We start from the raw sequence: 459,832 nt of genomic DNA, 5'->3' as shown, positions 1-459,832 counted from the left end.
GCCAGCTCCGAAAGGCGCTGAAGTGTCCATCGTTACGCCTGCGGACGGAGCCACTGTTCCAAAAACCTTCGTCGTCAAATTCGCTGTTGAAAACATTGCGTTGGCGCCGGCGGGCGACACCACCAAGAATACCGGCCATCACCATCTGCTGATCGATGTCGACAAAATGCCGGAGGCGGGCCAGCCGATTCCGGCGGACGCCCATCACGTGCACTTCGGCAAGGCGCAGACCCAGGCTGAAGTGACGCTCACTCCAGGCAAGCACACGTTGCAGCTGGAATTGGGGGACTCAGGCCACATACCTTTCGATCCACCGATCGTCTCGAAGAAAATCACGGTTAACGTCGCGGAGTAATGCGGCGGCCTTAATGAAAAAGGGAGCCCGAAGGCTCCCTTTTTTTTCGCTCAAGTCGCGATCAGAACAACACGCGGCTACGGATGGTGCCGTTGACGTGTTGCAGCTTCTCTTGCGCCAGCTCCGAGTATTCGGCGTCTACGTCGATAACCACGTAGCCGACTTTCTCGTTGGTCTGCAGGAACTGACCGGAAATGTTGATGCCGTTTTCGGCGAAGACCTTGTTGATCTCGCTCATCACACCCGGGATGTTCTCGTGGATGTGCAGCAGGCGGTGCTTGCCAGGGTGAGCCGGCAGGGCCACTTCCGGGAAGTTCACGGACGATACCGAAGTACCGTTGTCGCTGTACTTGACCAGCTTCTCGGCCACTTCCAGACCGATGTTGGCCTGCGCCTCGGCGGTGGAACCACCGATGTGCGGGGTCAGGATCACGTTGTCCAGGCCACGCAGTGGGCTTTCGAACTCTTCGTCGTTGGAGCGAGGCTCCACCGGGAATACGTCGATGGCGGCGCCGATCAGGTGCTTGTCCTTGATGGCGGCGGCCAGGTGATCCAGCTCGACCACGGTGCCGCGTGCGGCGTTGATCAGGATGCCGCCTTTCTTGATGGCACGGATTTCCTTCTCACCGATCATCCACTGGGTAGCAGCGGTTTCCGGAACGTGCAGGGTCACGATGTCGGACATGCCCAGCAGTTCGTGCAGGTTGCCGACCTGGGTGGCGTTACCCAGTGGCAGCTTGGTCACGGTGTCGTAGAAGTAAACCTGCATGCCCAGGCCTTCGGCCAGTACCGACAGTTGAGTACCGATCGAGCCGTAACCGACGATGCCCAGCTTCTTGCCGCGGATTTCGAAGGAGTTGGCCGCGCTCTTGATCCAGCCGCCACGGTGGCAGGAAGCGTTCTTCTCAGGGATGCCGCGCAGCAACAGGATCGCTTCGGCCAGCACCAGCTCGGCAACGGAACGGGTGTTGGAGTACGGGGCGTTGAACACGGCGATACCGCGCTCGCGTGCTGCGTCCAGATCGACCTGGTTGGTGCCGATGCAGAAACAGCCAACAGCAACGAGCTTCTTCGCGTGATCGAAGATCTCTTCGGTCAGTTGAGTGCGGGAGCGAATGCCGATGAAGTGCGCATCAGCGATCTTTTCCTTGAGCTGGGCTTCCGGCAGAGAACCTGTGAGGTACTCGATGCTGGTGTAGCCCGCCGCCTTGAGGACGTCGACAGCTGATTGGTGGACGCCTTCGAGAAGAAGGAACTTGATCTTGCTCTTATCGAGAGAAGTCTTGCTCATCTGCGTAAACCTGTATCCCGGAGAAAAATGGCAGGAAATGGTCAACAGATGCTGACCCGGACGGCAACAAAACCGTCGCCGCAGTACAGCCGTTGGGCACTATGCTGCGGGGTCGGTATGCTAGCATATGCGCCCCGCTAAACACTCATTCCTGCGACGTGAAGCGTTCTCAGGATGACCATGAATTGTTCGAGAGTTCTGTCGATGACCAATCCTGCCCTGATTGATGAGCTGAAGACCCTGGTTGAGCCTGGCAAGGTGCTGACCGATGCCGACTCCCTGAATGCTTACGGTAAGGATTGGACCAAGCATTTCGCCCCGGCCCCGACCGCCATTGTGTTCCCCAAGACCACCGAGCAGGTCCAGGCCATCGTCCTGTGGGCCAATAAACACAAGGTGGCGCTGGTGCCGTCCGGTGGTCGTACCGGTCTTTCCGCGGCCGCCGTGGCCGCCAATGGCGAAGTAGTCGTGTCCTTCGACTACATGAACCAGATCCTCGATGTGAACCTGACCGACCGTACTGCCGTTTGTCAGCCAGGCGTGGTCACCGAGCATTTGCAGAACGTGGCCGAGGAAAAGGGCCTGTACTACCCGGTGGACTTCGCTTCGGCAGGTTCGAGCCAGATTGGCGGCAACATCGGCACCAATGCCGGCGGAATCAAGGTGATTCGCTACGGCATGACCCGTAACTGGGTCGCCGGCATGAAAGTGGTCACCGGCAAAGGTGACGTGCTGGAACTGAACCGCGACCTGATCAAGAACGCCACCGGCTACGACATGCGCCAGCTGTTCATCGGTGCTGAAGGCACCCTGGGTTTCGTGGTCGAAGCGACCATGCGCCTGGACCGCGCACCGAAAAACCTGACGGCGATGGTACTCGGCACCACCGATTTCGACGCGATCATGCCGGTATTGCACGCATTCCAGAGCAAACTCGACCTGACGGCCTTCGAATTCTTCTCCGACAAAGCCCTGGCCAAGGTCATGGCCCGTGGTGACGTGCCGGCGCCGTTCGAAACGGATTGCCCTTTCTACGCGCTGCTGGAATTCGAAGCGACCACCGAAGAAGTGGCTAACCACGCGCTGGAAACCTTCGAGCACTGCGTGGAGCAGGGCTGGGTGCTGGACGGCGTGATGAGCCAGAGCGAAACCCAGTTGCAGAACCTGTGGAAGCTGCGCGAATACATTTCCGAAACCATTTCCCACTGGACGCCGTACAAAAACGACATTTCGGTGACCGTGTCGAAAGTACCGGCGTTCCTCAAGGAAATTGACGCGATCGTCGGCGAACATTACCCGGACTTTGAAATTGTCTGGTTCGGCCACATCGGCGACGGCAACCTGCACCTGAACATCCTCAAGCCGGATAACCTGAGCAAGGACGAGTTCTTCGCCAAGTGCGCCACCGTCAACAAGTGGGTGTTCGAAACCGTCGAGAAGTACAACGGTTCGATCTCCGCCGAACACGGAGTGGGCATGACCAAGCGCGATTACTTGACCTACAGCCGTTCCCCGGTTGAGATCGAGTACATGAAAGCGGTCAAGGCGGTGTTCGACCCGAATGGCATCATGAATCCGGGCAAGATTTTCGCTGTTTGACTTTCGAATCTAAGCGCTACGAACCAGGAGTCGGTCAATGAGCTATCAGCACCAGTATGTCGACGGCACGCGTATTCACTTCCCGCTGGGGAAAGTGGTGTGCATCGGCCGTAACTACGCCGAACACGCCAAGGAACTGGACAATCCTGTACCTACCGAGCCGCTGCTGTTCATCAAGCCGGGCAGTTGCGTCGTACCGCTGGAAGGTGGTTTCAGCATTCCGACCGAACGTGGCTCGGTGCATTACGAAGCGGAAATCGCGGTGTTGATCGGCAAGCCATTGTCGACCAAGCCAAGCCGTGAAGAAGTGCTTGATGCCATCTCCGGTTTCGCGCCGGCACTGGACCTGACCCTGCGTGACAAGCAGGCCGAGTTGAAAGCCAAGGGCCTGCCCTGGGAGATTGCCAAGTCCTTCGATGGCGCGGCAGTGATTGCTCCGTTCGTGTCCGGCAGCACCTTTGCCGACCTGACCGACATCGGCATTCGCCTGACCATCAATGGCGAAGTTCGCCAGGACGGCAACAGTAGCGTGATGCTCAACCCGATCGTGCCGATGATCCAGCACATGGCCGGCTGCTTCTCGCTGCAGGCCGGTGATGTGATTCTGACCGGTACGCCGGTGGGCGTTGGGCCTCTGAATGTCGGGGATGAGATCGTCCTGGAGTTGCCGGGCGCCAGCAGCTTCACCAGCAGCGTTCGCTGACCGAAACACCGCAAAATCTGCAGGAGCATGGCTTGCCCGCGATGGCGGTGTGCCTGACACACCGAGTCATCGTTCATCGCAAGCAAGCTTTGCTCCTACGGGTCACGGGTTGCCCGCAGAGGGCTTTCCTGCTGTTTGCCGTTTTTTTCACATCCCCTCCGGATAATTCCGGATTTTCAATTGTGCTATTACCCCTAGCCTGAATTCCTGGACGAATAACCCCATGGCCACCCAACCGTTACCTTCGCTCAAACCCGCCCGCCGCTCGCGCTTCGCCCTGCGTTGGTATGTCTGGCTTTTACTGGTAGCAGTGGTTGTCTATGGCGTGGCCTTCGCCATGCACTGGGATGATCGTGGCGTGCTGTGGGTGAAGGAACACTTTGAAAGCACCGCCGAAAAGCAGGAGAGCGTCTGGTTGCCGGACTATCACGCGGTGATCGACGCCAAACCGCTGCCAGGCATGGAAAAGGATGAGGCTTCGGACCTGGCCTACGATCCCCAGAGCAAAACCCTGTTTTCGGTGATGGGCAAAAATCCGTTTCTGGTGGAGTTGACCTTGCAGGGTGATGTGCTGCGCAAGATGCCGCTGGTGGGCTGGAGCAACCCCGAAGGTGTCACTGTGTTGGGCAACGGTCTGCTGGCGATCGTCGATGAGCGCGACCACCTGATCAGCATCGTCAAGGTCGATGCCGATACCCGCGAGCTGAACATCGCCAATTTCCCCAAATACGATCTCGGCCCTTCGAAGGACCAGAACAAGGCGTTCGAAGCCGTTACCTGGGATTCGAGCAACCAACAGCTGTTGCTGGGTGAGGAACGCCCACCGGCACTGTTTGCCTGGAAGGGTGACGGCAAAGTCCTCAGCGGTGACAAGATCAAGCTTGCCAGTCATGCGCTGGACGTTCGCAACCTGTCAGCCCTCGCCATCGACCCGCGTACCGGGCACATGCTGGTGCTGTCCGCCGACTCGCACCTGCTGCTGGAATTGGACAAGAAGGGCGAGCAGGTCAGCTTCATGACTCTGCTGCACGGCTTCAACGGTCTGGAAAACACCATTCCACGCGCCGAAGGCGTGACCATGGACGAGGCCGGTACGATTTACATCGTGAGCGAGCCAAACCTGTTCTACCGCTTCGAAAAACAGAAGTAATCTCCGCAATCCTTGTAGGAGCTGCCGCAGGCTGCGATCTTTTGACCTTGTTTTTATAAAGATCAAAAGATCGCAGCCTGCGGCAGCTCCTACAGGATTCTCCGGGGCTTATGGCCATTTAAGCTTTAATTCAGACAGGCGTGATATCTCATCCGCCTGTTCTGATTCCGAGCCTGCTGCCAATGCGCCGATTTGCCCGCCCCAAGCCCCTGATCATCATCTTGTCGACGATCGCGCTGATCGTGCTGGTCGCCATCGGCCAATACCTGAGGCTGTTCGAGCGTGCCTGGTTTAACGTGTACACGCTTTGGCAGCCGATGAATGCTCAATCCATTGGTCTGGACCAGTATCGGGTGGTATTGGAGGGGCAGGTCATTGACGGGCTGGAGAGTGATGCTTCAGCGCTGACCTTCGACCCGGTGCGCAAAAGTCTGTTTACCGTCACCAACAAGAATTCCGAACTGATCGAACTGTCCCTCGATGGCAAAATTCTGCGGCGCATTAAGCTGGTCGGTTTTGGCGATTCAGAAGCTGTGGAATTCATCAGCACCGATACTTACGTAATTACCGATGAGCGCGAACAGCGGCTGATCAAGGTTCATCTGGAACCGGGTACCACCTTTCTCGATTCCGCCGATGCGGAACAGATAGCCCTGGGGGTGCACCTGCCTGGCAACAAAGGTTTCGAGGGGCTGGCTTACGATTCGGTGGGCAAGCGTCTGTTTGTCGCCAAGGAGCGCGACCCGATGCTGATTTACGAAATACACGGATTTCCGCACTTGAATCCGGAGAAATCCTACTCAGTGCACGTCATTAACAACCCCAAGCGTGACGCAGGAATGTTCGTGCGCGACCTGTCGAGCCTGCTGTACGACGAGCGCAGCGGTCATTTGCTGGCGCTGTCGGATGAATCGCGGCTGATTTTGGAGCTGGATGTGGACGGGCGGCCGCTGAGCACGATGGCCTTGCGCAAGGGAAGCCAAGGGCTGCAAAAAACCGTGCCGCAAGCGGAGGGGATCACCATGGACGGCGACAGTACGATTTACCTGGTGAGCGAGCCGAATCTGTTTTACGTCTTCAAGAAGCCAGCGCAGCCCTGACCGACATTGCCGATCACTGTAGGAGCAGAGCTTGCTCGCGTTAGCGGTACGCCTGGCACACCGCGTTATCGTTCATCGCGAGCAAGCATTGCTCCTACGGGTCAGGCTTTAAGGGTTTTCACGCCTTCAGGGGTCCCCAGCAACAGCAAGTCCGCAGGACGTGCCGCAAACAAGCCATTGGTGACCACGCCCACGATCGCGTTGATCTGCGTCTCCAGCTCCACCGGGTTGGTGATCTGCAGGTTGAACACATCAAGAATGATGTTGCCGTTATCGGTCACGACGCCTTCACGGTAGACCGGGTCGCCGCCCAGCTTCACCAGTTGGCGAGCCACATGGCTGCGGGCCATCGGGATCACTTCCACCGGCAACGGGAAGTTGCCGAGGACGGGCACCAATTTGCTGGCGTCGGCGATGCAGATGAAGGTCTGGGCCACGGCAGCGACAATCTTTTCACGGGTCAGGGCCGCGCCACCGCCCTTGATCAGGTTCAGGTGCTCGTCGCTTTCATCGGCGCCGTCAACGTAGAACTCCAGATTGCTCACAGTGTTCAGTTCATACACCGGAATCCCGTGGCCTTTCAGGCGTGCGGCGGTGGCTTCGGAGCTGGCGACCGCGCCATCGAATGCACCCTTGTGCTTGGCCAGGGCATCGATGAAGCAGTTGGCGGTGGAGCCGGTGCCGACCCCGACGATGCTCTTGTCGTCGAGTTTCGGAAGGATGAAATCGACGGCGGCCTGAGCCACTGCCTGTTTGAGTTGATCCTGGGTCATGCGGGCTCCGGAAGCGGGCAATGTGAACGGAAAGGCCGGCATTATAGGCTTCGGGGATGGGAAGGTCATTGCCCGATTGGCGGGTCAAATGCGCACACCGTGCGAGTCCGATAATTGTAGGAGCGATGCTTGCTCGCGATGATCGTGAACGATAATGCGAAAAACCAGGCACCCAGCGGCGCTCTTGGGTTTTTCGCGAGCAAGCTTCGCTCCTACAGGTAAAGAATCTTTTCGGTGGTTTTAAAGCCACCGGTTTAGTGTGGTCGTGCGGACAAAAGCCGGGTTAGACTCCGTGGTCCTGCCCAACCTGCTCAGTGATGCTTTCCGATGCTTGAACAGTACGTCAAAAAGATCCTCACCTCGCGCGTTTATGACGTCGCCGTAGAAACCCCGTTGCAGACTGCCCGCCAGCTTTCCGAGCGGCTGGGCAATGAGATCTGGCTCAAGCGTGAAGACTTGCAGCCGGTGTTCTCGTTCAAGATTCGCGGCGCGTACAACAAACTCACGCAACTGAGCGACGAAGAGCGCGCCCGTGGCGTGGTCACCGCTTCGGCGGGCAACCATGCCCAAGGCCTGGCCCTGGCGGCGAAAGTATTGGGCGTCAAAGCAACCATCGTCATGCCCAAGACCACTCCCGAGATCAAGGTCGAAGGTGTGCGCTCGCGCGGCGGTAAAGTAGTGCTGCACGGCGATTCGTTTCCGGAAGCCCTGGCCTACTCGCTGAAACTGGTCGACGAAAAAGGCTACGTCTACATTCACCCCTATGACGATCCCCACACCATTGCCGGGCAGGGCACGGTGGCCATGGAGATTCTGCGTCAGCATCCGGGGCGTCTGGATGCGATTTTCGTCCCGGTGGGTGGCGGCGGGCTGATCGCCGGTATCGCGGCGTACGTCAAATACCTGCGCCCGGACATCAAGATCATCGGTGTCGAGCCGGACGACTCCAACTGCCTGCAAGCCGCCATGGCGGCGGGGGAGCGCGTGGTACTGCCGACCGTGGGTATCTTCGCCGACGGAGTGGCGGTGGCGCAGATTGGCCAGCATACGTTCGATATCTGCAAAGACCATGTCGATGAAGTGATCACCGTGAGCACCGACGAGATCTGTGCAGCCATCAAGGATATCTACGACGATACCCGCTCGATCACCGAACCTGCTGGCGCATTGGGCGTGGCGGGGATCAAGAAATACGTTGAGCAACGCGGTGTCACCGGCCACACCTTCGTCGCCATCGACTCCGGTGCCAACGTCAACTTCGACCGCTTGCGCCATGTGGCCGAGCGCGCAGAACTGGGCGAGGGTCGCGAAGCCATCATCGCCGTGACCATCCCCGAGAAGCCGGGCAGCTTCAAAGCGTTTTGCGAAGCTATTGGCAAGCGCCAAATCACCGAATTCAACTACCGCTACAACACCGGCAGTGAAGCGCACATCTTCGTCGGCGTGCAGACGCACCCGGACACCGACCCGCGCAGTGCATTGATTGCCAGCCTCGGCGAGCAAGGTTTCCCGGTGGTCGACCTGACCGACAACGAGTTGGCCAAGCTGCATATCCGCCACATGGTCGGCGGGCGCGCGGCGCATGTGGTCGATGAAGTGATCCTGCGCTTCGAGTTCCCGGAGCGTCCTGGGGCCTTGTTCAACTTTCTCAACAAGCTCGGCGGGCGCTGGAATATCTCGATGTTCCACTACCGCAACCATGGCGCGGCGGATGGTCGTGTGGTCGCGGGCCTGCAAGTGCCGCACGATGAGCGTCATCTGGTGCCAGCGGCGCTGGAAGAAATTGGCTACCCGTACTGGGATGAAAGCGACAACCCGGCCTATCAGCTGTTTCTTGGCTGAACGGCTACGCTGATGGGCAAGGCATAAGGAAATCGAACCATGGAAACGTTAACGGCCCTGAAAACGGCTCACATGGTGGCGACGGCTGTGTTGCTGCTTTGCGCGATAGGTCTGGGAATCTGGGTCTGGTGGACTCGGCGTAAGGGGGATGCAACTGCAGCCAGTCGTACCCTGCAAGGGCCGCGTGTGTTCGTCTGGCTGTTGATGGGCCTGGCACTGCTGAGCATGCCGTTCACCGGGTGGTGGATGGTGCATCTGGTGGGCTGGCCGCTGGGGCAAACCTGGCTGCTGGGGTCGAGCGTGCTTTACACCGTGGCCGCGCTGGCGTGGTTCTGGTTGCTGGTGCGGCTGAACAAGCTGCGCAAGGCGCCGGGTGGAATGGGCAAGTTTACCTTTGCCTTGGCGCTGTTCAGTTTTGTCTGTTTCATCGCCATTGCCGGGTTAATGGGCGCCAAGCCGGTTTAACCGTGTCGTATTCTTCGCGGGCAAGCCTCGCTCCTACAGGATCGATATGAATCCGTAGGAGCGAGGCTTGCCCGCGAAGGCGATTTCAGCCGCGCAGGCTAATTACTGGCCAGCCACGCTTCTGGGCTTCAGCCCGCAGATTCGGATCCGGATCAACCGCCACCGGATTCGCCACCTGCTCCAGCAACGGCAAGTCATTCATCGAGTCGCTGTAGAAGTAACTGTCCTCCAGGTTGTGCCCGGTCTCTTCCAGCCAGCGGTTCAGACGCGTCACCTTGCCTTCGCGGAAGCACGGCACGTCGGTACTACGCCCGGTATAACGGCCATCCTGCATTTCGCATTCGGTGGCGATCAGGGTGTCGACACCCAGGCGCTCGGCAATGGGGCCTGTGACGAAGCGGTTGGTGGCGGTGATGATCACCAACTTGTCGCCAGCGTCGCGGTGCTTGGCCAGCAGTTCAAAAGCCTTGGGCAACATGAGCTGATCAATGCAGTCGCGCATGAAATCGTTGTGCCACTGGTCTAGTGTGGCCATCTCGGTACGACCAAGCACTTCCAGGCAGAAGTTCAGGTAGGCATCGTTATCCAGTTTGCCCGCCAGGTAGTCCTGATAGAACTCGTCGTTGCGCGCCTTATAGGCAACGGCGTCGAGCAAGCCGCGCTCACACAGGTAATCGCCCCAGGCGTGATCGCTGTCGCCGCCCAGAAGCGTGTTGTCCAAGTCGAATAAAGCCAAGCGCATTGCAGTTACTCGCTGAAAAGTCTGTCGAAAGGCGTCCAGAATACGGACTTTTCACAAGAGTGCACATAAGGTAGACCGGCGCGTTGCTGCCTTCACAACCTTTGTGGAACAATGCGGCGACATGCGTTTGCGAGGTTGTTGCCGTGATCGACCCCGATGGTTTCCGTCCTAATGTCGGGATCATTCTTACGAATGATGCCGGCCAGGTGCTATGGGCTCGCCGTATCAATCAAGATGCCTGGCAGTTTCCTCAAGGTGGGATCAACCCTCAGGAGACGCCGGAAGACGCCTTGTACCGCGAGCTGAACGAAGAAGTGGGGCTGGAGCGCGAAGATGTTGAAATACTCGCCTGCACCCGGGGCTGGTTGCGCTATCGTTTGCCGCAACGTCTGGTCAGGACGCACAGCCAACCGCTGTGCATCGGCCAGAAGCAGAAGTGGTTTCTCCTGCGCCTGATCTCCAACGAGCAGCGGGTGCGGATGGATTTGACCGGTAAACCGGAGTTCGATGGCTGGCGCTGGGTCAGCTATTGGTATCCGTTGGGCCAGGTGGTGACATTCAAGCGCGAGGTGTATCGACGCGCTCTCAAAGAGCTTGCCCCGCGCCTTTTAGCGCGCGACTGACGACGGAGTTCGACCCCGAGCCATGCTCAATACGCTGCGCAAGATCGTCCAGGAAGTTAACTCCGCCAAGGATCTCAAGGCGGCGTTGGGGATTATTGTGTTGCGCGTCAAAGAGGCCATGGGCAGCCAGGTCTGCTCGGTCTACCTGCTTGACCCCGAAACCAACCGTTTCGTGCTGATGGCCACCGAGGGCTTGAACAAGCGCTCGATCGGCAAAGTCAGCATGGCGCCCAATGAAGGTCTGGTCGGCCTGGTCGGCACGCGTGAAGAACCCCTGAACCTCGAAAATGCCGCGGATCACCCGCGTTATCGCTACTTCGCCGAGACCGGTGAAGAGCGCTATGCCTCGTTCCTCGGGGCGCCGATCATCCACCACCGCCGCGTCGTCGGCGTGTTGGTCATTCAACAGAAAGAACGTCGTCAGTTCGATGAAGGTGAAGAAGCCTTCCTCGTGACGATGAGCGCACAGCTTGCCGGCGTTATCGCCCATGCCGAGGCCACCGGATCGATTCGCGGCCTGGGCCGTCAGGGCAAGGGTATCCAGGAAGCCAAGTTCGTCGGCGTGCCGGGTTCGCCAGGTGCGGCGGTCGGCACCGCGGTGGTCATGCTGCCACCGGCCGATCTGGACGTGGTGCCCGACAAGACCATCACTGACATCGATGCCGAGCTGGGGTTGTTCAAGACCGCCATCGAAGGCGTGCGCGCCGACATGCGTGCCTTGTCCGCCAAGCTCGCCACCCAGTTGCGCCCGGAAGAGCGCGCCTTGTTCGACGTCTACCTGATGATGCTCGACGATGCGGCGCTGGGCAACGAAGTGACCACCGTGATCAAGACCGGGCAATGGGCCCAGGGTGCCTTGCGTCAGGTGGTGACCGATCACGTCAACCGTTTCGAATTGATGGACGATGAATACCTGCGTGAGCGGGCGTCGGACGTCAAGGACCTCGGTCGCCGGTTGCTCGCCTACTTGCAGGAGGAGCGCCAGCAGAATCTCGTCTACCCGGAAAAAACCATCCTGGTCAGCGAAGAGCTGACGCCGGCCATGCTCGGCGAGGTGCCGGAAGGCACGTTGGTCGGTCTGGTGTCGGTACTCGGCTCCGGTAACTCCCACGTGGCGATCCTGGCGCGAGCCATGGGCATTCCGACGGTCATGGGCCTGGTCGACCTGCCATACGCCAAGGTCGACGGCATCGAACTGATCGTCGACGGCAACCGTGGCGAGGTCTACACCAACCCTGGTGAAGTGTTGCGCAAGCAATTCGCCGAAGTGGTGGAAGAAGAGAAACAACTGGCCCTGGGCCTGGATTCCCTGCGCGACCTGCCCTGCGTGACCACCGACGGCCACCGCATGCCGTTGTGGGTCAACACCGGTTTGCTGGCGGATGTGGCCCGTGCACAGAAGCGCGGCGCCGAAGGTGTCGGCCTGTACCGCACCGAAGTGCCGTTCATGATCAACCAGCGTTTCCCGAGCGAAAAGGAACAGCTGGCGATCTACCGCGAGCAGCTCGCCGCGTTCCACCCGCAACCGGTCACCATGCGTACGCTGGATATCGGTGGCGACAAGGCGCTCTCGTACTTCCCGATCAAGGAAGACAACCCGTTCCTCGGCTGGCGCGGCATTCGCGTGACCCTCGACCACCCGGAAATCTTCCTGGTGCAGACCCGGGCCATGCTCAAGGCCAGCGAAGGCCTGAACAATCTGCGCATCCTGCTGCCGATGATCTCCGGCACCCATGAACTGGAAGAAGCCCTGCACTTGATCCACCGTGCCTGGGGCGAGGTGCGCGACGAAGGCTGTGACGTACCGATGCCGCCTGTGGGCGTGATGATCGAGATTCCGGCGGCGGTCTACCAGACCAAGGAACTGGCGCGGCAGGTGGACTTCCTGTCGGTCGGTTCCAACGACCTGACCCAGTACCTGCTGGCCGTGGACCGCAACAACCCGCGGGTGGCCGACCTTTACGACTACCTGCACCCGGCGGTGCTGCAAGCCCTGCAAACCGTAGTGCGCGACGCCCATGCCGAAGGCAAGCCCGTCAGTATCTGCGGCGAGATGGCGGGTGATCCGGCGGCGGCGGTGCTGTTGATGGCGATGGGGTTCGATAGCTTGTCGATGAACGCCACCAACTTGCCGAAGGTGAAATGGATGCTGCGCCAGATCAATCTGAGCAAGTCCAAAGAGTTGTTGGCCGAGCTGATGACCATCGACAACCCGCAGGTGATTCACAGCTCGCTGCAATTGGCGCTGAAGAACCTTGGGTTGGCGCGGATGGTCAGCCCGGCTGCGGTCAAAACCGTCTGAATTTGCGGCGCTCCCTTCGCGGGCAAGCCTCGCTCCTACAGGATCGATGTGAATCTGTAGGAGCGAGGCTTGCCCGCGAAGGCGTCCGTCAGTCACTACAACTCTAAAACCTGATTTCCACTTCCCCGAGATGCCCGCCATACGGCCCGAAACTTCTCTCGACCATATGCCGCGTGCCATCCGCCTGCACAATCAACGCCGTACTCGCCCGGGTTCCATAGCTCTGGCTGGCGATGAAGACACTCGACAGCAATGTCTCGGTCGCCAACCCGACCCCGGTGTCCGGCAGGTCGGCAAACGGTGCTTGTTGCGCATCGCTCAGCAAGGCCAGTAGCGCCTGGGGTTGCGGATCGTCCATTACCTCGCTCAACGCGGCCTTGGCCTTGAGCAGTTTCGGCCACGGTGTATCCAGCCCGGCATTCGACAATCCATACACGCCCGGTGGCAGCATCACCGCTTCCGATTCCCTGGCATTGAAATGCCAGAGCTCATGATGATTACCGATCAGCAGGTTAAATCCGCCATACTCCGGCGAACGTGCGACAACATCGGTTAAATAGTCATCAATCGGCAATTCTCCGGTAAGAAAACGCGCCACCAGTTCACCCCGGGACTTGCGCCCCGGTGGCCGATAAGGATCGCGGATGTTGGTCAACGCGGCGAATCGTCCGTTGGTACCGACCCCGAGCCAGGTACCGCCGGCCTCCAGATCGCGACCGGCGTATACCTGCGGTGCTTCGGGCCATGGCGCCAGCGGGAGGCTGGGGCGGGCATAGAACTCGTCACGGTTGGCCGCCACGATCAGCGGTTGGGTGTGACCCGGTCGCCAGGCGAAAACAATCAGGCACATAAGGTGATCCTTGTGTGTTTTTTGCCCACTCTACGCAGACATCGTGCGGGTATCCATCGCCATTGAGTGGAGCCCGAGGCCACGCTTCCGTTACCATGCCGCTCCGGTTTTGGGGTTGGGTGGGGACACAGCATGGAATTTCTGCTCTATCTGGCGCTCGGCGCCTGTGCCGGTGTGCTGGCCGGGTTGTTCGGCGTGGGTGGCGGAATCATCATCGTCCCCGTGCTGGTGTTCAGTTTCAAGGCGCAAGGTTTCGATCCATCGATCCTGACCCACCTTGCCATCGGCACCTCGCTGGCGACGATTATCTTCACGTCGGTCAACGCGGTACGCGAGCACCATCGCCGTGGCGCCGTGCGCTGGCCGATCTTTGTGTGGATGACCGTCGGTATCCTGATCGGTGCCGGTTTCGGCGCGCTGACGGCTGAAGCGATCTCCGGACCCAACCTGCAAAAAATCATCGGTGTGTTTGCCCTGGTGATCGCCGCACAGCTGGCGTTGGACCTCAAGCCCAAGGCCAGCCGAACGGTACCGGGCAAAGCCGGTCTGACCGTGGCAGGCAGCGTGATTGGCTGGGCCTCGGCGATTTTCGGAATTGGCGGCGGCTCGCTGACCGTGCCGTTTTTGACCTGGCGCAGTGTGCCGATGCAGCAAGCGGTGGCCACTTCATCGGCCTGCGGCCTGCCGATCGCTTTGGCAAGTGCATTAAGTTTCATGATTCTGGGCTGGCACGATCCATTGTTGCCGGCCCATAGTCTGGGTTTTGTTTATTTGCCGGCACTGTTGGGCATTGCCCTGACCAGCATGGTTTTCGCCCGCTTCGGTGCGCGGCTGGCGCACAACCTGTCGCCAAAGTTGCTGAAAAGACTGTTTGCCGCTTTGCTGTTCTGCGTTGGTCTGAACTTTCTAGTCTGAAGCATCTGCTCTGACGCGCAGCGCAATACTGGCTTAATCCTGAGGTGACAGCGTCGCCCGGGAATTTAGAGATTTGAACGTTAATAAGGAGTCGCAATGCTGCCTTACCCGCAGATCGACCCGGTGGCCCTGGCCATCGGTCCGCTGAAAATCCACTGGTACGGTTTGATGTACCTGATCGGCATCGGCGGCGCCTGGTTGCTGGCGTCGCGCCGGTTGAACCGTTTCGACCCGACCTGGACCAAGGAGAAACTCTCCGACATGGTGTTCTGGATGTCGATGGGGGTGATCGTCGGCGGACGCCTGGGTTATGTGCTGTTTTACGATCTGCATGCCTACCTGGCCAACCCGACGCTGATTTTCGAAGTGTGGAAGGGCGGCATGTCGTTCCACGGCGGCTTTATCGGTGTGATGTTGGCGGCGCTGTGGTTCGGTAAAAAGAACAACAAGTCGTTCTTCCAACTGATGGACTTCGTCGCACCGATGGTACCGATCGGCCTGGGGGCCGGACGCATCGGCAACTTCATCAACGCCGAGTTGTGGGGCAAGCCGACCGACGTGCCATGGGCGATGATCTTCCCGCCGTTCAGCGACCCGGCGCAGTTGCCGCGTCACCCGTCGCAGCTGTATCAGTTTGCGCTTGAAGGCGTGGCGTTGTTCCTGATCCTGTGGCTGTTCTCGCGCAAGCCACGGCCGACCATGGCAGTGTCCGGCATGTTCGCGCTGTTCTATGGCATCTTCCGTTTCATCGTCGAATTCGTCCGCGTGCCGGATGCACAACTGGGCTATCTGGCCTGGAACTGGCTGACCATGGGGCAGGTGCTGTGCGTGCCGATGATCCTCGGTGGTCTGTTGCTGATCTGGCTGGCGTATCGCCGCGCCCCGGCGTCTCCAGCGCCAGCCGTATAAATTCGAACCCCGCAGCGACGGCTGCGGGTTCAAGGACACAGGTAACTCATGAAGCAATATCTCGAACTGGTCGCCCATGTCATCAAGAATGGCACCAAACAAGCCAACCGCACTGGCGTGAACACCATCAGCTTTCCCGGCGCGATGCTGCGTTATGACCTGCAGGAAGGTTTTCCGGCGATCACCACGCGCAAGATGGCGTTCAAATCGGCCATCGGCGAGATGTGCGGTTTTCTGCGTGGCGTGAACAATGCCGCCGAATTTCGCGCATTGGGCTGCAAGGTCTGGGATCAGAACGCCAACGAAAACGCCCAGTGGCTGGCCAACCCGTTCCGTCAGGGCGAAGACGACCTCGGCGAAATCTACGGCGTGCAATGGCGCAAATGGCCGGCGTACAAGCAGATCCCGCTCAGCAACCCGGCCGCCATCGAACAGACCTTGAGCCAAGGCTATCGCCAGATCGCCGAAGGCGAGGAAGACGGCCAGGCCTATGTCGTGCTCTACAAAGCCATCGATCAGGTTCGCCAATGTGTCGATACCATCATCAAGGACCCGGGCAGCCGCCGCATCCTGTTCCACGGTTGGAACTGCGCCCAGCTTGATGAAATGGCCCTGCCGCCGTGCCACTTGCTGTACCAGTTCCACCCGAATGTCGAGACCAAGGAGATTTCCCTGACGCTCTACATTCGCTCCAATGACCTGGGTCTGGGCACGCCGTTCAACCTCACCGAGGGTGCCGCGTTGCTGAGCCTGATCGGACGCCTGACCGGCTACACGCCGCGCTGGTTCACCTATTTCATCGGTGACGCCCATGTCTACGAAAACCACCTGGACATGCTCAACGAACAGCTCAAGCGCGAGCCGTTCCCGATGCCGAAGCTGAAGATCTCCGACCGTGTGCCGGAGTTTTCCAAGACCGGTGTGTATCAGCCGGAGTGGCTGGAGCTGGTCGAACCGAGCGATTTTTCGCTGGAAGGCTACGAACACCATGCGCCGATGACGGCGCCGATGGCGGTCTGAGCGCCAGTCATAATTTCTGTAGGAGCCGAGCTTGCTCGCGATGGCGGCGACACATTCAACATTGATGTGTCTGACAAACCGCTATCGCGAGCAAGCTCAGCTCCTACAGGGTTTTGTGGTGTTTTTAGTGGCCGTGACTGCGGCCTACATGGGAATGCTCAACTTCCGTCGCAACAACCCCGCCACTGACTTCCAATCGCTGCAAGATCCCGCACTGATCGATACCCGGCCCTTCGCCACAACGTTGGCGCAGGTCGAGCAGTTGCGCCTGTAAAGCCAGCAATCCATCGATCCGCGCCTTGACGTGGTGAATGTGCTCGTCGATCAGCGCGTTGACGCTTTCGCACTGGTCCTGCGGACTGTCGCGAAAAGCCAGCAGGCTGCGGATCTCTTCGAGGGTCATGTCGAGGGTGCGGCAGTTGCGGATGAAGGTCAGGCGTTCGGCGTGGGCCTGGGTATAGACACGGTAATTACCGTCGCTGCGGGCCGGTTCCGGCAGCAGGCTTTCGCGCTCGTAGTAACGGATGGTTTCCACCGCGCAATCCGTCAGTTTCGCCAGTTCTCCGATCTTCATGACAGCGATCTCCAAAAATGGGTGCTTGACCCTATAGTGGCTACAGGGTCTTTACTTGGCAACAGGCACTCTTATGGACTCAACCAATGAGCGATTCCCTGCATATTCACAAACCCGGCGATGGACATGACCACAGTCACAAGCTGCAGCCTGTGCACAAACATTCCCACGGCGGTGATTCCTGCTGTTCCTCGAAGGCGGCATCCCCTGCGTTGATCCGGTTGAGCGAAGCGCCAAGTGCCGATGCACGACGCAGCCATTTCCGGATCGAAGCCATGGATTGCCCGACTGAACAAACACTGATTTCGAACAAGCTAGGAAAACTGACCGGCGTACAGCAGCTGGAGTTCAATTTGATCAATCGGGTGTTGGGCGTTACCCATAACTTGGCCAGTACCGCGCCGATCATCGACGCCATCAAGTCCCTCGGCATGCAAGCCGAGCCCTTGGAACAGGGCGCCGAAGCGCCATCACCCACACCCGAGAAAAAGCCCTGGTGGCCATTGGCGTTGTCCGGGGTCGGGGCCTTGCTGGCCGAAGTGATCCATTTCACCAGCGCCGCGCCGAACTGGGTGGTGGCGGTCATTGCTCTGATTTCGATCCTCAGCGGCGGTCTTGGCACCTATAAAAAGGGCTGGATCGCTCTGAAGAACCTCAATCTGAACATCAACGCGCTGATGAGCATCGCGGTGACGGGTGCGATTCTTATCGGGCAGTGGCCGGAAGCGGCGATGGTGATGTTCCTCTTTACCGTGGCGGAGTTGATCGAAGCCAAATCCCTGGATCGCGCACGCAATGCCATCAGCGGCCTGATGCAGATGGCTCCCGAGCAAGCGACGGTGTTGCAGGCCGACGGCAGTTGGCTCGCGCAGGACGTGAAAAGCATCGAGCCTGGGGCTCGGGTGCGGGTGCGCCCCGGCGAGCGCATTGGTCTGGACGGCGAGGTGCTGGCGGGCAACTCGACCATCGACCAGGCACCGATTACCGGCGAAAGCCTGCCGGTGGAGAAAACTGTCGGCAACAAGGTGTTCGCCGGCACCATCAATCAGGCTGGATCCCTGGAATATGCCGTGACAGCGGCGGCGAACAACTCGACCCTGGCGCGGATCATCCACGCGGTCGAGCAGGCGCAGGGTGCGCGGGCGCCGACCCAGCGGTTTGTTGATCAATTTTCGAAAATCTACACGCCTGCCGTATTCATCCTCGCACTGGCCGTGGCGGTGATTGCGCCGCTTTTCATGGGCCAATCGTGGTTCGACTGGATCTACCGCGCCTTGGTGCTCCTGGTCGTTGCCTGTCCCTGCGCCCTGGTGATCTCGACCCCGGTGACCATCGTCAGCGGCCTCGCGGCAGCCGCGCGCAAGGGCATTCTGGTGAAGGGCGGTGTTTATCTGGAGGGGGGCTACAAGCTCGACTACCTGGCCTTGGACAAGACTGGCACGCTCACCCATGGCAAACCGGTGCAAACCGATTACCTGTCGCTCGACCCAACGGCCGACGCCACGGCCCCGGCGATTGCGGCGGCGCTGGCCGGTCGTTCGGATCACCCGGTTTCGCGCGCCATTGCCAACGCAGCTGTGGATAAACAACAGGCGTCGCTGGCTGTGGATAACTTTGAAGCCCTGGGCGGGCGGGGCGTGCGCGGCGAGATCGATGGTCAGCTCTACCACTTGGGCAACCATCGACTGGTAGAGGACCTGGGTCTGTGCTCGCCTGCGCTGGAAGAGAAACTGTTTGCCCTGGAGAAACAGGGCAAGTCCGTCGTGCTGTTGCTCGATCAATCCGGTCCGTTGGCACTGTTTGCGGTCGCCGATACGGTGAAGGATTCCAGCCGCGAAGCGATCCAGCAGCTGCACGAACTGGGTATCAAAACCCTGATGCTGACCGGTGACAACGTGCACACCGCCCAGGCGATTGCCGCACAGGTTGGCATCGATCAGGCCCAGGGCGACCTGTTGCCGACCGACAAGCTGCAAGCCATCGAAGCCCTTTATGCACAAGGTCACCGCGTCGGCATGGTCGGCGACGGCATCAACGATGCGCCGGCACTGGCGCGTTCGGAGATTGGTTTCGCCATGGCCGCCGCAGGCACTGATACCGCCATCGAAACCGCCGATGTCGCCTTGATGGACGACGATTTGCGTAAAATCCCGGCCTTTATCCGCCTGTCACGGCAGACGTCCAGTGTCCTCAAACAGAACATCGCCCTGGCTTTGATCATCAAGGCGATCTTTCTTGGGGTAACCTTCGCCGGGCTCGCTACCATGTGGATGGCGGTGTTTGCCGACATGGGCGTGAGCCTGTTGGTGGTGTTCAACGGTTTGCGTCTGCTGCGCAAATAAATGAAGAGGGATGGTTGTGCTGAGTGCCGAGCTGAAGGCGTTTTACATGGTTGCCCGCCTGGGCAGCATTACCTTGGCAGCGAAAAAACTCGGCCTGAGCCAGCCCACGGTGACGACCCAGATTCGCAATCTGGAAAGCCAGTACTCGGTGGAACTGTTCTACCGTGGCGGGCGTCGCCTGAGTGTCAGCGATGAGGGCGCGCGTCTGCTGCCGATGGTCAAGACGCTGATGCAACAGGAAGCCGACATCGAGTTTTTCCTGCGCAACAGCGGGCAGGTCCAGGGCACGCTGCGCATCGCCGCCACGGCGCCGTATTACATCCTCGACCTGGTGAAAACCTTTCGCGAGCGTCTGCCTCAGGTGGAAGTGTCGGTGGAGATCGGCAATTCCCAGCAGGTGCTCGAAGCGCTGGAGGAATACCGGGTCGATGTCGCGGCGTCTTCGCAGTTGCTGGAAGATGCGCGATTGATTCGGCGGGTGCTCGGCAGCGATCCGCTGGTGCTGGCAGTACATCGCAGTCATCCGTTAGCCATCCACGACCACGTGCCGCTCAGCGCACTGGCAGGACATACGTTGTTGATGCGCGAGCCGGGCTCGACCACACGGCGCATGACCGAAGAGTTGCTGGCCGGCGCCGGGGTGAGCCTGGGACCATTGTTGGAGATCGGCAGTCGCGAATCCATCCGCGAGGCGGTGTTGCGCAACATCGGCATCAGCCTCATCGCCCGTCAGGAAGTGCCCCATGACCCGCAACTGCGGGTGCTGACCATCGAGAATGCGCCGTTGTTGCCGGAATATCTGTATTGCCTCAAGGAACGCAAAAACGCACGGTTGCCAGCGGCGTTTCTCGGAGTGGCGCAGGAAATGTCTCCGGCCTAGAAGATCAAAAGATCGCAGCCTTCGGCAGCTCCTACAGGATGTACGCGTGCCCCTGTAGGAGCTGCCGAAGGCTGCGATCTTTTTGGGGCCAACCCAAATCCGCGAATACCACTATCGGCCGTTTTTGCCTTACTGCCATATGACGGACGCATTACAACTCTAGGATGGCCTGCATCTGTTAGATGAGGTCCGTCCATGAACAACTCGATCGCCACTGCCCTGACCAATCCCGGCGCGCCCATGAACGTACGCGGCGTGCACAAGCGTTTCGGTGCCTTCACCGCGCTGGATAACGTGTCCCTCGACGTGGCGGCCGGTGAGCTGGTGTGCCTGCTCGGGCCTTCCGGGTGCGGCAAGACCACTTTGCTGCGCTGCATCGCCGGTCTGGAAAAGCAGGACAGCGGTGAGTTGTACCTGGGCGATCGCGACGTTTCCCACCTCGCGCCTCAAGCTCGGGACTACGGCATTCTGTTCCAGTCCTACGCGTTGTTTCCCAATCTCACTGTCGAAGCCAACATCGCCTACGGCCTCGCTAACGCCAGCCGCGACGAAGTGCGCCAGCGTGTCGCGCAGATGCTCGAACTGGTTGGCTTGAGTGGAAGCGAGAAAAAGTACCCAGGCCAATTGTCTGGCGGTCAGCAACAACGGGTCGCACTGGCTCGGGCCTTGGCGCCGTCACCGTCGCTGCTGTTGCTGGACGAACCGATGTCGGCCCTCGACGCCCGCGTCCGCGAGCACCTGTGCACCGAGCTGCGCCAGCTGCAACGGGAGCTGGGCATCACCACCCTGATGGTCACCCACAACCAGGACGAGGCCATGCTGATGGCCGACCGTATCGCTGTGATGAACAACGGCAAGGTCGAGCAATACGCCACCCCGCAGGAAATCTACAACCGCCCGGCGACGCCCTTCGTGGCGGAGTTCGTCGGACAAGGCAACTGGTTGCCGTTCGACAGCAGCAGTGACAACCACGCGCGTGTCGGCGGGATGAACATGCGCCTGGCTGACGGCAGCGCCAAGTCGACCTCGGGCCGTCTGTTCTGCCGTCCGGAAGCGATCAACGTCAATCCGCTGGTGCACGAGGAAAACCTGTTCCCGGCCAAGGTCCGAGAAATCACCTTCCTCGGCAATCGCTGCCGCATGAGTTTTGAACTCGACCATCTGCCGGGCCACGCCTTGCTGGCGGAACTGGCGCCGGAAGCCATGCCGCGTCTCGGCGCACAGCAGATCATGGTCGCCTTGCCACCGCGCAGCCTGCAGGTATTCGCCTGATGAGCGCGAACATCGCGCTGCCGCTACCGCGCAAGCAGGTGCGGGCAGTCTCTCGTGCCGAGATTGGCGACCGGCTTTTCGTGGTCGGCGGCACGGTTTTGTTGCTGGTGCTGCTCGGCGTCGCCGTGCTGATGCCGCTGCTCGCCATCTTCTGGCGCGGCTTCAGCTCCGAAGCCGGGCAGGGAGGTGGTTGGGTCGCAGCGAAGGAACTGGTGACCAGTGCGAACTTTCACTGGTTGCTGGGCAATAGTCTTAAGGTGTCCCTCAGTGTCGCAGCCATCGTCGTACCGCTGGCCTACCTGTTTGCCTATGCCCTGCAACGCACTTTGATTCCGGGCAAAGGCATCTGGCGCGGCATATCGCTGCTGCCACTGATGGCGCCGTCGATGCTGCCCGGTATTGCGCTGGTTTATCTGTTCGGCAATCAGGGCATGTTGCGCGGATTGCTCTCGGACAATATCTACGGTTTTTGGGGCATTGTGCTGGGTGAGGTGATCTACACCTTCCCACACGCCTTGATGATTCTGCTGTCGGCCCTGTCCCTGGCCGATGCGCGATTGTTCGATGCCGCGTCCAGCATGGGCGCAAGTCCGGCAAAAGCTTTCCGCAGCATCACCTGGCCGGCCACCCGTCAGGCGGTGTTCGCCGCGTTTTGCCTGGTGTTCACCTTGACCATCACCGACTTCGGTGTGCCCGTGGTGGTCGGTGGCGACTATCAAGTGCTGGCGCTGGAAGCGTACAAGGCCGTGGTCGGCCAGCAGCAGTTCGGTCGCGGTGCCTTGATCGGCATGGTGTTGCTGCTTCCGGCGCTGTTCAGCTTCGGGGTCGATGCCTGGTTGCGTCGGCGTCATGGCGACTCCATGAGCGGTCGGGCGCAGGTCTTCAAACCGGAGCCGTCGAAGCTGCGTGACGGTTACTACCTGGCCATCGTGTTGCTGATCTGCGCGGCGTTGCTGCTGGTGTTCGGCATGGCGGTGTTCTCGTCGCTGGTGAAGTTCTGGCCCTATAACCTGTCGCTGTCGCTCAACCATTACCAGTTCAACGACACAGCCGGTGGTGGATGGCTGGCCTACGGCAACAGCGTGAAGATGGCCTTGTACACGGCACTGATCGGTAGTGCGCTGATTTTCACCGGCGCCTACCTGATGGAAAAAACCAGGGGCCAGCGCGGCTTGAACCTGACCCTGCGCATGCTCAGTTTCGTACCGATGGCAGTGCCGGGGTTGGTGCTCGGCCTGGGTTACGTCTTCTTCTTCAACCTCACCGGCAACCCGCTGCACGTGCTCTACGGGACCATGACGTTGCTGGTGGTCTGCACCATTGCTCACTATTTGACCACCGCGCAGATGACTGCGACCACGGCACTGCGCCAACTCGATGCCGAGTTCGAAGCCGCCGCGCTGTCGCTCAAGGCACCGCTGTACCGGCACTACCTGCGGGTCACCGTGCCGATCTGCCTGCCAGCGTTGCTGGACATCGTGCGCTACCTGTTCGTTTCGGCCATGACCACCGTCTCGGCGGCGATCTTCCTCTACAGCCCCGACACCATCCTCGCGGCAGTGGCGGTGCTGAACATGGACGACGCCGGCAATGTCGGCGGCGCGGCGGCGATGTCGACCCTGATTCTGATTACCTCGGCGGGCGTGTCCCTGCTGCTGGCCTGGGCTTCGCGCGGTTTGCTGCGTCGCTCCCAGGCCTGGCGACAGACCGCGCCCGGTCATTGATTCGCAGCTCTTAGAAAACCAAAGCCCCTCAACTCAAAAACAGGAAAAGATCATGTTCAAGCCTATGGCCCTGGCCGCTGCTGTCCTCACCGCTTTCAGCCTGAACGCATACGCTGCGAAAACCGAGTTGACGGTGTACACCGCCCTCGAAGCCGAACAGCTGAAGTCCTATAAAGAAGCCTTCGAAAAGGCCAACCCGGACGTCGAGATCAAGTGGGTGCGCGACTCCACCGGCATCATCACGGCCAAGTTGCTGGCGGAAAAAGAGCGCCCGCAGGCTGACGCGGTGTGGGGCCTGGCGGCTTCAAGCCTGGCGATACTCGATCAGCAAGGCATGCTGCAAAGCTACGCTCCGAAGGACCTGGGCAAGATCGGCGGCAACTACCGCGACGCCGCCAACCCGCCAGCCTGGGTTGGCATGGATGTGTGGGCTGCGACCATCTGCTACAACACCGTCGAAGCCGAGAAGCAAGGCCTGACCAAGCCGGTGAGCTGGCAGGACCTGACCAAGCCTGAATACAAAGGCAAGATCGTCATGCCGAACCCGGCCTCGTCCGGTACCGGTTTCCTCGATGTCAGCGCCTGGTTGCAAACGTTCGGCGAGAAGCAGGGCTGGCAGTACATGGACGACCTGCACCAGAACATCGGCCAGTACGTTCACTCCGGCTCCAAGCCGTGCAAGTTGGCTGCCGCCGGCGAGTTCCCGATTGGTATTTCTTTTGAATACCCGGCTGTTCAGTTGAAACGTCAGGGCGCTCCGCTGGACATCATCCTGCCGAAGGAAGGCCTGGGCTGGGAGATCGAAGCCACCGCCGTGATCAAAGGTACCGCGCACGAAGACGCGGCGAAGAAACTCGCCGACTTCTCGGCCAGTCCGCAGGCGATGGAGCTGTATAAAGAGAACTTCGCGGTGCTGGCTCAACCGGGCATCGCCAAGCCGCAGACCGAATTGCCAGCCGACTATGAGCAGCGTTTGATCAAGAACGACTTCGCCTGGGCCTCGAAGAATCGCGACGAGATCCTGACCGAGTGGCGCAAGCGCTATGACGGCAAGTCCGAGAAAGTGGCGGCCAAGTAAGGTTTTCGTCGTCTGAATGGGCCCCATCGCGGGCAAGCCTTGCTCCTACAGGTTACGTGTTGATCGCAGAATTTACGTACGACACATAACTTGTAGGAGCAAGGCTTGCCCGCGATGACGGTCTACCCTTCAACGCAAATCCCACGTCATCGAGAGACTTCTGATGAACCCCAACGAACGAACCGTCGCCAAGGTCTTCGCCCTGTACGAGCGCTTCGGCGCCGCCGATTACATTGGCGAGCCGGTATCGCAGATCGAGCATATGTCCCAGGCCGCGCAGTGTGCGATGGCCGAAGGCTTCGATGATGAGGTTGTGCTCGCCGCGTTCTTCCACGACATCGGGCACATCTGCGCTGAGGACGCTGAGAACATGGGCGGCTTTGGCGTGGTCAGCCACGAGCGACTGGGCGCCGATTACCTGCGCAGCGCAGGTTTCAGCGAGCGTATGGCGCGGTTGGTGGAGTACCACGTTCAAGCCAAGCGTTACTTGACGCTCAGGGAGCCGGGGTACTACGAGCGCTTGAGCGAAGCCAGTCGCCGGACCCTGGAGTATCAAGGCGGGGTGATGACCGACGCCGAAGCGGATGCCTTCGAGCAGGATCCGTTGTGCGAAGTGAGTTTGCGCATGCGCCAGTGGGATGAATTGGCCAAGGAGATGCATGTGCCGGTGATTGACCTTGGCATCTTGAAGGAAAAAGCAGTGCGACTATTGGCTGCATAATTCTGCTAAATCGAGGTGCGTCCTTCGCGAGCAGGCTCGCTCCCACAGGGGAATGCGATCAAAACTGTGGGAGCGAGCCTGCTCGCGAAGGGGCCGGTCGGGTCATTAAAGCTGCTGCGCCAGTGCTTCGATTTGTTCCTGCCGCTCCGCCTGATTCAACTTTGCATGCGGATTGAGCGACGACCACTGCGGATGCGCCCGCGCCTTGCCCAGGGCTTCCGGCAGTTTGCCTTCGCGCCAGGATTTTTCTTGGGGCGTATCCACCTGAATGCTGTCCATCGCCGCATGCCCTCGGGCCTCCAGCGCTTGCAGCAATTGCCGCTGCCGTAGCGCAAGCAGGCGCAGCACATTGTCATCCACCGTCAGCTCACGCTGGCCCTTGATCTTGCCCAGCAACCGGCTGCCGTAACTGCGCGCGGTTTGCAGGGCGCCACCGGCAATGGCGCCGGCCAGTGCGGCGGCGCCGAGGGTAATGCCACCCACCAGCAAGTCGACCCCGGCCCCGGCTGCCGCCCCTGCCGCGATCCCTCCACCGACCCGTACGCCCAATTGCTTGAGGGTTTCCGGGTTGAACAGGTCATCGCCCCAGCGACCGTCAAGCAGCGGCAAGTCGCTGGCCGCCGCGTCCTGTGGGCGAAAAGCATAGAGCTTGAGCAATGATTCGACGCAGCGCTGTTCCCGTTGGCGAACGGCTTTGCGCAGTTCGCTGATGGCTTGCTGTTCCTGCTCGGCATCGCTGACCACACTGCGGCGGCAGGCCGCGCAATCGATCAATAATTCGGCGATCAGCCGCGCTGCACTTTGCTGTCGCGCCTGACGTTGCGCCTGCTGATCGGCAATCAACCTTTCTAGTTGTGGGCGTGCATGCTCCAGCAACAGTGCGAGGCTTTCATAGAGTCGACGCTCGCCATCCTCCGGCGGTGCGACGCTGTCAAAGCGCACCAGCGCATGCAAGCCCAAACGAGCCAGTGCTTCACGCCAGGCTGGCTCGCGGTGGTTGTCGCTGCTGACAAAATTCAGCACCGGCAGCAACGGTTTGCCGCAGCCGGCCAGCACTTCCAGTTCGTCTCGGTACTTGGCCAGTACGGGTTCGCGGGCATCGATTACATAGAGGCCGGCATCGCAGGTCAGCAGCTGGCGCAGCACCTTGGCTTCCTGTTCGAAACGTTGCCGCGCTTCGCTGCCCTCAAGGAATCTCGACAGCCGCGCCGGGCCGTCGAGACGTTCGCCGGGACGCTCCAGGCGTTCGAGGTAATCGAGAAGGGCGATGGCGTCTTCAAGGCCAGGGGTATCGAACAGGTCCAGTAAAGGCTCGCCGTCCACGGATAATCGAGCGCCCTCAACATGCCGCGTGGTACTGGGGCGGTGGGAGACTTCGCCAAATCCCACGTCGCGGGTCAGGGTGCGCAACAACGAGGTTTTGCCGACGTTGGTATGGCCGACCACGGCGAGCTTCAGCGGTTTAATCATGGCCTGTCTCCAGCCAATTCAACGGCGCGCAATCGGCGAAGGGTAGCTCCAGCTGTTGCAGCGCCACATGCCAATCGCCGAGGCGGTCGGCGTCCAGCGCTTCGCCCGTCGGTGCCTGTAACAGCCACACGCGGGTGGCGCTGGCATTGCGGGCCAGCTCGGCGATCAGCGCCAGGCTGCCACGATCCGGCGAGCGTCGCGGATCGCAGGCGATGGCCAGGCGAGCCGGGGGAAAACGGCTCAACTGTTCGAGCAGTTTGTGCCGCGATTCGCGACTGTCGAGGATACCGGCGTTGCTGACGTTTTTCGGCAGTTGTGGTGGCCATGGGCGTTGATCGTCCAGTTCGATGGCGACCAGCAACGCCCCATCTGACTGCGCTTCGCTGACCCCGCTTTCGACCCGATGCAGTTGCTCGGGCGCCGCATCGCTGATGCCCAGGCGTTCGCTGGTGGGCATCAGGCGCTCGCGCAGTTGCGCGTAGCCGGGCAGGTTCAGGTCCAGGTGCAAGGCTGCTTTGCCCGATTTCCAGCGCCACAGGCAAAACAGCGCCAGCAGCAGGCGCGGCAAGACGCCATAGACCAGCAACACGCCCACCAACCACGCGGCCCACGCCTGACGGGCGCTCTCGATGTTCAGCGCGGCATCGCCGCTGGCACGGATCATCTCCACGGTCGGCACGCTAAAGCCGAGCAGGGCGGGCAGGGCACCGAGGGCTTGAGTCACAGTGATAAAGGTATCGGCGCCGAGGATGGTGGTTTCCCAGACAAAGCCGTAACGCCGGGTCGCCATCAGCGTCAGCAGAATGACCAACGCACTGAGCATTGCCAGCAGCCACATGCTATTGACCAGCACGCCGATGGCCCAGCGATTGAGTTTTTGTCGTTGCAATAACAAGAGCAGGGCGGGCGCCAGTTGCGCGGCCTTGGCGTCGCGGGCGAGTTTTTCGCTGAGCCACAGCCACAGGCGTCCGAGGCTGGCGCCGTGTTCGCCGGCAAACACCAGGCCCAACGCCCAGCTCAACAGCAGAATCAGGTTGAGCCCGAGCAGACTGCCCAAGGCCCAGAACACGTTCACCGGCGTCTGGCCGTCACCCAGCGCGGCAAACGCCAGGCCGGCGCCGCTGACCACGGCCAGCACCGTCAACACGATCAGCGCCAGCCGCGCCCCTTGCAGCCAGTGCTTGAGCGCGTCGCTCAAGCCATCCCGTTCGGCCAGCCACAGGGCACGGCGTTGAATGCGTGTCGGCAAGTCGCCACCCGCGCTGCGGGCCAGGCGGTTGGCTTCCAGATCTTCCAAGGGGCCTGCGTGCTCTTCGCGCAGGCGGATGGTTTCTGTCAGCCAGAGGTTATTCAGTTCAGTCACGCGGCATCCCGTCGCTCAATTGAGCTGTGAGCATAACCGCTGTGGCGCTTATCGGCGAAAGCAAGGCTCTGGTATCCTCGCCGGCATGACTAAAACACTCCCCTTAAGCCTGATCGCAGCCCTCGGTGAAAACCGTGTGATCGGCGTCGACAACAGCATGCCCTGGCACCTGCCGGGGGACTTCAAATACTTCAAGGCCACCACCCTGGGCAAGCCGATCATCATGGGTCGCAAGACCTGGGATTCCCTCGGTCGTCCGCTGCCCGGCCGATTGAACATCGTGGTCAGCCGTCAGGCGGATCTGGTGCTGGAAGGCGCCGAGGTCTACCCGTCGCTGGAAGCCGCCGTGGTTCGCGCCGAAGAATGGGCGAAGGAACAGGGTGTCGATGAGCTGATGCTGATTGGCGGGGCGCAGTTGTATGCGCAAGGGTTGGCGCAGGCTGATCGGTTGTATTTGACGCGTGTGGCGTTGAACCCGGAAGGGGATGCGTGGTTTCCGGAGTTTGATCAGCAGCAGTGGAAACTGGTGTCCAATGTTCCGAATCCGGCGGAAGGCGACAAACCAGCGTACAGCTTCGAAGTCTGGGAAAAGGCCTAAGAGCATCGCGGGCAAGCCTTGCTCCTACAGGTCAATGCGTGCTCGCGATTGACGAAACTCTGTAGGAGCGAGGCTTGCCCGCGAAGAGGCCAGATCAGGCGCTGAAGAATTTAAGCATGCGCCAACGCCGCATGTTCATCCGCATCCAGCACGTCTTTATCCGTCTGCTGCATCACCTGGCTGGTAATCGCCCCGGCCGTGATCGACCCACTCACGTTCAACGCCGTACGCCCCATATCGATCAACGGCTCGACCGAAATCAGCAACGCCACCAGTGACACCGGCAAACCCATCGCTGGCAGCACGATCAGCGCGGCAAAGGTCGCCCCGCCACCCACCCCGGCCACACCGGCCGAGCTCAGCGTCACAATCGCCACCAGCGTCGCGATCCACAGCGGGTCCAGCGGATTGATGCCCACAGTCGGCGCTACCATCACCGCGAGCATCGCCGGGTACAGACCGGCGCAACCGTTCTGGCCAATGGTCGCACCGAACGAAGCGGCGAAGCTGGCCACGGACTGTGGAATGCCCAGGCGGTTGGTTTGCGCTTCGATGCTCAACGGAATGGTCGCGGCGCTGGAGCGGCTGGTGAAGGCGAACGTCAGCACTGGCCAGATCTTGCGGAAGAAACGCAGCGGGTTGATCCCTGCAACGGACACCAGCAGGCCATGGACGACGAACATCAGACCCAGGCCGATGTAGGACACCACCACGAAACTGCCGAGTTTGATGATGTCCTGCAGGTTGGAGCCAGCGACAACCTTGGTCATCAGCGCCAGTACACCGTAAGGGGTCAGTTTCATGACCAGGCGCACCAGGCGCGTCACCCAGGCTTGCAGGGTGTCGATGGCATTGATCACTTTCTGACCTTTTTCCACGTCATCCTTGAGCAGTTGTAGCGCGGCGACCCCCAGGAAGGCGGCGAAGATCACCACGCTGATGATCGACGTCGGCTTGGCCCGCGCCAGATCGGCGAATGGGTTTTGCGGGATGAATGACAGCAATAGCTGCGGCACATTCAGGTCGGCGACCTTGCCCGCGTAATCGGACTGGATGATTTGCTGACGGGCCAGTTCCTGGGTACCGGCGACGAGGCCTTCAGCCGTCAGGCCGAACAGATTGGTCAGGCCGATGCCGATAAGCGCAGCAATCGCGGTGGTGAACAGCAGCATGCCGATGGTCAGGAAGCTGATCTTGCCCAGCGACGAAGCATTGTGCAGGCGGGCCACGGCGCTGAGGATCGAGGCGAATACCAGTGGAATCACGATCATTTGCAGCAGTTGCACGTAACCGTTGCCCACCAGATCGAACCAGCCGATCGAAGTTTTCAGTACCGGATTGCCGGTGCCGTACACCGTGTGCAGCGCGACACCGAATACCACGCCCAATACCAGTGCGAGCAGGACTTTTTTGGCCAGGCTAAACGTAGTGTGGCGGGTTTGTGCCAGGCCCAGCAGCAGGGCGAGGAACACCAGCAGGTTGAGAATCAGCGGCAGATTCATTGGAACTCCCATTAGACATGTGCCAACTGCCTTCCGGGGCAGCTGCGAACCGACAAGCCTAACAGCTTGATTTACAATGAATTAATACCGAAAACGTCTGGTCACCGTCGTTTTCGGAATAAGTGCGTGTCGCTTTCAGGATGCTACTGGCGCGAAAGGCACGCTGGTGGTCGCTGACAGACGAGGACTGTCACACTGATTTGTTAGCTTCGATCTCTTTAAATCAGGGAGATTTGTCGATGAAGTTCGCACCGAAATTACTGGCTGCCGCACTCTGCCTGGGCCTCGCTGGCCAGGTACTGGCAACGGATTTGAAACACTGGCCGGCCGATCAGGCCAAGGCGCTGGACGCGATGATCGCCGCCAACGCCAACAAGGGTAACTACGCGGTGTTCGACATGGACAACACCAGTTACCGCTACGACCTCGAAGAGTCGTTGCTGCCGTTCATGGAGAACAAGGGCCTGATCACTCGCGACAAGCTCGACCCCTCCCTGAAGCTGATGCCGTTCAAGGACACCGCCGACCACAAGGAAAGCTTGTTCAGCTACTACTATCGCCTCTGCGAAGTCGACGACATGGTCTGCTACCCATGGGTCGCCCAAGTGTTCTCGGGCTTTACGCTCAAGGAGCTCAAGGGTTACGTCGATGAAATGATGGCCTCCGGCAAACCGGTGCCGGCGACTTACTACGAAGGCGACGAGGTCAAGAAACTCGACGTCAATCCGCCGAAACTCTTCACCGGCCAGCAAGAGCTCTACAACAAACTGATGGAGAACGGCATCGAGGTCTACGTGATGACCGCCGCCTCGGAAGAGCTGGTGCGCATGGTCGCGTCCGATCCGAAGTACGGCTACAACGTCAAACCGCAGAACGTGATCGGCGTGTCCCTGCTGCTCAAGGATCAAAAGTCTGGCGAGCTGACCACCGCGCGCAAGCAGATCACTGCCGGCAAATATGACGAGAAGGCCAACCTCGGCCTTGAACTGACCCCGTACCTGTGGACCCCGGCAACCTGGATGGCCGGCAAGCAGGCAGCGATCCTGACCTACATCGATGAATGGAAAAAACCGGTGCTGGTCGGCGGCGACACCCCGAGCAGCGACGGCTACATGCTGTTCCACAGCGTCGACGTGGCCAAGGGCGGCATCCACCTGTGGGTCAACCGCAAGGACAAGTACATGACCCAGATCAACGGCATGATGGCCAAGCACGCCGCGGCCCAGGCCAAGGAAGGATTGGCAGTGACGGCGGACAAGAACTGGGTGATCGTCAAGCCTGAAGAGATCCAGTAACCCAACGCCGACCTGCCGTTGGAGCCGGCTTGCTGGCGATAGCGGACTTGTGACACACCGCTATCGCCAGCAAGCCGGCTCCTACAGGGATTTGCATACAACGCAGATGGAGCGAATGGCAAAAAAATACCCCGCAAACGCGGGGTATTTTTTGTGCGACGGTTAAGGCTTACAGCCCGTCCAGCATCGCCTTGTTACGCACCGCACCCTTGTCGGCACTGGTGGCCAGCAGGGCGTAGGCTTTCAGGGCGGTGGTCACTTTACGTGGACGCACTTCCACAGGCTTCCAGCCTTTCTTGTCCTGCTCGACCCGGCGCGCAGCCAGTTCTTCGTCGCTGATCAACAGGTTGATCGAGCGGTTCGGAATGTCGATCAGCACTTTGTCGCCGTCCTGTACCAGACCAATCGCGCCACCGGCAGCCGCTTCTGGCGAAGCGTGGCCGATGGACAGGCCCGAGGTGCCGCCGGAGAAACGGCCGTCGGTGAGCAGGGCGCAGGCTTTGCCCAGGCCTTTGGATTTCAGGTAGGAAGTCGGGTAGAGCATTTCCTGCATGCCCGGGCCGCCTTTCGGACCTTCGTAGCGAATGATGACGATGTCGCCTTCCTTCACTTCGTCGGCGAGGATGCCACGCACGGCGCTGTCCTGGCTTTCGAAGATCTTGGCGTTGCCTTCGAACACGTGGATCGACTCGTCGACGCCGGCAGTTTTCACCACGCAACCGTCCAGGGCGATGTTGCCATACAGCACGGCCAGGCCGCCTTCTTTCGAGTAGGCGTGCTCGACGCTGCGGATGCAGCCGTTTTCACGGTCGTCGTCCAGGGTTTCCCAACGGGTCGACTGGCTGAAGGCGGTTTGCGTCGGGATGCCGGCCGGGCCAGCCTTGAAGAAGTGATGCACCGCTTCGTCGTTGGTCTGGGTGATGTCCCACTTGGCGATGGCTTCTTCCATGCTGCGGCTGTGCACGGTCGGCAGCTGGGTGTGCAGCAGGCCGCCACGGGCCAGCGAGCCGAGGATGCTGAAGATCCCGCCGGCACGGTGCACGTCTTCCATGTGGTACTTCTGGATGTTCGGCGCGACTTTGCACAGTTGCGGCACGTTGCGCGAAAGACGGTCGATGTCGCGCAGGTCGAAATCGATCTCGGCTTCCTGGGCGGCGGCCAGCAGGTGCAGGATGGTGTTGGTGGAACCGCCCATGGCGATGTCCAGGGTCATGGCGTTTTCGAACGCCTGGAAGTTGGCGATGTTGCGCGGCAGTACCGACTGGTCGTTCTCGCCGTAGTAACGCTTGCACAGCTCGACGATGGTGCGGCCTGCCTGCAGGAACAGCTGCTCGCGGTCGCTGTGGGTGGCCAGGGTCGAGCCGTTGCCCGGCAGGGCCAGGCCCAGGGCTTCGACCAGGCAGTTCATCGAGTTGGCGGTGAACATGCCGGAGCACGAACCGCAAGTCGGGCAGGCGCTGCGCTCGTACTCGGCAACCTTCTCGTCAGAAGCGCTGGAGTCGGCGGCGATCACCATGGCGTCGACCAGGTCGAGACCGTGGCTAGCCAGTTTGGTCTTGCCGGCTTCCATCGGGCCGCCGGACACGAAGATCACCGGAATATTCAGGCGCAAGGACGCCATCAGCATGCCAGGGGTGATCTTGTCGCAGTTGGAGATGCAGACAATGGCGTCGGCACAGTGGGCGTTGACCATGTACTCCACGGAGTCGGCGATGATCTCGCGGCTCGGCAGCGAATAGAGCATGCCGTCGTGGCCCATGGCGATGCCATCATCGACCGCAATGGTGTTGAATTCTTTTGCCACGCCGCCAGCGCGTTCAATCTCGCGGGCGACCAGTTGGCCCAGGTCTTTGAGGTGCACGTGGCCCGGTACGAACTGGGTGAAGGAGTTGGCAATGGCGATGATCGGCTTTTTAAAGTCGTCATCTTTCATCCCCGTGGCGCGCCACAGGGCGCGGGCGCCGGCCATGTTGCGGCCGTGGGTGGATGTTTTCGAGCGGTAATCAGGCATGAAGCACTCCGGGCGGCTAATCAGGTATCAAAAGGGAAGTGAGCTTCTATTGACGTCTGGAGTACTCGGAAATGGCCGTGTGTCCAAAGGTTGCCGATAACTTTGCGGGATCGCCGCGCGCTTCAGCTTGAGCTCATAAACCCGCCGGGGATGACTGGCGATGAATGTTCGCGATTCTACACGGCTGGCGGCTGGAGGGAATGCCTGCGCGCGTGCACAAGACGCACGGACCGCCTTCTGTAGGAGCGAGCATGCTCGCGATGAACTCAAGGACGCCGCGGGGTGTCAGGCAATCAGCGTTATCGTTGACGACTATCGCGAGCGAGCTCGCTTCTACAAGGGCGGCGGTTGACCTGCGCGTTCAGACCTAGAGCGGTGGTGCTTAACAGCAGGAATGCCAATGCCAAGGTCGAATGAAGATCACTTGCGCTCAAGTTGATGAGGGCACTGATCAGACCGCCAAAGATAAACACCAGCGTATTGCCCGCCGAGGCGCTAATGCCTGCGTTATTGGGGAACACATCCATTGCTTTGGATGTGGCGATAGGACGGGCGATGGTCGTGCCGGCGGTACATATAATCATCGGGACTAATACTGTCAGGGCTGAAAGCCCCAGCGATATTGAGAGTAAAAGCATCAGCAGCCCTGAGAGGAAAATCAGGTTTAGGCCGACAACGATTTGCGTGTTGGGCGCTATCCGATTGGCAAGCACCTGGGCGGCGATCCCGCCGATTATGTAAGCCGCACCGTAGATTAACAAAGTCAGGGAGAACTCATAGGTCGACATTTGCAAGTGATCCATGAAGATCAGCGGTGAGACTACGATGAAGGAAAAATGGCAGGTGAAAGCGATGGCCGCGATGAGCCAATAGCCCATGAAACTCAAGTCAGCACACACACGTCGGTACGAATGAATGATGTTCTGGCGTGAGGCCCCGGCGGGACGCTGATCCTCCAGAAAGAAATACGCCTTGAGAAATACGGTCACAGCCAATGCAATGAACAGGTAAAAACTACCCGGCCAATCCAGCGCCTGCTGCAGCACGCTTCCCATAAATGGCGAAACGGAAATGAAAATTCCGCTGGCCGTGACCATCAGAATTCGCAGTCGATCTCGCTCTGGGCCTCCGAACAAATCCTGAACCAGCGCCTGTGACAGCACGAAGCAGCCGCAACCAACTGCCTGGACTACCCGGAACATCAAAAACCAGGTGTATTCGGTCGACAGGACACATCCTGTTGAGCCAATGATTGAGACCGCCATTCCAGCAAGGAGTAGACCCTTGCGCCCAATTGCATCCGAAAGTGGCCCGATCAGCAGTTGAGATACGGAGATACCTATAGCAAACATGCTGATTGAAAATGCAATGTCGGCAGGTGAGGTTTGGAAGTGATTGGCCAAGGCCGGGACTGATGGTAGCAAGACATCGAGAGGGAAGACTCCGAGCAGCACCATCGTCATTAAGAGAACGACCGCTGACCGACGTTTTTTTGCAGATATGGCATATTTTTCATTGCTCATCGAAAAGTCCTGCCTTGGAGAAAATTTGCCGATTGGCAGGCAGATCGAAGAGTCCGGCTTTTTTCAATGCTTGCAGAGTCGCACCTGCACCTGACCGTACGCGGAGAAGATGAGCGTTATCACTCGTCATATCGGTCAGTATTTCCGCGACAGTTGCTTCTTCCAGGCATGCACTGCGAAGGCTTTCGCCAAGCCAGCGTTCATCAATTTCAAAGAAAATATGCAGTATTTCCAAGAGCAACTTGGCGACAAAAGTACTCTGTTCGCAGCTCAGGTGCACCCATAGATAATGGAACACCTCGCTAAAGTAACGACTGTGCAGCGCCTCATCCGCGAGATGGTCTCTGAGCATTTCTTGAACGCTGCACACTAACGTTTGGCGGCATACGTCCAGCAGTTCCTTGGCGATAATCGTCTCCGACACAAAGCCAACAAGAAACCATGCCAGTGTTTTGTGCCTGTCCGGTGTGCCGTCGATCAGGGCGTTCAGTCTTATTATTCGCTGGGGCATTACTGGCCGATCAGTCATGCCATAAAAGTCAGCAATTTGCTCGGCGAGATTATTGGAGAATAGGGCGTGATAACCTTCATCGGTATAGAGCTGCAGCGCGGCCGTTTTCATTCGTTTAGGAATGGAGATACCGAGGTCGCTGTGGACAATGGTTTCGACTGATCGATTGACAATGCGGTGTTCAAGCAGTGTTGTGTAATCAAGAAAATGCACCAAATGATTTGCGGATAGGCGATGAACGACAGCTCTACCTGCTGTTTTTATCGACGAGTGATTCAGGTAAGGGAGGAATGCCGGGGGAAACCAATATCGAGTTTCTAGTTGTTTTTCTATGTCCGTTGCTAATAGATAGCAGTGCTCGCTAGTTCGTACCGACGCCCGGGCGTTCCATTCGCCTAGGGTGAAGCGCTGGGGCCACAAAGCGGAGTCGGAGGACGGGTCTATAAGTGGTGAAGTCATTACTCTTACTCCCTGCCGCTTAGCAATAATGTCATTTCCTCGCACATCACTTGCCCATTGCTCTTACCGCAACCAACAAAGAACAATGGTTGCTCTGGGCTGTCCGCAAGCCTCAACAGCGTCTCGACTTGATCGTCCGTCAATGCACCGGTCAACCAAGTGTTCAATCCCAGCGAAGTAGCTACCAATTGAAAGGTCTGGGAGATGTGACCTGCTTCGACATAGGCCATTCGGTAGGCTCGCGAATGCTCATATTTCCACCATAGTTTGTCGAATCGACTGGTGATAAATAGTCCGACTGGCAGGTTATTAATGAAATGTTGCCCGCATAGTAGGTGCCCCAAAGGCTCAAAAGGTAAGGAATTGATGAAACTCAGCGCGTGCTCTGTGGGGTGATAGGCGTAGAGACCGGGTTTCAAACCGGCAACGTTTTGAACCTGAAGAAAACCTTCACAAGCATTTAGTCCGCCGCCGGATGGGCTACTTCGCCGAGCTTGGAGGCCTTCGGCAACACTTTCGTCGATGTCATTCGTGCGTTCATGCAAATAACCGAGTGACAGGTAAAGCAGCGTACTGATCGCTTCTAGGGAAATGTCTTCTCCGGTAAAGGTGCGGCAGGTTTTTCGGTTGATTAGGACATTTGTCAGGGAGACTTCCGGCAGGCAGGAAGGCTTTGGAAGGACAATCAGTTCACGAGCCACAAATTCCGAGAATCTGTCTTGAGGGGTGGGGGTGTTGAGTACCGCTGTACAATGGTCGAGATATTGTCTTGTCCATTCATGAATATCTTGGGGGACGTGATCGAAGGGGATGTTTTTAGTGCCTATATGGAATATTTTTGAGAGGTCATCCCAGCCCCATTCAATATTTTCGACTGTGGTATTAGTAAGAATTCCTGAACTTAGAAGATGAGTGTCGATGGTGTTTGTTGCGCTAAAGATTTTTGGATTCTCAATTAGCTCGGATAGTCGGGTTGAGTATTCAAGGTTTAGTTCAAACTGTTTGTGGTTTTTATAGTCCCAAACTATCTGGTGGGGTGGGCGCGGAATTATGAATAGGTGAGGGTTGATTTGCATTTTGGTAGTTCTCTGAAAGGGATCTCAGAGAACGCTGGGTAGCCGGCACTCCCCAGCGCCTCATTTACTTAACGGGCTTTTGAGGAAACCAAAAAAGCCAGATTGGCGATGGTGGAAGCTTCCAGAGTAATTGTTTTCATGGTTGGAACTCCTTTTTTGTTTTTAAGTAGTGTCACCTCGTGGTGACAACTTGATCATAGGTATTAATTTATTTTTTTCAATGAAATGTTATGTAAGGATTTTCTGGCAATTATGTCGGAGCAATCCTACGTTTAGGTGTGTTTCTAAATTAGGTCCGAAAAATTGCCCAGGAATGTAAAGATGGCGTCTGGCTAGAACTGATATGTTTGGAGAACTGAGGGGAGTTAAAAAGCAGAAGGGAGCCGATTGGCTCCCTTTTTAAGCGGGACAAATCAGCTATTCGGCAACAACCGGCAAGTAATGCTCTTGATGTAGCGCGTTTCAGGGATGGCAGGATGCACCGGATGATCCGGACCCTGGCCACCACGCTCCAGCATCTGGATGTTGCGGTCCAGGTGGCGGGCGCTGGTCAGCAGGATGTTTTGCAGGTCGTCTTCCGGCAGGTGCATCGAGCAGGAGGCGCTGACGAGGATGCCGTCCTTGGTCAGCAGGCGCATGGCTTGCTCGTTCAGGCGGCGGTAGGCGCCTTCGCCGTTTTTCATGTCTTTCTTGCGTTTGATGAACGCCGGCGGGTCGGCCACGATCACGTCGAAGCGTTCTTCGCTGGCTTTGAGTTCCTTCAGGGCTTCGAAGACGTCGCCTTCGATGCAGGTCATCTTGTCGGCGAAGCCGTTCAGGGCGGCGTTGCGTTCGACGCCGTCGAGGGCGAAGCCCGATGCGTCGACGCAGAACACTTCGCTGGCGCCGAAGGCGGCCGCTTGCACGCCCCAGCCGCCGATGTAGCTGTACAGGTCCAGCACGCGCTTGCCCTTGGCGTAAGGTGCCAGGCGTGCGCGGTTCATACGGTGGTCGTAGAACCAGCCGGTTTTCTGGCCCTGGATCACCGGGGCTTCGAATTTCACGCCGTTCTCTTCCAGCGCCACCCACTCCGGCACCAGGCCGAACACGGTTTCGACGTAGCGGGTGAGGCCTTCGGCGTCACGGGCGGCGGAGTCGTTCTTGAACAGAATGCCGCTTGGCTTGAGGACCTGGGTCAGCGCCGCGATCACGTCGTCCTTGTGGGCTTCCATGGTGGCCGAGGCGATCTGCACCACCAGGATGTCGCCGAAACGGTCGACCACCAGGCCCGGCAGCAGGTCGGAGTCGCCGTAGACCAGGCGGTAGAACGGCTTGTCGAACAGGCGATCGCGGATCGACAGGGCCACGTTCAGGCGATGCACCAGCAGCGACTTGTCCAGTGGCAGCTTGATGTCGCGCGACAGGACGCGGGCGCAGATCAGGTTGTTCGGGCTCATGGCGACGATGCCCAATGGCTTGCCGCCGGCGGCTTCGAGGATCGCCTGGTCGCCGGCCTTGAAACCGTGCAGAGGGGTGGCGGCTACATCGATTTCGTTGCTGTAGACCCACAAATGACCGTTGCGCAGACGACGGTCGGCGTTGGCTTTGAGGCGCAGGCTAGGCAGGGACATGACGTCGCTCCGGAAAAAAGAGCGGGAGTATAGCGCGTTGCAGGGCAGGCAGGTTCGGCGGTAGACATGTGGTGAGGAGGAAGATGACCGAGATTTGGTATGTCGGATCCAATGTTTAGAAGCTAGAATCTGCGCCTGGCCCAGAGTGTGTACTTATGTCCCAAGAGCTGACTCCCGAACAGATCCATCAATCCCTACAAGGCATCAGTGTGCCGGCCCAGCCGCAGATCATGGTGGATCTGCAGATGGAGCAGTACATGCCCGACCCGGATCTGGATGTGATCGCGAAGCTGATTTCCCAGGATCCTGGGCTCTCCGGTTCCCTGCTGAAAATCGTTAACTCGCCGTACTACGGCTTGACCAACAAGATCGCCTCGATCAAGCGCGCGGTGAATCTGCTGGGCAGTCGCTCGATCATCAACCTGATCAATGCACAATCGATCAAGGGCGAAATGAATGACGAGACCATCGTCACCTTGAACCGTTTCTGGGACACCGCCCAAGACGTGGCGATGACCTGTCTGACCCTGGCCAAGCGTATCGGCGCCCAGGCCGGCGACGAAGCCTATGCCCTGGGTCTGTTCCACGACTGTGGCGTGCCGCTGATGCTCCAGCGTTTCCCCGACTACATGTCGGTGCTGGAACAGGCCTACGCCAATGCCGGTCCCGAATGTCGGGTGGTGGACACTGAAAACCAGACCTTCAATACCAACCACGCCGTGGTCGGTTATTACACGGCCAAGTCCTGGCGCCTGCCGGACCATGTCTCGGCCGCGATCGCCAATCACCACAATGCCCTGGCGATCTTCAGCGATGAGTCGTCGCGCAACAGTTCACTTAAGAACCTGCTGGCAATCCTGAAGATGGCCGAACACATTTGTGCGTCCTACCGTGTACTGGGCAACCAGACTGAAGACCATGAGTGGAACAGCATCGGACATCTGGTGCTCGATTACGTCGGCCTCTCGGACTACGACTTCGAAACCCTCAAGCAGACGATCCGCGACCTCGGCACTCATCGCTAAGTAGCGTACCTTCTACTGTTTCGAAAGCCTGATTCGAGAGCCGTCATGCCTGAGCTGCCAGAAGTCGAAACCACCCGTCGTGGCATTGCCCCGTACCTGGAGGGCCAACGCGTCAGTCGGGTGATCGTGCGCGATCGTCGTCTGCGCTGGCCGATTCCGGAGGATCTGGATGTGCGTTTGTCCGGTCAGCGCATCGTGCTGGTGGAGCGGCGCGCCAAGTACCTGCTGATCAACGCCGAAGTCGGCACCCTGATCAGTCATTTGGGCATGTCGGGGAATTTGCGGCTGGTGGAGGTTGGCTTGCCGGCAGCCAAGCATGAGCACGTGGACATCGAACTGGAGTCGGGCCTGGCCCTGCGCTACACCGACCCACGGCGGTTTGGCGCGATGCTCTGGAGCCTCGACCCGCTCAATCACGAACTGTTGATCCGCCTGGGGCCGGAGCCGCTCACTGACCTGTTCGACGGCGAGCGTCTGTTTCAGCTGTCCCGCGGGCGTTCAATGGCGATCAAACCGTTCATCATGGACAACGCGGTGGTGGTGGGCGTCGGCAACATCTATGCGACCGAAGCGCTATTCGCCGCCGGCATCGACCCCCGTCGCGAAGCCAAGGGCATTTCCCGTGCGCGCTATCTGAAGCTGGCGATTGAAATCAAACGCATCCTGGCCGCCGCCATCGAACGTGGTGGCACTACGCTGCGGGACTTTATCGGGGGCGATGGCCAGCCGGGTTACTTCCAGCAGGAACTGTTCGTGTACGGCCGGGGTGCCGAGCACTGCAAGGTTTGCGGCACCCAGTTGCGGGAAGTGAAGCTTGGGCAGCGCGCCAGCGTCTTCTGCCCACGCTGCCAGACTTGAATGGCTGACTTGTAGGAGCCGGCTTGCTGGCGAAGGCGGCGTGTCAGGCGACATTGATGTTGCGTGTGCCGGCCTCTTCGCCGCCAGTGACGGCAGCGGCGATCCGCTTTACACCATCCATAGTCCACCGGCATACGCCATGATTGGCGACCTGCTGATCGCCCGGTCGTTGCTGGTGGTGGCGACGGTGATCGATGCGGGGCAGGCATTGGTCGTGGACCCGGCGAAAGCGGCGTTCGTGCGTTGCCTAGGGGTTTGAGCAGGCGGAGTAGGCCGTCCAAAAGCTTCGCGGGCAAGCCTCGCTCCTACAGGTAATAATCTTGTAGGAGCGAGGCTTGCCCGCGAAAACGCCCTTACAGACGCAAGATGTATTAAGCCTTTCCGGTAATCTTCCGGTACTTCTCCATCAACTCGTCTTGAGTCTCCGGATGGGCTTCGTCCAGCGGAATGCAATCGACCGGGCAGACTTGCTGACACTGCGGTTCGTCGTAGTGGCCAACACACTGGGTGCACAGGTTCGGGTCGATCACGTAGATCTCTTCGCCTTGGGAAATGGCGGCGTTCGGGCACTCAGGTTCGCAGACGTCGCAGTTGATGCAATCGTCGGTGATGATCAGGGACATGCTAACTCCAGCCGGGGCGGCGGGCCCGGCGCAATAAATCAATGCGCGTAATTGTGCCGCATTGGCGCCCGGACTGCACGTAGCTATGACGTACTGTAGGAGCCGGCTTGCTGGCGAAGCGGTGTTTAAAGTGCACCGCGTTGGGATCGCCAGCAAGCCGGCTCCTACAGTCTGTGGGTTACTTCTTGAAGCGCTCGGTCAGGGCGTCTGCCACCACAGGGTGTACGAACTTGGTGATATCGCCGCCCAGGGCTGCGATTTCACGGACCAGCGTCGAGGAAATGAACGAATAACGCTCGGACGGCGTTAGAAACAAGCTTTCCACATCCGGAGCCAGTTGCCGGTTCATGTTCGCCAGCTGGAATTCGTATTCGAAGTCCGACACTGCGCGCAATCCCCGCAGGAACACGTTGGCATTCTGCTCTTTGGCGAAATGCGCCAGCAGGGTCGAAAAACCGACGACTTCAACGTTCGGCAAATGCTTGGTGACCTCACGGGCCAGTTCAACACGCTGTTCCAGAGGGAACAACGGGTTTTTCTTCGGGCTTGCGGCGACAGCAATGATCACGTGATCGAACAGGCGCGAGGCGCGTTCGACCAGATCGCCATGGCCCTTGGTAATAGGGTCGAAGGTACCTGGGTACAACACTCGGTTCATCGCGGCGTCCTGGCGGGAGTGCGTTGGGGAGTCGGATGGTATCGCAGCCTTACCGGTCGGGAAAGTCGACTGTTGGGTAAGAAAGCACTATAGACGATGGGAATGTTCGTCGTTTTCATGGGTTTTTCAGGCGTTCGGCCAGGGAAGTCGCCAGTTGCGCGGTCAGTCCATAGACCGACAATTGCGGGTTGGCGCCAATGCTGGTGGGGAACAGTGAGCCGTCATGAATCGACAGATTGCCCAGTTGATGATGCCGGCCGAGGCTGTCGGTCACCGCATTTTTCGGGTCTTCGCCCATCGCACACCCCCCCATCACATGGGCGCTGCCCAGCCGTGTGCGGTACAACTCAAGGCGGAGTCCGTCGATCAGGCTGCGCGCTTCGCCCAGGGTTTTCACATAGCGCGCATCAGCGTGCATCGGCATTACGGCCCTGGCGCCACCGGCAAACTGGATCTCGGCCATGCTGTGGAAGGCCCGGCGCAAACCGTCCCGGACATAAGAGGAAACCTGGTAATCGAGTACCGGCGAGCCGTCGCCGCGCAGCTCGACGTTGCCACCGGTGCTGTCCGGATGAAATCCGTCGCGCAGCAACGCGAGCATGGCGTGGGTGTGCGGCAGGTTGGCCATGTGTTGCGCATTTTCCTGGCCGAACCCGCCAAGCAACGTGGTAGCCAGCGCCGGGTGCAGCGGTGGCACCTCCAGTTTGTAGCCGATCTTGCCCGTGGTGCCGTCCTGCCATTGGAAATGGTCGGAGTAGATCGACTGCGGCGCGCCATAGAACGGGTTGATCACCTCGTCGAACTGCCCGGCGGACATGTTCACCAGATGCAGAAAGGTCCGTTTGCCCAGCCGCTTGTGTGGGTCCGGTGCGTCGGAACGCAGCAGCAGCGCCGGGCTGTTGATCCCGCCACCGGCCAGCACGTAATGCCGCGCCTTCACCGTGATGCGTCGGCCCGTGGGCTCGACGCAGCGCGCATCCATCGCCACGCATTGCAGTCCGATGACCTTGTCGCCGGCGATCTGCAGTTTTTCGGCGCGGGCCAGATAAAGCAGTTCGCCGCCCTTTTCCAAGGTGGCGGGAATGGTGGTGACCATCATCGATTGCTTGGCGTTGGTCGGGCAGCCCATGCCGCAGTAGCCGAGGTTCCAGCAACCGCGCACGTTGCGCGGGATGACGTGCCAGCTGTAGCCGAGCTGTTCGCAACCCTTGCGGATTACGTCGTTGTTGGCGTTGGGCGGCACCATCCACGGTGCGACGCCCAGGCGTTGCTCCATTTTTTCGAACCACGGCGCCATGTCCGTCGGGCTGTGGCCCTTGACGTTGTGCTCCTTGGCCCAGTGTTCCAGGGTCGGCTCGGGCGTGCGGAAACTGGACGTCCAGTTGATCAGCGTGGTGCCGCCCACGGCCCGGCCCTGAAGGATGGTGATGGCGCCGTCCTTGCTCATGCGGCCGATACCTTCCTGATAGAGGCTGCTGTAGGCCTGGTCTTCGAGCAGTTTGAAATCGCTGCTGGTCTTGAGCGGGCCTTCCTCGATCAGCAGTACCTTGTAACCGGCGGCGCTGAGGATTTCCGCCGTGGTCCCGCCGCCGGCACCACTGCCGATGATCGCCACATCCGCTTCGAGGGTCAGGTCCTGGGTCAATTGCGAGCCGTCATGGGTTTTCCAGCCACGGGCCATGCCTTCGCGGAACGGGTCGGGTACGGGCATCTTCAGGTTCTCTTATTGTTTTTGGATTTTGTGGTGAGGCAACCGACGCCTTCGCGGGCAAGCCCGCTCCCACAGGATTTGAGTCGTTCACAAAAGATTGGGCCAGCCCGAAACCTGTAGGAGCGAGCTTGCTCGCGATTGGGGCGACTCGGTTTCAAACGGTCGGAGGCCCGGGATACCCGCAATGCGCCCACGACTCCTTGCGCCCGTACCAGGCCATCATCACCAGTTGCACCAATGAGCTGTGGCCCATACGCAGCAGGCTCAACGAACTGTTTTCCCAGCGCTCGAGAAAATGCCGGATATCGTCAGCGCTGGCGTTCTCCCAGCTGCCCCAAATACCGGTCAGCGGCCCCCGTGTCACGGCCATGCCCAGCACATCGAATAACTGACGAGTCAGCTTAAGCATTTCCGGCGACAGGTGATCGAGGTTGTAGTCCAGGCTTTTCAAAGTGCCTTCGACGGCGCTGGATAGCCGTTCGACGGCCACGGCACCGTCGAGCATCACCGGGACCAGTGCTCGCAGAAACAGCAGGTCACCGCTTCGCAGCGCAGCGAAGCCATTGGCGGCTATGTTCGACGAACAGCCACTGAGGCTGGCGCCCAACCCGGCGGTGGCGAGAAAGGCGCTGGCACCGAGGCTGAATTTGAGCAGTCCGCGCCGTGACAGCGCGGGAGTATCGGACAGGCTTGGGCTCATTATTGTTATTACCCGATGGCGTTGAGCGTTAGCGGATGAACAGCTTCTGGATCAGTTTCTGGATGGATTTACCGTACGGCGGGTAGATCAGTTTCGCCGCGTTGAAACGCTGTTTGATCAGCACACCCTTGGCCTTGCTGAAGGTCAGGAAACCCTCGTGACCGTGGTAATGGCCCATGCCCGAAGCACCGATGCCACCGAACGGCATGTCGTCCTGGGCGACATGCAGCAGCGTGTCATTCAGGCACACACCGCCGGAATGGGTTTCATGCAACACACGGTGTTGCTCGCGCTTGTCATAGCCGAAGTAATACAGCGCCAGTGGCCGAGGGCGCTGGTTGATGTAGGCAAATGCCTGATCCAGATCCTTGTACGGCACGATCGGCAGCAGCGGGCCGAAGATTTCGTCCTGCATCACCGTCATCTCATCGCTGACATTGAGCAGAAGGCTATGCCCCATGCGACGTCCTTGACCCTGTTCGAACAGCGGGATCAGCCGCGCGCCTTTACCGGTGGCGTCGCTGATGTAGCCGTTGAGTCGTGCCAGTTGGCGGTCATTGATGATCGCGGTGTAGTCCGGGTTGTCAGCCAGCGTCGGATAAAACCCGCGAACCGTTTGGCGATAAACCTCGACGAACGAGTCGACGCGGTCTTCCGGCACGAGGACATAGTCCGGGGCTACGCAGGTTTGGCCCGCGTTGAGGGTCTTACCGAAAGCGATGCGTTCGGCGGCATCCTTGAGCGGCACGTCACGGGACACGATGGCTGGGGACTTGCCGCCCAGTTCCAGCGTGACTGGCGTCAGGTTTTCCGCCGCCGCGCGCATCACGTGTTTGCCTATGCTGGTGGCGCCGGTGAACAACAAATGATCGAAACGCAGCTTCGAAAAAGCCACACCAATGTCGGCCTCGCCCAGCACCACGCAAACCAAATCTTCGGGAAAGATTCGCCCCAGCAATTCCTTGAGCAGCAAACCGGTGGCGGGGGTCGATTCGCTGAGTTTGAGCATCACCCGGTTGCCTGCCGACAACGCACCGACCAAGGGGCCCATGGCCAGATACAGCGGATAATTCCAGGGCACGATCACACCGACCACGCCCAGTGGCTGGTAGACCACTTTGGCCGAGGCCGGCTGAAAGGCGGCGCCCACCTTGCGCCGCGACGGACGCATCCAGCCCTTGAGGTGGCGGCTGGCGTAATGAATGCCGTGCAGGCTGGGCATCAGTTCGGCGAGTAAGGTTTCATCGGCGCTGCGGTGGCTGAAATCCTGGCTGATCGCATCGATCAGGGGCTGGCGTTCTTTGTTCAGCAAGTCGCGTAATGCCTTGAGCCATTGCTGGCGCTGGGCCGCCGGTGGCATGGGGTTGGCGGCGTACGCAGCGCGCTGTGCATCAAACAGGGTTTGAAGTTCTTCCAGAGGCTGCTGCAGATCTTGAAGGTAGGAAATTTCAGCAGTCATGGTCGGCTCCGGATTTATTGTAATTAGGCAATTTTTAGAGTCTGTGCTCTAGAATGTCAAATGACATCCTGGTGCAGCTTTGTTTTATCCCTTCCGGATAGGTCGTAAGATGCCCCTCAACGCACTCTGAATCTAAGCTCAAGCCATGGCCCCACGGATAAAAACCAGCGAGCGCATCGTGCAAAACAGCCTGGAGCTGTTTAACCAGCAGGGCGAGCGCAGCATCAGCACCAACCACATTGCTGCCCACATGGAAATTTCCCCGGGCAACCTGTACTACCACTTCCCTAACAAGCAGGCGATTATCGCCGTGCTGTTCAGCGAGTACGAATGCCTGGTGGACAGCTTCCTGCGCCCACCCCAGGGGCGGGCGGCAACGGTGGAGGACAAGCGCTACTACCTCAAGGAACTGCTGTCAGCCATGTGGCGCTACCGGTTTCTGCATCGCGACCTTGAGCACTTGCTCGACAGCGATCCGGACCTGGCCGGGCGCTACCGACGTTTTTCCCAGCGTTGCCTGATCCAGGGCACTCACATTTACGAAGGCTTCGTCGAGGCCGGCATCCTCAAGATGGATCGGGTGCAGATAGAGTCCCTGACCCTCAACGCCTGGATCATCCTCACCTCTTGGGTGCGTTTTCTGTGCACCACCCGGGAAAACTCCAGCCACCTCAGCGAACAGGCGATCAAGCGCGGGGTTTATCAGGTGTTGGTGCTGGAGGCCGGGTTCGTCACGGACCAGGCACGCGATGCGGTCAATGCGTTGTTCGAAGAGTTTTACGTGCCACTGGCCCAGGCACTCGAAGAAGTGGCGAGCTAGCCGACGTGGATAGAAAAGTGCAGTAGGATCGACCCCGGTTTAATCACAGGAGCCCGTTATGCCCATTGCGCAACTGATCAGCCCGCAAGCGTTGGACCTGAAAAAGGAGCAGCCGGGGCTGGTGATTCTGGATTGTCGTTTTGCCCTCGAAGACCCCGATTACGGTCAGCGCAGCTACGCCGAGGGCCACATCGCCGGGTCGGGTTTTGCCGATCTTGAGCGTGACTTGAGTGGCAAGGTGGTCAAGGGCGTGACCGGGCGTCATCCGTTACCCGAGCCTGCCGAGTTGATCGAGCGTCTGCAGGCCTGGGGCATCAGCAACGACAGTGAAGTGGTTTTGTATGACGATGGTCCGGGCGCCTTCGCGGCGCGGGCCTGGTGGCTGCTGGCTTGGTTGGGCAAGCGCGATGGCGTGTTCATCCTCGATGGCGGGCTTAAGGCCTGGCACGCGGCGGGTTTGCCCTTGAGTCTCGATGCACCGCATAGAGAGCGGGGTAACTTTTCCGGGGCGCCGGACAATGGATTGCTCCTCAGCGCCGAAAAACTGCAAAAGCGTCTTGGTCAACCTGAGCTGACCTTGCTGGATGCCCGCGCCTTGCCGCGCTTCAAGGGCGAAGTGGAGCCGATTGATCCGATTGCCGGACACATTCCCGGCGCGCAATGCGCGGCGTTCACCGACAACCTGGGCAGTGACGGTAGATTCTTGCCGGCCGATCAGCTCAAGCAGCGGTTTGCCGCGAAACTGGGCAACCGCTCGCCGGACGATCTGGTGGCGTACTGCGGTTCCGGCGTGACGGCTTGCCATAACCTGTTTGCCTTGTGTCTGGCGGGTTATCCGTTGGGTTCGCTGTATGCGGGGTCGTGGAGTGAGTGGATCAATGATCCGGCTCGCGGTATCGCCACGGGGGAATAAAGATCAAAAGATCGCAGCCTGCGGCAGCTCCTACATGGGAATGCAAAACCCTGTAGGAGCTGCCGCAGGCTGCGATCTTTTCGCTTCTAAAGCCGGGCACTGCGATACGCCCCCGGCCCAACGCCATACACCTGCTTGAACTGCCGGCTCAGATGGCTCTGGTCGGCAAATCCCAACTGCGTGGCCACCTCCAGCGGCAAGCATCCGCCCTGCAACAACGCCCGCGCCCGGGCGATGCGCTGTTGCATCAGCCAGGTGTGCGGCGGCACGCCGGTGGCGCGGCGGAACACCCGGGCGAAATGGAACGGCGACAGGTTCACCGCCGCCGCCAGTTCTTCAAGCGAAGGCGGCGCCGCCAGTTGTGCGTGCAGCAGTTCCTTGGCGAGCGTCACCGCCCGGTGTTCCTTGCCCGGTTTGCCGGCATCGGCAACGGCCGCATGACGCTGCAGCAGCGACAGCATCAGTTCGCGCCAAGCGGTCTGTTGTTGCAGCGCGGTGGCAGGGCTTTCCAGCAAGCGATGCAATTGGCAGAAACCGTTCACCAGGTCGGGATCGCGGTACAACGTGGCGCCGAACGCCGGCAGGTGGTGGGTTGGCAGTTCGAGTTCGGCCAGCAATGAAAGGATCTGCCCGCTGTCTGGATAGAACGCCCGATACAGCCAGCCATCCTCCGTGCCCTTGTGCCCGGTGTGCAATTCGTCGGGATTGATCAGCACCAGTGTGCCGCTGCCAGCCAGGTGTTCGGCGCCGCGATAGCGGTAACGCTGGGCGCCAGCCATGATCATGCCAATGACGTAGCCGTCATGTACGTGGGGGGCGAAGCGATGGTCGATGTAGCGTGCCGACAACAGTTCGACACCGGCCAACGGTGCCGTTTGCCAGAAGTGGATCGACTCGCCCTGATCAATGCTCATGGTTTGGTCGAGCCCCACGAAGCCTGGCCCATGGAGGTCAGCCACTGGGGAATGCGCCGTTCCAGGTAGTAACCCGGTTGCCTGACCGATCCGTCGACAAATCCCACGTGTCCACCCCTGGCTTGCAACTCGAACTGCGTGCAGGAGGAAAGCTCGTCAGCCAGCGGCAGGCTATGGGGAAACACGAAGGGGTCGTCAGCGGCCTGGATGATCAGGGTCGGCGTGCGAATGTCTCCAAGGAAATAGCGGCTCGAAGCGCGGCGGTAGTAATCCTCGGCATCGGTGAAACCGTTCAGTGGTGCGGTGACCCGGCCATCGAAATCCCAAAAAGTACGCATGTTTTCCAGTGAGCCCAGCGCCGCCAGTGTGGCCAGGCCTTCCTCACGTCCGTCATGCTGGAATTGGCGTTGCTTGTTTTTGATGTAGGCCAGCATCTCGCGCATGAAGTGCGCCTGATAGACCTTTGAAAAGCCCTGGCCAATCCGGTCGGCGCACTGGTCCAGGCGAAACGGCACCGACACCGCCACCGCACCGTGTACGCCGCTATCGCTGCCGGTTTCGCCCAAATGCTTGAGCAGCACATTACCGCCCAGGGAATAGCCGACTGCATACAGTGGCGCCAGCGGGCGCTTGGCCCGCAGGTGCCTGATGGTTTCGGCCAGGTCTTCGCTGGCGCCGGAGTGGTAACTGCGCGGCAACAGATTCGGCTCGCCCGAACAGCCACGCCAGTTCAGCGCGACACTGGCCCAACCCCGATCACCCAGGGCTTTTTGCATCCCAGCCACGTAAGGGGAGTTCGATGAACCGGTCAGGCCGTGCAGCACCAGCACCAACGGTGCATTGACGCTGTGGGGGCCGTGCCAGTCCAGATCAAGGAAATCGCCGTCCTCCAGCCACAAACGCTCACGCTCGCGCTGGATGTGGGTGGTCTTGCGCCAGAGCGGTCCCCACAAGGTTTGCAAGTGTGGGTTGCCGAGGCCGAAGGCAGGGATGAAGCGTTCTGACGGAGGGTGCACGATTGTTCTCGGAGCAGTGGTGCGCGCCTGTGGGGCGCGCGCCTTGTTCAGGCCGGTCGATCAGCCGGCGATCTCTGCCATACGTTGCCACAAGGAATAATAGACCCGCCCGGATTTTTGTTCCCGGTGCAGGCGCCAGTTGCCCGGCAGGCCAAGGGTCGAGGGTGCGGTTTCGCTCTCGGTGTAGACCCAGGCATCTTCTGCCAGCCATTGGCGCTCTTCGAGCAGCTTGCACACGGCGGGCAGCAGGTTCTGGTTGAACGGCGGATCGAGGAACACCAGGTCGTAAGCCGTTGCCGCCTGGGTTTCCAGATAGCGCAGGGCGTCGGCGGTCTGGACCTGGCCGGTGGTGCAACGCAGTGTGCCCAGGTGTTCCTTGAGGCTGGACACGGCCAGGCTGCTGGCATCCAGCGCCTGACCCATGGCCGCGCCACGGGACAAGGCTTCAAGAAACAACGCGCCGCTACCCGTGAACGGGTCGAGCACTTTGGCGCCGGGAACGTAGGGCGCAAGCCAGTTGAACAGGGTTTCACGCACCCGATCCGGCGTCGGGCGCAGGCCCGGGGCATCGGGGAAGCTCAGTTTGCGGCTACGCCATTCGCCGCCGATGATGCGCAGCTGGTTCACGCCGTTGTGCACGGGCTTTTTCGATTTCGATTGAGTGGCCATTAATGCTCCGGAACCCCGAGCGGTTGCTCGGCAGGTTTATCAGTAGGGGCCGGTAACGGCTTTTGCGGCACGGTCGGGCCAGCGCTGACGATGACCATTTTGTCCGTGCTCAGGTGTTTGTTCATGGCGGCTTTGACTTGCTCAACGGTCAGATTCTGGGACTGTTGCATGAAATCTTCCAGATGACTCAATGGCAGATTGTAGAAGCCAATCGCACCCAATTGACCGACGATATCGGCGTTGCTGGCCGTGGACAGCGGGAAGCTGCCGGCCAATTCACGCTTGGCGTCGTCGAGTTCCTTTTCGGTCGGACCGGTCTTGAGGTAGTCGGCGAGGACGTCCTGCACCAGTTTCAGGGTGCCCTCGCTCATTTCGGCGCGGGTCTGCAGATTGATCATGAACGGGCCGCGCGCCTGCATCGGGCTGAAGCCCGAGTACACGCCATACGCCAGGCCACGCTTCTCGCGCACTTCACTCATCAAGCGTGTGCCGAACCCGCCACCGCCAAGGATCTGGTTTCCCATGGACAGTGCCGCGTAATCCGGGTCGTCACGGTCGATGCCCAGTTGCGCGAGCATCACGTTGGTCTGCTTGGATGGAAACTCGATATGGCCGACGCTGGCCTTGGGCTCGCTCGGTTGCGCAATTTTCGGCAGGGCCGGGCCTTTGGGCAGGGCGCCGGAGACTTGCGCGGCAATGGCTTCGGCTTCGACGCGAGACAAATCGCCAACCAGCGCGATCACGACGTTGCCGGCCGCATAGGCTTTCTCGTGGAACGTGCGCAGTTGTGCCAGCGTGATCGCCGGAATGGTTTTTGCCGTGCCATCGCTGGCATGCGCGTACGGATGATCGCCATACAGGCGGTTCATCAATTCAAGGCTGGCCAGTTTGCCGGGGTTTTGCTTTTGGTATTCGAAGCCGGCGAGCATCTGGTTCTTGATGCGGGTAAGCGAGTCGGCGGGGAAGGTGGGTTTGCCAACGACTTCAGCGAACAGCTTCAACGCCGGTTCGCGTTTGTCCACGGCGCTGAGGCTGCGCAGGGAGGCAATGGCCATGTCCTTGTAGGCACCGTTGCCGAAATCGGCACCCAGGCCTTCGAAACCCTGGGCGATAGCGCTGACGTCCTTGCCGGCCACGCCTTCGTTGAGCATGGCGTTGGTCAGCAATGCCAGGCCAGGCGCGTTGCCGTCCTGGCTGCTGCCGGCGGCAAAGATCAGGCGCATGTCGAACATCGGCAGCTCACGGGCTTCGACGAACAATACTTTGGCGCCTTCGGCGGTATTCCAGGTTTGCACGTCGAGCTTGCGGTGGCTCGGCGCCTTGCCGTTGAGTTCGGACAGCGATTGCAGCTTGTGGCTGGCCTTGGCCTTGTCCAGGGCTTCGCTGGCATTGGATTCACCGGTCTTGGTGAAATAGAACGCAGCCGATCCGATCAGGGCGACAGCGATCAGGCCGAACACGGCCAAGCGCGGTTTTTTATGTTCACTCATGAGTCGTCTCCTCCGGCAGTACATGGGCGACGCTGAGACGTTCGCGGGTGAAATACAGCTTGGCGGCTTTCTGGATATCTTCCGGTGTCACGCTTTCCAGTTCGGCAAGCTCGGTGTCCATCAGCTTCCAGGACAGGCCAACCGTCTCCAGTTGGCCAATGGCGGTGGCCTGGCTGGTGATCGAGTCGCGCTCATATACCAGCCCGGCGATGACCTGCGCGCGCACCCGCTCCAGTTCTTCAGCCGACGGGGCGGTGGTTTTCAACTGTTCCAGCAGTTTCCACAAACCGGCCTCGGCCTGTTCAATGGTTTTCTTTTTTTGGCTGTTGGGCGTTGCCGACAGGGTGAACAGGCTGTCGCCACGGGTGTAGGCGTCATAACTCGATGAGCCGCCGGACACCAGTTCTTCGCCGCGCTCCAGTTGCGTCGGGATGCGTGCGCTGTAGCCGCCGTCGAGCAGGGCCGCGATCAGGCGCAAGGCGTTGACCGAGCGTTTGTCTTCGGCGGTGGCGATGCTTGGCACGTTGAACGCCAGCATCAGGCTAGGCAGTTGGGTCTTCACGTGCAGGGTGATCTTGCGCTCGCCGGGTTCGGCCAGTTCCAGCGGAACCTTCGCCGATGGCACGTCGCGTTTGGCGATGGGGCCGAAGTAGCGCTGGGCCAGGGTTTTGACTTCATCCGGAGTCACGTCGCCGACCACCACCAGGGTGGCGTTGTTCGGCACGTACCAAGACTCGTACCAGTGGCGCAGTTCTTCGACTTTCATGCGGTCCAGGTCCGCCATCCAGCCGATGGTCGGCGTGTGATAGCCGCTGGCGGGGTAGGCCATGGCCTTGAAGCGCTCGTAGGCCTTGGACATCGGCTTGTCGTCGGTGCGCAGGCGCCGTTCTTCTTTAATGACTTCGATTTCCCGGGCGAACTCGTCGGGCGGCAGCCGCAGGCTGGCCATGCGGTCGGCTTCCAGTTCGAAGGCGACGCCCAGGCGGTCGCGGGCCAGCACTTGGTAATAGGCGGTGAAGTCATCGCTGGTGAAGGCGTTCTCTTCGGCGCCGAGGTCGCGCAGGATCAGCGACGCTTCGCCGGGGCCGACTTTCTCGCTGCCCTTGAACATCATGTGCTCCAGGGCGTGGGACAAGCCGGTCTGACCCGGCGTCTCGTAGCTGGAGCCAACCTTGTACCAGACCTGGGAGACCACCACAGGCGCACGATGGTCTTCGCGCACAACGACCTTCAAGCCGTTGTCGAGGGTGAACTCGTGGGTGGGTTGTGGATCGGCCGCCAGGGCCGAGAGAGGCAGACAAACTGTGCTGAGCAGCAGGCCTGCGGCGCGGCGGGCTAGAGCATTCATTCGTTTTTAAACCTGTTGGGCTGCCCGCTTGGTCTTAGCGTCTGCGGGCGAGGAGGTGCTAGGATACTGATCCGTTTTAGCGGCGGCCACGCCTATCAGGCCTTTATGCTTGATCAGGTTGAAAGGGTTTTCGACGAAAGGTGGGTTTTTATCAACCAAGCTTCGCGTTTTCGCCGATTTTGCTGCTTTAGTCCTATGAGAAATCGATTCTTTGAGGCGCCGATGAGCCCCTCGACAAAATGTTGCGCGTGAACAAGCTGTGTTAAACGCAGTCTGTTCTGCATCGAATATTTATTTGCCGGGGCGCCCGTTGGCGCGTCGCTACCGTGAGATAGCCGTCCTCCATGTTTGGTTCCAACGACGACAAAAAGACCCCAGCTGCGGCTGGCGAAAAGAAAAGCCTGTTCGGATGGCTGCGCAAAAAGCCGCAGGAACCCGTCGTCGAACAGCCACAGCCACAGCCTGAGCCAACCCCCGCGCCGGTCATCGAAGCCGAACCTGCGCCGGTGGTCTTGCCAAATGCCGAGCCGGTGTTGCAGCCGACTGCCGAGCCTATCAACAACGTCGCGGCCGAGCTGCCGCTGGCCCCGGTCGCCGAGCCTTGGCTGACCTTGCCGGTGGCGGAAGAGCCGGTGGCGTTGGTCGAAGATGAGCAGGCGCCGCATGTCACACCGCCGATTCCTGCGCCGACTGCCTTTACGCCTGCGCCCGTTCAGGTGCCTAGGGTTGAGCCGATGGTCGCACCGGTAGTGGTGGCTGAGCCTGCACCGGTTGTTCCAGAGCCGGTGATTGCTGTGCCAGTTGCTCCGGTCGTTCAAACACCAGCACCAGCACCGGCACCGGTTGTAGCTGCCCCCATCGTTCCCGTTGAAGCGCCGATCGAAAAACCGGTCGAGCCTCCGCGTGCCGAAGAAACCAAGGCCGGTTTCTTCGCCCGTCTCAAGCAAGGCTTGTCCAAAACCAGCGCCAGCATCGGCGAGGGCATGGCCAGCCTGTTCTTGGGCAAGAAGGCCATCGATGACGAGCTACTGGATGATCTCGAAACCCGACTGCTGACTGCCGACGTCGGCGTCGAAGCGACTTCGGTGATCATCCAGCGCCTGACCCAGAAGGTTGCGCGCAAGGAGCTGGCCGATTCCGATGCGCTGTACAAGTCCTTGCAGGGCGAATTGGCGGCGATGCTCAAACCTGTCGAGCAACCGCTGAAAATTGCCTCGCAGAACAAGCCATTCGTGATTCTGGTGGTCGGCGTCAACGGCGCCGGCAAGACCACCACCATCGGCAAGCTGGCGAAGAAGCTGCAACTGGAAGGCAAGAAAGTCATGCTCGCCGCCGGCGACACCTTCCGTGCCGCCGCGGTCGAGCAATTGCAGGTCTGGGGCGAGCGCAACAAGATCCCGGTCATTGCCCAGCACACCGGTGCCGATTCGGCTTCGGTGATCTTCGACGCCGTGCAGGCCGCCAAGGCCCGTAACATCGATGTGCTGATCGCCGACACCGCTGGCCGACTGCACACCAAAGACAACCTGATGGAAGAGCTGAAAAAGGTTCGCCGGGTGATCGGCAAGCTCGACGCCGATGCACCGCACGAAGTGCTGCTGGTGCTTGACGCCGGCACTGGCCAGAACGCCATCAACCAGGCCAAGCAATTCAACCAGACCGTCGAATTGACCGGCCTGGCACTGACCAAGCTCGATGGCACCGCCAAGGGTGGGGTGATTTTCGCCCTGGCCAAGCAGTTTGGCTTGCCTATCCGCTATATCGGCGTCGGTGAAGGCATCGATGATTTGCGTACTTTTGAAGCTGAACCCTTTGTCCAGGCACTCTTTGCCGAGCGGGAGCGTTCATGATTCGTTTCGAACAGGTCGGTAAACGCTATCCGAACGGACACGTCGGCTTGCATGAGCTGAGCTTTCGAGTCCGTCGGGGCGAGTTCTTGTTTGTGACCGGCCACTCCGGTGCCGGTAAAAGCACCTTGTTGCGCCTATTGCTGGCCATGGAGCGCCCGACCAGCGGCAAGCTGCTGTTGGCTGGGCAGGACCTGAGCACCATCAGTAATGCGCAGATTCCGTTCCTGCGCCGACAGATTGGCGTGGTGTTCCAGAACCACCAGTTGCTGTTCGATCGCACCGTCTTCAACAACGTCGCACTGCCATTGCAGATCCTTGGCTTGTCCAAGGCCGAAGTCGCCAAGCGCGTGGATTCGGCTCTGGAGCGCGTGGCGTTGTCGGATAAAACCGATTTGTATCCCGGCGATCTATCCACCGGCCAGCAACAGCGCGTCGGCATCGCCCGCGCCATCGTTCACCGTCCGGCCTTGCTGTTGGCGGACGAACCGACCGGTAACCTCGACCCGCGTCTGGCGGCGGAAATCATGGGTGTGTTCGAAGACATCAATCGTCTGGGCACCAGCGTATTGATCGCCAGTCACGACCTGGCCCTGATTGCCCGCATGCGTCACCGCATGCTGACCTTGCAACGCGGCCGATTGATTGGCGACGGGGAGGCTGGCGTATGAGTGCGACACGCAGTCCAAAGGTTTCCGAGCGCGTGGCCCCGAAAGCCGCCGATCCGCAACCGACCAAGAAAAAACGCGACGACGATGACGGTCCGGACTTCGCCACGCTGTTCCGCGCCTGGGTCGAAAGTCATCGCGCCAGCCTGCTGGACAGTCTGCGTCGGCTGGGTAAACAACCTATCGGCAGCTTTTTCACCTGCATGGTGATGGCGGTGGCACTGAGTTTGCCCATGGGGCTGTCACTTTTGCTAAGTAACGTCGAGCGCCTCGGCGGTTCCTGGCAGCGTGCGGCGCAGATCTCTCTGTACCTGCAACTCGAAGCCAGCCCGACAGAAGGCGAAGCGCTGCGTGAGCAGATCAAAGGCATGCCCGGTGTGGCGGATGCCGAGTACGTTGGCCGCGATCAGGCATTGGAAGAGTTTCAGCAGCAGTCCGGCCTGGGCGAGGCACTCAAGGAACTCCCGGAAAACCCACTGCCTGGTGTAGTGCTGGTTACGCCGAAGGAAGTCGACAAGCCGGCGTTGGAAGCATTAAGACAAAAACTTTCCGAATTGCCCAAGGTACAACAAGCGCAGCTTGATCTAGTCTGGGTCGAGCGTCTGGCAGCGATCCTGAAACTGGGTGAGCGTTTTGTCTTCGGTCTGACTGTGCTTCTGGTTTCTGCATTACTTTTGGTGATAGGCAATACCATTCGTCTTCATATTGAAAACCGCCGCACAGAGATAGAAGTGATTAAACTGGTCGGCGGCACTGACAGCTATGTGCGCAGGCCCTTCCTTTATATGGGTGCGCTTTATGGCTTTGGTGCGGGGATTCTTTCCTGGGGCGTATTGGCATTCGGCCTGAACTGGCTGAATGACGCGGTGGTGGGGTTGGCTGGTTTGTACGGCAGCGATTTCGCATTGGCCGGCGTGCCAGTAGCCGATGGTCTATCTCTCTTGCTTGGCGCGGTGCTGTTAGGGTATATCGGTGCATGGATTGCAGTCGCTCGCCACCTGCGGGAGCTTGCGCCAAAGTAATATCATTTTGCTCGTATTGACCTTTCAGTCTTTGTGGGAACTTGTTTAGCGGTTTCCGGTCAATTTTCGCAGTGCGTAACTGCACGAGTTTGTAAGTCGGAGGTTTTTTCGTATGACCAATTCTTTGCAGCCTGCATATGCTCTGGTCCCGGGTGCGAACCTGGAGGCCTATGTGCACACGGTGAACAGCATTCCATTGCTGACACCGGAGCAGGAGCGTGAACTGGCCGAGAGTCTCTATTATGAGCAGGATCTTGAGGCGGCTCGGCAGATGGTGCTCGCCCACCTGCGTTTTGTCGTACATATCGCCCGTAGCTATTCCGGCTACGGTCTGGCTCAGTCTGACCTGATCCAGGAAGGTAACGTCGGTCTGATGAAGGCTGTAAAACGCTTCAACCCGGAAATGGGTGTGCGCCTGGTTTCCTTTGCCGTGCACTGGATCAAGGCGGAAATCCACGAATTCATCCTGCGCAACTGGCGGATCGTGAAAGTCGCGACCACCAAGGCCCAGCGCAAGCTGTTCTTCAACCTGCGCAGCCAGAAAAAACGTCTGGCCTGGCTGAACAACGAGGAAGTCCACCGCGTGGCGGAAAGCCTTGGCGTGGAGCCGCGGGAAGTGCGCGAGATGGAAAGTCGCCTGACCGGCCATGACATGGCCTTCGATCCGGCTGCCGAAGCCGACGACGACAGCGCTTTCCAATCGCCGGCCAACTATCTGGAAGACCACCGGTACGATCCGGCCCGTCAACTGGAAGATGCCGACTGGAGCGATAACTCCAACCACAACCTGCACGAAGCGCTGGAAGTGCTGGACGACCGTAGCCGTGACATTCTCTACCAACGTTGGTTGGCAGAAGAAAAAGCCACGCTGCACGACCTGGCGCAAAAGTACAACGTGTCGGCCGAGCGTATTCGTCAGCTTGAAAAGAGCGCGATGAACAAGCTCAAGTTGTCGATCGCCGCGTAATTTGCGATACGGCCATAAAAAACGCCCCGATCATTGATCGGGGCGTTTTTGTTTAAAGATCAAAAGATCGCAGCCTTCGGCAGCTCCTACAGGGTGTACCTCATTCCATTGTAGGAGCTGCCGAAGGCTGCGATCTTTTGCTGTCAGGTATCACTGCGCCCAAGGCGCCCGACGCGAATCGTTGAGCTCCACCAGATAGCTATCGCCGCCCAGCTGGCTCATCTGCCGTCGTATCCACCCAGCGCGCCGCGCTACGTAAGAGGTCGGATGACTGGCGCTCCATACTCGAGGGTTAGGCAATACAGCCGCCAGCAAGCTCGATTGCTGACGGCTGAGACCTTTGGCACTTGTGCCGAAGTGATGTCGTGCTGCCGCTTCCGCACCAAACACCCCGTCATCCCACTCGGCGCTGTTGAGATAAACCTCAAGAATCCGCTGCTTGGGCCAGAACACTTCGATCAGTGCGGTAAACCAGGCTTCCAGACCTTTACGCAGCCAGCTGCGGCCGGACCACAGGAACAGGTTTTTCGAGACTTGCTGGCTTAAGGTGCTGGCGCCGCGAACCGAGCCACCGAGCTCGTTGTGAGCCAATGCAGCGCGGATCGCGCCGATATCAAAGCCCCAGTGCTCAGGAAATTTCTGGTCCTCGCCGGCGATCACCGCGACTTTCAGGTCGTCGGAGATTTCTTCCCAGGGCTTCCAGGTGCGTTGCAGGTCGATGGGCTCGCCGTCGATCCAGGATTCAATCTTGCGCTCGACCATCAATGCCGTGCCCGGTGGCGGCACCACGCGAAAAATCAGCACCAGCAACACGCTGCCGCCCATGAACCAGAGCGCGGCCTTGGTAAAACGACGGAAATAGATACGCAGCATAGAGATGGCTTGGCCGAACCCGTTGAGCGGGCCATTATACAGACCCTGTTGATCGAGTCTGACTGGAGTTCTTCATGCTGCGTGGCTTTCTGATGCTGGCCGCTTTTTTCGGCTTCACCGGTGTCGGCCTTGGGGCCTTTGCTGCCCACGGTCTGAAAAACCGTCTGACGCCCGAGTATCTGGCGATTTTTCATACTGGTGTCACCTACCAATTGGTGCACACCCTGGCGCTGTTGGGCGTCGCGTTGCTGGCCACGCAGATCCCCGGTCGTTTGGTCACTTGGGCCGGCGCATCCTTTGCCATCGGCATCCTGCTGTTCTCCGGCAGCCTGTACGTGCTGACGCTAACCGGTATCAGCAAGCTCGGCATCGTCACCCCATTTGGCGGCCTGGCCTTCCTCGCGGGCTGGCTGTGCCTGGGTCTCGCCGCCTGGCGTTTGCCGCTGACCGCTTGACGCTTATTGCTGACCTTTAGGTCACGATCGGGCTAGAATGCCAGCCCTTTAAAATGATGGCGGCATTGCGCATGCGCATTCAGTTGAACGGCGAATCCTTTGAACTGCCCGACGGTGAAACCGTTGCGGCCCTGCTGACCCGTCTGGACCTGACCGGACGCCGGGTAGCGGTCGAACTCAATCTGGATATCGTCCCGCGCAGCCAGCATGCAGACACCACGCTCAATGACGGCGATAACGTCGAAGTGGTGCACGCCATCGGCGGCGGCTAGCCGTCTGGCCTGCATGGGCCGAGAATTCTGCAAGACCCTCACTCCTACAGAGGATTTCCCATGAGCATCGTTCGTAGCGACAAGCCTTTCGTTCTGGCCGGTCGTACTTACCAGTCGCGTTTGCTGGTCGGTACCGGTAAATACCGTGACATGGAAGAAACCCGTCTGGCCATCGAAGCCTCGGGTGCCGAGATCGTCACGTTTGCCGTGCGCCGTACCAACCTCGGTCAGATCGAGGGCGAGCCGAACCTGCTCGAAGTGCTGTCGCCGGATCGCTACACCTTCCTGCCGAACACCGCCGGCTGCTACGACGCTGTCGAGGCCGTGCGCACTTGTCGCCTGGCCCGTGAGCTGCTCGACGGCCACAACCTGGTGAAACTGGAAGTGCTGGCGGACCAGAAAACCCTGTTCCCCAACGTGATCGAAACCCTCAAGGCCGCCGAAGTGCTGGTCAAGGAAGGCTTCGACGTGATGGTCTACACCAGCGATGACCCGATCATTGCCCGGCAACTGGCGGAAATCGGCTGCATCGCGGTCATGCCGCTGGCCGGTCTGATCGGTTCGGGCCTGGGGATCTGCAACCCGTACAACCTGCAGATCATCCTTGAAGAAGCAAAAATCCCGGTGCTGGTGGATGCCGGTGTCGGCACCGCTTCCGACGCCACCATCTCCATGGAGCTGGGCTGTGACGCGGTGCTGATGAACTCGGCCATCGCCCATGCCCAGCAGCCGATCATGATGGCCGAAGCCATGAAGCACGCCATCGTTGCCGGTCGCCTGGCTTACCTCGCCGGCCGCATGCCGAAAAAACTCTATGCCAGCGCCTCCTCGCCGCTGGATGGTCTGATCAAGTAAGAGCCATTGATGACTGAATCAAACGACACGCCTATCCAGACGGAAGAAGGCGACGAGCGCCAACACCGCCGCATCAAGAGTTTCGTGATGCGCGCCGGGCGCATGACCGAAGGCCAGCAACGTGGCCTGGAGCAGGGCGCGCCGCTGTACGTGCTGCCCCTGGCTGACGCGCCGGTGGATTATGACCAGGTGTTCGGCCGCTCGGCGCCGCGCTCGCTGGAAATCGGTTTCGGCATGGGCCATTCGCTGCTGGAAATGGCCGCCGCTGCGCCGGAGCAGGATTTCATCGGTGTCGAAGTACACCGTCCGGGTGTCGGCGCGTTGCTCAATGGCGTGTTGACCCAGGGTCTGACCAACCTGCGGGTCTACGATTGCGATGCGATCGAAGTGCTCAACCGCTGCGTTGCCGACAACAGCCTCGATCGCCTGATGCTGTTTTTCCCGGACCCATGGCACAAAAGCCGCCACCACAAGCGTCGTATCGTTCAGGCGTCGTTCGCTGAGCTGGTGCGCAGCAAGTTGAAAGTCGGCGGCATCCTGCACATGGCCACCGACTGGGAGCCGTACGCCGAATACATGCTGGAAGTGATGAATGTCGCGCCGGGTTATCGCAACCTGGCCGAAGACGGCAAGTGCGTACCTCGCCCGGCCGAACGCCCGATCACCAAGTTCGAACGCCGTGGCGAACGTCTTGGACATGGGGTGTGGGATCTGAAGTTCGAAAAACTGGCATAACCAGAGTCTGTAGGAGCCGGCTTGCTGGCGATTGGGGTGACGCGGTCTATCAAACAGTCCGCGTCGTTCGAATCGCCAGCAAGCCGGCTCCTACGGTTTTTACGATCAGCGGCGGTCGGCGACGACACCAATGAGCACCAACACCACCAACAACACCGGCGCCAGGCTGTAGTTGTTGAACTGGCTCAACCCCCGAACAACCCAAGGCGTGGCGTAGATCAGCGCGGCGCCGCTGCCGATCATGCACAGCAGGGCCATCAGCGGGACGCGCAAGGCGCCGGCGATGCTGCCCAGGCGTTGCTCGACCCAGCCTTTGAAATCCGCACCGAACAGCACCAGCAGGCAACCCACCAATGCCAGGGCGATTTCCGAGAGATTGCTGCGGCTCCAGCGAGACACGGTGGCGAGCAGGTCGAGTACCAAATCCATTCGATTTCCTTATGTCAGAAATTTCTGCAGCAAGTCATTGAGGAAGAGTTGTCCGCGCTCGGTGGCTGCCAGACGTGACGGTTCGACCTGCAACAGGCCGCTTTGTTCTGCTTCACGGCGGGCTTCGTCCAGGCTTTCCAGGGGAAGGCCGGTGCGTTCCGGATACAGTCGCGCCTCGACACCGGCGGTCAGGCGTAGCGCGTTCATCAGGAACTCAAAAGGCATTTCTTCATTGGTCAGCGCTTTCTCGCCGGCCTGAAAGCGTTTTGCCGGGTTCAGGTAATCCTTCGGCAGGCGGGTCTTCCAGGTGCGGATGATGCGCCCGTCCGGATGACTGAGCTTGCCGTGGGCGCCGGCACCGATACCGATGAAGTCGCCAAAGCTCCAATAATTGAGGTTATGCCGCGCCGGACGGCCGGGTTGGGCATAGGCCGAGACTTCGTATTGCACGTAGCCGTGTTCGGCCAGCAGCGCCTGGCCAGCCTCCTGAATGTCCCACAGCGTGTCGTCTTCCGGCAGCGTCGGCGGCTGGTTCCAGAACACGGTGTTCGGCTCCAGGGTCAACTGATACCAGGACAAATGGGTCGGTTTCAGGGCGATGGCTGTGCGCAGATCGCTCAGGGCGTCATCCAGGGACTGATCGGGCAAGCCGTGCATCAGGTCCAGGTTGAAGTTATCAAACCCGGCCTGGAGGGCCATGCCGGCTGCTCGCACGGCTTCGTCGCCGTTATGAATCCGTCCCAGTGCCTTGAGCTTTTCCTGCTGAAAGCTCTGGATGCCGATCGACAGGCGATTGATGCCCAGTGCCCGATAGGCCACGAATTTCTCTTGTTCGAACGTCCCCGGATTGGCTTCCAGAGTGATTTCGATGTCGTGGGCAAACGGGATGCGTTGTTCGACGCCTTTAAGCAAGCGGCCCAATGCTTGGGCGCTGAACAGGCTTGGCGTGCCTCCACCGAAGAAGATCGAGCTCAGCTCGCGGCCATAGACGGCGTGCAGATCCTCATCGAGGTCAGCCAGCAGCGCGTCGACATACTCTTCTTCCGGAAGCACGGGGCTGGCGGTGTGGGAGTTGAAGTCGCAATAAGGGCATTTGCGTACGCACCACGGGATGTGGATGTACAGCGCCAGGGGCGGCAGCACAGGCAGGGCCGCCCGAGGCGATTGGGCGTCGCCGCCGAAGATCAGTGGCGACGCGGATGATTCACGGGTCATTTCAAGCCCAGACGCTGGCGCAGCAGATCCATTGCACGGGCGCGGTGACTGATCTGGTTCTTGTCGCCCGGGCTCAACTCGGCACTGGAACAGTCGCGTTCCGGTACCCAGAACAGCGGGTCATAGCCAAAACCGTGTTCGCCGCTGGCCTGGGTCAGGATGCGGCCGTGCCACAGACCTTCGCATAGAATCGGCAGCGGATCATCTGCATGGCGCACCAGCGCCAGCACGCAGACGAACTGCGCGCCGCGCTCGGCTTCGGGAACGTCCTTCAAGGCGTCGAGCAGTTTGGCGTTGTTCGCCGCATCACCCTTGCCGTCGGCGTAGCGCGCTGAGTAGATACCCGGCGCGCCGCCGAGGAAGTCCACCGCCAGTCCCGAATCGTCGGCCAGTGCCGGCAGGCCGGAAATGCGCGCGGCATTGCGGGCCTTGAGGATGGCGTTCTCGACGAACGACAGACCGGTTTCTTCGGGCTCCACGCTGCTGAACTCGCCGATCGAGCGCAGTTGCACCGACTCGCCGAGCATGGCCTGGAGTTCCTTGAGTTTGCCGGCGTTATGGCTGGCGAGTACGAGTTGCGTCAAATTGATCATTCGCCGGGAAAGAGCTCTTGGTTGAAGTTGATAGTGTTGATTTTGTCACCGGTCTGCACCTTGATCTCGAAGGTGCGGGTTTCCTGCTGAGGTACCGGGTATTGGGCGATGTAGTAGATCGCACCTTGCTCGGTGATCTGTTTGAAGGTCAGGTTCACGCTTTGGCTGGTCAGGTCTTTGACCGTGCCGCTGACCTGAGCCATCTGCGGTTTGCCATCTTTGAGCACCGAGATATTGATCACGCCCTGGTTCTTGCTGCGGGTGAGCTCCGCGGCCTTGGCGATGTCCGGTGTCAGGAACGTGGAGTTGAACGTGTTGTAGTGCACCGTCGTGTCACCAAAGACTTCCTTGCGTTCACCTTTGATTGCATCTGCGGCCAAGGCCGAGACGCTCAGGCAGGCGGTGAGTAGAACTAGCGCTAGACGACCCATGATCATTCTCCTCGAAATTAGGTGTTCAGACCGCGACCTTGTGGTCTGCAAGCCCCGGGCTGCTGACACGGTAAATGCCGATCTCACCTAACAGATTAGGCCATAGCTTACTGGCCCACCCGTGCCGATGCTGTTGATCCACGGCCAGCCGATCAATGACCTTCGCTTCACGTTCGCGGCACAAGGCTTCAAAGTCGGCGAAGGTGCAGAAGTGGATGTTCGGCGTGTTGTACCAGGTGTACGGCAGAAACTCGGAAACCGGCATCCGGCCCTTGCTCGCCAGGTACCAGCGGCAGCGCCAGTGACCGAAATTAGGGAAGGTGATGATGCACTGACGGCCGACCCGCAGCATTTCGTCGAGGATCTTGTCCGGATAGTGCACCGCTTGCAGCGCCTGGGTCATGACCACGATATCGAAGCTGTTGCTGGCGAAGTTGCCCAGGCCCTTGTCCAGGTCCTGCTCGATGACGTTGATGCCCTTGGCCACGCACTGGGCGATGTTGTCCGCATCGTTTTCCAGGCCATAACCGGTGACCTGCTTGTTATCGCGCAGCCAAGTCAGCAATTCGCCGTCGCCGCAACCGAGGTCGAGCACGCGGCTGCCAGCGGGGATCCATTCCTGGATGATTTCCAGATCAGCTCTCATGGCTATCTCACAACGTAATGCGGTTCATGTAATTGCCGAACGCCTGCAAGTAGCGCGGGATCGGAATCAGGAAGGCGTCGTGGCCTTGCGGCGCATCGATTTCCAGGTAGCAGACGTCCTTGCGCGCCGCCATCAGCGCGTCCACCAGTTCCCGTGAACGGGCCGGGGAGAAGCGCCAGTCGGTGGTGAACGACATCACGCAGAACTTGGCGGTGGCGTTGGCGAAGGTTTTTGCCAGGTCATCGTCGAAAGCGGCCGCTGGGTCGAAATAGTCCAGGGCCTTGGTCATCAGCAGGTAGGTATTGGCGTCGAAACGCCCGGAGAACTCTTCACCCTGATAACGCAGGTAGCTTTCGACCTGGAATTCGACACTGTGGAAGTCGTAATTGAGCTTCTCGCTTTTCAGGCCTCGGCCGAATTTCTCACCCATGGAATCGTCGGACAGGTAAGTGATATGCCCGACCATCCGCGCCAGCATCAGGCCGCGCTTGGGGATCACGCCCTGTTCCTGGAACGAGCCGCCGTGAAACTCCGGATCGGTGAGGATCGCCTGGCGTGCCACTTCGTTGAAGGCGATGTTCTGTGCCGAAAGCTTGGGCGCCGAGGCAATGGCCAGGCAGTGGCGGATGCGGTCAGGGTACGTGATGCTCCATTGCATCGCCTGCATGCCACCAAGGCTGCCGCCAATCACAGCGGCAAATTGCGCGATGCCGAGTTGATCGGCCAGACGCGCCTGGCTGTGCACCCAGTCTTCCACGGTCAGCACCGGGAAATCGGCACCGAACGGCTTGCTGGTTTCCGGATTGATGCTGCTTGGGCCGGTGGAGCCGTTGCAGCCGCCGAGGTTGTTCAGGCTGACCACGAAAAATTTATTGGTATCGATCGGCTTGCCGGGGCCAATGCAGCTGTCCCACCAACCGGGCTTGCGGTCATCGGGGCTGTGGTAGCCGGCCGCGTGGTGATGGCCGGACAGGGCATGGCAAATCAGCACGGCATTACTCGCCGTGGCGTTCAGCGTGCCGTAGGTTTCGTAAATCAGGTCATAGGCCGGGAGCGAGCGACCGCAGGCCAAGGCCAGGGGTTCGCTGAAGTGCGCCACTTGCGGCGTCACCAGACCAACAGAATCGGGGGGAAAGGCAGCTGGCATCGACCCTGCTCTCGTTGAAATGAGGCGTAAGTCTAAAGACCGCTGGGGTTAGCGGCAAGCAAAGGCCGGGCCTGATTTTATCCCGCTCGATCGAGGCGCACCCATCGCGGGCAAGCCTCGCTCCTACGGGGATCACATAACCCTGTAGGAGCGAGGCTTGCCCGCGAAGAACGATGACGCGGTGTAGCGGATCAGATCAGCCCGAACAGCTCACGCGGCATCAGTGCGTAGTAAGCCAGGCGCGGAATCAGCCAGCTTTGCAGCAGCTGAAGCGCAATAAAGGCGAAGATCGGCGAGATGTCGAGGCCGCCCAGGTTCGGAATGATCCGGCGGAACGGCGCCAGGACCGGCTCGGTGATCTGCTGGACCAGTTCGGCGCCCGGGTTATGACTGCCCGGTGCGACCCAAGACAGGATCACGCTGATGATCATCGCCCAGAACAGGATCTTCAAAAACAGTGCAAAGATGCCGATCAGTGCCCATGGCGCCAGGAACAGCACGTTAACCTCATAGCCGCTGAGCAACAGGATCACCGCAAACAGCGCCATCTGCACCAGCAGCGCCAGGACCAGCGACGACATGTCCAGGCCGAACATGCTCGGGATGACCCGGCGCAGTGGCTTGAGCAGCGGCTGAGTGGCCTTTACGGCGAACTGGCACAGCGGGTTGTAGAAGTTCGCCCGCACCAGTTGCAGGATGAAGCGCAACAGCACGATCAGCAGATACAGGCTGCCCAGGGTTTGAATCACAAAAATGGCAGCGTCATTGAGTCCGAGCATTATTGATTCCTTTTTAAGTGCTGATTAGCGGCCAAGTTGCTCAGCCATTTCGGCCGAGCGGTGTGCGGCGGCGCCCAGTGCTTTTTCGACCAGAGCTTCGAAGCCATCGGCCTGGAACGACTTGATGGCCGCTTCCGTGGTGCCCGCCGGCGAGGTGACACGACGACGCAGTTCAGCGGCATCGACGTCGCTGGCCACGGCCATGTGCGCGGCACCCAGTGCGGTCTGTACGGTCAGTTGCGCGGCAACGTCCGCTGGCAGGCCGAGCTTCACGCCGGCGGCGGTCATGGCTTCGATCAGCAGGAAGAAGTAGGCAGGGCCGGAGCCGGAGACGGCGGTGACCGCGTCCAGTTGTTGCTCTTTGTCCAGCCACAACGCAATACCGACTGCCGACAGTAGTTCCTGGGCTTGCTGACGCTGTTCGGCGCTGACCTGGGCGGTGGCGAACAAACCGCTCACGCCCTGGCGCAGCAGCGCCGGGGTGTTGGGCATGCAACGCACGATCGGTTGATTGCCGAGCCAATTGTTCATGCTGGCGCAGGTAATACCGGCAGCAATCGACACCACCAGTTGGCCGGGCTTGAGGCTCGGGCGGATGGCTTCGCAGACGGTTTTCATCGCCTGGGGCTTGACCGCCAACACCACGACATCGGCGCCTTCAATGGCCTGGGCATTGTCGGCAAACACTTCGATTCCGTGTTCGGCGCTCACACGGGCGCGGGTTTCTTCACCCGGATCGCTGGCGCGAATCTGCGCGGCGTCCAGTCCCTTGGCCCGCAAGCCGCCGATCAAACTGGCGGCCATGTTGCCGGCACCGATAAAGGCAATACGCGTCTTGCTCATGTCAGGTCCTTATAAAGAAAGTGTTCAAGGCTGGCTGTAGTCGCGGGCACCAAACAGCGCGGTACCGATCCGCACCCAAGTGGCGCCTTGAGCGATGGCCGACTCAAGGTCGTGGCTCATGCCCATGGAAAGTGTGTCGAGTGGCAGGTTCAGACTGCTTTGCAGGCTTTGTACGGCAGCGAAAGCCGCATCCTGAGCCGCGCGATCGTCGGTTGGCTCGGGAATGGCCATCAAGCCGCGCAATTTCAGGCGTGGCAGGGTGCTGATGGCATTGGCCAGTGCCGGCAGATCGGCCGGGGTGCAGCCGGACTTGCTGGCTTCACCGCTGACGTTGACCTGGATACAGATGTTCAGTGGCGGTAGATCGGCAGGGCGTTGTTCGGACAGGCGTTGTGCGATTTTCAGACGATCCACGGAATGCACCCAGTCGAAATGCTCGGCGATAGCGCGAGTCTTGTTCGATTGAATGGGGCCGATGAAGTGCCAGATCAAGGGCAGGTCGGCCAATTCGAGCTGCTTGCCCAAGGCCTCTTGCAGATAGTTTTCGCCAAAGTCGCGCAGGCCGGCGGCATAGGCTTCGCGCAGGTCCTGCGAGGGTTTGGTCTTGCTCACGGCCAGCAGCTGGACGCTGTGTTCGTCACGGTTGGCGGCGAGGGCAGCGGCCCGGATGCGCGAACTAACCAGTTCAATGTTGTCTGCTATGGTGGACATTCAAGAGGCGCCAGCGGGTCTGAGGTTGGCCGCATTCTACTGGAATTGAGGAGTGCTATGGATATCACTGAGCTACTGGCGTTCAGCGCCAAACAGGGAGCTTCCGACCTGCACTTGTCCGCGGGCCTGCCGCCGATGATCCGTGTCGACGGCGATGTGCGGCGCATCAACCTGCCGCCCCTGGATCACGAGGAGGTGCAGGCGCTGATCTACGACATCATGAACGATACCCAGCGGGTGGACTTCGAAAAGCATCTGGAAACCGACTTCTCTTTCGATGTGCCTGGCGTTGCGCGGTTTCGGGTCAACGCATTCAACCAGAATCGTGGTGCTGGCGCGGTGTTTCGCACCATCCCGTCCAGGGTGCTGAGCATGGATGAACTGGGCATGGGCGAGGTGTTCCGCAAGATGACCGACGCCCCCCGTGGGCTGGTGCTGGTGACCGGGCCGACCGGTTCCGGCAAATCCACCACGCTGGCGGCGATGATCGACTACCTGAACAACCATCGCCATCACCATATCCTCACCATCGAAGACCCCATCGAGTTCGTCCACGAGTCGCGTAAATGCCTGATCAACCAGCGTGAAGTCCATCGCGATACCCGCAGCTTCGCTACAGCTTTGCGTTCAGCCCTGCGCGAGGACCCGGACGTGATTCTGGTGGGGGAAATGCGTGACCTGGAGACTATTCGCCTGGCGCTAACCGCTGCAGAAACGGGTCACCTGGTGTTTGGCACGTTGCACACGACATCGGCGGCGAAAACCATCGACCGCATCGTCGATGTGTTTCCCGGGGACGAAAAATCCATGGTGCGCTCGATGCTCTCCGAATCGCTACTGGCGGTGGTGTCCCAGACGCTGGTCAAGAAAATCGGCGGCGGGCGCATTGCCGCCCACGAGATCATGCTCGGCACATCGGCCATCCGTAACCTGATCCGTGAGGACAAGGTGGCGCAGATGTATTCATCGATTCAGGCGGGCGGATCGCTGGGTATGCAGACGCTGGATATGGGCTTGAAGAATTTGGTGACCCGGGGATTGGTCAGTCGCGATCAGGCGCGGGAGAAGGCGCGGTCGCCGGATAACTTTTGAAGAATTCAGAAGCGCCATCGCGGGCAAGCCCTGCTCCTACAGGGATCGTGTAAATCCTGTAGGAGCAAGGCTTGCCCGCGATGAGGTCATCATGTGCGAAGAAGGTGACGGGCGTTGCGATCAGCGCTGAACAACCCGCATCGCGTTCTGTTCTTTTGGCAGAACCCGCTTGGCAACCACGTAGTTCTTTTCCCAATACGGTTTCTTCAGCGTATCGATGGTCACCGACTTGCCACGGCGAGGTGCGTGGATGAAGCGGTCATTGCCCAGGTAGATGGCAACGTGGTTGACTCGACGGCTCTTGATGTTGAAGAAGATCAGGTCGCCGGGCTTGAGGTCGGCGCGATCGACTTTCTCGCCATGACCGCTGGCCATGGCATTGGACGTGCGTGGCAGGTCGAAGGTGGCGTCGTTGAACGCGTATTTCACCAGACCGCTGCAGTCGAAGCCCTTGCTCGGGCTGCTGCCGCCCCAACGGTACGGCGTACCGAGGACGTTGACGGCGCGGCTCAGCACATTGCTGCTTTCCTTGTTCGCCATTGGCGGAACCAGGCTGCTGTTGCTGCTCAGCTCACGAGCGTTTTTAAGCGATTTCTTGCTTTTGTTCGACGGAGCAGAAGCATGGGATTTTGGGGTGTAACCATTAACGTTCGGAAGACGTTGCTCACGATTGGTGGCGTGGGCGGCCAAGGGCAATAATAGGCAAATGGTTAGCCATGTCTTTAAAAATGGACGCATTAGGCAAGGCTCGTATGGGTTAGCGCGAAACTTTATAACAGCTTTTTTTGGCATTCCGAGGCCGTTGGTCGATTCCAACGAGGTCTAAGGGAACTCAATCACGCGGCAAATTGACCCAATTGTCGGACAGAACTCAGGCGCTACAAGGGTTTGACGGGACACAAGGCAGCAGTTGCCATCCGTCGGGCACTCATAAAAAAGTCACAAAGATTTAAAGAATATTTATCTATCGTGTGAATCGAGGTCATCCATGAACACCTATCAACCGCCCGTCCCGCATCAAGACACCCACAGCAAAGTGATCGGTTACTTGCTGTGGATTTTCGGTTTTACCGGCGCCCACCGCTTTTATTACGGCAAGCCGGTCACCGGGACGATTTGGTTCTTCACCTTCGGTTTGCTGGGGATCGGCTGGTTGATCGACCTGTTCCTGATCCCATCCATGGACCGTGAAGCGGACCTGCGGTTCACTGCCGGGCCGATCGAATTCAACGTGGCGTGGATCCTGCTGACGTTCCTGGGTGTTTTCGGCGTGCACCGGATGTATCAGGGGAAGTGGATCAGTGGCTTGATCTACCTGCTGACGGGTGGGTTGTTCTTCGTGGGGGTGCTGTATGACTTCTGGACGTTGAATGACCAGGTTTCGCTGCGTAACGCCCAGCGGCGCTAAATGCATCGCCAGCAAGCCGGCTCCTACGGATGGTATACACCCCGTAGGAGCCGGCTTGCTGGCGACCCACTCAACGCGATTTTACGCCTGGTGGCTGATACGCCCATCCACCAAGGTATAACGCACCACGCCCGGCAGGCTGTGGCCAATGAACGGGCAGTTCTCGCCCTTGGACAACCAGGTCTCACCGGCCACGGTCGAGGCCGCCGGGTCGAGCAGCACGATATCCGCCGCGCCCCCTACCGCCAGTTTGCCCGCCGGCAGGCGCAATGCCTCGGCAGGGCCAGTGCTGAGGCGCGCCAACAGGGTCGGCAGGTCCAGCAAGCCGTCTTCCACCAATGTCATTGCCAGCGGCAGCAGCAGCTCGACGCTACTGATACCCAGTTCGGTAGCACCGAACGGCGCCAGCTTGGCGTCCCGCTCGTGGGGTTGGTGATGGCTGGAAATGGCCGAGACCACACCGGACTTCACCGCTTCACGCAGGCCATCGCGGTCGGCGCGGGTGCGCAGCGGCGGCTGGACGTGATACAGGCTGCTGAAGTCGATCAGCGCTTCGTCGGTCAGGATCAGTTGGTACAAGGCGACATCCGCCGTGACCTTCAAGCCACGGGCCTGGGCCTGGGCGATCAGGGCCACGCCGCGAGCGCTGGTGAGTTGGCTGAAGTGCGCGCGCACGCCAGTTTGCTCAACCAGCAGCAGATCCCGGGCCAGGGCCACGGTTTCAGCAGTTTCCGGGATACCCGGCAAGCCGAGGAAGCTCGCGGTCGGGCCTTCATGGGCCAGTCCGCCTTCAGCGAGGTCGTGATCCTGAGAGTTGAAAATCACCGTCAGGTCGAAGGTGGCTGCGTATTCCAGTGCCCGGCACAGGGTGCGGGTGTTGCGGAAACTCTCCAGGCCGTTGCCGAAGGCCACGCAACCGGCATCGCGCAGGGCGACCAGTTCGGCCAGCTGTTCGCCGTCCAGGCCTTTGCTCAGCGCGCCGATCGGGTACACCTTGGTGTTGCCGGCCTCACGAGCGCGGTCCAGGATCAGTTCGGCCACCGCCGAGGTGTCCAGCACCGGCTTGGTTTTCGGTGGGCAGCACAGGCTGGTCACGCCACCGGCAGCAGCGGCGCGGGTTTCGCTGGTAATCGAACCTTTGCGGCTGTAGCCCGGTTCGCGCAGGGCGACGTTGAGGTCCACTAGGCCAGGGGCGGCCACCAGGCCTTTGGCATCAATGGTGTCGACGGCGACAAAACCGGCGGGCGCGGCGCCCATGGCGACGATCTTGCAGGCTTCAATATGGATATCGGTGACTTGATCCAGGCCGCTGGCCGGATCGATGACGCGGGCGCCGAGAATGCTGAGCTTCACTGAACGTTCTCCTGCTCGAATTGGCGTTGCGCTGTCTGACCGCTCATGGCCATGGACAAAACGGCCATGCGAATCGCGATGCCGTAGGTCACCTGATTGAGAATCACCGAATGCGGACCGTCGGCCACCGCCGACTCGATCTCCACGCCACGGTTGATCGGTCCGGGGTGCATGACGATGGCATCGGGTTTGGCACCGGCCAGACGTGCGGTGGTCAGGCCGAACAGGCGGTAGAACTCGCCTTCGCTGGGCAGCAGGCCGCCGGCCATACGCTCACGCTGCAGGCGCAGCATGATCACCACGTCGACATCTTTCAGGCCTTCGGTCATGTCGGTGTAGACCTTCACGCCGTATTGCTCGATGCCGATCGGCAACAGGGTTTTCGGCGCGATCACGCGGATGTCCGGGCAACCGAGGGTTTTCAGGGCCAGCATGTTCGAGCGCGCCACCCGCGAGTGCAGAATGTCGCCGACGATAGCCACCGAAAGGTTTTCGAAGCCGCCCTTGTGCCGACGGATGGTGAGCATGTCGAGCATGCCCTGGGTCGGGTGGGCGTGACGGCCGTCACCGCCGTTGATGATCGCCACTTGCGGGCACACATGCTCGGCGATGAAATGTGCGGCACCGGAATCACCGTGGCGCACGACGAACATGTCGGCGGCCATGGCTTCCAGGTTGCGCAGGGTATCGAGCAGGGTTTCCCCCTTGCTCGCCGACGATGTCGACACGTTCAGTGTGATCACGTCCGCCGACAGGCGCTGGGCTGCCAGTTCGAAGGTGGTGCGGGTACGGGTGGAGTTCTCGAAGAACACGTTGCATACGGTCTTGCCGCGCAGCAACGGGACCTTCTTCACCGCGCGGGCGCCGACTTCCAGGAAGGAGTCGGCGGTGTCGAGGATTTCCGTCAGCAACTCGCGGCGCAAACCGTCGAGCGAGAGGAAGTGGCGCAGCTGGCCCTGATCATTGAGCTGCAGCGGGCGCTTGGTTTCTATAGGCGTCATCGCGAGGGGGACTCTCAATAGGGCGAATTAAAGGGCGAGGTCTTGCACTTCGAGCGCAAGCTCGGGGCCGGACAGCTTCACCCGTTCGTGGGCTGCCAGCGACAGAGTCGCGCCCAGCACGTTCGGGCGGATTGGCAGCTCGCCGGCGTCCAGATCCAGCAGGCACACCAGGGTCACGCTGGCCGGGCGGCCATAGTCGAAGAGTTCGTTCATGGCGGCGCGGATGGTCCGGCCGCTCATCAGCACGTCATCGATCAGCACCAAGTGCTGGCCTTCGATCTCGAACGGCAGGGCCGAAGGGCGCACTTGGGGGTGCAGGCCGTTCTGGCTGAAGTCGTCGCGGTAGAAGGATACGTCCAGCGTGCCCAAAGGGGCATCGCTGCCCAGTTCCTTGAGCAAGGCTTGAGCGACCCAAACGCCGCCGGTACGGATACCGATGTAACGCGGTTCGCTGATGCCACGGTGTTCCAGGTGTGCCTTGAGACGGATCGCCATCTGGCTGATCAGTTCGGCGGGATTGGGCAGACTCATGGTTGCTCCTTACTTGGGCCCGAGCGAGCGTGTGCTTGAGGTGGCTCGGGTTGTCGCTAAAAGAGCCGCTAGGCGGCTCTTCTGGGTTAAGTGCATCAGGATTCGAACAGCGCGCCGTTTTCATCGAGCCAGCCTTGCAGCAGCAGGGCGGCGGCGATGGCATCGACCGGGTTGTCGCGGTAGCTGCCTTTTTGTCCGCCACGGGCCATGCGTTCGCCCTTGGCTTCGAAGGTGGTCAGGCGTTCATCATGGGTATAGAAGGGCAGATTGAAGCGGCCATTGAGACGGCGGGCGAATTTCTCCGCACGGGCGCACATGTCGCTCGGCGTGCCATCCATGTTCAGCGGCAAGCCGACCACCACGGCGTCGGGTTTCCACTCCTTGATCAGTGCATCGACCTTATCCCAGTCGGGAATGCCGTTTTGCGCTTTCAAGGTGCACAGCTCGCGGGCCTGGCCGGTAACGACCTGGCCGACTGCAACGCCGATCGATTTGGTGCCGTAGTCAAAACCCAGAATCAGCCGCAGGGCCATCAGGCGTGCCCCGCCTGACTGGTGAGCAGGCTTAAGTTGATGCCCAGGTGTTTGGCGGCCGCTTCCAGGCGCAGTTCGCTGCTGGTGTTGAACAGGATGTCGGCGTTGTACGGGCAGGTCAGCCAGGCGTTCTGGGCCAGCTCGGCTTCCAGTTGGCCGGCTTCCCAACCGGCGTAACCCAGGGCGATCAGGCTTTTCTCCGGACCGAGGCCATCGGCGATGGCAAACAGCACGTCCTGGGAGGTCGACAAGGACAAGTCGCCTTCCAGATCAACGGTCGCCTGGAAGGTCTTGCCTGACGGATGCAGGACAAAGCCGCGATCGGTCTGGACCGGCCCACCGATGAAGATCGGTACATGCTGGCAGAGGGCAGGCGGCTCGATATCGGGGCGCAATTGCTCGAGGATCTCGGCCAGGTTCAGGTCTTGCGGGCGGTTAATCACCAGCCCCATGGCACCATTGGCCGTGTGCTCGACGATGTAGGTCAAGGTGTGCGCAAAGTTCGGGTCGACCATGTGTGGCATGGCGATCAGGAAGTGATGCTTGAGGTAACTGGGGCTGACGTTTTTCATGACCGCTAGTGTGGCGTTCGAGGGGCGAACTGACAAGCTGGGGATGCCGCAATTTGCCATGCAACGCCGATCAAATGTGGGAGCTAGTCTTTGTGGCGAGGGGATTTATCCCCGTTGGGTCGCGAAGCGGCCCCAAGCCAGTGTCGCGGTTGTGTCTGACTCACCGCATGCGATGGTTTACGACTGCTTCGCAGCCGAACGGGGATAAATCCCCTCGCCACACAAGCCCGCTCCCACAGGATCAATTGCTGGAAAGGCGATCCCCGCGGGCAAACTTCCAGGTGCGGATGATCTCCAGCCGGTCGATGTCCGACAGGTCGCCGGTAAATGGCGCAAACGGTGCCGCCAGACGCACGATGCGTTGGGCCGCCTGGTCCAGCAATGGCTGCCCGGACGACTCCAGTACCAGCACTTCATACAGCGAACCGTCGCGGTTAATCGAGACCATCAGGCGCAGGTTTCCGTAGATCTGCTTGCGTCGGGCTTCGTCGGGGTAATTGAGGTTGCCGATGCGCTCGACCTTCTTGCGCCATTCGTCTTTATACCAGGCACCCTTGTCGCGCATGGTCGAGGCAGCGCTCAGGCGGTGGATGCGCGGGCGCTTGGCGTACAACTGTTGTTCGTTGGCCAGTTCCGCTTCCAGGCTGGCGATGTCGCTGGACAGCTGTTCGCTGTCGAAAGTCGGTGCGGCCACCGCTGGCTTGGTGACAGGCTTGGGTTCTTCGGTCTTGGTGGCGGCTTTTTTCGGTTTCGGCGCGACGGTGGTCACGGCAGCCTTGGGCGCCGTTTCCTGCACTTCAGGCTTGGCGGCGGGCGGTGGCGTGACTTTCTGCACCTTGTTGTCCTGGAATGGCACGACCTCAGTGGTCTTGGGGATGGCCTTTTTATCCAGGGTGCCGCTGCCTTGCTGATTCTCCTGGGCGAGGAAGTCGGCTTTTTCCGGCTTCTTTTCGCTTTTGAAGGTGGCGAGGGTGATTTCCAGGGTTTTGCTGATCTGCTTGGGTTCGACCATCGTGAAGCCGACACCCAGTAGCAGCGCCAGATGCACCAATGCTGCCAGAAACAGAGTAAAACCGAGGCGATCGGCCGGGCGCACGCCACGTTGGGCGAGTTCTGCAGGCAGATCGGATGGGAGGGTCATGGCAAAAAAACCAACATCGCGTTTTTCACAGGCCGGGCATGATAACGCAATGTTGGTTTTAAGCTTCAAGCTTCAACGGGTAAGCGACAAACTGTTTGTCACGCCTTTCTGGCTTGCAACTTCTTGTCGATCGCGTCCATGAGCATGCCGCCAATGTCGGTGCCGAAGGCGTTGTCGATCTCGCGGATGCAGGTCGGGCTGGTGACGTTGATTTCGGTCAGGTGCTCGCCAATCACGTCCAGACCCACGAACAACAGGCCTTTTTCACGCAGGGTCGGGCCGACTTGCGCGGCGATCCAACGGTCTTTGTCGGTCAGCGGACGCGCTTCGCCACGGCCACCGGCGGCGAGGTTGCCACGGGTTTCGCCTGCGGCCGGAATGCGCGCCAGGCAGTAATCCACAGGCTCGCCGTCGATCATCAGGATGCGCTTGTCGCCATCCTTGATCGCGGGCAGGTAGGCCTGGCCCATGATCTGCTGGGCGCCAAGGGCAGTCAGGGTTTCCAGGATGACCGACAGGTTTGGATCACCGGCACGGTGACGGAAAATCGAGGTGCCGCCCATACCGTCCAACGGCTTGAGGATCACATCGCCGTGCTTGGCGGCAAATTCACGCAGCACGTCGGCGCGGCGGCTGACCACTGTCGGTGGCGTGCACTGCGGGAACAGCGTGGCGAACAGTTTTTCGTTGCAGTCGCGCAGGCTCTGCGGCTTGTTGACCACCAGCACGCCAGCGCTTTCGGCTTGTTCGAGCAAATAGGTGGAATACACAAATTCCATGTCGAACGGTGGATCCTTGCGCATCAGGATCACATCCAGATCGCTGAGCAGCGTGTCTTGCTCGGCGTCCAGTTCGAACCATTTTTCCGGGTTGGCGAACACTTTCAGCGGACGCATCCGCGCCCGGGCCTGGCCTTCGGCCTGGTAGAGGTCACGCTGTTCCATATAGAACAGTTCCCAGCCACGCTTCTGCGCGGCCAGCAGCATGGCCAGCGAGCTATCCTTTTTATAGGAGATGCTGGCGATAGGGTCCATGACAATCCCGACGCGAACGCTCATGGGGTCTTTCCTCGAAATTTGGGGGGGCTTTGTTGACCCCCTGGAGGAGCGAGCACGCTCGCGATGGACTTAAGGACGCCGCGGTTTTTCTACCTGCCTGCGTCATCGTTGAAGACCATCGCGAGCCTGCTCGTTCCTACAGAGAACCAGGCAATAAAAGTGGCGTCAGAGTGGCGCTGAGTGTGTTCCCGGTCAAGGAAAAACCAACGCCATGGCCGGTCGATAGATTGGAGTTGGAGACTGTGCTAAAAAGACTGCCAAATCGTGCTGGCCCTTGAACATCAAGGGTTTCGAGCCTTTCGGTTACCGCAAATGGACAATTTGATTCGCAAAGGCGACGGCAGAGCATTTATGGAACAGCATTCCAGCGCCTTGAAGGTCATGGTGATCGACGATTCGAAGACGATTCGCCGCACCGCCGAAACGCTGCTCAAGAACGTGGGTTGTGAGGTCATTACGGCCATCGACGGTTTCGATGCCCTGGCCAAGATTGCCGACAATCATCCCGGCATCATCTTCGTCGACATCATGATGCCGCGTCTGGATGGCTACCAGACCTGCGCTTTAATCAAGAACAACAGTGCCTTCAAGTCCACGCCAGTGATTATGCTGTCGTCCAAGGACGGGCTGTTCGACAAGGCCAAGGGGCGCATTGTCGGTTCCGACCAGTTTTTGACCAAGCCTTTCAGCAAGGAAGAACTGCTGAACGCGATCCAGGCCCATGTTCCGGGCTTCGCCGCCGTTTTGCCGCAGTAAGACACTTAAAGTGACGCTCGGCCAACGGGCCTGGCGTCGACAAGAATGGGGAAGACCATGGCACGTATTCTGATCGTCGATGATTCGCCGACTGAAATGTACAAACTGACTGGCATGCTGGAAAAGCACGGTCATGAAGTGTTGAAAGCCGAAAACGGTGCCGACGGCGTGGCGCTGGCCCGCCTGGAAAAACCCGATGCGGTGCTGATGGACATCGTCATGCCGGGCCTCAACGGATTCCAGGCGACCCGTCAGTTGACCAAAGACCCGGAAACCGGGCACATCCCGGTGATCATCATCACCACCAAAGATCAAGAAACCGACAAGGTCTGGGGCACGCGCCAGGGGGCCAGGGACTACCTGACCAAACCGGTCGACGAAGAGACCCTGCTCAAGACCCTGAACAACGTCCTCAACGGTTGATCGTGCGGTCATGACCGAGTCGCTGACGGCCTTCGAACTGCTGTTGCAGATCGACCAACGCTGCCGCCTGCTGGCGGCGGACTTGCCGTCCCAACCGATCCGCCAGGACAACTGGAGCGGCATTGGCTTTCGCCTGGGCGAACACTGGTATGTCGCGCCGATGAGCGAAGTCAGTGAAGTGCTGCACGAGCCGCGCTTTACCCAGGTTCCGGGGGTGAAAGCCTGGGTCAAGGGTGTGGCCAACCTGCGTGGGCGTTTGTTGCCGATCATGGACTTGGGGGCTTTCTTTGCGGGTAAAGAGCCTGGGCATGAGCTTTCGGCACCGCGCAAGCAGCGGCGGGTGTTGGTTGTCGAGCATCAGGAAGTGTTTGCCGGGCTGATGGTCGATGAGGTCTTCGGCCTCCAGCATTTCGCCCAGGACAGCCAGCAACCAGCCGGCATGCTGGAGGGGCCGATGGCGCCGTTCATTCAAGGCCGGTTCGAGCGCGAGCAAAGCTGGCAGGTGTTCAGTCCGTTTGCACTGGCGCAGTCGCAGGGTTTTATGAACATCGCTATATAACCCGTAGGAGCGAGGCTTGCCCGCGAAGAACGATAACGCGGTCTTGCAGGCATACCGCGTTATCGTTCTTCGCGGGCAAGCCTCGCTCCTACAGATGGAATTCGGTGAAATGGGCAGTACAGGCGAAGACCGATGACAAAAGCAAAAACAGGCAAGCCAATGGAAGGGTCGCGCAGTCGTTCGCAGATCATCGCGCTGTTCATTGCGCTGATCATCTTCATCATGCTGTTGTTCGCCAACTTCGCGTACCTCAACACCCAGGCCACGTACGATAAGCAGTACATCGGCCACGCCGGTGAACTGCGCGTCTTGTCCCAGCGCATTGCCAAAAACGCCACCGAGGCCGCCGCCGGCAAGGCTGCAGCGTTCAAATTGCTCAGTGATGCGCGCAACGACTTTGCCCAGCGCTGGAGTTATCTGAAAAAAGGTGACCCTGCCACCGGCCTGCCGCCGGCACCGTCCGATGTACGCCCAGAAATGCGCGCCGTGCAGCTCGATTGGGAGCGTTTGTTGAAGAACACGGATGCGATTCTCTCCAGCGAGCAGACCGTGTTGTCGCTGCACCAGGTCGCCGCGACCCTGGCCGAAACCGTGCCGCAATTGCAGGTCGAATACGAAAAAGTGGTTGAAATCCTTCTGCAACGCGGTGCTCCGGCTGCCCAGGTGGTCATGGCTCAGCGGCAATCGCTGCTGGCCGAGCGCATTCTCGGCGCGGTGAACACGGTGTTGTCCGGCGATGAAAGTTCGCAACAGGCGGCCGATGCCTTTGGCCGAGACGCGGCGCGCTTCGGGCAGGTACTCAACGGCATGCTCCAAGGCAATGTGGCATTGCGGGTCAGCCAGGTCGAAGACCGCGATGCGCGGGCCCGGTTGATGGAAATTTCCGAGTTGTTCGAGTTTGTCTCCGGGTCCGTCGATGAAATTCTCGAAACCTCGCCGGAGCTGTTCAAGGTCAGGGAGTCGGCCACCAACATTTTCAGCCTGTCGCAAACCTTGCTCGAGGAAGCCTCGCACCTGGCCAGCGGTTTCGAAAACCTCGTCGGCGGACGCAAGACCGACACCATCGGCGGCTATGTACTGGGCCTGGCGGCACTGGCGTCGATCATCCTCATCGGACTGGTGATGGTGCGCGAAACCAATCGCCAGTTGCGCGAAACCGCCGAGAAGAACGAACGCAACCAGAACGCGATCATGCGCTTGCTTGATGAAATCGAAGATTTGGCCGACGGCGACCTGACCGTGACCGCCTCGGTGACCGAAGACTTCACCGGCACCATCGCCGACTCGATCAACTATTCCGTGGACCAGCTACGCGACCTCGTGGCCACCATCAACCTGACCGCCGGACAAGTCGCCGCCGCCGTGCAGGAAACCCAGGCCACCGCCATGCACCTGGCGCAGGCCTCGGAACATCAGGCGCAGCAGATTTCCGAAGCCTCCACGGCGATCAACGACATGGCCGAATCCATCGACCAGGTGTCGGCCAACGCCGCCGAGTCCTCCGCAGTGGCCGAGCGCTCGGTGGAAATCGCCAACAAGGGCAACGAAGTGGTGCACAACACCATCCACGGCATGGACAACATTCGCGAACAGATTCAGGACACCGCCAAGCGGATCAAGCGCCTTGGTGAGTCCTCCCAGGAAATCGGCGACATTGTCAGCTTGATCGATGATATTGCCGACCAAACCAATATCCTTGCCCTCAACGCGGCGATCCAGGCCTCCATGGCCGGTGATGCCGGGCGCGGTTTCGCGGTGGTGGCCGACGAGGTTCAACGGCTGGCAGAACGATCTTCGGCCGCCACGCGGCAGATCGAGACGCTGGTGCGGGCGATCCAGACCGACACCAACGAAGCGGTGATTTCCATGGAGCAGACCACCACCGAAGTGGTACGCGGCGCGCGTCTGGCGCAGGATGCCGGTGTGGCCCTGGAAGAAATCGAAGGCGTTTCCAAAACCCTCGCGGCGCTGATCCAGAGCATTTCCAACGCCGCACAGCAACAGACGTCGTCTGCCGGCCAGATTTCCCTGACGATGAACGTGATCCAGCAGATCACCACGCAGACCTCGTCCGGTTCCACCGCCACTGCCGAGAGCATCGGCAACCTGGCGAAAATGGCCAGCCAGCTGCGGCGCTCGGTGTCCGGTTTCACCTTGCCGACCACCAAGGCCCAGACGACGGACAACGCTTGAACCGCCCGCGGGCGTATGCAATTTGACTGATGCAACGTGACTGAAGCGAAAACTGGAGTGGTTATGGGTGATCGGCACGACTATGTGGCCCTCGAATGGGTCAAAGGCGAGATTGCCGAAACGCTGAAGCAGGCTCATCACGCGATCGAAACCCAGCTTGATGATCCGCAGGCGACGCACGCCCTGAGTGAATGCCTGGCGTACATCCATCAGGTTCACGGCAGTCTGCAGATGGTCGAGTTCTACGGCGCGGCCTTGCTGGCCGAAGAAATGGAGCAACTGGTCGGCGCCTTGCTGGACAATCGCGTCAGCCATCGGGATGAAGCGTTGCACCTGATGCTGCAAGCCCTGGGGCAATTGCCGATCTACCTTGACCGGGTACAGGGCGCCCGTCGCGACTTGCCGCTGGTGGTGCTGCCGCTGATCAACGACCTGCGCAGCGCCCGTGGCGAAAGCCTGTTGTCGGAAACCAGTCTGTTCAGTCCGCAATTGCCTGACCTGCCGCCACTGGATGCCGAATCCCTGGCGCTGCTCGCACCGGCGGATCTGCCGAATGTGCTGCGCAAGTGGCGGCAGATGTTGCAGATGGCCTTGGTCGGCTTGCTGCGCGAGCAGGATGACGACACTCATCTCGGCTATTTGGCCAAAGTTTTTTCCCGGCTCGAAAGCCTGTGCGGCAACGCACCCCTGAGTCCCTTGTGGCAAATCGCTTCGGCGCTGGTCGAAGGCATGCGTGGCGGGGCGATTGCCAACAGTCCGGCTTTGCGTAGCCTGTTCAAGGACGCCGACAAAGAACTCAAGCGCCTGCTCGAACAGGGCATCGGCGCCATCAATCAACCGGCGCCGCCGGAGTTGCTCAAGAGCTTGCTGTTCTACATAGCCAAGGCCGAACACCCCACCGGGCAGATGCTGACCATGAAAGATCGCTACGGACTGGACGACGCGCTGCCTGACAGTGCGATGGTCGATGAAGAACGCGCCCGGCTCGCCGGCCCTGACCGCGACGCCATGCGTTCGGTGCTGGCGGCGCTGTGCGAAGAGCTGGTGCGGGTCAAGGAGCGCCTGGACTTGTTCGTGCGCAGCGACCGGCAACACGTGTCGGACCTCGAAAGCCTGCTCGCGCCTCTGCGGCAAATCGCCGATACCCTGGCGGTACTGGGGTTTGGCCAGCCACGCAAAGTCATCATCGACCAATTGGCGGTAGTGCTCAGTCTCGCTCAGGGCCATCGTGCGCCCGATGACGCGATTCTCATGGACGTCGCCGGCGCCTTGCTTTACGTCGAAGCGACCCTGTCCGGGATGGTGGGCACCGTCGAGCCCGAGAGCCGGGAAGAGGGTAGTCTGCCGACCACTGACCTGACGCAGATCCATCAGATCGTGATCAAGGAAGCGCGCATCTGCCTGCAACAGGCCAAGGACATGATCGTCGACTACATCGACGCCGACTGGGACCGCCAGCACTTGCAGCCGCTTCCGGCCTTGCTGACCCAGGTGCGCGGTGCGCTGGCGATGATTCCGCTGAGCCGCGCCGCGAGTCTGGTCGAAACCTGCAATCACTTCATCCGCGAACACTTGATGCTCGATCCGGGACAGCCCGGCTGGCAGGAGCTGGACAGCCTGGCCGACGTCATCGCCAGCCTTGAGTATTACCTTGAGCGCCTCAACGATGATCCGGACGCGCCGGGCGAGCAGTTGCTCGACATTGCGCAAAAGAGCCTGGCCTCGCTCGGCTTCTTCCCTAACAAACAGCCCAGTGAACAACAGGTGCCGGTGCTTGAGGATGTGCTGAGCCCCAGTGAAGCGCAGTTGCTGCAAATACGGCAGGAGCAGGATGCACAGGCGGTCGCTCAGACCCTGGCCGACGTGCTGGCCAGTCCCGTGTCCGCGCTCAATCCACCGGCCCAGACCACACCGGGAAGCCTGTTGCCGCCGCCCGCCGGTGAAGAACCGGTGGACGATGAACTGCGCGAAGTGTTCCTTGAAGAAGCCGACGAGGTGCTGGAAATCCTCCGCGAATACTTGCCGCGCTGGTCGATCAATCCCGACAACCGCTCCGCGTTGAGTGAGCTGCGCCGCGCCTTCCATACCCTCAAGGGCAGTGGCCGGATGGTCCGCGCGCTGGTCCTGGGCGAATTAGCCTGGGCGGTGGAAAACCTGCTCAATCGCGTCCTTGAAAACAGCGTCGAACCGGGCGCCACGGTGCAGCAACTGATCGGCGATGTTCTGCAGTTGCTGCCCGAACTGGTGGCCGAATATGCCGCCAACGCCCAGCGCCAGCGTCACGATGTCGATCTGCTGGCCGCCCGTGCCCATGCCCTGGCCAAGGGGGATGAGCCGTTATCCGACGAGGACACTCGGGACGTCGCGGCACTCGATCCTCTGTTGCTGGAGATCTTCCGCAAAGAAGCGCAAACCCATCTGGACAGCCTCAACCGCTTCCTCGAACAGGCCGCCGAACACGTGCCGTTGCAAGCCAGTGACGAATTGCTGCGCGCCTTGCACACCCTCAAGGGCAGCGCTTCGATGGCCGGGGTTTTGCCGATCGTCGAGCTGGCCACTCCGCTGGATCAATTGGCCCGGGAATACAAAGCGCACCAGATCGCCCTGGACCTGGACGAGGTCGAATTGCTGCTGGAAGCCGAGGGTTTGTTCCGTCTTGGCTTGCGTCAGCTCAGGACCGATCCGCTAGGCGAAATCCCTGGCGCCCGCTCACGGGTCGAACGGGCCCAGGCGTTGCTGGCCGAGCGGCTGCAAAGCCTTTTGAATGCGCCGAGCAGCGGCGTGCGGATCAAGCGTGATCCGCAATTGATCAACAACTTCCTGGCCCAGGGCATGGACATCCTGCTGGACGCCGAAAGCCTGTTGCAGCGCTGGCAGCAACACCCCGGTGAACGTCAGGAACTCAGTGCGCTGCTGGACGAATTGACCACCCTCGGCGAAGGCGCGCACCTGGCCGATTTGCAACCGGTGGACGAACTTTGCGAAGCCTTGCTTGATCTTTACGGTGCCGTGGAAGAAAGCAGCCTGGCCGTCAGCGAGGGGTTTTTCCACGAAGCGCAAAGTGCCCATGAAGCGCTGATCAACATGCTCGACGAACTGGCCGCGGGCCAGGAAGTCAGCCCGCGCCCGGACCGGGTTCGCGCCTTGCGTGGCCTGCTCGATCAAGGCCTCGACCCGTCGGCCATGGGGCTGATTCGCAGCGACGGCAGCCGCAGTCTGAGCATCCGTGAACTCGGTGATGCCACCGCGGAACTCGAAAACACCCTTCCTCCCGCGGCAACTGAAAACACTCTCTCCCCTGTAGGAGCGAGCCTGCTCGCGATGGACGTCAACGATGACGCGCCGTCCCTGAATAAACGCGGTGCCGGTGAGTCCATCGCGAGCATGCTCGCTCCTACAGAAGAGCGGGATCGTGAGCTCGATGACGAGATCGTTTCGATCTTCCTCGAAGAGGCGATGGACATCCTCGACAGCGCCGATCAGGCCTTGCAACGGTGGCTGGGCGAGCCGCAAAACGCGGCACCGCTATCGTCCCTGCAACGGGACTTGCACACCCTCAGGGGCGGTGCGCGGATGGCCGAAGTCCAGCCGGTGGGTGACTTGGCCCATGAACTGGAAAGCCTGTACGAAGGCTTGGTGGACCGCCGTTACAGCCACAGTGAACCGCTGGCGCAATTACTCCGGCACAGCCATGACCGTTTGGCGCAGTTGCTTGAGCAGTTGCAAAACCACCGTCCCTTGGGCGACCCGAGTGAGCTGATCGAAGCGGTTCGGGCATTCCGCCAGGGGCATGCGGGGCACACCGAAGCGACCAAGCCGCCGACCGGCAACGACTCGTCCCATCATGACAACGAACTGCTGGATATTTTCCTCGAGGAAGGCTTCGACATCATCGAGAGCTCTGGTGCGGCGCTGGTGCGTTGGCAGGCCGAGCCTTCGAGTCGTCAAGAAGTGGAAACCCTGCTGCGCGACCTGCACACCCTCAAGGGCGGTGCGCGCATGGTGGAAATTACCCCTATCGGCGACCTGGCCCATGAACTGGAATTTCTCTACGAAGGCTTGTCCACCGGCCTGCTGAAACCCACCGGTGCGCTGTTTGAATTGCTGCAACGCAGCCATGACCGGCTGGCGCAGATGCTCGACGCGGCCCGCGCCGGGGAGCCACTACCGCCAGCTGACCGGTTGCTCGATGCGATCAGGAATTTCAGCCATCCCTCAGTCCCTGAAATACCGACAGCGGTTGTGCCGTCCGTCACGGTTAAAACCGAAACGCCGTTGCAGCCGGCGGATCTCGGTGCGGACATGGTCAAGGTCTCGGCGGAACTGCTCGACGACCTGGTCAACCTGGCCGGCGAAACGTCGATCTTCCGTGGGCGAATCGAACAGCAGGTCAGCGATGCCCAGATTGCCCTGAACGAGATGGAGACCACCATCGAGCGCATGCGCGACCAATTGCGCCGCCTCGATACCGAAACCCAGGGCCGGATTCTCAGCCGTCAACAAGTCGATGGCGAGCGCTTGGGTTACGAGGAATTCGATCCGCTGGAAATGGACCGCCATTCGCAGTTGCAGCAACTGTCGCGGGCCTTGTTCGAATCCGCCTCCGACCTGCTCGACCTCAAGGAAACCCTGGACCGACGCAACCAAGACGCGGAAAACCTGTTGCAGCAACAGGGCCGCATCAACACCGAATTGCAGGAAGGCCTGATGCGCACCCGCATGGTGCCGTTCGAACGGATGCTGCCGCGCCTCAAGCGTATCGTTCGCCAGGTGTCCGAGGAGTTGGGTAAAGACGTGGAGTTCATTGTTGGCAACGCCGAAGGCGAGATGGATCGCAACGTGCTCGAACGCATGGCAGCACCGTTGGAACACATGCTGCGCAACGCCGTCGATCATGGCCTTGAATCTGCCGAGGCGCGGGTCGCGGCGGGTAAACCGGCTCAGGGGCGGATCACCCTTGACCTGTTGCGCGAAGGTGGCGACATCATTTTCGACATCCGCGACGACGGTGCCGGTGTACCGCTGGATGCCGTGCGGCGCAAGGCAATCAAGCGTGGCTTGCTCGATCCGAGTAACGAAATCAGCGACCGCGACGTGTTGCAGTTCATCCTGCAGCCGGGGTTTTCCACTGCCGAGAAAATCACCCAGATCTCGGGGCGCGGCGTCGGCATGGACGTGGTGCACGAAGAAGTGCGGCAACTGGGTGGCACCATGAGCATCGACTCGGTGCGGGGGCAGGGCGTGCACTTCCGCATCCGCCTGCCGTTCACCGTGTCGGTCAACCGGGCGCTGATGGTGCAATGCGGGGAGGATCAGTACGCGATCCCGCTGAACACCATCGACGGCATCGTTCGTGTGTTGCCCAACGAGCTGGAAGGACATTTCCGCCTCGATCCGCCAGCCTATGAATACGCCGGGCAGCGTTATGAGCTGTGCTACCTGGGCGAGCTTCTGAAAACCAGTCCCCGACCCAAACTGTTGGGCCAGAGCCTGCCGCTGCCGGTGTTGCTGGTGCAATGCGCCGAGCGCCATATCGCCGTGCAAGTCGACGCCATGGCCGGCACCCGTGAGATCGTGGTCAAGAGCCTCGGTCCGCAGTTTGCGGCGGTGCAGGGCGTGTCCGGCGCGACGATTCTAGGAGATGGCCGGGTGGTGCTGATTCTCGATTTGCTGGCGTCAATCCGCGGCCAGGCCTATGTGCCGCAGCGTACGCCGAATCACGACAGCGACTTTGAGCCGCAGAAACCGTTGCTGGTGATGGTGGTCGACGACTCGGTCACGGTGCGCAAGGTCACCAGCCGTTTGCTCGAGCGTCACGGCATGAACGTGCTGACGGCCAAGGACGGCGTCGATGCCATGCTGCTGCTCGAAGAGCACCTGCCGGACATCCTGTTGCTGGACATCGAAATGCCGCGCATGGACGGCTTCGAAGTGGCGACCCGAGTGCGCAACGATGAACGTTTACAGCACCTGCCCATCATCATGATCACCTCCCGCACTGGCCAGAAACACCGCGACCGGGCCATGGCCATCGGCGTCAACGACTACCTCGGCAAGCCGTATCAGGAATCGGTCCTGCTCGAAAGCATTGCCCTATGGAGCAAAGTCCATGCTTGAGCGGACCCTCAACCCGCGCAGCATCAACCTCACCGGGTTGCTGTTGCCCCTGGCCGACCGCAACCTGATCCTGCCCAACGTCGCCGTCGCCGAGCTGATCGATTACCAGCCGGCGGCGTTCGATCTCGATACGCCGCCGTGGTATCTGGGGCGAGTCACCTGGCGCAACCGGCAGATTCCCTTGCTCAGTTTCGAGTCGGCGTGCGGCAATAAAATCGTCATTGGCGAGCGTGCGCGCATCGTCATCCTCAATGCACTGGGCGGTCGGCCGGAGCTGAAATTCATTGCGATGCTGGTCCAGGGCATTCCGCGCTCGTACAAGCTCGACAGCCAGTTGAGCTATGTGGACGTGCCGTTGTGTTCGCTGGAAAAGGCGGCGGTGCAGGTAGCGGATCAGGTGGCGAAGGTGCCGGACTTGCTGGCCCTTGAAGAGTTGTTGGTGAATGCCGCGCTAGTCTGACGGGCCCCATCGCGGGCAAGCCTTGCTCCTACAGGTATCGGTCGTTAGCGAATGCCCTGTACGACGCTGAACCTGTAGGAGCGAGGCTTGCCCGCGAAGGCGGCCTTCAATTCAATGCAGACCTGACGGCTAAGCCTTGGATTGTTGAACATTCCCAAAAAGGGACCTATCGTTCCCTTTTTGGGACTTATTGGTCACTGCCGTGAATAAACTGTCACTGAGCGAAGCGTTGTTCACCGCCACCCAGCAAAAAGTGCTGGGTCTGTTGTTTGGTAAACCCGACCAAAGCTTTTACGCCAACGAGATCGCCCGTTGGGCGCAAGTAGGCAAGGGCAGCCTCATGCGCGAACTGGATCGCCTGCAACGGGCGGGAGTTCTGACCATGACCCGATTGGGTAATCAGACCCACTATCAGGCCAATCCCGACTGCCCGATCTATGCCGAGTTACTGGGCATCACCCGCAAGACCTTCGGTATCGCCGAACCCTTGATCGACGCACTGCAACCCTTCGCCGAACAGCTGATTTGGGCCTTTGTTTACGGGTCGATTGCCAAGGACCAAGCGAACGCATCCAGTGACATTGACCTCATGCTGATCGGTTCCGGCCTGCACTACAGTGAAGTGATGGAGCGGCTCCTGCCTCTGGAAGAGCACCTGGGCCGCGCCATCAATCCGACCCTCTACACCCCTGAAGACTGGGCCGCAAAACTGGCGGCCGAGAACAGTTTCGTCATGCGGGTAGTGCAGCAGGACAAGATCAACCTGATGGGTGAGAACCCTTTGGAGTCCAAGGATGGGCAGCAACGAGAACCTGGAGAACCTGTTACGTAGTGGTGGATTGAAGGCCGAGCCACCGGACCGCAAGGAATGCGAGGGCTTGATGCGTTCGGCAACGGATCGCCTGAAGGATGCGCAAACCCCGTCACTTTCCTTCGCCAGTCGATTCGATCTGGCTTACAACGCGGCCCATGGTATTGCGCTGACCGCTTTGCGGTTGAGCGGTTACCGATCCGACAAGCGCTACCTGGTGTTCCAGTGTCTGGTTCATACCGCTGATATCGGTAAAGTTCAGGTTCGGTTGTTCGCCCTCTGCCACGAGCGGCGAAACCTGGCGGAGTACGAAGGGTATATGGATGAAGATGAGGCGTTGTTGGCGCAGTTGCTGGAAAGCGCTGTGCAGCTTCAGATTCAAGTTCAGAAAATGATGGCCGAGCTTTGATATTCCATACCTCAAAGTATCGGAGTTTTTACTGGCCCCATCGATGGCAAGCCAGCTCCCACAGTAACCGTGGCTGCCACAAATTTGGTGTACGACACAAACCCTGTGGGAGCTGGCTTGCCAGCGATAGCGTTAGTTCAAGCAATCATTAACCTGAGCGTAACAATCCATCACTGCGCTTGATTGATGCCCCCACCCAACCCTCCTACTGTGGCCCCCACGACAGCGAACCCGTGGAGTGGTCATGACAACAACAATATCCCCCGACTCGCGATGGACGCGGCGGCGCAGCGAGAAGCAGCGGCGTCTTGAGTTGGTCAAGGGCCTTGCCGATGGTGTGGTGTTGCCCACCGACAAGATCGTGGCGGCACTGGAGGCATTGATCCTGCCCGGCGACCGTGTGGTGCTCGAAGGCAACAACCAGAAGCAGGCGGATTTCCTTTCCCGCTCGCTGGTGAAGGCCGATCCAACCAAGCTGCACGACCTGCACATGATCATGCCCAGCGTCGGTCGCGCTGAACACCTGGACCTGTTCGAACGCGGTATCGCCCGCAAGCTCGATTTCTCTTTTGCCGGCACCCAAAGCCTGCGCATCAGCCAGTTACTCGAAGACGGCCTGCTGGAAATCGGTGCCATCCACACCTACATCGAACTCTATGCACGGCTGGTGGTGGACCTGATCCCCAACGTCGTGCTCTCGGCCGGCTTCATGGCCGACCGCGCCGGCAACATCTACACCGGGCCCAGCACCGAAGACACCCCGGCATTGATCGAGCCGGCAGCCTTCAGCGACGGCATCGTCATCGTCCAGGTCAACCAGTTGGTGGACGATGTCAGCGACCTGCCTCGGGTTGATATCCCGGCGTCCTGGGTCGATTTCGTGGTGGTGGCTGACAAGCCGTTCTATATCGAGCCGTTGTTCACCCGCGATCCCCGGCACATCAAGCCGGTGCACGTGCTGATGGCGATGATGGCGATTCGCGGGATCTACGAAAAACACAACGTCCAGTCCCTGAACCATGGCATCGGTTTCAACACCGCCGCCATCGAACTGATCCTGCCCACCTACGGCGAATCCCTGGGCCTGAAAGGCAAGATCTGCCGCAACTGGACCCTCAATCCACACCCAACCCTGATCCCGGCGATTGAAAGCGGTTGGGTCGAAAGCGTGCACTGCTTCGGCACCGAGCTGGGGATGGAAAACTACATCGCCGCCCGTCCCGATGTGTTCTTCACCGGGCGCGACGGCTCCCTGCGTTCGAACCGGATGTTCAGCCAGCTGGCCGGGCAATACGCGGTAGACCTGTTCATCGGCGCTACCTTGCAAGTCGATGGCGATGGCCATTCCTCCACCGTGACCCGCGGGCGCCTGGCCGGTTTCGGTGGGGCGCCGAACATGGGCCATGACCCGCGTGGTCGTCGTCATGGCACACCGGCCTGGCTCGACATGCGCCACACCGACGTCGCCGAACCGATGCTCGAGCGCGGCAAAAAGCTTGTGGTGCAGATGGTTGAGACCTTCCAGGAAGGCGGCAAACCGACCTTCGTTGAAACCCTCGATGCCATCGACGTGGCGAAGAAAAGCGGCATGCCGTTGGCGCCGATCATGGTCTACGGCGACGACGTCACCCACCTGTTGACCGAAGAAGGCATCGCCTACTTGTACAAGGCGCGGTCGCTGGAAGAGCGCCAGGCGATGATCGCCGCTGTCGCGGGGGTGACCGCCATCGGCCTGCGCCACAACCCGAAAGACACCGCGCGCATGCGCCGCGAAGGCCTGATCGCCTTGCCTGAAGACTTAGGGATTCGCCGCACCGATGCCACCCGCGAACTGCTCGCCGCGAAAAGCGTGGCTGATCTGGTGGAGTGGTCCGGTGGCCTCTACAACCCGCCCGCTAAATTCAGGAGCTGGTAATGCACGCATTCAACCTGCAACCGAAAACCCTGAGCCTGGCCGAACGCCTGGCGGACCTGGCGGTGGACGCGCTGATCGACGAAGCGGACCTGTCGCCGAAACCGGCGCTGGTCGATCGTCGCGGCAGTGGCGCCCACACCGATCTGCACTTGGGTCTGATGCACGCCTCGGCGCTGGCCCTGTGGCCGGCATTCAAGGAAATGGCCGAAGCGGCGATTGAAATTGGCGAGATCGGTCTGCCGCTGCGCGAAGCCATCGGCCTGATCGGTCGAGAGGGCGAGCAAGCGATGCTCGCCACCACCGACGGCGTGAACACCCACCGAGGTGCAATCTGGGCCTTGGGCCTGTTGGTGACGGCGGTTGCCCTTGAGCCCCAATCCTGCGCCGCCGGTTCCATCGCTTTGCGCGCCGCACGCCTGGCCTTACTCGATGATCGCCATGCGCCGCGCCCGCTTAGTCATGGTGCGCAAGTGGCTCAGCGTTACGGTGCGCGTGGTGCCCGTGAGGAAGCGCAACTCGGTTTCCCAGCCGTCACCCAACGCGCGCTGCCACAACTGCAGCGCAGCCGCGTCGCCGGCCATGGCGAACAGAACGCCCGGCTCGATGCGCTGCTGGCAATCATGACCGACCTGGCCGACACCTGCGTGCTGTACCGCGCCGGGGAGGAGGGCCTGAACGCCATGCAACTCGGCGCCCAAGCGGTGCTCGACGCGGGCGGCAGTGCCAGCCTCGCAGGCCGTCGTCGGCTGCATGAGCTGGACCAACAACTGATCGCATTGAATGCCTCGCCCGGTGGTGCTGCCGACCTGCTCGCCGCCTGCCTGTTCATCGACCGTATCGGGTCGGGCGCCCTTATCCACAGCCTTTCATAAAGGGAAGCTTTTTGATGGAAACCTTATCCTTTGAATTCCCCGCCGGGCAGCCACCACGGGGACGCACGCTGGTGGGCTGTGTCGGCTCAGGCGATCTGGAAGTGCTGATCCAGCCGGGTCAGCCCGGCAAGCTGACCATCACTGTGCAGACCTCGGTCAACGGCAGCGAACAACGCTGGCAGCACCTTTTTGCGCGGATGTTCGACGGCCAGACGCCCTCGGCGATGGACATCGATATCCACGATTTCGGCGCCACCCCCGGCGTAGTACGCCTGCGTCTGGAACAGGGTTTCGAGGAGATCGGCCATGACTGACAGCGCAGCGCTCCTCAACAAACACAGCTTCGTCGAACTCGGTGCCCGGCAGCGGGCGAAAGCCTTGCTGGATACCGGCACCTTTCGTGAACTGATCGACCCCTTCCAGCGCGTGATGTCGCCGTGGCTGGTTCGCCAGGGCGTGGTGCCGCAAGCCGATGACGGCGTGGTGATTGCCAAGGGCAGCCTCGACGGATTGCCTGTGGTGATCGCCGCGATTGAAGGCGCGTTCCAGGGTGGCAGCCTCGGTGAAGTCGGTGGGGCGAAAATTGCCGGCGCGCTGGAACTGGCCGCCGAAGATAACCGCAAGGGCATCCCGACCCGCGCCGTGTTGCTGCTGGAAACCGGTGGCGTGCGTTTGCAGGAAGCCAACCTCGGCCTGGCGGCGATTGCCGATATCCACGCGGCAATTGTCGATCTGCGCCAGTACCAACCGGTGGTGGGTGTGATTGCTGGCAGTGTCGGCTGCTTTGGCGGTATGTCGATTGCTGCCGGGTTGTGCAGCTATTTGGTGGTCACTCAAGAGGCGCGCCTCGGCCTGAACGGGCCGCAGGTAATTGAGCAGGAAGCCGGGCTCGACGAATACGACTCCCGCGACCGGCCCTTCATCTGGAGCCTGACCGGTGGCGAGCAACGTTTCGCTACGGGGCTGGTGGATCGCTACGTCGAAGATGACGCGGCGCAGATCCGTCAGCAGGTCCGCGAATTGCTCAATCAAGGTTTGCCGACGCAGCAACGCAGCACTCAGGCCGATCTGTACTTGCAACGGCTGGCGCAACTGGACGCCGAACCGCAAATCGAACCGGCCACGGTTCGCGACCTGTATCAAGGAGCGCGCTCATGAGTTCGTATTCCCTTCGGGGCCTGCACTGGTTCAACGCGCTGGCTGCCGATGCCAAACGGGTGGGTGGTTTGCCGGCTTCGTTGAAAGTGGCCGATGGATTCCTGGGCGATCAGGCGGTGCGCTTTATCGCCGTGGTGGCCGATCCGGATAACCGCTTCGCCCGCGCTCGCAATGGCGAGGTCGGCCTGCTTGAAGGCTGGGGCCTGGCCAAGGCGGTGGATGAAGTCATCGTGGCCGATCAAGGTAAATCACAAAAGCGTGCACTGATCGCCATCGTCGACGTACCGAGCCAGGCCTATGGCCGTCGCGAAGAAGCGCTCGGTATTCATCAGGCGCTGGCGGCAGCGGCAGACAGCTATGCCCGTGCGCGTCTGGCCGGGCATGCGGTAATCAGTTTGTTGGTGGGCAAGGCCATGTCCGGGGCGTTTCTCGCTCATGGCTATCAGGCCAACCGCTTGATCGCCCTGCGTGATCCGGGGGTGATGGTGCATGCCATGGGCAAGGCATCGGCGGCGCGGGTGACGTTACGCAGTGTCGAAGAGCTGGAAACCCTCGCCGCCAGCGTGCCGCCGATGGCCTATGACATCGACAGCTATGCCAGCCTTGGCTTGCTCTGGGAAACCCTGTCGGTGGAACAGATCGAAACGCCGACCGCCGCCGATCTGGGGCGTGTGACGCAATGCCTGGCTCAGGCGATTGGCGATGTCGCCGAGAAAGGTCGTGACTTGAGCAGTCGTCTGGGCGCCAGTAACCGTGCGGCGTCGAGCCATGTCCGCCAACTGTTGAGAGAGCAGTGGTGAGCATGCTCATGGCCCACGACCTGCTCTGGGGCATGACCCCGGAGCAGTTGCCAGCGGATGCACCGGCGTGGGCGGTCGAATCGATCTGCGCCGGGCAACCGGTGGTGGTGCGTCGTGCGGTTTCGGTAGCGGGGCAGGTGGCGGTCGGCGTACGTGGACGTTTGCGTGAGCAGCGTTTTGCAGCGTCGATGGCGATCTCGTCCGTTTCCCGTCGGGTGTGCCCGGAGCAGCTCTGCCATGTTGATATCGACCGGGATTTGCCGGCGGTTCGGGCGCTCACGCAACTGCGCCCGATGCTCGATGATTGCGGTTGGACATGGGGTGTCAGCGGCAGTGCCGGGTTTGAGTTGGCCAGTGGATTTGAAGCGCTCCACGAAGGCAGCGATCTGGATTTGATCTTGCGTGCGCCACAGCCAATCAACCGTGCTCAGGCACAGGTGCTGGTGGCACGGCTCGATGCGGCGGTGTGCGTGGTGGACATGCAAGTGCAAACTCCGTTCGGCGCCGTGGCCTTGCGCGAGTGGGCGGGTTCTTCGAATCGCGTTTTGCTGAAGAACGCCCGTGAAGCCTGCTTGGTACTCGATCCATGGAACCCGCAGGAGCAAGCAGCGTGAGCAGCTTGTTGGTGTTTCCGGGCCAGGGCGCGCAGCAGCCGGGCATGCTCGAGCGTGTCTCTCGGGAAATCCTGAGCGAGGCCAGTGACGTGCTCGGTGAGGATGTCTCGCGGCTGGATTCTGCCCAGGCATTGCAATCGACCAGAGCGGTGCAGCTTTGTCTATTGATCGCCGGTGTGGCGGCTGCGCGGCAGCTGACGATGCCTTCGGATTACGTCGCCGGGTTGTCCATCGGTGCGTACCCGGCGGCAGTGGTAGCCGGCGCCCTGGGTTTCAGCGATGCACTGCAACTGGTCAGTCTGCGTGGCGAGCTGATGCAGCAGGCTTATCCACAGGGCTTTGGCATGACCGCGATCATCGGTCTGGACCTGGCGACCGTGGAAGGTTTGTTGGCGCAGGTGCACAGCGCCGATACACCGGTTTACCTGGCCAACATCAATGCCGATAACCAGGTGGTGATTGCCGGCAGCGACGGCGCGATGCAAGCGGTGGCCTTGTTGGCGAAAGAGCAGGGTGCGGGTTTGGCCAAGCGTCTGGCAGTCAGCGTTCCATCGCACTGTCCGCTGCTGGAGTCTCCCGCGAAAACCCTGGCCGAAGCGTTCGCCAGCGTTAAGCTGCACACCCCGAAAATCGGCTACCTGAGTGGCAGTCGCGCACGGCCGATCATCAACACCGAAGCCTTGCGCGATGACCTGGCTTTCAACATGTGCCGCGTGGTGGATTGGCGCGGCACCGTACAAAGTGCTTATGAGCGTGGCGTACGTCTACAGATCGAACTGCCGCCCGGTGCGGTGCTGACCGGGCTGGCGCGCCGGGTGTTCGAGCAAGGTACCGTAATGGCTTTCGACGGTGCCCGGCTCGATACCCTGCAGGCCCTGTTGCGTGAGGAGGGAAGCCGCCACTCCTAGACCTGCGACCTGAGGCTTCGAACAACAAAAACAACATTCGACGATGCACTTTGAGGACGACAACAATGATTATTTACGGTGTGGCGCTGCTGGCGATTTGTACGTTGGCGGGAGTGATCATGGGCGACATGCTGGGCGTGTTGCTGGGCGTGAAATCCAACGTCGGCGGGGTCGGGATCGCGATGATCCTGTTGATCTGCGCGCGGCTGTGGATGCAAAAACGCGGCGGCATGACCAAGGATTGCGAGTTGGGCGTCGGCTTCTGGGGCGCCATGTACATCCCGGTGGTGGTGGCGATGGCGGCGCAACAGAACGTGGTCACGGCACTGCACGGCGGCCCGGTGGCGGTGCTGGCGGCGATCGGTTCAGTGGTGGTGTGCGGCTGCACCATTGCCTTGATCAGCCGGACCCACAAAGGCGAACCCTTGCCCGATGAACCGGCGGAAATTTCTCCCGCTGGCACACCGGTAGGAGGTCGCTGATATGTGGGCTCTCATCGAGAATGGTTTGGAACATAACGGCCTGGTCACGGCGTTCGCCTTCGTCGGCGTGATCATGTGGGTGTCAGTGGTGCTGTCGAAGCGTCTGACCTTCGGACGGATTCACGGCTCGGCCATTGCCATCGTCATCGGCCTGGTCCTGGCCTGGGTCGGCGGCACCCTGACTGGCGGGCAAAAAGGCCTGGCAGACCTGACGCTGTTCTCCGGCATCGGTCTGATGGGTGGCGCCATGCTGCGGGACTTCGCCATCGTCGCCACGGCGTTCGAAGTACAGGCGACCGAAGCGAAGAAGGCCGGGTTGATCGGCGTGATCGCGCTGCTGCTGGGCACGGTGCTGCCGTTCATTGTCGGCGCGTGCATGGCCTGGGCGTTTGGTTATCGCGATGCGATCAGCATGACCACCATCGGCGCGGGCGCGGTGACTTATATCGTGGGCCCGGTCACCGGTGCGGCGATTGGCGCGAGCTCGGATGTGATGGCGCTGTCGATTGCCACCGGGCTGATCAAGGCGATTCTGGTGATGGTCGGCACGCCGGTAGCGGCGCGCTGGATGGGTCTGGATAACCCGCGTTCGGCGATGGTGTTTGGTGGGCTGGCCGGGACTGTCAGTGGTGTGACGGCAGGGTTGGCGGCGACGGATCGGCGGCTGGTGCCTTACGGCGCGTTGACCGCGACCTTCCATACCGGGCTTGGCTGCCTGTTGGGGCCTTCGGTGTTGTACTTCATTGTTCGCGGGATTGTTGGTTAAGCCGATGGATTGATGTCGACTGTGCAGACGCCTTCGCGGGCAAGCCTCGCTCCTACGGTGTTATGTGTTGTGCCCAAATTCCGGGTATCCGCAAATTCTGTAGGAGCGAGGCTTGCCCGCGAAGGAAGCAACTTGGTTTCAAACCTGACGATTGGCATGCATCCGACACTCTGCAAACAGCACCGAGGCGTAGTGCCCATGTCACAAGTCATTAGTTTCCCTGAATGTTTTTTGCCCATAGGTTGGGAGCAGTTCCAGTCTGTTCATAGGTTACCTTTTGCCCGTTTTTCAGCGGTCCGCCAGATTGAACGTCGGCGTTTGTAAACCCACTTGAATCAACGACTGCTACTCCATCTGCCTTAATTGATCCGCCGTATCCACCGTCAGGGTATTGCAATACACCTGTTACAGTTCCTGAGATTCTGGCCATTTTAGTATCCCCTTCGTTCTTTATTGAAGTCAGTTGGTGATAGCAATTGATTGGTCAAACTTTGCAATAGTCAAAAGCGGCTAAAAAAGAGTGTCAAGATTTCCGCAAGATGAAACCTGTCATAAATGACAGTTCTTTATATCAACTCGCAATGCTTCATATTATGGAGTTCGAGTCTTGGGCGACCTGCTTGTGATTGGCGCTCTGGATGGATCTGGATAACCTGCGTTCGGCGATGGTGTTGGCGGACTGGCCGGGACGGTCAGCGGGGTGACCGCGGGGTTGGCGGCGACGGATCGGCGGCTGGTGCCTTACGGCGCGTTGACCGCGACCTTCCATACCGGGCTTGGCTGCCTGTTGGGGCCGTCGGTGCTGTACTTCATTGTTCGCGGGATTGTTGGTTAAGCCGATGGATCATCGTTGAATGTTCGGACGACATCGCCAGCAACGCCAGCAAATTCGGGTCCCTCTCCTTGGCCTTCAGAAACACCACGCCAATGTGCTGCTGCAACCGATACTTTTCTTGCAATGGGATCAGCTTCACCCTGTTCTCGTACACCGCCGCAATCCTCCCCGGCAGCAACGCATAACCCACCCCCGAGCTGACCATGCTCAGCAGGGTGAAGATGTCGTTGACCTGCATCGCCACCTTTGGCTCGAAGCCCGCCTGGTTGAATACCCGATTGCCGTCCTGATGGGTGGCGAAGCCCTGGGTCAGGGTGATGAAGGTTTCGTCGCGCACTTCCGCCAGATCCACTTCACTGCGTTGAGCAAACTTCGAATCGGCTGGCGTGGCCAGGAATATATCGTCGGAGAACAGCGGAATGTGCTCCAGGTCCGGGTCGTTGATGCTGTCGTCCAGAGACACCAGGATCGCGTCGACTTCCATGTTCTTGAGCTTGTACAGCAGGTCGAAGTTCGAGCCCAGGATCAGGTCGATGTTGAGTTCGCTACGACGGATTTTCAGGCCCATGATCAGTTGCGGCACGGTCTTCACCGTCAGCGAATACAGCGAGCCCAGCTTGAAGCGCTCAGCGGAGAATCCGGCGGCCTCGCGGGTCAGGCGCACGCTTTCGACCACGTCCTGAATCAGCTTCTGTGCTCGCTCTTCCAGCACATAAGCGCTTTCCAGCGGCGTCAGGTTGCGGCCTTCGTGCTTGAATAGCGGACAGCGCAGGGCGCTTTCCAGGGAGTGGATCGCCCGATGCACGCTGACGTTGCTGGTCTGCAGCTCGGCGGCCGCCCGGGCCAGGTTGCCGGTGCGCATAAAGGCCAGGAACACCTCGAGCTTTTTCAGGGTCAATTCTTCATCGATCAGCATGGGGCGGACTCTTTTTGGAATGACTCGATTGTGCCCGTTAAACACGGACCTTTGTAGGAGCTGAGCTTGCTCGCGATGGCGGTGTGTCTGCCAATATTGAGTTGTCTGACACACCGCCATCGCGAGCAAGCTCAGCTCCTACAGGGGGAGCGTTGAACATGAAACATTGCGCTTTTAGGCTTGAGGTCTGAGCCTTGCGATTTCGAGGGGTAGGCAACCGATGTATCACGGGGAAAAACTGAACGCCTGGACGCATCTGGTCGGGGCGGTGGCTGCGTTTGTTGGCGGGGTGTGGCTGATCGTGATGGCCAGCCTGGATGGCAGTCCGTGGAAAATTGTCAGCATGGCGATCTATGCCTTTACCTTGCTGGTGTTGTACAGCGCATCGACCGTGTACCACAGCGTGCGCGGACGCAAGAAAGCGATCATGCAGAAAATCGATCACTTCTCGATCTACCTGTTGATCGCCGGCAGTTACACGCCGTTTTGTCTGGTGACCCTGCGCGGGCCATGGGGCTGGACGTTGTTCGGGATCGTCTGGGGGCTGGCGCTGGTCGGCATCCTGCAAGAGATCAAACCGCGCTCGGAAGCGCGGGTTCTGTCGATCGTGATTTATGCGGTGATGGGCTGGATCGTGCTGGTGGCAGTCAAGCCGTTGCTCGCGGCACTGGGCGGTGCCGGTTTTACCTGGTTGGCGTTGGGTGGCGTGTTGTACACCGTGGGCATCATCTTTTTTGCCCTCGACGACCGTTTGCGTCATGCCCACGGGATCTGGCATTTGTTCGTGATTGCCGGGAGTTTGTTTCACTTTGTGGCGATCTGGTTTTATGTCCTTTAATCGCGAACGCCATACCACCACACCACCACACCACCACACCACCACAACACCACAACACAACACAACCCGTAGGAGCGAGGCTTGCCCGCGAAGCTTTTGGCGACCTTGAGGGCCCCTTCGCGGGCAAGTCGGGTCGCCGCATCGCTCGCTCCTACGGGTTGGCGGATGGGATCAGGCGATCCAGTTGTTCCTGAGCCCTGCGGCTGAAGATCTGTAGCAGGTCGTTCAGCGTGTGTGGCGGTGGTTCGGCGGCGCGTGTCACCGCGTACAGTGTGATGGGCAGCGGCGGTGCCAACGGGCGGATCGTCGTTGCGGCCGGGGAGGCGCCGAGTGCGGTGAACGGATCGATCACCGCCAACCCCGCACCCGATTCCACCATCGCCCGGGCCAGTGAATAAGTCTGCACGGCGATGCGCACCCGGGGTGGCGGCTCGACCGCTTCGAGGTAGCTGTCCAGTCGCGCGGCCAAGGGGTCGGCGCTGGACAAGCCAATCAGGGGGGCGCCGGCCAGGGCCATCAACGGCAGCGGTTGACCGGCATCCGCGTCCGGCCAGAAACCTTTCGGCGCCAGCGCCACCAACACGCCAGACGCCAAGGCCTGAGCCTTCAGCCCCGGATGATCCGGCCGTTGCAGGGTCAGGGCGACATCCACTTCGCGCATCAGCAGGTTCTGCACCAGTTCACGGCTATGGGCGCTGGACAGTTCGCAGGCGATATCCGGGTAACGTGCGGTCCATTCGTGAATGGCCGGCGGCAGCAATGACAGGGCCAGCGCCGGGGTGGCGCCGATGCGCAGGCTATGGCCCGGCTGGCGACGCAGGCTCTGGGCCAGGCGTCGCACGCCTTGCAGGCTCTCGCTGACCTTGTCCACTTCGCGTTCAAGCTCCAGGGCTTCCGGGGTCGCCTGCAACTTGCCGCGCACCCGCAGGAACAAAGGAAACCCCAACTGCTGCTCGGCATGCTGCAACACCTTGGTCACTGCCGGTTGCGAGACGTGCAGCAATTGTGCGGCCGCGCTGATCGAACCGGTCTGGCGGATGGCCTGGAAAATTTCGATGTGACGAAGACGCATGGCAAGTCCATAACCTTTGTTTATGGGTCAGGCATCTTTATTCATTGTTCGCCGCCTGTCACCTGGCTCTAACCTCGGCCCTGTCTTCACAACGGCTTTAAGGACGGACATGGCTCAGCGTGTGTGCATCATCGGCGGCGGCGTGATTGGCCTGGCAACGGCCTATGCGCTGGTGCGCGACGGTTTCGAGGTGACGGTGATCGAAGCCCGGGATTCGCTGGGCAGCGAAACCAGTTTCGCCAATGGTGGCCAGTTGTCCTATCGCTACGTCGCGCCGCTGGCCGACGCGGGTGTGCCGCTGCAAGCCATTGGCTGGATGCTGCGCGGCGATTCGCCCTTGAAGCTGCGTCCGCGTCTGGACCCGGTGCAGTGGCGCTGGATGGCGTCATTCCTGGCCGCGTGTCGAAGCTCGGTCAACCGTGAAAACGCGGCGCATCTGCTGCGTCTTGCGCTGTTCAGCCAAAGCACGCTCAAGAGCTGGCGCGAGGATGATGGGTTGGCCGGATTCCAGTGGCGACGTAACGGCAAGCTGGTGACGTTCCGCAACCCTGCAAGCTTTGCGCATGCGCGTAAAAAACTCGCCGATCCACAGCAGCAGGTGCTGTCGGCTGCCGAGTGTGCGGACCTGGAACCGGCATTGGCCGATGCCCCCTTTGTCGGTGCGATCTATACCCCCGACGAAGAAGTCGGCGATTGCCATGGCTTCTGTCAGCGCCTGGCCACGCGGCTCAAGGCATCCGGTCGTTGCGAGTTCCGTCTGGGACAAGCGGTGACCGGGATTCGCCACGCCAATGGCAGCGTCAACGCTGTCGAACTGGGCGGGGAAGTGCTGGCGGTCGATCAATTGGTCATCGCCGCCGGCCACCGCAGCCCGCTGTTGGCGTTGCCTGGCCTGCATCTGCCGCTGTACCCGCTGAAGGGTTACAGCCTGACCGTACCCATCGGGAGCGAACACCGGGCGCCGGATGTGAGCATCACCGATTATGACCGCAAGATCGTTTACGCCCGCATCGGCGAACAGCTGCGAGTGGCGGCGATGGTCGACATTGTCGGTTTCGACCCGGCTATCGATCCCCAGCGCCTGGCCCTGATCAAGCGCCAGGCCCGCGACACCTTCCCCGATGCCGGCGACTACGAGGCGGCGGTGGAGTGGGCCGGTATGCGTCCCGCGACACCCAGCGGCGTGCCGTTATTGGGTGCCACGGCTTATCGCAACCTGTGGCTTAACCTCGGACATGGTGCGCTCGGATTTACCTTGGCTTGCGGCAGTGGCCGCTTGCTCAGCGAGTTGATCGGCCAGCGCCAACCTTCCATTGACTTGCACGGGTTCAACCACCGGGCCGCTTGAATCCATTTTGAAGAGGACATTGCAATGACCATTACCCGACTGCACAACAACCCGCGCCTGTCTGGCGCCGTGACCTTTGGCGACCTGGTGTTTCTCTCCGGCCAGGTGCCCGGCGATGCCCCGGATGCCAGCGGCCAGACCCGCGAAGTGCTGGCGAAGATCGATGCGTTGCTGGCCGAGGCCGGCAGCGACAAGGATCACCTGCTCAGCGCAACCATTTACCTGAAGAACATCACCGAGGATTTTGCCGCGATGAACGAGGTCTGGTCGGCCTGGCTATCGCCGGGGCAGGCGCCAAGCCGCACGACAGTACAGGCCGAACTGGCCCGTCCTCAGGTGCTCGTGGAAATCACCGTCATCGCTGCACGTATCTGAAACAACCCAACACCCACAACGGAGAATAACAATGCAAAAAATCACGTTGCTCGGCTGCACCCTGGGGCTGTTGCTCGGCAGTCAGGTCCAGGCCAGCGAAGCACCCTTGACCGGCACCTTGGGCAAGATCGCCAATACCAAGAGCATCACGCTGGGTTATCGCGATGCGTCGGTACCGTTCTCTTACGTGGGCGATCACAGCGGCAAACCGATGGGGTACTCGGTGGATCTGGCGGGCAAGATTGTCGAGCGCATCCAGCAGCAACTGGCGCTGCCGGATCTCAAGGTGAAGTACAACCTGGTAACGTCGCAAACCCGCATTCCGCTGGTACAGAACGGCACTGTGGATCTGGAGTGCGGCTCCACGGGCGTGACCGCCGAGCGCCAGAAGCAAGTGGCGTTCTCCTACGGCTTCATATACGTCAAAGGCCAGCTGCTGACCGCCAAGGACAGCGGTATCAATAGTTTCGCCGACCTGCGCGGCAAGAACGTAGTGACCACCGCGGGCACCACCAATGAGCGCTTCCTCAAAAGCTATAACGTCGATAACAAGATCGACATGTTCGTGATCAGCGCCAAGGACCACGGCGAAGCCTTCCAGATGCTGCAATCGGGTCGGGCTGCTGCGTTTTACATGGACGACGCGTTGCTCTACGGCGAGCGGGCCAAGGCCCATGACCCGCACAAGTGGGTAGTGGTCGGGCAGGAGCAGTCGCGGGAAATCTACAGCTGCATGGTGCGCAAGGATGATCCGCAGTTCCTGGCACTGGTCAACAGCACCTTGGGCGATCTGTACAGCTCAGGGGAAATCAACGGTATTTACCAGCGCTGGTTCGAACAACCAATCCCGCCGAAAGGCTTGAACCTTGAGTTCCCGATGACCAGTGAGCTGAAGGCGATCATTGCCAAGCCAGTGAGTGATCCCGTGCAGTAAGGTCAAGATCAAAAGATCGCAGCCTGCGGCAGCTCCTACGAGGTGTATGCCATTCCTATGTAGGAGCTGCCGAAGGCTGCGATCTTTTAAGGTCTAGAAATCACCCCAAAGCTGCTGGGCCACCGCCAGTGCCACAACCGGCGCCGTCTCGGTGCGCAGCACCCGCGGCCCAAGGCGTGCGGCATGAAAACCGCCAGCCTTGGCCTGATCGACCTCCGCATCCGACAAACCACCCTCCGGGCCGATCAGGAACGCCAGGGTCGTAGGCTTGGCATGACTGACCAGCGGCTCGGCCACCGGGTGCAGCACCAGTTTCAATTCGGCCTGGGTGTGTTTCAGCCAATCGGCCAACAGCACCGGCGGATGAATCACCGGCACCCGTGAGCGACCGCATTGTTCGCAGGCGCTGATCGCCACCTGGCGCCAGTGCAGCAGGCGTTTGTCGGCGCGTTCGTCTTTGAGCCGGACTTCGCAACGTTCGCTGAAAATCGGGGTGATTTCGGTGACACCCAGTTCGGTGGCTTTCTGAATCGCCCAGTCCATGCGCTCGCCACGGGACAGGCCCTGGCCGAGGTGAATGTGCAGTGGTGATTCCACTTGGCCGGCGAACTGCTCGTTGATCTCTACCACCACGCGCTTTTTGCCAACTTCCACCAGCGTGCCGCGAAACTCATGGCCGGAGCCGTCAAACAGCTGCAACGCATCGCCCTCGGCCATGCGCAGCACGCGACCGATGTAATGGGCCTGGGCTTCGGGCAATTCGTGCTCGCCGGTGCTCAAGGGGGCGTCGATGAAGAAGCGGGACAGTCTCATGTTGGGTCTCTACTGAATTCGATCGGAGTTGCTTTTGTGGCGAGGGGATTTATCCCCGTTGGGTCGCGTAGCGGCCCTGCCTTTCACAAAAAGGAAGGGGACTGCTGCGCAGTCCAGCGGGGATAAATCCCCTCGCCACAGGGGGGCAGTGACCGTTAGCCCGGATCACGGAAACCTGGGTGAAAGTCTTTCGGCACCGCCACGCTGATGCTGTCCCGAGTGGCAATGTCGATGCCCTCACTGGCCACTTCGGCCAGGAAGTCGATCTGCTCCGGGGTGATCACGTACGGCGGCAGGAAGTAAACCACGCTACCCAGCGGTCTGAGCAAGGCGCCGCGTTCCAGCGCGTGCTGGAACACTTTCAAACCACGGCGCTCCTGCCATGGGTACGCTTCCTTGGTGGCCTTGTCCTTGACCATCTCGATCGCCAGCACCATGCCGGTCTGGCGAATTTCGGAAACGTTCGAATGGTCGGCCAAGTGCGCGGTGGAGGAGGCCATGCGTGCAGCCAGGGCCTTGTTGTTCTCGATGACGTTGTCTTCTTCAAAGATGTCCAGCGTCGCCAATGCCGCCGCGCACGCCAGCGGATTGCCGGTGTAGCTGTGGGAGTGCAGGAAGGCGCGCAGGGTCGGGTAGTCGTCGTAGAAGGCGCTGTAGACCTCGTCGGTGGTCATGCACGCCGCCAGCGGCAGGTAGCCGCCGGTCAGGGCCTTGGATAGGCAGAGGAAGTCCGGACGGATGCCGGCCTGTTCGCAGGCGAACATCGTCCCGGTACGGCCGAAACCGACGGCGATTTCGTCGTGGATCAGGTGCACGCCATAGCGGTCGCAGGCCTCGCGCAGCAGCTTGAGGTACACCGGGTGGTACATGCGCATGCCGCCGGCGCCCTGGATCAGTGGCTCGACGATCACCGCCGCGACCGTGTCGTGGTGTTCGGCCAGGGTCTGTTCCATCGCCGCGAACATGTTGCGCGAGTGTTCTTCCCAGCTCATGCCCTCGGGGCGCAGGTAGCAATCCGGGCTCGGCACCTTGAGGGTGTCCATCAGCAAGGCTTTATAGGTCTCGGTGAACAGCGGCACATCGCCCACCGACATCGCCGCCATGGTTTCGCCGTGATAGCTGTTGGTCAGGGTGACGAAGCGCTTCTTGTTCGGCTGGCCGCGGTTGAGCCAATAGTGAAAGCTCATTTTCAGCGCGACTTCGATGCAGGACGAGCCGTTATCGGCGTAGAAACACCGGGTCAGGCCCTCGGGCGTCATCTTGACCAGGCGCTCGGACAGTTCGATCACCGGTTGATGGCTGAAACCGGCGAGGATCACGTGCTCCAGTTGATCGACCTGATCCTTGATGCGCTGGTTAATCCGCGGATTGGCGTGGCCGAACACGTTGACCCACCAGGAACTGACCGCGTCGAGGTAGCGCTTGCCTTCGAAGTCTTCCAGCCAGACGCCTTCACCGCGCTTGATCGGGATCAGCGGCAGTTGCTCGTGATCTTTCATCTGGGTGCAGGGATGCCACAACACCGCGAGATCGCGTTCCATCCACTGTTTATTCAGGCCCATTTCCACTCTCCTCGAGGCGGTCCGTGACATGCGCGGACATACAATCGCGCAAGCCTATGCAATGCGTCGCATTGGGACAACCCATTGTGTCGATTGAGCTACTTTGAATGGGGCGATAGACGCTGCTGGCGGGCGTCTTAAGGCTGACGTATCCTTCGCGGTTCTTGAGCCGCCTGGCTCGCCAAACCGCTATTTTTTCGTGTATTTCCGGAGTTCGCTGAATGTCTGTCGGATGGCTGCGCGCCTGTGCGCTGGTGATGTTGGGGCTTTTCAGCGTGTCTGCGCTGGCCAAGGATAAAACCGCGATCGTGGTCGGTGGTGGGGTCTCGGGCCTCACGGCTGCTTATGAGCTGCAAAACAAGGGCTGGCAGGTCACGCTGCTGGAAGCCAAGCCGACCCTGGGCGGTCGTTCCGGCATGGCCACCAGCGAGTGGATCGGCAACGACAAGGCCCAACCGGTCCTGAACAAGTATGTATCGACCTTCAAGCTGAGCACTACGCCAGCCCCTGAGTTTGTACGGACCCCCGGTTATCTGATCGACGGCGTGTATTACAGCGCTGCCGACCTGGCGACCAAGGACCCGGCGACTGCCGAAGCGCTCAAGCGCTACGAAAAGACCCTGGACGATCTGGCGCGTTCGATCGAAGACCCGCAGAACCCGGCTGCCAACAATACGCTGTACTCGCTGGACCAGATCAACGTGTCCAACTGGCTTGACCGCCTGAACCTGCCGGCCACGGCCCGTCAATTGGTGAACCAGCAGATTCGTACCCGTTATGACGAGCCTTCGCGCCTGTCGCTGCTGTACTTCGCTCAGCAAAATCGCGTTTACCGTGGCGTCTCCGACCGTGATCTGCGCGCTTCGCGTCTGGTCGGTGGCAGCCCGGTGCTGGCTCAGGCCTTCGTCAAACAGCTGAAAACCATCAAGACCAGTTCCCCGGTCTCGTCCGTCATTCAGGACAAGGACGGCGTCACGGTCAAGGCTGGCAGCACCGATTACAAGGCTGACTATGTGGTACTGGCCGTACCGCTGCGTGCCCTGAACAAAATCCAGATGACCCCGGCGCTGGACGCCCAGCACCAGGCTGCGATCAAAGGCACCAACTACGGTTGGCGCGACCAGATCATGCTGAAGTTCAAGACGCCGGTATGGGAGCCCAAGGCTCGGATGTCCGGTGAAATCTACAGCAACACCGGCCTGGGCATGTTGTGGGTCGAGCCAGCCCTGAAGGGCGGTGCCAATGTGGTGATCAACCTGTCCGGCGACAACGCCCGGGTGATGCAGGCCTTCGGCGACAAGCAGATGGCCGACCAGGTACTGATCCGTCTGCACGCGTTTTATCCAGAGGCACGCGGCTCGTTCACCGGTTATGAAATCCGTCGCTACAGCACCGACCCTTCGATGGGCGGTGCTTACCTGGCCTTCGGTCCCGGCCAGATCAGCAAATACTGGCGCCTGTGGGAGCGTCCGGTTCAGCGTGTAGCCTTTGCCGGCGAACACACTGACACCTTGTACCCGGGCACCCTGGAAGGCGCATTGCGTACGGGTCAGCGTGCGGCCGGTCAGGTTGAAGACCTGGCAGCCGGCAAATCGTTTGAACCGGCGAAGGCCGCGCCAGTGGCTGCCGCAGCGGCAGCCGGTGCGGTGGCGGCGAAGAAGGGCAACTTCTTCACCAACCTGTTTGGCGGCTCGGATGACGAGAAGAAGCCAGAGCCGGTGAAGGCGCCAGAACCGGTTGCTCCAGCGCCTGCCCCGGCTCCTGCGCCGGCAGCAGCACCTGCTGCGGTAGAAGCACCGAAGCCTGCTACCCCAGCGAAGGCTGAGCCTGCGAAAAAGGCACCGGCCAAAGCGGCTGCAAAACCGGCCACCAAGACCGAGGCCAAAAAAGCCCCTGCCAAGGCCCCGGTGAAAAAAGCCGAACCGGCGAAGAAGCCAGCGGCCAAACCGGCAGCGACTACTGAGACCAAGGCTCAGTAACGTCCAGGTGTAAAAGAAAGCGCGGCCCTAGGGCCGCGTTTTTTTATTCGGTTGCCTGTGCTCATCTCTGCAAAAGCAGTCATGGTTTCAAGTCCTACAGGCTTCCACGAAATACGAGACATTTCTCACAAAATTGTCAGATTGAGATGATCGATAGAACGGAGTCAGAAGTATATGTTCTTCAAAAAATTGGAGAAACATATGAAGTTGCTTTTGATGTTTTTGATTTTTGTTTCACTTTCTGGTTGTGTAATCGGTGATTGTAGGGATCCTCTTAAGTTGAACATGCTTCCTAAGCGAGATGCTGAGCTAGCGCACAAATGCAGAATGGATCCTTATAAACCAGAGTGTTCAGTCAATTAGTTGTTATGGTTTATTAATGGTTGATTGTAATCTGGGGTTTAAGCTCGATTGGCTAATTACCACTCAAAATTAAAGAACGGTATGCCTTGGATTTCAAAAAAACGCCTTTGCTTGGGGGAACGACCTGGAACAAATCCAAAACGAGCCCAGCATGGATTTCCCGTGCGCTGATCGTAAATGACCAGATTCCCGTCATCCTGAATAACCATACAAGCGTTGTACCAGAGTGATTTATCAGTGCTATGAGTGCTTTCAGCAATCCACGTTCTCCTTCTGGATGGATCATAAAGAAAGCCACTATTGCTGATAACAAACATCAGAGGTTCACGCATTTTTTTCGGATGCAAAGTTCTACTATAAGGTTGATTGCCGTCTGCAACCCAGGCGATAGCACCATTGTCCGTGATGACCAAGTTTCCATCGGCTTGCAATATCAATCGAAATCGCCCGTTCTGTGACATTAGATACTGTTCTGCCGACATTCTTTGGTTGGGAGGCAGCACGGATGAGCCGTTTGTTTGAAAAGGGGTGGATGTAATAGCCATGTTTTCACCTTGATTGATGAGCTGATGAATACTCATGTAATCAAAGTTTAATTTTTAAATGACGATATATTTTTATTGCTCAGCTTAATAGTGTTCATCTCAAATCGACGTCAGGCAGAAAAGGACGCCGCAGCTACTCAGAGCCCTGGATCGGTGAAGGTGGAGCCTGTCAGGGGAGAGAGCATCACCAACGCCCAGGCACAAAAAAAGCGCCTCAAAGGTCGCGTTTTTGCGTCTTGAAGAAAAACCATCGCCCAGGCTCGAATAAATTTTGGGGTGGAGGTGTTCTTGGGTTGGGCTACATTTTTAGACGTCTTTGGTCTTTTAATCTCGCCTTAACACGCTCATTTCAGACTGTTTATCGTATTTCTCGATATTTCAAAGCAAAATTTTCCGCTTTAATTCGATAGATAACTCTTTAGTCTTGGTTCGCAGTTCTCACAGGATTTGGGCAATGCAGCTACGTAACTCTACTTCCCGCTATGGTTTGGTCAGCATGGTCATGCACTGGGGTGTGGCACTGGCGGTGTTCGGTCTGTTCGCGTTGGGGTTGTGGATGGTCGGTCTCGACTACTACAGCACCTGGCGCAAAGAGGCACCCGATCTGCACAAGAGCATTGGCCTGGTGTTGCTGGGTGTGATGGTGCTGCGGGTGTTGTGGCGTTTTATCAGCCCACCGCCACCGACCTTGTCCAGCTATAGCCGCATGACGCGCCTGGGCGCCAAGTTTGGCCATGGCTTCCTGTATCTCAGTCTGTTCGCTGTGATGATTGCCGGTTACCTGATTTCCACCGCAGAAGGTGTCGGGATTCCGGTGTTTGGACTGTTTGAAGTGCCTGCGCTGGTGTCCGGACTACCGGACCAGGCAGATACCGCTGGCGTGATTCATCTCTGGCTGGCATGGGTGGTGGTCATTTTTTCCGTCCTCCATGCGTTGGCAGCATTGAAGCACCACTTTATCGATCGTGATGTGACCCTCAAGCGAATGCTGGGTCGCAAAGCCTGAAGTTCAACCTCGACTCCAAAGGAAAACAAAGCATGTTGAAAAAGACTCTGGCCGCTCTGGCAATCGGTTCCGCGCTGTTGTCCGCCGGTAACGTAATGGCCGCTGATTACGTGGTCGACAAGGAAGGCCAGCACGCCTTCGTTGATTTCAAGATCAGCCACCTGGGCTACAGCTACATCACCGGTACGTTCAAGGACATCGACGGCAAGTTCAGCTTTGACGCTGCCAAGCCTGAAGCCAGCAAGATCGAGTTCAATGTGAACACCGCCAGCGTGTTCACCAACAACGCCGAACGTGACAAGCACATTTCCAGCAAAGACTTCCTGAACGGCACCAAAGCGACGTTCGTGTCCACCAGCGTCAAGCCAACCGGTAAAAACGCGGCAGGCAAAGACACCGCCGACGTGGCCGGTGACCTGACCATCCTGGGCGTGACCAAGCCAATCGTGGTCAAGGCCACTTTCCTGGGTGAAGGCAAGGATCCATGGGGCGGCTACCGCGCCGGTTTCGAAGGTACCTTTGACCTGAAGCGTTCCGACTTCGGCAAGCAGAAGGACCTGGGCCCATCGTCCGATGCAGTTGAAATGTACGTCTCGTTTGAAGGTGTCAAAGCGAAATAACATTCGCGCCTGACAAAAAACGCCCGCTGCTCTTACGAGCGCGGGCGTTTTTTATTGGCATACACATCACCCTGTAGGAGCAAAGCTTGCTCGCGATGGGTACACCTCGGTTTCTATTGTGCCCCTGAAGACGCCATCGCGGGCAAGCCTTGCTCCTACAGGTCAAAGGTGAGGCATAAAAATGCCCCGGGTCTTTCGAGCCGGGGCATTTTTTATTACTGCGACAAATCAGCGATTGCGGGTCAGCAACGCTGGTTTTTCGCCCCGTGGGCGGCTAGGCAGTTGATCCAATTGCTCAGGTGTCGGGAAGCGATCCGCTTTCGACTCCTTGTGCATGATCTTCGGCCCGCTGCGTGGGTTCTGTACGGCCGGTTCGGCACGGGACTGGTCGTCACGGGCCGGGCGGCGATTGCGCGAATCTTCGCGGCGGGCCTGGCCGTCACGCGGGGCACCGTTGCGTGGACCACTGCGTTTGCCCGGTGGTGTACCGGTGCTGGCGCCATCGCTGTTACGCGGGCCGTTCTGGCGACCCTGTGGTTTGCCACCCCGTGGCGCGCCCGAGCCTGCGCCCTGGGCAGGTGCACCTGGACGGCGGCCACGGCCTGGAGCCGGGGCTTGCTTGGGCACGTAGTCGACGCGGTTACCGAAGTTATCGATATCGTCGTCCAGGAACTCGTCTGGAGCACGATCAGCTGCGGCGCGTGGCGGCTGGCTTGGGCGTTGTTCACGGCTGCCTTCACGAGGTTTTTGCTGACGGGCAGGGCGCTCACCGCGCTCGGTTTTCTCGCCAGAGCCAGGTTTTTCCTTGCCCTTGTCCTTGCCCTTGTCTTTACGACCGCCGCCACCACCGTTCGGGCCGTCGCCGCGCGGGCCACGGGCATTGCGCGGGTTGCGCATGTCCGGACGTTCGCGGGCTTCCGGTTTTTCAGCTTCCACGGCGCTGGCATCGAAGCCCATCAGGTCGCCATCGGCGATCTTCTGCTTGGTCATGCGTTCGATGCTTTTCAGCAGTTTTTCTTCGTCCGGGGCCACCAGCGAGATCGCCTCGCCCGAGCGACCGGCACGGCCGGTACGACCGATACGGTGCACGTAGTCTTCGTCAACGTTCGGCAGTTCGAAGTTGACCACATGAGGCAACTGGTCGATGTCCAGGCCGCGCGCGGCAATATCGGTGGCAACCAGGATGCGCACGGTACCGGCCTTGAAGTCGGCCAGGGCTTTGGTGCGGGCGTTCTGGCTCTTGTTGCCGTGGATCGCAACAGCGCTCAGGCCATGCTTGTCCAGGTACTCGGCCAGGCGATTGGCGCCGTGCTTGGTGCGGGTGAACACCAGCACCTGTTCCCAGGCGCCTGCGGTGATCAGGTGCGCCAACAGCGCACGCTTGTGGCTGGCAGGCAGGCGGAACACACGCTGTTCGATACGCTCGACCGTGGTGTTCGGCGGCGTGACTTCGATTCGTTCCGGGTTGTGCAGCAGCTTGCCGGCGAGGTCGGTGATGTCCTTGGAGAACGTGGCCGAGAACAGCAGGTTCTGCCGTTTGGCCGGCAGACGGGCCAGGACTTTCTTCACGTCATGGACGAAGCCCATGTCGAGCATGCGGTCGGCTTCGTCCAGCACGAGGATTTCCACGTGGGACAGGTCGACGCTGCCTTGTCCGGCGAGGTCGAGCAAGCGGCCAGGGCAGGCCACCAGCACGTCTACACCACGGGACATGGCCTGAACCTGAGGATTCATGCCCACGCCGCCGAAGATGCAGGCGCTGACGAATTTCAGGTCACGGGCATAGACCTTGAAGCTCTCGTGCACTTGCGCGGCGAGTTCGCGAGTGGGGGTCAGGACCAGAACGCGCGGCTGGCGCGGGCCGTGACGCTGGGATTTGTCCGGGTGACCGTTGGGGAACAACCGCTCCAGGATTGGAAGGGCGAAACCGCCGGTTTTACCAGTACCTGTCTGTGCCGCGACCATCAGGTCGCGACCTTGCAACACGGCGGGAATGGCCCGCTGTTGCACCGGAGTAGGCTCGGTATAGCCCGCATCTTCAATGGCGCGGACCAAAGCCTCGGAGAGACCGAGGGAAGCAAAGGACATGAGTAATCCTGTTTTAGTTAGGGCTTGGCCCAATGGGAGTCTTGCCTGGCGCGAATGGCGTTTAAGAGGACGCTATCCCGTCCGGTCCTGCTGGGTTTCGAAAGCTCGTCTGGAGCGCTCGCGCGGGCTGAAAAGCTGCGCTGTAGCGGGGTCGAGATGCCTAGAACGATTCCGAGCGTCCGGGCGTGAGCCTGGCGGGAAGGCCGGAGTATAACAGAGCAATCACTGTGCGCCGCTTTCCTGCTGCTCAACGGTTTTTGTATGGCTGATGGAGACACTCGTGGCATTCGTTGAGTTTGTCGGGGCGGCGCCGTAACGGGCGCTCAGCTCCGCGTAGGCCGGTTCGCGCTTGAAACGTTTGAGTTCGGCACCGAAGCGCTGCACCAGCAAGTCCATGCCGGCATTGCGGCGTACCGCAAGAAACTGGCTCTGCTGGCTGATAACGGTTGGGTTTTCGGTAATTTTGTCGCGGATGTTCAGCTCGTCGAGCAAATGCTGGCCCACCCGGCGGTCGGTAATCAGCAGGTCGATTCGTCCACGCACCAGTTTGCCGAAGTTGGCTTCATGACTGGGTGCCGGCTCACGGGTGAACAGTGCCGACTCCCTGAAATCCGGGCTGTACAGATAACCCGGTGAGGTGCCTATGGTGAGGCCGCGCAATTCGTCGAGGCTACGAAAGGGGTGCGGCCGCTCGTTGGCGTAGAACATCACGAACTGGACTTCAGACAGCGGTTCGCTGGGGTAGAGCAGGGTCGCATCGCGCTCATCGCTGTGGAAAATGTCCAGCGCGCCATCGGCCTGACCCGTTTCGAGCATCGACAGGCAACGTTTCCATGGCAGGAACTGCCACTCCACCTCGATGCCCAGGCGTTTGAAGACAATCGCCGTGGTTTCGTAGTCCAACCCAAGGGATTTACCGTTCTCTTCGTAGACGTAAGGCGCCCAGGGTTCCGTGACAATGCGCAACTTCTCGCCTCGAGCTGCAAAGCTCAGGCAAGTGAAGACAAACACGGCGATTAACTGTGTGATCAAAGGCATGGGCTTGAGATTACGACGAGAAACGGGAAAGAGCCAGAAACTGGCTGCAGATGCTCTAACTCCGTGGATTGCTGCACATTAATAGTGCGTTGAAAGCAAAAAGATCGCAGCCTACGGCAGCTCCTACAGAAGTTACACATTCCAATGTAGGAGCTGCCGAAGGCTGCGATCTTTTGATCTTGCTTGTAACAATGACTAGCGCGGCAACTTCAGGTTGTTCCACACCGCCAGGCTCGCTTCAGCCTGATTGAGTGTGTAGAAGTGCAGCCCTGGTGCGCCGCCCTGCAGCAGGCGTTCGCACATCTCGGTGATGACTTGCTCGCCAAAGCGCTGAATGCTTTGGGTGTCGTCGCCGTACGCTTCCAGTTGCTTGCGGATCCAGCGCGGGATTTCCGCACCGCAGGCATCGGAGAAGCGAGCCAGTTTGCTGTAGTTGGTGATCGGCATGATGCCTGGCACGATCGGGATGTTCACGCCCAGTGCTCGTACACGCTCGACAAAGTAGAAGTAGCTGTCGGCGTTGAAGAAGTACTGGGTGATCGCACTGTCGGCACCGGCGTTGGCCTTGCGCACGAAATTGGCGATATCGTCTTCGAAATTGCGCGCTTGCGGGTGCATTTCCGGGTAAGCGGCGACTTCGATGTGGAAATGATTGCCGGTCTCTTCACGAATGAATTCAACCAGATCATTGGCGTGGCGCATTTCGCCGCTGGCCATGCCCATGCCCGATGGCAGGTCACCGCGCAGAGCAACGATACGGTTGATGCCGGCGGCCTTGTACTGGCTCAGCAGGCCGCGCAAGTCGTCCTTGCTGTCGCCCACGCAAGACAGATGCGGTGCGGCAGGGATTTTGACTTCGCTTTCGAGTTGCAACACGGTGTTGAGGGTGCGATCACGGGTCGAACCGCCAGCGCCGTAGGTGCAGGAGAAGAAATCTGGATTGTACGTAGCCAACTGACGAGCAGTGGCGATCAGCTTTTCATGCCCAGCGTCGGTCTTCGTAGGGAAGAACTCGAAGCTGTAGCGACGATCTTGGGACATGGTCATATCCTTGGAAACGCGTAAGCCTGTGGGGCCGGTTTGTTCGCAATCGCCAGCAAGCCGGCTCCTACAGGGAGGTGTCGTACACGCAATCGCGCACGACCGATCCGTTGTAGGAGCCGACTTGCTGGCGATACAGGCGACACGGAGTTGCATAACCCCAGTATCGCCTGTGAGCGAATCAGTAGCGGTAAGCGTGCGGCTTGAACGGACCTTCGACGGTCACGCCGATGTAGTCGGCCTGGGTCTTGGTCAGTTTTGTCACAACGCCGCCGAAACCGCGGACCATTTCCAGGGCCACTTCTTCGTCGAGCTTCTTCGGCAGTACTTCAACGGTCAGGCGCTCGGCTTTCTGGGCTGGCGACAGGTCGGCGTACTTCTGGCCGAACAGGAAGATCTGCGCCAGTACCTGGTTGGCGAACGAACCGTCCATGATGCGGCTTGGGTGGCCAGTGGCGTTGCCCAGGTTAACCAGACGGCCTTCGGCCAGCAGGATCAGGTAGTCGTCGTTCTGTGGGTCGAAGCTGCCAGCACCGGTACGGTGGATCTTGTGAACCTGCGGCTTCACTTCTTCCCATGCCCAGTTCTTGCGCATGAAAGCGGTGTCGATTTCGTTATCGAAGTGGCCGATGTTGCAGACAACAGCGCGCTTCTTCAGGGCCTTGAGCATGTTCGCGTCGCAAACATTGACGTTACCGGTGGTGGTCACGATCAGGTCGATCTTGCCCAGCAGCGCCTTGTCGATGCTGGCTTCGGTGCCGTCGTTGATCCCGTCGATGAATGGCGAAACCAGTTCGAAGCCATCCATGCAGGCTTGCATGGCGCAGATCGGGTCGACTTCGGAGACCTTGACGATCATGCCTTCCTGACGCAGGGACTGAGCCGAGCCCTTGCCCACATCACCGTAACCGATAACCAGCGCTTGTTTGCCGGACAGCAGGTGGTCGGTACCGCGCTTGATCGCATCGTTCAGGCTGTGACGGCAGCCGTACTTGTTGTCGTTCTTGCTCTTGGTTACCGAGTCGTTGACGTTGATGGCCGGGATCTTCAGTTCGCCCTTGGCCAGCATGTCCAGCAGGCGGTGAACGCCGGTGGTGGTTTCTTCGGTCACGCCGTGTACGCGATCCAGTACCTGTGGGTACTTCTTGTGCAGCAGCTCGGTCAGGTCGCCGCCGTCGTCGAGGATCATGTTGGCATCCCAAGGCGCGCCATCTTTCAGGATGGTTTGCTCCAGGCACCACTCGTACTCTTGCTCGGTTTCACCTTTCCAGGCGAAAACCGGGATACCGGCAGCAGCGATGGAAGCGGCAGCCTGGTCCTGAGTCGAGAAAATGTTGCAGGACGACCAGCGCACTTCGGCACCCAGGGCAACCAGGGTTTCGATCAGCACGGCAGTCTGAATGGTCATGTGGATGCAGCCGAGGATCTTCGCGCCCTTGAGCGGTTGCTCTTCGGAGTACTTGCGGCGCAGACCCATCAGGGCCGGCATTTCGGATTCGGCGATGATGGTTTCGCGACGGCCCCAGGCAGCCAGGGACATGTCGGCGACTTTGTAATCGTTAAAATCTGCAGGCGTGATAACAGCGCTCATGAAGAGCCTCCATTCGTAAAGTATGCGAATGGGCGCCGTTGTGCGTTTAGTGTCGGGCCGTTCAAGGCCTGGCAACGCCCCATCCGAGCCTGACAGGTCTAGCCTGCTGCAGCGCCCCTCGGACAGGTGGCGGGAAAACGGTAGCAAGTGCAGGTTACCGTTTTGAAACGGGGGCGATTATAGCCGTCTATGCTCATCTTCCAAAGGGTTTCTGTCGGTCAGTGTGCGAACGGTAATGGTGGCCATAGAAGATGCCGAATAGAGCTCTGGCCCGGGGTCTGCCAAGATACCGTTCATCATTCGGCAAGACGCTCAGGAGTGAACATGAATTTCCACACCCGCAAATGGGTCAAGCCCGAAGACCTCAACCCCAACGGCACGCTGTTCGGCGGCAGTCTTCTGCGCTGGATCGACGAAGAAGCGGCGATCTATGCCATCGTCCAGTTGGGCAACCAACGCGTTGTCACCAAGTACATTTCCGAAATCAACTTCGTCAGCGCTTCGCGCCAGGGCGACATCATCGAGCTGGGCATTACCGCCACGGAATTCGGTCGCACCTCGATCACCCTGACGTGTGAAGTGCGCAACAAGATCACCCGTAAAAGCATCCTGACGGTGGAGAAGATGGTCTTCGTCAACCTGGGCGAAGACGGCTTACCCGCAGCGCACGGCCGGACCGAGATCAAGTACGTCAAAGACCAGTTCAAGGATGACGAAACCGTCGCATGATGCAGGATCCGTAGGAGCGAGGCTTGCCCGCGAAGGGTTCACCTCGGTTTCAATGGTGATAAAGGCGACGCCTTCGCGGGCAAGCCTCGCTCCTACAGGAGTTGTTTCGTTTATGAGATAGGTGAACAGTGCCGAATCGTACGTGTCGTAGCTAAATGACACCCTACGGTTGGCTGACACCATGACTATGTCAACAGAAGGCAAGACCCCCGACCTCTCGCCCAAGGAAAAGCACGAAGTCGAGAAGAGCCAGCCGCCCCGAGCGGCGGTTTTGCATGAAATCATCCGCACCCAAGGTGACCAGGAACTGGAGCGCAGCATCGCCGCGCTGTGGTGGTCGGCATTGGCCGCCGGGTTGACCATGGGCCTGTCCTTGATGGGCATGGGCCTGCTCAATTCCCGTTTGCCGGAGGGTGAAGGTTTCAAGGTGATTGCCAGTTTTGGCTACTGCGCCGGGTTTCTCGCGGTAATCCTCGCCCGCCAGCAACTGTTCACTGAAAACACCCTGACGGCTGTGCTGCCGATCATGAGCAAGCCGACGCTGGGCAATTTCGGTCGATTGCTCCGTTTGTGGTCGGTGGTGTTGTTCGGAAATCTGTGCGGCACCTTGCTGGTGGCCTATGTGATGCTGGAGCTGCCGATTTTCGACAGCAAGACCGATGTAGCCTTCCTCGACATCGGGCGCAAGGTCATGGAAAACCCTCCCAGCCAGATGCTCGCCAAAGGCATTATTTCCGGCTGGATGATTGCCACCATGGTCTGGATGATCCCGTCCATGGAGAGCGCCAAGATGTGGATCATCATCCTCATCACCTATTTCATGGCACTGGGGGATTTCACTCACATCGTGGTCGGTTCGCTGGAGGTTTCGTACCTGGTGTTTGCCGGTGAATTGCCGTGGAAGGACTTCTGGCTGGTGTTCGCCGGGCCCACGCTGGTGGGGAACATCATCGGAGGCAGCTTTATCTTCGCGTTGATCAGTCACGCGCAAATTCGCAGTGAGAGCGGGCCGCCAAAAAAAGCAGCGGATCAGGGCCAGGAGCCCGATCCGCGAAAGATCAAACAGTAATCAGCTCGGCACGTTCACCGCAGCCGTAGCGCGACGCTGCAGGTAGATGAAGAACAGCGCGGTCAGCACCGTCAACCCGCTGACCAGTGCGCCTGTCCATGGCAAATCCGCCAGGTCGGCGCCGCTGGCCACCACCAGTCCGCCAATCCAGGCGCCAGCCGCGTTGCCGAGATTGAACGCGCTCTGGTTCAGGGTCGAGCCCAGGTTGGGAGCTTCATGGGTTTGGTCGATGATCAGCAGTTGCAGGATCGGACACAGGGCGAACGCAAAAATCCCCCACAGCACCAAGGTCACCGCCGCCGGTATCACCGAGTGACTGGTCTGGCTGAAGGCGGCCAATACCAGCACCACGGCCAACGCCATGCCGACCAGTGAAGGCAGCAAGCGACTGTCTGCCAGGCGGCCACCGAGCATGCTGCCGGCCGTCAAACCCACGCCGAACAACAGCAGCATGATGGTCACGCCATGGGGGCTGACGCCGGTGATGTCTTGCAGGATCGGTGCGATGTAAGTGAAAACGCTGAACAGGCTGGTCGAGGCCAGCACGCTCATGCCCAGCGCCAGCAGCACGTTGGCCTTGCCCAACACTTTGAATTCGCTGGCGAGGTTGGCTTTGTCCATCGCAATGTTTTTCGGCAGCCAGACCCACTGGGCAATGGCGGCGATCACACCGATCACCGACACCACCCAGAAGGTCGAGCGCCAGCCGGCGTATTGTCCCAGCGCGGTGCCCAATGGCACTCCCAAAACGTTGGCCAGGGTCAGGCCGGTGAACATCATCGCAATCGCCTGGGCCCGTTTGTTCGGGGCCACCAGCCCGGCGGCCACCACCGAGCCGATGCCGAAAAATGCACCGTGGCACAGTGCGGTAATCACGCGAGCGGCCATCAGCGTGGCGTAGTTCGGTGCCAAGGCGCAGAGCATGTTGCCGAGGATGAACATCAGGGTCATGCCCAGCAACGTGGCTTTGCGCGGCATGTTGGCGGTGCCGACCGCGAGGATCGGTGCCCCGAATACCACGCCCAATGCATAGCCGGTGATCAACAACCCCGCATGGGGAATGCTCACCGCGAGGTCGCGGGCAACATCGGGCAGCAGGCCCATGATGACGAATTCAGTGGTGCCGATGCCGAACGCGGCAACAGCGAGGGCAAGCAAGGCGAGTGGCATGCGCAAGGTCTCTGTCGGTAGTCTTGACGCTGTGATCAGGCATACGCATGCCGAAGGCCATTCTTGATGAGAGCGGCCAAGGGCAGATTTTATTGGAATTAGTCTGTGCGCAACTGAGTGCGGCGTGGTCGGTTGCAGTATAAACAGCTGCTGACACATCGCGAATCAATTCTCCACTTCTGTAGGAGCCGGCTTGCTGGCGATGGCGATTTTTGAGGGCGCCATCGCCAGCAAGCCGGCTCCTACAGGTGGTGCGGGTAACAATAAGGAGTGTGCCGTGCTTGCAACAGCACTGGTGTTGGTGGCGGCGCTGTTGCATGCGGCGTGGAATACCCTGATCAAATTCAGCGCCGAACGGTTGCTGGTGGTGGCCTGCATGGACAGCGTGGCGATGTTGTTTGTCGCTGTGATGCTGCCGGTCGTGGCGCTGCCGCCGTTGGATATCTGGCCGTGGATTCTGGCCTCGGCGGCCTTCGAGTTGCTCTATCGCTACCTGTTGATCCAGGCCTATCGGGTCGGCGACCTCGGACTGGTCTACCCACTGATGCGCGGCTTATCGCCGCTGGTGGTGCTGGCGCTGACATTGATCTTCGCCGGGGAGGCGCTGACCCATCAGCAGATCTTCGGGATCTTGCTGATTCCGCTGGGCATGTTGTGCCTGCTGTGGCAGGGCGGCGGCGGAGCGCGCCTGCCTTGGTCGATGTTGCCGGTGGTGGCGCTGATCGGCCTGTGCATCGGTTGCTACACCTTCATCGACGGCCAGGCACTGCGACGCTGGTCGCATCCACTGGACTACCTGGTCTGGGTGACGCTGCTCAGCGCCTGGCCTTTCCCCTTGCTCGCCTGGGTGCGCAAGCGGCCGGCGTTCAAGTTGTTCTGGCGCGAGCAGTGGCGATTGGGACTGGCGGTCGGGTTCTGCGTGTTGTTCAGCTACGCTCTGGTGCTCTGGGCCATGCAGCTGGGGTCGATTGCCGAAGCGGCGGCTTTGCGCGAGATCAGCGTGATCCTGGTGGTGCTGTTCGGCATGCGCTATTTGAAAGAACCTTTCGGTGGGCCAAGGCTCTTAGCCTGTGGGTTGGTATTGATCGGCATGCTGGTGATGAAATTCTGACTGCTCTGAAAACCTGAAGAAGGGACTGCGTTATGACGGTTGCTCTGTGGTGCATTTTGATCGCGATTTTCCTGCCCTATGTCTGTACGGGCATTGCCAAGGCCAGTGGCGGGTATCGTCTGCAAGACAACCATGACCCCCGGGATTTTCTAGAGTCACTCAATGGTTTGGCCAGGCGTGCCCATGCGGCGCAATTGAACAGTTTCGAAGTGACGCCAGCATTCGCGGCGGCGGTGATCGTCGCGCATCTGGTCGGCAATGCGGAGTTGGTGACGATCAATGTGCTGTCGGTTTTGTTCATTACCAGTCGGCTGCTGTACATCATTTGCTACCTGGCGGACTGGGCGATTTTGCGGTCGCTGGTGTGGTTTGTGGGGATGGGGTTGATTGCGGCGTTTTTCGTGGTGTCGGTCTAAGGCCGCTGGAGGCCTGTAGGAGCCGGCTTTCTGGCGATAGCGGCGTATCAATCGACATCAGCGTTTACTGACACGCCTGTATCGCCAGCAAGCCGGCTCCTACGGGATTCATTTAACCGTATCGGCCACCTGCGGCACTTGCGGCAACGCCGCGCCTTTGGGCCACAACATCCAGATCTGCCCTTGCTGCTTCATATCCCCGGCCAGTTGCCCGGCCGCTTCGCCTGTACCCCAGAACAGATCCGCCCGCACTTCGCCGGCGATGGCGCCGCCGGTGTCCTGCGCCGCCACCGGTCGTACCAGCGCTGTGCCGTCCGGTTTGGTTGTGGATAACCACAACAGGCTGCCCAGCGGAATGACCTTGCGATCCACCGCTGCGCTATAACCTGCTGTCAACGGTACGTTCAACGAGCCGCGAGGCCCTTCGTTGCTGTCCGGGTTACGAGTAAAAAACACATAGCTTGGGTTGCTGCCCAACAGTTCCGGAATACGCGATGGGTTGGCCTTGGCCCAGGCGCTGATTGCGCCCATGGTCACGTCTTCCTTCTTCAACTCGCCTTGCTCTACCAACCAGCGTCCGATGGGGCGGTACGGGTGACCATTCTGGTCGGCGTAGGCGATGCGCAGTTGACGCCCGTTGTCGAGTTGAATGCGACCTGAACCCTGGATTTGCAGGAATTGCAGGTTCATCGGATCGGTCAGCCAGGCCACCACCGGTGCCTTGACCCCTTTGGTTTCAATGGTTGCCGCATCGTCGTAAGGCTTGAGCACGCGACCTTCCAGTCGACCGCGCAAGCGTTTGCCCTTGAGCTCCGGGTAAATGCTGTCGAGGGAGACGATGATCATGTCTTCGGGCACGCCGTACACCGGGATGTTGGCGCTGGCGGTCTGGGTCAGGCTGCCGGGGTAGACCGGTTCGTAGTAACCGGTGATCAGGCCGTTGGGGTTGTCGTTGGCGGCGCGCAGGCCGTAGACATCGAGGTTCTGCTTGAGGAAGCCGCGAATGTCGCCGGCGGTTTGCGGCACATTGGTCGCTGCCGCGCAGGTGCCGCCCCAGACCGGGTCGGCCTTGAGTCGCGTGCAGGCGCTGCGCCATGATCCGAAACCGGCGACGAGGTCGCTGTCACTGACCGTCGGCAGTGCTTCCCATGTGGCACTGGAATAGGTGGCCAAGGCATGGGTTTTCGGTTGTTGTTTGTCGCCACCGGTGCAGCCTGCAAGCAGGGCCACCATGGGCAAGGTCCAGGCCAGGCTGCGACGCCATGCCTTGATACGGCTGTTCATGGAGTAATTCCTTTGCCGGTTGCCTGAGTGCTCCATGCCCTCAGGCAACCCTTATTGATAATAGGGCTATTGGTGTTTGCCGAAGAGGCGAGGATACTGGCCGCCGTTTCCCGTGACCTGAAGCCACCATGACTCTTAAAAGACTTACTGTTGTATTGCTGGCCTGTCTGACGTTGTCCGCGTGTGGCGGTGTCGACCCCAACTCGCCGCTCGGTCAGCGCAAAGCCATTTTCAAGCAAATGCTCAAGACCGGTGAAGACCTGGGTGGCATGTTGCGTGGCCGTATTCCGTTCGATGGCCCGAAATTCGCCGACGGTGCGGTAAAACTCGACACGTTGTCTCGCGAGCCGTGGAAGCATTTCCCGCAGGTGCGTGAAGAAGACCACACCAGTGCCAAAAGCGATGTATGGGAACAACAGGCACGCTTTCAGGCAATGGCCCGCGATCTTGAAAGCGCCACCGGTGAATTGGTGATCGCCAGTCAGGTTCAACCCTACAAGGCCAGCAACCTGGGCCCGGCGGTGCAGAAGGTCGAAGATGCTTGCAGCGCGTGTCATAAACAGTTTCGGGATCATTGATTAGCGAACTGCTTTAAATGTGGCGAGGGGATTTATCCCCGTTGGACTGCGTAGCAGTCCCATTTTTCAGGGCCGCTTCGCAGCCCAACGGGGATAAATCCCCTCGCCACAAAAAGCGATCCGCCCGCCTTATTTATCCAGCTCGTCGACCGCTTCCTGCAATTGCTTGCGGGACTCGGCGAGTTTGTCTTTGCGCTTATTGATCTTCTCCGGGTCGCCTTTCTTCATGGCTTTGTCGAGATCGGCCTGACGCTGGCTGACTTCGTGCTTGGCTTCGAGCACTTTGTTTTCGCGCTCTTTTTTCAGTGAGGCGTCGGTGCAATTGGCGGTGACTTCGCTCAGGGCTTTTTCCAGGCCTGCTTGTTGGTCGGCATTGCCGTGGGACTTGGCCAGTTCGATCTGGTTGATGATGTCTTGTTTCTTGGCGGCGCATCCGGTCAGCTCCGGCGCCTCTTCGGCGGCCATCAGCGGGGCGGCCATTGCGCTGCAAAGTGCCAGCAGGGCGAGCGGTAAAAGACGTTTCATATAAACTCCATGTCAAAGGCAATCGTGTCGATGCGGCGATGGCTTGTTTGAGCCCATCGGTACTAACGGGTTCCCGGGCTGCCGGGATTGGTGGCGCTAAAAGCCGTCAATCCCGGCAGCTTGTAATGTTTCTCTCAGGGCCAGAACCTGTGGGTCGCGAAAAAATGCGCTCAATTGCGCTGCCCGTCCCGGTCCGATCCCGGCTTCGGCCTGCCACTGCTCGGTGTCGCGTTGTGCCAGTAGCGGCCATGAGTTGGCGAGGCGTGCCTGGCCTGTCGGCGGCATGCCCAGCGCTTTGAGCCAATGAGCGAATGGGCGTTGCCGGGCAGTATCGAAGCTGGAAGCAAGGCGCGTTGCACTGCGTTCGCCGAAACCGTCAATGTTAGCAAGCTCTTGGGCATCGAGGGTCAACCATTCCAACAGACTGCCGAGGCGATCTGCTTCAAGCAGTTTTTCCCAAGTACCGGGGCCGACACCTGGCAAGGCCAGGCCTTGTTTGCCACTGAGCCAGGCCAGGCGCGCGAGAAACTGACTTTCGCATCCCGATGTCGGCTGCCAGCAGCTCAGCGGATGAAAATCCTCTGCCTGGGGCACATTCAGGCTCAGGCGTTCAGTGCTGCGCAATACGACACTGTCCAACCTGGGAATGGTCAGGCCCGCCAGGCTGATGGCGACCTGATCGCCCGGCCGTATGTCCAGTGCTTGCCAGCGCTGCAGGGAGCTTACGCTGACACGCTTGATCTGCCGGTCATCGAGCGTGACTGGCACCAGTTCCAGTACCGGGGTGATCCGCCCGGTTCGGCCGATCTTGAAGTGAACCTTGCGCACCTCCGCCAGCGCCTGGGCGAAAGGGTACTTCCAGGCAGTGCTCCAATAGGGCGGCTTGGCTTGCCAGCGTTCGGCGCTGGGGCGTTGACCTTGTCGCAGGACGATGCCGTCGCTGGCGAATGGCAGGGGCGAGCGATACCAGTGATCACGCCAGCGCTGCGCATCGGTCAAGGTGCTGATCGGTTGGCTGTACGGGGCTGTGTCTGGAAAGCCCAGCTTATCCAGCACCGCGGCGCGCTCTGGCAGGGACGCCGGACCTTGGGGCCAATCCCAGACAAATAGGCCGATCCCGGTTGCCTGTTCCTCGCTCAAAGTCTTGCGATTCATCAAACCTGCGACCGTGGTGCGGGCATTAAGGCTGCCGGCCTGGGCCTGTACATGCTCCGGCAGGCGCCAGTAGAGCTCGCCTTGCACCAGCAGGTCCAACGGTTGCGACAGTTGTTGGGGGATGGCCGCAATCTGTCGTGCCGAAGCGGTCCAGTCCTGGCCATGCGAACCGTCACCCCGGCTGATCGCCTGGGTCAGCAAGCCATTGCGATAAATCAACGTCACGGCAACGCCATCGACCTTGGGTTGGGCCCAGACGTCCTTGCGATCACGTAGCCAGCGTTCGACGGCTGGCTCATCGTCCAACTTATCCAGACCGGTGTGGGCAATGGGGTGGGCGATTTTGCCGCGTGCAGTACCTAACGGATTGGTTGTGGCGTACAGGTTGAAGCATTGGCGCCATTGGGCGAAGCGTGCGCGGGATTGGTCATAGAGTTCGTCGGCGACCAGTGGCTTTCCTTCGCGGTGATAGCTGTCGTCCCAGCGATCGATTTGTTTTTGCACAGTGGCGACTTCGTTGAGGGCGCGTTCTGGAGGCCAGTCGGGGCATTGGGTGGCGTTGGCGTTGAGGCAGAAAAGGGTCAGCAGGCAGGTGAAAAACAGGCGCAGGGTGAGGGGCATCGCGAGCTTCCTTGCTCATTGGTGGAGAGCTTGAAGGCTAGGTCAGTGTGGAATGGGCATTTCGCGGGTGTTTTGCCAAATATTTTTGTTGCCTGGGCTGACCTCATCGCGAGCAGGCTCGCTCCCACAGGAAAATGCATTCCATTGTGGGAGCGAGCCTGCTCGCGAAGGGGACGACGCGGTGCAAAGCCAAAAGCAAAAAAAGCCCCGCACGGAAAACCGTGCGGGGCTTTTGGTGCAGCCGGGAAGGGCTTACAGGCCGGCAGCGGAACGCAGGGCGTCGGCGCGGTCGGTTTTTTCCCAGGTGAACGTGGTGAAGGTGTCGTCGCCCACGGTCTTGGTGCCCGGGATGCGGCCGAAGTGGCCGTATGCCGCGGTTTCCTGGTACATCGGGTGCAGCAGGTCGAGCATCTTGGTGATCGCGTATGGACGCAGGTCGAACACTTCGCGGACCAGTTTGATGATCTTGTCATCGCTGATCTTGCCGGTGCCGAAGGTGTTCAGCGAGATCGAAGTCGGTTGGGCGACGCCGATGGCGTAGGACACCTGGATCTCGCAGCGCTCGGCCAGGCCAGCCGCGACGATGTTCTTGGCCACGTAACGACCGGCGTAGGCCGCCGAACGGTCAACCTTCGATGGATCCTTGCCGGAGAACGCGCCACCGCCGTGACGGGCCATGCCGCCGTAGGTGTCGACGATGATCTTGCGACCGGTCAGGCCGCAGTCGCCCACTGGGCCGCCGATGATGAACTGGCCAGTCGGGTTGATGTGGAACTGGGTGTCTTTGGACAGCAGCTCGGCAGGCAGCACGTGCTTGACGATCAGCTCCATCACGCCTTCGCGCAGGTCGTTGTACGAGACGTCCGGGTTGTGCTGGGTCGACAGAACCACGGCGTCGATGCCGACAACCTTGCCGCCTTCATAACGGCAAGTCACTTGCGACTTGGCGTCCGGACGCAGCCAAGGCAGCAGGCCGGATTTGCGGGCCTCGGCTTGCCTTTGCACAAGCTGGTGCGAGAAGGTGATCGGCGCTGGCATCAACACGTCGGTTTCGTTGCTGGCGTAGCCGAACATCAGGCCCTGGTCGCCGGCACCCTGATCTTCAGGCTTGGCGCGGTCGACACCCTGGTTGATGTCAGGGGACTGCTTGCCGATGATGTTCATCACGCCGCAGGTCGCACCGTCGAAACCCACGTCGGAGCTGGTGTAGCCGATGTCGGTGATCACGTCACGAACGATCTGCTCCAGGTCAACCCAGGCCGAAGTGGTGACTTCGCCGGCAATGATCGCTACGCCCGTTTTCACCAGAGTCTCGCACGCCACACGGGCGAACTTGTCTTCAGCGATGATGGCGTCCAGCACCGCATCAGAAATCTGGTCGGCGATTTTGTCCGGATGCCCTTCAGACACGGACTCGGAGGTGAAAAGGGAGTATTCGCTCATCTCGATGTTTTCCTGAAATTACCGATGGTGAGTGTCGCCAGCCGGTCGCTGAAAATGGCGGACCTGAATCTGGAAACCATTACGTAAGCCTACATAGAGGCTTTCCCCGGGAACGAGTCCCGCAGCGGTGGCCCAACGGGCCAGATCGTCCTGTTCAAACCCCAGCCAGAGATCACCGCAGGCCTCCTTGGCCCAACTCTGGTTGTGGCTGCATAACTCTGTCACCAACAGGCTACCGCCTGGTTGCAGCAAATTGGCCATGTGCTTGAGTGCATCGGCCGGCGCGGCGAAATGGTGCAAGACCATGTTCAATACAACGCAATCGGCCTTGAGGCTCACGCCGTTCAAGGCATCGGCCAATTGCAGGCTGACATTGCCCAACGCCTGGCGTTCGCACACCTGGCGCGCCAGTTCGAGCATCGCCTGGCTGTTGTCCAGCGCCGTAACTTGGGTGAAGCGGCGCGCCAATTCCGGTAGAAAGGCACCGTCCCCGGGGCCGACTTCAATGGCGGTCGCACCTTCGCCGAAACTCAGCTTCTCGAGCAGGGCCACCACGCTGTCGCCGTATTGCGGCAGACCGGCGATCAGGTCTTGCTGGGCACGAAACTTCTCCGCGACCCGTGAGAAAAAATCCTGACTGGCTGCGGCCCTTTGCCCGTGGACCTGGGCGATGCGCGACTGCACGTCGGCAGGCAAGGTCAGGTCATCCACTTCCTCGAGCAGGGCTGCGTGCAGCTTGCCGCCCAGCAGGTCGGTATGGGGCAGGGCACGACGGTAAAAAATCGCATTGCCTTCGCGACGGGTTGCCACCAGGTCGGCCTGGGCCAGGACCTTGAGGTGGTGACTCATGCCCGACTGGCCGATGCCGAAAATCTGCGCCAGCTCCAGCACGCCAAACGAATCGTTGGCCAACGCGCGCAGGACATTCAGGCGCAGCGGATCGCCGCCGGCCTTGCAGAGGGCCGCCAGCTCATCGCAGTCGTCATGGCGAATGGAAGGCACGCGTAGGTTCATAAGGCCGGCAGTCTAGTCACGCACCGGTGGCATCGCAAGAGCAATATCAAAAAGTTTTGATATTGCTCGATAGATGGCACTTCTTAACGTTAGCTTCAGTCAACAAACGAATGGCGGAAAGGTTTCATCAGCCCAAACCGTCGTTATCCATTGGAAAAACGCCTCCAGATGACTATCTGTCATTGCCCCGAGGCGTCCGGGTGAGGGAAAATGCTCGCCTTTTTTCCGTTTCGTTTATTCACTCTCGTTTCAGAATTCCCAGGAGATCAGCGATGCCTAGCCGTCGTGAGCGTGCCAACGCCATTCGTGCCCTCAGCATGGATGCCGTGCAAAAAGCCAACAGCGGCCATCCAGGTGCCCCTATGGGTATGGCGGATATCGCCGAAGTGCTGTGGCGCGACTACCTCAAGCACAACCCAAGCAATCCATCGTTCGCCGACCGTGACCGCTTCGTGCTGTCCAACGGTCACGGTTCGATGCTGATCTATTCGCTGCTGCACCTGACCGGCTACGACGTCACCATCGACGACCTGAAGAGCTTCCGCCAGTTGCACAGCCGCACCCCGGGTCACCCGGAGTTCGGTTACACCCCAGGCGTCGAGACCACCACCGGTCCACTGGGTCAGGGCCTGGCCAATGCCGTGGGTTTTGCCCTGGCTGAAAAGGTCATGGCGGCGCAGTTCAACCGTCCTGGCCACAACATCGTCGACCACCACACCTATGTGTTCCTGGGTGATGGCTGCATGATGGAAGGCATTTCCCACGAAGTCGCGTCCCTGGCCGGCACCCTGGGCCTGGGTAAACTGATCGCCTTCTACGATGACAACGGCATCTCCATTGATGGCGAAGTCGAAGGCTGGTTCACCGACGACACGCCCAAGCGTTTCGAATCCTACAACTGGCAAGTGATCCGCAATGTCGACGGTCACGACCCGGAAGAAATCAAGACCGCGATCGAGACGGCCCGCAAAAGCGAGCAGCCAACCCTGATCTGCTGCAAGACCACCATCGGTTTCGGCTCGCCGAACAAGCAAGGCAAGGAAGACTGCCACGGCGCCCCACTGGGTGACGCGGAAATCGCCCTGACCCGTGAAGCCTTGAAGTGGAACCACGGTCCATTCGAAGTCCCGGCTGACATCTACGCCGAGTGGGATGCCAAAGAAGCCGGTCGCGCCGTTGAAGCCGAGTGGGACCAGCGTTTCGCCGCCTACTCCGCAGCGTTCCCGACCGAAGCCAACGAGCTGATCCGTCGTCTGAGCGGTGAACTGCCGGCTGACTTCAGCGAAAAGGCCGATGCCTACATCGCCGAAGTGGCTGCCAAGGGTGAAACCATCGCCAGCCGTAAAGCCAGCCAGAATGCCCTGAACGCGTTCGGCCCACTGTTGCCAGAGTTCCTCGGTGGTTCGGCCGACCTGGCCGGTTCCAACCTGACCCTGTGGAAAGGCTGCAAAGGCGTCACCGCTGAAGATGCCAGCGGCAACTACATGTACTACGGCGTGCGCGAGTTCGGCATGACCGCCATCATGAACGGCGTCGCCCTGCACGGCGGCCTGGTGCCTTACGGCGCGACCTTCCTGATGTTCATGGAATACGCTCGCAATGCCGTGCGCATGTCGGCCTTGATGAAGCAGCGCGTGATCCACGTCTACACCCACGACTCCATCGGTCTGGGCGAAGACGGCCCGACTCACCAGCCAATCGAGCAACTGGCCAGCCTACGCTGCACGCCGAACCTCGACACCTGGCGTCCAGCCGATGCCGTTGAATCGGCGGTGTGCTGGAAGTACGCGCTGGAGCGCAAGGACGGTCCGTCGGCCCTGATCTTCTCGCGTCAGAACCTGCAGCATCAAACCCGCAATGCCCTGCAGATCGGTGATATCAGCCGTGGCGGCTACGTGCTGAAGGACTGCGCGGGCGAGCCTGAGCTGATCCTGGTCGCCACAGGTTCCGAAGTCGGCTTGGCCGTTCAGGCCTTCGACAAATTGAGCGAGCAGGGCCGCAAGGTGCGTGTGGTTTCCATGCCTTGCACCAGCGTGTTCGATGCCCAGGACGCCGGCTACAAGCAATCGGTTCTGCCGTTGCAGGTCAGCGCCCGTATCGCCATCGAAGCTTCCCACGCCGACTACTGGTACAAGTACGTCGGCCTGGAAGGTCGCGTGATCGGCATGACCACCTATGGCGAGTCGGCGCCTGCGTCGGCCTTGTTCGAAGAGTTCGGCTTCACCTTGGAAAACATCCTGGGTCAGGCTGAAGAGCTGCTGGAAGACTGATCCAGAAGTTGTGTTCTCTGTGCTGACGTCTTCGCGGGCAAGCCTCGCTCCTACAGGTCCAGGTGATCTGTAGGAGCGAGGCTTGCCCGCGAAGGCGGTCGGTCAGGCGATACTGCAATGACAGATTCACCACGGTAATCGAGAACCCCCATGCCTCAACCGCGTCCCTACAAAGTTGCACTCAACGGCTACGGCCGGATTGGTCGTTGCGTCTTGCGTGCGTTGTTCGAACGAGGCGAGAAGGCAGGGTTTGAAATTGTCGCGATCAACGATCTGGCCGACATGGCCAGCATCGAATACCTGACACGCTTCGACTCCACCCACGGGCGTTTTCCTGGTGAGGTGAAGGTCGACGGCGATTGTCTGCATATTAATGGCGACTGCGTGAAGGTCCTGCGCAGTGCCACTCCCGATGGCATCGATTGGGCGTCTCTGGGCGTCGATCTGGTGCTGGAATGCTCCGGTGCTTATCACACCCGTGAAGACGGCCAGCGTTTCCTCGACGCCGGCGCGCCACGGGTACTGTTTTCCCAGCCGATGGCCAGCGAGTCGGATGTCGACGCCACCATCGTCTATGGCGTGAACCAGGAGTGCCTGACCGGCGATGAGTTGCTGGTGTCCAACGCCTCCTGCACCACCAACTGCGGCGTGCCGCTGTTACGTTTGCTTGATCAGGCCATTGGCCTGGAATACGTATCGATCACCACGATTCACTCGGCGATGAACGATCAGCCGGTGATCGATGCCTATCACCACGAAGACCTGCGCCGCACCCGTTCGGCGTTCCAGTCGGTGATCCCGGTGTCCACCGGTCTGGCGCGCGGTATCGAACGCCTGTTGCCGGAACTTGCCGGACGAATTCAGGCCAAAGCCGTACGCGTGCCGACAGTGAACGTGTCTTGCCTCGATATCACGATGCAGACGGTCAGTGATACTGACGCCGCCGAGGTCAACCGAATCCTGCGCGAGGCCGCCACCAGCGGCCCGCTCAAAGGTCTGCTGGCCTACACCGAGTTGCCACACGCAAGCTGCGATTTTAACCACGACCCACATTCGGCGATCGTCGATGCCAGTCAGACCCGCGTTTCCGGCCCACGGCTGGTGAACATCCTGGCCTGGTTCGACAACGAATGGGGTTTTGCCAACCGAATGCTGGATGTTGCAGAGCACTATCTGCAAACAGCGATTTCAAAAAAACCTGCTCTCTAAGAACAGCTATTCAGGAAGTGCGACCCATGACCGTGTTGAAGATGTCCGACCTCGATCTGCAAGGTAAGCGCGTATTGATCCGCGAAGACCTCAACGTCCCAGTCAAGGACGGTGTTGTCACCAGCGACGCGCGAATCCTGGCTTCGCTGCCGACCATCAAGCTGGCCCTGGAAAAAGGCGCGGCAGTGATGGTTTGCTCGCACCTTGGCCGTCCGACCGAAGGTGAATTCTCTGCCGAGAACAGCCTCAAGCCCGTCGCCGACTACCTGAGCAAGGCTCTGGGCCGCGAAGTGCCGCTGGTGGCTGATTACCTGGGCGGTGTTGACGTCAAGGCCGGCGAGATCATGCTGTTCGAAAACGTGCGCTTCAACAAAGGCGAGAAAAAGAACGCCGATGAACTGGCCCAGCAATACGCGGCCCTGTGCGACGTATTCGTGATGGACGCTTTCGGCACGGCACACCGCGCCGAGGGTTCGACGCATGGTGTAGCCAAGTTCGCCAAAGTCGCCGCTGCAGGTCCTCTGCTGGCCGCCGAGCTGGACGCATTGGGCAAGGCCCTGGGTGCCCCGGCCAAGCCAATGGCCGCCATCGTTGCCGGTTCCAAGGTCTCGACCAAACTCGACGTACTGAACAGCCTGAGCCAGATCTGCGACCAGTTGATCGTCGGCGGCGGCATTGCCAACACCTTCCTGGCCGCAGCCGGTCATCCGGTCGGCAAGTCGCTGTACGAGCCGGACCTGCTGGACACCGCCCGCGCCATCGCCGCCAAGGTCAGCGTGCCGCTGCCGGTGGATGTGGTGGTTGCCAAGGAGTTTGCCGAAAGCGCGGCGGCGACTGTGAAGTTGATCGCTGACGTCGCTGCTGACGACATGATCCTGGATATCGGCCCGCAGACCGCGGCGAACTTCGCCGAACTGCTGAAGTCGTCGAAAACCATCCTGTGGAACGGCCCGGTAGGCGTGTTCGAATTCGACCAGTTCGGTAACGGCACCAAAGTTCTGGCCCAGGCCATTGCGGACAGCGCGGCGTTCTCCATCGCTGGCGGTGGCGACACCCTGGCGGCCATCGACAAGTATGGCGTTGCTGAGCAGATCTCCTACATTTCTACCGGTGGCGGCGCATTCCTCGAATTCGTCGAGGGCAAGGTGCTGCCAGCCGTTGAAGTCCTGGAAAGCCGGGCCAAGGCCTAAGGCCGCCCGTTTGGCCAGGCAAGGGAGTGTTCACATGGTCAAGACGTTAGCGCTGTTGCTCGTCGCGGGTTCGCTGGCGGCTTGCGGGAGTAACCCGCAGGCCACGCCAGAGCCTGGGCCGACCGCGCCGCACAATGGCTGCTACCAGGCTGACTGGCAGGCGGAGACCAATCCGGTGCTCAACAAGCGCGCAGGTCCCGAAGGCTTGGACAAATACGAGACACAGACACCCGTCAAGGAACATGGCTGTCCTTGACGGGTCTGACTCTTTACTCAGGACCGGTGGCGTGCGCTGCCGGTCGAGGGACACGGATGAAAGGATTGATCGCCGTTTCGGCGCTGGCACTGCTGGCCGGGTGCGCCAATATGAACCCGTTCCAGTCGTCCGCCCCGGCAGATAACTGGACCACTTGGACCTGCGACAGCCAGGCCAAGGTGGTTTGGCGCTACACCGATGACAGCCACAAGGAAGTCGACGTACGCCTCGGCGGTGCCGATCAGGTTCACCGCCTGAAGCAGGAACCGGGCGCGTCGGGCGCGCTGTACAGCGACAACATGCTGGCGTTTCACATAAAAGGTGAGGAAGGCCTGGTTTACTGGGTCGCCACCAATGATTTGATTGGCCGTGGGTGTAAAGCCCACTGATGCCAAACCTGTAGGAGCGAAGCTTGCTCGCGAATGCGTCATCACATTCAACCGATGTGTTGTGAGACAAACCGCTTTCGCGAGCAAGCTTCGCTCCTACGGGTAATTGCAGACCGTTAGAGATTTTGTAACACCGAATTCGCAGCCCGGGCTCAACCCCCGATCTGCAATAACTTGAATAGCCGCCGCCGCTACGGCAGGCTGGCACGATTAACGACCCTCAACCGGGAGAGACACACACAATGGCACTTATCAGCATGCGCCAGATGCTGGACCACGCAGCCGAGTTCGGCTACGGCGTTCCAGCCTTCAACGTCAACAACCTTGAGCAGATGCGCGCCATCATGGAAGCCGCTGACAAGACTGACTCCCCGGTGATCGTCCAGGCTTCGGCCGGTGCTCGCAAATACGCTGGCGCACCGTTCCTGCGTCACCTGATCCTGGCGGCCATCGAAGAATTCCCGCACATCCCGGTGTGCATGCACCAGGACCACGGCACCAGCCCTGACGTCTGCCAGCGCTCCATCCAACTGGGCTTCAGTTCGGTGATGATGGACGGCTCCCTGGGCGAAGACGGCAAGACCCCGACTGACTACGACTACAACGTCCGTGTGACCCAGCAAACCGTGGCCATGGCTCACGCCTGCGGCGTATCGGTAGAAGGCGAGCTGGGCTGCCTGGGTTCGCTGGAAACCGGCATGGCCGGTGAAGAAGACGGTATCGGCGCCGAAGGCGTTCTGGATCACAGCCAGATGCTGACCGACCCAGAAGAAGCCGCTGACTTCGTCAAGCGCACCCAGGTCGATGCCCTGGCCATCGCCATCGGCACCAGCCACGGCGCCTACAAGTTCACCAAGCCACCTACCGGCGACGTGCTGGCGATCGACCGCATCAAGGAAATCCACAAGCGCATCCCGAACACCCACCTGGTGATGCACGGTTCGTCTTCGGTTCCACAAGAGTGGCTGGCGATCATCAACCAGTACGGCGGCGACATCAAAGAAACCTACGGCGTACCGGTTGAAGAGATCGTCGAAGGCATCAAGCACGGCGTGCGCAAGGTCAACATTGACACCGACCTGCGCCTGGCATCCACCGGTGCGATGCGTCGCCTGATGGCCACCAACCCGAGCGAATTCGACCCACGTAAATTCTTCGGCGCCACCGTGACTGCCATGCGCGACGTGTGCATCGCACGTTACGAAGCCTTCGGTACTGCCGGCAACGCTTCGAAGATCAAGCCGATCTCGCTGGAAGGCATGTATCAGCGTTATCTGAAGGGTGAGTTGAACGCGAAGGTCAACTAAGCCTCAGCGTTTGAGCCACACGAAAAACCCGCAGAAATGCGGGTTTTTTTTGTGGCTTGAGATCAAAAGATCGCAGCCTTCGGCAGCTCCTACATTGGAATGCATTCTCCCTGTAGGAGCTGCCGAAGGCTGCGATCTTTTTCGCTATTTATTGTGATCAATATCCAGCTTGCTGAACGTCACTCTCCCGCCTTCGCTGGTGTACCCGGTGTTGTCCTGCACATACACCCCGGCCTTGAAATACAGCGGTTTGTCGCGCCAGGTCGCACTGATGTTGGTATCCCATTGATAGCCTGCCGCACTGACGCCCAATGCGCCGCCGGGGCTCAGGTGAATGAGGTAGGAAAACTCCCGGTCCAGTTTCACGCCGGTGGCAATAGTGATCACGCGGCCTTCCTTGTCGTCGGGATGCATGCGCACCTTGGCGACAATGTTGCCGGTCTCGGTCTTGGTTTTGTACTGGTATTCAACCTTTACCAGGGGCTTCTGGCTGTTGTAGGCGTGGATCTGGCCAATGACGATCTTGCCCGAACTCGGCACCTGATTGACCGCCAGGGTGGCGCGCAGGGTGTTGTCGGCGTCGGGGTAGTACCAGTTTTTCAAGGTGCCGTTGCTGTAGGTTTCCCGCAGCTCGGTGCGAGGGTAGATGGCGTTTTCGGTTTTGGAGCCGGTCACCGGAGACCAGAAAATCACTGAGCCGGTGTCGGAACTGAAGTATTGATCCTTGAAGCCATTGACCAATTTGGAGGTTTCAACGGTGTACGGCGGGTTGCCGACTGGAACGCTGAGGTTCCAGGATGCGAGGTCGATCATGGGAGAAGCTTCCAGGGGTTTTGCAGTACAGACGTACCAGAAGCTCTGGCGCGCGTCTTAGAGGGCGGCCTTTATAAGCGCATAGGGCCTTTTTGTTAATGCTGGCCTTAAAAAGTGGGTGACGTCAAAATCCTGTTAAAAGGCCATCTTTCCCGGTTTTAGCGGCCTTCAGACGTTACCGTTAGTCGGCAAATGAACCCATTGGTTAAATGATGGCGCACTGACACCTACAGCTTTAGTAGATCCCGGACTAGAGTGATGGCACAGTATCTGTCCGGTTTTCACAAGAAACCGGCCTGACGTCACGAACAAAGAGAAGCAGCATGGAATGCGCGCACCAACCGCCAGATGAAGGCCGTTCAACGTTATTAATCGTCGACGATTACCCCGAAAACCTGATCAGCATGCGCGCGTTGTTGCAGCGCCAGGACTGGCAGGTCATGACCGCGGCTTCGGGTTTCGAAGCCCTCGGCCTGTTACTTGAGCACGATGTCGACCTGGTACTGCTGGATGTGCAGATGCCGGGCATGGACGGTTTTGAAGTGGCCCGCCTGATGCGCGGCAGCCAGCGAACCCGACTGACACCGATCATCTTCCTGACCGCCAACGAACAGTCCCAGGACGCGGTGATCAAGGGCTACGCCAGTGGCGCCGTGGATTATCTGTTCAAACCCTTTGACCCGCAGATTCTCAAGCCCAAGGTCCAGGCGCTGCTGGAACATCAGCGCAGTCGTCGGGCCTTGCAGCGCTTGAGCCATGATCTGGAAGTTGCCCGCGCCTTTAATGCATCGGTGCTGGAGAACGCCGCCGAGGGCATTCTGGTGGTGGATGAGGGAGGGCTGATCCGCTTCGCCAACCCGGCGATGTCACGCTTGCTCAATGCCACCGTACAAGAACTGCAAGGTCGGGCGTTCCTGGATTTTCTGCAAAAACCGCATATCCCGAACTGGGTCGACTCCGATCTGCTGGCCGGTTACAGGCGCGGTGAAACCCTGCGTTTACATGATGCGTTGTTGCGTACAGCCCCCGGCCAGCAAGTGCCGGTTGCACTGTCCTGCGCGCCATTGCCCAAGGAACAACAGGCGATGGTGGTGACCATGCTGGATATGTCGGTGGTGCGACACCTGCATCAGCAGCTCGAGTTCCAGGCGGTGACCGACCCGCTGACCGGGCTGCTCAATCGTCGGGGCTTTTACCAGACCGTGGAAAACCTGCTGTTGCGCGGCGAGCGTTCCGACAGCGCCTGGGTCTTGATGTACCTGGACCTCGACGGTTTCAAGCGGGTCAATGATTCCCTCGGGCATGATGCCGGTGATCGCGTATTGCGCTGGGTCTCCGAGCAGTTGAAAGCCTGCCTTCGCCCCTTCGACATTCTGGCGCGCATGGGCGGCGACGAATTCACAGCATTACTGGATCTGGAATTCCCCGAGCAAGCGGCCAAAATCGCGGAAAAACTCATTGAGCGAGTGTCGATCTGTCAGCAGATCGATGGCCTGGAAATCACCTTGGGTGCGAGCATTGGCATCGCCACGTTTCCGGACTGTGGGGCCAATCTGGACGGTCTACTTCGAGCCTCCGATATCGCCATGTACGAGGCCAAGCGTGCCGGTCGTCAGCAATATCGCTTTTACGATCACGAAATGAATGGCCGGGCGCGTTCACGTTTGATGCTGGAAGAGAGCGTGCGCACCGCCATCGAGAACCGAGACTTCAACTTGGTGTATCAGCCGCAGGTGGCGATTGCCGACGGGCAGATTCGTGGGTTCGAGGCATTGTTGCGCTGGCAGCACCCGAGTGTCGGAGACGTGCCTCCGGGGCTGTTCTTGCCGTTGCTGGAAGAAGCCCGGCTGATCAGTCGCCTGGGCAGCTGGATTTACCAGCGCGGCGCCGGGCAGCGCAAAGCCTGGTCGACGTTGTTTGCCGAAGACCTGGTGCTGGGCGTCAGTCTGAGCAGTACGCAATTTGCCATGCCCAATCTGGTCGCCGAGTTGCGTCAGGTGCTGGAACGTCATGGCTTGCAGCCCCGGCATCTGGAAGTGGAAGTGACGGAAGACGCCTTGACCCACCATCCGGACGAAGCCCGCAAACAGCTGCGCTTGCTGCGCAATCTGGGAGTCAGGGTGGCGCTGGATGACTTTGGTTCCGGACCCTGTTCGCTGGCTCATTTGCGTGATCTGGAGTTGGACACCCTCAAACTCGACCGTCATTTGGTCGCCCGGTTGCCGGAGTCGTCGCGAGATGCAGCGCTGGTGCGCAATGTGATCGAGCTGTGCAAACAGTACGAGATTTTGGTAATCGCCGAAGGGGTGGAAACCGTGGCGCAATACCAGTGGTTACAAGCCAATGGCTGCGAGTATGTGCAAGGTTTTCTGGTAGGGCGGCCGATGATGGCCGAAGACACCGGGCACTACGTGCAGCCCTTCGACTGGAGCGCGCTGACCCGCTGAATTCGCTACACTGGCGACCTTTTCGTCATATGTGTTGTTTGTTGCGATGACTGCGTTGAAATACCTCCAGGCCTATCCCGCTTCGTTGCAGGACCAAGTGCGCCAGCTGATCGCCGACGGTCGGCTGGGTGATTACTTGAACCAGCGATACCCGCAAAAGCACGAGGTGCAGAGCGATAAAGCGTTGTACGCCTATGCCCTGGATCTCAAGCAGGAATTCCTGCGTAACGCTGCGACCATCGACAAGGTGCTGTTCGATAACCGACTGGACTTGACCCACCGCGCCCTGGGCCTGCACACCACGATCTCGCGGGTGCAGGGCGGCAAACTCAAGGCGAAGAAAGAGATCCGCGTCGCTTCGCTGTTCAAGGAAGCGCCCGCCGAGTTTCTGAAAATGATCGTGGTTCACGAGCTGGCTCATTTCAAGGAATCGGATCACAACAAGGCGTTCTACAAGCTGTGCGAACACATGCTGCCGGGGTATCACCAGGTGGAGTTCGATGTGCGGGTGTACCTGACCTGGCGGGATATGCAATGAAACGTCAAAAGATCGCAGCCTTCGGCAGGGCGCTTTTGTAGGAGCTGTCGCAGGCTGCGATCTTTTTTAGGGAGCGTTAGATGGACGTAAGCAAGACCAAAAGCAGCTTCTATCGGCGCCTGTACGTGGCTTACCTGATCGACAGCGGCCTGGCCAGCAGTGTCCCGGCATTGACCGAGACCACCGGCATGCCGCGACGCACCGCCCAGGACACCATCGCGGCGTTGGCGGATCTGGATATCGTTTGCGAGTTCGAACAGGAAGAAGGCGCGCGCAACCATGCCGGTCGCTATCGGATTCGTGACTGGGGGGCGATTGATCGGGGGTGGATCGAGCGTAATCTTCGGCAGATCAAGGCGGTATTGGAATACCCCTGAGATGTGCAGTGCCTGGACTGGCGTCTTCGCGAGCAGGCTCGCTCCCACAATTGATCGCATTTCCACTGTGGGAGCGAGCCTGCTCGCGAAGGGGCCCTCAAGAACGACGCATGCCTATGTGTGGAATGCCATCCTCGACATATTCCTCACCCGCCACTTCAAACCCGTACCGCCCGTAATACCCCTGCAAATGTGACTGGGCCGAGAGATAGATCGGCATGTCGGGCCAGCGTTTTTCAGTCTGCTTCAAGGCCTGGGCCATCAGCTCATGCCCCAGCCCGGTGCCTCGCGCCTGGGGCGCAATGATCACTCGTCCGATCACCACATCGCCACCCTGTAGCTCAGGGTCGAGCAAGCGCAGGTACGCCACCAGTGTGTCCCCGTCCCAGGCCATCAAATGGCAGGTATCGCCTTCCAGATCCTGGCCATCGATGTCCTGATAAACGCATTTCTGCTCGACGACGAACACGTCCGAGCGCAGCTGCAAAAGGGCATACAGCTGTTTTATGCCCAGATCGCTGTGGTGTTTGCAGATCCATTCGATTGTCATGTGCTGATTCCTTGAAAACGTCCCTGTGATGGTAAGCGCCGCAGCGCTGGATGTCTTTATGGCAAAGAAATCTGTGATAAAGACCAAAATGCCATCATTCATTTCTCGCGCCGTTGTCTTCTTTGTGTAATCTGGAATCCAGCGATCCGTAGTGGCTTCAATGAGCTAATGTTTAGTGCCTGGGCGTGCCGGTAAGGGGCTTGGAGTTTTGGCTGAAAACACGTCGGGCAGCCCGCCCGCTAAGGATTTTCTAGCATGCCGCGATTGCATCGAGCCTTTGCTTTGATTGGATTGCTGTTGCTGTTTCAAAACGCGGCGGCGGAAAAGCTGCGCCTGGTGGCGGATGCCTGGCCGCCCTTTACCGACGCAACACTGGTCAATGGCGGGTTGGCCACGGACATTGTCAGCACGGCGCTGGCGCGGGCCGGCTATGCCAGTGAGTTCGAACAGGTGCCTTGGGCGCGGGCCTTGCTGGGCGTGGGCGAGGGGCGATACGACGTGCTGGTCAACGCCTGGTACTCCGATGAACGCACCACGCTCGGGAAGTTTTCCGACGAGTACCTGGTCAACCGTGTGCGCTTTATCAAGCGCAAGGACGCACCCATCGAATTCAATAATCTGCAGCAACTGCACACCTATCCGGTGGCGGTGGTCCGCGGCTATGCCTATTCACCGGCGTTCGATGACGATGCATCACTGCAGAAGGTTCCGGTACACAGCTTCGCCATGGCCGTGCGCATGGTCGTTGCCGACAGGGTCAAGCTGACCCTGGAAGACGAATACGTTGCCCGCTATTACCTGGCCCGTGAATCCCCCAAAGTGCGCAATGCCGTGGAGTTCCTGCCCAAACCGCTGAGCGAGAACAGTTTGCATATCCTGGTCAGCCTGAAGAATCCCGGACATGAACAGATTGTCGCCGGATTCGACCGGGAGATTGCCAGGATGAAGGCGGATGGGAGTTATGCACGGCTGCTCAAGCAGCATGGGATGTGAGGCGGCAGATCCAGAAAATGTTCTGCTGCTGTTGGCCTCTTCGCGGGCGAGCCTCGCTCCTACGGGTTTCGTGTCGTTCGCGAAACCATGCACAACAATAAAACCTGTAGGAGCGAGGCTTGCCAGCGATGAGGCCGAACAGGCGCTACACCTCTTCGCTCGTGTCCTTGATCAAATGCGCCGCCAATGTCCGCAACGGCCCCAACTGCCGGCAGATCAATGCCAGCTGCGTCTGCACCAACCGCTGGCCTTCATCGATCTCGTCGGGCATTTGTTCAAGTTCGTTGGCCAGCGCTTCTTCTTCGTCGCTTTGAATGGCAATGGCCGATTTGCTCGCCAGTCCCAGGGCGATTTCGTCGATGCTGGCGGCGAGTTTCACCCCAGCCCCCTCGATCAATTGCTCACGCACATCCGCGGGCAACTCTATTTCCCTGTGTGCACCCAGGCCTGACAAATAACTGAGCAGCGTGTGCGACAGGACCAAAAAGCGGAAGCCCACGTCCGCTTCCTTACGGAAATGTCCCGGCTCCATCAGCATGTTGGCCAGGGTGGTCGACAGCGCCGCATCGGCGTTGTGCGCGTTGCGTCGGGCCAAGCGATAGGTCAGGTCGTCGCTCTTGCCGGCTGCGTACTGCTGCATGATCTGGCGCAAGTAAATGCTGTTGCAGGTCAGGGTATTGGCCAGCACTTTGTTCAAGCGTCGGCCCTGCCAGTCCGGCAGGAACAGGAATACGGCCAGACCCGCGATCAGGCTGCCGAGCAGGGTATCGAACAGCCGTGGCACAAACAGACCGTAACCGTCGCCCACCTGATTGAAGCAGAACAGCACCATCAAGGTGATCGCCGCGGTTGCCAGGGTGTAGCGGCTGGTGCGGTTGATGAAGAACACCACGCCGGCAGCGATGGCGAAGCACGACTGGATCAGCGGATTGGGGAACAGATCGAACAGCGCCCAGGCCAGGGTCAGGCCGATGGCGGTGCCGATGATCCGCTGGCCGAGCTTGCGCCGAGTGGCACCATAGTTCGGCTGGCAGACAAACAGCGTCGTGAGGATGATCCAGTAGCCCTGGGACGGGTGAATCAAATGCACCATCGCGTAGCCAATGCTCAAGGCCAGGGGCAAGCGCAGGGCATGACGGAACAGCAGCGAGGTTGGCGTCAACTGCGTGCGCAGGCGCGCCCAGACGTCTTTTAAATTTCGTGGCGAACGGTCGAGCAGGCTGCTGTCGGTGGCGTCGGCCAGGGCATCGGGGTTGCTGGCGTCGCTGAGCAAGTGATCAAGGGTGCCAAGGTTCGCCGCCAATGCGCGCAATGAGCGCAGCAAGCCGCGCCAGGCCGGATTGCTCTGGATGCGCAGGTGTTCGAGGGAAGCGTGCAGGTCGTTCAAGGCTTCGGCGAAGCTGGCGTCATAGGTGAAGGGCTGGCGCATCTGGATCGATTCGGCCAGTGCCCGGCAGGCCTTGCCTTGCTGGCGCAACAGGCGCTGGCAACGGAACAGCACGTCGCTGTGAAAGAACGCCTCGGCCAGGGCGTTGTAAGGGTAGTGTGAGGAACTGGCGCGTTCGTGGATGTCCTGGGCGAGGAAGTACAGCTTCAGGTAGCGGCTGACTTTCGACCCCGGGCGACCATTGCCCACCCGGTGCAGGATGATTTCCTTGGCGGCGTTCAGGGCCGCGACCACGCGACCGTTCTGTCTGGCCAGTTCCAGTCGCCGCGCTTCCACGTCCATCTGCCGGATCGGTTCGAACAGCGACGACTTGAGCTTCAGGTAATAACCCAACTCCCGGAACAACCGCGCCAGGCTTTGCTGCACCGGCTGGTTGGAAAACAGCGCCTGCCACAACACCGAGAGCAAGCCGTACCAGGCCGCACCGGCCACCAGCAGCACCGGTTCGTGCCAGAAATCGGTGACCGCGCCGCCGCGTTGGTCCACGCCGATCATGGTGTACACCGACAGAATCAGCGTCGCCGAGGCAATCGCACCATAGCGTTCGCCCAAGGCGCCGAGCATGGTCAGGCAGAAGGCTGCCAGGGCGAAGGCAATGATGAAGACGATGGGGTAGGGGAACAGCAGTTCGACCGACAGCGCGGCGACCATGAAGCAGACAAGTGTCACCGCCAACGCATTGAGGCGGCCTTGCCAGCTGTCGTCGGTCTCGGCCAGGGCGCTGGCGATAATTCCCAGGAACAACGGGATCAGCAGCCCCATTTCATCCTGATACCAACACAACGCCATGGTGCCGGTCAGGGCAATGAACACCCGCACGCTGTAGCTGAATTTATCCAGCGCCCAAAGGCGACGCAAAGACTGACTAAACGAGGTCGATGACATGAAGTGCGAAGGCCTTCCGAGGCGATGCCGCTAAATTGAGCCAGTAATGACGCCGACGCAATGGCGGCGATCACATCTGACAGCAAAATCTGTTCCTTCCCTGCACTTGTAGGAGCCGGCTTGCTGGCGATGAACGATCACACGGTCTGCCTGAAAGACCATGGTGTCTGCATCGCCAGCAAGCCGGCTCCCACAGGTGGTGTGTGTATCAGACGTACTGCGCCGCCGCGTAACCCGAAGCCCAGGCCCACTGGAAGTTGAAGCCGCCCAGGTGCCCTGTGACGTCCAGCACTTCGCCAATGAAATAAAGGCCGGGGCTTTTCAGCGATTCCATGGTTTTGGACGAGACTTCGTTGGTGTTCACGCCACCCAGGGTAACCTCGGCGGTGCGGTAGCCTTCGGTGCCGGCCGGCACGACTTTCCAGCTCGCCAGTTTTTCGGCGATATCGGCAATTTCCGCGTGGGTGTACTGCTTCATCGGTTTTGACACGAACCAGTTGTCCGCCAGCAGGTTGGCCATCTTCTTGGTGAAGATCTCGCCAAGCAGGGTCTTCAGTTCGCTGTTGGGGCGTTCGGCCTGTTGCTGTTGCAGCCAGGTCGGCACGTCGTGGTCCGGCATCAGGTTGATCTCGACGGTATCGCCGGATTCCCAGAATGAAGAAATCTGCAAGATCGCCGGCCCGCTCAGGCCTCGGTGGGTGAACAGGATGTTCTCGCGGAAACTCTGGTCGTGGCAGCTCACCAGGCAATCCACCGAGGTACCCGACAGCTCGGTGCACAACGCCTTGAGCTGATCGGTGATGGTGAATGGCACAAGGCCCGCGCGGGTTGGCAGCAGTTCGTGGCCGAACTGTTTGGCCACTTGGTAACCGAATCCGGTGGCGCCCAGGGTCGGAATCGACAAACCGCCGGTGGCGATCACCAGGGATTCGCAGGTGATCTGCCCCAGGGTGGTGTCCAGCAAATAACCTTCTTCGAGCTTCTCGATGGTCTGGATCGAGGTGTCCAGGTGCGGGCTCACGCCGACCTGATCGCACTCCTCGAGCAGCATTTCGAGGATGTCGCTGGATTTGTTATCGCAGAACAACTGGCCGAGTTTTTTCTCGTGGTAAGGCACGCCGTGTTTGGCCACCATGCCGATGAAATCCCACTGGGTATAGCGCGCCAAGGCAGATTTGCAGAAATGCGCATTCTGCGAGAGGAAATTGCCCGGCTCTGTGTACATGTTGGTGAAATTGCAGCGGCCACCGCCCGACATCAGGATTTTCTTGCCAGCCTTGTTGGCATGGTCGAGCAATAGCACCTTGCGCCCGCGCCCGGCGGCGGTCAGTGCACACATCAACCCTGCGGCGCCAGCGCCAATGATCACGACTTCGGTAGAGCGCAAAACGGTGTCCTCAAAAAATGTTCAACCGACGCAAAATCTGTAGGAGCCGGCTTGCTGGCGATGAACGATGACGCGGTCCATGAGTAGCACCGCGTCGTTTGCATCGCCAGCAAGCCGGCTCCTACGGTGTATCAGAGGATACGCACGCGCAACGAACGGCCCTTGATCTTGCCGTCGTTCAGGCGCTGCAAGGCCTGTTTGGCGACGCCGCGTTCCACCGCCACGTAGGCCTGGAAGTCGAAGATCGCGATCTTGCCGACCTGGGCACCGGGGATGCCGGCTTCGCCGGTCAGTGCGCCAAGAATGTCGCCCGGACGAACCTTGTCCTTGCGGCCAGCCGCGATGCACAGGGTGCTCATCTGCGGCAGCAGCGGACCACCGCCCAGGGACTTGAGGTTATCGACCTGATCCCAGGTCAGCGGGGTCTTTTGCAACTCTTCGATGGCTTGCGCGCGTTGCGCTTCGGACGGCGCGACCAGGCTGATCGCCAGACCTTTCTCACCGGCGCGACCGGTACGGCCGACGCGGTGGATGTGGATTTCCGAATCCCGGGCCAGCTCGACGTTGATCACCATGTCCAGGGAATCGATGTCCAGGCCGCGCGCGGCGACATCGGTGGCGACCAGCACGGAGGTGCTACGGTTGGCGAACATCGCCAGCACCTGATCGCGGTCACGCTGTTCCAGGTCGCCGTGCAGGCCGACGGCGGAAATGCCCTTGGCAGTCAGGTGGTCGACGGTTTCCTGGACCTGCTGCTTGGTGAAGCAGAACGCCACACAGGAGGCCGGGCGGAAGTGGCCGAGGACCTTGGTCACGGCGCTCATACGCTCTTCCGGGGAAATCTCGTAGAAACGCTGCTCGATCTGCGAGTCGTCGTGGAACGCCTCAGCCTTGACCTGCTGCGGGTTGCGCATAAACTTCGCGGCCAGTTGCTTGATGCCCACCGGGTAAGTGGCGGAGAACAGCAGGGTCTGGCGACGCTCCGGGGCCTGCATGATGATTTCTTCGATGGAGTCGTAGAAACCCATGTCCAACATGCGGTCGGCTTCGTCGAGGATCAGCGTGTTCAGGCCATGCAGGACCAGCGAGCCCTTGCGCAGGTGCTGCTGGATACGGCCCGGCGTGCCGACGATGATGTGCGCGCCGTGTTCCAGCGAAGCGATCTGTGGACCGAGGGACACGCCGCCGCACAGGGTCAGGACCTTGATGTTGTCCTCGGCACGGGCCAGGCGGCGGATTTCCTTGGCCACCTGGTCGGCCAGCTCGCGGGTCGGGCACAGGATCAGCGCCTGGCAGCCGAAGTAGCGCGGGTTGATCGGGTTCAACAGGCCGATGCCGAAGGCGGCGGTCTTGCCGCTGCCGGTCTTGGCCTGGGCGATCAGGTCCATCCCCTTGAGGATCACCGGCAAGCTCTGCGCCTGAATCGGCGTCATCTGGGTATAACCGAGAGAATCGAGGTTAGCCAGCATGGCGGCGGACAGCGGCAGAGTATTAAATTCGGTGGCGATGGTGGTCACGGGACTGGCCTGCAAAACAAAATGTCGCGCAGTGTACCAGCCTCTGGCCATTAACCTCGAAAGTTCTGGACGAACGCAAAACCTGTGGCGAGGGAGCTTGCTCCCGCTGGGCTGTTGTAGGAGCAAAGCTTGCTCGCGATGGCCACGACACGGTTAGCCAGGAAACTCGCGTTATCGTTCATCGCGAGCAAGCTTTGCTCCTACAGGGTGCTCGGTTCAATGTTCGATGTGTTGTTCCGGGCTTCTGACGCGCCGTCCGTCTTCCTTTGAAAGCTGGGAAAAGATGGTCGCGGCGAGCATCGCCATGATCCCGACGGTCACAAAGGTCAGTTGGAACGCCCCCAAAACCGTGTCCACGCCGTCATTGCCAATTTCGGCGGTAAAGCCGCCCAGCAACGCACCAGCACAGGCCACGCCAAGGCTCAATGACAATTGCGCCACCACCGACAGCAAGCTGTTGCCACTGCTGGCGCTGGCGTCGTCGAGGTCGATCAGGGTCACGGTGTTCATCGCGGTGAACTGCAGGGAGTTGATCGCACCGAGCACCGCCAACAGGCACAGCAGTAGCCAATAGGGCGTCTGTTCGCTGACCAGGCCCATGGCCGCCAGCATGATGCCCAGCGCCAGGGTGTTGCCGGTCAACACGATGCGGTAGCCCAGACGCTCGATCAGCGGTCGCGCCACCCACTTGGCGATCATCGCCGCAGCCGCCAGCGGCAGCATGCTCATCCCGGCTTGTGACGGCGAATAACCCAGGGCCACCTGTAGTAGCAACGGCACAAGGAATGGCAGGGCGCCGCTGCCGAGCCGGGCGAACAGGTTGCCAAGAATGCCCACGGCGAAGGTCCGGGTCTTGAACAGCGACGGGGCGAACAACGGGTTGTCGATGTGCCCCGCGCGCAACCAGTAAGCCGCCAGGCAGGCCATGCCGCCGAACAGCAACAGCATCACCCGCAGGTGCGGCAGGTGCAGCTCGCCCAAGCCTTCCATGGCGATGGTGATCAAAATCATCGCCGCACCGAACAGCACGAAGCCCAGCCCGTCGAACTTGGTACGTTCCGAGCCGCGCAGGTCGGGAATGAATTTCCATACGGCGTAGCAACCGACGACCCCCACCGGCAGATTGATCAGAAAGATCCAGTGCCAGGTCAGGTACTGCACCATCCAGCCGCCCATGGTCGGGCCGATCAAAGGGCCGAGCAATCCGGGAATGGTGATGAAGCCCATGATCCGCACCAGCTCAGAGCGGGGATAGGCGCGCAGCACCACCAGTCGCCCCACCGGCAGCATCAACGCCCCACCCAGACCCTGAACGACCCGGGCGCCGATCAGCAGGGTCAGGCTGTTGGACATGGCGCAGAGCAGTGAGCCGAAGCTGAATAGCAGGATGGCGCTGAAGAAGATTTTCTTGGTGCCAAAGCGATCAGCGATCCAGCCCGAGGCCGGAATCAGCAAGGCCACCGTGAGCATGTAGGCAATGATCACGCCCTGCATGCGCAGCGGATCTTCCGCCAGGTCCGCGGCCATGGCCGGCAAGGCGGTGTTGAGGATGGTCCCGTCGAGGGACTGCATGAAGAATGCGATGGCGACGACCCACGGCACCCAGCGGGCGGTGACAGCGTCGAGAGGCGGGCGATTGGGCATGGGACCTCTTGTCAGTGTGAATCAGGGCGTCCGTGGTGGCTTCATCGCGGGCAAGCCTCGCTCCTACAGAAATCACGCCAAATCCGTAGGAGCGAGGCTTGCCCGCGAAGCTTTTACAAGGTCAAGGTCAACCGGTTGATCAGTGCCCCCGGCAAAAGCGCCGAAGCCGTCGCCCGCTGACTATAGGTGCTGGCTGACAACAGCAACTCACGCTCCTGGGTCAGTGCTTCCAGCTGCGAACCGAGCAGGCTGAAGGCGCTGTCATCGAAGCGCATGGTGCTGACCGGTGCCTGGATCTCGCCGTTCTCGACCCAGAACGTCGCAAACCGGGTCATGCCGGTCAGGCGTGCTGCCGGTTGATCGGAGAAGTTCAGGTACCACAGGTTGCTGATGTACAGGCCGGTGCCCAGTTGCTTGAGGACGTCTGCTTCCGGCAGTGCGCCAGCTTGCAGGTTCAGGGCGCCGGGCGATTCTCCGCCGCTGGCGCCGTTGGCGGTCAAACCGTATTCGGCGGCGCTGCGTGAGCCGACCAGTTGCTCAGCGGCCTTGCCCTCGACAATCAACTTGAGATCGCTGCGCGGATAACCTTCATCGGAAAACGCCGGGCTCAGCGACCCTGTGACCTGTTCATCCAGCGAGACCAGCGGGCTGAACGATTGATCGCCGCCATAAAGCTTTTGCAGCGGGCTGTTTTTGCTGGCAATCGCTTGCGCCGAGAAACCGCCCCAGCACAGCATGCCCATGATTTCTTCCAATGCCGCCGGCGCCAGGTAGGCACGGTACTGACCCGGTGCCAGGGTGCGCAAAGGCCGCCCCAGGAGTTCAAGCTGCTCGCGGGCCTGCTGGAAGCGCTTGGCAAAACCCTCGCTGCTCCAGTCGTGACCGGCGTAGCTGGCCTTAACGGCCTGGCCGTTTTCGTGGAACAGGCTGAAGTCGAAATTGAAGCTATTGGCCTGATGCCAGCCGAAGGCGCCGGCGGAGCTGGCGAAGCCCCGGCTGATCGGGCCGGCTGCGTAGAACCCGACCAGATCGAGGCCTTCGGCGGCGCGGGTGATTTCGGCGACCACTTGCTCGGTGTCCGGCAGTGGATGTTCCTGCACGTTCTGGCTTTGCCAGCCGTTGTAATTGAGCAGCAGGTAGGGATCCTGCGGCAGCAGCGGCAGGGTTTCGCGCAATTGTTGCAGGCCTTCGGCCAGGCGCTGTTGGTCCTCCTGCGGGTCGCCGGACAGAGTGATGTCGAGATCGGCGTGGCGGCCATCATTGATCAGTTTCAGGCCGATGCTCGCTTGTTGCACCTGCCCGGCCTGGCGCACCTTGGCGTGGTTCAAGCGCACGAACGCCGACGACTCGGCGGCGTAGCTGAGGGTGAACTGTTCCGGGTCGCGCAAGGCCTCACGCAAGGCGGTGACCAAGGCCTTGAACGACTCGGCCTGACTTTTCGAGCTGCTCATCAGGCGTCTCCCCCAAATACTTCTACGTTGCTGAACACACAGGCTGGCGACGCATGGCCAACGCGGATCACCTGGTTCGGTTCGCCCTTGCCGCAGTTCGGGGTGCCGAGCACCTTGAAGGTGTTGGCATCGCCCACCGCGCTGAGGCTTTTCCAGAACTGCGCGGAAATCGCCCGATAATTCGGGTTCTTCACCACGCCCTTGAGTTCACCGTTTTCGATCAACTGGCCCCATTCGCAACCGAACTGGAATTTGTTGCGCGCGTCATCGATAGACCAGGAGCGGTTGGTGCTCATGAGGATGCCGTGTTCGATGTTGCCGATCAGTTGTTCCAGCGGCTGATCGCCCGGCTCGATATTCAGGTTGGCCATGCGATCGATTGGCGGACGGTTCCAGCCGCAGGCACGGCTGTTGGCGACGCCATCCAGGCCCGCGCGAAATTGCGACAGCGCACCGCCCAGTGGCCGAAGCAACAGGCCTTCGCGAATGAGGAATTGTTTGCTGGCGGCGGTGCCGTCGTCGTCATGGCCGTAGCTGGCAAGCTGCTCGGGAATGTCCGGATCGAAGGTCACGTTGAGCAGCTTCGAGCCGTATTGCAGGTGACCGAAATCTTCGGCTTTAACGAAGCTGGTGCCGGCGTAATTGCGCTCATCGCCCAGGATGCGATCCAGCTCCAGCGGGTGGCCGATGGACTCGTGGATCTGCAGCATCATCTGGTCGGGCATCAGCAGCAGGTCGCGGGGACCTTGCGGCGTGTTCGGCGCCAGCAGCAATTGCAGGGCCTGATCGGCGACAGCCGGGCCGGCACCGACCAGGCCGCAACGGCTGATGACATCGGCGCCACCCTGCTGGCCGAAGTTCTCGCGGCCCAGGCTGCGGGTCTGGCTGTCGTTGCCGTCGTAAGCAGTGACGTCCAGGCCCGGGTAGACGAAGCGCTGAGCCTGGCGCAGTTCGGCGCCCGCGTTGTTGAGGTAGATCTGCTCGACGTTTGTGATGCCGATGCTTACCTGCCAGTTCACCAGGCGTTCGTCCTTGGGCACGGCGGCGGACTCGGCGCCGAGCAACTGGTAGCAATCGCTCAGGGACGGAAACGGTTGGTCGAGATTGGGCGAAAAGTAATCGGCGCGGTCGCTGGAGACGGTCTGGTCACGCAGGTCCAGCAGTGCGTAGGGCTTGAGCCGACGTGCCTGCTGTTCGGCGCGCTCGAGGGCAGCTTGCAGGCCCTGTTGCGACAGGTCGTTGGTGGCGGCATAGGCTTCGACGCCGTTGACCCGTACAGTCAACATCGCGCCTTCGTCACGGCGCAGGCTTGGCGGCTCGGCGACGTTCTTGCGCACTGACAGATACTGGCCGGACTCGCGGACATAGCGTACAGAAAAGAATTCAGCGCCCGTGCGCAAGGCAGCAAAGCGCTGCTTGAGCTGGGGGTGGAAATCGAACATTCGGGGGACCTCCTTGGTGTGGAGCATCGAGGCTGCGGGGGAGGGTGAAACGATTGCGTGGCGCTAGAGTAGGCCTGCGAGGGGGGAGGATCAAGTTTGGAGCGGTAGAGGTGTGTTGTTTGTAAGGGCCTCATCGCGAGCAGGCTCGCTCCCACATTTGATTTCCGGTGTTCACAAAGTCTGTGTCCACTGAAGATCCCTTGTGGGAGCGAGCCTGCTCGCGAATAGCCGTAACGCGGTGTAAAGCCTTACGCGGTCTGCGGCACTTCCCGCACAGCCTTGCCCTTGACCGGCGCATCGCCAGCCACATAGTAGGCGGCCTTGCTGCGCGGCAGCGGCTGGCGACCACGGATCTTGTCGGCGATTTTCTCGGCCATCATGATCGTTGGCGCGTTCAGGTTGCCGGTGGTGATGATCGGCATGATCGAGGCATCGACCACGCGCAGGCCTTGCATGCCATGCACTCGACCCTGGCCATCGACCACGGCCATGTCATCGGTGCCCATCTTGCACGAGCAGGATGGGTGGAACGCGGTTTCGGCGTGTTCGCGGATGAACTTGTCCAGTTGTTCATCGGTTTGCACGTCGATGCCCGGGCTGATCTCGCGGCCACGGAAGGCGTCCAGTGCCGGTTGCTGCATGATTTCCCGGGTCAGGCGGATGCCGTCGCGGAATTCCTGCCAGTCCTGCTCGGTGGCCATGTAGTTGAACAAGATGCTCGGGTGCTGGCGCGGGTCCTTGGATTTGACCTGGATGCGACCACGACTCGGCGAGCGCATGGAGCCCATGTGCGCCTGGAAGCCGTGCTCTTGCACACCGTTGCTGCCGTTGTAGTTAATCGCCACCGGCAGGAAGTGGTACTGGATGTTCGGCCATTCGAATTCCGGACGGGTGCGGATAAAGCCGCCGGCTTCGAACTGGTTGCTGGCGCCGATGCCGGTGCCGTTGAACAGCCATTCGGCACCGATGGCTGGCTGGTTGTGCCAGAGCAACGACGGGTACAGCGAGACCGGCTGGGTGCAAGCGTATTGCAGGTACAACTCCAGGTGGTCCTGCAGGTTTTCACCGACGCCCGGCAGGTCGTGGACCACCGGAATGTCGAGGCTTTGCAGCAGTTTTGCCGGGCCGACACCGGAACGTTGGAGGATCTGCGGGGAAGCGATGGCGCCGGAGCAGACCAGTACTTCTTTGCGCGCCTTCACTTCAACGCGTTCTTCAGCGGCGCCGACCAGGTAACGCACGCCGACTGCACGCTTGCCTTCGAACAGGATCTTGTCGGTCAGGGCGTGGGTGACGATGGTCAGGGTCGAGCGCTTCTTGGCGACGTCCAGATAACCGCGAGCGGTGGAGGCACGACGACCTTTCGGCGTCACGGTGCGGTCCATCGGGCCGAAGCCTTCCTGTTGGTAGCCGTTCAAATCTTCGGTGCGCGGGTAACCGGCCTGCACGCCGGCTTCGACCATGGCGTGGAACAGTGGGTTGTTGCCGGCCTTGGGCGTGGTCACGCTGACCGGGCCTTCACCGCCGTGGTAGTCGTTCGGGCCGATGTCACGGGTTTCGGCCTTGCGGAAATACGGCAGGCAGTCGAGGTAGGTCCAGTCTTCCAGCCCCGGCAGTTTTGCCCAACCGTCGTAGTCCATGGCGTTGCCACGGATGTAGCACATGCCGTTGATCAGTGAGGAACCGCCCAGGCCCTTGCCGCGACCGCATTCCATGCGACGACCGTCCATGTACGGCTCCGGATCGGTCTCGTAGGCCCAGTTGTAGCGACGGCCTTGCAGCGGGAACGCCAGGGCGGCCGGCATCTGCGTGCGGAAGTCCATGCGGTAGTCCGGGCCGCCGGCTTCGAGCAGCAGAACGGTGACGCCGGCGTCTTCGGTCAGACGGGTCGCCAGGGTGTTACCGGCCGAGCCGGCACCGATGATGATGTAATCGAATTCTTGGGACATTGAATGCACCCTCTTTGAAGTTGGTCAGGTGAGGCGAGTGCTGCGCACTCGATCGCCAGCAAGCCGGCTCCTACAGGGAGGGGGTGCACCATGGATTTACGCACGATGCGACTTTGTAGGAGCCGGCTTGCTGGCGATAGCGGTCTCTCAGGCGAAAAAAATGCTGCCTTAGAACACCGAGACGTAATCGCCCAGCTCGACCTGTACCGATTTGATGCGGGTGAAGTTGTTCAGCGAGCTGATGCCGTTCTCACGACCCACACCCGACTGCTTGTAGCCACCGACCGGCATCTTGGCGTCGGACTCGCCCCAGGCGTTGATCCAGCAGATACCGGCTTCGAGTTGATGAATGATGCGGTGGGCGCGGTTCAGGTCTTTGGTGACCACACCGGCGGCCAGGCCGAAGTTGGTGTCGTTGGCGCGGCGGATCACTTCTTCTTCGGTTTCGTAGCTGAGGATCGCCATGACCGGGCCGAAGATTTCTTCACGCACGATGGTCATGTCGTCGGTGCAATCGGTGAACACGGTCGGTGCAACGTACGCGCCCTTGGCGAATGCGCCGTCGGTCAGACGCTCGCCGCCGCACAGCACGCGGGCACCTTCTTCTTTGCCTTTGGCGATGTAGCCCAGCACGCTTTCCATGTGGGCGAAGCTGACCAGCGGGCCGAAGTTGGTGTTCTCGTCTTCCGGGTTGCCGATGCGGATGCGAGCAACGCGCTCGGCGATCTTGGCTTCCAGCGCGGCCTTCATGTGCGCCGGTACGAACACGCGAGTGCCGTTGGTGCAGACCTGACCGGAGCTGTAGAAGTTGGCCATCATCGCGGTGTCGGCGGCGCGGTCGAGGTCGGCGTCGTCGCAGATGATCAGCGGGGATTTGCCGCCCAGTTCCATGGTCACGTCTTTGAGCGAAGAGCTCGACGCGCTGGCCATGACTTTCTTACCGGTGTCGGTGCCGCCGGTGAACGAGACTTTCTCGATGCGCGGGTGCTCGGTCAGCCAGGTGCCGACTTCGCGGCCGCTGCCGGTCAGGACGTTGAACACGCCGTTTGGCACGCCGGCTTCGGTGTAGATCTCGGCCAGTTTCAGGGTGGTCAGCGAGGTGACTTCGCTCGGCTTGAAGATCATCGCGTTACCGGCCGCCAGGGCTGGCGCAGATTTCCACAGGGCGATCTGGATCGGGTAGTTCCACGCGCCGATACCGGCCACGACGCCCAGCGGCTCGCGACGGGTGTAGACGAACGAAGTGGTGCGCAGCGGGATCTGCTCGCCTTCAATAGCGGGCACCAGGCCGGCGTAGTATTCCAGCACGTCGGCGCCGGTGACGATGTCGACGTAACGGGTTTCGGAGTAGGCCTTGCCGGTGTCCAGGGTTTCCAGAGCAGCCAGTTCGTCGTTGCGCTCACGCAGGATTTCCACGGCACGACGCAGGATGCGCGAACGCTCCATGGCGGTCATGGCTGCCCAGATTTTCTGGCCTTTTTCGGCGCTGACCACGGCGCGTTCGACGTCTTCCTTCGTGGCACGTTGTACTTTTGCGAGGACTTCACCGTTAGCCGGGTTGATGGCTTCGAAGGTGGCGTCGCTGCCAGCGTCGGTGTATGCGCCATCGATGTAGAGTTTTTGCAGTTCGAAACGGGCCATAGTGTCCTCGCAAGTGCATTGGTGATTGGCTCGGTTCAGGGGTTGAGCGTTCTGTGTGCTCTAACTCACCTGCTTGGCCAGTTGTAGATCCATGTATTCGTAAGCGATCCGCTGTGCCTGCTCGGTGTCGAAAGCGTCTCCCGACAGCGCACCGCGCAACCACAAACCGTCAATGAGGGCTGCCAGGCCACGGGCTGCACTGCGCGCATCTTCGAGCGGCAATACGCGGCGGAACTGGCAGCACAGGTTGGAATACAGACGGTGATCGTTGATCCGCTGCAACCTGTGCAAAGACGGGTGATGCATGCTGGTGGCCCAGAAGGCCAGCCAGGTTTTCATTGCCGGGCCATTGACCTGGCTGGCGTCGAAGTTGCCTTCGATGATCACCTGCAGATGCGCCCTTGGGCCGTCATCTTTCAGCGCCTGTCGGCGCGCGGTGACGTTCTCGCTCAGGACCGTCATCAGGTGCCCCATGGTGGCGGCGATCAGGCCGTTCTTGTCCTGAAAGTAATGACTGATGATGCCATTCGAGACACCGGCCAAACGGGCGATCAGCGCAATGCTGGCGTCCCCCATTCCGACCTGATCGACCGCCTGCAAAGTGGCTTCGATCAATTGCTGGCGACGGATGGGTTGCATACCGACCTTGGGCATCTTGCACATCTCCTTAGGCCTTGCGGCAGACGTCAAACGGCTACCGGCTTGTGGGCCAGTCTATTTTGTTTTGATTGAACGTTCAATCAACAAAGAATAAGATCTGCGACAAATCGTCGCTGCTTACCGAATTTTCCTACGTGTAAATGGCGGCAAACCGACATCCGAAACGGCTCGAAACCTGTACGCCACGGCGTCCCAAGGTTTCGAGCTTTTTTCGGGCTGTCTTTATATCACCCACCGGTCGGCCGCCCACTAACCGATTGGTCGGGTACCCATTGCCTTGCGTTCTTCTCTCGCACTGCCCGGAGCATCTGTGCCATGAGTTCTGCCTCGCTAATAAAGACCCCACCGCAAAAGGTGACGGTCAACGGTTGGGTGTTCTACACCACGACCGCGTTGATTTTGTTGTTGACCGCCATTCTGATCATCGCCCCGCAAGAGGCCGGCAGAATGCTGGGAACGGCTCAGGCCTGGTTGTCCCGCAGCTTCGGCTGGTACTACATGGTGGTGATCGCCGCCTACCTGATTTTCGTCGTCGGCCTGGCGTTTTCGTCCTACGGCAAACTGAAACTGGGCAGCAAGGATGACACCCCGGACTTCAGCTACGGCGCCTGGGCGGGAATGCTGTTCTCCTCGGGTATCGGCATTTCGCTGCTGTACTTTGGTGCTTCCGAGCCGCTGGATCACTACTTCAATCCACCGGAAGGCGTATCGGCCAGCAACCTGGCAGCACGTCAGGCGGTTCAGCTGACCTTCCTGCACTGGGGCCTGCATGGCTGGGCGATCTATGCGCTGGTGGGTTTGGCCGTGGCGTACTTTGCCTACCGTCATAACCAGCCACTGGCGCTGCGCTCGGCGCTGTACCCGTTGGCGGGTGAGCGTTGGGTCAAGGGCGCGGCCGGTCATGCGGTGGACGGCTTCGGCATGTTCGTGACCCTGCTGGGGTTGGTGACCAACCTGGGGATCGGTTCGCTGCAAGTGTCGTCGGGCCTGGAAAACCTGTTCGGCATGGAACACAGCAACACTAACTTGCTGATCGTGATCATCGTGATGAGCACCGTGGCGACCATCGCCGCCGTGTCGGGTGTGGAAAACGGCATCCGTCGACTGTCCAACCTCAACATCGTGTTGTTCAGCGGGTTGCTGATTTTCGTGCTGCTGTTCGGCCCGACCCTGCACCTGCTCAACGGTTTCGTGCAGAACATCGGCGACTACCTCAACGGCGTGGTGCTCAAGACCTTCGATCTCTACGTATACGAAGGCGACAGCGAGAAGTCCGACCGCTGGCTGGGCCTGTGGACTCTGTTCTACTGGGCCTGGTGGATTTCCTGGGCGCCATTTGTGGGCATGTTCGTCGCGCGTATTTCCCGTGGTCGCACGGTGCGTGAAATGGTCGCCGGCGTGCTGCTGATTCCCCTGGGTTTTACCCTGGCGTGGCTGTCGATCTTCGGTAACTCGGCGCTGGACCTGGTGATGAACCACGGGGCGGTGGAACTCGGTAAGACGGCGCTGGAACAGCCGTCCATGGCGATCTACCAGTTGCTTGAGCATTACCCGGCGTCGAAGGTGGTGATCGGCGTGTCGATTTTCGTGGGCTTTGTGTTGTTCCTGACGCCGGCGGATTCCGGCGCAGTGATGATGGCCAACCTGTCGTGCAAGGGCGGCAACGTCGACGAAGACGCGCCGCACTGGCTGCGGATCTTCTGGTCGGTGGTGATCACTCTGGTGACCATCGGTCTGCTATTCGCCGGCAACTTCGAAGCCATGCAAACCATGGTGGTGCTGGCCGGCCTGCCGTTCTCGGTGGTGCTGGTGTTCTTCATGTTCGGCTTGCACAAGGCCATGCGCCAGGACGTGCAGATCGAGCAGGAACAGGCGGAGCTGGCAGCGCGTAGTCGTCGTGGTTTCACTGAGCTACTGACCGAGCTGGACCTGCAACCGGAACAATCGCCAGTGCGTAGCCACAAAGCGACGGCCAGCATTACGAATTGATTCGACTAACCGATGCCTTTGTAGGAGCCGGCTTGACACACCGCTATCGCCAGCAAGCCGGCTCCTACAGGCGTAGGGTTGCTTCCAATAATCTGGACAAACAAAAACGCCGCGATCTCTGGTGGCGGCCAGCGTTACGAATTGATGAGACTCACCGATGCCCTTGTAGGAGCCGGCTTGCTGGCGATAGCGGTGTCGCTGACACACCGCTATCGCCAGCAAGCCGGCTCCTACAGGCGTAAGGGTCGCTTCCAATCATCTGGACAAACAGAAACGCCGCGATCTCTGGTGGCGGCCAGCGTTACGAATTGATGAGACTCACCGATGCCTTTGTAGGAGCCGGCTTGCTGGCGATAGCGGTGTAACTGACACACCGCTATCGCCAGCCAGCCGGCTCCTACAGGCGTAGGGTCGCTTCCAATCATCTGGACAAACAGAAACGCCGCGATCTCTGGTGGCGGCCAGCGTTGCGAATTGAGGGATTCCCCGATGCCCTTGTAGGAGCCGGCTTGCTGGCGATAGCGGTGTAACTGACACACAGCTATCGCCAGCAAGCCGGCTCCTACAGGCGTAAGGGTCGCTTCCAATCATCTGGACAAACAGAAACGCTGCGATCTCTGGTGGCGGTCAGCGTTACGAATTGATGAGACTCACCGATGCCTTTGTAGGAGCCGGCTTGCTGGCGATAGCGGTGTAACTGACACACAGCTATCGCCAGCAAGCCGGCTCCTACAAGCGTAAGGGTCGCTTCCAAAAAACTGGACAAACAAAAACGCCGCGATCCTCTCGCGGCGTTTTTGTGTCTGTTGCCTTACCCCAGATTCTTGCCGAGCAGCGCGTGGTACAGCTCGCTGTCGCCCAGAATCCCCACCACACGGTTGTTGTCCTGCAGTACCAGTTTGTTGCCGGTCTGGTAGCGAATCTGCAGCGCGTCGCGCATACCGATGTTCGAGTCCACCAGGGTTGGCTTGCGACCCAGGCCTTCAACGGCCTGGCCCGGTACCCAGTTCTGCAGGTCCAGGGTCGAGCCGTTCTGGCGTGCGCCCTTGATGGTGTTGCCTTCGGCCAGGTCGAGCCACGAATCTCCGCCCGGATCCAGGCACACCGAACCATTGATGCGCTTGCAGTTGTCCAGGGTGCGCATCAGGCTGCGACCGCACAGCACGTTCAGCGGGTTGGTGTGGGCCACGAAGGTCCGCACGTAGTCGTCCGCCGGGTTGAGAACGATGTCTTCAGGCTTGCTGTACTGGATGATCCGGCCGTCTTTCATGATCGCGATACGGCTGCCGAGCTTCAGAGCTTCATCAAGGTCGTGGCTCACGAACACGATGGTCTTGCTCAGCTTGCGTTGCAGCTCCAGCAGTTCGTCTTGCAGACCCTGGCGGATCAGCGGATCGAGTGCCGAGAACGGTTCGTCCATCAACAGGATGTCGGCGTCCATCGCCAACGCACGGGCCAGGCCCACACGTTGTTGCATACCGCCGGAAAGCTCATCGGGTTTCTTGTTGCGCCATTGGGTCAGGCCCACCAGTTCGAGCTTGTCGTCGACCAGTTTCTTGCGTTCCTTCTCCGGCCGGCCCTGCATTTCCAGGCCAAAACTGATGTTTTCGCGCACGGTCAGCCAAGGCATCAGGGCGAACTTCTGGAACACCATCGCAATGCGCTTGGTGCGCATCATTTTCAGTTCCGCAGCAGTGCAGGAGGCAATGTTGATCTGCTTGCCTTCGTGCTCCACGAACAGCTTGCCACGGCTGACAGTGTTGAGGCCGTTGATGCAGCGCAGCAGGCTGGACTTGCCGGAACCTGACAGGCCCATCAGCACGCAGATTTCACCTTTTTCGATATCCAGACTGGCCTTTTCGACGCCAACGATCTGCCCGGTCTTTTTCAGAATCTCGCTGCGGGTCAAACCTTGATCCAGCAGCTTGAGTGCTTCGCGTGGATCTTTGGTGAAGATTACGTCGACGTCTTCGAAGCGAATAATGCTCATGCGTCACCCCCTACTTTGGCGTCGGGTTGTTTGCAGATACGGTCGAGCATGATCGCCAGCAGTACGATCGCCAGGCCCGCTTCGAAGCCCAGGGCGATATCAGCAGTGTTCAGTGCGTTGACCACCGGTTTGCCCAGTCCGTCGGCACCCACCAGTGCCGCGATCACCACCATCGACAGCGACAGCATGATGCACTGGGTGATGCCGGCCGCGATGCTCGGCATGGCGTGGGGCAGTTCGATCCTTGTGAGCAGTTGGCGACGCGAGCAGCCGAAGGCTTTGCCGGCGTCCATCAATTCAGCGGGCACATCGCGGATGCCCAGGTAGGTCAGGCGGATCGGCGCGGCAATGGCGAACACCACTGTGGAGATCAGGCCTGGCACCACACCCAGCCCGAAGAGGGTCAGGGTAGGAATGAGGTAAACGAAGGTCGGTACGGTCTGCATCAGATCGAGTACCGGACGCATTAAAGTGTAGAACATCGGCTTGTGCGCCGCGACGATGCCTAGCGGCACGCCGATGACCACGCAGACCAGGGTCGCGAACATCACCTGGGCGAGGGTCTCCATGGTTTCCTGCCAGTACCCCAGGTTGAGGATCAGCAGAAAGGAGGCGATCACGAAGGCGGTCAGCCCCCATTTACGCTGGATGAAGTGGGCCAGGAGGGCGATGAGGCCGATCAGTGCCAGCGGGTTGAACCAGGTCAGCGCAAACGTCACGCCGTGAATCATCGTTTCCAGCGTCACGGCAATGGCATCGAAGGTGCTGGCGCCGTGTTGCGTCAACCATTCAACAAAGCTCGCGATGTGCTGGCCTAAAGGTATTTTCTGATCAATCAGCATGGTAGTGAACGTCCGCATGCAAGGAAATAAACAGCCCGGACGGCCTAGGCCGTCCGGCATAAACGATGCTCTTTAATTCAAGGCTTATTCAGCTTGGCTTTCACGGCCTCCAGGCCAGGTTTACCGTCAATGGTGGTCACGCCAGCGAGCCAGGTATCGAGCACCTGTGGATTCTTTTTCAGCCAGGCCTTGGCGGCCGCGTCAGGCTTCATCTTGTCGTCCAGGATGTTGCCCATGAGTTCGCTTTCCATGTCGACAGTGAACTCCAGGTTTTTCAACAGCTGGCCCACGTTGCTGCATTCCTCGGCGTAGCCCTTGCGGGTGTTGGTCGCCACGGTGGCGGCGCCGAAATCCGGGCCAAAGAAATCGTCACCACCGGTCAGGTATTGGATCTTGAAGCGCTTGTTCATCGGGTGTGGCGCCCAGCCGAGGAAGACCACGGCGGTGTCGCGTTTCTGGGCGCGGTCGACCTGGGACAGCATGCCCGCTTCGCTGGACTCGACCACCTTGAAGCCGGCGTCCTTAAGGCCGAAGGCGTTCTTGTCGATCATGGACTGGATCAAGCGGTTGCCGTCGTTGCCCGGCTCGATCCCGTAGATCTTGCCGTCAAGTTCTTTCTTGAATTTGGCGATGTCGGCGAAGTCATGCAGGCCCTTGTCGTACAGGGCTTGAGGCACGGCGAGGGTGTACTTGGCGCCCTTGAGGTTGGTGCGCACGATGTCCACGGTACCGGCATCGCGATACGCCTTGATGTCGTTTTCCATGGTCGGCATCCAGTTGCCGAGGAACACGTCCATGTTCTTGCCGTCAGCCAGGGACTTGTAGGTCACGGGCACGGAAATCATGGTGGTCTTGGTCTTGTAGCCGAGGGCATCGAGCACGACGCTGGTGGTCGCGGTTGTCGCGGTGATGTCGGTCCAGCCGACATCGGAGAAGTTCACGGTACTGCATTGTGCCGGTTCGGCGGCTTGAGCCAGAACCGGCAGGCTAAGCATGGCGGCCAACAACAACGACGGGGAACCTTTCATGAATGGACTCCTTGGTGTTTTTTTTTGGCAGTGTTCCGACTTGGACTACCGCACTTATAGGTTGCGGTTGGGTGGCGTTCTTGTGACGGCTCTACCGCAGCGCCTTTGCAATCGAGTCGAATAAGATCATGTACCAGTGAAAATCAGACGCCTACAGGGCGCGTCGTAACCAGTACAGGGAGGGTCGCTTCCAGTGTCAGTGACGTCGTTTACAGATTTTTTCAGCCCCTTTTTCCCCTCTGCATCGCAAAAAAATGCCGAAAACATGGCGTAAAACGCCCACGGCGTTAGTGGACAAGAGTGCGTCGGTATGAGACGTCGAGCGACATGACAAAAGCCTGATGATGCGGCCATCTCGGCGGATTGCAGCTTGAGCGTAGCAGCTCCGCCACCGGGTGCTTTTGCGCCTGGAGTTGGCTCATTCAGGAGTTCGGCAGTAATGGCTATCAGTGTTTTCGACTTGTTCAAAATCGGCATCGGCCCTTCCAGTTCGCACACCGTTGGGCCTATGCGGGCGGCGGCGCTGTTCGTGCAGGATTTGCGTGAACGCGGGCTGCTTGAGCAAGTGCGGCGCGTCGAAGTTCAGCTCTATGGTTCCCTGTCTGCCACCGGCATCGGCCACGGCAGCGACAACGCGGTGATCATGGGCCTGATGGGTGAGTGGCCGGATGCGATCGATCCGTCGCAAATCGGCATCCGTATCGCCACCCTGCGCGAAACTGACACTCTGTTGCTCGACGGTCGCCTGTCGGTACCTTTCATCTGGGCAAGGGACATGCGCCTGATCGATGAAAACCTGCCGTTCCACCCCAATGCCATGACCCTGGTCGCCGAAGGCGATGACGGCGAGTTGCATCGCGACACCTACTATTCGGTCGGCGGTGGTTTTGTCGTCGATGAGGCCCAGGCCTCCAGCGGCGTCGTTGACTTGGATCGCACGGTTTTGCCCTACGATTTTTCCAGCGCTGCCGAACTGCTCGAACTGTGCAAAAAACACAACCTGCGCGTGGCGCAATTGATGATGGCCAACGAAAAGGTCTGGCGCAGCGAAGAAGAAATCCGCAGCGGCCTGATGAAGCTCTGGCGCGCCATGCAAGATTGCGTCGAGCACGGCCTCAAGCACGAAGGCATCTTGCCCGGCGGGTTGAACGTGCGACGCCGCGCGGCCAAGTTGCATCGCAGCTTGCAGGAACTGAACAAGCCCAATGTGATCGGCTCGACCTTGAGCGCGATGGAGTGGGTCAACCTTTATGCGCTGGCGGTCAACGAAGAAAATGCCGCTGGCGGGCGCATGGTCACCGCACCGACCAATGGCGCGGCGGGGATCATTCCGGCGGTGTTGCACTACTTTATGAAATTCAGCGAGGACGTCACCGACGCCAACGTTGTCGACTACTTCCTTGGCGCGGCGGCCGTCGGGATCCTGTGCAAGAAGAACGCCTCGATTTCCGGTGCCGAAGTCGGTTGCCAGGGCGAAGTCGGTTCGGCTTGCGCCATGGCCGCAGCAGGGCTGGCGGAGATCCTCGGTGCCACGCCGGAGCAACTGTGCAACGCGGCGGAGATCGGCCTGGAGCACAACCTCGGCCTGACCTGCGACCCGGTGGGCGGCCTGGTTCAGGTGCCGTGCATCGAGCGCAACGCGATTGCTGCGGTGAAAGCGATCAACGCGGCGCAGATGGCGCTGCGCGGCGATGGCCAGCACTTCATCTCGCTGGATCGGGTGATCCGCACCATGCGTGATACCGGTGCCGATATGCATGACAAATATAAGGAGACATCGCGGGGTGGCTTGGCCGTAAGCGCGGTTGAGTGTTGAGACGCCACATTCCTCTGTAGGAGCCGGCTTGCTGGCGAACCAGACGCCGCGGTGTGCCAGTGCACCCCTGTGCCTGAATCGCCAGCAAGCCGGCTCCTACAGAAAGGGTCAGACCAGTCAAAACTGCGCGTAAAGTGAGCGCCCGTAACAAATCGCGCCACCTTTTGGCGCGTCGCAAACAGGTAAAACACTGACGTAAGGTCAGGGCTGCGCAACGCCCCTGACCACTGGTCGCCCTGTGCCTGCGGTGACACTCTTTTGTGGCTGTTCGCAGCCCTGTTCCCACAAGTGCTACCGATTTGCTCACACGCGTCGGGGCAGGGCACTTGCCGCCATTGATGGCACTTATAACCCCCACTCTCCGCGCGTCATATATAGACACATTCCGACGTCGTTTTTAGGAGTTATTGAACGCACATTCAAATTTAGGCATGGCAATTGCTCTGTCATTACAAAGCCCGTCTCCCATGCGAGAACGATGGCAATAACAAGAGCCTCCGCCTGAGGCCATCACCTGCTTGTGTGAGGAGACACCGCGATGACGTCGTTCAACTCCGGGGCCCAACCCCAGAACCGTGCGCCTCAATCCATCGGCTTTCTGCTGCTGGACAATTTCACGCTGATTTCCCTGGCTTCCGCAGTTGAACCACTGCGTATGGCCAACCAGTTGTCCGGTCGCGAGTTGTATCGCTGGACCACCCTCACAGTCGACGGCGGTCAAGTCTGGGCCAGTGACGGCCTGCAAATCACCCCCGACGCCTCGATGCACAAGGCACCTCCAATGGATACCGTGATCGTCTGCGGCGGCATCGGTATCCAGCGCACTGTTACCCGCGAACACGTGTCATGGCTGCAAAGCCAGGCGCGTCAGTCCCGTCGCCTCGGCGCGGTCTGCACCGGCAGTTGGGCTCTGGCCTGCGCCGGCTTGCTGGACGGTTTCGATTGCAGCGTGCACTGGGAATGTTTGGCGGCGATGCAGGAAGCCTTCCCGCGCGTGGCCATGAGCACCCGCCTGTTTACCCTCGACCGTAACCGTTTCACCAGTTCCGGCGGCACCGCGCCACTGGACATGATGCTGCACCTGATCAGCCGCGATCACGGTCGCGAACTGTCCGCCGCGATCTCGGAAATGTTCGTCTACGAGCGCATCCGCAACGAACAGGATCACCAGCGCGTGCCGCTCAAGCACATGCTCGGCACCAACCAGCCGAAGTTGCAGGAAATCGTCGCGCTGATGGAGGCCAACCTCGAAGAGCCGATCGACCTCGACGAACTGGCGGTGTATGTCTCGGTGTCCCGTCGACAGCTGGAGCGGTTGTTCCAGAAATACCTGCACTGCTCGCCGTCGCGTTACTACCTGAAACTGCGCCTGATCCGTGCGCGGCAACTGCTCAAGCAAACGCCGATGTCGATCATCGAAGTGGCGTCGGTGTGTGGCTTCGTGTCCACGCCGCACTTCTCCAAGTGCTACCGCGAATACTTCGGTATTCCACCGCGTGACGAGCGCGTAGGTTCCAACACCACGCAGCAAGTGGCGATGATGCCGCTGCCGCAAGCCCTGGTGCTGTCGCCGCTGTCCGGGCCGTTGTCGGCGTTGAGCCAGGCGCGTAATGAGTCGACGTTTGCCAGCGTACGCCTATAAGTCGAGTTGTCTTCATCGCGAGCAGGCTCGCTCCCACAGTTGACCGAGTTCCCACAGAGGAATGCGGTCGAATGTGGGAGCGAGCCTGCTCGCGAATGGATTTATCGGGTGACGTGGCTCTGCTGGTACTGCGCCAACGCCGGCAGCAATTGCTTGTCGATGGCCTGGCGCACCGCCGGCAAGATCGTCGCGCTGCTGGTGTACATCTGCTTGACCATGGTGCGCAGCACGATCGCCCGCTCGTTGTTCAAGCCTCGCACCGCACACTCGCAAGCCTGCTCGGCCGTGGCGCCATTGGGTACTTGAAAGCCCAATGCCTTGAGCTGGCCCAACAGGTCTTCCTGATCAATCAAATCGGCGTACATCATCACGCAAATCCTTCTTCGGGAACGGAGGTCGTGGCTCGATTCTGGTGGGGGTGCCGGGCTGCGGCAAGGGTGATTTGTCGCAATGGCCACATTGGCTATGAAAGCGTCGTTTTCGGGCTATTTCGCTGCGAGGGGAGTCGGCACACTGGACTCAGCTCGCTTCACGAAGGTTTGGTCACCCTAGCGCGGCAGCTCCTCAACAGTACCTATTGCCCCGATCCTGTCACGGCTGGATCGGGGCTTTTTTTGTCTGGTCAAAAGCAAAAGATCGCAGCCTGCGGCAGCTCCTACAGTTGTACATCATTCCCCTGTAGGAGCTGCCGCAGGCTGCGATCTTTTAACGATTTAGCGTTGCAGCACAAGGATGCGCGACAGCAGCTCATCCCGGTCGATGTAGCAGCCCTGGAAATGCCGCGCACCGGTCGCCGGATCAAAGGCATTACGTGCATGCAGGGTACGGCGGTTGTCGAAGCACCAGAGCTCGCCTGGGTTAAGCCTTTGCATCACGCGAAAGCGGTCTTCGCGGGTCATGGCGATGAAGCGTCGATAGGCGCGATAGAGTTTGGGCATTTGCTCCACCGACGCATCGAACGGGCCGCGCAGGAAGTTCGCCATGCGGATTTCCGAGACTTGCCCCAAGGCATCCAGGGCAATGATCGGAGCGAGGCAACGGTAGTCGCTGTGACGGTCCTTGTTGCGAAATTCCACGGGAATCTCGCACAGGCTTTTGAATGATTCCGGGTCCTCGCGACGCAGGGCGTCGGCGATGGCAAAACCGTCGACAAAAATACTCTCGCCGCCCTCGGCGTCGTTGACCAGGCAATGCAGGAATTGCAGCCCCGGTTGCAACTCCCGGGTCGGCAAATCGCTGTGCAGCGGCAAGTTGAAAGCGGTGTAGGCGTTGCTGTCGGCGTCGGCCTTGGATTGCACGTTGAACAACACGCCGAAGTTGCTCTCGCGGATGAAGGAAATCCGTTGGGCAATCAGCTTCAGCGAGCCGGGTTCGGTGGGCACGCCGCGGACCTGGGTCAGGCCGGTATCGCGCACGGCCAGCAGCCATTGCAGCAGGGCATCGTTGTCGCTCATCAAGGCTTGGTATTCGAATACCGGCAACTGCAAATCACGGTGCCAAAGCTTGGCCTTGGGTTTGCCGGCCTGGCGCTCGGCGCGGGACTCGTCGTCGTAGGCGTGGGCGCGCAGCCAGCCCGGGTCGAAGCGGCTTTGGTGGCCATCCTGCCACTGCACGCTCAGGCAGCCCTGACCATCGACGCTGCATTCGCTGGGCATCAGATTTTCCGAAACGTCGACGATTTCCAGCACCTGCTCACGGGTCACCGTATAGACGCATTGCGGGCACGGACAGTTGTCTCGCAACCATTGATGATGAAAGGGGCTGACTCGGTCATCGGCCCACTTCACCAGAACACGATCCGCCATCGCCTGCACGCCTGTCAGCGCGCTGATCAACGGATAAGTACGGAAGTCGGCAAAAGCGGCGGCGGTGTTCATGGGATCTCCTTTTTTATTTTTTTGGGGGCAATGCGATCACTCGGCCAATGTACTTGGGTGCAGGCAGGTCCGTCTGTTCGGCGACGATGGCTTGCAACTTGCCCAGGGTCACTTCGCTGAACGGTGTGGCGTTTGGCCCGGCGAGGTCGACATGCAACAGCATTTGTTCGTTGCCCGCCAGTTCCTTGTCGTCACCCGCCAGATGCAGGCTGTGGTAGAGGTGCAGGCGCTTGCTGTCGTGGCCGATGATCTGGGTGCGCACTTCTACGTCGGCGTCGAGTTTCACTTCGTGCAGGTAGTTCAGGTGCAGTTCCAGGGTGAACAGCGAGTTGCCGCTGGCTTCGCGGTTATTGCTGTCCATGCCCAGACGATCCATCAGGGCGTCGGTGGCGTAGCTGAAGATCAGCAGGTAGAACGCGTCGCGCAGGTGGCCGTTGTAGTCGACCCAGTCGGGGATGATTCGGGTTTGGTAGGTGGTCAGTGCGGGCATGTCATGGCATCCGAAAATGTTTGCGTCCTGTAGGAGCCGGCTCGCTGGCGATGCGGCCGTTACATCCGGCTCTGCGGCGCAGCGATCATTACCATCGCCAGCAAGCCGGCTCCTACGGGTAGGGTGATTTACTCGCTGAACGCCATCCCATGCTTCTCTTTGGTGGCCTTCACCGCATCCAGCACCGCCATCAGGCAGTCATCACGATAGCGCTCCAGCGCCGAAATGCTGTGTTTACCCAGTTGATCGCTGGTGCCGTCCACCACATCGTCGATCAGTTTGTCGGTCAATTCAGGCGCCGGCAGGTAGGTCCACGGCAACTGCAACGCAGGGCCGAACTGGGCCATGAAGTGACGCATGCCGGCATCGCCACCGGCCAGGGTGTAGGTCAGGAAGGTGCCCATGAACGACCAGCGCAGGCCAGCGCCGAAACGGATGGCGTCATCGATTTCACCGGTGGTCGCCACACCGTCGTTGACCAAGTGCAGCGCCTCGCGCCAGAGCGCTTCGAGCAGGCGGTCGGCGATGAAGCCCGGCACTTCCTTGCGCACATGCAGCGGGCGCATACCGAGGGATTCATAGACCTTCATCGCCGCTTGCACGGCTTCGGGCGCGGTGTTCTTGCCGCCGACCACTTCCACCAAGGGCAGCAGGTAGACCGGGTTGAATGGGTGACCGACCACGCAGCGTTCCGGGTGGGTGGCGCTCTCGTAAAACTCGCTCGGCAACAGGCCGGAAGTGCTGGAGCCGATCAGAGCGTTGGGCTTGGCGGCGGCGCTGATTTTGCTATGCAGCTCCAGTTTCAGCTCAAGGCGTTCCGGGGCGCTTTCCTGGATGAAATCGGCATCGCGTACGCATTCTTCGATGGTGGCGACAAAACGCAGTCGATCCTGCGAGGCACCGGGCGCCAGGCCTTTTTTCTCCAGTGCGCCCCATGCGTTGGCGACGCGTTTGCGCAGGGCGGCTTCAGCGCCGGGCGCCGGGTCCCAGGCCACCACGTCAAGGCCGTGGGCGAGGGCGCGTGCAACCCAGCCGCTGCCGATGACACCGCTGCCCAGAGCGGCGAAGGTTTTGATCTCGGTGATAAAGCTCATGGCGACTTCCTAATGAGTTCGGTGATCCCTGTAGGAGCCGGCTTGCTGGCGAAAGCGGTTTCAGCAGCGGGAACATTGCGGCGGATGTTCGGGCCTCTTCGCCAGCAAGCCGGCTCCTACAGGGTGAGGTTTAAGTAGGGCTTAACCGCGCTGTTTCAGGCCCATCTTCTTGCGGCCTTCGGCCGGGGTCAGGACCCGTGCGCCGAGGCGGCTGAGGATTTCGCCGGCACGTTCGACCAGTTGGCCGTTGGTCGCCAGCACGCCTTTGTCCAGCCACAGGTTGTCTTCCAGTCCGACCCGTACGTTGCCGCCCAGCAACACGGCCTGTGCGGCCATCGGCATTTGCATGCGACCGATGCCGAAGCCGGCCCAGACCGCATCGGCCGGCAGGTTGTCGACCATCGCTTTCATGGTGGTGGTGTCCGCCGGCGCACCCCACGGGATACCCAGGCACAGCTGGAACAGCGGGTTATCGAGCAGGCCTTCTTTGATCATCTGCTTGGCGAACCACAGGTGACCGGTGTCGAAGATTTCCAGCTCGGCCTTCACGCCCAGCTCGGTGATGCGCTTGGCGCCGGCACGTAGTTGGGCCGGGGTGGAGACGTAAATGGTGTCGCCATCGCCAAAGTTCAGGGTGCCGCAGTCCAGGGTGCAGATTTCCGGCAGGAGTTCTTCGACGTGGGCCAGACGGGTCAACGGGCCGACCAGGTCGGTGTTCGGACCGAACTCCATCGGGTTCTCGCCGGCACCGATCTCCAGGTCGCCGCCCATGCCGGCGGTGAGGTTGACGATGATGTCGACGTCAGCTTCGCGAATGCGCTCCATCACTTCGCGATACAGCGCCACGTCACGGCTGAACTTGCCGGTTTGCGGGTCGCGAACGTGGCAGTGAACCACGGTGGCGCCGGCCTTCGCGGCTTCCACGGCGGCTGCGGCGATTTGTTTCGGGGTGACCGGCACGTGCGGGCTCTTGGCGGTCGTGTCGCCAGCACCGGTGAGTGCGCAGGTGATGATGACGTCGTGGTTCATTTTTGGGTTCCTTGCAGGCGTAGTGGTCCCGTTCGCAGCCCGGTCGGGCTGCGATTCGGCGGTTCAATTCAGAGGGTTATTTGCTGGTGAGCTTGAGATTCTCAGCCGCCGGCTTGCCATCGAAGGTGGTCACGCCTTCGAGCCAACGCGCTTTGTCCTGCGGGTGATCTTTGAGCCACTGCCGGGCCGACTCGAAGGCGTCCTTGTGATCCAGCAACGGCTGCATCATCCGGCTCTCGTCTTCGGCGCTGAAGGTCAGGTTGCTCAGCAGTTTGCCGATGTTCGGGCACTGTTCGGCGTAGGTCGGCGAGGTGACGGTCCAGACCGTGGCCATGCCTTCGTTCGGGCCGAGGGCGTCTTCGCTGCCGGTGAGATAGGTCATTTTGACGTTGACGTTCATCGGGTGCGGCGCCCAGCCGAAGAACACCACAGCCTCGTTGCGGCGCACGGCGCGGTCCACCGCTGCGAGCATGCCGGCCTCGCTGGATTCGACCAACTGGAACTTGCCCAGGCCGAACTGGTTCTTGGTGATCATCGCCTTGATCTGGGTGTTGGCGCCCGAACCTGGCTCGATGCCGTAGATCTTGCCACCCAGCTCTTTTTCGAACTTGGCGATGTCGGCGAAGGTTTTCAGGCCCTTGTCGTACAGGTAGGTCGGCACGGCGAGGGTGGCGCGGGCGTCTTTCAGGCTTGGCGCTTCAAGCACCTTGACCTGGTTGGCGTCGACGAACGGGGTGATGGTCTGGGTCATCAGCGGGTTCCAGTAACCGGTGAACAGGTCAAGGCGCTGGTCGCGGATGCCGGCGAAGATGATTTGCTGGGAGGCGCTGGTTTGTTTGGTGTTGTAGCCGAGGCCGTCGAGCAATACCTGGGTCATTGCACTGGTGGCGATCACGTCGGTCCAGTTCACCACGCCCATGCGCACGTTCTGGCAGGAGGCGGGTTCGGCGGCCATGACACTGGCGCTCAGCAAAGCGGTACCACTGAGTGCAAGAACACAGCTGCTGATCAGTCGTTTCATCTCAGGATTCCTCGGCAGTTTCATTATTGTGGGTCCGGTCGTCTTTGTGCGCCGGTGGATGTCACGTTACTCAGCAAATCGGCCATGAAAGCGCACTGCGGCGACCGACTCTTGCACTGCAGCGACCTGCCCCCTTGAATGCGGGTTGTAAGTGGCGTATCAACGTCGACACGCTACCCGCCCGTCTATCGAGTGCGCCATGTCCCAGGATTTCTATTTCTTGTTGATGCCGGGTTTTTCGGCCATTGGATTCATCTCGGCCATCGAGCCGTTGCGGGTCGCCAATCGCTTTCGCGGTGAGCTTTATCGCTGGCACGTGTTGAGTGCCGATGGCGGGGCAGTACTGGCCAGCAACGGCATGTCGGTCAACGCCGATGCGGCGCTGGAGCCGCTGAAAAAAGGTGCGACGTTATTGGTGGTTGCCGGCTTCGAGCCGCTGAAATTCGCCAATCCGGCCCTGGAGCACTGGCTTCGTCGCCTGGATAAAGAGGGCGTGACCCTCGGCGCCATCGACACCGGCAGCTTTATCCTCGCCGAAGCCGGCCTGCTCGACGGCCATCGCCTGACCCTGCACTGGGAAGCCATCGATGCCTTCAAGGAGTCCTATCCGCAGCTCAGCGTCACTCAGGAATTGTTCGAGATCGACCGGCGGCGCATCACCTCGGCCGGCGGCACCGCGTCCATTGATTTAATGCTCGATCTGATCGCCCAGGCCCATGGCCCGGAACTGGCGATCCAGGTCAGCGAACAATTCGTGCTCGGCCGCATCCGCCCGCGCAAAGACCACCAGCGCATGGAAGTTGCCACGCGTTATGGCATCAACAACAAAAAGCTTGTGCATGTCATTGGCGAGATGGAGCAACACAGTGAACCGCCGCTGAGCACCCTGGAACTGGCGGAATCGATCAAGGTGACGCGTCGGCAACTCGAACGCTTGTTCCGTCTGCACCTGAACGACACACCGAGCAATTTCTACCTGCAGTTAAGGCTGGAGAAGGCGCGGCAGCTGCTGCGCCAGACCGATATGAGTGTGCTGGAAGTGAGCATTGCCTGCGGGTTTGAATCACCGTCGTATTTCACCCGCAGTTATCGGGCGAAGTATGAGCGGTGCCCGCGGGAGGACAGACGTACGGCAAAAGCCTGAACACCCGAAAACCCCGTAGGAGCGAGGCTTGCCCGCGAAAGCGGCGTGTCAGTCAGCGCATTTGCCAACTGACAGACTGCATTCGCGGGCAAGCCCGCTCCCACAGTGATCAACATTGGCCGATAGAAAGCGTTACTTCTTCAGGAGGGCCGAACAGGCTGTCTTGTAAGCCTCATGCTGATACTTGTTCAGCGTCCCCGGCAACTCAAAGTTATGTTTCTTGGCCTGCGCATTGATGGTCTGCGGCGACAACAAGGTCACCTCGCAATTGCCCAGCAACTGCAAAACCCCTTCGATCTTGAACGTCGTCGGCCCACCGGCGAATTCACCTTTCTTGCTGCGCTTCTTGATCGCGATCTGATCGATCGAATTCTCGCGAACAAACGATGCAACCTGAGCGGCAAAGACCTTCACGTTGGCGGCTTCTTCGTCATCGTCCAGGGCGATTTTCTTGGTGGTGAGCGCGACGTGATTCAACGCCTGACCCTCAAGGGTGGCCACGGCGATGATCGCTTCGCTGCCTTTGATTTCGATGCCGCAGATTTTCATTTCGATTCCTTCATGACCTAAAGCTCAAGTTGATTGGCGGTAATACCGAACGCCGCGGCAATTTTCTCGCGCGTGGCCTTCCGGGGCTTCGCAACAGTCTCTTGCTGCGCGAACGCCGGTTGGGAAATACCCATGCGTTTAGCCACTTCATCCTGCGTAAGATTCAAATGTTCGCGCCATGCACGGATCGGCGTTGCGCCGTCGACAATGCGACTGACCACTTCATGAGGGATCATCATGTTTTCCATCCTTTGCGTTTACTCCTGCCCAATCGACTCCAAAAACTCCGACCGGTCGTCACTCATGCGCGCCACGCAATCATTTTGCGCGATGGTGAAGGCCTTGCTGCCGGCGGTGGCGGGGAAGGCTTCGATGGCGCAGTCGGCGTCGCGGGTTTTCTGCCATTGCAGGTTGGCGGCCTTGATTTTGGCGGTGATGTCGGCCAATTGCGTCGGGTTCTTGCCGTAGAGCGACTGCATGCGCTCGTTCAGGCTTTTGGTGTTTTCGTTCAGCAGGTCTTCAGCGGTGCTTTTGCTGAAAGCCGAACATTCCAGGGTCTGGACGTCGTTTTCGACTTTGTCGCAGGGATTGTCGTCGGCTTCTTCCGCCGCCTGTACGCCCGTCGCAATCAGTGCCAAAGCCAGCAAGATCGATTTCATTCAAGTCGCCCTACATCAAGAGATGCGGCGAATTCTGGCCTAAGCCTGCGCCCTTGAACAGGTCGCAGAGGGTGACTTGCGACGACCCTTTGTCGCGGATTGACGCTTTCGGCAATTCCCCTGTCGTTTTTGCACCCGGTCGTCAAAGCCCTCAGGCATATGCTGGCTCCAAAGCGCCGGCAGACGATTCGGCGCATGAATCGCCAATAAGGGGACAGCCTGATGAGCCCAGCCGAACTGCACGCCGACAGCATCGTTATCGACGGTCTGATTATTGCCAAATGGAACCGTGAGCTGTTCGAAGACATGCGCAAGGGCGGTTTGACCGCGGCCAACTGCACCGTGTCGGTGTGGGAGGGCTTCCAGGCCACCGTCAACAATATTGCCGCCAGCCAAAAACTGATCCGCGAGAACAGCGACCTGGTGATTCCGGTGCGCACCACCGCCGACATTCGCAAGGCCAAGGAGCAGGGCAAGACCGGCATCCTCTTCGGTTTCCAGAATGCCCACGCCTACGAAGACCAGATCGGCTATGTCGAGGTGTTCAAGCAGCTGGGCGTCGGTATCGTGCAGATGTGCTACAACACCCAAAACCTGGTGGGCACCGGTTGCTACGAGCGCGATGGCGGCCTGTCGGGCTTCGGTCGTGAAATCGTGGCCGAGATGAACCGTGTTGGCGTGATGTGCGACCTGTCCCACGTCGGCTCCAAGACCTCCGAAGAAGTCATCCTCGAATCGAAAAAACCGGTCTGCTACTCCCACTGCCTGCCGTCTGGCCTCAAAGAGCACCCGCGCAACAAATCCGATGAAGAGCTGAAGTTCATCGCCGATCACGGCGGTTTTGTCGGCGTGACCATGTTCGCGCCGTTCCTCGCCAAAGGCATCGATTCGACCATCGACGACTACGCCGAAGCCATCGAATACACCCTGAATATCGTCGGCGAAGACGCCATCGGCATCGGCACTGACTTCACCCAGGGCCATGGCCAGGACTTCTTCGAATACCTGACCCACGACAAGGGCTACGCCCGCCGCCTGACCAGCTTCGGCAAGATCATCAACCCACTGGGCATCCGCACCGTCGGCGAGTTCCCGAACCTGACCGAGACCCTGCTCAAACGCGGCCACTCCGAACGCGTGGTGCGCAAGATCATGGGCGAGAACTGGGTCAACGTTCTAAAGGATGTCTGGGGCGAGTAAGCCGCAGCACTCTGAATCCTTTTCCCCCCGGCCGTCCGTGCCGGGGGTAACACCAAAATTTTTCTGGAGTTAAGTTTCCATGGCCAAGATCGCCCCGCAATTGCCTATCGAAGTCGACAGCGAGACCGGTGTCTGGACGTCCGACGCCCTGCCGATGCTGTACGTACCGCGCCATTTCTTCGTCAACAACCACATGGGCATCGAGGAAGTGTTGGGCGCCGAAGCCTATGCCGAGATCCTCTACAAGGCCGGCTACAAGTCCGCCTGGCACTGGTGTGAAAAGGAAGCCGAATGCCACGGCCTGGAAGGCGTCGCGGTGTTCGAGCACTACATGAAGCGCCTGTCGCAGCGCGGCTGGGGCCTGTTCAAGATCCAGGACATCGACCTCGACAAAGGCACCTGCAGCGTCAAGCTCGAACACTCGGCGTTCGTCTATGTGTACGGCAAGGTCGGGCGCAAGGTCGACTACATGTTCACCGGCTGGTTTGCCGGGGCGATGGACCAGATCCTCGCCGCTCGCGGCAGCAAGATCCGCACCGTGGCCGAGCAAGTCTACGGTGGCTCCGAAGAGGGCCACGAAGACGGCTTGTTCACCGTCAAGCCGTTGTAAGTCGAGGAACCCGCCATGGCTTTCGAAGCAATGTTCCAGCCGATCCAGATCGGCAAACTGACCATCCGCAACCGCGTGCTCAGTACCGCACATGCCGAGGTCTACGCGACCGACGGCGGCATGACCACCGACCGGTACGTCAAATACTACGAAGAGAAGGCCAAGGGCGGGATCGGCCTGGCGATTTGCGGCGGTTCGTCCGTGGTTGCCATCGACAGCCCGCAGGAATGGTGGAGCTCGGTGAACCTGTCCACCGACCGCATCATCCCGCACTTCCAGAACCTGGCTGACGCCATGCATAAGCACGGCGCCAAGATCATGATCCAGATTACCCACATGGGCCGGCGTTCCCGTTGGGATGGCTTTAACTGGCCGACCCTGATGTCGCCGTCGGGCATCCGTGAACCGGTGCACCGCGCCACCTGCAAAACCATCGAGCCGGAAGAAATCTGGCGGGTGATCGGCAACTATGCGCAGGCTGCACGCCGCGCCAAGGCCGGTGGCCTGGACGGTGTGGAACTGTCGGCCGTGCACCAGCACATGATCGACCAGTTCTGGAGCCCACGGGTCAACAAGCGTACCGACGAATGGGGCGGCACCTTCGAAGGCCGCATGAAGTTCGGTCTGGAAGTGTTGAAGGCCGTGCGCGCCGAAGTCGGTGACGACTTCTGCGTGGGCATGCGTATCTGCGGTGACGAGTTCCACCCGGACGGCCTGTCCCACGAGGACATGAAGCAGATCGCCAAATATTACGACGACACCGGCATGCTCGATTTCATCGGCGTCGTGGGTTCGGGTTGCGACACCCACAACACCCTGGCCAACGTGATTCCGAACATGAGTTATCCACCGGAGCCGTTCCTGCACCTGGCCGCCGGTATCAAGGAAGTGGTCAAGGTTCCGGTGCTGCACGCGCAGAACATCAAGGACCCGAACCAGGCCACCCGTATTCTGGAAGGCGGTTACGTCGACATGGTCGGCATGACCCGCGCGCACATCGCCGACCCGCACCTGATCGCCAAGATCAAGATGGGCCAGGTTGACCAGATCAAGCAGTGCGTCGGCGCCAACTACTGCATCGACCGTCAGTACCAGGGCCTGGATGTACTGTGCATCCAGAACGCGGCGACTTCCCGTGAATACATGGGCGTGCCACACATCATCGAAAAAACCACCGGCAAAAAACGCAAAGTGGTGGTGGTCGGGGCCGGCCCAGCCGGGATGGAAGCCGCCCGTGTCGCTGCCGAACGTGGCCACGACGTGACCCTGTTCGAGAAGAAGGAATTCATCGGCGGGCAGATCACCACGGCAGCGAAAGCACCGCAGCGCGACCAGATCGCCGGTATCACCCGCTGGTATCAGCTGGAGCTGGCACGTCTGAAAGTCGACCTGCGCCTGGGTACCGCGGCGGATGCGCCGACCATCATGGACCTGCGTCCGGATGTGGTGGTGCTGGCTGTCGGCGGTCATCCGTTCCTGGAGCAGAACGAACACTGGGGCGCGGCTGAAGGCCTGGTGGTCAGCAGCTGGGACGTGCTCGACGGCAAGGTGGCACCGGGCAAGAACGTGCTGGTCTACGACACCATTTGCGAATTCACTGGCATGTCCACCGCCGACTTCCTGGCCGACAAGGGCAGCCAGGTCGAGATCGTCACCGACGATATCAAGCCGGGTGTGGCGATCGGCGGTACGTCGTTCCCGACCTACTACCGCAGCATGTATCCGAAAGAAGTGATCATGACCGGCGACATGATGCTGGAGAAGGTCTACCGCGAAGGCGACAAGCTGGTGGCAGTGCTGGAAAACGAATACACCGGCGCCAAAGAGGAGCGGGTGGTGGACCAGGTGGTCGTGGAAAACGGCGTGCGCCCGGACGAAGAAATCTACTACGCGCTCAAGGAAGGTTCGCGCAACAAGGGCCAGATCGACGTCGAAGCCCTGTTCGCGATCAAGCCGCAGCCATGTCTGGAACAGAGCGGCGACGGCTACCTGCTGTTCCGCATCGGCGACTGCGTGGCCCAGCGTAACGTGCACGCGGCGATCTATGACGCGCTGCGGCTCTGTAAGGATTTCTAAGCCAACCTTCTGTAGGAACCGGCTTGCTGGCGATGAACGGTAACGCGGAGCGCCTGATGCACCGTAGCGTCTGAATCGCCAGCAAGCCGGCTCCTACAAGGCCCATGCAAGACCCCGAATTCTTTGGGAGCTTCACCATGTTGAACACCCTTCTTCCAATCCTGTTGTTCGCTGCCCTGGGCCTCGCGGTTCTGGGCGCGTTGCGGCGGGTGAATATGTGGCGCCGCGGCCGGGCCTCGAAGGTCGACCTGATCGGCGGCCTGTTCGCCATGCCCAAGCGCTACATGGTCGACCTGCACCACGTAGTGGCGCGGGACAAATACATCGCCAACACCCACGTCGCCACGGCCGGTGGTGCGGTGGCGTCCATCGTGCTGGCGATTCTGGTGCACGGTTTCGGTCTGCATAACCGCATCCTCGGTTATGCGCTGCTGCTGATGTCGGCGGTGATGTTCGTCGGTGCGATCTTCGTTTATCTGCGTCGACGCAATCCGCCTTCGCGCCTGTCAAAAGGTCCGTGGATGCGCCTGCCGAAAAGCCTGCTGGCGTTCTCGGCGTCGTTCTTCCTCGTGACTCTGCCAGTGGCCGGCATCCTGCCGGAGAACTTCGGTGGCTGGCTGCTGACGGTAATCCTCGGCATCGGCGTGTTGTGGGGCGTGTCGGAACTGTTCTTCGGCATGACCTGGGGCGGGCCGATGAAGCACGCCTTCGCCGGTGCCCTGCACCTGGCCTGGCACCGTCGCGCCGAACGCTTCGGTGGCGGTCGTTCCACCGGTTTGAAGCCGCTGGATCTGGAAGACCCGGCCGCGCCGCTGGGCGTGGAAAAGCCCAAGGATTTCACCTGGAACCAACTGCTCGGCTTCGACGCCTGCGTGCAGTGCGGCAAGTGCGAAGCGGCGTGCCCGGCGTTTGCTGCCGGCCAGCCACTGAACCCGAAAAAACTGATTCAGGACATGGTCGTCGGCCTGGCCGGCGGCACTGACGCCAAGTTTGCCGGCAGCCCGTATCCGGGCAAGGCAATCGGTGAACACAGGGGTAATCCGCATCAACCGATTGTCAACGGTCTGGTGGACGCCGAAACCCTGTGGTCGTGCACCACCTGCCGCGCCTGCGTCGAGGAATGCCCGATGATGATCGAGCACGTCGATGCCATCGTCGACATGCGTCGCCATCTGACCCTGGAAAAAGGCGCGACCCCGAACAAGGGCGCCGAAGTCCTGGAAAACCTGATCGCCACCGACAACCCGGGCGGTTTCGCGCCGGGCGGGCGGATGAACTGGGCGGCGGACTTGAACCTCAATCTGATGAGCGAAAAGAAATCCACCGACGTGCTGTTCTGGGTCGGCGACGGCGCCTTCGACATGCGCAACCAGCGCACCCTGCGCGCCTTCGTCAAAGTGCTGAAAGCGGCGAAAATCGACTTCGCGGTGCTGGGTCTCGAGGAGCGTGACAGCGGTGACGTAGCCCGACGCCTGGGCGATGAAGCGACCTTCCAGTTGCTGGCCAAGCGCAACATCCAGACCCTGGCCAAGTACAGCTTCAACCGCATCGTCACTTGCGATCCGCACAGCTTCCACGTGCTGAAAAACGAATACGGCGCCTTCGATGGCAACTACCTGGTGCAGCACCACAGCACCTACATGGCGGAAATCATCGGGGCTGGTGCGCTCAATCTCGGCCAGCACAAAGGCGACAGCGTGACCTATCACGATCCGTGCTACCTGGGTCGCTACAACGGCGAATACGAGGCACCGCGTCAGGTGCTGCGTGCCCTCGGTATCGAAGTGAAAGAGATGCAACGTTCCGGTTTCCGTTCGCGCTGCTGCGGCGGTGGCGGCGGGGCGCCGATCACCGACATTCCGGGCAAGCAACGGATTCCCGACATGCGCATGGAAGACATCCGCGAGACGGGTGCCGAACTGGTGGCCGTGGGTTGTCCACAGTGCACCGCGATGCTTGAAGGCGTGGTCGAACCAAGGCCACTGATCAAGGACATCGCCGAACTGGTGGCTGACGCACTGTTGGAAGACCAAGCCCCAAAGTCGGCAACGCCGGCCAAACGTGAACCTGCGGAGGTGCACTGATGAGCGACATTATCCGCCGCGACCCCCGCGCCGAATGGATCGCCCGTAACCGCCTGCACCCGCTGCACGCGGCCATGCAACCGGCGCAACACAGCTGGATGGGGCCCAACGGCATCATCCGCAAGAATCTGCATGGCATCGGCTTTATCGGGCCGAACGGGATCAAGCGTATCGACCGCAGCGGTGCGCAACAGGGTGGCTCAGCCAAGCGCTCGGCCGCGGTTGAAGTGCAATTGCCGCTGCATCAGGTGCCGGCACCGGCGTTCTACATCAGCGTGGTGCCGGACATGGTCGGTGGCCGCTTGAGCAGCCACGACAAGGATTTGCTGGGCCTGGCCCATCAACTGGCCGGTAAGGACGGCGCGGTACTCGCCGTGGTCTTCGGCGAACACAAGGAAAATGCGTTTTCCACAGCCGGCGTCGACCGCCTGCTGGTGCTCGAAGGCGAAGAATTCAGCGGTTATGCACCGGAGCAACGAGTCCAGGGCCTGCGGGCTGTGGATAACCAGTTCAACCCGCGTCACTGGTTGCTGCCGGACAGCCGCACCGGTGGCGGTGAACTGGGTCGACGCTTTGCCGCGGCCCTGGGCGAACGCCCGGCCACGCGGGTCTGGCAGGTCAAGGACGAGACCTGCACCGGCCGCGCCGGCGCTGGTCTGCAAGACCTCGCCCGTCCGCTGGCGCGCTTGATCCTGGGCGCCGTCGAATGCGCCGAACCGGTCAGCGAAACCCGTCACGAAGCCTTGCCGGTGGAGTTATCCACAGCCGTCGCGCGCAGCTTGTCGCGCATCGAGGATTTGGGCGCGGTGGCGGTGGACCCGGCAGCGATTCCGATGGCCGAAGCCGAGTTCATCTTCTCCGGCGGCAACGGGGTCAAGGACTGGGATCTGTTCCACCAGACTGCTGCTGCCCTCGGCGCTACGGAGGGTGCATCCCGGGTGGCGGTGGACGACGGCTTCATGGCCCGCGACCGTCAGGTCGGCGCGTCCGGAACCTGGGTCACCGCACGGGTCTACGTGGCGGTGGGGATTTCCGGGGCGATCCAGCACCTGCAAGGCATCGGTGCCTGCGACAAGGTGGTGGCGATCAACCTCGACCCTGGCTGCGACATGATCAAACGGGCCGACCTGTCGGTGATCGGCGAAAGCGCCGAGATTCTTCGCGCCTTGATCGCGGCGGTAGAGGCCTACCGCAACGACGCCAAGCGCGATGCGGCTTAAGGGAAGGAAAGGGTTATGAGCACGAAAATCATCAGCCTGGTGTCCATCGGCGCCCACCCGACTTCCGGCCGGCCCCGTCGCGCGGAACAGGATGCGCGGGCGGTGGAACTGGGTCTGCAACTGGCTGGGGATAACTTGCAGGTGCTGCATGCCGGCGACGTGGCCGAGCCTGCCTTGCGGGCTTATCTGGGCATGGGCCTGGAACAACTTCACGTGCTGGAACAGCCGCAGGGCGCGGATGCGCTGCCGGCGTTGACCTCCTATCTGCGCGATGCCGGGGCCCAGGTGGTGCTGACCGGCAGCCAGGCGGAAACCGGCGAAGGTTCGGGCATGCTGCCGTTCCTGCTGGCCGAAGGCCTTGGCTGGCCGCTGGTGGTGGGGTTGGCCCAGGTCGAATCCATCGACGGCAGTTCGGCGCTGGTGCTGCAAGCGCTACCGCGCGGCCAACGCCGTCGCCTGAAGGTGCGCCTGCCGTTTCTGGCGACTGTGGATAACGCTGCACCGAAGCCACGGCAGAGCGCCTACGGCCCGGCCCGGCGTGGGGTGTTGCAGGCCGATGAAGTGGAAGTCGTCGACGATGAACTGCTGGCGGTCGCCACCCTGCAACCGGCCAAGCCACGGCCAAAACGCCTGAAGGTCATCAAGGCCAAGAGCGGCGCCGACCGGATGAAAGCCGCAACGGCGAAAGCCAGTGGCGGAGGGGGACAAGTGCTCAAGGGCGTTACGGCACAAGCTGGGGCTGAAGCGATCCTCAAGCTTCTGATCGAAGAAGGTGTGGTTCGCTAGAGGAAAACACGTGAATCCGTAGGAGCCGGCTTGCTGGCGATGGCGGCAGCCCATTCAACCATTCAGTGCCTGCCCTACCGCTATCGCCAGCAAGCCGGCTCCTACAGGGTTGCGCATGACCAGATTTGATGGGGAAACAATGTCAGTTGAATTTCGTTCCGCCGTCCGCGCGGATGCGCGGGAGATTGCGCGCTTGTTCCAGATTTCATCCGAAGGCGCTTCAGACTACATCTGGAGCCAGATCGCAGAACCTGGCCAGGATCTGCTGGACGTCGGCGCTATTCGCTATGCCCGTGATGACGTGGACTTCTCTTACCAGAACTGCCTGATCGCCGAGAGCAACGGTGAAGTCATTGGCATGATGCACAGCTATGTGATGCGCCACGATCCCTTCGCCGACCCGGTCACCGACCCGGTACTGGCGCCCTATGCGACCATGGAGATTCCTGACACCCTGTACATCTCCAGCCTTGCCCTGCATGAAGGCTGGCGTAATCAAGGCCTGGGCAAGCAATTCCTCGCTTACGCCCACGACCGTGCCAACCAGCTCGGGCTCAACGGCCTGAGCCTGATCGACTACGCCGCCAACACTGGCGCCCGACGCTTCTACGAGCGCCACGGGTTTCGCATCGTCGACACCTGCCAAATCACGCCGCATCCAATGATTCGGGTTACCGGCGAGGCCTACCTGATGTACCGGCCCTGACGCCGATCCCCGTAGGAGCGAGGCTTGCCCGCGAATGCGTCCTTGAAAACGCCTTCGCCGGCAAGCCTGGCTCCTACGATAAAGCGTGTCTTGAGCTACATTTTCAAGGTGCGCTGGTCAGGGTGCGGCACGCAGTTACGGGAACTTTCAGAGGTTCAGCGCTGGTTCATAAAACCCGTTTTTTATGAGTGGGTTGGCCATGAAGCCGCTGAAGCGATTGCTCCTTGCCTGGATCGTCCTGATGTCTACTGGCTTGCTGGCGGCTAGCCCGTCGGACGCGCCTGGCTTCTATCAATGGTTGGCGTCGGAGCAGGGGCAGAACGCCTCCCTGGCGCAATTGCGCGAGCATTGCGACCTGGTATCGGAACCGGGGAACAACCTCGACTGCTCCGTGACGGTGATCGCCCGGATGTTCGAGTTGAAAGCAGCCAACCAGTTGCCGGACTACTATCAGGCGATCAATCGCCGACACGCACGGGCCATCAAGGCCGATCCTGAGCTGAACGTCCTGTTCTCCATGTTCGGCGAGCAGTCCCTCGCCACGTTGCGCACGACTGGGGATTTCAGGGTCAAGCGAGCGGCGCAGCGCGAAGTGCTGAAGCTTCACCCCTACGCCAGCGACCATTTCATCGCGCAGGAGGTACTGCCGTTCATCGATGTCAGTGCCGCCAATGGGCATTCGGCGCGCTTCGTCCTCGACACGGGCGCTCCGCAAACCCGGGTCAATGCCGACACCGCCAAGGCGATGGGGATCAAGCTTCTGACCGACTCCCATTACGCCTACAGCACGTATTACGGCGAGGACAATCTGTCGGCCAGGCTTGGGGTCATCGAGTCGCTGAGGATCGGCTCAAGTGAATTCAGGAATGTACTGGTGTTCGTCAGCGACCGGGACAACCTGCTGGGGCTGGATCTGATCAGCAAGTTGGGACGGCTGAAAATCACCCGCAAGACCCTGGAACTCAATCCCCTGCCTTCCGCGCGCTGCGACTCGCCGATCACCTACACCCGCATGGATCTCAACCAGCGGCTGACCATCGCCGCCAGCCTGGACAACCACACGACCCAGGCCATCGTCGATACCGGCAATGTCGATTACCTGACCTCCGCCCTGCCCGGTGAGCAAGTCAACGTGGTGCAGACACTGACCCCCGGCAACTCCCCGCTCGATACCACCGACAGGCAACGCTACCAAACCTTCAAGGGCGTACTGAACCTGCCCGGCCACAGCTTGCCGATTACCTACAAGTACTACCCGGGCTTCACCATCCCGCCGTCCTGGGTGAAGGGGCGGTATGTGCCGTCGGTTCTGCTGGGGTGGCGAGCGTTCGATGACTTCGAATTGAATCTGGATATCGAGGCGGGGCGCTCGTGTTTGAATAAGGTTTGAAGGTTTGAAGTGATTTTCGACCTGTTTACCCACAATCCCTGTTGGCGGTTCTGTGGATAACGTGTTCGCCCCTTGCTAAACCCCTTGTGAATCGTGGCCTGCAGGCCTTCGTTCAAAAAACAACCAGTCTAAGCTGCGGTTTTTAATGGGTTTTTTCGAAGAATAAGTGCGGGACTTGCCCCCAATCTCTGTTGGCGCTTCTGTGGATAAGATGTTCGCTTACCGCTGTAGCCCATATAAACCGGGGCTTCCGAAGGGGTGATCAAAAAACGATCAATCTGCTAGTTTTGGCCAGCCTTGCACCTTGAGAACGCAGGAAATTCGCGGTCTTCAGCGGTTTTCCACAGTGCCTGTGAAGTTGCCCCCAAAGTCTGTTGGTGCTTCTGTGGATAAGGTGTTCGCCATACGCTGCAGGCCACGCACTACGTGAGATGCAGGGGTTTGATCAATAAATGATCAGGTCTTGCGGGAAACCGCCATTCTGAATAAGTCACGGATTTTCTTCAGTTTCTGTGGAGAAAGTTTGGGGGCTTTCCACAGTTGTCCCCATTTGCTGTGGGTGGAGATGTGGATAACTTGTTTGCGGAAGGCTGGGAGGCACGTGGGGTATAGCGCTGAACGGAATAGATCATATTTCGTACAGTTCTAGCGAATGAAGGTATCAGAGAGAGATGCGGTGATTGTAAGGACGCTTTCGCGGGCAAGCCCGCTCCCACAAGGGATCTGTGTCGAACACCAATCCACTTGTAGGAGCGAGCATGCTCGCGATGGACGTGAACGATGACGCGGGGTGTCTGGTAATCCGCGGTGTTCATGCAACCATCGCGAGCATGCTCGCTCCTACAGGAGGGGGATTCAGCCGTGAACCGGAACGCCCTTGAGGTACGGCGCAGGCTCGGCACCCAGGTTGCTCAGCATGCGCTCGCTGTACCAATCCACAAAGTTCACCACACCAAACTCATAGGTCTTGGAGTAAGGCCCTGGCTGGTAGGCGGTGGAGTTGATGCCGCGCTGGTTTTCCTCGGCCAAGCGACGGTCCTGGTCGTTGGTGGCGTCCCACACCTGACGCATGCGTTCCACGTCGTAGTCCACGCCTTCGACGGCGTCCTTGTGCACGAGCCACTTGGTGGTGACCATGGTTTCCTGGGCGCTGATCGGCCACACGGTGAAGACGATGATGTGATCGCCCATGCAGTGGTTCCAGGAGTGCGGCAGGTGCAGGATGCGCATCGAGCCCAGGTCCGGGTTCTTGATGCGGCCCATGAGTTTGGCGCAGCCCTGTTTGCCGTCCATGGTCATCGACACGGTGCCCTTGAGCAGCGGCATGCGCACGATGCGGTTACGCAGGCCGAAGCTGGCGTGGGCGTAAGGGATCTTCTCGGCTTCCCATGCGGCGGCGGAGGCGGCGACGTGGTCCTTGAAGGCCTGGTCGGCACGCGGATCGGTGACATCGTCCCATTCCAGCAGGGTTTTCAATAGCTCAGGGTGCGAGCCGCCGCAGTGATAGCACTCGCGGTTGTTTTCCAGCACCAGTTTCCAGTTGGCCTTTTCCATCAAGGTGGTTTGCACCGCCACCTTGGTGTTTTCCATGTCGTACGGTTCCATGTAATGGGTGAGCGTCGACAGGAAGTCATCGATGGCGGGCGGGTTTTCGGCCAGGCTGATGAAGATGTAGCCGCCGGCAGTCTTCACGTTTACCGGTTTCAGACCGTACTGCTTCATGTCGAAGTCGGCGCCCATCTCGGTGCCGGCGAACAGCAGGCGGCCGTCGAGCTCATAGGTCCACTGGTGGTAGTGGCAGACCAGTTTGGCGACCTTGCCTTTGTCGCTGGTGCACAGGCGTGAACCGCGGTGACGGCAGACGTTATGGAACGCGTGGACCACGCCTTCGGCGCCTCGGATCACGATGATCGGGTTCTTGCCGACCTGCAGGGTCATGTAGTTGCCCTTGGCCGGGATTTCGCAGGTCATGCCGGCGATCAACCACTCCTTCTGGAAGATCTCCTGCATGTCGATATCAAACAGGCGCTCGTCGGAGTAAAACGGCTGCGGCAGCGAAAAGGTACGCTCGCGCTCTTGCAGCATCTGGGCGGTGGCCTTGCGAGCGGGTTCCAGCGGATCGCCCAGGCTCAGGGTAGTAGTGACGTCCATCGTTTAATCCTCAAGGCCATCTGCGTGGCCGGCGAAAGTGGCTAATCAGGTGTGCAGTAAAGGGTTGCTACGCAAGGTGTAAGGGTCGTGTCTTGGTATGGGGCGAGTGTGGGGCCGGCGCAGGCCAGAACCTTATCCATGGGCGACATGATGCAATCTGTTCCCGACGCGCAAGCCCCGGTAGTTGGGGGCTGGTCGCGATAAGCATGTGAATGTCGCAGATAGGTAAATGGGTGATCTGCGCTATACGCAGAATCGCCAACATGAAGGCCGACAGTCGGCCGTGGAGATCAGCATGTCCAACAACTTCCTGAACCCTGTTACTACGCAGACTTGGGCCAATGGCCGGCACATCGTGCGTTGCGTCAAAGTCATCCAGGAAACCTGGGATGTGCGCACCTTCTGTTTCATGGCCGACCAGCCGATCATGTTCTTCTTCAAGCCAGGGCAGTTCGTCACCCTGGAGCTGGAGATCGACGGCCAGCAGGTCATGCGCTCCTACACCATTTCCAGCTCGCCGTCGGTGCCGTACAGCTTCTCGGTGACGATCAAGCGCGTACCGGGCGGCAAGGTCTCGAACTGGCTGCACGACACCCTGCATGAAGGTTACGAACTGGCGGTGCACGGCCCGGTCGGTCTGTTCAACGCCATGGACTTCCCGAATCCGAAAGTGCTGTACCTCAGCGGTGGCGTGGGGATCACGCCGTGCATGTCCATGGCGCGCTGGTTCTTCGATACCAACGGCAATGTCGACATGGCGTTTATCCACAGTGCCCGCTCGCCCAAAGACATCATTTATCACCGCGAGCTGGAACACATGGCGGCGCGGATCGAAAACTTCAGCCTGCACCTGATTTGCGAAAAGCATGGTTTCGGTGAGCCATGGGCCGGCTATCGCGGTTACCTGAACCACAAAATGCTGGAACTGATGGTTCCGGACTTCCTTGAGCGCGAAGTGTTCTGCTGCGGCCCGACGCCCTACATGAACGCGGTCAAGCGCCTGCTGGAAAACGCCGGCTTCAACATGAAGCACTACCACGAGGAATCCTTCGGCGCGACCCCGCCCGAGGCTCGCGCAGATGCCGTGGAGCATGCCGAGCAGGCCGCCGAGGCACCGCAAGTCGATGCCGCTGATCTGCATCAGGTGGAGTTCACCGCCTCGGGCAAGAGCATCCGTGTGGCACCGGGCGAGACCGTGCACGCGGCCGCCGCCAAGGTCGGCCTGATGATCCCCAAAGCCTGCGGCATGGGCATCTGCGGCACCTGCAAGGTGCTCAAGCTGGGCGGCGAAGTGGAGATGGATCACAACGGCGGGATTACCGAGGACGACGAGGCCGAGGGGTTCATCCTGTCGTGCTGCAGCATTCCGAAGGGGGATGTGCGGATCGAGTACTGAACCGCAGATTGCCCCCCGTAGGAGCCGGCTTGCTGGCGATTCCATTCTTGCATTCAGTATTGATGGCGACTGGAACATGGCCATCGCCAGCAAGCCGGCTCCTACGGGTTTGAGTGGTCAGTCGATAAACAGATCCGTCATCAGCTTGTCGCTGCTGTCGGGGGCGAATCGGTAGTGTTTGAACTCGGTCGTGCCGTTTTCCCGCAGCACTTGCTCATCAATCAGCAAACGCCCGGTCAGGCTGCGGCCTGAACTGCTCAGAATCACGTGGGCGGCATCGGCCATGATCGCAGGCGTGCGGGCATGTTTGAACGACTCCCGCGAACCCAGCTGAAACTCGATCGCCGCCGTGGCAATCATGGTCTGCGGCCACAGTGAATTGACGCTGATACCGTAATTCTTGAATTCCTCGCTCATGCCCAGCGTCAGCATGCTCATGCCGTACTTGGTCACGGTGTACGGGCTGTACTGGGCGAACCACTTGGTTGCCAGATTCAGCGGTGGCGACAGGTTGAGGATGTGGCCTCTGGAGTGCTTCAGATATGGCAGCGCGGCCTGGCTGCACAGCAAAACCGCGCGGGTGTTGATCTGGTGCATCAGGTCGAAACGCTTGAGTTCGATGTGCTGGACGCCGGTCAACTTGATCGCCCCGGCGTTGTTGACCAAGGCATCAATGGCGCCGAAGTGTTCGTTGGCCTGGGCCAGGGCTTGATGCACGGCCTCTTCATCCCGCACATCCACCTGCAGGGCGAGCGCCTTGCCCCCTGCGGCCTCGACTTCTTTGGCCACGCTATGGATCGTGCCCGGCAACTTGGGGTGGGGCTCGGCGCTTTTGGCGGCAATCACGATATTGGCGCCATCGCGGGCGGCCCGCAGCGCGATCTCGCGGCCAATGCCACGGCTGGCGCCGGTGATGAACAGGGTTTTGCCTTGCAATGACATGCGTTAGCTCCTGCTTGTTGTTGTCTGAGCGATTCAATGTAGACCAAGGCATTTGTTGCGGTTTGTAGGAGCGGGCTTGCTGGCGATGGCGTCGGTTCAGATACACGGCGCTGTCTGGATCGCCAGCAAGCCGGCTCCTACGGGGTTTGTGTTGTTAGTGGGCCATGACTTCGCGGATGTCGCGGGCCAGTTCGCGCACGCGTTCTTCTTCGGTGTCCCAGGAGCACATGAAGCGGGCGCCGCCCTTGCCGATGAAGGTGTAGAAGCGCCAGCCCCTGGCCGTCAGGGCGGCGATGGCCGGTTCCGAGAGTTGCAGGAACACGCCGTTGGCCTGCACCGGGAACATCAGTTCCACGCCTGGGATGTCGCTGACCAGTTCGGCCAGCAGTTGCGCACAGTGATTGGCGTGGCGGGCGTATTTGAGCCAGGCGTCGTTTTCCAGGATGCCGACCCAGGGGGCGGACAGAAAACGCATTTTCGATGCCAGCTGCCCGGCCTGTTTGCAGCGATAGTCGAAGTCTTCAGCCAGGTCGTGGTTGAAGAACAGGATCGCCTCGCCCACCGCCATGCCGTTTTTCGTGCCGCCAAAGCACAGCACGTCGACGCCGGCCTTCCAGGTCAAGTCGGCCGGGGAGCAGCCGAGGAATGCGCAGGCGTTGGAGAAGCGCGCGCCGTCCATGTGCAGGTGCAGGCCCAGTTCCTTGCAGGTCGCGCTGATGGCGCGCACTTCGTCCGGGGTGTAGACGCTGCCGACTTCCGTGGCTTGGGTCAGGGTGACAACGCGGGGCTTGGGGTAGTGGATGTCCTGGCGCTTGAGGGCAATTTCGCGGATCGAATCCGGGGTCAGCTTGCCGTTTTCGGTGCGGGCGATCAGCAGTTTGGAGCCGTTGGAGAAGAATTCCGGGGCACCGCATTCGTCGGTTTCGACGTGGGCGGTTTCCGAGCAGATGACGCTGTGGTAACTCTGGCACAGCGACGACAGGGCCAGGGAGTTGGCCGCGGTGCCGTTGAAGGCGAAAAACACTTCGCAGTCGGTTTCGAACAGTTTGCGGAAATCGTCGGATGCGCGGGCGGTCCACTCATCGTCGCCATAGGCGCGCTGGTGGCCATGGTTGGCCTGTTCCATGGCCGCCCAGGCTTCAGGGCAAATACCGGAATAGTTGTCGCTGGCGAATTGTTGGCTCTTGTCGGTCATGGCCTGCTTCCGTGGTCGAGGCGCCTATGGTGAGGCACCGCGTGGTCAATGAGGCTGCGCACTCTACCGAAGATCGTCCGGCGGGCGCAGGGGATGTTACTGTCAGAAGATTACGCTGGATGCCGAGCAATTATGCACGTGTCTTTAAACTTAAAGCAGCGCGACGATGCACTGGATTTGCTCAAGTGGTTGGCGTTGCTGTGGATGGTTCTCGATCACCTGCGCTATGTCGGTTATTCGGCCGATTGGCTGTATGTACCGGGGCGTCTGGCCTTCCCGTGGTTCTGTCTGGCGATGGCGGCGAATCTGGCGCGAGTGCCTGCGGCGACAAGCGGGCAATGGCGCTACCTGGGCTGGCTGGTGCTGTTCAGCGTGGTCAGCGAAATACCCTATCGACTATTCCTGCCTAATCCCGACACCTTGAATGTGTTGCCGACCCTGGCGCTGGGCCTGCTGGTGGTGCGTGGCTGGCAGTGTCGCAATCTCCAGGCGCGACTGTTGGCGGTCGCGGCGCTGGTGCTGGCGGCGCTGTTTACGTCGCGGCTTATGTTCGGTTTCTTCGGTGTGCTGTTGCCATTGGCGACGCTATGGGTGATTCGTCGCCCCGGGTATTTCGCATTGCTGCCGGGGCTGGTGTGCCTGGCCGCCAATCAGTGGCAGGTGCTGTATTACTCGATTCGCCTGGGCAATCACGTGGCGATGGCGGCGGTGGCCACTTGTCTGATTGCGCCATGGCTGGGGCTGTTCCTTTTGCGACATGCCAAAGGCGTAAAAGCACCACCGATGCGGCGCTGGGCGTATGCCTTGTATCCCTTGCATTTCCTGATGCTGCTGGCGTTGCGACAGGTTCTCGCATAACCCGGAAACCGGATGCAAACCCCCTGTGGGAGCGAGCCTGCTCGCGAAGAGGGCGTGTCAGACGACATCGATGTGGCCGACACACCGCCTTCGCGAGCAGGCTCGCTCCCACAGGGGTTTCGGGTTGGTCGGTAGAGCGTGTCCAGCGCGCCAATTCCCGCCATGTCGTAAACGCACCTTTGCGTGGCGCCCATAGGCATTTGACCTGTCTGCCTCGGTCATACCATCGCTATCAAAGGGCACTGCCGCAACGCAGTGCCTTACCGAGACGAATGGCGCACAGATGCCGCTGGGAGAGACGCGATGTTCAGCAAGAAAGACCAGATCCAGGGTTATGACGATGCACTGCTGGCGGCGATGAATGCCGAGGAGCAACGTCAGGAAGATCACATCGAACTGATCGCGTCAGAGAACTACACCAGCAAGCGCGTCATGGAAGCGCAAGGCAGCGGCCTGACCAACAAGTACGCCGAAGGTTATCCGGGCAAGCGCTACTACGGCGGCTGCGAGCATGTGGACAAGGTTGAAGCCCTGGCCATCGAGCGCGCCAAGCAACTGTTCGGCGCCGATTACGCCAACGTCCAGCCGCACTCCGGTTCCTCGGCCAACAGCGCCGTGTACCTGGCCCTGCTGCAAGCCGGCGACACCATCCTGGGCATGAGCCTGGCCCACGGCGGTCACCTGACCCACGGCGCCAAAGTGTCGTCCTCGGGCAAGCTGTACAACGCCGTTCAATACGGTATCGACACCAAGACCGGCCTGATCGATTACGACGAAGTCGAGCGCCTGGCCGTCGAGCACAAGCCGAAGATGATCGTTGCCGGTTTCTCGGCTTACTCCAAGACCCTGGACTTCCCGCGCTTCCGCCAGATCGCCGACAAGGTGGGCGCACTGCTGTTCGTCGACATGGCCCACGTGGCCGGTCTGGTCGCTGCCGGCCTGTACCCGAACCCACTGCCGTACGCCGACGTGGTCACCACCACCACCCACAAGACCCTGCGCGGTCCGCGTGGCGGCCTGATCCTGGCCAAGTCCAACGAAGAAATCGAGAAGAAGCTCAACGCTGCGGTATTCCCCGGCGCCCAGGGCGGCCCGCTGATGCACGTGATCGCTGGTAAGGCGGTGTGCTTCAAGGAAGCGCTGGAGCCTGGCTTCAAGGCCTACCAGCAGCAAGTGATCGAAAACGCCCAGGCCATGGCGAGCGTATTTATCAAACGTGGCTACGATGTAGTGTCCGGCGGCACCGATAACCACCTGTTCCTCGTCAGCCTGATCCGTCAGGGCCTCACCGGCAAGGACGCGGACGCAGCCCTCGGTCGCGCCCACATCACCGTGAACAAGAACGCCGTGCCGAACGATCCACAGTCGCCGTTCGTCACCTCCGGCCTGCGCATCGGCACCCCGGCGGTGACCACTCGCGGCTTCAAGGTTGCGCAGTGCATCACCCTGGCTGGCTGGATCTGCGACATCCTCGACAACCTCGGCGACGCCGATGTCGAGGCCAACGTTGCCCAGCAAGTCTCGGCCCTGTGCGCAGACTTCCCGGTTTATCGCTGAGTGCGGTTTTGGAGTAAATGACTATGCAACGCTACTCAGGCTTCGGCCTCTTCAAACACTCCCTCAGCCACCATGAAAACTGGCAGCGCATGTGGCGCACGCCGACCCCTAAAAAGGTCTACGACGTGGTCATCGTCGGCGGTGGCGGGCATGGTCTGGCGACCGCTTACTACTTGGCCAAGGAACACGGCATCACCAACGTGGCCGTGGTCGAAAAGGGCTGGCTGGGCGGCGGTAACACCGCGCGCAACACCACCATCGTTCGCTCCAACTACCTGTGGGACGAGTCGGCGCACCTGTACGAACACGCGATGAAACTGTGGGAAGGCCTGTCCCAGGACCTGAACTACAACGTGATGTTCTCCCAGCGTGGCGTCTACAACCTGTGCCACACCCTGCAGGACATTCGTGATTCCGAGCGTCGGGTCAGCGCCAACCGCCTCAACGGCGTGGACGGCGAGCTGCTCAACGCCAAGCAGGTGGCGGACGAGATTCCGTACCTGGACTGCTCCAAGAACACCCGCTACCCGGTGATGGGCGCTACCGTCCAGCGTCGCGGCGGCGTGGCCCGTCACGATGCCGTGGCCTGGGGCTTTGCCCGGGCCGCCGACGCACTGGGCGTGGACCTGATCCAGCAGACCGAAGTGATCGGTTTCCGTAAGGAAAACGGTGTGTGCATCGGTGTGGAAACCAACAAGGGCTTCATCGGCGCCAAGCGCGTCGGCGTGGTCACCGCCGGTAACTCCGGACACATGGCCAAGCTCGCCGGCTTCCGTCTGCCGATTGAATCCCACCCACTGCAAGCGCTGGTGTCCGAGCCGATCAAGCCGATCATCGACAGCGTGATCATGTCCAACGCCGTGCACGGTTACATCAGCCAGTCCGACAAGGGTGACCTGGTGATCGGCGCCGGTATCGACGGCTACAACGGCTACGGCCAGCGTGGTTCGTACCCGGTGATCGAACACACCATCCAGGCCATCGTCGAGATGTTCCCGGTCCTGTCGCGCGTGCGCATGAACCGGCAGTGGGGCGGCATCGTCGACACCACCCCGGATGCGTGCCCGATCATTTCGAAAACCCCGGTACCGAACATGTTCTTCAACTGCGGTTGGGGCACCGGTGGCTTCAAGGCCACACCTGGCTCGGGCAACGTATTTGCCGCGAGCCTGGCCAAGGGTGAAATGCACCCATTGGCTGCACCTTTCTCCATCGACCGCTTCCACAGCGGTGCGTTGATCGATGAACACGGCGCTGCGGCCGTCGCCCACTAACAGGAGAAATTTCCTATGTTGCATATCTTCTGTCCTCACTGCGGCGAACTGCGCTCCGAAGAGGAATTCCACGCATCCGGCCAGGCGCACATCCCGCGTCCACTGGACCCCAACAGCTGCACCGACGAGGAGTGGGGCGACTACATGTTCTTCCGCGATAACCCTCGCGGCCTGCACCACGAGCTGTGGGATCACGTTGCCGGTTGCCGCCAGTACTTCAACGTCACCCGCGATACCGTGACCTACGAGATTCTCGAAACCTACAAGATCGGCGCCAAGCCACAATTCACCGACAAGACCGATAGCCCGAAAGCGGCCAGCACGGCTCTGGGAGAGAAGGTATGAGCCAGACCAATCGCCTGTCCAACGGCGGACGGATCGACCGCAACAAAGTCCTCAGCTTCACCTTCAATGGCCAGAACTACAAAGGCTTTGAAGGCGACTCGCTGGCCGCTGCACTGCTGGCCAACGGCGTCGACATCATCGGTCGCAGCTTCAAGTATTCCCGTCCGCGCGGCATCTTCGCCGCCGGTGCCGAAGAGCCGAACGCGGTGCTGCAGATCGGCGCCACCGAAGCCACGCAAATCCCGAACGTACGCGCCACGCAACAGGCGCTGTATCAAGGTTTGGTCGCCACCAGCACCAACGGCTGGCCGAGCGTGAACAACGACATGATGGGGATTCTCGGCAAGGTCGGCGGCAAGCTGATGCCACCGGGTTTCTACTACAAAACCTTCATGTATCCGCAATCGTTCTGGATGACCTACGAGAAGTACATTCGTAAGGCCGCCGGTCTTGGCCGCTCGCCGACCGAGAACGATCCGGACACCTACGACTACATGAACCAGCACTGCGACGTGCTGATCGTCGGCGCTGGCCCTGCCGGTCTGGCGGCTGCACTGGCGGCTGCGCGCAGCGGTGCCCGTGTGATCCTGGCCGATGAGCAGGAAGAGTTCGGCGGCAGCCTGCTCGACTCCCGCGAAAGCCTCGACGGCAAGCCGGCGATGGACTGGGTTGCCGGCGTCATCGCGGAGCTTAAGAACACCCCGGACGTGCTGCTGTTGCCACGTGCGACGGTTAACGGCTACCACGACCACAACTTCCTGACCATTCACGAGCGCCTGACCGATCACCTCGGCGATCGCGCACCGATTGGCCAGGTGCGTCAGCGCATCCACCGTGTCCGCGCCAAGCGCGTGGTGCTGGCGACCGGCGCTCACGAGCGTCCACTGGTCTACGGCAACAACGACGTGCCGGGCAACATGCTGGCTGGCGCTGTCTCGACTTACGTTCGCCGCTATGGCGTGGCGCCGGGCAAGAAACTGGTGCTGTCGACCAACAACGATCACGCCTATCGCGTGGCCCTGGACTGGCTCGACGCCAGCCTGCAAGTGGTGGCCATCGCTGACGCCCGCAGCAACCCTCGCGGTGCGCTGGTGGAAGAAGCGCGCGCCAAGGGCATCCGCATCCTGACCGGCAGCGCCGTGATCGAGGCCCGTGGCAGCAAGCACGTCACCGCTGCCCGCGTAGCGGCGATTGATGTCAAAGGCCACAAGGTCACCAGCCCAGGCGAGTGGCTCGAGTGCGACGTGGTCGCCAGCTCCGGCGGCTACAGCCCTGTGGTTCACCTGGCTTCGCACCTGGGTGGCAAACCGATCTGGCGTGAAGACATCCTCGGTTTCGTACCGGGCGAAGCACCGCAGAAACGCGTGTGCGTCGGCGGCATCAACGGCGTCTACGGCCTTGGCGATTCCCTGGCCGACGGTTTTGAAGGCGGCGTGCGTGCGGCCAGTGAAGCCGGTTTCGGTGCGGTCCAGGCGACACTGCCAAAAGCCCTGGCGCGTCTGGAAGAGCCGACCCTGGCACTGTTCCAGGTGCCTCATGAAAAGAACACTGCTCGTGCGCCCAAGCAATTCGTCGACCTGCAGAACGACGTGACCGCCGCCGCCATCGAATTGGCAACCCGCGAAGGCTTCGAGTCGGTCGAGCACGTCAAGCGCTACACCGCGCTGGGCTTCGGCACCGATCAGGGCAAGCTCGGCAACGTCAACGGTCTGGCCATCGCCGCCCGTTCGCTGAACGTGACCATCCCGCAGATGGGCACCACCATGTTCCGTCCGAACTACACGCCGATCACCTTCGGCGCCGTGGCCGGCCGTCACTGTGGGCACATCTTCGAGCCTGTGCGTTACACCGCGCTGCATCAATGGCACCTGAAAAACGGCGCCGAATTCGAAGACGTCGGCCAGTGGAAACGTCCGTGGTACTTCCCGAAATCCGGTGAAGACATGCACGCCGCCGTGAAGCGCGAATGCAAGGCCGTGCGCGACAGCGTCGGCCTGCTGGATGCCTCGACCCTGGGCAAGATCGACATCCAGGGCCCGGATGCCCGCGAGTTCCTCAACCGCGTGTACACCAACGCCTGGACCAAGCTCGACGTGGGCAAGGCCCGTTACGGCCTGATGTGCAAAGAAGACGGCATGGTGTTCGACGACGGCGTGACTGCATGCCTGGCCGACAACCATTTCGTCATGACCACCACCACTGGCGGCGCGGCTCGCGTTCTGCAATGGCTGGAGCTGTACCACCAGACCGAATGGCCGGACCTGAAGGTGTACTTCACCTCCGTGACCGACCACTGGGCCACCATGACCCTGTCCGGGCCGAACAGCCGCAAGCTGCTCAGCGAAGTCACCGACATCGACGTGACCAGCGATGCCTTCCCGTTCATGACCTGGAAAGAAGGTCTGGTCGGCGGTGTGCCGGCACGGGTGTTCCGGATTTCGTTTACCGGTGAGCTGTCGTACGAAGTCAACGTGCAGGCCGACTACGCCATGGGCGTGCTGGAAAAAATCGTCGACGCCGGCAAGAAGTACAACTTGACGCCGTACGGCACTGAAACCATGCACGTGCTGCGGGCCGAGAAGGGCTTCATCATCGTTGGGCAAGACACCGACGGTTCGATGACCCCGGACGACCTGAACATGGGCTGGTGTGTGGGCCGCACCAAACCGTTCTCGTGGATTGGCCAGCGCGGCATGAACCGTGAAGACTGCGTGCGTGACCAGCGTAAACAACTGGTAGGCCTCAAGCCGATCGATCCGAACGTATGGCTGCCGGAAGGCGCGCAACTGGTGTTTAACACCAAGCAGGCGATCCCGATGACCATGGTCGGCCACGTGACCTCCAGCTATGCGCACAACTCCCTGGGCTACTCGTTTGCCATGGCCGTGGTCAAGGGCGGCCTGAACCGCATGGGTGAGCGCGTGTTCTCGCCACAGGCGGACGGCAGCGTGATCGAGGCGGAAATCGTGCCTTCGGTGTTCTTCGATCCGAAAGGCGAACGGCAGAACGTGTGATTGCTTGTAGGAGCCGGCTTGCTGGCGATGAACGATAACGCGATGCACCTGATACACCGCGTTGTCTGGATCGCCAGCAAGCCGGCTTCTACAGGATCTCAATAGAATTCAGGAACAGGTGCTTTATGACCGCAGCCAATGTTTACCAACAACGCCCAACCAACGGCGCCAAGGCCGAGTCGTCGCTGCATCACGCCGACCTCGCCAGCCTGGTGGGCAAGGGTCGCAAGAGCGCCGGTGTGACCGTGCGCGAGAAAAAACTCCTCGGCCACCTGACCATTCGTGGCGATGGTCATGATGCGGCGTTCGCCGCCGGCGTGCACAAGGCGCTGGGCATCGAATTGCCGAGCGCGCTGACCGTCATCGTCAAGGGTGAAACCAGCCTGCAATGGATGGGGCCGGATGAGTGGCTGCTGATCGTGCCGAGCGGCGAAGAGTTCGCCGTCGAGAAGAAACTACGCGAAGCGCTGGGTGATCTGCACATCCAGATCGTCAACGTCAGCGGCGGCCAGCAGATCCTCGAACTGAGCGGCCCGAACGTGCGCCAGGTGCTGATGAAATCCACCAGCTATGACGTGCACCCCAACAACTTCCCGGTGGGCAAGGCAGTCGGCACGGTGTTCGCCAAGTCGCAACTGATGATCCGCCACACGGCCGAAGACACCTGGGAACTGTTGATCCGTCGCAGCTTCTCGGACTACTGGTGGTTGTGGTTGCAGGATGCCTCGGCCGAGTACGGGCTTAGCGTTCAGGCTTGAGATTTTATCGCCAGCAAGCCGGCTCCTACGGGGCCGCGTCGTACACAACATTTGTAGACGACACAAAACCGTAGGAGCCGGCTTGCTGGCGATCAACCGCGCAGCGGTTGCCCATAACAACAGGAGTCACCGCACTATGAGCCGCGCCCCAGACACATGGATCCTGACCGCCGACTGCCCCAGCGTGCTCGGCACGGTGGACGCGGTGACCCGCTTTCTGTTCGAGCAGGACTGCTACGTCACCGAACACCACTCCTTCGATGACCGCCTTTCGGGGCGTTTCTTCATTCGTGTGGAATTCCGCCAGCCTGATGGTTTCGACGAGCAGTCATTCCGCGCCGGCCTTGCCGAGCGTGGAGCGTCCTTCGGCATGATCTTCGAACTGACCCCACCGCATCACCGCCCGAAAGTGGTGATCATGGTGTCCAAGGCTGATCACTGCCTCAACGACTTGCTTTATCGCCAACGCATCGGCCAATTGGCGATGGATGTCGTCGCGGTGATCTCCAACCACCCGGACCTCAAGCCGTTGGCCGACTGGCACCAGATTCCCTACTACCACTTCCCCTTGGACCCGAACGACAAGCCTTCACAGGAGCGTCAGGTGTTGCAGGTGATCGAAGAGGCCGGTGCCGAACTGGTGATCCTTGCCCGCTACATGCAGGTTTTGTCGCCGGAGTTGTGCCGCAAACTCGACGGCAAGGCGATCAACATTCACCACTCCCTGCTGCCGGGTTTCAAGGGCGCCAAGCCTTACCACCAGGCCTACAACAAGGGCGTGAAACTGGTCGGCGCGACGGCGCATTACATCAATAATGACCTCGACGAGGGGCCGATCATTGCCCAGGGCGTCGAGGTGGTGGATCACAGTCATTACCCCGAGGATTTGATTGCCAAGGGGCGGGATATTGAAGGCCTGACTTTGGCGAGAGCCGTTGGTTATCACATTGAGCGCAGGGTGTTTTTGAACGCCAATCGCACGGTCGTTCTTTAGATTTTCGGGGCCGCTTCGCAGCCCATCGCCAGCAAGCCGGCTCCGTGTGGTGCACAACACATTTGGACGACAAAAATCCGTAGGAGCCGGCTTGCTGGCGATGAGGCCCTGACAGGCAACACAAGAAACAGCATCTATACCCGAGCACTTTACGCGCTGCCTGCCTGGGCAACGCGGTTCCATAAAAACAACAGCGAGGTGAAAGCATGTCTGGCAATCGTGGTGTGGTGTATCTCGGCGCTGGCAAGGTCGAAGTACAGAAAATCGACTATCCGAAAATGCAGGACCCGCGCGGCAGGAAGATTGAGCACGGCGTCATTCTGCGCGTGGTTTCCACCAACATCTGTGGCTCCGACCAGCACATGGTGCGCGGCCGTACCACCGCCCAGGTTGGCCTGGTGCTCGGTCACGAGATCACCGGTGAAGTGATCGAGAAGGGCAGCGACGTCGAAAGCCTGAAAATCGGCGATCTGGTGTCCGTGCCGTTCAACGTGGCGTGCGGGCGCTGCCGTTCCTGCAAGGAGCAACACACCGGCGTCTGCCTGACCGTCAACCCGGCCCGTGCCGGTGGTGCCTACGGCTACGTCGACATGGGCGACTGGACCGGCGGCCAGGCCGAGTACGTGCTGGTGCCGTACGCCGACTTCAACCTGCTGAAACTGCCGGACCGCGACAAGGCCATGGAGAAAATCCGTGACCTGACCTGCCTCTCCGACATCCTGCCAACCGGTTACCACGGCGCCGTGACTGCCGGCGTTGGCCCGGGTAGCACCGTGTACATCGCCGGTGCCGGCCCTGTCGGTCTGGCGGCTGCTGCATCCGCTCGCCTGCTGGGCGCGGCGGTGGTGATCGTCGGCGACGTCAACACCATCCGCCTGGCCCACGCCAAGGCCCAGGGTTTCGAAATCGTCGACCTGTCGAAAGACATGCCGCTGCACGAGCAAATCGCCGAGCTGTTGGGCGAACCGGAAGTGGATTGCGCGGTGGACTGCGTGGGCTTCGAAGCCCGTGGCCACGGTCACGACGGCGTCAAACACGAAGCCCCGGCCACCGTACTCAACTCGCTGATGGGCGTGGTGCGTGTTGCTGGCAAGATCGGTATCCCAGGCCTGTACGTCACCGAAGATCCGGGCGCTGTCGACGCCGCCGCGAAAATGGGCAGCCTGAGCATCCGCTTCGGCCTCGGCTGGGCCAAATCCCACAGCTTCCACACCGGCCAGACCCCGGTGATGAAGTACAACCGCCAGCTGATGCAGGCGATCATGTGGGATCGCATCAACATCGCTGAAGTGGTGGGGGTGCAGGTGATTAGTCTGGATCAGGCGCCTGAGGGGTATGGCGAGTTTGATGCGGGTGTGCCGAAGAAGTTTGTGATTGATCCGCATAAGTTGTTTAGTGCGGCGTAAAAGCTGTAGTCGGAAAAAGGCGACCTCAGGTCGCCTTTTTATTTTCAAGAAATAGATCTGTCCAACATTGATCCTATGTTTGCCTTCTGAATTGCGTAATCGAGTGGCTGATGGATTCTTGTTCTGACATGAAACGATTAAAGTTTGAGCTTACGTCAGCAATGTTTGCGGTTTTGAATTTTAAAGAGGCGTGTGCAGCTTTTGAGATTTTAACTTGCTCTAACTGTATGGTGCCTGCCTTCGCCGTTCCACGAGCAGAGCTCGAGTGAACCAAGTCGAAATTATCTGTATAAACAGCGACTACTGCTCCTTTTTTGTGGAGGTTGGCGTAGCTTTGTGCACCCTCAAATGTATTGGTTATAAAGAAAGATTTGCTGCTTTCATGAACTCCTGTGTTTAACATGTTGGTTGCGTTTTCCGCGCTTGTTCCGTGAAATCCAAGAAAGTTAGATTTTTTATCAGTCAGGTTGAGCGACAGGTTTTTAGAAGGTGCAATGTTTATAGGGGGGTGCGCGGGATTTATAATTCCAGAAATACTTCTAACTTTAGGGGGTGATTTCATTATTCCCGCCCAACGCAGGAAGGACTTTAGAAAAATCGGCGTATGTCCGTTGGGATCTTGTCGATTGATAGGATCCCCCACGCAATACCCATGCGAATTCAACCCACCCGCCCCAAACGGACTCCAACTATCCGGACTGTTAAACCGCATCAACACCGGATTAAACGGCCGATACCCATTCCCCAACAAATACCACCCCGTCACCGGATCCGGCCGTTCGCCGTTGAAACCGAGCAGGCTGAGCAAGCCGTTGCCGAGTGGACGATGTCCGTAGGGTGTGTAGGCGAGGGGATGAGGCTGAGTTGCATCCAGTACGTTCAACACCGAGCGCTGCAGATCAGTGACGAGCAATCGGGTTTCCACAGTGCCGTTTTGATGTTGCTGCTGCGCCAGCAGTTGATCGTCGTGCTGCATGATCGAACGCTGCTCGGTGCCCTGAATCTCGGTGGCCAGGCGGTCTTTCAGGTAGAAGCGTTGGGTGGTGGATTGCGCCGAGGGGGTACAGTCGACCAGGCGGTCCAGAGGGTCGTAGTGGTAGCGGCAGAGAAGGGTTGCATTGGGGATTGGCATGGGGTGGCTCCCTGAAAGCATGGCTTGTTCAGGGTTTCACTGTGGCGCAAGTGGCTGGGGTTGCCCACTATCAGAACTGATAGGACTGCTGCGCAGCCCATCGCGAGCAGGCTCGCTCCCACTGTTGATCTGCGGTGAACACAAAAATGTGTGTACGACGCGATCCATTGTGGGAGCGAGCCTGCTCGCGATGGCGATTTCAGCCGTGCTTCATCCCCAGACAATCAATAGACCGATCCACCATGGCCTTGGCAATTTCCAGCAAATGCCACACCGAAAACACCATCGCCCGATCGGCGCCCTTGAGGTGATCACCGCACTGATAGGCTGTGACCGAGGCACAGCGCAACAGGTCGGCGATGTAGAGCTGGGTGTCTTCGAAGCTCACGTCTTTGCTGACGTTGTAGAAGCGCAGTTCATCGGGTGGGGCCGGTTGATCGCCGGTGAGGTAGAAATCGATGGCGCGGTAGAGGGCAGAGCGGTCCCGGAGCAGGTCGTCCGTGACGGCTTCGTTGGTGGGGTTTTCTGGTGGATCGGGAACTGATTTTTCCATTGGTAAAACTCCCAGAGCATTAATAGGAGCCAACCGATATCGCGACTAAACGAGAAGGGGTGGCGGCTGCACGCAGGTTAGTCGACCGGCCTCCAGGAATACCGGCGCACCCGAAGGTGCCCTGCGCACAGCCACCATAACGATCAGGCAATAAAAAACACCTGAAGAAGGTGGCGCTGTGCGCCTGGAGTAAAGCCGGGCGACTAAACCCGATCACTGATGAGCAGTGACCGGCCGAGACTAGCCACCGGATTTGGCAGGCGCAAGCGAGCGAAATAATCTAGGAAATGTCCTGCAAAGGAAAGGGATCGAGCCTTCGGAAGGGCTGATTTTTCTGTGAGAAAACTTACCTATTACCTTCATCAATTGGGCTCTTGTGGTTAGGGGTTCGCCCCCGTTGGGCTGCGAAGCGGCCCCAAAAGTTTGGCCGCTCTGGAAACGCGAAAATAATTCTGTCCCTATTACATTCGATGACTACGGATCGATTGCATAACGGTTTGCGGGTTTTTGAAGATCGATTTATTGATATTCAGCTGTTCTTCTAAAAGTGTTTTATCAACCGTCGCGATGACTTTTCGGAGAGGGTCATCGGGAGTCGCATTTTTCAAAGGGTCGTAGCGGTTGAGTAACTTGTTTAATTGTGTGCTGAGTTGGCCAGTAGGTTCCATTGCTTGAACCTCTGTTTCAATGGCGGTTGTATTTCTGTGTCTCACTTGATTGAGTTTTGGAGCAGGCAAGCCTTCGCGGGGTGTGTAGCTCTCGGTTTTTTTGTACTTACCCACCAAAAATTCCTTTGAGGCGGAGCCCTTGCTTTTTTTCATGAGTGGCGAAGATTTTTTGAACTTCAGTTTCTCAATAAATGAAGAAAGTGAGCTGGTCAGGGAGGAAAGGAGCGCATGTCCAGTTGAATCACTTCGATTTCTGGGATCGCCTTCGCAATAGCAATAGGCATTTAACCCACCCGTCCCAAACGGACTCCAACTGTCCGGACTGGTAAAACACATCAACACCGGGTTAAACGGTCGATACCCATTCCCCAACAAATACCACTCCGTCGCCGGATCCGGCCGTTCGCCGTTGAAGCCGAGCAGGCTGAGAAGGCCGCCGCCAGCAAGACAGTGTCCGTACGGCGTATAGGCAAAGGCGTGCGGTTGTTTGGCGTCGAGCAGGGGCAGCACCGAGCGCTGTTGATCGGTAGCGAGCAAGGCGGTGTCCACCGCCGCGCCACACTGGCGCTGTTGCTGGGCCAGCAATTGATCGTCGTGCTGCATGATCGAATGCTGCAGCGTGCCTTGAATTTCGGTGGCCAGTCGGTCTTTCAGGTAGAAGCGTTGAGCGCTTGCCTGCGCCGAGGGTGTGCTGGCAACCAGTCGATCCAGTGGGTCATACCGATAACGGCAGAGCAGGTTCAGGCTTTGACGTGGCATTGGCCGGGCTCCCTGAAAGCTCGGTGGATTCAGGGTTTACTGTCGCGCAATCGGCCAGGCCTGCCTACTAGCAGAACTGATAGTGTCTTAACGGCCACCGTGGCCCTGTCGGTTGCCCGGTCGGGTGGCCACTTTGTGCCTGCTTACCTCTGTAGGAGCTGCCGAAGGCTGCGATCTTTTGATCTTGTTCTTAAGAGCAAAGTCAAAAGATCGCAGCCTTCGGCAGCTCCTACAAAAGCGACGGCAGGCCTGTCGAGGCGGGAACAATCCCTGGGCATGCCAGTCCAAATAGCCAGTTTTCGCCGCCCATTTTCGGGCGGTTTTCTTTGAGGGTGTCTGGATGAAGTGTTCACGCGGTTTTGTACTGGCATCGCTCATGACCCTGGCGACCAGCCCGGCGTTTGCGCAATTCAACCTGAGCGATGCGGCCAGTGTCCTGTCGGGGATGAAGGGTGAGAGCACCGCGACCGAGGCCGCGCCAACCTCGGAAACGGCGGATTTGCTCGGCGCGCTCAGCCAGTTAAACGTGACACCCGAGCAAGCCATCGGCGGTGCCGGGGCGATGCTGGGATTGGCCAGGAATCAGTTGAGTACAACCGATTACTCGGAACTGGCCAAGAGCGTGCCGGGGATCGACCTGCTGTCCGGTGGTGGGCAGCTGGGTGCGATTGCCGGGTTGCTCGGCGGCAATGTTAACGGCAATGGCAACGCGACTGGTCTGGGCAATCCTTTGAGCAACGCCTTGGGCAACATCAAGGACACTAACGACCTGAACAATGCCTTCAGCACCCTGGGCATGGACACGGGCATGGTGGGCCTGTTTGCCCCGGTGATCCTGCAATACCTTGGTCAGCAGGGCGTAACGGGTTCGCTGCTGCAAAGCCTGGGCGGGATCTGGGGCGCTGGTACTAGCGCTATCACTGGTATCGAAACCGGCAGCTGATCAGCGACTTTCGGCGCGCAATGCGTCGATGCGCGAGTCTTTCTCGGTCCAGAGTTGGTTGACCCAGTTCTGGACTGTTTCACGAAATACCGGATCGTTTTCGTAATCGCCCTGCCACAGCGCCGGGTCGAGTTCGCGGGTCTTGATGTCGATGATGACTCTTGGCACGTTGCCGCTGATCAAATCCCAGAACCCCGGAATTTTCTGCTGCGGATACACCACCGTCACGTCGAGGATGGCGTCGAGCTGTTCGCCCATCGCCGCCAGCACGAACGCCACGCCACCGGCCTTGGGTTTGAGCAGATGGGTGAACGGCGACTGCTGTTGAGCGCTTTTGGCGGCGGTGAAACGAGTGCCTTCCAGATAATTCACCACCGTCACCGGCTGGCGCTTGAACAGTTCGCAAGCCTGTTTGGTGATTTCCAGATCCTTGCCCGCCAGCTCCGGATGTTTGGCCAGAAACGCCTTGGTGTAGCGCTTCATGAACGGGTAATCCAGCGCCCACCACGCCAGGCCCAGGAAGGGCACCCAGATCAGTTCTTTCTTGAGGAAGAATTTGAAGAACGGCGTGCGCCGGTTCAGCGTTTGGATCAGCGCCGGGATATCGACCCAGGATTGGTGGTTGCTGATCACCAGATACGAAGTGTCACGCCGCAGGTCGTCACCGCCACGAATGTCCCACTGGGTGGGGATGCACAGGCGGAAGATCAGCTTGTCGATTTCCGACCAGGTCTCGGCGATCCACATCACCGCCCACGATGCGTAATCGCGAAAACGGCCGGGCAGGACCAGTTTGAGCAGGGCGAATACCATCAACGGCCCGATCAGGACCAGGGTGTTGAGCAGTAGCAGCAGGGTCACGAAACTGCCGGTGAGCAGGCGGCGCATAGGTAACTCTTGGAGACGTTTGGGCGCGCCATGATAAGTGGCTTCGGGCGGCAGGCCAAATCGGCTGATGACGAATGTTTCACTTTGATGGCGGTAGGCTGGGGTGAAGCTGTAAAGGTCAGATGCTCGAGTGTCAGTTCCGGCCTCTTCGCGGGCAAGCCTCGCTCCTACAGAGATGTTCGTATTCCCGTGGCGTGCGGCACGACGCAAAACCTGTAGGAGCGAGGCTTGCCCGCGAAGCGATTTCAAGAACGAACGAATTGCTGACTGACGGTCTAAAATTCCGCTGCCCATTTCCCAAGGACATCCATCACGTGAAATCCATTCTTGCCCTGCTGTCCCTCATTGCCCTTCCAGTCCTGGCCGCCGAACCCACCCTCTACGGCCGCTACGAATACATCGCCCTGCCGGAAATCGGCGGTGAAGTGCTCAAGGCCAAAATGGACACCGGCGCGCTGACCGCATCGCTGTCGGCCAAGGACATCGAAGCCTTTACCCGTGACGGCGAAGAGTGGGTGCGCTTCCGCCTGGCCACCAAGGATGCGAGCAACAAGGTCTACGAACACAAGATCGCGCGGATCAGCAAGATCAAGACCCGCTCCGAAGAGGATGACGAAGAAGTGGCGGCGCCGACCAAGCGGCCGGTGGTTGATCTGGAGTTGTGCCTGGGGAACGTGAAGCGTACGGTTGAGGTGAATTTGACGGATCGCAGCAGTTTTAATTATCCATTGTTGATTGGGGCGAAAGCGTTGCGGGAGTTTGGGGCGGCGGTGAATCCGGCTCGGCGGTTTACGGCGGATAAGCCGGATTGTTAAGTGAATACAGTTTTTAGAGGCTGAATCAGCGGTGTTCCCAGAGAGTTGCCGCTGTTACTTCCTTATATCCGCCACTCTTTTCCATCCCCCGACCGGCTCCTCTACTAGAACATTAACCTCATGTACCGAGCTGAAGTCAGCGAAGGTTACTTTTTGGATGCGTTTAGAAGGGGCTAGAGTTTCGACTTTGTTGAAATGCGCTATCGCGAGCTTGGAATACGCTTTTCTGGACGGGACGGACTTGTTGCCGATTTGAACGAAGGATTGTTTCCTGTGAGTGGTGGCGTTGGGAAAGCGTTCGAGATCGAAAGCATGGTTCTGGCGGTCCAACTCTAAGCGGTTTTTTATTTCACCTATTTCATTAGGTATTCCATCCTCCGGGAGAGTCGCCTGGATATTCTGTTGAGTATTTATCTGAGCCGGTTGCGGAAGTCGGGATGTGCTCGCATCCGATGCAATTGATTTTTGCATCGGACGTTTCATTAACCCACGTGATCTCAGAAAGTTTTTCAACCAAACAGGAGTATGACCGCTCGGGTCCAATTTATTCCTTGGGTCTCCATCACAGTACGCGTATGTATTCAACTCACCTTCCCCAAACGGACTCCAACTATCCGGACTGTTAAACCGCATCAACACCGGATTGAACTGCCGATACCCATTCCCCAAGTGATAATGCCCGGTCAACTGATCCGGTATTTCACCGTTAAACCCAAGCAAACTAATCAAACCACTCCCAATGGGACGATAGCCATAAGGTGTGTAGGCGAGGGGGGTGGGGCCACCGGCATGAAGAGCGTTGAGCACCGAACTCTGCTGATCGGTTGCCAGGAGGATCGTCTTGCGTGAGTGCGCAGGCATTGGCTGAACCCTGTACCAGAATCCCGGAAGTGGATTCCAGCATCGTTGTTTTTTCAGCCACTGCCTACTATCAGAACTGCTAGTGCCTTACCGTCGCAGGCCTCAAACCTTCGGCATCGTCGCAATCATCGAAGGCCGTTGGCTCACTTCGAAATACCACGCCGCCAACTGCGGATTCGCCGCGCGCCAGTCCAGATCCGGATGGCGCAAATCTACATAACCCAACGCACAAGCCACACTGATCGCTGCCACGTCGAAATGACTGGTCAGCTCGGCAATCGCATCTTTCTCCAGCAGCGCCAAGGCACGGCGGATTTTGTCGCGTTGGCCGTCCAGCCATTTATCCCAGTGTTTTTCCGGGGCGCGCAGGGCGACTTCGTAGCGAACCAGCACGGCGGCGTCCATGATGCCGTCGGCCATCGAGGCCAGGGTCAGGCGGCGCCAGCGGGCGGAGCCTTCGCGGGGGATCAGTGGGTTGCCGACGTGCTGGTGGTCGAGGTAGTCGAGGATCACCCGGCTGTCGTGGATGACGCTACCGTCGGCCAGGCGAAGGGCGGGGATTTTGCTGAGGGGGTTGTCGTCGATCAGCGCCTGGTCCGGGTCGACCGGGGTGAGTACGCAGTTCTGCAGGGCCACGCGGTCCTGTTGACCGGTTTCGTGCAGCAGCACCATGACTTTGCGAACGAAGGGGGAGAGGGGGTTGTGGTACAGGGTCATGCTCGGGGAGGACATGGCAACGTCTCGGTCGGTGGCAGTGTCGGGGCAGCATAGCGTGTTGGGGGGGTGGCTCAACATCCCAAATCACATGGAACCTTTGTGGGAGCGAGCCTGCTCGCGAAGAGGTCATCACATCCAACATTTATGTTGGCGGATGTACCGCTTTCGCGAGCAGGCTCGCTCCCACAAGGGAATTGTGTATCAGTTGGCGGGTACGGCAGTTTGCAGGTTCGGCGTGGCCGGTTGAGTTTTCAGCTCACGGGCAACGCTCCACACGATGAACGCCGCCACGATGTCGAAAATCGCCAGCACCACGAACAGCGGGCTGTAGCCGATCTTGGTCACCATCACACCAAACACCAAGGTGAAGGCCGCCGCACCGAGGTAGCCGAACATGCCGCCCATGCCGGTGGCAGTGGCCACTTCGTTTTTGCCGAAGGAGTCGGAGGTGATTGCGTACAGCGCGCCGGACAAAGTCTGGTGAGCGAAGCCACCGATGCACAGCAGAGCAATCGCCGTGTACGGGCTGTCGACCAGACCGATACAGGCTGGGCCGAGCATGCACGAGGCACCGAACAGCAAGACCATTTTGCGCGAGGTGAACAGCGACACCTTGCAGTACTTGTGGAAGAACGGGCTCAGGTAGCCGCCGAGTACGCAGCCCAGGTCGGCGGCAAGAAACGGCAGCCAGGCGAACATCGCGATCTCTTTGATGTTCATGTGCCGTTCAGTCATCAGGTACAGCGGAATCCACGCGTTGAACGTCTGCCAGGCCGGCTCGGAGAGCATGCGGGCGCTGGCGATGGCGTAGAAGTTGCGGTTGCCGATGATTTTCTTCCAGCTGCCCTTTTTGGTGGCGGTGTCTTTGAAGTGCGATTCCTGGCCGCTGAGGATGTAGTCGCGTTCCTCGTCACTCAGGCGTTTTTGATCACGAGGATGCTTGTAGAACAGCAGCCACAGGAAAGTCCAGACAATGCCCATGCCGCCGACGATCAGGAACGCCAGCTCCCAACCACTGTGCAGGATCGCCCAGACCACCAGCGGCGGCGCCAGCACGGCACCGATCGATGAGCCGATGTTGAACCAGCCGATCGCCACCGAGCGTTCTTTGGCCGGGAACCATTCAGTGGAGGTCTTGACCGCTGCCGGCAAGCCCGCCGCTTCGGTCAGGCCGAGCAGGCCACGGACAAAGGCCAGCCCCTGCCAGCCACTCGCCAGTGCGGCCAGCGCGCAGGCAATCGACCAGGCAAAAGCGAAAATGGCGAAGCCCATTTTGGTGCCGATAGCGTCGATGATGTAGCCGGCCACCGGTTGCATCAACGCATAGCAGACCTGCCATGCGACCACGATGTGCGAGTACTGCTCGGTGGTGATGTTCATTTCGCTCATCAGGGTCGGCGCGGCCACTGAGAGGGTATTGCGAGCCAGGTAGTTGACCATCAGGCCGGCCGTCACCAGGCCGACCATCCACCAGCGGATGCCTTTGACTTTCATCACTTCACCGTCATTTTTATTTTTGGATTGTGGGCTGTCGCAGTTGTTGTAGGTTGTCGTACAACGTGCGCATTTATAGGAGCGCAAGGGTGAAAGTGTCAACAAATATGTCAGGGAATTTGTAGGGGGGGTGATGGGTGGAGGGGAAGGTCGTCGTATGACCTGTAGGAGCAAGCTTGCTCGCGATGGTCGTCAACGATGACGCTGGAGGCCTGATACCCCGAGGCGTTCTCAGGTGCATCGCGAGCATGCTCGCTCCTACAGAAGATCGGCCTGTGTAGGAGCTGCCGCAGGCTGCGATCTTTTGATCGATGAAAGTCAAAAGATCGCAGCCTTCGGCAGCTCCTACAGGGGTTAGGGGCGTTGCAGCAGGCCGCGCAGGGCGAAGGCGGCGGGGATGCCCAGGCCGAGCCAGCTCAGGGCGTCCCATATGCCGTCCCCGAGCAGCGCGGCAAACAAGCCCGCCGCTGTGAACAGGGCGATGACGATGGGCGTGGCGAACACCTTCCAGAAATTCGACTGTCGGGGTTTCATGCCATGCTCTCCGCTTTTTCCAGCACGGGTCTGGCTGCCTTGCGCCGCACGACCCACAGGTAAACGCCACTGCCCAGCACAATGATCGTCAGCACATCCAGGGTCGCCCAGAGGATTTTCATCGGCATGCCGCCGTAGTCACCGAAGTGCAGCGGCTGCGACATGCCCATGGCGTCCATGTACCAGGGGCGCTCGGCCACGGCGGTGACTTGCAGGGTGCTGGCGTCGATCAGTACTGGTGTCAGCAGGTGCGAGGTCAGGTGCGTGCTGCCTTTCATGAACACCGCGTAATGGTGCTCGCTGGAGAACCGCGTGCCGGGGAAAGCGATGAAATCAGGCTGCATGTCCGGTGCAACTTCGCTGGCGATGTCGAGCAATCGGCTGGCGGGTTCCAACTGTGTCAGTGGTGGCGCATCGCGGTAGGGGGCAACCATCGCGTTCAGGCTGTCGTTGCGCCATGCAGCGATGATCAGATCTGAACAGGCACTGATGACACCGGTCACGCCGACCACCAGCGCCCAGGTCAGGGTCACCACGCCGATCAGGTTATGCAGGTCGAGCCAGCGCAGGCGAGTGGATTTGTCCTGGCGTACGGTGGCGAACTTGAGCCGGCGCATGAACGGCAGGTACAGCACCGTGCCGGAGACAATCGCGACGACGAACAACAGGCCCATAAACGCCAGCAGCAACTTGCCCGGCAGCCCGGCGAACATGTCCACGTGCAGGCGCAGCATGGTCATCATGAAACCGCCGTTGGCCGACGGCGTTTCCAGCGCTTCGCCGGTGCGGGCGTCGAGCATGAAGGTGTGGGACGAGTTCGGCTCGGTGCCAGCGGTCGCCGCCATGATGGTCAGCACAGCATTGGGTTCATCGTCCTCGAAGCCGAAGTACTGCATAACCTCGCCGGGGCGATGCTTCTCGGCCGCCGCAACCAACTGCTGTAAATCCAGACGCGGGGTGTCGGCGGGCAACTCTCTCACTTGCGGCGCATCGCCCAGCAGATGGTCGATCTCATGGTGGAAGATCAACGGCAGGCCGGTCAGCGCCAACAGCAGCAGAAACACCGTGCAGATCAGGCTGGTCCAGGTGTGGATGAACGACCAGCGTCGAATTGTTTTACTTTTCATTTCATAGCCTCCAGAAATACCAAAGCCGTCCTCGAAGGACGGCCTGGGTACTGGGCGTGTCAGATCAAGTCGTTACCACTTGTAGGTGGCACTGGCGACAACACTGCGCAGGTCGCCGTAGTAGCAGTAGAAACTGTCGCAAGTCGAGATGTAATCCTTGTTGAACAGGTTGGTGGCGTTGACGGCCAGCGACGCGCCTTTGAGGCTGTTGTCCAGGCGACCGAGGTCGTAATGAACGGCTGCGTCGACCACGGTGTAGGCGTCTGCCTTGCCCAGGTTGGTGTTGGCCTGATCACCGTAGGTGTTGCCGGTATAACGGGCGCCGCCAGCGATGCCGAAACCGTCCAGCACGCCGTTGTGCCAGGTGTAGTCGGCCCACATCGAAGCGGTCTGGTTAGGCATCAGTTGCAGGCGATTGCCTTTGAATTCGCCATCTTGCACTTCGGATTTGGCCAGGGTGTAGGCGGCGGTGAGCTTGAGGTTTTCCGTCACGTCGGAGACGGCTTCCAGCTCCAGACCCTTGACCTTCACTTCACCGGTCTGGCTGGTGACCGGAATGCCACCGATGTTGTTGGTGACCGAGACGTTTTTCTGGGTCAGGTCATACACCGCGGCGGTCAGCAACGTGTCGCTGCCCGGTGGCTGGTACTTGATACCCAGTTCCCACTGATAGCCTTCGGTCGGCTTGAACGATTCGGTGGCGGAGGTATCGGCGTTGCTCGCTGGCTGGAACGATTCGGCGTAGGACAGGTACGGCACGAAGCCGTTGTCGAAGACGTAGCTGATCGCGGCGTTGCCGCTGAAGTTCGTGTTGCGGTCGGTGTTGGTGGCATCGCCCTTGTTGAAGAACTTGGTGCTGGTGTGAACCCAGTCTTCACGGCCACCCAGCGTCAGGCGCCATTGATCCAAGGCCAACTGGTCCTGGACGTACAGGCCGGTCTGAAAGGTCTTCTGGTTGTAATCGTAGAAGGCCGTCGAGCGGGGCGGACGCACAATGGGCTGACCATAGATCGGGTTGTTGACGTTGGTGGTCCCGCCGTCACCGAAGATCGAGGTGTAGTTGGTGTCGGTGCGCTGGTGATCGAGGCCGATCAGCAGGGTGTGCTGGATGTCGCCGGTGGCGAAGTCAGCCTGCATGTTGTTATCCACCGCGAACTGACTGATGTCCTCGTCGGTCGAGGTGCTGGTGCGGGCAATATTGCCCTCTTCATCGACCTGGGCGAAGGGATAAGCGCCGGGGGTCAGGGCCTGGAAGGACAGGTCCGACTTGGTGTAGCGCAGGTTCTGCCGGAACTGCCAGACATCGTTCAAGCGATGTTCAAAGGCGTAGCCCAGTGCGTAGTAAGTACGGTCATAGAATTCCCAGTCCGGATCGCCCAGGTTCTTGTGATGGGAAATGTCGCCAAATGGCGAATCGAGCTTGGTGCCCTGAATCGGACGGAACTGGCTGGTGATGCCGGTATCGTCACGGGTGAATTGGGTGAGCAGGGTGAACCGGGTGTCTTCGTCGATGTTCCAGGTCAGGCTCGGCGCGATGTTGTAGCGCTTGTCGTCAATGTGGTCGATGGGCGTGCCGCCATCGCGCACCACACCGCTGAGGCCGTAAAGGAACTGGCCTTCATCGTCGATCTTGCCGGTGCTGGCGAAGTTGATCTGGCGATGATTGTCGCTGCCGTATTGCAGTTGGACTTCATTGCTCGACTCGGCGCTGGGACGACGGCTGACCATGTCCAGCAAGCCGCCCGGTGGGGTCTGGCCATAGACTGACGAGGCCGGGCCGCGCAGTACGGCCAGGCGATCGAGGTTCCAGGTTTCCTGCTTGGGGTTGGCGTAGACGCCCTTGGGCAGTGGCAGGCCATCGAGGAATTGGGTTGGCTCGAAGCCGCGAACGCGCAACCAGTCGGCACGGGTGTCGCTGCCGAAACTGGCGCCGGTGGTGCCCGGCAAATAACGCACGGCGGCATCGAGGGTGTGGACGTTGCGATCGTCCATTTGCTCGCGGGTGACCACCGAGATCGAACGCGGTGCTTCAACCAGCGCAGTGTCGGTCTTGGTGCCGGCAGCGGTGCGCTTGGCGAGGTAACCGGTTGTCGCGCCCCAGGCGCTTTCCGTGTTTTCCACACCCATTACGCTGGTCGCCGGCAGGGCCATCACGCCCTCGGGCACGGCCACCAGGGTAAAGGTGCCGCCGCTTTGTTCGAGTTGCAGACCGGTGCCGCGCAGGGCTTCACGCAGAGCGCTGGCTGCATCGAACTGGCCTTTGACTGGCGCGGACGTCTTGCCGGCGGCCAGTGACGGGTTCAGCGACAGTGCCAGGCCGGCCTGACTGGCGATCTGGTTCAGGGTGCTGGCCAACGGTGCAGCCGGCAGGTTGTAGGCGCGAACGCTGGAGACCTGTTCAGCGGCGATCAGTTGGCTGCTGGCCAAGGGGGTGCAGAGAGCAAGGGCAACCGCCAGCAAACTGGGGCGCAACAAGGTGTCTAGCGAACGGGACATACAGCGGCTCCTGAAAGTGAATACTTCTCAATTGCCTACGTGCCGGACGAGATTCGAAAAGTGATAGGGGTAGATGAAAATAATTTCGATTCAGTAATTTTTAGTGAGGCTGATGGCCTCATCGCGGGCAAGCCTTGCTCCTACAGGTTTTGTGTCGTTCGTTTATTTTGTGCATGACACAAAACCTGTAGGAGCGTGGCTTGCCCGCGATGGCGGCGGAACTTGCGCCACATCTCTTAAGGCTTGGCCGCTACCGTCACCCACCACTGCGTGTGCCGTTCGATCTGCACGGGCAACGTGGGCAACAACGCGTTCAGCGCCAGGTTGGTGTCTTTGAGCGGGAAGCTGCCGGTGATCCGCAGGTCGGCCACTTGCGGCGCAACGCCCAGATGCCCGGGGCGGTAGCGACCGAGCTCTTTGACCAGATCTTCCAGCCGCGCGTTGTCCACCACCAGCATGCCGCGAGTCCAGGCATCGGCGCCCATATTCAGCGCGGCAATCGGCCCCAGGCCGTCGTTGCGGATCATCACTTGTTGACCCTCACGCAGAATCTGTTCGTCAGTGTTCGATTGTGGATGGGCAGCGACCGCCGATTGCAACACGCTCAAGCGCGTACCTTGTTCCTCACGCTTGACCAGGAACCGCGTCCCCAGCGCACGCATGCTGCCTTCACGGGTTTCGACGATGAACGGCCGCGCATCGCCATGACCGGTCTCGACGAGGATTTCCCCTTCCTGCAGCACGATCAGGCGCTGTTTCTCATCGAAGCGAATGTCCACTGCACTGTGGGTGTTGAGGTTGATCAAGGTGCCATCGGTCAGGCGGATCGTGCGCTGTTCGCCGGTCGCCGTGCGCTGATCGGCCAGCCAATAGCCGACCGGCAGGTAGTGCTCGCCAGCAAACAGCGCCAGGCCAACCACTGCAACGACACTGGCCAAGCCGTTGCCCAGCTTGCGCACCCGGCGACGTATGCCTTCGCGCGATTGCAGCAGGGCGGTGCGGGCCGGGCCACTGGCGATGCTGAAGCGTTGGTCGAGCATCCCCAGCTGACGCCAGGCGCGAGCGTGTTCTTCGTGGGCGGCGTGCCATTTAGCGAACTCATCGCGCTCCACCGGGTTGCCGGAATCCAGCGACAACTGCCAGGCAATGGCCGCATCCAGCACCTGCGCCGAGACCGGTTTGGAACTGACCGGGTTCATGTCGGCTCCCCGTACAAGGCGATGTAGCACTGGCGGATACCCTGGGCCAGGTATTGGCGCACACGCGGCACAGACACACCGAGGCGTTCGGCGATTTCTGCGTGGCCGAGGCCGTCGAGACGGTTGTAGAGAAACGCCGCACGGGCCTTGCTCGAGAGCTTGCAGAGCAGGCGATCGATGTTTTTCAGGTCTTCGAGGATCATTTGCTGCTCTTCCACCGAAGGTTGTTCGGCTTCGGGAATCAGCATCAGCTCAGCAAGGTAGGCCTGCTCCAGCGCAGCGCGGCGGAAATAATCGAACAACAGGCCCTTGGCGATCGCCACCAAAAACGCCCGTGGTTCGCGGGGGACTTTCAGCTCTTCGCGACCCAGCAAACGCACGAAGGTGTCCTGACTCAGGTCCTCGGCCCGTTGCGGGCAGGCGACATTGCGACGAAGCCAGGCCAATAGCCAACCGCGATGGTCGCGATATAACGCACCGACGAGCTCACTTTGGGGGCTTGGGACTGACGACACGCAACATCACCGATTGGGAAAGGTTAACTAACGAGAATTGTTCGCGATTGTGTCAGAGGCAGGGGATGTAAAGCAATTGGCGTTGGTCGGGTGGGATTCAGGATGGGTAGCCGTAAGACCGTGTCATCGTTCTTCGCGGGCAAGCCTCGCTCCTACGCAGGTACGCACAAAGCCTGTAGGAGCGAGGCTTGCCCGCGATGAGGCCGGAACGGGCAATGAAGATTCAGAAGGACGGCGTTTGCTGCCGCCGTTTCCACTGATTGAGCCGCTGCTGCAAATTCAACGGGCTATGAATTTGTTGCTGCCGCGCCCGGCTGAACAGGATCAGCGCCAGTTCGGCGGTGGCCAGGGCGTCGGCGCTGGCGTTGTGGCGCTCGAACACTTGCAGTTTGAACCAGTCGATCCACTCGTCCAGTCCCGCCTCGCGGATATTGGCCTGTGGACACAACAACGGGGCGATGTCCGCTACGTCCAGAAAGGCGTGCTGCAACCTGTAGCCCAGGTGGTCCTTGAGTGCGCGCCCGAGCATGTGTTGATCGAACGGCGCATGAAAGGCCAGCAATGGACTGTCGCCGACAAACTCCATGAACTCGAGCAACGCTTGCGCCGGATCACTGCCATTGGCAATCGCACTGGGCCCCAGGCCGTGAATCAGCACGCTGGGGCTGAGCTTGAGCTCGGCGCATTGCAGGGTGCGTTCAAACTGCTGGCTGAAATCGATCGCCCCGTCTTCGATCACCACCGCGCCAATGGACAGCACCCGGTCCTTGTTCAGGTTCAGCCCTGTGGTTTCCAGGTCGAGCACGACCCAGCGCTGTTCGCGTAGGCTGCATTCGCTCAGCGCAGGGGCCACCGGCAAGTGTTGCAGGCGTTGTTGCAGTTCGCCGGACAGGCTTGGGGTGGCGGGACGTAGCCATGAAAACAGACTCATAGCTGATACCGCAGGGCCAGGCTGCTTTGCAGGCGCTGGGCCTGGCGCAGGGATTCACGCAGGATGCGCCGGTCCAGATGATTGAGGCTGTCGGGATCGACCCGGTTGGAGTAGGGCTGATTCTCCCGGGTCTGCAATTGATGTTGCTGCATGCGGGTTTGCTGGATGAAGTGATAGGCCTCTTCGTAGGCCGCGCCATCGAGCGGCTCGATGACTTCTTTATCCACCAGTTGGCGGAAGCGTTCCAGGGTGTTGTTCGCCTCGATGCCGTGGGCCAGGGCCAGCAGTCGCGCACCGTCGACGAACGGCGCCAGCCCTTGGGTTTTCAGGTCCAGGGTAGCTTTTTCGCCATTTTTGCGGGCCAGCACGAACTCGCGGAAACGGCCTACGGGCGGGCGATTGCGCAACGCGTTCTCGGCCATCATGCGCTGGAACAGACGGTTGTCACCGACCTGTTCGAGAATCGCGCGACGCAATTGTTCGCAGCCTTGTTCGCTGCCCCAGACCACGCGCAAATCGAAATAGATGCTCGAACCCAGCAGGTTCTCCGGCGTGGCCTCGCGGATAAACGCGGCAAAGCGCCGTGCCCATTCGACCCGGGACAGGCACAACTCAGGATTGCCGGCCATGATGTTGCCTTTGCACAGGGTGAAGCCACACAGCGCCAGGCTCTGATTGATCTGGTGGGCGATGGGCAGCAACTTGCCACGGATTTCCGCCGCGTGGGCCGCGTCCCGGGCTTCGAACAGCATGCCGTTGTCCTGGTCGGTGTGCAGCGTCTGTTCGCGGCGGCCTTCGCTGCCGAAGCACAGCCAACTGAAGGGCACGCCGGGGTCGCCTTTCTCGGCCAGGGTCAGTTCGATCACCCGGCACACGGTGTGGTCGTTGAGCAAGGTGATGATGTGGGTGATCTGGGTTGAGGACGCGCCGTGGGCCAGCATGCGCTCCACCAGCTGGCCGATTTCACCACGGATTGCCACCAGGTTTTCCACGCGCTGGGCATTGCGGATGGTGCGCGCCAGGTGCACCAGGTCGACCCGCTGCAAGGAAAACAGATCCCGTTCGGACACCACGCCGCACAAGCGCTGATCCTTGACCAGGCAGACGTGGGCGATATGCCGCTCGGTCATGGCAATCGCCGCATCGAACGCGCTGTGGTCCGGGCTCAGGTAAAACGGCGCCTGGGTCATGTGCCGCTCGATGGCTTCGCTGAAATCACCGGTGCCGTTAGCCACCACCTGCCGTAAGTCGCGCAGGGTGAAAATCCCCAGCGGCGCCTTATGGTCGTCGACCACCACGATGCTGCCGACTTGCTGTTCATGCATCAGGGTCACGGCCTCACGCAGCGGTGTCGTTGGGCTGCAGGTCACCGGATGACGCATGGCCAATTCACCCAGGCGGGTATTGAGCGAATACTGGGTGCCGAGGGTTTCCACGGCTTTCTGCTGGACTTGCTGATTGACCTGATCCAGCAAACTGCTCACACCGCGCAGGGCAAAGTCACGGAAGGTGTGGGAAATGGCGAAGAGCTTGATGAATGCCAGCTTGTTCAGTTGTAGGCAAAAAGTATCTTCGGCGGCCAAGTGTTCAGTGCGTGTCGCACGTTCGCCCAGCAATGCGGCGAGCGGGAAGCATTCGCCGGTGGTGATTTCGAATGTGGTTTCGGTACCGCCCTTGGCCGAATGTGGACGTTCGCCCACCACCCGGCCTTGCTTGACGATGTAGAAGTGCTCAACCGGGCCATCGGCGGGTTTGATGATGCTCTCGCCTGGGGCATAAAAACGCAGCTGACATTGCTCGACCAGATACGCCAGGTGGGCGTGTTCCATCTGGTTGAAGGGCGGGAAGCGCTGAAGGAATTGCAACGTACCCTGGATGTTCTGCAACACCGCGGTTTTCCCTGCCTGTGTGAAGGCGTCCGCTTTACTCATAACCATTACCGCAGTCTTTTTTGGAGTTGTTGTAGTCGGATGACGCACCCATGGTCGACCCCCGCGGTCGGGGTGCCCATTGGACGTAAGTCTAGGTAGGCAATCAGTGTGTCGGAATGTCGGAAAAACCTTACGCAAATGCGGGAAAAATCTCTCTATGCTTCTATTGGAAGATTATCCGACGAAGCGCACATTGAAGCTCTGCTTAGCGATGTCTCACCACTGTGCTAGGGAAATGAACTGATCATGTAGAGAACGCCATGTCCGACCACGATATTTTGAGTGACGCCGAGCGCGAAGCGCTCAGTGCCGTCATGCTGGAACCCGACCTGCCGCCGCAGCGGGTGCTGATCGTTGATGACGACAAGGATGCCCGTGAGTTGCTGTCAGAGATTCTGGCGCTGGATGGCATTCGCTGCATGACCGCGGCCAGCGGCGAAACCGCACTCAAGATGTTGGAAGAAAAACCTTCGATCGGACTGGTGATCACCGACTTGCGGATGGGCAATGTCGATGGGCTGGATCTGATCCGCCAGGTGCGCGAATCGGTGAGGGCGGCGATGCCGGTGATCATCGTCTCGGGTGACGCCGACGTGAAAGATGCCATCGCTGCGATGCATTTGAGCGTGGTGGATTTTTTGCTCAAGCCAATCGATACCCGCAAGTTGTTGGGGTTGGTCAAGCACGAACTTGGAATGGAACCTTGATCATAGGAGCCGGCTTGCTGGCGATAGCGGTGTGTCAGGTGCCGTCACTGTTGACACATGAGCCGCCATCGCCAGCAAGCCGGCTCCTACGGGTGAACCTCCCGCGAAGTCAATGTTGCAGACAACAGGAATAAAAAAGCCCTGATCTTTCGATCAGGGCTTTTTTATGTCCGGCATCAGCGCTCAGTTACAGGCCATTGGCAGCCTTGAACTCGCGACGACGACGGTGCAGAACCGGCTCGGTGTAGCCGTTCGGCTGCTTGGTGCCTTCGACGACCAGTTCGACCGCTGCCTGGAAGGCGATGTTGCTGTCGAAGTTTGGTGCCAGCGGGCGGTACAGCGGGTCGTTGGCGTTCTGGCGGTCAACCACTGGCGCCATGCGCTTGAGGCTTTCCATCACTTGCTCTTGGGTGACGATACCGTGACGCAGCCAGTTGGCGATGTGCTGGCTGGAGATACGCAGCGTGGCACGGTCTTCCATCAGGCCGACGTCGTTGATGTCCGGCACTTTCGAGCAGCCCACGCCCTGATCGATCCAACGCACTACATAACCCAGAATGCCCTGGCTGTTGTTGTCCAGTTCGTTCTTGATCTGCTCGGCCGTCCACTGCGGGTTGACCGCCAGCGGGATGGTCAGGATGTCGTCCACCGAGGCATGGGCACGCTTGGCCAGTTCGGCCTGACGGGCGAACACATCAACCTTGTGGTAGTGCAGCGCATGCAGCGCGGCGGCGGTTGGCGATGGGACCCAGGCGGTGTTGGCGCCGGCCATCGGGTGAGCGATTTTCTGTTCCAGCATCGCCGCCATCAGGTCGGGCATCGCCCACATGCCTTTACCGATCTGCGCACGACCTTGCAGGCCGGTGCTCAAGCCGATATCGACGTTGGAGTTCTCGTAGGCGCCGATCCATTTTTCTGCCTTCATGTCGGCCTTGCGCACCATCGGGCCGGCTTCCATGGAGGTGTGGATTTCATCGCCCGTACGGTCGAGGAAACCGGTGTTGATGAACACCACGCGCTCGCTCGCTGCCTTGATACAGGCTTTGAGGTTGATCGTGGTACGGCGTTCCTCGTCCATGATCCCGACTTTGAGGGTGTTGCGCGCCAAGCCCAGCACGTCTTCGATACGCCCGAACAGCTCGTTGGTAAACGCCGCTTCTTCTGGGCCGTGCATCTTCGGTTTAACGATGTAGACCGAACCGGTACGGGTGTTTTTGCGCGAGGTGTTGCCGTTGAGGTTGTGCATCGCCGACAGAACAGTCACCAGACCGTCGAGGATACCTTCCGGCACTTCGTTGCCGTCTTTATCGAGGATTGCATCGATGGTCATCAGGTGACCAACGTTGCGCACGAACAACAGCGAGCGACCGTGCAGGCTCAATTGGCTGCCGTCGACCGCGGTGTAAGTGCGGTCGGCGTTCATGGTACGGGTGAAGGTCTTGCCACCCTTGGCGACTTCTTCCGACAGGTCGCCCTTCATCAGGCCGAGCCAGTTGCGGTAGATCACCACTTTGTCATCGGCATCGACAGCGGCGACGGAGTCTTCGCAGTCCATGATGGTGGTCAGTGCGGCTTCCATCAGGATGTCTTTGACGCCGGCCGCGTCGGTCTGGCCGACCGGGGTGCTGGCGTCGACCTGGATTTCGAAATGCAGGCCGTTGTTTTTCAGCAGGATCGCGGTCGGTGCTTGAGCCTCGCCCTGGAAACCGATCAGTTGTGCGTCGTTGCGCAGACCGGTGTTGCTGCCACCTTTGAGGGCGACCACCAGTTTGCCGTCAACGATTTTGTAGGCGGTGGAGTCGACGTGGGAGCCGGCGGCCAATGGCGCGGCTTCGTCGAGGAAGGCGCGGGCGAAGGCGATGACCTTGTCGCCGCGCACCTTGTTGTAGCCTTTGCCTTTTTCCGCGCCGTCGGCTTCGCTGATGGCGTCAGTGCCGTAGAGCGCGTCGTACAGCGAACCCCAGCGGGCGTTCGAAGCATTGAGCGCGAAGCGGGCGTTCATCACCGGAACCACCAATTGTGGACCGGCCATGCGGGCGATTTCTTCATCGACGTTTTGCGTCGTCGCCTGGAAATCCGCCGCTTCTGGCAGCAGATAACCGATGTCTTGCAGGAAGGCTTTATAGGCCACGGCGTCGTGCGCCTGGCCGGCACGGGATTGGTGCCAGCCATCGATACGAGCCTGGAAATCATCGCGTTTGGCGAGTAGGGCTTTGTTCTTCGGCGCCAGGTCATGAATGACCTTGTCGGCACCGGCCCAGAACTGGTCGGCGGTGAGGCCGGTTCCGGGAATGGCTTCGTTGTTCACGAAGTCGAACAGGACTTTGGCGACCTGCAGGCCACCGACTTGAACGTGTTCAGTCATTGCTTGCCTCACTCTGCTCAGCTATTTCGCTTTTCAGCTCTTCAATTTAACAATGAAGCCTTCGGCCATTTAAACCACAAACCCGTCTACCAGTACATGCCATTTTCGGGCGGCTGGGGTGGGACCAATCAACGGCTTGGGGCCTTGCTGACAGGGCTTTCAGGGTTGCGAACGTGCCTGCGGCAGACATCGATCCAACGTTATGTAGTGCGCGCTGCGGCATACTACATGATGAATTGCGCTTGTGAAAATTAGACTATTTACGTCGTTCTGCGACCCCGTGACGCATTGCAGTCACGTCGGAGATCGGGATGTTCTCAAAAAACCATAAGATTGTTCCAGTTAAATATAAAAAGTTGTACACGATTTATGGTCCGGCACGGATCGTTGGTGTCTTTGTGGCGAGGGGATTTATCCCCGTTCGGCGGCGCAGCCGTCGCAAAACCTGCGTGCGCCGTTTGCCTGAAAGAATGTCGGGGGCCGCTTCGCAGCCCAACGGGGCGGTGCGACGTCTCGCTAAATCCCCTCGCCACAATGAGTGCTGACCAAAGAGTTCTTCACCACATCTCAGCTCTTGCCGACACGGCCCCTTGCCTATACTTGGTTTTCCATAACAAAAGACACGACCAGAGGGCTGCGCCATGGACCACCTCGTACTCACTGTTTTCGCTCCAGACAAGCCTGGGCAGGTCGAGCGCATTGCCCAATGCATTGCCGAGCACGGTGGCAACTGGCTGGAGAGCCGCATGTCGCGGATGGCCGGGCAATTCGCCGGGATTCTTCGGGTGGGTGTACCGGCCGAGGCCTACGATGCGCTGGTGGACGCGCTGAAGGGGTTATCCAGCCAAGGCATTCGGGTGTTGATTGCCGAAAGCAGCATCGAGCAATCGTGCACCTGGAAACCCATTGCCATGGAGTTGGTGGGCAATGACCGGCCGGGGATCGTGCGTGACATCACCCGTTTGCTCAGTGAGCAGGGCGTAAACCTTGAGCGGTTGGTGACGGAAGTACGTCCGGCGCCAATGAGCAGTGAGCCGCTGTTTCACGCCGAAGCCATTTTGGCGGTGCCGTTGACGCTGTCCCTGGAGGTGCTGCAATCACGTCTGGAAACCTTGGCAGACGATCTGATGGTGGAGTTGGTGCTGCGCAGTGAGCCTTGATCGGGTTATCCAAGTTAAACGTGCACCTGCCTGTGGATAACCTGTAGAGACAGCCTGCCAGGCCACGTCCGCCGTGGCTTGGCGAGCGTTGATCAAAAAAGCGCCAACATTCAGTGACTTGCGCACAAACGCCGGGGATCACGCTGTGGATAACCTTGGGAAGGAACGATGCAGGCCACGAGAACCGTGGCCTGTGGAGGTTTGTGCGTTTTTTGATCAGCTGCGGCGGCGCAGACTTATCCACGCATCGATGCTGTAGACCGCCAGCCCCGCCCAAATAAAGACAAACGCCAGCAGCGTGCTGGAAGACAAGTGCTCGCCAAACAGCAGCACGGCTTGCAATAACACCAGCGTCGGCGCCAGGTATTGGAGGAATCCCAAGGTGGTGTAGGGCAAATGCCGTGCAGCGGCGTTGAAGCTGACCAGTGGCACCAACGTCACGGGTCCGGCAGCCACCAGCCACCAGGCTTCGGAGGTGGTCCAGAACTCGGCCTGGGCGCTGTGGGCGGTCGGGTTGAGCAGCAACCAGGCCAGGGCGATCGGTACCAGCATCCAGGTTTCCACCACCAGCCCTGGCAGCGCCTTGACCGGCGCCTGCTTGCGAATCAGCCCGTAGAAACCGAAGCTCAGTGCCAACACCAGCGACACCCAAGGCAGGCTACCGACCTGCCACACCTGTTGCGCCACGCCGATGGTCGCCAGACCCACGGCAATCCACTGCATGCGCCGCAGCCGTTCACCCAGGATCAACATGCCCAGCAGCACGTTCACCAGCGGGTTGATGTAGTAACCGAGACTGGCTTCGAGCATGCGCCCGTTGTTCACCGACCAGACATAAGTCAGCCAGTTGGCGGCGATCAAGGTGCCGCTCAAGGCGAGGATCGCCAGTCGCCGCGGGTTCTCGCGCAATTCGCGCCACCAGCCCGGGTGCTTCCAGACCATCAACAACAAGGCCCCGAACAGCGCCGACCACAACACGCGGTGGACGATGATTTCCACGGCGGGCACGCTGGCGATGGCTTTGAAGTAGAGCGGGAAAAGTCCCCAGATGATGTAGGCGGTCAGGCCCAGGATGTACCCGCGACGCGGGTTGGCGGCTTGCATGTAGAGTCCTTGCTTAGGCAGCTAACAAAGAAGGGATTGTAGGGAGATTTTCTCTTGTGTGCTGTTTCGCTTCTTGTAGGAGCAAGGCTTGCCTGCGATGGCGTCCTTGAGATCGCCATCGCGGGCAAGCCTTGCTCCTACAGGGGGCGGTGTGAATCAGAAGAGTTTGAGGGGCTCTTCATTGAGCGCCGCCAGTTGCTCACGCAACGCCAGCACTTGATCGCCCCAATAGCGTTCCGAGCCAAACCACGGAAAGCTGCGCGGAAACGCCGGGTCGTCCCAGCGACGGGCGAGCCAGGCGCTGTAGTGCATCAGACGCAGGGCACGCAAAGGTTCGATCAGCGCCAGTTCCCGGGGGTCGAAGTCGTGGAACTCGTTGTAGCCGTCCATCAATTCCGACAACTGCCCCAGACAATCCTGGCGGTTGCCGGCCAGCATCATCCAGATGTCCTGCACGGCCGGGCCCATGCGGCAGTCGTCGAGGTCGACGATGTGGAACACCTCGTCGCGGCACATCATGTTGCCGGGGTGGCAGTCGCCGTGCATGCGGATGTTCTGGTGTGGCGTGTCGTTGTAAACCTCTTCCACACGCTTGAGCAGGTCGCGGGCCACGGACTCGTAGGCCGGCAGCAGGCTGCGGGGGATGAAGTCGCCTTCGAGCAGGGTTTTGAGTGAGTCGTGGCCGAAGTTTTTCACCGCCAACGCTTCGCGGTGCTCGAACGGTTTGGTCGAGCCAACCGCGTGCAGGCGACCGAGCAATTGCCCCAGGCGATACAGCTGATCGAGATTGCCCGGCTCCGGTGCGCGACCGCCGCGACGGGGGAACAGGGTGAAACGGAAGCCGTTGTGCTCGTGCAGGGTTTCTCCGTTGTGGATCAGCGGCGCAACCACCGGCACCTCGACTTCGGCGAGTTCGAAGGTGAACTGGTGCTCTTCGAGGATCGCTTCATTGGTCCAGCGTTGCGGACGATAAAACTTGGCGATCAGCGGCTCGGAGTCTTCGATGCCGACCTGATAGACGCGATTTTCGTAGCTGTTAAGCGCCAGGATGCGCGCGTCGCTCAAGAAGCCGATGCTTTCGACGGCATCGAGTACGAGGTCTGGGGTGAGGGTTTCAAACGGGTGGGCCATGCTGACTCCTGCGCGCAGCAGGCTGCTGCGTCCGGCCAGGCATGGTAGCGCAGAAGGGCTGTCTTTAGTGTTTGGGCTTGAGAGGTGTGTTGTACATGTCGACGCCATCGCGAGCAGGCTCGCTCCCACAATTGATCGCCCATGTGTCACAGATTGCATGCACACCGACGTTCCCTGTGGGAGCGAGCCTGCTCGCGAAAGCGTTCTGTCAGGCGCCGATGATCCCGCCGTCTTCACGGGTGATGGCAATCACCGAGGACCGCGGCTTGCCGTTGGGCAAGTGCTCGGGGAAGGTCGAACCACCGTTTTCGCCCGGATGCTGGATCCCGACGAACATCGTTTTATGGTCCGGCGAGAAGCTGATCCCCGTCACTTCACAACCGATCGGCCCGACCATGAAACGGCGGATTTCGCCGGTCACCGGGTCGGCGCAGAGCATCTGGTTGTTGCCCATACCGGCAAAATCACCGGTGTTGCTCACATCACCGTCAGTCAGGATCCACAAGCGACCGGCCTTGTCGAAGCCCAGGCCGTCCGGGCTGTTGAACATGTTCTGCGGCGTGATGTTCGACGAGCCGGCCTTGGGTGTACCGGCATGGGCGCCCGGATTGCCGGCCACCACAAACAGGTCCCAGGCAAAGGTGTGCGAGGCGTGATCGTCGCGCTCGGTGCGCCAGCGCAGGATTTGGCCGTAAACGTTCTTCTCGCGCGGGTTCGGTCCGCCCACCGGTTGCCCGTCTTCACCGCGTTTGGCGTTGTTGGTCAGCGTGCAGTAAACCTGGCCGTCCTTGGGGCTGACCACGATCCATTCCGGGCGATCCATGCGCGTGGCTTTCACCACACTGGCGGCGAGACGGGCGTGGATCAGCACTTCGGCCTGATCGGCAAAGCCACTGCTGGCGTCGATACCGTTCTTGCCGTGGGTCAGTTCGATCCATTCACCCTGGCCTTTGGGGTGATCGGCGTTGCCGTCCCCCGCATCGAAACGCGCCACGTACAGGGTGCCGTGATCGAGAATGTCGCGGTTGGCCTTGGGGTTCTTGTGATCGATCTTGTCGCGGCTGACGAATTTGTAGATGAACTCGCCGCGCTCATCGTCGCCCATGTACACCACGGCATGACCATCGCCGGTTTCGGCCAGGGCGGCGTTTTCGTGTTTGAAGCGACCCAGGGCGGTGCGCTTGACCGGGGTTGATTTCGGATCGAACGGATCGATCTCTACCACCCAGCCGTGACGGTTGAGCTCGTTGGGGTTCTTGGCCAGGTCGAAGCGCTCGTCGTGCTGGTGCCAGTTGATTTCTTTACTGGTCGCCACCGCGCCGTAACGTTTTTGCGCCGGGTCGAATGTCTGCTCGGCGTTGCTGCTACCGAAACAGTCGGTGAAGTTCTCTTCGCAGGTCAGATAGGTGCCCCAAGGCGTCTTGCCATTGGCGCAATTCTGGAATGTGCCGAGAACGTTCTTGCCGTGGGGGTCGGCACTGGTTTTCAACAGGGCATGACCTGCGGCTGGACCGCTCATGCTGATCGGGGCGTTGCCGTGAATGCGGCGGTTGTACTGCGAGCCCTGGACGAATTGCCACTGGCCGTTCTTGCGTTGTACTTCCAGTACCGTGACGCCTTCGGCCGCCTGTGCCTTGCGCACTTCCTCGGCCGATTGCGGCATGCCGCCGTGGGCGTAGAGGTAGCGGTAGTTGGTGTATTCGTTGTTGATCGCCATGAGTGCCCGGTCTTTTTCGCCCGGGAATTCGAACAGGCTCATGCCGTCGTTGTTGTCGCCGAACTGGACTTCCTGATGCTCGGCGCTGCCGTTGCCACTGGGGTCGAAGGCCGGGCCGTTCTTGTGCAGGGGCTGACCCCAACTGATCAGCACCGAGGATTTGTAGCCGGGTGGCAGGCTGATGCTGTCGGCGGTGGCGGCGGGAATGCTGCCGAAACCCATCAATGAACTGGTGCCGGCCGTGGCGGCCATCACGCTGCGGCTTAGCAAGTTGCCGCCCATGAACAACGCGGCGCCGCACAGGGCTCCGGCGCCGATAAATCCACGGCGGCTGAGGCCGACCATCTGTTCGAGGTCGGTGGTTTGGTTTTCTTCTAATAGGCTCACATCAGGCTCCCTGCGGTTTTTGCAGTCACCTTAATGATGGGCGATGAAGGTTTTGTTGCAGCGCGTTTACAGCGGCGTGCCGAGTAATACGTTAGAGGGTGAAAACTGCACGCTCACCGATTTACCGACACTCAGCCCCCGGGCGCGCAGCTGCTGCGGTTCGGCCAGGGCGCAGAGTGTCTGGCCGTTGGGCAGGCCGATGCGTACTTCGCTTGGGCCATTTTCGGCATCGAGAATTTCGTCGACAGTACCTTTCAGGCAGTTGTATCCGGGTGTTGCGCCGTCGTCGGCGCCCAGCACTTCCAGCCAGCCGGCCTTGATCAGGGCCACCACTTCGGTACCCGGTTGCAGCTCCAGACGCAGGGTACTGTCGTGGGTGATTTGCGCATCGATGCTCAAACCTTCAGCCAGTTCAAGGCGAATTGTGTCGTTGTGGCCCTGGGTTTCGATGGCTGCAATCTTGCCGTGCAACTGATTGCGCGCGCTGGTGCGCAGCATCAAGCGGCTGAGCAGGTCGAGGTCGCTGGCCTCTTCGGCGGCTTCGAGCACCTGAGCCTGTAGCGCTTGCAGCTTTTGATACAGGCGCAATACGCGCTCACCTTCGCTGGACAACCTGGCGCCGCCACCGCCCTTGCCGCCGACACTGCGTTCGACCAGCGGTTTTTGCGCGAGGTTGTTGAGCTCATCGATGGCATCCCAGGCGGCCTTGTAGCTCAGCCCCGCGCTTTTCGCCGCGCGGGTGATCGAGCCTTGTTCGGCAATGTGCTGCAGCAGGGCGATACGTTGCGGACGGCGGACAATGTGCTGGGACAACAAGGTTGGCAAGGACATGTGGGTGGGCTTTGGTTGTGGCGATGGAGAGGACGTTGGCTGCTTGCGGCGTGGGAGTCAAGCCAGATGACCTGTAGGCGCCGAGCTTGCTCGCGATTGCGGATTAACATTCAACATGGATGGCGACTGTCACAACGCTATCGCGAGCAAGCTCGGCTCCTACAGGGTTTTGTGTTTTCGGGTCAGACCGTGTCGCCAGGTTTTGGGGTGCGGGCCAGGCAGTAAACGTCGACCCGCGCGGCGCCGGCGTCCATCAAGAGTCGAGCCAGTGCCTGCGCCGTGGCGCCGGTGGTCAGCACGTCATCCACCAGGGCCAGATGACGTCCTTTGACCGATGCCTCGGGTGTCAGCGCGAACGCATTGCGCAGGTTTTTTCGCCGCGCACTGGCATTCAGCGTTTGTTGCGCTCCGGTGTCCTGAGTCCTGAGGAGCAACCGTTCGTCGCAAGGCAAATCGAGACGTGTGGCGAGCCAACGCGCCAGCATCGCGGCCTGGTTGAATCCCCGTTGGCGCAGTCGTCGGGTGGCCAGCGGCACCGGCAGCAGTAAATCGGGCCGTGGCAGATCTTCATCGAAGCGATGGCGCAGGGCCTGAGCGAGAAGTTCGGCGAGCAGGTGGCCAAAAGGCCACTTCGCGCTGTGTTTGAAGCGGGTAATCAGGCTGTCGATCGGAAAGCTGTAAGTCCAGGGTGCGATGACCTTTTCAAAGGCTGGCGGTTGCTTCAGGCATGGGCCGCAGGTCAGGCCGGCGGTGGGCAACGGCAGGGCGCAGGTCTGGCAGTGATCGCCTAACCAGGGCAATTCGGTTTCGCAAGCCATGCAGATAGGTGTGGCGTCATCGGCGGTTTCATCGCACAGCAAACAAGATTGTTTGTTTTTTAACCAGATGTAAACCTTGCTTTTGCGTTGTGGTTGACAGTGCATCGCTCTTCCTTAAATATGCCGAACATCCGTGTCGCGCCTGTGGGTATTCCATGCCCCAGTCGCTTGCCCAGCATAAAACCGTGCCCTGCATAAAAGAAAGGTAATGCCCATGAGCGCCAGCACCTCTGCAACCCTGCGTCATGACTGGTCTTTGGCCGAAGTCAAAGCACTCTTCGTTCAGCCATTCAATGATTTGCTGTTCCAGGCGCAGACCGTGCACCGCGCGCATTTCGACGCCAACCGTGTTCAGGTTTCCACACTGCTTTCGATCAAAACCGGCGCCTGCCCGGAAGATTGCAAATATTGTCCGCAGTCCGGTCACTACAACACCGGCCTGGAAAAAGAAAAGCTGATGGAAGTGCAGAAGGTCCTCGAAGAGGCCGCTCGCGCCAAGGCCATCGGATCGACCCGTTTCTGCATGGGCGCGGCGTGGAAGCACCCGTCGGCCAAAGACATGCCCTACGTGCTGAAAATGGTCGAAGGCGTGAAGGCCTTGGGCCTGGAAACCTGCATGACCCTCGGTCGCCTGGATCAGGAGCAGACCGAAGCGCTGGCCAAGGCCGGCCTGGATTACTACAACCACAACCTCGACACCTCGCCTGAGTTCTACGGCAGCATCATCACCACCCGCACCTACAGCGAGCGCCTGCAAACCCTGGCCTACGTGCGTGATTCGGGGATGAAGATCTGCTCCGGCGGCATCCTCGGCATGGGCGAGTCCCTCGATGACCGCGCCAACCTGCTGATCCAGTTGGCCAACCTGCCGGAGCATCCGGAGTCGGTGCCGATCAACATGCTGGTGAAAGTGGCCGGCACGCCACTGGAAAACGCTGAAGACGTCGACCCATTCGACTTCATTCGCATGCTCGCCGTCGCCCGGATCCTGATGCCCAAATCCCACGTGCGTCTGTCCGCCGGCCGCGAAGCGATGAACGAACAGATGCAGGCCCTGGCTTTCTTCGCCGGCGCCAACTCGATTTTCTATGGCGAAAAACTGCTGACCACCGCCAACCCGCAGGCCGACAAGGACATGCAACTGTTCGCGCGTCTGGGCATCCAGCCGGAAGCGCGTGAAGAGCATGCCGATGAGGTGCATCAGGCCGCGATTGAGCAAGCACTGGTAGAGCAGAAGAGCAGCGAGCAGTTCTATAACGCGGCCATCTGATCGACGCTAACCCCCCGTAGGAGCTGGCTTGCTGGCGATGGCAACACCCCCGGTCCTTCAGGCCGGCCGCGCTGATGCCATCGCCAGCAAGCCGGCTCCTACGATTCAATCTCGAGGCCTGCATGTCTTTCGATCTCGCCGCACGCCTGGCTGCCCGTCGTGCCGAAAACCTTTATCGCCAACGTCCGCTGCTCGAAAGCCCGCAAGGCCCTGAGGTGGTGGTCGATGGCCAGCCGTTGCTGGCGTTCTGCAACAACGACTACCTGGGCCTGGCCAATCACCCACAAGTGATCGAAGCGTGGCGTGCCGGCGCTTCGAAATGGGGGGTTGGCGGTGGCGCCTCGCATCTGGTGATCGGCCACAGCGGCCCGCATCATGCCCTGGAAGAAGCCTTGGCCGACTTGACCGGGCGCCCGCGCGTCTTGCTGTTCAGCACCGGTTACATGGCCAACCTCGGCGCCGTCACCGCGTTGGTGGGGCAGGGCGATACCGTACTCGAAGACCGGCTCAATCACGCATCGTTGCTCGATGCGGGGCTGTTGTCCGGCGCGCGGTTCAATCGCTACTTGCACAACGACGCGACAAGCCTGGCCACACGCCTTGAGAAAGCCACCGGCAATACGCTGGTGGTTACCGACGGCGTGTTCAGCATGGATGGCGATATCGCCGATCTGCCAGCGCTGGCCCAGGCAGCCAAGGCCAAAGGGGCGTGGCTGATGGTCGACGATGCTCACGGTTTCGGCCCGCTGGGCGCCAGCGGTGGTGGCATCGTCGAGCATTTCGGCATGAGCATGGAAGACGTACCGGTCCTGGTTGGCACTCTCGGCAAGGCGTTCGGTACGGCGGGTGCCTTTGTTGCCGGCAGTGAAGAGCTGATTGAGAGCCTGATCCAGTTTGCCCGTCCGTACATTTACACCACCAGTCAACCACCGGCTCTGGCCTGTGCCACGCTGAAAAGCCTGGAACTGCTGCGCAGCGAGCACTGGCGCCGCGAACATCTGCAGACGCTGATCCGACAGTTCCGCCAAGGTGCCGAGCAGATCGGCCTGCAGTTGATGGACAGTTTTACGCCGATCCAACCGATCATGATCGGCGACGCCGGGCGCGCGGTGCGTTTGTCGCAGATGCTGCGCGAACGGGGGTTGATGGTGACCGCGATCCGTCCGCCCACCGTGCCCGCCGGCAGCGCGCGTTTGCGCGTAACCCTGACCGCTGCCCACAGCGAAGCGCAGGTGCAGCTATTGTTAGAGGGATTGGCCGACTGTTACGGACAACTGGGACCGGAGCCAAGCCATGCGTGACCAACTGATTCTGCTGCCTGGTTGGGGCCTCGGCGTTTCGCCGCTGGAACCGCTGGCGGCGGCATTGCAGGGCCTGGACGAACACCTGCGTGTGGAAATCGAGCCCTTGCCGGAGCTGGAGTCGAGTGACATTGAAGAATGGCTCGATGAGCTCGATTCGACGATCCCTCAGGACGTCTGGCTCGGCGGCTGGTCGCTGGGCGGTACGTTGGCGTCGGCGTTGGCGGCACGTCGCGGCGATCGTTGCTGTGGTTTGTTGACGTTGGCGAGCAATCCTTCTTTTGTCAGCCATGAGCAATGGCCGAGCGCGATGCCGGGCGAAACCTTCGATGCCTTTCTGGCAGGCTGCGCGGCCGACCCGCGCGTGACCTTGAAACGCTTTTCGTTGCTTTGCGCTCAAGGCGCCGAAGACCCGCGTGGGTTGTCGCGGTTGTTGCTCGGTGGTGCGCCGCATAGTGCGGCCCCCGTATTGATGAGCGGCCTGGAAGTGTTGGCGCAACTGGATACCCGACAGGCGTTGCAGGCTTTTCGCGGCCCGCAACTGCATCTGTTCGCCGGCCTCGACGGGCTGGTTCCCGCTGAAGCAGCGGGGGATTTGCTGACATTGCTGCCCGATGTAGAAATTGGCCTGATTGAACAGGCCAGCCACGCGTTCCTTCTGGAGGACCCCCACGGTGTGGCGGGGGCGATCCACGCCTTTTTGCATGAGTCCGGTGATGACTGATCTGTCCTTTCCCAACCTGTCAGGCGGTTTGCCCGACAAACGCCAGGTAGCAGCCTCTTTTTCCCGTGCGGCAGCGAGCTACGACAGCGTGGCCGAGTTGCAGCGCGATGTAGGCAGTCAGCTGATGAGCCGATTGCCAGCTGATTTTGTGCCGGGACGTTGGCTGGACTTGGGCTGTGGCACTGGGTATTTCAGTCGTGCGCTGGGTGAGCGGTTCCCCGAGGGGCAAGGGGTGGCATTGGACATCGCTGAAGGCATGCTCAATCACGCTCGGCCATTGGGCGGAGCTACGCACTTCGTGGCTGGTGATGCCGAGCGACTACCGTTGCGTGATTCAACCTGTGATTTGATCTTCTCCAGCTTGGCGGTGCAGTGGTGTGCGGATTTCGCCTCGGTGCTCAGCGAGGCCCATCGGGTGCTCAAGCCTGGCGGAATTTTCGCGTTTGCTAGTCTGTGTGTAGGCACGTTGTTTGAATTGCGTGACAGTTGGCGGCAGGTCGACGGCATGGTGCACGTCAACCGCTTCCGCGAGTTCGCGGTGTATCAACAGTTGTGCGCGGCCAGCGGTTTGCGCGCGGTCAGCCTGCAGACCCAGCCACACGTGCTGCACTTCCCGGATGTGCGTAGCCTGACCCATGAGCTCAAGGCACTGGGCGCGCACAATATCAACCCCGGGCGGCCGGGCGGACTGACTGGCCGGGCGCGGATTCTGGGGTTGATCGAGGCTTATGAGCAGTTTCGTCAGGCTCAAGGCCTGCCGGCGACTTATCAAGTGGTGTATGCCGTTATGGAGAAGCCCTTATGAGCGCAGCGTATTTCATCACCGGCACCGACACCGATGTTGGAAAAACCACGGTGGCCGCCGGTTTGTTGCACGCTGCACGGTCGGCAGGCCTGAGCACGGCGGCCGGTAAACCGGTGGCTTCGGGCTGTGATGTGACGCCCAAGGGCTTGCGCAATGCCGACGCATTGGCGCTGCTGGCGCAATGCTCACTGCCGTTGACTTATGAACAGGTCAACCCGATAGCATTCGAGCCTGCCATTGCTCCGCACCTGGCGGCACGGGAGGCGGGTGTGGCGCTGACGGTGCAGTCGCTGTTGATGCCCATGCGGCAGATCCTCGACATGCAGGCTGATTTCACCTTGATCGAAGGTGCCGGTGGCTGGCGCGTGCCCCTGGCGGATCAGGACAATCTGTCAGACCTGGCGATTGCGCTCGATCTGCCGGTCATCCTGGTGGTCGGCGTGCGTTTGGGTTGTATCAGCCATGCGTTACTGACGGCCGAGGCGATTGCCCGCGACGGTTTGCAGTTGGCAGGGTGGGTGGCGAATATCATTGATCCGAAGACGTCGCGCCTGGAAGAAAACCTCGCGACCCTCGCCGAACGAATTCCGGCACCGTGCCTGGGGCGGGTGCCGAAGCTCAAGGTGATGACCGCCGAAGCGGTGGCCGAGCATCTTCAGCTGGATTTGCTGGACTAGATTTTGGCTATGACAAGGCACTGTGCCATTAGTGTTTTTGACGGGTATTTCCCGGGCATGTCTGTTTCAATGGCCACTGTTGATCCTTCACAAGGACGAGTTCTCCCATGGAAATCTCAGGAAATACCGCTTTTTATGCCGGTCTGAGCACTATTCAGACGGGGCAGAACCGCGTTGATCAAGCCGCCGGGCAGATCGCCAACACCACCCTGGAACGTTCGCTCACCAGTCAATCCTCCGAGATTCAAGCCGAGCGGCTGCGTTCAGTCGATCGCAGCCAGCAATCGGATGTGACCAGCGACGTGGTGGACATGGCCCAGGGCAAATTTCAGGTGGAACTGGGCGTCAAAGTCGCCAAGGCTTCCGATGAAGTACTCGGTACGCTAATCGATACCTTCGCCTGATTCTTCGCTGAACCCGCACTGCTGACGCCGCGATCATTCGCGGCGTTTTTCATCGTAAGTCCTTATTTGCAAACTATTCTTTCCTTCATGGCGTGTTGCTTGAGCAACGGCGTTGCGTTGCTGCGCGCGTGCTTGCCCAGCAAGCATTGGCGAACGGCAAAAGATCGACGCTTGACAAGATTTAGGCGTAAACGTATGTTTCAAACAACTGTTTGACCGCCATAACAAATCAACGCGGTCGTTCATTCCCGGTTACATCAGCAGAGGTTTATCGCTATGCCTGACTACAAGGCCCCCTTGCGTGATATTCGCTTCGTTCGTGACGAGTTGCTCGGCTACGAAGCGCACTATCAGAGCCTTCCGGCTTGCGCAGACGCAACTCCGGACATGGTTGACGCCATTCTCGAAGAAGGCGCCAAGTTTTGTGAGCAGGTATTGGCTCCGCTGAACCGCGTGGGCGATCTCGAAGGCTGCACCTGGAGCGAGTCCGGCGTTAAAACCCCGACTGGCTTCAAAGAGGCCTACAAGCAATTCGTCGAAGGCGGCTGGCCAAGCCTGGCCCACGACGTTGAGCACGGCGGTCAAGGCCTGCCGGAATCGTTGGGGCTGGCCATCAGCGAAATGGTGGGCGAATCCAACTGGTCGTGGGGCATGTACCCTGGCCTGTCCCACGGTGCGATGAACACCATCTCCGAGCACGGTACCCCTGAGCAGCAAGAGGCTTACCTGACCAAGCTGGTGTCCGGCGAATGGACTGGCACCATGTGCCTGACCGAGCCGCACTGCGGCACTGACCTGGGCATGCTACGCACCAAGGCCGAACCTCAGGCCGACGGTTCCTACAAAGTCTCCGGCACCAAGATCTTCATCTCGGCCGGCGAACACGACATGGCCGACAACATCGTCCACATCGTGCTGGCCCGCCTGCCGGATGCACCGGCCGGTACTAAAGGCATTTCCCTGTTCATCGTGCCGAAGTTCCTGCCCAACGCAGACGGTTCGGTCGGTGCGCGTAACGCGGTGGCCTGTGGTTCCCTGGAACACAAGATGGGCATCCACGGCAACGCCACGTGCGTGATGAACTTTGACGGCGCGACGGGTTTCCTGATCGGTCCGGCGAACAAAGGCCTGAACTGCATGTTCACCTTTATGAATACCGCGCGTCTGGGTACTGCTCTGCAAGGTCTGGCCCACGCCGAAATCGGCTTCCAGGGCGGCCTGAAATACGCTCGCGATCGTCTGCAAATGCGTTCGCTGACTGGCCCGAAAGCACCGGACAAAGCCGCTGACCCGATCATCGTGCACCCAGACGTACGCCGCATGCTGTTGACCATGAAGGCGTTCGCTGAAGGCAACCGCGCGATGGTGTACTTCACTGCCAAACAGGTCGACATCGTCAAATACGGCGTGGACGAAGAAGAGAAGAAGAAAGCCGACGCCCTGCTGGCCTTCATGACGCCAATCGCCAAGGCCTTCATGACCGAAGTGGGTTTCGAATCGGCCAACCACGGCGTACAGATCTACGGCGGCCACGGCTTCATCGCCGAGTGGGGCATGGAGCAGAACGTTCGCGACAGCCGCATCTCCATGCTGTACGAAGGCACCACCGGCATCCAGGCACTCGACCTGCTGGGCCGTAAAGTGCTGATGACCCAAGGCGAGGCCCTGAAAGGCTTCACCAAGATCGTGCATAAGTTCTGCCAGACCAACGAAGGCAACGAAGCCGTTAAAGAGTTCGTCGCACCGCTGGCTGCACTGAACAAGGAGTGGGGCGAGCTGACCATGAAGGTCGGTATGGCCGCCATGAAAGACCGCGAAGAAGTCGGCGCGGCCTCCGTGGACTACCTGATGTACTCCGGTTACGCCTGCCTGGCTTACTTCTGGGCCGACATGGCGCGCCTGGCTGCCGAGAAACTGGCTGCCGGTACGTCTGACGAGGCGTTCTACACCGCCAAGCTGCAGACCGCGCGCTTCTACTTCCAGCGCATCCTGCCGCGTACCCGCACTCACGTAGCAACCATGCTGTCGGGCGCCAACAACCTGATGGACATGAAAGAAGAAGATTTCGCGCTGGGCTACTAAGGCCTGACGCAGTTCTTCAAAAAAAACCGCCGCTCTTTCGGGAGCGGCGGTTTTTTTTGCGCCATTGTCAGGCGTTGCTCACCATGGGGTAGGGGCCAGTGGTCCGGCACCCGTTGGGACGGCGGAACCTTCGCCATTGCGAATGAACGGCAGATGCCAGAAGTCGTTGGGAACGACAGGGTCGCCCGGCTTGACGTTCTCCGGAAAGATGAACTCGAACACCGGCGCCACGTATTGCCCCGCGATCAGCCCATTGGCCGTTGGAGCTTGGCTGGCGAGGCAGTTGTCCACCAGGGCCTGGGACAGATTGTTCGGGTCCGGAACGCACATTGAGCGCGCCATCACCCGCAGGGTCCGAGTCGGCTGGCTGAGCAGTCCGGTTGGCGCCTTGGTCGCCCGCAACCTGGCACGCTGTGGTTGAGCACCGGTGTTCTGGGTGGTAATGCCGCCCGAAACACCACGGCAAGTCGCTGCCAGGGTCAGTGCGGGATTGCATTCGCCGGTCATCTCATAGGGTGTCACCCAACGGTTATGTTCCGCGCCGTTGTTGTCCACATCGATGAGGTAAATATCCACCGGCGTCAGGATGTCGGTTGTCGATGTTTCAAGGAACATCCGGTCCTGGGTTTCCTGGGCCACGCCACTGACGGCGACCGGGTTCGGATCGGCACTGCCGATGCCGAATTCGCCGATCGACAGGTAGCTTGGCTGCGTGCCGGGCTGCGTGTAGATACCGACGTTGGCTTCGATGGTGTGGGCAGAGATGAAGTCCGGACTTCCGGAGGTTGTCGATTTGAACAGGGTGCCGGAATAACTGATGAAGTCGCCGACTTCGAAAGGCGCTTGCTGGCGCGGATCAGGATCTGTCGGGAGCCTTGTCGCGTCGGCTACCGCTTTCATGACGAACTGGCTGCAATAAGTCTGGCCCAGCGCCGGTGGGCTCAATTCACCGCTGGCCGGCAGCGGACTGACACCGGCCTGGCTGAAATTGCGGCAGTTATTGGTTGTGGTCGGCGTCTTGGCCAGTGGCCGGTTTGTCTGCGGGCACAATGCGTCATCGGCGCTACGTGGTACACACATGGGAAAGCCGGTGGCTGCGTGAATGGTCGGGTTGGCATCATCCACGGAGAAGCGCGGGTCTGCGGTCCGGACTCGGCCGAAGCGTCCATTCGGGTCGTTGATCTGCAGTATCGTGGGCTGCGGCGAGTTGGTGCTGGTCACCTCGATATTGCCAGTGTCCAGGTCGATCCGGCTGATGTAGCCGCTGCCTGTCTGGGTTGTCTGTTGGGAGACATCGATCAACCCGGCGATCTGTTTGCCATTGACGGTATTGCCCACCACGTGGATCTCGAACGATGGGTAAGCCCGGGTGCTATTGAGCCCCAATGCTCCACCGTTGACGAAATCGCGCCAACTCAGGGTATTGGCCGGCATCTGGATGATCATGTTGCAAGGGACGGTAATGGTCGTGCCATTGACCACAATCTTGCCGCCACTGCGCTCCACCGGGACGGTAGCCCCCGGGCAGGTGTCGGCGGGGGAATCTACCGTCATGTCCTGGATAAAGCCTGTGACGTCGAAGCCGTGAATCGCAGTAGCGTCAGTGAAGACGGGATCAGGCAGCGTGGGTGTGGCGAATGGTGCCACCGCCCCCTTGGTGGGAGGCTTGGCGGTTCCGCCGCCACCACCGCCACCACCACCACCTCCGCCGCCCCCAGGCGCACCTTTCGCGGCATAGGCGGCCCCTCCTCCAAGAAGCATTGCCAGGGCGACCGCACTGGCGATCAGTGCGGGGCGCGTGGCGAGCGGTTTTATTTTTGCAAATAAGTTCATGGTTCTCTCTCCAGAGTAAGGCAGGACCAGTTGCCGGCCAATCGCTTCACAGCTCTGTTGATGCGCTGATTCCTGCGCAAAAAGGCGCAAAACTGTGAGTGTCGGATGGGGCTCGATCCAACGGTAAAAGTGCCTGTGTGCAGTTGGCACTTGCCGTTTTGATACATCCAACCTGCGATGCATCGGCCGGTTACGGACGCAATCGCGAGAAGCCTTTCCTTGAGCCTGATGCGTGCAAAGCAGGTGTCGTGCCTGTTTTGAAACATTCAGACACAAATGGCCGCCAGCGCACGGGGAATGCGGGCTGCATGAAAAATTGAGGGAAATGAGCGAAACATGGCCGAATGGATATTCACCACTATAGGGGGGGATATATACCCAAGTTCGGGATGTGCGAGGTGAAAGTTAATCTGAGTGCTGGGTTTTCTCGTCATGAGTACTAAATGAGAAACGTTGCCTATATGTACTCCTGGCGAAGCATGATTGCAATAAAAAGTTTCACTTGGTGATAGTCGTAAAGTTTTTTGGATTCGATAAATAAGAAAAGCCATAGCTCGCGCAGTGCTAATTATGCACGCGAGAAGTATGGCTTTTATGAGAGGTTTCCGTTGTTGGTCACTTTAAGTGCGGGTGACCTTGTCAGTAACTTTCGCTACTCATTGGCTATTTAGCAATTGTCCTGCCAGGTTTTCATTGAAAGATATTTAGTGGTTTTTTTCCTTTAATTACATATGGTTATGTATTAAGCGTGGGGCAAGGTTTGCACGGCTTTGGGTAATATTCCCCAATTGTGGGGGTAAGTTCACCGGAAGTGAGTGGGCCTTGTAGTGACGGTATTTAATTGCATTCTCAATAAGAAAAAATTTTGATTATTCTGCTGTTGAAATTTTTTGTTACAGCTAAAGTAGTGTCAAGCGTCCTTGGTGGCGTGAAAAGTCAATGATAAAAAATCCTGAGCCAAGAGTGTTCTTTGCCAGTCAGGCCTCGTATTGCCGAAACAATAGTTAGTTGTTCGGGAGACGGATGCGAGCAGCAAGATTCATGGCCGATAGTTCATCTCGCAACAGGGTAATCACGGAGCCTGGCTACTCCGTACTGAATCGGGAACGCCATCATGGTTAATGACATGAGCACCTTAAGATCCACCCGCTTGGCTTGTGCGATGGCGATGACTCTGCTCGCTATCGGTCTGCCTGAGATGAATGCCTGGGCCGCTGATCCGGCCGGGACGGTTCCACCCGCACTGGATGTGCCGATGCTGCAATCGCTGCGTGGCTTGACCCCCCCTGACCCCTCGGGCACCGAGGGCGGGCGCAAGGTCGATCTTATGAGCGACTATGTCACCAACCGTTCGGCGGCGATCCTCTTGGGCAAGGCGCTGTTCTGGGACATGGAAATCGGCAGTGACGGCTCCACCGCTTGTGCGTCCTGCCACTACCACGCCGGGGTCGATCACCGAAACACCAACCAGATCAACCCGGGCCAAGCCAACACCAACGCGAACGTCGCATCGATTTTCAACAAGCCCTTCACGGCTTCAGATATCCCCGGCGATGTGCCGTCCTACACCACCAAGTCCGGGGGCAAGGGCGGCCCGAACTATCTGTTGAAAAAAGCCGACTTCCCGACCCATGTGCTGTCCAACCCGCTGGACCGCAACTCACCTATCGTCTATTCCACTGACGATGTGATCGGCTCGCAGGGCGTGTTCGACGCCAACTTCGTCAAGCCCCACCAGGCGCGTTTCGACAAGTGCATCCAGCAACCGGACGGGATCTTCCAGGTCGGCGGCATCAACGTGCGGCGAAGCACCGGGCGCAACGCGCCGTCAGTGATCAACGCCGCGTTCAACGTGCGCAACTTCTGGGATGGCCGCGCCAACAACGTGTTCAACGGCTTCTCGCCCTTCGGTAACCGCGACCCGGATGCCGGGATCTACGTCACCAAAGACAACAGCGGCGTGGCCTCTAAGGTGCGGCTGGCACTCAAGGATGCCTCCGCTGCCTCGCAAGCGGTCGGGCCTCCCGGCAGCCCCGTGGAGATGTCCTGCGGCGGGCGCACCTTCGCTGACATCGGCCGGCGCATGCTCGACACGCTGATGCTCAAGCAACAGCGGATTTCGTCCACCGACTCGGTATTGGGCCCGGTGTCCGGTGCCCGTCGGCCAACCTACCGCGAACTGATCAAGAACGCGTTCCAGCCACGGTTGTGGAATGCCACGCAGCAGGTGTTGGTGGGTGATGCGCCTTACACTCAGATGGAGGCCAACTTCCCGCTGTTCTTCGGCCTGGCGATCCAGATGTATGAAGCCACGCTGGTCTCCGATCAGGCGCCGCTGGATGCCTATTTGAACGGCGATCAGTCCGCCATGAACGCGCAGCAGGTGCAAGGCTTGAATCTGTTCCTGGGCAAGGGCAAGTGCGTCAGCTGCCACGGTGGCCCGGAACTGACCAACGCTGCCAGTCGCTTGCTGTTCCATCCTCGCGAACGCATCGAGCGCATGGTTATGGCGGACGGCCTGACCACACTCTATGACAACGGTTTCTACAATACCGGTGTGCGTCCGACCTCGGAGGACTTGGCAGTCGGCGGTTCGGATGCCTGGGGCAATCCGCTGTCGTTCACCCGTGAGTACAACACCCAACTGCAAGGCGGGAACATTCCCGACCCGCTGGAAGTCGATGTCTGCACCTTCGAAGCGCCGTTGAGCGCAGCGATCCCCTGCGATGCTACGCAAAAGCCCAACGTCAACTTCCGTGACTCGGTGGATGGCGCGTTCAAGACACCGACCCTGCGTAACATCGCGCTGACCGGCCCGTACTTCCATAACGGCAGCCGCGCCACGCTGCAACAAGTCATGGAGTTCTACAACCGCGGCGGCGACCGGCGTGGCGAAGATGCCAGCAACACCAGTGGCTTCGAGCACCCGGCGGTCAATCAGCACAACGGCTCCAACCTTGATCCGGACATGACTCCATTGAACCTGACACAGGATGAAATCGATGCCCTGGTCAAATTCATGGAAGTCGGCCTGACCGATCCACGTGTGGCGTGGGAACGGGCGCCGTTCGATCATCCATCGCTGGTACTCGCCCAAGGCGCCAAGGGCGATGAAAACTCTGTCGGGCAAAAACCGGCCAGTCCAAAAATCACTACCCGTCAGGCGCAGGACGCCGAGTTTCAGCTCAAACCTATCGGTGCCGAGGGTCGCCCTGCGCTAGAGGGGCCGCTGCAACCGTTCAATAACGACCTGCCACAGTAACTCCCCTTGCGTCACTGGCGGTCGAAGGCCGTCAGTGACGCTTTTTTTGTAAATGCCTCAGTAATTCATTCAACAATTTAAGGTTTCTGCCGTTACAGTAGTTGGCACATTGCCATCAATTGATCTGACGGGCCGGAGCTTTACCCTTGCCGCGTTCTTCTGCTGTACGTTTCAGTCATTTCCTACCGTCATTGCTGCTGTTGCTGGCGGGGTTGGCAGCTGCTTACGTCAAGGATCTGAACGTCTTCTTCACTTCGCTGTTCAACGTCCTGCCGACGTTGGTGCTGCTGCTCGGTGGTGCCTATTGCGCGGTTTACCGGCGCCAGCGCGAGCTGTTTCTGATGGTCACGGTGTACACCGCCTACTTCCTGCTCGATACCCAAACCGACTACTACCGCGATAACGGCAAGGTGCGAGAAGACGCCGCGGTGGTCTTCCATTTGTGCTGTCTGCTGCTGCCTTTACTGTTTGGAGTATTCGCCGCATGGCAGGAGAGAACGCACCTGTTCCAGGACATGGTGGCGCGTTTCGCCGTGTTATTGGCGGTGGGCAGCGTGGCCTTGGGGTTGGAGCAAAGTTACCCACAGGCGTTGCTGATTTGGCTGTCGGAGATTCGCTGGCCGGCGTTGCACGGTGCCTGGATGAGCCTGATTCAGCTGTCGTACCCGGTGTTCATCGCTTCATTCCTGTTGCTGTCCTGGCAGTATTGGCGCAATCCCAGACCGCTGCATGCCGCGCAACTGGTGGGCTTGCTCGGGCTGTTCTGGATGTTGCCCAAGACGTTCATCCTGCCGTTCACCCTGAACATCATGTGCAGCCAAGTGATGCTGATGATCGCGGCAGCCGTCGCGCACGAGGCCTATCAGATGGCCTTCCGCGACGAACTGACCGGACTGCCCGGCCGCCGTGCATTGAACGAGCGCATGCAGCGCCTGGGCCGCAACTATGTGTTGGCCATGAGCGACGTCGACCACTTTAAGAAATTCAACGATACCCATGGTCACGATGTCGGCGACCAGGTGTTGCGACTGGTGGCCAGCAAGCTGTCGAAAATCGGTGGCGGCGGCAAGGCGTATCGCTATGGCGGTGAGGAATTCGCCATGGTATTTGCCGGCAAGACCCTTGAGGAGTGCATGCCACATCTGGAGGTGATCCGCGAATCCATCGCCACTTACCAGATGCACCTGCGCAATCAGGACAGCCGCCCGCAGGATGATGCTCAGGGGCGTCAGCGGCGTTCGAGCGGCCAAGCCTCGGTGGTTTCGGTCACGGTCAGTATTGGCGTCGCCGAACGGATCGAGCAGCGCAACCCCGAAGAAGTACTCAAGTCCGCCGACCAGGCGCTCTATAGTGCCAAGGGCGCCGGACGTAACTGCGTGATGGCATTCGGGCAGAACCGTCGTGGCGCTGTGCGTATGGGCGCTGCCACGGCTGAGTGATGATGGCGCATTCAGCGTCTGGACAGTGATTGTGGGGCAGGGGCGACGGCAGTAGGTTGAAGAAATCTGCTGACGGAGAAATGACCATGCCCGAGTACAAAGCTCCCCTGCGCGACATGCGCTTTCTGATCGACCACGTCTTCGACTTTCACAGCAGTTATGCGGCGCTGGGGGCCTCTGATGCCAGCCCCGACATGATCAATGCGATCCTCGAAGAGGGCGCAAAATTCTGTGAGAACGTGCTGTCCCCCCTCAACCGCAGTGGCGACGAAGAGGGCTGTCATTTCGACCATGGCGTGGTGACGACGCCGGCGGGCTTCAAACAGGCTTTTGCCCAGTATGTGGAGGGCGGCTGGCATGGCCTGGCCGCAGATCCGGCGTACGGAGGTCAAGGTCTGCCCAGCTCCCTTGGGCTGGTCATCAGCGAAATGGTGGCGTCCAGCAACACGTCGTGGGGCATGTACCCCGGGTTAACTCATGGCGCGATGTCGGCGATCCACGCCCATGGCACCGAAGAGCAGAAACAGACTTACCTGAGCAAACTCACTGCCGGTCAGTGGACCGGCACCATGTGCCTGACCGAAGCCCATTGCGGCACCGATCTGGGCCTCATCAAGACCCGTGCGGTGCCTCAAGCGGACGGCAGCTATGCGGTCACCGGCAGCAAGATTTTCATCTCCGCCGGTGAGCACGACATGAGCGGAAACATCATTCACCTGGTGCTAGCGAAACTGCCGGATGCACCGGCGGGGACCAAAGGCATTTCGCTGTTTATCGTGCCCAAGTACCTGCCCGATGCGGCGGGCGAAGCCGGGGAGCGCAATGGTGTGTCCTGCGGCTCCATCGAACACAAGATGGGCATCAAGGCCTCGGCCACCTGTGTGATGAACTTCGACGGGGCCAAGGGCTTTTTGATCGGTGAAGCGAATAAGGGCCTGAACTGCATGTTCACCATGATGAACCACGCACGGCTGGGTACCGGCATGCAGGGGTTGTGTCTGGGCGAGGCGAGTTTCCAGGGGGCGATCAAGTACGCCAATGAGCGTTTGCAGATGCGTGCGCTGACGGGGCCGAAAGCCCCGGAAAAAGCCGCCGACCCAATCATCGTTCATCCCGATGTGCGGCGGATGTTGCTGACCATGAAAGCCTTCAATGAAGGCAACCGCGCATTGACGTATTTCACCGCACAACTGCTGGACGTCGCGCATCCGAGCGCGAACGAGACGGCGCGTCAGGAGGCCGAAGACCTGTTGGCGTTCCTGACGCCGATCTGCAAGGCCTTCATGACTGAAACCGGCCTGGAAGTGACCAACCACGGCATGCAGGTGTTCGGCGGCCATGGCTTCATTCGTGAGTGGGGCATGGAGCAATTGGTTCGCGATTGCCGTATCGCGCCGATTTATGAGGGCACCAATGGCATTCAGGCGCTGGACCTGCTCGGACGCAAAGTCCTCGGCAGTCAGGGCAAACTGCTGCGAGGCTTCACCAGGATCGTTCACAGGTTTTGCACGACGAACGTGGAACATCCGCAGTTGGCCGGTTATGTGGCTCAACTCAACGAACTGAATCAGCAATGGGGCGAGTTGACGACCCGAATCGGCATGGCTGCGATGAAAAATCCGGATGAAGTCGGGGCCGCTTCGGTGGACTACCTGATGTACAGCGGCTACATCGTCCTCGGCTACTTGTGGTTGCGCATGGCGTTGGTGGCGCAGGTATAGCTTGATGCGGGTAGCGGCGATGCCGATTTCTGCCGGGCAAAACTGGCGACCAGTGAGTTTTACTTCAAGCGATTGCTGCCGCGCACGGCTGCACATCGCGCAGCCATTGAGGCGGGGAGTGAGTGTTTGATGCAGTTGCCGGCGCAGTTGTTTGCACTCTGACACGTCTGCTTGAAAAACATCGCGGGCAAGCCTCGCTCCTACAGAGTTTTGTCGAGCTCATAACATGCGTTCGACGAGGTACTGTAGGAGCGAGGCTTGCCCGCGATGGCGTTTGATGTGTAAATGTCTGTGACTAAAAATTACAAAACGGTCACGTGCTGACCCTATGTGTCGCAAAAGTTGATGAGTTACACTCGGACACATCGAAAGCACCATTCCTGTGAATCACCTGTATTAGATCTTGCGAGGTTTGCCATGGCTGACTATAAAGCGCCCCTGCGCGATATGCGCTTCGTCCTCAATGAAGTTTTCGAGGTCGCCAAACTCTGGGCCGAGTTGCCGGCGTTGGCCGAAACCGTCGATGCTGAAACCGTTGAAGCCATTCTCGAAGAAGCCGGCAAAGTCACCAGCAAAAGCATCGCCCCCTTAAGCCGTGCGGCGGACGAAGAAGGCTGCCATTGGGCGGATGGCGCCGTTACTACACCGGCCGGTTTCCCACAGGCCTATCAGACCTACGCTGAAGGCGGATGGGTTGGTGTGGGCGGTGATCCAGCCTACGGCGGCATGGGCATGCCCAAAGCCGTTTCGGCCCAGGTTGAAGAGATGGTGAACTCCGCGAGCCTGTCGTTCGGCCTGTACCCGATGCTCACCGCCGGCGCTTGCCTGTCGATCAACGCCCACGCCAGCGAAGAGCTGAAAGCGGCGTATCTGCCGAACATGTACGCTGGCATCTGGGCCGGTTCCATGTGCCTGACCGAGCCGCACGCTGGCACTGACCTGGGAATTATCCGCACCAAGGCCGAACCTCAGGCCGACGGTTCCTACAAGGTCAGCGGCACCAAGATCTTCATCACTGGCGGCGAGCACGACCTGACCGAAAACATCATTCACCTGGTACTGGCCAAGCTGCCGGACGCGCCGGCGGGGCCGAAAGGCATTTCGCTGTTTTTGGTGCCCAAGGTGCTGGTCAATGCCGACGGTTCGCTGGGCGCGCGTAACACGTTGAGTTGCGGCTCCATCGAACACAAGATGGGCATCCAGGCGTCCGCGACTTGCGTGATGAACTTCGACGAAGCCGTGGGTTATCTGGTCGGCGAGCCGAACAAGGGCCTGGCGGCGATGTTCACCATGATGAACTACGAGCGTCTGGGCGTGGGCATCCAGGGCCTGGCCACTGGCGAGCGCTCCTACCAGAACGCGGTCGAGTACGCCCGTGACCGTCTGCAAAGCCGCTCGCCAACCGGTGCGCAGAACAAGGACAAGGTCGCTGACCCGATCATCGTCCACCCGGACGTGCGTCGAATGCTGCTGACCATGAAAGCGGCGAACGAAGGCGGTCGTGCGTTTTCCACTTATGTGGCCATGCAACTGGACACGGCCAAGTTCAGCGAAGACGCTGCCACCCGCAAGCGTGCGGAAGACCTGGTGGCGCTGCTGACTCCGGTGGCCAAGGCGTTCCTCACCGACCTGGGCCTGGAAACCACGGTCCACGGCCAGCAGGTGTTCGGCGGCCACGGCTACATCCGTGAGTGGGGCCAGGAGCAACTGGTGCGCGACGTGCGCATCACTCAGATCTACGAAGGCACCAACGGTATCCAGGCTCTGGACCTGGTGGGGCGCAAGATCGTCGGCAGCGGTGGCGCGTTCTATAACCTGTTCGCTGACGAGATTCGTCATTTCACGGCGACCGCCAGTGCTGATTTGGCGGAGTTCACCAAGCCGTTGAACGACGCCGTGACAACCCTCGATGAACTGACCGCGTGGTTGCTGGATCGAGCGAAAGCCAACCCGAACGAAATTGGCGCGGCGTCGGTGGAATACCTGCAAACCTTCGGTTATGTGGCCTACGCTTACATGTGGGCATTGATGGCCAAGGCAGCATTGGGCAAGGAAGCGCAAGACGATTTCTACGCGAGCAAACTGGGCACGGCGCGTTTCTATTTCGCCCGCCTGTTGCCGCGGATTCACTCATTGAGCGCCTCGGTGAAAGCCGGTAGCGAATCGCTGTTTTTGCTGGACGCCGCACAGTTCTGACAAATGTAACGTCATGTAAGCATTCTCTTACATGACGTAATGCTTTTCTCCCATAGAAGCAGATTGGATCCACCGCTAATCTACTTCACATGGACGTCGCGCAGGAAGCGCAAAGCAACAACACGGACACGTAGGATTCTGCCAGGATGGCGGAGTGAAATGGATGTCAGGGAAACAGTCTGCAAAGCCCCGCCTCGGCGGGGTTTTCTTATGCCTACGAAAAAGTATTTATAGTTCAGGTGAGCTGTTCAAACGTTCATCTGGCCGATTCATCACCTCCTCCAGCAAAGTACGCAGCAACGCCAGCGAGGCTTGTTGTCGCTGCACATCCCGACACACTAACCCGACTTTGAGTGGCACCCGCGGTTCGCTCAGGGGTTTCCACAATAGGTCTTCATTGTCATAAGCCTTTTGCGAGCGACCCGGCAGCACGGTTGCCAGGCGCGTGTGCGGCAGGCTGTCGAGAATCCCCACCATGTTGTTCAGCTCGGCTTGAACCTGCGGGCGTCGCCCCAGGTTTGCCAGTTGCGCCTGCCAGATTTGTCGCACCTGAAACTCTTCGCCCAATAAAAGCATGGGCAATTCGGCGGCCTGGCTCATGGACACCTTCTTGAATTCGCGCAGTGGGTGTTCCGCCGGGATGACAAGGGTCAGTTCATCTTCGTACAGCATCACGCCATGCAGTCCCGGTTGCCGGGGTGGCAAGTAACTGATGCCGATATCCAGCGAGCCATTGAGCAGTCGTCGCTCGATCTCAAGTCCCGTCAGCTCATAGATCTGCACCACCAGATGCGGTTGCGCTTTTCGTACTCGTTCGAGCATCTGCGGCACCAGGCTGGTATGCACGGTCTGCAAAACACCAATGGCCAACGTGCGCAGCGCCTGGCCCTTGAAATTCCCCAATGCTTCCCGAGCTCGTTGCAGTCCATCGAGCAAGGGCAAGGCGTGGTTGTACAGCGTGTGAGCCGCCAGCGTGGGCAACAGGCGTTTGCTGCTGCGTTCGAACAAGCTGACATCGAGGGTTTGTTCGAGATGACGGATCTGCTGGGACAGCGCCGGTTGGGAAATGGACAGTCGCTCGGCAGCGCGGCCGACATGGCCTTCTTCGTATACCGCGACGAAATAACGCAGTTGTTTGAAATCCATAAGTAATACTTATCGAAAATGCTCGGAAATCGAAATGGCTCTACGCTCGGTCTGAGCCTAGTCTAACCGCATTCACAAGGCTTACAGGGCCACAGAGCGCGATGAATACCGTTTGTTTCGATGGTGTTTACATAGGTAAGGCAAAAAACCTCAAACGAGGGCTGAAGGGATGAACCTGTTCAGCCTGCGTCGTCATCCACCAAGTCTTGATGATCTGGTGGCGGATGCCTCATTTCCCACCAGGGACGACCACCTTTCCAGCGAGTGCCTGATGCCCGGTGTCGAGCGGCCGCAGCAGGTTTTCGTGCGCGGTCAGGGGTCATGGTTGTGGGACAGCGATGACCGTGCGTACCTGGATTTTTCCCAGGGTGGCGGGGCCAACAGCCTTGGCCACAGCCCCACGACATTGGTTAACGCGATAGCCGCACAGGCTCAGTCGCTGATCAATCCCGGATTCAACCTGCACAACCGCGGCATGTTCAGCCTGGCCGAGCGCTTGTGCGCAGGCACTGGCAGCGACCAGGCGTACTTGCTCAACACCGGCAGCGAAGCCTGTGAAGCGGCGATCAAACTGGCGCGCAAATGGGGTCAGCAACATCGCGGTGGCGCGTCGCGGATTATCGTTGCGAGCAACGGTTGTCATGGCCGTAGTCTGGCGACGATTTCGGCGTCGGACAGTTCGACGCTGATCAACCGATTCGAGCCGCAGCTGCCAGGCTTCAGCCCTGTGCCGTTCAACGACCTGCCGGCGTTGCACGCGGCCGTGGATGAGCGGACCGTTGCTATCATGCTCGAGCCGATCCAGAGCGAGGCCGGGGTCATTCCTGCTTCGGCGCATTACCTCAAAGGTGTCGAGCGCTTGTGTCGTGAGCTGGGCATTCTGCTGATCCTCGACGAAGTGCAGACCGGTATCGGCCGCTGCGGCACTCTGCTTGCCGAACAATCCTACGGTGTACGAGCCGATATCGTCGTGCTCGGCAAAGGACTGGGCGGTGGCGTTCCTTTGGCGGCATTACTGGCGCGTGGCACGGCCTGTTGTTTCGACACCGGTGAAATGAGCGGCACCCATCATGGCAACGCGCTGATGACCGCAGCTGGGCTGGCGGTACTCAACGGCGTGCAGGAAAAGGGATTTCTCGAGCATGTCGGGGAAATTTCCCAATACCTGCGAGAAGGTTTACAGCGTTTATCCCATCGGTATGGTCATGGCGAGTTGCGCGGGCAAGGGCTGCTTTGGGGGTTGACCCTGTCCGACGACTGCGCCGACGCAGTGGTCAAGGCGGCGCTGCACGAAGGCTTGCTACTCAACGCCCCGAAGCCCGACTGCTTGCGCTTTACCCCGGCACTGACCGTCAGTAAGGCCAACATCGACGAAATGCTGCTGCGCCTGGCCCGCGCCTTCTCTCGCGTACGTACTGCCCAAGTGCAGTGCCGTAAAGGGATTGCCGTCTGACCGGACGCGTCCTGCACAAAATTCCTGAACCGTCTCGCGGTATAACGCGCGCCCCACGTCTGATTTTTTTGGCGTGGGGCGTTTTTTTGTGGCCGGGTTTTGCCAGCGGCGATTACGGCTTGAGCGGTTACCGGATCAATGGCCTTTTATAGGCGCGTCGGCAAGGAATGCCGCTGCCATCGCAACGGCATAGCTGTAGCGATGCCTTTGAATTCTATACCACCAGGTGGTATGTTTTTGGGAAGGGATGCCAATGTCACCAAGGCTGTTCAAGACAAAACGTTTTGCAATGCAGGCTGCGAAGGCATGGATCGGTGATGACGAGCTTCGAGAGGCGTTTTCCGAGATGCTCAGGGGGCAAGCTGTAAACCTCGGTGGTGGGGTCTGGAAGAAGCGTTTGAATGCCAATCGGCATCGGTCGATTCTTTTAGCCAGGGGTGACCGTTACTGTGTTTATCAGTTTCTCTATGCCAAGAAGGATCAGAGCAATATCCCTGCGACGCACTTGGCCGACTTACGTGAATTAGCCAAGACATACGAAGGGCTAGCCGAGATCGAAATCCAACGTTTGCTGGATATCAAGGAGTTTATGGAGATACCCCATGAGTAAAAAATACAAAAGTGAAATAGCCGAGTCGATCCATGAATCGGCTAGCGCCCTGTATGCCATCGGCGCAATTAGCAAGGCGACCATGCGTGAGTTTGATGAATCATGTCTTGCCACGGTTCCGGATGACATCTCGCCAGAGCAGATCAAGGCCCTGCGTGAGCGTAACAATGTCAGTCAGCCGGTCTTCGCCCGCTACTTGAACACCAGTCCTTCCACCGTCAAACAGTGGGAAGCGGGGGATAAGCACCCCAGCGGCATGGCGCTGAAGCTGTTGAGCATTGTTCAAAAACATGGCCTGGAAATCCTGGCCTGAGTGATTTGGCTGAACCCTGACCCGCCGCACAGGTCGATTGCTTATGGCTCACCCGAGCCGACTTCAATCAGGAGCTGACCCCATGGATTTTATTCGTATCATCATCGCCATTCTGTTGCCGCCACTGGGTGTGTTTCTGCAAGTGGGATTCGGCGGGGCGTTCTGGTTGAATATTCTGTTGACGTTGTGCGGTTACATTCCGGGGATCGTGCATGCGGTGTACATCATCGCCAAGCGTTGAGTTCGGCGGCGTCAGGTAGATCGCTTTCGCGGGCAAGTCGGATCGCCGCATCGCTCGCTCCTACAAGAGCATCATCAATCCTTGTAGGAGCGAGCGATGCGGCGATCCGACTTGCCCGCGATTGGGCGCGCGATTTCTGTTTAGTTCGCTAGATCCATCACCCGCCGATAAAACAACCACTCCTGCTCCAGCGCATGGGCCTGGTTTCCCGCCTTACGGAAGCCATGGCGTTCGTCCGCGTAGTAATGGGCTTCGACCAGGATTCCCTTGTCTTGGAGCGCTTCGACCATGTCGCGGGTCTGCTGCGGCACGACCACCGCATCCAGTTCCCCCTGAAAAAAGATCACCGGCACCGAGATATTTCCCGCGTGTAGCAACGGCGTTCGTGCGGCGTAGCGCTCGGCGTCCTGCTTGGGATCGCCGATCAGCCAGTCGAGGTAATCGCCTTCGAACTTATGGGTGGCCCGGCCTAAGGCAACGGGATCGCTGACACCATAAAGGCTGGCGCCGGCCCGGAACACGTTATGGAAAGCCAACGCGCAGAGCGTGGTGTAGCCACCGGCACTGCCGCCGCGAATGAACGCCTTGTCACCGTCGATCAATCCGCGATCGGCAAGATGGTTGACCACCGCGCAAGCATCTTCGACATCGACATCACCCCAGCTCAAATGCAGGGCCTGACGATAAGCCCGGCCATAGCCGCTGCTGCCGCGGTAGTTGAGGTCGGCCACGGCGAATCCGCGTTGCGCCCAATACTGGATTCGCGGGTCGAGCATTGGGTAGCACGCCGAGGTCGGGCCGCCGTGGATGAACACCACCAATGGCGGTTTGGCTTCGCCGCTCATCGCCGGGTAGAAGAAACCGTGGGCCTCACCTGAACCGCTTGGGTAGCGCAGGGTTTGTGGGCGACTAATCTGCTCGGCAGGCAACGGCGCAATGCCGCCGGCCAGGACCTTGACCTGCCGAGTCTGGCGGTCGATGGCGATCACGGCCGAGGAGCTGACCGGTGAGGCGGCGACGCAGTAAATGAAGTGTTCATCCAGGGCCAGGCTGCGGAAGCGGCTGTAGTCGCCGGTGAATTCTTCGCGGGTTTGCCCGCAAACACCCAATCGACCAAAACCGCCTTCGGTCCAGCTCGCCAGATAGCGGTCTTCGTCTAGCGGCAACCAGGTGCATCCGCCAAGTTGCCAAGGGGCAGGGCCATGATCGGCCGCCGCGCTCGGTAAAGGCGTTAAACCCATGGCCGATTCCATCCAGGGTTGCCAGTAGCCGCTGCGATCGGTCAGGCAAAACAACCGGCCGCTGCGATCGAAGCGGGGTTGTTGCACAGACTCTTGAACGTCATCACCGGCTATGCAACGGGCCGGGCCAAAGTCGCCGTCAGGTTGGCGTTCGGCAACCATCAAACGGGTTGCGGTCCATGGCTGATCCGGACGACGCCACTCGATCCAGGCCAGGCGTTGCGCATCAGGGCTGAGCGTAGGCGCCGCGTAGAAGTCAGCACCCTCAACCAGCAAATGCCGTTTGCCATCAGCCAGATCGATCGCCACCAGGCGGTGTCGGTCGCGGTTTTCTTCAACGGCCAGCACCTGACCGTTGGCAAACTGCAAATCGCCGTAGCGGCAAATACCTGATGTGAGGACCACAGGCTCGCCCGTTAGAGATTGGCGATACAGCTGTTGGTCAGCCTCGTTGACAAAAACGACCCCGTCGTCTGTCAGGCAGAACGCGCCACCGCCATATTCGTACACCCGGCTGCGCACGCTGAAGCCTGGCGGCGTCAGGCAGTTCGCGATGCCTTCACGCCAATGCCAAATACGGCAGGCGGCATCCTCCGGGCGATATTCGTTCCAGTACAGGCCCTGTTGGCCGACTTGCAGTTCAGCGAAGTCGATGCCGGCTGCGACGGCTTTGGCGGCGCTGAGGGGTTCAGCTTTTGGCGATGAGGCGTGAGTTTCGTTCATTGCGAAAGGCCAGTTGTTCAATGGTCTGGGTCGCGTGCTCGGCCTCTTCGCGGGCCTTGAGAATCACGCCGTGATGCGGCGACTTGCTGCACACCGGGTCAGCATTGCTCGCGTCCCCCGTGAGCATGAATGCCTGGCAGCGGCAGCCGCCGAAGTCCTTTTCTTTCTCGTCACAGGAGCGGCAGGGTTCGGGCATCCAGTCGTAACCACGAAAACGGTTGAAGCCGAACGAGTCGTACCAGATGTGCTGCATGCTGTGGTCGCGTACGTTGGGAAACTGCACCGGCATCTGTCGGGCGCCGTGACAGGGCAGCGCGGTTCCGTCCGGTGTGACGGTCAGAAAAATACTGCCCCAGCCATTCATACAGGCCTTGGGGCGTTCTTCATAATAGTCCGGTGTGACGAAAATCAGCTTGCACGGATGCCCTTGGGCTTCGAGCTTGGCGCGGTATTCATTGGTGATGCGTTCGGCGCGCACCAGTTGTTCTTTGGTCGGCAGCAGCCCAACCCGATTGAGCTGCGCCCAACCGTAGAACTGGCAAGTGGCGAGTTCGACGAAGTCCGCTTCAAGGGCAATGCACAGCTCGATAATGCGGTCGATCTTGTCGATGTTGTGCCGATGGGTGACGAAATTCAGCACCATCGGATAGCCGTGGGCCTTCACCGCGCGGGCCATCTCCAGTTTCTGCGCGAAGGCCTTTTTCGACCCGGCCAGCAGGTTGTTTACCTGCTCATCGCTGGCCTGGAAACTGATCTGGATGTGATCGAGGCCGGCCTTTTTGAAGTCACTGATTTTCTGCTCGGTCAGGCCGATGCCGGAGGTGATCAGGTTGGTGTAGAAACCCAGCTTACGCGCCTCGGCGATCAGCTCGGCGAGGTCCTGGCGCACCAGGGGTTCGCCACCGGAAAAGCCCAATTGCGCGGCACCCATTTCCCGTGCTTCGCGAAACACTTTGATCCACTGCTCGGTGCTCAACTCTTTGCCTTGCTCGGCGAAATCCAGCGGGTTGGAGCAGTACGGGCATTGCAGCGGGCAGCGATAGGTCAGCTCAGCCAGCAGCCACAGCGGCAGGCCGACTTCAGGTTTGGGCGGTAATTGCACCGATGAATCAGGCAAGTTCGATCCAGTGCTCTGCACGGGCAACCTCCATGAATTGCTCGATGTCGTCACCGAGCTCGGGCACGCCGGGGAACTGCTGGTCGAGTTCGGCAATGATCGCCGCGACGTCACGCTCACCATCGATCAGGCCACCGATCAACGCGGCGCTTTCATTGAGTTTAATCATGCCTTCCGGGTACAGCAGGACGTGGCCTTTCTGGGCCGGTTCATACTGGAAACGGTAGCCGGGACGCCAGGTCGGCGTCTTGCTGCGATCGAAACTCATAATGTAATTCCTTTATGCCAGACCCGTTGCCCGGTCACGCTGTGGTAGGGCGGGCGATTGAGTTCGTAGGCCATGCTCATGGCATCTAGCATGCTCCAGAGAATGTCCAGTTTGAACTGGAGAATCTCCAGCATGCGCTCCTGGCCGGCCCGTGTCGTGTAGTGCTGCAAGGTGATCGCCAAGCCGTGCTCGACATCACGCCGCGCCTGGCCCAAGCGCGTGCGGAAGTACTCGTAACCGGCCGGGTCGATCCAGGGGTAATGCTGCGGCCAGCTGTCCAGGCGTGACTGATGGATCTGCGGTGCGAACAGTTCGGTCAGCGAGCTGCTGGCGGCTTCCTGCCAGCTGGCGCGGCGGGCGAAGTTGACGTAGGCATCTACGGCAAAGCGTACACCGGGGAGCACAAGCTCCTGGGAACGGAGTTGATCCGGATCGAGGCCGACTGCCTGTCCCAGGCGCAACCAGGCTTCGATGCCACCGTCTTCGCCGGGGGCGCCGTCGTGGTCTAGCAAGCGCTGAATCCACTCGCGCCGGATCTCGCGATCCGGGCAATTGGCCAGGATGGCAGCGTCCTTGAGCGGGATGTTCACTTGGTAGTAGAAGCGGTTGGCGACCCAGCCCTGGATCTGCTCGCGGGTGGCCCGACCTTCGTACATCGCCACGTGGTACGGGTGGTGGATGTGGTAGTAGGCGCCTTTGGCGCGCAGGGCCGCTTCGAATTCGGCGGGGGACATCGGGGTGTCGGTCATTGCGGTTCTCCGGGTACGACCGGTGGTTTTTTGGGTGCCTGGGTGGACGCTTTCGCGGGCAAGCCTCGCTCCTACAGGGCAGCGCTATCTTTTGTAGGAGCGAGGCTTGCCCGCGATGGGGTATCCGCTACAGCACAATACTCATGCCGTCATACGCCACTTCAACATTGCGCCGTTCCAATTCCGCCCGCTGCGGCGAATCTTCATCGAGGATCGGGTTGGTGTTGTTGATGTGGATAAGCACCTTGCGCTGCTGGGGCAGTTGCTCGAGCACTTCGAGCATGCCGCCGGGGCCGTTCTGTGCCAGGTGGCCCATTTCGCGACCGGTGCGGGTGCCGACGCCACGGCGCTGCATTTCGTCGTCGTCCCACAGTGTGCCGTCCACCAACAGGCAGTCGCTGCCGGCCATGATCTCCAGCAACGGCGCATCGACCTTGCCCAGGCCGGGTGCATAGAACAGTTTACCGCCAGTATTGAGGTCCTCGACGATCAGGCCGATGTTGTCGCCCGGATGCGGGTCGAAGCGATGCGGCGAGTAGGGCGGCGCGGCACTGCGCAAGGGCAGCGGGGTGAAGCGCAGGTTCGGGCAGGCCGGGATGCTGAAGCTCTGGTCCAGCTCGATGCGGTTCCAGTTCAGGCCACCGTTCCAGTGGGTCAGCATGGTGAACAGCGGAAAACCGGTGCTCAGGTCTTCATGGACCATGTCGGTGCACCAGACCTGATGCGGGCAACCTTCGCGCAACATGAGCAGGCCGGTGGTGTGGTCGATCTGGCTGTCCATCAGGATGATCGCGGCGATGCCGGTATCACGCAGGGCGCGGCCCGGTTGCATGGGGGCGAAGCCCTGGAGCTGGGCACGGATGTCCGGGGAGGTGTTGCACAGCACCCAGTTCACGCCGTCATCGGAAATCGCGATGGACGATTGGGTCCGCGCCTGGGCCCGCAGGCTACCGTCGCGAAACCCTGCACAGTTCACGCAGTTGCAGTTCCACTGCGGGAAACCGCCGCCGGCGGCGGAACCTAGAATCTGGACGAACATGGAGGCTCCAATCTTTCAACGCTGAAAATAAAACGCCTCGGGATCTCCGAGGCGTTGTGCTGCATGTCTGCCAAGGCAGGGATTAGCGGCTGGCGAAGTACATGGTGACTTCGAAGCCGATGCGCAGGTCGGTGTAAGCAGGTTTGGTCCAGGCCATGGGGGCGTTCCTTAAGGTGATGGGACAGTGAAGACCTATACATATAGTCCACCTCCACACGGAGATGTTCAGATAGTTAGGCAGCTATGTTACTTAAAATTTCACAAGAATTGGCTGCAAATGTTCGAGAAAGTTAATTGCAGCCTTGGTAATGATCATTTTGCCACTTGCCAAGGTGCGCCAGGGCACGGCCCGCTGGACAGGCAACGCCAACCGCCTTCGGCTTGAATCAGGCGTTGGGCGGCGGCAATGAGTGCCGGTCGGTCGATCGCAAGTATCGCCTCGGGCAATCGCAGCAGATAATCCGACGAGCGGTTGGCCAATTTGCCCTGCCAGAGCAACTCCGTGGCCTGGGCGTTAGGCAGCGCTTCAACGGAGAATTGATCGGCCAAGGCTTGGCGCAAGGTGACGAGTTCGGCGTCATCAATGCCGAGGATCATGTCCGGCAACCCGTTCAGGAATCTCTCGATGTGTTGCAGCAGATCCGCAGGCGCAATGCTGGGTGATTGCACGCCGAACAGCAGCCCGGTTTGCCCGTGCATCTGGCGCAGGGCGCTGAACACCGCGTAGCCCAGTTGCAGGTCTACGCGCAGGCGTTGATAAAACGGCGTCTGACAGGCATGGGCTAGAAGACGCCAGGCAGCTTCGTCGGCGATGTCCGTCGAAGCTGTCGGACAGAACAGCAGCAATGCGTGTTCACTGGAACCTGTGTCGAGCCTATGCCAGAGGTGTTGCGAGTGGATCGATGGCGCTGATGTCAGTTGACTGTCCGGTGTGCCGGGAATGCGGCTCAAGGCCAGGCCCATGGCTGCCTGGGTCTGGGGGCCAAGGCCAATCGCCAGGCCATCCCAGCGGGCACTGGACCAGAGTGGCTGCAAGTCATCCGAATCCACGGTGTGTTCAAGGCAGTGACCGGGCAATGCCTTGAGCAATTGCCGAATCGGTAGGGGGGCCGGTTCATCTTGAACGTTCCCCACATCCGGGTTTGCCAACGATTTCAGCACATGCTCCAGGACCGTAGGCATCGGCTCCTGCAATCCGGTCAACTTCAGCAACCATTCGTTTCCCGATGCGTTGAAAGAAACCTCCACACCGGCCTGGCGCGCCTCTTCTTGCAGTGGCTGCAGTGTGTTTTCGAGGTTCGCTTGCAGGTGCTTACCGGGGGTCGCCTCCAGGCACCAGCGCAGGTAAACCGCCCCTTCGTCGGTGTTATCCGGCAATGCCTGGCTAAATTGCATGGGAGAGCGTTCGCGGCGGCTGCGCGAGCGATCCTGGGCAAAGGTGCGCAGGCCACGGTGGGCGCTGGTCTGGCCACGAATCAGCCCGGCGTTCGAAGCCGGCGCTTCGCTTTGCAAGAATGGATTGGGCGTGGGCAATTGCCAGTGGCCGCTGAAGTTATCCACAGCACCGATCTGTTGAAGGATGCCCTGGAGAGCGATCACACCTTGCTCGGATATCCCGGTTTCCCGCTGTTCATTGTCCAGGTGCGCCAGTTGCAGGGCGCTGCTGACTTGCTGCTGGCGCTGGAGCAGGGTGGTGTACTCGTTGCGCAACGCCTTCCAGTCTTGCCGGGCGAAGAAGCCCAGCCAGTCCAGCAGCTGTTCGCGGATCACTGTTGGCGACACGGCGGTTTTCAATGTGAAGGCGATGTGCAGCAAGGCCTGCCCGTTGAATTGGTACAACGGATTCGCTTTCAGGCTGTCGATCCAGCCACGACTTTTCAACTCGGCCAGCAGTCCACCGGGCTTTGCGGTGTTCAGCCAATGGCACAGGAACGCCAAAGCTTCAGGGGATGAGTCGGGCAGTGCTTCGAAGGCGAACAACAGATCCAACCGACGTTCGTTCACCTGTTGATAACTTCTTTCAGAAGCATCCATCAGTGGTGCGGGCGCTCGTTGTGGGATCGCTTTGCCCTCGGGGATGGCATCGGCAAACACTTGGGCCAACGTCTTCAATTCTTCGAGGGGTTGAGGGCCCGCCAGGCTTAAGGTCATCTGTCCGGCTTGATAAAACCCTTTATGAAAATCCTTCAGCGCTTGCTGGAACTCAGGTTGTTCAACCACCAGGCTGTCGCGATTGCCGGCGTGAAAGCCCCGCAGAGGATGATGCTCGGATAACCCATCAAATAGCGCCAAATGCTCTTGAGCTTTTGCATCTTGCGACCAGGCGACAAATTCTGCGTGCAGCACTTCCCGTTCTTTCAGCTGATCTTCCGGATTCATGCGCGGATGGACGAGCATGTCTGACAGACGTTCCAAACCACCGGCAAAGGCCTGTAGGGGTAGCTCGAAAAAGTAGTCGGTGGTGCGCTCGCTGGTCCGTGCGTTCACCTGGCCGCCATGACTCTGGACGTAGGCCATCAGCCCTTGGCCAGTGGGAAAATGTTCGGTCCCCAGAAACAACAAGTGCTCGAGAAAGTGCGCCATGCCGGGCCACGCCAACGGAGCATCATGGCTGCCGACGGCAACCCGCAACGAAGCAGCGACGCGCTTCAGGTCGGGCGCGTGGCGCAGTGTCACCCGCAGGCCGTTGACCAGGGTTTCAGTGTGGGGGCGAGGGGGATTGGGCGCAGACATGGGCACTTCCAGAACAGTGAAGTGCCCATGCTAGCGGATTAGCGCTTGTTCAGCGCGCCGTATAGCTCGGGGCGGCGGTCGATGAGGTAGCGATTGGCGGCGCGGGAATCGGCCATCAGCTGACGATCCAGTTCCCCGACAATCAGCGCTTCATCGAGGCCGGCCTGGGCAATGCGACTGCCGTCCGGCGCGGCGATGCTGCTTTGGCCGCAATAGTGGATATCGCCTTCTTGGCCGCAGTAGTTGGCGTAAGCCACGTAGCACTGGTTTTCAAAGGCGCGGGAGCGAACGGTGACATCGGCGACGAAATCGAAGGGAATCATGTTCGCTGTCGGCACCAGGATCAGTTCGGCGCCGTCGATGGCCAGGCGCCGGGCGTTTTCCGGGAATTCCAGGTCATAGCAGATCAGGAAACCGAGCTTCCAGCCGTTGAGTTCAACGATGGGGAACTCGTTGGTCCCAGCGCTGAACATCGAGCGATCAAGGTCGCCGAACAAGTGCGTCTTGCGGTAGTTGCAGACACGCTCGCCCTGGGCGTCGATCAATTGCACGGCGTTGTAGATCTGCCCGTCCTCGGTGCGTTCGGGATAGCCATACAAAATGGCGATGCCGGCAGATCGAGCAATGCGCGCGATCTGCTGCGCCGACTCACCGTTGTGCACCTCCGCCAGTACGCTGACGGCATCGACGCCAATGTTGTAGCCGGTCAGGAACATCTCCGGCAGCACCAGCAAATCGGCGCCTTTGGCTTCCTGCGCCAGCTGTTGCAAGCGTTGCAGATTGCCGGCGACATCCAGCGGCAGCGGTGGACATTGGTAAAGGGCTACGCGCATCAGGGGTTCCTCTTACTCGGGCAGGGCGATAGGGCCTATTTCTTTGAACACATCACCCGGGCCCGGGTTCTCTTTATGTGTCGCGCCGCCGAAGTGTTTCATGATGCCCCACACCGCATTGAGCGACGTTTGCACTGCGCCTTCGACCCAGGCCGGCGTCCAGGAGACGTCATCGCCAGCGATGAAGATCCCGCGCTGCTCGGGCGGCATGTCGTCCTGCATGAAGTGCGCGTACATGCGCTGGTTGTAGCGGTAATGGCCGGGCAGGGCGCCTTTGAAGGCCCCGAGGAAGTGCGGATCGGCTTCCCAGGAGACGGTGATCGGATCGCCGATGATTCGCGCGGCGATGTCGACCTTCGGGTAGATCTTCTTCAGCGCATCCAGTGCCAGTTTCACGCGTTTTTCCACCGGGTGCGGGAGCATTTTCAGCGCGTCGCTCATCCATGAGTACGACAGGCAAATCACCCCCGGCTTGTCGTCGCCGTTATCGAACAGGTAGGTGCCACGGGTCAGGCGATCGGTGAGGGTCATGCTCATCAGGTCGCGGCCGGTTTCCGGGTCTTTGTCCTTCCAGAACGGGCGGTCGACCATTACGAAGGTTTTCGACGATTGCATGTAGCGGGTGCGGTCCAGGGCCATCCACATCTTTTGCGAGAACAGGGTTTCTTCGCATTCGATCTGGGTGGTCAGCAGCCAGCTCTGGCAGGTGGTCAGCACGGCGGCATATTCGCGTGTGTCGCCGTTGTTGTCGGTGACCGCAAAACGGCCGCCCGGTGCGTGGGCAATTTTCTTCACCCCGGAGCGCGGAGCACCGCTGTGCAACGACTTGAGGCTGGTGCCTTGTGGCCAGTGCACACAGCGCTCCGGCACATGGCGCCAGATGCCTTGTGGCACTTGTTCCACGCCGCCGACCACCAAGTGCTGGTGATCGTCGCAGTTGGTCATCACCACACGGAAGATTTCCAGCATCGAGTTGGGGAAGTCCGAGTCCCAGCCGCCGGTGCCGAAACCGACCTGGCCGAACACTTCGCGGTGATGGAACGACAGTTTGGCGAAGGCTTTGGAGGTGGCGACGAAATCGTAAAAGGTGCGGTCGTCCCACAGCGGCACGAGGGTGTTCCACAGTTCCTTGAGGCGCGGCACATCGCGGTCGCGGATGGCTTGCTGGATATCGGAGAACTGCGAGCCGGCCTCCAGGGCGTCGGCCCAGGCGTCAGCCACTTCCTGGAATAGGGCAGGAAGATCCGCCAGTTTCTGTGCGTAATGGGTTTTGCCTTCCAGGTCGATGACAGTGCTGCCGGAGGCAGGCGTCAGCGGGTTGGGGAAGGGTTTGGTCTCAAGGCCCAGCTTGTCGACGTAGTGATAGAACGCGGTGGACGACACCGGAAAACGCATGCCACCCAACTCGGCGACGATGCCGTCGGTGCCGTTGAATGCCTGGGAGCGTAGGCGGCCGCCCAGCTTCGAGGCCTCGTAGACCACGGGCTTGAGGCCCAGCTTCATCAGCTCGTAAGCCGCCACCAGCCCGGCGATACCGGCACCGACAATCGCCACTTCGGCACCGTGATGGTGCTCGGGAATACTGCCCAGGCCGGCTGGGTGTTCGATCCAGTCGTCGAAGGCGAAAGGAAAGTCCGGACCAAAAATGGTGACTGGTTTTTTACCGTCTGCAGGGTGGCGATTGTTCTTGTTCATGGCTGACCTTACTGGCGTCCGGACGCAGAGTGCGCGTCTGAGTATAGGAAAAGATGCGAGCCATTCTAGAGAGCGTGGAATACGTTAATAAGACGCAAAGTGTCGTCGTTTTGCCGGCTTTATGATCAATATGACGAGATGTTAATGCACACTGTTCAAATGTGGGAGCGAGCAAGTCGAAACGTCGCACCGCCGCTCCCACACTGACCGCGTCTAAACCGGCTGCCCCCGATCAATCTTGCTGCTGAGGATGATCGAAGTCGTGGTCTTCTCCACCCCATCCACACTGCCAATCTGATCCAGCAGTTGATCCAGTTGCTCCGGCGAGTCAGTGCGCAGCCACGCCACATAATCAAATTCGCCACTGACCGCACACAACTGCTGCACCTGGGCCATCGCACTCAAGCGCCGCAACACCTCCTTGCCGGAGCGCGGCTGCACGGTGATCCCCACATACGCCTGCAATCCGCCATCGACCACTCGCTGGCCCAGTCGAACGCCATAACCGGTGATTACTTTGGCTTTCTCCAGCCGTGCCAGACGCGAGGTCACGGTGGTGCGGGCGATGCCCAGCTGCCGGGCCAGCATGGCCACGCTTTCGCGGGCGTTGATTTGCAGGGCGGCAATCAACTGGCGGTCGATTTCGTCAAGAACGGGCGGTCGAGTGTCTGGCAAAGGGGCATCTCCGGCGGTACAGATCAGTGACCCAGCATGTTACAGGCACATCTGGCGCAGCGGATCCTTGATCTAGTCTCACTACCGTTCATGCCATTTTTGCCTGCGACAAATTGCCATAAGTAACTAGGTAGTACATTATTCCGCCCTTGTCACAAATGGGGAAATTTTCCGACATGAATAATTCTGGGGCTGCCGCCGGCAGCAAATGGCTGCTGGCGGGGCTGGGTGTCCTGATTGCGCTGATCGGGCTTGGCCTGGTGGGTGGCGGCGGTTATCTGATTACGCTGGGTGGCAGTGGGTATTTCCTACTGATGGGGCTGGCGATGCTGGTCTCCGGTCTGCTGATCGCTCGCCGCAAACCGTTGGGCGCGTGGCTGTATGGCCTGGCGCTGATCCTGACGGCGATCTGGGCGGTGTGGGATGCCGGTTTCGAATATTGGCCGCTGGTTTCACGCGTGCTGACGTTCGCCGTGATCGGTCTGGTGGTCACGTTGATTTACCCGACACTGGTACGCGCTTCGGGCGCGACAGCGGGGCGTGGCGCCTACGGTCTGGCGGGTGTACTCGGCGTCGGCGTGGTCGCAACCATGGCCTACATGTTCGTACCAACCCACGTGGTCAAGGCCTCCAGCGAACCGGCGGTCACGCCGGTTACACCCGGTACCGAACAGAAAGACTGGGCGCACTGGGGCAACACCACCGCCGGCAATCGCTTTGCCGCGCTGGACCAGATCAACAAGACCAACATCGACAAATTGCAGGTCGCCTGGACCTTCCGTACCGGTGACATCCCGCAAAGCACCGGTGCCGGTGCCGAAGACCAGAACACCCCGCTGCAAATCGGCGACACGGTGTACACCTGCACCGCCTACGGCAAAGTCTTCGCCCTCGACGCCGATACCGGCGCCCAGCGCTGGAAGTTCGACCCGCAAGGCACTGCACCCAACTGGCAGCGCTGCCGTGGTCTGGGCTACTCCGAAACTCCAGTGTCTTCGGATAATCAGCCAACAGCCTGTGCGAAACGTCTGTTTCTGCCGACCGGCGATGCGCGCCTGATCGCCATCAATGCTGAAACCGGCAAGCCGTGTGAAGAGTTCGGCAACAAAGGCACCGTCGATCTGACCACCGACATGGGTGAAGTGAAGCCCGGTTACTACCAGCAAACCTCGACACCACTGGTCGCGGGGGATGTTGTTATCGTCGGCGGTCGCGTGGCCGATAACTACTCCACCGGCGAACCGCCAGGCGTGGTGCGTGCCTACGACGTGCGCAGCGGTGAACTGGTGTGGGCGTGGGATCCAGGTAACCCGAACACCACCAAACGCCCACCGGCCGGTGAGACTTATACCCGAGGTACACCGAACGTCTGGTCGGCCATGTCCTACGACGCCAAGCTCGGTCTGGTTTACCTGCCAACCGGCAATGCCACCCCGGATTTCTTCGGCGGTCAGCGCACCGAATTCGATGACAAGTGGAACTCGTCGATCGTCGCCCTCGACGTGAAGACCGGTCAGGTGCGCTGGCACTTCCAGACCACTCACCACGACCTGTGGGACTTCGACCTGCCGGCGCAACCGCTGCTGTACGACTTGCCGGACGACAAGGGCGGCATGCAGCCTGCCTTGGCGCAAGTCACCAAACAGGGCGAGATCTTCCTGCTCAACCGCGAAACAGGTGTGCCCATCGCGCGGGTTGAAGAGCGTCCGGTGCCGCAAGGCCACGTGCCTGGCGAACGCTACTCGCCGACCCAGCCGTTCTCGGTGGACATGCCATCCATCGGCAACAAAACCTTGACCGAGTCGGACATGTGGGGCGCCACGCCGTTTGACCAGTTGATGTGCCGCATCCAATTCAAAGGCATGCGCCACGAAGGCGTCTACACCCCGCCGGGCATGGACCGCGCCCTGCAATTCCCGGGCTCGTTGGGCGGCATGAACTGGGGCAGTGTCTCGGTCGATCCGAACACGAACTACATGTTCGTCAACGACATGCGCCTGGGCCTGGCCAACTACATGATCCCGCGTGACAAGATCGGTGCCGGTGCCAGCGGTATCGAAATGGGCGTTGTACCGCAGGAGGGCACACCATTCGGCGCCATGCGCGAACGTTTCCTCTCGGCGGTCGGCATCCCCTGTCAGAAACCACCGTTCGGCACCATGTCGGCCATCGACCTCAAAACCCACAAACTGATGTGGCAAGTCCCGGTCGGCACCGTGCAAGACACTGGCCCGCTGGGTATTCGCATGCACTTGCCGATCCCGATCGGCATGCCGACTCTCGGCGCGTCCCTGGCCACCCAATCGGGTCTGCTGTTCTTCGCCGGCACCCAGGACTTCTACCTGCGCGCTTTCGATACCGGCAACGGCAACGAAATCTGGAAATCGCGTCTGCCGGTGGGCAGTCAGTCCGGGCCGATGACCTACGTTTCGCCGAAAACCGGCAAGCAGTACATCCTGCTGACGGTGGGCGGTGCGCGTCAGTCGACGGATCGCGGGGACTATGTGATTGCCTATGCGTTGCCCAACTAAAGGCTGAATTGCTGGTACGAAAAAGCCGCGCACTTGCGCGGCTTTTTTATGTGTGAGAATTCAGTCGAGCTACAGTCACTCGTAGTTGAACGGGAGATCCAGCGTGATGGACGTGAAGAAAATGCCTCCCGCTGTACGGGACCATGCCTTGCAGATCGCTAATCACGAAATGGGGCACTACGTCGTGGCCCGGGCGCTGGGGTTTGAGGCGGGCGGCGTGACCCTGAGTGTGTCCATGGACCTGAGGCATAAAGGGGGCGCTAGCATCACCCTGGCGCGCTCGATTACATCGCTGCAAGCGATGAAGGCGTACCTGGAAGCTCGGATTATGGTGCTCTATGCGGGTGCCATGGCGCAGACGTTACCTTGCACCCAGGCACGCAAAAAACGCGTCGATCAATCGAAAGCGGCCGCCATTCTCAACGGCGCGTTTGGGGCAGAAAAGGATGAGGCCAAAATCAGGGAACTGCGGCAGCTGTTGCGCAACATCACCTGCCCCGATACGGATCCGGCTTCATCAGACTGCATCACGGCCGAGCTGACAGTGATCCATGATCGTCTGTGGTTGCGCACTCAAGAGATCGTCGAAGCGTTGGCCGGGACCATTACCGAACTCGCCAAGGCGTTGGTAGACCGGATGGTTCTTGTGGAGCAGTGGGGCAGGCCGGCTGATACCTATGAAGTCGTGTTGGCGCGGGAAAAGCTTGAACGGTTAACCCCTGTAGGAGCGAGCCTGCTCGCGAAGGTCGTGAACGATAACGCGTAAACCAGATGCCCCGTGGATGACTTGGTTTTTTCGCGAGCAGGCTCGCTCCTACAGGTTCTTCAATTGGCAGGCATTAACCGATTGGTCGGCGCGTCAGCACCTTCACCACATCATCGATCACCGCTTTGCTCATCGTCGTTAAATAGTGCGCGGCCCAGGCGTGAGGGTCCGAGTCTTGGGCGTAGGTCGCATCCACGGTCAGGGATTTGGCGAGGAACAGCAGGTCAGAGGCTTGGGCCAGGGCATCGGCGATGGGGACGTCGCGGCAGACGTGGAACAAGGGCTGGTCAGAGAGGTACAGGAAGGGTGTGAAGCCGACGGTTTTTAACTCTGAGGCTTCGGACGTCGTTGTTTTAGTCATGGTGCAACTCCTAATTTGAAGTGCTGTGACATTCGTTTCCAAGCGAATGGGTGACAGCTATGCGCAGGTTGGAAAACCGGGAAATTAGGAAACCGGCACGCCCGAAGACGTCCCACGCACAGCCGCCATAACTTGATGGGCAAACTGTTGCGCTAATTTCGACGGGTTTCCAAGCCCGGTCGCTGAATGGTCAGCGACGACCGGAGACTATCCCGTCAAAGAAAATCACAACAAGGCGGCAAAGTGCCCAAAAGCAAGATTCGGAGTTTGCCTACAAGGCCCTACGGCGTCATCCGATATTGCGACACCTGAAGTAAACAAAACCAAGCGTCAGACATGGGCAGCCGGGCAGCGTTCAATCGTTGACTCCCGCGGTGCTTCATGAAGTTTCGTACTGGTCCTATATCGATGCAGGGGGGGCGTTTTTAGAATTAATACATAGAATTTCCTATGGTTCGTGTGCGTGTGTAGTGGCTGATGAGCGCTGTTTACTGTGTTATCTGGAGTGTTGCCAAGCAATGTTGGGTAGTCGCGTCCGAGTTAGCTAAGAAACGAGGCAAGACTTCGCGCTCGAAGATCGGCCGTCATGCAACGATCTCCTTGGCGCTTTCTTTGTGCGGATCGGCACAAGCAGCCACCCTCACCTGGTCGCCCACGGGGCAGAACTCCGGGGGGACGGGGAATTGGGACCTCTCCAGCAGTAGTTGGTACAACGGCACGGTGACGCTGCCGTGGAACAATCTGGCGGGAGACAGTGCTCAGTTTGCCGGCATTCCAGGCACCGTATCGATAGTTTCCCCGATTACCGTTCAGGATCTGTTGTTCGCGGTCGATGGCTACACGCTCCAGGGCGGCACGCTGAACGCTGCTTCTTCCACCATGGGCATCAAGGCAAGCAGCGGCACGACCGCGACCATCAATTCGGTTATTGCCGGGGCAGCCCGCGTGGACGTCAATGGCGCCGGGACCATCGTTCTGGGTGGCGTCAACACCTACACGGGGGGAACCAGGGTCACCAATAACGGCACGCTGCGGGTGTCGCAGGACAGTAATCTGGGTGCCGCAGCGGGCTCCCTGGCGCTAGGTGACAACACCACCCGCGGCACGCTGGCAATCAACGGCGGCTCCTTCTCATCAACCCGCACGGTGACGCTCGGCCTGGTTGGCGGCGCGATCGATGTGGCGTCGGGTACTACCGCCACCTTCGGTGGTGTGATCAGCGGCAGCGGCCCGTTCACCTTCAGTGGCGATGGTACGCTGGTGCTGACGGCTGCCAACACCTACACCGGTGCGACGACAATCTCGTCCGGTACGCTGCAGGTCGGTAATGGCGGGGCGACAGGCGTGCTAGGCGGCGCTGCGGTCACCAACAATGGCACGCTGGCGTTCAATCGCAACAATGCCGTTACTTATGGCGGCGTGATTTCCGGCACCGGTGGGTTAACGCAGATCGGCACTGGTACTACCATACTGACCGGCGACAATACCTACACCGGCGGCACCACCATCAACGCGGGCAAGCTGCAAATTGGCAATGGCGGCGCGACGGGCTCGATCGTCGGTAATGTCATCAATAACGGCGAGCTGATCTTCAGTCGCAACAATACCTACACCTACGCGGGGGTGATTTCCGGTACGGGTGCGGTGCAACAGAATGGTGGTACAACCGTTTTGAGCGGCGCCAACACCTACACGGGTGAAACGATCATTCGCAGTGGGTTTTTGCAGGTGGCCAGCGATGGCAACCTGGGGGCGTCGTCAAGTCGTCTGCATTTCGTTGGCAACAGTAACTTCCGGGCAAGCTCGGCGTTCACCACGGCGCGCGAAGTCGTCGTCGACAGCGGCGTCAATGGTTATGTCGGGAGTGCGGCCGACACCGCGCCCTTGACCCTGAGCGGAGTGGTGTCCGGCGCAGGCCGGATAGGTGTCGATTCCGGGTTGGTGTTCCTGACGGGCAACAATACCTATACCGGCGGCACGAACATCTGGGGGGGGACGCTGGCGGTTTCGAGCGACAGCAACCTGGGCGCCGCATCCGGTGCCGTGAACTTCGTCAACGGCGGCGTGCTGCGCCTGCTCAACGATTTCGGCACAGCCCGCAATATCGTACTGAGCGGAAATGGCTTCATCGAGGCCTACAATGGCTCGACGGTGACGCTGAACGGAACGATCTCGGGTGGTGGATACCTTGCCATGCGGGGTGCAGGCACTCCAGGTGGAACGGTGGTGCTCAATGGTACAAACACTTACACCGGTGTCACTTATTTGCAGGGAGGCATCAGGACGCTCGTGTCAAATGCTGCCAGTCTGGGCAGTGCGAAAGATGTGAATTTTGGCAACGGAACCCTCGTAACGACGAGCAGTTTCACCATCAACAAGGTTGGGCTCGGCAACGGCGGTGCCACTATTGACGTGGCGCCGACGACGACGCTGACGGTCAGCGGTGATATTTACGGCAGTAGCTCGGCATTACGCAAAACCAATACCGGTACCTTGGTGTTGGCTGGAACGAGCAGCTCCACCAGCGGGTTCATCATCGATGGCGGCACGTTGCAGGTTGGCAATGGCGGGACCACTGGCGTGTTGGGTACGGGCAATGTCGTCAACAACAGTGCGTTGGTGTTCAATCGCTCGGACGCCTATGAATACGGCGGTGTCATTTCCGGTAGCGGTACGTTGACCCAGAGTGGTACCGGCACTACGACCTTGACTGGCAGCAACAGTTACACCGGTGCGACACGCGTGGCAGCTGGCTCACTGTTCATCAATGGTAACCAGACGACCGCCCGAGGGCTGACGACCGTGGAGTCCGGCGCGACCCTGGGTGGCATCGGCACCATCGGCGGCAGTGTCACGGTCAATGACGGCGGCATCCTGTCGCCGGGCGCTGCAAGCGGTGCGGCAGGCACCCTGACCATCGGCGGCAATCTTGTGTTGTCCAATGGCGCGATACTGAACTACAACCTCGGCCAGTCCGACGTGGTTGGCGGAGTGTTCAATGACCAAACGGTGGTCCGCGGCAACTTGACGCTGGACGGCACCCTGAATGTGGGCACAACAACAGGCGGCACATTTGATCCGGGTGTTTACCGGATCATCAGTTATACAGGGGCATTGACTGATAATGGATTGGCCCTGGGGAACATGCCTGCGGGTTCGAACACCGTGCTGCAGACCTCGATCAATGGCCAGGTCAACCTGATCAACTCCCTGGCCAACATGCGCTTCTGGGACAGTCCCGTGTCTGGCAACCCGAGCAATGGGGTGGTGGAGGGCGGCAGCGGTATCTGGAACAGCGGAACCGGTGCAAACAGCAACTGGACCAATGCCGCCGGCACGGCAAACGGTGTCTACAGCCCCGGCTTTGTCGTGTTTCAGGGCTCGCCGGGTACTGTCACGGTTGACAACAGTGGTGGTCAGGTCGCTGCAACCGGTATGCAATTCGCGGCTAACGGCTATGTGCTGGGCGGTGGTGCCATTGACTTGACCGAGACCACACCGGGTAGCGGTAAGGCAACGGTCCGGGTTGGCGACGGCACGGCGGCGGGGAGCAATTTTGTCGCCACCGTCGGATCGGTACTGCAAGGCAGCGTCGGTTTGGTCAAGACCGACCGCGGCACGTTGGTGCTCAGCAGCGATAACACCTATACCGGTAGTACAACAGTTGTTGGTGGTACCTTGCAGCTGGGTAATGGCGGGACCTCGGGTTCGATCGTGGGGGACGTCGTCAACAGCAGCAACCTGGCCATCAATCGCAGCGATACCCTTACCGTTGGCGGGGTGATTTCCGGTACCGGTACGCTCCAACAGATCGGCACGGGTACCACCGTGTTGACCGGCAATAATACCTATGGCGGTGCCACGACCATCGCGCGCGGTACCCTGCAGGTCGGTAGTGGCGGGACGACGGGTACGCTGGGTACGGGAGCGCTGAGCAACAATGACATGCTGGCTTTCAACCGCAGCGACACCTACACCTATGGCGGTGTCATCTCAGGCACCGGCGCACTGGACCAACGCGGTACCGGCACCACGGTGCTGACGGGCAACAACACCTACACCGGCAGTACAACCATTAGTGCCGGTACGCTGCAGCTGGGCGATGGCACCGCGAACGGCGGTGGCTCGATCGCCGGTAACATCACCAACAACGCTACCTTAGTGTTTAATCGCAATGTGACCTCCACCTATGCGGGCGTGATCTCCGGCAGCGGCGCGGTCGAGCAACGTAGTGGCACACTGACCCTGAGTGGCGCCAATACCTACAGCGGTGGCACCACCTTGCGAGGTGGTACCTTGCAGATTTCGAGCGATAGCAACCTTGGCGATCTGGCGACGAATCTGACCTTCGATGGCGGCGCCTTGCGAACTGGCGCTACGCTTGGCCGTAACATCGTGCTCGCTTCTGGAGGCGGTCTCGTGTACAGCGCTGGAGGCACCTTCAATGGCACGATCTCCGGGGCTGGTCGTCTGTGGCTCCATGGAGGTGGTACCACGACTATCAATGGCGCGAACACCTACACCGGTGGAACCCTCCTCACCGACGGTGCCACGGTCGTCATCAATTCTGCGAGCGCGCTCGGTACCGGCGCCATCACCGGCCAGGGGAACGATTCCAGTTACGGTAGTGGTGGCAATCTGCGAACCACTGCCGATATGACCCTGGCAAACACTATCAACTACGGGTTCACCTCGTTCTATGGGCCTTCGATTCAATCTCTCAACTTTTATACCAACGCTGGAACGACCCTGACGCTGACCGGCGCTATTCAATCCGTCGGCGGTTATCGGCCCACGAACGGCCTTAGCAAGAACGACGCTGGCAAGTTGGTGCTGGCTAACACGGTCTACAACGACGGTGGCTATGCGTTCCGACTCAATGGCGGGACGCTGCAGGTCGGCGATGGGGGTACGCGCGGTACGCTCGGCGCGGCACCCGTGCAGACGGCCGCGCAGACCAAGTTGCAATTCAATCGCAGCGATACCTACGTGTATGCGGGCGGGATATCCGGCGCCGGGGCCGTGGAGCAGAACGGCACCGGAACCACCGTGCTGGCAGGCGCCAATACCCACACCGGTGGCACCACCATCAACGCGGGCACGCTGCAGATTGGCAATGGCGGTACGACGGGTTCGGTTGCCGGCAATATCACCAACAACAGCAACCTGGCATTCAACCGCAGCGACGTTTTCACCTTTGCCGGCGTGGTGTCGGGCACCGGCGCCCTGCAGCAGAACGGCACCGGGACCCTGGTGCTGACCAACGACAATACCTATACCGGTGGCACCACCATCAATGCCGGCACGTTGCAGCTGGGTGATGGTGGCACGAGCGGCATGATCGCTGGCAATATCGTCAACAACTCCACTCTGGCCTTCAATTTCTCCGATACCCATACCCATGACGGCGCCATTTCCGGTACCGGCGGCCTGCTGCAGAACGGCTTGGGCACCACCATCCTGACCGGCACCAACAGCTATAGAGGTGCCACCACGGTGTCGAGGGGCAGGCTCTTCGTCAATGGTGATCAATCGGCCGCGACAGGCGCCACGAACGTGGCGGCGGCTGCGACCTTGGGCGGCACTGGCGTGATCGGCGGCAATGTCAACATCGCCAATGATGGCATCCTGGCGCCGGGCAGTGCCGATGGCACAGGCGGGACGCTGACCATCAATGGCAATCTTGGGCTCAATGCCACTTCGATCCTGCATTACACCTTTGGTGCGCTCAATGGCGTGTCGCAGAACAGCCTGACCACTGTCAACGGCAACCTGACCCTGGACGGTCGTCTTGATGTGGCTACACCGGCGGGCGGAACGTTTGAGCCGGGTATCTACCGCATTTTCAACTACACCGGCGCCTTGACCAACAACGGCCTGGCGCTCGGCACCCTGCCTCCGTCGACAACGGTGGCCCTGCAGACCGGGGTCCCCGGACAGATCAACCTGATCAATACCACCGGTATTCTCACGGCGATTTGGGACGGTAGCGACCCGAGCAAATACAACGATGGTATGGCCGACGGCGGCACCGGTGTCTGGAGTCGGAACGTGGCGCGTACCAACTGGGGTGATCCAAGCAGTTCGATCAACTCTACTTATACGCCGACTTCGTTCGTGATTTTCCAGGGTGCGAGCGGCACGGTGACGGTAGACAAGAGCTATGGCGATATTTCCGCGTCCGGGATTCAGTTCGCGGTCAATGGCTATTCGGTCAGCGGCGATGAGATCAACCTGGTCGAGACAGCCTCCGGCTCCGGTAGCACGACGATCCGCGTCGGTGATGGCTCGGAATTGGGTGCCGGCTTCACCGCGACGATAGGTTCGATCCTCAAGGGCAGTACCCGCGTCACCAAGACCGATCTGGGCAAGTTGGTGCTAACGGGGGCCAATACCTATAGCGGTGGCACGGCAATCAATGGCGGCACACTTAGCGTGTCCAGCGACGCCAACCTCGGTGCGCTGAGCGGTGCGCTGAGTTTCGATGACGGCGCCCTGGAAGCCTCCGAGTCGTTCGCCACGGCGCGTGCGACGACGCTCAATGCCAGGGGCGGCACGTTCGATGTCGACACCGGCAAAACACTGACAATGAACGGTGCGGTCGGTGGCGTGGGCAAACTGACCAAGACCGATGCCGGTACGTTGCTGCTTGCGGGTGTAAACACCTACAGCGGTGGTACGGCGATCAATGCCGGTAAGGTGCAGGTGTCCAGTGATGCCAACCTCGGGGCGGCCTCAGGCACCTTGAGTTTCGACGGTGGTGTGCTGGAAACCACGGAGTCGTTTACCACGGCGCGCGCGACGACGCTCAATGCCATGGGCGGCACGCTCGATGTCGACAGCGGCAAGACACTGGCAGTCAATGGTGTGGTCGATGGCGCGGGCAAACTGACCAAGTCCGATGCCGGCACGTTGGTGCTCGCCGGTGTCAATACTTACAGCGGTGGTACCGCGATCAATGGCGGTAAGGTTCAGGTGTCCAGCGATGCCAACCTCGGTGCGGCCTCGGGCGCGCTGAGTTTCGATGGCGGGGTGTTGGCAACGACGGCATCGCTGACTTCCTCGCGTGCGATCACCCTGAATGCGAGCGGAGGTACCCTGGATGTCATCGGTGGTAGCACACTGATGCTGACGGGGGTCGCCAGCGGCACAGGCATGTTGAGCAAGGTCAATAGCGGTACCCTGGTGCTGAGCAGTGCCAACACCTACAGTGGCGGAACCAACCTGTCGGGTGGCGTGTTGAAAATGACCAATGCCGATGGCGTTGGCACCGGCACGGTGAATATCAACACCGCGGCGGGCAGCACGACGACAGGGCTGGAGTTGGCGTTGGCCTCGGCCAGCACCTTCGATAACCTGCTGGCCGGAGCGGGCACGACCACGGTGAGCGGGGCGCAGGCCACGATCAGCGGCGCCAATGCGGCCTACACGGGGCAGTGGAACGTGACTGGTACGGGTACCTTGGCGGTGGCCGATAGCGCCACGACCAGCACCGGTAACCTGGGCACGGGCGGGGTCGATATTGCCGCGGGCGGCATCGTCAACACCCTGACCACAGGCGCCTTCAGCTTCGACAACGCGCTGACCGGTGCGGGCACGCTGAACGCGTCCAACGCCAACCAGGCGTTCTCGTTCGGCACCGGTGCGGGCAACCGCTTTGCCGGCACCGTCAGCTTGAAGAACAACACCTTCGCCCTGTCGGGCAACAACACCACGGCGCTGACCAACGCGACGCTGGACGTGGGCGCGGGCAACGTAACTACCGTGGGGGCCGGTGTACAAAACATCGGCAACCTGACAATCAACGGCGGTACGATGGTGTTCTCGGACCCGTCGACGGATACGGTCGCGACCCAAGCACTGACATTGACGTCGGGTAGCGTCGGTCTCGATCCGCAGAGTGCAGGTAGCTCTGGAAATCTGTTGGCGCAGGACGAAGGCACGACTCGACAACTGGTCTCGGCCACCTCGGTGAACGGGTCGGCAGCCAACTTGGTCCTGAAGGATCAGGCGGGCAATCGACTGACTTCGGGTACGGCGAACATCCAGCAGGGTGGACAGACGGTGGCCATCGGTACGTACGCGTACGACTTGGCGACCAGCGCTGCAGGCAGCGCCGCAGTTGACGGTTTGTACGCAAGCTACCGGCTGACCCAGCTCGCGCTGCAAGCCGGGCAGACCACGACCTTGTCGGGCGACGGGGCGTCGTCGGGGGCCGATGAGTTGCACGCCAGGCTCACCGGCAGCGGTAATCTGGCCATCGCGGCCACCAACACCATCACCCTGAGCAACACCAGCAACGACTACAGTGGCGAAACGAGTGTGAACTCGGGCACGTTGCGTGCGGGTGCCGACAACGCCCTGGGCCGGACCAGCCGGCTGAACCTGGCCAATCTGGCCGGCTTCGACCTCAATGGCAAGACCCAGACGGTGGGCGTGCTCAACGGCGTGGCAGGGTCGAGCTTGAACCTGAACAACGGCACGCTGGAGCTAAGCAACGGTGGCACCTCGGCGGGTACGCTCAGTGGTGGGGGCCTGCTGAAGGTCAATGGCGGCACGCTGGACGTGCAGGGCAGCAACACCGGTCTTAGCGCCGACACCCTCATCGCGACAGGGGCCCAGGTCAATCTGAACCATGTGGATGGCCTGGGCAGCGGCAGGATCACCGATAACGGCACGCTGTTGCTCGCTGGGGTCAGCGGCGCGCTGGACAACGCCATCGACGGCACCGGAGTGGTCAATCTGAGCAACGCCAGTGAGGTGACGCTCGCGGGCAACAACACCCTGTCGGGCAGCTGGAACCTGGCAGCGGGCACTCGTCTGACGGCCTCGACGGCCAGTAACCTGGGCACGGCGGCGATCAACAACGCCGGCACCTTCAATGTCGACACCGGCACCGACTGGACCTTGAGCAACGCGCTCAATGGCGCGGGCGTCTTCACCAAGAACGGCACGGGTACGCTGACCATCGCCAGGGCCAATAGCGCCACCGGGGCAACCACGATCCTGGGCGGCGTGCTGAAACTGAGTGACGCTGACGGTGTCGGCACCGGCACGGTGAATATCGACACCGCAGCGGGCAGTACGACGACGGGGCTGGAGTTGGCGTTAGCCTCGGCCAGCACCTTCGATAACCTGCTGGCCGGAGCGGGCACGACCACGGTGAGCGGGGCGCAGGCCACGATCAGCGGCGCCAATGCGGCCTACACGGGGCAGTGGAACGTGACCGGTACGGGTACCTTGGCGGTGGCCGATAGCGCCACGACCAGCACCGGTAACCTGGGCACGGGCGGGGTCGATATTGCCGCGGGCGGCATCGTCAACACCCTGACCACCGGCGCCTTCAGCTTCGACAACGCGCTGACCGGTGCCGGTACGCTGAACGCGTCCAACGCCAACCAGGCGTTCTCGTTCGGCACTGGTGCGGGCAACAGCTTTGCCGGCACCGTCAGTTTGAAGGACAACACCTTCGCCCTGTCGGGCAACAACACCACGGCACTGACCAACGCGACGCTGGAAGTGGGCGCGGGTAACGTGACCACGGTAGGCGATGGCAACCAGGTGATCGGCGGGCTGAATATCAATGGCGGTACGATGCGGTTCAATGCCAGTGCCCCGAATCAGGTGCTGGCGACCAGCCTGATCACGGCCGGCACGCTGGACGCCAGCCATACCGGTACGGTGTCCATCAATGTACCGGCGCCGCTTGTCGCTCCGGGCAGGGACACGCCCAATACCTCCAACCTGCTGACGCAGGATGAAGCGAACATCGGCGTGCAGTTGGTCGACGCGAGTGCGGTGAGCGGCAGCGGTGGCGCGATCCGTTTGGTCGACCAGGATGGCAATGTCATCACGGACGCGCGCCAGGTCGACATCAGTCAGAACGGCAACACCGTCGCCAAGGGCACCTATGACTTTCGGCTGACCACAGGCACGGCGGTAGATGGCTTGTATGTGAACTACGGCCTCAGCCAGTTGGACTTGCAATCGGGCCAGACCTTGACGCTGGCCGAGGATACCGGCGCGGCCGGGGCTGCGGCAGACATGTCGGCCAAGATCACCGGCAACGGTAATCTGGCCATCGACGCCAGCAACATCCTCACCCTGAGCAACGCCAACAACGATTACAGCGGCGAGACGAGCGTGCTCTCGGGCACGTTGCGTGCGGGCTCCGACAACGCCCTGGGCCGGACCAGCCAGCTGAACCTGGCCAATCTGGCCGGCTTCGACCTCAACGGCAAGACCCAGACGGTGGTTGTGCTCAACGGCGCGGCAGGGTCGAGTTTGAACTTGAACAACGGCACGCTGGAGCTGAGCAACGGCGGCACCTCGGCGGGTACGCTCAGCGGCGGGGGCCAGTTGAAGGTCAATGGCGGCACGCTGGACGTACAGGGCAGCAACACCGGCCTGAGCGCCGACACCCTCATCGCGACAGGGGCCCAGGTCAATCTGAACCATGTGGATGGCCTGGGCAGCAGCAATATCACCGATAACGGCACGCTATTGCTCGATGGAGCCAGCGGCACGCTGGACAACGCCATCGACGGTACCGGGGAGGTCAACCTGAGCAACGCCAGCGAGGCGACGCTCACGGGCAACAATACCCTGTCGGGCAGCTGGAACCTGGCAGCGGGCACTCGTCTGACGGCCTCGACGGCCAGTAACCTGGGCACGGCGGCGATCAACAACGCCGGCACCTTCAATGTCGACACCGGCACCGACTGGACCTTGAGCAACGCGCTCAATGGCGCGGGCGTCTTCACCAAGAACGGCACGGGTACGCTGACCATCGCCAGGGCCAATAGCGCCACCGGGGCAACCACGATCCTGGGCGGCGTGCTGAAACTGAGTGACGCTGACGGTGTCGGCACCGGCACGGTGAATATCGACACCGCAGCGGGCAGTACGACGACGGGGCTGGAGTTGGCGTTAGCCTCGGCCAGCACCTTCGATAACCTGCTGGCCGGAGCGGGCACGACCACGGTGAGCGGGGCGCAGGCCACGATCAGCGGCGCCAATGCGGCCTACACGGGACAGTGGAATGTGACCGACACGGGTACCTTGGCGGTGGCCGATAGCGCCACGACCAGCACCGGTAACCTGGGCACGGGCGGGGTCGATATTGCCGCGGGCGGCATCGTCAACACCCTGACCACCGGCGCCTTCAGCTTCGATAACGCGCTGACCGGTGCCGGTACGCTGAACGCGTCCAACGCCAACCAGGCGTTCTCGTTCGGCACTGGTGCGGGCAACAGCTTTGCCGGCACCGTCAGTTTGAAGGACAACACCTTCGCCCTGTCGGGCAACAACACCACGGCACTGACCAACGCGACGCTGGAAGTGGGCGCGGGTAACGTGACCACGGTAGGCGATGGCAACCAGGTGATCGGCGGGCTGAAGATCAATGGCGGCACGATGCGGTTCAATGCCAGCGCACCGGATCAGGTGCTGGCGACCAGCCTGATCAAGGCCGGCACGCTGGACGCCAGCCATACTGGTACGGTGGCCATCAATGTACCGGCGCCGCTTGTCGCTCCGGGCAGGGACACGCCCAATACCTCCAACCTGCTGACGCAGGATGAAGCGAACATCGGCGTGCAGTTGGTCGACGCGAGTACGGTGAGCGGCAGCGGTGGCGCGATCCGTTTGGTCGACCAGGATGGCAATGTCATCACGGACGCACGCCAGGTCGACATCAGTCAGGATGGCAATACCGTGGCCAAGGGCACTTATGACTATCGGCTGACCACGGGCACGGCGGGAGATGGCTTGTATGTGAACTACGGCCTCACACAGTTGGACCTGCAATCGGGCCAGACCTTGACGCTGGCCGAGAATACTGGCGCGGCCGGGGCTGCGGCGGACATGTCGGCCAAGATCACCGGCGTAGGCAGTCTTGCGATCGACGCTGCCGACGTGCTCACCCTGAGCAACGCCAACAACGACTACAGCGGCGAAACGAGTGTGAACTCCGGTACGTTGCGTGCGGGTGCCGACAACGCCCTGGGGCGGACCAGCCAGCTGAACCTGGCCAATCTGGCCGGCTTCGACCTCAACGGCAAGACCCAGACGGTGGGCGTACTCAACGCTGCGGCAGGGTCGAGCTTGAACCTGAACAACGGCACGCTGGTGCTGAGTAACGGTGGCACCTCGGCGGGTACGCTCAGTGGTGGCGGCCTGCTGAAGGTCAATGGCGGCACGCTGGACGTGCAGGGCAGCAATACCGGCCTGAGCGCCGACACCCTCATCGCGACAGGGGCGCAGGTCAATCTGAACCATGTGGATGGCCTGGGCAGCGGCAAGATCACCGATAACGGCACGCTATTGCTCGATGGAGCCAGCGGCACGCTGGACAATGACATCGAGGGTACGGGCGAGTTCGTCAAGCGCGGCTCCGGCCTTGTGACCTTGACCGGCAAGACCGGCTGGACAGGCATCACTCGACTGGAGGGCGGCGATTTGGTCCTGGATGGTGGCCAGGGTGGTGCGCAACTGTTCAGTAACATCGTGGGTACCCGAGGAACGAGCCTGAGCCTGAAAAACGGTGCAAGCCTGACCGGCTGGATTGACCCGACCAACGTCAACATCGATGCGGCCAGTACCTGGAACATGACCGCCGATTCGCTGGTCGACGACGTCGACCTGGCCGGTGCGATCAAGTTTGCTCGGCCTGCATCGCTGCCTCTAGGGGCCGGACGCACTTTGACGGCCAGGAACTGGCTCGGCCGGGGCGGCACAGTGGAGCTCTACACGGTACTGGGTGACGACCGATCGGCGAGCGACCGGATTGTGCTCGATGGCGGTCGCGCCACGGGTGATACCGGGTTGATCATCCGCCATGCTGGCGGCGACGGTGCACAGACAAGCCAAGGCATCCGCGTGGTCGAAACGCGCAACGGTGGGACGACTGACGCCGGGGCATTCAAATTGTCGACAGCGTCGGACGGCTATCGCGCAGGCAAGGACACGATCGCGGCCGGCGCCTATGACTACAGCTTGGTACGTGGTGGTAGCAATGGAGTGGCCGACGACTGGTACCTGACCTCGCGTAACTCGAAGGAACCGGCTACGTCAGACAAACCAGCGTATCGGCCGGAAGTGGGTGCCTATCTGAATAATAAACTGGCCGCGTCGATGATGCAGGTGCACACGCTGCACGATCGCCAAAGCCAGGCGTCGGAAATGCAAGACCAGGACCAGAACGATCCGAGCGACGGCAACAGCTTTTTGCGTGTCGTCAAGAAGAGCAGCGATCGCAGTGGTGCGGGGCATCAGGATCTGTCCGATACGACCACTTTGATCCACGGGGGAGGTGACCTGCTGCACTTAAGCGACGGTGCCGACGGCAGCATCCGTTTCGGTGTGATGGGGGCACAACATTCCAGCGACAACCACGCCGATAACGGCAGCGTGAAGGCAAAGGGCTCGGTGAATGGCTACAGCGTCGGTGTGTATGGCACCTGGTATGGCCATAGCGACATTCAGACGGGGCCGTATATAGACAGCTGGATCATGTACGGCGAGTTTGACAACACGGTGAAAGGCCACGGTCTGGCGAGCGAAAGTTACGACTCGAGCAATCTGTCGGCCTCGCTGGAGGCGGGTTACTCGCTGCCGGTCTACCAGAGCAAGCGAGCCCAATTGTACATCGAGCCACAAGCCCAGGTTATCAAGTCGAACTTTCGTGCCGATTCACACAAGGAGCGTAACGGTACGGTGGTGTCGGGGCAGACGGACACGTCGGTGACGACACGCCTGGGGGTGCGCTTACACGCAGATGTGAAGGATGCGCTGGGCATGAAACCTTTCGCGCAAGTGAACTGGTGGCATGGTCCAAGCTCGCAGAGTATTGCCTTCGATGGGGTCAAGGCGTATGACCGACTGCCCGAAGATCGCTTTGAGGGCAATCTCGGTCTGCAGGGAAACCTGAGCAAGAAGGTGAGCGCATGGAGCTCAGTCGGTTACGAGGCCGGCGAGCATGACTACAGTGCCAGCAAGGTTGAACTGGGTGTGACGTACTCCTGGTAAGCCTGAATGAAAGCAAAGAGTGCCACGGCCTTCTTCGGAGGGCGGTCGCGTGGGGGGGGAGCCATCGCTATATTCAGACTCTCGGCCGGCAGCATCTTCCTGTTGAAAATAGGACGTGTCCCATTTTTCTTGCTGGAGACTTTGCATACGATTCCCCTTGGTATACGTCTAGATATTCCCGGCGTTGTTTCCCGGTAATCCTGGGTGGGATTAAGGCAGATCATGTTTGTGAAGGTTTAGTTTTTCAATCGGAGTCAGAAGTGCCAAAACATATTTTTCGAATCTCTGGTGCGGTGGTTGCGCTTGTACTCGCGACCACCATGGTGCCGGTGGTTGCAGAAGAGGCGGTGCCTCAATCCGCTCCAGCTACACCAGCTACACCAGCTACACCAGCTACACCAGCTACTCCGGCTGCTCCGGCACGGGAGGCCTTAGGCGACTGGTCTGTTGGTTGCGCGACGCCGGCGGTGGAGCAGCCAACCGATAAAATATGCACATTTGCCCAAGAGCAATTCGAAAAACAATCACATCAGCGTGTGCTCGGGCTCGAACTGCAGCCTGACGGCACCGGCGCGAAGGGCGTCCTTGTCCTTCCGTTTGGGGTGGATGTCCAGAAGGGCGTTACGTTGCAGGCGGATGAGGGCAAACCTTTCAGTGTTTTGCGCATCAGTCACTGCCTGCCGATAGGTTGTGTGCTCGAAGTAAAGCTGGATGCGGTCAAGATGGCGCGGTTGGAAAAAGGTAACGCTCTAAAAGTCAACGCCACTATCAACGGAGGCAAGCAAGTGTCTTTCGACATTTCACTCAAGGGTTTCAAGAGCGCCTTCAATCGGACGAAAGTGCTAGCAATGTCCAAACAAGAAAGTGGTGAATCATGAGCAAGTCCCAGAGCAACACCCTGTTGGGAGAGGCGGCTCAGTTGCGAGAAGTTCATGATAACTGGATATTGGCTTTTGCAACGCAAACGGTCGATGGAGTGGTAGGTCAGCGCGGCGTTCTGATTCAGGAACAGACCCATCAGCCTTCGAACCAGCGTGTGCTGAGCATCGAGTTGTGGCCCGAGGCAGCGCAGTTCAAGGGGGCGCTGATGTTGCCTTTTGGCCTGGCCTTGCAGGAGGGCGTGACCCTGTGTGTAGATGAGGGCGTACCGTTTACCCTTCCGTTTCGCACGTGTCTGGCCGGTGGTTGTGTTGTGGATGTTGAGTTCGATGAAGGCGTTAGTGCGCAGCTAAGAGTGGGCGACACACTCATGGTGACGGTTGTGACAGCCGATATCGGTAAAGAGGTAGCGTTTGCAATTCCGCTGAAGGGATTATGCAGTGCGCATGATCGTCTGCTGGGTCTGCTCCAGTAGTCTTCAGATACATCCAGAAAAGTATAGGGTCAAGGATGGTTGAGCGTTACCCACTACAGCATGGCCATGAAAAAAAACGCTCGTGTTCCTGGATTGCTTCACGCTGACTAATCAGTGTTTTGATGCGCGCTGCTTAAAATAAACCAGAACTAATTTTTGGCGTCTACTTCTAATCAATCGCATGCTGATAGAGCACTTTACCTGATGGGTGCAGTGGAGTTGTCCGGGGCTGTCAATTTGGGGTCTGTCCAATAGAAAATAGCTGGCAGCGTAGTTAATTTATTGATGACCAACGGCTAAGGACTGGCGCTAACGAAGAGACAACAGAATGCGCTCACTTAATGTTTTGGTCCTTGAAGACAATGCTTTTCAGCTGATGGCAATGCATCATATGCTCAATAGCATTCAGGTCTTTAATGTTCGGACAGCCTGCAGTCTTGAGGCAGCGCAACAGACGGCGGCCATTCGAGGTATAGCCGATGTTGTTATATCTGATTTGCAGATGGATGGTTTCGATGTCTTCGAGATGATCCATTTTTTGGCCGAAAACCGATTGGCTCGTGCGCTGATCATTCACAGTAACTATGACCAAAGTGTGCTTGATGGTGCGGCCAAATTAGCTAGGTCGCAGGGCATCCATTTACTGGGTAGTTTGCAGAAACCTGTGTCGACCGAGACATTGTGTTTGCTCCTAGAGAACTATAAAGATCATATTCAGCATGGAGTTAATTCGTTGCTGCTGGCGCAGGTGTCGGAGTCGTTATCACTGGAAAATCTGCATCATCAGGCTTCTGGTCAGCGCGTTGGTGGCGCTGGGGTGATTGAGCAATGGATCGCTTACTACCAGCCCAAAGTCAATCTTGAGGGAAAGTTACTGGGTGTTGAAGCGCTAGTCCGTTGGCAGCACCCTCACCGAGGTTTGTTGTCGCCCGGCAGCTTCATTAAAGCGGTGGAGAATGCCGGACTAATTGAACCGTTGACCTGGCGCATGCTGGAGTTGGCGTTGGAATTATCCGCTCGTGTATTGCGCGAGCTTGGTGAGTTCCTGCCGGTCTCGGTGAATATCCCTCCTTCGATGATTGAGGGGGATAATTTTGCGCAACAAGTATTGGCGCTGTTGGTGCGCTTCGGGTTGCCCGCCAGCGTGCTCACTCTGGAGGTCGTCGAAAGCCAGGTTTCGCAGGCCACGGCTACTCACTTGGAAGGTTTGTTACGCTTGCGTATGCAGGGCTGCCAATTGTCAATTGATGACTTCGGCATCGGCGCCTCGAATATTCAGCGCCTGCTGCAATTGCCGTTTTCCGAGTTGAAAATTCCTGCTGAGTTCGTGACCAATATGGCGAACGATGAGCGTAAGGCAGCAGTGGTCGCAGGGGTCATGATCATGGCGCGAAGGATGGCATTGAATGTGGTGGTCGAAGGGGTGGAAACGGCCTGTGACTATCGAGCCTTGCAGGCGTTGGGTAGTCTGGCTGTGCAGGGTTACTTTATTGCACGCCCGATGTGCGAGGCTGACCTGTTGAACTGGATCAGCGAGCATCAAAGTGTAGAACTCAAGTAATCCAGTGTTACTGCAGATAGAGACAGTGGCCAATGTTGCAGATATCACACAGGTCGATAAGCTGCTGCACGGCGATGAACACGTAGTCTGTGCCGATTATGGTTATACCGGAGTGGAGAAGCCCCCGGCCATGCAAGTCGCTAGGCCAGCTGGCAGCTTGGCGCCCGGCGCAACACCTTGGTCCGTCCCAGGCTGTGTGGACACTGGCTTAAGGTGGATAATGTCCACCGCAAAGAATGTTCATGGCACAGATCGGACCACGTTATCCCGAGTCTTTCAAGCGCGAGGCGGTAGACAAAGTGCTGCCGGTACGCCGATTCGTCGGGTAGCCGAGGCGTTCGGAATCGCTGAAAGCTTGCTGACAATCCGAAGCGCCAGTACGACCAGCAACGTGAATTGCGGGGACAATTCGGTCATGGAAAGTTTCTTCCGCCCGCTGAAGACCGAGCGGGAATACCTGACGCATTACGCCAGTGACCAAGAGTCGTATTACATCCGCTTTTACAATAACCGTTGTCGCCAATCAGCACGGAGCTATCTCAGTCCAATGAATTTTGAGTGGCGCAACGCGACGAGTAGCTCTTCACCCGTTTTGAGTTACATTCCGTGCGCAACTGTAAATGCCAATTTCAATCATTCAATATTCCTTGAAAAACACCAACCGATCTAAAACACGGCTCAGTCTCGAAGGCGCGCGACTTTAAGGGCGCCATGCGAGAAGCCCGGCCAGGTTTTCTCGTTTTAAATGTAACAGTGCTTCTGGCGCATTGTGGATAGCATCGCCATGACAAATATGTAAGCTAGGGAGAATTTATTTTATGTGCATATGGACGATTAAGAAAATGCTCTGGCAGAACTGAGAGCCAGGGCACCCCTACGTGTAGCGACATCGAGATGATAGGACATGTGTATCTTCAAAATTAAAGTGGTAATAGCGGATGATCACCCGGCAGTTCTGATCGGTATGAAACATGTGCTTGCCACGAAAAGAACGCTCGATATTGTTGGCTCTGCGACGGACTCGACGCAACTTATGTCCATACTCGATCAGCATTCTTGCGACGTACTGGTTACGGACTATGTAATGCCGGGTGGGAAATTCGGTGATGGTACCCCTCTACTCGCTCTTATCAAGCGTCGGTACCCGAAACTTAAGGTTGTAGTGTTCACTATGCTCGATAATCCCGCGACCACTCGAAACCTGATACAGCACGGTATCAGTTGCATTCTCAGCAAAGCGGATCCTACGGAGCACATAGTGTGCGCCATCCTTGCAGCCTATGCAGACAAAAGCTATTTCTCTCCACTCATAGACGAAATCGTACAAAGACTGGGCATTAATCAAGACACAAATGACAGCTTGCCGGCACTCTCCAAACGCGAAGCGGAGGTGATCCGGCTGTATGCCTTAGGCTACACAATCAGCCAGATTGCAGAACAGTTACATCGTAGCAAGCAAACCATTAGCTCACAGAAACAACGAGCCATGCAAAAACTTGGGATCCAACGCGAACCAGACTTATTCAAGTACGCGATGGAAATCGGGATAATCTGAATGTGATAGCCTAAAGATTATTTCGTACCGAATGTTCGGGTCGATTGAAGCTTTTATGTGTGATGGGAGTCCACCATCTCTCGGTAATGTCTTGTTAGCGACATAAGGGAAAGGTGTATTTGAACAAAGTCACAATTGGCGGCAAGCTACTTCTTCTTGTCGGACTACTGTCCACCACCACGATAATTTCCGGTCTGGTGGGAATAAGCGCAATGTCCGATGAGAAGGCACGATTAAAATCAGTTTATGAAGACCGAACCGTTGCGCTGGTACAACTGGGAAAGGTCCTGTATGACTCTCAGTCGATACGATATCTGCTTGACCAGGCGGGTGATGAGCAGTCATCGGCTAGCCTTGCCAGGACGCTCGACAAAATTGAGCGTATTGCGGCCAGACGCGAGGAAAATTGGCAAGCCTATCGGCGCACGTACCTGACTGCCGAGGAAATAGTACTGGCCGATCGAGTTGACGCCGACAGACAAAAACTCGCGACCGCACGTAGCCAGATCATCGCCGCTTTCCGCAACGGCGGCCGGGTCGCGGGTATGGTCGAGGCACAGAAAGCCCTCTTGGCTCACCCCTTCAGTGCCTTTCACGCCGACATGGGCCAGTTGATCAATCTACAGGCCCACATTACCCGTGAGAAGTACGACGAAGCACACCATAAGTACGTTCAGCTTTACATCTATACCGTCATAATTGTCCTAAGTAGTGTCCTGCTTGGGGTCTTGATTTCCTTGCTGCTGGCTCGTTCGATCACCCGCCCGCTCCACGTCGCGATTACCATTGCCAATCGCCTTGCAGGCATAAACCTCGCGGGCGACCCGTCTGTTGCCGGCAAAGATGAAACCTGCCAGTTGGTCCACGCCCTTACCCGGGCGCAGTCTGCTCTGCGCAATATGGCAGAGAAGATAAATACGCAGGTGGCGCAACTGGAGGGAATGTCGAACGCACTGCTACCGGCTGTCTTTCAGTTACGCTTATCTGCCGACAGAAGGATCAGTTACAACTTCATAAGTAACAGTGTCTTGCCGATTCTAGGTGTTTCCGCAGACGAACTGCGAGCTGACCCTGCGGCACGCTGGCGCCATGTGCACCCGGACGATCTGGAGCTGGCACAGAGTGCTTTCACGGCCTCGCTGCACAGGGTGCTGTCAGGCGAGGAGGGCGCCTCTACAGAAACAATCAGCCGAGTAGTGGTTGATGGTGAAACTCGCTGGGTGCTGGCGAACGTGCGCGTGAGCACTGATTTGGCCGATGGTGCAGTTATCTGGAACGGCTACTATCAGGACGTCACAGAGCAGCGCCACGCACAGAAACTGCTGCAGGATGTGGTTGACGGATATCCCTCCATAGTACTGATCAAGGACCTGAAAGGCCGGCACCTACTGACCAATCGGGCATTTGACCGAGTATTCAATCTGCCAGCGGGCGCTGCGCTGGGGGAAACGGATTATTTTTTATTTCCGGACGACGTGGCAAGACGGCTACGGGCAAAGGATAAGGAAGTGATCAGGAATGTCGAAAGCCAGCAGTTTGAGGAGGAAATTCCGAATCAGAATGGAAGTTATGTGTCGCTGACCACTAAATTTCCGCTGACCGATGACGATGGAAAACCCTACGCCTTGTGCGTGATTGCGAGCGACATCTCCCCGCGCCGGATGATGGAAAACGCTCTGCGTGACAGTGAGGCGTACAACAAAGCGCTGTTTCAGGATTCCCATGTCCCAATGGTGGTAGTGGCGCCGGAAAGCGGAACTATTACTGATTGTAATAGGGCCGCCGTCGATATCTATGGTTATGAGAGCAAGAGCGATCTCATTGGCAAGACAATACTTGATGCCTCGATGCCTCAAGAATACACATGGACTGCAGCCCTTCAACAACAGGCTATCGCTTTTGAGAAAGGGCTCAACGTGTTCGAGTGGCGCCTCCAGCGACCAAGCGGTGATATCTGGCACGCTGCAGTGCATCTGACGACAATATGCCTTGATGGCAAGCAACTGCTGCAGGGTACCCTCGAGGACATTACCGTACGTAAGTGTGCGGAAAAAGCTCTTCAAGCAGCCAAGGAGGCTGCCGAAGGGGCCGCGCAAATGAAGTCCGACTTCCTCGCTACGATGAGTCACGAAATCCGTACCCCATTAAACGTCATACTGGGTAACCTCGAACTACTCGAACACTCAAATTTGTCTGACCTACAGCGTGATCGGTTACACACCATCACGACATCGTCGTGCTCACTGCTCAACATCATTAACGATATTCTGGACTTGTCCAAGTTCGAGTCGGGGTGGTTAAGACTGGAAAACGCCACTTTTGATATCATTGATATGATTGAACAGGTGGCTGCAATGTTTGCCCCACTTGCGAGAGGAAAAGGGCTTGTACTCTACTTAACGATCGAGCCAGAGCTAGAACGCCTATACCACGGGGACCCGACGCGAATTCGGCAGGTTGTTGAGAATCTCCTCAGTAACGCGATCAAGTTCACCCAAGAGGGCAAGGTGACTCTGGCGCTGCGGCTTGCACAAGAAGCCGTGCATGGATCGCCGCTCATCATTAGCGTAAGCGATACCGGCATTGGTATTCCTGCTGATCTTCAGCGCAAAGTGTTCCATAAATTCACTCAGGCAGACTCATCGATAACTCGCCGTTTCGGTGGGTCAGGTCTGGGACTCGCTTTGTGCAAGCGGTTGACCGCGTTGATGGGCGGTTATATTTCCCTTGAAAGCATCCCCGGCCTTGGCAGCAAGTTCTCGGTGTACTTGCCGATACCGATGGACAATGCCACAAGTGATGAGCCACCCCCTTTTGCGCCTGGAACAGGTATCGCACTTGTAGGTAAGTCGCCTGAATGGCATTCAACAATCAAACCTCACCTGTTCAAGTGGGGGCTCGACGTATTCACTGCTAGCTCTCCGGAAGAGTTGACCATCGCCCCGATTCCAAAGCTTATTTTTGGCGGGAAAAGCCAATGGCATACGGATGATGAGGCGGCTGCGGCGCGGAATACCTGGGAGATACACGTAAGCTGCGACGGTCCACGCACTCCTATAGCAAGCGGCAATCAGCTATCAGTATCCTGTTATTCCCTTGCCGGTCTCAGGTCAGCCATTGCACTTGCAGTGGATAATCCAAACAAACGGATACAGTCTCTCCCGGCGGTCACATTCGAATGCGCCACAGACAAACTACAAGTACGAGTGCTCGTAGCAGAAGATCATAAAGCAAACCAAATACTAATCGGCGAGCAACTTGAGTTGTTAGGCTTCAAGGCTGACTTCGTCGAGAACGGTATTGCCGCGCTCAAAAAGTTTAGCGAGCAAAAATACGATATTGTGCTGACTGATCTGTCAATGCCAGAGCTCGATGGATATGGCTTTGCAGCTTGTCTTCGCAGACAAAAGGGTTGGGTACCTATCATAGCAATCACGGCCAATACGGCAGCTGATGATCGTCGTCGCTGCGAAGAGGTAGGTATCGACGACGTCATACTGAAGCCTATATCTCTTGCTGAACTGGATATCGCAATACGCAAGAATCTGGGTGGTAAACCCAATGTCATTCCAGTCTCGAGCCCCACGAGCGAACGCGACACTGTAACAAGCAGTCCTCTACCAACTGACCTGTATGATGCAATGATGACAACTTCATCGAAGTCTCTGGCCATCATTCGCACTGCACTTTCATTTGGCGATGTGAAACAGGTGCTGACGCAACTGCACTCCATGCAAGGTGCTTTCATGATGGTGCGCGAACCTAATATCGCAGCGGCCTGCATTGAGCTGGAAGCCATGGCTAAAGCGAATGATTTCGCGGCATTGTTCCATGCACTCACCGACTTCGAACACCGGCTGCATTTAACTTTGGTGAGACGCAAACCCTGATTCATTACTGAAACGTAACGGCCTTCGATAGCGGGCAGGTAACGAACGATAGCAAATGTCGACCGTCGCCCCCCGCCGGCTTTGAACGTGGCGAGTCGACCCAAAACGCTCAGGACACTTATTCATTCCTGTTTTTTAGCCGTTACGAGCACTTCGCTGTGGTTATTTCCCACATTTTGGACCATAGAGCGGTATCTGAGGTGGTTCCGCCAGAAACACGAAAGCCGCGCATTGCGCGGCTTTGGAGTTGGTGGGCCCACACGGACTTGAACCGTGGACCAAAGGATTATGAGTCCTAAAAATGGTCACCAGAACGCCACGCAACTACGCGTAAAGCGTGCTATTTCAAAGGTTAGCTGTAGTTGCTTGGAGTTGCAATGCACTTGGTTTGAGGTACGTTACGTACCTCGCGACGTACCTCATGCAGCTCTTGGCTAACACCGTATTGCTCGAAAGGAATGAAAATGGCATTCGAACCGACCACACCCGAAAACAAACATCAACTGACGAAAAAGCAGCATTTCCACATGAGGGCGATCCTACAGCGTTTCACGGACGGCACTAACCTTGTGGAGGTGACTGAAAGACCGTCTGGCGCAGTCAGCTGTTTAAGTGTCAATAACCAAAAATTCATGGGTAAACGAGCATGGTCACAAGAAATTGAATCGGGCATAAGCGGCCCTATCGAAGCCGCATTTTTGAAAGAAGTAGATCGCGTTGAAGCCGGGGAAACGGTTGAAAATCATGGCGCAATTTCTGATTACCATTTGCTTTGGACTCTTCGCCACCACTTCGCATTGAACCCGCTGGATGAAGCCGAGGTAATCCCCGGAATGCAGCTCCACATGGACGTCGAGCTAGAAGAGCTTGTAGAAGCAATGCACAAACTCCCAGTCAGGGATGGCGGAAAAATCGCTGGCCGATTCGCAACAACCTTGGCTATTAAAGAGCTGCTAGCAGACCCTAATAATGTGGCTAACTACGAGGGAATCTACTGGAATGTAATCCGCTCAGAAGACAAAAAATTCATATCGGCAGATCAATACAGCAGTCAGCTTTTACTCGTAGTAAACCCCTTTTTATTGCTGCAAGGTTGCCGAGAGGGGAGATCTCCACACACCGCTTCGACTGAGGAAGTAGAAATCTATAACCAGGCATCAATCAAGCAAGCACAGCATTTCACATTTGGCTCGCCCTCCTCTTAAAGAGCCTCGCCGATCCCGATTCCCACGGTGGACTACACTCAACGGTGCGCCGATTTCCCATTTGCAGGGGCGCTCGCCAAATTCCTGCTAAGTGCGGAGCACCGCCATCATGCCTTCCCTGAACCTCGACACCGAAGCTCGCCTACAGCTTGTCGCTGCCATCACCGAAGCTAGTGAAACCATCAGCATTATCACCCTGCCGTCCGGGCAACAACTTAGGTTGTTCAACCACTGCGGTCACGTCGCGATTGAAATGATCGCTGATGATCTGCTCGACGAGTCGGTCGATGTTTCGTTGCAGGTGCTGCAAGACCTGCAAAAGAATCGAGACTGGCAATAGGTAGAAGAAAGGCCCGGACTGGTTCCGGGCTTTTTTACAGTCGGCTTTAATTGCCTAACGCTTAATGTGACCGGTCGCAAAGGGGAGGATGCATTAAGCTCTAAGGATTGCATTCGTCAGTCTGTCGTCGATAAAAATGACATTTTTGTTACGATTTAATGACATGTCTCGTGGATCAAAAAATGAAAGTCAGAGCTACTGTCATTTGCGAGAAAGACAGGCATATATTGCTGGTTCGCAAACCGAAGTCTAAATGGGCTCTGCCAGGTGGCAAGGTTGAGATTGGGGAAGGTATTGCTGGGGCTGCTGTTCGAGAACTCGAAGAAGAAACGGGACTGAACGTCGATCAGCTTCTGTACATATTTGAGTTCGAAGTAGGAAACATTCGCCACCATGTTTTTGAAGCCTCCGTCTTGGATGCGGAAAGCGCAACGCCTCAAAACGAGATTTCCGAGTGTATTTGGTGTTCGCTCAGCTCGATCTCTGACCTGGATACAAGCGATGCAACAAAGTCAATTGTAAGGGCTTTTTCGCGCCGTCTTTGACATCCATGATTTCTAGTTCGAGCGCATAGGCCCGTTTCGACGGGCCTTTTTACAGAGGGCGTTTGCGCGACAAGGCTGGCTTATTCCATCAAACATTGCACAAGGATAGCGGTCGCGGCCCAACCTGATAAAAGGATCGCAATCCCAAGCGCGATGGCGAGAAGCAAAAGTCGTTTCCACATACGCCCTCCAGCTTCGATTCAACAATGCTTGAGCAGCGGAGCAATATCTAAGCCAGAGTGATACGCCGGTGATACAGCCTGTTGCGGCGGTGCAACTGTCGCGATTCCCCAAAAGCGGGTGGGAATACGTTCCCGACACCGGGGGCTAGATCAGGTCACGCCCGTTTCTCGATAAGCGTCGGCACAGTTCGACTGCCGTGGGTTTACGGGCTGTCGCACTGGGTTGACGCTGACCGTAACCTTGCTCGGCACCGCTGCCCGCGTAATTCGTAATGCTGGATTCTTTAGTTTGCCGGATCAGGGCATTGTCCTGACGCTGCTCTTCGGTCAAAGGCAATTCGGCTACCCACCTATCTCGGTCTGGATCTTCGGGCGGCTGATACGCTGGCTCAGGCGGTGGGGTATATGGCGGTGTGGGGTTCCGCCAGTCGCAGGCCTTTTGCGGTGTCATTGGCTCGACGGGGGTGATGTCACGTGGTGCCACGGATGGGTCGGGGTGCAGACCGACGGCCAGGGCATAGGCTACGCGCCGCGCTGATTCCATTGGGCTCAAATTGTTTACGTTTATTTGCGTGTTGTTCTGCACAAAGTCGGCATCATCTTTTTGCGGCGCAGGCATCAGACGCGAAAGGATCTGTGTGTAAAAAACTGTCTTATTGTCAGCTGCCCAGGCGAGCATTCCCTCTGTACTGCCCAGCCCCTCGAATGTGGCCATAATTGATCCAGCAAGCTCGCTGCTGACCAACTGACGCTGACCTCTATCGAGGCTCTTGCCTCCCGCGACTCTGCCGCCTGTTTTCGCAAGGCCCCGAGGTCGACCGCGTGGCTTGCCGGTGGGGGTGGTCATTTTTCACCATCCTCAACCAGAGTAACGGTCACGGTTCGCAGGTCGTCGCCGTCATAAGTAAACCTAGCTTTGGCCGGTAACGCTTGCTCGGGGCGTGGCTGCTCATGCAACCACATGGATAGCGTGGACACGATGGCCCTGGCCTCTGCCGCTGGCTCGGTGCTGCTGAAGGTGATGGTCGCCATGGGTTACTTCACCTCATCGTTGCCGTACAGTTTGCGTGGCGTGCCGGGCTGGTATTCACGAGCCTCGGTTTTGTAAGCGATGTCCAGTTCTGGCAGCACCGGCGACTCGGTGATTTCTCGCATGGCGATGGCTTTCCCGGCACCGTCGCGGACCATTTCGACCTTCAGGCCATCAGATGTTTCGACCCACAAAATTTTATCGGCACCGTCGCGATGGATAATCATGCTCAACGGATTCTTCGGTGCAGTCTTTTGCACGGCTGGTAGCTGGCGGTAATCACTGACAGGTTCTGGCCGATTGAAATCATCCATCAGGCGCCGCACATGCGGCGGTGGCTTTACTGGTTGCTGTTCCAGTGCAGCATCGACACGCTCTTGCACCAGCCGCTCAATCGCGGCTGCCAGATCGTTGGAGGCGGGCGCTACGGGGATTCTTTCCGGTGTTTGCCGTTCCATCTGACGCTGTAACAGTTTCAACTTCGGGCTCATAACGCAGCCGCCTGATCCAAAAGATCCTGAACTTTTAACTGGTCGCCGCCATGCCAGCCGTGCAGCTTTAACATGTCATTGATCTTGGCCAGCAACTCCTGGGCATCACCCCTTAGTTCCAAGCGAGCAGCGGCTTCTCGCGCTTCAAGAATAAGTGGATGTGACCCGCTAATATAATCGCTCATTATGCTAACCCCAATTTGATAGTACGCGTTGCGGCTTGGGCAATCGCGCTGGACGCGTTAGTAGTGACCGAGCCGAACTGGAACTTCTGCACAGCCTGAAATTGAGCCGGGTCAAAAACAAGCGCACGGGACGCGGAGGTTTGGTATGCGATTACGTTTCCCGCAGTATCGTAGGCTGGCACTACATTAGTTGTCCCATCGATGCTGATAAACAAAGTCAAACTGGCATGCGTCCAGGCGGCGGGCATGCTTATGCATGACAAAGTCAAACCTGTAATGTCCACCAACTCACTCAGCCCCGACGCGGCGGTGGAAATATCCACGCTAGCGAAAGTTCTGCTTGATGGTGTACCGCGCTTTACAGTAGCCATTTTTCAATTACTCCCCTTAACTGGTTTAACCTTCTGGCGTTTAACCTTGCGCGCCAGTCGCCGGTCTATCTTTTTCAATACTTTGGGTTGCATGTTAGTTGCCTCTCATATCCAGAAGCGTGCGGTAGCGTGCTTGAAGAGCACTATCAGCGAGCCACTCTTTCCGGTTAGTGCGCATCACTTTCTCACACTCTGCAATTTCCTGGGCGATACCGGCTCCAGTAGGTAAGTTGTGTGCCCCGGTCGCGGCGTCGAACATGGCAGTGATAAATTCCACCGTGTTGCGCATATGAACATAGGGTGTTCCATTCACCGTTGTAAACTGATCGAAAAATTGTTGCTCGTTTACTGGGAGGCGGTTGAAGTAATTCTGTGCTACTTCGATATTTTGCTGAAAAGTGTAATCCCCCCAACGTTGTTGCAGTACCTGCATTGTTCTGGCGAGTGCCTGCTCATTAATTTTAATGACCTTGTTGTAATCAGCATCCGAAAGGCTATTTAGAATAGCCTCAGTGGAATTAGAGGCCCTCCGTGGCACTGGCTCACTGCGAACTTGTTGACTGTTTAAACGTTTGTTGAGCTTTTCCAGCCAAATTAAAGAATTATCAAGGAACTGTTGCTTTTGCTGTTGCGTACCGGCCAGACCCTGTAAGTAATTGCCAAAGGACTCGGCCAGCCAGTCGCCAGTTTCGTTATGCAGATCAAATTTATGTTGGCGTTGAACTTGCCGCGCTGGCTTCGTCGCATTGTCCATAAAAAACGTGATGGCCGACTGAATCAAATGCGACGGGTAATTCAGTTTCGTGAAGTCGGACAAGTAGGCTCCACCGATCTCCGCCAATACGCCTTGAATCTGTTGGGGCGTAGTGCCTGCCGCCACGGGCGAGCCGAAAAGGGTTGGCCCTGACTGATGGTGTTGATCCTCGCGCAGAATCTCATTATTGCCCCAAGTATCTGGCGTTGGCGATAAAGGCGAGAGCAGGGGTACGCCGGGATTGTACGGTTGTATGTCAGTATTGTCGTAGAGATCGATGTCATTGCTCATGGCTGACTCCGTAGTCGCGCAACAGCGCATCGGCACCGTCCCCGAGATAACGCTCTACGTCTTTAAAACTCTCTTCGCACGGAAACATTTTGGCTTCGCGTACGATCAACTGAATCATATGATTTTTGCCGTGAAATCGAACACCATCGGCTGTCAGGGACTTAATGGCATCATCGATTTTATTTACGAACATCAAAATTGCCTCGCCAATCGCATAAAGGTTCATGAACCTCTTATAAGTCGGAAGTGGGATGTTCATAGCGACTCCTTGATTCCGGCGCGGGCAACTTGCTGGCGCATCGTCAGCCATGGGCGCATGCATTGTTTATGCAATAAAGAGCGATGCACCGGCAGGCCGTGGATATCTTTTTCGGGGACCAAGTCTATATAAGCGAGCCGCTTACTATCTTGTAGGCACCACCGGCATTGCGTATTGCTGGTGGGGAAATGCTCAAGCCGGTAGCGCATTGCCTCGATAGTTTGCGGTGTAGCGAGTGACACCAGGGACCAGTCACCGGTTGTATTTTTCCACAAGCCAACTTCCCTTTTTAACAGTTCAGTGTGTGTTGTTTCTTTTTGCAGATAGTGAGTCAGTTCCTCAAGGGAAGGTGCACTGTCACCCATGGAGTGCGCGATAAAACCCACAAGCTTATTGAGGGGGCCGCGATAGCTGATGAACTGAATCGCGCACTCTTGAACATGGGCATTAACAAGTCCCGTATTCATGTCCGAAGGCTCGCGTGTTGTAACAGTTCTTGCAAACAGGCCGCTTGCGATTGGGCGCGCTCGATGATGACTATGCCGTCACTATTGCGAATCGCACTCCAACCGGTTTCCGGTCCTGTGTAAACTAACCGATGGTTGCTGGGAAGCATTTCACCGACGGCGCACAACATCGCTGGCAGCCGGGTTTCAGACAATAGATGAACTTCGACGTAACCCGATCCGGCCTGCAAGACCAAGTAGCGACGGTGATAAGTGCGCGCAGCGTCAATGAGGATCAACTCATCGTAGGGAAGGAAACGATGCGCCACCACGGCATAGAAAGAACTTTCTTCCAGCCGCTCCAGCGGTGTACCGGCGGGCACGACGATGCGCCAGACGTTCCCAACCTGCTCGCGAAGTTTGGCGTCGTCATACTTTAAACTGACGACGGGTTGACGACTTTCGATTGCGACATCTGATCGAGACACTTGTGGATACTCCAACTGTTTGGTAGTTGGATGTATTGCAGCACTTTGCGCGGTCGCTGTTAATGCCGGTATTGCGAAAACACTGCTGTTTCAAGTATCACAACAACAGTGTATTTAAATAATCATCAATATAACGCCAGCTGGGGCTATAGCCGATTGTTGCCTGTAGTTGTTTCTTCCCCCACTCGGCACGGCTACGGCGGCTGCCGGTCCATTTCTCCAGTTGCGGACGATGGTCATGCACCAGATCCAGTACAGCGGCTTCCAAGTACATGACCTTAGTGGCACCGGCATGACGAGCGCGGGACTTCATAGCCTGGGCCTTGATGGGATCTTGTTGCGCAGGTTGTTTGGCCCGTAGGCTTACCAGTTCGTCGAGCAGAACTTCGGTGCGCTGCCACAGCTCGGAACCCAGCCGGCGTTTGCGGTTCTGGTCGTCCAGCGCAGTGGACTCAATGACAGTGCTCATAACCGAATGCCCTTCGCGAAGTGCTGGCGATATCCATTGAAGACTTTGTGGCCGCGTGGCTGCCACTCGAAGTCCCGGTATCCAGGCCTCACAGTATCCAAAAGCGTGGTCAACCTTGTAGTTCTCATTTCAGCCTCCTGAGCGCTGGCTGGCGCCGTTTTCTTAGTCCTTGCCATTGCATAACACCACCTCAACCCCTGAGCGCCTTGCAGGCGATTTGGCGTTACGGCGTACCTCAAAAGCGTACCTCGCGTGGCTTCCGAGCCCGCCAGCAGGGCATGACACACGGATTCACTATCCGTTTAAGGTCATTCCCAACGACCGCAGTGGCTCTTCATGAGCACCAGCAATGCCTCTTTGCCCTTGGTTTTCTCTGGTATGCCGTTTCTTGAGAATTCTATTTGTCTGTCTGTCGCTACCATTTTTATCAAAGCAGACTCCGTTCCTTGGTTAAGCGCACTAACAGCGCGGCATAACTCTCACCGGGGTGTTTGATGGCCGTTACAGCAGCAACCTCTTCAGGTGACAACCAGAAGTAAACCGACAGCCAGCCAGCGAGTCGCCTTTGCTGGCGTAGGCTACGCATCCGCTTGGCATCCTTGGTCCGGGGCTTCGGCGCACCAATCAGCCAACCCATGGCGAGCAGTCGCTCGACTTCTACCGGGTTGCTGATCGTCCGCGCTTGCGATGGATGTACCAGCAGCTTCGGTTTCATTTCACAGCCCTCCACATACCCAAAATTCCAGCTGTCAGTCTTTTTTCCGAATCTTTTCGCGCAGAATCCGAAATTAGCTAAAAACACCGTTAAAACCCCTATTTATATAGTTTTGTGTTTTTTTTTTTTTTACAGACAGTAGTATGAAACCCCCGGTGTAGAGCGGCTGGTGCTGTCAGTAAATGCCCTCCGACTGTCAGCTGACAAAACTCAATCGAGGGAAAACCGTTTACTGACAACTGACACCGTTTACTGACAGTCAATCCAGTAGGGAAACCCAGTCATCGTCACCCTTGACTGCCATTCCGCTAAGCACCATCACCTCGACCAGCGCTTCCATTTCCTTGCGCGAACAGGTCATAAACCGATACAGATCGCGCATGCTCATCTTGTTACCTTTGGTCTTACTCAGCTTGCGGGCGATACGTTTGGTTTTGCGTTCAAAATCACTGCTGGCGAGGGAGCCGCTGACCCTGTAGAGCGTTCCCCCGACACTCCATGTCATGAACGCCAAGGCTTGCTGGTATTCGGTCATACCTACCACCTCGCGCCCATCACCGACTGCGAGGATCGCAGCGATCTTGCTGACATACTGTTCGAACCTCGAATACAGCTCGCCGTATTCCTCCTGCTTCCTGTCGAACATGACTGGCCCCAAGGCCTCCAGCGCGGCCTTCACCTCGGGGCTGAACGTGATGCACCGACCAAACCCATGCACGTCGCCGATAAGGTCGCTCATGCGACCAGCACGGAAGAACGCATTGAGCTTGTCCTTGAGCGCTTTGGGTACGGTGGTGTCTGTCTTGTGGTTACTGCTGTATTGAGGATCGTCCGGCAGGCTGACGAAAACGAAACGGTTTAACGTACCGTCTTCGAGGTGCTTGGTTTGCAGCACTTCCCATATCTTGGTGGTGGTGCCACCCAGGATCTGCACGAAGGGATTGTCCACCGCAGGCAGGGATTTCTTTTCGTCTGCATACGGCTTCGGCGGCATCCGGTCGCCGTCGAAGGCTTCCAGAATGGCGCGGCTCAAGCCCGATCCGTTCGACGAATCACCTTTGAAGCTCTCGAACTTGTGCGCCAGTTCATCGACACGGATCAGCACGTTGGGCGTGACGTTCAACTGACGGCGCATGGCTGCTTCGGATGCCGGGAAGTCGGCTACACAATCCTTGGCATCGATCTCGGATAACAACCCGAGGCCCGCTTTCATCGCTTCGGTCTTACCGGTGCCAGTGCCGCCCACCAGGGCGATGTACAGGTTCAGGATGCCGCCTCCTACAGTGCAGTAGGGGCCGATCAGGCAGGCCATGGTAGACAGTGCCACGGCGTAGGCGAACTCCTCTCGCGGTGCATGGGACGCTTGCATGATCCAGCGGGCGATATCCCCTACCAGCCCTGGCGCCTTGTCGAATAGTTCCATGGGGAAGAGAGGAGGGCCGTAATGCTTGGGTGCAGTAGCTACGGTGGGTTTCCATTTTTCGCTGTAGCCGATCAAGGCCTCGCGCTGGCCAGGTTTGGATTTAGGGTAGGCCTTTTTGATTTGATCCTTGGCGTACTGCAATGCCTTGTCTTCGTTGTTGTTGCGATGATTGAGACAGACTTGCCAGATCGGCCCCGGCGCCACCATGGACGCCAGAATGTCCTCATCGGCGCGGCCAGCGTCGAAGGCTTTGATGATGAGCCCGTACAGGATGTTGGAGTGGTCTATATCACCCGTTCCGTTGACCAGATGGCGCTCATCAGGTGTCAGGCTGAGACGGGCCCAGTCAAAGGCCGTGCCTGCTTCCAGATCCGGGGCGGGTGGCGCGGCTGGTTTATCTTCAAACTTGTGCATACCCCATGATTCGATGGTCCGTAGATCCTTATCAGATAACCTCGCAATTTCTTCTGACCGGATAGTGTCAAACGTAACAGTCAGGAAACGTGGCGCGGTGCCGATATAAACTTCACAGTGGTCGCAGTCCTTGGGTTTGCAGTCGAGCGTATCCTGATGTTCTTTTGTCCACTTAGTCGGTGCCCAGGCAAACATGCGTACGCCTTTCTTGGACGGCGACTTTTCGGCATAGGTTTTAAGCGGTGGTACAAAGTCGGCAGTTACATCGTCGAAGTCAAAACCTACTAAAGTCCAACCGTTTACCTCGACGCCACCAGTGGTGACAAAGCCAACACCGGACAAGCCGTACACTTCGTTAACGAATCCCATTGCGTCAGGCAGGTTAGACCAGTCTTTTGGTTCGCCGGTGGATAAATTATACCTTTCATCCTTTGCTGGGATCTTGTCGAACTTCTCGCGCTTGGTGTTGTAGGAAAGTTTGTAGGGCACCCATCTATTGAGTGAGGCCAGCCCTTGAAAGATTTTGCCCGTATCCATATGCAAACCCCCACGGTATTGCTTTTTGCGACCGTGGGCATATGATTGACCCACGGCGCACTGTGCTGGTGCCAAACTTAAAGCCTCTTCGATCACCATCATCGACGAGGCTTTTTTATTGCAGGCATTTAGCCTTGAACTTTTTCTGAAAAGCTTTCAGTCCCTTGACGCTACCAAACACTTCGTCAAGGTCATTAAGTTCATCGCCGTATTCACCGATCAACTGATTGATCAGTTCATTGACGATCAGCACTTCGAAGCCGCGTGCTGACCCCGCCAGTGAAATGGGTAAACTGCACGGGGCACATGAGCATGCCGCCATCCTCTCGACCTTTCCGCGAATCTGCCAAGGCCAATCCCCTGCCTCTTCCTCTACCATGAATTCCAGAAGTTCTACGTCTTCAATTTTCATTTTTTATCTCCAGCAATGGCTTTTATTGAATACAGCTCACTCTCACTGAAATAATGCTGATACAGGGTTAACACTGCCGTGCCTGTTTTCTTGAAATGCCTGTTTCATTTCTTTATCCCTCGATTACCACGCTTTCCGCGAGCGATACCACGCAAGGAACAATTCCAAGTCAAAAACAAATTCCTTGCCCGGACGCAGTACGGCGCCCGATTGGGCTAGACCGTTGTGTTCAGAGTTGCGCAGTAAATAAGAGAGGGTGGCAGGCTTAAGGACTGGAATGGCTTCCAGCAGTTGCTGACGAGAAACAACAACCTGTGCCAGCAGTTGCTGCAAGCTCTGCTCGCTGCCGTGCGTATTGATAGGTGGAGTTGCAGTGGTCATGATCAACACTCCGAAGAGGTTTGTTGTAGTTGCGGTGACAGCTACTTTCTACCGCTAACTTTGATGTCGAGCAAACTTCGGGGTTGTGGATAACTAGAGTGGCTAGGGGGTAATCAGTTGATAACTTCATTACAATTGAGACGAATTAAAACTGTAGAGAATTCTTGCTGAATAATTCTCCAGACGAAAAAAATCCCCTACAGGTTTCAAGTCTGTAGGGGATTCTGCCAATCTATACCGTCTGTCTAATTAAGTATTTATTTCATCCTCCCAAACACCTCAGCCATCGCTTTATCGGCGGCGGCTTGCTTGGTCTTGATGCTGAGGTGCGCATAGCGCGCAGTGGACTGCTGACTGCGATGGCCAAGGATCTGGCCCACGGTATAGAGGTCGGTATCAGCGTTGATCAAGCTGGTCGCTGCATCATGGCGCAGGTCGTGAAACCTGAAAGCGACTAGACGGGCTTGCTTCAGTGCCTTGTTCCAGTGCTTGCGAAAGCACATGGGTTTTTCACCATCAGCGCGACCGAACACCAGCCCCTTCGCCTTCCTGTGCTGCATCAGCGCGGCAATCGCAGGCGCCGGGAACACCAGAACACGTGGGTCGCCGTTCTTCGTGATGGCGAGCGTGGCCGTGCGTTTCTTCAGGTCGATACCTTCCCAACGCAATGACTGCAATTCACCCAGGCGCGCACCGGTGGTCATTGCCAGCGTGACCAGCAGCTTCAGCAGCGACCATTCGGATTTATCGCAGGCAGCGAGCAGTGCCTTGCGCTCATCGTCGTCGAGGAAGCGAATCCGCTGGTTGTTTTCTTCCTTGCTGGCGATGCCTTTTGCCGGGTTGGTCGCGATGTACTCTTCGTCAACGGCGAACTGCATCAGTACCGACCAGCACGCTTTTCTGCGATTGGTAGTCGCTGGTTTGTGCCCCTTGGTGTAGGACTTGAGGTCAGCCTTGATCAAGGTCGTGGTGATGTCGAGCAGACGGGTTTTACCATAGGCATCGGCCAGCGCCTGGACGCGGCCTTTGCGCGAGATATCCCGACCCGCCCACGTTTCCATGTACAGCTCGGTCAGTTTTTCGAGGGTGATTTTGGCCTTCGGGTTGCCCAAGGCTTCAAGGCGCTGGTGATCGCGCAGCAGATCGTCGGCCCAGGTCGTGGCGAGGTTTTTGAGCTTGAAGGTTTTGGTGCTGATCAGCTTGTCGCCGTCGCGGATTATCGCTTTGTAGCGTACACCGGACTGGCGCTGGATCTTAACGAATGTGGCGTGCATGGCGTAACTCCCAAGGCCCGGATGGGCCTAGCTCGTCGAACGGGAGGACGTACCTTTTCCCGTACCTTGCACGCTTTCGGTTGTTGCGACATCGCAGGTAAACCTTTGATGTTGATGGAGAATCTGGTGGGCCCACACGGACTTGAACCGTGGACCAAAGGATTATGAGTCCTCTGCTCTAACCAACTGAGCTATAGGCCCCAGTAGGTCGCGGATTATAGCGACGGTTTCGCGGCTGTGCTATCCGAAAAATCCAATAGGGCTGTACGAAGAAACGTCGCGGCGAATTCGTCGGGGGGTAGAGGCAGGCTGACGATGTAGCCCTGGATCTGCTCACACCCTTCGAAGGCCAGGAACTGTTGCTGTGCCTGGGTTTCGACGCCTTCGGCAATCACGGTGAATTGCATGCTGCGGCCGAGCGCGATGATGGCACGGACGATGGCGGCGTCGTGGGGATCATCCGGCAGGCCGCGAACAAACGACTGGTCAATCTTGAGGATGTCCAGCGGCAGGCGTTTGAGGTAACTCAAGGATGAATAACCCGTGCCGAAATCGTCGATCGCCAGTTGCACGCCCAGATGTTTGAGTTGGTGCAGCACGGTCAAGGCTTCTTCCGCCTGGCTCATGATGAAGTTTTCGGTGATTTCCAGTTGCAGCAGCCCGGGCTTGAGGCGGTAGTCCTTGAGCAGTTGTTCGATGCGCCCGAGCAGGTTCGGTTGACGCAATTGCGCGCCCGCGAGGTTGACCGACAGCGGGCCAAGGCCTATGTAATTTTTGCTCCACTCGTGCAGTTGTTGGCACGCGGTCTCCAGCACCCAATCACCGATTTGCAGGATCATGCCGTTTTCTTCGGCCAGGGAAATGAAGTGTTCCGGCGGCACGTCGCCGAAGGTCGGATGACGCCAGCGAATCAGTGCTTCGGCACCCACCAGACGATAGTCGTCGAGGCTGATCTTCGGTTGATAGTAGAGGAGCAGCTCGTTGCGCTCGATGGCGCGTCGCAATTCATGCTCCAGCGCTATCCGTTCGCTGGCTTGCGCGGTGAGGTCGCAGGTATAGCTTTCGACCCGGTTACGGCCCTTGGCTTTGGAGCGGTACATCGCCGCGTCAGCATTCTTGATCAGCGTGGCCACATCGCAGCCGTCCTGTGGATAAAGGCTTGTGCCGATGCTGGAGCTGATGAAGAACTCGTGCTCGCCGGCCTGGAACGGCGCCGTGAAACAGTTGAGCAGCTTGGTGGCGATGTTGTCGGCATCGCTGGGTTGCTGCAGGCCGGGCAGCAGGATGATGAACTCGTCGCCACCCAGGCGCGCCACTGTGTCGATGTCGCGCAATTGTTCTTTGAGGCGTACGGCAATGCCTTTGAGCAGTAGGTCACCAACCGGGTGGCCCAGGCTGTCGTTGATGTGTTTGAAGCGGTCCAGATCCAGGAACAGTACCGCGCCCTGGCCGCCGTTTTCCTTTTGGGTATTGAGCGCGCTCTGCAGGCGACTTTCGAACAGCGTGCGATTGGGCAGCCCGGTCAGTGGGTCGTGGTGAGCTTGATAGTCGAGTTTGGCCTGGGCGTGTTTCAGGCTGGAAATGTCGGCGAACACGGCCACAAAGTGAGTGATGAATTTGTCCCGGTTGCGCACCGCGCTGATGGTCAGCCAGCTCGGGTAGAGCTCACCATTCTTACGACGATTGGAGATTTCGCCTTGCCAGTGTCCTTCGGCCGTCAGTTGGTGCCACATCGCGGCGTAGAATGCGCTGTCATGCAGGCCCGAAGCGAGCAGACGGGGCGTGTGGCCCAGGGCTTCGCTTTCGCTGTAGCCGGTAATTTCCGTAAATGCACGGTTGACGGCGCTGATGTGCTGTTGGGTATCGGTGATCAGTACGCCTTCGGCAGTGCTTTCGAACACCGTGGCAGCCTGTTGCAGTTTTTCTTGCATCAGGTGGCGTTCGGTGATGTCTCGGGCGATGGTCAGCATGCAGTCCTCATCGCCGATTGGTAGCGGACGACTGGAGACTTCGCAGAGCCGGATCTGCCCGTCGCTGCGGCGGATATGGCAGCTGAAGTCGCGGACGAAGCCATCGCGGTGCAGCAGGTCGAGCATCTGCTTTCGTTCGTTGAGGTTGACCCAGATTCCCAAATCCAGAGCCGAGCGATCCACCGACATGGCACTATTGAAGCCAGTAATGCGACTGAAACCTTCGTTGACTTCCAATAGCAAGCCATCGCTCTGCCGTGACAGCAGCAATCCGTCTGGAGAGGCGTGGAAGGCCTTGGCGAATTTCTCTTCGGAGGTTTGCAGCTGCTGCTGGGTTTCCTTGAGCTGGGTGATGTCGCGTACCACGACCACCAGGGCCGAGGTGGTATCGAGATCGAACGGTTCGGCCGAGATCAGACCGGTGAACACCTGGCCATTGCTGCGGCGAAAGGGCATCTCCAGGTTGCGGATGCTGCCGGCCTGCAACCGCTGCAACAAGCCAGGCCCCACGCCCGGAATGCCCCAGATATTGAGGTCGGTGGCCGTTTGGCCGATGACGTCTTCGGCCCGCAGGCCAATCTGCTCCTCGAACGCTTCGTTGACCTCCAGCAAACAGCCATCAGAGAGCCGGGCGATGACCAGAATGTCCGGGCATTGCTGGAACACTGAAGCGAACTTCTGTTCCGACAGGCGCAGCGCTTCTTCAGTGCGCTTGGTTTCGCTGATGTCGATCATCAGGCCGCGCATCACTGGTTCATGGCCGTGCTCGATCAGGCTGACGATGTCGCGAACCCATAAACAACGCCCGTCGGCGGTGATGACCCGATAATCAAGGCTGTGATCGCGTCCGGCCAGCACTTCGTGATCGCAAAAATTTTGTGCGCGAGTGAGGTCGGCAGGGTGAATGATGTTGCGCCAGAAGCCGGGGATCAGCCAATGGGACAAGGGATATCCCAGCAGGTCCTCGGCGTGGGGTGAGACGTAGCTGTAGGTGAAGTCGCTCATCCGCGCTTCCCAGGCGATGGCCGACAGGCTCTCCACCAGTCCACGATAGTGATATTCGCTGCTGCGCAGCTCTTGCTCCAGGTCTACCCGGCGGGCAATTTCCGAACTCAAGCGACGATTGACCCGAATCACCCCCGCCAGCACGAGAATCAGCAGCAGCAATCCCGGCAGGCCGTAGACCAGCAGATCGGACCAGAACGTCCGGTGGTCGAGGACGTTACCGACCCAGTGTTCCTGTATGGCGCTGATTTCCGCCGGGGTCATGTCCGCGAGAACTTTGTCCAGGATGCCAATCAGTATCTTGTTGTCCTGCGGTACGCCCATGGCCAATTGATAGCGGTAGGGGGTTTCACCGCTGACGTACAGGCCATCCAGTTTGAGCTGACGCAAGCTCCAGACGCTGGAAGCCAGATCGCCCACCACGGCATCCACTTCATCTGTGGCCAGAGCCTGCAACGCCGAGCTGACGTTGGGCATGGAGACCAGGTTCAGATCGGGGTTGTGGGTGCGCAGCAGTTCATGGGGGGCATAGTTTTCCACCACGGCGATCTTCAAACCGTACAGTTCTTCTATTTTGCGCGGTTGAGGGCCGCCGACATGGGCCAGGATAACAATCGGGAAATCCAGGTAGGGCCGGGTGAATGACAGGAACGCCTGGCGTTCCGGGGTCGACATGATGCCCGGCAACAGGTCCAGCTTGCCTTGTTTAGCCTGTTCCAGCACCACTGACCAACTGACCGGCTCAATAGGCGTGAGTTTGACCGCCAGTCGCTGGCGAATCAGGTCGATATAGTCCGCTGCTAAGCCCTGGTAGCGCCCCTGATCGTCGCGAAACTCAAAGGGAGGCCAGGACGCATCCACGCCCAGGCGCAAGTCCGGGTGGGCCGCAAGCCAGCTACGTTCTTCGTCGGTTAGAGTCAGTGCGCCAGCCGTTGCGGTCCAGGTCATCAGCGACAGCAAAAAAAGCACGGTCGGCAGTCTGGGCATAACGGTCTCGTTATGGCTCGGGGAATGCTTCGAGTGTAGACGGGCAAAACGGGGGGAGGGGCTGGCAGGGGGATTAAATCTGCATAAAGCAAAACCCCCGGCGCGGGCCGGGGGTTCTGTGATCACTCGTCGAGGAAGGAGCGCAGATGCTCGCTTCTCGTCGGGTGGCGCAGCTTGCGCAGTGCCTTGGCTTCGATCTGGCGAATCCGCTCACGGGTCACGTCGAACTGCTTACCAACCTCCTCGAGGGTGTGGTCGGTATTCATGTCAATACCGAAGCGCATGCGCAGTACCTTGGCTTCACGGGCAGTGAGGCCGGACAGTACTTCGCGAGTCGCTTCTTTAAGGCTCTCAACGGTTGCAACATCGATTGGCGACTGCATGGTCGAGTCTTCGATGAAGTCACCCAGATGGGAGTCTTCGTCATCACCGATCGGGGTTTCCATGGAGATCGGCTCTTTAGCGATCTTCAATACCTTGCGGATCTTGTCCTCAGGCATTTCCATGCGTTCGCCCAGCTCTTCCGGCGTCGGTTCGCGACCCATTTCCTGCAACATCTGGCGGGAAATGCGGTTGAGCTTGTTGATCGTCTCGATCATGTGCACCGGAATACGAATGGTGCGGGCCTGGTCGGCGATCGAGCGAGTGATCGCCTGACGGATCCACCAGGTGGCGTATGTCGAGAATTTGTAGCCGCGACGGTATTCGAACTTGTCCACCGCTTTCATCAAGCCGATGTTGCCTTCCTGGATCAGATCGAGGAATTGCAGGCCACGGTTGGTGTACTTCTTGGCGATGGAAATCACCAGACGCAAGTTCGCTTCAACCATTTCTTTCTTCGCGCGGCGGGCCTTGGCCTCACCGATCGACATGCGACGGTTGATGTCCTTGATCTCGGCGATGGTCAAACCGGTTTCGGTTTCCAGCGCGATCAGCTTCTGCTGGCAACGAATGATGTCCGGTTGCACGCGACCGATGGCTTCAGCGTATTTGGCTTTGCCTTTGGCCAGAGCGTCGGACCAGCTTTCGTCGACTTCGTTGTTCGGGAACTGACGCAGGAAATCGGCGCGCGGCATGCGGGCATCACGAACGCAGAGCTGCATGATTGCACGCTCTTGCTGACGCAGACGATCCAGAGCACTGCGAACACGCTCAACCAGGCCTTCGAATTGCTTCGGCACCAGTTTGATCGGCATGAACAAGTCGGCCAGTGCCAACAGCTCGGCAACCGCTGCCTTGTTGTGGCGACCGTGCTTTTTCAGGGCCTTGCGAGTGATCTCCATCTGATCGGCCACAGCGCCGAAACGCTGTGCAGCGATGATCGGATCCGGACCGCTTTCGGCTTCTTCTTCGTCATCCGAGGCTTCGCCGTCTTCGTCGTCGGAGTCGTCATCCGCTTTCGCGGCTTTCGTATCGATCGGCGGTGGCACTTCTGCCGCGGGTGGCGCAATGCCGTCATCCGGGTCGATATAACCGCTCAGGACGTCGGACAGGCGGCCACCTTCGGTGGTGACGCGAGTGTACTCGGAGAGAATATGCTCGACCGTGCCAGGGAAGTGCGCAATTGCGCTCATCACTTCACGGATGCCTTCCTCGATACGTTTGGCGATTTCGATTTCGCCTTCACGAGTCAGAAGCTCGACCGTACCCATTTCGCGCATGTACATGCGCACTGGGTCAGTGGTGCGACCGATATCGGTCTCCACCGCTGCCAACGCAGCGGCTGCTTCTTCCGCAGCGGCCTCGTCGGTATCGGCGTCGGCCAACATAAGGGCGTCCGCATCCGGAGCACTCTCGTGTACGGGGATCCCCATGTCGTTAATCATGCGGATGATGTCTTCCACCTGCTCTGGATCTGAAATATCCTCGGGCAGGTGGTCGTTGACCTCGGCGTAAGTCAGATACTTCTGCTCACGACCCAGTTTGATCAACTCAATAATACGAGACTGCTGTTGCGCTTTTCCGGACATAACACCCTATCCACTGAAGGTCTTGGCGGGCAAAAAACAAGCCGAGGATTATACCTGAGCTATGACCTCACGCGCCAGTTGAGGTCGGGTTTGATGCGGAAACATTCTGTTTTAAAAGGTCGCGCATCTGTTTCGCTATCTGAATTTGCTCTTCAGCCGACAATCCTGGCTGCCTTGCTTTTTTGATGAGTTCATCGAGGGTTTGCGTGTGCTGACCCGCGGATAACCTAGTAATGGTGTCTAAAAACTGCTGTTCAAGGTTCTCGCCGTCAATTAGCCATTCCTTTTCCGCGAGTGCCTTCAAGAGGCGTCCTTGCTCTGTACCGTGCCAACGGGCCATCAACTGAATAGAGTTTAGCTTAGGATTTTTCTGTACGGCCTCGATCAGGGCGATGAGTACCTGAGCGTACGTATTGCTCTCGTTGGCAAAATGGTCAGCGCTTTCAACCTTGCCGGCCAATTGCGGGTGATGGATGAGCGTGCGTAACGCGATAAGCGTTGGGGCTTCTACCGCCACTGGCGTGCGCGGGGCATAGGACTCATCGCGATCGCCGCGCTTGCCGTTTTTGTTCCAGGGTTTCTTGTCCCATTTCTTGCCACCGGCACCGGGTTTCTTCGGTGTCCATTCCTGCTGGGGCGTGTAAGCCTCCTGAGGCTGGTGGAAATCGGAATAGTCCGGCATGGCGTCGTAATCCATGCCAGGGTCATAGGGTGGCGGTGCGTCTTGCGGTGCGCTATGCGCCAGCTGGCTGACTGCTTCACCACTCAGTCCGGTGATTTCCTGCAGGCGCTGGCGCATCAAGGTGCGCAGGTTGGCGCCCGGTACCTTGTCGATCAACGGTGCCGCGAGGGTGGCCATGTGGGCCTTTCCTTCCAGCGACCGTGGGTCGGCTTCCTCGGTCAACTGCTGGAAAAAATAATCTGCCAGCGGTTGCGCATGCTGATTGATGCGTGCGCGGAAGGCGTCGGTGCCTTCGGCGCGGATAAGGGTGTCCGGGTCTTCGCCTTCGGGCAGGAACAGGAACCGTGCACGACGACCGTCCTGCAGGCTCGACAGTGTCGCTTCCAGGGCGCGCCAAGCTGCGTTGCGCCCCGCCTGGTCGCCGTCGAAGCAAAAGAGAACGCTTGGCACCACGCGAAACAGTCGTTTCAAGTGTTCTTCGCTGGTGGCAGTACCCAGTGTTGCGACGGCATTGCGCAAGCCTTGCTGGGCCAGGGCAATAACGTCCATGTAGCCCTCGACGACAATGATTTCGTCGAGGTTGCGATTGTTTTTGCGCGCTTCATACAGGCCGTAGAGTTCCTGGCCTTTATGGAACACTGGGGTTTCCGGCGAGTTCAGGTATTTGGGCTTGTCGTCCCCCAGAACCCGACCACCGAAGGCAATGATGCGCCCACGGCTGTCGCGGATCGGGAACATCACCCGGTCGCGGAAGCGATCGTAGCGCTTGCCGGTTTCGGCGTTCTCGATCAGCAGGCCGGCATCAATCATGGCTTTTTGTTGCAGGGTATCGCTGCTCAAGTGTTTGAACAGGTTATCCCAGCCGGGTGGTGCAAAGCCGAGGCCGAAGTCCCGGGCGATTTCGCCGGTCAGACCGCGACCTTTCAAGTAATCCACGGCGGCTTTGCGTGCCGGATGGCTTTTCAGAGCCTGACGGTAGAAGTCGGCGGCGGCTGTGAGCAATGGATACAGCGGTGAGTCGGTCGGTTGCCGCGGTTTGTGCGGTCGGCCGCTTTCTTCGCGGGGGATTTCCATGCCAGCGGCTTTGGCCAGTTCTTCGACAGCCTGGGGGAAGTCCAGGTTGTCGTGGTCCATGATGAAGCCGAGGGCATTGCCGCCAGCGCCGCAGCCGAAGCAGTAGTAGAACTGTTTGTCGGGGCTGACGCTGAAGGAGGGGGTTTTCTCTTTGTGAAACGGGCAGCAGGCCGTGTGGTTCTTGCCGGCTTTTTTCAATTGCAGGCGCGAGCTGACCACATCGACGATGTCGGTGCGGTTCAGAAGGTCGTCAATGAAGCTCTGGGGAATTAGCCCGGCCATGGCGTTCTCGTCATCTGCGCTGAAAGGGGTCCGAAACGACGAGCGGACGAATGCGAGTCATTGTCTGAGGCGCGCAAGGTGTGCGGCTCGATCAGGGTCGTCTGCGTTATCGTTGTCGGGAAGTGTATCTGCCGAAACTCCACTGACGTTAATGCCAATCAGTATTCGACCATTTGAAAGTGTTGCGCTGAATCCGGCTGCGCCCGATCAAGGGTCTCGGATGGCTCATCATTTGGCACGCATAGGGCGCCTTGGGCTGATCGTCGTGAGAGGAATCAGTGGGTGTGCTCGTCAGTAGCCTTGAAAGGCTCGTCAGAAAAGACGTGCACCGCTGGCAAAAGAGCCAGGTCTGACGCGGTGAAGCAGATTTGTCTCGGTCGCGTCTGCGGCTTTGACAGTGAAGCATCAAGCGTTTTACGCAAATGCCATAAGCCCGGCTGAGGGCCGGGCTTGGCAGAAGCTTGCTACGATCGTCTGTGTATTAGTACAGACGAACGGCGCGGCGCTGTTCGCGCTGAACTTTCTTGGCGTGACGCTTAACAGCAGCAGCTGCTTTGCGCTTACGCTCAGAAGTTGGCTTCTCGTAAAATTCGCGGCTACGAACTTCAGCCAGTACACCGGCTTTTTCGCAGGAGCGCTTGAAACGACGCAGAGCTACGTCGAAGGGTTCGTTCTCTTTTACTTTGACGGCTGGCATCCAGAGCTACCTTCATTCATTACCGGGGTCAACATCCTCGCGGCAAAAGAGCACTTGAAGACGTCGGTTTTTAAGGGTTGCGGATGTTAACCCCTCATCGCTCGGAATGCAAAGCCTCTGATCGAAAACCGCTGGTCGGGGCATCACGCGACGACTATTATGCGCGCCTTCGAATTCAGCCTAAACAAGGCGCAAACCCATGCTAGTACTGGGATTAGAAACCTCCTGCGACGAAACCGGCGTCGCACTTTACGACAGTGAGCGCGGCCTGCTGGCCGACGCGCTGTTCAGTCAGATCGACCTGCACCGTGCCTATGGTGGCGTAGTGCCCGAACTGGCTTCACGCGATCACGTCAAGCGCATGCTGCCCTTGATCCGTCAGGTGTTGGCCGAAGCCGACTGTGTGCCGACGGAGATCGACGCCATTGCTTATACCGCCGGTCCCGGCCTGGTGGGGGCATTGCTGGTGGGGGCTTCCTGTGCTCAGGCATTGGCCTTTGCCTGGGGTATTCCGGCACTGGGTGTGCACCACATGGAGGGTCATTTGCTGGCGCCCATGCTGGAGGCACAACCACCGGAATTCCCGTTCGTCGCTTTGTTGGTATCTGGCGGTCACACGCAGCTTGTACAGGTTGATGGGATCGGTCAGTACACGTTGTTGGGCGAGACGTTGGACGATGCCGCGGGCGAAGCTTTCGACAAGACGGCAAAGATGATGGGGCTCAATTATCCGGGTGGCCCGGAAATCGCTCGCCTTGCGGATCAAGGGGTTGCGGGGCGTTTCGTCTTCCCGCGTCCGATGTGCGACCGGCCTGGCCTGGATTTCAGCTTCAGCGGCTTGAAAACCTTCGCGTTGAACACCTGGCAGCAATGTGTCAGTGCCGGGGACGACGGTGAGCAAGCCCGTTGCGACATCTCGCTGGCGTTCCAGCAGGCGGTGGTGGAGACTTTGACCATCAAGTGCAAGCGTGCACTCAAGGCGGCCGGCATGAAGCGTCTGGTGATTGCAGGGGGCGTCAGCGCCAACAAGGCGTTGCGCGTTTCTCTGGAAAAAATGCTTGGCGACATGAAGGGCGACGTTTTTTATGCCCGCCCGCAGTTCTGTACTGATAACGGCGCAATGATTGCGTTTGCTGGCTGTCAGCGCCTGCAAGCCGGTCAGCAGGAGAGCCTGGCGATCAGTGTGCAGGCGCGTTGGCCGATGGAGCAGTTGTCGGCGTTGTAATGAGTGGCGCTCATGTCCGGCCGCTAAAAATGCCGTTCGCGCCCGGCGAACAGGTCGCGTAAATTGCCGCGATGGCGCCAGACGATCAATCCTGTGAGTGCGCTCATGGGTAGCAGCGCTGCAGGTTCCTGCCAGGCCAGCAGCGGCAGAGTCAGCGGCGTGGCGATGAGGGCGGCCAGCGAGCTGGTACGGGTCAGGTAGAACGTCAACAGCCAGGCGCAGACCGCCAGCAGCGCTGCGGGCGGGTACAGACCCAGCAACATCCCGGCAGCGGTGGCGACTCCCTTGCCACCGCGGAATCGGAAGTACAGCGGGAACAGGTGGCCGATGACGGCACAGACGCCGATCCAGGCCTGATCTTGCAGCGAAAGGCCGATAACACCGGCGATCAGCACGGGTAACAGGCCTTTGAAAAGGTCGCCGAGCAACGTCAGGATGGCGAGTTTTTTGCCGGCCAGGCGCAACATGTTGGTGGCGCCGGCATTGCCTGAGCCGCTCGATCGTGGATCGGGGTTACCGGTCAGGCGGCTGAGCAAAATGGCAAAGGACAGCGAGCCGAGCAGGTAGGCGAGGATCGCCAATAACCAAAACATGCTAACTATTCCGGGCGAGGACGCCCTGATTCTAACGGCGCAATGCGCCCTTGTCGTGTAGCGGAGAGAAGTGCTTGGACAGAGTGTTTATCGAGGGCCTGGAAGTCGACACCGTGATTGGTGCCTACGACTGGGAGCGAGGCATCCGACAGTGCTTGCGTCTTGATCTGAGTTTCGCTTGGGATAATCGCCCGGCCGCCGCCGGAGACGACCTGACCCTGGCCCTTGATTACGCGAGTGTTTCGTCGCGCATCCAGGCCTTTGCCGAGCAGGCGCAGTTCCAGTTGGTCGAGACCTTTGCCGAGCGGCTGGTTGAAGTGTTGATGAGCGAGTTCAAGATCACCTGGGTGCGCCTCAAGCTGACCAAGCCAGGTGCAGTTCCTGCCGCCATCGGTGGTGTGGGCGTGGAGATCGAGCGCGGATGTCGCTGACTCAAGTGTTTCTCGGGCTCGGCAGCAATATCGAGCGCGAATCCCATCTACAGGCTGGCCTGAATGCCCTGGCGGGTTTCCTTGTGGATATCCAGTGTTCGCCGGTCTTCGAAAGCCAGCCGGTGGGAATCAAAAGCGGACCGTTCTTCAATTTCGTGGTGTCGGCCTTCACCGATCTGCCACTGATGGAGCTCGACCGCCGACTGAAATTCATCGAAGCCGACAATGGCCGCTACGCGCCGGACCGCAAGGGTTTGCCGCTGGATATCGATGTGCTGTTGTTTGGCGATCTGGTGGGGAACTTCGATGGCCTGATTCTGCCTCGGGCCGAAATCCTGAAGAATGCTTTTGTGCTGTGGCCGTTGTCGCTGATTGCGCCGGATCGAGTGCATCCGGGTGTGGGCAAGAGCTTTGCCGCACTCTGGAGTGAAGCGCAGATTGATCAGGTGTTGGCGCCGGTGGCGTTTGAGTGGCGCGGGGAGCAACTGACGCCCTCTCATTTGTTGTGATGCAAAAAGATCGCAGCCTGCGGCAGCTCCTACGGGGATTGATGTACATCCTGTAGGAGCTGCCGCAGGCTGCGATCTTTTGATTTTGCTCAGGTGTTTTCCTTGTAAGCCTTCAGCGCCTTGAGCCGCTCTCGTTTGATCGCCTCGCCCAGCTCCGGCCCTTTGAACCCTTTCTCCAGCAACGGCTGCACCGCCACGCCCCGCGCTGCCTTCGCCGCTCCGCGCAAATAATCTGCCTGTGGATAACTTCGCTCCTCCAGCCCTTTGCGCCCACGGGCGTCCATTTCGCATGCTGCGATGAACTCCTCGAACCGCTGTGGTCGCCGATAGACGTCGAAGCTTTGCAGCAACTCCAGCAGGGTCGATGGTTTCAGCTCCAGGGCGCGGTGGCCGTGGGTGTGATATTCGCCCACCAGCAGCGCCAGTTCCTGGCAATCCCTGGGGGCCTTGAAGCGTTCATTGACGGCTTTTATCAGCTTGAGTCCCTTGAACTCATGAGCGATGTGCCGGGGCCATTCTTCTTCTGGCGTCAGCCCTTTGCCTAGGTCATGTAGCAAGCAAGCCCAGCGCACGGTCAGCGGTTGCTTATGTTGCGCGGCTTGCTCCAGTACGCTCAGGGTGTGAATGCCCGTGTCGATTTCCGGGTGATGAGCCTCGGGTTGCGGTACGCCGAACAACGCATCGATTTCCGGCATCAGAACCTTCAATGCGCCGCACGCACGCAGCACTTCGATGAACACCTGGGGTTGGTTTTCCATCAGTGCACGGGAAATTTCCTTCCAGCTGCGTTCCGCGGTCAATGCCTCAAGCTCGCCGGATTCACTGAGTTGACGCATCAGCTCCAGTGTTTCCGGGGCTACCGTGAAGCCCATTTCCGCATAGCGCGCCGCGAAGCGGGCAACGCGCAGGACCCTGAGGGGATCTTCGGCGAAAGCGGGGGATACGTGGCGAAGTATGCGTGCTTCAAGGTCACGCTGGCCGTGGTAAGGGTCGGTCAGGTTTTGCTGATCATCCTCGGCCATGGCATTGATTGTCAGGTCGCGGCGGATCAGGTCTTCTTCGAGGGTCACTTCCGGGCTGGCGTGGAAAGTAAAGCCGCCGTAACCGCGTCCGCTTTTGCGTTCGGTCCTGGCGAGTGCGTACTCCTCTCCCGTCTTGGGGTGAAGAAACACTGGAAAATCCGCGCCAACCGGGCGATAGCCTTTGGCGAGCATTTCTTCTGTAGTAGCACCGACCACGACCCGGTCGATATCGGTGACTGGTATGCCCAGCAGGCGATCACGTACTGCCCCGCCAACTTTATAGATCCGCATGAAAAACCTCCGTTAGCTCGACAGGATAACCGTTGCGCCGAGCTTTCGGAGGTTCAGCAGGATCAAAGATGGATGACGGCCAGGTCCAATCGGCCGTAATCGCCTTCGCTATGCTCGCTTCTGGGTGGTACATGGTGGGTTTTCATCACCTGTTCACCTTGCAGGGTCTCCAGGTGAATGTCGAAGCCCCAGAGGCGGTGCAGGTGCTTGAGTACTTCCTCGGTGGACTCTCCCAGCGGTTTGCGGTCGTGTTGCTGATGACGCAGGGTCAGGGACCGGTCGCCGCGGCGGTCGATGCTGTAGATCTGTATGTTGGGCTCACGATTGCCCAGGTTGTACTGGGCAGCCAGGGTTTCTCGAATGATCCGGTAGCCGCCTTCGTCGTGAATCGCCGGGACCAGCAGATCGTCCTTCTGGTCGTCATCGAGAATGCTGAACAGTTTCAGATCGCGGATGACCTTGGGTGACAGGTACTGCAGGATGAAGCTTTCATCCTTGAAGCTGCTCATGGCGAATTTAATCGTCGAAAGCCAGTCGGTGCCGGCAATTTCCGGGAACCAGCGACGATCCTCTTCCGTGGGCTCCTCGCACATGCGACGGATGTCGCGGTACATGGCAAACCCCAGCGTGTAAGGGTTGATGCCGCTGTAGTAGGGGCTGTCGAACCCAGGCTGAAAGACCACGCTGGTGTGGGATGTCAGGAACTCCATCATGAATCCGTCGGTCACCAGGCCTTCGTCGTACAGGTCGTTCATCAAGGTGTAGTGCCAGAACGTGGCCCAACCCTCGTTCATCACCTGAGTCTGGCGCTGTGGATAGAAGTACTGGGCGATCTTGCGCACGATGCGCACGATTTCCCGCTGCCACGGTTCCAACAGCGGCGCGTGTTTCTCAATGAAGTAGAGGATGTTTTCCTGGGGTTCGGCAGGGAAGCGCGCATTGTCCTTGTCGCTGAACTTGTCCGCGCCTTTGGGAATGGTTCGCCACAAATCATTGATTTGTTTCTGCAGGTGCTCTTCCCGGTCTTTCTGCCGACGGCGTTCTTCTTCGGCGGAAATCGGATAAGGCCGTTTGTAGCGGTCGACCCCGTAGTTCATCAGGGCATGGCAGGAATCGAGCAGGTCCTCGACTGCGTCGATGCCGTGACGCTCTTCACACTGCATGATGTATTGCTTGGCGAACACCAGGTAATCGATGATCGAACTGGCGTCGGTCCAGGTCCGGAACAGGTAATTGCCCTTGAAAAAGCTGTTGTGCCCATAGCAGGCATGCGCCACGACCAGTGCCTGCATGCAGATGGTGTTTTCTTCCATCAGATAGGCGATGCAGGGGTCCGAGTTGATGACGATCTCGTAGGCCAAGCCCATTTGGCCGCGGGAGTAGGATTTTTCAGTGCTGAGAAAGTGTTTGCCGTAGGACCAGTGGTGATAACCCAATGGCATGCCGACAGAGGCATAGGCGTCCATCATCTGTTCGGCGGTGATCACTTCGATCTGGTTGGGATAAGTGTCGAGCGCATAGCGGGCCGCGAGCCGACTGATTTCACGGTCATAGGCCTGAATCAGCTCGAACGTCCACTCTGAACCGGTGGAAATGGGTTGGCGCTTCTGCTCTTTGGCGGTCATGTCACTAACCTGCGCTGGAAGAGTTCACGGAAGACCGGGTAGATATCTCCGGCCGAGACCAGTTGTTGCTGGGCAAAGGTGTCAGAAAAGGCTTCGGCGATGCGCTCGTACTCGAACCACAGGGCCTGATGTTCGCGTGGGGTTATCTCAACATAAGTGTAGTACTGCACGAACGGCATGATCTGGTTGATCAGGATGTCGCGGCAAATCGGCGAGTCGTCGTTCCAGTTATCACCGTCCGAAGCCTGGGCGGCGTAGATATTCCACTCGTTGGCCGGATAGCGCTCGGCCATGATCTCCTGCATCAGTTTCAAGGCGCTGGACACGATGGTCCCGCCGGTTTCGCGGGAATAGAAGAACTCTTCCTCGTCCACTTCTCGGGCACTGGTGTGGTGACGGATGAACACGACATCGATCTTGTCGTAGTTACGCTTGAGGAACAGGTACAGCAGGATAAAGAAGCGCTTGGCGATATCCTTGGTTGCCTGGGTCATGGACCCCGACACATCCATCAGGCAGAACATGACGGCCTTGGAGCTGGGGTTGGGCTGCTTGATCAGCAGGTTGTACTTGAGGTCGAACGTGTCGAGAAATGGTACGCGATGAATGCGCGCGCTGAGCTTTTCGATTTCCGCTTCAAGTTTCTGGATATCGCCGAAATTGTCCGGTTCTTCCTGTTTTAATCGCAGAAGTTCTTCTTTAGCTTCGCGCAGTTTCGCCCGGCTGCTGCCTGAGAGGGCAATTCGCCGTGCATGGGCGGAGCGCAGTGTGCGAATGATGTTGATCCGCGATGGGTTGCCTTCGTTGCTGATCCCGGCGCGAACGGTCTTGAAGGTGTCGGTGCCGGTCAGGTTGCGCTTGACCAGATTTGGCAGCTCAAGATCCTCGAACATGAATTCGAGGAACTCTTCCTGGGTGATCTGGAAGACGAACTCGTCCATCCCCTCGCCAGAATTACCGGCCTTGCCAGGTCCTCTACCGCCGCCACCTCCTGGTGGGCGGGCAATGTGTTCGCCGCTGGTAAATTCCTTGTTGCCGGGGTGGACGACGGTCTGTTTGCCCCCGCGGCCGTGGTGAAGCACCGGCTCATCGATGTCGCGACCGGGAATACTGATTTGCTCGCCGTGTTCCATGTCGGTAATGGAGCGCCGGCTGACCGCCTCTTCTACGGCCTTCTTGATGTGGTCACGGTAACGTCGCAGAAACCGCTGACGGTTCACCGTGCTCTTGTTCTTGCCATTGAGACGTCGGTCGATCACATAGCTCATGACTGCTCCTTAGAAGCTGTCCTGAAAGGGGCGAGCGCTCAAGCAGCAGCAAACCGAGTGCCAAGGGATACATACGCTCCCCCAAGCGCTGTGAATACTGCCGGAACCTCGCTGCCGTCTTTCGAACACCTTCCTGAGGCCTGTGTAGCAGAAAAAGCGTAAACAGGCCTCGGGCTGACGACAACCGGTCTTGCCGGCGGCGGGTTACTGCGATTTTCTGACCCGCAGATACCACTCGGACAGCAGTCGTACCTGTTTGTCGGTGTAGCCCCGCTCGACCATCCGTGTGACGAAGTCGTTGTGTTTCTGCTGGTCTTCTTTGCTGGCCTTGGCGTTGAAGCTGATGACCGGCAGCAGGTCTTCGGTGTTGGAGAACATTTTCTTCTCGATGACCACCCGCAGTTTTTCGTAGCTGAGCCAGGTCGGGTTCTTGCCGTTGTTATTAGCGCGGGCGCGCAGTACGAAGTTGACGATTTCGTTGCGGAAATCCTTCGGATTGCTGATGCCGGCCGGTTTTTCGATTTTCTCCAGCTCCTCGTTCAGTGCCACGCGATTGAGGATTTCGCCGGTTTCCGGATCGCGGTACTCCTGGTCCTGGATCCAGAAGTCAGCGTACAGGACATAGCGATCGAAGATGTTCTGACCGTATTCGCTGTAAGACTCGAGGTAGGCGGTCTGGATTTCCTTGCCGATGAATTCGATATAACGCGGTGCCAGGTATTCCTTGAGGTAGCGCAGGTAGCGCTCGCGGGTCTCGGCCTGGAACTGTTCCTGTTCGATCTGTTGTTCCAGTACGTAGAGCAAGTGCACCGGGTTGGCGGCAATTTCGTGAGGGTCGAAGTTGAAGACCTTCGACAGGATCTTGAACGCGAAGCGGGTCGACAACCCGTTCATACCTTCGTCGACACCCGCATTATCACGGTACTCCTGGATCGACTTGGCTTTCGGATCGGTGTCCTTGAGGTTTTCACCGTCATACACGCGCATCTTGGAGTAGATGTTGGAGTTTTCCGGCTCCTTCAGGCGAGACAGCACAGTGAACTGGGCGAGCATCTTCAGGGTGTCGGGTGCGCAATGGGCTTTCGCCAGGGAGCTGTTGAACAGCAGCTTGTCGTAGATCTTCACTTCGTCGCTGACCCGCAGGCAGTACGGTACTTTGACGATGTAGATCCGGTCGATGAACGCTTCGTTGTTCTTGTTGTTACGGAACGTATGCCATTCCGATTCGTTGGAGTGAGCCAGCAGGATCCCGGTGAACGGGATCGCCCCCAAACCTTCGGTACTGTTGTAGTTGCCTTCCTGGGTGGCAGTCAGCAATGGGTGCAGCACCTTGATCGGCGCCTTGAACATTTCGACAAATTCCATCAGGCCCTGGTTGGCCCGGCACAGTGCGCCCGAGTAGCTGTAGGCGTCGGCGTCGTTCTGTGGGAATTCTTCCAGTTTGCGGATATCGACCTTGCCCACCAGTGCCGAGATGTCCTGGTTGTTTTCATCTCCCGGCTCGGTTTTGGCCACGGCGATCTGATTGAGGATCGATGGGTAGAGTTTGACCACGCGGAACTGGCTGATGTCACCGCCGAATTCGGCCAGGCGTTTGGTGGCCCACGGCGACATGATGGTATTGAGATAGCGCCGTGGAATGCCGAAGTCTTCCTCGAGGATCGCGCCATCTTCAGTGGCGTTGAACAGACCCAGGGGCGACTCGAAAACCGGCGAGCCCTTGATCGCATAGAAGGGCACTTTTTCCATCAGTTGCTTGAGCTTTTCGGCCAGGGACGATTTACCACCACCGACGGGGCCGAGCAGGTAGAGGATCTGTTTCTTCTCTTCCAGTCCCTGAGCGGCATGACGGAAATACGACACGATCTGGTCGATGCATTCTTCCATCCCGTGGAAGTCTTCAAAGGCCGGATAGCGGCGAATCACCTTGTTGGAGAAAATTCGAGACAGTCTCGAGTTGGTCGAGGTGTCGAGCAGCTCCGGTTCACCGATGGCCAGGAGCAAACGCTCGGCGGCGGAAACGTAGGCGCTACGGTCCTTTTTGCACAGTTCCAGATACTCTTGTAGCGTGAGCTCTTCCTGGCGTGTGGACTCGAAACGTTGTTGGAAGTGGCTAAAGATACTCATGACGTCACCTCGCTCGATACGTGGAGCCGACGCCGGATCACTCAGTCGATGCTGGCAGCAACCGAACAGGCGGTCGCTGTTTACCCCCCAGAACTCCTCCGAAGCCAACTGCTTCGAAAGCTACTCCCGATGATCCGCGCGCCGGTGTACCGGCTCTCCCCTGTTTTGGATGGCCTGCGCTTAAGGATAGTTGCTTATTCGGGAGGTAAAGGCGAGATACGCAATTATGTGTGGCAGACCGTTCGTCTGCCACCGCGCTAGCCCGCGCACGCCGGGGCTTGCGTGTTACAAAAAAATTATTCGCAAGCGCCTTGCGCTGTTTCCGAAGGATAAGTCGTACGCCACAGCTCAAAACCACCATCCATGCTGTAGACATCGGAGAAGCCCTGGCTGATCAGGTAGGCGGCAGCGCTTTGGCTGGAGTTGCCGTGGTAGCAAACCACCACCAATGGCGCATCGAGATCAGCGTTGCGGATGAAATCAGAAATGGAGTGGTTATCCAGATGCTTCGAGCCGGCGATGTGCAGCGCGGCATAGGTTTGTGGATCACGGATATCGACCACCACGGCACCTTGCTCGCGCAGGGCCTGGGCCTGTTCCGGGGGAATACGTTTGAATTCGCTCATGGCGGGCTCCTGTGGCTCGGCTGAAAGCGCAGTCTAGCGCGGGGCGCTGGCTGACGATGGTTCGGAAATTTGTGGGGCGACTGATGGCTTGGCGGCGTGGCCATTTTCGTCGCATTTGCAGGACAAGCGTTCGCCGCTGTCGACATTCATCAGCGTCAGGGCGCCACCCCAGACGCAACCGGTATCAAGGGCCGAGATACCCGGCTCAAGGACGTTGCCTTCCAGTGCCGCCCAGTGGCCAAAGATGATCTTCAGATCTTTGGTCTTGCGTTCCTTGTGCTGGAACCAGGGCTTGTAACCCGCTGGTGCAGTGTCGATACCTTCCTTGCTCTTGAGGTCGAGCTTACCTTCGGCAGTACAGAAACGCATACGGGTGAAATAGTTGGTGATGACCCGCAGTCGCGTCACGCCCTTGAGGTCATTGTCCCACTTGGCCGGATCGTTACCGTACATGCCATCTAGGTAGGGCGGGAGCAGGTTGTCGTCGCGCAGGGCCGCCTCAACTTCGGCGGCGTACTTCAGGGCTTTGCGCAGCGACCATTGCGGTGGAATGCCGGCATGCACCAATGCGACGTTGCGTTGCTCGTCGTAATGCATGAGTTTTTGTTGGCGCAGCCAGTCCAGCAACTCGGCGCGATCCGGTGCGTCGATGATTTCACGCAGGGTGTCGGCTTTCTTCAGGCGTTCGATGTTCTGTCCGGCAGCCAGCAGGTGCAGGTCGTGGTTGCCCAGTACGCAAACCAGCGATTCGCGGATGCTGTAGAGGAATCGCAAGGTGTCGAGCGATTGCGGGCCACGGTTGACCAGATCGCCGACCAGCCACAGACGATCCTTGGCCGGGTCGAACGCGACTTGCTTGAGCAGGCACTGCAGGGCTTCCAGGCAGCCTTGCAGATCGCCGACGGCATACGTCGCCATCAGTGCAACGCTCCGGGTACTGCCAAGCGAAACGGGGCGATGATGGCGTCGAAATGCTTGCCGTCGTCGGCAATCATTTGATAGCTGCCTTGCATGGTGCCCACCTTGGTGGTCATGACCGTGCCGCTGCTGTAGGTGTGACTCTTGCCAGCGTCGATCAACGGTTGCTGGCCAACCACACCCGCACCGCGAACCTCTTCGACATGTCCGTCGCCATCGGTGATCACCCAGTGCCGTGACAACAGTTTGGCCGGAATCAGGCCATTGTTTTTCACGGTGATGGTGTAGGCGAAGGCAAAGCGATCTTGTTCGGGTTGCGATTGTTCTGCCAGATAGTGGGTGACGACGCTGACGTCGACCTGATAGCGAGGATCGGACATGCAAGAGGCCTTAAAAACGAGCGGGACGCGGGGCGTAGCTGATGGAGTTCAGTCTAGGCCAAGTATCGGGTAGTAAACCAGACATGGGCGCTGGTGTCCTACCCGATGACGTCAGGTTCCTCAGGCGTGCGCAGGCTTTTGCTGGGGCTGCTCGCTGAGTTTGTCCGCCAGGCGCACAAAGGCGGCCAGGTCGAGTTGCTCGGGGCGCAAGCTGCCGTCGACACCGGCGGCTTCGATCTCTGCGTTGCTCAAAAGCAATTTGAGGGTATTGCGCAGGGTTTTACGGCGCTGGTTGAATGCTTCGCGAACGACGCGCTCCAGCAGGCGGTGGTCCTTGGCCGGGTGCGGCAGCACGGCGTGAGGCACCAGGCGCACAATGGCCGAATCGACTTTAGGTGGCGGATTGAATGCACCCGGGCCCACGTTGAAGAGGTGCTCAACCCGGCAATGGTACTGGACCATGATCGACAGCCGGCCCCAGTCACCACCACCCGGTCCTGCCGCCAGGCGTTCAACCACTTCCTTTTGCAGCATGAAGTGCATGTCGCGAATCAGATGGGCGTTGTGCAGCAGGTGAAAGATCAGCGGCGTAGAGATGTTGTACGGCAGGTTGCCGACGACGCGCAGGCTGTTGGGTGCGGCGTTGAGGGTCGTGAAGTCGAACTTCAGCGCATCGCCCTGATGCAGGTTGAAGTTGCTCCTATCTGCGAACTGCTGGTTGAGGATCGGGACCAGGTCCTTGTCCAGTTCCACCACGTCGAGTTGGGCGCCGCTATTGAGCAGGCCTTTAGTCAGCGCACCCTGGCCCGGGCCGATTTCCAGCATCCGGTCTTCAGGCTTGGCATGAATGGAGCGCAGGATGCGGTCGATAACGCCGGCATCGTGCAGAAAGTTTTGGCCAAAGCGTTTGCGCGCCTTGTGTTGGTATTGCTCGGTCATAAACGGGTCTCGGCCATCTGGTAGGCGGTTTCCAGTGCGACTTGCAGGCTGCCAGTGTCGATCTTGCCACTGCCGGCCAGATCCAGGGCGGTGCCGTGGTCGACTGATGTGCGGATGATCGGCAAGCCGAGGGTCACGTTGACGGCCGCGCCGAAACCTTTGTATTTCAGCACAGGCAGGCCCTGGTCGTGGTACATCGCCAGCACTGCGTCGCAGTGCTCCAGATATTTGGGGGTAAACAGCGTGTCGGCGGGCAGGGGGCCGCGCAGGTCCATGCCTTCGCCGCGCAGGCGCTCTAATGTGGGTTCGATGATATCGATTTCTTCATGGCCCAGGTGTCCGCCTTCACCGGCATGGGGGTTGAGCCCACACACCAGAATGCGTGGCTGGGCGATGCCGAACTTTTCTTGCAGGTCGGTGTGCAGAATTCGCGTGACCCGTTCCAGCCGCTCCGGCGTGATTGCATCGGCAATTTCGCGCAGGGGCAGGTGGGTCGTGACCAGTGCCACGCGCAGTCCGCGAGTGGCGAGCATCATCACCACTTGTGCGGTATGAGTCAGATCGGCGAGAAATTCCGTGTGTCCGGAGAAGGCGATTCCGGATTCATTGATCACGCCCTTGTGTACGGGGGCTGTGATCATTCCTGCGAAATAACCATCCAGGCAGCCTTGGCCGGCACGGGTCAGGGTTTCCAGAACGAAAGCGGCATTGGCCTTGTCCAGTTGCCCGGCGACGACCCTGGCATTCAGTGGTGTATCCCAGACGTACAGGCTATTGGCTGGCGCGGGAGTGTCCGGCCAACTGTCCGGTGTGACCGGCAGCAAATCGACAGCCACACCCAGTTGCGCGGCCCGCTCAACGAGCAGGTCACGACTGGTAATGGCAATCAGGGGGTGCGGCTGGGCTTGCGAGGCGAGCAGCAGACACAGGTCGGGACCTATGCCGGCTGGTTCGCCGGGTGTCAGCGCGAAACGTTGGGGTTTCACTGTGCTGCCTGGTCGGCGCCAGGGAGTTTGATTTCCACATACGCTTCGTCGCGAATCTGACGCAGCCAGGTTTGCAGCTCTTCATCGTATTTGCGGTTACGCAGTACGGTCATGGCTTGCTGCTCACGGGCTTGTTCGGTGCTGTCGGTGGCGCGGCGGCCAAGGACTTCCAGAACGTGCCAGCCGTATTGAGTCTGGAACGGCTTGGACAGTTTACCCTGTGGGGTCTTGGCCATCACTTCGCGGAACTCCGGTACCAGCACATTCGGGTCGACCCAGTTCAGGTCGCCGCCATTGAGGGCAGAACCCGGGTCTTCCGAGTAGCTTTTCGCCAGTTCGCCGAAGTCCTCGCCCGCTTCGATACGAGCGTAGAGCGATTCAACAAGGGCCTTGGTTTTTGCTTCGTCACGGATCGGGCTTGGTTTGACCAGGATGTGACGTACGTGTACCTCGTCGCGTACCTGAGCTCCACCACCACGCTTGTCGGTGATCTTCAGGATGATGAAGCCCCCCGGCGTACGCATTGGCTGGGTGAAATCACCGACGGCCATGGTGCTGAGCAGGCGGTCGAAAGGTGGTGGCAGTTGAGCGGCTTTACGCCAACCCATATCACCACCTTCCAGAGCGGTTTCGCTTGCGGATTTGGCGATTGCCAATTGACCGAAGTCGGCGCCTTGCTTGAGCTGCTGGTAAACCGCGTCAGCCTGTTTGGCCGCATTCTGAATCGCGTCTGAGTTAGCGCTTTCCGGCGTAGGAATCAGGATGTTGGCCAGGCGGAACTCTTCGGACAGCTGCATTTTGCCAAGGTCGGAAGCGAGGAAGTTTTTCACTTCCTGTTCGGAGACCTGGATGCGCTCGGCCACCCGACGCTGGCGTACGCGGCTGATGACCATCTCGCGACGGATCTGGTCGCGTGCGTCGTCATAAGACAGGCCGTCGCGCGTCAGGGCTGCGCGGAATTGCTCAACCGACATGTTATTGCGCTGGGCGATGGTGCCCACAGCCTGGTTCAGTTCTTCATCGGTGATGCGGATGCCGGAACGTTCGCCGATCTGCAGTTGCAGGTTCTCGACGATCAGGCGCTCAAGCACCTGTTGCTCCAGTACGCTGGCCGGCGGCACGGCAGAGCCGCGCTTGGCGATGGTTTGCTGAACCTCATGAACGCGTTGGTCCAGTTGGCTCTGCATGACCACGTCGTTGTCGACGATGGCCACCACTTTGTCGATGGACTGTACCGCGGCGTTGGCCGCGGTACCCAGGAACAGCGCGCCCAGCAGCAGCGGGCGCAGACAATCAGAAAGCTTGGTCTTCACGTTCACGATAACCTTGAATGCCTTTGTCGAGGAAGCTCTCTACCTTGGCGCCGGTGAGGCCGCCGAGTCCCTTCAGAACAATTTGGAGGAAGACGCCATGGTCGCCTTTTTCGTTTTGCGGTGCTTCCTGGCTGAATTCGTCATAGGAAACCCAGTAACGGTTGATCAGACGCAGTTTCCAGCAGCAGTTGTCGTACTCGAAGCCACCGAAGGCTTCCAGCGTACGGTTGCGGTTGTAGTCGTATTGCCAGCGGCTGATAGCGTTCCATTGCGGCACGACAGGCCAGATCACCGAGAAGTCGTGCTGTTCGATCTTGTAGTAGTCCTTCACGAAGCCAGGCTGACCCGGTACGCCGTAGTCACCACCACCCACTTGCCATTTACCGGTGTTCTGGTCGTAACGGACCTGGTCATTGCGATAGCGATAGCCGGCGTTGATGACCTTGTTCGGGTTGTCCTCAGGCTGGTAGTGGAACATCGCGCTGCCGGAGCGAGGGCTGCGGCTGTCCGGGTCCCAGTTGTAATCGGCGGTCGTGCGCCAATCGCGGTTCCAGCGATATTCGTATTCGAGCGCGTAAGGAGAAACGTCCGACTTGGCGTCGTCACGATCTTCGAAGTTGATACCCGGCAGCTGAACTTTACGGTCCTTGAAGTAGTAGGCCTGGCCGACGCTAACGCGTTGACGCTCAAAGCCATTGTCTTCGATCCAGCGGCTGGTCACGCCCAGCGACAGCTTGTTCTCGTCGCCGACACGGTCGGAGCCGGAGAAGCGGTTGTCGCGGAACAACGACGAGTAGCTGAAGGTGTATTCGCTGGTGTCGAACACTGGAATGTCTTCCTGGTCCTTCTCGGGTACATAGAGATAGAACAGGCGAGGTTCGAGTGTCTGACGATAGTTTTTGCCGAACCATTGTGTGTTGCGGTCGAAATACAGGCCGCTGTCGATGCTGGCGATGGGTACGCCACGGTTTTGGTTGCTGTCGAAGGTGCCGTTGAGCTTGTCCTGCTCGGCAGTCTGCGCGGCAATCTGGCTTTTACCGATGCTGTCCAGATCCAGTTGGTATTGCGTGTACTGGTACTTGAGTTTTGGCGTCAGGAACCCATAGCTGGCCGCCATTGGATAGCTGACCGCAGGCGCAAGGTTGAGGCGATCGCCATTGGCGCGAGCCAAGCCCTGAATATTCGTGTCGAGACGCGGTGAGACGTTACCGTCTTCATCGGTAAAGGTGCCATTTTGCAGGTCGCGGTCGAATCGCACGAGTTCAGTGTCATAGGTGAAATTCAGACCACCTGGATGATCCGGTAGCGCACCGTTGAGAGTGATCTGCGGCAAACGGTCATAGGGCGTGATGTTCGACACGGTCGCCAGTTGATAGGCCTGGGCGTTGATCCGAGCAACATAGCTGTCACCGCGATAGCTGACAGAGCCTTGCTGGTTCACGTAGTCGGAGCTTTTCACACCGATCTGATCGGTCTGCAGGTCCTGGAAGTAGTAAGGGTCGCTGATCTTGGTGTAGTCGACCTGCGTGAAGACGCGGGAGTCGAGGCCACCCTTGTGCTGCCAGTTGTACATGTAGCGGTTTTTGTCGTAGTCGCTCTGCAACTTGCGATCGGTGTTCTCGTCGTTGAGGTACGCGGCGCCGAACTGACCTTCGCTGGATTTGGTCAGGTAGCGGAATTCACCTTCCATCAACAGGCCGCGATCACTCATGTAGCGCGGGTACAACGTGGCATCGTAGTTCGGTGCCAGGTTGAAGTAGTACGGTGTAACGAGCAGGAAGCCGGTATCGCTGCCGGTGCCGATGGTCGGCGGCAGGAAGCCGGACTGACGACGGTCATCGATCGGGAAATAGATGTATGGCGTGTAAAGGACCGGAATGTCCTTGACCCGCAGGGTCACGTTGGTCGCGGTGCCGAAGCCGGTGGCCGGGTTCAAGGTGATGTTGTTGCCCTTGAGCTGCCAGGCGTTGCTATTCGGCTCGCACGTGGTGTACGTACCATCCTTGAGGCGGATGATCGCGTTCTCGGCTCGTTTGGCGTACAGCGCGTTACCGCGGATACGGGATTTGTGCATCACGTATTCAGCGTTATCGACCTTGGCCTCGCCGGTGTCGAGTTGCACGTCGGCGTGATCGCCCACGATCAGCGCACCGTTGTCGCGAATGCGTACGTCGCCATTCAGTTCGGCGCGACTCTCAGCCTGGTACAGGCTTGCCTCGTCGGATTCCACCTGCATGCTGCCTTGGCGCAAAACGACGTCACCGGCCAACTTGCCGACCTGATCTTCGGAGTTATAGCGAGAGGCTTTCGCGCCGATAAAGGTAGGCGCGTCACTTTTGTTCGTCTTGTCATTCATGCCAGGACGAGTCGGTTCGATATAGGAACCAGAGCAATAAGGACCGGTTTCGGCCAGTTGTGCTGCTGTGAGTTTTTCGCGGGGAACCCAGTCGAGATGACTGTAGTCTTCGCTACGCGACTTCAGCCCGCGACCTTTCGCTTCGGTAACGAGGGCAGCCTTGGTGCCGGTTTCTTCACGGGTGCCATCCTGCGCCGCAGCCTCACCGGTGGCGCTGACTGCGCTACCTTCATGGACAGGGCGTGGAGGCAAGGCTGCCGCCGGTTGTTTAGGCGCACAGTTCCAGGCACCCGAAGCAGAGACTGAGCAGTCATACTGTTCCGCGGCGACCACGAAGGAAGTGGCAAGAGGTTGCAAGGCCAGCAGACTGCCGGTTACCAACAACGGAAATTTTTTACGAAACGCGGGGGATTTCAATGCCATCTTATTAGTCCGGGCTTCCTGCGTGCCATCTGCCCGCGGTGTGGGCCGCACGCCTCTCGATGGTCTGAAAAAGATGCTGGATAATAAAGCATGACCCGCTTGACGGCTAGCGCCGTCGGAGACCCTTGCAATGCCTGACCAAGATGTACGTTTGCAACACCTGAAAGTTTGGCTCGATGAACAATTGACGATTCTTTTTGCGGAACAGGGCTGGGGGAGTGTACCCCCGGCCACGTTGACCGCGGCCAGTAGTGACGCGAGTTTCCGGCGTTATTTCCGTTGGGAGGGCGCCGGCAAAAGTTTCATCGTGATGGATGCGCCGCCGCCCCAGGAAAACTGCAAACCCTTCGTGGATATCGCCTTTTTATTGGCGAAATCCGGAATAAATGTGCCGAAAATTTATGCCGAAGATCTCGAACGCGGCTTTCTTTTGCTCAATGACCTGGGCAATAAGACGTATCTGGACGTGATCGACAGCGAAAACGCCGACGATTTGTTCAACGATGCGCTGCAAGCGCTGCTGGCTTTCCAGCAGTTGCCGATGGTTGCGCCGCTGCCCAGTTATGACGTGGCGCTACTGCGTCGCGAGCTGGAATTGTTCCCGGAGTGGTACGTCAAGCGTGAGCTGGGCATCGAATTCGATGCGGCACAGCAAGTGCTCTGGCAACAGGTCAGCGATCTGTTGATCGACAGCGCTCTGGCCCAGCCAAAAGTCCTGGTACACCGCGACTACATGCCGCGCAACCTGATGCTCAGCGAACCGAATCCCGGTGTGTTGGATTTCCAGGACGCCGTTTACGGTCCGGTCACCTACGACGTGACCTGCCTGTTCAAGGACGCCTTTCTCAGTTGGCCGGAAGAGCGCGTGCGCGGCTGGCTGGAAAGCTATTGGCAGCAGGCGGCTGCGATGAATATTCCGGTGCAGCCGGATTTCGAAGACTTCCTGCGTGCCAGCGACTTGATGGGCGTGCAGCGTCATCTGAAGGTGATCGGGATTTTTGCCCGCATCTGCCACCGTGACGGCAAACCGCGCTACCTGAGCGATGTGCCGCGTTTCTTCGCCTATATAGAAGCAGTGATTGCCCGCCGGCCGGAGCTGGCTGAGCTGGCTGAGCTGGATGTGTTGCTGACCAGCTTGCGTGCCGGGGTGAAGGCATGAAGGCGATGATCCTGGCGGCAGGCAAAGGCGAGCGCATGCGCCCATTGACCCTGACCACGCCAAAACCTCTGGTTCGCGCAGGCGGGGTGCCGCTGATCGAGTACCACCTGCGTGCGTTGGCCGCTGCCGGCTTTACCGAGATCGTGATCAATCATGCGTGGCTCGGCCAGCAGATCGAAGACTATCTGGGCGATGGATCGCGCTATGGCGTAACGATCCAGTATTCGCCGGAAGGTGAGCCCCTGGAAACCGGCGGCGGGATTTTCCGTGCGCTGCCGTTACTGGGCGATGAAGCCTTTGTCGTGGTCAATGGCGATATCTGGACCGATTACGACTTCAGTGTGCTGCATCAACCTATTGTTGGTCTTGCTCATCTGGTGCTGGCCAACAATCCGGCTCATCACCCGGCCGGGGATTTCCAGCTGATCGACGGGGGCGTCCATGATGGTCAATCGGGCTCAGCGACCCTGACCTACAGCGGGATCGCAGTGCTACATCCACAACTCTTCGACGGTTGCTCAGCCGGGGCATTCAAACTGGCACCGCTGTTGCGTGCCGCGATGGCAAAAGGGCTGGTGTCTGGCGAGCGCCTGAACGGCCATTGGGTCGATGTCGGCACCCACGAGCGCCTGGCCGAAGTTGAAACTCTGATCGAAGCGAGACGCTGAGATGCTATGGCCAGGGACTCTGATCGGAGCCGGAGCGGGCTTTGCCATTGCCAGCATTCCGGGGGCCATGCTTGGAGCCTTGTTGGGGCAAGCGCTGGATCGACGCCTGCATTTGCAGAGTTGGGCGCATCTGCGTGAAAAACTTGGCGGTCGTCCGGTGCTGCGTAACGATGAATTGTTGTTCGTGTTGCTGGGGCGGCTGGCCAAGTGCGATGGGCGGGTAGTGGACGGTCACATTCAGCAGGCACGACAGGAAATGCGTTCGCTGGAATTGAACGAGTTTGCTCAGCGTCGGGCGATTGCCGCGTTCAATCGCGGCAAATCAGGCAATGACCGGTTGCGCGGTTACCTGCGTCGGCTCAGCGCTCAACCCCATGCGGCCGAAGGGGTGCTGCGAGCCTGTTGGCGGATGGTTTGGGCAGACGGCCGGGCGGGCACCAGTGAGCGCGAACTGATCACGCAATGGGGCAAATGGCTGGGCTGGACGCCGCATCAGGTACAAGCGTTGGCGACGGACTATGAACCGAACAAACGTCCACAGGTCAGCAATGCCGTGACCTATCAGGACGCATTGCGACTGCTGGGAGTGTCCGCCACCACTGAGCCGGCGCAGATCAAGCGCGCCTATCGGCGTCTGCTCAGTCGTCATCATCCGGACAAGGTTGCTGGCAGCGGGGCGACGGCCTCGCAGGTGCGCGAGGCAACCGAGAAGACGCGGGAATTGCATAACGCTTATTCGTTGATTCGTCAGCGGCGGGATTTTCGTTAGAAGTCGATGGTGTGTCGTCTCTGAAGTCGCCATCGCGGGCAAGCCTTGCTCCTACAGGATTTGCGTCGTAAGCAACAATTGCGCTCGACGCAAATCCTGTAGGAGCAAGGCTTGCCCGCGATGAGGGCGACTCGGTCTATCAGTCCGTTATATTCTGCGGATTCAACCAGCCCCGCACCCGGCGAACCAACTGCTCCTGTTGCGCCCTGGTATCACCTGGCAACGCTTTGAGTGACACCTGGCTGAATGCCGAAGTCTTCAAGCGTTTGCTGGCTTGCAGTCGGGCCAGCGCCGCGTTGCGATCCTGTGGCTTGTCCATATAGAAAAAGTCTGCGGTGGGCAGTTTCAGGGTCGGGGCCAGTTCGTCCAGTTCAGGTTTTGCCTGGGGAGGAGTTAGCGCGGCCACCATGACCAACCGTTCGACTTGCGACGTCTGCTTCTCGCTCAGATAGCGCGCGGCCCAGTAGGCGCCGGTGCCATGACCCAATACGACAATGCTGCGAGCGCTTTGCTGTTCGGCGAATGCGATGGCGGCGTCGATGCGGGCGAAGATTCGTTCGGCGTCGGCCTTGGACTGTTCTTCGCTGGTGTCGACGATGGGCTTGTCAGTCACCTCGGCTTCACCGCCGGCTACCTGTTCAATGGGGGCCGCGGTGGTCGAGTCCTTGCTGCCGGTATCCGGTGCCTTGGGCGTTGACGGTACCTCTACAGCTCGTGGCGCAATGATATCGCTTTGCAGGTCCGGCAAGGTGATACTCAGGCTGCTCCATTGCGCATTTGGCAAATTGCTTCGTAACGGGCTGATTGCTTGCGGCCAGTCAACGGTTTCACCGGCGCCCGGGATGATAATCACCGCACCTTTGGGGTCGGCGGTATTGGCAGGTTTCCACAAGGCCAGGAACGTATCGCTGCCGGCTTGCAGTTGCTGTTGCTCCTGGGCAGGGATTTTTCGTTCCAGTGCTGCTGCTTCTTCCTGACTACGCTCAGGCAGCGGCTGACGCTCAGCGGGTTTTACTTCGGCGGACGTTTGCGTGGCATCAGGGGCGGCGGGTGCCGGATCGGCCGCCTCGACGGAAAAAGCACATGGCAGAATCAGCGACAGGCACAATGCTGGCAGTGCCAGGCGGTAGACAGGGGGCATCGGATATTCCAGGCCAGAATGTATTCCGGCAGCCTAATGGGTTGATCAGTTTTTGTCAGGGTGTGAGAGTTCGATGATGCGTTTTCGCTGCCTGTGGGTTATCGGCTGCTTGTGGTTTCCCTTGATGGTCTGGGCGGCTGTGCCCCCGGCGCAAATGGCCGTCTTGTCGCCCAAACAACAGCAATGGTTGGCACAGCAGGACGAATTGCGGGTGGGGGTGGTATTGCAAGCACCCTACGCACAGTACGATCGCCGCCTGCAGCGTCTGTCCGGGGTCAATGTCGAGCTGATGAAATGGTTGGCCAGATCGCTGAAGGTCGAGCTGAGCTGGCGCAACTTTCCGGACCTCGAACAATTGGAGGCTGCGGCCCGCGCGGGAGAAATCGATATTGCCCCGGGGCTGACCCAAACCCCCGGTGGCCTGCGATTTTGGCAGTTTTCCGATCCGTACATGCGAGTGCCGCAACTGGTGGTCAGCGACCAGAAAAGCACCGGTGTGGTGGAGCTGGAAAAACTCGACAGCCAGACCCGCGTCGCCGTGCGCATGCCCAGTGCCACCGCCGATTACCTGCGGGGCAACTATCCGCACCTGAACCTGCAAGGCGTTCCGGTCGAGCGGCAGGCGCTGCAATTGCTGTTGAGCCAGCAAGCCTCTTTCGCCGTGATTGATGAAGCGCAGTTGGGGCGCCTGTCCATCGAGCCGGAATTCGCCGGGCTGGTGGTGGTGGGGGACATCGGCTTGCCGCAATTGCTGCGGGTGGCTACCCGACGCGATAAGCCGGAATTGGCCGGTATTATCGAAAGCGCTTTGCGGGCGATCCCGGCCAAGGAGCTGGAAGCACTGCACAACCAATGGCTGCAGCCCAAGTATCCCCGGCTCACCGAGTCGCCCGGTTTCTGGCAAAACCTCTGCCTGCTGTTATTGGTGCTGGCGCTGAGCAGCATGGCCATTGTGTTCTGGCAGCGCCGCCAGCAGCGCAGCCTCGAGTTGCGACTGGTCGCGGCACAAGAAGACATTGCCTTGCGCGCCGCCAGTGAAGAAGCCCTGCGGCTCACCCAGTTTTCCATCGATCAGAGCACCGTCGGCATCCTGTGGGTCAACTGGGACAGCCACGTGCGCTATGCCAACCGAGCGGCCGAAGCCATGCTGGGGTATCCGTCGGGCGGGACCATCGACCGGCCTTTGATCGATTTCGAACCCGGCTTGCACATGGATCGTTGGTTGAACCTGTGGAAAAGTGCCAGGGCCAGCGATGAGTCGCCTCAAAGTTTCGAAACCCATTGTGTGCGAGCCGACGGCAGCATCCTGCCAGCGGATGTTTCGCTGAGTTTCCTGCGCTTTCGCGAAGGCGAGTACCTGGTGGTGTATCTGACCGACGTGACTGAGCGCCGTCGCGCCCTGGCCGCATTGCGCGAAAGCGAAGCACGATTGCAGGGGATCGCGGCGAACGTTCCCGGTCTGGTTTTTCGGCTGGAGCGGGCGCCAGTGACAGGCCAGATCGATTTTGCCTACATCAGCGAAGGCAGCGAGACTCTGGTGGGTTATTCACCGGCGACCCTGGCCCATCGTGACAAAGGCTTGCGCAGCCTGGTGCATCCGGACGACAAGGCCAGTTATCACCAGACCCAGGACCATGCGCTGGATACCGATAGCGATTGGTCCTGGCAAGGACGAATTCTCACGCGTCAGGGTGAGCAGCGCTGGGCGGAAATCAAGGCGATTACCCGGCAACTGGAGGACGGTGCGTACGTCTGGGATGGCATTGTCTGGGACATCAGCGAAAGCAAGCGCATTGAACTGGAACTGGCCAGCTCGCGAGAGCAGCTACGGGAGTTGTCCGCGCATCTGGAGAGCGTGCGCGAAGAGGAGAAGGCGCGAATTGCCCGGGAGGTTCACGACGAACTGGGGCAGATGTTGACCGTGCTCAAACTGGAAACGTCCATGTGTGAGCTAGCCTACGCACAGCTGGACCCTGGGCTGCACGAGCGCTTGAACAGCATGAAGCGCTTGATTGCCCAGCTGTTTCAGCTGGTGCGTGACGTGGCGACGGCGTTGCGGCCACCGATTCTCGATGCGGGCATCGCCTCGGCCATCGAATGGCAGGCTCGTCGCTTCGAGGCGCGTACGCATATCCCGTGTCTGGTGCAGGTGCCGGATAATTTACCGGTGCTCAGCGATGCGAAGGCGATCGGCCTGTTTCGAATACTTCAGGAGGCACTGACCAATGTCATGCGTCATGCCCAGGCGCATACTGTTGAACTGACGCTGGCCCTCGAAGGCGGCGAGTTGTGTCTGACTGTCAGCGATGATGGCGTAGGATTTGTCGCGACGAATGAAAGGCCGACATCCTTTGGGTTGGTCGGCATGCGCGAGCGGGTGTTGATCATGGGCGGGCAGTTGTCACTTGAGAGTGAACCGGGTGAGGGCACGACGCTGATCGTGCGAGTACCTCTGGATCGGTAAAAGATCGCAGCTTTCGGCAGCTCCTACAGGTGAAACGCGATCCAATGTAGCAGCTGCCAAAGGCTGCGATCTTTTCCGACGTTCAACCCATCAATGAGGAAAGGAAAGTGATCCGTGTACTGGTAGCCGAAGACCACACCATCGTCCGCGAAGGCATCAAGCAATTGATCGGCCTGGCCAAGGACTTGCTGGTGGTGGGGGAGGCGAGCAATGGCGAACAGTTGCTTGAGACCTTGCGGCATGTGCCCTGCGAAGTGGTGCTGCTCGATATCTCCATGCCCGGCGTTAACGGCCTGGAAGCGATTCCGCGGATACGCGCACTGAACAATCCACCGGTGATCCTGGTGTTGTCGATGCACGATGAGGCGCAGATGGCGGCGCGGGCATTGAAAGTCGGAGCAGCCGGTTACGCAACCAAGGACAGCGACCCGGCCCTGTTGCTGACAGCCATCCGTCGGGTTGCGGCAGGCGGGCGTTATATCGATCCGGAACTGGCCGATCGCATGGTCTTCGAAGTCGGCCTGACCGATTCGCGTCCGTTGCATTCGTTGCTCTCGGAACGGGAGTTTTCGGTGTTCGAGCGCCTGGCCCAGGGCGCCAACGTCAACGACATCGCTCAGCAACTGGCATTGAGCAGCAAGACCATCAGTACCCACAAAGCGCGGTTGATGCAGAAACTCAACATCACTTCGCTGGCCGAACTGGTGAAGTACGCCATGGAACACAAACTCCTCTAGAACACCGCTTAAACCTGTAGGAGCACAGCTTGCTGGCGATGGCGCCCTTGAAATCGCCATCGCCAGCAAGCTGTGCTCCTACAGGGATTCTCGTTGCCATGTCCATTTGCGACATGCCTGAGCAATCGCTTTTGCTTGTTCTTGCGGCTTGTAGCTGACCGCTCGTCGCCGTGTCTGCCAAATAACGCCATCCTTGTAGGGCAATCCCTACCCCCAACCTTCCATCCGGCTGAGGCGATTCTCTCCTGCGTCCCGATTTGCGCAGGTTCCAGCGTCCACTAGGCTTAGTCCACAGCAGTCATCAACAACAAAGGTGCGGGTATGAGCCAGGTCGATTCAAGCGCAGGGGCCAACGATGTTCTGGTCAGCTTTCGTGGAGTGCAGAAGAGCTACGACGGCGAGAACCTGATCGTCAAAGACCTCAACCTGGACATTCGCAAAGGCGAATTCCTCACCTTGCTCGGGCCGTCGGGCTCCGGCAAGACCACCAGCCTGATGATGCTCGCCGGTTTCGAAACGCCGACTGCGGGTGAAATCCTGCTGGCCGGGCGTTCCATCAACAACGTACCGCCGCACAAGCGTGACATCGGCATGGTGTTCCAGAACTACGCCTTGTTCCCGCACATGACCGTCGCCGAGAACCTGGCGTTTCCCCTGACCGTACGCGGCATGAACAAGAGCGAGGTCGGCGACAAGGTCAAGCGCGTGTTGAACATGGTGCAACTCAACAGCTTTGCCCAGCGCTATCCGGGGCAACTGTCCGGCGGTCAGCAGCAGCGGGTGGCACTGGCCCGTGCGCTGGTGTTCGAGCCGCAACTGGTGTTGATGGACGAACCGCTCGGTGCTCTCGACAAGCAGTTGCGTGAACACATGCAGATGGAAATCAAACACCTGCACCAGCGCCTGGGCGTGACCGTGGTCTACGTGACCCACGACCAGGGCGAAGCCCTGACCATGTCCGACCGTGTGGCGGTATTCCACCAAGGCGAGATCCAGCAGATCGCACCACCGCGCACGCTCTATGAAGAGCCGAAAAACACCTTCGTCGCCAATTTCATCGGCGAGAACAACCGACTCAATGGCCGGCTGCATAGCCAGACCGGTGACCGCTGCGTGGTTGAGCTGAGCCGTGGTGAAAAAGTTGAGGCACTGGCGGTGAATGTCGGCAAGACCGGTGAGCCGGTGACCTTGTCCATTCGTCCGGAGCGCGTGAGCCTCAATGGTTCCAGTGAGGCTTGCAGCAACCGCTTCTCGGGACGGGTCGAGGAATTCATCTATCTGGGCGACCACGTCCGGGTTCGCCTGGAAGTCTGTGGCAAGACCGACTTCTTCGTGAAACAACCGATTGCCGAGCTCGATCCTGCGCTCGCGGTCGGCGACGTGGTTCCGCTTGGCTGGCAGGTCGAGCACGTACGTGCGCTCGACCCGATTCTAGAGGCGAACTGATCGCCCGCGCTTCAACACACCAACCCTGCACGTGGAGAGAACAATAAATGTTGAAATCCCTGAAATTCACCGCTCTGGCACTGGGCATGATGGGGGCGGCGGGCGCAATGGCCGCAGGCCCGGACCTGACCGTGGTGTCCTTTGGCGGGGCGAACAAGGCCGCGCAGGTCAAAGCCTTCTACGCACCGTGGGAAGCGGCAGGCAACGGCAAGATCGTGGCGGGCGAATACAACGGTGAAATGGCCAAGGTCAAAGCCATGGTCGACACCAAGAGCGTGTCCTGGGATCTGGTAGAGGTTGAGTCGCCGGAACTGTCCCGTGGTTGCGACGAAGACATGTTCGAGCAATTGGACCCGGCCCTGTTCGGCAAGACCGAAGACTACGTCAAGGGCGCTATCCAACCATGCGGCGTGGGCTTCTTCGTGTGGTCGACCGTGATGGCCTATAACGCCGACAAGCTGAAAACCGCACCGACCAGTTGGGCGGATTTCTGGGACACCAAGCAGTTCCCGGGCAAGCGCGGCCTGCGTAAAGGCGCCAAGTACACCCTGGAATTCGCACTGATGGCCGACGGCGTTGCGCCCAAGGATGTCTACAAAGTGCTGGCCGGCAAGGACGGTCAGGACCGCGCATTCAAGAAACTCGACGAACTCAAGCCATACATCCAGTGGTGGGAAGCCGGCGCACAACCGCCGCAATACCTCGCCTCCGGTGACGTGGTCATGAGCTCGGCCTACAACGGCCGTATCGCTGCCGTGCAGAAAGAAAGCAACCTGAAAGTGGTGTGGAACGGCGGCATCTACGACTTCGACGCCTGGGCCATTCCAAAAGGTCTGGACAAGGCACGGGCTGACGCGGCGAAGAAGTTCATCGCCTACTCCGTGCAGCCGCAGCAGCAGAAGACCTACTCGGAAAACATCGCCTACGGCCCGGCCAACACCCAAGCCGTACCGCTGCTGGCCAAGGATGTCCTGAAAGACATGCCGACCACCCCGGAGAACATCGCCAACCAGGTTCAGATCGATGTCAGCTTCTGGGCTGATAACGGCGAGCAACTGGAGCAGCGCTTCAACGCCTGGGCTGCGAAATAAGCAGACGCTAGCTCTCCTGTAGGAGCGAGGCTTGCCCGCGAAGACGGTGTGTCGTCCAGCATCAATGTCGAATGTGCCGGCGCTTTCGCGAGCAAGCTTCGCTCCTACAGGGGTGAGGTGTAGTTATCAATAACAGAGGGGGCTCGCCTTCTCTGTAACGATCAAAGATTTCCGGAGTACGCCATGGCTATCGCCGTTCCTGTGAACGCGGGCACCGACCCCACCTTGAAGCAACGGCTCAAGCACGCCGAGCGGGTCAACCGCTGGAAGGCCCAGGCGTTGATCGCGCCGTTGGTGCTGTTTCTGTTGCTGGTGTTCCTGGTGCCGATCGCGGCGCTGCTCTACAAAAGCGTCGGTAACCCGGAAGTGGTCGGCGGCATGCCGCGTACCGTGACGGCTATCGCCAGTTGGGACGGCCGTGGCCTGCCCGCTGAACCGGTTTATAAGGCAGCGGCTGAAGACCTCGCCGATGCTCGCAAGAATCAGACCCTGGGTGATCTGTCCAAACGCCTGAACATGGAGCTGGCAGGTTATCGTAGCTTGCTGACTAAAACCGCCCGTGCTCTTCCGCTGGCCACTGAGCCGGCTTCCTATAAAGAAGCACTTGAAGGCCTCGATGAGCGTTGGGGTGACCCGGCCTATTGGCAAGCCGTTCGCCGCAACACCAGTAGCATTACGCCGTATTACCTGCTGGCGGCTGTCGATCATCGGATCGACGATCTTGGCGAACTGGCCCCGGCCACACCGGATCAGGCGATCTACCTCGACATCTTCGCTCGCACCTTCTGGATGGGCTTGATCATTACCGTGGTTTGTCTGGTGTTGGCCTATCCATTGGCTTACCTGTTGGCAAACCTGCCGTCGCGGCAGAGCAACCTGCTGATGATTCTGGTTCTGTTGCCGTTCTGGACATCGATTCTGGTGCGTGTCGCGGCGTGGATCGTGTTGCTGCAATCGGGTGGCTTGATCAATAGCGGCCTGATGGCCATGGGCATTATCGATAAACCGGTGGAATTGGTGTTCAACCGTATCGGTGTCTACATCTCCATGGTGCATATCCTGCTGCCATTCATGATTTTGCCGATCTACAGCGTAATGAAGGGCATTTCGCCCACCTATATGCGTGCGGCGATCTCCCTGGGCTGTCATCCATTTGCCAGTTTCTGGCGGGTGTACTTCCCTCAGACCTATGCCGGTGTCGGCGCCGGTTGCCTGTTGGTGTTCATCCTCGCCATCGGCTACTACATCACCCCGGCGTTGCTGGGCAGCCCGAACGATCAGATGGTCAGTTACTTCGTCGCTTTCTACACCAATACCAGCATCAACTGGGGTATGGCGACCGCACTCGGCGGCTTGCTGCTGCTGGCGACCGTGGTGCTTTATCTGATTTACAGCTGGCTGGTAGGCGCAAGCCGCCTGCGCCTGAGCTAAGGGGAGATTGAAATGCTGAGTCCTTATATGTCGCCCATCGAACGGGTGTGGTTCTACAGCTTGCGGATTCTCTGCGGCTTGATTCTGTTGTTCCTGATTCTGCCGGTGCTGGTGATCATTCCACTGTCGTTCAACTCCGGGAGTTTTCTGGTTTATCCGCTGCAAGGCTTCTCGCTGCACTGGTACCAGGATTTCTTTGCCTCGGCCGAATGGATGCGTTCGTTGAAGAACAGCATGATCGTGGCTCCGGCTGCGACCGTGTTGGCGATGATTTTCGGTACGCTGGCGGCGATCGGCCTGACCCGGGGCGATTTCCCGGGCAAGGCGCTGGTGATGGCGCTGGTTATTTCGCCGATGGTGGTGCCGGTGGTGATCATCGGTGTGGCCAGTTACCTGACCTTTGCTCCACTGGGATTCGGTAACAGCTATACCTCGCTGATCGTGGTGCACGCCGTGCTGGGTGTACCGTTCGTGATCATCACGGTGTCGGCGACCTTGCAGGGGTTCAATCACAACCTGGTGCGCGCCGCCGCCAGTCTCGGTGCCTCGCCGCTGGTTGCATTCCGTCGCGTGACCTTGCCGTTGATCGCACCCGGCGTGATTTCCGGTGCGCTGTTCGCCTTCGCCACTTCGTTCGACGAAGTGGTGGTGACACTGTTTCTCGCCGGTCCCGAGCAAGCGACCCTACCGCGGCAGATGTTCAGCGGCATTCGCGAAAACCTCAGCCCGACCATCGCCGCCGCTGCGACGCTGCTGATCGCCTTCTCGATCATTCTGCTGTTGACCCTGGAATGGCTGCGTGGCCGCAGCGAGAAACTGCGCACCGCACAGGCCTGAAGCCGTCCCTTGTAGGAGCTGCCGAAGGCTGCGATCTTTTGATCTTGAAAAACAAAGTCAAAGGATCGCAGTCTTCGGCAGCTCCTACAGGTCATTCATGGCCTGAATACCAGCCAACCCAAAATCCCCAGCTACTCTTGTGCCCAGCTCCCACATCTATAAGAGGCTGCGCACATGGGTCTTTCCTCTTTCAAAATCGCTCACAAACTGATCACCGGTGCAGGGGCTATCGAGCAACTGTCGGCGGAATTGACGCGACTGGACATCGACAATCCGCTGATCGTCACCGATGCCGCCCTGGTCAAGTCCGGAACGGTAGAGCTGGCGCTGGCGCAGTTGGGCGAGCGCAGCTACGAGATCTTCGACCGCGTACTCCCCGACCCGGAAATTGCCATCGTCGAAGATTGCATGCGGGTTTATCGTGAGGGCGGTCACGACGGGCTGATCGGATTGGGCGGCGGCAGTGCCATCGACATCGCCAAAAGCGTTGCGGCCTACGCGGGGTACCACGGCGCACTGGAAGATTTGTTCGGTATCGATCAGGTGCCACGCAAGGGCCCGCCATTGATCGCGATTCCCACCACGGCCGGCACCGGCTCGGAAGTGACCAACGTGGCGATCCTTTCCGACAAGGTCGCGCACTTGAAGAAGGGCATTGTCAGTGACTTCCTGTTGCCGGATGTGGCGCTGGTCAGCCCGCAAATGACCCTGACCTGTCCGCGCAGCGTCACTGCCGCCAGTGGCGTCGATGCGTTGGTGCATGCCATCGAATCCTACCTGTCGGTCAATGCTTCGCCGATTACCGATGCGCTGGCCATCGGTGCGATCAAGTTGATCGCCAAGGCATTGCCAAAGGCCTACGCCAACCCATCCAACCTGCAAGCTCGCGAAGACATGGCAACCGCGAGCCTGATGGCCGGCATGGCGTTCGGTAATGCCGGCGTCGGTGCGGTGCATGCACTGGCGTATCCACTGGGTGGGCGCTTCAACATCGCCCATGGCGTGAGCAATGCCTTGCTACTGCCCTATGTCATGACCTGGAACAAGATGGCTTGCGTCGAACGCATGCAAGATATCGCCGAGGCCATGGGGGTGAAGACCGCCCATCTAAGTGCCAATGAGGCGGCCGATAAAGCCGTGGAGGCCATGAGTACGCTGTGCGCCGCGGTGGAAATTCCGTCGGGATTGCGCAGTTTTGGCGTTCCCGAAGAGGCCATCCCGGCCATGGCCACGGAAGCGGCGGGGATCGAGCGCCTGATGCGCAATAATCCGCGCAAACTGAGTGCCGTCGATATCGAGAAGATCTACCGAGCGGCTTACTGATCATCGCGGTCACGGTGCGCGCTTCAAAGCATGAGGTATACAATGCGCGCCATCGTGATTTAGCTCAGAAAAGGTGCGTCATGCAGCCCTTCGTAATTGCTCCGTCGATTCTCTCCGCCGACTTCGCCCGCCTGGGTGAAGAAGTGGACAACGTCCTGGCCGCTGGCGCCGATTTCGTGCACTTCGATGTCATGGACAACCACTATGTGCCCAACCTGACCATCGGCCCGATGGTCTGCGCGGCGCTGCGCAAGTACGGCGTGACCGCGCCGATCGACGCACACCTGATGGTCAGCCCGGTGGACCGCATCGTTGGTGACTTTATCGAAGCCGGCGCGACCTACATCACCTTCCATCCGGAAGCCACCCAGCACATCGACCGTTCCCTGCAACTGATCCGCGAAGGCGGCTGCAAGTCTGGCCTGGTGTTCAACCCGGCGACCCCGCTGGACGTACTCAAGTACGTGATGGACAAGGTCGACATGATCCTGCTGATGAGCGTTAACCCAGGCTTTGGCGGGCAGAAGTTCATTCCAGGCACCCTCGACAAGCTGCGTGAAGCACGGGCCTTGATCGACGCGTCCGGTCGCGACATCCGTCTGGAAATCGACGGCGGCGTGAATGTGAACAACATTCGTGAAATCGCCGCAGCGGGCGCCGACACCTTTGTCGCCGGTTCGGCGATCTTCAATGCCCCGAATTACCAGGAAGTGATCGAGAAGATGCGCTCCGAACTGGCATTGGCTCGCCCATGAGTGGTTTCGAGCAGCTGTTCCCGGGAGGTCTGCCAAGGCTGGTGATGTTCGATCTGGATGGCACGTTGATCGATTCGGTCCCGGACCTCGCGGTGGCTGTGGATAACATGCTGCTCAAACTTGGGCGTGCCCCGGCGGGAATCGCTGCGGTGCGCGAGTGGGTTGGCAATGGTGCACCGATACTGGTTCGTCGTGCGCTGGCCGGTGGTCTTGACCATTCGGCGGTCGATGACGCCGAGGCTGAAGCCGCGCTGGAGATTTTCATGCAGGCTTACGGCGAGAGCCATGAGCTGACCGTGGTCTACCCCGGCGTGCGCGATACCCTGAAATGGCTGCAAAAGCAGGGTGTCGAGATGGCGCTGATCACCAACAAGCCGGAGCGCTTCGTCGCGCCGTTGCTGGATCAGATGAAAATCGGTCGTTATTTCCGTCTGATCATCGGCGGTGACACCCTGCCACAGAAAAAGCCGGACCCGGCTGCGCTGTTTTTCGTCATGAAAATGACCAATATCCCGGCGTCGCAGTCCTTGTTCGTCGGCGATTCGCGCAGTGATGTGCTGGCGGCGAAAGCGGCTGGGGTCAAGTGCGTAGCCCTCAGCTATGGCTATAACCATGGCCGTCCGATCGCCGACGAGTCGCCTTCGCTGGTGATCGACGATCTACGCAAGCTAATTCCCGGTTGCCTGGATCAGGCCGCTGAGATAACGTTGCCCGACGCTCCTCAATCCCCTCCTGGAAATTCCATCGTGGTGGTCACTCGCAAACTCTGGATGAAAGTCATCAAGGCCCTGGCCCGCTGGCGTTGGCGCGCCTGACTTTTTCCTGGCCGGTCATCCGGCGCGTTTGCATACCTGACTGTTAGACCCTCAAGCCACGAGGCACATCATGATCCGCGAAGAATTCCTGCGTTTGGCCGCTGCCGGCTACAACCGCATTCCGCTTGCCTGCGAAACCCTGGCCGACTTCGACACACCGCTGTCGATCTACCTGAAGCTCGCCGACGAGCCCAACTCCTACCTGCTGGAATCGGTACAGGGCGGCGAAAAATGGGGCCGTTACTCGATCATCGGCCTGCCGTGCCGCACCGTGCTGCGGGTTCACGATCATCATGTCAGCGTGACCGTCGATGGCGTCGAAACCGAAAGCCATGACGTCGAAGACCCGTTGGCCTTCGTCGAAGCCTTCAAGGCGCGCTACAACGTGCCAACCATCGCCGGCCTGCCGCGCTTCAACGGCGGCCTGGTGGGTTATTTCGGTTACGACTGCGTGCGCTATGTGGAAAAGCGTCTGGGCAAGTGCCCAAACCCGGATCCGCTGGGCGTGCCGGACATTCTGCTGATGGTCTCCGATGCCGTCGTGGTGTTCGACAACCTGGCCGGCAAGATGCACGCGATCGTCCTGGCCGACCCAGCGCAGGAAGACGCCTACGAGCAAGGTCGCGAACGTCTGGAAGAGCTGCTGGAAAAGCTGCGTCAGCCGATCACTCCGCGCCGTGGCCTGGATTTCAGCAAGCAGAACTCGGCCGATCCGGTGTTCCGCTCCAGTTTCACCCAGGACGATTACGAAAAAGCGGTCGACACCATCAAGGAGTACATCCTGGCCGGTGACTGCATGCAGGTCGTACCGTCCCAGCGCATGTCGATCGACTTCAAAGCCGCCCCAATCGATCTGTACCGTGCGCTGCGCTGCTTCAACCCAACGCCTTATATGTACTTCTTCAACTTCGGCGACTTCCATGTCGTTGGCAGTTCGCCGGAAGTGCTGGTGCGGGTTGAAGACAACCTGATCACCGTGCGCCCGATTGCCGGCACTCGCCCGCGAGGGGCCAACGAAGAAGCTGACCTGGCGCTGGAAAAAGACCTGCTCTCGGACGACAAGGAAATCGCCGAACATTTGATGCTGATAGACCTGGGTCGCAACGATACCGGTCGTGTGTCAGAAATCGGTTCGGTGAAGCTCACCGAGAAGATGGTTATCGAGCGTTACTCCAACGTGATGCACATCGTGTCCAACGTCACTGGCCAATTGAAGTCTGGTTTGACTGCGATGGACGCGCTGCGGGCGATCCTGCCTGCCGGTACCTTGTCCGGTGCACCGAAAATTCGTGCCATGGAAATCATCGACGAACTGGAACCGGTCAAGCGCGGTGTCTACGGCGGCGCCGTCGGCTACTTCGCCTGGAACGGCAACATGGACACCGCCATTGCGATTCGCACGGCGGTGATCAAGAACGGCGAGCTGCATGTGCAGGCCGGTGGCGGCATCGTCGCCGATTCGGTGCCGGCGCTGGAATGGGAAGAAACCCTGAACAAGCGCCGCGCGATGTTCCGCGCCGTTGCCCTGGCTGAACAAACTCCACAAGGCTGAGCCACGAACTGCCCGTCTGCCGGCCGCCTTGACCGATCAAGCGCAGGCCGCAGCGGGACCTTCGTTCGAAGGCTGCATTAGAAGTCAGTGAATTCAAGAGGTTTTTAACGCCATGTTGCTGATGATCGATAACTACGACTCTTTTACCTACAACGTTGTGCAGTACCTTGGTGAGCTGGGCTCCCAGGTCAAAGTCGTGCGCAACGATGAATTGACCGTTGCCGAAATCGAAGCCCTCAACCCTGAGCGCATCGTCGTGTCCCCAGGTCCTTGCACTCCGACCGAAGCCGGCGTCTCGATTGACGTCATCAAACACTTTGGCGGCAAGCTGCCAATTCTCGGTGTGTGCCTGGGCCATCAGTCCATCGGCCAAGCCTTTGGCGGTGATGTGGTCCGCGCCCGCCAGGTCATGCACGGCAAGACCAGCCCGGTGTTCCACGAAGACAAGGGCGTCTTCGCCGGCTTGAATAATCCGCTGACGGTTACCCGCTATCATTCATTGATCGTCAAACGCGAAACCTTGCCCGACTGCCTTGAACTGACCGCCTGGACCCAGTTCGAAGACGGTTCGGTCGACGAGATCATGGGCCTGCGCCACAAAATCCTGAACATCGAGGGCGTGCAATTCCACCCCGAGTCGATCCTGACCGAACAGGGCCACGAGCTGTTCGCCAACTTCCTCAAACAAACCGGCGGCACGCGCTAAGGACTTTTCATGAATATCAAGGCAGCCCTGAGCCGTATCGTCGACCACCTCGACCTGAGCACCGAAGAAATGCGCGATGTGATGCGCGAAATCATGACCGGGCAATGCACGGATGCGCAGATTGGCGCGTTCATGATGGCCATGCGCATGAAGAGCGAAAGCATCGATGAAATCGTCGGTGCGGTGTCGGTCATGCGCGAGCTGGCGGACCAGGTCGAACTCAAGACCCTCGACGGCGTGGTCGATGTGGTCGGCACCGGGGGGGACGGCGCGAATATCTTCAACGTGTCCACGGCTTCCGCTTTTGTCGTGGCGGCGGCTGGATGCACCGTGGCCAAGCACGGTAACCGCGCAGTATCGGGCAAGAGCGGCAGTGCCGATTTGCTCGAAGCGGCGGGGATTTATCTGAACCTGACACCGGTTCAAGTGGCGCGCTGCATCGATAATGTCGGCATCGGTTTCATGTTTGCCCAGACCCATCACAAAGCCATGAAGTACGCCGCCGGCCCGCGCAAGGATCTTGGCTTGCGCACCTTGTTCAACATGCTTGGCCCGCTTACGAATCCGGCCGGTGTGAAACACCAGGTGGTGGGTGTATTTACCCAAGCGTTGTGCCGGCCGTTGGCTGAAGTCTTGCAACGACTGGGCAGCAAGCATGTACTGGTGGTGCATTCAAAGGACGGTCTGGACGAATTCAGTCTGGCGGCGCCAACTTTTGTCGCTGAACTCAAGAACGACCAGATCACCGAATACTGGGTCGAGCCAGAAGACCTGGGCATGAAGAGCCAGAGCCTGCATGGCCTGTCGGTCGAAGGCCCGGAAGCTTCGCTGGCGTTGATCCGTGATGCGCTGGGCAAACGCAAAACCGAGAACGGTCAGAAAGCGGCTGAAATGATTGTGCTCAACGCCGGAGCGGCACTGTATGCCGCCGACCTGGCCAGCAGTTTGAAACAGGGCGTGGAGCTTGCGCACGATGCCCTGCACACCGGTCTCGCTCGGGAAAAGCTCGAAGAACTGGGTGCGTTTACCGCGGTATTCAAAGTGGAGAATGAGGGATGAGTGTACCGACGGTTCTGGAAAAGATTCTGGCACGCAAGGTCGAAGAAGTTGCCGAGCGTAGTGCTCGTGTAAGCCTTGCGGAGCTGGAAGTTCTGGCCAAGGCGGCCGATGCACCCCGTGGGTTTGCCCAGGCATTGCTGGCTCAGGCTAAGTTGAAACAGCCGGCAGTCATTGCCGAGATCAAGAAAGCTTCGCCAAGCAAAGGTGTGATCCGCGAGAACTTCGTTCCTGCCGAAATCGCCAAAAGCTACGAGAAGGGCGGGGCGACCTGCTTGTCGGTGCTGACCGATATCGATTACTTCCAGGGGGCCGACACGTACCTGCAACAGGCTCGCGCAGCCTGCAAGCTGCCGGTGATCCGCAAGGACTTCATGATCGATCCGTACCAGATCGTCGAAGCCCGTGCCATGGGTGCAGACTGCGTGCTTTTGATCGTCTCCGCCCTGGATGACGTGAAAATGGCCGAGCTGGCATCGGTGGCCAAAGGCGTCGGTCTCGATGTGCTGGTGGAAGTCCATGACGGCGACGAACTGGAGCGGGCCTTGAAAACCCTCGACACGCCGTTGGTGGGTATCAACAATCGCAACCTGCATACCTTCGATGTCAGCCTGGAAACCACTCTCGACCTGTTGCCACGCATCCCGCGTGATCGTCTGGTGATCACCGAAAGCGGCATTCTCAACCGTGCTGATGTCGAGTTGATGGAAATCAGCGACGTCTATGCGTTCCTGGTGGGCGAAGCGTTCATGCGTGCCGAGAGCCCGGGTACAGAGTTGCAGCGTTTGTTCTTCCCTGAGCGCGGTGTTTCGGTGAGTGGTTCTACACTCGACTGATTGTCTTCAGAATGAGTCGACCCCTTCGCGAGCAGGCTCGCTCCCACACTAGATCGGCGGTACACGAACTACTGTAGGAGCGAGCCTGCTCGCGAAGACGGCATAAGATGCACCACAGACTGCATGTCCTACGGAATCCCTTATGACCTCACCCATCTCCCTGACCATCGAAGCCGGTCTGCAAGCCGAACAAGATCTGTTGGCATCGGTCTGTGCCGGCGATGCGGATTTCGGATTGCTGTTCTGGCAGCCCAGTGATCGAGCGCTGGTCATGCCGCGACGTTTGAATCGACTGCCTGGCTTCGATCATGCCTGCCAAATCTCCGCTGCGGCGGGTTGGCCAGTGCTGCTGCGCGAAACCGGTGGTGAACCGGTGCCGCAATCAGCGTCGACGATCAATATCGCACTGGTTTACGCGCCACCACGCAGCGAAGGGGATCTGAATCGCATTGAATCCGGTTACCGGCGTCTGTGTGATCCGATCTGTGATTTGCTGGATGAATTGGGTGGCACGTCGTCACTGGGGGAAATCGACGGCGCGTTCTGCGATGGCCGCTTCAACGTCAATCTGGATGGGCGCAAGATGGTCGGCACCGCCCAGCGCTGGCGCCAGAGTCAGGGCGGTCAGCGCCCGGTAGGGCTGGTGCACGGTGCAATGCTGCTCGATAACGAGCGCGAATCGATGGTCGCTGCGGTCAATCGTTTCAACCAAGCGTGCGGATTGGAGCAGCGGGTGCGTGCCGAAAGCCACATCGCCCTGCATGAAAAGTTCACGGCCCCCGATGCGCTGGGACGTCTCGATCAGCTTTACCGCCAAATGCTGGCGCAGATGTTCGACGCTTGAAGCTTCAAAGTTAGCGTGGTTAGCGTGTACCGAAGACCACCATGGTCTTGCCTTTGACGTCCACCAGGTTGCGTTCCTCCAGATCTTTGAGCACGCGACCAACCATCTCTCGCGAACACCCGACAATCCTGCCGATTTCCTGACGGGTCACTTTGATCTGCATACCGTCTGGATGAGTCATGGCGTCGGGCTGCTTGCACAGTTCCAGCAGGCAGCGAGCGACGCGACCGGTCACATCAAAGAATGCCAGGTCGCCGACCTTGCGGGTGGTATTGCGCAGGCGTTGTGCGATTTGTCCGCTTAACACGTAAAGGATGTCTGGGTCCTGCTGTGACAACTCACGGAATTTCGCGTAGCTGATTTCCGCGACTTCGCATTCGACCTTGGCGCGTACCCAGGCGCTACGTTCCTGCTCAAGACCCGCTTGCTCAAACAGGCCCAGCTCGCCGAAAAAATCCCCGGCGTTCAGGTAGGCGATGATCATTTCCCGGCCGTCGTCATCTTCGATCAGGATCGTGACCGAACCTTTGATAATGAAAAACAACGTTTCCGAACGATCACCGGCACAAATGATGTTGGTTTTGGCCTGATAGCGACGACGCTGGCAATGCATCAACAGCTTGTCGAGGTTCTTGATTTTGGGTGTGGGGGTAATAGCAACCATGGTTGTATCCCGAAAAGACTGCACGGTATGTTTGGTTTTTTTTATGAAAGGCGGACACTACGGTAAAACTGGCTATGCGCCATTGAATTGACGTCAGCTTAACAGACACTTCCGGCATTATTCGAGAAATTACCTACAAGGCTGTAGGACACTTCCTGGGAAGCCAACGCTGTCTATCAAAGGCCTGTGCTAAGCTGGCGACCCTTTTTTATACAGTGGAGTCTTGGCGATGAAGGCACGCATCCAATGGGCTGGCGAAGCCATGTTCCTCGGCGAATCCGGTAGCGGTCATGTCGTGGTCATGGACGGTCCACCCGATGCCGGTGGTCGTAACTTGGGTGTCCGGCCAATGGAAATGCTCCTGCTGGGTGTTGGTGGTTGCAGCAACTTCGATGTGGTCAGCATCCTCAAGAAATCTCGCCAGGCCGTTGAAAGCTGCGAAGCCTTCCTTGAAGCCGAACGCGCCACCGAAGATCCGAAAGTCTTCACCAAGATCCATATGCACTTCGTGGTCAAGGGACGCGGCCTGAAAGAAGCTCAGGTCAAGCGCGCCATTGAGCTGTCCGCTGAAAAGTATTGCTCGGCGTCGATCATGCTGGGCGCAGCCGGTGTCGAGATCACCCACGACTACGAGATCATCGAGCTCGGTTGAATCGACATTCAACTATCATAAAAGCGGTGCAGACTCTGGCGATCCCCTGCTGACGTCTGCATAATGCGCCACTTTTTTCAGGGTAGTGGCCCGTCAGCCGATAGGCCACGCACCCGAACAGACAACCAAAATCGCCATCGCGAAGAGGTGTTAACCGTCCTACGCAGGTGCGTCGTTCGCATCTGACGGGCATGCTTGATCACGCGGCCGGGCCGCAATACATAGAGAGTTTTTAACGGTGAAAAGCAAACTCAAGCTCCACGGGTTCAATAACCTGACAAAGACCTTGAGCTTCAACATCTATGACATCTGCTACGCGGAAACCCCGCAAGACCAACAGGCTTACGTCGAGTACATCAATAAAGAGTACAACGCGGAGCGCCTGACGCAGATCCTCACGGAAGTTGTCGAAATCATTGGTGCCAACATTCTGAACATTGCCAGTCAGAACTATGAGCCTCAGGGTGCCAGCGTCACGATTCTGATTTCAGAAGAACCGGTGACCCCGACCGAAAGCCAGATCGAAGAGTCTCCGGGCCCGCTGCCGGAAATCATCCTGGCTCATCTCGACAAGAGTCATATCACGGTACATACCTACCCGGAGATCCATCCGGATGCAGGTATTGCGACCTTCCGTGTGGACATCGACGTGTCGACCTGTGGTGTCATTTCACCGCTCAAAGCGCTCAACTTCCTGATTCACCAGTTCGATTCGGACATCGTGACCGTGGATTACCGTGTGCGCGGTTTCACCCGTGATGTCGAAGGCAACAAGCACTTCATCGATCACGAGATCAACTCGATCCAGAACTACCTCTCCGAAGACACCCGCGACGCGTACCAGATGACTGACGTGAACGTGTACCAGGAGAACCTGTTCCACACCAAAATGCTGCTGAAGAACTTCGAACTGGATAACTACCTGTTCGGCGATGCCACCAGCAATCTGTCCGCCGAGCAGCGTGCTCAGGTGACCGAGCGTGTTAAGCACGAAATGCTCGAAATCTTCTACGCGCGCAACATGCCGAACTAAGACTCTCGAGCACAAAAAAAGGCGACTACCTCACGGCAGTCGCCTTTTTTCATGATTCACGAAAACCCTTGTAGGAGCGTAATGCTGTTCACTTAAGAACAATCACTGTAACTGTGGCGAGGGAGCTTGCTCCCGCTGGACTGCGTAGCAGTCCCATTTTTTGGGGTCGCTTCGCGCCCCAACGCGAGCAAGCTCGCTCGCCACCGGTAATTACTTGCGCGATCTATCTCTTAAATGAACAGCATTATTGTAGGAGCGAGGTTTGCCCGCGATGGTGTCTTTGAAATCGCCATCGCGGGCAAGCCTCGCTCCTACATTAATTAGATTCGGTAGGTACTCTTGGTCATCACCTTGGCCATCAAGCTCATGCCGAACTTCACCGGTGCCGGAAAACGGAAACCACCAGCCTCCAGCGCACTTTCCGCGTGTTGCTCTTCATCTATGCGCATCTGCTCAAGAATCGCGCGGGATTTTTCATCTTCCGCCGGCAGTTGCTCAAGGTGTTCGTTCAAATGCTTACACACCTGATCTTCCGTCGCCGCAACGAAACCCAGGCTGACTTTGTCGCTGATCAGCCCAGCAACCGCACCGATCCCGAACGACATACCGTAGAACAGTGGGTTGAGAATGCTGGTGTGGCTGCCCAACTGATGAATGCGTTGCTCGCACCAGACCAGATGGTCGATTTCTTCTTCGGCGGCATGTTCCATGGCTGCGCGTACTTGCGGCAGCTTGGCGGTCAAGGCTTGCCCTTGGTATAGCGCCTGGGCACAGACTTCACCGGTATGGTTGATGCGCATCAGGCCGGCAACGTGCCGGGTCTCTTCATCGCTCATTTTTGCATCTGGCTGCACGATGGCGGGCGACGGACGGTACGGTTGGCCACTGAAGGGCAGCAAGGTACGCATCGCGGCATCGGCTTGCAGCAGAAGACGGTCAATTGGCGAGTAGTGACGTTGGGTAGTCATGCTGACCTCCGGAAGAATCTCGGTGGCCAGTTTAACCCAATCGGCCGGGGAAGGTTTGCGTTGGGTCATTGTGATGCAGCGCAATCTGTAGGAGCGAGGCTTGCCCGCGAACCCCGCAACACGGTTTCTAGCAAAGACCGGGGTGCCTGGTTCGCGGGCAAGCCTCGCTCCTACGCAAGCGGTGACTGAATCAGCCCGGCGGCCAGTGCATCTGGCGCTGACCGAGCACATGCATATGAATGTGATAAACAGTTTGGCCCCCCAGGTCATTGCAGTTCATGACCACGCGGAAACCTTCTTCGCAACCCAGCTCCAGGGCCAGGCGCTGGGCGGTGAACAGAATGTGCCCGGCCAGTGCCTTGTCGTCCTCGGTCAGGTCATTCAAGGTGCGCACCGGTTTTTTCGGGACTACCAGAAAATGCACCGGTGCCTGTGGGGCGATGTCGTGGAAGGCGATAACCTGATCGTCTTCGAAAATGATCTTCGCCGGGATCTCCCGGTTGATGATCTTGGTGAACAGAGTATCCACAGCTGTTTTCTCCGTTGTTTGGGCTGGCCTGAGTGTACCCATGGGGCATGCGCCAGCCCAGTGTTTTACCGTGGGCAGTAAGCCTTGTTGACCATGCCGGTGATTGTCCGGATCAACCAGCGTGAGCCGAAGCGGGGCAGGGTAGCGAACCAGCGGTTACGCCGTCCGGGAATGATAATGGCGCGATTTTTCTCCAGCGCTCGCACGGTATAGAGCGCGACTTCCTCAGGACTCATCAGCAACTTGCTGTCTGCCAGTTTGTCGGTGTTCAGCTGCGCGGTGCGGAAAAACGCCGTGCGGGTTGGGCCGGGGCAGAGCACCGAGACCTTGACCGCGCATTTTTTCAGCTCGACGCGCAATCCCTCGGAAAAGTGCAGCACATAAGCCTTGCTCGCGTAATAAGTGCTCATCCAAGGGCCGGGGTGGAAGGCTGCGACCGAGGCGACGTTCAGAATCTGCCCGCCGCCCTGCAGCGCCATGCTGTTGCCGATGGCGTGACACAGGCGAGTGAGGGCCAGAATGTTGACTTCGATCAGATCCTGTTCGGTCATCCAATCCTGCGCCAGGAATGGGCCGCATGTGCCGATACCGGCGCAGTTGACCAACAGATCAATCTGCCGGTCACCTTCCTCCAGTTCCAGCAGAAATCCGGACAGCCGCAGGGGTTCACCCAGGTCGCAGGCACGGAACAACACTTCCACACCAAACCGTTGGGTCAGTTCAATCGCAATACTTTCCAGCTGATCACGCTGTCGGGCCACCAATATCAGGCTGCGGCCGCGCCGGGCCAGCGCTTCGGCCATGGCCAGGCCAATGCCGCTGGAAGCGCCGGTGATCAGAGCGTAACGGGTCATGCAGTTCTCCATCGCAACAGCTCCGCACCGCGACGCAGGTGTCACGAGCAGGGAGCGCTGTTCATTCTTGCGCAGAGTCTACAGGGGGCTGAGCTTCTTCGGCTGCATCGTCGGCGGAATTTGCAGGTGATTCGGTCTCGACGTCAATTTCATTGGTAACCGCAGGGCCACTTTCGTAGCTGCTTTCCAGGCTACTTTCGTATTCCTGCTGGATCGCGGAGATCCCGCCCATCATAGCGCCGACGAAACCCAGGCCTATGAGCACAATCCACAATGAACACAGCACTTTGACTGCTGTGCTGTTGGGCGGGGGGGGCGGGCCATAACGGTTGGCGCCGGTGTTGCCCGGTACGACCGTGATCACCAGCGGGAAGAAGCTGCCGACGAAGGGGACGAAGTTCAACAGCCAGAGCCAGCCTGACCAGCCGATATCGTGCAGGCGCTGAACCGTGAACAGAATGCTGATGATCAGGAATGCGAGGAACAGGAAGAAGGCAAAGATGCCGCCGATGATCAGTCCCGTGGTGGAATCACCACTCACCAGTCCGAGGCCGATGAGTGCGAACACGCCGACGATGGGCAGGGTCACCAGGCTCAGTACCATGGTCCAGGCGAGAAAGCGCAGACGGCCGATCCGCCCTTCGACGCTGAACGGCTTCAGGGTGGCGAACTCGGGCAAGCTGTCACCGACCATGGCACGCGGAGGGGCATAAGGGGATTCGGGCTCCGCCGCGGTGGCTGCAGGCGCGTCATGGCGGGCGTCCGACAGGTTCAGTTCGATCGAGGGTTCGGGCTCGATGCGCGCGTCGATGCCGGTGTTCTTCAGCGCATGCAAGTAAGCCTGTGCATCGGCCTGTGAGAGTTCGCGTTTGAGTGTGACTGGCTGGCCGTTGAAAAGACGTTCTACGTCAGTGACTTCGCTTTTGTACAGCGCAGCGAGATTGCTCTTGGCAGTGGTGATATCAATACCCGGCAGTAGCGTGCCGTCGAATACGATTCTGAAACGGTTTTCGCTCATTGCCGAGGCATCCTTGTCGCGAGTGTTTGAGTATCTGGACTGTAGGGCCAGCCAGGGAAGACTGGCCACAATCTTTCAGCGGGGCCAACGCTGCCGCAGTTGTACTGAGTGTTCCTGTGCCTTTCGATACTCGGCATCAAGACGCGCCACCAGTTGCTCCACGCTCGGCAAGTCATCGATTTCACCGACCCCTTGGCCTGCGGACCAGACAGTTTTCCAGGCCTTGGCTTCATCGCTTAACGGCTTGAGCTTGGAGCCGAAGTTGACCTCGCCTTTGTTTTGCAGGGCCAGCATGTCGAATCCGGCAGCTTCCAGGCTTTGGCGCATGAAGCTCGCCGGTACGCCCGATACGGCTGGAGTATGGATGATGTCTGCCGCTTTGGCTGCCAGTAGCATCTCCTTATATGCCTCAGGCGCATGGCTTTCGGTGGTGCCGATAAAGCGCGTACCGAAGTAGGCAAGATCGGCACCAAGCAGTTGCGCGGCGAGAATTTCGTGGCCGTGGTTCAGGCACCCGGCCAGCAGTAGAGTCTTGTCGAAGAACTGGCGGATCTCGGCGATCAATGAGAAAGGGCTCCAGGTTCCAGCATGTCCGCCAGCGCCCGCCGCGACAGCTATCAGGCCATCCACGCCGGCCTCGGCGGCTTTTTCGGCATGACGGCGAGTGGTGACGTCGTGGAACACTAGGCCGCCATAGCTGTGGACGGCATCGACCAGCTCTTTCACGGCGCCGAGGCTGGTGATGATGATCGGTACCTTATGCTCGATGCAGATATCCAGGTCCGCCTGCAGTCGCGGGTTACTCTTGTGGACAATCAGGTTCACCGCGTACGGCGCAGGGTTCTCCAATGTCGCCAGCCCGGCTTCGATCTCTTCCAGCCAGGCTTTGAAGCCGCTGCTCTCACGCTGGTTCAGCGCCGGAAAACTGCCCACGACACCGTTGCGGCAGCAGGCGAGCACCAGTTGCGGATTGGAAATCAGGAACATCGGCGCGGCCACCACGGGCAGGCGCAGACGTTGTTCGAGCAGAGCGGGCAGCGACATTGGAGGTTCCCCGGTGAGTGGTGCCTATTGGGTTTAAAACGGCCGAACGACGACCAGAATTACGATAGCCAGCAATATCAGAACGGGCACTTCATTAAACCAGCGATAATAGACATGGCTGCGGGTGTTCTCGCCACGGGCAAAACGCTTCACCTGGGCGCCGCACATGTGGTGATAACCGATCAGCAAAACCACCAGAGTCAGCTTGACGTGAATCCACTTACCCAGACTGAAGATGCCTGGGTTCAGGCTGATCATTGCGATGCCGAAAATCAATGTAGCGATCATCGCCGGGCCCATGATGCCGCGATACAACTTGCGCTCCATGACGCTGAAGCGTTCCTTGCTGATCGTATCCTCGCTTTGCGCGTGATAAACGAACAGTCGCGGCAGATAAAACAGGCCGGCAAACCAGCACACGACACTGATGATGTGAAAAGCTTTGAGCCATAGATAAAGCATTTTTGTTTATTCCCAGGTTCACGGTAGCCCGGATAGTAGAGGGTTGACACTCCGCACGTCACCTTGCCGGTTGTCGCAGGCGCGCGACGCCCCTATTATCGACGGCTTTCCAGTGGGTTCGTTGAGGGCAGGTTTATGGTCAAGGTCGGTATCGTCGGCGGCACGGGTTACACCGGTGTCGAACTGCTGCGTCTGTTGGCACAGCATCCGCAGGCAGAAGTGGTAGTGATCACTTCCCGATCCGAGGCCGGCCTGGCCGTGGCTGACATGTACCCGAACCTGCGAGGCCACTACGACGGCCTCGCGTTCAGCGTTCCGGACATCAAGACCCTGGGCGCCTGCGACGTGGTGTTCTTCGCAACACCTCACGGCGTTGCGCACGCTCTGGCAGGTGAGCTGTTGGCAGCGGGGACCAAGGTCATCGATCTGTCCGCGGACTTCCGTCTGCAAGATGCTGAAGAGTGGGCCAAGTGGTATGGCCAACCGCACGGCGCGCCAGCGTTGCTGGACGAGGCGGTTTACGGTCTTCCGGAAGTCAATCGTGAGCAAATCAAGAAAGCGCGGCTGATTGCTGTACCAGGTTGCTATCCGACCGCGACGCAATTGGGTTTCCTGCCACTGCTTGAAGCCGGTCTGGCTGATGCTTCGCGCCTTATTGCCGACTGCAAATCCGGCGTCAGCGGTGCCGGTCGTGGTGCGGCGGTAGGTTCGTTGTACTCCGAGACGTCGGAAAGCATGAAGGCTTACGCCGTCAAAGGTCACCGTCACTTGCCGGAAATTCGCCAAGGCTTGCGTCGTGCCGCGGGCAAGGACGTTGGCCTGACCTTCGTTCCGCACCTGACTCCAATGATTCGTGGTATCCATTCGACGCTCTACGCGACCGTCGTGGATCGCTCGGTGGATCTGCAGGCGTTGTTTGAAAAACGCTATGCCAATGAGCCGTTCGTCGACGTGATGCCGGCGGGTAGCCATCCGGAAACCCGTAGCGTACGTGGCGCCAACGTGTGCCGTATCGCGGTGCATCGTCCGCAGGACGGTGATCTGGTGGTCGTGCTGTCGGTCATCGACAACCTGGTCAAAGGCGCGTCGGGCCAGGCTGTTCAGAACATGAACATCCTGTTCGGGCTGGATGAGCGTCTGGGGCTGTCCCATGCGGGCATGCTGCCGTAAGGCGCTATTTCTTGCTGTGAAAAAGGCCCGTTAAACGGGCCTTTTTGCATTCGGGGTCGACGATTGGAGTGGTTGATATACCATAACAATAGTTGACCGATTTTCTAGGACAAGCGGATAATGCGCGTCATCACGCAATATGACGGCGTAGCGCCGGGAGATAGTCAGCATGAGCGTTGAATCCTTCACCCCCACGGCTTTGCAATTCACCCACGGTGCCGCGCACAAGGTGAAGAGCCTGGTCGATGAAGAGGGGAATGATCGCTTGAAGCTGCGCGTATTTGTTACGGGCGGCGGTTGTTCAGGTTTTCAGTACGGCTTCACCTTCGATGAAGAAGTGGCCGATGACGACACCATCGTCGAACGCGAAGGCGTGAGTCTGGTTGTCGATCCGATGAGCTTTCAGTATCTGGCGGGTGCCGAAGTGGATTACCAGGAAGGTCTGGAAGGTTCGCGCTTCGTCATCAAGAACCCGAACGCGACCACCACCTGTGGCTGTGGCTCATCGTTCTCGATCTGATCAGCGTCCCGGATCATCAAAACGCCGCAGGGCCTTACAGCCCTGCGGCGTTTTGCTGTCTGGTGTTCAAGCGGGGTAGATAGCGCCCAGGACTCGCAAGCCGCGGGCCCCGGTGACGCTCGGGCGGTTGGCAGCGATGCCTTCGAGGCAGCAGTGGGCGAGCCAGGCAAAGGCCATGGCTTCGACCCAGTCGGGATCTACACCGTATGCGGATGTGCTGCTGACTTTCGCCTTCGGCAGCAGGCAGGACAGGCGATTCATCAACGTGGCGTTATGCGCACCGCCGCCGCAGACCAGCACTTCCTGAGTGTGCGCTTGGGCCCCTTGCAGTGACTCGACGATGGTCAATGCGGTCAGCTCAAGCAGCGTTGCCTGTACGTCTTCGGCGGCGAAAGCCGGCAACTGCGCCAGGTGCTGCATTAGCCATGGCAGGTTGAACACTTCACGGCCCGTACTTTTCGGGCCTTGGGTCACAAAAAATGGATCGCTGAGCAGCGCCTTCAGCAAGATCGGTTCGACCTTGCCGCAGGCCGCCCATTGGCCGTCACGGTCATAGTTTTCACCGCGTTGCTGGTGAATCCAGGCGTCCATCAGCACATTCCCCGGGCCGCAGTCGAAGCCGGCAACAGGCTTGTCGGGTTCGATCAGGCTGAGATTGCTAAAGCCGCCAATATTCAGTACCGCTCGATTGCCGGTTCGTTCTTCGAATAGTGCTTCGTGAAAGGCAGGAACCAACGGTGCGCCTTGCCCACCGGCTGCAACGTCACGGCTGCGGAAGTCGCTGACCACTGTGATGCCGGTCAACTCGGTCAGCAGGGCGGGGTTGCCAATCTGCACCGTGAAGCCTCGCGCCGGCTCGTGCCGAATGGTCTGTCCGTGACTGCCGATTGCGCGAATGTCATCAGGTTTTAGCTGATATTGGACTAGCAGGGCGTTAATGCCTTGTGCTGCCAGTTTCACCCAGTTCTGCTGGGCAATGGCGGATCGGGCAATCTCGTCTGAACCGCTGGCGCACAAGCCAAGCAGCTCGGCGCGCAGAGATTCGGGCATGGGGATGTAGTGCGTGGCGATCAGCCTGATCGCCGGAGATTGCTCGATCAGCGCTATGTCCAGGCCATCAAGGCTGGTCCCGGACATTACACCTATGTAAAGCGCCATGGCTTAGCGCTTCGAGGCGAGCATGGTGGCTTTCTCTTGATCCATGCGAGCCATCAGCGGCTGGCTCTGGGCGAGGAAGCGTGCGCGCTCCGCCTTGGAGATCGGATCGGCCATAGCCACCTTCTGACCCAACGGATCGACATGGACGCCATTGACCTGGAACTCATAGTGCAGGTGCGGGCCGGTCGACAGGCCGGTGGTGCCGATATAGCCAATCACCTGGCCCTGTTTGACGGTGCTGCCCGTCTGTACGCCTTTGGCAAAGCCCTGCATATGACCATACAGCGTGCGGTAGGTGTTGCCGTGCTGGATGATGACGGTATTGCCGTAACCACCACGACGTCCGGCCAACAGTACCTTTCCGTCACCGGCTGCCTTGATCGGCGTGCCGCGAGGGGCTGCGTAATCAACGCCTTTGTGGGCGCGGATCTTGTTTAGGATCGGGTGCTTTCGGCCCATGGAGAACTTGGAGCTAATGCGGGCGAAATCTACCGGGGTGCGAATGAACGCCTTGCGCATGCTGTTGCCGTCAGCGGTGTAGTAGCTGCTGTTGCCTTGTTTGTTGGTGTAGCGCACGGCGGTATAGGTCTTGCCACGGTTGGTGAAGCGTGCGGACAGGATCGGCCCGTTGCCGACAGCCTTGCCATTGACGACCTTCTGCTCGTAGATCACATCGAATTCGTCTCCCTGGCGAATATCCTGAGCAAAGTCGACGTCGTAGCCAAACACACTGGCCATGTCCATGGTCAGGCTGTGGGACAGGCCGGCGCGGGCGGCGGACTGTGACAGCGAGCTATTGATCACGCCGTGAACATAGGCGGAGCGTACGGTTGGTTTGGCGGTAGTACGGTTGAACGTGTAGCCCTTGTCATTCTTGGTCAGCGAAATGGTTTCGAGGTCGCTGACTTTGCTGTGCAGATTGGTCAGTTGGCCATCCGGGCTTAGTTCGAATTCGAGTTTCTGTCCGTGCTTAAGTTGACTGAACTGCTTCGCCTGCTTGTTGCTGGCCAGTACGTCATGCACCGAAGTGGCCGGAAGACCGACCTTCTCGAACAGGGTGGAGAGGGTATCTCCCTTGGCGACGATCACTTCCCTGTGGTTTGGCGTCTTCTTTTGTTCGAGGACTGGTGCCGGTGCGGCTTGAGCGGCTTCCTGAGTGTCTTGCGCGCTGTCATCTATCTGCGCAAAAGGAGATGCTGCGGGTTCATTTGTGGCTTGGACGGCCTCGGCAGCGTCTTGATCTTGTGTCAGTTGTTCAGCAGGGCTTTCCAGTTCAAGACTCAGGGTCGTCTTTTTAGCTTCAACATCACTGGAGGGAAATACCAGAAGCGCCAGGCTCAGAAGAGCGGCGATGCCACTTGCGGCCAGCAGGTGGGTCTTCGGGTAAAGCGGTGGCGCTTTAGACGATTCTTTGGTCATAGGTAATTTTTGACTTTGAAAAAGATGAATTGGAAAAAGATGAATGACATGATGAATATGAAATAACTGTATAAAATATAACCAAATCATCTCTGAAGCAAGTCTGCGGACGTCCTATCTGTGGATTGGCTTCCGTGCGCCGGGCAAACCTTGTATTTGACGTGCGATCTTGTATGGTTGGTTCCCTTTGAATCTGAGCCTTGCGGGTCTGTTATGAAGTCGGTTGAAGAGCAGCTAGCGCTGATCAAACGTGGTGCCGAAGAACTGTTGGTCGAGTCCGAGCTGATTGAAAAGCTCAAGCGCGGCCAGCCGCTGCGTATTAAGGCGGGCTTCGATCCGACTGCGCCGGATCTGCATCTGGGCCATACCGTGCTTATTAATAAGCTGCGCCAGTTCCAGGAGTTGGGTCACCAGGTGATCTTCCTGATTGGCGACTTCACCGGGATGATTGGTGATCCGAGTGGTAAGAGTGCAACGCGTCCTCCGCTTACTCGCGAGCAGGTTCTCGAGAATGCCGAGACCTACAAGACTCAGGTGTTCAAGATTCTTGATCCAGCGAAGACCGAAGTGGCATTCAACTCCACCTGGATGGATCAGATGGGGCCGGCCGACTTCATTCGCCTGACTTCTCAGTACACCGTCGCGCGTATGCTCGAGCGCGATGACTTCGATAAGCGCTACACGACCAATCAGCCAATCGCCATTCACGAATTCCTCTACCCACTGGTTCAGGGGTATGACTCGGTTGCCTTGCGTGCGGACGTCGAGTTGGGCGGTACCGATCAGAAGTTCAATTTGCTGATGGGGCGCGAGTTGCAGCGCGGTTATGGTCAGGAGGCTCAATGCATCCTGACCATGCCGTTGCTTGAAGGGTTGGATGGTGTGAAGAAGATGTCCAAGTCTTTGGGCAACTACGTCGGTATCCAGGAAGCGCCGGGCGTGATGTATGGCAAGCTGGTTTCCATTCCAGATGCGTTGATGTGGCGTTATTTCGAACTGCTTAGCTTCCGCTCCATGGATGAGATCAATGCCTTCCGGGCTGATGTAGAGGCGGGTGCCAATCCGCGCGATATCAAGATCAAGCTGGCTGAAGAGATTGTTGCGCGTTTCCATGGTGAGGAGGCTGCGGCTAATGCCCACCGTGCGGCAGGCAATCGCATGAAGGATGGCGAGCTGCCGGATGATTTGCCTGAGATCGAGTTGACCGCTGCCGAGGATATGCCGATCGCTGCTGTCCTTAATAAAGCGGGCCTGGTGAAGAACTCGGCTGTTGCGCGGGATCTGCTTGGTTCTGGTGGTGTGCGTATAGACGGAGAGGTTGTGGATCGCTCCTTTATATATGTCTTGGGTGCAACCCATGTTTGCCAGGCTGGGAAGAAGGCATTTGCGCGTATTACGCTTAAGTCTGAATAAATCTGAAATTAAGGGTTGACGGCGAATTTTAGAAGCCTATAATTCGCCCCACTTCCGGCGCAGTCGAAACGGAAAACTCCTTGGTAAACAATGAGTTACGCAGTTTTCGGCGGCAGGTTGCTTCAGGTCATCGAAGCCGAAAGGAAGTTGAAAAAGAGGTGTTGACAGCAGCGAGTAACGCTGTAGAATTCGCCTCCCGCTGACGAGAGATCGAAAGCGCAAGTGGTTGAAGTTGTTAAGGAAATCCTTGAAAACTTCTGAAAATAATCACTTGACAGCAAATGAGGCTGCTGTAGAATGCGCGCCTCGGTTGAGACGAAAGATCTTAACCAACCGCTCTTTAACAACTGAATCAAGCAATTCGTGTGGGTGCTTGTGGTATCAGACTGCTAGTCAACAGATTATCAGCATCACAAGTTACTTCGCGAGAAATCAAAGATGTAACCAACGATTGCTGAGCCAAGTTTAGGGTTTTCTCAAAACCCAAAGATGTTTGAACTGAAGAGTTTGATCATGGCTCAGATTGAACGCTGGCGGCAGGCCTAACACATGCAAGTCGAGCGGATGAAAGGAGCTTGCTCCTGGATTCAGCGGCGGACGGGTGAGTAATGCCTAGGAATCTGCCTGGTAGTGGGGGACAACGTCTCGAAAGGGACGCTAATACCGCATACGTCCTACGGGAGAAAGCAGGGGACCTTCGGGCCTTGCGCTATCAGATGAGCCTAGGTCGGATTAGCTAGTTGGTGAGGTAATGGCTCACCAAGGCGACGATCCGTAACTGGTCTGAGAGGATGATCAGTCACACTGGAACTGAGACACGGTCCAGACTCCTACGGGAGGCAGCAGTGGGGAATATTGGACAATGGGCGAAAGCCTGATCCAGCCATGCCGCGTGTGTGAAGAAGGTCTTCGGATTGTAAAGCACTTTAAGTTGGGAGGAAGGGTTGTAGATTAATACTCTGCAATTTTGACGTTACCGACAGAATAAGCACCGGCTAACTCTGTGCCAGCAGCCGCGGTAATACAGAGGGTGCAAGCGTTAATCGGAATTACTGGGCGTAAAGCGCGCGTAGGTGGTTTGTTAAGTTGGATGTGAAAGCCCCGGGCTCAACCTGGGAACTGCATTCAAAACTGACAAGCTAGAGTATGGTAGAGGGTGGTGGAATTTCCTGTGTAGCGGTGAAATGCGTAGATATAGGAAGGAACACCAGTGGCGAAGGCGACCACCTGGACTGATACTGACACTGAGGTGCGAAAGCGTGGGGAGCAAACAGGATTAGATACCCTGGTAGTCCACGCCGTAAACGATGTCAACTAGCCGTTGGGAGCCTTGAGCTCTTAGTGGCGCAGCTAACGCATTAAGTTGACCGCCTGGGGAGTACGGCCGCAAGGTTAAAACTCAAATGAATTGACGGGGGCCCGCACAAGCGGTGGAGCATGTGGTTTAATTCGAAGCAACGCGAAGAACCTTACCAGGCCTTGACATCCAATGAACTTTCCAGAGATGGATTGGTGCCTTCGGGAACATTGAGACAGGTGCTGCATGGCTGTCGTCAGCTCGTGTCGTGAGATGTTGGGTTAAGTCCCGTAACGAGCGCAACCCTTGTCCTTAGTTACCAGCACGTTATGGTGGGCACTCTAAGGAGACTGCCGGTGACAAACCGGAGGAAGGTGGGGATGACGTCAAGTCATCATGGCCCTTACGGCCTGGGCTACACACGTGCTACAATGGTCGGTACAGAGGGTTGCCAAGCCGCGAGGTGGAGCTAATCCCATAAAACCGATCGTAGTCCGGATCGCAGTCTGCAACTCGACTGCGTGAAGTCGGAATCGCTAGTAATCGCGAATCAGAATGTCGCGGTGAATACGTTCCCGGGCCTTGTACACACCGCCCGTCACACCATGGGAGTGGGTTGCACCAGAAGTAGCTAGTCTAACCTTCGGGGGGACGGTTACCACGGTGTGATTCATGACTGGGGTGAAGTCGTAACAAGGTAGCCGTAGGGGAACCTGCGGCTGGATCACCTCCTTAATCGACGACTCAGCTGTACCATAAGCTCCCACACGAATTGCTTGATTCATTGAAGAAGACGATAGAAGCAGCCCGAAATTGGGTCTGTAGCTCAGTTGGTTAGAGCGCACCCCTGATAAGGGTGAGGTCGGCAGTTCGAATCTGCCCAGACCCACCAATTTTGTGTGGGAAACGCCTGTAGAAATACGGGGCCATAGCTCAGCTGGGAGAGCGCCTGCCTTGCACGCAGGAGGTCAGCGGTTCGATCCCGCTTGGCTCCACCACTACTGCTTCTGAAGTAAGAGCTTAGAAATGAGCATTCCATCGAGTGATGGTGAATGTTGATTTCTAGTCTTTGACTAGATCGTTCTTTAAAAATTTGGGTATGTGATAGAAAGATAGACTGAACAGCACTTTCACTGGTGTATGTTCAGGCTAAGGTAAAATTTGTGAGTGACTCTTAAGAGTTTTGCGAATTTTCGGCGAATGTCGTCTTCATAGTATAACCAGATTGCTTGGGGTTATATGGTCAAGTGAAGAAGCGCATACGGTGGATGCCTTGGCAGTCAGAGGCGATGAAAGACGTGGTAGCCTGCGAAAAGCTTCGGGGAGTCGGCAAACAGACTTTGATCCGGAGATGTCTGAATGGGGGAACCCAGCCATCATAAGATGGTTATCTTGTACTGAATACATAGGTGCAAGAGGCGAACCAGGGGAACTGAAACATCTAAGTACCCTGAGGAAAAGAAATCAACCGAGATTCCCTTAGTAGTGGCGAGCGAACGGGGACTAGCCCTTAAGTGGCTTTGAGATTAGCGGAACGCTCTGGAAAGTGCGGCCATAGTGGGTGATAGCCCTGTACGCGAAAATCTCTTAGTCATGAAATCGAGTAGGACGGAGCACGAGAAACTTTGTCTGAATATGGGGGGACCATCCTCCAAGGCTAAATACTACTGACTGACCGATAGTGAACTAGTACCGTGAGGGAAAGGCGAAAAGAACCCCGGAGAGGGGAGTGAAATAGATCCTGAAACCGTATGCGTACAAGCAGTGGGAGCAGACTTTGTTCTGTGACTGCGTACCTTTTGTATAATGGGTCAGCGACTTATTTTCAGTGGCGAGCTTAACCGAATAGGGGAGGCGTAGCGAAAGCGAGTCTTAATAGGGCGTCTAGTCGCTGGGAATAGACCCGAAACCGGGCGATCTATCCATGGGCAGGTTGAAGGTTAGGTAACACTGACTGGAGGACCGAACCGACTACCGTTGAAAAGTTAGCGGATGACCTGTGGATCGGAGTGAAAGGCTAATCAAGCTCGGAGATAGCTGGTTCTCCTCGAAAGCTATTTAGGTAGCGCCTCATGTATCACTGTAGGGGGTAGAGCACTGTTTCGGCTAGGGGGTCATCCCGACTTACCAAACCGATGCAAACTCCGAATACCTACAAGTGCCGAGCATGGGAGACACACGGCGGGTGCTAACGTCCGTCGTGAAAAGGGAAACAACCCAGACCGTCAGCTAAGGTCCCAAAGTTATGGTTAAGTGGGAAACGATGTGGGAAGGCTTAGACAGCTAGGAGGTTGGCTTAGAAGCAGCCACCCTTTAAAGAAAGCGTAATAGCTCACTAGTCGAGTCGGCCTGCGCGGAAGATGTAACGGGGCTCAAACCATACACCGAAGCTACGGGTATCACTTAGGTGATGCGGTAGAGGAGCGTTCTGTAAGCCTGTGAAGGTGAGTTGAGAAGCTTGCTGGAGGTATCAGAAGTGCGAATGCTGACATGAGTAACGACAATGGGTGTGAAAAACACCCACGCCGAAAGACCAAGGTTTCCTGCGCAACGTTAATCGACGCAGGGTTAGTCGGTCCCTAAGGCGAGGCTGAAAAGCGTAGTCGATGGAAAACAGGTTAATATTCCTGTACTTCCGGTTATTGCGATGGAGGGACGGAGAAGGCTAGGCCAGCTTGGCGTTGGTTGTCCAAGTTTAAGGTGGTAGGCTGGAATCTTAGGTAAATCCGGGATTCTAAGGCCGAGAGCTGATGACGAGTTACCCTTTGGGTGACGAAGTGGTTGATGCCATGCTTCCAAGAAAAGCTTCTAAGCTTCAGATAACCGGGAACCGTACCCCAAACCGACACAGGTGGTTGGGTAGAGAATACCAAGGCGCTTGAGAGAACTCGGGTGAAGGAACTAGGCAAAATGGCACCGTAACTTCGGGAGAAGGTGCGCCGGTGAGGGTGAAGCACTTGCTGCGTAAGCTCACGCCGGTCGAAGATACCAGGCCGCTGCGACTGTTTATTAAAAACACAGCACTCTGCAAACACGAAAGTGGACGTATAGGGTGTGACGCCTGCCCGGTGCCGGAAGGTTAATTGATGGGGTTAGCTAACGCGAAGCTCTTGATCGAAGCCCCGGTAAACGGCGGCCGTAACTATAACGGTCCTAAGGTAGCGAAATTCCTTGTCGGGTAAGTTCCGACCTGCACGAATGGCGTAACGATGGCGGCGCTGTCTCCACCCGAGACTCAGTGAAATTGAAATCGCTGTGAAGATGCAGTGTATCCGCGGCTAGACGGAAAGACCCCGTGAACCTTTACTATAGCTTTGCACTGGACTTTGAATTTGCTTGTGTAGGATAGGTGGGAGGCTTTGAAGCGTGGACGCCAGTCTGCGTGGAGCCATCCTTGAAATACCACCCTGGCAACTTTGAGGTTCTAACTCAGGTCCGTTATCCGGATCGAGGACAGTGTATGGTGGGTAGTTTGACTGGGGCGGTCTCCTCCTAAAGAGTAACGGAGGAGTACGAAGGTGCGCTCAGACCGGTCGGAAATCGGTCGTAGAGTATAAAGGCAAAAGCGCGCTTGACTGCGAGACAGACACGTCGAGCAGGTACGAAAGTAGGTCTTAGTGATCCGGTGGTTCTGTATGGAAGGGCCATCGCTCAACGGATAAAAGGTACTCCGGGGATAACAGGCTGATACCGCCCAAGAGTTCATATCGACGGCGGTGTTTGGCACCTCGATGTCGGCTCATCACATCCTGGGGCTGAAGCCGGTCCCAAGGGTATGGCTGTTCGCCATTTAAAGTGGTACGCGAGCTGGGTTTAGAACGTCGTGAGACAGTTCGGTCCCTATCTGCCGTGGACGTTTGAGATTTGAGAGGGGCTGCTCCTAGTACGAGAGGACCGGAGTGGACGAACCTCTGGTGTTCCGGTTGTCACGCCAGTGGCATTGCCGGGTAGCTATGTTCGGAAAAGATAACCGCTGAAAGCATCTAAGCGGGAAACTTGCCTCAAGATGAGATCTCACTGGAACCTTGAGTTCCCTGAAGGGCCGTCGAAGACTACGACGTTGATAGGTTGGGTGTGTAAGCGCTGTGAGGCGTTGAGCTAACCAATACTAATTGCCCGTGAGGCTTGACCATATAACACCCAAGCAATTTGACTACTCGAAAGAGCATCAGATTGCGGTGTGTGAAGACGCAATGAACCGAAAGTTCGCGTAACTCGCAAATCACCGAAAGCTGTCACATACCCAATTCGCTGGAACGTCGCAAGACGGCCCGGCTCAAGAATTTCTTGACGACCATAGAGCATTGGAACCACCTGATCCCATCCCGAACTCAGAAGTGAAACGATGCATCGCCGATGGTAGTGTGGGGTTTCCCCATGTGAGAGTAGGTCATCGTCAAGATTAAATTCCGAAACCCCTATCTGCGTATGCAGGTAGGGGTTTTGTTTTTGCCTGCAGGAAAGCCAAAGCTACTGGATTTCTATGCAATAGCTCCTCGCGTGGCTATTATGCGGGCCTCATTGTGAGGCGAGACCTGCATGCTGACGTTGTTAAAGCTTCTTAAAGATGGTCGATTCCATTCAGGTCAGGCGTTGGGCGCAGCGTTGGGCGTCAGTCGTAGTGCCGTGTGGAAGCAGCTTCAGCATTTAGAGGCTGAACTGGGCTTGTCTATTCATAAGGTCCGTGGACGCGGTTATCAATTAGCCGCTCCATTAGCGCTGCTTGATCCCTGCGAGATAAGCGCTCAGGCACCTTCTTGTGCCTGGCCCGTCCAGGTCTACGACTCAATCGACTCCACGAACGCCGAAGCTCTGCGTGCAATAGAGCGGGGGCAATCTGCGCCATTTATTGTGCTTGCGGAGCGGCAGACGTCCGGGCGCGGGCGACGTGGTCGAAAGTGGGTTAGTCCGTTTGCTGAAAACATCTATTACAGCCTGGTGCTGCGCATTGATGGTGGGATGCGCCAGCTGGAGGGCTTGAGTCTCGTCGTTGGCCTTGCTGTCTTGCAGACGCTGCGCGAGCTCGGCATAGCAGCAGCTGGATTGAAATGGCCTAACGATGTTCTTGTGGGGCAGAAAAAAATTGCGGGAATCTTGCTCGAGTTGGTCGGTGACCCTGCTGACGTGTGTCACGTGGTTCTCGGGGTGGGTGTCAATGTGAACATGCAATCCGCGGATGAAGTAGACCAGCAATGGACTTCCATGCGGCTTGAGTCGGGCAAGTTGTTTGATCGCAACCAGTTGGTTGCCAGGCTGGGAGAGGTGCTGCAGCAATACCTGGCTCGCCATCAGGCTGGTGGCTTTTTGGCTATCCAGTCCGAGTGGGAGCAAAATCATCTGTGGCAGGGGCGAATCGTGTCGTTGATTGCCGGCGTGAATCAAATTGATGGTGAAGTGCTTGGTATTGATGGCCAGGGCGCCTTGCGCCTGAAGGTGGATGGTGTGGAGAAAGTCTTCAGTGGTGGAGAGTTGAGCTTGAGGTTGCGTGATGATTCTTGAGCTCGATTGTGGGAATAGTTTCATCAAGTGGCGTGTACTTGCCGTAAATGCTGGGCAGGTGCTTGGTGAAGGGATTGTCGATTCCAGTCTCGCTTTGCTAGAGGGGTTGGGAGGGGTCAAGGGGCTCTCAATCACGTTTTGTCGACTAGTGAGTGTCAGGACTGCGGATGAGACCGGTGCGCTTACGTCTTTGCTGGGGGATACCTTTGGTGTGTCGGTTGCTTGCGCAGTGCCGGCGCGCGAAATGTCTGGTGTGCGCAATGGGTATGAAGAGTTTGAGCGGTTGGGTCTGGACCGTTGGCTTGCCATGCTTGGGGGTTATCACCTGGCTTCAGGTGCCTGTTTAGTTCTCGACTTTGGTACGGCCGTGACTGCCGACTTTGTCGCTGTAGATGGAGAGCACCTGGGTGGTTTTATCTGTCCGGGGATGCCGCTGATGCGCAACCAGTTGCGCACCCATACTCGTAAAATTCGTTATGGAGATCTCGCGGCTGAGCAGGCTCTGGAAAGTCTTGCACCGGGCCGCGCGACAGTTGAGGCTGTAGAGCGTGGTTGTCTGTTGATGTTGCGTGGTTTCGTGCTGACACAGCTCGAGTTGGCGCGCAGTTACTGGGGTGAGGACTTTGTTGTATTCCTTACTGGAGGGGATGCAAACCTGGTGTCCGAGGTAGTGCCTCAGGCCAGGGTGGTTCCGGACTTGGTGTTTGTCGGATTGGCCATGGCCTGTCCCTTGTCCTGAGGTTTTTATGCGTTGGTTGTTTCTGCTGCTGCTTGTCCTGAATGGGTTCTACTACATCTGGCATCAACAAGAGGCCCCTCTGCGCGCGAAGGATGTCACGCCTTTGAGTTTGTATCGCGGGTCCCAGCAGGATATCCGTCTGTTGAGTGAGGCGAGTGACGTATCCAAAGACAAAGGTAAAGCGGTCTCGGCAGACAGTGGCTGCCTTTATCTGGGAGGCTATGTACGCCAGGAGCTCGCGCAGGCGGTTGAGCGGCGCTTGAGCGGGATGGAGGTCAAGTATCAGCCCCTGCCAAGAGCAGGCTCAGAAGGTGCCGCGTATTGGGTGCGTATTGCTCCGGAAAGCAGGCGCTGGCTAGATGATGTACAGCTGCAAAACCTTTCTAAAGAATTCAATGAGTTAAAACATAAAATAATGCCCTGCGAGGGGGTTGCGCCTACTGAATAGTTTGCATAGAATGGCGCCCGCTCCACAGCGAACACCGGAAACGGAAAGTGATGTGGAGCGAGGTCAACGCAGCTAAGCTCAGGTTTTTAATGAGAAAAATGCTTGACAGAAGGCTGGCATGATGTAGAATGCCGGCTCGCTTAGGAGGGGTTCCCGAGCGGCCAAAGGGATCAGACTGTAAATCTGACGTCTACGACTTCGAAGGTTCGAATCCTTCCCCCTCCACCATTTTAGCGAGAGCTGTAAGCCTCGCGGGTATAGTTTAGTGGTAGAACCTCAGCCTTCCAAGCTGATGATGCGGGTTCGATTCCCGCTACCCGCTCCAAGTTTACAGGTTTTGCACAGTGTTTCGCTCTTGTAGCTCAGTTGGTAGAGCACACCCTTGGTAAGGGTGAGGTCAGCGGTTCAAATCCGCTCAAGAGCTCCATATAACAAGGCAGATATGAAAATATCTGCCTTTGTTTTAAGTGGTTCGAGATGTCTTTGGTTGTTCGTGGTGGTTTCACGCTATCGCGGGTGTCGTGCCAGGGGTGTTGAGTAAGTTGTTGTAAAGTCTCCTTCGGGCCGGCATAATGGTCGGCCTGATTTTGTTTTAGGTCAGTAGCTCAATTGGCAGAGCGACGGTCTCCAAAACCGTAGGTTGGGGGTTCGATTCCCTCCTGACCTGCCAGATTCACTCGGTGTGTCTGGCTTTCTTTTCACAGGATCTTCATAGATGACTCCTAAAGCTGAAGCTCAAGGCTCTCGCTTCGATCTCCTAAAGTGGCTGGTAGTAGTCGCTTTGGTGGTCGTTGGCGTTGTTGGAAATCAGTATTTCTCTGCTTCGCCGATCCTGTACCGTGTACTCGCATTGCTTGCTATTGCTGCTGTAGCTGCCTTTGTAGGCCTGCAAACTGTGAAGGGCAAGTCTTTCTTTGTACTGGTTAAGGAAGCTCGCACCGAGATTCGTAAAGTCGTGTGGCCAACTCGTCAAGAAACCACGCAGACCACCCTGATTGTGGTGGCTGTTGTTCTGGTTATGGCGTTGCTGTTGTGGGGGCTTGATTCCCTGCTCGGTTGGCTTGTTTCCTTGATCGTCGGCTAAGGGTGTCCCGTGGCTAAGCGTTGGTATGTTGTGCATGCTTACTCCGGTTACGAGAAGCATGTAATGCGCTCGCTGATCGAGCGCGTAAAGCTGGCCGGTATGGAAGATGGCTTCGGCGAGATTCTGGTTCCCACTGAAGAAGTGGTCGAGATGCGCAACGGCCAGAAGCGCAAAAGCGAACGTAAATTCTTCCCTGGCTACGTGCTGGTGCAGATGGATATGAACGAGGGAACTTGGCACTTGGTCAAGGATACTCCTCGGGTGATGGGCTTTATCGGTGGTACCGCCGATAAGCCAGCGCCGATCACTGACAAAGAGGCAGAAGCAATTCTGCGCCGCGTTGCTGATGGCAGCGACAAGCCGAAGCCGAAGACGTTGTTCGAGCCGGGTGAGTCGGTGCGAGTCAATGACGGTCCGTTTGCGGACTTTACCGGTGTTGTTGAAGAAGTTAACTACGAAAAGAGTCGGATCCAGGTCGCAGTGCTCATTTTCGGTCGCTCTACTCCGGTAGAGCTGGAGTTCAGTCAGGTCGAAAAGGTCTAACTGAGCAAGCATCCCAACCCCGCAGCCGTAGGCTGTGGGGTTTTGTCGTCACTGGGATAAACGCGCAAGTAACCGGGGAGCCTTTCGAGGCGTTCGAACCCGTAATTGGAGTGCCTCATGGCCAAGAAGATTACCGCTTACATCAAGCTGCAAGTGAAGGCCGCTCAGGCTAACCCAAGCCCACCTGTTGGTCCTGCTCTGGGTCAGCACGGCGTGAACATCATGGAATTCTGCAAGGCTTTCAACGCCCGTACTCAGGGTCTTGAGCCAGGTCTGCCGACTCCAGTGATCATCACTGTCTACAGCGACCGTAGCTTCACTTTCGAAACCAAATCCACCCCTGCTTCGGTTCTGCTGAAGAAGGCGGCTGGTCTGACTAGCGGTTCCGCTCGTCCGAACACCGTTAAGGTTGGCACCGTAACCCGTGCCCAGCTGGAAGAAATCGCGAAAACCAAAAACGCGGATCTGACTGCAGCTGATATGGAAGCAGCCGTGCGTACTATCGCCGGTTCTGCTCGTAGCATGGGCCTTAACGTGGAGGGTGTGTAATGGCTAAGCTGACCAAGCGTCAAAAGGCTATCGCCGGCAAAATCGAAGCAGGCAAGGCCTACAACATTGTAGATGCCGCTGCTCTGCTGGCCGAGCTGTCGACTGTCAAGTTCAGCGAGTCGTTCGACGTTGCTGTAAACCTGGGTGTAGACCCGCGTAAATCCGACCAGGTCGTTCGTAGCGCTACTGTGCTGCCACACGGCACTGGCAAGACCGTTCGCGTTGCCGTGTTCACCCAGGGGCCAGCTGCTGAGGCCGCTCTGGCTGCCGGCGCTGACCGTGTAGGTATGGACGATCTGGCTGCCGAAATGAAAGGCGGCGACCTGAACTATGACGTAGTGATTGCATCCCCGGATGCCATGCGCGTTGTAGGTCAACTGGGTCAGATCCTCGGTCCACGTGGCCTGATGCCTAACCCAAAAGTCGGCACCGTAACTCCAGACGTAGCTACCGCGGTTAAAAACGCCAAGGCTGGTCAGGTTCGTTATCGCACCGACAAAAACGGCATCATCCACACTTCCGTTGGCAAGATCGGCTTCGACGCCGTCAAGCTGAAGGAAAACGTTGAAGCCCTGATCGCTGATCTGAAGCGTATCAAGCCAGCTTCCTCGAAAGGCATTTACGTCAAGCGCGTTACCCTGAGCACCACCATGGGCCCAGGTCTGGTTATCGACCAGAGCTCGCTGGACGCGTAAGACAGAAATTGGTGCAAGCGATTGCGCCAATTGAAAGATTGGGGTCCCTGCCTGGCGGGGGCTATCCAAGACCGTAGGCGACGTAAGTCTTAAACCACAAGCCTACGCAGATGGTGCTCCCGGTTCCTTACCGAATCAGACACCAAAACGACATCCGGTTCCGACTGGATGAAACGGTAACAAGCAGGAGTTAAACCCGTGGCAATTAAACTCGAAGACAAGAAGGCCATCGTCGCTGAAGTCAACGAGGCTGCCAAAGTCGCTCTGTCCGCTGTCGTGGCTGATGCCCGTGGCGTAACAGTAGGCGCAATGACCGGACTCCGTAAAGAGGCTCGTGAAGCTGGCGTTTACGTACGTGTTGTACGTAACACCCTGCTCAAGCGCGCTGTTGCTGACACTGAATTCAGTGTTCTCAACGACGTGTTCACCGGCCCTACCCTGATTGCGTTCTCCAAAGAACATCCAGGCGCTGCTGCCCGGATTTTCAAAGAGTTCGCCAAGGGTCAGGACAAGTTCGAGATCAAGGCAGCTGCGTTTGATGGCAAGTTCCTTGCCGCTAACCAGATCGACGTGTTGGCTACCCTGCCAACCCGCGACGAAGCTATTGCGAAACTGATGAGCGTGATCCAAGGCGCTACCAGCAAGCTGGCTCGTACCCTGGCAGCCGTTCGCGACCAGAAAGAAGCAGCTGCTGCCTAAGGCACAGCAAGATCTTTCAAAATCATATGTTTAATTTGATGGCTGCGTAAGCTGTCACCCCAATACAGGATTCAAGTCATGTCTCTGACTAACGAACAAATCATCGAAGCAATCGGCCAGAAAACCGTTCTGGAAGTTGTTGAGCTGATCAAAGCAATGGAAGAAACCTTCGGCGTTACCGCTGCTGTTGCTGCTGCTGGTCCAGCTGCTGCTGCTGCTGTTGTTGAAGAGCAAACTGAATTCAACGTCATGCTGACCGAAGCTGGCGAGAAGAAAGTTAACGTGATCAAGGCTGTACGTGAACTGACCGGTCTGGGCCTGAAAGAAGCCAAGGCTGTAGTTGACGGCGCTCCTGCCATGGTTCTGGAAGCTGTTGCCAAAGAAGCAGCTGACAAAGCCAAAGCAGCTCTGGAAGAAGCAGGCGCTAAAGTCGAGCTGAAGTAAGCATCGACTTTGCGTTTCCAGCCCGAGCGTTAAGCGACAGGCTGATGGCTGGTGGCTCTTGCCACCGGCCTTTTTCCGTTATTGGCAGTCGACTGGGTCGGCGCTGGTAGCGAGCTGTAACCACCCGATGCGGTGGCGCAAACCATGGGGTTTGCACGATTTTCTGGCTGCTCCCGTCGGGAGGGCCAAACAAGCAGGTGACCAAGCTGGGGAACGCTGATGGCTTACTCATATACTGAGAAAAAACGTATCCGCAAGGACTTTAGCAAGTTGCCGGACGTCATGGATGTGCCTTACCTCCTGGCCATCCAGCTGGATTCGTATCGTGAATTCTTGCAAGCGGGAGCGACTAAAGATCAGTTCCGCGACGTGGGCCTGCATGCGGCCTTCAAATCCGTTTTCCCGATCATCAGCTACTCCGGCAATGCTGCGCTGGAGTACGTCGGTTATCGCCTGGGCGAACCGGCATTTGATGTCAAAGAATGCGTATTGCGCGGTGTAACTTACGCCGTACCTTTGCGGGTAAAAGTGCGCCTGATCATTTTCGACAAAGAGTCGTCGAACAAAGCGATCAAGGACATCAAAGAGCAAGAAGTCTACATGGGTGAAATCCCCCTGATGACTGAGAACGGTACCTTCGTAATCAACGGTACCGAGCGTGTAATCGTTTCCCAGCTGCACCGTTCCCCGGGCGTGTTCTTCGACCACGACCGTGGCAAGACGCATAGCTCCGGTAAACTGCTGTACTCCGCTCGCATTATTCCTTACCGCGGTTCGTGGCTGGACTTCGAGTTCGACCCGAAAGATTGCGTATTCGTGCGTATCGACCGTCGTCGCAAGCTGCCTGCATCGGTACTGCTGCGCGCGCTGGGCTATACCACCGAAGAAGTATTGGACGCGTTCTACACCACCAACGTATTCCATGTGAAAGGCGAGAGCCTGAGCCTGGAGTTGGTGCCTCAGCGCCTGCGCGGTGAAATCGCAGTCCTGGACATCCAGGACGACAAAGGCAAGGTTATTGTCGAGCAAGGTCGTCGTATTACCGCTCGCCACATCAACCAGCTGGAAAAAGCCGGGATCAAAGAGCTGGATGTGCCTCTGGACTACGTCCTGGGTCGCACTACCGCCAAGGTCATTGTGCATCCGGCTACCGGTGAAATTCTGGCAGAGTGCAATACCGAGCTGAGCACCGAGATCCTGGCGAAAGTCGCCAAGGCCGGCGTTGTTCGCATCGAGACTCTGTACACCAACGATATCGACTGCGGTCCGTTCGTCTCCGACACCTTGAAGATCGACTCCACCAGCAACCAATTGGAAGCGCTGGTCGAGATCTATCGCATGATGCGTCCTGGCGAGCCGCCAACCAAAGACGCTGCCGAGACCCTGTTCAACAACCTGTTCTTCAGCCCTGAGCGCTATGACCTGTCTGCGGTCGGCCGGATGAAGTTCAACCGTCGTATCGGTCGCACCGAAATCGAAGGTTCGGGCGTGCTGTGCAAGGAAGACATCGTCGCGGTACTGAAGACTCTGGTCGACATCCGTAACGGTAAAGGCATCGTCGATGACATCGACCACCTGGGTAACCGTCGTGTTCGCTGCGTAGGCGAAATGGCCGAGAACCAGTTCCGCGTTGGCCTGGTGCGTGTTGAGCGTGCGGTCAAAGAGCGTCTGTCGATGGCGGAAAGCGAAGGCCTGATGCCGCAAGACCTGATCAACGCCAAGCCAGTGGCTGCGGCGGTGAAAGAGTTCTTCGGTTCCAGTCAGCTGTCCCAGTTCATGGACCAGAACAACCCGCTGTCCGAGATCACCCACAAGCGTCGTGTCTCTGCACTCGGCCCAGGCGGTCTGACTCGTGAGCGTGCTGGCTTTGAAGTTCGTGACGTACACCCGACTCACTACGGTCGTGTATGCCCGATTGAAACGCCGGAAGGTCCGAACATCGGTCTGATCAACTCCCTGGCTGCTTATGCGCGCACCAACCAATACGGCTTCCTGGAAAGCCCGTACCGCGTGGTGAAAGAGGGTGTGGTCACTGACGACATCGTGTTCCTGTCCGCCATTGAAGAAGCCGATCACGTGATCGCGCAGGCTTCGGCGACCATGAACGAGAACAAGGTTCTGATCGACGAGCTGGTAGCTGTTCGTCACCTGAACGAATTCACCGTTAAGGCGCCGGAAGACGTCACCTTGATGGACGTATCGCCGAAGCAGGTAGTTTCGGTCGCTGCGTCGCTGATTCCGTTCCTCGAGCACGACGACGCCAACCGTGCATTGATGGGTTCGAACATGCAGCGTCAAGCTGTACCGACCCTGCGCGCTGACAAGCCGCTGGTAGGTACCGGCATGGAGCGTAACGTAGCCCGCGACTCCGGCGTTTGCGTCGTTGCTCGTCGTGGTGGCGTGATCGACTCTGTCGACGCCAGCCGTATCGTGGTTCGCGTTGCCGATGACGAAGTGGAAACCGGTGAAGCCGGTGTCGACATCTACAACCTGACCAAATACACCCGCTCCAACCAGAACACCTGCATCAACCAGCGTCCGCTGGTGCGTAAGGGTGATCGGGTTCAGCGTAGCGACATCATGGCCGACGGTCCGTCCACCGACATGGGTGAACTGGCATTGGGTCAGAACATGCGCATCGCGTTCATGGCATGGAACGGCTTCAACTTCGAAGACTCCATCTGCCTGTCCGAGCGTGTGGTTCAGGAAGACCGCTTCACCACGATCCACATTCAGGAACTGACCTGTGTGGCCCGTGACACCAAGCTTGGCCCAGAGGAAATCACCGCCGACATCCCGAACGTGGGTGAAGCGGCACTGAACAAGCTGGACGAAGCCGGTATCGTTTACGTAGGTGCTGAAGTTGGCGCAGGCGACATCCTGGTCGGTAAGGTCACTCCGAAAGGCGAGACCCAACTGACTCCGGAAGAAAAACTGCTGCGTGCGATCTTCGGTGAAAAAGCCAGCGACGTTAAAGACACCTCCCTGCGTGTACCTACCGGTACCAAGGGCACTGTTATCGACGTACAGGTCTTCACCCGCGACGGCGTTGAGCGTGACGCTCGTGCCCTGTCGATCGAGAAGTCCCAGCTGGATGAGATCCGCAAGGACCTGAACGAAGAGTTCCGTATCGTTGAAGGTGCTACTTTCGAACGTCTGCGCTCCGCTCTGGTCGGCCACAAAGCCGAAGGCGGCGCCGGTCTGAAGAAAGGCCAGGACATCACCGATGAAGTGCTCGACGGTCTTGAGCATGGCCAGTGGTTCAAACTGCGCATGGCTGAAGATGCTCTGAACGAGCAGCTCGAGAAAGCTCAGGCCTACATCGTTGATCGTCGCCGTCTGCTGGACGACAAGTTCGAAGACAAGAAGCGCAAACTGCAGCAGGGTGATGACCTGGCTCCAGGCGTGCTGAAAATCGTCAAGGTTTACCTGGCAATCCGTCGTCGCATCCAGCCTGGCGACAAGATGGCCGGTCGTCACGGTAACAAGGGTGTGGTCTCTGTGATCATGCCGGTTGAAGACATGCCGCACGATGCCAATGGCACCCCGGTCGACGTCGTCCTTAACCCGTTGGGCGTACCTTCGCGTATGAACGTCGGTCAGATCCTTGAAACCCACTTGGGCCTCGCGGCCAAAGGTCTGGGCGAGAAGATCAACCGCATGGTTGAAGAGCAGCGCAAAGTCGCTGAGCTGCGCACCTTCCTGGATGAAATCTACAACCAGATCGGTGGTCGCAACGAAGCGCTGGATACGTTCTCCGACCAGGAAATCCTGGATCTGGCTCAAAACCTGCGTGGCGGCGTTCCAATGGCCACTCCAGTGTTCGACGGTGCCAAGGAAAGCGAAATCAAGGCCATGCTGAAACTGGCAGACCTGCCAGAAAGCGGCCAGATGCAGCTGACCGACGGCCGTACCGGCAACAAGTTCGAGCGCCCGGTTACCGTTGGCTACATGTACATGCTGAAGCTGAACCACTTGGTAGACGACAAGATGCACGCGCGTTCTACCGGTTCGTACAGCCTGGTTACCCAGCAGCCGCTGGGTGGTAAGGCGCAGTTCGGTGGTCAGCGTTTCGGGGAGATGGAGGTCTGGGCACTGGAAGCATACGGTGCTGCTTACACTCTGCAAGAAATGCTCACAGTGAAGTCGGACGATGTGAACGGCCGTACCAAGATGTACAAAAACATCGTGGACGGCGATCACCGTATGGAGCCGGGCATGCCCGAGTCCTTCAACGTGTTGATCAAGGAAATTCGTTCCCTCGGCATCGATATCGATCTGGAAACCGAATAACACGTGACGCGAATCGAGAGCGGGGCAGGACTGCCCGCTCTCTGCTCCGCCAGGAGGAAAGGCCTTGAAAGACCTACTGAATTTGCTGAAAAACCAGGGTCAAGTCGAAGAGTTCGACGCCATCCGTATCGGATTGGCATCGCCTGAGATGATCCGTTCGTGGTCGTTCGGTGAAGTTAAAAAGCCGGAAACCATCAACTACCGTACGTTCAAGCCTGAGCGTGACGGCCTGTTCTGCGCCAAGATCTTTGGCCCGGTAAAGGATTACGAGTGCCTGTGCGGTAAGTACAAGCGCTTGAAGCACCGCGGTGTGATCTGCGAGAAGTGCGGCGTTGAAGTCGCACTGGCAAAAGTTCGTCGTGAGCGCATGGCGCACATCGAGCTGGCCTCGCCGGTTGCCCACATCTGGTTCCTGAAATCGCTGCCGTCCCGTATCGGTTTGCTGATGGACATGACCCTGCGTGATATCGAACGCGTTCTCTATTTCGAGAGCTATGTCGTTATCGATCCAGGCATGACCACCCTTGAAAAAGGTCAGCTGCTGAACGACGAGCAGTACTTCGAAGCGCTGGAAGAGTTCGGCGACGATTTCGATGCCCGTATGGGTGCCGAAGCTGTCCGCGAGCTGCTGCACGCTATCGACCTGGAGCATGAGATTGGCCGTCTGCGTGAAGAAATTCCGCAAACCAACTCTGAAACCAAAATCAAGAAGCTGTCCAAGCGTCTGAAGTTGATGGAAGCCTTCCAGGGTTCCGGCAACCTGCCAGAGTGGATGGTGCTGACCGTTCTGCCGGTTCTGCCGCCAGATCTGCGTCCACTGGTCCCGCTGGATGGTGGTCGCTTCGCGACTTCCGACCTCAACGATCTGTATCGTCGAGTGATCAACCGTAACAACCGCTTGAAGCGCCTGCTGGATCTGTCCGCTCCGGACATCATCGTGCGCAACGAAAAGCGTATGTTGCAGGAAGCTGTCGATGCGCTGCTCGACAACGGTCGCCGTGGTCGTGCTATCACCGGTTCGAACAAGCGTCCTCTGAAATCCCTGGCCGACATGATCAAGGGTAAGCAGGGTCGTTTCCGTCAGAACTTGCTCGGTAAGCGTGTTGACTACTCCGGTCGTTCGGTAATTACCGTAGGCCCGACCCTGCGTCTGCACCAGTGCGGTCTGCCGAAGAAGATGGCTCTCGAGCTGTTCAAGCCGTTCATTTTCGGCAAGCTGGAAATGCGTGGTCTCGCGACCACCATCAAAGCTGCCAAGAAGATGGTCGAGCGCGAGCTGCCGGAAGTTTGGGACGTTCTCGCTGAAGTCATTCGCGAACACCCGGTTCTCCTCAACCGTGCACCGACCCTTCACCGTCTGGGTATCCAGGCGTTTGAACCGGTACTGATCGAAGGTAAGGCTATCCAGCTGCACCCTCTGGTCTGTGCTGCGTACAACGCCGACTTCGACGGCGACCAAATGGCCGTGCACGTACCGCTGACGCTGGAAGCCCAGCTGGAAGCGCGTGCGTTGATGATGTCGACCAACAACATCCTGTCGCCAGCCAACGGTGAGCCAATCATCGTTCCGTCGCAGGACGTTGTATTGGGTCTGTACTACATGACTCGTGAAGCGATCAACGCCAAGGGCGAAGGTCGTGTGTTCGCGGATCTGCAAGAAGTTGACCGCGTGTTCCGTGCCGGCGAAGCCGCGCTGCATGCGAAAGTCAAAGTGCGGATCAACGAAACCGTCAACGATCGTGACGGCGGCAGCGTGACCAACACCCGTATCGTCGACACCACTGTCGGCCGTGCGCTGTTGTTCCAGGTTGTGCCAAAAGGTCTGTCCTTCGACGTCGTCAACTTGCCGATGAAGAAAAAGGCGATCTCCAAGCTGATCAACCAGTGCTACCGCGTGGTTGGTCTGAAAGAGACCGTGATCTTCGCTGACCAGTTGATGTACACCGGTTTTGCCTATTCGACCATTTCCGGCGTTTCCATCGGTGTTAACGACTTCGTTATCCCGGATGAAAAAGCACGCATCATCGGTACTGCTACCGACGAAGTGAAAGAGATCGAAAGCCAGTACGCCTCCGGCCTGGTAACCCAGGGCGAGAAGTACAACAAAGTGATCGACCTTTGGTCCAAGGCGAACGACGAAGTTTCCAAGGCGATGATGGCCAACCTCTCGAAAGAGAAAGTCATCGACCGTCATGGTGTCGAAGTCGACCAGGAGTCCTTCAACTCGATGTACATGATGGCCGACTCGGGTGCACGGGGTTCTGCTGCGCAGATCCGTCAGCTCGCCGGTATGCGTGGCCTGATGGCCAAGCCGGACGGCTCCATCATCGAAACGCCGATTACTGCGAACTTCCGTGAAGGTTTGAGCGTACTTCAGTACTTCATCTCCACTCACGGTGCTCGTAAAGGTCTGGCGGATACCGCGTTGAAAACGGCGAACTCCGGTTACCTGACTCGTCGTCTGGTAGACGTGGCGCAAGATCTGGTTGTAACCGAGATCGATTGCGGCACCGAGCATGGCCTGCTGATGACGCCGCACATTGAAGGCGGTGACGTAGTAGAGCCGTTGGGTGAGCGCGTATTGGGTCGTGTTATCGCCCGTGACGTATTCAAGCCAGGTACCGAGGACGTCATCGTTCCTGCCGGCACCCTGGTAGATGAGAAGTGGGTCGAGTTCATCGAGCTGAACAGCATCGACGAAGTGATCGTGCGTTCACCGATCAGCTGCGAAACCCGCTATGGCATTTGCGCCAAGTGCTACGGCCGCGATTTGGCTCGTGGTCACCAGGTGAACATCGGTGAAGCGGTCGGCGTTATCGCTGCCCAGTCCATCGGTGAGCCGGGTACCCAGCTGACGATGCGTACGTTCCACATCGGTGGTGCGGCAAGCCGGACCTCTGCAGCCGACAGCGTTCAGGTGAAGAATGGCGGTACTGTCCGTCTGCACAACTTGAAGCACGTTGAGCGAGTGGATGGTCATCTGGTTGCCGTGTCCCGTTCCGGTGAGCTGGCCATCGCTGATGACTTCGGTCGTGAGCGTGAGCGTTACAAGCTGCCGTACGGTGCGGTGATTTCGGTTAAAGAAGGTGACAAGGTCGACGCTGGCGCAATCGTGGCCAAGTGGGATCCGCACACTCACCCGATCGTTACTGAAATGAAAGGTACCGTGACCTACGTGGGCATGGAAGAAGGCATCACGATCAAGCGTCAGACTGACGAATTGACCGGTATGACCAACATTGAAGTACTTGACGCGAAAGATCGTCCAGCTGCTGGCAAGGACATCCGTCCTGCCGTGAAGATGGTTGATGATAACGGCAAGGATCTGTTGCTGCCGGGCACTGACGTTATCGCTCAGTACTTCCTGCCAGCCAACGCCTTTGTCGGTGTGGCGGACGGTGCGAAAATCGCGATCGGTGACGTTATTGCGCGTATTCCGCAAGAGACTTCGAAAACTCGCGACATCACCGGTGGTCTGCCGCGTGTTGCTGACTTGTTCGAAGCGCGTCGTCCGAAAGAAGCGTCGATTCTGGCAGAAGTCAGCGGCACCATCGCGTTCGGTAAAGAGACCAAGGGCAAGCGCCGTCTGGTTATTACCCCGAACGACGGTAGTGATCCGTACGAAGAGCTGATTCCGAAGTGGCGTCACCTGAACGTCTTCGAAGGCGAACAGGTAAACCGCGGCGAAGTTATCTCCGACGGTCCAAGCGATCCACACGACATCCTGCGTCTGCTGGGTGTGAGTGCGCTGGCCAAGTACATCGTTAACGAAATCCAGGACGTTTACCGTCTGCAAGGCGTGAAGATCAACGATAAGCACATCGAGACCATCCTGCGTCAGATGCTGCGTAAAGTTGAGATCTCCGAGTCCGGTGATTCCAGCTTCATCAAGGGCGACCAGATGGAACTGACGCACGTACTGGTAGAGAACGAACGCCTGAATACGGAAGACAAGTTTGTCGCCAAGTTCACCCGCGTTCTGCTGGGTATCACCAAGGCGTCGTTGTCGACCGAATCGTTCATCTCGGCGGCTTCCTTCCAGGAAACCACCCGCGTGTTGACCGAGGCGGCAGTAACCGGCAAGCGTGACTACCTGCGCGGCCTGAAAGAAAACGTGGTCGTGGGTCGTCTGATCCCGGCTGGTACCGGCCTGGCGTATCACAGCGAGCGTAAGCGCCGCCGTGATGCAGACAAGCCGTTGCGCGTAAGCGCCAGTGAAGTGGAAGCTGCACTGACCGAAGCGCTGAACTCGAGCGGTAACTGAGTTCTGCGGTAAATGAGAGTAAGGCCCTGGTCGCTCCGTTCATCGAATCGAGACAGTTTGTCGAGATTGGATGAGCGGGGAGGGCGGGGCCTTGCCTTGACTGGGGGCAAGATCCTCTTTAGACTCTTGTACCCCTAAATTTGGCGGGGATTCGTTCCTGCCATTTTGCTTTTCTTGCAAGACAATAGCGTCGCAAGACAACAGTGGAGCTAGTAGATGGCAACTATCAACCAGCTGGTACGTCAGCCGCGTAAGCGTATCGTCGAGAAATCCGACGTGCCTGCGCTGCAGAACTGCCCGCAACGCCGTGGCGTGTGCACCCGTGTGTACACCACCACGCCGAAAAAACCTAACTCGGCACTGCGTAAAGTATGCCGTGTGCGCCTGACCAACGGTTTCGAGGTTTCCTCGTACATCGGTGGTGAAGGCCACAACCTGCAAGAGCACAGCGTGGTCCTGATCCGCGGCGGTCGTGTAAAAGACTTGCCAGGTGTTCGTTACCACACCGTTCGCGGTTCGTTGGATACTTCCGGTGTTAAAGGTCGTAACCAGGGTCGTTCGAAGTACGGTACCAAGCGTCCGAAGTAATCGGCCGTTTTGCAGTTATTCATTTTATTGAGTCGATAAGAGTAAGGTCGGGCACGTATCCGCAGGATCTGTCCCGGGCTAACCTGAAGACCGTTTGAGGGCTTATCAATGCCAAGACGTCGCGTAGCAGCAAAGCGTGAGATTCTGGACGATCCGAAATACGGAAGCCAAATCCTCGCCAAATTCATGAACCACGTTATGGAAAGCGGCAAGAAAGCCGTTGCCGAGCGTATCGTTTATGGTGCCCTGGAAACTGTTGCGGCTCGTAAGAGCGGAACCGATCCCCTGGAACTCTTCGAAAAAGCACTCGACGCCATCGCTCCGCTGGTCGAAGTGAAGTCGCGCCGCGTTGGTGGTGCTACTTACCAGGTTCCGGTCGAGGTTCGTCCTTCCCGTCGTAACGCTCTGGCAATGCGCTGGCTGGTAGACTTCGCCCGTAAGCGTGGCGAGAAGTCCATGGCTCTGCGTTTGGCTGGCGAACTGTTGGACGCCGCTGAAGGTAAAGGTGCTGCAGTTAAGAAGCGTGAAGACGTGCACCGTATGGCTGAGGCCAACAAGGCTTTCTCGCACTACCGCTTCTAATTTTAGCGTCACTCATTTTGCGAGGGCTTTATGGCTCGTACTACACCGATTAATCGCTACCGTAACATCGGTATCGTTGCTCACGTGGATGCTGGTAAAACCACCACCACCGAGCGCGTCCTTTTTTACACTGGCAAAAGCCACAAGATGGGCGAAGTGCATGACGGCGCTGCGACCACTGACTGGATGGTTCAGGAGCAGGAGCGTGGTATTACCATTACTTCTGCTGCCATTACCGCCTTCTGGCAGGGTTCCGCCAAGCAGCACAAGGACCAGTACCGCTTCAACGTTATCGATACCCCGGGTCACGTAGACTTCACCATTGAAGTTGAGCGTTCCCTGCGTGTACTCGACGGCGCTGTCGTTGTGTTCTGTGGCACCTCTGGCGTTGAGCCGCAGTCCGAAACCGTATGGCGTCAAGCCAACAAGTACGGCGTTCCACGTATTGTTTACGTGAACAAGATGGACCGTGCCGGTGCAAACTTCCTGCGCGTGATCGGTCAGATCAAGCAGCGTCTGGGTCACACCCCGGTGCCAATCCAGTTGGCAATTGGTTCCGAAGACAACTTCCAGGGTCAGATCGATCTGATGACCATGGAAGCGGTTTACTGGAACGACGCTGACAAGGGCATGACTCCACGTCGCGAAGCTATCCCTGCTGAACTGCAGGAGCTGGCTGAAGAGTGGCGCAACAACATGGTTGAGGCTGCGGCCGAAGCCAGCGAAGAGCTGATGAACAAGTACCTCGAAGGGGAAGAGCTCTCCATCGAGGAAATCAAGGGCGCTCTGCGTCAGCGTACTATCGCTGGCGAAATCGTTCTGGCTGTTTGCGGTTCTTCCTTCAAGAACAAGGGTGTTCCCCTGGTTCTCGACGCCGTTATCGACTACCTGCCGGCACCGACCGACATTCCAGCCATCAAGGGTACCGACCCGGATGACGAGGAAGTTCAGATGGAGCGGCACGCAGACGACAACGAGCCGTTCTCGGCTCTGGCGTTCAAGATCGCTACCGACCCGTTCGTGGGTACCTTGACCTTCGTCCGCGTTTACTCGGGCGTGTTGGCTTCCGGCGACGGCGTGATCAACTCGGTCAAAGGCAAGAAAGAGCGCGTGGGTCGTATGGTGCAAATGCACGCAAACGCCCGCGAAGAGATCAAGGAAGTGCGCGCTGGTGACATCGCGGCTCTGATCGGCATGAAGGACGTCACCACCGGTGAGACCTTGTGCAACGCTGACAAGCCAATCATCCTGGTTCGCATGGACTTCCCGGAGCCGGTAATTTCGGTAGCCGTTGAGCCTAAGACCAAGGATGACCAGGAAAAAATGGGTATCGCACTGGGCAAACTTGCTCAGGAAGACCCGTCTTTCCGCGTCAAGACTGATGAAGAGACTGGTCAAACGATCATCTCCGGCATGGGCGAGCTGCACCTGGACATCCTGGTTGACCGGATGCGCCGTGAGTTCAACGTCGAAGCCAACATCGGTAAGCCTCAGGTTTCGTATCGTGAGCGCATCACGAAGAACTGCGAAATCGAAGGCAAGTTCGTTCGTCAGTCCGGCGGTCGTGGCCAGTTCGGTCATTGCTGGATTCGCTTTGCTCCTGCTGACGAAGGTCAGGAAGGTCTGCAATTCCTGAACGAAGTAGTGGGTGGTGTGGTTCCTAAGGAATACATCCCGGCGATCCAGAAGGGTATCGAAGAGCAGATGAAGAACGGCGTTGTTGCCGGCTATCCGCTGATCGGCCTGAAGGCTACCGTGTTTGATGGTTCTTACCACGACGTCGACTCGAACGAGATGGCGTTTAAGGTGGCTGCTTCCATGGCGACCAAGCAACTGGCCCAGAAGGGCGGTGGTGAGTTGCTCGAGCCGATCATGGCGGTAGAGGTTGTTACGCCTGAAGACTATATGGGTGACGTGATGGGCGACCTTAACCGTCGTCGCGGCATGATCTTGGGTATGGAAGACACGGTCTCCGGTAAAGTAATTCGTGCCGAAGTTCCGCTTGGCGAGATGTTCGGTTATGCGACCGACGTTCGTTCCATGTCTCAGGGTCGCGCAAGCTACTCTATGGAATTCAAAAAATACAATACAGCTCCGTCGCACATCGTCGAAACTGTAACCAAAAAACAAGGCTGATTCAGTCCTTTAGGCAAGGAGTTAATTGTCGTGGCTAAAGAAAAATTTGATCGTTCCCTACCGCACGTCAACGTTGGCACCATTGGTCACGTTGACCACGGTAAAACCACTCTGACTGCTGCTCTGACTCGCGTTTGCTCCGAAGTTTTCGGTTCCGCAATCGTTGAATTCGACAAGATCGACAGCGCTCCAGAAGAGAAAGCTCGCGGTATCACCATCAACACCGCGCACGTCGAGTACAACTCGAACATTCGTCACTACGCTCACGTTGACTGCCCAGGTCACGCTGACTACGTGAAGAACATGATCACCGGTGCTGCCCAGATGGACGGCGCGATCCTGGTTTGCTCGGCCGCTGATGGTCCGATGCCACAAACCCGTGAGCACATCCTGCTGTCCCGTCAGGTAGGCGTTCCGTACATCGTGGTTTTCCTGAACAAGGCTGACCTGGTAGACGACGCTGAGCTGCTGGAACTGGTTGAGATGGAAGTTCGCGACCTGCTGTCCACTTACGACTTCCCAGGCGACGACACTCCGATCATCATCGGTTCCGCTCGTATGGCGCTGGAAGGCAAAGACGACAACGAAATGGGCACTACCGCTGTTAAGAAGCTGGTAGAGACTCTGGACAGCTACATCCCAGAGCCAGAGCGTGCTATCGACAAGCCGTTCCTGATGCCAATCGAAGACGTATTCTCGATCTCCGGTCGCGGTACTGTTGTAACTGGTCGTATCGAGCGCGGTATCGTTCGCGTTCAAGATGCACTGGAAATCGTTGGTCTGCGTGACACCACCACCACTACCTGCACCGGTGTTGAGATGTTCCGTAAGCTGCTCGACGAAGGTCGTGCTGGCGAGAACTGCGGCGTTCTGCTGCGTGGCACCAAGCGTGACGACGTTGAGCGTGGCCAGGTTCTGGTTAAGCCAGGTTCGGTTAAGCCGCACACCAAGTTCACCGCAGAAGTTTACGTTCTGAGCAAGGAAGAAGGCGGTCGTCACACTCCGTTCTTCAAAGGCTACCGTCCACAGTTCTACTTCCGTACTACTGACGTGACCGGTAACTGCGAGCTGCCAGAAGGCGTTGAAATGGTAATGCCAGGCGATAACATTCAAATGACTGTTACCCTGATCAAAACCATCGCAATGGAAGACGGTCTGCGCTTCGCAATCCGTGAAGGCGGCCGTACCGTTGGTGCTGGCGTTGTAGCTAAAATCATCGAGTAATCTCTTTTTGAGATAGCTTCGATGCTTTGAAAAAGCCCCCGCTCAGCGGGGGCTTTTTTATTGGGTTGACACCTATCTGGGGCGTCTATAGAATTGCGCCTCCTTTTAACGGGCGTATTGCGCCCGGTGGGAATAGCAGCCGGAGTCTGAAATCCAATGCAAAATCAGCAAATCCGTATCAGGTTGAAGGCTTTCGACCATCGCCTGATCGACCAATCAACCCAGGAAATCGTGGAAACCGCGAAACGTACTGGTGCTCAAGTGCGTGGTCCAATTCCACTGCCTACCCGTAAAGAGCGGTTCACCGTTCTGGTCTCCCCGCACGTCAACAAAGACGCGCGTGACCAGTACGAGATCCGTACTCATAAGCGTGTTCTGGACATCGTTCAGCCAACGGATAAAACCGTTGATGCACTTATGAAGCTCGATCTTGCGGCCGGTGTGGAAGTGCAGATCAGCCTCGGCTAAGACTCGGTCTTAGTCGTGTAACGCTCTGAAATGGGCGGCCATAGCGGGTGAAAGCCCCGTACACTCATGAGGTTTACAACATGACTATTGGTGTAGTCGGTCGAAAAGCGGGTATGACCCGTATTTTCACCGAAGAAGGTGTCTCCATTCCGGTCACGGTCATTGAGATCGAGCCGAATCGCGTCACCCAGTTCAAAACTGAAGAGACCGATGGCTATCGTGCAGTGCAAGTCACTGTCGGCGAGCGTCGCGCTTCGCGTGTAACAGCAGCTCAGGCTGGCCACTTCGCCAAGGCGAACGTTGCCGCTGGTCGTACCGTAATGGAATTCCGCCTTGCAGATGGCGAATACCAGGCCGGCGATCTGATCAACGCTGAAATCTTTGCCGCTGGTCAACTGGTTGATGTGACCGGTCAGTCCAAGGGTAAAGGCTTCCAGGGTACGATCAAGCGTTGGAATTTCCGCGGGCAAGATAACACCCACGGTAACTCCGTATCCCACCGCGTTCCAGGCTCTATCGGCCAGTGCCAGACTCCTGGTCGTGTATTCAAGGGCAAAAAAATGTCCGGTCATATGGGCGCTGAGCGCGTGACCGTGCAGTCCCTCGAAGTAGTGCGCGTGGACGCTGAACGCAATCTGTTGTTGGTCAAGGGCGCTGTTCCTGGCGCTACTGGCGGCAACGTGGTTGTACGTCCAGCAGCCAAGGCTCGCGGTTAAGGGGAAGCTGACATGCAATTAAATGTAAATGACGCTCAAGCGATCGAAGTTTCCGAACTGACATTTGGCGGCGAATTCAACGAGACGCTGGTTCACCAAGCAGTCGTGGCCTACATGGCCGGCGGCCGTCAAGGTAGCAAGCAGCAAAAGACCCGTTCCGACGTTCGTGGTGGCGGTAAGCGCCCGTGGCGTCAGAAAGGTACTGGCCGCGCTCGTGCTGGTACTATCCGTAGCCCAATCTGGCGTGGCGGCGGTACCACTTTCGCAGCTCGTCCTCAAGATCACTCCCAGAAGCTGAACAAGAAGATGTATCGCGCAGCAATGCGTTCCATCCTTGCTGAGCTGGTGCGTACTGATCGTCTGGTCGTGGTTCAGGATTTCGCCGTTGAGACGCCGAAAACCAAAGACCTGCTGGGCAAGCTGAGCAACATGAGCCTGACCGATGTTCTGATCGTTTCGGACGCTGTTGATCAGAACCTGTACCTGGCTGCTCGCAACCTGCCACACGTAGATGTACGTGACGTGCAAGGTTCCGATCCAGTTAGTCTGATCGCATACGACAAGGTGTTGATCACCGTGTCGGCCGTGAAGAAATTCGAGGAGCTGCTGGGATGAACCAGGAACGCGTATTTAAAGTTCTGCTTGGCCCGCACGTTTCCGAGAAGGCTACGGTTCTGGCAGACAAGAAAGGTCAGTTCGTTTTCAAGGTTGCTACTGATGCAACCAAGCTGGAAATCAAGAAGGCCGTCGAAAGCCTGTTCAGCGTGAAAGTAGAGCGTGTCACTACCCTGAATGTTCTGGGTAAGAGCAAGCGCACTGCTCGCGGTCTGGGCAAGCGTAATGACTGGAAGAAGGCAGTTATCTCCCTTCAGCCAGGCCAAGATCTCGATTTCAGCAGCAGTGCTGAGTAAGGAAGGGGTGCATCATGGCAATCGTTAAATGCAAACCGACTTCCCCTGGCCGCCGTTTTGTGGTCAAGGTGGTCAACCAGGAGCTGCATAAAGGCGCTCCTCACGCACCGCTGCTCGAGAAGAAATCGAAGTCTGGTGGTCGTAACAACAATGGCCGTATTACCACTCGTCACATCGGTGGTGGTCATAAGCAGCATTACCGTATGGTCGATTTTCGTCGCAACGACAAAGATGGCATCGTCGCCACTGTCGAGCGTATTGAATACGATCCAAACCGTACTGCTCACATCGCACTGCTGTGCTATGCAGACGGCGAGCGCCGCTACATCATCGCCCCTAAAGGCGTGAGTGCTGGCGACCAGCTGATCGCAGGTGCTCTGGCGCCGATCAAGCCGGGCAACGCTCTGCAACTGCGTAACATTCCAGTTGGTAGCACCGTACACGGCATCGAATTGAAGCCAGGTAAAGGCGCACAGATCGCTCGTTCCGCTGGTGCTTCGGCTCAGCTGATCGCCCGTGAAGGCGTTTACGTGACCCTGCGTCTGCGTTCTGGTGAGATGCGTAAAGTGCTGGCTGAATGCCGTGCGACCCTGGGCGAAGTCTCGAACTCCGAGCACAGCCTGCGTTCGCTGGGTAAAGCTGGTGCCAAACGCTGGCGTGGCGTTCGCCCAACCGTTCGTGGTGTTGCCATGAACCCGGTTGACCACCCACATGGTGGTGGTGAAGGTCGTACCTCTGGTGGTCGTCATCCGGTATCGCCATGGGGCTTCCCGACTAAGGGCGCGAAGACTCGTGGTAATAAGCGTACCGACAAAATGATCGTCCGTCGTCGCAAGTAAATAGAGGGATACGACAGTGCCACGTTCTCTGAAAAAAGGTCCTTTTATCGATCTTCACCTATTGAAGAAGATCGAAGTGGCGGCGGAAAAGAACGATCGCAAACCAGTTAAAACCTGGTCGCGCCGTTCGATGATCCTGCCACAAATGGTCGGTCTGACCATCGCTGTACACAACGGTCGTCAGCACGTCCCAGTTCTCGTGAACGAAGACATGGTCGGCCACAAACTGGGCGAGTTCGCCGGTACCCGCACCTATCGCGGGCACGTGGCAGACAAGAAAGCCAAGCGTTAAGGGGTTAGGAAATGGAAGTAGCCGCTAAGTTGTCGGGCGCTCGAATCTCCGCCCAGAAAGCCCGCTTGGTCGCCGACCAGATCCGCGGGAAGAAGGTGGGCGAAGCGCTCAACCTGTTGGCTTTCAGCAGTAAGAAAGCCGCCGAGATCATGAAGAAAGTGCTGGAGTCGGCCGTAGCCAACGCCGAGCATAACGAAGGCGCAGACGTTGATGACCTGAAGGTCAGCACCGTTTTCGTCAACGAAGGGCGTTCGCTGAAGCGCATCATGCCGCGTGCCAAAGGCCGTGCTGATCGCATCGTCAAGCGGTCTTGCCATATCACTGTCAAGGTTGCTGACAAGTAACGGAGTCGAAGAGATGGGTCAGAAAGTACATCCCATTGGCATTCGCCTGGGAATCGTCAAGGAGCACACCTCCGTCTGGTACGCAGACGGTCGGACTTATGCGGACTATTTGCTCGCAGATCTGAATGTGCGTGAGTATCTCCAAGACAAACTAAAAAGCGCGTCCGTAAGCCGTATCGATATCCATCGTCCGGCCCAAACTGCACGCATCACCATCCACACCGCTCGTCCAGGTATCGTTATCGGGAAGAAAGGTGAAGATGTTGAGAAACTGCGTCAGGACCTGACCAAGCAAATGGGTGTGCCTGTGCACATCAATATCGAAGAGATCCGCAAGCCGGAACTCGACGGTATGCTGGTTGCGCAGAGCGTAGCTCAGCAGCTGGAGCGTCGCGTAATGTTCCGCCGCGCCATGAAGCGCGCTGTACAGAACGCCATGCGCATTGGTGCCAAAGGCATCAAAATCCAAGTGAGCGGTCGTCTCGGCGGTGCTGAAATCGCACGTACTGAATGGTATCGCGAAGGTCGTGTGCCACTGCACACCCTGCGTGCCGACATCGACTATGCCAACTACGAAGCTCACACCACCTACGGTGTGATCGGTGTAAAGGTTTGGATCTTCAAAGGCGAAGTAATTGGTGGTCGCCAAGAAGAGCTGAAGCCACAAGCACCAGCGCCTCGTAAAAAAGCTGCTAAGTAAGGGGTACGCCAAATGTTGCAACCAAAGCGTACGAAGTTCCGCAAGCAGATGACCGGCCACAACCGTGGTCTGGCACTGCGCGGTAGCAAAGTCAGCTTCGGCGAGTTCGCGCTGAAGTCTGTTGCTCGTGGTCGTCTCACCGCTCGTCAGATCGAGTCAGCGCGTCGTGCACTGACCCGTCACGTAAAACGTGGCGGCAAGATCTGGATCCGTGTATTCCCGGACAAGCCTATTTCCAAGAAGCCACTCGAAGTTCGGATGGGTAAAGGTAAGGGTAACGTCGAATACTGGGTTGCCCAGATTCAGCCAGGCAAAGTCCTGTATGAAATCGAGGGTGTTTCTGAAGAGCTGGCGCGTGAGGCTTTCGCCCTGGCTGCTGCAAAGCTGCCGCTCGCCACCTCCTTTGTTAAACGGACGGTGATGTGATGAAAGCGAATGAACTTCGTGAAAAATCCGCACAGCAGCTGAACGAGCAACTGCTCGGCTTGCTGCGCGACCAGTTCAATCTGCGTATGCAGAAAGCAACTGGCCAGTTGGGGCAGTCTCATCTGCTCTCGCAAGTTAAGCGTGACATCGCTCGCGTGAAGACTGTGCTCAACCAGCAGGCAGGTAAGTGATCATGGCTGAAGCCGAAAAGACTGTCCGTACGCTGACTGGCCGTGTTGTCAGCGACAAGATGGACAAAACCATCACCGTTCTGATCGAGCGTCGCGTTAAGCACCCGATCTACGGTAAATATGTTAAGCGTTCGACTAAGCTGCACGCGCACGACGAAACCAATCAGTGCCACATCGGCGACAAAGTCACTATTCGTGAAACTCGTCCTTTGGCCAAGACCAAGTCTTGGGCGCTGGTTGATATTCTCGAACGCGCTGTGGAAGTCTAAGGACTAGGGGTCGGAGAAATTATATGATTCAGACTCAATCCATGCTCGATGTGGCCGATAACAGCGGCGCTCGCCGCGTTATGTGCATCAAGGTGCTGGGTGGCTCCCATCGTCGTTACGCTGGTATCGGTGACATCATCAAGGTTACCGTCAAGGAAGCAATTCCTCGCGGTAAAGTGAAAAAAGGCCAAGTGATGACTGCTGTTGTAGTCCGCACTCGTCACGGCGTACGTCGTGCTGATGGCTCCATTATCCGCTTTGATGGCAACGCTGCTGTTCTTCTGAACAACAAGCAAGAGCCGATCGGCACCCGTATCTTTGGGCCAGTGACCCGTGAACTTCGTACTGAGAAGTTCATGAAGATCGTCTCGCTCGCCCCAGAAGTGCTGTAAGGAGATCCGACATGCAAAAGATTCGTCGTGACGACGAGATCATCGTGATCGCCGGCAAAGACAAAGGTAAGCGCGGTAAGGTGCTGAAGGTTCTTGCTGACAACCGTCTGGTTGTTGGTGGTCTGAACCTGGTCAAGCGTCATACCAAGCCTAACCCGATGTCGGGCGTACAAGGCGGTATCGTCGAGAAAGAAGCGCCACTGCACGCTTCCAACGTCGCCATTTTCAACGGCGAAACCAACAAGGCTGACCGCGTTGGTTTCAAAGTAGAAGACGGTAAGAAAATTCGTGTCTTCAAGTCGACCCAAAAAGCGGTTGATGCTTGAACACTGCTAGGTAGAAGACCATGGCACGACTAAAAGAGCTTTACCGGAAGGAAATCGCTCCAAAGCTTAAGGAAGAACTTAAGCTTTCGAACGTGATGGAAGTTCCGCGCGTTACCAAGATCACCCTGAACATGGGTCTGGGCGAAGCGATCGGCGACAAGAAAGTCATCGAGCACGCTGTTGCTGACCTGGAAAAGATCACCGGCCAGAAAGTCGTTGTGACCTACGCTCGCAAATCCATCGCTGGCTTTAAAGTCCGTGAAGGTTGGCCGATCGGCGTCAAAGTGACCCTGCGCCGTGAGCGTATGTACGAATTCCTGGATCGTCTGCTGTCGATCTCCCTGCCTCGGGTCCGCGACTTCCGCGGTCTGAATGCCAAGTCCTTCGACGGTCGTGGCAACTACAGCATGGGCGTGAAAGAGCAGATCATTTTCCCGGAAATCGACTACGACAAGATCGATGCTCTCCGCGGTCTGGACATTACCCTGACCACCACTGCCAAGAACGATGACGAAGGCCGCGCTCTGCTGCGTGCTTTCAAATTCCCGTTCCGCAACTGATTGGAGTAGGAAAATGGCCAAGAAGAGCATGAAGAACCGTGAGCTGAAGCGTCAGCTCACCGTTGCCAAGTACGCCAAAAAGCGTGCAGCACTGAAAGCAATCATCGTTGATCTGAACGCAAGTCCAGAAGCGCGTTGGGAAGCTACAGTTGCTCTGCAGAAGCAACCACGTGACGCTAGCGCTTCGCGCATGCGTAACCGCTGCCGCCTGACTGGTCGTCCGCACGGCGTTTACCGCAAGTTCGGCCTCGGCCGTAACAAACTGCGTGAAGCGGCAATGCGTGGTGACGTACCAGGTCTGGTTAAAGCCAGCTGGTAAGTACTGTCAAAGTCTCGGCGTTCGGGTTTGAAAGAACCTGACCGCCGGTGGCCTTGAATCTGGATCAAGCCCCTTTTGGGGCTTGATTCATTTCTGGGGTGTGTCTAGAATACCCGGCTCGCCTGAGCCCGTGTTTTTATGCCCGGAGATTCTCGGCGACACGTAGTAGCCGCAAGGCTAATTTTTCTGTATTAGGAGCGTCTAGCCCATGAGTATGCAGGACCCGTTAGCGGACATGCTAACTCGAATCCGTAATGCCCAGATGGCTGAAAAGTCCGTCGTAAGCATGCCATCTTCCACGTTGAAGGTAGCTGTTGCCAAAGTCCTGAAGGACGAAGGTTACATCGCGGGTTATCAGATCAGCAGCGAAACCAAGCCACTGCTGTCTATCGAGCTGAAATACTTCGAAGGCCGTCCGGTCATCGAAGAAGTGAAGCGCGTTAGCCGTCCAGGCCTGCGTCAGTACAAGTCCGTCGAAGATCTGCCGAAAGTTCGTGGCGGTCTCGGTGTGTCTATCGTCTCCACCAACAAGGGTGTGATGACTGATCGTGCTGCGCGCGCTGCCGGTGTCGGCGGCGAAGTTCTTTGCACTGTGTTCTAAGGGGGGATAAGCATGTCTCGCGTCGCTAAGAACCCCGTTAAGCTGCCAGCCGGTGTCGAAGTTAAATTCGCAGGCCAACAGCTTTCGGTGAAGGGTGCCAAGGGCACTCTCGAACTGAACATCCATTCGTCCGTTGAGATCGTTGAAGAAGCTGGTGAGCTGCGTTTCGCTGCTCGCAATGGCGATCAACAAACTCGCGCAATGGCTGGTACCACTCGTGCGTTGGTAAACAACATGGTCCAAGGCGTAAGCCAAGGCTTCGAGCGCAAGCTCCAGCTGGTCGGTGTTGGTTACAAGGCGCAAGCAAAAGGTCAGGTGCTGAACCTGGCTCTTGGCTTCTCGCACCCAGTGGATTACGAACTGCCGGAAGGCATCACCGCTGAGACTCCTAGCCAGACCGATATCCTGATCAAGGGCATCGACAAGCAGCTGGTAGGTCAAGTGGCCGCCGAGATCCGCGACTTCCGTCCACCAGAGCCGTACAAAGGCAAAGGTGTGCGCTACGCGGACGAAGTCGTCCGTCGTAAAGAAGCCAAGAAGAAGTAGGGCATAGCAAATGACCGACAAAAAAGTTACTCGACTGCGTCGCGCTCGCAAAGCACGCCTGAAAATGCACGAACTCGAAGTCGTGCGTCTCTGCGTGTTCCGCTCTTCGCAGCACATCTACGCCCAGGTCATTTCGGCCGACGGCAACAAAGTCCTGGCAAGCGCCTCGACTTTGGATAAAGAACTGCGTGATGGCGCCACTGGCAACATCGACGCGGCCACTAAGGTTGGCCAGCTGGTCGCTACGCGTGCTAAGGCCGCTGGCGTCTCGCAGGTGGCTTTCGACCGCTCTGGCTTCAAGTACCACGGCCGCGTTAAAGCGCTGGCTGATGCTGCTCGTGAAGCTGGGCTGGAGTTCTAAGTTATGTCAAATAACGACCAAAAGCGCGACGAAGGCTACATCGAGAAGCTGGTTCAAGTTAACCGCGTAGCCAAAACCGTTAAAGGCGGCCGTATCTTCACTTTCACCGCGTTGACCGTGGTTGGTGATGGTAAAGGGCGTGTTGGCTTCGGCCGTGGCAAGTCGCGTGAAGTGCCTGCTGCGATCCAGAAGGCAATGGAAGCTGCTCGCCGCAACATGATCCAGGTTGATCTGAACGGCACCACCCTGCAGTACGCAATGAAGTCCGCTCACGGCGCTTCGAAGGTGTACATGCAGCCTGCTTCTGAAGGTACCGGTATCATCGCTGGCGGCGCAATGCGTGCCGTTCTCGAAGTTGCTGGCGTTCAGAACGTTCTGGCCAAGTGCTACGGCTCGACTAACCCGGTAAACGTGGTTCACGCCACTTTCAAAGGTTTGAAAGCAATGCAGTCTCCTGAGTCCATTGCTGCCAAGCGTGGCAAAAGTGTCAAGGAGATCTTCTGATCATGGCTACCGTTAAAGTTACGCTGATCAAAAGCATGACCGGCCGCATCCCTAACCACAAACTGTGCGTTAAGGGTCTGGGTCTGCGTCGCATCGGTCACACTGTAGAAGTCCAGGATACTCCCGAGAATCGCGGGATGATCAACAAGGCTTACTACATGCTGCGTGTCGAGGGTTAATCGATGAAACTCAATGATCTGAGTCCAGCGCCGGGTTCCCGTCGCGAAAAGCATCGTCCGGGCCGTGGTATCGGTAGTGGTTTGGGTAAGACTGGTGGCCGTGGTCACAAAGGTCAGACTTCCCGCTCCGGTGGCACCATTGCTCCAGGCTTTGAAGGCGGTCAACAGCCGCTGCATCGTCGCCTGCCGAAGTTCGGTTTCGTTTCCCTGAAAGCCATGGACCGCGCAGAAGTGCGTCTGTCCGAGCTGGCTAAAGTGGAAGGCGACATCGTCACCGTGCAGTCCTTGAAAGATGCCAACGTGATCAACGTCAACGTACAGCGCGTGAAAATCATGCTGTCCGGTGAAGTGACTCGCGCTGTAACCATCGGGAAGGGAATCGGCGCCACCAAAGGTGCGCGTGCGGCTATCGAAGCAGCTGGCGGCAAGTTCGAGGAATAAATGGCTAAGCAAGGTGCTCTCTCTGCGCTCGGCAAAGGCGGTATGTCTGAACTCTGGGCTCGTCTGCGTTTTCTGTTCCTGGCGATTATCGTCTACCGAATAGGCGCACACATCCCGGTTCCAGGTATCAACCCGGACCGACTCGCGGACCTGTTTCGACAGAATGAGGGGACCATTCTTAGCTTGTTCAACATGTTTTCCGGCGGCGCGCTGGAGCGGATGAGCATCTTTGCACTGGGGATCATGCCGTACATCTCGGCATCGATCATCATGCAGCTGATGACCGCCGTCAGCCCGCAGCTGGAGCAGTTGAAGAAGGAAGGTGAAGCTGGCCGTCGCAAGATCAGCCAGTACACCCGCTACGGCACTGTCGTCCTTGCTCTCGTCCAGGCCATTGGCATGTCCATTGGTCTGGCGGGGCAGGGCGTAGCGTTCACTGGTGACTTTGGCTTCCATTTCGTCGCGGTATCCACTTTTGTGGCTGGTGCGATGTTCATGATGTGGCTGGGTGAGCAGATTACTGAGCGTGGTGTTGGCAACGGTATCTCGATGTTGATTTTTTCGGGTATCGTCGCCGGTCTTCCGAGAGCGATCGGGCAGTCTTTCGAGTCTGCGCGTCAGGGTGATATCAACATCTTCGCCCTGGTTGCCATCGGTTTGCTGGCAGTAGCGATTATCGGTTTCGTGGTGTTCATTGAGCGTGGCCAGCGTCGTATTGCTGTTCACTACGCCAAGCGTCAGCAGGGCCGCAAGGTTTTTGCTGCGCAGACCAGCCACTTGCCGTTGAAGGTGAACATGGCCGGTGTTATTCCGGCTATTTTCGCGAGCAGCATCTTGCTGTTCCCGGCTTCGTTGGGTGCCTGGTTCGGCCAGTCTGAAGGTATGGGCTGGTTGCAAGACATCTCGCAGTCGATCGCTCCTGGTCAGCCGTTGAATATTCTGCTGTTTAGTGCAGGGATTATTTTCTTCTGCTTCTTCTATACGGCGTTGATGTTCAATCCGAAAGACGTAGCGGAAAACCTGAAGAAGTCCGGTGCCTTTATTCCGGGCATCCGTCCAGGTGAGCAGTCTGCGCGCTACATTGATGGCGTTTTGACTCGCTTGACCATGTTCGGTGCTCTTTACATGACGGCCGTCTGCCTGTTGCCCCAGTTCCTGGTGGTTGCAGCCAACGTACCGTTCTACCTTGGCGGGACCTCGTTGCTGATCGTGGTCGTGGTTGTGATGGACTTCATGTCCCAAGTACAATCGCACCTCGTTTCGCACCAGTACGAATCCCTGATGAAGAAAGCCAACCTGAAGGGTTACGGCAGCGGCATGTTGCGCTGAGTACCCATAAGGTTCGAGGAGTTGGTGATGAAAGTTCGTGCATCGGTGAAAAAGCTGTGCCGTAACTGCAAGATTATTCGCCGCGAAGGTGTTGTTCGAGTAATTTGCAGCGCGGAACCGCGTCACAAACAGCGCCAAGGCTGAGTGTGATTGTGCTTCAAGCCCGGTAGCTAGTGCGCTACCGGGTTGATTATTTGTTATTACAGCGATATTATCTCGCGCCCTATTTCTTGGCTTCCGGGGCGTAGGTAGCTGTCAATTGGAGTCCCACTGAATGGCCCGTATTGCAGGCGTTAACATTCCAGATAACAAGCATACTGTTATCTCGCTGACCTACATCTATGGTGTTGGTCGCACTACTGCACAGAAGATTTGTGCAGAGACTGGGGTAAACCCAGCAGCAAAGATCAAGGATCTGAGCGACGAGCAAATTGAACAGCTGCGTGGCGAAGTGGCGAAGTTCACCACTGAAGGTGACCTGCGTCGCGAAATCAACATGAAAATCAAGCGCTTGATGGACCTCGGTTGCTATCGCGGTCTGCGTCATCGTCGTGGTCTGCCAGTACGCGGTCAGCGTACCAAGACCAACGCGCGTACCCGTAAAGGTCCGCGTAAGCCGATCCGCAAGTAATCGCCCCAGCGAATCGACAGGAATTTAATCATGGCAAAACCTGCTGCTCGTCCTCGTAAAAAAGTTAAAAAGACAGTGGTTGATGGCATCGCCCACATCCATGCATCTTTTAACAACACCATCGTGACCATCACCGACCGTCAAGGTAACGCTCTTTCCTGGGCTACCTCCGGTGGTTCGGGTTTCCGCGGTTCCCGCAAGTCCACCCCGTTTGCTGCTCAAGTAGCTGCTGAACGTGCTGGTCAAGCTGCGCTGGAATACGGCCTGAAAAACCTCGACGTCAACGTCAAGGGTCCAGGTCCAGGTCGTGAATCTGCAGTCCGCGCTTTGAACGGCTGTGGCTACAAGATCGCCAGCATCACCGACGTGACGCCAATCCCGCACAACGGGTGCCGTCCGCCGAAGAAGCGCCGCGTGTAATCCAGGAGATTGTAAAGAATGGCTCGTTACATTGGTCCAAAATGCAAACTCGCTCGTCGCGAAGGCACCGATCTCTTCCTGAAGAGCGGCGTGCGCGCGATCGAATCGAAGTGCAACATTGAAGCAGCACCTGGTATCCACGGCCAGCGCCGCGGTCGCCAGTCCGACTACGGCACCCAACTGCGTGAAAAGCAGAAAGTCCGTCGTATCTACGGCGTTCTCGAGCGTCAATTCAGCGGCTACTACAAAGAAGCTGCTGGCAAGAAAGGCGCAACTGGCGAAAACCTGTTGCAACTGCTCGAATGCCGTCTGGACAACGTTGTATACCGTATGGGCTTTGGTTCGACTCGTGCCGAATCCCGTCAGCTGGTATCGCACAAGTCGATCAGCGTAAACGGTCAAACCGTTAACGTTCCGTCCTACCAGGTTCGTGCTGGTGACGTGGTTGCTGTTCGCGAGAAAGCAAAAAATCAACTTCGCATTGTCCAAGCTCTCGATCTGTGTGCTCAACGTGGCCGCGTAGAGTGGGTAGAAGTAGACGCTGAGAAGAAGTCGGGCGTTTTCAAGAACGTTCCTGCTCGCAGTGATCTGTCCGCCGACATCAACGAAAGCCTGATTGTCGAGCTCTACTCCAAGTAAGGGCTAGAAAATAGGTGCATCCATGCAGATTTCGGTAAATGAGTTCCTGACACCCCGCCACATTGATGTGCAGGTTGTCAGTCCAACCCGCGCCAAGATCACTCTCGAGCCTCTCGAGCGTGGTTTTGGCCACACCCTGGGCAACGCGCTGCGCCGCATCCTGTTGTCCTCAATGCCCGGCTGCGCAGTAGTCGAGGCCGAGATTGACGGTGTGCTCCACGAGTACAGCGCCATCGAAGGTGTACAGGAAGACGTAATTGAAATCCTGTTGAACCTTAAAGGTCTGGCTATCAAGCTGCATGGCCGTGACGAAGTTACGCTGACCTTGTCGAAGAAGGGTTCGGGGGTGGTTACCGCTGCCGATATTCAGCTGGATCATGATGTCGAGATCGTTAATCCCGATCACGTAATCGCTAACCTGGCGTCTAACGGCGCCCTGAACATGAAGCTCGTAGTAGCTCGTGGTCGTGGTTATGAACCGGCCGACTCGCGTCAGAGCGATGAAGACGAAAGCCGCAGCATCGGTCGCTTGCAGCTTGACTCTTCGTTCAGCCCGGTTCGCCGTATCGCATACGTGGTGGAAAACGCCCGTGTCGAGCAGCGTACTAACCTGGACAAGCTGGTTATTGATCTGGAAACCAACGGTACTCTGGATCCTGAAGAGGCTATCCGCCGTGCTGCAACCATCCTGCAACAGCAGTTGGCTGCGTTCGTCGACCTCAAAGGTGACAGCGAACCAGTGGTAATCGAGCAGGAAGACGAGATCGATCCGATCCTGCTTCGCCCGGTTGACGATCTGGAACTGACTGTACGTTCGGCTAACTGCCTTAAGGCGGAAAACATCTACTACATCGGCGACCTGATTCAGCGTACCGAAGTAGAGCTGTTGAAGACTCCGAACCTGGGCAAGAAATCCTTGACTGAAATCAAGGACGTTCTGGCCTCCCGCGGTCTGTCCCTCGGCATGCGCCTCGACAACTGGCCGCCTGCAAGTCTTAAGAAGGACGACAAGGCGACTGCCTGATCGTCGTAATCACCGAACGTAGTGTTTGGTAAGGAATGAACCATGCGTCATCGTAAAAGTGGTCGTCACCTCAGCCGCACCAGCTCGCACCGCAAGGCCATGTTCCAGAACATGGCGGTGTCGCTGTTCGAGCACGAGCTGATCAAAACTACTCTGCCAAAAGCTAAAGAACTGCGCCGCGTTGCTGAGCCGCTGATCACTTTGGCCAAGACAGACAGCCTGGCTAACCGCCGTCTGGCTTTCGACCGTACTCGTTCGAAAGCTATCGTTGGCAAGCTCTTCAACGACCTGGGCAAGCGTTACGCTACCCGTGAGGGTGGCTACCTGCGCATCCTCAAGTGCGGTTTCCGCGCTGGCGACAACGCGCCTATGGCGTACGTCGAGTTGGTTGATCGTGCTACTGGCGGTGAAGCTGTATCCGCTGAGTAAGACGTCAGTCTGAAACGAAGAACCGGGCCATGTGCCCGGTTTTTTGTGCGCGCTTGATAAGTACGGTAACTCGCTTATCCAGAGTTCTATTAGGTATTTCTATCAGCTTGGATGACCTAATGAATTAGTAGGTGTCATGTAGATCATCAATACTCCCTTTAGCCGATTAGCCGGCAGTTCAAGACCGACAAAGGAAGAGATCGCATGAGCCAGAATAAAACGCTTACCACCGCCAGTGGCGCTCCTGTCGCCGACAACCAGAATTCCCGCTCCGCTGGCCCGCGTGGCCCGTTGTTGCTCGATGATTTCCACCTCATTGAGAAGTTGGCTCACTTCAACCGCGAAAACATCCCCGAGCGCCGTGTGCATGCTAAAGGTTCGGGTGCTTACGGTACGTTTACCGTGACTCGCGACATTACCCAGTACACCAGCGCCAAGCTTTTCGAATCCGTTGGTAAGCAAACACCGACCTTTTTACGATTTTCCACTGTGGGTGGTGAGCGGGGTTCGGCCGACACCGAGCGTGATCCGCGCGGCTTTGCTCTGAAGTTCTACACCGAAGAAGGCAACTGGGACATCGTGGGTAACAACACGCCAGTGTTCTTTATCCGTGATCCTCTTAAATTCCCGGACTTCATCCACACACAAAAACGACTGCCGCAAAGTAATCTTAAAAGTGCCCAGGCAATGTGGGATTTCTGGTCGCACTCTCCCGAGGCGCTGCACCAGGTCACTATCCTGTTTTCGGATCGCGGCATTCCCGACGGCTATCGCCACATGCATGGCTTTGGTAGCCACACCTATAGCCTGATCAATGCCAACGGCGAACGCCATTGGGTGAAGTGGCACTACAAGACCAAACAAGGGATCAAGAACCTGGCACCGGCGGAAGCAGCGCGGTTGGCCGGTACTGACCCGGATTACGCTCAGCGCGACCTGTTCGAGGCTATTGAGCGCGGTGATTTCCCGAAATGGAGTGTGTGCATCCAGCTTATGACCGAGGCTCAGGCCGAAGCGCATTATGAGAACCCGTTCGACGTCACCAAGACCTGGTCGCAGAAGGAGTTCCCGTTGATCGAGGTCGGAGAATTGGAGCTGAACCGTAATCCTCTCAACTACTTTGCTGAGGTCGAACAAGCCGCGTTCGGCCCAAGCAATATGGTGCCGGGTGTAGGCCTTTCGCCAGACCGCATGTTGCAAGGCCGGGTGTTCGCCTATGCAGACGCACACCGCTACCGTGTTGGCACCAACCATCAGCAATTGCCGGTGAATGCCCCGCGTAGCCCGGTCAACAGTTATCAGCGTGATGGCTCGATGGCCTTTGGCAGCAATGGTGGCGCAGCGCCGAATTACGAGCCGAACAGTTACGTCGATTCGCCAAAGCAGGCGCCTCGTTACGCCGAGCCTGCCTTGACGTTGAGTGGTGCGGCTGGTCGTTATGACCATCGCGAAGATACCGACTACTACAGCCATGCTGGCGCATTGTTCCGCCTGATGAGCGAAGGGCAGAAAGCGTTGCTGGTCGGCAACATTGCAGGTGCGATGGCGGGTGTGTCGAGTGATGTCATTGATCGTCAGCTACAGCACTTCTTCAAGGCCGACCCTGCGTATGGAGAAGCAATCGCAAAGCTGCTCAACGTACAGCTTAACGAAGTCTAAATGAGAAGCAGAACCGCCCTTAATTTGGCGGTTTTTGCGTTATTTAACCCGCTTTTCTCAGAATATCTTCGCTTTTATTGCGTGTGGCGAGTGACGTTATGGCCATGTTGGTTCAAACTATAACTTTCAAGCAGGGAGATGTAGGGCGATGCAAGGCCACCCAGACGTAATCGATTACCTCAACACGTTGCTGACCGGCGAATTGGCCGCGCGTGACCAATATTTCGTTCACTCGCGGATGTATGAGGACTGGGGATTTACCAAGCTCTACGAACGAATCAATCACGAGATGGAAGAAGAAGCAGGGCACGCCGACGCGTTGATGCGCCGGATCCTGATGCTGGAAGGCACGCCTCGCATGCGTCCTGACGATCTCGATGTCGGCACCACCGTGCCGGAGATGCTCGAGGCGGATCTGCGATTGGAGTACAAAGTTCGCGCCGCCCTCTGCAAGGGTATTGAGCTCTGCGAAAAGCACCAGGACTACATCAGCCGCGAAATCCTCGAAGTTCAGCTCAACGACACTGAAGAAGATCACACTTACTGGCTGGAGAAGCAGTTGGGTCTGATCAAGTTGATCGGGATTCAGAATTACCTGCAATCTCACGCCTGATAGAGCAGTCTTCACAGCCGCTATCGCGAGCAAGCTGTACACCTACAGGGTAAGCGATTATGAAAAAGCCCCTGTCACCGATGAAGTGACAGGGGCTTTTTCATGTCCGGGGGGATCAAGCCCGGTCGCGTTCCAGCAGTGGTTTGAGGTAGTAGCCCGTGTGAGATTGCTTCATCTCGGCCACTTCTTCCGGAGTACCCACGGCGATGATCTGTCCGCCCTTGGAGCCGCCTTCCGGGCCCAGGTCCACCAGCCAGTCAGCGGTCTTGATTACATCCAGGTTGTGCTCGATCACGACCACCGTATTGCCGTGATCGCGCAGTCGGTGCAGAACGTCGAGCAATTGCTGGATGTCCGCGAAATGCAGGCCGGTCGTCGGTTCGTCGAGGATGTACAGGGTTTTGCCGGTATCACGCTTGGACAGTTCGCGGGACAGCTTCACCCGCTGGGCCTCACCACCGGACAGGGTAGTCGCCGATTGCCCAAGCTTGATGTAGGACAGACCAACGTCCATGAGCGTCTGCAGCTTGCGCGCGAGCGCCGGTACTGCATCAAAGAACTCCCGAGCTTCCTCAATGGTCATCTCGAGGGTTTCGTGAATGCTCTTGCCCTTGTATTTGATCTCCAGCGTCTCGCGGTTGTAGCGCTTGCTCTTGCAGACGTCGCATGGCACGTAGATGTCCGGCAGGAAGTGCATTTCCACCTTGATCAGCCCATCACCCTGACAAGCCTCGCAGCGCCCACCCTTCACGTTGAAGGAGAAACGTCCCGGGCCGTATCCGCGGGAGCGGGATTCCGGCACGCCGGCGAACAGTTCACGAATTGGCGTGAACAAGCCGGTGTAAGTCGCGGGGTTGGAGCGTGGTGTGCGTCCAATCGGGCTCTGGTCGATGTCGACGACCTTGTCCAGATGTTCCAGGCCCTTGATGCTGTCGTGGGCGGCCGCTTCGAGCGTCGTCGCACCGTTCAGTGCCGTTGCACTCAATGGAAAGAGCGTGTTGTTGATCAGTGTCGACTTGCCCGAGCCGGACACCCCGGTCACGCAGGTCAGCAGGCCGATCGGAATCTCCAGATCGACATTGCGCAAGTTGTTGCCGCGGGCGCCCTTGAGCGACAACGACAGCTTCTTGTTGCGCGGCGTACGTTTGGCTGGCACGGCAATTTTCACTCGACCCGACAGGTACTTGCCGGTCAGCGAATCCGGATGCGACATCACCTCGTCCGGTGTGCCTTCAGCGACGATACTGCCGCCATGGACGCCCGCACCCGGGCCGATATCCACCACATAGTCAGCCAGTCGAATCGCATCTTCGTCGTGCTCGACCACGATCACCGTGTTGCCGATGTCGCGCAGGTGTTTCAAGGTACCAAGCAGTCGATCGTTATCGCGTTGGTGCAGGCCAATCGATGGTTCGTCGAGGATATACAGCACACCGACCAGCCCCGCGCCGATCTGGCTGGCCAGGCGAATACGCTGCGCTTCGCCGCCGGATAGCGTATCTGCGCTGCGATCCAGCGACAGATAGTCGAGACCGACGTTGACCAGGAACTGCAAGCGTTCGCGGATCTCCTTGAGGATCTTGTCGGCAATCTCGCCACGTCGGCCAGTCATCTTCAGCTCGCCGAAGTACTCACAGGCGTCGCCGATTGGCAGATTGGTCACGGCCGGCAGGGTTTTCTCACCGACCCACACGTGCCGTGCCTCCCGTCGCAGCCGGGTACCGCGGCAGTCCGGGCAGGATTGGGTGCTGAGGAACTTGGCCAGCTCTTCGCGCACCGAAGCCGACTCGGTTTCGCGGTAGCGCCGTTCAAGGTTCGGCACGATCCCTTCGAACGGGTGCGAGCGTTTGACGATGTCGCCGCGGTCGTTCAGGTATTTGAAGTCGACGTTTTGCGAGCCGCTGCCATGCAGGATGTTCTTCTGCTGATCGGCCGGCAGCTCATTGAACGGCACCTCCAGACTGAATTTGTAGTGGGAGGCGAGCGAGCCGAGCATCTGGAAGTAATAGACGTTTCGTCGATCCCAGCCGCGAATTGCGCCTTCGGCCAGGGTCAGCTCACCGTTGACCAATCGCTTGATGTCGAAAAATTGCTTCACCCCCAGCCCGTCGCAGGTTGGGCAGGCGCCGGCCGGGTTGTTGAAGGAAAACAGTTTGGGCTCGAGTTCGCTGATGGCGTGGCCGCAAATCGGACAAGCGAAGCGCGCGGAGAAGATCATCTCTTCGCCCGGCTCGTCATCCATCGGTGCCACCAGGGCAATGCCGTCCGCCAGTTTCAGTGCGGTTTCGAAGGACTCGGCCAGACGCTGTTGCAGATCGGAGCGGACCTTGAAACGGTCGACCACGACATCAATGGAATGCTTTTTCTGTTTGTCGAGCTTGGGCGCTTCGTCCAGCTCGTAAAGCTTGCCGTTGATCCGGGCGCGGACGAAGCCCTGTGCACGAAGCTCTTCAAAAACCGACAGGTGCTCGCCTTTGCGTTCGCGGATCACCGGGGCCAGCAGCATCAGCTTGCTGCCCTCGGGTTGGGCGAGTACCAGGTCGACCATCTGGCTGACGGTCTGCGCTTCCAGCGGAATGTCGTGATCCGGGCAGCGCGGGGTCCCTACGCGGGCATACAGCAAACGCAGGTAGTCGTAGATTTCGGTGATGGTGCCAACGGTCGAACGCGGGTTGTGCGAGGTCGACTTCTGTTCGATGGAAATTGCCGGCGACAGACCCTCAATGGTGTCAACGTCAGGTTTTTCCATCATCGACAGAAATTGTCGGGCGTAGGCCGACAGCGATTCGACATAGCGGCGCTGGCCTTCGGCGTACAGCGTGTCGAAGGCCAGGGAGGATTTGCCGGAGCCGGATAGGCCGGTGATGACGATCAGCTTGTCCCGTGGCAGGGTCAGGTCAATGTTCTTCAAGTTGTGGGTTCGAGCCCCACGAATCAGGATCTTGTCCAAGGTGGCCTCGCTCGGCGGGCGTCGGAAACGTAGGAGTATACGGCCAAATACTGGATGGATGCACACTATCGAATGTTGTCATTTGCGCCTTACATGAAAGGTCTTTCATCTACACGCGGCAAAGCGTCGCGATATACCCCGCCCATCGATGGGACTGGTAGAATCGCCGCCGGTTCACATGAGGTTTTTCCATGCACGATCCCCACAGCGAACGCATGAGTGGCAGCGAGACCCGCGCGGCGAGCGGTCTGGCCCTGGTGTTCGCATTCCGTATGCTTGGCATGTTCATGGTGTTGCCGGTCCTGGCGACCTATGGCATGGACCTGGCAGGAGCGACCCCGGCCCTTATCGGGCTGGCGATTGGCGCTTATGGCCTGACCCAGGCTATTTTCCAGATTCCTTTCGGCTTTATTTCCGATCGCATCGGCCGCCGCCCGGTGATTTACTTGGGGCTGGTCGTCTTCGCCCTGGGCAGCGTACTGGCGGCCAACGCCGATTCGATCTGGGGCGTGATCGCCGGGCGCATCCTGCAGGGTGCGGGCGCGATTTCCGCCGCGGTCATGGCGCTGTTGTCGGATTTGACCCGTGAGCAGCATCGAACCAAGGCCATGGCCATGATTGGCATGACCATCGGTCTGTCGTTCGCTGTAGCAATGGTAGTCGGTCCTTTGCTGACCCGTGCTTTCGGTCTGTCCGGGCTGTTTCTCGCCACCGGCGGCATGGCGCTGTTCGGCATCCTGATCGTGATGTTCATGGTGCCGCGATCCACAGGTCCTTTGCAGCACCGTGAGTCCGGTGTCGCGCGCCAGGCATTGATCCCGACGCTCAAGCACCCGGATCTACTGCGTCTGGACCTGGGCATTTTTGTGTTGCACGCGATGTTGATGTCGAGCTTCGTCGCCTTGCCGCTGGCCCTGGTGGAAAAAGCCGGCCTGCCCAAGGAGCAGCATTGGTGGGTATACCTGACCGCGCTGTTGATTTCTTTCTTCGCCATGATCCCGTTCATTATCTACGGCGAGAAGAAACGCAAAATGAAACGAGTTTTGCTCGGCGCCGTCCTGACGCTGATGCTCACTGAGCTATTCTTCTGGCAGTTCGGCGATAGCTTGCGAGCTCTGGTGATTGGCACGGTGGTGTTCTTTACCGCGTTCAATCTGCTGGAAGCTTCGCTGCCGTCGCTGATCAGCAAGGTTTCACCGGCCGGTGGAAAGGGGACGGCGATGGGGGTTTATTCCACCAGCCAATTCCTTGGATCGGCACTGGGCGGGATACTGGGTGGCTGGTTGTTCCAGCACGGCGGTTTGTCGGTTGTGTTCCTTGGATGCGCCGGTCTGGCTGCCCTCTGGCTGGCCTTTGCTGTTACCATGCGTGAACCACCCTACGTGACAAGCCTGCGCTTGCCGTTGTCGCCCGAGGCGATCCGCGAAGCGGGTCTGGTCGAGCGCCTGAAGGCTGTCGTAGGGGTAACAGATGCAGTGATAGTCGCTGATGAGGCGGCCATTTACATCAAATTGGACACCGAACTATTGGATCGCACCACCCTGGAAAGCCTGGTGAACAACCCGGCCGGGGCAGCGTGCGTAGCCTAGGAGAACGTAATGGCCCGTGGGGTTAACAAAGTCATATTGGTCGGTACTTGCGGCCAGGATCCTGAAGTTCGCTACCTGCCGAACGGCAACGCCGTGACCAACCTGAGTCTGGCAACCAGCGAACAGTGGACCGACAAGCAAACCGGTCAGAAAGTCGAAAAGACCGAATGGCACCGTGTGTCGATGTTCGGCAAAGTGGCAGAAATCGCCGGCGAATATCTGCGTAAAGGTTCGCAGGTTTACATCGAAGGCAAACTGCAGACCCGCGAGTGGGAAAAAGACGGTATCAAGCGTTACACCACCGAGATCGTGGTCGACATGCAAGGCACCATGCAGCTGCTGGGCGGCCGTCCACAGCAGGGCGACCAACAAGGCGGTGGCAATAACTACCAGCAGTCCGCCCCACGCCAGCAGGCTCCGCGTCCACAACAGTCGGCACCGCAGCAGTCGCGCCCGGCGCCACAGCAGGCCGCTCCGCAGCCAGCTCCGGACTTCGACAGCTTCGACGACGATATTCCGTTCTAAGCATTCGCTTTCCCGAACGGCTTAGACAAAAGGCCCGTAGCGATCAGTCGCTACGGGCCTTTTGCGTTTCCGGGTTTCGATCAGCGCCTGACAGTCTCTCGGGAACGTTCGCGATCAGTTGGCCCCAAGGAACTCGTCGGTGGACACGACCTTGGCGTAAGCAAAGCCCAAGGCCGACATGAACGCGGCATGAACCTGAGCGGCGGGAACGATCAGGCCGTTGAACTCCAGATCACGGGAGGCACACGCGTCATGGATCACCGTGACGCTGTAACCCAGATCGTTGGCAGCACGGGTAATACCGTCGACGCACATGTGGCTCATGCTGCCGACAACCACCAGTTCCTTGATGCCTTGCTCGTCGAGGATCGATTGCAGCTCGGTTTCGCGGAACGAGTTGACGAAGTGCTTGAGCACCACGGGCTCATTGCCTTGATTCAGGACTTTGGGGTGCAGTTTGGCGCCGTCGGAGCCGGGAGTGAAGAAAGGGGCGGCGTCGGAGGTGAACTCGTGGCGGATGTGCACCACCGAATCACCAGCCTCGCGGAAGGCTTTGAGCAAGCGGACGGCGTTGTCGGCGGCGGCATCGGCGCCAACCAGCGGCCACTTGCCTTGGGGGAAATAGTCCTTTTGGATATCGACTACGATGAGTGCTTGCTTGGCCATGACTGTTTCCTCGAAGTGCGGTTTGGGTGTGGAATGAAGTATTGGCGTTGACGATCCATCCGTGGATTGGCCGCACCGACAATAGAAGGGGGAAAACTGACAATGGATGCACAAAGAGCAATCGCTGAATTGGGCGTGTTGATTTATCCCGGCGCGCAGATGGCGGCGGTGCATGGCTTGACTGACCTGTTCGGGGTGGCCAACCGAATCGCCGCCGACCACCAGGCGGCGCAGTTGCCGCTGTTGCGGGTCAGCCATTGGCGAGTCGAAGGCGAACAGCCGCCCACCCGGGTCTACGACAGCCATCCCGCTGGGGATGGTGCATTGGTGGCCGTGTTGATCCCGCCATCGATTGCCGGATTCACAGAAGGTCAGGCGCCAAAGGCGCTGATTCACTGGCTCAGGCAACAACACGCCCATGGCGCGACCCTTGGCGGTGTCTGCGTAGGCTCGATTCTATTGGCGGAAAGCGGCCTGCTGGATGGCCGCAGTGCCACCACCCATTGGACCTCGGCCAAAACCTTTGCCGAGCGTTATCCGGCGATCAAGCTCAAGGCCGATACACCCATCGTCGATGACGGCGACCTGATTACTACCGCCGGGCTGATGGCCTGGTCCGAACTGGGGTTGCGCCTGGTGGATCGCCTGCTGGGGCCGAGCATCGCCACAGGTACAGCGCGTTTTCTGGTGGTGGAGCACAGCGACAGTGCCAGCGAGTGCGGCAGCAACTTTGCGCCGATCCTCAACCATGGCGATGCTTCGATCCTCAAGGTGCAGCATTGGCTGCAAAGCACCGGGGCCACCGATGTGTCATTGACGGCGATGGCCGCGCGGGCAGGGCTGGAGGAGCGCACGTTCCTACGTCGCTTCCGTGCGGCAACCGGGCTCAAGCCCACGGAATATTGCCAACACCTGCGGGTCGGCAAAGCCCGGGAAATGCTCGAATTCACCAACGGCACCATCGATCACATTGCCTGGACCGTGGGCTATCAGGATCCGGGGGCATTTCGCTCGACGTTCAAGAAAATCACCGGGCTGGCGCCGAGTGACTACCGAATGCGGTTTGGAGTGACGCCGAGTGCAGCGATGCGCTAGAGGCATCAATAGAGATCGAATGTGGGAGCGGGCTTGCTCGCGAATGCGGTGTATCAGTCACCTTAATGCTGAATGACACGCCGCATTCGCGAGCAAGCCCGCTCCCACATTTTGATTTGTGCAAGGTTTGTGTCGTGCAAAATGCCAGCCTTTTAAAGGCGCTCGTGCAGAATCAAACAGGCCCCGTGCCATCACGGTCTACGCAACAAGCTGATTTCAATACGATTCCCGGGCGCCTCCGCCTGGCCTGATCCCTGCACCCCTTCAAGCACATTCATTGAGCGCCGATTGAAGGGGGACGCATGACCCCAACAAGCCGCAAAAAAATGGTGGTCGCCCATTCGGTTCATGCCGATGCACCCCTGCATGAAGTTGAAACCAATCGCGCGCTGGCCCAGTGGCTGGCGCACATCCTTGGGCTCAAATTCGGTGGCAGTTACGACCCGCAGCAGCATCGCGGTCGAGACATTTACCTCTTGCCCACTCAAACGCTGGTGGGCGCCGAAGCCGCTCGGCAATTGGGTGTCAAAGGCCCGGAGGATTTGTGGGGCGGCTATGTCGAACATGACTTCATCTGCACCAAAGCCATCAGTCACGGCCTGCTGAACCGTCATGCCCATGCGCCACAAGGCTGGGCACCGCTGTTTTCCGAACGGGTACGCCGTGTCGTGCTCGACGGGCTCAGCGTGTTTTCCTTCGAGGATGCACGGCCGGCGGCGGAGCACCTGCTCTACAGTGGGCCGATCCGTCTCAAGCCGATTCACGCCTGTGCCGGGCGTGGGCAGGAAGTCATTAAAAGCCTCGACCAGTTCGACGAAATTCTGGCGCGGGCAGAGGCTAAAACGCTGTTCCACGAAGGCGTAGTGCTGGAACAGGACCTGGATCAGGTGACCACCCACAGCGTCGGTCAGAGCTTCATCGGTGACAAGGTTCTGAGTTACTGCGGTGAGCAATACTTGACCAAGGACCCTCAAGGCGAAGAGGTGTACGGCGGTTCTGATTTGCTGGTGGTGCAGGGTGGTTATGACGAACTGCTGACATTGGACTTGCCCGAAGACGTGCGATTGGCGATCAGGCAAGCACAGGTATTCGACAGTGCCGCCGATGAAGCCTATCCCAGTTTCTACGCTTCGCGACGCAACTACGACATTGCCCACGGTGTGGCCAGCGACGGCAAGCCGCGCAGTGGCGTGCTCGAACAGTCCTGGCGCATGGGCGGCGCCAGCAGCGCCGAAGTGGCGGCGTTACAGAGCTTCGTCAACGACTCGCAGATGCCTGCGATTCGGGTGTCTTCGGTGGAAACCTACATCGATCAACCGTTGCCGGCGGATGCCATCGAGGTGTATCGCGGGGCGGCGCAGAACAGTGATTTCCTACTCAAGTACGTAACGGTCAAACCCTATGACGGCTAGAAGCGAAAGCATTCAAATCGACATCGACGACGAGCAGATGAGCGGGACCTTTCTCAGTCCCAAATCGAAAGTCCCTGGCGTGTTGTTCGTGCACGGCTGGGGCGGCAGCCAGGAGCGTGATCTGGAGCGGGCCAAGGGCATCGCCGGCCTGGGTTGCGTGTGCCTGACCTTCGACCTGCGCGGGCACACCGGCGGCACTGGCATCCCGCTGAGCCGGGTGACCCGCGAAGATAACCTGCGCGACCTGCTGGCAGCCTACGATCGCTTACTCGCGCATCCGGCACTGGATACGTCGGCGATTGCCGTGGTCGGCACCAGCTACGGCGGCTATCTGGCCTCAATCCTCACGACGCTGCGGCCAGTGCGCTGGCTGGCGCTGCGGGTGCCGGCGTTGTATCGCGACGAGCAGTGGCACACGCCCAAGCGCGACCTGGACAAGCTCGATTTGCACGATTACCGCAGCACGCTGGTGCGCGCCGACAGCAACCGGGCCCTGCATGCCTGCTCGCAATTTACCGGGGACGTATTGCTGGTGGAGTCGGAAACCGATGACTACGTACCGCACGCGACCATCATGAGTTACCGCGCGGCGTGCCAGCAGACCCATTCGCTGACGCACCGGATTATCGACGGTGCCGATCATGCGCTGAGCGATCCGATTTCACAGCAGGCCTACACCTCGATCCTCGTGGACTGGATCACGGAAATGGTCGTGGGTGAGCGGTTGAGCATTATTCAGGCGCAATGATTGGTGGTGGGCTTGCGGACGCTTTCGCGGGCAAGCCTCGCTCCTACGAGGTTCGCGAAATTCTGTAGGAGCGAGGCTTGCCCGCGAAGACGCCCGAAAGCACACCACAACAATCACTTGGGCGTCTTCGAAATCCGCAACGACTTGGCCTTGGCCTCCACCAACAAATACATCACCAACGTGATCAACAGCGGCAGCAGAAAATAGATCGCCCGATACGCCAGCAATCCCGCCACCAGACTGCCCCGTGACGCCTCATGTTGCAGCAGCGCCACGAACACCGCTTCCAGTACGCCGAGCCCCGCCGGGATGTGGGTGATGACCCCGGCGATGGCGCTGATCAGCAGCACGCCCAGCACCAAGGGATAATCGAGTTTGCTCGGCAGCAGGGTGAAGATCACCGCCGCCATCAGTGACCAGTTCAGTGCGCCGAGCGCCAGTTGCAGGATCGCCATGCGCAAGGACGGCAGGTTGATTTCCACGCCGCGAATCGCCCATTCCCGGCGTTTGGAAAACTGGCAGGCCATGAGATAGCCCGCGCTCACCAGCAACAACAAAACGCCCACGGCTTGCAGCGCGCCACTGCTGAGTTTCCAGCCCGGCGGCATCCGTACCAGGCCACTGCTGAACACCGCCCCGGCAATGACCATGTAGCCGAACCAGTTGGTGGCCAGACTCAGGCCGAGGATTTTCGCGATGTTGCTTTTGCTCACCCCCAGGCGTGAATACAGCCGATAACGCATGGCGATACCGCCGACCCAGGCACTCAGGTTGAGGTTGAAGGCGTAGCTGATGATCCCCACCGGCAGGATCTGTTTCCATGTCAGGTCCTGGCGGATGTAAGTGCGGCCGATCAGGTCGAAGCAGGCGTAGACCAGAAAACTCACCAGGGTCAGCCCGGAGGCGATGATCAGGGTGCGCACCTTGAAATCGGCCAGGGTGTCGAACACCTCACCCCACTCAATGCGCGAGGCGAACATCGTCAGCAACACGATCAGCGCCAGGAAAAACAGCATCGTCAGCGGTCTTTTCCAGCGACTCAAGCGTGACTTGGCCGGGTGCTCGACGTGGGGCGCCGCAGGGGCTTCAGTGCGGCTCATGTGGATCGCCCTCGGTCGTTGAGGTGAAGGCTTTCAGGCGGGGTTTGTGCGCCGGCAACCAACCGGCCCAGGCCGGAAAGTGCCGTAAAAAGTGGAACACCAAAAAGCCGACGGTCATGTGCCAGACCCGCCCGCGTGGGGCCTTGTCCATGGGCATGACCTTGCAGTGGTTGTCGCTGAGTTCTTCGAGCCGTTCGAACAGGTCACGGTTGAAGGCGCGATCGCGGATCAACACGTTGGCCTCAAGGTTCATCGACAGGCTTAACGGGTCGAGGTTGCTGGAGCCGACAGTGCTCCAGTCTTCGTCCACTAACGCGACCTTGCCGTGCAATGGGCGGTCGCAATACTCGTAGATCTTTACCCCGGACTTGAGCAGATAGTCGTAAGTCATGCGCGCGGCGAGTTTGGCCACCAGCATGTCGGGCTGGCCTTGCAAGATCAGGCGTACGTCCACGCCCCGGCGCGAGGCGTTGCGGATCTCGCGCAGCAATCGATAGCCGGGGAAAAAGTAGGCGTTGGCGATGACCACGCGCCGTTGCGCCGTGCGCAATACCCGACGGTAAATCTCTTCGATATCGGTCGAGTGTTCGGCGTTATCGCGATACACCAGCCGCACCTGACCATCATGGTCCGTGACGGCCATTTCCGATCGACGCTGCCGACGTCGTTGCCACCAGTATTTGGCCCGCGCCGGACGACCACATTGCAACAGGGCGAAGTGATGAATGTCGGCCACTGCCGGACCCTGCACTTCAACCGAGTAATCCTGCTTGGCTTCGGGGCCGAAGTCGGCCAGGTGATCGGCGGAGAAGTTGATCCCGCCGATGAAGGCGACTGTTCCATCTACGACCACGATCTTGCGATGCAGGCGGCGAAACCAGTTGGTGCGGATGCCCAGACGCTTTGGTGCCGGGTCGAACATCTGCAAATGCACGCCAGCGCTGCTAAGGGCCGTGAGATAACCGGTACTCAATTCACCGCAGCCGAATCCGTCGAAGCTGGCGGTGACGCGAACACCCCGTTGCGCTGCGTCGATGAGCACGGTCTTGAGCTCTTCGCCGACCTTGTCCTCGAACACAATGAAGGTTTCCAGAAGGATCTCGGTTTTCGCCTGGCGCATGGCCTCGAACACCCGAGGGAAATAAGCCTCGCCGTTCTCCAACAACTCGACGCGATTGCTACCTTGCCAACGGTACTCGACGTCGACCGCGGCAGGTTCGTTCGCTGGCGGCGCGGCAATCTGTTCCGTGCTGGTTTTTTCCATCGGTGAGCTGTTCATAGTTCGATCTCTACCGACAGCGGCGCGTGATCGGAAAGGTGCGACCAAGGGCGTGTGGTCAGCACCTGCGGACAGCTGGCCTTGAGGTTGCGTACATAAATGCGGTCCAGGCGTAGCGCCGGCAAGCGTGCGGGAAAGCTGCGCGCCGGCTTGCCGTGGTGCTCGGCGAATACCTCGCGCAAACCGCAGGGCTTGAGACAGGCATCGGCACGCTGGCGCCAGTCGTTGAAATCCCCGGCGACGATGACGGGCGCATCGTCAGGTAGCTCCTCCAGGCGACGGGCGAGCAGCCTGAGTTGTTCATCGCGATGGGTTTCACGCAGGCCCAAGTGGACACAGATCGCATGCACCTGCGGACCGTCACCGGGCAGGCGCAGGACGCAATGCAGGAGGCCGCGATTCTCATGGCCACTGATGGTCACGTCGAGGTTGTCGTGACGCACGATCTGGAATTTCGACAGCAGCGCGTTACCGTGATCGCCCGCTGGATAGACAGCGTTGCGCCCATAGGCGAACTGCGGCCACAGGGTGTCGGCAAGGAATTCGTATTGCGGCATGGCCGGCCAATTGCTGTAGCGCTTGGGGTGCTGTTCGTGGGTGCCGTGGACTTCTTGTAGAAACACCACGTCGGCAGACACGCTACGCACCGCCTCACGCAGTTCCGGCAGGATGAAGCGCCGATTCAGCGCGGTGAAGCCCTTGTGGGTGTTCACGGTCAGCACCGTGAAACGGTGCACCGTGGTCTCGATGGCTGCCTGTTCGTCGGTGACGCCCACCGGTTCAGGAGTGCTCATGGCAGCACTCCTTCGGCACCGTTCCAGGGCGTGTAGCGCCAGCCTGAAATGCCAATGTGAATCGCCGCCATGTCGCCTCCCGTCCGAGTGCCCCATTCCTTTGCTGACTGTGGGGCGACGAGGAAAGTTTCGGCGGGACTACGGGCGGTCACTCAACAAACCACCCCGTAGGAGCTGCCGCAGGCTGCGATCTTTTGATCTTTAAAAACAAAATCAAAAGATCGCAGCCTGCGGCAGCTCCTACAGGGATTTAGTGGCCGACGACGATTCGGGTGGACGACTCGGCATACGCAGGGCCAAGGCGATCCAGTCGCCCGCTCCAGGCCGTTAACGCCAACGCCACCAACACCACCAGACCACCAATCCAGGCGGTATGGATCAAGCCCATATGGGCGACGATCAAGCCACCGCCCCATGCGCCGCCAGCGATGCCGAGGTTGAACGCGGCGATGTTCAGACCCGAAGCCACGTCAACCGCATGGGGCGTGTGATGCTCAGCCTGACGCACGACATACACCTGCAACCCCGGCACATTGCCGAACGCCACGGCGCCCCAGACCAGCACGGTGGCCAATGCCAGCCATGGATTGCCGGCGGTGAAAGTCAGTACGAACAACACCGCGGCGAGCAGGGCGAAGATGATTTTCAGGGCGCTGATCGGGCCGCGTTTATCCGCCAGTTTGCCGCCCCAGAGGTTGCCGACCGCTACCGAGACGCCATACACCAGCAACACCAGACTGACAGTGCTGGCGCTGAAGCCCGAGAGATCCTGAAGGATCGGCGCCAGGAAGGTGAAGGCGATGAACGAGCCGCCGTAACCGATGGCGGTCATGGCGTAAACCAGCAACAGCCGAGGTTGTTTAAGCACCTGCAATTGCTGCAACAACGACGCGGGTTTGCTGTGGGCGATGGTTTTCGGCACATAGAGCAAGCTGCCGAGAAAGGCGATCACGCCCAGTGCCGACACGGCGAGGAAGGTTTCACGCCAGCCGAAGTGCTGGCCGATGAAGGTACCCAGCGGTACGCCAGTGACCAGCGCCACGGTCAGGCCGGTGAACATGATGGCGATCGCGCTGGCGGCTTTTTCCTTGGGCACTAGACTGGTGGCGATGGTCGAACCGATCGAGAAAAACACGCCATGGGCCAGGCCGGTGACGATTCGCGCCAGGACCAACGACTCGTAGCTCGGTGCTTTCCAAGCCAGCAGGTTACCCAGGGTGAACAGCACCATCAGCGACAACAGCAACAGTTTGCGTGGGACTTTGCCGGTCAGGGCCGTCAACACCGGGGCGCCGACAGCGACACCCAAGGCGTACAGGCTGACCAACAGGCCGGCGGACGGCAGGCTGACCCCGAGGTCGGCGCCGATGGTCGGTAACAGGCCAACGATGACGAACTCGGTCGTCCCGATGGCAAACGCGCTGAGGGTCAGCGCGAGCAAGGCAATGGGCATGGCTGCAACTCCGGTGAATTGATTTGATGGAGCGCAGTGTCGGGGTTTGGGTTGTGCGGAAAAATACAGGGATTGGCATTTGATATTTGCGTGCTGGTCAAATATCACAAAAGCACCGGTTTCTTTGTGGCGAGGGAGCTTGCTCCCGCTCGACTGCAAAGCAGTCGTAAATCAATTGAACACGGTGAGTCTGATTGATCGGGGTGGTCGATTTCGGGAGCGCTTCGCACTCCAGCGGGAGCAAGCTCCCTCGTCACACAAGTGCATACCTCCCGATCATCTGTGGGCCATTACCGAACTTGCCAGCCATTTTTCGATCAGTTCCTTACCGTCTCATCCAAAGGAGCGCGTGCTTTGATCAAGCTCAAGACCGCGATATTACTGGGGGCGCTGCTGATTCTTGGCAGTGAGGAACTGGAGGCCGCGACGATTCCGGGCGTGCCGGCCGCCACCACGACACCGCCGGCTCACCCGCAGCCGCTGGTGGAGGGCGGCCTGCTGGGCGCCATCAGTTCGAGTCTCGATGAGGTACAGGACAAACTCGATCTCAATGAAAATCTGGTCGACGCCTGGCGTTTGCGTGCCGACCGCGCAGCCGATGAAGTCGATCAGTTGGTCAATCGACCATCGGCCCGTTCGGCCTGGAGCGTGTCCGGGGATTTCCTGCTGTTGACCGCAGTGTGGGCGGGCGTCTTCGGCCTGCTTTGGATGTTCGGCAAATCGCTGGCCGAACGCCTGCGTCGGCATCGCCTGCTGCTCAGCCGAGAGCGCGGCCAGGCATTGCTGGGGTATGTGCTGCCCTACAGCATTCCGGCGGTGGTCAGCCTGCCGCTGACCCTTTACGCCAGTCACCTTTTACCCATGTCGGCGGGTCGGGCGCTGGCGCTGTGTCTGGCTTATGCCACCAGCAGTGGTGTATTTGCCGCGTCATTGGTGATGTCGTTGGTGGTGCTGTTCAACGCCGGCCATAAGCGCAGGGCGGTGGGGATCATTCGTCAGGACAGCCCACGGCCACTGTTCGTCATCGGGTTTCTGGTGGCCCTGAGCGATGCCCTGACCAGTCCGCAGATCGCACACCAGTTGGGCAGCAATCTCACCAGCAGCATTGCAGTGTTTACCGGCTTGGCGGCAACGATTTCCTTCGGTCTGCTGGTATTTCGCATGCGCCGGCCCGTGGGTCAGGTGATCCGGATTTTGCCGCTGGCCCAGCGGCGATCACAGCCGGCCTTGCGCGAAACCCTGCGGATCTTTTCCGGGCTCTGGTATTGGCCGATTCTGTTGATGGTGCTGGTGTCGATCATCAACCTGATCAGCGTCAGCGATGACAATCAGCTGGTGCTGCGCAGTGCGCTGTTTACCACCGTTTTACTGATTGCCACGGTGTTCCTGAGCACCACGCTGCATCACCTGTTCAAGTCGCGCAATGAAGCGGAGGTTCGCCGCAGCAGCGCCTACAAGGAACGCTTCCTGAATCTTTCCCACGCGTTGCTGCGTATTGCCATGGCCATCGTGTTCATCGACATCCTGGGGCGCATCTGGGGCGTGTCACTGTTCGAGTTCGCGGTGAGCAATTCGGTCGGTCGGGCGATCAGCGATTCACTGAGCCACATCGGCTTGATCTTCCTGATGACCTGGATGGCTTGGGTGGTGCTCGACACGGCAATACAGGAAGCGTTGAAACCGCCAGTCAATAAACGCTCGGCGCGCCAGCCCAGTACCCGGATCAAGACCATCCTGCCGCTGCTGCGCAATGCAATCAAAATCATTCTGGTGGTGATCTGCGCAATCACCACCATGGCCAATCTTGGGATCAATGTCGCGCCGTTCCTGGCCGGTGCAGGGGTGATTGGGTTGGCGATCGGTTTCGGCTCGCAGCAACTGGTACAGGATGTGATCACCGGTCTGTTCATCATCATCGAAGACACCCTGTCCATCGGCGACTGGGTGGTGCTCGACTCCGGGCACGCCGGCACCGTCGAAGGCCTCACCATCCGCACCCTGCGCCTGCGCGATGGCAAGGGCTTCGTGCACTCGGTGCCGTTCGGCCAGATCAAGGCCGTGACCAACCAATCGCGGCAATTTGCCTATGCGTTCTTTTCGGTGCAGTTCACTTACGACACCGATGTCGACAAAGCCATCGAACTGATTCGCGAGGCCGGGCATTCCATCAGCAGCGACCCGTTCCTCAAGTACAACCTGCAAGGGCCGCTGGATGTATTTGGCGTCGACAAGATGGACCTCAACGGTGTGGTGCTGACGGCGCAGTTTCGCACCGTGTCGGGTGGGCAATATGCGGTGAGTCGAGCGTTCAACCAGCGTTTGAAAAAGCTTGTGGATAACAGCCCATGGGCGCACTTCGCGCAGACTTATCCACAGCAGGTGTTGATGCCCAGGCATGCAGAGCCGATGCAGGATGGCGCGGACGAGCCGGAGCATTCAGCGGTGTTAATGCCGGACCGGGCGCGACCTCAGTAGTTGTGGTGGCTGTAATGGCCTCATCGCGGGCAAGCCCGCTCCCACAGGGATCTTCATTGAGCGCAGATTTTGTGAACAACAGAGACCAATGTGGGAGCGGGCTTGCCCGCGATGAGGCCGGCCCTGACAACCTCAATGCCGGATCAGCTTGAGGCGCACTTCAGCCATCACCTGCTGATCCATCTCCACCCAGAACACCTGCTTGCCGGCAATCTCTGCCGCCACCGGCAACCCATCGCGATACACCAACCGATTACTCGCCAGCGCCGGTACTTTTGCACCGGGCAATAGCGTGCCGGCGAGGTTCAGTGGATCAACCCCGCACACCGCGATCAGACTGCTGTCTTGGGGCCGACGGCGTACTTCGCGCAGCAATGGAATGGCCTCAGGCAAGGCGAATTGCTCGCCTGCCAGGCCGCTGACAAACCGTCCCCCACGGATCTCGCCTCGCGCCTCCAGGCGATGGAAAGTACGTAGCAGTTCACGCCAGCTCGGCAACCAGTCCGCTTCGCGCTCCAGCAATCGCCAGAACACCACGCCATAGCGGCGCAGCAATGTCATGGCGATGTGTTCCAGCGTGTCGGCAGGTATTGTCGCCGGGCGCGGATTATCCACAGCCAGGGCCGGTGGCCCGCGTCGAAGCAGCGCCCAGCGTCCGGCATCGTCCATGCCACCGATAAACGCACCGCGCCCACGACGGCTGCCGCGATTCTGTCGCTTGTTGGCGGGGGTAATCAGCGCACGCAGGCCGGCGAAGCTGTCGGCATTCACCCGCCCTGCGCCGACGAGTTCTTGCAGGGCGACCTCCAGCTCTGTGCGCAACACATGGGCCTCATGCACTAACTCATCGAAAAACAAAGCGCCGTGCTGGCGCAGTGCTTCGTAAACCTTTTGGGTCTTGGGCGACAGCTCGCTCACCGGCGTCTGCTCGGTCAAGTCGCTCCAGAGCCCGACCCGATGGCGCGGTAACAACACAATCGGCGTGCTGCGCAGGGCCGTGCCGGCGCTTTTGTTGTGCGCCGTGAGCCGGGTCCAAACCAGTTTGCCGCTGCGACACAAATCATCCAGCCAGGTGGGCGCATAATTCTTGAGCCGTGCTGGCAGGATCTCGTCATCCCAGGCTGACGCAGCGGCAGGGTAGCCTTCGAACTGCGCGACGATTGCTGGGAGCATGGCATGACCCTGGCCTTGGGTGGCGCTGGACAGATGCTGCCAGTCGAATAGAAATCGCATGAAATCCTGCAACGCCACCGGCTCGATTTCCCGCCGCAACCGCTTGACGGTGTAACGATGAATCCGTGCCAGCAAATGCCGTTCGCACCATTGCTCCTGCGTCGCATCCGGTGTGAAGCGACTACGCAGCACGTAACCTTCACGCTCCAGTTGTGCCAGTGCTTGAGCGACCTGTGTTGCAGGTAGTCCAAGCGGTTCGGCAATCGCATTGAGCGGCAATGGGCCGAACGCGCCGAGCCGAGCACGAATCACTTCAACCACGGCGGCGTCCGCTTCCCAGGCTTCATCAAATCCCGGCAAGGCCTCCAGCGCCGGCTTCAAATCACCCTGTGGATAAATCGCCCGCAGACACGCCAGCCGCTCCCGCGCCAGCCACAATGTGTTGTCGAGGCGGCAGGCACGGCCGTTGTCGGCCAGGGCATTCAACCAATCGAGCCAGCCCGGATGAGCCTGGGATTCTGCGTCGGTGATGCACGCCAGACTCATCAACGCCTCGTGCATTTCATCGACACCGCTGGGCGCCGGCCAGGCTTCTTCAGCCACGGCGGCGATGGCATCAGCGTCCAGCGCACCGAGGTCGTCGGTGGATTGCGGGTCGCTCCAGCGGCGATTGAGCACGGCTTGAGTACGGCGTTCCTCCAGCGGTGCATCGTCGAGAAAGGTGTAAGGCCGGGCGCTGAGAATTTCCGCGGCCAGCGGCGAGGGCGCCGGCAGGTCGCGACTGATCAGGCGTACCTCGCCCTGTTCCACGCGCCGTAACAACGCCAGCCAGCCTTCGGTGTCCATGGCTTCGTGCAGGCAGTCGTCGAGGGTTTGTTCCACCAACGGATGGTCGGGAATTTCCCGTTCGCCCACGAGGTTTTCCACGCAGGCGATCTGATCGGGAAACACGCTGGCGATCAGGTCTTCGCTTTTCATCCGCTGGATTTGCGGCGCGACTTTGCGTCCTCCCGAATAACGCGGCAACGCCAGGGCAACCCCGGCATTCCAGCGCCAGCGCACGCCGAAAAGCGGTGCATCGAGTACGGCCTGGATCAGGATGTGTTCCGCGCTGTTGCTGTGCAGGTAGCGCCAGACGTCGTCCAGCTCGAAGCTGTGGCTGGTGGACAGTGACAACACGATCGCATCTTCGCTGGCGGCAGCCTGCAATTCGAAGTTGAAGGTGCGGCAAAAACGCTTGCGCAGGGCCAGGCCCCAGGCGCGGTTGATGCGACTGCCGAACGGCGTATGGATGATCAATTGAGTGCCGCCGGACTCATCGAAAAACCGCTCCATCAGCAGCGTGTCCTGGGACGGCAGGGCGCCCAGGGCCTGGCGAGCGCGGGCGAGGTATTCAATCAATTGTTCGGCGCTGGCGACATTGAGGCCAAGGGTCTCGGTCAACCAGTCGGTGGCCGGTTGCAGGTTGCCCGGTGTGGCGCTCAATCGTTCATCCAGTTGCGCTTGCAGGCGGGCGACAGCGAACGACAGTTCAGCGCTGCGTCCCGGTGCTTCCCCGAGCCAGAACGGAATGGTCGGCGGTTGTCCCTGGGCATCCTCGACCCGCACCTTGCCGGTTTCAACCCGCAGGATCCGGTACGAGGTATTGCCCAACTGGAACACGTCGCCGGCAATGCTTTCCACGGCAAAGTCTTCATTGATGCTGCCGATGTTCAGCCCCTGGGGTTCCAGCAACACGCTGTAGTCGGCGTTGTCCGGAATGGTTCCGCCGCTGGTCACCGCCGTCAGTTTGGCGCCTCGACGACCGCGCAGGGTGCGGTTCACGGCATCGCGGTGCAGGTAGGCACTGCGGATGCCCTGGCGCCCGTTGTAGCCCTCGGCGAGCATGCGCAGCAGTGCCTGATAGTGCTTTTCGTCGAGCGCGGCGTAGGGCGAGGCCTGGCGAAACTGTGCCAGCAAGGCGTCCTCTGACCATTCCTGGCAACTGACCTCGGCGATGATCTGCTGGGCCAGCACGTCCAGTGGCGCCTGCGGGATCTGTAGCGTGTCGAGTTCGCCCCGGCGTACGCAATCAAGCAGGGCGGCGCATTCGATCAGGTCGTCACGGGTGGTGGCGAACAAACGCCCTTTGGGCATGCCGCCCACTTGGTGTCCGGAGCGCCCGACTCTCTGCAGAAACCCGGAAATTGAGCGCGGCGAGGCGATCTGGCACACCAGGTCGACATCGCCGATGTCGATGCCCAACTCCAGCGACGCGGTGGCGATCAGCACTTGCAGCTCGCCTCGCTTGAGCCGCTGCTCGGCATCGAGGCGAAATTCTTTGGCCAGGCTGCCATGGTGGGCGGCCACGGCGTCCTTGCCCAGGCGTTCGCTCAGGTGTCGGCTCAAGCGTTCGGCAAGACGCCGTGTGTTGACGAAAATCAGCGTGGTGCGGTGTTCGCGGGCGAGGGCGGCGAGGCGGTCGTAGACCAGCTCCCAGACATCATTGGCCATCACCGCCGACAACGGCACCGGCGGCACTTCGATGTCCAGGTCTCGTGGGCGTGCATGACCGATGTCGATGATCTGGCAGTCGCGATCACGACCGACCAGAAAGCGCGAAACCGCCTCGATGGGTTTTTGTGTCGCTGATAACCCAATGCGCACCAGCGGTTCGGCACACAGCACCTGCAAGCGTTCCAGGCTCAAGGCCAAGTGACTGCCGCGTTTGCTGCCGGCGATGGCGTGGATTTCGTCGACGATCACCGTGCGCGTGGTGCCCAGCATTTTTCGGCCCGAATCGGAGCCGAGCAACACATAGAGCGATTCCGGGGTGGTCACCAGTATGTGCGGTGCGTTTTTGCGCATCGCCGAGCGGTCTTTTTGCGGCGTGTCGCCGGTACGCACGGCGGTGGTGATCTGCAATGGCGGCAGGCCCATCACGCACAACTGTTCGGTGATACCGGCCAGCGGCGTTTGCAGGTTGATGCGGATGTCGTTGGACAGCGCCTTGAGCGGCGATACGTAGACCACCAGGGTTTCGTCAGGCAATCCACTATCAGTTTCCAGTCCCCGATGGACCAAGTCGTCCATGACCGCGAGGAATGCAGTGAGGGTCTTGCCGGACCCGGTGGGCGCGGCGACCAGTGTCGAGCGGCGCTGGCGGATCAGCGGCCACGCCCGGGCCTGGGCGGCGGTGACCGTCGCGAAGGTGTGGCTGAACCAGGCACTGACGGCGGGGTGGAAGCCGTCCAAGGCACTGTCTGCGGGGATGGGCAGGTTCATGGGGCCAGTTATGCGGGGGAGGGCGCGAAGATGCAAGTACCGCTCAAGACCTTTGCAGGCCATTCGGGCCTCTTCGCGGGCGAGCCTCGCTCCTACAGGTGCACGCAGGCCATCCGTAGGAGCGAGGCTTGCCCGCGATAGGGCATTGGAAGCACCTCATAATCGGTGCATCTACACTTTACGGATGACGGTTGCGCACTAAACCCGCAAAATGCAACGATTCCGACAACTATCGACGACGTTGTCGATTAACCTTTTGTTTCCATCAGACTGGGCCTGCTGACTCTATGCGAATGCGCCTTATGTTACTGGGCGGCGGAAATGCCCTTGGGCAGGCGCTGATTCGCCTCGGTGCGGAGGAAGACATCGGCTTCCTCGCCCCCCGCCCGCCGCAAGACGGTTGGGACGCCGCGAGCCTGACGCAACTGCTCGACGACACCCGCCCGGACGCGCTGATCAACCTTGCCTACTACTTCGACTGGTTCCAGGCCGAAACGGTCAGCGAGCAGCGTCTGGCCGGACAGGAGCGGGCGGTGGAGCGCCTGGCCGAGCTGTGCCAGCACCACAATATCGTTTTGCTGCAGCCTTCGAGTTATCGCGTTTTCGACGGCTCCCGTGCCACCGCCTACAGCGAAAAAGATGAACCGGTACCGCTGGGTTTGCGCGGCCAGTCCCTGTGGCGCATTGAGCAAAGCGTGCGCGCCACCTGTCCGCAGCATGTGCTGTTGCGTTTCGGCTGGCTGCTCGATGACAGCCCAGAGGGCGCCCTCGGCCGTTTCCTCGGTCGGGCCGAACAACCTGAAGCGTTGCTGATGGCCGACGATCGCCGGGGCAACCCGACGCCCGTTGACGACGCCGCCCGGGTGATCATTTCGGTCCTCAAACAACTCGATTGCTCAGCGCCATTGTGGGGCACTTACCACTACGCCGGGCACGAAGCGACCACGCCGCTGGCGTTGGGCCAGGCGATCCTCACCGAGGCGCGCGCGCTGCATCAGCTGGCCATCGAAGCACCGACCGCCCAGGCTCACGCCGCGCGCCCGGACGCCGCCGAAGAGCCGCAACACGCGGTATTGGCCTGCAAGAAAATTCTTCATACCTTCGGGATCAAGCCGCGCGCCTGGCGTGCCGCGCTTCCCGGCTTACTGGACAGGTTCTATCGCCATGGTTGACGGCCCCGTTCTGATCACCGGCGGCGCCGGCTTCATCGGATCACACCTGACCGATGCCTTGCTCGCCAAGGGCCATTCGGTGCGCATTCTTGATGACCTGTCCACCGGCAAACGCAGCAATCTGCCGCTGGATAACCCCAAGGTCGAATTGATCGTTGGCGACGTCGCCGATGCCGCGCTGGTGGTACGGGCGATGGCCGGTTGCAGTGCCGTGGCGCACCTGGCGGCCGTGGCCTCGGTGCAGGCCTCGGTGGACGATCCGGTGAAGACGCACCAGAGCAATTTCATCGGTTCGCTGAACATCTGTGAGGCCATGCGCCTGGCCGGGGTGAAGCGTGTGTTGTTTGCCTCCAGTGCGGCGGTGTATGGCAACAATGGCGAAGGCGAGTCGATCGATGAAGACACGCCCAAGTCGCCCTTGACGCCGTATGCATCAGACAAACTGGCGAGCGAGCATTACTTCGATTTCTACCGGCGCCAGCATGCCTTGGAACCGGTGATTTTCCGCTTCTTCAACATCTTCGGCCCGCGTCAGGATCCCTCTTCGCCGTACTCCGGCGTGATCAGCATTTTCAGCGAGCGCGCACAGAAAGGCCTGCCGATCACAGTGTTCGGCGACGGTGAGCAAACCCGGGATTTTGTCTACGTCGAAGACCTGGTCGACCTGCTGGTGCAAGCCATTGAGAAGCCACAGGTGGACGTCGGTGCGGTCAATGTCGGCTGGAACCAGGCGACGAGTCTCAAGCAGATGCTTGAAGCACTGAGTGCGGTAGTCGGTGATCTGCCCCCGGTCAGTTATGGCCCGGCACGTTCGGGTGATATCCGTCATTCGCGGGCGAACAACCAACGTTTGTTGGCGCGTTTTACGCTTCCACAGCAGACATCGATGAGTGTCGGGCTGGCGCGATTGCTGGGGCGATGAGATTCTCACACCAACAAAAAAGGCGCCCTGTGAGGCGCCTTTTTCATGGGCATCGCGTATTGAATATGTGGCGAGGGAGCTTGCTCCCGCTCGACTGCGCAGCAGTCGTAAATCCAGTCACTGCGGATTTTCTGATTCACCGCTTTATGCTGATCCTGGGGCTGCTTCGCAGCCCAGCGGGAGCAAGCTCCCTCGCCACAATTGCCCGCAGTCACCACCACGTGATTGCTCGTTAGAACTTGTAACCCAGGCCCACCATGTAGACGAACGGATCCACATCCACGTTTACCCGTGCGCGGGTACCTGGAGCGATCGAATTGTTTTCCACCGTCGCGCGGGTATCGATGTCGATGTAGCGTACCTGGCCGTTGATCATCACGTTGTCGGTCAGCATGTAGTCGGCACCGACTTGCCAGGCCATGCCCCAGGAGTTTTCCGCCTTGAAGTTGCTGAATCCGGCGGCACTGGCTTCGCTGCCGACGTGTTCGTCGTAGATCCAGGTGTAGTTGATACCGGCACCGACGTACGGTTGAAAGTCCGATTTCCCACCCAAGGGGTAGTACACCACGCTCAGGGTCGGCGGCAGCTGTTTGAGGGAGCCGAGTTTGCCATTGGCGGCGCTCAGGGCTGTGCCCTTGAGTTTCACGTCATGCTCGAACGGAGTGGCTGCCAGCAGTTCGATACCCCAGTTGTCGGTGATCATGTAGGCGAAGTTCAGACCCAACTGGGTGTCGCTGCTCACAGTCGCCTTGCCACCCAGATCGGCGCCGCTCAGGGGACCCTGATCGACCTTGACGGAGGAGCTGTCGGAGTCCGGGTTGACGGTAATTGCACCGGCACGAAGGATGATGTCACCGGCTTCGTGAGCGTGTGCGAGCGGGGCTGCGAGCGCGAGGGCAACCAGCGAGGCGCCGAGCAGGGGCTTGTTCATGGGAGCTCCAAAGGACGTTAAAAATTTTGATGTCCAATGGTAAGGCGGCTAACGATTCGGTCTGTTGATTCAGCTCAAGGAAACGGTGATAGGGTTAAAAGATCGCAGCCTTCGGCAGCTCCTACGTTAGGCGTGTGTTAACCCGATCCTGTAGGAGCTGCCGAAGGCTGCGATCTTGACGGGGGTAATTTCACAAATGATTGCCAGATTCACTCCGGCAATTCATACATATAAATCTTGTCCGCCTCCATCTGATACCCGGCATCCGCCAACTCGCTGGAGGATGCCTTGACCTGCATCGCGCCTTCGACCCAGTACGGCTGATACAACTCGTCGACCTTTACGCCCACTTCGCTTTTGACATGCACGATCTGGTTCGACGGCGGTGGTGGTACGTGGATGCAGGCCCCGAAATACGGCACCAACAGAAACTCCGTGGTGCGTCCTTCTTCGCTCACTTCCAGCGGTACGATGTACCCAGGCAAGCGAATATTCTGGCCATCGAGGGCCTTGACCACCGGTGCGTTGGGCATGTCTTGCCTGGCCGCTGGCGCCGATTCGGCGGACAAGGCATCGCTCATCTTCGACAGGTCATGCAGCGGCGTCATGTTCGGCACTTGCGCCGGGGCGTCCGGCGGAATCATTTCCGACCAGGTCAGCTCTTTCGGCTCGGCGGCCCACAGCGGCAGGGCGACCAGCATCAACAGCGCAAAGACAGCGCGGGGCATTTTCAACATCCTCATAAACGGATCGACAGGCCATCGGCCAAGGATTGGCGATAAGCGCGCCAGGCCGGCACGCTGCCCATCAGCAGCGCGGCGGTCAGGATGCCAGCCAGCAGCGTCCATTCATACTCGCTTGGCCACGCCAGCGGCAGAAACAGGCCGTAATTGGCTTGCACGTAACCCTGTGCGGCGGCGATGCCCACATACAGCAACACAACTCCGGCGACCACGCCCGCCAACGCCAGGGCGAACGCCTCCAGCACCAGCAATGTCGCGATGTGCCACGGACGCGCACCCACCGAACGCAAAATCGCCATCTCGCGACGGCGTTCATTGAGGCTGGTGAGAATCGCCGTGAGCATGCCAATCAATCCGGTCAGCACCACGAACAGCGACACCACGAACAAGGCTTTTTCCGCGGTGCTCATCAGGCTCCACAGCTCTTGCAGTGCCACGCCGGGGAGAATCGCCAGCATCGGCTCGCCACGGAATTCGTTGATTTCACGCTGCACGGCAAATGTCGAAATCTTGTTGTTGAGGCCGAGCATGAACGCGGTGATCGCTTGCGGCGTCAGGTCCATGTTGCGCGCCTGATCGGCAGTGATCCGCCCCTCGCCACGGGCCGGTACGCCGTTGTGCCAGTCGATGTGGATCGCTTCCATGCCACCGAGGCTGATGTGCAGTGTGCGATCCACCGGAGTGCCGGTGCGTTTGAGGATGCCGACCACGGTGAACGGCTTGTCGTCATGTTTGACCAGGCTGATTGCCGCCACACCGTGGGCCAGTACGAGTTTGTCGCCGAGTTTGTAGTGCAGCGCCTGCGCCACTTCGGCGCCGAGTACCACTTCGAACGGGTCGGTTTCGAAAGCACGGCCATCGGCCAGTTCCAGGTGTTGCTGGCGGCCGTACTGATAGTGCTCGAAGTAAGCCTCGGTGGTGCCCATCACCCGATAGCCGCGATGGGAATCGCCGAGGGACATCGGAATTGCCCACTTCACTTTCGGGTTGCTGGCGAAGTGTTCGAAGCTGTCCCAACGGATGTTGTTGGTGGCATTGCCGATGCGAAACACCGAGTACAGCAACAGGTTCACGGAGCCTGAGCGTGCGCCGACGATCAAATCGGTGCCGCTGATGGTGCTGGCGAAGCTGGCCTTGGCTTCGGTGCGCACCCGCTCCACGGCCAGCAGCAGGCAGACCGACAGGGCGATGGCGAACGCGGTGAGAATCGCGGTGAAGCGGCGGTTAGCCAGGCTGGCCATGGCTAGACGAAACAAATACATCTCAGACCTCTGCGGACGTGGCGGCGCGATTGAGTTCGGCCAGCGACAGGTGGCGATCGAACAGCGGGGCCAGGCTCTGGTCATGGCTGACGAACAGCAGGCTCGAGCCGGCCTCACGGCATTCGGCGAACAGCAGGCGTATGAAGTTTTCCCGGGCGTCGTAATCCAGGGCGGACGTGGGTTCGTCGGCGATCACCAGTTCCGGTTGACCGATCAGGGCGCGGGCGGCGGCGACCCGCTGCTGCTGACCGATGGACAGCGAGTCGGCACGGCGGCCGAGAATGTGTTCATCCTTCAAACCTAGATGAGCCAACAACGTAGTCGCCGCTTTATCGATGCTGCCATGGCGCTGTTTCGCCCGTGCGGCGCGCAGTTTCGAGAAGTGGCAGGGCAGTTCGACGTTCTCGCGCACCGATAGAAACGGCAGCAGGTTGAACTGCTGGAAGATGTAACCGGTGTGATCGACGCGAAAGTGGTCGCGGGCACCGGCGGACAGCTGTGTCAGTTCCTGGCCGAGCAGGCGGATGCTACCGCGATCGGGCTTCTGCACACCGCCCAGCAGGCCGAGCAGGGTGGTCTTGCCGCTGCCGCTGGGGCCTTTGAGGAACAGGGTTTCCCCGGGTTCCAGGCGAAAGGCCGGGATATCCAGCAGCGGCGGGTGACCGGGCCAGCTGAAGCCCAGGTCGGACAGTTCGATGAGTGCTTGGGTCATTTAACCGATTCGCGAATGTTGATGACCTGTAGGAGCCGGCTTGCTGGCGATGAACGATGACGCGGTTTGACTCATAGACCGCGATGACCCATCGCCAGCAAGCCGGCTCCTACAGCAATAGGGTGGATCAGAATTTCAGGGCAGCTGCCTTGGCGGTGACTTCAACCCCTTGCTGCCCGCTCGGGCCGATCAGTTGTACCTGAATTGTCCGGGTCGCCGGGAATGTGTTGAAAATATTCGCCAGGTCCAAGGTTTTGAGTGCGGCAGGAGCGGAGCAGGTGAACTGGTAGTGGGCGTGGATTTCGCTGTGGTCGTGGTGATGCTCGTCCTTGGCGTCTTCGTCGTGATCGTCATCATCGGCGTCGGGTTTGTCGCCAAAAAGTGGGCTCTTGAGCGCCTGATCCGCCACCACGCACCTCGCGGCATCTGGCAGGTTGAACAGTGCCTGCGGATTTTCCAGCTGCGTGCGGGCTGCGACGACCTTGGCCTTGTCGGCCTCGGTTGTCGCAACATGTTCGAAACCCACCAGGTTCATCGCCGGGCTTTCCAGCTCCAGCTCCAGGGTCTGACCGTCCAGCGCCGCGTTCAGGCGTCCAACACCGTGTTCATGGGCGCTGAGGCTGCCGTGCTCATGATCGTGATCATGCTCGTCAGCGGCATGGGCGACAGCCAGCGGCAACAAGGCAAACGGCAAGGCGAGCAGCAGACGACGCATGGCAAAACTCCGAAAAGTAAAATGAAAGAAATGTTATGTAATCTTATAACGTTGTTGCGCGAAGTTTGACTGCCTGCTTGGCGATGCACAAGCCCCATGGGAGCATGCAGTGAAGAAATGTGCGGGAGCAGACCTATGTTGCGAATTCGCGGAAGCATCGGCGATTGGCCGGTGGACTTGACGCTGGAAATGGATGACGCCGATTGGGCGCGGCTGGGTGCGCAGATCCAGGTAGAAAAAACCGAAGTCAGTGCAGCACCGGCCAAACCGCTGAATCAGGATGATGCGCTGTGGCAGATCGCCAGGGACCTGCTGCGCAAGGCCGGGCAATTGAGCGGGCCGGATTTGCTGGAACAACTGGAAGGGCTGACCGGCAATGCGGTATCGGGCAAACGTCTGTTGGTGCGCTTGCGCCATAGTGCGGATGTGAAGGTCGAGAGCGGCGCGGATACGCCGATTTACCGCTGGATCGAATAACCGTAGGAGCCGGCTTGCTGGCGATGGCGTCCGTGAGATCACCATCGCCAGCAAGCCGGCTCCTACAGAGGGTGTTCAATACAACGCGGCAAACAACTTGCGGCGGTAGGTGGTCACCAGCGGGTGATCGTTACCCAGCAGTTCGAACACCTGCAGCAAGGTCTTATGCGGCAGACCTTCGTTGTAGCTGCGATTGCGCATGAACAGTTTGAGCAAGCTGTCCAGTGCCGCGTCGTACTGCTGGCGAGCCAGTTGCTGAACCGCCAGTTGATAGACCGCTTCGTCGTCCTGCGGGTTTTTCGCCAGCCTGGCTTTCAGGTCAGCGGCGTCCGGCAAGTCCTTGGCTTGGCCAAGAAACTGGATCTGCGCCTTGGCACCGGCCAGGGCGGCCTTGTGCTCATCCGTCTTGACCGCATCGAGCACGGCTTGCGCTTCACCCAGCTCACCGCGTTCGGTCAGGCAGCGCGCATAAAGGATCAGCGCCTTGGCATTGGTGTTGTCCTCGCCCAACAATACTTTGAGGATCGCTTCGGCATCGGCGAAACGGCTGTCGTCGAACAGCGCCTGGGCCTGTTCGAACGGATCGGCGGCGGTTGGTGGCGGCATCTGGACATGGGGTTCGAGCAGGGCACGAACGGCTGACTCCGGCTGCGCACCGGCAAAGCCATCGACGGGCTGACCGTCCTTGAACAACACCACGGTCGGCAGGCTGCGGATACCGAAACGGGCGACGATGTCTTGCTCGATGTCACAGTTGACCTTGGCCAGCAGCAACTCGCCCTGATAGCTCTCGGCAATCGTCTGCAGCATCGGCATCAGCACTTTGCACGGCGCACACCATTCGGCCCAGAAATCCACCAGCACCGGTTTGTGGAAGGAATTCTCGATCACCGACTGGTCGAAATCGGCAGTCGTGGCGTCGAAGATGTACGGCGTTTGCTGACTCATGGGGGATCTCTTGGAAACGTGAATGGGGCAACTATACGGCTTGGTGGGGTGTGGCCGGAAGGGTGGCCAGCCCGACAGATTGTCTTCGCGGGCAAGCCTCGCTCCTACAGGTTTACGCCAATTTCAATAACGACGCTGAACCCGTAGGAGCGAGGCTTGCCCGCGAAGCTTTTCAGCTACGCCGCGCGTGATACAGGCTCACATGCCGAAATTCTTCGGGCTCACACAAATCCGGCAGGGTCATGGCTTCGAGCATTTCGATGCGCCGGTACAGCGGATGGCGGAAATCCCGTACCCGCGAATCCGCCACCAACGCTTCTCGGCCACGGCTGAGAAACTCATCGAGCAACGGCAGGTTGGCCCGGTCGTACAGCACGTCAGCGACAAGGATCAGATCAAAGCGGTCGGCCTCGGCGAAAAAATCCGTCGAGTAGTTCAGCTGTACGTCATTGAGTTCGGCATTCGCCCGGCAGGCCGCAATCGCCAGCGGGTCCAGGTCACAGGCCACCACTTCCAGTGCCCCGGCTTTCACCGCAGCAATCCCTGCCACGCCGGAGCCGGCGCCGAAATCCAGCACCCGCTTGCCTTTGACCCATTCAGGGAATTGGGCGAGGTAGCGGGCCACCGCCAGGCCGCTGGCCCAGCAGAAACTCCAGTAGGGCGGTTCATGCAGGATGCGTCGGGTTTCTTCCGGGCTGAAGGCGCGGTCCATGTTGTCGCCGTCGATCAGCCACAACTTCAGGTCGGTGTCCGGCAGATCGCAGGCCACCAGGCGCGCATCGCCGAGCAGTTCGCTCAAGGCCTGCTGCAGGTCGAGCGGTGTACTCATGGGGCTTTGACGAATTGCAATTGGCCCAGTGCCTGGGTCGTGGGTTGCGTGATCCGTTGCGACGGCAGATGCAGGATCAATTGGCCGGACTGGCTGGCGCGACCCCGCAGCTCAACCCGTTCGCCGACCGGAAAGGCGTCCGGGTTGAAGCGCAGGTGAAACGGCAGCACTTGATTGGTGCCAATCAGGTTGGCACTGGCTAGCAGCTGTTGCGGGCGGTCTTTTTCATCGATCACCAGCAAGGCCAGCTCGACTTCGGCGCCTTCGGGCACGCCCTGCAACGTACCGCTCAGTTCACGTTGATAGGCTGGCAACGGACCGAGGTTGGCCGACTCCCTGGCTTTCTTCTGCGCTTGTTGCGATGCAGGGCCTGGCGTCGGCGGCTGAGGCTGGGGCGCATCGCTGCTGCAGGCCACCAACAGGCTGAAAAGACTGAGCAAAATGAGCGGTCTAGGGGACATTTACGGCTCCAGCAAGGTGTAGTCCATTATAGCCAGTCTGTATACCGCAAACCCTATGGCTTGTCTTGCCACCGGGATGCGCTACCATGGCCCTCCCTTTTTTTGTTGCCTGCCACCATGCACTGTCCCTTCTGCGGTGCCAACGACACCAAGGTCATCGACTCGCGTCTGGTCGCCGAGGGCGAACAGGTGCGCCGCCGGCGTGAATGCCTGGCCTGCGGCGAACGTTTCACGACGTTCGAAACCGCTGAATTGGTGTTGCCGCGCCTGATCAAAACCGACGGCAGTCGCCAGCCGTTCGACGAAGAAAAACTCCGCGCCGGCATGCAGCGTGCGCTGGAGAAGCGCCCGGTGAGTGTCGAGCGCCTCGAATCGTCGCTGGTGCACATCAAACACAAACTGCGCGCCACCGGCGAGCGCGAGGTCAAGTCCCTCGTGGTCGGTGAATTGGTGATGACCGAGCTGAAGAAGCTCGACGAAGTTGCCTACATCCGTTTCGCCTCGGTGTATCGCCGCTTCCAGGATCTCAACGAGTTCCGCGAAGAGATCGATCGCCTGGCCCGTGAGCCGGAGAAAGAATGACCACGCCTGCAGAGCAAGCCATCCTCGACGCCCACTATATGGCCCGCGCGCTGGAACTGGCGCGCAAGGGGCACTACACGACGCATCCCAATCCACGGGTCGGTTGCGTGATCGTGCGTGACGGGCAGGTGGTCGGCGAAGGCTGGCATGTGCGCGCCGGTGAACCCCATGCCGAAGTCCACGCGTTGCGTGCTGCGGGTGAATTGGCCCGCGGCGCCACGGCCTACGTGACCCTTGAACCGTGCAGCCACTACGGTCGCACGCCGCCTTGCGCCGACGCGCTGGTCAATGCCGGCGTTGCACGGGTCGTGGCGGCGATGCAGGACCCGAACCCGGAAGTCGCCGGGCGTGGCCTGCAACGCCTGGAACAGGCCGGCATCGCCACCGAAAGCGGTGTGCTGGAGGGCGAAGCACGCAAGCTCAATCAGGGTTTCTTGAAGCGTATGGAACACGGCTTACCTTTCGTAAGGGTCAAGCTGGCCATGAGCCTGGACGGTCGCACGGCGATGGAAAGCGGCGAGAGCCAGTGGATCACCGGCCCGGCGGCGCGTTCGGCGGTGCAGCGTTTGCGAGCCCAAGCCAGTGTGGTGCTGACCGGCGCCGACACGGTGCTGGCCGACAACGCCCGTTTGACTGTGCGCGCCGATGAGTTGGGCCTGGATGCCGAGCAAACCGCGCTGGCCATGAGCCGTCCGCCGTTGCGCGTGCTGGTCGATGGCCGTCTGCGCGTGCCGCTGGATGCACCGTTCTTCAAGGCCGGCCCGGCGCTGGTCGCGACATGCGTGGCGGTCGAGGAACAATACGCTACTGGCCCGGAATGCCTGATCGTGCCCGGTTACGACGGCCAGGTTGATTTGCGTCAGTTGTTGATCGAGCTCGCCAACCGTGGCGTCAACGAGGTGTTGGTCGAGGCCGGTCCACGGCTGGCTGGCGCTTTCGCTCAGCTCGGCCTGGTGGATGAGTTCCAAATTTTCATCGCCGGCAAGTTGTTGGGCTCCTCGGCGCGACCCCTACTGGATTGGCCGCTCGCGCAAATGAAGGACGCGCCCGAGCTTAAAATCACCGAAATTCGCGCGGTGGGCGATGACTGGCGAGTCACTGCCATTCCTTCATCGGCAGCGAGCGTATAATTTCCGGCCATCGCTATAGCGCTGGCTCTGTTCTCGAGGAGAACCTCATGTTCACCGGCATCATCGAATCGATCGGCAGTATCCGTGCATTGACCCCAAAAGGTGGAGACGTGCGGGTCCATGTAGAAACCGGCAAGCTCGACCTGAGCGACGTCAAACTGGGCGACAGCATCGCGGTCAACGGCGTGTGCCTGACTGCTGTTGAATTGCCGGGCAACGGCTTCGCGGCGGACGTCAGCCGTGAAACCCTCGACTGCACCGCCATGAACGACCTGAAAAGCGGCAGCCCGGTCAATCTTGAAAAAGCCCTGACCCCGACCACACGCCTGGGCGGCCATTTGGTCAGCGGCCATGTCGATGGCGTGGGCGAAGTGGTTGCCCGCACCGAGAACGCGCGAGCCGTGGAGTTCCGCATCCGCGCGCCGAAAGAACTGGCCAAGTACATCGCCCATAAAGGCTCGATCACCGTCGATGGCACCAGCCTGACCGTGAACGCAGTCGATGGCGCCGAGTTCCTGCTGACCATCATTCCGCACACCTTGAGCGAAACCATCATGGCGTCGTACCAGCCGGGTCGCCGGGTGAACCTGGAAGTGGACTTGCTGGCCCGTTACCTGGAGCGCCTGCTGTTGGGCGACAAAGCGGCTGAACCTGCAGCTGGCAGCACCATTACCGAAAGCTTTCTGGCCGCCAACGGCTATCTCAAATCCTGACTGAAGGGGGTGCCTTGTGGCGCTCAATAGCATCGAAGAACTGGTTGAAGACATCCGCCAAGGCAAGATGGTCATCCTCATGGATGACGAAGACCGCGAGAACGAAGGCGACCTGATCATGGCCGCCGAGTGCTGTCAGGCCGAACACATCAATTTCATGGCCAAGCACGCCCGTGGCCTGATCTGCATGCCAATGACCCGCGAACGCTGCGAAACGCTGAAGCTGCCGCTGATGGCGCCGCGCAACGGTTCCGGTTTCGGCACCAAGTTCACCGTGTCGATCGAAGCGGCTACCGGCGTCACCACCGGCATTTCCGCCGCTGACCGTGCCCGCACCGTGCAAGCGGCTGCCGCCCGTGATGCCAAGGCCGAAGACATTGTCAGCCCTGGCCACATTTTTCCGCTGATGGCCCAGGCCGGCGGTACCCTGGCCCGTGCCGGCCACACCGAAGCGGCCTGCGACCTGGCGCGCATGGCGGGTTTCGAGCCGAGCGGCGTGATCTGTGAAGTGATGAACGACGACGGCACCATGTCCCGTCGCGCCGAACTGGAAGCTTTCGCCGCCGAACACAACATCAAGATCGGCACCATTGCCGACCTGATTCACTACCGGATGATCCACGAACGTACCGTTCAGCGGATTGCCGAGCAGCCTTTGGACAGCGAACTGGGCCAATTCAAGCTGGTGACCTATCGTGATGCCGTGGAAGGCGACGTGCACATGGCCCTGACCCTGGGCAACATCTGCGCCGAAGAACCGACCCTGGTGCGGGTGCACAACATGGACCCGCTGCGTGACCTGTTGATGGTCAAGCAACCAGGCCGCTGGAGCCTGCGCGCCGCTATGTCCGCGGTTGCAGAGGCCGGCAGCGGTGTGGTGCTGTTGCTCGGTCACCCGTTGGATGGCGATGTATTGCTGGCGCACATTCGCGAAACCGCCGATCACGCGGCCGTGAAAAAACCGACCACCTACAGCACTGTGGGAGCCGGTTCGCAAATCCTGCGTGACCTGGGTGTGCGCAAAATGCGCCTGATGTCGGCACCGATGAAGTTCAATGCGATATCCGGTTTCGATCTGGAAGTTGTAGAATACGTGCCCTCCGAATAATGACTCGGAGATTCGTATTGCTGGCGTAGATCCGTTGTGGTGAGGGGATTTATCCCCGTTGGACTGCGTAGCAGTCCCAAAATAGGGGCCGCTGCGCAGCCCAACGGGGATAAATCCCCTCGCCACAGGGGTGTAATCAAGCGGCAATGCGGTTTTTTCCGGTCATGTATTCGTGGCTAATATCACTGAGGGACGCGTACGAGACGCGTCCCGGCTCTTTAAGAGATCTATCGAATGACCCTGAAGACCATCGAAGGTACCTTCATCGCCCCTAAAGGCCGCTACGCTCTGGTAGTGGGCCGTTTCAACAGCTTCGTCGTTGAAAGCCTGGTCAGCGGTGCAGTTGATGCCCTGGTTCGCCATGGCGTGAGCGAAAGCGACATCACCATCATCCGTGCCCCTGGCGCCTTCGAAATCCCGCTGGTTGCGCAAAAAGTCGCTCAGAAGGGCGAGTTCGCGGCAATCATCGCCCTGGGCGCGGTCATTCGTGGCGGTACTCCGCACTTCGAATACGTGGCGGGTGAATGCACCAAGGGCCTGGCCCAGGTGTCCATGGAGTTCGGCGTACCGGTCGCTTTCGGCGTCCTGACCGTTGATTCCATCGAGCAAGCCATCGAACGTTCCGGCACCAAGGCCGGTAACAAAGGTGCTGAAGCTGCCCTGTCCGCTCTGGAAATGGTCAGCCTGCTGGCGCAGTTGGAGGCCAAGTGATTAGCGACGAAAGCGATCGTTTCAACCCGCGCGATCCAAAGCCTGCGGATGCCGGCAAGCCATCGAAAAGCGCCAAGCGTCGCGAAGCCCGTCAGCTCGCGACCCAGGCACTGTACCAATGGCACATGGCCAAGCAGTCGCTGAACGAGATCGAAGCGCAGTTCCGGGTCGATAACGATTTCACCGATGTCGATGGCGCCTACTTCCGCGAAATCCTGCACGGGGTTCCGCAGTTCAAGACCGAAATCGACACCGCACTCAAGCCCTGCCTGGACTTGACCATCGAAGAGCTGGACCCGGTTGAACTGGCGGTTCTGCGCCTGTCCACCTGGGAACTGCTCAAGCGCGTCGATGTGCCGTACCGCGTTGTGATCAACGAAGGTATCGAACTGGCCAAGGTTTTCGGTTCCACCGATGGCCACAAGTTCGTCAACGGTGTGCTCGACAAGCTGGCTCCGCGTCTGCGTGAAGCTGAAGTGAAGGCATTCAAGCGCTGATTGGCGCTTGTCATGTCCGCACCAAGCCATGGGCGAGTTTGAGCTGATCCGCAATTTCTTCGCCGCCGCGCCCTGTGCGCAGGGCGGCGAAGGCGTTGCTCTCGGGATTGGCGATGACTGCGCCTTGCTGGCTGTTCCCCCGGGGGAACAGTTGGCGATTTCCACTGACACCCTCGTGGCCGGTGTGCATTTCGCAGATCCCTGCGACCCGTTTCTGCTCGGTCAGCGCTCGCTGGCTGTAGCGGTCAGCGACTTGGCCGCCATGGGCGCCACGCCTGTTGCCTTTACCCTCGCCCTGACCTTGCCGGCGGTGACCACCGACTGGCTGCAAGCCTATGCCCGTGGTTTGAACCATATGGCGCAAAGCTGCGGGGTGGCGTTGGTGGGCGGCGATACCACGCGCGGGCCGCTAAGTCTGACCATGACCGTGTTCGGTCGGGTGCCGGGCGGTCTGGCGTTAACCCGCAGCTGTGCGCAGCCGGGTGACTTGTTGTGTGTCGGCGGCGAATTGGGCAATGCGGCCGGAGCCTTGCCGCTGGTGCTGGGCCAGCGTACGGCCGAGGCGGCCATCGCCGAGCCTCTGCTGGCACATTACTGGTCGCCGCAACCACAGTTGGCGTTGGGTCAGGCGCTGCGAGGTAAAGCGACCTCGGCGATGGATATCTCCGACGGCCTGCTCGCCGATTGCGGACACATCGCCCTGGCATCGAACGTCGGCCTGCAGGTCGAGCTTGAACGCTTGCCGCTGTCGGCCGCGCTGAGGGCTTTTCTCGGTCAGGCGGGGGCGCAAAGTGCCGCACTCAGTGGCGGTGACGATTACGTTCTGGTCTTCACCCTACCGTCCGTCGAGTTGCCGTCATTGCTGGCCGACGGCTGGCCGATACAGGTCATCGGGCGCGTAGTGAGCGGGCAGGGCGTGACGCTGCTGGATGCGGACGGACAAGACATCACCCCGCAAACCCGGGGTTATCAACATTTTCGGGAGACACCGTGACAGACCATCCCAAGCAAGTCCCGGCGGAAAACGTACCGCCGTCGGTCTGGCACAATCCATGGCATTTTCTGGCGTTCGGCTTCGGCTCGGGGACCTTGCCAAAGGCACCGGGCACCTGGGGGTCGTTAGTTGCGCTACCCTTTATCCCGCTATGGCAAATGTTGCCCGATTGGGGTTACTGGCTGATGCTGGGCGTCACCATGCTGTTCGGCTTCTGGCTGTGCGGCAAGGTGGCCGACGATTTGCGTGTGCACGATCACGAAGGCATCGTCTGGGACGAGATGGTCGGGATGTGGATCACCTTGTGGCTGGTGCCGGAAGGCTGGCAATGGCTGTTGGCGGGATTCTTGATGTTCCGCTTCTTCGATATTCTCAAACCGTGGCCGATTCGCTGGATCGACCGGCATGTACACGGTGGCGTCGGGATCATGCTCGATGACGTTCTGGCCGGCGTGTTTGCCTGGCTGGCGATGCAGGGGCTGGTGAGGATTTTCGCCTGATCGGAGTGGTCATGAGGCGATAAGCAGGAGCGCTTTCACTGGGAGAACTAAGGATGGCTCGACGCGGGTTGATGGTGATGGTGTTCGCCTTGTTCTGCTCGCTTGCGCAGGCAGAAGACGCGGCGACGATGCCATCGGTGATTCACCTGGCCAGTGAAGAATGGGAAGACTACACCGCAGCCGATGGTCACGGCCTGGGCTGGGATGTACTGCGCAAGGTCTTTGAACCGGCGGGCGTCAAGCTGGACATCCGCACCGAGCCCTACTTGCGTTCAATGGGCCTGGCCGAACGTGGCGAAGTGGATGCCTGTGTCGGCTCTTATCACGAGGAGTCCGTTGAACTGCTCTACCCGCACTGGAATTTCGATACCGATCATATCTATGCGCTGGGCCTGGCCAGCAGTCCGGTGCCGACGCCGGAAACCCTGGGCAATTATCGATTGGCCTGGGTGCGTGGCTACGATTACCAGGATTACCTGCCCAACATTCGTCACTATGACGAAGTGATTCGGCGCACCGGCATCGTCTCGATGCTGAAGCACAACCGCGCCGACTTCTACATCGATGCGCTGACCGAGGTCGACTACGTCCTCAACCGGGCCAAGGATCCGTCCCAGTTGCGCCGTACCCATATTGCCGAGTTGCCGCTGTACCTGTGTTTTGCCAAGACGCCCCAGGCCCGTACGCTGATGGCGCTGTTTGATGAGCGCATGGAGGTCTTGGTGAAGAGCGGCGAATTGAAGCCTATCTTCGAGCACTGGCAGCAGCCGTATCCGTTTGACGACAAGTGAACGCGGCCCTTGTAGGAGCTGCCGCAGGCTGCGATCTTTTGCTCTTAAAAAATCAAGATCAAAAGATCGCAGCCTTCGGCAGCTCCTACCTTGGTTGTATTTGGCCGAATATCAAACTTTTTGATAGTTATCGCCGATAATTCAGCCTAAGCACCTGCCGGAACCTGCTGTTACAATGCGGGCCTGCGAATCTTCAGACTTTTAGATCAGGAGCACACCGGTGCCTGTCGTTTTTGTCGCCGCTTCCAAGCTGCCAACGCCTTTTGCGCAATTCACCATGCACGGCTTTCTCGATGAAGCTACCGGCCGCGAGCACGTTGTGCTGAGCCTGGGTGAGATCGCCGACGGTGCTCCGGTACTCGGCCGGTTGCACTCCGAATGCCTGACCGGCGATGCCTTGTTCAGCCAGCGTTGCGACTGCGGCTCGCAACTGGAGGCCGCGTTGCAGGCCATCGCCCGTGAAGGCCGTGGCGTATTGCTTTACTTGCGCCAGGAGGGCCGTGGCATCGGCCTGCTGAACAAGATCCGTGCCTACGAATTGCAGGACGGCGGCGCCGACACCGTTGAAGCCAACGAACGCCTGGGCTTTGCCGCCGACCAGCGTGACTACGCCATGTGCCTGCCGATGCTGGAGCACCTGGGGGTGAAATCCCTGCGCCTGATGACAAACAACCCGCGCAAGGTCAAAGCCATGACCGACATGGGCATCGTCGTCGCTGAGCGCGTACCGCTGCACACCGGGCACAACCCGCACAACAAACTCTACCTGGCGACCAAGGCCAGCAAGCTGGACCACATGATGGGCAACGAGCATCAGGGCGAGGTAGACCGGGCGTGACCCGTGGTCAGGTGCGGCGGCGACTGGCCGTCAACTGGTGGCAATACCTGGCATTGGCCTTGTTGCCGCTGTTCGTGATCAATGGTGTGTTCGGCCAGGGCGAAGCCATTCTGCCGGTGCTGGCGATGCCGTTGTTCATCGCCGGCGTTGCGTCGATGTTTGTCAGCCTGAAATTCTTTGGCCGCTACAAACACGCGTTGATTGCCACCCAGAAAGCCCTCGACACCCCTGAAGAGCCTGCCGCGTGGATCAGCCTGGCTGCCAAACGACGCGCGGCGTTCCTTGTCGCCGGCCTGCCGGCTTGGATCGGTGCATTGGCGGTGTTTGTCGGCCTTGAAGCCGTGCCGTTGATGTTGCTGGCACTGTCGACCGCCGTGTTGTTCTACCTCTACCGTATTCCGCGTCAACTCGGTTGATGCGTCCATTCTGGCTGGCGTTTTTACTGCTGGCCGCCAGTGGTTCGGCCGTCGCGGTCGAACGGGTGGTCAGCCTGGCGCCGTCACTCTCGGAAATCGTTGTCGAACTGGGTTCAGCCGACCTGCTGGTCGGTGTTCTGGATGCCGGTGATCGTCCGACCGAACTCCAGAACCTGCCTTCCGTTGGCCGCTACGGTCAATTGGACATGGAGCGCCTGCTCAGCCTCAAACCCGATTTGCTGCTGCTTTGGCCGGGTAGTGTGGGCCCGGCGCAGCGCGACCAACTCCAGCGCCTGAACATCCCAACGTTTGTCGCCGAGCCACACGACTTTGCCCAACTCACCGTACAGATCGAGGCGATTGCCACGCAACTCGGGCGACCTGAGCGTGGCGTCGCACTGGCCGCCGATTTGCGCCAGCGTCTGGCCGAGCTGCGTCAGCGATATCATCGGGATCAGCCATTGCGGGTGTTCTATCAGGTCTGGGATCGGCCGCTGTACACCGTTGGCGGTGGGCAGATCATCAGCGATGCGCTGGACATCTGCGGGGGGCGCAACGTGTTTGCCGACCTGACGCTGCCGGCACCGCAGGTCAGCATTGAGGCGGTTTTGCAGCGCAATCCCGAGGTGATCCTGGCCAGTGATCAGGTCCAGCTCGATGCGTGGAAGGCCTGGCCTCAAGTCGAGGCGGTGGTTCGCAAGCAGCTTTTGTTGGTGACCGATAAAGGCCTGGAGCGGCCTAGCGGACAGATGGTCGAGGCGACTGCCAAATTGTGCCAACTGATCGCGCCTGAGCGCTGAGATAGCGGCGTCTGCAATCGCGGGCAAGCCTCGCTCCTACGGGTTACGCGCAAACTCTGTAGGAGCGAGGCTTGCCCGCGAAGAGGCCCGCGTTAACACTGATGACCTTAGGTCAGATCTCGGGCGTCCAGGTCACCCCGAACATCCACGCCCGACCTTCCTCGCGATACCCATACTGATTGCCTTCATGGCTGTACAACACTCGGCTGTAATCTTTGTCCAGCAGGTTATCCACCTTCAGCTCCAGCTTGATCTCGCGATTGAGCTCCCAACTGCTGCGCAACCCCAATAAGGCATAGCCACCCAAGGGTTGTTGATTGTTCAAGTCGTCATAACTGCTGCTGACAGCCTGCCAACTGGCGCCGAGACCCAGGCGATCAAACTGTCGATCCACATCCAGACTCAGGGTACGACGCGCGCGGCGGGCCAGGGTATGCCCTGTGTCGCGGTCGCGCGGGTCGATGATCGCCACGCCAAGATTGCTCTGCCAACCGAACAATTGCTGTTTCAACGCCGCTTCAAATCCGTTGATCCGCGCCGAAGCGACGTTTTCCGGACGTGAGTTGCTGCCGAATATGATCGCGTCTTTCAGGTCCGTTCGGTACAGCGAGGCCTCCAGGCGGCTGTCTTCGGTCAATTGGCTGCGCCATTGCAGCTCATAGCTTTTCGAGGTTTCGGGCTTGAGGTCCGGGTTGCTGAAGTCTGGGTAGTACAGGTCGTTGAAGGTCGGTGCGCGGAAGCCTTCGCTGTAAGTCAGCAGCACATCGTTATCCGGATTCAGCGGCAGGGTGAAGGTGCCGCTCCAGCTGTTCTGGCCACCGAATTGCTGGTTCTGGTCGCGGCGCAAGCCCAGCTCAGTGGAAAAACTGTCGGTGCGGTAGCGATGCTGAACGAAAGCAGCGCGGTTCCAGCGGCTGTCTTCGTCGAAGGTCGTGCTGCTGTTGACCCGGTCCTCGTACCAGTCGCCGCCCAGGAGCAGGCTATTGCGCTCATCCAGTTTCAGGTCGTTCTGCCAACTGACCGAATCACGGTAGGTGTTGAACACGCTGCGTTCATCGCTGAGCTTATCGAAGGTCTCCTCGCGGTTTTCGCTGTGGCCGAATTCCACGCGGGTTTTCCACAGGTCGTTAACCCGTGCATCGATATAACTGCTCAGACTGCTGACGTCGAATTCGCTGTAGGGCTGCTGTTGGACGGACTCGAAGGTATTGAGGTCAAAGCGGCCGAACGGGTTGTCGAATTCGCTTTTGCCACGGTTATCGAGCAGGTTGGCGCCGATTTCGATGTCGTCGTTCACGGCATGGCTGAGGCTCAGGCTAAACGACTTGTTGCGGTAGGCGTCGTGGTCGCCATCGCTGGGATAGGACTGGTGGGTGCGGTTGATCCCGGCGGTTTCATCAAGGCTGGCGCCGAGGTTGAAGCGGGTCTGTTCATCACCGCCAGACAAGCCAAGGCTGCGTTCCCAGGTCTGGTTGCTGCCAACGCCCACGTGCAGCTGCGGTCGCAACCCAGGCTCGCTGCCGCGACGAGTGAAGATCTGGATCACGCCGCCAATCGCATCGCTGCCATAAATCACCGAACGTGAGCCGCGCAGCACTTCCACGCGCTCGACCTGTTCGATGTTGATGTGCTGCAGGTTACTGTCGCCGGAGGTCGAATTGCCGATTCGCTGGCCGTCCACCAGCACCAGGCTTTGCGCCGATTGCGTACCACGGATGTAAACCCCCGGCAGACTGCCGCGCCCACCGGTTTGCGCGATTTGCACGCCTGGTACCCGGCGCAGCAGATCGGTGACGCTGTTGGGTTGCAGGCGATCAATGTCTTCGCGGGTAAACACGGTGTTGGCGGCGCTGCTGTCGTTGCGGGCTTCGACCTGGCGGTTGGCGCTGATCAGTACGTCTGGCAGTTTCAGGGCCTGGTCGCGTTCGAAGGTGTCGGCCAGCAGCGGACCCGACGGCAGAAGGGCCAGCGTCAGGGCGAGGGGGGAGAGTTTCATGGTTTATTCGCAGGAATCGGTGGGCGCACAGTCTTTGTAGGAGCCGGCTTGCTGGCGATGGCGTCCTCAAGGGCGCTATCGCCAGCAAGCCGGCTCCTACAACAGGGTGTTGCGTTTAAATGTTGAGCAGTTGCAGGCGCTCGCGAATCGACGCTTCGATTCCGGCTTCATCCAACCCACATTCGGCCAGCATCTGCGCAGGCTTGGCGTGTTCGACGTAGATATCCGGCAAGCCCAGGTGCAGTACCGACTTGAGGATGTTTTCCCGGGCGAGGAACTCGCTGACCGCGCCACCCGCACCGCCCATGATCGCGTTCTCTTCGACGGTCACCAGCAGTTCGTGGCTGGCGGCGATTTCACGCACCAAATCTTCATCGAGGGGTTTGACGAAGCGCATGTCGACCACGGTGGCATCCAGCGTCTCGGCGACTTTCAATGCCTCGGCCAGTTGCACGCCGAACACCAGCAGGGCGACTTTGCTGCCCCGGCGGCGAACCACGCCTTTGCCGATTTCGATCGGTTCGAGGTCTTTCTCGATGGTCGCGTTCGGGCCGTTTCCGCGTGGGTAGCGCACTGCTGCCGGGCCTTCGTACAGGTGACCGGTGGTGAGCATTTTGCGCAGTTCGTTTTCGTCGCTCGGGGTCATCACCAGCATGCCGGGGATGCAACGCAGGAACGACAGGTCGAAACTGCCGGCATGGGTCGGGCCGTCTTCGCCTACCAGGCCAGCGCGGTCGATGGCGAACAGTACGTCGAGGTTTTGCACCGCCACGTCATGCACCAACTGATCGTAACCACGTTGCAGGAACGTCGAGTAGATCGCCACCACCGGTTTGGCGCCTTCGCAGGCCATGCCGGCGGCGAGGGTTACGGCGTGCTGCTCGGCAATCGCCACGTCGAAGTAGCGCAGCGGGAAGCGCTCGCTGAAGGCTACGAGGTCGGAGCCTTCCTTCATTGCCGGGGTAATCCCGACCAAGCGCGGATCGACAGCGGCCATGTCACACAGCCACTCGCCGAACACGCCGGAGTACTTCGGTCCACTGGCCTTTTTCGGCGCGGCGGCCGGGGCGTTCAGCGGTTCGAGCTTGGTGATGGCGTGGTAGCCGATCGGGTCGACTTCCGCCGGGGCGAAACCTTTGCCTTTCTTGGTGACGACATGCAGGAACTGCGGGCCTTTCAGATCGCGCATGTTGCGCAGGGTGGCGATCAGGGTCGGCAGGTCGTGGCCATCGATCGGGCCAATGTAGTTCCAGCCCAGTTCTTCGAACAGCGTGCCGGGCACCAGCATGCCTTTTGCGTATTCTTCGGTGCGACGGGCGATTTCCCAGGCGCCGGGCAGCCGCGACAGCACTTTCTTACTGCCTTCGCGCATGCTCGCGTAAGTGCGGCTGGAAAGGATCTTCGCCAGATAATTCGACAAGCCACCGACGTTGCGCGAGATCGACATGTCGTTATCGTTGAGGATCACCAGCATGTTGGCGTCCACTTCCGGCGCGTGGTTCAGCGCCTCGAACGCCATGCCGGCGGTCAGGGCACCGTCGCCGATCACGGCAATCGCCTTGCGATCGCTGTTTTGCAGGCGGGCGGCAATCGCCATGCCCAGCGCGGCGCTGATCGAGGTGCTGGAGTGGCCGACGCCAAAGGTGTCGTATTCGCTTTCGGACCGGCGCGGGAACGCGGCGATGCCGTCCTTCTGGCGCAGAGTGCCCATACGGTCGCGGCGACCGGTGAGGATCTTGTGCGGATAGGCTTGATGACCCACGTCCCACACCAGCCGGTCGTCCGGGGTGTCGAACACGTAATGCAGCGCGATGGTCAGCTCGATCACGCCCAGGCCGGCACCGAAATGCCCACCGGTCTGACCGACCGTGTAGAGCAATTCCAGGCGCAACTCATCGGCCAGGGTTTCCAGCTCGGCTTCGCCTAACCGGCGCAGGCCGTCCGGCGTATTCGCGCGGTCGAGCAGGGGCGTGGTCGGGCGCTTGCGGGGAATCTCATGAAACGTCGTGGGCATCAGGCGAATCGTTATAGGTATAAAAGATGCGGCAGTTTACCTGATGCATCGGTCCCTGCCCACGCGTTGGTCTTTTTTGGCGGATACGCCGTCAGTTGCGGCGCTCGACGATATACCGGGCCAGATCGCGCAAGGGCTCGGCGGCCGCGTCAAACGGTCGCAGCGCGTGCAGCGCCTGATCGCGCAGCTCCAGGGCGTAGGCCTTGGCAGCGTCGAGGCCGAGCAAGGCCGGGTAGGTCGGCTTGTCGCGGGCAATGTCGGCGCCCTGGCGTTTGCCCAGGGTTTGGGTATCGCTTTCGACGTCGAGAATGTCGTCCTGGACCTGGAACGCCAGGCCGATGGCCTGTGCATAAGTCTGCAGGGATTGGAGTTCGTTGTTCTCGGCACGGCCACTGGCCAGGGCGCCGAGTTTGACACTGGCTTCGATCAACGCGCCGGTCTTGTGCCGGTGCATGTATTCGAGCGCCTTCTGATCGAGCTTCAGGCCGACCGAACCAAGGTCGATGGCCTGGCCGCCGACCATGCCCGCCGGTCCCGCGGCTTGTGCCAGGGCGGTGACCATCTCAAGGCGAATCTGCGCGTCGGTGTTGCTCAGGCGTGGGTCGAGCAGGGCGCTGAAAGCCAGGCTCTGCAAACCGTCGCCGGCAAGGATTGCGCAAGCTTCGTCGAATTTCTTGTGGGTGGTGGGTTGGCCGCGACGCAGATCGTCGTCGTCCATTGCCGGCAAGTCATCGTGCACCAGGGAGTAGGCGTGAATCAGTTCCACCGCGCAGGCCGCACCGTTGGCTTGCTCAGCCTTGCCACCCAGCGCTTCGCAGGCGGCGTAGGCCAGCAGTGGACGCACGCGTTTGCCACCGTTCATCACGCTGTAGCGCATGGCTTCGTACAGCCGCGCCAGCTCGGGGCCCGGTGCAGTGAATAGGGTTTCCAGGGCGGCGTTGACCCGGGCCTGGCTGGTCGCCGAATACGCCGCAATCATTCTGGTTGATCCGCGTCGAAGGGTTCCTCGGCCAACTCGCCATCACGCTCGAGCAGCACCTGAACCTTTTGCTCGGCCTGGGCCAGTGCCGCCTGGCAATCGCGGGTCAGGCCGATGCCTTGCTCGAAAGCGGTCAGCGAGTCTTCCAGCGACAATTCACCGTTCTCCAGACGCTCCACCAGCGTTTGCAGGTCGGCGAGGGACTGTTCGAAATCCAGTGCAGCTTTTTTGCGGGCCATGGCGGCGATTTCCGGTAGACGTTAAACCGGCGCGACACTAGCAGATAGGGGGTTTATGGGCAAATGAGCGGGGGATTTCGGCCACCGTTTCCTGGGCGGACCGGAACTGTGGCGAGGGGATTTAGCGAAACGTCGCACCGCCACAAAATAAGGAACGAACCTGACACCACGAATTATTCGGCTCACTACCCATCAACAATCGTGAATCGGACCACAATGTAGGACGTATCTGATTGTTAGGAGCGGATGGACTGTCTAACCTTCGCGCCATCGACGACCCACTCTTCACGGGTCTTTCAGACGAAACGCAGTTTTCATCTCTGTAACGCGCCGAGGATCAGGCGCAAGGTTTCGTCAGGCATGGCAGGAGGCATCACATGCGTGCATTTCTTTTACTGCTGATCGGTTGGGTCTGTGCACCGGTTCTGGCGGCGCCCAGTGCCGAGTTGTCGGAACCGGTGGGCGGCTGGCGCTTCAACGGGTTGCTGGACCGCACCGAAAACCCGCAGGTCGCCTATCCCACGCCACCCATCGACCGTGGCGTGCAGCGCAATCGCACGATGATCCAGGGTCAGCTCAAGGCCATCGGTACGCAACGGGGTCCCCACACCCTGGCAGTCAACGGTAATCCACTGAACCTGTACACCGACGATCAAGGCCGTTTCGCCCGGCCCTACGCGTTCGGCGCTGGCTCCAACAGTGTCGAGGTGCGAAGTGCCGAAGGCCATTCGCTCAAGCGCGTTCAATTCTATGAGGCCAACAACCTGCGCACCCCCGCGAGGATTCGCCTGGTGCTGGGTTGGGACGATCCGAAAGCCGAACTCGACCTGCACATTATTACGCCCGATGGTCAGCACGCCTTTTGGGCGCAACCTGCGATGAGCAACGGTGGCGGCCTCGATCCGGATGGTGTCGACGGTCCCGGACCGGAAATGTTCACCATGACCGCACCGTTACACGGTACCTATCTGGTTTACGTGAACTATTGGGGCAACTTCGGCAGCGGCGGCTATAACTTCGATGAGACCAGCAACCAGAATGAGGTGATCACCTCGCAGATCAACCTGGTGCTCAACGAAAACACCGTCGACGAGAAACGCGAGACTTTCATCGTGCCCCTGCGCGCGATTGGCGACTTGCTGCTGGTCAAGACTTTCAACTATTAAGCATCCCGCACCACGGATGATTTGGGTTTGTATTCATGAGCGATAGCACCGATCTACCGGCAGCAGCCCCGGCCGCCGAAACACCGAGCGTCAAACCGTCCCGCCGCTGGCCAGCCATCATGGCTGGAGTGTGTCTGATCGCGGGCGTAGCCGCTGGCATGGGCTGGCTGATGCATAAAAGCAAGGCCCCGGCACCGCAACTGGCGGCAGAAAAGCTGGGCATGAGCCGCCCCGATGGCTTGCTGGAAACCCGGTCCCTGAGCCAGTTGCCCAAGGACCTGCTGACGGTGCCGTTCCTCAAGCAAACCCTGACTGAAGACTTCGTCTTCTATTACGAAACCCATGCCGATCGCCTCGGCTTGATCGGCAGTTTGCGGCGAATCATTTACGAGCATGACCTGAAGTTGCAGGACACCTTGATCGAGCAACTGCTCGATCAACCGGCCGACATCGCGCTGTGGCGCGGGGCGGATGGGCGGCTCAGGGATTTCCTGTTGGTGATGGATCGCGGTGGTCTGGCCAAGGTGCTGGAGCCACTGGCGAAAGTAGCGCTGGATGATTCGCAACTGAGCAAGATCGCTGACGTGAAAGTCGGCGCCGATGACGTGGCGCTTTATCAGCTGACTTACAACGCCAGCAAGGCGCTGATGTTCGCCTCCCATGGCGACAAACTGGTGGTGTTGTCGAACCCGACCAAACTCTACGACCCGCAAAGCGGCGTGACGCCGGAGGCGGGCAGTGTCTCGACCCAGGCAATCGCCGCGCTACTCAGAGGCGACAAACTGTTCCCTGAAGCCTTTGGCCTGGAGCCCAGGGCGCCGGAGGTCAAACAGCGGTTGTCGGTCAATGCCAGTGTCCTGGCCATGGGGTATCAGCGTTTCATCCCGAACTTCGCAGGCCTGCGCTTCGACATGGATGACAAGGGCTGGCACAGCTTCCTCGCCATGGACGAGCTGGAAAACCAGCCGGATTTCGATTTCAAACCGGTCTGGCAAGCCATGCCCATGGGAGCCAGCGCTTGCGTGGCCCTGCCGTTGGCTGCTGAGCAACAGCAGCCGTTGCTGGTCAAACTCGGCGCCGAAGAAAAAGTGGCCCAGGCCCTGACCGAACACATGGCCGGTGCGGCAGGCCTGTGTTGGTACGCCGATTCGCGGCTGTACACGCCGTTGCTGGTGGCCAGCCTGAACGACAAAAACAGCGCCAGTCTCGACGGTGATCTGGGCAAGCTGTTCGGTTCGATGGTCGGTGCCTATGAAAGCAACGTCGATGAGCATGCGTTCCCGGTGGTGGAGAAGCAGGAAGGCCGGGCGCATCAGTGGCAGCGTCAGGTCAGTTCCAACTTCGGCTCCTACGCAGCCAAAGAGGCCGACAACCCGGACGCGATCACCGGCAAGGCCTTCATGCGCGTGAGCCTGGCACGCCACGGTTCGACGCTGCTGTTCTCCCTCGATGACAAACTGGTGGACAAGGCCCTCGGCACTCTCGACAAGCGCTTCCCACCGATGGCTGATGTGGTGCCCAAAGATGTCCTGATGCCAGTCTATTTCGGCCCGGAGGCCATGGCGCAGCTGATGCAGCGGGAAACCCTCGACAGCCTGCCCCAGGACATGGAACCGGTGTTTTACAACGCCGCGCAAACCTTTCTGATTCCGAAACTGCGTACCCTCGGCGGTTACAGCAAGTACGCCCTGACCCTGCCCGAAGGCAGCGAACCCGACGGCCATTGGCAATGGCTGCCGCTGGAGTGGAAAGCGCTGTGACCGGGTTGATACGAAACCTCTTTCTGCTGGCCCTGCTGCTAAGTGCAGGGGTCAAGGCCAGTGAGATACCGCCTCTGGATGTGCAGCAATCCCAGGTGTTCCGTGCCTGGTTCGTGCGCATCGCCCAGGAGCAACTGAGCCAGGGCCCGAGCCCGCGCTGGTATCAGCAGGACTGCGCCGGGCTGGTGCGCTTTGCCGCCAACGAAGCACTGAAAGTCCACGATGACAAATGGCTGCGCAGCAACGGCCTGTCCAATCGCTACCTGCCGCCGGAGTTGCAGCTGAGCGACGCCCAGCGAGGCCTGGCCCAGCAATGGCAACAGGGCGGTGGCAAGGTCGGGCCCTACGTGAATGCGATCAAACTGATTCAGTTCAACAGCCATCTGGTGGGTCGCGATGTGGCTCAGGCCAGACCCGGCGACCTGATGTTTTTCGATCAGGGCGATGACCAGCACCTGATGATCTGGATGGGCCGCTACATCGCCTATCACACCGGCACCACCACACCCACCGACAACGGCATGCGTTCGGCAAGCCTGCAACAACTCATGACATGGAAGGACACCCGATGGATACCCGATGCAGCCAACCCCAACTTCATCGGCGTTTATCGACTGAATTTTCTCTCCCAATGATCGGTGCCCGCATGCTGCGTTTACTGCCTCTGTTGTTGGTTTTGGTGTTGCCTTTTTCGGCGGTGAAGGCCGAAGACACCGTCGAGCCGAGCGGCTACACGCCGGTGGCCGGTGAAAGTTTTTTCCTGTTGGCCGACAGCAGTTTTGCCAGTGACGAACAGGCGATGGTACGGCTCGAAGCGCCCGGTCGTGATTACCGGCGGTTCCGCATGGAGCCCTATGGCGGCGCCGACATCCGCGTATATCGCATCGACAAGCCGCTGGACTTCCTCAAGCGCCAGAAGAACCTGCACCGCGTGGTCAGCGATGGCCAGTTCAAGGGCGAAGGCCTGTCCAACACCCTGGCTTACCTGTGGGACAACTGGTACCGAAAATCCCGTCGGGTCATGCAGCGGGCGTTTTCCTACGAGTCGCGTAAACAGGTCACTGAAGAAGTACCGGAACTGAAAATGGGCGCCGCCATGGCCGCGCCGACGCCCTACGATGCGCAACCGCAGTTCGCCTTGATTCCGGGCCTGCCGGTGGTCAGTCAATTCCGTTATCCGCTGTGGCAAGCCAAGCCGATCCAACCGCCCGAGGGCGTGAACCTGGCCGGGTCTTCCAGCGAATTTGTCAGCGTCGCGCCGGGTAACGTTTACATCCCGTTGGGCCAGCTGAAACCGGGTCTGTACCTGGTGGAAGCGCTGATCGGCAAGTACCGCGCGACCACTATGGTCTTCGTTTCCAACACCGTGGCCGTGAGCAAAATTGCCGGCGACGAGTTGCTGGTATGGGCGGCGCGCAAACACGAGGGCAGTTCAGTGCCCAAGGTGAATGTGTTGTGGACCGATGGCCTGGGTGTGATGAGCAGCGGTGCCACCGATGCCGATGGTTTGCTGCGCCTGAAACACGTCAGCCCCGAGCGTTCATTTGTGATCGGCGAGGACGAGGAGGGTGGGGTTTTCGTGTCGGAAAACTTCTACTACGACAGCGAAATCTACGACACCAAACTCTATGCCTTCACCGACCGTCCGTTGTATCGGCCAGGGGATTGGGTGTCGCTGAAAATCGTCGGTCGCGAGTTCAAGAATGCCCGGGATTCGGTGCAGCCCGCTGCCGCCGACGTCAATGTGACGGTGTTGGATGCGACCGGTACAGCGCTGCAAAGCCTGGACTTGAAGCTCGATTCTAAGGCGGGCACCCAAGGCCGTTTCCAGTTGCCCGACAATGCCGTGGCCGGTGGTTATGAACTGCGTTTCAGTTACAAGGATCAGGCCTACAGCAGCGCCTTTCGCGTGGCGGAATACATCAAGCCGCACTTCGAGATTTCGCTGAACCTGGCCAAGCAGGATTACCGTACCGGCGAGCCGGTCAAAGGCAATCTGGTGTTGCTGTACCCGGACGGCAAGCCGGTGGCCAACGCTAAACTCAGCCTCAGTCTGCGAGCCCAGCAACTGTCGATGGTCGACAACGAGTTGCAGTATCTCGGGCAATTCCCGGTGGAGCTGACCAGTACCGAACTGACCTCCGACGCCAAGGGCAACGCCACCCTCGATCTGCCGGCCGCCGAGAAACCGAGTCGCTACATGCTCACGGTGTTCGCCAGTGACGGCGCGGCGTATCGGGTCAAGACCACCAAGGAAATCCTCATCGATCGCGGCGCGGCGAATTTCCGATTGAGCGCACCGCAACGCTTCAGCGGGGTGGGCGACAAGGTTGCATTCAGCTACGCCAACGCCAATGAAGGCGAGCCTGTCGCCACGGTCGCGCCGAGCAGTTACGGGTGGGTACGCCTGGAAGACCAGAGCACCGGCGAAGGCAAGCTGGCGGCGACCGATAAAGGTTTCACCCTGGCCTTCGAGCGCCCCGGCACTTACAACCTGACGCTCAGGGATGACCATGGCCGAACCCTTGGCGCGACCGGGCATTCGGTTACCGGCGACGGCGTCAAAGCAGTGCCTGGCACCGTGGAAATCGTCCTCGACAAACCCGAGTACAAGGCCGGTGATGAAGCCCTGGCGCTGATCACCTTTCCCGAGCCGGTCAGCGATGCACTGCTGTCACTGGAGCGCGACAAGGTCGAGGCCACGGCGCTGCTGTCCAAGGGCGGAGACTGGCTGAAGATGGAAAAGCTCAGCGATACCCAGTACCGCGCGCGCATCCCGGTGAAGGACAACTTTGCGCCGAACCTGACCTTTTCGGTGCTGTACACCAAGGGCGGCCAATACAGTTTCCAGAACGCCGGGATCAAGGTGATTACACCGCAAATCGACGTGGCCATCGTCACGGACAAGGACACTTATCAACCCGGTGACACGGTATCCGTGGACCTGAGTACGCAGTTCGCCGGCAAGCCAGTGCCGACGCATGTGACGGTCAGTGTGGTCGACGAAATGGTCTACGCGCTGCAACCGGAAGTGGCGCCGACCATCGACCAGTTCTTCTACCACCCACGGCGCAACAACGTGCGCACCAGTGCCAGTCTGTCGTTCATCAGCTACGACGTCGCGTTGCCGGGCAGCCCTGGCGCACCGGGCAAGGCCAATCGCAGCGAGCGCGGGGTGAAAGTGCTGGAGCGGCCGCGTCGTGAAGACGTCGACACTGCTGCGTGGCAGCCGGAGCTGCTGACCGATGCCAACGGCAAGACTCGCTTCACCTTCAAGATGCCGGACTCGCTGACCCGCTGGCGCATCACCGCCCGGGCCATTGCTGATGACGGTCAGGTCGGGCAGAAGAAGCAGTTCGTGCGCTCGGAAAAACCGCTGTACCTGAAGTGGAGCGGGCCGAGCAAATTCCGCGCGGGGGATAAACCGGATCTCGGTGTGTTTGCCTTCAGTCAGGCTGAAAATCCGGTCAAGGCCGAGCTGGTCACTCACTACGCGGGCAGCGAGCAACGTGTTCCCGTCACGCTCAACAGCGGCATCAACTACATTGCGCTACCGGCGTTTGCGCTGAGTAATGGTGAGTGGTCCGCCGAGTTGGTACAGAACGGTAAAACCGCCGATGCCCTGGCCGTGCGCTTGAGCGCGACCGGTGACGGTTGGCAGGTCACGCAGAGCCAAAGCCTGGACGTGGCCACGGGTGAGACGCCGCTGACCCTGCCAACGGATGCGAGCGATATTCGCCTGCGCCTGGATGACAGCCCGCAAGCGCTGTTCCGTTCGGCGCTGGATGATCTGCTGAGCTACCCCTACGGTGGCGTCGAGCAAACTGCCAGTCAGTTGCTGCCGCTGAGCATCGCCTATCCGACCCTGTCGTCGAATCCTCAGATCCGTGATCGATTGCGCCTGATCATGCAGAACAGCCGCTTGCGTCTGGTGCAAATGGCCGGGCCTTCGGCGAGTTTCACCTGGTGGGGCATGGACGGTGAACCGGATGCGTTCCTCACCGCTTACGCCTATTACGCCGACTGGCACGCCAGCCAAGTGCTGGAACTGAGCCTGCCACCGGAACATTGGTTGCGGGTGCTGGAGGTCTACGCCAAACAGGCGAAAAACACGCCGCTGTTGCAACGGGCGCTGATCCTGTCGTTCGCCAGGCAAATGCAATTGCCGGTGAACACCTTGCTCACTGGCTTGATGGAAGACCTGGCGCAAGCGGGCGAGGGTAATGCCGGGAACCTGATGGAGGACGGTGCAGACAGTCTGGTCATGAGCGATCCCGATTCCGCGCTGGGTCTGGCGGCGGCTCGGGTGTTGGCGGCATCGCTGGCCAAGCAATCGAAGGTCGCGCTGCCGGAGGCTTTCAATCGACAACTGGCGGATGCGCAGCAGCGACTGGCGGTCAGTTCTCAGCCGTTTGCCGAGGCGTTGGACCTGTCACTGCAACCGTTCGATCAGGCCCGTGCTCAAGCATTGCTCCAGCGTCTGCTGCCACAGCAATCGACCCTGGAACGCGCCCTGGCGCTGACCTGGTTGCAACGCAGCATCGAACAGGCTTCGCCGACCATCGCCCTGGCGCCGGGTGACGGTTGGAAGAAAAAATACGGTGATACCGGTGAGGTGTATTGGACCTGGCAGGGGGCTTCGCCGGTACCAGCGGTATTGTCGTTGAGCGGGACCCAGGAACGTCCGCTGCGCGCGGCGTTGAGTTTCCAGACCCGTCAGCCACCGATTGATCCGATGGCCGTGACCATTACTCGTCGCCTGTCGCGATTGGTGCCAGGGGACGAAGCATTCACCTTCAAACTCGAAGCGGTCGGCAGCACGCCGTTGTCCAGCGACAGTCTGTACCTGGACGAAGTGATCCTCACCAGCAAGGCCGCCAAACCGTTGCGTTACGGGATGCTTGAAGTGCCGCTGCCACCGGGTGCCGATGTCGAGCGCACCACTTGGGGCATCAAGCTGATGGGCAAGGCCGGCACTGAACCCACTGCGCTGGAAAAGGCTCGTTTCGAACCGGGGCAACTGGCCTATGCAGTGCCGGTGGATGCGCTGAGTGGCGAATTGCGTCTGCGGCATTTGGTGCGCTTCTCGCAAAAGGGGCAGTTCAATTTACCGCCGGTGCGATTCACTCAGGTGTATGCGCCACAACATCAGGCTCAAGAACAGAAACCGGCGCTCGGTCAGGTCACGGTCCACTGACATGTGCCGGTCTTTGCTTTGCTGGCTGCTGTGTTTGATTCCTGCGCTGACCCTGGCGCAGGGCGAGCCTTTGCGTCTGGCGTTCAAGGGCGAATTGTTGTCGTTGAACCGCACTCAACTGCTGGCCCGCGAGCCGTTGCCCGATACCTTGCAGACGCCATTGGGCAGTGTGTGGAAGCTGTTCGTTTACAGCTGGCTGGTGGACACCGGCGCCCGTGAGTCGGCGTATGAGTGCCGTGGGCAATCGAAAGAGGAAGTTTATTGCTGTACGGCAGGCGGCAAGATCGAGCGGGATCAGGCCTTGGTGAAATCCTGCGGGCTGTATTTCGAGCCGGCGCGCTTGGGCATTTCCGTTGATACCTGGCGAGCGTATTGGCTCGCTCGGCAAGCGCCGGAGTGGTTGCTGAACTTGCCCTCATTGCAGCCGGCTACCCGGGTCCCGGTGGCTGAGTTACTGCGCATGTTGGCGCTGATGCCGGCACAGGATCAGGCCCGGCGTGTGCTACTCGATGTGGTGTTGAGCGCAGCTGACGGCAACGTTGTGGGCGAACTCGGCAGTCGGTTGCGGGTGAAAACCTGGAGTTGGCTGGACGATCGGGACGCTGCTTCGCGTCAGGGTGGATTCGCCGGATGGACAACGGATGGCACGCCGATCTGGGCCGGTGGGCGCGGGACCAGTCAGCGGGTTCTGCGCGATCATGCCGTGGCGCTATCGGCTGTCGTTCCTGTGCAGTGGCCAACCGACGCGGGGCGCTGTGTCGAAGTCAGTCTGTTCTCGCGCTATCCACTCAAGCGGGTACTGTCGGGTAGCCGTGAGGCGGACTCGGGTCCGTTGCGAGGTGACTATCGCGTCGAATTCGCCAACGGCAATCAGCTAAATATCCACAGCGACGGCGAATTGTTTTTACTCAACGACAAGCTCGTCGCTCGTCTGGATCGCGAAGAGTATGTCGCTCGCGTGCTCCAGCGCGAAGCTACACCAGAGCCTGCTGAAGCGGCCAAAGCTCTGGCCGTGGCCATCCGCACCTACCTGCTGCAAAACGCCACGCGCAATGGCGAGTGCCTGAGCATCGACGACAGCAGCCAGCGCCAGCGTGTCGCTCCACGCCCGGCGTCTGACGAAGCGCGCCATATCGCTGCATGGACCAGCGATCTGGTGCTGGCGGGCAGCCGCGTCACTTACCACTCCGATCAACCCGGCCCGGACAAGCTGTCCTGGCAGCAAGCCATCGAACAAGCCCGTGGCGGTCAACGCTATGACGCCATCCTGCTTCATGCGTACCCACGCGCCAGCCTCAGCCGTTGGGACAACCCCGTCGCCTCCTGCGAAACACTGCCCGCCGCTCAGGAGTGGTTGCAAAAACAGCGAAGCGGCTGGCGTCCGAAACTGGAAAGTGAAACCGGCTACAACGAAGTCAGCACTTTCGCCGTCTGCCGCCTGGCGTTTGGCCGGCCCTACGTCGACCGCGAACGCCGGCGCATCTACGTGCGTGGCGTGCTGTCGTTGCAAGACCGTCTCGACCTGACCCACGAATACCTGCACCTGGCCTTCGAAGCACACCCCAATGGCCAGGATGAAACCTACATCGAAGGCCTCGCCCGCCACCTTTTGTTGGAATAGACCATGACATTTCGTTATCCACAGGTCTTCTTGTTGTTTTGCGCGTTCGCGGCGCTTTCGCCGGCGATGGCTGCTGACAGTGTCAAACTCGACACGCCCGCCGGAGGCTGGCGCATTGGCGCCCCCGAAGGCGAGGGGGAAATTTTTCGCCAGACCGTCAACTACCCGGCCTCCTCGGTCAACACCCCGACGGGTCAGGCCAACACCGCCCGCATCGCCGGGCAAATCAAAGCCACACCTAAATCGGGTGAGCCCGGCCGACTGATCGTCAACGGCGTCAGCATGCCCCTGAAAATCGACTCCGCCGGGCGCTTCGATCGCCCGTTCTCCTTCCCCAATGGCAGCAACAGCGTCGAAGTCCGCAGCCCTGACGGTTTACAGCGCCAGCGCGCACAGTTCCTGAACGCCAACGGTGGCGCGACACCCGCCAAGTTAAGGGTGCTGTTGGCCTGGGACAGCGACGGCACCGACCTGGACCTGCACCTCATCACCCCCGACGGCGCCCACATCTGGTATGGCGACCGCATCGCACCCAACGGCGCGGCACTCGACGTCGACGTGACCACCGGCTACGGCCCGGAAATCTTCGCCATGCCGGCACCGATCAAGGGGCAGTATCTGGTGTATGTGAACTACTTCGGGGGAGGGTATCGCAGTGATGAAGACGGGCAGGAAGAGGCGGTTCAACCGCTGACTACGGCGCAGGTGACGGTGATTACGCAAGAGGGAACACCGAGCGAGAAGATGGAAACGTTTGTGGTGCCGATGCGGACGGTGGGGGAGCTGACGTTGGTGAAGGCGTTCAGTTATCCGTAAGGTCTAGCCGCGTAGAGGTGGCTGTAACGGCTACGCCGCATTAATGAGGCAGGCGTCAATAGCATCAACAATAACCAGGTATTAACCCCTGCTGATTGATACGCCCGTACCGCCAGTAATAAGTGCCGGCAGTGTGGTGGCTGCCGGCCGGGGAGGCTTACCAGAGCGCCAAGGTGTAGCCGAGAATCAGTCGGTTCTCGTCGATGTCGGTGGTCAAACCGTTGCTGGAGCGGAACGTCACATTGCGCCAGCGCAGGCTGACGTTCTTGAGCGGGCCGCTCTGGATGACATAACCGAAATCAGTGTCGCGTTCCCATTCACGGCCGTTGTCGACGCCAGGAGCCTTGGCGTGGTTGCCGTCGGTGTAGCGGGTCATGAACGTCAGGCCAGGCACGCCCAGGGCGGCAAAGTCATAGTCGTAGCGCAGCTGCCAGGAGTCTTCATCGGCGCGGGTGTAGGTATTGAACGTCACCAGGTTGACCACGTAGGGGTCGCCGCCGTTGAGGAAGGGGAAGGCGCTGTCGCCAGACAATTGCTGGTAGCTGGCACTGACCTTGTGCGCACCCTGGCCCAGGGTGAGCATGCCGTTGAGGTTGCGGTTGTCGATGCGCCCGGCACGCCCGGTGCCGTCGTCGCGACTGTCGAAGTAACGCAAGTCGCTGCGCAAGCTGAAGTTGCCGGGCAATGGCAAGGTGTGTACCAGGCCGACGAATTGCTGGCGGTAGATCTGCTCGAGTTCGCCGTAGTAATAGCTCAGGTTCAGTTGCGGCGTGAAGGCGTAGGTGCCGCCGGCAAAATTGAAACCATCACTGGTGGCTGCGCCAAAACCGACATCCTCGCGGTTGGATGAGTCGCGCAGGTTGACCTTGGTCAGGCGCCCCGCGTTGAGCGTCAGGCCGTCGAACTCCTGGCTGGTCAACTGACCACCCTGGAAGGTCGAGCCGAGCAGGCGTGTGTCGTTGTACACCGCCACAGGTAACGTTGGCTGTAAGGTACCCAGGCGCAGGGTGCTCTTGGATGCGCGCAGTTTGCCGGTCAGTCCCAGCTCGCTGAATTCGTCGGCGGGTTCCAGGCTGGTGCGGCCGAACGGCAGCAGGCCGGTGCCGCGACGGTCGGCACTGGAGTCGAGCTTGACCCCCAGTTCGCCCAATGCATCCAGGCCAAAGCCCAGCGGACCTTCGGTATATCCGGACTCGACTCGGGCGGTGAAGCCCTGGGCCCATTCGGCGGCCTTTGATTGCCGCGCGTTCTCCTGGCGAAAGTCACGATTGATGTAGTGGTTGCGCAACTCAAGTCTGGCATGACTGTCGTTGAAAAAATCCGCCATGGCTGGAGCAGCCATGGGCAGGGTCATTGTGGCAATCAGTGCAGGTGTGAAACGAGCTTGGTTCATTATTTTTATACCCAACTTGTTCTTATTCTTGTTTTTCAGTGCTTGCTGGCGCCGGCAGCGCCGATACCGGTCATCGAACGGATGAACTGCGCCAGGTAACGACCGCGCTCAAGTGCGGCCCGTGGCGAACGGTCGGTAATGGAAAACAGCCAGGCGCTGAAGAAGGCCAGGCTCATGGAGAACAGTGCCGGGTTGGAATACGGGAACAGCGCCTTGTCGTGATGCATGACGTTGACCCACACCGCCGGGCTCAGCACCAGCAGCACAATCGCCGAGACCAGACCGCTCAGGCTGCCCAGCACCGCACCGCGGGTGGTCAGGCCTTTCCAGTACATCGAAAGGAACAGCACCGGGAAATTCACCGAGGCAGCGATGGCCAGCACCAGGCCGGACAGGAAGGCAATGTTCTGCGATTCGAACAGCAGGCCGAGGATGATCGCCAGCACGCCGATGCACAGGGTGGCTATACGCGACATGCGCATTTCCTGTTGTTCGCTGGCCTGGCCCTTGCGAATCACGCAGGCATACAGGTCGTGGGCCACCGCCGAGGCGCCGGACAACGCCAGGCCGGCCACCACTGCCAGGATGGTGGCGAAGGCCACTGCCGAAATGAAACCCAGGAACAGGTTGCCGCCGACCGCTTGGGCCAAATGAACGGCGACCATGTTGCCGCCGCCGATGATCGCGCCACTGGCGTCGCGGAACGCCGGATCGGTACCGACCATGACGATGGCGCCGAAGCCGACGATGATCAGCAGCAGGTAGAAGTAGCCGATGAAACCGGTGGCATAGAACACGCTTTTACGGGCTTCCTTGGCGTCGCTGACGGTAAAGAAACGCATCAGGATGTGCGGCAGGCCGGCGGTGCCGAACATCATGCCCAGCCCCAGGGAAATCGCGTCGATCGGGTTGGACAGCAAGCCACCGGGAGCCATGATCGCGCTGCCTTTGGCGTGCACGGCGGTGGCGCCGGCGAACATCGCCTCGGTGCTGAAACCGAAATGCTTGAGCACCATGAACGCCATGAAGCTGGTGCCGAACAGCAGCAGCACCGCCTTGATGATCTGCACCCAGGTGGTGGCGAGCATGCCGCCGAAGGTCACGTAGAACACCATCAACACGCCGACCAGCATCACCGCATACAGGTAATCGATGCCGAACAGCAACTCGATCAGCTTGCCGGCGCCGACCATCTGCGCCACCAAGTACATCAGGGCCACGGTCAGGGTGCCGAATGCCGAGGTCAAACGCACCGGGGTCTGTTCCAGGCGATAAGACACTACGTCGGCAAAGGTGTATTTGCCCAGGTTGCGCAGGCGTTCGGCAATCAGGAACAGGATGATCGGCCAGCCGGCCAGTACGCCCAGGGCGTAGAGCAAACCGTCGTAGCCGTTGAGGAACATCATGGCGGAGATGCCGAGGAACGAGGCGGCGGAGATCATGTCGCCGGCAATTGCCAGGCCGTTCTGGAAACCGCTCATGCCGCCGCCAGCCGTGTAGAAATCACTGGTCGAACGGGTGCGCAGGGCGGCCCAGCGAGTGACGCCGAGGGTGAACAGCACGAATACCAGGAACATGCCGATGGCGTTCCAGTTCAGGGGGCGGGTCGCGCCGTCAGCGGCTACGGCCAGGTCCGCGACCGCTGCCAGTGGCAACAGGAACAACGCAGGAAGACGGCTCATCGGGCGCACTCCTGTTTGATCTTGTCGTTCAACGGGTCGATCACGTTGTTGGCGCGATGGACATAGATGCCGGTAAGGGCAAAAGAAAGCACCACCATGATCACGCCCACCAGTATGCCGACGCTGGTGACGCCCCCGTTCAGGGACTGGCCCAGCGTGCTGGGCGAGAACGCTACCAGCAGGACGAAGCCGTAGTAGATGACCAGCATGACCAGGGTCAACGTCCAGTTGAGCCGCTGTTTGCTGAGGATCAGTTGTTGATAGTCCGGATGCCGGCTGATGGTGTCGATATCGTCTTGGGTCATGGGTCGCTCATTCATCGTTGTTGTTTTTGTAGTTAGGAAGCGTGTTGCGGTGTTGCTGTGTTGCCCGGTTCGTAGGAGCCGGCTTCATCGCGGGCAAGCCAGCTCCTACATGAGTCGCGCCGCTCTTGCGATGCAGGCAGTGCGATGGATCACGTACATCCTGTTTCTCCTGCATTAAAGGACGGGCTTTGGTCGGTAGGGTTTTATAAGTGATACGCAATAAATCATCAATAATAAAAAAGCGTGTCTCAATTATTTTATGTCAGTTTGGTGTGGCGCCAGATTTTCTAGGAAGAAGCCCTTTTTGCGTTCTCAATTGCGATACAGATTAATGTGATCTGTCAGTGTTAATTGTTTGACTATTTTGGTCGGCTATTCGGTCTTTGTGCTGGAGCATGTTCGTGCCACGGATGATCGGCAGGCCGTCGCTGTGCCCGGTGACCTTCTCGAGGCGGTGTACGAGGCGCGTGCGTACAGGCAGAAGGCACATCAGGTTGTAGGTGCGGCAGTGGAATATCGGTAGCGCTTCCTTGCTCGCCGGGTCGGTTTGGGTAGCTGTTTTACTGGAGTGTTACGTAAAAAGTGATACATATAATTAGTACTAATTGTTAGTGCGGTGTCCTTATTTTTGCCTGGTGTGACAATCCGGATGAGCGGCTCGATGTCTGGATTTTGGCGATTCCCCTTGTTTTATATGAATTTTTTGATGTTTTAGGCGTTCTCCCTGCATCCTGTAAGAGGTGTTTCATTTGGTGCAGCGCTGGTCGCTTTTTCGAAGTTCGTTGATATGATACAAAACAATCAAAAAACCATATCGCTTTGCAGTCATATTTGCGGAGCGTCTCTACCAAGGATCGCCTCAATGTCACTGTCATCTCGCCACGCTGCCCTCGAATTGTTCGAACATCACCGCCAGACCCTCGAGCGAGCCGTCCAGGCGATTGCCGAGCGCGGTCATTGGTCGGCCTACCCGGAGAACATCAAGCAGTATCCGCAGGAAAAGGTGCAGGGGGCCGAGGCCGGCTTCCAGGCGCTGATGGGGCGGCACTTCCAATTGCAGGGCCCGGCAGCGGTGGCCCGGGCGGGTGCGGAGCACTCACCCTATGGTTTCGATCTGGGCATCACCTACGATCAGTACGATGCAGAGGTCTTGCTCGAGCGCATGAGCCAGGCCATGCCGAGCTGGCGCGACCTTGGCCCGCAAGGGCGACTCGGTGCTTGCCTGGAAATACTGGCGCGGCTCAATGACCTGAGCGCGGAAATGGCCCATGCCGTCATGCACACTACGGGGCAGGGCTACATGATGGCGTTCCAGGCCGGCGGTCCTCATGCACAGGATCGCGGTCTGGAAGCGCTGGCCTATGCCAGTCGGGGCATGGCTGAAGTGCCGGATGCCGCGCGCTGGAGCAAGCCGGTCGGCAAGCAGACCCTGGTGCTGGACAAGCAGTGGCATGTGGTCGGGCGCGGATTGTCGCTGGTGGTGGCCTGTGCCACTTTCCCGACCTGGAACACCTATCCTGCATTGTTCGCCAGCCTGGCCACCGGTAACCCGGTGCTGATCAAGGCGCACCCGGCAGCCATCCTCCCGGTGGCGATCACTGTCCAGGTGGCTCAACAAGTGTTGGCGCAGCTAGGTCTGGACCCGGCGCTGGTGAGTCTGGTGGTTGATACTGTCGAGGCACCCGTCAGCCAGGTGCTGGCCCTGGACCCACGGGTCAAGCTGGTCGACTTCACCGGCTCCAGCACTTTTGGCAACTGGCTGGAAAACAATGCCCGCCAGGCCCAGGTCTTCACCGAGAAGGCCGGGGTCAACAGTGTGATCATCGACAGTATTGCCAACCTGAAGGCCGCTACCGGCAACCTGGCTCTGTCGTTGAGCCTGTATTCCGGACAGATGTGCACCACGCCGCAGACCTTCTATGTGCCGCGCACCGGTATCACGGCCGGTGACAGCCACCTGAGTTTCGACGAGGTATGCCAGGCTCTGGCCCAGGCAGTCGAAGGCTTCCTCGGCGACAACGATCGTGCCTGCGGTGTGTTGGGGGCGATCCAGTCGCTGGCCACCTTCGAGCGCGTCGACGCCTGCCGCGATCTGGGTGAGATCTTGCTCGACAGCCAGACCCGCGTGCATCCGCAATTCCCCCAGGCTCGGGTACGTACACCGTTGCTGCTCAAGGTCGATGCCGGCCAACGTGATGCCTTTGCCGAGGAGCGTTTCGGCCCGATCAGCTTCATTGTCGCTACCGATAGCACCGAACACAGCCTGCAATTGGCGGGCGAGGTCATCAAGCAGAAGGGCGCCATGACCTTGGGCGTTTACTCCACCGATGACGCGGTCATCGAGCGAGCGGAACAGCTGGCACTGGATGTGGCGGTGGCACTGTCGATCAATTTCGATGGCGGTCTGTTGGTCAACCAATCGGCAGCTTTCAGCGATTTCCATGCCACCGGCGGCAACCCGGCGGCGAATGCTTCGATCACCGATGCGGCCTTTGTTGCCAGGCGATTTGTCGTGGTGCAAAACCGCCGACACGCGACCCTCGCAGGCGAGTAAGTATGACGAGTTGCCGGCTAGATAACCTGCCTCGGTAATCTAGCCGAGCGCCTACGTTCGACCCCGGCCGTGCTGATTGGCGATGTGTTCATTGGTGCCCGCTTTTATGGCGGCCCGTTGGCCAATCTGCGCGGCGACTTCGGGCAGGGGCATGCCTGAAACGCCCCTGATAGTCGGGCTGCGGCCAGGGTTCTTAGATGGGGTGGGAATATTTTGGGCATTAAAAAGCCGGCTTGTGGCCGGCTTCTCGGGGACTGGCGTGGATTATTTTTGGTAACCCGTGCCAGCCTTCAAAACGTACATCCGGATCTTGCGTCCGGCTGTGGGACTTGGCGAGAAAGTCATCTGCCTTGTCGGTGCGATCTGAGCCGTCTGGCGGGTCGATGCGCAAATGTGGGGCGCAGCATACTGATTTTTTTGGGAAATTCCCAGTCTGGTGTGTGGGTTGTAGGCATTCGGTGTCTCGGGTCAGGCGAATGAATGGCTCATTTGTGGTGAATGTTCCATTGCATTCGCGGGCAAGTCGGGTCGCCGCATCGCTCGCTCCTACAGGAATTGGAAACCCCGACGGCTTCCCCTCGATGCAAACGCCTCGGAGCTACAGGAACGGCACCTCTGGCCTGCGTTTGTTCAGCGTTGACCACCAGAACACCCAGCCCAATACCCTGATGTTCTGCTCTTCGATATGCGCAGGTCTGAAGATTTCATCCGGGTAATCTGTGCGGTTATGGCTGCGCATTCGTAGCGCGTTCCCCGGCATTCGGTGCAGGTATTTGATTCGCAGCATGCCGTCGTGTTCGATGGCGTAGATTTCGCCATCCACAATCTGCGTCAGGCCACGGTCGATGGCAAGGATCGATCCGTCTTCTATGCGTTCGGCCATGCTGTTACCAATCATGTGGGCGCAGATGGCGTCGGCGTGGTCTATTTCCAGGGAGTCCAGATGGCTGCGTGGCAGCCGGATGGATTTGTCTGGGTCTTCGATGACGTGGGTTTTGTTGGAGCCCGGGGCCGTCGCGGTTTCTTTGTAGAGGGGGAGTTCGACGTCAGTGGGTTCAATGACCGTGTAGACGCCGCGTATCGCCTGAGCATCGAAGATATTGCCGGATTCGTCGTGCAGGCGCAGGTGCATGGCGTCTTTAGGGCCATCTCCCGTTTTCAGCCATTCGCTATTGACGGAAAGCTTTCTGGCGACTTCTTCCATGTAATGGGCGGGTACACCACGGGTGTACCAGTTATGGACATTTTGCGGGGCCGTGTTCAGGAAATCGGCAAACCCGGTTGTCGTGATGTTGGCGATTCCAAGGAGTGCTTTGAATCGAGGGCCGCTAGTGTTCTTTTTCATGAACACGAGTCTACTGACGCGGCAAAAGGCTTTGAATAAACGTACTGTTCAAATTTCGAGGGAAATTTACGACCGGATGTAAGACGTTCTTGAGGAATTTTAAACAAGAAAACACCAAAATCGGCCACCTTAAACAAGGTGTTTAAATAGTGCTTTTCGAGTGTCCACAAAAAACCCCGGATCACCGGGGTTTTTTTTGCCGCTTGCAGCTAAAAATGCCTGCAGCTGCTCTTAGCCTTTATAGGCAGCAACCGACTTGGTGATCGCAGCACGGGCGGCGTCTGCGCCGTCCCAGCCTTCGATCTTCACCCATTTGCCTTTTTCGAGGTCTTTGTAGTTCGCGAAGAAGTGCTCGATCTGCTGGATCAGCAGAGCTGGCAGGTCGGTGTATTCCTTCACGTCGACGTACAGCTGGGACAGCTTGTCGTGTGGAACAGCGATAACCTTGGCATCGCCGCCGCCGTCGTCGGTCATGTTCAGGATGCCGACTGGACGCGCGCGGATCACCGAGCCTGGAGCAACCGGGTAAGGGGTGACTACCAGCACGTCCAGGGGATCACCGTCGTCTGCCAGGGTGTTCGGGATGTAACCGTAGTTGGCCGGGTAGAACATTGGGGTGGCCATGAAACGGTCAACGAACAGGCAATCGCTGTCTTTGTCGATTTCGTATTTGATCGGCGCGTGGTTGGCCGGAATCTCGATCGCGACGTAGATGTCGTTCGGCAGGTCTTTGCCAGCCGGAATCTTGCTGTAGCTCATTGGGCGTTGCCCCCGTTAGTTGACCAGAAACACTTGGCCGGATTGACCAAAAAGTGGCGGCGATTATAGGCATATTCCTACGCCTGCGCCATGTACCAGAAGTCGTAGAACCTCAGTTGTGTGCCTGATAGACAGGGTCGGCGGCGAGAAGTTGCCGCAGTCTCGCCAGTGGGTCCTGTCGGTAGAACAACTTCAACTGTTCGTACACCTGTGGATAAACCTCGTGCAGTAAATCCGGGGCGCTGAAGAAGTATTCGCTGGTGACGGCGAAGAATTCGGCAGGGTTTTCGGCGGCATAGGGATCGATGGCGGTTTCGGCATCCGGATTGCGTTCCAGTTGCCGGTCGAGGTCGTCGTAGGCCTCTTGCATGATTCTGGCCCAGTCGCTGACTCGCATATCGGCGTGCAACGGGGGCAAGCCATTGGCGCTGCCATTGAGCATGTCGAGTTTATGCGCCAGTTCGTGGATCACCAGGTTGTAGCCTTCCCAATTGCCACTGGCCATGACGCCGGGCCAGGCGAGGATGACCGGCCCCTGTTGCCAGGCTTCGCCGCTGTGTTCACCGTCCCACTCGTGTTCGACTCCGCTGGCGTCACGATGACGCTGGGGGCTGAGGAAGTCGTCGGGATAGAGAATGATTTCGTGGAAACCCTGGTACCAGTTCAAATTTCCCAGGTGCAAAAGCGGCAATTGCGCCTGGGCAGCGAGCAGCAGGCGTTGTTCCTGGTGCAGTTCGACACCAGGCAGGGTAGTCAGATGCTTGTCTTGCAGGAACAGTACGCAGGCTTCGCGCAGCCACTGGTCTTCGGCGGTGCTGATACCGTCCAGAAACCTCAGATGGTGGCGCACCCGTTGCCAAGTGTCATCGGCAATCGGGTGCTTGGCCAAGGTGCGCCGGCGTCGCCAGGCACTGAGTGACCACATGCCGGGTCAGTGCGTTTCAGCTTTGGAGTTCGAACCGCCAAAACGGCTGCGGACCACGCTGATGATCATCGGCAACAGCGACAGCAGGATGATGCCGACGACCAGCAGCGACAGGTTGGACTTGATGAACGGTACGTTGCCAAAGAAGAAGCCGAGGGTGACCAGGCCACCGACCCAGAGAATTGTGCCCAGCACGCTGAAGGCAAAGAAACGCGGGTAAGGCATTTTCCCCACGCCAGCGACGAACGGCGCAAAGGTGCGAATAATTGGCAGAAAACGCGCCAGGGTCACGGTTTTGCCGCCGTGTTTTTCATAGAAGTCGTGGGTTTGCTGCAGGTAATCGCGACGGAAGATCTTCGAGTTCGGATTGCTGAACAATCGCTCGCCCGCCGTTCGTCCGATGATGTAGTTGGTACTGTCCCCCAGAATCGCCGCGAGCATCAGCAAACCGCCGAGCAGTACCGGGTCCATGCCGCCGCCGGCCGCCACGGCACCAGCGATAAACAACAGCGAATCGCCCGGCAGGAAGGGCATGACCACCAGGCCGGTTTCGCAGAAGATGACGAGAAATAGAATGGCGTAGATCCATGCCCCGTAGTTGGTGACCAGCATATCGAGGTAAACATCGAGATGCAGGACGATATCGAGCGGGTTGAAATCCATGGACGGCACCTATGTTAACGGCCCGACTCAGCGGGCCTGTGCGGATGACTACGCGTAAGCCTACAGACGGGTGTAGTTTTTCTTACAAGTCGGTAAGGTCGGAATTATACGATTTGGATAGTGAAAAGCGCGTCAAGATTGTAGCGGGGGATGTCGAAGGAGTAATAGGCAGTCTGATGACAATTAATAACCCCGAAACCTGTAGGAGCGAGCCTGCTCGCGATGGTCGTGAACGATAATGCTGAGCGCCTGACACCCAGTGGAGTTCTCGGGATCATCGCGAGCATGCTCGCTCCTACAGGGGGCGGATGAAGCGTTACAACTCGTCGCTGATCGGCAGCACGTAGTTCTTGAACTCCGTGTCTTCCTTGAACCCGATGGATTCGTAGGTTTTACGCGCGACTTCGTTGTTGCTGCTGGTGGAGACACGCATGCGCACGGCATTGGTTTCCTTGGCCATCTTCTTCGCGGTACGGATCAGATGGTCGGCCACCAGCTGACGACGGGCATCCTCGGCGACATAGATGTCATTGAGGATCCACACGCGCTTGAGTGATAGCGAAGAAAAGCTCGGATACAGCTGACAGAACCCCATCAGCTTGTTGTCGTCTTCATCGGAAAGGGCCAGGTAGATCACCGATTCCTTGCGGCGCAGGCGTTTTTCGAGAAACGCCCGGGACGAGTCCGGATACGGCAGGGAACCATAAAACTCGCGATATTTGACGAACAACGGGGTCAGCAGATCCAGGTGTTCGAGGGTCGCTTGAATAATCCGCATGGTAGGTCTCGTCTTCAAGTGGCTGTCTTGCAAGCTGGGACGGCGACGGGAAACCCTGGCGGCCGTTCGTCGATCCTGCCTTAAAACGGAACGATAGTGCAATGCGCAAGCGGTTCAGTTACTTGGGGCACTCAGCAGGAAATTTCCCTTCATGTCCGCGCCTTCATCTGATTCGAGCGTCTGAACCTGCGCTTCGTCCTTCAGATTGACGCCCGAGAGCTGTCGTCGGCAGGCCTCGCGCATCAGATAAAGCAAACGGTGTGCCGCCATGCCGTAGCTCAGTCCTTCAAGGCGCACGTTCGAGATGCAGTTACGGTAGGCGTCCGTCAGGCCGACCTTTGGATTGTAGGTGAAATACAATCCCAGGCTGTCTGGCGAGCTGAGGCCAGGGCGTTCGCCGATCAGGATCACCGTCATTTTTGCGCCCAGCAGCTCACCGATTTCGTCAGCTACCGCAACGCGACCTTGTTCAACCAAAACCACTGGCGCCACGGACCAGTTTTGCGCGCGGATCTGTTCTTCCAGCCGCGCCAGAAATGGCAAGGTATGTCGGTGAACGGCCAAAGCGGACAAGCCATCGGCGACCACTATGACCAGATCGACCCCGTCCGGATGGGTCGACGCGTAATCCCTTAGAACCTGAGCCGATTCGACACTCAACTTTCGCCCTAGATCGGGGCGTTGCAGGTAACTGTTCCGGTCAATCGCTGCGCTATGCAGCAAAACGCTGTCATGCCCGCGCTCCGTCAGCTGCGAACGCAGGGCCGCATGATCGAACGGCAAATGCACCGCATCCCGCGCCTGTGCATGGGCGTATTGGAAGTCCAGCTGTGCGCGGGTGGGCAGGCTGGTGCCGGTGCGGCCCAGAGCAATTCGTGCTGGCGTCAGGCGTCGCAGTTCTTGCCAAGGGTTGTGCGGATCGAAGGGTAGTTTTTCCATATCAACACTCATCCCAATTGCGCCAGGGCCTGGCGAAAGGCTGGTGGCAGGCTGTTGCCGAAGAGAACCTTGCCGTCTGGCTGGGTAAAGATGCCCATTTTCGCCAACCACTGCTCGAACTCCGGCGCCGGCTTGAGCCCCAGTGTCTGCCGGGCATAGAGCGCATCGTGGAACGACGTGGTCTGGTAATTGAGCATGATGTCGTCGGAGCCGGGGATGCCCATGATGAAGTTGATCCCGGCCACGCCCAGCAGGGTCAGCAAGGTGTCCATGTCATCCTGGTCGGCCTCGGCATGGTTGGTGTAACAGATGTCACAACCCATCGGCACGCCCAGCAGCTTGCCGCAGAAGTGGTCTTCCAGGCCGGCGCGGATGATTTGTTTGCCGTTGTAGAGGTATTCCGGACCGATGAACCCTACGACGGTGTTCACCAGAAACGGATTGAAATGTCGCGCGACAGCGTAGGCCCGGGTTTCGCAGGTCTGTTGATCGACACCATGGTGGGCGTTGGCCGACAGCGCGCTGCCTTGGCCTGTTTCGAAATACATCAGGTTTTGTCCGAGTGTGCCGCGATTAAGGCTCAAACCGGCGTCATAACCTTCCTTCAACACGTTCAGATTGATCCCGAAACTGGCGTTGGCCGCCTCGGTGCCGGCGATCGACTGAAACACCAGGTCCAGTGGAACGCCGCGGTTTACCGCTTCAATCGAGGTGGTGACGTGGGTCAGCACGCAAGCCTGAGTGGGAATCTCGTAACGCTGGATGATCGCGTCGAGCATTTCCAGCATGGCGCAGATCGAGGCAATGCTGTCGGTGGCCGGATTGATGCCGATCATGGCATCGCCATTTCCGTGCAACAGGCCATCGAGAATACTGGCGGCAATACCGGCGGGTTCATCGGTCGGGTGATTGGGTTGCAAGCGAGTGGATAACCGTCCGCGCAGGCCCAGGGTGCCGCGGAACTGTGTGACCACGCGGATTTTCTGCGCCACCAGGACCAGGTCCTGCACGCGCATGATCTTCGATACAGCGGCCACCATTTCC

The 459,832-nt window shown here is 59.1% G+C and carries 407 protein-coding genes, 7 tRNA genes, 3 rRNA genes, 6 pseudogenes and 1 riboswitch (2 of these 424 cut by a window edge); of the genes and pseudogenes, 236 read left to right on the top strand and 187 right to left on the bottom strand.

The features are described from left to right. Positions 1–355: the 3' portion of a DUF4399 domain-containing protein gene (locus tag ABTV22_RS28625; RefSeq protein ID WP_433737692.1), read on the top strand. The gene continues 74 nt to the left of window position 1, outside the view; 355 of the gene's 429 nt are visible here — the last part of the coding sequence; its start codon lies off the left edge, out of view; its stop codon occupies positions 353–355. Positions 356–416: 61 nt separating this feature from the next. On the opposite strand, the gene serA is transcribed toward ABTV22_RS28625, so the two are convergent. Next, positions 417–1,646 carry a phosphoglycerate dehydrogenase gene (serA, locus tag ABTV22_RS28620; RefSeq protein ID WP_077048552.1) on the bottom strand — a complete coding sequence of 410 codons (1,230 nt, stop codon included), beginning with the start codon at positions 1,644–1,646 and terminating at the stop codon, positions 417–419. Positions 1,647–1,850: 204 nt separating this feature from the next. Between serA and ABTV22_RS28615 the strand changes: the two genes are divergently transcribed. From ABTV22_RS28615 to ABTV22_RS28600, 4 genes are all read left to right on the top strand, one after another. Beyond that, positions 1,851–3,245, top strand: coding sequence for an FAD-binding oxidoreductase (locus ABTV22_RS28615; protein WP_433737691.1), 1,395 nt, complete (start codon positions 1,851–1,853; stop codon positions 3,243–3,245). A gap of 37 nt (positions 3,246–3,282) precedes the next feature. Then, a complete protein-coding gene (locus ABTV22_RS28610; protein ID WP_433737690.1) occupies positions 3,283–3,948 on the top strand; it encodes a fumarylacetoacetate hydrolase family protein in 666 nt (221 codons plus the stop codon). A 223-nt stretch (positions 3,949–4,171) separates the two neighbouring features. Continuing rightward, positions 4,172–5,098 (top strand): SdiA-regulated domain-containing protein, encoded by a 927-nt coding sequence (locus tag ABTV22_RS28605; protein ID WP_433737689.1) that lies wholly within the window; start codon positions 4,172–4,174, stop codon positions 5,096–5,098. Positions 5,099–5,280: 182 nt separating this feature from the next. After that, positions 5,281–6,198, top strand: a complete 918-nt coding sequence (locus tag ABTV22_RS28600) for an SdiA-regulated domain-containing protein (protein ID WP_433737688.1) — start codon at positions 5,281–5,283, stop codon at positions 6,196–6,198. Between the two features lie 101 nt (positions 6,199–6,299). On the opposite strand, the gene rpiA is transcribed toward ABTV22_RS28600, so the two are convergent. After that, positions 6,300–6,971 (bottom strand): ribose-5-phosphate isomerase RpiA, encoded by a 672-nt coding sequence (gene rpiA, locus ABTV22_RS28595; protein ID WP_433737687.1) that lies wholly within the window; start codon positions 6,969–6,971, stop codon positions 6,300–6,302. Between the two features lie 327 nt (positions 6,972–7,298). Between rpiA and ilvA the strand changes: the two genes are divergently transcribed. Together ilvA and ABTV22_RS28585 are read left to right on the top strand one after the other, a co-directional pair. Further along, on the top strand, positions 7,299–8,813 hold the full coding sequence (gene ilvA, locus ABTV22_RS28590; RefSeq protein WP_121104196.1) for a threonine ammonia-lyase, biosynthetic: 1,515 nt from the start codon (positions 7,299–7,301) through the stop codon (positions 8,811–8,813). A 39-nt stretch (positions 8,814–8,852) separates the two neighbouring features. Next, on the top strand, positions 8,853–9,278 hold the full coding sequence (locus ABTV22_RS28585) for a DUF2269 domain-containing protein (protein WP_433737685.1): 426 nt from the start codon (positions 8,853–8,855) through the stop codon (positions 9,276–9,278). Positions 9,279–9,363: 85 nt separating this feature from the next. Here ABTV22_RS28585 and ABTV22_RS28580 read toward each other — a convergent pair whose 3' ends face one another. Then, complete coding sequence (locus ABTV22_RS28580; RefSeq protein WP_433737683.1) at positions 9,364–10,020, bottom strand: HAD family hydrolase; 657 nt, start codon at positions 10,018–10,020, stop codon at positions 9,364–9,366. Positions 10,021–10,163: 143 nt separating this feature from the next. Here ABTV22_RS28580 and ABTV22_RS28575 point away from each other — a divergent pair, with 143 nt between their 5' ends. After that, positions 10,164–10,643: an RNA pyrophosphohydrolase gene (locus tag ABTV22_RS28575; RefSeq protein WP_007897732.1), complete on the top strand. Its 480-nt coding sequence runs from the start codon at positions 10,164–10,166 to the stop codon at positions 10,641–10,643. Between the two features lie 22 nt (positions 10,644–10,665). Then, positions 10,666–12,945 carry a phosphoenolpyruvate--protein phosphotransferase gene (gene ptsP, locus ABTV22_RS28570; protein ID WP_433737682.1) on the top strand — a complete coding sequence of 760 codons (2,280 nt, stop codon included), beginning with the start codon at positions 10,666–10,668 and terminating at the stop codon, positions 12,943–12,945. Positions 12,946–13,048: 103 nt separating this feature from the next. On the opposite strand, the gene ABTV22_RS28565 is transcribed toward ptsP, so the two are convergent. Next, positions 13,049–13,795 (bottom strand): NRDE family protein, encoded by a 747-nt coding sequence (locus ABTV22_RS28565; protein WP_433737681.1) that lies wholly within the window; start codon positions 13,793–13,795, stop codon positions 13,049–13,051. A 132-nt stretch (positions 13,796–13,927) separates the two neighbouring features. On the opposite strand from ABTV22_RS28565, the gene ABTV22_RS28560 reads away from it, so the two are divergent. From ABTV22_RS28560 to ABTV22_RS28550, 3 genes are all read left to right on the top strand, one after another. Then, positions 13,928–14,710, top strand: coding sequence for a sulfite exporter TauE/SafE family protein (locus ABTV22_RS28560; RefSeq protein WP_433737680.1), 783 nt, complete (start codon positions 13,928–13,930; stop codon positions 14,708–14,710). Positions 14,711–14,806: 96 nt separating this feature from the next. Continuing rightward, a complete protein-coding gene (gene lgt, locus ABTV22_RS28555) occupies positions 14,807–15,619 on the top strand; it encodes a prolipoprotein diacylglyceryl transferase (protein WP_433737679.1) in 813 nt (270 codons plus the stop codon). A 48-nt stretch (positions 15,620–15,667) separates the two neighbouring features. Continuing rightward, positions 15,668–16,639, top strand: a complete 972-nt coding sequence (locus ABTV22_RS28550) for a thymidylate synthase (RefSeq protein ID WP_433737678.1) — start codon at positions 15,668–15,670, stop codon at positions 16,637–16,639. A gap of 124 nt (positions 16,640–16,763) precedes the next feature. On the opposite strand, the gene cadR is transcribed toward ABTV22_RS28550, so the two are convergent. After that, positions 16,764–17,213: a Cd(II)/Pb(II)-responsive transcriptional regulator gene (gene cadR, locus ABTV22_RS28545; RefSeq protein WP_433737677.1), complete on the bottom strand. Its 450-nt coding sequence runs from the start codon at positions 17,211–17,213 to the stop codon at positions 16,764–16,766. Positions 17,214–17,299: 86 nt separating this feature from the next. On the opposite strand from cadR, the gene ABTV22_RS28540 reads away from it, so the two are divergent. The 6 genes from ABTV22_RS28540 to ABTV22_RS28515 all read left to right on the top strand — a co-directional run bounded on the left by ABTV22_RS28540 (position 17,300) and on the right by ABTV22_RS28515 (position 25,230). Continuing rightward, positions 17,300–19,555 carry a heavy metal translocating P-type ATPase gene (locus tag ABTV22_RS28540; protein ID WP_433737676.1) on the top strand — a complete coding sequence of 752 codons (2,256 nt, stop codon included), beginning with the start codon at positions 17,300–17,302 and terminating at the stop codon, positions 19,553–19,555. 16 nt (positions 19,556–19,571) lie between these two features. After that, positions 19,572–20,435, top strand: coding sequence for a LysR family transcriptional regulator (locus tag ABTV22_RS28535; protein WP_433741529.1), 864 nt, complete (start codon positions 19,572–19,574; stop codon positions 20,433–20,435). Between the two features lie 195 nt (positions 20,436–20,630). After that, on the top strand, positions 20,631–21,707 hold the full coding sequence (locus tag ABTV22_RS28530) for a putative 2-aminoethylphosphonate ABC transporter ATP-binding protein (protein WP_433737675.1): 1,077 nt from the start codon (positions 20,631–20,633) through the stop codon (positions 21,705–21,707). Further along, positions 21,707–23,431, top strand: coding sequence for a putative 2-aminoethylphosphonate ABC transporter permease subunit (locus tag ABTV22_RS28525; RefSeq protein WP_433737673.1), 1,725 nt, complete (start codon positions 21,707–21,709; stop codon positions 23,429–23,431). The genes ABTV22_RS28530 and ABTV22_RS28525 overlap by 1 nt, the downstream gene beginning before the upstream one ends. Positions 23,432–23,483: 52 nt before the next feature. Continuing rightward, positions 23,484–24,509, top strand: coding sequence for a putative 2-aminoethylphosphonate ABC transporter substrate-binding protein (locus ABTV22_RS28520; protein WP_433737672.1), 1,026 nt, complete (start codon positions 23,484–23,486; stop codon positions 24,507–24,509). Between the two features lie 163 nt (positions 24,510–24,672). After that, positions 24,673–25,230 carry a phosphonate degradation HD-domain oxygenase gene (locus ABTV22_RS28515; protein ID WP_433737671.1) on the top strand — a complete coding sequence of 186 codons (558 nt, stop codon included), beginning with the start codon at positions 24,673–24,675 and terminating at the stop codon, positions 25,228–25,230. A gap of 105 nt (positions 25,231–25,335) precedes the next feature. On the opposite strand, the gene ABTV22_RS28510 is transcribed toward ABTV22_RS28515, so the two are convergent. Together ABTV22_RS28510 and ABTV22_RS28505 are read right to left on the bottom strand one after the other, a co-directional pair. Continuing rightward, on the bottom strand, positions 25,336–26,700 hold the full coding sequence (locus ABTV22_RS28510; protein WP_433737670.1) for a GTPase/DUF3482 domain-containing protein: 1,365 nt from the start codon (positions 26,698–26,700) through the stop codon (positions 25,336–25,338). Further along, positions 26,693–28,063 (bottom strand): DUF2868 domain-containing protein, encoded by a 1,371-nt coding sequence (locus ABTV22_RS28505; RefSeq protein ID WP_433737669.1) that lies wholly within the window; start codon positions 28,061–28,063, stop codon positions 26,693–26,695. Before ABTV22_RS28505 ends, ABTV22_RS28510 begins: the two co-directional genes overlap by 8 nt. A gap of 85 nt (positions 28,064–28,148) precedes the next feature. On the opposite strand from ABTV22_RS28505, the gene ABTV22_RS28500 reads away from it, so the two are divergent. Continuing rightward, entirely contained in the window at positions 28,149–28,661 is a 513-nt protein-coding gene (locus tag ABTV22_RS28500; RefSeq protein ID WP_433737668.1) for a dihydrofolate reductase, read from the top strand. A 110-nt stretch (positions 28,662–28,771) separates the two neighbouring features. Here ABTV22_RS28500 and ABTV22_RS28495 read toward each other — a convergent pair whose 3' ends face one another. Beyond that, positions 28,772–30,163: an L-cystine transporter gene (locus tag ABTV22_RS28495; protein WP_433737667.1), complete on the bottom strand. Its 1,392-nt coding sequence runs from the start codon at positions 30,161–30,163 to the stop codon at positions 28,772–28,774. A gap of 239 nt (positions 30,164–30,402) precedes the next feature. Between ABTV22_RS28495 and ABTV22_RS28490 the strand changes: the two genes are divergently transcribed. After that, complete coding sequence (locus tag ABTV22_RS28490; protein WP_433737666.1) at positions 30,403–31,458, top strand: haloacid dehalogenase-like hydrolase; 1,056 nt, start codon at positions 30,403–30,405, stop codon at positions 31,456–31,458. A 169-nt stretch (positions 31,459–31,627) separates the two neighbouring features. On the opposite strand, the gene ilvD is transcribed toward ABTV22_RS28490, so the two are convergent. From ilvD to ABTV22_RS28465, 5 genes are all read right to left on the bottom strand, one after another. Continuing rightward, positions 31,628–33,469 (bottom strand): dihydroxy-acid dehydratase, encoded by a 1,842-nt coding sequence (gene ilvD / locus ABTV22_RS28485; protein WP_433737664.1) that lies wholly within the window; start codon positions 33,467–33,469, stop codon positions 31,628–31,630. A gap of 299 nt (positions 33,470–33,768) precedes the next feature. Further along, positions 33,769–34,992 (bottom strand): MFS transporter, encoded by a 1,224-nt coding sequence (locus ABTV22_RS28480; RefSeq protein ID WP_433737662.1) that lies wholly within the window; start codon positions 34,990–34,992, stop codon positions 33,769–33,771. Further along, positions 34,982–35,962: a diiron oxygenase gene (locus ABTV22_RS28475; RefSeq protein WP_433737660.1), complete on the bottom strand. Its 981-nt coding sequence runs from the start codon at positions 35,960–35,962 to the stop codon at positions 34,982–34,984. The genes ABTV22_RS28480 and ABTV22_RS28475 overlap by 11 nt, the downstream gene beginning before the upstream one ends. A gap of 5 nt (positions 35,963–35,967) precedes the next feature. Beyond that, the gene (locus tag ABTV22_RS28470) at positions 35,968–37,038 is read right to left on the bottom strand and encodes a SagB family peptide dehydrogenase (RefSeq protein ID WP_433737659.1); all 1,071 of its coding nucleotides are present in this window, start codon (positions 37,036–37,038) and stop codon (positions 35,968–35,970) included. 413 nt (positions 37,039–37,451) lie between these two features. Beyond that, a complete protein-coding gene (locus ABTV22_RS28465; protein ID WP_110965368.1) occupies positions 37,452–38,648 on the bottom strand; it encodes a class I SAM-dependent rRNA methyltransferase in 1,197 nt (398 codons plus the stop codon). A gap of 209 nt (positions 38,649–38,857) precedes the next feature. On the opposite strand from ABTV22_RS28465, the gene ABTV22_RS28460 reads away from it, so the two are divergent. From ABTV22_RS28460 to ABTV22_RS28450, 3 genes are read left to right on the top strand one after another with little or no spacing between them, the layout of a single operon-like run. Next, the gene (locus ABTV22_RS28460; protein ID WP_433741528.1) at positions 38,858–39,673 is read left to right on the top strand and encodes an HDOD domain-containing protein; all 816 of its coding nucleotides are present in this window, start codon (positions 38,858–38,860) and stop codon (positions 39,671–39,673) included. A 45-nt stretch (positions 39,674–39,718) separates the two neighbouring features. Continuing rightward, positions 39,719–40,531 carry a bifunctional DNA-formamidopyrimidine glycosylase/DNA-(apurinic or apyrimidinic site) lyase gene (mutM, locus tag ABTV22_RS28455; RefSeq protein WP_433737658.1) on the top strand — a complete coding sequence of 271 codons (813 nt, stop codon included), beginning with the start codon at positions 39,719–39,721 and terminating at the stop codon, positions 40,529–40,531. Positions 40,532–40,571: 40 nt separating this feature from the next. Further along, positions 40,572–40,790, top strand: a complete 219-nt coding sequence (locus ABTV22_RS28450; protein ID WP_433737657.1) for a hypothetical protein — start codon at positions 40,572–40,574, stop codon at positions 40,788–40,790. A 112-nt stretch (positions 40,791–40,902) separates the two neighbouring features. Here ABTV22_RS28450 and ABTV22_RS28445 read toward each other — a convergent pair whose 3' ends face one another. From ABTV22_RS28445 to ABTV22_RS28425, 5 genes are all read right to left on the bottom strand, one after another. Then, positions 40,903–41,154: a YfhL family 4Fe-4S dicluster ferredoxin gene (locus tag ABTV22_RS28445; protein ID WP_110965364.1), complete on the bottom strand. Its 252-nt coding sequence runs from the start codon at positions 41,152–41,154 to the stop codon at positions 40,903–40,905. A gap of 178 nt (positions 41,155–41,332) precedes the next feature. Beyond that, on the bottom strand, positions 41,333–41,812 hold the full coding sequence (gene coaD, locus ABTV22_RS28440; protein ID WP_007939322.1) for a pantetheine-phosphate adenylyltransferase: 480 nt from the start codon (positions 41,810–41,812) through the stop codon (positions 41,333–41,335). Between the two features lie 115 nt (positions 41,813–41,927). Then, the gene (locus ABTV22_RS28435) at positions 41,928–43,523 is read right to left on the bottom strand and encodes a GMC family oxidoreductase N-terminal domain-containing protein (RefSeq protein WP_433737656.1); all 1,596 of its coding nucleotides are present in this window, start codon (positions 43,521–43,523) and stop codon (positions 41,928–41,930) included. A 154-nt stretch (positions 43,524–43,677) separates the two neighbouring features. Continuing rightward, positions 43,678–44,223, bottom strand: coding sequence for a twin-arginine translocation pathway signal protein (locus tag ABTV22_RS28430; protein WP_433737655.1), 546 nt, complete (start codon positions 44,221–44,223; stop codon positions 43,678–43,680). A 28-nt stretch (positions 44,224–44,251) separates the two neighbouring features. Further along, entirely contained in the window at positions 44,252–45,682 is a 1,431-nt protein-coding gene (locus ABTV22_RS28425; RefSeq protein WP_433737653.1) for a coniferyl aldehyde dehydrogenase, read from the bottom strand. Between the two features lie 145 nt (positions 45,683–45,827). Between ABTV22_RS28425 and ABTV22_RS28420 the strand changes: the two genes are divergently transcribed. Both ABTV22_RS28420 and ABTV22_RS28415 read left to right on the top strand, forming a co-directional pair. After that, positions 45,828–46,502: a TetR/AcrR family transcriptional regulator gene (locus ABTV22_RS28420; protein WP_433737652.1), complete on the top strand. Its 675-nt coding sequence runs from the start codon at positions 45,828–45,830 to the stop codon at positions 46,500–46,502. A gap of 58 nt (positions 46,503–46,560) precedes the next feature. Beyond that, positions 46,561–47,415, top strand: coding sequence for a sulfurtransferase (locus ABTV22_RS28415; protein ID WP_433737651.1), 855 nt, complete (start codon positions 46,561–46,563; stop codon positions 47,413–47,415). Between the two features lie 86 nt (positions 47,416–47,501). Here the strand turns inward: ABTV22_RS28415 and ABTV22_RS28410 are convergent, their stop codons facing one another. Genes ABTV22_RS28410 through ABTV22_RS28390 form a run of 5 tightly spaced genes read right to left on the bottom strand, consistent with a single transcriptional unit; the run spans position 47,502 to position 52,852 of the window. Then, positions 47,502–48,329, bottom strand: coding sequence for an AraC family ligand binding domain-containing protein (locus ABTV22_RS28410; RefSeq protein WP_433737650.1), 828 nt, complete (start codon positions 48,327–48,329; stop codon positions 47,502–47,504). Then, the gene (locus ABTV22_RS28405; protein ID WP_433741527.1) at positions 48,326–49,348 is read right to left on the bottom strand and encodes a hydrolase; all 1,023 of its coding nucleotides are present in this window, start codon (positions 49,346–49,348) and stop codon (positions 48,326–48,328) included. Before ABTV22_RS28405 ends, ABTV22_RS28410 begins: the two co-directional genes overlap by 4 nt. Before the next feature lie 57 nt (positions 49,349–49,405). After that, positions 49,406–50,014 carry a 16S rRNA (guanine(966)-N(2))-methyltransferase RsmD gene (gene rsmD, locus ABTV22_RS28400; RefSeq protein WP_433737649.1) on the bottom strand — a complete coding sequence of 203 codons (609 nt, stop codon included), beginning with the start codon at positions 50,012–50,014 and terminating at the stop codon, positions 49,406–49,408. Next, positions 50,014–51,504, bottom strand: a complete 1,491-nt coding sequence (locus ABTV22_RS28395; RefSeq protein WP_433737648.1) for a M16 family metallopeptidase — start codon at positions 51,502–51,504, stop codon at positions 50,014–50,016. The genes rsmD and ABTV22_RS28395 overlap by 1 nt, the downstream gene beginning before the upstream one ends. Next, positions 51,497–52,852: a M16 family metallopeptidase gene (locus ABTV22_RS28390; RefSeq protein WP_433737647.1), complete on the bottom strand. Its 1,356-nt coding sequence runs from the start codon at positions 52,850–52,852 to the stop codon at positions 51,497–51,499. The genes ABTV22_RS28395 and ABTV22_RS28390 overlap by 8 nt, the downstream gene beginning before the upstream one ends. A 344-nt stretch (positions 52,853–53,196) precedes the next feature. On the opposite strand from ABTV22_RS28390, the gene ftsY reads away from it, so the two are divergent. The 4 genes from ftsY to rpoH all read left to right on the top strand — a co-directional run bounded on the left by ftsY (position 53,197) and on the right by rpoH (position 57,356). Further along, complete coding sequence (gene ftsY, locus ABTV22_RS28385) at positions 53,197–54,702, top strand: signal recognition particle-docking protein FtsY (protein WP_433737646.1); 1,506 nt, start codon at positions 53,197–53,199, stop codon at positions 54,700–54,702. Next, entirely contained in the window at positions 54,699–55,370 is a 672-nt protein-coding gene (gene ftsE / locus ABTV22_RS28380) for a cell division ATP-binding protein FtsE (protein ID WP_077046069.1), read from the top strand. The genes ftsY and ftsE overlap by 4 nt, the downstream gene beginning before the upstream one ends. Further along, positions 55,367–56,389 carry a permease-like cell division protein FtsX gene (ftsX, locus tag ABTV22_RS28375; RefSeq protein ID WP_433737645.1) on the top strand — a complete coding sequence of 341 codons (1,023 nt, stop codon included), beginning with the start codon at positions 55,367–55,369 and terminating at the stop codon, positions 56,387–56,389. The genes ftsE and ftsX overlap by 4 nt, the downstream gene beginning before the upstream one ends. A 112-nt stretch (positions 56,390–56,501) precedes the next feature. Continuing rightward, positions 56,502–57,356, top strand: coding sequence for an RNA polymerase sigma factor RpoH (rpoH, locus tag ABTV22_RS28370; protein ID WP_077046067.1), 855 nt, complete (start codon positions 56,502–56,504; stop codon positions 57,354–57,356). Positions 57,357–57,506: 150 nt separating this feature from the next. Here the strand turns inward: rpoH and mtgA are convergent, their stop codons facing one another. Beyond that, positions 57,507–58,229, bottom strand: a complete 723-nt coding sequence (gene mtgA, locus ABTV22_RS28365) for a monofunctional biosynthetic peptidoglycan transglycosylase (protein ID WP_433737644.1) — start codon at positions 58,227–58,229, stop codon at positions 57,507–57,509. Between the two features lie 74 nt (positions 58,230–58,303). On the opposite strand from mtgA, the gene ABTV22_RS28360 reads away from it, so the two are divergent. The 4 genes from ABTV22_RS28360 (at position 58,304) to trmB (ending at position 60,546) form a co-directional block, all read left to right on the top strand. Beyond that, positions 58,304–58,684 carry a DUF423 domain-containing protein gene (locus ABTV22_RS28360; RefSeq protein ID WP_433737643.1) on the top strand — a complete coding sequence of 127 codons (381 nt, stop codon included), beginning with the start codon at positions 58,304–58,306 and terminating at the stop codon, positions 58,682–58,684. A 71-nt stretch (positions 58,685–58,755) separates the two neighbouring features. After that, entirely contained in the window at positions 58,756–58,956 is a 201-nt protein-coding gene (gene thiS / locus ABTV22_RS28355) for a sulfur carrier protein ThiS (protein WP_007953386.1), read from the top strand. A gap of 60 nt (positions 58,957–59,016) precedes the next feature. After that, a complete protein-coding gene (locus ABTV22_RS28350) occupies positions 59,017–59,811 on the top strand; it encodes a thiazole synthase (RefSeq protein ID WP_007953385.1) in 795 nt (264 codons plus the stop codon). A gap of 9 nt (positions 59,812–59,820) precedes the next feature. Then, complete coding sequence (trmB, locus tag ABTV22_RS28345) at positions 59,821–60,546, top strand: tRNA (guanosine(46)-N7)-methyltransferase TrmB (RefSeq protein ID WP_433737641.1); 726 nt, start codon at positions 59,821–59,823, stop codon at positions 60,544–60,546. Between the two features lie 105 nt (positions 60,547–60,651). Here the strand turns inward: trmB and ABTV22_RS28340 are convergent, their stop codons facing one another. From ABTV22_RS28340 to ABTV22_RS28300, 9 genes are all read right to left on the bottom strand, one after another. After that, a complete protein-coding gene (locus tag ABTV22_RS28340) occupies positions 60,652–60,975 on the bottom strand; it encodes a DUF3392 domain-containing protein (RefSeq protein ID WP_007975393.1) in 324 nt (107 codons plus the stop codon). 9 nt (positions 60,976–60,984) lie between these two features. Further along, positions 60,985–62,190, bottom strand: a complete 1,206-nt coding sequence (gene hemW, locus ABTV22_RS28335; protein ID WP_433737640.1) for a radical SAM family heme chaperone HemW — start codon at positions 62,188–62,190, stop codon at positions 60,985–60,987. Continuing rightward, positions 62,187–62,783: an RdgB/HAM1 family non-canonical purine NTP pyrophosphatase gene (gene rdgB, locus ABTV22_RS28330; protein WP_433737639.1), complete on the bottom strand. Its 597-nt coding sequence runs from the start codon at positions 62,781–62,783 to the stop codon at positions 62,187–62,189. Before rdgB ends, hemW begins: the two co-directional genes overlap by 4 nt. After that, a complete protein-coding gene (locus tag ABTV22_RS28325) occupies positions 62,780–63,214 on the bottom strand; it encodes a DUF4426 domain-containing protein (protein ID WP_433737638.1) in 435 nt (144 codons plus the stop codon). Before ABTV22_RS28325 ends, rdgB begins: the two co-directional genes overlap by 4 nt. A gap of 25 nt (positions 63,215–63,239) precedes the next feature. Next, the gene (metW, locus tag ABTV22_RS28320; protein WP_121104152.1) at positions 63,240–63,860 is read right to left on the bottom strand and encodes a methionine biosynthesis protein MetW; all 621 of its coding nucleotides are present in this window, start codon (positions 63,858–63,860) and stop codon (positions 63,240–63,242) included. A gap of 7 nt (positions 63,861–63,867) precedes the next feature. Further along, positions 63,868–65,007, bottom strand: a complete 1,140-nt coding sequence (gene metX, locus ABTV22_RS28315; RefSeq protein ID WP_433737637.1) for a homoserine O-succinyltransferase MetX — start codon at positions 65,005–65,007, stop codon at positions 63,868–63,870. Positions 65,008–65,198: 191 nt separating this feature from the next. Then, positions 65,199–65,786, bottom strand: coding sequence for a YggT family protein (locus ABTV22_RS28310; protein WP_433737636.1), 588 nt, complete (start codon positions 65,784–65,786; stop codon positions 65,199–65,201). Between the two features lie 24 nt (positions 65,787–65,810). Beyond that, positions 65,811–66,629 carry a pyrroline-5-carboxylate reductase gene (gene proC / locus ABTV22_RS28305; protein ID WP_433737635.1) on the bottom strand — a complete coding sequence of 273 codons (819 nt, stop codon included), beginning with the start codon at positions 66,627–66,629 and terminating at the stop codon, positions 65,811–65,813. Between the two features lie 24 nt (positions 66,630–66,653). Further along, positions 66,654–67,340, bottom strand: coding sequence for a YggS family pyridoxal phosphate-dependent enzyme (locus ABTV22_RS28300; RefSeq protein WP_433737634.1), 687 nt, complete (start codon positions 67,338–67,340; stop codon positions 66,654–66,656). A 57-nt stretch (positions 67,341–67,397) separates the two neighbouring features. Between ABTV22_RS28300 and ABTV22_RS28295 the strand changes: the two genes are divergently transcribed. Further along, a complete protein-coding gene (locus ABTV22_RS28295; RefSeq protein ID WP_433737632.1) occupies positions 67,398–68,432 on the top strand; it encodes a type IV pilus twitching motility protein PilT in 1,035 nt (344 codons plus the stop codon). A 120-nt stretch (positions 68,433–68,552) separates the two neighbouring features. On the opposite strand, the gene ABTV22_RS28290 is transcribed toward ABTV22_RS28295, so the two are convergent. After that, positions 68,553–69,170, bottom strand: a complete 618-nt coding sequence (locus ABTV22_RS28290) for a C40 family peptidase (protein ID WP_433737631.1) — start codon at positions 69,168–69,170, stop codon at positions 68,553–68,555. Positions 69,171–69,420: 250 nt separating this feature from the next. On the opposite strand from ABTV22_RS28290, the gene ABTV22_RS28285 reads away from it, so the two are divergent. After that, positions 69,421–69,840, top strand: a complete 420-nt coding sequence (locus tag ABTV22_RS28285; protein WP_433737630.1) for an NINE protein — start codon at positions 69,421–69,423, stop codon at positions 69,838–69,840. A gap of 81 nt (positions 69,841–69,921) precedes the next feature. Here ABTV22_RS28285 and ABTV22_RS28280 read toward each other — a convergent pair whose 3' ends face one another. From ABTV22_RS28280 to gshB, 7 genes are all read right to left on the bottom strand, one after another. Further along, positions 69,922–71,193, bottom strand: a complete 1,272-nt coding sequence (locus ABTV22_RS28280; protein ID WP_433737629.1) for a dihydroorotase — start codon at positions 71,191–71,193, stop codon at positions 69,922–69,924. Further along, on the bottom strand, positions 71,190–72,194 hold the full coding sequence (locus tag ABTV22_RS28275) for an aspartate carbamoyltransferase catalytic subunit (protein WP_433737628.1): 1,005 nt from the start codon (positions 72,192–72,194) through the stop codon (positions 71,190–71,192). Before ABTV22_RS28275 ends, ABTV22_RS28280 begins: the two co-directional genes overlap by 4 nt. A 27-nt stretch (positions 72,195–72,221) precedes the next feature. Further along, a complete protein-coding gene (gene pyrR, locus ABTV22_RS28270; RefSeq protein ID WP_433737627.1) occupies positions 72,222–72,725 on the bottom strand; it encodes a bifunctional pyr operon transcriptional regulator/uracil phosphoribosyltransferase PyrR in 504 nt (167 codons plus the stop codon). A gap of 95 nt (positions 72,726–72,820) precedes the next feature. Next, the gene (gene ruvX / locus ABTV22_RS28265; protein ID WP_433737626.1) at positions 72,821–73,258 is read right to left on the bottom strand and encodes a Holliday junction resolvase RuvX; all 438 of its coding nucleotides are present in this window, start codon (positions 73,256–73,258) and stop codon (positions 72,821–72,823) included. Continuing rightward, positions 73,258–73,830 (bottom strand): YqgE/AlgH family protein, encoded by a 573-nt coding sequence (locus ABTV22_RS28260; protein ID WP_433737625.1) that lies wholly within the window; start codon positions 73,828–73,830, stop codon positions 73,258–73,260. The genes ruvX and ABTV22_RS28260 overlap by 1 nt, the downstream gene beginning before the upstream one ends. 241 nt (positions 73,831–74,071) lie before the next feature. Continuing rightward, positions 74,072–74,971, bottom strand: a complete 900-nt coding sequence (locus ABTV22_RS28255) for a TonB family protein (protein WP_433737624.1) — start codon at positions 74,969–74,971, stop codon at positions 74,072–74,074. Positions 74,972–75,069: 98 nt separating this feature from the next. After that, entirely contained in the window at positions 75,070–76,029 is a 960-nt protein-coding gene (gene gshB, locus ABTV22_RS28250) for a glutathione synthase (protein WP_433737623.1), read from the bottom strand. Between the two features lie 351 nt (positions 76,030–76,380). Here gshB and pilG point away from each other — a divergent pair, with 351 nt between their 5' ends. The 18 genes and pseudogenes from pilG to ABTV22_RS28160 all read left to right on the top strand — a co-directional run. Further along, the gene (gene pilG / locus ABTV22_RS28245; protein WP_008152601.1) at positions 76,381–76,785 is read left to right on the top strand and encodes a twitching motility response regulator PilG; all 405 of its coding nucleotides are present in this window, start codon (positions 76,381–76,383) and stop codon (positions 76,783–76,785) included. Between the two features lie 57 nt (positions 76,786–76,842). Further along, entirely contained in the window at positions 76,843–77,208 is a 366-nt protein-coding gene (gene pilH / locus ABTV22_RS28240; protein WP_150773652.1) for a twitching motility response regulator PilH, read from the top strand. A 10-nt stretch (positions 77,209–77,218) separates the two neighbouring features. Continuing rightward, complete coding sequence (locus ABTV22_RS28235) at positions 77,219–77,767, top strand: chemotaxis protein CheW (protein ID WP_433737622.1); 549 nt, start codon at positions 77,219–77,221, stop codon at positions 77,765–77,767. Between the two features lie 132 nt (positions 77,768–77,899). Next, the gene (locus ABTV22_RS28230) at positions 77,900–79,960 is read left to right on the top strand and encodes a methyl-accepting chemotaxis protein (protein WP_433737620.1); all 2,061 of its coding nucleotides are present in this window, start codon (positions 77,900–77,902) and stop codon (positions 79,958–79,960) included. 63 nt (positions 79,961–80,023) lie between these two features. Beyond that, on the top strand, positions 80,024–86,077 hold the full coding sequence (locus ABTV22_RS28225; RefSeq protein ID WP_433737619.1) for an Hpt domain-containing protein: 6,054 nt from the start codon (positions 80,024–80,026) through the stop codon (positions 86,075–86,077). Next, positions 86,070–86,537: a chemotaxis protein CheW gene (locus ABTV22_RS28220; protein ID WP_433737618.1), complete on the top strand. Its 468-nt coding sequence runs from the start codon at positions 86,070–86,072 to the stop codon at positions 86,535–86,537. The genes ABTV22_RS28225 and ABTV22_RS28220 overlap by 8 nt, the downstream gene beginning before the upstream one ends. Before the next feature lie 202 nt (positions 86,538–86,739). Beyond that, positions 86,740–87,369, top strand: coding sequence for a transcriptional regulator (locus ABTV22_RS28215; protein WP_433737617.1), 630 nt, complete (start codon positions 86,740–86,742; stop codon positions 87,367–87,369). Continuing rightward, entirely contained in the window at positions 87,332–87,757 is a 426-nt protein-coding gene (locus ABTV22_RS28210; protein WP_433737616.1) for a hypothetical protein, read from the top strand. The genes ABTV22_RS28215 and ABTV22_RS28210 overlap by 38 nt, the downstream gene beginning before the upstream one ends. A 244-nt stretch (positions 87,758–88,001) precedes the next feature. Next, positions 88,002–89,672: a malonate decarboxylase subunit alpha gene (mdcA, locus tag ABTV22_RS28205; protein WP_433737615.1), complete on the top strand. Its 1,671-nt coding sequence runs from the start codon at positions 88,002–88,004 to the stop codon at positions 89,670–89,672. Then, positions 89,672–90,544 carry a triphosphoribosyl-dephospho-CoA synthase gene (locus ABTV22_RS28200; protein WP_433737613.1) on the top strand — a complete coding sequence of 291 codons (873 nt, stop codon included), beginning with the start codon at positions 89,672–89,674 and terminating at the stop codon, positions 90,542–90,544. The genes mdcA and ABTV22_RS28200 overlap by 1 nt, the downstream gene beginning before the upstream one ends. 14 nt (positions 90,545–90,558) lie before the next feature. Beyond that, positions 90,559–90,858, top strand: a complete 300-nt coding sequence (locus ABTV22_RS28195; RefSeq protein ID WP_077048439.1) for a malonate decarboxylase subunit delta — start codon at positions 90,559–90,561, stop codon at positions 90,856–90,858. After that, positions 90,851–91,702 carry a biotin-independent malonate decarboxylase subunit beta gene (locus ABTV22_RS28190; protein ID WP_433737612.1) on the top strand — a complete coding sequence of 284 codons (852 nt, stop codon included), beginning with the start codon at positions 90,851–90,853 and terminating at the stop codon, positions 91,700–91,702. The genes ABTV22_RS28195 and ABTV22_RS28190 overlap by 8 nt, the downstream gene beginning before the upstream one ends. Then, positions 91,699–92,502, top strand: a complete 804-nt coding sequence (gene mdcE / locus ABTV22_RS28185; protein ID WP_433737611.1) for a biotin-independent malonate decarboxylase subunit gamma — start codon at positions 91,699–91,701, stop codon at positions 92,500–92,502. The genes ABTV22_RS28190 and mdcE overlap by 4 nt, the downstream gene beginning before the upstream one ends. Positions 92,503–92,504: 2 nt before the next feature. Continuing rightward, positions 92,505–93,116: a malonate decarboxylase holo-ACP synthase gene (locus ABTV22_RS28180; protein WP_433741526.1), complete on the top strand. Its 612-nt coding sequence runs from the start codon at positions 92,505–92,507 to the stop codon at positions 93,114–93,116. After that, positions 93,113–94,024: a malonate decarboxylase subunit epsilon gene (mdcH, locus tag ABTV22_RS28175; protein WP_433737610.1), complete on the top strand. Its 912-nt coding sequence runs from the start codon at positions 93,113–93,115 to the stop codon at positions 94,022–94,024. Before ABTV22_RS28180 ends, mdcH begins: the two co-directional genes overlap by 4 nt. A gap of 65 nt (positions 94,025–94,089) precedes the next feature. Continuing rightward, positions 94,090–94,506, top strand: a complete 417-nt coding sequence (gene madL, locus ABTV22_RS28170; RefSeq protein WP_433737608.1) for a malonate transporter subunit MadL — start codon at positions 94,090–94,092, stop codon at positions 94,504–94,506. 1 nt (position 94,507) lies between these two features. Next, positions 94,508–95,272 carry a malonate transporter subunit MadM gene (gene madM, locus ABTV22_RS28165; RefSeq protein WP_433737606.1) on the top strand — a complete coding sequence of 255 codons (765 nt, stop codon included), beginning with the start codon at positions 94,508–94,510 and terminating at the stop codon, positions 95,270–95,272. Between the two features lie 629 nt (positions 95,273–95,901). Further along, positions 95,902–96,107, top strand: a pseudogene (locus tag ABTV22_RS28160) (malonate transporter subunit MadM); the annotation flags it as partial. Here the strand turns inward: ABTV22_RS28160 and ABTV22_RS28155 are convergent. Next, positions 96,082–97,023 carry a LysR family transcriptional regulator gene (locus tag ABTV22_RS28155; RefSeq protein WP_433737604.1) on the bottom strand — a complete coding sequence of 314 codons (942 nt, stop codon included), beginning with the start codon at positions 97,021–97,023 and terminating at the stop codon, positions 96,082–96,084. The pseudogene ABTV22_RS28160 and the gene ABTV22_RS28155 overlap by 26 nt on opposite strands. Before the next feature lie 220 nt (positions 97,024–97,243). Between ABTV22_RS28155 and trhA the strand changes: the two genes are divergently transcribed. Next, positions 97,244–97,861, top strand: coding sequence for a PAQR family membrane homeostasis protein TrhA (gene trhA / locus ABTV22_RS28150; RefSeq protein WP_433737602.1), 618 nt, complete (start codon positions 97,244–97,246; stop codon positions 97,859–97,861). A 151-nt stretch (positions 97,862–98,012) separates the two neighbouring features. On the opposite strand, the gene ABTV22_RS28145 is transcribed toward trhA, so the two are convergent. After that, entirely contained in the window at positions 98,013–98,933 is a 921-nt protein-coding gene (locus tag ABTV22_RS28145; RefSeq protein WP_433737601.1) for a LysR family transcriptional regulator, read from the bottom strand. A 109-nt stretch (positions 98,934–99,042) separates the two neighbouring features. On the opposite strand from ABTV22_RS28145, the gene ABTV22_RS28140 reads away from it, so the two are divergent. Genes ABTV22_RS28140 through ABTV22_RS28130 form a run of 3 tightly spaced genes read left to right on the top strand, consistent with a single transcriptional unit; the run spans position 99,043 to position 101,590 of the window. Further along, complete coding sequence (locus tag ABTV22_RS28140; RefSeq protein ID WP_433737600.1) at positions 99,043–100,281, top strand: D-amino acid dehydrogenase; 1,239 nt, start codon at positions 99,043–99,045, stop codon at positions 100,279–100,281. Positions 100,282–100,305: 24 nt separating this feature from the next. Beyond that, entirely contained in the window at positions 100,306–100,656 is a 351-nt protein-coding gene (locus ABTV22_RS28135; RefSeq protein ID WP_433737599.1) for a RidA family protein, read from the top strand. Between the two features lie 31 nt (positions 100,657–100,687). Continuing rightward, the gene (locus ABTV22_RS28130) at positions 100,688–101,590 is read left to right on the top strand and encodes a transporter substrate-binding domain-containing protein (RefSeq protein ID WP_433737597.1); all 903 of its coding nucleotides are present in this window, start codon (positions 100,688–100,690) and stop codon (positions 101,588–101,590) included. A 93-nt stretch (positions 101,591–101,683) separates the two neighbouring features. On the opposite strand, the gene ABTV22_RS28125 is transcribed toward ABTV22_RS28130, so the two are convergent. Beyond that, positions 101,684–102,403 carry a 16S rRNA (uracil(1498)-N(3))-methyltransferase gene (locus ABTV22_RS28125; protein WP_433737596.1) on the bottom strand — a complete coding sequence of 240 codons (720 nt, stop codon included), beginning with the start codon at positions 102,401–102,403 and terminating at the stop codon, positions 101,684–101,686. 155 nt (positions 102,404–102,558) lie between these two features. Further along, positions 102,559–103,965: an adenosylmethionine--8-amino-7-oxononanoate transaminase gene (locus tag ABTV22_RS28120; protein WP_433737595.1), complete on the bottom strand. Its 1,407-nt coding sequence runs from the start codon at positions 103,963–103,965 to the stop codon at positions 102,559–102,561. Positions 103,966–104,186: 221 nt separating this feature from the next. Between ABTV22_RS28120 and ABTV22_RS28115 the strand changes: the two genes are divergently transcribed. Then, positions 104,187–105,944, top strand: a complete 1,758-nt coding sequence (locus ABTV22_RS28115; protein ID WP_433737594.1) for a flavin monoamine oxidase family protein — start codon at positions 104,187–104,189, stop codon at positions 105,942–105,944. Between the two features lie 419 nt (positions 105,945–106,363). On the opposite strand, the gene ABTV22_RS28110 is transcribed toward ABTV22_RS28115, so the two are convergent. After that, entirely contained in the window at positions 106,364–106,852 is a 489-nt protein-coding gene (locus ABTV22_RS28110; RefSeq protein WP_433737593.1) for a hypothetical protein, read from the bottom strand. A 454-nt stretch (positions 106,853–107,306) separates the two neighbouring features. Between ABTV22_RS28110 and ABTV22_RS28105 the strand changes: the two genes are divergently transcribed. Next, the gene (locus ABTV22_RS28105; protein WP_433737591.1) at positions 107,307–107,858 is read left to right on the top strand and encodes a cytochrome b; all 552 of its coding nucleotides are present in this window, start codon (positions 107,307–107,309) and stop codon (positions 107,856–107,858) included. A gap of 32 nt (positions 107,859–107,890) precedes the next feature. After that, positions 107,891–108,478: a YceI family protein gene (locus tag ABTV22_RS28100; protein ID WP_433737590.1), complete on the top strand. Its 588-nt coding sequence runs from the start codon at positions 107,891–107,893 to the stop codon at positions 108,476–108,478. A 228-nt stretch (positions 108,479–108,706) separates the two neighbouring features. On the opposite strand, the gene ABTV22_RS28095 is transcribed toward ABTV22_RS28100, so the two are convergent. The 4 genes from ABTV22_RS28095 to ahcY form a co-directional block, all read right to left on the bottom strand. Continuing rightward, positions 108,707–110,566 carry a DEAD/DEAH box helicase gene (locus ABTV22_RS28095; protein ID WP_433737589.1) on the bottom strand — a complete coding sequence of 620 codons (1,860 nt, stop codon included), beginning with the start codon at positions 110,564–110,566 and terminating at the stop codon, positions 108,707–108,709. A gap of 222 nt (positions 110,567–110,788) precedes the next feature. Next, entirely contained in the window at positions 110,789–111,604 is an 816-nt protein-coding gene (locus ABTV22_RS28090) for a substrate-binding periplasmic protein (protein ID WP_433737588.1), read from the bottom strand. 195 nt (positions 111,605–111,799) lie between these two features. After that, on the bottom strand, positions 111,800–112,645 hold the full coding sequence (metF, locus tag ABTV22_RS28085) for a methylenetetrahydrofolate reductase [NAD(P)H] (protein ID WP_433737587.1): 846 nt from the start codon (positions 112,643–112,645) through the stop codon (positions 111,800–111,802). A gap of 181 nt (positions 112,646–112,826) precedes the next feature. Further along, positions 112,827–114,236 (bottom strand): adenosylhomocysteinase, encoded by a 1,410-nt coding sequence (ahcY, locus tag ABTV22_RS28080; RefSeq protein WP_433737586.1) that lies wholly within the window; start codon positions 114,234–114,236, stop codon positions 112,827–112,829. 23 nt (positions 114,237–114,259) lie between these two features. Beyond that, positions 114,260–114,362, bottom strand: a riboswitch (S-adenosyl-L-homocysteine riboswitch). A gap of 198 nt (positions 114,363–114,560) precedes the next feature. On the opposite strand from ahcY, the gene ABTV22_RS28075 reads away from it, so the two are divergent. Further along, complete coding sequence (locus ABTV22_RS28075; RefSeq protein ID WP_433737585.1) at positions 114,561–114,965, top strand: acyl-CoA thioesterase; 405 nt, start codon at positions 114,561–114,563, stop codon at positions 114,963–114,965. A gap of 181 nt (positions 114,966–115,146) precedes the next feature. Next, positions 115,147–116,034 carry a formate/nitrite transporter family protein gene (locus tag ABTV22_RS28070; protein WP_433737583.1) on the top strand — a complete coding sequence of 296 codons (888 nt, stop codon included), beginning with the start codon at positions 115,147–115,149 and terminating at the stop codon, positions 116,032–116,034. Here the strand turns inward: ABTV22_RS28070 and ABTV22_RS28065 are convergent, their stop codons facing one another. Continuing rightward, complete coding sequence (locus ABTV22_RS28065) at positions 116,035–117,204, bottom strand: MFS transporter (protein WP_433737582.1); 1,170 nt, start codon at positions 117,202–117,204, stop codon at positions 116,035–116,037. A 277-nt stretch (positions 117,205–117,481) separates the two neighbouring features. Between ABTV22_RS28065 and ABTV22_RS28060 the strand changes: the two genes are divergently transcribed. Both ABTV22_RS28060 and ABTV22_RS28055 read left to right on the top strand, forming a co-directional pair. Next, a complete protein-coding gene (locus ABTV22_RS28060) occupies positions 117,482–118,315 on the top strand; it encodes an EamA family transporter (RefSeq protein ID WP_433737581.1) in 834 nt (277 codons plus the stop codon). Positions 118,316–118,347: 32 nt separating this feature from the next. Further along, complete coding sequence (locus ABTV22_RS28055; RefSeq protein ID WP_433737580.1) at positions 118,348–118,731, top strand: MAPEG family protein; 384 nt, start codon at positions 118,348–118,350, stop codon at positions 118,729–118,731. Positions 118,732–118,839: 108 nt separating this feature from the next. Here the strand turns inward: ABTV22_RS28055 and mltA are convergent, their stop codons facing one another. Next, positions 118,840–120,015, bottom strand: a complete 1,176-nt coding sequence (gene mltA, locus ABTV22_RS28050) for a murein transglycosylase A (RefSeq protein WP_433737578.1) — start codon at positions 120,013–120,015, stop codon at positions 118,840–118,842. Positions 120,016–120,143: 128 nt separating this feature from the next. Between mltA and ABTV22_RS28045 the strand changes: the two genes are divergently transcribed. Further along, positions 120,144–120,593 carry a c-type cytochrome gene (locus tag ABTV22_RS28045; RefSeq protein WP_433737576.1) on the top strand — a complete coding sequence of 150 codons (450 nt, stop codon included), beginning with the start codon at positions 120,144–120,146 and terminating at the stop codon, positions 120,591–120,593. A 129-nt stretch (positions 120,594–120,722) separates the two neighbouring features. Here ABTV22_RS28045 and ABTV22_RS28040 read toward each other — a convergent pair whose 3' ends face one another. The 4 genes from ABTV22_RS28040 to ABTV22_RS28025 form a co-directional block, all read right to left on the bottom strand. Next, a complete protein-coding gene (locus ABTV22_RS28040) occupies positions 120,723–121,118 on the bottom strand; it encodes a DUF1090 domain-containing protein (protein ID WP_433737574.1) in 396 nt (131 codons plus the stop codon). A 96-nt stretch (positions 121,119–121,214) separates the two neighbouring features. Then, complete coding sequence (ligB, locus tag ABTV22_RS28035; RefSeq protein WP_433737572.1) at positions 121,215–122,894, bottom strand: NAD-dependent DNA ligase LigB; 1,680 nt, start codon at positions 122,892–122,894, stop codon at positions 121,215–121,217. A gap of 252 nt (positions 122,895–123,146) precedes the next feature. After that, a complete protein-coding gene (gene metK, locus ABTV22_RS28030) occupies positions 123,147–124,337 on the bottom strand; it encodes a methionine adenosyltransferase (protein ID WP_433737571.1) in 1,191 nt (396 codons plus the stop codon). Between the two features lie 18 nt (positions 124,338–124,355). Next, a complete protein-coding gene (locus ABTV22_RS28025; RefSeq protein WP_433737569.1) occupies positions 124,356–125,351 on the bottom strand; it encodes an ArsR/SmtB family transcription factor in 996 nt (331 codons plus the stop codon). Positions 125,352–125,623: 272 nt separating this feature from the next. On the opposite strand from ABTV22_RS28025, the gene tkt reads away from it, so the two are divergent. The 6 genes from tkt (at position 125,624) to fba (ending at position 131,972) form a co-directional block, all read left to right on the top strand. Next, a complete protein-coding gene (gene tkt / locus ABTV22_RS28020; protein WP_433737567.1) occupies positions 125,624–127,621 on the top strand; it encodes a transketolase in 1,998 nt (665 codons plus the stop codon). Positions 127,622–127,771: 150 nt separating this feature from the next. After that, positions 127,772–128,830: an erythrose-4-phosphate dehydrogenase gene (gene epd, locus ABTV22_RS28015; protein WP_433737565.1), complete on the top strand. Its 1,059-nt coding sequence runs from the start codon at positions 127,772–127,774 to the stop codon at positions 128,828–128,830. A 26-nt stretch (positions 128,831–128,856) separates the two neighbouring features. Then, positions 128,857–130,020, top strand: a complete 1,164-nt coding sequence (locus tag ABTV22_RS28010) for a phosphoglycerate kinase (protein ID WP_433737564.1) — start codon at positions 128,857–128,859, stop codon at positions 130,018–130,020. Between the two features lie 34 nt (positions 130,021–130,054). Continuing rightward, positions 130,055–130,276, top strand: a complete 222-nt coding sequence (locus tag ABTV22_RS28005; protein ID WP_433737563.1) for a hypothetical protein — start codon at positions 130,055–130,057, stop codon at positions 130,274–130,276. Positions 130,277–130,332: 56 nt separating this feature from the next. Beyond that, positions 130,333–130,665 (top strand): MliC family protein, encoded by a 333-nt coding sequence (locus ABTV22_RS28000; protein ID WP_433737562.1) that lies wholly within the window; start codon positions 130,333–130,335, stop codon positions 130,663–130,665. A 242-nt stretch (positions 130,666–130,907) separates the two neighbouring features. After that, positions 130,908–131,972: a class II fructose-bisphosphate aldolase gene (fba, locus tag ABTV22_RS27995; RefSeq protein WP_007975467.1), complete on the top strand. Its 1,065-nt coding sequence runs from the start codon at positions 130,908–130,910 to the stop codon at positions 131,970–131,972. Positions 131,973–132,116: 144 nt separating this feature from the next. Here the strand turns inward: fba and ABTV22_RS27990 are convergent, their stop codons facing one another. Further along, positions 132,117–132,785: a polysaccharide lyase family 7 protein gene (locus ABTV22_RS27990; RefSeq protein ID WP_433737561.1), complete on the bottom strand. Its 669-nt coding sequence runs from the start codon at positions 132,783–132,785 to the stop codon at positions 132,117–132,119. A gap of 323 nt (positions 132,786–133,108) precedes the next feature. Here ABTV22_RS27990 and ABTV22_RS27985 point away from each other — a divergent pair, with 323 nt between their 5' ends. From ABTV22_RS27985 to ABTV22_RS27975, 3 genes are all read left to right on the top strand, one after another. Further along, positions 133,109–135,232 carry a putative bifunctional diguanylate cyclase/phosphodiesterase gene (locus tag ABTV22_RS27985; RefSeq protein ID WP_433737559.1) on the top strand — a complete coding sequence of 708 codons (2,124 nt, stop codon included), beginning with the start codon at positions 133,109–133,111 and terminating at the stop codon, positions 135,230–135,232. A 46-nt stretch (positions 135,233–135,278) separates the two neighbouring features. Beyond that, positions 135,279–135,770 (top strand): M48 metallopeptidase family protein, encoded by a 492-nt coding sequence (locus tag ABTV22_RS27980; protein ID WP_433737558.1) that lies wholly within the window; start codon positions 135,279–135,281, stop codon positions 135,768–135,770. 80 nt (positions 135,771–135,850) lie between these two features. Beyond that, positions 135,851–136,147, top strand: coding sequence for a winged helix-turn-helix domain-containing protein (locus ABTV22_RS27975; RefSeq protein ID WP_433737557.1), 297 nt, complete (start codon positions 135,851–135,853; stop codon positions 136,145–136,147). 97 nt (positions 136,148–136,244) lie between these two features. Here ABTV22_RS27975 and ABTV22_RS27970 read toward each other — a convergent pair whose 3' ends face one another. Then, positions 136,245–136,697 (bottom strand): GNAT family N-acetyltransferase, encoded by a 453-nt coding sequence (locus ABTV22_RS27970; RefSeq protein ID WP_433737554.1) that lies wholly within the window; start codon positions 136,695–136,697, stop codon positions 136,245–136,247. Between the two features lie 255 nt (positions 136,698–136,952). Here ABTV22_RS27970 and ABTV22_RS27965 point away from each other — a divergent pair, with 255 nt between their 5' ends. Further along, positions 136,953–137,690: a substrate-binding periplasmic protein gene (locus tag ABTV22_RS27965; protein WP_433737552.1), complete on the top strand. Its 738-nt coding sequence runs from the start codon at positions 136,953–136,955 to the stop codon at positions 137,688–137,690. 145 nt (positions 137,691–137,835) lie between these two features. Here the strand turns inward: ABTV22_RS27965 and yccS are convergent, their stop codons facing one another. The 9 genes from yccS to betI form a co-directional block, all read right to left on the bottom strand. Further along, a complete protein-coding gene (gene yccS / locus ABTV22_RS27960) occupies positions 137,836–140,022 on the bottom strand; it encodes a YccS family putative transporter (protein ID WP_433737550.1) in 2,187 nt (728 codons plus the stop codon). Positions 140,023–140,230: 208 nt separating this feature from the next. Continuing rightward, positions 140,231–141,409, bottom strand: a complete 1,179-nt coding sequence (locus ABTV22_RS27955) for an NAD(P)/FAD-dependent oxidoreductase (protein WP_433737549.1) — start codon at positions 141,407–141,409, stop codon at positions 140,231–140,233. A gap of 131 nt (positions 141,410–141,540) precedes the next feature. Next, complete coding sequence (gene dbpA / locus ABTV22_RS27950; protein WP_433741525.1) at positions 141,541–142,878, bottom strand: ATP-dependent RNA helicase DbpA; 1,338 nt, start codon at positions 142,876–142,878, stop codon at positions 141,541–141,543. 264 nt (positions 142,879–143,142) lie between these two features. After that, positions 143,143–144,570: a multidrug transporter subunit MdtD gene (mdtD, locus tag ABTV22_RS27945; RefSeq protein ID WP_433737548.1), complete on the bottom strand. Its 1,428-nt coding sequence runs from the start codon at positions 144,568–144,570 to the stop codon at positions 143,143–143,145. Positions 144,571–144,683: 113 nt separating this feature from the next. Further along, positions 144,684–146,021 carry a TldD/PmbA family protein gene (locus ABTV22_RS27940; RefSeq protein WP_433737547.1) on the bottom strand — a complete coding sequence of 446 codons (1,338 nt, stop codon included), beginning with the start codon at positions 146,019–146,021 and terminating at the stop codon, positions 144,684–144,686. Further along, positions 146,021–147,463, bottom strand: a complete 1,443-nt coding sequence (locus ABTV22_RS27935; RefSeq protein ID WP_433737546.1) for a TldD/PmbA family protein — start codon at positions 147,461–147,463, stop codon at positions 146,021–146,023. The genes ABTV22_RS27940 and ABTV22_RS27935 overlap by 1 nt, the downstream gene beginning before the upstream one ends. 248 nt (positions 147,464–147,711) lie before the next feature. After that, entirely contained in the window at positions 147,712–149,412 is a 1,701-nt protein-coding gene (gene betA, locus ABTV22_RS27930; RefSeq protein WP_433737545.1) for a choline dehydrogenase, read from the bottom strand. A 168-nt stretch (positions 149,413–149,580) separates the two neighbouring features. Next, the gene (betB, locus tag ABTV22_RS27925) at positions 149,581–151,053 is read right to left on the bottom strand and encodes a betaine-aldehyde dehydrogenase (protein ID WP_433737544.1); all 1,473 of its coding nucleotides are present in this window, start codon (positions 151,051–151,053) and stop codon (positions 149,581–149,583) included. Between the two features lie 60 nt (positions 151,054–151,113). After that, a complete protein-coding gene (betI, locus tag ABTV22_RS27920; RefSeq protein WP_433737543.1) occupies positions 151,114–151,707 on the bottom strand; it encodes a transcriptional regulator BetI in 594 nt (197 codons plus the stop codon). A gap of 378 nt (positions 151,708–152,085) precedes the next feature. On the opposite strand from betI, the gene ABTV22_RS27915 reads away from it, so the two are divergent. Further along, complete coding sequence (locus tag ABTV22_RS27915; protein ID WP_433741524.1) at positions 152,086–153,702, top strand: BCCT family transporter; 1,617 nt, start codon at positions 152,086–152,088, stop codon at positions 153,700–153,702. Between the two features lie 230 nt (positions 153,703–153,932). Here ABTV22_RS27915 and ABTV22_RS27910 read toward each other — a convergent pair whose 3' ends face one another. From ABTV22_RS27910 to ABTV22_RS27895, 4 genes are all read right to left on the bottom strand, one after another. Then, positions 153,933–154,256, bottom strand: coding sequence for a hypothetical protein (locus ABTV22_RS27910; RefSeq protein ID WP_433737542.1), 324 nt, complete (start codon positions 154,254–154,256; stop codon positions 153,933–153,935). 257 nt (positions 154,257–154,513) lie between these two features. After that, on the bottom strand, positions 154,514–155,692 hold the full coding sequence (gene choV / locus ABTV22_RS27905; protein WP_433737540.1) for a choline ABC transporter ATP-binding protein: 1,179 nt from the start codon (positions 155,690–155,692) through the stop codon (positions 154,514–154,516). Further along, the gene (gene choW / locus ABTV22_RS27900; protein WP_433737538.1) at positions 155,689–156,534 is read right to left on the bottom strand and encodes a choline ABC transporter permease subunit; all 846 of its coding nucleotides are present in this window, start codon (positions 156,532–156,534) and stop codon (positions 155,689–155,691) included. The genes choV and choW overlap by 4 nt, the downstream gene beginning before the upstream one ends. A 77-nt stretch (positions 156,535–156,611) precedes the next feature. Continuing rightward, positions 156,612–157,562, bottom strand: coding sequence for a choline ABC transporter substrate-binding protein (locus tag ABTV22_RS27895; protein WP_433737537.1), 951 nt, complete (start codon positions 157,560–157,562; stop codon positions 156,612–156,614). Between the two features lie 439 nt (positions 157,563–158,001). Between ABTV22_RS27895 and ABTV22_RS27890 the strand changes: the two genes are divergently transcribed. Together ABTV22_RS27890 and ABTV22_RS27885 are read left to right on the top strand one after the other, a co-directional pair. After that, on the top strand, positions 158,002–159,378 hold the full coding sequence (locus ABTV22_RS27890) for an L-serine ammonia-lyase (protein ID WP_433737536.1): 1,377 nt from the start codon (positions 158,002–158,004) through the stop codon (positions 159,376–159,378). 538 nt (positions 159,379–159,916) lie between these two features. Then, a complete protein-coding gene (locus tag ABTV22_RS27885) occupies positions 159,917–161,020 on the top strand; it encodes a GlxA family transcriptional regulator (protein WP_110965267.1) in 1,104 nt (367 codons plus the stop codon). 101 nt (positions 161,021–161,121) lie between these two features. Here ABTV22_RS27885 and ABTV22_RS27880 read toward each other — a convergent pair whose 3' ends face one another. The 6 genes from ABTV22_RS27880 to ABTV22_RS27855 form a co-directional block, all read right to left on the bottom strand. Then, positions 161,122–161,388, bottom strand: a complete 267-nt coding sequence (locus ABTV22_RS27880) for a hypothetical protein (protein ID WP_433737534.1) — start codon at positions 161,386–161,388, stop codon at positions 161,122–161,124. Between the two features lie 345 nt (positions 161,389–161,733). Further along, positions 161,734–162,897, bottom strand: a complete 1,164-nt coding sequence (locus tag ABTV22_RS27875; protein WP_433737533.1) for a gamma-butyrobetaine dioxygenase — start codon at positions 162,895–162,897, stop codon at positions 161,734–161,736. A 13-nt stretch (positions 162,898–162,910) separates the two neighbouring features. Beyond that, positions 162,911–163,387: a thioesterase family protein gene (locus ABTV22_RS27870; protein ID WP_433737531.1), complete on the bottom strand. Its 477-nt coding sequence runs from the start codon at positions 163,385–163,387 to the stop codon at positions 162,911–162,913. A gap of 128 nt (positions 163,388–163,515) precedes the next feature. Continuing rightward, positions 163,516–164,481, bottom strand: coding sequence for an L-carnitine dehydrogenase (locus ABTV22_RS27865; RefSeq protein ID WP_433737530.1), 966 nt, complete (start codon positions 164,479–164,481; stop codon positions 163,516–163,518). 141 nt (positions 164,482–164,622) lie between these two features. Beyond that, positions 164,623–165,510 carry a 3-keto-5-aminohexanoate cleavage protein gene (locus ABTV22_RS27860; protein ID WP_433737528.1) on the bottom strand — a complete coding sequence of 296 codons (888 nt, stop codon included), beginning with the start codon at positions 165,508–165,510 and terminating at the stop codon, positions 164,623–164,625. Between the two features lie 76 nt (positions 165,511–165,586). Next, positions 165,587–166,531 (bottom strand): choline ABC transporter substrate-binding protein, encoded by a 945-nt coding sequence (locus ABTV22_RS27855; protein WP_433737527.1) that lies wholly within the window; start codon positions 166,529–166,531, stop codon positions 165,587–165,589. A 199-nt stretch (positions 166,532–166,730) separates the two neighbouring features. On the opposite strand from ABTV22_RS27855, the gene ABTV22_RS27850 reads away from it, so the two are divergent. Further along, positions 166,731–167,675, top strand: a complete 945-nt coding sequence (locus ABTV22_RS27850) for a GlxA family transcriptional regulator (RefSeq protein WP_433737526.1) — start codon at positions 166,731–166,733, stop codon at positions 167,673–167,675. A gap of 132 nt (positions 167,676–167,807) precedes the next feature. Here the strand turns inward: ABTV22_RS27850 and ABTV22_RS27845 are convergent, their stop codons facing one another. From ABTV22_RS27845 to ABTV22_RS27835, 3 genes and pseudogenes are all read right to left on the bottom strand, one after another. After that, positions 167,808–168,224 (bottom strand): DUF3010 family protein, encoded by a 417-nt coding sequence (locus ABTV22_RS27845; RefSeq protein ID WP_433737525.1) that lies wholly within the window; start codon positions 168,222–168,224, stop codon positions 167,808–167,810. 17 nt (positions 168,225–168,241) lie between these two features. After that, positions 168,242–168,463, bottom strand: a pseudogene (locus ABTV22_RS27840) (helix-turn-helix domain-containing protein); the annotation flags it as partial. Between the two features lie 18 nt (positions 168,464–168,481). Continuing rightward, positions 168,482–168,883, bottom strand: a complete 402-nt coding sequence (locus tag ABTV22_RS27835; RefSeq protein WP_433737524.1) for a lysozyme inhibitor LprI family protein — start codon at positions 168,881–168,883, stop codon at positions 168,482–168,484. 222 nt (positions 168,884–169,105) lie between these two features. Here ABTV22_RS27835 and ABTV22_RS27830 point away from each other — a divergent pair, with 222 nt between their 5' ends. The 8 genes from ABTV22_RS27830 to ABTV22_RS27795 all read left to right on the top strand — a co-directional run bounded on the left by ABTV22_RS27830 (position 169,106) and on the right by ABTV22_RS27795 (position 178,955). Next, positions 169,106–170,083, top strand: a complete 978-nt coding sequence (locus ABTV22_RS27830; protein WP_096514542.1) for a dipeptidase — start codon at positions 169,106–169,108, stop codon at positions 170,081–170,083. 79 nt (positions 170,084–170,162) lie between these two features. Next, positions 170,163–170,693 carry a DUF5943 domain-containing protein gene (locus ABTV22_RS27825; protein ID WP_020796073.1) on the top strand — a complete coding sequence of 177 codons (531 nt, stop codon included), beginning with the start codon at positions 170,163–170,165 and terminating at the stop codon, positions 170,691–170,693. A 15-nt stretch (positions 170,694–170,708) separates the two neighbouring features. After that, a complete protein-coding gene (dgcA, locus tag ABTV22_RS27820) occupies positions 170,709–172,769 on the top strand; it encodes a dimethylglycine demethylation protein DgcA (protein ID WP_433737523.1) in 2,061 nt (686 codons plus the stop codon). A 137-nt stretch (positions 172,770–172,906) separates the two neighbouring features. Next, complete coding sequence (dgcB, locus tag ABTV22_RS27815) at positions 172,907–174,853, top strand: dimethylglycine demethylation protein DgcB (protein WP_433737522.1); 1,947 nt, start codon at positions 172,907–172,909, stop codon at positions 174,851–174,853. Continuing rightward, a complete protein-coding gene (locus ABTV22_RS27810; protein WP_433737521.1) occupies positions 174,853–176,073 on the top strand; it encodes an electron transfer flavoprotein subunit alpha/FixB family protein in 1,221 nt (406 codons plus the stop codon). Before dgcB ends, ABTV22_RS27810 begins: the two co-directional genes overlap by 1 nt. Positions 176,074–176,088: 15 nt before the next feature. Next, positions 176,089–176,859 carry an electron transfer flavoprotein subunit beta gene (locus ABTV22_RS27805; RefSeq protein WP_433737518.1) on the top strand — a complete coding sequence of 257 codons (771 nt, stop codon included), beginning with the start codon at positions 176,089–176,091 and terminating at the stop codon, positions 176,857–176,859. Positions 176,860–176,998: 139 nt separating this feature from the next. Further along, positions 176,999–177,565 carry an N-acetyltransferase family protein gene (locus tag ABTV22_RS27800; RefSeq protein WP_433737516.1) on the top strand — a complete coding sequence of 189 codons (567 nt, stop codon included), beginning with the start codon at positions 176,999–177,001 and terminating at the stop codon, positions 177,563–177,565. 241 nt (positions 177,566–177,806) lie between these two features. Continuing rightward, a complete protein-coding gene (locus ABTV22_RS27795; RefSeq protein ID WP_433737515.1) occupies positions 177,807–178,955 on the top strand; it encodes a retropepsin-like aspartic protease in 1,149 nt (382 codons plus the stop codon). 855 nt (positions 178,956–179,810) lie between these two features. Here ABTV22_RS27795 and gbcA read toward each other — a convergent pair. After that, positions 179,811–181,106, bottom strand: coding sequence for a glycine-betaine demethylase subunit GbcA (gbcA, locus tag ABTV22_RS27790; RefSeq protein ID WP_433737513.1), 1,296 nt, complete (start codon positions 181,104–181,106; stop codon positions 179,811–179,813). Positions 181,107–181,401: 295 nt separating this feature from the next. On the opposite strand from gbcA, the gene gbcB reads away from it, so the two are divergent. Next, a complete protein-coding gene (gene gbcB / locus ABTV22_RS27785) occupies positions 181,402–182,502 on the top strand; it encodes a glycine-betaine demethylase subunit GbcB (protein WP_433737512.1) in 1,101 nt (366 codons plus the stop codon). A gap of 117 nt (positions 182,503–182,619) precedes the next feature. On the opposite strand, the gene ABTV22_RS27780 is transcribed toward gbcB, so the two are convergent. Together ABTV22_RS27780 and ABTV22_RS27775 are read right to left on the bottom strand one after the other, a co-directional pair. Further along, the gene (locus tag ABTV22_RS27780; protein ID WP_433737511.1) at positions 182,620–183,444 is read right to left on the bottom strand and encodes an SDR family oxidoreductase; all 825 of its coding nucleotides are present in this window, start codon (positions 183,442–183,444) and stop codon (positions 182,620–182,622) included. Between the two features lie 154 nt (positions 183,445–183,598). After that, positions 183,599–184,639, bottom strand: coding sequence for a low specificity L-threonine aldolase (locus tag ABTV22_RS27775; RefSeq protein ID WP_433737510.1), 1,041 nt, complete (start codon positions 184,637–184,639; stop codon positions 183,599–183,601). Between the two features lie 132 nt (positions 184,640–184,771). On the opposite strand from ABTV22_RS27775, the gene ABTV22_RS27770 reads away from it, so the two are divergent. The 8 genes from ABTV22_RS27770 to fdhA all read left to right on the top strand — a co-directional run bounded on the left by ABTV22_RS27770 (position 184,772) and on the right by fdhA (position 194,845). After that, positions 184,772–185,497 (top strand): TraX family protein, encoded by a 726-nt coding sequence (locus ABTV22_RS27770; protein ID WP_433737509.1) that lies wholly within the window; start codon positions 184,772–184,774, stop codon positions 185,495–185,497. A gap of 303 nt (positions 185,498–185,800) precedes the next feature. Next, positions 185,801–187,054: a serine hydroxymethyltransferase gene (gene glyA, locus ABTV22_RS27765; protein WP_433737508.1), complete on the top strand. Its 1,254-nt coding sequence runs from the start codon at positions 185,801–185,803 to the stop codon at positions 187,052–187,054. Between the two features lie 23 nt (positions 187,055–187,077). Then, positions 187,078–188,328: a sarcosine oxidase subunit beta gene (locus ABTV22_RS27760; protein ID WP_085688558.1), complete on the top strand. Its 1,251-nt coding sequence runs from the start codon at positions 187,078–187,080 to the stop codon at positions 188,326–188,328. A 15-nt stretch (positions 188,329–188,343) separates the two neighbouring features. Next, positions 188,344–188,673: a sarcosine oxidase subunit delta gene (locus ABTV22_RS27755; protein WP_433737507.1), complete on the top strand. Its 330-nt coding sequence runs from the start codon at positions 188,344–188,346 to the stop codon at positions 188,671–188,673. Beyond that, positions 188,670–191,687 carry a sarcosine oxidase subunit alpha gene (locus ABTV22_RS27750; RefSeq protein ID WP_433737505.1) on the top strand — a complete coding sequence of 1,006 codons (3,018 nt, stop codon included), beginning with the start codon at positions 188,670–188,672 and terminating at the stop codon, positions 191,685–191,687. The genes ABTV22_RS27755 and ABTV22_RS27750 overlap by 4 nt, the downstream gene beginning before the upstream one ends. Before the next feature lie 125 nt (positions 191,688–191,812). Next, complete coding sequence (locus tag ABTV22_RS27745; protein WP_433737504.1) at positions 191,813–192,445, top strand: sarcosine oxidase subunit gamma; 633 nt, start codon at positions 191,813–191,815, stop codon at positions 192,443–192,445. Positions 192,446–192,581: 136 nt separating this feature from the next. Continuing rightward, the gene (purU, locus tag ABTV22_RS27740; protein WP_433737503.1) at positions 192,582–193,439 is read left to right on the top strand and encodes a formyltetrahydrofolate deformylase; all 858 of its coding nucleotides are present in this window, start codon (positions 192,582–192,584) and stop codon (positions 193,437–193,439) included. Between the two features lie 206 nt (positions 193,440–193,645). Next, complete coding sequence (fdhA, locus tag ABTV22_RS27735; RefSeq protein ID WP_433737502.1) at positions 193,646–194,845, top strand: formaldehyde dehydrogenase, glutathione-independent; 1,200 nt, start codon at positions 193,646–193,648, stop codon at positions 194,843–194,845. A gap of 73 nt (positions 194,846–194,918) precedes the next feature. Here fdhA and ABTV22_RS27730 read toward each other — a convergent pair whose 3' ends face one another. The 3 genes from ABTV22_RS27730 to ABTV22_RS27720 form a co-directional block, all read right to left on the bottom strand. After that, complete coding sequence (locus ABTV22_RS27730; protein ID WP_433737501.1) at positions 194,919–195,977, bottom strand: RHS repeat-associated core domain-containing protein; 1,059 nt, start codon at positions 195,975–195,977, stop codon at positions 194,919–194,921. Between the two features lie 199 nt (positions 195,978–196,176). Further along, on the bottom strand, positions 196,177–196,530 hold the full coding sequence (locus ABTV22_RS27725; RefSeq protein ID WP_433737499.1) for a DUF6124 family protein: 354 nt from the start codon (positions 196,528–196,530) through the stop codon (positions 196,177–196,179). A 461-nt stretch (positions 196,531–196,991) separates the two neighbouring features. Continuing rightward, the gene (locus ABTV22_RS27720; RefSeq protein ID WP_433737498.1) at positions 196,992–197,957 is read right to left on the bottom strand and encodes an RHS repeat-associated core domain-containing protein; all 966 of its coding nucleotides are present in this window, start codon (positions 197,955–197,957) and stop codon (positions 196,992–196,994) included. A gap of 340 nt (positions 197,958–198,297) precedes the next feature. On the opposite strand from ABTV22_RS27720, the gene ABTV22_RS27715 reads away from it, so the two are divergent. Continuing rightward, on the top strand, positions 198,298–198,900 hold the full coding sequence (locus ABTV22_RS27715) for a DUF2780 domain-containing protein (protein ID WP_433737496.1): 603 nt from the start codon (positions 198,298–198,300) through the stop codon (positions 198,898–198,900). Here the strand turns inward: ABTV22_RS27715 and ABTV22_RS27710 are convergent, their stop codons facing one another. Then, positions 198,901–199,788: an acyltransferase gene (locus ABTV22_RS27710; RefSeq protein ID WP_433737495.1), complete on the bottom strand. Its 888-nt coding sequence runs from the start codon at positions 199,786–199,788 to the stop codon at positions 198,901–198,903. Between the two features lie 314 nt (positions 199,789–200,102). On the opposite strand from ABTV22_RS27710, the gene ABTV22_RS27705 reads away from it, so the two are divergent. Next, a complete protein-coding gene (locus ABTV22_RS27705) occupies positions 200,103–200,603 on the top strand; it encodes an ATP-dependent zinc protease family protein (RefSeq protein ID WP_433737494.1) in 501 nt (166 codons plus the stop codon). Positions 200,604–200,657: 54 nt separating this feature from the next. On the opposite strand, the gene ABTV22_RS27700 is transcribed toward ABTV22_RS27705, so the two are convergent. From ABTV22_RS27700 to ABTV22_RS27655, 10 genes are all read right to left on the bottom strand, one after another. Further along, on the bottom strand, positions 200,658–201,464 hold the full coding sequence (locus ABTV22_RS27700) for an RHS repeat-associated core domain-containing protein (protein WP_433737493.1): 807 nt from the start codon (positions 201,462–201,464) through the stop codon (positions 200,658–200,660). A gap of 102 nt (positions 201,465–201,566) precedes the next feature. Beyond that, positions 201,567–202,196, bottom strand: a complete 630-nt coding sequence (locus ABTV22_RS27695) for a glutathione S-transferase (protein ID WP_433737492.1) — start codon at positions 202,194–202,196, stop codon at positions 201,567–201,569. A gap of 186 nt (positions 202,197–202,382) precedes the next feature. Further along, the gene (locus ABTV22_RS27690; protein ID WP_433737491.1) at positions 202,383–203,675 is read right to left on the bottom strand and encodes an MFS transporter; all 1,293 of its coding nucleotides are present in this window, start codon (positions 203,673–203,675) and stop codon (positions 202,383–202,385) included. 354 nt (positions 203,676–204,029) lie between these two features. Further along, positions 204,030–204,209 (bottom strand): hypothetical protein, encoded by a 180-nt coding sequence (locus ABTV22_RS27685; RefSeq protein WP_433737490.1) that lies wholly within the window; start codon positions 204,207–204,209, stop codon positions 204,030–204,032. After that, entirely contained in the window at positions 204,206–205,336 is a 1,131-nt protein-coding gene (locus tag ABTV22_RS27680) for a PepSY-associated TM helix domain-containing protein (RefSeq protein ID WP_433737488.1), read from the bottom strand. Before ABTV22_RS27680 ends, ABTV22_RS27685 begins: the two co-directional genes overlap by 4 nt. Positions 205,337–205,408: 72 nt before the next feature. Then, entirely contained in the window at positions 205,409–207,832 is a 2,424-nt protein-coding gene (locus ABTV22_RS27675; RefSeq protein WP_433737487.1) for a TonB-dependent siderophore receptor, read from the bottom strand. 236 nt (positions 207,833–208,068) lie between these two features. Beyond that, on the bottom strand, positions 208,069–209,031 hold the full coding sequence (locus tag ABTV22_RS27670) for a FecR domain-containing protein (RefSeq protein WP_433737486.1): 963 nt from the start codon (positions 209,029–209,031) through the stop codon (positions 208,069–208,071). Beyond that, positions 209,028–209,546: an RNA polymerase sigma factor gene (locus ABTV22_RS27665; RefSeq protein ID WP_433737485.1), complete on the bottom strand. Its 519-nt coding sequence runs from the start codon at positions 209,544–209,546 to the stop codon at positions 209,028–209,030. The genes ABTV22_RS27670 and ABTV22_RS27665 overlap by 4 nt, the downstream gene beginning before the upstream one ends. 223 nt (positions 209,547–209,769) lie before the next feature. Beyond that, positions 209,770–210,477, bottom strand: coding sequence for a 3'-5' exonuclease (locus ABTV22_RS27660; protein WP_433737483.1), 708 nt, complete (start codon positions 210,475–210,477; stop codon positions 209,770–209,772). Further along, complete coding sequence (locus tag ABTV22_RS27655; protein WP_433737482.1) at positions 210,474–212,414, bottom strand: putative nucleotidyltransferase substrate binding domain-containing protein; 1,941 nt, start codon at positions 212,412–212,414, stop codon at positions 210,474–210,476. The genes ABTV22_RS27660 and ABTV22_RS27655 overlap by 4 nt, the downstream gene beginning before the upstream one ends. A 254-nt stretch (positions 212,415–212,668) precedes the next feature. On the opposite strand from ABTV22_RS27655, the gene ABTV22_RS27650 reads away from it, so the two are divergent. After that, a complete protein-coding gene (locus tag ABTV22_RS27650) occupies positions 212,669–213,115 on the top strand; it encodes a response regulator (RefSeq protein ID WP_433737481.1) in 447 nt (148 codons plus the stop codon). A gap of 187 nt (positions 213,116–213,302) precedes the next feature. On the opposite strand, the gene ABTV22_RS27645 is transcribed toward ABTV22_RS27650, so the two are convergent. Next, positions 213,303–215,480 carry a malate synthase G gene (locus ABTV22_RS27645; RefSeq protein ID WP_433737480.1) on the bottom strand — a complete coding sequence of 726 codons (2,178 nt, stop codon included), beginning with the start codon at positions 215,478–215,480 and terminating at the stop codon, positions 213,303–213,305. A 641-nt stretch (positions 215,481–216,121) separates the two neighbouring features. Here ABTV22_RS27645 and ABTV22_RS27640 point away from each other — a divergent pair. Continuing rightward, positions 216,122–216,640: a glycine cleavage system protein R gene (locus ABTV22_RS27640; protein ID WP_096514609.1), complete on the top strand. Its 519-nt coding sequence runs from the start codon at positions 216,122–216,124 to the stop codon at positions 216,638–216,640. Between the two features lie 216 nt (positions 216,641–216,856). On the opposite strand, the gene rarD is transcribed toward ABTV22_RS27640, so the two are convergent. The 5 genes from rarD to ABTV22_RS27615 form a co-directional block, all read right to left on the bottom strand. After that, positions 216,857–217,744 carry an EamA family transporter RarD gene (rarD, locus tag ABTV22_RS27635; protein ID WP_433737479.1) on the bottom strand — a complete coding sequence of 296 codons (888 nt, stop codon included), beginning with the start codon at positions 217,742–217,744 and terminating at the stop codon, positions 216,857–216,859. Positions 217,745–217,900: 156 nt separating this feature from the next. Then, positions 217,901–218,875 carry a serine/threonine protein kinase gene (locus ABTV22_RS27630; protein ID WP_433737478.1) on the bottom strand — a complete coding sequence of 325 codons (975 nt, stop codon included), beginning with the start codon at positions 218,873–218,875 and terminating at the stop codon, positions 217,901–217,903. A 208-nt stretch (positions 218,876–219,083) separates the two neighbouring features. Then, entirely contained in the window at positions 219,084–220,979 is a 1,896-nt protein-coding gene (locus ABTV22_RS27625) for a PhoX family protein (RefSeq protein WP_433737477.1), read from the bottom strand. A 66-nt stretch (positions 220,980–221,045) separates the two neighbouring features. Then, complete coding sequence (locus tag ABTV22_RS27620) at positions 221,046–221,810, bottom strand: TOBE domain-containing protein (protein ID WP_433737476.1); 765 nt, start codon at positions 221,808–221,810, stop codon at positions 221,046–221,048. Between the two features lie 182 nt (positions 221,811–221,992). Beyond that, complete coding sequence (locus ABTV22_RS27615) at positions 221,993–222,733, bottom strand: ComF family protein (RefSeq protein WP_433737475.1); 741 nt, start codon at positions 222,731–222,733, stop codon at positions 221,993–221,995. Positions 222,734–222,842: 109 nt separating this feature from the next. Here ABTV22_RS27615 and bioB point away from each other — a divergent pair, with 109 nt between their 5' ends. The 7 genes from bioB to ABTV22_RS27580 all read left to right on the top strand — a co-directional run bounded on the left by bioB (position 222,843) and on the right by ABTV22_RS27580 (position 229,891). Next, positions 222,843–223,898: a biotin synthase BioB gene (bioB, locus tag ABTV22_RS27610; protein WP_433737474.1), complete on the top strand. Its 1,056-nt coding sequence runs from the start codon at positions 222,843–222,845 to the stop codon at positions 223,896–223,898. A 122-nt stretch (positions 223,899–224,020) separates the two neighbouring features. Then, entirely contained in the window at positions 224,021–225,199 is a 1,179-nt protein-coding gene (bioF, locus tag ABTV22_RS27605; protein ID WP_433737473.1) for an 8-amino-7-oxononanoate synthase, read from the top strand. After that, positions 225,192–225,923, top strand: coding sequence for an alpha/beta fold hydrolase (locus ABTV22_RS27600; protein WP_433737472.1), 732 nt, complete (start codon positions 225,192–225,194; stop codon positions 225,921–225,923). Before bioF ends, ABTV22_RS27600 begins: the two co-directional genes overlap by 8 nt. After that, positions 225,916–226,728 (top strand): malonyl-ACP O-methyltransferase BioC, encoded by an 813-nt coding sequence (bioC, locus tag ABTV22_RS27595; protein ID WP_433737471.1) that lies wholly within the window; start codon positions 225,916–225,918, stop codon positions 226,726–226,728. Before ABTV22_RS27600 ends, bioC begins: the two co-directional genes overlap by 8 nt. Then, complete coding sequence (bioD, locus tag ABTV22_RS27590) at positions 226,725–227,405, top strand: dethiobiotin synthase (protein ID WP_433737470.1); 681 nt, start codon at positions 226,725–226,727, stop codon at positions 227,403–227,405. Before bioC ends, bioD begins: the two co-directional genes overlap by 4 nt. Positions 227,406–227,512: 107 nt before the next feature. Then, a complete protein-coding gene (locus ABTV22_RS27585; protein ID WP_433737469.1) occupies positions 227,513–227,809 on the top strand; it encodes a pyrroloquinoline quinone biosynthesis protein PqqE in 297 nt (98 codons plus the stop codon). Between the two features lie 276 nt (positions 227,810–228,085). Continuing rightward, positions 228,086–229,891 carry a phenylacyl-CoA dehydrogenase gene (locus tag ABTV22_RS27580; protein WP_433737468.1) on the top strand — a complete coding sequence of 602 codons (1,806 nt, stop codon included), beginning with the start codon at positions 228,086–228,088 and terminating at the stop codon, positions 229,889–229,891. Between the two features lie 78 nt (positions 229,892–229,969). On the opposite strand, the gene ABTV22_RS27575 is transcribed toward ABTV22_RS27580, so the two are convergent. Beyond that, positions 229,970–231,724 (bottom strand): hypothetical protein, encoded by a 1,755-nt coding sequence (locus tag ABTV22_RS27575; RefSeq protein WP_433737467.1) that lies wholly within the window; start codon positions 231,722–231,724, stop codon positions 229,970–229,972. 1,168 nt (positions 231,725–232,892) lie between these two features. Between ABTV22_RS27575 and ABTV22_RS27570 the strand changes: the two genes are divergently transcribed. From ABTV22_RS27570 to ABTV22_RS27555, 4 genes and pseudogenes are all read left to right on the top strand, one after another. Then, a complete protein-coding gene (locus ABTV22_RS27570; protein ID WP_433741523.1) occupies positions 232,893–234,986 on the top strand; it encodes a cytochrome-c peroxidase in 2,094 nt (697 codons plus the stop codon). Between the two features lie 146 nt (positions 234,987–235,132). Then, on the top strand, positions 235,133–236,425 hold the full coding sequence (locus ABTV22_RS27565) for a diguanylate cyclase (RefSeq protein ID WP_433737466.1): 1,293 nt from the start codon (positions 235,133–235,135) through the stop codon (positions 236,423–236,425). Positions 236,426–236,511: 86 nt separating this feature from the next. Next, positions 236,512–238,308: pseudogene (locus ABTV22_RS27560) on the top strand (acyl-CoA dehydrogenase C-terminal domain-containing protein). A gap of 255 nt (positions 238,309–238,563) precedes the next feature. After that, a complete protein-coding gene (locus tag ABTV22_RS27555) occupies positions 238,564–240,342 on the top strand; it encodes an acyl-CoA dehydrogenase C-terminal domain-containing protein (protein ID WP_433737465.1) in 1,779 nt (592 codons plus the stop codon). Positions 240,343–240,570: 228 nt separating this feature from the next. On the opposite strand, the gene ABTV22_RS27550 is transcribed toward ABTV22_RS27555, so the two are convergent. Beyond that, positions 240,571–241,488 carry a LysR family transcriptional regulator gene (locus ABTV22_RS27550; protein WP_433737464.1) on the bottom strand — a complete coding sequence of 306 codons (918 nt, stop codon included), beginning with the start codon at positions 241,486–241,488 and terminating at the stop codon, positions 240,571–240,573. Positions 241,489–241,657: 169 nt separating this feature from the next. Here ABTV22_RS27550 and ABTV22_RS27545 point away from each other — a divergent pair, with 169 nt between their 5' ends. The 4 genes from ABTV22_RS27545 (at position 241,658) to ABTV22_RS27530 (ending at position 244,105) form a co-directional block, all read left to right on the top strand. Continuing rightward, the gene (locus ABTV22_RS27545; RefSeq protein WP_433737463.1) at positions 241,658–242,941 is read left to right on the top strand and encodes an aspartate aminotransferase family protein; all 1,284 of its coding nucleotides are present in this window, start codon (positions 241,658–241,660) and stop codon (positions 242,939–242,941) included. A gap of 253 nt (positions 242,942–243,194) precedes the next feature. Beyond that, the gene (locus ABTV22_RS27540; protein WP_433737462.1) at positions 243,195–243,551 is read left to right on the top strand and encodes a type II toxin-antitoxin system RelE/ParE family toxin; all 357 of its coding nucleotides are present in this window, start codon (positions 243,195–243,197) and stop codon (positions 243,549–243,551) included. Continuing rightward, complete coding sequence (locus tag ABTV22_RS27535) at positions 243,544–243,864, top strand: helix-turn-helix domain-containing protein (protein WP_433737461.1); 321 nt, start codon at positions 243,544–243,546, stop codon at positions 243,862–243,864. The genes ABTV22_RS27540 and ABTV22_RS27535 overlap by 8 nt, the downstream gene beginning before the upstream one ends. 82 nt (positions 243,865–243,946) lie before the next feature. Next, positions 243,947–244,105, top strand: coding sequence for a YqaE/Pmp3 family membrane protein (locus tag ABTV22_RS27530; protein ID WP_003228885.1), 159 nt, complete (start codon positions 243,947–243,949; stop codon positions 244,103–244,105). A 140-nt stretch (positions 244,106–244,245) separates the two neighbouring features. On the opposite strand, the gene ABTV22_RS27525 is transcribed toward ABTV22_RS27530, so the two are convergent. The 10 genes from ABTV22_RS27525 to ABTV22_RS27480 all read right to left on the bottom strand — a co-directional run bounded on the left by ABTV22_RS27525 (position 244,246) and on the right by ABTV22_RS27480 (position 255,178). After that, complete coding sequence (locus ABTV22_RS27525; RefSeq protein WP_433737460.1) at positions 244,246–246,069, bottom strand: S9 family peptidase; 1,824 nt, start codon at positions 246,067–246,069, stop codon at positions 244,246–244,248. After that, positions 246,035–247,207, bottom strand: a complete 1,173-nt coding sequence (gene pqqE, locus ABTV22_RS27520) for a pyrroloquinoline quinone biosynthesis protein PqqE (protein ID WP_433737459.1) — start codon at positions 247,205–247,207, stop codon at positions 246,035–246,037. The genes ABTV22_RS27525 and pqqE overlap by 35 nt, the downstream gene beginning before the upstream one ends. Next, entirely contained in the window at positions 247,179–247,454 is a 276-nt protein-coding gene (gene pqqD / locus ABTV22_RS27515; RefSeq protein WP_433737458.1) for a pyrroloquinoline quinone biosynthesis peptide chaperone PqqD, read from the bottom strand. The genes pqqE and pqqD overlap by 29 nt, the downstream gene beginning before the upstream one ends. Next, positions 247,451–248,203 (bottom strand): pyrroloquinoline-quinone synthase PqqC, encoded by a 753-nt coding sequence (pqqC, locus tag ABTV22_RS27510; RefSeq protein ID WP_175387559.1) that lies wholly within the window; start codon positions 248,201–248,203, stop codon positions 247,451–247,453. The genes pqqD and pqqC overlap by 4 nt, the downstream gene beginning before the upstream one ends. Positions 248,204–248,330: 127 nt before the next feature. Continuing rightward, positions 248,331–249,242 carry a pyrroloquinoline quinone biosynthesis protein PqqB gene (gene pqqB, locus ABTV22_RS27505; RefSeq protein WP_433737457.1) on the bottom strand — a complete coding sequence of 304 codons (912 nt, stop codon included), beginning with the start codon at positions 249,240–249,242 and terminating at the stop codon, positions 248,331–248,333. An 82-nt stretch (positions 249,243–249,324) separates the two neighbouring features. After that, positions 249,325–249,399, bottom strand: a complete 75-nt coding sequence (gene pqqA / locus ABTV22_RS27500; RefSeq protein ID WP_003444522.1) for a pyrroloquinoline quinone precursor peptide PqqA — start codon at positions 249,397–249,399, stop codon at positions 249,325–249,327. A 155-nt stretch (positions 249,400–249,554) separates the two neighbouring features. Further along, positions 249,555–251,975, bottom strand: coding sequence for a pyrroloquinoline quinone biosynthesis protein PqqF (pqqF, locus tag ABTV22_RS27495; RefSeq protein ID WP_433737456.1), 2,421 nt, complete (start codon positions 251,973–251,975; stop codon positions 249,555–249,557). A 38-nt stretch (positions 251,976–252,013) separates the two neighbouring features. Next, positions 252,014–252,808: a carbon-nitrogen hydrolase family protein gene (locus ABTV22_RS27490; protein ID WP_433737455.1), complete on the bottom strand. Its 795-nt coding sequence runs from the start codon at positions 252,806–252,808 to the stop codon at positions 252,014–252,016. A gap of 12 nt (positions 252,809–252,820) precedes the next feature. After that, complete coding sequence (locus ABTV22_RS27485; protein WP_433737454.1) at positions 252,821–254,503, bottom strand: flavin monoamine oxidase family protein; 1,683 nt, start codon at positions 254,501–254,503, stop codon at positions 252,821–252,823. A gap of 213 nt (positions 254,504–254,716) precedes the next feature. Then, entirely contained in the window at positions 254,717–255,178 is a 462-nt protein-coding gene (locus ABTV22_RS27480) for an Lrp/AsnC family transcriptional regulator (RefSeq protein ID WP_007980298.1), read from the bottom strand. A gap of 176 nt (positions 255,179–255,354) precedes the next feature. On the opposite strand from ABTV22_RS27480, the gene ABTV22_RS27475 reads away from it, so the two are divergent. Both ABTV22_RS27475 and ABTV22_RS27470 read left to right on the top strand, forming a co-directional pair. Beyond that, on the top strand, positions 255,355–257,709 hold the full coding sequence (locus tag ABTV22_RS27475) for a glucose/quinate/shikimate family membrane-bound PQQ-dependent dehydrogenase (protein ID WP_433737453.1): 2,355 nt from the start codon (positions 255,355–255,357) through the stop codon (positions 257,707–257,709). A gap of 106 nt (positions 257,710–257,815) precedes the next feature. Continuing rightward, positions 257,816–258,475 (top strand): peptidase M41, encoded by a 660-nt coding sequence (locus ABTV22_RS27470; protein WP_433737452.1) that lies wholly within the window; start codon positions 257,816–257,818, stop codon positions 258,473–258,475. A 73-nt stretch (positions 258,476–258,548) separates the two neighbouring features. Here ABTV22_RS27470 and ABTV22_RS27465 read toward each other — a convergent pair whose 3' ends face one another. Beyond that, positions 258,549–258,836: a DUF3077 domain-containing protein gene (locus ABTV22_RS27465; RefSeq protein WP_433737451.1), complete on the bottom strand. Its 288-nt coding sequence runs from the start codon at positions 258,834–258,836 to the stop codon at positions 258,549–258,551. Between the two features lie 477 nt (positions 258,837–259,313). Here ABTV22_RS27465 and ABTV22_RS27460 point away from each other — a divergent pair. From ABTV22_RS27460 to ABTV22_RS27435, 6 genes and pseudogenes are all read left to right on the top strand, one after another. After that, positions 259,314–259,397, top strand: a pseudogene (locus tag ABTV22_RS27460) (ESPR-type extended signal peptide-containing protein); the annotation flags it as partial. A 39-nt stretch (positions 259,398–259,436) separates the two neighbouring features. Further along, positions 259,437–272,864 (top strand): autotransporter-associated beta strand repeat-containing protein, encoded by a 13,428-nt coding sequence (locus ABTV22_RS27455; protein WP_433741522.1) that lies wholly within the window; start codon positions 259,437–259,439, stop codon positions 272,862–272,864. 260 nt (positions 272,865–273,124) lie between these two features. Next, on the top strand, positions 273,125–273,742 hold the full coding sequence (locus tag ABTV22_RS27450; protein ID WP_433737450.1) for an invasion associated locus B family protein: 618 nt from the start codon (positions 273,125–273,127) through the stop codon (positions 273,740–273,742). Continuing rightward, positions 273,739–274,218 carry an invasion associated locus B family protein gene (locus tag ABTV22_RS27445; RefSeq protein ID WP_433737449.1) on the top strand — a complete coding sequence of 160 codons (480 nt, stop codon included), beginning with the start codon at positions 273,739–273,741 and terminating at the stop codon, positions 274,216–274,218. The genes ABTV22_RS27450 and ABTV22_RS27445 overlap by 4 nt, the downstream gene beginning before the upstream one ends. A gap of 328 nt (positions 274,219–274,546) precedes the next feature. Further along, a complete protein-coding gene (locus ABTV22_RS27440) occupies positions 274,547–275,779 on the top strand; it encodes an EAL domain-containing response regulator (RefSeq protein ID WP_433737448.1) in 1,233 nt (410 codons plus the stop codon). 16 nt (positions 275,780–275,795) lie between these two features. Further along, positions 275,796–275,956 (top strand): annotated as a pseudogene (locus ABTV22_RS27435) (IS5/IS1182 family transposase); the annotation flags it as partial. Between the two features lie 99 nt (positions 275,957–276,055). Here ABTV22_RS27435 and ABTV22_RS27430 read toward each other — a convergent pair. Further along, entirely contained in the window at positions 276,056–276,196 is a 141-nt protein-coding gene (locus tag ABTV22_RS27430; protein ID WP_433741549.1) for a hypothetical protein, read from the bottom strand. Positions 276,197–276,683: 487 nt separating this feature from the next. Between ABTV22_RS27430 and ABTV22_RS27425 the strand changes: the two genes are divergently transcribed. The 5 genes from ABTV22_RS27425 (at position 276,684) to ABTV22_RS27405 (ending at position 283,314) form a co-directional block, all read left to right on the top strand. Continuing rightward, entirely contained in the window at positions 276,684–277,334 is a 651-nt protein-coding gene (locus ABTV22_RS27425; RefSeq protein WP_433737447.1) for a response regulator, read from the top strand. A 119-nt stretch (positions 277,335–277,453) separates the two neighbouring features. Then, positions 277,454–281,224, top strand: a complete 3,771-nt coding sequence (locus ABTV22_RS27420) for an ATP-binding protein (RefSeq protein WP_433737446.1) — start codon at positions 277,454–277,456, stop codon at positions 281,222–281,224. A gap of 464 nt (positions 281,225–281,688) precedes the next feature. Beyond that, on the top strand, positions 281,689–282,429 hold the full coding sequence (locus ABTV22_RS27415; RefSeq protein ID WP_433737445.1) for a hypothetical protein: 741 nt from the start codon (positions 281,689–281,691) through the stop codon (positions 282,427–282,429). Positions 282,430–282,538: 109 nt separating this feature from the next. After that, positions 282,539–282,769 (top strand): hypothetical protein, encoded by a 231-nt coding sequence (locus tag ABTV22_RS27410; protein WP_433737444.1) that lies wholly within the window; start codon positions 282,539–282,541, stop codon positions 282,767–282,769. Between the two features lie 182 nt (positions 282,770–282,951). Continuing rightward, complete coding sequence (locus ABTV22_RS27405; protein WP_433737443.1) at positions 282,952–283,314, top strand: NUDIX hydrolase; 363 nt, start codon at positions 282,952–282,954, stop codon at positions 283,312–283,314. A 327-nt stretch (positions 283,315–283,641) separates the two neighbouring features. Here the strand turns inward: ABTV22_RS27405 and ABTV22_RS27400 are convergent, their stop codons facing one another. From ABTV22_RS27400 to rpsU, 19 genes are all read right to left on the bottom strand, one after another. Further along, positions 283,642–284,343, bottom strand: coding sequence for a hypothetical protein (locus tag ABTV22_RS27400; protein ID WP_433737441.1), 702 nt, complete (start codon positions 284,341–284,343; stop codon positions 283,642–283,644). Next, complete coding sequence (locus ABTV22_RS27395; RefSeq protein ID WP_433737440.1) at positions 284,340–284,528, bottom strand: hypothetical protein; 189 nt, start codon at positions 284,526–284,528, stop codon at positions 284,340–284,342. Before ABTV22_RS27395 ends, ABTV22_RS27400 begins: the two co-directional genes overlap by 4 nt. A 3-nt stretch (positions 284,529–284,531) precedes the next feature. Next, on the bottom strand, positions 284,532–285,017 hold the full coding sequence (locus tag ABTV22_RS27390) for a hypothetical protein (RefSeq protein WP_433737439.1): 486 nt from the start codon (positions 285,015–285,017) through the stop codon (positions 284,532–284,534). Then, positions 285,014–285,202, bottom strand: a complete 189-nt coding sequence (locus ABTV22_RS27385) for a hypothetical protein (protein WP_433737438.1) — start codon at positions 285,200–285,202, stop codon at positions 285,014–285,016. The genes ABTV22_RS27390 and ABTV22_RS27385 overlap by 4 nt, the downstream gene beginning before the upstream one ends. Before the next feature lie 465 nt (positions 285,203–285,667). Then, positions 285,668–286,618 carry a hypothetical protein gene (locus tag ABTV22_RS27380; protein WP_433737437.1) on the bottom strand — a complete coding sequence of 317 codons (951 nt, stop codon included), beginning with the start codon at positions 286,616–286,618 and terminating at the stop codon, positions 285,668–285,670. Beyond that, positions 286,608–286,877 (bottom strand): hypothetical protein, encoded by a 270-nt coding sequence (locus ABTV22_RS27375; RefSeq protein ID WP_433737436.1) that lies wholly within the window; start codon positions 286,875–286,877, stop codon positions 286,608–286,610. The genes ABTV22_RS27380 and ABTV22_RS27375 overlap by 11 nt, the downstream gene beginning before the upstream one ends. Beyond that, on the bottom strand, positions 286,874–287,344 hold the full coding sequence (locus ABTV22_RS27370; protein WP_433737435.1) for a hypothetical protein: 471 nt from the start codon (positions 287,342–287,344) through the stop codon (positions 286,874–286,876). Before ABTV22_RS27370 ends, ABTV22_RS27375 begins: the two co-directional genes overlap by 4 nt. After that, a complete protein-coding gene (locus ABTV22_RS27365) occupies positions 287,341–287,811 on the bottom strand; it encodes a hypothetical protein (protein WP_433737434.1) in 471 nt (156 codons plus the stop codon). The genes ABTV22_RS27370 and ABTV22_RS27365 overlap by 4 nt, the downstream gene beginning before the upstream one ends. Positions 287,812–287,908: 97 nt before the next feature. Beyond that, positions 287,909–288,280 (bottom strand): hypothetical protein, encoded by a 372-nt coding sequence (locus ABTV22_RS27360; RefSeq protein ID WP_433737433.1) that lies wholly within the window; start codon positions 288,278–288,280, stop codon positions 287,909–287,911. Between the two features lie 427 nt (positions 288,281–288,707). After that, entirely contained in the window at positions 288,708–288,995 is a 288-nt protein-coding gene (locus ABTV22_RS27355; protein ID WP_433737432.1) for a hypothetical protein, read from the bottom strand. A 259-nt stretch (positions 288,996–289,254) separates the two neighbouring features. Then, complete coding sequence (locus tag ABTV22_RS27350) at positions 289,255–291,471, bottom strand: hypothetical protein (protein ID WP_433737431.1); 2,217 nt, start codon at positions 291,469–291,471, stop codon at positions 289,255–289,257. Positions 291,472–291,484: 13 nt separating this feature from the next. Further along, a complete protein-coding gene (locus tag ABTV22_RS27345; RefSeq protein WP_433737430.1) occupies positions 291,485–291,781 on the bottom strand; it encodes a hypothetical protein in 297 nt (98 codons plus the stop codon). A 123-nt stretch (positions 291,782–291,904) separates the two neighbouring features. Beyond that, on the bottom strand, positions 291,905–292,162 hold the full coding sequence (locus ABTV22_RS27340) for a hypothetical protein (RefSeq protein WP_433737429.1): 258 nt from the start codon (positions 292,160–292,162) through the stop codon (positions 291,905–291,907). 257 nt (positions 292,163–292,419) lie between these two features. Beyond that, positions 292,420–293,436, bottom strand: coding sequence for a tyrosine-type recombinase/integrase (locus tag ABTV22_RS27335; RefSeq protein WP_433737428.1), 1,017 nt, complete (start codon positions 293,434–293,436; stop codon positions 292,420–292,422). A gap of 124 nt (positions 293,437–293,560) precedes the next feature. Then, positions 293,561–293,637, bottom strand: a tRNA-Ile gene (locus ABTV22_RS27330). Between the two features lie 14 nt (positions 293,638–293,651). Continuing rightward, a complete protein-coding gene (locus ABTV22_RS27325) occupies positions 293,652–297,398 on the bottom strand; it encodes a bifunctional diguanylate cyclase/phosphodiesterase (RefSeq protein WP_433737427.1) in 3,747 nt (1,248 codons plus the stop codon). Positions 297,399–297,520: 122 nt separating this feature from the next. Next, the gene (rpoD, locus tag ABTV22_RS27320; RefSeq protein WP_433737426.1) at positions 297,521–299,368 is read right to left on the bottom strand and encodes an RNA polymerase sigma factor RpoD; all 1,848 of its coding nucleotides are present in this window, start codon (positions 299,366–299,368) and stop codon (positions 297,521–297,523) included. Positions 299,369–299,435: 67 nt separating this feature from the next. Continuing rightward, positions 299,436–301,406, bottom strand: coding sequence for a DNA primase (dnaG, locus tag ABTV22_RS27315; RefSeq protein WP_433737425.1), 1,971 nt, complete (start codon positions 301,404–301,406; stop codon positions 299,436–299,438). Positions 301,407–301,887: 481 nt separating this feature from the next. Continuing rightward, the gene (gene rpsU / locus ABTV22_RS27310) at positions 301,888–302,103 is read right to left on the bottom strand and encodes a 30S ribosomal protein S21 (protein ID WP_002551877.1); all 216 of its coding nucleotides are present in this window, start codon (positions 302,101–302,103) and stop codon (positions 301,888–301,890) included. A 199-nt stretch (positions 302,104–302,302) separates the two neighbouring features. Between rpsU and tsaD the strand changes: the two genes are divergently transcribed. Continuing rightward, a complete protein-coding gene (gene tsaD, locus ABTV22_RS27305) occupies positions 302,303–303,328 on the top strand; it encodes a tRNA (adenosine(37)-N6)-threonylcarbamoyltransferase complex transferase subunit TsaD (RefSeq protein WP_433737424.1) in 1,026 nt (341 codons plus the stop codon). A gap of 23 nt (positions 303,329–303,351) precedes the next feature. Here tsaD and plsY read toward each other — a convergent pair whose 3' ends face one another. Then, on the bottom strand, positions 303,352–303,921 hold the full coding sequence (plsY, locus tag ABTV22_RS27300; protein WP_433737423.1) for a glycerol-3-phosphate 1-O-acyltransferase PlsY: 570 nt from the start codon (positions 303,919–303,921) through the stop codon (positions 303,352–303,354). A 74-nt stretch (positions 303,922–303,995) separates the two neighbouring features. Here plsY and folB point away from each other — a divergent pair, with 74 nt between their 5' ends. Next, complete coding sequence (gene folB, locus ABTV22_RS27295) at positions 303,996–304,352, top strand: dihydroneopterin aldolase (RefSeq protein WP_150703841.1); 357 nt, start codon at positions 303,996–303,998, stop codon at positions 304,350–304,352. Further along, positions 304,343–304,861 carry a 2-amino-4-hydroxy-6-hydroxymethyldihydropteridine diphosphokinase gene (folK, locus tag ABTV22_RS27290; RefSeq protein WP_433737422.1) on the top strand — a complete coding sequence of 173 codons (519 nt, stop codon included), beginning with the start codon at positions 304,343–304,345 and terminating at the stop codon, positions 304,859–304,861. The genes folB and folK overlap by 10 nt, the downstream gene beginning before the upstream one ends. A gap of 89 nt (positions 304,862–304,950) precedes the next feature. On the opposite strand, the gene ABTV22_RS27285 is transcribed toward folK, so the two are convergent. From ABTV22_RS27285 to ABTV22_RS27235, 11 genes are all read right to left on the bottom strand, one after another. Beyond that, positions 304,951–306,174, bottom strand: a complete 1,224-nt coding sequence (locus ABTV22_RS27285) for a multifunctional CCA addition/repair protein (RefSeq protein ID WP_433737421.1) — start codon at positions 306,172–306,174, stop codon at positions 304,951–304,953. A 62-nt stretch (positions 306,175–306,236) separates the two neighbouring features. Further along, positions 306,237–307,799, bottom strand: coding sequence for a SpoVR family protein (locus ABTV22_RS27280; protein WP_433737420.1), 1,563 nt, complete (start codon positions 307,797–307,799; stop codon positions 306,237–306,239). Continuing rightward, entirely contained in the window at positions 307,796–309,067 is a 1,272-nt protein-coding gene (locus ABTV22_RS27275) for a YeaH/YhbH family protein (protein ID WP_433737419.1), read from the bottom strand. Before ABTV22_RS27275 ends, ABTV22_RS27280 begins: the two co-directional genes overlap by 4 nt. 204 nt (positions 309,068–309,271) lie before the next feature. Next, entirely contained in the window at positions 309,272–311,194 is a 1,923-nt protein-coding gene (locus ABTV22_RS27270; protein WP_433737418.1) for a PrkA family serine protein kinase, read from the bottom strand. A gap of 296 nt (positions 311,195–311,490) precedes the next feature. Further along, on the bottom strand, positions 311,491–311,820 hold the full coding sequence (gene glpE, locus ABTV22_RS27265; protein ID WP_433737417.1) for a thiosulfate sulfurtransferase GlpE: 330 nt from the start codon (positions 311,818–311,820) through the stop codon (positions 311,491–311,493). A gap of 33 nt (positions 311,821–311,853) precedes the next feature. Next, positions 311,854–312,738: a symmetrical bis(5'-nucleosyl)-tetraphosphatase gene (locus ABTV22_RS27260; protein ID WP_433737416.1), complete on the bottom strand. Its 885-nt coding sequence runs from the start codon at positions 312,736–312,738 to the stop codon at positions 311,854–311,856. Then, positions 312,738–313,118: a Co2+/Mg2+ efflux protein ApaG gene (gene apaG, locus ABTV22_RS27255; protein WP_433737415.1), complete on the bottom strand. Its 381-nt coding sequence runs from the start codon at positions 313,116–313,118 to the stop codon at positions 312,738–312,740. Before apaG ends, ABTV22_RS27260 begins: the two co-directional genes overlap by 1 nt. Positions 313,119–313,238: 120 nt before the next feature. Continuing rightward, on the bottom strand, positions 313,239–314,057 hold the full coding sequence (gene rsmA / locus ABTV22_RS27250; protein WP_433737414.1) for a 16S rRNA (adenine(1518)-N(6)/adenine(1519)-N(6))-dimethyltransferase RsmA: 819 nt from the start codon (positions 314,055–314,057) through the stop codon (positions 313,239–313,241). Continuing rightward, positions 314,054–315,043, bottom strand: coding sequence for a 4-hydroxythreonine-4-phosphate dehydrogenase PdxA (gene pdxA, locus ABTV22_RS27245; protein WP_433737413.1), 990 nt, complete (start codon positions 315,041–315,043; stop codon positions 314,054–314,056). Before pdxA ends, rsmA begins: the two co-directional genes overlap by 4 nt. Further along, entirely contained in the window at positions 315,040–316,356 is a 1,317-nt protein-coding gene (surA, locus tag ABTV22_RS27240; RefSeq protein WP_433737412.1) for a peptidylprolyl isomerase SurA, read from the bottom strand. Before surA ends, pdxA begins: the two co-directional genes overlap by 4 nt. After that, positions 316,337–319,135, bottom strand: coding sequence for an LPS-assembly protein LptD (locus tag ABTV22_RS27235; protein ID WP_433737411.1), 2,799 nt, complete (start codon positions 319,133–319,135; stop codon positions 316,337–316,339). The genes surA and ABTV22_RS27235 overlap by 20 nt, the downstream gene beginning before the upstream one ends. Positions 319,136–319,265: 130 nt before the next feature. Here ABTV22_RS27235 and ABTV22_RS27230 point away from each other — a divergent pair, with 130 nt between their 5' ends. The 3 genes from ABTV22_RS27230 to ABTV22_RS27220 are packed head-to-tail and all read left to right on the top strand — an operon-like array spanning position 319,266 to position 321,731. Beyond that, positions 319,266–320,294, top strand: coding sequence for an aminoglycoside phosphotransferase family protein (locus ABTV22_RS27230; RefSeq protein WP_433737410.1), 1,029 nt, complete (start codon positions 319,266–319,268; stop codon positions 320,292–320,294). After that, positions 320,291–320,962 carry an N-acetylmuramate alpha-1-phosphate uridylyltransferase MurU gene (gene murU / locus ABTV22_RS27225; RefSeq protein ID WP_433737409.1) on the top strand — a complete coding sequence of 224 codons (672 nt, stop codon included), beginning with the start codon at positions 320,291–320,293 and terminating at the stop codon, positions 320,960–320,962. The genes ABTV22_RS27230 and murU overlap by 4 nt, the downstream gene beginning before the upstream one ends. 1 nt (position 320,963) lies before the next feature. Further along, complete coding sequence (locus tag ABTV22_RS27220) at positions 320,964–321,731, top strand: TerB family tellurite resistance protein (protein ID WP_433737407.1); 768 nt, start codon at positions 320,964–320,966, stop codon at positions 321,729–321,731. 139 nt (positions 321,732–321,870) lie between these two features. On the opposite strand, the gene ABTV22_RS27215 is transcribed toward ABTV22_RS27220, so the two are convergent. Beyond that, positions 321,871–322,872 (bottom strand): alpha/beta hydrolase family protein, encoded by a 1,002-nt coding sequence (locus ABTV22_RS27215; RefSeq protein WP_433737406.1) that lies wholly within the window; start codon positions 322,870–322,872, stop codon positions 321,871–321,873. A gap of 73 nt (positions 322,873–322,945) precedes the next feature. Between ABTV22_RS27215 and ABTV22_RS27210 the strand changes: the two genes are divergently transcribed. The 14 genes from ABTV22_RS27210 to ABTV22_RS27145 all read left to right on the top strand — a co-directional run bounded on the left by ABTV22_RS27210 (position 322,946) and on the right by ABTV22_RS27145 (position 338,765). Continuing rightward, positions 322,946–325,336, top strand: coding sequence for a PAS domain-containing sensor histidine kinase (locus tag ABTV22_RS27210; RefSeq protein WP_433737405.1), 2,391 nt, complete (start codon positions 322,946–322,948; stop codon positions 325,334–325,336). A 107-nt stretch (positions 325,337–325,443) separates the two neighbouring features. Beyond that, positions 325,444–326,073, top strand: a complete 630-nt coding sequence (locus ABTV22_RS27205; RefSeq protein ID WP_090325697.1) for a response regulator — start codon at positions 325,444–325,446, stop codon at positions 326,071–326,073. A gap of 321 nt (positions 326,074–326,394) precedes the next feature. Next, on the top strand, positions 326,395–327,519 hold the full coding sequence (locus tag ABTV22_RS27200) for an ABC transporter ATP-binding protein (RefSeq protein ID WP_433737404.1): 1,125 nt from the start codon (positions 326,395–326,397) through the stop codon (positions 327,517–327,519). Between the two features lie 47 nt (positions 327,520–327,566). Next, positions 327,567–328,610, top strand: a complete 1,044-nt coding sequence (locus ABTV22_RS27195) for an ABC transporter substrate-binding protein (protein WP_433737403.1) — start codon at positions 327,567–327,569, stop codon at positions 328,608–328,610. Between the two features lie 183 nt (positions 328,611–328,793). Next, on the top strand, positions 328,794–330,041 hold the full coding sequence (locus ABTV22_RS27190) for an ABC transporter permease (RefSeq protein ID WP_433737402.1): 1,248 nt from the start codon (positions 328,794–328,796) through the stop codon (positions 330,039–330,041). Between the two features lie 12 nt (positions 330,042–330,053). Next, positions 330,054–330,878, top strand: coding sequence for an ABC transporter permease (locus tag ABTV22_RS27185; protein WP_433737401.1), 825 nt, complete (start codon positions 330,054–330,056; stop codon positions 330,876–330,878). 174 nt (positions 330,879–331,052) lie between these two features. Beyond that, positions 331,053–332,201 (top strand): iron-containing alcohol dehydrogenase, encoded by a 1,149-nt coding sequence (locus ABTV22_RS27180; protein WP_433737400.1) that lies wholly within the window; start codon positions 331,053–331,055, stop codon positions 332,199–332,201. 80 nt (positions 332,202–332,281) lie between these two features. Continuing rightward, positions 332,282–332,956 (top strand): ribulose-phosphate 3-epimerase, encoded by a 675-nt coding sequence (gene rpe / locus ABTV22_RS27175; protein ID WP_433737399.1) that lies wholly within the window; start codon positions 332,282–332,284, stop codon positions 332,954–332,956. Then, positions 332,953–333,771, top strand: coding sequence for a phosphoglycolate phosphatase (locus tag ABTV22_RS27170; RefSeq protein WP_433737398.1), 819 nt, complete (start codon positions 332,953–332,955; stop codon positions 333,769–333,771). The genes rpe and ABTV22_RS27170 overlap by 4 nt, the downstream gene beginning before the upstream one ends. Positions 333,772–333,841: 70 nt before the next feature. Beyond that, entirely contained in the window at positions 333,842–335,323 is a 1,482-nt protein-coding gene (trpE, locus tag ABTV22_RS27165; protein ID WP_433737397.1) for an anthranilate synthase component I, read from the top strand. Between the two features lie 112 nt (positions 335,324–335,435). Beyond that, positions 335,436–336,029, top strand: a complete 594-nt coding sequence (locus ABTV22_RS27160; RefSeq protein WP_433737396.1) for an aminodeoxychorismate/anthranilate synthase component II — start codon at positions 335,436–335,438, stop codon at positions 336,027–336,029. Between the two features lie 9 nt (positions 336,030–336,038). Beyond that, entirely contained in the window at positions 336,039–337,088 is a 1,050-nt protein-coding gene (gene trpD, locus ABTV22_RS27155; RefSeq protein ID WP_433737395.1) for an anthranilate phosphoribosyltransferase, read from the top strand. Further along, entirely contained in the window at positions 337,085–337,921 is an 837-nt protein-coding gene (gene trpC, locus ABTV22_RS27150) for an indole-3-glycerol phosphate synthase TrpC (protein ID WP_433737394.1), read from the top strand. The genes trpD and trpC overlap by 4 nt, the downstream gene beginning before the upstream one ends. A gap of 142 nt (positions 337,922–338,063) precedes the next feature. Further along, positions 338,064–338,765 (top strand): lipoate--protein ligase family protein, encoded by a 702-nt coding sequence (locus ABTV22_RS27145; RefSeq protein ID WP_433737393.1) that lies wholly within the window; start codon positions 338,064–338,066, stop codon positions 338,763–338,765. Positions 338,766–338,784: 19 nt separating this feature from the next. Here the strand turns inward: ABTV22_RS27145 and crp are convergent, their stop codons facing one another. Further along, positions 338,785–339,429 carry a cAMP-activated global transcriptional regulator CRP gene (gene crp, locus ABTV22_RS27140; protein ID WP_433737392.1) on the bottom strand — a complete coding sequence of 215 codons (645 nt, stop codon included), beginning with the start codon at positions 339,427–339,429 and terminating at the stop codon, positions 338,785–338,787. A gap of 229 nt (positions 339,430–339,658) precedes the next feature. Between crp and ABTV22_RS27135 the strand changes: the two genes are divergently transcribed. Further along, positions 339,659–340,081 (top strand): OsmC family protein, encoded by a 423-nt coding sequence (locus ABTV22_RS27135; protein ID WP_008061600.1) that lies wholly within the window; start codon positions 339,659–339,661, stop codon positions 340,079–340,081. A gap of 238 nt (positions 340,082–340,319) precedes the next feature. After that, on the top strand, positions 340,320–341,114 hold the full coding sequence (speD, locus tag ABTV22_RS27130) for an adenosylmethionine decarboxylase (RefSeq protein WP_433737391.1): 795 nt from the start codon (positions 340,320–340,322) through the stop codon (positions 341,112–341,114). A gap of 320 nt (positions 341,115–341,434) precedes the next feature. On the opposite strand, the gene coq7 is transcribed toward speD, so the two are convergent. The 6 genes from coq7 to hemJ all read right to left on the bottom strand — a co-directional run bounded on the left by coq7 (position 341,435) and on the right by hemJ (position 345,989). Further along, complete coding sequence (coq7, locus tag ABTV22_RS27125) at positions 341,435–342,082, bottom strand: 2-polyprenyl-3-methyl-6-methoxy-1,4-benzoquinone monooxygenase (protein WP_433737390.1); 648 nt, start codon at positions 342,080–342,082, stop codon at positions 341,435–341,437. Between the two features lie 190 nt (positions 342,083–342,272). After that, positions 342,273–342,611, bottom strand: coding sequence for a histidine triad nucleotide-binding protein (locus ABTV22_RS27120; RefSeq protein WP_433737389.1), 339 nt, complete (start codon positions 342,609–342,611; stop codon positions 342,273–342,275). A gap of 65 nt (positions 342,612–342,676) precedes the next feature. After that, the gene (locus tag ABTV22_RS27115) at positions 342,677–343,465 is read right to left on the bottom strand and encodes an SDR family NAD(P)-dependent oxidoreductase (RefSeq protein ID WP_433737388.1); all 789 of its coding nucleotides are present in this window, start codon (positions 343,463–343,465) and stop codon (positions 342,677–342,679) included. A gap of 61 nt (positions 343,466–343,526) precedes the next feature. Then, on the bottom strand, positions 343,527–344,483 hold the full coding sequence (locus ABTV22_RS27110; RefSeq protein ID WP_433737387.1) for a DUF805 domain-containing protein: 957 nt from the start codon (positions 344,481–344,483) through the stop codon (positions 343,527–343,529). A 75-nt stretch (positions 344,484–344,558) separates the two neighbouring features. Beyond that, entirely contained in the window at positions 344,559–345,527 is a 969-nt protein-coding gene (locus ABTV22_RS27105; protein ID WP_433737386.1) for an NAD(P)H-dependent flavin oxidoreductase, read from the bottom strand. Positions 345,528–345,560: 33 nt separating this feature from the next. Beyond that, positions 345,561–345,989, bottom strand: a complete 429-nt coding sequence (gene hemJ, locus ABTV22_RS27100; RefSeq protein WP_433737385.1) for a protoporphyrinogen oxidase HemJ — start codon at positions 345,987–345,989, stop codon at positions 345,561–345,563. A 135-nt stretch (positions 345,990–346,124) separates the two neighbouring features. Here hemJ and argC point away from each other — a divergent pair, with 135 nt between their 5' ends. Both argC and erpA read left to right on the top strand, forming a co-directional pair. Then, on the top strand, positions 346,125–347,159 hold the full coding sequence (argC, locus tag ABTV22_RS27095) for an N-acetyl-gamma-glutamyl-phosphate reductase (protein ID WP_433737384.1): 1,035 nt from the start codon (positions 346,125–346,127) through the stop codon (positions 347,157–347,159). A 169-nt stretch (positions 347,160–347,328) separates the two neighbouring features. Continuing rightward, entirely contained in the window at positions 347,329–347,679 is a 351-nt protein-coding gene (gene erpA, locus ABTV22_RS27090) for an iron-sulfur cluster insertion protein ErpA (protein ID WP_007906865.1), read from the top strand. Positions 347,680–347,745: 66 nt separating this feature from the next. On the opposite strand, the gene ABTV22_RS27085 is transcribed toward erpA, so the two are convergent. Beyond that, positions 347,746–348,837, bottom strand: coding sequence for an anhydro-N-acetylmuramic acid kinase (locus ABTV22_RS27085; protein ID WP_433737383.1), 1,092 nt, complete (start codon positions 348,835–348,837; stop codon positions 347,746–347,748). Between the two features lie 3 nt (positions 348,838–348,840). After that, positions 348,841–350,256 (bottom strand): peptidoglycan DD-metalloendopeptidase family protein, encoded by a 1,416-nt coding sequence (locus tag ABTV22_RS27080; protein WP_433741521.1) that lies wholly within the window; start codon positions 350,254–350,256, stop codon positions 348,841–348,843. 213 nt (positions 350,257–350,469) lie between these two features. Between ABTV22_RS27080 and tyrS the strand changes: the two genes are divergently transcribed. The 55 genes from tyrS to bfr all read left to right on the top strand — a co-directional run bounded on the left by tyrS (position 350,470) and on the right by bfr (position 392,882). After that, positions 350,470–351,669, top strand: a complete 1,200-nt coding sequence (gene tyrS / locus ABTV22_RS27075; RefSeq protein ID WP_095195818.1) for a tyrosine--tRNA ligase — start codon at positions 350,470–350,472, stop codon at positions 351,667–351,669. Between the two features lie 495 nt (positions 351,670–352,164). Further along, a 16S ribosomal RNA gene (locus ABTV22_RS27070) occupies positions 352,165–353,701 on the top strand. An 80-nt stretch (positions 353,702–353,781) separates the two neighbouring features. After that, positions 353,782–353,858 (top strand) — tRNA-Ile (locus ABTV22_RS27065). Between the two features lie 30 nt (positions 353,859–353,888). After that, positions 353,889–353,964, top strand: a tRNA-Ala gene (locus tag ABTV22_RS27060). Between the two features lie 243 nt (positions 353,965–354,207). Continuing rightward, a 23S ribosomal RNA gene (locus tag ABTV22_RS27055) occupies positions 354,208–357,099 on the top strand. A gap of 153 nt (positions 357,100–357,252) precedes the next feature. Further along, positions 357,253–357,368: ribosomal RNA gene (gene rrf, locus ABTV22_RS27050) — 5S ribosomal RNA — on the top strand. Together the 16S, 23S and 5S rRNA genes with 2 tRNA genes alongside form the textbook arrangement of a ribosomal RNA operon. Positions 357,369–357,505: 137 nt before the next feature. Then, complete coding sequence (gene birA, locus ABTV22_RS27045) at positions 357,506–358,465, top strand: bifunctional biotin--[acetyl-CoA-carboxylase] ligase/biotin operon repressor BirA (protein ID WP_433737382.1); 960 nt, start codon at positions 357,506–357,508, stop codon at positions 358,463–358,465. Then, on the top strand, positions 358,455–359,204 hold the full coding sequence (locus ABTV22_RS27040) for a pantothenate kinase (RefSeq protein WP_433737381.1): 750 nt from the start codon (positions 358,455–358,457) through the stop codon (positions 359,202–359,204). The genes birA and ABTV22_RS27040 overlap by 11 nt, the downstream gene beginning before the upstream one ends. Before the next feature lie 7 nt (positions 359,205–359,211). Beyond that, the gene (locus tag ABTV22_RS27035; protein ID WP_433737380.1) at positions 359,212–359,652 is read left to right on the top strand and encodes a hypothetical protein; all 441 of its coding nucleotides are present in this window, start codon (positions 359,212–359,214) and stop codon (positions 359,650–359,652) included. A gap of 143 nt (positions 359,653–359,795) precedes the next feature. After that, positions 359,796–359,880: transfer RNA gene (locus ABTV22_RS27030), tRNA-Tyr, on the top strand. Between the two features lie 23 nt (positions 359,881–359,903). Then, positions 359,904–359,977, top strand: a tRNA-Gly gene (locus ABTV22_RS27025). Positions 359,978–360,003: 26 nt separating this feature from the next. After that, positions 360,004–360,079: transfer RNA gene (locus ABTV22_RS27020), tRNA-Thr, on the top strand. A gap of 167 nt (positions 360,080–360,246) precedes the next feature. After that, positions 360,247–360,322: transfer RNA gene (locus ABTV22_RS27015), tRNA-Trp, on the top strand. Between the two features lie 45 nt (positions 360,323–360,367). Further along, positions 360,368–360,736 (top strand): preprotein translocase subunit SecE, encoded by a 369-nt coding sequence (gene secE, locus ABTV22_RS27010; protein WP_007984402.1) that lies wholly within the window; start codon positions 360,368–360,370, stop codon positions 360,734–360,736. A 9-nt stretch (positions 360,737–360,745) separates the two neighbouring features. Next, positions 360,746–361,279 (top strand): transcription termination/antitermination protein NusG, encoded by a 534-nt coding sequence (nusG, locus tag ABTV22_RS27005; RefSeq protein WP_007984405.1) that lies wholly within the window; start codon positions 360,746–360,748, stop codon positions 361,277–361,279. Positions 361,280–361,396: 117 nt separating this feature from the next. Beyond that, positions 361,397–361,828, top strand: a complete 432-nt coding sequence (gene rplK / locus ABTV22_RS27000; RefSeq protein WP_007933726.1) for a 50S ribosomal protein L11 — start codon at positions 361,397–361,399, stop codon at positions 361,826–361,828. After that, complete coding sequence (gene rplA, locus ABTV22_RS26995; protein WP_003228754.1) at positions 361,828–362,523, top strand: 50S ribosomal protein L1; 696 nt, start codon at positions 361,828–361,830, stop codon at positions 362,521–362,523. The genes rplK and rplA overlap by 1 nt, the downstream gene beginning before the upstream one ends. A gap of 198 nt (positions 362,524–362,721) precedes the next feature. Next, a complete protein-coding gene (gene rplJ, locus ABTV22_RS26990) occupies positions 362,722–363,222 on the top strand; it encodes a 50S ribosomal protein L10 (protein WP_018925653.1) in 501 nt (166 codons plus the stop codon). A 78-nt stretch (positions 363,223–363,300) separates the two neighbouring features. Further along, positions 363,301–363,666 (top strand): 50S ribosomal protein L7/L12, encoded by a 366-nt coding sequence (gene rplL, locus ABTV22_RS26985; RefSeq protein WP_011063780.1) that lies wholly within the window; start codon positions 363,301–363,303, stop codon positions 363,664–363,666. Between the two features lie 219 nt (positions 363,667–363,885). Continuing rightward, positions 363,886–367,959: a DNA-directed RNA polymerase subunit beta gene (gene rpoB / locus ABTV22_RS26980; protein WP_433737379.1), complete on the top strand. Its 4,074-nt coding sequence runs from the start codon at positions 363,886–363,888 to the stop codon at positions 367,957–367,959. A 64-nt stretch (positions 367,960–368,023) separates the two neighbouring features. Beyond that, positions 368,024–372,223 (top strand): DNA-directed RNA polymerase subunit beta', encoded by a 4,200-nt coding sequence (gene rpoC, locus ABTV22_RS26975; RefSeq protein ID WP_433737378.1) that lies wholly within the window; start codon positions 368,024–368,026, stop codon positions 372,221–372,223. 216 nt (positions 372,224–372,439) lie between these two features. Then, positions 372,440–372,811 (top strand): 30S ribosomal protein S12, encoded by a 372-nt coding sequence (gene rpsL / locus ABTV22_RS26970; protein WP_003186084.1) that lies wholly within the window; start codon positions 372,440–372,442, stop codon positions 372,809–372,811. Positions 372,812–372,919: 108 nt separating this feature from the next. Continuing rightward, positions 372,920–373,393: a 30S ribosomal protein S7 gene (gene rpsG, locus ABTV22_RS26965; protein WP_433737377.1), complete on the top strand. Its 474-nt coding sequence runs from the start codon at positions 372,920–372,922 to the stop codon at positions 373,391–373,393. Positions 373,394–373,423: 30 nt separating this feature from the next. Further along, entirely contained in the window at positions 373,424–375,529 is a 2,106-nt protein-coding gene (gene fusA, locus ABTV22_RS26960; RefSeq protein ID WP_433737376.1) for an elongation factor G, read from the top strand. Positions 375,530–375,559: 30 nt separating this feature from the next. Then, positions 375,560–376,753, top strand: a complete 1,194-nt coding sequence (gene tuf / locus ABTV22_RS26955; protein WP_433737375.1) for an elongation factor Tu — start codon at positions 375,560–375,562, stop codon at positions 376,751–376,753. A gap of 156 nt (positions 376,754–376,909) precedes the next feature. Then, complete coding sequence (gene rpsJ, locus ABTV22_RS26950) at positions 376,910–377,221, top strand: 30S ribosomal protein S10 (RefSeq protein ID WP_003186070.1); 312 nt, start codon at positions 376,910–376,912, stop codon at positions 377,219–377,221. A gap of 80 nt (positions 377,222–377,301) precedes the next feature. Beyond that, on the top strand, positions 377,302–377,937 hold the full coding sequence (gene rplC, locus ABTV22_RS26945) for a 50S ribosomal protein L3 (RefSeq protein ID WP_433737374.1): 636 nt from the start codon (positions 377,302–377,304) through the stop codon (positions 377,935–377,937). Between the two features lie 12 nt (positions 377,938–377,949). Next, positions 377,950–378,552 (top strand): 50S ribosomal protein L4, encoded by a 603-nt coding sequence (rplD, locus tag ABTV22_RS26940; RefSeq protein ID WP_433737373.1) that lies wholly within the window; start codon positions 377,950–377,952, stop codon positions 378,550–378,552. Further along, a complete protein-coding gene (rplW, locus tag ABTV22_RS26935; RefSeq protein ID WP_002555488.1) occupies positions 378,549–378,848 on the top strand; it encodes a 50S ribosomal protein L23 in 300 nt (99 codons plus the stop codon). The genes rplD and rplW overlap by 4 nt, the downstream gene beginning before the upstream one ends. 14 nt (positions 378,849–378,862) lie before the next feature. Then, a complete protein-coding gene (gene rplB, locus ABTV22_RS26930; RefSeq protein ID WP_016772943.1) occupies positions 378,863–379,687 on the top strand; it encodes a 50S ribosomal protein L2 in 825 nt (274 codons plus the stop codon). 16 nt (positions 379,688–379,703) lie between these two features. Then, a complete protein-coding gene (gene rpsS / locus ABTV22_RS26925) occupies positions 379,704–379,979 on the top strand; it encodes a 30S ribosomal protein S19 (protein ID WP_002555486.1) in 276 nt (91 codons plus the stop codon). 11 nt (positions 379,980–379,990) lie between these two features. Then, positions 379,991–380,323: a 50S ribosomal protein L22 gene (rplV, locus tag ABTV22_RS26920; RefSeq protein ID WP_003103908.1), complete on the top strand. Its 333-nt coding sequence runs from the start codon at positions 379,991–379,993 to the stop codon at positions 380,321–380,323. Between the two features lie 13 nt (positions 380,324–380,336). Further along, positions 380,337–381,023: a 30S ribosomal protein S3 gene (gene rpsC / locus ABTV22_RS26915; RefSeq protein WP_007970424.1), complete on the top strand. Its 687-nt coding sequence runs from the start codon at positions 380,337–380,339 to the stop codon at positions 381,021–381,023. Positions 381,024–381,035: 12 nt separating this feature from the next. After that, a complete protein-coding gene (gene rplP / locus ABTV22_RS26910) occupies positions 381,036–381,449 on the top strand; it encodes a 50S ribosomal protein L16 (RefSeq protein ID WP_003228729.1) in 414 nt (137 codons plus the stop codon). Continuing rightward, the gene (gene rpmC / locus ABTV22_RS26905; protein ID WP_002555481.1) at positions 381,449–381,640 is read left to right on the top strand and encodes a 50S ribosomal protein L29; all 192 of its coding nucleotides are present in this window, start codon (positions 381,449–381,451) and stop codon (positions 381,638–381,640) included. Before rplP ends, rpmC begins: the two co-directional genes overlap by 1 nt. Before the next feature lie 2 nt (positions 381,641–381,642). Then, positions 381,643–381,909: a 30S ribosomal protein S17 gene (gene rpsQ, locus ABTV22_RS26900; RefSeq protein WP_003444370.1), complete on the top strand. Its 267-nt coding sequence runs from the start codon at positions 381,643–381,645 to the stop codon at positions 381,907–381,909. Between the two features lie 23 nt (positions 381,910–381,932). After that, the gene (gene rplN / locus ABTV22_RS26895; RefSeq protein ID WP_002555479.1) at positions 381,933–382,301 is read left to right on the top strand and encodes a 50S ribosomal protein L14; all 369 of its coding nucleotides are present in this window, start codon (positions 381,933–381,935) and stop codon (positions 382,299–382,301) included. A gap of 11 nt (positions 382,302–382,312) precedes the next feature. Beyond that, the gene (rplX, locus tag ABTV22_RS26890) at positions 382,313–382,627 is read left to right on the top strand and encodes a 50S ribosomal protein L24 (protein WP_003186046.1); all 315 of its coding nucleotides are present in this window, start codon (positions 382,313–382,315) and stop codon (positions 382,625–382,627) included. Positions 382,628–382,647: 20 nt separating this feature from the next. Further along, positions 382,648–383,187 carry a 50S ribosomal protein L5 gene (gene rplE / locus ABTV22_RS26885; RefSeq protein WP_192309352.1) on the top strand — a complete coding sequence of 180 codons (540 nt, stop codon included), beginning with the start codon at positions 382,648–382,650 and terminating at the stop codon, positions 383,185–383,187. A 13-nt stretch (positions 383,188–383,200) separates the two neighbouring features. After that, the gene (rpsN, locus tag ABTV22_RS26880) at positions 383,201–383,506 is read left to right on the top strand and encodes a 30S ribosomal protein S14 (RefSeq protein WP_027617689.1); all 306 of its coding nucleotides are present in this window, start codon (positions 383,201–383,203) and stop codon (positions 383,504–383,506) included. Between the two features lie 208 nt (positions 383,507–383,714). After that, positions 383,715–384,107, top strand: a complete 393-nt coding sequence (rpsH, locus tag ABTV22_RS26875) for a 30S ribosomal protein S8 (RefSeq protein ID WP_003228724.1) — start codon at positions 383,715–383,717, stop codon at positions 384,105–384,107. A 12-nt stretch (positions 384,108–384,119) separates the two neighbouring features. Continuing rightward, on the top strand, positions 384,120–384,653 hold the full coding sequence (rplF, locus tag ABTV22_RS26870; RefSeq protein WP_003228722.1) for a 50S ribosomal protein L6: 534 nt from the start codon (positions 384,120–384,122) through the stop codon (positions 384,651–384,653). Between the two features lie 10 nt (positions 384,654–384,663). Continuing rightward, complete coding sequence (gene rplR, locus ABTV22_RS26865) at positions 384,664–385,014, top strand: 50S ribosomal protein L18 (protein WP_003186037.1); 351 nt, start codon at positions 384,664–384,666, stop codon at positions 385,012–385,014. 3 nt (positions 385,015–385,017) lie between these two features. Continuing rightward, positions 385,018–385,518, top strand: coding sequence for a 30S ribosomal protein S5 (gene rpsE, locus ABTV22_RS26860; RefSeq protein ID WP_003186035.1), 501 nt, complete (start codon positions 385,018–385,020; stop codon positions 385,516–385,518). Between the two features lie 2 nt (positions 385,519–385,520). Then, positions 385,521–385,697, top strand: coding sequence for a 50S ribosomal protein L30 (gene rpmD / locus ABTV22_RS26855; RefSeq protein ID WP_003176408.1), 177 nt, complete (start codon positions 385,521–385,523; stop codon positions 385,695–385,697). A gap of 3 nt (positions 385,698–385,700) precedes the next feature. After that, entirely contained in the window at positions 385,701–386,138 is a 438-nt protein-coding gene (gene rplO / locus ABTV22_RS26850; RefSeq protein WP_003228720.1) for a 50S ribosomal protein L15, read from the top strand. Continuing rightward, entirely contained in the window at positions 386,139–387,467 is a 1,329-nt protein-coding gene (gene secY / locus ABTV22_RS26845) for a preprotein translocase subunit SecY (RefSeq protein ID WP_003228718.1), read from the top strand. Between the two features lie 27 nt (positions 387,468–387,494). Next, positions 387,495–387,611 carry a 50S ribosomal protein L36 gene (gene rpmJ / locus ABTV22_RS26840; RefSeq protein WP_002555468.1) on the top strand — a complete coding sequence of 39 codons (117 nt, stop codon included), beginning with the start codon at positions 387,495–387,497 and terminating at the stop codon, positions 387,609–387,611. A 130-nt stretch (positions 387,612–387,741) separates the two neighbouring features. Next, on the top strand, positions 387,742–388,098 hold the full coding sequence (gene rpsM / locus ABTV22_RS26835) for a 30S ribosomal protein S13 (protein ID WP_009045849.1): 357 nt from the start codon (positions 387,742–387,744) through the stop codon (positions 388,096–388,098). Positions 388,099–388,128: 30 nt separating this feature from the next. Then, on the top strand, positions 388,129–388,518 hold the full coding sequence (rpsK, locus tag ABTV22_RS26830; RefSeq protein WP_002555466.1) for a 30S ribosomal protein S11: 390 nt from the start codon (positions 388,129–388,131) through the stop codon (positions 388,516–388,518). 18 nt (positions 388,519–388,536) lie between these two features. Next, positions 388,537–389,157, top strand: coding sequence for a 30S ribosomal protein S4 (gene rpsD / locus ABTV22_RS26825; RefSeq protein ID WP_085718224.1), 621 nt, complete (start codon positions 388,537–388,539; stop codon positions 389,155–389,157). Between the two features lie 22 nt (positions 389,158–389,179). Further along, positions 389,180–390,181, top strand: a complete 1,002-nt coding sequence (locus tag ABTV22_RS26820; protein WP_007924176.1) for a DNA-directed RNA polymerase subunit alpha — start codon at positions 389,180–389,182, stop codon at positions 390,179–390,181. A 42-nt stretch (positions 390,182–390,223) separates the two neighbouring features. Then, positions 390,224–390,610 carry a 50S ribosomal protein L17 gene (gene rplQ, locus ABTV22_RS26815; protein ID WP_024778333.1) on the top strand — a complete coding sequence of 129 codons (387 nt, stop codon included), beginning with the start codon at positions 390,224–390,226 and terminating at the stop codon, positions 390,608–390,610. Between the two features lie 204 nt (positions 390,611–390,814). Beyond that, positions 390,815–392,269, top strand: a complete 1,455-nt coding sequence (locus ABTV22_RS26810; protein WP_433737372.1) for a catalase — start codon at positions 390,815–390,817, stop codon at positions 392,267–392,269. 148 nt (positions 392,270–392,417) lie between these two features. Then, positions 392,418–392,882, top strand: a complete 465-nt coding sequence (bfr, locus tag ABTV22_RS26805; protein WP_433737371.1) for a bacterioferritin — start codon at positions 392,418–392,420, stop codon at positions 392,880–392,882. Positions 392,883–392,997: 115 nt separating this feature from the next. Here bfr and uvrA read toward each other — a convergent pair whose 3' ends face one another. After that, on the bottom strand, positions 392,998–395,832 hold the full coding sequence (gene uvrA / locus ABTV22_RS26800) for an excinuclease ABC subunit UvrA (RefSeq protein ID WP_433737370.1): 2,835 nt from the start codon (positions 395,830–395,832) through the stop codon (positions 392,998–393,000). A 191-nt stretch (positions 395,833–396,023) separates the two neighbouring features. Between uvrA and ABTV22_RS26795 the strand changes: the two genes are divergently transcribed. Next, positions 396,024–397,421: an MFS transporter gene (locus ABTV22_RS26795; RefSeq protein WP_433737369.1), complete on the top strand. Its 1,398-nt coding sequence runs from the start codon at positions 396,024–396,026 to the stop codon at positions 397,419–397,421. A 9-nt stretch (positions 397,422–397,430) separates the two neighbouring features. After that, a complete protein-coding gene (locus tag ABTV22_RS26790; protein ID WP_095197174.1) occupies positions 397,431–397,946 on the top strand; it encodes a single-stranded DNA-binding protein in 516 nt (171 codons plus the stop codon). A gap of 114 nt (positions 397,947–398,060) precedes the next feature. Here the strand turns inward: ABTV22_RS26790 and ABTV22_RS26785 are convergent, their stop codons facing one another. Beyond that, positions 398,061–398,612, bottom strand: a complete 552-nt coding sequence (locus ABTV22_RS26785) for a cysteine hydrolase family protein (protein WP_433737368.1) — start codon at positions 398,610–398,612, stop codon at positions 398,061–398,063. Positions 398,613–398,714: 102 nt separating this feature from the next. Here ABTV22_RS26785 and ABTV22_RS26780 point away from each other — a divergent pair, with 102 nt between their 5' ends. The 3 genes from ABTV22_RS26780 (at position 398,715) to ABTV22_RS26770 (ending at position 401,867) form a co-directional block, all read left to right on the top strand. Next, positions 398,715–399,707 carry a GlxA family transcriptional regulator gene (locus tag ABTV22_RS26780; protein ID WP_433737367.1) on the top strand — a complete coding sequence of 331 codons (993 nt, stop codon included), beginning with the start codon at positions 398,715–398,717 and terminating at the stop codon, positions 399,705–399,707. 302 nt (positions 399,708–400,009) lie between these two features. Continuing rightward, positions 400,010–401,119, top strand: a complete 1,110-nt coding sequence (locus ABTV22_RS26775; protein ID WP_433737366.1) for a DUF3182 family protein — start codon at positions 400,010–400,012, stop codon at positions 401,117–401,119. Next, positions 401,109–401,867 carry an alpha/beta hydrolase family protein gene (locus ABTV22_RS26770; protein ID WP_433737365.1) on the top strand — a complete coding sequence of 253 codons (759 nt, stop codon included), beginning with the start codon at positions 401,109–401,111 and terminating at the stop codon, positions 401,865–401,867. The genes ABTV22_RS26775 and ABTV22_RS26770 overlap by 11 nt, the downstream gene beginning before the upstream one ends. Positions 401,868–401,980: 113 nt before the next feature. On the opposite strand, the gene ABTV22_RS26765 is transcribed toward ABTV22_RS26770, so the two are convergent. The 4 genes from ABTV22_RS26765 to ABTV22_RS26750 all read right to left on the bottom strand — a co-directional run bounded on the left by ABTV22_RS26765 (position 401,981) and on the right by ABTV22_RS26750 (position 406,493). After that, the gene (locus ABTV22_RS26765) at positions 401,981–402,967 is read right to left on the bottom strand and encodes a lysylphosphatidylglycerol synthase domain-containing protein (protein ID WP_433737364.1); all 987 of its coding nucleotides are present in this window, start codon (positions 402,965–402,967) and stop codon (positions 401,981–401,983) included. Next, positions 402,954–404,246 (bottom strand): cardiolipin synthase ClsB, encoded by a 1,293-nt coding sequence (clsB, locus tag ABTV22_RS26760; RefSeq protein ID WP_433737363.1) that lies wholly within the window; start codon positions 404,244–404,246, stop codon positions 402,954–402,956. Before clsB ends, ABTV22_RS26765 begins: the two co-directional genes overlap by 14 nt. Further along, a complete protein-coding gene (locus ABTV22_RS26755; protein ID WP_433737362.1) occupies positions 404,243–405,040 on the bottom strand; it encodes an endonuclease/exonuclease/phosphatase family protein in 798 nt (265 codons plus the stop codon). The genes clsB and ABTV22_RS26755 overlap by 4 nt, the downstream gene beginning before the upstream one ends. Before the next feature lie 250 nt (positions 405,041–405,290). After that, positions 405,291–406,493 carry an MFS transporter gene (locus tag ABTV22_RS26750; RefSeq protein WP_433737361.1) on the bottom strand — a complete coding sequence of 401 codons (1,203 nt, stop codon included), beginning with the start codon at positions 406,491–406,493 and terminating at the stop codon, positions 405,291–405,293. Positions 406,494–406,847: 354 nt separating this feature from the next. Between ABTV22_RS26750 and ABTV22_RS26745 the strand changes: the two genes are divergently transcribed. Then, positions 406,848–408,968 carry a mechanosensitive ion channel family protein gene (locus ABTV22_RS26745; protein WP_433737360.1) on the top strand — a complete coding sequence of 707 codons (2,121 nt, stop codon included), beginning with the start codon at positions 406,848–406,850 and terminating at the stop codon, positions 408,966–408,968. A 132-nt stretch (positions 408,969–409,100) separates the two neighbouring features. Here the strand turns inward: ABTV22_RS26745 and ABTV22_RS26740 are convergent, their stop codons facing one another. After that, entirely contained in the window at positions 409,101–413,405 is a 4,305-nt protein-coding gene (locus tag ABTV22_RS26740; RefSeq protein WP_433737359.1) for a DEAD/DEAH box helicase, read from the bottom strand. A gap of 287 nt (positions 413,406–413,692) precedes the next feature. Here ABTV22_RS26740 and ABTV22_RS26735 point away from each other — a divergent pair, with 287 nt between their 5' ends. Together ABTV22_RS26735 and ABTV22_RS26730 are read left to right on the top strand one after the other, a co-directional pair. After that, positions 413,693–414,577, top strand: a complete 885-nt coding sequence (locus ABTV22_RS26735; protein ID WP_433737358.1) for a sugar nucleotide-binding protein — start codon at positions 413,693–413,695, stop codon at positions 414,575–414,577. After that, positions 414,570–415,499 carry an NAD-dependent epimerase/dehydratase family protein gene (locus ABTV22_RS26730; protein WP_433737357.1) on the top strand — a complete coding sequence of 310 codons (930 nt, stop codon included), beginning with the start codon at positions 414,570–414,572 and terminating at the stop codon, positions 415,497–415,499. Before ABTV22_RS26735 ends, ABTV22_RS26730 begins: the two co-directional genes overlap by 8 nt. Before the next feature lie 232 nt (positions 415,500–415,731). On the opposite strand, the gene ABTV22_RS26725 is transcribed toward ABTV22_RS26730, so the two are convergent. The 5 genes from ABTV22_RS26725 to ABTV22_RS26705 all read right to left on the bottom strand — a co-directional run bounded on the left by ABTV22_RS26725 (position 415,732) and on the right by ABTV22_RS26705 (position 419,862). Then, a complete protein-coding gene (locus ABTV22_RS26725; RefSeq protein WP_433737356.1) occupies positions 415,732–416,430 on the bottom strand; it encodes an OmpW/AlkL family protein in 699 nt (232 codons plus the stop codon). 209 nt (positions 416,431–416,639) lie between these two features. Beyond that, positions 416,640–417,158 (bottom strand): DUF3299 domain-containing protein, encoded by a 519-nt coding sequence (locus ABTV22_RS26720; protein ID WP_433737355.1) that lies wholly within the window; start codon positions 417,156–417,158, stop codon positions 416,640–416,642. Between the two features lie 11 nt (positions 417,159–417,169). After that, entirely contained in the window at positions 417,170–418,435 is a 1,266-nt protein-coding gene (locus ABTV22_RS26715) for an ABC transporter permease (protein ID WP_433737354.1), read from the bottom strand. A 1-nt stretch (position 418,436) separates the two neighbouring features. After that, positions 418,437–419,147 (bottom strand): ABC transporter ATP-binding protein, encoded by a 711-nt coding sequence (locus ABTV22_RS26710; RefSeq protein ID WP_433737353.1) that lies wholly within the window; start codon positions 419,145–419,147, stop codon positions 418,437–418,439. A 127-nt stretch (positions 419,148–419,274) separates the two neighbouring features. Then, entirely contained in the window at positions 419,275–419,862 is a 588-nt protein-coding gene (locus tag ABTV22_RS26705) for a DUF2796 domain-containing protein (protein ID WP_433737352.1), read from the bottom strand. A 135-nt stretch (positions 419,863–419,997) separates the two neighbouring features. Between ABTV22_RS26705 and ABTV22_RS26700 the strand changes: the two genes are divergently transcribed. Further along, complete coding sequence (locus tag ABTV22_RS26700) at positions 419,998–420,339, top strand: hypothetical protein (RefSeq protein WP_433737351.1); 342 nt, start codon at positions 419,998–420,000, stop codon at positions 420,337–420,339. A 75-nt stretch (positions 420,340–420,414) separates the two neighbouring features. Here the strand turns inward: ABTV22_RS26700 and trxA are convergent, their stop codons facing one another. The 3 genes from trxA to ABTV22_RS26685 form a co-directional block, all read right to left on the bottom strand. Next, a complete protein-coding gene (gene trxA / locus ABTV22_RS26695; RefSeq protein ID WP_433737350.1) occupies positions 420,415–421,287 on the bottom strand; it encodes a thioredoxin in 873 nt (290 codons plus the stop codon). Between the two features lie 172 nt (positions 421,288–421,459). Then, on the bottom strand, positions 421,460–422,116 hold the full coding sequence (locus tag ABTV22_RS26690; RefSeq protein ID WP_433737349.1) for a class I SAM-dependent methyltransferase: 657 nt from the start codon (positions 422,114–422,116) through the stop codon (positions 421,460–421,462). Continuing rightward, positions 422,113–422,577 (bottom strand): YbaY family lipoprotein, encoded by a 465-nt coding sequence (locus ABTV22_RS26685; RefSeq protein ID WP_433737348.1) that lies wholly within the window; start codon positions 422,575–422,577, stop codon positions 422,113–422,115. The genes ABTV22_RS26690 and ABTV22_RS26685 overlap by 4 nt, the downstream gene beginning before the upstream one ends. Before the next feature lie 117 nt (positions 422,578–422,694). On the opposite strand from ABTV22_RS26685, the gene nrdR reads away from it, so the two are divergent. The 12 genes from nrdR (at position 422,695) to ABTV22_RS26625 (ending at position 431,657) form a co-directional block, all read left to right on the top strand. After that, the gene (gene nrdR / locus ABTV22_RS26680) at positions 422,695–423,159 is read left to right on the top strand and encodes a transcriptional regulator NrdR (protein WP_162634909.1); all 465 of its coding nucleotides are present in this window, start codon (positions 422,695–422,697) and stop codon (positions 423,157–423,159) included. Then, positions 423,156–424,289 carry a bifunctional diaminohydroxyphosphoribosylaminopyrimidine deaminase/5-amino-6-(5-phosphoribosylamino)uracil reductase RibD gene (gene ribD / locus ABTV22_RS26675; RefSeq protein ID WP_433737347.1) on the top strand — a complete coding sequence of 378 codons (1,134 nt, stop codon included), beginning with the start codon at positions 423,156–423,158 and terminating at the stop codon, positions 424,287–424,289. The genes nrdR and ribD overlap by 4 nt, the downstream gene beginning before the upstream one ends. 47 nt (positions 424,290–424,336) lie before the next feature. Then, positions 424,337–425,002, top strand: coding sequence for a riboflavin synthase (locus ABTV22_RS26670; RefSeq protein WP_093229746.1), 666 nt, complete (start codon positions 424,337–424,339; stop codon positions 425,000–425,002). Positions 425,003–425,018: 16 nt separating this feature from the next. Beyond that, positions 425,019–426,110 carry a bifunctional 3,4-dihydroxy-2-butanone-4-phosphate synthase/GTP cyclohydrolase II gene (ribBA, locus tag ABTV22_RS26665; protein ID WP_433737346.1) on the top strand — a complete coding sequence of 364 codons (1,092 nt, stop codon included), beginning with the start codon at positions 425,019–425,021 and terminating at the stop codon, positions 426,108–426,110. Positions 426,111–426,344: 234 nt separating this feature from the next. Next, positions 426,345–426,821, top strand: a complete 477-nt coding sequence (gene ribH, locus ABTV22_RS26660; protein WP_003228649.1) for a 6,7-dimethyl-8-ribityllumazine synthase — start codon at positions 426,345–426,347, stop codon at positions 426,819–426,821. Continuing rightward, the gene (gene nusB / locus ABTV22_RS26655; protein ID WP_095197200.1) at positions 426,818–427,318 is read left to right on the top strand and encodes a transcription antitermination factor NusB; all 501 of its coding nucleotides are present in this window, start codon (positions 426,818–426,820) and stop codon (positions 427,316–427,318) included. The genes ribH and nusB overlap by 4 nt, the downstream gene beginning before the upstream one ends. Positions 427,319–427,346: 28 nt before the next feature. Then, complete coding sequence (gene thiL, locus ABTV22_RS26650; protein WP_433737345.1) at positions 427,347–428,312, top strand: thiamine-phosphate kinase; 966 nt, start codon at positions 427,347–427,349, stop codon at positions 428,310–428,312. Continuing rightward, complete coding sequence (locus tag ABTV22_RS26645; protein WP_433737344.1) at positions 428,309–428,812, top strand: phosphatidylglycerophosphatase A family protein; 504 nt, start codon at positions 428,309–428,311, stop codon at positions 428,810–428,812. The genes thiL and ABTV22_RS26645 overlap by 4 nt, the downstream gene beginning before the upstream one ends. Before the next feature lie 53 nt (positions 428,813–428,865). Continuing rightward, positions 428,866–429,603 (top strand): substrate-binding periplasmic protein, encoded by a 738-nt coding sequence (locus ABTV22_RS26640; RefSeq protein WP_433737343.1) that lies wholly within the window; start codon positions 428,866–428,868, stop codon positions 429,601–429,603. Between the two features lie 220 nt (positions 429,604–429,823). Next, entirely contained in the window at positions 429,824–430,441 is a 618-nt protein-coding gene (gene ribA, locus ABTV22_RS26635) for a GTP cyclohydrolase II (RefSeq protein WP_150701643.1), read from the top strand. After that, complete coding sequence (locus ABTV22_RS26630) at positions 430,438–430,857, top strand: MFS transporter (protein ID WP_433737342.1); 420 nt, start codon at positions 430,438–430,440, stop codon at positions 430,855–430,857. Before ribA ends, ABTV22_RS26630 begins: the two co-directional genes overlap by 4 nt. Further along, positions 430,857–431,657 carry a cobalamin-binding protein gene (locus ABTV22_RS26625; protein WP_433737341.1) on the top strand — a complete coding sequence of 267 codons (801 nt, stop codon included), beginning with the start codon at positions 430,857–430,859 and terminating at the stop codon, positions 431,655–431,657. The genes ABTV22_RS26630 and ABTV22_RS26625 overlap by 1 nt, the downstream gene beginning before the upstream one ends. A gap of 112 nt (positions 431,658–431,769) precedes the next feature. On the opposite strand, the gene ABTV22_RS26620 is transcribed toward ABTV22_RS26625, so the two are convergent. The 4 genes from ABTV22_RS26620 to ABTV22_RS26605 all read right to left on the bottom strand — a co-directional run bounded on the left by ABTV22_RS26620 (position 431,770) and on the right by ABTV22_RS26605 (position 436,885). Beyond that, positions 431,770–433,653: a TonB-dependent receptor domain-containing protein gene (locus ABTV22_RS26620; protein WP_433737340.1), complete on the bottom strand. Its 1,884-nt coding sequence runs from the start codon at positions 433,651–433,653 to the stop codon at positions 431,770–431,772. Positions 433,654–433,768: 115 nt separating this feature from the next. Next, a complete protein-coding gene (dxs, locus tag ABTV22_RS26615) occupies positions 433,769–435,667 on the bottom strand; it encodes a 1-deoxy-D-xylulose-5-phosphate synthase (RefSeq protein ID WP_433737339.1) in 1,899 nt (632 codons plus the stop codon). Positions 435,668–435,758: 91 nt separating this feature from the next. Then, positions 435,759–436,646 carry a (2E,6E)-farnesyl diphosphate synthase gene (gene ispA, locus ABTV22_RS26610; protein WP_433737338.1) on the bottom strand — a complete coding sequence of 296 codons (888 nt, stop codon included), beginning with the start codon at positions 436,644–436,646 and terminating at the stop codon, positions 435,759–435,761. Continuing rightward, positions 436,643–436,885 (bottom strand): exodeoxyribonuclease VII small subunit, encoded by a 243-nt coding sequence (locus ABTV22_RS26605; RefSeq protein ID WP_007894317.1) that lies wholly within the window; start codon positions 436,883–436,885, stop codon positions 436,643–436,645. The genes ispA and ABTV22_RS26605 overlap by 4 nt, the downstream gene beginning before the upstream one ends. A 377-nt stretch (positions 436,886–437,262) precedes the next feature. Here ABTV22_RS26605 and ABTV22_RS26600 point away from each other — a divergent pair, with 377 nt between their 5' ends. From ABTV22_RS26600 to ABTV22_RS26575, 6 genes are read left to right on the top strand one after another with little or no spacing between them, the layout of a single operon-like run. Beyond that, positions 437,263–438,051 carry a YfaP family protein gene (locus ABTV22_RS26600; RefSeq protein WP_433737337.1) on the top strand — a complete coding sequence of 263 codons (789 nt, stop codon included), beginning with the start codon at positions 437,263–437,265 and terminating at the stop codon, positions 438,049–438,051. A gap of 35 nt (positions 438,052–438,086) precedes the next feature. Next, the gene (locus ABTV22_RS26595; RefSeq protein ID WP_433737336.1) at positions 438,087–439,811 is read left to right on the top strand and encodes a DUF2138 domain-containing protein; all 1,725 of its coding nucleotides are present in this window, start codon (positions 438,087–438,089) and stop codon (positions 439,809–439,811) included. Further along, the gene (locus ABTV22_RS26590; RefSeq protein ID WP_433737335.1) at positions 439,781–440,446 is read left to right on the top strand and encodes a DUF1175 domain-containing protein; all 666 of its coding nucleotides are present in this window, start codon (positions 439,781–439,783) and stop codon (positions 440,444–440,446) included. The genes ABTV22_RS26595 and ABTV22_RS26590 overlap by 31 nt, the downstream gene beginning before the upstream one ends. Continuing rightward, entirely contained in the window at positions 440,443–445,008 is a 4,566-nt protein-coding gene (locus ABTV22_RS26585) for an alpha-2-macroglobulin family protein (protein WP_433737334.1), read from the top strand. Before ABTV22_RS26590 ends, ABTV22_RS26585 begins: the two co-directional genes overlap by 4 nt. 1 nt (position 445,009) lies before the next feature. Next, positions 445,010–446,629, top strand: a complete 1,620-nt coding sequence (locus ABTV22_RS26580) for a DUF2300 domain-containing protein (protein ID WP_433737333.1) — start codon at positions 445,010–445,012, stop codon at positions 446,627–446,629. 3 nt (positions 446,630–446,632) lie between these two features. After that, positions 446,633–447,445 carry a YfaP family protein gene (locus tag ABTV22_RS26575; protein WP_433737332.1) on the top strand — a complete coding sequence of 271 codons (813 nt, stop codon included), beginning with the start codon at positions 446,633–446,635 and terminating at the stop codon, positions 447,443–447,445. A 157-nt stretch (positions 447,446–447,602) separates the two neighbouring features. On the opposite strand, the gene ABTV22_RS26570 is transcribed toward ABTV22_RS26575, so the two are convergent. The 3 genes from ABTV22_RS26570 to ABTV22_RS26560 are packed head-to-tail and all read right to left on the bottom strand — an operon-like array spanning position 447,603 to position 450,825. Then, the gene (locus ABTV22_RS26570; protein WP_433737331.1) at positions 447,603–448,838 is read right to left on the bottom strand and encodes an OprD family porin; all 1,236 of its coding nucleotides are present in this window, start codon (positions 448,836–448,838) and stop codon (positions 447,603–447,605) included. A 35-nt stretch (positions 448,839–448,873) separates the two neighbouring features. After that, positions 448,874–450,520, bottom strand: a complete 1,647-nt coding sequence (locus ABTV22_RS26565) for a cation acetate symporter (RefSeq protein ID WP_433737330.1) — start codon at positions 450,518–450,520, stop codon at positions 448,874–448,876. After that, the gene (locus ABTV22_RS26560) at positions 450,517–450,825 is read right to left on the bottom strand and encodes a DUF485 domain-containing protein (protein ID WP_433737329.1); all 309 of its coding nucleotides are present in this window, start codon (positions 450,823–450,825) and stop codon (positions 450,517–450,519) included. Before ABTV22_RS26560 ends, ABTV22_RS26565 begins: the two co-directional genes overlap by 4 nt. Before the next feature lie 862 nt (positions 450,826–451,687). On the opposite strand from ABTV22_RS26560, the gene paaN reads away from it, so the two are divergent. Together paaN and ABTV22_RS26550 are read left to right on the top strand one after the other, a co-directional pair. After that, positions 451,688–453,379, top strand: coding sequence for a phenylacetic acid degradation protein PaaN (gene paaN, locus ABTV22_RS26555; protein WP_433737328.1), 1,692 nt, complete (start codon positions 451,688–451,690; stop codon positions 453,377–453,379). A gap of 43 nt (positions 453,380–453,422) precedes the next feature. Then, a pseudogene (locus ABTV22_RS26550) lies at positions 453,423–453,526 on the top strand (phenylacetic acid degradation protein PaaY); the annotation flags it as partial. A 451-nt stretch (positions 453,527–453,977) separates the two neighbouring features. On the opposite strand, the gene ABTV22_RS26545 reads toward ABTV22_RS26550, so the two are convergent. The 7 genes from ABTV22_RS26545 to ABTV22_RS26515 all read right to left on the bottom strand — a co-directional run. Then, on the bottom strand, positions 453,978–454,724 hold the full coding sequence (locus tag ABTV22_RS26545) for a LexA family transcriptional regulator (protein ID WP_433737327.1): 747 nt from the start codon (positions 454,722–454,724) through the stop codon (positions 453,978–453,980). A 231-nt stretch (positions 454,725–454,955) separates the two neighbouring features. Next, complete coding sequence (gene ppa, locus ABTV22_RS26540) at positions 454,956–455,483, bottom strand: inorganic diphosphatase (protein ID WP_007933577.1); 528 nt, start codon at positions 455,481–455,483, stop codon at positions 454,956–454,958. Between the two features lie 112 nt (positions 455,484–455,595). Continuing rightward, positions 455,596–456,408: a zinc-dependent peptidase gene (locus ABTV22_RS26535; RefSeq protein WP_433737326.1), complete on the bottom strand. Its 813-nt coding sequence runs from the start codon at positions 456,406–456,408 to the stop codon at positions 455,596–455,598. Between the two features lie 6 nt (positions 456,409–456,414). Then, on the bottom strand, positions 456,415–457,071 hold the full coding sequence (locus ABTV22_RS26530) for a DedA family protein (RefSeq protein WP_433737325.1): 657 nt from the start codon (positions 457,069–457,071) through the stop codon (positions 456,415–456,417). A gap of 316 nt (positions 457,072–457,387) precedes the next feature. Next, complete coding sequence (locus tag ABTV22_RS26525; RefSeq protein ID WP_433737324.1) at positions 457,388–457,849, bottom strand: GNAT family N-acetyltransferase; 462 nt, start codon at positions 457,847–457,849, stop codon at positions 457,388–457,390. Between the two features lie 114 nt (positions 457,850–457,963). After that, the gene (gene eutC, locus ABTV22_RS26520; RefSeq protein ID WP_433737323.1) at positions 457,964–458,788 is read right to left on the bottom strand and encodes an ethanolamine ammonia-lyase subunit EutC; all 825 of its coding nucleotides are present in this window, start codon (positions 458,786–458,788) and stop codon (positions 457,964–457,966) included. A gap of 8 nt (positions 458,789–458,796) precedes the next feature. Beyond that, positions 458,797–459,832: the 3' portion of an ethanolamine ammonia-lyase subunit EutB gene (locus ABTV22_RS26515; protein ID WP_433737322.1), read on the bottom strand. Its footprint extends 359 nt past the window's final position; only the last 1,036 of its 1,395 coding nucleotides appear in the window; its start codon lies beyond the right edge, outside the window — the gene reads right to left on this strand; its stop codon occupies positions 458,797–458,799.

The organism is Pseudomonas putida (assembly GCF_050990305.1).
In the GTDB taxonomy this organism is placed as follows: domain Bacteria; phylum Pseudomonadota; class Gammaproteobacteria; order Pseudomonadales; family Pseudomonadaceae; genus Aquipseudomonas; species Aquipseudomonas putida_AH.
This window is presented reverse-complemented; position numbering and strand designations above follow the sequence as displayed.

Excerpts from the sequence above, each read along its gene's own strand:
- ABTV22_RS27115 (WP_433737388.1), bottom strand. The coding sequence starts at position 343,465 with ATGACCCGTTACGCTCTGATCACCGGCGCTTCCAGCGGCATTGGCCTG.
- tkt (WP_433737567.1), top strand. The coding sequence starts at position 125,624 with ATGCCTAGCCGTCGTGAGCGTGCCAACGCCATTCGTGCCCTCAGCATG.
- ABTV22_RS28200 (WP_433737613.1), top strand. The coding sequence starts at position 89,672 with ATGCACGCATTCAACCTGCAACCGAAAACCCTGAGCCTGGCCGAACGC.
- fba (WP_007975467.1), top strand. The coding sequence starts at position 130,908 with ATGGCACTTATCAGCATGCGCCAGATGCTGGACCACGCAGCCGAGTTC.
- pyrR (WP_433737627.1), bottom strand. The coding sequence starts at position 72,725 with ATGAGTCTGCCCAATCCCGCCGAACTGATCAGCCAGATGGCGATCCGT.
- ABTV22_RS27470 (WP_433737452.1), top strand. The coding sequence starts at position 257,816 with ATGGACGTGAAGAAAATGCCTCCCGCTGTACGGGACCATGCCTTGCAG.
- rplF (WP_003228722.1), top strand. The coding sequence starts at position 384,120 with ATGTCTCGCGTCGCTAAGAACCCCGTTAAGCTGCCAGCCGGTGTCGAA.
- dbpA (WP_433741525.1), bottom strand. The coding sequence starts at position 142,878 with ATGCTGGCTAACCTCGATTCTCTCGGTTATACCCAGATGACGCCGATT.
- metW (WP_121104152.1), bottom strand. The coding sequence starts at position 63,860 with ATGAGAGCTGATCTGGAAATCATCCAGGAATGGATCCCCGCTGGCAGC.
- crp (WP_433737392.1), bottom strand. The coding sequence starts at position 339,429 with ATGGTTGCTATTACCCCCACACCCAAAATCAAGAACCTCGACAAGCTG.
- ABTV22_RS28260 (WP_433737625.1), bottom strand. The coding sequence starts at position 73,830 with ATGAAAAACGTCAGCCCCAGTTACCTCAAGCATCACTTCCTGATCGCC.
- bioD (WP_433737470.1), top strand. The coding sequence starts at position 226,725 with ATGAGCGCAGCGTATTTCATCACCGGCACCGACACCGATGTTGGAAAA.
- bioC (WP_433737471.1), top strand. The coding sequence starts at position 225,916 with ATGACTGATCTGTCCTTTCCCAACCTGTCAGGCGGTTTGCCCGACAAA.
- ABTV22_RS26670 (WP_093229746.1), top strand. The coding sequence starts at position 424,337 with ATGTTCACCGGCATCATCGAATCGATCGGCAGTATCCGTGCATTGACC.
- ABTV22_RS27775 (WP_433737510.1), bottom strand. The coding sequence starts at position 184,639 with ATGACCGACAAGAGCCAACAATTCGCCAGCGACAACTATTCCGGTATT.
- coaD (WP_007939322.1), bottom strand. The coding sequence starts at position 41,812 with ATGAACCGAGTGTTGTACCCAGGTACCTTCGACCCTATTACCAAGGGC.
- ABTV22_RS28045 (WP_433737576.1), top strand. The coding sequence starts at position 120,144 with ATGACTCTTAAAAGACTTACTGTTGTATTGCTGGCCTGTCTGACGTTG.
- ABTV22_RS27980 (WP_433737558.1), top strand. The coding sequence starts at position 135,279 with ATGACTGCGTTGAAATACCTCCAGGCCTATCCCGCTTCGTTGCAGGAC.
- ABTV22_RS28390 (WP_433737647.1), bottom strand. The coding sequence starts at position 52,852 with ATGAATGCTCTAGCCCGCCGCGCCGCAGGCCTGCTGCTCAGCACAGTT.
- ABTV22_RS27440 (WP_433737448.1), top strand. The coding sequence starts at position 274,547 with ATGCGCTCACTTAATGTTTTGGTCCTTGAAGACAATGCTTTTCAGCTG.
- rpsD (WP_085718224.1), top strand. The coding sequence starts at position 388,537 with ATGGCTCGTTACATTGGTCCAAAATGCAAACTCGCTCGTCGCGAAGGC.
- ftsY (WP_433737646.1), top strand. The coding sequence starts at position 53,197 with ATGTTTGGTTCCAACGACGACAAAAAGACCCCAGCTGCGGCTGGCGAA.
- ABTV22_RS27580 (WP_433737468.1), top strand. The coding sequence starts at position 228,086 with ATGCCTGACTACAAGGCCCCCTTGCGTGATATTCGCTTCGTTCGTGAC.
- ABTV22_RS28130 (WP_433737597.1), top strand. The coding sequence starts at position 100,688 with ATGCAAAAAATCACGTTGCTCGGCTGCACCCTGGGGCTGTTGCTCGGC.
- ABTV22_RS27465 (WP_433737451.1), bottom strand. The coding sequence starts at position 258,836 with ATGACTAAAACAACGACGTCCGAAGCCTCAGAGTTAAAAACCGTCGGC.
- ABTV22_RS27585 (WP_433737469.1), top strand. The coding sequence starts at position 227,513 with ATGGAAATCTCAGGAAATACCGCTTTTTATGCCGGTCTGAGCACTATT.
- ABTV22_RS27230 (WP_433737410.1), top strand. The coding sequence starts at position 319,266 with ATGCCTGACCAAGATGTACGTTTGCAACACCTGAAAGTTTGGCTCGAT.
- ABTV22_RS27540 (WP_433737462.1), top strand. The coding sequence starts at position 243,195 with ATGTCACCAAGGCTGTTCAAGACAAAACGTTTTGCAATGCAGGCTGCG.
- ABTV22_RS28585 (WP_433737685.1), top strand. The coding sequence starts at position 8,853 with ATGGAAACGTTAACGGCCCTGAAAACGGCTCACATGGTGGCGACGGCT.
- ftsE (WP_077046069.1), top strand. The coding sequence starts at position 54,699 with ATGATTCGTTTCGAACAGGTCGGTAAACGCTATCCGAACGGACACGTC.
- purU (WP_433737503.1), top strand. The coding sequence starts at position 192,582 with ATGAGCCGCGCCCCAGACACATGGATCCTGACCGCCGACTGCCCCAGC.
- rpsC (WP_007970424.1), top strand. The coding sequence starts at position 380,337 with ATGGGTCAGAAAGTACATCCCATTGGCATTCGCCTGGGAATCGTCAAG.
- trhA (WP_433737602.1), top strand. The coding sequence starts at position 97,244 with ATGTATCACGGGGAAAAACTGAACGCCTGGACGCATCTGGTCGGGGCG.
- ABTV22_RS28275 (WP_433737628.1), bottom strand. The coding sequence starts at position 72,194 with ATGACGCCTATAGAAACCAAGCGCCCGCTGCAGCTCAATGATCAGGGC.
- ABTV22_RS28425 (WP_433737653.1), bottom strand. The coding sequence starts at position 45,682 with ATGACTGCTGAAATTTCCTACCTTCAAGATCTGCAGCAGCCTCTGGAA.
- ABTV22_RS28580 (WP_433737683.1), bottom strand. The coding sequence starts at position 10,020 with ATGCGCTTGGCTTTATTCGACTTGGACAACACGCTTCTGGGCGGCGAC.
- ABTV22_RS27875 (WP_433737533.1), bottom strand. The coding sequence starts at position 162,897 with ATGAACACCGCCGCCGCTTTTGCCGACTTCCGTACTTATCCGTTGATC.
- ABTV22_RS28445 (WP_110965364.1), bottom strand. The coding sequence starts at position 41,154 with ATGTCCCTGATCATCACCGACGATTGCATCAACTGCGACGTCTGCGAA.
- ABTV22_RS27220 (WP_433737407.1), top strand. The coding sequence starts at position 320,964 with ATGCTATGGCCAGGGACTCTGATCGGAGCCGGAGCGGGCTTTGCCATT.
- ABTV22_RS26700 (WP_433737351.1), top strand. The coding sequence starts at position 419,998 with ATGTTGCGAATTCGCGGAAGCATCGGCGATTGGCCGGTGGACTTGACG.
- ahcY (WP_433737586.1), bottom strand. The coding sequence starts at position 114,236 with ATGAGCGCTGTTATCACGCCTGCAGATTTTAACGATTACAAAGTCGCC.
- ABTV22_RS28095 (WP_433737589.1), bottom strand. The coding sequence starts at position 110,566 with ATGTCCTTTGCTTCCCTCGGTCTCTCCGAGGCTTTGGTCCGCGCCATT.
- serA (WP_077048552.1), bottom strand. The coding sequence starts at position 1,646 with ATGAGCAAGACTTCTCTCGATAAGAGCAAGATCAAGTTCCTTCTTCTC.
- erpA (WP_007906865.1), top strand. The coding sequence starts at position 347,329 with ATGAGCGTTGAATCCTTCACCCCCACGGCTTTGCAATTCACCCACGGT.
- rpiA (WP_433737687.1), bottom strand. The coding sequence starts at position 6,971 with ATGACCCAGGATCAACTCAAACAGGCAGTGGCTCAGGCCGCCGTCGAT.
- clsB (WP_433737363.1), bottom strand. The coding sequence starts at position 404,246 with ATGAACAGCTCACCGATGGAAAAAACCAGCACGGAACAGATTGCCGCG.
- gshB (WP_433737623.1), bottom strand. The coding sequence starts at position 76,029 with ATGAGCGTTCGCGTCGGGATTGTCATGGACCCTATCGCCAGCATCTCC.
- ABTV22_RS28100 (WP_433737590.1), top strand. The coding sequence starts at position 107,891 with ATGTTGAAAAAGACTCTGGCCGCTCTGGCAATCGGTTCCGCGCTGTTG.
- ABTV22_RS26785 (WP_433737368.1), bottom strand. The coding sequence starts at position 398,612 with ATGGCCAAGCAAGCACTCATCGTAGTCGATATCCAAAAGGACTATTTC.
- ABTV22_RS28515 (WP_433737671.1), top strand. The coding sequence starts at position 24,673 with ATGAACCCCAACGAACGAACCGTCGCCAAGGTCTTCGCCCTGTACGAG.
- ABTV22_RS28435 (WP_433737656.1), bottom strand. The coding sequence starts at position 43,523 with ATGCCCGTACCCGACCCGTTCCGCGAAGGCATGGCCCGTGGCTGGAAA.
- ABTV22_RS26685 (WP_433737348.1), bottom strand. The coding sequence starts at position 422,577 with ATGTCCCCTAGACCGCTCATTTTGCTCAGTCTTTTCAGCCTGTTGGTG.
- ABTV22_RS28290 (WP_433737631.1), bottom strand. The coding sequence starts at position 69,170 with ATGCGTCCATTTTTAAAGACATGGCTAACCATTTGCCTATTATTGCCC.
- rsmA (WP_433737414.1), bottom strand. The coding sequence starts at position 314,057 with ATGACCGAGCAATACCAACACAAGGCGCGCAAACGCTTTGGCCAAAAC.
- ABTV22_RS27715 (WP_433737496.1), top strand. The coding sequence starts at position 198,298 with ATGAAGTGTTCACGCGGTTTTGTACTGGCATCGCTCATGACCCTGGCG.
- ruvX (WP_433737626.1), bottom strand. The coding sequence starts at position 73,258 with ATGGCCCTGCGGCTGATTCTGGGTTTTGACTACGGCACCAAATCGATC.
- paaN (WP_433737328.1), top strand. The coding sequence starts at position 451,688 with ATGTCACTGTCATCTCGCCACGCTGCCCTCGAATTGTTCGAACATCAC.
- ABTV22_RS27615 (WP_433737475.1), bottom strand. The coding sequence starts at position 222,733 with ATGCACTGTCAACCACAACGCAAAAGCAAGGTTTACATCTGGTTAAAA.
- ABTV22_RS28190 (WP_433737612.1), top strand. The coding sequence starts at position 90,851 with ATGACTGACAGCGCAGCGCTCCTCAACAAACACAGCTTCGTCGAACTC.
- trpD (WP_433737395.1), top strand. The coding sequence starts at position 336,039 with ATGAATATCAAGGCAGCCCTGAGCCGTATCGTCGACCACCTCGACCTG.
- ABTV22_RS28000 (WP_433737562.1), top strand. The coding sequence starts at position 130,333 with ATGAAAGGATTGATCGCCGTTTCGGCGCTGGCACTGCTGGCCGGGTGC.
- ABTV22_RS27170 (WP_433737398.1), top strand. The coding sequence starts at position 332,953 with ATGAGTGGTTTCGAGCAGCTGTTCCCGGGAGGTCTGCCAAGGCTGGTG.
- apaG (WP_433737415.1), bottom strand. The coding sequence starts at position 313,118 with ATGTCCGATCCTCGCTATCAGGTCGACGTCAGCGTCGTCACCCACTAT.
- pqqD (WP_433737458.1), bottom strand. The coding sequence starts at position 247,454 with ATGAGTTTCGATCGCAGCAAGACGCCGACCTGGCGTCCCGGCTACCGT.
- rdgB (WP_433737639.1), bottom strand. The coding sequence starts at position 62,783 with ATGATCAATTTGACGCAACTCGTACTCGCCAGCCATAACGCCGGCAAA.
- ABTV22_RS27200 (WP_433737404.1), top strand. The coding sequence starts at position 326,395 with ATGAGCCAGGTCGATTCAAGCGCAGGGGCCAACGATGTTCTGGTCAGC.
- ABTV22_RS27845 (WP_433737525.1), bottom strand. The coding sequence starts at position 168,224 with ATGAAAATCTGCGGCATCGAAATCAAAGGCAGCGAAGCGATCATCGCC.
- ABTV22_RS27800 (WP_433737516.1), top strand. The coding sequence starts at position 176,999 with ATGTCAGTTGAATTTCGTTCCGCCGTCCGCGCGGATGCGCGGGAGATT.
- hemJ (WP_433737385.1), bottom strand. The coding sequence starts at position 345,989 with ATGCTTTATCTATGGCTCAAAGCTTTTCACATCATCAGTGTCGTGTGC.
- rplB (WP_016772943.1), top strand. The coding sequence starts at position 378,863 with ATGGCAATCGTTAAATGCAAACCGACTTCCCCTGGCCGCCGTTTTGTG.
- ABTV22_RS27195 (WP_433737403.1), top strand. The coding sequence starts at position 327,567 with ATGTTGAAATCCCTGAAATTCACCGCTCTGGCACTGGGCATGATGGGG.
- ABTV22_RS28550 (WP_433737678.1), top strand. The coding sequence starts at position 15,668 with ATGAAGCAATATCTCGAACTGGTCGCCCATGTCATCAAGAATGGCACC.
- ABTV22_RS27760 (WP_085688558.1), top strand. The coding sequence starts at position 187,078 with ATGCAACGCTACTCAGGCTTCGGCCTCTTCAAACACTCCCTCAGCCAC.
- ABTV22_RS27335 (WP_433737428.1), bottom strand. The coding sequence starts at position 293,436 with ATGCACGCCACATTCGTTAAGATCCAGCGCCAGTCCGGTGTACGCTAC.
- rpsJ (WP_003186070.1), top strand. The coding sequence starts at position 376,910 with ATGCAAAATCAGCAAATCCGTATCAGGTTGAAGGCTTTCGACCATCGC.
- ABTV22_RS27830 (WP_096514542.1), top strand. The coding sequence starts at position 169,106 with ATGAGCCCAGCCGAACTGCACGCCGACAGCATCGTTATCGACGGTCTG.
- ABTV22_RS27880 (WP_433737534.1), bottom strand. The coding sequence starts at position 161,388 with ATGATGTACGCCGATTTGATTGATCAGGAAGACCTGTTGGGCCAGCTC.
- rpoD (WP_433737426.1), bottom strand. The coding sequence starts at position 299,368 with ATGTCCGGAAAAGCGCAACAGCAGTCTCGTATTATTGAGTTGATCAAA.
- trmB (WP_433737641.1), top strand. The coding sequence starts at position 59,821 with ATGACTGAATCAAACGACACGCCTATCCAGACGGAAGAAGGCGACGAG.
- ABTV22_RS27360 (WP_433737433.1), bottom strand. The coding sequence starts at position 288,280 with ATGAGCACTGTCATTGAGTCCACTGCGCTGGACGACCAGAACCGCAAA.
- ispA (WP_433737338.1), bottom strand. The coding sequence starts at position 436,646 with ATGATTGCGGCGTATTCGGCGACCAGCCAGGCCCGGGTCAACGCCGCC.
- ABTV22_RS28070 (WP_433737583.1), top strand. The coding sequence starts at position 115,147 with ATGACTATGTCAACAGAAGGCAAGACCCCCGACCTCTCGCCCAAGGAA.
- ABTV22_RS27630 (WP_433737478.1), bottom strand. The coding sequence starts at position 218,875 with ATGGCCCACCCGTTTGAAACCCTCACCCCAGACCTCGTACTCGATGCC.
- ABTV22_RS27655 (WP_433737482.1), bottom strand. The coding sequence starts at position 212,414 with ATGGTTATGAGTAAAGCGGACGCCTTCACACAGGCAGGGAAAACCGCG.
- ABTV22_RS27235 (WP_433737411.1), bottom strand. The coding sequence starts at position 319,135 with ATGGCATTGAAATCCCCCGCGTTTCGTAAAAAATTTCCGTTGTTGGTA.
- rplK (WP_007933726.1), top strand. The coding sequence starts at position 361,397 with ATGGCCAAGAAGATTACCGCTTACATCAAGCTGCAAGTGAAGGCCGCT.
- ABTV22_RS27965 (WP_433737552.1), top strand. The coding sequence starts at position 136,953 with ATGCCGCGATTGCATCGAGCCTTTGCTTTGATTGGATTGCTGTTGCTG.
- dnaG (WP_433737425.1), bottom strand. The coding sequence starts at position 301,406 with ATGGCCGGGCTAATTCCCCAGAGCTTCATTGACGACCTTCTGAACCGC.
- ABTV22_RS28420 (WP_433737652.1), top strand. The coding sequence starts at position 45,828 with ATGGCCCCACGGATAAAAACCAGCGAGCGCATCGTGCAAAACAGCCTG.
- murU (WP_433737409.1), top strand. The coding sequence starts at position 320,291 with ATGAAGGCGATGATCCTGGCGGCAGGCAAAGGCGAGCGCATGCGCCCA.
- ABTV22_RS27750 (WP_433737505.1), top strand. The coding sequence starts at position 188,670 with ATGAGCCAGACCAATCGCCTGTCCAACGGCGGACGGATCGACCGCAAC.
- ilvA (WP_121104196.1), top strand. The coding sequence starts at position 7,299 with ATGCTTGAACAGTACGTCAAAAAGATCCTCACCTCGCGCGTTTATGAC.
- ABTV22_RS28005 (WP_433737563.1), top strand. The coding sequence starts at position 130,055 with ATGGTCAAGACGTTAGCGCTGTTGCTCGTCGCGGGTTCGCTGGCGGCT.
- ABTV22_RS26705 (WP_433737352.1), bottom strand. The coding sequence starts at position 419,862 with ATGCGTCGTCTGCTGCTCGCCTTGCCGTTTGCCTTGTTGCCGCTGGCT.
- ABTV22_RS26765 (WP_433737364.1), bottom strand. The coding sequence starts at position 402,967 with ATGAGCCGCACTGAAGCCCCTGCGGCGCCCCACGTCGAGCACCCGGCC.
- ABTV22_RS27425 (WP_433737447.1), top strand. The coding sequence starts at position 276,684 with ATGTGTATCTTCAAAATTAAAGTGGTAATAGCGGATGATCACCCGGCA.
- secE (WP_007984402.1), top strand. The coding sequence starts at position 360,368 with ATGACTCCTAAAGCTGAAGCTCAAGGCTCTCGCTTCGATCTCCTAAAG.
- ABTV22_RS27375 (WP_433737436.1), bottom strand. The coding sequence starts at position 286,877 with ATGAACATCCCACTTCCGACTTATAAGAGGTTCATGAACCTTTATGCG.
- ABTV22_RS28140 (WP_433737600.1), top strand. The coding sequence starts at position 99,043 with ATGGCTCAGCGTGTGTGCATCATCGGCGGCGGCGTGATTGGCCTGGCA.
- ABTV22_RS28360 (WP_433737643.1), top strand. The coding sequence starts at position 58,304 with ATGCTGCGTGGCTTTCTGATGCTGGCCGCTTTTTTCGGCTTCACCGGT.
- madM (WP_433737606.1), top strand. The coding sequence starts at position 94,508 with ATGTGGGCTCTCATCGAGAATGGTTTGGAACATAACGGCCTGGTCACG.
- ABTV22_RS28110 (WP_433737593.1), bottom strand. The coding sequence starts at position 106,852 with ATGGCTATTACATCCACCCCTTTTCAAACAAACGGCTCATCCGTGCTG.
- ABTV22_RS28255 (WP_433737624.1), bottom strand. The coding sequence starts at position 74,971 with ATGACCCTCCCATCCGATCTGCCTGCAGAACTCGCCCAACGTGGCGTG.
- pqqB (WP_433737457.1), bottom strand. The coding sequence starts at position 249,242 with ATGTTCGTCCAGATTCTAGGTTCCGCCGCCGGCGGCGGTTTCCCGCAG.
- glyA (WP_433737508.1), top strand. The coding sequence starts at position 185,801 with ATGTTCAGCAAGAAAGACCAGATCCAGGGTTATGACGATGCACTGCTG.
- rpsL (WP_003186084.1), top strand. The coding sequence starts at position 372,440 with ATGGCAACTATCAACCAGCTGGTACGTCAGCCGCGTAAGCGTATCGTC.
- ABTV22_RS27395 (WP_433737440.1), bottom strand. The coding sequence starts at position 284,528 with ATGGCGACCATCACCTTCAGCAGCACCGAGCCAGCGGCAGAGGCCAGG.
- ABTV22_RS27550 (WP_433737464.1), bottom strand. The coding sequence starts at position 241,488 with ATGGATTTCAAACAACTGCGTTATTTCGTCGCGGTATACGAAGAAGGC.
- rpe (WP_433737399.1), top strand. The coding sequence starts at position 332,282 with ATGCAGCCCTTCGTAATTGCTCCGTCGATTCTCTCCGCCGACTTCGCC.
- ABTV22_RS27835 (WP_433737524.1), bottom strand. The coding sequence starts at position 168,883 with ATGAAATCGATCTTGCTGGCTTTGGCACTGATTGCGACGGGCGTACAG.
- ABTV22_RS26530 (WP_433737325.1), bottom strand. The coding sequence starts at position 457,071 with ATGGATTTCAACCCGCTCGATATCGTCCTGCATCTCGATGTTTACCTC.
- ABTV22_RS27780 (WP_433737511.1), bottom strand. The coding sequence starts at position 183,444 with ATGTCATTGCAAGGCAAAACCCTGTTCATCACCGGCGCCAGCCGTGGC.
- ABTV22_RS27080 (WP_433741521.1), bottom strand. The coding sequence starts at position 350,256 with ATGACCAAAGAATCGTCTAAAGCGCCACCGCTTTACCCGAAGACCCAC.
- ABTV22_RS27570 (WP_433741523.1), top strand. The coding sequence starts at position 232,893 with ATGACTCTGCTCGCTATCGGTCTGCCTGAGATGAATGCCTGGGCCGCT.
- fdhA (WP_433737502.1), top strand. The coding sequence starts at position 193,646 with ATGTCTGGCAATCGTGGTGTGGTGTATCTCGGCGCTGGCAAGGTCGAA.
- ABTV22_RS27415 (WP_433737445.1), top strand. The coding sequence starts at position 281,689 with ATGGCATTCGAACCGACCACACCCGAAAACAAACATCAACTGACGAAA.
- mutM (WP_433737658.1), top strand. The coding sequence starts at position 39,719 with ATGCCTGAGCTGCCAGAAGTCGAAACCACCCGTCGTGGCATTGCCCCG.
- ABTV22_RS27690 (WP_433737491.1), bottom strand. The coding sequence starts at position 203,675 with ATGAAAGTCAAAGGCATCCGCTGGTGGATGGTCGGCCTGGTGACGGCC.
- ABTV22_RS26640 (WP_433737343.1), top strand. The coding sequence starts at position 428,866 with ATGGCTCGACGCGGGTTGATGGTGATGGTGTTCGCCTTGTTCTGCTCG.
- ABTV22_RS28125 (WP_433737596.1), bottom strand. The coding sequence starts at position 102,403 with ATGAGACTGTCCCGCTTCTTCATCGACGCCCCCTTGAGCACCGGCGAG.
- gbcB (WP_433737512.1), top strand. The coding sequence starts at position 181,402 with ATGTCCAACAACTTCCTGAACCCTGTTACTACGCAGACTTGGGCCAAT.
- rplN (WP_002555479.1), top strand. The coding sequence starts at position 381,933 with ATGATTCAGACTCAATCCATGCTCGATGTGGCCGATAACAGCGGCGCT.
- betA (WP_433737545.1), bottom strand. The coding sequence starts at position 149,412 with ATGTCCCAAGAATTCGATTACATCATCATCGGTGCCGGCTCGGCCGGT.
- ABTV22_RS27660 (WP_433737483.1), bottom strand. The coding sequence starts at position 210,477 with ATGAGTCTGTTTTCATGGCTACGTCCCGCCACCCCAAGCCTGTCCGGC.
- ABTV22_RS28325 (WP_433737638.1), bottom strand. The coding sequence starts at position 63,214 with ATGGGTCGTCTAGCGCTAGTTCTACTCACCGCCTGCCTGAGCGTCTCG.
- mdcA (WP_433737615.1), top strand. The coding sequence starts at position 88,002 with ATGACAACAACAATATCCCCCGACTCGCGATGGACGCGGCGGCGCAGC.
- ABTV22_RS27720 (WP_433737498.1), bottom strand. The coding sequence starts at position 197,957 with ATGCCACGTCAAAGCCTGAACCTGCTCTGCCGTTATCGGTATGACCCA.
- ppa (WP_007933577.1), bottom strand. The coding sequence starts at position 455,483 with ATGAGCTACAGCAAGATTCCGGCTGGCAAAGACCTGCCGAACGACATC.
- mltA (WP_433737578.1), bottom strand. The coding sequence starts at position 120,015 with ATGAACAGCCGTATCAAGGCATGGCGTCGCAGCCTGGCCTGGACCTTG.
- ABTV22_RS27885 (WP_110965267.1), top strand. The coding sequence starts at position 159,917 with ATGACGTCGTTCAACTCCGGGGCCCAACCCCAGAACCGTGCGCCTCAA.
- mdcE (WP_433737611.1), top strand. The coding sequence starts at position 91,699 with ATGAGTTCGTATTCCCTTCGGGGCCTGCACTGGTTCAACGCGCTGGCT.
- ABTV22_RS28465 (WP_110965368.1), bottom strand. The coding sequence starts at position 38,648 with ATGTCCCTGCCTAGCCTGCGCCTCAAAGCCAACGCCGACCGTCGTCTG.
- rpmD (WP_003176408.1), top strand. The coding sequence starts at position 385,521 with ATGGCTACCGTTAAAGTTACGCTGATCAAAAGCATGACCGGCCGCATC.
- ABTV22_RS26535 (WP_433737326.1), bottom strand. The coding sequence starts at position 456,408 with ATGTGGTCACTCAGTGCCTGGCGACGCCGGCGCACCTTGGCCAAGCAC.
- ABTV22_RS27285 (WP_433737421.1), bottom strand. The coding sequence starts at position 306,174 with ATGCGGATCTATAAAGTTGGCGGGGCAGTACGTGATCGCCTGCTGGGC.
- ABTV22_RS26605 (WP_007894317.1), bottom strand. The coding sequence starts at position 436,885 with ATGGCCCGCAAAAAAGCTGCACTGGATTTCGAACAGTCCCTCGCCGAC.
- ABTV22_RS28560 (WP_433737680.1), top strand. The coding sequence starts at position 13,928 with ATGGAATTTCTGCTCTATCTGGCGCTCGGCGCCTGTGCCGGTGTGCTG.
- fusA (WP_433737376.1), top strand. The coding sequence starts at position 373,424 with ATGGCTCGTACTACACCGATTAATCGCTACCGTAACATCGGTATCGTT.
- ribH (WP_003228649.1), top strand. The coding sequence starts at position 426,345 with ATGACCCTGAAGACCATCGAAGGTACCTTCATCGCCCCTAAAGGCCGC.
- ABTV22_RS27275 (WP_433737419.1), bottom strand. The coding sequence starts at position 309,067 with ATGAGCTATGTGATCGACCGACGTCTCAATGGCAAGAACAAGAGCACG.
- ABTV22_RS28410 (WP_433737650.1), bottom strand. The coding sequence starts at position 48,329 with ATGAGCATTGATCAGGGCGAGTCGATCCACTTCTGGCAAACGGCACCG.
- ABTV22_RS27555 (WP_433737465.1), top strand. The coding sequence starts at position 238,564 with ATGGCTGACTATAAAGCGCCCCTGCGCGATATGCGCTTCGTCCTCAAT.
- rpsQ (WP_003444370.1), top strand. The coding sequence starts at position 381,643 with ATGGCTGAAGCCGAAAAGACTGTCCGTACGCTGACTGGCCGTGTTGTC.
- ABTV22_RS27280 (WP_433737420.1), bottom strand. The coding sequence starts at position 307,799 with ATGACCGCCAAAGAGCAGAAGCGCCAACCCATTTCCACCGGTTCAGAG.
- ABTV22_RS28470 (WP_433737659.1), bottom strand. The coding sequence starts at position 37,038 with ATGCAAATCAACCCTCACCTATTCATAATTCCGCGCCCACCCCACCAG.
- ABTV22_RS27260 (WP_433737416.1), bottom strand. The coding sequence starts at position 312,738 with ATGGCGACGTATGCCGTCGGCGATCTGCAAGGCTGCCTGGAAGCCCTG.
- ABTV22_RS27350 (WP_433737431.1), bottom strand. The coding sequence starts at position 291,471 with ATGATGGTGATCGAAGAGGCTTTAAGTTTGGCACCAGCACAGTGCGCC.
- ABTV22_RS27865 (WP_433737530.1), bottom strand. The coding sequence starts at position 164,481 with ATGAGCTTTATCACCGAGATCAAAACCTTCGCCGCTCTGGGCAGCGGT.
- ABTV22_RS26725 (WP_433737356.1), bottom strand. The coding sequence starts at position 416,430 with ATGAACAAGCCCCTGCTCGGCGCCTCGCTGGTTGCCCTCGCGCTCGCA.
- ABTV22_RS28350 (WP_007953385.1), top strand. The coding sequence starts at position 59,017 with ATGAGCATCGTTCGTAGCGACAAGCCTTTCGTTCTGGCCGGTCGTACT.
- ABTV22_RS27890 (WP_433737536.1), top strand. The coding sequence starts at position 158,002 with ATGGCTATCAGTGTTTTCGACTTGTTCAAAATCGGCATCGGCCCTTCC.
- rplP (WP_003228729.1), top strand. The coding sequence starts at position 381,036 with ATGTTGCAACCAAAGCGTACGAAGTTCCGCAAGCAGATGACCGGCCAC.
- coq7 (WP_433737390.1), bottom strand. The coding sequence starts at position 342,082 with ATGACTACCCAACGTCACTACTCGCCAATTGACCGTCTTCTGCTGCAA.
- ABTV22_RS28285 (WP_433737630.1), top strand. The coding sequence starts at position 69,421 with ATGAACACCTATCAACCGCCCGTCCCGCATCAAGACACCCACAGCAAA.
- ABTV22_RS28040 (WP_433737574.1), bottom strand. The coding sequence starts at position 121,118 with ATGAAACGTCTTTTACCGCTCGCCCTGCTGGCACTTTGCAGCGCAATG.
- ABTV22_RS28295 (WP_433737632.1), top strand. The coding sequence starts at position 67,398 with ATGGATATCACTGAGCTACTGGCGTTCAGCGCCAAACAGGGAGCTTCC.
- ABTV22_RS26600 (WP_433737337.1), top strand. The coding sequence starts at position 437,263 with ATGCGTGCATTTCTTTTACTGCTGATCGGTTGGGTCTGTGCACCGGTT.
- ABTV22_RS28500 (WP_433737668.1), top strand. The coding sequence starts at position 28,149 with ATGACTAAAACACTCCCCTTAAGCCTGATCGCAGCCCTCGGTGAAAAC.
- cadR (WP_433737677.1), bottom strand. The coding sequence starts at position 17,213 with ATGAAGATCGGAGAACTGGCGAAACTGACGGATTGCGCGGTGGAAACC.
- ABTV22_RS28230 (WP_433737620.1), top strand. The coding sequence starts at position 77,900 with ATGACAAAAGCAAAAACAGGCAAGCCAATGGAAGGGTCGCGCAGTCGT.
- epd (WP_433737565.1), top strand. The coding sequence starts at position 127,772 with ATGCCTCAACCGCGTCCCTACAAAGTTGCACTCAACGGCTACGGCCGG.
- ABTV22_RS27730 (WP_433737501.1), bottom strand. The coding sequence starts at position 195,977 with ATGCCAATCCCCAATGCAACCCTTCTCTGCCGCTACCACTACGACCCT.
- dgcA (WP_433737523.1), top strand. The coding sequence starts at position 170,709 with ATGGCTTTCGAAGCAATGTTCCAGCCGATCCAGATCGGCAAACTGACC.
- ABTV22_RS28600 (WP_433737688.1), top strand. The coding sequence starts at position 5,281 with ATGCGCCGATTTGCCCGCCCCAAGCCCCTGATCATCATCTTGTCGACG.
- ABTV22_RS27795 (WP_433737515.1), top strand. The coding sequence starts at position 177,807 with ATGTCTACTGGCTTGCTGGCGGCTAGCCCGTCGGACGCGCCTGGCTTC.
- ABTV22_RS28540 (WP_433737676.1), top strand. The coding sequence starts at position 17,300 with ATGAGCGATTCCCTGCATATTCACAAACCCGGCGATGGACATGACCAC.
- ABTV22_RS27485 (WP_433737454.1), bottom strand. The coding sequence starts at position 254,503 with ATGAACAAGAACAATCGCCACCCTGCAGACGGTAAAAAACCAGTCACC.
- metK (WP_433737571.1), bottom strand. The coding sequence starts at position 124,337 with ATGAGCGAATACTCCCTTTTCACCTCCGAGTCCGTGTCTGAAGGGCAT.
- pilG (WP_008152601.1), top strand. The coding sequence starts at position 76,381 with ATGGAACAGCATTCCAGCGCCTTGAAGGTCATGGTGATCGACGATTCG.
- ABTV22_RS26525 (WP_433737324.1), bottom strand. The coding sequence starts at position 457,849 with ATGCGGATTATTCAAGCGACCCTCGAACACCTGGATCTGCTGACCCCG.
- ABTV22_RS28090 (WP_433737588.1), bottom strand. The coding sequence starts at position 111,604 with ATGCCTTTGATCACACAGTTAATCGCCGTGTTTGTCTTCACTTGCCTG.
- metF (WP_433737587.1), bottom strand. The coding sequence starts at position 112,645 with ATGTCCCAAGATCGTCGCTACAGCTTCGAGTTCTTCCCTACGAAGACC.
- ABTV22_RS27860 (WP_433737528.1), bottom strand. The coding sequence starts at position 165,510 with ATGAACCACGACGTCATCATCACCTGCGCACTCACCGGTGCTGGCGAC.
- ABTV22_RS27405 (WP_433737443.1), top strand. The coding sequence starts at position 282,952 with ATGAAAGTCAGAGCTACTGTCATTTGCGAGAAAGACAGGCATATATTG.
- ABTV22_RS27640 (WP_096514609.1), top strand. The coding sequence starts at position 216,122 with ATGGACCACCTCGTACTCACTGTTTTCGCTCCAGACAAGCCTGGGCAG.
- ABTV22_RS28520 (WP_433737672.1), top strand. The coding sequence starts at position 23,484 with ATGTTCAAGCCTATGGCCCTGGCCGCTGCTGTCCTCACCGCTTTCAGC.
- ABTV22_RS27620 (WP_433737476.1), bottom strand. The coding sequence starts at position 221,810 with ATGTCCTTGCCAACCTTGTTGTCCCAGCACATTGTCCGCCGTCCGCAA.
- rplD (WP_433737373.1), top strand. The coding sequence starts at position 377,950 with ATGCAATTAAATGTAAATGACGCTCAAGCGATCGAAGTTTCCGAACTG.
- plsY (WP_433737423.1), bottom strand. The coding sequence starts at position 303,921 with ATGTTTTGGTTATTGGCGATCCTCGCCTACCTGCTCGGCTCGCTGTCC.
- ABTV22_RS26620 (WP_433737340.1), bottom strand. The coding sequence starts at position 433,653 with ATGAAACTCTCCCCCCTCGCCCTGACGCTGGCCCTTCTGCCGTCGGGT.
- ABTV22_RS27105 (WP_433737386.1), bottom strand. The coding sequence starts at position 345,527 with ATGTCGCTGCCCGCTCTGCTCGAACAACGTCTGCGCCTGCCCGTGGTG.
- ABTV22_RS28225 (WP_433737619.1), top strand. The coding sequence starts at position 80,024 with ATGGGTGATCGGCACGACTATGTGGCCCTCGAATGGGTCAAAGGCGAG.
- ABTV22_RS27685 (WP_433737490.1), bottom strand. The coding sequence starts at position 204,209 with ATGAAACCCCGACAGTCGAATTTCTGGAAGGTGTTCGCCACGCCCATC.
- ABTV22_RS27160 (WP_433737396.1), top strand. The coding sequence starts at position 335,436 with ATGTTGCTGATGATCGATAACTACGACTCTTTTACCTACAACGTTGTG.
- ABTV22_RS28010 (WP_433737564.1), top strand. The coding sequence starts at position 128,857 with ATGACCGTGTTGAAGATGTCCGACCTCGATCTGCAAGGTAAGCGCGTA.
- madL (WP_433737608.1), top strand. The coding sequence starts at position 94,090 with ATGATTATTTACGGTGTGGCGCTGCTGGCGATTTGTACGTTGGCGGGA.
- ABTV22_RS26775 (WP_433737366.1), top strand. The coding sequence starts at position 400,010 with ATGACCCCAACAAGCCGCAAAAAAATGGTGGTCGCCCATTCGGTTCAT.
- ptsP (WP_433737682.1), top strand. The coding sequence starts at position 10,666 with ATGCTCAATACGCTGCGCAAGATCGTCCAGGAAGTTAACTCCGCCAAG.
- ABTV22_RS27525 (WP_433737460.1), bottom strand. The coding sequence starts at position 246,069 with ATGAACGAAACTCACGCCTCATCGCCAAAAGCTGAACCCCTCAGCGCC.
- ABTV22_RS27345 (WP_433737430.1), bottom strand. The coding sequence starts at position 291,781 with ATGAAAATTGAAGACGTAGAACTTCTGGAATTCATGGTAGAGGAAGAG.
- trpC (WP_433737394.1), top strand. The coding sequence starts at position 337,085 with ATGAGTGTACCGACGGTTCTGGAAAAGATTCTGGCACGCAAGGTCGAA.
- ligB (WP_433737572.1), bottom strand. The coding sequence starts at position 122,894 with ATGCCCCTCACCCTGCGCCTGTTTTTCACCTGCCTGCTGACCCTTTTC.
- choW (WP_433737538.1), bottom strand. The coding sequence starts at position 156,534 with ATGCTGATTGATCAGAAAATACCTTTAGGCCAGCACATCGCGAGCTTT.
- betI (WP_433737543.1), bottom strand. The coding sequence starts at position 151,707 with ATGCCCAAGGTCGGTATGCAACCCATCCGTCGCCAGCAATTGATCGAA.
- ABTV22_RS28525 (WP_433737673.1), top strand. The coding sequence starts at position 21,707 with ATGAGCGCGAACATCGCGCTGCCGCTACCGCGCAAGCAGGTGCGGGCA.
- gbcA (WP_433737513.1), bottom strand. The coding sequence starts at position 181,106 with ATGGACGTCACTACTACCCTGAGCCTGGGCGATCCGCTGGAACCCGCT.
- hemW (WP_433737640.1), bottom strand. The coding sequence starts at position 62,190 with ATGACCCGTGAATCATCCGCGTCGCCACTGATCTTCGGCGGCGACGCC.
- ABTV22_RS27370 (WP_433737435.1), bottom strand. The coding sequence starts at position 287,344 with ATGAATACGGGACTTGTTAATGCCCATGTTCAAGAGTGCGCGATTCAG.
- ABTV22_RS27670 (WP_433737486.1), bottom strand. The coding sequence starts at position 209,031 with ATGAACCCGGTCAGTTCCAAACCGGTCTCGGCGCAGGTGCTGGATGCG.
- ABTV22_RS28025 (WP_433737569.1), bottom strand. The coding sequence starts at position 125,351 with ATGAACCTACGCGTGCCTTCCATTCGCCATGACGACTGCGATGAGCTG.
- ABTV22_RS28565 (WP_433737681.1), bottom strand. The coding sequence starts at position 13,795 with ATGTGCCTGATTGTTTTCGCCTGGCGACCGGGTCACACCCAACCGCTG.
- ABTV22_RS26810 (WP_433737372.1), top strand. The coding sequence starts at position 390,815 with ATGAGCCAGAATAAAACGCTTACCACCGCCAGTGGCGCTCCTGTCGCC.
- ABTV22_RS27110 (WP_433737387.1), bottom strand. The coding sequence starts at position 344,483 with ATGAGCGAAAACCGTTTCAGAATCGTATTCGACGGCACGCTACTGCCG.
- bfr (WP_433737371.1), top strand. The coding sequence starts at position 392,418 with ATGCAAGGCCACCCAGACGTAATCGATTACCTCAACACGTTGCTGACC.
- ABTV22_RS27085 (WP_433737383.1), bottom strand. The coding sequence starts at position 348,837 with ATGGCGCTTTACATAGGTGTAATGTCCGGGACCAGCCTTGATGGCCTG.
- ABTV22_RS28220 (WP_433737618.1), top strand. The coding sequence starts at position 86,070 with ATGCTTGAGCGGACCCTCAACCCGCGCAGCATCAACCTCACCGGGTTG.
- rpsH (WP_003228724.1), top strand. The coding sequence starts at position 383,715 with ATGAGTATGCAGGACCCGTTAGCGGACATGCTAACTCGAATCCGTAAT.
- rpoH (WP_077046067.1), top strand. The coding sequence starts at position 56,502 with ATGACCAATTCTTTGCAGCCTGCATATGCTCTGGTCCCGGGTGCGAAC.
- rpsK (WP_002555466.1), top strand. The coding sequence starts at position 388,129 with ATGGCAAAACCTGCTGCTCGTCCTCGTAAAAAAGTTAAAAAGACAGTG.
- trpE (WP_433737397.1), top strand. The coding sequence starts at position 333,842 with ATGATCCGCGAAGAATTCCTGCGTTTGGCCGCTGCCGGCTACAACCGC.
- ABTV22_RS27180 (WP_433737400.1), top strand. The coding sequence starts at position 331,053 with ATGGGTCTTTCCTCTTTCAAAATCGCTCACAAACTGATCACCGGTGCA.
- ABTV22_RS27650 (WP_433737481.1), top strand. The coding sequence starts at position 212,669 with ATGTCCGACCACGATATTTTGAGTGACGCCGAGCGCGAAGCGCTCAGT.
- rplA (WP_003228754.1), top strand. The coding sequence starts at position 361,828 with ATGGCTAAGCTGACCAAGCGTCAAAAGGCTATCGCCGGCAAAATCGAA.
- ABTV22_RS27695 (WP_433737492.1), bottom strand. The coding sequence starts at position 202,196 with ATGTCCTCCCCGAGCATGACCCTGTACCACAACCCCCTCTCCCCCTTC.
- rplQ (WP_024778333.1), top strand. The coding sequence starts at position 390,224 with ATGCGTCATCGTAAAAGTGGTCGTCACCTCAGCCGCACCAGCTCGCAC.
- ABTV22_RS28115 (WP_433737594.1), top strand. The coding sequence starts at position 104,187 with ATGTCTGTCGGATGGCTGCGCGCCTGTGCGCTGGTGATGTTGGGGCTT.
- ABTV22_RS28610 (WP_433737690.1), top strand. The coding sequence starts at position 3,283 with ATGAGCTATCAGCACCAGTATGTCGACGGCACGCGTATTCACTTCCCG.
- ABTV22_RS26795 (WP_433737369.1), top strand. The coding sequence starts at position 396,024 with ATGCACGATCCCCACAGCGAACGCATGAGTGGCAGCGAGACCCGCGCG.
- ftsX (WP_433737645.1), top strand. The coding sequence starts at position 55,367 with ATGAGTGCGACACGCAGTCCAAAGGTTTCCGAGCGCGTGGCCCCGAAA.
- ABTV22_RS27970 (WP_433737554.1), bottom strand. The coding sequence starts at position 136,697 with ATGACAATCGAATGGATCTGCAAACACCACAGCGATCTGGGCATAAAA.
- bioB (WP_433737474.1), top strand. The coding sequence starts at position 222,843 with ATGAGCGCCAGCACCTCTGCAACCCTGCGTCATGACTGGTCTTTGGCC.
- choV (WP_433737540.1), bottom strand. The coding sequence starts at position 155,692 with ATGAGCATTATTCGCTTCGAAGACGTCGACGTAATCTTCACCAAAGAT.
- ABTV22_RS27825 (WP_020796073.1), top strand. The coding sequence starts at position 170,163 with ATGGCCAAGATCGCCCCGCAATTGCCTATCGAAGTCGACAGCGAGACC.
- rplE (WP_192309352.1), top strand. The coding sequence starts at position 382,648 with ATGGCACGACTAAAAGAGCTTTACCGGAAGGAAATCGCTCCAAAGCTT.
- rpsN (WP_027617689.1), top strand. The coding sequence starts at position 383,201 with ATGGCCAAGAAGAGCATGAAGAACCGTGAGCTGAAGCGTCAGCTCACC.
- secY (WP_003228718.1), top strand. The coding sequence starts at position 386,139 with ATGGCTAAGCAAGGTGCTCTCTCTGCGCTCGGCAAAGGCGGTATGTCT.
- nrdR (WP_162634909.1), top strand. The coding sequence starts at position 422,695 with ATGCACTGTCCCTTCTGCGGTGCCAACGACACCAAGGTCATCGACTCG.
- pilH (WP_150773652.1), top strand. The coding sequence starts at position 76,843 with ATGGCACGTATTCTGATCGTCGATGATTCGCCGACTGAAATGTACAAA.
- ABTV22_RS28145 (WP_433737601.1), bottom strand. The coding sequence starts at position 98,933 with ATGCGTCTTCGTCACATCGAAATTTTCCAGGCCATCCGCCAGACCGGT.
- birA (WP_433737382.1), top strand. The coding sequence starts at position 357,506 with ATGCTGACGTTGTTAAAGCTTCTTAAAGATGGTCGATTCCATTCAGGT.
- mtgA (WP_433737644.1), bottom strand. The coding sequence starts at position 58,229 with ATGCTGCGTATCTATTTCCGTCGTTTTACCAAGGCCGCGCTCTGGTTC.
- ABTV22_RS28480 (WP_433737662.1), bottom strand. The coding sequence starts at position 34,992 with ATGAGCAATGAAAAATATGCCATATCTGCAAAAAAACGTCGGTCAGCG.
- ABTV22_RS28135 (WP_433737599.1), top strand. The coding sequence starts at position 100,306 with ATGACCATTACCCGACTGCACAACAACCCGCGCCTGTCTGGCGCCGTG.
- ABTV22_RS28395 (WP_433737648.1), bottom strand. The coding sequence starts at position 51,504 with ATGAGTGAACATAAAAAACCGCGCTTGGCCGTGTTCGGCCTGATCGCT.
- ABTV22_RS26790 (WP_095197174.1), top strand. The coding sequence starts at position 397,431 with ATGGCCCGTGGGGTTAACAAAGTCATATTGGTCGGTACTTGCGGCCAG.
- ABTV22_RS28105 (WP_433737591.1), top strand. The coding sequence starts at position 107,307 with ATGCAGCTACGTAACTCTACTTCCCGCTATGGTTTGGTCAGCATGGTC.
- ABTV22_RS27985 (WP_433737559.1), top strand. The coding sequence starts at position 133,109 with ATGGAATGCGCGCACCAACCGCCAGATGAAGGCCGTTCAACGTTATTA.
- ABTV22_RS28415 (WP_433737651.1), top strand. The coding sequence starts at position 46,561 with ATGCCCATTGCGCAACTGATCAGCCCGCAAGCGTTGGACCTGAAAAAG.
- eutC (WP_433737323.1), bottom strand. The coding sequence starts at position 458,788 with ATGGAAAAACTACCCTTCGATCCGCACAACCCTTGGCAAGAACTGCGA.
- pqqC (WP_175387559.1), bottom strand. The coding sequence starts at position 248,203 with ATGACCGACACCCCGATGTCCCCCGCCGAATTCGAAGCGGCCCTGCGC.
- trxA (WP_433737350.1), bottom strand. The coding sequence starts at position 421,287 with ATGAGTCAGCAAACGCCGTACATCTTCGACGCCACGACTGCCGATTTC.
- ABTV22_RS26625 (WP_433737341.1), top strand. The coding sequence starts at position 430,857 with ATGCGTCCATTCTGGCTGGCGTTTTTACTGCTGGCCGCCAGTGGTTCG.
- ABTV22_RS27600 (WP_433737472.1), top strand. The coding sequence starts at position 225,192 with ATGCGTGACCAACTGATTCTGCTGCCTGGTTGGGGCCTCGGCGTTTCG.
- ABTV22_RS26585 (WP_433737334.1), top strand. The coding sequence starts at position 440,443 with ATGATCGGTGCCCGCATGCTGCGTTTACTGCCTCTGTTGTTGGTTTTG.
- ABTV22_RS28300 (WP_433737634.1), bottom strand. The coding sequence starts at position 67,340 with ATGTCCACCATAGCAGACAACATTGAACTGGTTAGTTCGCGCATCCGG.
- ABTV22_RS28615 (WP_433737691.1), top strand. The coding sequence starts at position 1,851 with ATGACCAATCCTGCCCTGATTGATGAGCTGAAGACCCTGGTTGAGCCT.
- ABTV22_RS27145 (WP_433737393.1), top strand. The coding sequence starts at position 338,064 with ATGACCTCACCCATCTCCCTGACCATCGAAGCCGGTCTGCAAGCCGAA.
- ABTV22_RS28195 (WP_077048439.1), top strand. The coding sequence starts at position 90,559 with ATGGAAACCTTATCCTTTGAATTCCCCGCCGGGCAGCCACCACGGGGA.
- ABTV22_RS28180 (WP_433741526.1), top strand. The coding sequence starts at position 92,505 with ATGCTCATGGCCCACGACCTGCTCTGGGGCATGACCCCGGAGCAGTTG.
- ABTV22_RS27185 (WP_433737401.1), top strand. The coding sequence starts at position 330,054 with ATGCTGAGTCCTTATATGTCGCCCATCGAACGGGTGTGGTTCTACAGC.
- ABTV22_RS28055 (WP_433737580.1), top strand. The coding sequence starts at position 118,348 with ATGACGGTTGCTCTGTGGTGCATTTTGATCGCGATTTTCCTGCCCTAT.
- ABTV22_RS27770 (WP_433737509.1), top strand. The coding sequence starts at position 184,772 with ATGCACGTGTCTTTAAACTTAAAGCAGCGCGACGATGCACTGGATTTG.
- ABTV22_RS27700 (WP_433737493.1), bottom strand. The coding sequence starts at position 201,464 with ATGCCTGCGCACTCACGCAAGACGATCCTCCTGGCAACCGATCAGCAG.
- ABTV22_RS27755 (WP_433737507.1), top strand. The coding sequence starts at position 188,344 with ATGTTGCATATCTTCTGTCCTCACTGCGGCGAACTGCGCTCCGAAGAG.
- rplR (WP_003186037.1), top strand. The coding sequence starts at position 384,664 with ATGACCGACAAAAAAGTTACTCGACTGCGTCGCGCTCGCAAAGCACGC.
- ribD (WP_433737347.1), top strand. The coding sequence starts at position 423,156 with ATGACCACGCCTGCAGAGCAAGCCATCCTCGACGCCCACTATATGGCC.
- rplW (WP_002555488.1), top strand. The coding sequence starts at position 378,549 with ATGAACCAGGAACGCGTATTTAAAGTTCTGCTTGGCCCGCACGTTTCC.
- ABTV22_RS28235 (WP_433737622.1), top strand. The coding sequence starts at position 77,219 with ATGACCGAGTCGCTGACGGCCTTCGAACTGCTGTTGCAGATCGACCAA.
- proC (WP_433737635.1), bottom strand. The coding sequence starts at position 66,629 with ATGAGCAAGACGCGTATTGCCTTTATCGGTGCCGGCAACATGGCCGCC.
- betB (WP_433737544.1), bottom strand. The coding sequence starts at position 151,053 with ATGGCCCGTTTCGAACTGCAAAAACTCTACATCGATGGCGCATACACC.
- ABTV22_RS27535 (WP_433737461.1), top strand. The coding sequence starts at position 243,544 with ATGAGTAAAAAATACAAAAGTGAAATAGCCGAGTCGATCCATGAATCG.
- lgt (WP_433737679.1), top strand. The coding sequence starts at position 14,807 with ATGCTGCCTTACCCGCAGATCGACCCGGTGGCCCTGGCCATCGGTCCG.
- ABTV22_RS28340 (WP_007975393.1), bottom strand. The coding sequence starts at position 60,975 with ATGGATTTGGTACTCGACCTGCTCGCCACCGTGTCTCGCTGGAGCCGC.
- ABTV22_RS27190 (WP_433737402.1), top strand. The coding sequence starts at position 328,794 with ATGGCTATCGCCGTTCCTGTGAACGCGGGCACCGACCCCACCTTGAAG.
- ABTV22_RS27380 (WP_433737437.1), bottom strand. The coding sequence starts at position 286,618 with ATGAGCAATGACATCGATCTCTACGACAATACTGACATACAACCGTAC.
- rpsM (WP_009045849.1), top strand. The coding sequence starts at position 387,742 with ATGGCCCGTATTGCAGGCGTTAACATTCCAGATAACAAGCATACTGTT.
- ABTV22_RS26580 (WP_433737333.1), top strand. The coding sequence starts at position 445,010 with ATGTGCCGGTCTTTGCTTTGCTGGCTGCTGTGTTTGATTCCTGCGCTG.
- ABTV22_RS26740 (WP_433737359.1), bottom strand. The coding sequence starts at position 413,405 with ATGAACCTGCCCATCCCCGCAGACAGTGCCTTGGACGGCTTCCACCCC.
- ABTV22_RS26690 (WP_433737349.1), bottom strand. The coding sequence starts at position 422,116 with ATGAGTACACCGCTCGACCTGCAGCAGGCCTTGAGCGAACTGCTCGGC.
- ABTV22_RS27575 (WP_433737467.1), bottom strand. The coding sequence starts at position 231,724 with ATGAACTTATTTGCAAAAATAAAACCGCTCGCCACGCGCCCCGCACTG.
- ABTV22_RS28605 (WP_433737689.1), top strand. The coding sequence starts at position 4,172 with ATGGCCACCCAACCGTTACCTTCGCTCAAACCCGCCCGCCGCTCGCGC.
- ABTV22_RS28530 (WP_433737675.1), top strand. The coding sequence starts at position 20,631 with ATGAACAACTCGATCGCCACTGCCCTGACCAATCCCGGCGCGCCCATG.
- ABTV22_RS28210 (WP_433737616.1), top strand. The coding sequence starts at position 87,332 with ATGGGCAGCAACGAGAACCTGGAGAACCTGTTACGTAGTGGTGGATTG.
- ABTV22_RS28510 (WP_433737670.1), bottom strand. The coding sequence starts at position 26,700 with ATGATTAAACCGCTGAAGCTCGCCGTGGTCGGCCATACCAACGTCGGC.
- ABTV22_RS27410 (WP_433737444.1), top strand. The coding sequence starts at position 282,539 with ATGCCTTCCCTGAACCTCGACACCGAAGCTCGCCTACAGCTTGTCGCT.
- ABTV22_RS27040 (WP_433737381.1), top strand. The coding sequence starts at position 358,455 with ATGATTCTTGAGCTCGATTGTGGGAATAGTTTCATCAAGTGGCGTGTA.
- ABTV22_RS28155 (WP_433737604.1), bottom strand. The coding sequence starts at position 97,023 with ATGCTGATCGATGAAGAATTGACCCTGAAAAAGCTCGAGGTGTTCCTG.
- ABTV22_RS27270 (WP_433737418.1), bottom strand. The coding sequence starts at position 311,194 with ATGAGTATCTTTAGCCACTTCCAACAACGTTTCGAGTCCACACGCCAG.
- ABTV22_RS27035 (WP_433737380.1), top strand. The coding sequence starts at position 359,212 with ATGCGTTGGTTGTTTCTGCTGCTGCTTGTCCTGAATGGGTTCTACTAC.
- ABTV22_RS27430 (WP_433741549.1), bottom strand. The coding sequence starts at position 276,196 with ATGACCGAATTGTCCCCGCAATTCACGTTGCTGGTCGTACTGGCGCTT.
- ABTV22_RS26730 (WP_433737357.1), top strand. The coding sequence starts at position 414,570 with ATGGTTGACGGCCCCGTTCTGATCACCGGCGGCGCCGGCTTCATCGGA.
- ABTV22_RS28475 (WP_433737660.1), bottom strand. The coding sequence starts at position 35,962 with ATGACTTCACCACTTATAGACCCGTCCTCCGACTCCGCTTTGTGGCCC.
- thiL (WP_433737345.1), top strand. The coding sequence starts at position 427,347 with ATGGGCGAGTTTGAGCTGATCCGCAATTTCTTCGCCGCCGCGCCCTGT.
- rpmC (WP_002555481.1), top strand. The coding sequence starts at position 381,449 with ATGAAAGCGAATGAACTTCGTGAAAAATCCGCACAGCAGCTGAACGAG.
- rarD (WP_433737479.1), bottom strand. The coding sequence starts at position 217,744 with ATGCAAGCCGCCAACCCGCGTCGCGGGTACATCCTGGGCCTGACCGCC.
- ABTV22_RS27805 (WP_433737518.1), top strand. The coding sequence starts at position 176,089 with ATGAGCACGAAAATCATCAGCCTGGTGTCCATCGGCGCCCACCCGACT.
- rplL (WP_011063780.1), top strand. The coding sequence starts at position 363,301 with ATGTCTCTGACTAACGAACAAATCATCGAAGCAATCGGCCAGAAAACC.
- ABTV22_RS26750 (WP_433737361.1), bottom strand. The coding sequence starts at position 406,493 with ATGCCCATTGCCTTGCTCGCGCTGACCCTCAGCGCGTTTGCCATCGGG.
- ABTV22_RS27810 (WP_433737521.1), top strand. The coding sequence starts at position 174,853 with ATGAGCGACATTATCCGCCGCGACCCCCGCGCCGAATGGATCGCCCGT.
- rpoB (WP_433737379.1), top strand. The coding sequence starts at position 363,886 with ATGGCTTACTCATATACTGAGAAAAAACGTATCCGCAAGGACTTTAGC.
- ABTV22_RS27135 (WP_008061600.1), top strand. The coding sequence starts at position 339,659 with ATGAAGGCACGCATCCAATGGGCTGGCGAAGCCATGTTCCTCGGCGAA.
- metX (WP_433737637.1), bottom strand. The coding sequence starts at position 65,007 with ATGCCAGCTGCCTTTCCCCCCGATTCTGTTGGTCTGGTGACGCCGCAA.
- ABTV22_RS26565 (WP_433737330.1), bottom strand. The coding sequence starts at position 450,520 with ATGAGCCGTCTTCCTGCGTTGTTCCTGTTGCCACTGGCAGCGGTCGCG.
- ABTV22_RS27680 (WP_433737488.1), bottom strand. The coding sequence starts at position 205,336 with ATGAAAAGTAAAACAATTCGACGCTGGTCGTTCATCCACACCTGGACC.
- mdtD (WP_433737548.1), bottom strand. The coding sequence starts at position 144,570 with ATGCCCAATCGCCCGCCTCTCGACGCTGTCACCGCCCGCTGGGTGCCG.
- ABTV22_RS27545 (WP_433737463.1), top strand. The coding sequence starts at position 241,658 with ATGAACCTGTTCAGCCTGCGTCGTCATCCACCAAGTCTTGATGATCTG.
- ABTV22_RS28310 (WP_433737636.1), bottom strand. The coding sequence starts at position 65,786 with ATGCTCGGACTCAATGACGCTGCCATTTTTGTGATTCAAACCCTGGGC.
- ABTV22_RS27215 (WP_433737406.1), bottom strand. The coding sequence starts at position 322,872 with ATGCCCCCTGTCTACCGCCTGGCACTGCCAGCATTGTGCCTGTCGCTG.
- glpE (WP_433737417.1), bottom strand. The coding sequence starts at position 311,820 with ATGAGCGAATTCAAACGTATTCCCCCGGAACAGGCCCAGGCCCTGCGC.
- ABTV22_RS26780 (WP_433737367.1), top strand. The coding sequence starts at position 398,715 with ATGGATGCACAAAGAGCAATCGCTGAATTGGGCGTGTTGATTTATCCC.
- rplX (WP_003186046.1), top strand. The coding sequence starts at position 382,313 with ATGCAAAAGATTCGTCGTGACGACGAGATCATCGTGATCGCCGGCAAA.
- ABTV22_RS27645 (WP_433737480.1), bottom strand. The coding sequence starts at position 215,480 with ATGACTGAACACGTTCAAGTCGGTGGCCTGCAGGTCGCCAAAGTCCTG.
- ABTV22_RS28430 (WP_433737655.1), bottom strand. The coding sequence starts at position 44,223 with ATGAGCCCAAGCCTGTCCGATACTCCCGCGCTGTCACGGCGCGGACTG.
- ABTV22_RS27355 (WP_433737432.1), bottom strand. The coding sequence starts at position 288,995 with ATGAAACCGAAGCTGCTGGTACATCCATCGCAAGCGCGGACGATCAGC.
- ABTV22_RS26755 (WP_433737362.1), bottom strand. The coding sequence starts at position 405,040 with ATGAGCACTCCTGAACCGGTGGGCGTCACCGACGAACAGGCAGCCATC.
- dxs (WP_433737339.1), bottom strand. The coding sequence starts at position 435,667 with ATGCCCACGACGTTTCATGAGATTCCCCGCAAGCGCCCGACCACGCCC.
- bioF (WP_433737473.1), top strand. The coding sequence starts at position 224,021 with ATGTCTTTCGATCTCGCCGCACGCCTGGCTGCCCGTCGTGCCGAAAAC.
- ABTV22_RS27855 (WP_433737527.1), bottom strand. The coding sequence starts at position 166,531 with ATGAAACGACTGATCAGCAGCTGTGTTCTTGCACTCAGTGGTACCGCT.
- tsaD (WP_433737424.1), top strand. The coding sequence starts at position 302,303 with ATGCTAGTACTGGGATTAGAAACCTCCTGCGACGAAACCGGCGTCGCA.
- rplV (WP_003103908.1), top strand. The coding sequence starts at position 379,991 with ATGGAAGTAGCCGCTAAGTTGTCGGGCGCTCGAATCTCCGCCCAGAAA.
- ABTV22_RS27975 (WP_433737557.1), top strand. The coding sequence starts at position 135,851 with ATGGACGTAAGCAAGACCAAAAGCAGCTTCTATCGGCGCCTGTACGTG.
- ABTV22_RS27710 (WP_433737495.1), bottom strand. The coding sequence starts at position 199,788 with ATGCGCCGCCTGCTCACCGGCAGTTTCGTGACCCTGCTGCTACTGCTC.
- ABTV22_RS27745 (WP_433737504.1), top strand. The coding sequence starts at position 191,813 with ATGACCGCAGCCAATGTTTACCAACAACGCCCAACCAACGGCGCCAAG.
- ABTV22_RS27475 (WP_433737453.1), top strand. The coding sequence starts at position 255,355 with ATGAATAATTCTGGGGCTGCCGCCGGCAGCAAATGGCTGCTGGCGGGG.
- ABTV22_RS27940 (WP_433737547.1), bottom strand. The coding sequence starts at position 146,021 with ATGAGCAGCTCGAAAAGTCAGGCCGAGTCGTTCAAGGCCTTGGTCACC.
- ABTV22_RS28075 (WP_433737585.1), top strand. The coding sequence starts at position 114,561 with ATGAATTTCCACACCCGCAAATGGGTCAAGCCCGAAGACCTCAACCCC.
- ABTV22_RS26590 (WP_433737335.1), top strand. The coding sequence starts at position 439,781 with ATGGCTGCCGCTGGAGTGGAAAGCGCTGTGACCGGGTTGATACGAAAC.
- ABTV22_RS27895 (WP_433737537.1), bottom strand. The coding sequence starts at position 157,562 with ATGAAAGGTTCCCCGTCGTTGTTGTTGGCCGCCATGCTTAGCCTGCCG.
- rpmJ (WP_002555468.1), top strand. The coding sequence starts at position 387,495 with ATGAAAGTTCGTGCATCGGTGAAAAAGCTGTGCCGTAACTGCAAGATT.
- rplO (WP_003228720.1), top strand. The coding sequence starts at position 385,701 with ATGAAACTCAATGATCTGAGTCCAGCGCCGGGTTCCCGTCGCGAAAAG.
- ABTV22_RS27340 (WP_433737429.1), bottom strand. The coding sequence starts at position 292,162 with ATGACCACTGCAACTCCACCTATCAATACGCACGGCAGCGAGCAGAGC.
- ABTV22_RS26575 (WP_433737332.1), top strand. The coding sequence starts at position 446,633 with ATGACATTTCGTTATCCACAGGTCTTCTTGTTGTTTTGCGCGTTCGCG.
- ABTV22_RS27210 (WP_433737405.1), top strand. The coding sequence starts at position 322,946 with ATGATGCGTTTTCGCTGCCTGTGGGTTATCGGCTGCTTGTGGTTTCCC.
- ABTV22_RS27385 (WP_433737438.1), bottom strand. The coding sequence starts at position 285,202 with ATGAGCGATTATATTAGCGGGTCACATCCACTTATTCTTGAAGCGCGA.
- dgcB (WP_433737522.1), top strand. The coding sequence starts at position 172,907 with ATGTTGAACACCCTTCTTCCAATCCTGTTGTTCGCTGCCCTGGGCCTC.
- ABTV22_RS28065 (WP_433737582.1), bottom strand. The coding sequence starts at position 117,204 with ATGCCACTCGCCTTGCTTGCCCTCGCTGTTGCCGCGTTCGGCATCGGC.
- ABTV22_RS26570 (WP_433737331.1), bottom strand. The coding sequence starts at position 448,838 with ATGAACCAAGCTCGTTTCACACCTGCACTGATTGCCACAATGACCCTG.
- ABTV22_RS28495 (WP_433737667.1), bottom strand. The coding sequence starts at position 30,163 with ATGAATCTGCCGCTGATTCTCAACCTGCTGGTGTTCCTCGCCCTGCTG.
- ABTV22_RS27390 (WP_433737439.1), bottom strand. The coding sequence starts at position 285,017 with ATGAGCCCGAAGTTGAAACTGTTACAGCGTCAGATGGAACGGCAAACA.
- ABTV22_RS26735 (WP_433737358.1), top strand. The coding sequence starts at position 413,693 with ATGCGAATGCGCCTTATGTTACTGGGCGGCGGAAATGCCCTTGGGCAG.
- pqqF (WP_433737456.1), bottom strand. The coding sequence starts at position 251,975 with ATGTCTGCGCCCAATCCCCCTCGCCCCCACACTGAAACCCTGGTCAAC.
- ABTV22_RS27870 (WP_433737531.1), bottom strand. The coding sequence starts at position 163,387 with ATGCCCGCACTGACCACCTACCAAACCCGAATCATCCCCGACTGGGTC.
- ABTV22_RS27725 (WP_433737499.1), bottom strand. The coding sequence starts at position 196,530 with ATGGAAAAATCAGTTCCCGATCCACCAGAAAACCCCACCAACGAAGCC.
- ABTV22_RS27445 (WP_433737449.1), top strand. The coding sequence starts at position 273,739 with ATGAGCAAGTCCCAGAGCAACACCCTGTTGGGAGAGGCGGCTCAGTTG.
- ilvD (WP_433737664.1), bottom strand. The coding sequence starts at position 33,469 with ATGCCTGATTACCGCTCGAAAACATCCACCCACGGCCGCAACATGGCC.
- ABTV22_RS27850 (WP_433737526.1), top strand. The coding sequence starts at position 166,731 with ATGTCCCAGGATTTCTATTTCTTGTTGATGCCGGGTTTTTCGGCCATT.
- thiS (WP_007953386.1), top strand. The coding sequence starts at position 58,756 with ATGCGCATTCAGTTGAACGGCGAATCCTTTGAACTGCCCGACGGTGAA.
- rpsU (WP_002551877.1), bottom strand. The coding sequence starts at position 302,103 with ATGCCAGCCGTCAAAGTAAAAGAGAACGAACCCTTCGACGTAGCTCTG.
- ABTV22_RS26560 (WP_433737329.1), bottom strand. The coding sequence starts at position 450,825 with ATGACCCAAGACGATATCGACACCATCAGCCGGCATCCGGACTATCAA.
- rsmD (WP_433737649.1), bottom strand. The coding sequence starts at position 50,014 with ATGGCCACTCAATCGAAATCGAAAAAGCCCGTGCACAACGGCGTGAAC.
- rpsG (WP_433737377.1), top strand. The coding sequence starts at position 372,920 with ATGCCAAGACGTCGCGTAGCAGCAAAGCGTGAGATTCTGGACGATCCG.
- ABTV22_RS26820 (WP_007924176.1), top strand. The coding sequence starts at position 389,180 with ATGCAGATTTCGGTAAATGAGTTCCTGACACCCCGCCACATTGATGTG.
- ABTV22_RS26770 (WP_433737365.1), top strand. The coding sequence starts at position 401,109 with ATGACGGCTAGAAGCGAAAGCATTCAAATCGACATCGACGACGAGCAG.
- ABTV22_RS27990 (WP_433737561.1), bottom strand. The coding sequence starts at position 132,785 with ATGATCGACCTCGCATCCTGGAACCTCAGCGTTCCAGTCGGCAACCCG.
- ABTV22_RS27935 (WP_433737546.1), bottom strand. The coding sequence starts at position 147,463 with ATGTTCGATTTCCACCCCCAGCTCAAGCAGCGCTTTGCTGCCTTGCGC.
- folK (WP_433737422.1), top strand. The coding sequence starts at position 304,343 with ATGTCGCTGACTCAAGTGTTTCTCGGGCTCGGCAGCAATATCGAGCGC.
- ABTV22_RS27400 (WP_433737441.1), bottom strand. The coding sequence starts at position 284,343 with ATGACCACCCCCACCGGCAAGCCACGCGGTCGACCTCGGGGCCTTGCG.
- ABTV22_RS27675 (WP_433737487.1), bottom strand. The coding sequence starts at position 207,832 with ATGTCCCGTTCGCTAGACACCTTGTTGCGCCCCAGTTTGCTGGCGGTT.
- ABTV22_RS28490 (WP_433737666.1), top strand. The coding sequence starts at position 30,403 with ATGAAGTTCGCACCGAAATTACTGGCTGCCGCACTCTGCCTGGGCCTC.
- ABTV22_RS26545 (WP_433737327.1), bottom strand. The coding sequence starts at position 454,724 with ATGAAAAAGAACACTAGCGGCCCTCGATTCAAAGCACTCCTTGGAATC.
- argC (WP_433737384.1), top strand. The coding sequence starts at position 346,125 with ATGGTCAAGGTCGGTATCGTCGGCGGCACGGGTTACACCGGTGTCGAA.
- tyrS (WP_095195818.1), top strand. The coding sequence starts at position 350,470 with ATGAAGTCGGTTGAAGAGCAGCTAGCGCTGATCAAACGTGGTGCCGAA.
- rpsE (WP_003186035.1), top strand. The coding sequence starts at position 385,018 with ATGTCAAATAACGACCAAAAGCGCGACGAAGGCTACATCGAGAAGCTG.
- yccS (WP_433737550.1), bottom strand. The coding sequence starts at position 140,022 with ATGTCATCGACCTCGTTTAGTCAGTCTTTGCGTCGCCTTTGGGCGCTG.
- ABTV22_RS27530 (WP_003228885.1), top strand. The coding sequence starts at position 243,947 with ATGGATTTTATTCGTATCATCATCGCCATTCTGTTGCCGCCACTGGGT.
- ABTV22_RS26715 (WP_433737354.1), bottom strand. The coding sequence starts at position 418,435 with ATGTATTTGTTTCGTCTAGCCATGGCCAGCCTGGCTAACCGCCGCTTC.
- ABTV22_RS27325 (WP_433737427.1), bottom strand. The coding sequence starts at position 297,398 with ATGCCCAGACTGCCGACCGTGCTTTTTTTGCTGTCGCTGATGACCTGG.
- ABTV22_RS26710 (WP_433737353.1), bottom strand. The coding sequence starts at position 419,147 with ATGACCCAAGCACTCATCGAACTGTCCGACCTGGGCTTCAGCTGGCCC.
- ABTV22_RS27490 (WP_433737455.1), bottom strand. The coding sequence starts at position 252,808 with ATGCGCGTAGCCCTTTACCAATGTCCACCGCTGCCGCTGGATGTCGCC.
- rplC (WP_433737374.1), top strand. The coding sequence starts at position 377,302 with ATGACTATTGGTGTAGTCGGTCGAAAAGCGGGTATGACCCGTATTTTC.
- ABTV22_RS26595 (WP_433737336.1), top strand. The coding sequence starts at position 438,087 with ATGAGCGATAGCACCGATCTACCGGCAGCAGCCCCGGCCGCCGAAACA.
- ABTV22_RS28120 (WP_433737595.1), bottom strand. The coding sequence starts at position 103,965 with ATGGGCCTGAATAAACAGTGGATGGAACGCGATCTCGCGGTGTTGTGG.
- ABTV22_RS26720 (WP_433737355.1), bottom strand. The coding sequence starts at position 417,158 with ATGCCCCGCGCTGTCTTTGCGCTGTTGATGCTGGTCGCCCTGCCGCTG.